Origin of the sequence: Caldimonas brevitalea (assembly GCF_001017435.1) — a bacterium.
GTDB classification, from domain to species: domain Bacteria; phylum Pseudomonadota; class Gammaproteobacteria; order Burkholderiales; family Burkholderiaceae_C; genus Caldimonas; species Caldimonas brevitalea.
Genome location: NZ_CP011371.1, coordinates 2,913,605 through 3,374,977 on the forward strand (window position 1 = coordinate 2,913,605; position 461,373 = coordinate 3,374,977).

Annotated in this window: 319 protein-coding genes, 4 pseudogenes and 2 riboswitches (2 of these 325 only partly in view); of the genes and pseudogenes, 162 read left to right on the plus strand and 161 right to left on the minus strand. The window is 68.1% G+C overall.

All coding sequences use genetic code 11. The annotated features are described in order from the left end of the window. On the plus strand, window positions 1–2,422 hold the 3' portion of the coding sequence (purL, locus tag AAW51_RS12915; RefSeq protein ID WP_047194944.1) for a phosphoribosylformylglycinamidine synthase. The gene continues 1,571 nt to the left of window position 1, outside the view; the window shows 2,422 of its 3,993 coding nt (coding positions 1,572–3,993); its start codon lies off the left edge, out of view; the stop codon is at window positions 2,420–2,422. A gap of 31 nt (window positions 2,423–2,453) precedes the next feature. Here the strand turns inward: purL and AAW51_RS12920 are convergent, their stop codons facing one another. Both AAW51_RS12920 and AAW51_RS12925 read right to left on the minus strand, forming a co-directional pair. After that, window positions 2,454–3,047 (minus strand): NAD(P)H-dependent oxidoreductase, encoded by a 594-nt coding sequence (locus AAW51_RS12920; protein WP_047194945.1) that lies wholly within the window; start codon window positions 3,045–3,047, stop codon window positions 2,454–2,456. Window positions 3,048–3,188: 141 nt separating this feature from the next. Beyond that, window positions 3,189–3,791, minus strand: a complete 603-nt coding sequence (locus AAW51_RS12925; protein ID WP_047194946.1) for a TetR/AcrR family transcriptional regulator — start codon at window positions 3,789–3,791, stop codon at window positions 3,189–3,191. 138 nt (window positions 3,792–3,929) lie between these two features. On the opposite strand from AAW51_RS12925, the gene AAW51_RS12930 reads away from it, so the two are divergent. Next, window positions 3,930–4,754 (plus strand): metal-dependent hydrolase, encoded by an 825-nt coding sequence (locus AAW51_RS12930; RefSeq protein ID WP_047194947.1) that lies wholly within the window; start codon window positions 3,930–3,932, stop codon window positions 4,752–4,754. A gap of 60 nt (window positions 4,755–4,814) precedes the next feature. On the opposite strand, the gene AAW51_RS12935 is transcribed toward AAW51_RS12930, so the two are convergent. Beyond that, entirely contained in the window at window positions 4,815–6,791 is a 1,977-nt protein-coding gene (locus AAW51_RS12935; protein WP_047194948.1) for a peptidase U32 family protein, read from the minus strand. A gap of 215 nt (window positions 6,792–7,006) precedes the next feature. Between AAW51_RS12935 and AAW51_RS12940 the strand changes: the two genes are divergently transcribed. Then, window positions 7,007–7,666 carry an acetyltransferase domain-containing protein gene (locus AAW51_RS12940; protein ID WP_238947904.1) on the plus strand — a complete coding sequence of 220 codons (660 nt, stop codon included), beginning with the start codon at window positions 7,007–7,009 and terminating at the stop codon, window positions 7,664–7,666. A gap of 99 nt (window positions 7,667–7,765) precedes the next feature. Here the strand turns inward: AAW51_RS12940 and AAW51_RS12945 are convergent, their stop codons facing one another. The 5 genes from AAW51_RS12945 to AAW51_RS12965 all read right to left on the minus strand — a co-directional run bounded on the left by AAW51_RS12945 (window position 7,766) and on the right by AAW51_RS12965 (window position 11,512). After that, window positions 7,766–8,575, minus strand: coding sequence for a peptidylprolyl isomerase (locus AAW51_RS12945; RefSeq protein ID WP_047194949.1), 810 nt, complete (start codon window positions 8,573–8,575; stop codon window positions 7,766–7,768). 86 nt (window positions 8,576–8,661) lie between these two features. Next, the gene (locus AAW51_RS12950; RefSeq protein ID WP_047194950.1) at window positions 8,662–8,928 is read right to left on the minus strand and encodes a BolA family protein; all 267 of its coding nucleotides are present in this window, start codon (window positions 8,926–8,928) and stop codon (window positions 8,662–8,664) included. Window positions 8,929–8,930: 2 nt separating this feature from the next. Next, on the minus strand, window positions 8,931–9,557 hold the full coding sequence (locus AAW51_RS12955) for a septation protein A (protein ID WP_047194951.1): 627 nt from the start codon (window positions 9,555–9,557) through the stop codon (window positions 8,931–8,933). Between the two features lie 51 nt (window positions 9,558–9,608). Further along, the gene (msrB, locus tag AAW51_RS12960; RefSeq protein ID WP_047194952.1) at window positions 9,609–10,013 is read right to left on the minus strand and encodes a peptide-methionine (R)-S-oxide reductase MsrB; all 405 of its coding nucleotides are present in this window, start codon (window positions 10,011–10,013) and stop codon (window positions 9,609–9,611) included. Further along, on the minus strand, window positions 10,010–11,512 hold the full coding sequence (locus AAW51_RS12965; RefSeq protein WP_047194953.1) for a protein adenylyltransferase SelO: 1,503 nt from the start codon (window positions 11,510–11,512) through the stop codon (window positions 10,010–10,012). Before AAW51_RS12965 ends, msrB begins: the two co-directional genes overlap by 4 nt. Window positions 11,513–11,689: 177 nt before the next feature. Between AAW51_RS12965 and AAW51_RS12970 the strand changes: the two genes are divergently transcribed. From AAW51_RS12970 to AAW51_RS13055, 18 genes are all read left to right on the plus strand, one after another. Continuing rightward, a complete protein-coding gene (locus AAW51_RS12970) occupies window positions 11,690–13,324 on the plus strand; it encodes a 3-(methylthio)propionyl-CoA ligase (protein WP_083438263.1) in 1,635 nt (544 codons plus the stop codon). Between the two features lie 130 nt (window positions 13,325–13,454). Then, entirely contained in the window at window positions 13,455–14,693 is a 1,239-nt protein-coding gene (locus AAW51_RS12975; RefSeq protein ID WP_047194954.1) for a branched-chain amino acid ABC transporter substrate-binding protein, read from the plus strand. A gap of 143 nt (window positions 14,694–14,836) precedes the next feature. Further along, window positions 14,837–15,877, plus strand: coding sequence for a branched-chain amino acid ABC transporter permease (locus tag AAW51_RS12980; protein ID WP_047194955.1), 1,041 nt, complete (start codon window positions 14,837–14,839; stop codon window positions 15,875–15,877). Between the two features lie 3 nt (window positions 15,878–15,880). Further along, entirely contained in the window at window positions 15,881–17,176 is a 1,296-nt protein-coding gene (locus AAW51_RS12985; protein WP_047194956.1) for a branched-chain amino acid ABC transporter permease, read from the plus strand. After that, window positions 17,173–17,943: an ABC transporter ATP-binding protein gene (locus tag AAW51_RS12990; RefSeq protein ID WP_047194957.1), complete on the plus strand. Its 771-nt coding sequence runs from the start codon at window positions 17,173–17,175 to the stop codon at window positions 17,941–17,943. Before AAW51_RS12985 ends, AAW51_RS12990 begins: the two co-directional genes overlap by 4 nt. Window positions 17,944–17,948: 5 nt before the next feature. Beyond that, window positions 17,949–18,644 (plus strand): ABC transporter ATP-binding protein, encoded by a 696-nt coding sequence (locus AAW51_RS12995; RefSeq protein WP_047197749.1) that lies wholly within the window; start codon window positions 17,949–17,951, stop codon window positions 18,642–18,644. A 187-nt stretch (window positions 18,645–18,831) separates the two neighbouring features. Then, window positions 18,832–20,925 carry a 3-hydroxyacyl-CoA dehydrogenase NAD-binding domain-containing protein gene (locus AAW51_RS13000; RefSeq protein ID WP_047194958.1) on the plus strand — a complete coding sequence of 698 codons (2,094 nt, stop codon included), beginning with the start codon at window positions 18,832–18,834 and terminating at the stop codon, window positions 20,923–20,925. Window positions 20,926–20,966: 41 nt separating this feature from the next. After that, on the plus strand, window positions 20,967–21,578 hold the full coding sequence (locus tag AAW51_RS13005) for an HD domain-containing protein (protein ID WP_047197750.1): 612 nt from the start codon (window positions 20,967–20,969) through the stop codon (window positions 21,576–21,578). 22 nt (window positions 21,579–21,600) lie between these two features. Further along, window positions 21,601–22,776: an acetyl-CoA C-acyltransferase gene (locus AAW51_RS13010; RefSeq protein WP_047194959.1), complete on the plus strand. Its 1,176-nt coding sequence runs from the start codon at window positions 21,601–21,603 to the stop codon at window positions 22,774–22,776. A gap of 17 nt (window positions 22,777–22,793) precedes the next feature. Continuing rightward, window positions 22,794–23,228: a PaaI family thioesterase gene (locus AAW51_RS13015; protein ID WP_047194960.1), complete on the plus strand. Its 435-nt coding sequence runs from the start codon at window positions 22,794–22,796 to the stop codon at window positions 23,226–23,228. A 79-nt stretch (window positions 23,229–23,307) separates the two neighbouring features. Then, the gene (locus AAW51_RS13020) at window positions 23,308–25,167 is read left to right on the plus strand and encodes an acyl-CoA dehydrogenase (RefSeq protein ID WP_047194961.1); all 1,860 of its coding nucleotides are present in this window, start codon (window positions 23,308–23,310) and stop codon (window positions 25,165–25,167) included. Window positions 25,168–25,172: 5 nt separating this feature from the next. Continuing rightward, window positions 25,173–25,364: a hypothetical protein gene (locus AAW51_RS13025; protein WP_047194962.1), complete on the plus strand. Its 192-nt coding sequence runs from the start codon at window positions 25,173–25,175 to the stop codon at window positions 25,362–25,364. A gap of 10 nt (window positions 25,365–25,374) precedes the next feature. Then, window positions 25,375–25,728, plus strand: a complete 354-nt coding sequence (locus AAW51_RS13030) for a Dabb family protein (RefSeq protein WP_047194963.1) — start codon at window positions 25,375–25,377, stop codon at window positions 25,726–25,728. 70 nt (window positions 25,729–25,798) lie between these two features. Beyond that, the gene (locus AAW51_RS13035) at window positions 25,799–26,584 is read left to right on the plus strand and encodes an SDR family oxidoreductase (RefSeq protein ID WP_417903604.1); all 786 of its coding nucleotides are present in this window, start codon (window positions 25,799–25,801) and stop codon (window positions 26,582–26,584) included. A gap of 22 nt (window positions 26,585–26,606) precedes the next feature. Next, entirely contained in the window at window positions 26,607–27,059 is a 453-nt protein-coding gene (locus AAW51_RS13040; protein WP_047194965.1) for a PaaI family thioesterase, read from the plus strand. 12 nt (window positions 27,060–27,071) lie between these two features. Further along, window positions 27,072–28,094: an NADP-dependent oxidoreductase gene (locus tag AAW51_RS13045; RefSeq protein WP_047194966.1), complete on the plus strand. Its 1,023-nt coding sequence runs from the start codon at window positions 27,072–27,074 to the stop codon at window positions 28,092–28,094. 294 nt (window positions 28,095–28,388) lie between these two features. Next, complete coding sequence (locus AAW51_RS13050; RefSeq protein WP_047194967.1) at window positions 28,389–29,351, plus strand: glutathione S-transferase family protein; 963 nt, start codon at window positions 28,389–28,391, stop codon at window positions 29,349–29,351. Window positions 29,352–29,379: 28 nt separating this feature from the next. Next, window positions 29,380–30,291 (plus strand): SDR family oxidoreductase, encoded by a 912-nt coding sequence (locus tag AAW51_RS13055; RefSeq protein WP_047194968.1) that lies wholly within the window; start codon window positions 29,380–29,382, stop codon window positions 30,289–30,291. An 11-nt stretch (window positions 30,292–30,302) separates the two neighbouring features. Here AAW51_RS13055 and AAW51_RS13060 read toward each other — a convergent pair whose 3' ends face one another. Both AAW51_RS13060 and AAW51_RS13065 read right to left on the minus strand, forming a co-directional pair. Next, a complete protein-coding gene (locus AAW51_RS13060; RefSeq protein WP_047194969.1) occupies window positions 30,303–32,153 on the minus strand; it encodes an ATP-binding protein in 1,851 nt (616 codons plus the stop codon). Between the two features lie 331 nt (window positions 32,154–32,484). Next, window positions 32,485–33,174, minus strand: a complete 690-nt coding sequence (locus tag AAW51_RS13065; protein WP_238947852.1) for a response regulator transcription factor — start codon at window positions 33,172–33,174, stop codon at window positions 32,485–32,487. Between the two features lie 326 nt (window positions 33,175–33,500). On the opposite strand from AAW51_RS13065, the gene AAW51_RS13070 reads away from it, so the two are divergent. The 5 genes from AAW51_RS13070 to AAW51_RS13090 all read left to right on the plus strand — a co-directional run bounded on the left by AAW51_RS13070 (window position 33,501) and on the right by AAW51_RS13090 (window position 39,047). Beyond that, complete coding sequence (locus AAW51_RS13070; RefSeq protein WP_083438264.1) at window positions 33,501–34,463, plus strand: sensor histidine kinase; 963 nt, start codon at window positions 33,501–33,503, stop codon at window positions 34,461–34,463. Further along, the gene (locus AAW51_RS13075) at window positions 34,460–35,092 is read left to right on the plus strand and encodes a response regulator transcription factor (RefSeq protein WP_047194970.1); all 633 of its coding nucleotides are present in this window, start codon (window positions 34,460–34,462) and stop codon (window positions 35,090–35,092) included. The genes AAW51_RS13070 and AAW51_RS13075 overlap by 4 nt, the downstream gene beginning before the upstream one ends. Window positions 35,093–35,347: 255 nt before the next feature. Continuing rightward, window positions 35,348–36,157, plus strand: coding sequence for a DUF2092 domain-containing protein (locus AAW51_RS30760; protein ID WP_053013526.1), 810 nt, complete (start codon window positions 35,348–35,350; stop codon window positions 36,155–36,157). A 52-nt stretch (window positions 36,158–36,209) separates the two neighbouring features. Beyond that, window positions 36,210–36,770 carry a BPSL1445 family SYLF domain-containing lipoprotein gene (locus AAW51_RS13085; protein WP_047194971.1) on the plus strand — a complete coding sequence of 187 codons (561 nt, stop codon included), beginning with the start codon at window positions 36,210–36,212 and terminating at the stop codon, window positions 36,768–36,770. 66 nt (window positions 36,771–36,836) lie between these two features. Further along, window positions 36,837–39,047: a patatin-like phospholipase family protein gene (locus AAW51_RS13090; RefSeq protein WP_053013527.1), complete on the plus strand. Its 2,211-nt coding sequence runs from the start codon at window positions 36,837–36,839 to the stop codon at window positions 39,045–39,047. 43 nt (window positions 39,048–39,090) lie between these two features. On the opposite strand, the gene AAW51_RS13095 is transcribed toward AAW51_RS13090, so the two are convergent. From AAW51_RS13095 to AAW51_RS29125, 3 genes are all read right to left on the minus strand, one after another. Then, window positions 39,091–40,410, minus strand: coding sequence for a TolC family protein (locus AAW51_RS13095; protein ID WP_047194972.1), 1,320 nt, complete (start codon window positions 40,408–40,410; stop codon window positions 39,091–39,093). A gap of 106 nt (window positions 40,411–40,516) precedes the next feature. Further along, the gene (locus tag AAW51_RS13100) at window positions 40,517–41,686 is read right to left on the minus strand and encodes an HlyD family secretion protein (protein ID WP_047194973.1); all 1,170 of its coding nucleotides are present in this window, start codon (window positions 41,684–41,686) and stop codon (window positions 40,517–40,519) included. A 3-nt stretch (window positions 41,687–41,689) separates the two neighbouring features. Then, entirely contained in the window at window positions 41,690–42,199 is a 510-nt protein-coding gene (locus AAW51_RS29125) for a DUF3302 domain-containing protein (protein WP_238947853.1), read from the minus strand. 216 nt (window positions 42,200–42,415) lie between these two features. Between AAW51_RS29125 and AAW51_RS13110 the strand changes: the two genes are divergently transcribed. Further along, on the plus strand, window positions 42,416–42,994 hold the full coding sequence (locus AAW51_RS13110; protein ID WP_047194974.1) for a GNAT family N-acetyltransferase: 579 nt from the start codon (window positions 42,416–42,418) through the stop codon (window positions 42,992–42,994). A gap of 131 nt (window positions 42,995–43,125) precedes the next feature. Here AAW51_RS13110 and AAW51_RS13115 read toward each other — a convergent pair whose 3' ends face one another. The 6 genes from AAW51_RS13115 to AAW51_RS13140 are packed head-to-tail and all read right to left on the minus strand — an operon-like array spanning window position 43,126 to window position 49,751. Beyond that, window positions 43,126–44,148, minus strand: a complete 1,023-nt coding sequence (locus AAW51_RS13115; protein WP_047194975.1) for a hypothetical protein — start codon at window positions 44,146–44,148, stop codon at window positions 43,126–43,128. Between the two features lie 27 nt (window positions 44,149–44,175). Continuing rightward, window positions 44,176–44,433, minus strand: coding sequence for an RNA-binding protein (locus tag AAW51_RS13120; protein WP_047194976.1), 258 nt, complete (start codon window positions 44,431–44,433; stop codon window positions 44,176–44,178). Between the two features lie 28 nt (window positions 44,434–44,461). Beyond that, on the minus strand, window positions 44,462–45,244 hold the full coding sequence (fabI, locus tag AAW51_RS13125; protein WP_047194977.1) for an enoyl-ACP reductase FabI: 783 nt from the start codon (window positions 45,242–45,244) through the stop codon (window positions 44,462–44,464). Then, window positions 45,241–46,440 (minus strand): acetate/propionate family kinase, encoded by a 1,200-nt coding sequence (locus tag AAW51_RS13130; RefSeq protein ID WP_047194978.1) that lies wholly within the window; start codon window positions 46,438–46,440, stop codon window positions 45,241–45,243. The genes fabI and AAW51_RS13130 overlap by 4 nt, the downstream gene beginning before the upstream one ends. 4 nt (window positions 46,441–46,444) lie before the next feature. Continuing rightward, a complete protein-coding gene (locus tag AAW51_RS13135) occupies window positions 46,445–47,383 on the minus strand; it encodes a phosphate acetyltransferase (protein WP_047194979.1) in 939 nt (312 codons plus the stop codon). Between the two features lie 10 nt (window positions 47,384–47,393). Beyond that, entirely contained in the window at window positions 47,394–49,751 is a 2,358-nt protein-coding gene (locus AAW51_RS13140) for a DUF3141 domain-containing protein (protein WP_047194980.1), read from the minus strand. A 410-nt stretch (window positions 49,752–50,161) separates the two neighbouring features. Here AAW51_RS13140 and AAW51_RS29930 point away from each other — a divergent pair, with 410 nt between their 5' ends. The 5 genes from AAW51_RS29930 (at window position 50,162) to AAW51_RS13165 (ending at window position 54,220) form a co-directional block, all read left to right on the plus strand. Then, entirely contained in the window at window positions 50,162–50,359 is a 198-nt protein-coding gene (locus AAW51_RS29930; protein WP_047194981.1) for a hypothetical protein, read from the plus strand. Between the two features lie 49 nt (window positions 50,360–50,408). Continuing rightward, window positions 50,409–51,212, plus strand: coding sequence for a DUF3943 domain-containing protein (locus tag AAW51_RS28115; protein ID WP_169788021.1), 804 nt, complete (start codon window positions 50,409–50,411; stop codon window positions 51,210–51,212). A gap of 156 nt (window positions 51,213–51,368) precedes the next feature. Next, complete coding sequence (locus AAW51_RS13155; protein WP_047194982.1) at window positions 51,369–52,667, plus strand: DUF3300 domain-containing protein; 1,299 nt, start codon at window positions 51,369–51,371, stop codon at window positions 52,665–52,667. Between the two features lie 126 nt (window positions 52,668–52,793). Further along, window positions 52,794–53,669 (plus strand): DUF2950 domain-containing protein, encoded by an 876-nt coding sequence (locus AAW51_RS13160; protein WP_047194983.1) that lies wholly within the window; start codon window positions 52,794–52,796, stop codon window positions 53,667–53,669. 110 nt (window positions 53,670–53,779) lie between these two features. Further along, window positions 53,780–54,220: an ATP-binding cassette domain-containing protein gene (locus AAW51_RS13165; RefSeq protein WP_157359853.1), complete on the plus strand. Its 441-nt coding sequence runs from the start codon at window positions 53,780–53,782 to the stop codon at window positions 54,218–54,220. A gap of 137 nt (window positions 54,221–54,357) precedes the next feature. Here the strand turns inward: AAW51_RS13165 and flhC are convergent, their stop codons facing one another. The 6 genes from flhC to AAW51_RS13195 form a co-directional block, all read right to left on the minus strand. Further along, the gene (gene flhC / locus AAW51_RS13170) at window positions 54,358–54,900 is read right to left on the minus strand and encodes a flagellar transcriptional regulator FlhC (protein ID WP_047194985.1); all 543 of its coding nucleotides are present in this window, start codon (window positions 54,898–54,900) and stop codon (window positions 54,358–54,360) included. Window positions 54,901–54,979: 79 nt separating this feature from the next. After that, a complete protein-coding gene (gene flhD, locus AAW51_RS13175) occupies window positions 54,980–55,312 on the minus strand; it encodes a flagellar transcriptional regulator FlhD (protein ID WP_047194986.1) in 333 nt (110 codons plus the stop codon). Between the two features lie 487 nt (window positions 55,313–55,799). After that, entirely contained in the window at window positions 55,800–55,979 is a 180-nt protein-coding gene (locus AAW51_RS13180) for a hypothetical protein (RefSeq protein ID WP_047194987.1), read from the minus strand. 153 nt (window positions 55,980–56,132) lie between these two features. Further along, the gene (locus tag AAW51_RS13185; RefSeq protein WP_047194988.1) at window positions 56,133–56,519 is read right to left on the minus strand and encodes a TraR/DksA family transcriptional regulator; all 387 of its coding nucleotides are present in this window, start codon (window positions 56,517–56,519) and stop codon (window positions 56,133–56,135) included. A gap of 355 nt (window positions 56,520–56,874) precedes the next feature. Continuing rightward, complete coding sequence (locus AAW51_RS30765) at window positions 56,875–58,965, minus strand: serine/threonine protein kinase (protein WP_047194989.1); 2,091 nt, start codon at window positions 58,963–58,965, stop codon at window positions 56,875–56,877. A gap of 297 nt (window positions 58,966–59,262) precedes the next feature. Continuing rightward, window positions 59,263–59,628 carry a hypothetical protein gene (locus AAW51_RS13195; protein ID WP_047194990.1) on the minus strand — a complete coding sequence of 122 codons (366 nt, stop codon included), beginning with the start codon at window positions 59,626–59,628 and terminating at the stop codon, window positions 59,263–59,265. 287 nt (window positions 59,629–59,915) lie between these two features. Here AAW51_RS13195 and AAW51_RS13200 point away from each other — a divergent pair, with 287 nt between their 5' ends. The 3 genes from AAW51_RS13200 (at window position 59,916) to AAW51_RS13210 (ending at window position 62,794) form a co-directional block, all read left to right on the plus strand. Further along, window positions 59,916–61,184, plus strand: a complete 1,269-nt coding sequence (locus tag AAW51_RS13200) for a response regulator (protein ID WP_047194991.1) — start codon at window positions 59,916–59,918, stop codon at window positions 61,182–61,184. 265 nt (window positions 61,185–61,449) lie between these two features. After that, window positions 61,450–62,064, plus strand: a complete 615-nt coding sequence (locus AAW51_RS13205) for a hemerythrin domain-containing protein (RefSeq protein WP_047194992.1) — start codon at window positions 61,450–61,452, stop codon at window positions 62,062–62,064. An 85-nt stretch (window positions 62,065–62,149) separates the two neighbouring features. Continuing rightward, the gene (locus tag AAW51_RS13210; protein WP_047194993.1) at window positions 62,150–62,794 is read left to right on the plus strand and encodes a phosphoribosyltransferase; all 645 of its coding nucleotides are present in this window, start codon (window positions 62,150–62,152) and stop codon (window positions 62,792–62,794) included. A 94-nt stretch (window positions 62,795–62,888) separates the two neighbouring features. Here AAW51_RS13210 and fghA read toward each other — a convergent pair whose 3' ends face one another. Continuing rightward, on the minus strand, window positions 62,889–63,770 hold the full coding sequence (gene fghA / locus AAW51_RS13215; protein WP_047194994.1) for an S-formylglutathione hydrolase: 882 nt from the start codon (window positions 63,768–63,770) through the stop codon (window positions 62,889–62,891). Between the two features lies 1 nt (window position 63,771). Beyond that, the gene (locus AAW51_RS13220) at window positions 63,772–64,878 is read right to left on the minus strand and encodes an S-(hydroxymethyl)glutathione dehydrogenase/class III alcohol dehydrogenase (RefSeq protein ID WP_047194995.1); all 1,107 of its coding nucleotides are present in this window, start codon (window positions 64,876–64,878) and stop codon (window positions 63,772–63,774) included. Between the two features lie 233 nt (window positions 64,879–65,111). Between AAW51_RS13220 and AAW51_RS13225 the strand changes: the two genes are divergently transcribed. The 10 genes from AAW51_RS13225 (at window position 65,112) to AAW51_RS13255 (ending at window position 75,914) form a co-directional block, all read left to right on the plus strand. Beyond that, on the plus strand, window positions 65,112–65,540 hold the full coding sequence (locus AAW51_RS13225; RefSeq protein WP_047197757.1) for a tetratricopeptide repeat protein: 429 nt from the start codon (window positions 65,112–65,114) through the stop codon (window positions 65,538–65,540). A gap of 658 nt (window positions 65,541–66,198) precedes the next feature. Next, a complete protein-coding gene (locus AAW51_RS13230; RefSeq protein WP_169788022.1) occupies window positions 66,199–66,621 on the plus strand; it encodes an SMI1/KNR4 family protein in 423 nt (140 codons plus the stop codon). Window positions 66,622–66,828: 207 nt separating this feature from the next. Then, window positions 66,829–67,521: a hypothetical protein gene (locus AAW51_RS29935; RefSeq protein ID WP_157359857.1), complete on the plus strand. Its 693-nt coding sequence runs from the start codon at window positions 66,829–66,831 to the stop codon at window positions 67,519–67,521. A gap of 203 nt (window positions 67,522–67,724) precedes the next feature. After that, complete coding sequence (locus tag AAW51_RS29940) at window positions 67,725–68,087, plus strand: hypothetical protein (RefSeq protein ID WP_157359859.1); 363 nt, start codon at window positions 67,725–67,727, stop codon at window positions 68,085–68,087. 422 nt (window positions 68,088–68,509) lie between these two features. Further along, window positions 68,510–69,529 carry a hypothetical protein gene (locus AAW51_RS29945; RefSeq protein ID WP_157359861.1) on the plus strand — a complete coding sequence of 340 codons (1,020 nt, stop codon included), beginning with the start codon at window positions 68,510–68,512 and terminating at the stop codon, window positions 69,527–69,529. Between the two features lie 146 nt (window positions 69,530–69,675). After that, a complete protein-coding gene (locus AAW51_RS13235) occupies window positions 69,676–70,494 on the plus strand; it encodes a pentapeptide repeat-containing protein (protein WP_047194996.1) in 819 nt (272 codons plus the stop codon). 135 nt (window positions 70,495–70,629) lie between these two features. Further along, complete coding sequence (locus AAW51_RS13240; protein WP_047194997.1) at window positions 70,630–71,889, plus strand: IS256 family transposase; 1,260 nt, start codon at window positions 70,630–70,632, stop codon at window positions 71,887–71,889. Between the two features lie 321 nt (window positions 71,890–72,210). Beyond that, window positions 72,211–72,939, plus strand: coding sequence for a hypothetical protein (locus AAW51_RS13245; RefSeq protein ID WP_157359863.1), 729 nt, complete (start codon window positions 72,211–72,213; stop codon window positions 72,937–72,939). Between the two features lie 137 nt (window positions 72,940–73,076). Next, on the plus strand, window positions 73,077–74,579 hold the full coding sequence (locus tag AAW51_RS13250) for a sialidase family protein (protein WP_157359865.1): 1,503 nt from the start codon (window positions 73,077–73,079) through the stop codon (window positions 74,577–74,579). Window positions 74,580–75,023: 444 nt separating this feature from the next. Continuing rightward, window positions 75,024–75,914 carry an Ig domain-containing protein gene (locus AAW51_RS13255; RefSeq protein WP_238947905.1) on the plus strand — a complete coding sequence of 297 codons (891 nt, stop codon included), beginning with the start codon at window positions 75,024–75,026 and terminating at the stop codon, window positions 75,912–75,914. Window positions 75,915–76,131: 217 nt separating this feature from the next. Here AAW51_RS13255 and AAW51_RS13260 read toward each other — a convergent pair whose 3' ends face one another. Beyond that, window positions 76,132–77,586, minus strand: coding sequence for a phytase (locus AAW51_RS13260; protein ID WP_083438271.1), 1,455 nt, complete (start codon window positions 77,584–77,586; stop codon window positions 76,132–76,134). A gap of 298 nt (window positions 77,587–77,884) precedes the next feature. Here AAW51_RS13260 and AAW51_RS13270 point away from each other — a divergent pair, with 298 nt between their 5' ends. Both AAW51_RS13270 and AAW51_RS13275 read left to right on the plus strand, forming a co-directional pair. Then, entirely contained in the window at window positions 77,885–79,147 is a 1,263-nt protein-coding gene (locus tag AAW51_RS13270) for a DUF445 domain-containing protein (RefSeq protein ID WP_238947854.1), read from the plus strand. A gap of 273 nt (window positions 79,148–79,420) precedes the next feature. Continuing rightward, complete coding sequence (locus AAW51_RS13275) at window positions 79,421–80,119, plus strand: PEP-CTERM sorting domain-containing protein (protein ID WP_047195003.1); 699 nt, start codon at window positions 79,421–79,423, stop codon at window positions 80,117–80,119. 199 nt (window positions 80,120–80,318) lie between these two features. Here the strand turns inward: AAW51_RS13275 and AAW51_RS13280 are convergent, their stop codons facing one another. Continuing rightward, on the minus strand, window positions 80,319–80,684 hold the full coding sequence (locus tag AAW51_RS13280; RefSeq protein ID WP_053013531.1) for a hypothetical protein: 366 nt from the start codon (window positions 80,682–80,684) through the stop codon (window positions 80,319–80,321). A gap of 144 nt (window positions 80,685–80,828) precedes the next feature. Here AAW51_RS13280 and AAW51_RS13285 point away from each other — a divergent pair, with 144 nt between their 5' ends. The 5 genes from AAW51_RS13285 (at window position 80,829) to AAW51_RS13305 (ending at window position 85,598) form a co-directional block, all read left to right on the plus strand. Then, the gene (locus AAW51_RS13285) at window positions 80,829–81,281 is read left to right on the plus strand and encodes a hypothetical protein (RefSeq protein ID WP_047195005.1); all 453 of its coding nucleotides are present in this window, start codon (window positions 80,829–80,831) and stop codon (window positions 81,279–81,281) included. 15 nt (window positions 81,282–81,296) lie between these two features. Then, a complete protein-coding gene (locus AAW51_RS13290) occupies window positions 81,297–81,776 on the plus strand; it encodes a DUF6152 family protein (protein ID WP_047195006.1) in 480 nt (159 codons plus the stop codon). Window positions 81,777–81,962: 186 nt separating this feature from the next. After that, window positions 81,963–83,990 carry a protein kinase domain-containing protein gene (locus AAW51_RS13295; protein ID WP_157359868.1) on the plus strand — a complete coding sequence of 676 codons (2,028 nt, stop codon included), beginning with the start codon at window positions 81,963–81,965 and terminating at the stop codon, window positions 83,988–83,990. 16 nt (window positions 83,991–84,006) lie between these two features. Continuing rightward, a complete protein-coding gene (locus AAW51_RS28120; RefSeq protein ID WP_053013533.1) occupies window positions 84,007–85,023 on the plus strand; it encodes a polysaccharide deacetylase family protein in 1,017 nt (338 codons plus the stop codon). Then, entirely contained in the window at window positions 85,020–85,598 is a 579-nt protein-coding gene (locus tag AAW51_RS13305; RefSeq protein WP_047195007.1) for a tetratricopeptide repeat protein, read from the plus strand. The genes AAW51_RS28120 and AAW51_RS13305 overlap by 4 nt, the downstream gene beginning before the upstream one ends. Window positions 85,599–85,665: 67 nt before the next feature. Here the strand turns inward: AAW51_RS13305 and AAW51_RS13310 are convergent, their stop codons facing one another. Further along, window positions 85,666–86,652: a LysM peptidoglycan-binding domain-containing protein gene (locus tag AAW51_RS13310; RefSeq protein ID WP_083438272.1), complete on the minus strand. Its 987-nt coding sequence runs from the start codon at window positions 86,650–86,652 to the stop codon at window positions 85,666–85,668. Window positions 86,653–86,887: 235 nt separating this feature from the next. Between AAW51_RS13310 and AAW51_RS13315 the strand changes: the two genes are divergently transcribed. Beyond that, on the plus strand, window positions 86,888–87,844 hold the full coding sequence (locus AAW51_RS13315) for a manganese catalase family protein (RefSeq protein WP_047195009.1): 957 nt from the start codon (window positions 86,888–86,890) through the stop codon (window positions 87,842–87,844). 220 nt (window positions 87,845–88,064) lie between these two features. Then, window positions 88,065–88,913, plus strand: coding sequence for a ZIP family metal transporter (locus tag AAW51_RS13320; RefSeq protein WP_417903619.1), 849 nt, complete (start codon window positions 88,065–88,067; stop codon window positions 88,911–88,913). A 24-nt stretch (window positions 88,914–88,937) separates the two neighbouring features. On the opposite strand, the gene AAW51_RS13325 is transcribed toward AAW51_RS13320, so the two are convergent. From AAW51_RS13325 to AAW51_RS13335, 3 genes are all read right to left on the minus strand, one after another. Then, window positions 88,938–90,518, minus strand: a complete 1,581-nt coding sequence (locus AAW51_RS13325) for a methyl-accepting chemotaxis protein (protein ID WP_047195010.1) — start codon at window positions 90,516–90,518, stop codon at window positions 88,938–88,940. Window positions 90,519–90,695: 177 nt separating this feature from the next. After that, window positions 90,696–92,669, minus strand: a complete 1,974-nt coding sequence (locus AAW51_RS13330; protein WP_047195011.1) for a DAHL domain-containing protein — start codon at window positions 92,667–92,669, stop codon at window positions 90,696–90,698. A 19-nt stretch (window positions 92,670–92,688) separates the two neighbouring features. Then, window positions 92,689–93,654, minus strand: a complete 966-nt coding sequence (locus tag AAW51_RS13335; RefSeq protein WP_047195012.1) for a cytochrome-c peroxidase — start codon at window positions 93,652–93,654, stop codon at window positions 92,689–92,691. A gap of 578 nt (window positions 93,655–94,232) precedes the next feature. On the opposite strand from AAW51_RS13335, the gene AAW51_RS13340 reads away from it, so the two are divergent. Further along, window positions 94,233–96,227: a di-heme oxidoreductase family protein gene (locus tag AAW51_RS13340; protein WP_238947855.1), complete on the plus strand. Its 1,995-nt coding sequence runs from the start codon at window positions 94,233–94,235 to the stop codon at window positions 96,225–96,227. An 18-nt stretch (window positions 96,228–96,245) separates the two neighbouring features. Here the strand turns inward: AAW51_RS13340 and AAW51_RS13345 are convergent, their stop codons facing one another. The 4 genes from AAW51_RS13345 to AAW51_RS13360 all read right to left on the minus strand — a co-directional run bounded on the left by AAW51_RS13345 (window position 96,246) and on the right by AAW51_RS13360 (window position 100,342). Then, window positions 96,246–97,760, minus strand: a complete 1,515-nt coding sequence (locus AAW51_RS13345) for a sensor domain-containing diguanylate cyclase (RefSeq protein WP_053013534.1) — start codon at window positions 97,758–97,760, stop codon at window positions 96,246–96,248. Window positions 97,761–97,919: 159 nt separating this feature from the next. Then, window positions 97,920–98,912 carry a Bug family tripartite tricarboxylate transporter substrate binding protein gene (locus AAW51_RS13350; RefSeq protein WP_047195014.1) on the minus strand — a complete coding sequence of 331 codons (993 nt, stop codon included), beginning with the start codon at window positions 98,910–98,912 and terminating at the stop codon, window positions 97,920–97,922. A gap of 25 nt (window positions 98,913–98,937) precedes the next feature. After that, on the minus strand, window positions 98,938–99,789 hold the full coding sequence (locus AAW51_RS13355) for an SDR family NAD(P)-dependent oxidoreductase (protein ID WP_047195015.1): 852 nt from the start codon (window positions 99,787–99,789) through the stop codon (window positions 98,938–98,940). Beyond that, window positions 99,782–100,342, minus strand: a complete 561-nt coding sequence (locus AAW51_RS13360; RefSeq protein WP_047195016.1) for a carboxymuconolactone decarboxylase family protein — start codon at window positions 100,340–100,342, stop codon at window positions 99,782–99,784. The genes AAW51_RS13355 and AAW51_RS13360 overlap by 8 nt, the downstream gene beginning before the upstream one ends. A gap of 118 nt (window positions 100,343–100,460) precedes the next feature. On the opposite strand from AAW51_RS13360, the gene AAW51_RS13365 reads away from it, so the two are divergent. The 5 genes from AAW51_RS13365 to gloA all read left to right on the plus strand — a co-directional run bounded on the left by AAW51_RS13365 (window position 100,461) and on the right by gloA (window position 106,374). Continuing rightward, complete coding sequence (locus tag AAW51_RS13365; RefSeq protein WP_047195017.1) at window positions 100,461–101,510, plus strand: LacI family DNA-binding transcriptional regulator; 1,050 nt, start codon at window positions 100,461–100,463, stop codon at window positions 101,508–101,510. A 134-nt stretch (window positions 101,511–101,644) separates the two neighbouring features. After that, entirely contained in the window at window positions 101,645–102,490 is an 846-nt protein-coding gene (locus AAW51_RS13370) for an alpha/beta fold hydrolase (RefSeq protein ID WP_269465153.1), read from the plus strand. After that, complete coding sequence (locus tag AAW51_RS13375; RefSeq protein WP_053013535.1) at window positions 102,474–104,033, plus strand: hybrid sensor histidine kinase/response regulator; 1,560 nt, start codon at window positions 102,474–102,476, stop codon at window positions 104,031–104,033. The genes AAW51_RS13370 and AAW51_RS13375 overlap by 17 nt, the downstream gene beginning before the upstream one ends. A 218-nt stretch (window positions 104,034–104,251) precedes the next feature. Beyond that, window positions 104,252–105,811, plus strand: a complete 1,560-nt coding sequence (locus tag AAW51_RS13380) for an MFS transporter (protein WP_047197766.1) — start codon at window positions 104,252–104,254, stop codon at window positions 105,809–105,811. Next, entirely contained in the window at window positions 105,811–106,374 is a 564-nt protein-coding gene (gene gloA, locus AAW51_RS13385; protein ID WP_047195018.1) for a lactoylglutathione lyase, read from the plus strand. Before AAW51_RS13380 ends, gloA begins: the two co-directional genes overlap by 1 nt. Window positions 106,375–106,401: 27 nt before the next feature. On the opposite strand, the gene AAW51_RS13390 is transcribed toward gloA, so the two are convergent. Then, on the minus strand, window positions 106,402–107,664 hold the full coding sequence (locus AAW51_RS13390; protein ID WP_047195019.1) for a gamma-glutamyl-gamma-aminobutyrate hydrolase family protein: 1,263 nt from the start codon (window positions 107,662–107,664) through the stop codon (window positions 106,402–106,404). Window positions 107,665–107,788: 124 nt separating this feature from the next. Beyond that, window positions 107,789–109,162, minus strand: coding sequence for a cytochrome b6 (locus AAW51_RS13395; RefSeq protein WP_047195020.1), 1,374 nt, complete (start codon window positions 109,160–109,162; stop codon window positions 107,789–107,791). Window positions 109,163–109,382: 220 nt separating this feature from the next. Here AAW51_RS13395 and AAW51_RS13400 point away from each other — a divergent pair, with 220 nt between their 5' ends. Together AAW51_RS13400 and AAW51_RS13405 are read left to right on the plus strand one after the other, a co-directional pair. Further along, the gene (locus tag AAW51_RS13400) at window positions 109,383–110,642 is read left to right on the plus strand and encodes a metallophosphoesterase family protein (RefSeq protein WP_053013536.1); all 1,260 of its coding nucleotides are present in this window, start codon (window positions 109,383–109,385) and stop codon (window positions 110,640–110,642) included. Further along, the gene (locus AAW51_RS13405; RefSeq protein WP_047195021.1) at window positions 110,639–114,241 is read left to right on the plus strand and encodes an ATP-binding protein; all 3,603 of its coding nucleotides are present in this window, start codon (window positions 110,639–110,641) and stop codon (window positions 114,239–114,241) included. The genes AAW51_RS13400 and AAW51_RS13405 overlap by 4 nt, the downstream gene beginning before the upstream one ends. A 744-nt stretch (window positions 114,242–114,985) precedes the next feature. Here the strand turns inward: AAW51_RS13405 and AAW51_RS13410 are convergent. Together AAW51_RS13410 and AAW51_RS13415 are read right to left on the minus strand one after the other, a co-directional pair. Further along, the gene (locus AAW51_RS13410) at window positions 114,986–115,675 is read right to left on the minus strand and encodes a hypothetical protein (RefSeq protein WP_047195022.1); all 690 of its coding nucleotides are present in this window, start codon (window positions 115,673–115,675) and stop codon (window positions 114,986–114,988) included. Window positions 115,676–115,747: 72 nt separating this feature from the next. Beyond that, window positions 115,748–116,380, minus strand: a complete 633-nt coding sequence (locus AAW51_RS13415; protein WP_047195023.1) for a hypothetical protein — start codon at window positions 116,378–116,380, stop codon at window positions 115,748–115,750. Window positions 116,381–116,606: 226 nt separating this feature from the next. On the opposite strand from AAW51_RS13415, the gene AAW51_RS13420 reads away from it, so the two are divergent. Further along, window positions 116,607–117,494, plus strand: coding sequence for an MBL fold metallo-hydrolase (locus AAW51_RS13420; RefSeq protein ID WP_047195024.1), 888 nt, complete (start codon window positions 116,607–116,609; stop codon window positions 117,492–117,494). A 66-nt stretch (window positions 117,495–117,560) separates the two neighbouring features. Here the strand turns inward: AAW51_RS13420 and AAW51_RS28125 are convergent, their stop codons facing one another. Next, window positions 117,561–118,223, minus strand: a complete 663-nt coding sequence (locus tag AAW51_RS28125) for an alpha/beta hydrolase-fold protein (RefSeq protein WP_053013537.1) — start codon at window positions 118,221–118,223, stop codon at window positions 117,561–117,563. 264 nt (window positions 118,224–118,487) lie between these two features. Here AAW51_RS28125 and chrA point away from each other — a divergent pair, with 264 nt between their 5' ends. Further along, a complete protein-coding gene (chrA, locus tag AAW51_RS13430; protein ID WP_047195025.1) occupies window positions 118,488–119,876 on the plus strand; it encodes a chromate efflux transporter in 1,389 nt (462 codons plus the stop codon). Window positions 119,877–119,903: 27 nt separating this feature from the next. Here chrA and AAW51_RS13435 read toward each other — a convergent pair whose 3' ends face one another. The 3 genes from AAW51_RS13435 to AAW51_RS13445 form a co-directional block, all read right to left on the minus strand. Beyond that, the gene (locus AAW51_RS13435) at window positions 119,904–121,748 is read right to left on the minus strand and encodes an HAD-IC family P-type ATPase (RefSeq protein WP_053013538.1); all 1,845 of its coding nucleotides are present in this window, start codon (window positions 121,746–121,748) and stop codon (window positions 119,904–119,906) included. 250 nt (window positions 121,749–121,998) lie between these two features. Next, window positions 121,999–123,222 carry an MFS transporter gene (locus tag AAW51_RS13440; RefSeq protein ID WP_047195026.1) on the minus strand — a complete coding sequence of 408 codons (1,224 nt, stop codon included), beginning with the start codon at window positions 123,220–123,222 and terminating at the stop codon, window positions 121,999–122,001. Further along, complete coding sequence (locus AAW51_RS13445) at window positions 123,219–124,337, minus strand: ABC transporter substrate-binding protein (protein WP_047195027.1); 1,119 nt, start codon at window positions 124,335–124,337, stop codon at window positions 123,219–123,221. Before AAW51_RS13445 ends, AAW51_RS13440 begins: the two co-directional genes overlap by 4 nt. A 270-nt stretch (window positions 124,338–124,607) precedes the next feature. Here AAW51_RS13445 and AAW51_RS13450 point away from each other — a divergent pair, with 270 nt between their 5' ends. Further along, window positions 124,608–125,657, plus strand: a complete 1,050-nt coding sequence (locus tag AAW51_RS13450) for an NADP(H)-dependent aldo-keto reductase (protein WP_047195028.1) — start codon at window positions 124,608–124,610, stop codon at window positions 125,655–125,657. A gap of 46 nt (window positions 125,658–125,703) precedes the next feature. On the opposite strand, the gene AAW51_RS13455 is transcribed toward AAW51_RS13450, so the two are convergent. Then, window positions 125,704–126,564, minus strand: a complete 861-nt coding sequence (locus AAW51_RS13455) for a class II glutamine amidotransferase (RefSeq protein ID WP_238947856.1) — start codon at window positions 126,562–126,564, stop codon at window positions 125,704–125,706. Between the two features lie 464 nt (window positions 126,565–127,028). Between AAW51_RS13455 and AAW51_RS13460 the strand changes: the two genes are divergently transcribed. Further along, the gene (locus tag AAW51_RS13460; protein WP_047195029.1) at window positions 127,029–128,384 is read left to right on the plus strand and encodes an LLM class flavin-dependent oxidoreductase; all 1,356 of its coding nucleotides are present in this window, start codon (window positions 127,029–127,031) and stop codon (window positions 128,382–128,384) included. Between the two features lie 226 nt (window positions 128,385–128,610). On the opposite strand, the gene AAW51_RS29950 is transcribed toward AAW51_RS13460, so the two are convergent. The 6 genes from AAW51_RS29950 to AAW51_RS13485 form a co-directional block, all read right to left on the minus strand. Then, window positions 128,611–128,895, minus strand: a complete 285-nt coding sequence (locus AAW51_RS29950; protein ID WP_157359871.1) for a hypothetical protein — start codon at window positions 128,893–128,895, stop codon at window positions 128,611–128,613. 9 nt (window positions 128,896–128,904) lie between these two features. Beyond that, window positions 128,905–133,821 carry an RHS repeat-associated core domain-containing protein gene (locus tag AAW51_RS13465; RefSeq protein WP_053013539.1) on the minus strand — a complete coding sequence of 1,639 codons (4,917 nt, stop codon included), beginning with the start codon at window positions 133,819–133,821 and terminating at the stop codon, window positions 128,905–128,907. A 6-nt stretch (window positions 133,822–133,827) separates the two neighbouring features. Then, on the minus strand, window positions 133,828–136,854 hold the full coding sequence (locus AAW51_RS13470; RefSeq protein WP_083438276.1) for a type VI secretion system Vgr family protein: 3,027 nt from the start codon (window positions 136,852–136,854) through the stop codon (window positions 133,828–133,830). A 411-nt stretch (window positions 136,855–137,265) separates the two neighbouring features. Continuing rightward, the gene (locus AAW51_RS13475; RefSeq protein WP_047195030.1) at window positions 137,266–138,024 is read right to left on the minus strand and encodes an SDR family NAD(P)-dependent oxidoreductase; all 759 of its coding nucleotides are present in this window, start codon (window positions 138,022–138,024) and stop codon (window positions 137,266–137,268) included. A 14-nt stretch (window positions 138,025–138,038) separates the two neighbouring features. Continuing rightward, a complete protein-coding gene (locus tag AAW51_RS13480; protein ID WP_047195031.1) occupies window positions 138,039–138,707 on the minus strand; it encodes a carboxylesterase family protein in 669 nt (222 codons plus the stop codon). A gap of 89 nt (window positions 138,708–138,796) precedes the next feature. Further along, window positions 138,797–140,323, minus strand: coding sequence for an amidohydrolase family protein (locus AAW51_RS13485; RefSeq protein WP_047195032.1), 1,527 nt, complete (start codon window positions 140,321–140,323; stop codon window positions 138,797–138,799). A 561-nt stretch (window positions 140,324–140,884) separates the two neighbouring features. Here AAW51_RS13485 and AAW51_RS13490 point away from each other — a divergent pair. From AAW51_RS13490 to AAW51_RS13530, 9 genes are all read left to right on the plus strand, one after another. Further along, window positions 140,885–142,324 (plus strand): porin family protein, encoded by a 1,440-nt coding sequence (locus AAW51_RS13490; RefSeq protein WP_053013540.1) that lies wholly within the window; start codon window positions 140,885–140,887, stop codon window positions 142,322–142,324. A 43-nt stretch (window positions 142,325–142,367) separates the two neighbouring features. Then, entirely contained in the window at window positions 142,368–143,471 is a 1,104-nt protein-coding gene (locus AAW51_RS13495) for an ABC transporter substrate-binding protein (protein WP_053013541.1), read from the plus strand. A gap of 22 nt (window positions 143,472–143,493) precedes the next feature. Further along, window positions 143,494–144,348, plus strand: coding sequence for an ABC transporter permease (locus AAW51_RS13500; RefSeq protein ID WP_238947857.1), 855 nt, complete (start codon window positions 143,494–143,496; stop codon window positions 144,346–144,348). A gap of 14 nt (window positions 144,349–144,362) precedes the next feature. Next, entirely contained in the window at window positions 144,363–145,157 is a 795-nt protein-coding gene (locus tag AAW51_RS13505) for an ABC transporter permease (RefSeq protein ID WP_157359873.1), read from the plus strand. Between the two features lie 74 nt (window positions 145,158–145,231). After that, window positions 145,232–146,140 (plus strand): ABC transporter permease, encoded by a 909-nt coding sequence (locus tag AAW51_RS13510; RefSeq protein ID WP_083438694.1) that lies wholly within the window; start codon window positions 145,232–145,234, stop codon window positions 146,138–146,140. Window positions 146,141–146,153: 13 nt separating this feature from the next. After that, the gene (locus AAW51_RS13515) at window positions 146,154–146,984 is read left to right on the plus strand and encodes an ABC transporter permease (protein ID WP_157359874.1); all 831 of its coding nucleotides are present in this window, start codon (window positions 146,154–146,156) and stop codon (window positions 146,982–146,984) included. Between the two features lie 30 nt (window positions 146,985–147,014). Next, window positions 147,015–147,848 (plus strand): ABC transporter ATP-binding protein, encoded by an 834-nt coding sequence (locus AAW51_RS13520; RefSeq protein WP_047195035.1) that lies wholly within the window; start codon window positions 147,015–147,017, stop codon window positions 147,846–147,848. Window positions 147,849–147,891: 43 nt separating this feature from the next. Beyond that, window positions 147,892–148,707 carry a dienelactone hydrolase family protein gene (locus AAW51_RS13525; protein WP_047195036.1) on the plus strand — a complete coding sequence of 272 codons (816 nt, stop codon included), beginning with the start codon at window positions 147,892–147,894 and terminating at the stop codon, window positions 148,705–148,707. Further along, window positions 148,704–150,629 carry an ABC transporter ATP-binding protein gene (locus tag AAW51_RS13530; RefSeq protein ID WP_047195037.1) on the plus strand — a complete coding sequence of 642 codons (1,926 nt, stop codon included), beginning with the start codon at window positions 148,704–148,706 and terminating at the stop codon, window positions 150,627–150,629. Before AAW51_RS13525 ends, AAW51_RS13530 begins: the two co-directional genes overlap by 4 nt. Before the next feature lie 40 nt (window positions 150,630–150,669). Here the strand turns inward: AAW51_RS13530 and AAW51_RS13535 are convergent, their stop codons facing one another. Continuing rightward, the gene (locus tag AAW51_RS13535; protein ID WP_047195038.1) at window positions 150,670–151,680 is read right to left on the minus strand and encodes an NAD-dependent epimerase/dehydratase family protein; all 1,011 of its coding nucleotides are present in this window, start codon (window positions 151,678–151,680) and stop codon (window positions 150,670–150,672) included. A 95-nt stretch (window positions 151,681–151,775) separates the two neighbouring features. Here AAW51_RS13535 and AAW51_RS13540 point away from each other — a divergent pair, with 95 nt between their 5' ends. The 10 genes from AAW51_RS13540 (at window position 151,776) to AAW51_RS13585 (ending at window position 201,406) form a co-directional block, all read left to right on the plus strand. Next, window positions 151,776–152,693, plus strand: a complete 918-nt coding sequence (locus AAW51_RS13540) for a LysR family transcriptional regulator (protein WP_047195039.1) — start codon at window positions 151,776–151,778, stop codon at window positions 152,691–152,693. Between the two features lie 38 nt (window positions 152,694–152,731). Further along, on the plus strand, window positions 152,732–153,367 hold the full coding sequence (locus AAW51_RS13545) for a VOC family protein (RefSeq protein ID WP_047195040.1): 636 nt from the start codon (window positions 152,732–152,734) through the stop codon (window positions 153,365–153,367). Window positions 153,368–154,589: 1,222 nt separating this feature from the next. Then, window positions 154,590–155,930 carry a diaminobutyrate--2-oxoglutarate transaminase family protein gene (locus AAW51_RS13550; protein WP_047195041.1) on the plus strand — a complete coding sequence of 447 codons (1,341 nt, stop codon included), beginning with the start codon at window positions 154,590–154,592 and terminating at the stop codon, window positions 155,928–155,930. Next, window positions 155,920–157,350, plus strand: a complete 1,431-nt coding sequence (locus AAW51_RS13555) for an MFS transporter (RefSeq protein ID WP_053013543.1) — start codon at window positions 155,920–155,922, stop codon at window positions 157,348–157,350. Before AAW51_RS13550 ends, AAW51_RS13555 begins: the two co-directional genes overlap by 11 nt. Window positions 157,351–157,438: 88 nt before the next feature. Beyond that, a complete protein-coding gene (locus AAW51_RS13560; RefSeq protein WP_238947858.1) occupies window positions 157,439–167,137 on the plus strand; it encodes a non-ribosomal peptide synthetase in 9,699 nt (3,232 codons plus the stop codon). Further along, on the plus strand, window positions 167,134–180,177 hold the full coding sequence (locus tag AAW51_RS13565) for a non-ribosomal peptide synthetase (RefSeq protein WP_047195042.1): 13,044 nt from the start codon (window positions 167,134–167,136) through the stop codon (window positions 180,175–180,177). The genes AAW51_RS13560 and AAW51_RS13565 overlap by 4 nt, the downstream gene beginning before the upstream one ends. 74 nt (window positions 180,178–180,251) lie before the next feature. Continuing rightward, window positions 180,252–198,128, plus strand: coding sequence for a non-ribosomal peptide synthetase (locus tag AAW51_RS31180; RefSeq protein WP_047197779.1), 17,877 nt, complete (start codon window positions 180,252–180,254; stop codon window positions 198,126–198,128). 39 nt (window positions 198,129–198,167) lie between these two features. Next, window positions 198,168–199,766 carry an MBL fold metallo-hydrolase gene (locus AAW51_RS13575; RefSeq protein ID WP_047197780.1) on the plus strand — a complete coding sequence of 533 codons (1,599 nt, stop codon included), beginning with the start codon at window positions 198,168–198,170 and terminating at the stop codon, window positions 199,764–199,766. Further along, window positions 199,763–200,590 carry an inositol monophosphatase family protein gene (locus tag AAW51_RS13580; RefSeq protein WP_083438277.1) on the plus strand — a complete coding sequence of 276 codons (828 nt, stop codon included), beginning with the start codon at window positions 199,763–199,765 and terminating at the stop codon, window positions 200,588–200,590. The genes AAW51_RS13575 and AAW51_RS13580 overlap by 4 nt, the downstream gene beginning before the upstream one ends. A 216-nt stretch (window positions 200,591–200,806) precedes the next feature. Further along, a complete protein-coding gene (locus tag AAW51_RS13585) occupies window positions 200,807–201,406 on the plus strand; it encodes a TIGR00645 family protein (RefSeq protein ID WP_047195043.1) in 600 nt (199 codons plus the stop codon). Between the two features lie 37 nt (window positions 201,407–201,443). Here AAW51_RS13585 and AAW51_RS13590 read toward each other — a convergent pair whose 3' ends face one another. Then, on the minus strand, window positions 201,444–202,319 hold the full coding sequence (locus tag AAW51_RS13590) for an SDR family oxidoreductase (RefSeq protein WP_047195044.1): 876 nt from the start codon (window positions 202,317–202,319) through the stop codon (window positions 201,444–201,446). Window positions 202,320–202,345: 26 nt separating this feature from the next. Then, window positions 202,346–203,278: an NADP-dependent oxidoreductase gene (locus AAW51_RS13595; protein ID WP_047195045.1), complete on the minus strand. Its 933-nt coding sequence runs from the start codon at window positions 203,276–203,278 to the stop codon at window positions 202,346–202,348. Window positions 203,279–203,390: 112 nt separating this feature from the next. Here AAW51_RS13595 and AAW51_RS13600 point away from each other — a divergent pair, with 112 nt between their 5' ends. Then, window positions 203,391–204,269, plus strand: coding sequence for a LysR family transcriptional regulator (locus AAW51_RS13600; RefSeq protein WP_047195046.1), 879 nt, complete (start codon window positions 203,391–203,393; stop codon window positions 204,267–204,269). Between the two features lie 81 nt (window positions 204,270–204,350). Here the strand turns inward: AAW51_RS13600 and AAW51_RS13605 are convergent, their stop codons facing one another. From AAW51_RS13605 to pabB, 8 genes are all read right to left on the minus strand, one after another. Next, the gene (locus AAW51_RS13605) at window positions 204,351–204,956 is read right to left on the minus strand and encodes an ATP-dependent Clp protease proteolytic subunit (protein ID WP_047195047.1); all 606 of its coding nucleotides are present in this window, start codon (window positions 204,954–204,956) and stop codon (window positions 204,351–204,353) included. 254 nt (window positions 204,957–205,210) lie between these two features. After that, the gene (locus AAW51_RS13610; protein ID WP_047195048.1) at window positions 205,211–206,434 is read right to left on the minus strand and encodes a multidrug effflux MFS transporter; all 1,224 of its coding nucleotides are present in this window, start codon (window positions 206,432–206,434) and stop codon (window positions 205,211–205,213) included. Window positions 206,435–206,522: 88 nt separating this feature from the next. Continuing rightward, window positions 206,523–211,475 (minus strand): beta-ketoacyl synthase N-terminal-like domain-containing protein, encoded by a 4,953-nt coding sequence (locus AAW51_RS13615; RefSeq protein WP_053013545.1) that lies wholly within the window; start codon window positions 211,473–211,475, stop codon window positions 206,523–206,525. 12 nt (window positions 211,476–211,487) lie between these two features. After that, a complete protein-coding gene (locus AAW51_RS13620) occupies window positions 211,488–222,464 on the minus strand; it encodes a non-ribosomal peptide synthetase (RefSeq protein ID WP_047195049.1) in 10,977 nt (3,658 codons plus the stop codon). Beyond that, the gene (fabD, locus tag AAW51_RS28130; protein ID WP_053013546.1) at window positions 222,461–225,439 is read right to left on the minus strand and encodes an ACP S-malonyltransferase; all 2,979 of its coding nucleotides are present in this window, start codon (window positions 225,437–225,439) and stop codon (window positions 222,461–222,463) included. The genes AAW51_RS13620 and fabD overlap by 4 nt, the downstream gene beginning before the upstream one ends. Window positions 225,440–225,639: 200 nt before the next feature. Further along, on the minus strand, window positions 225,640–226,575 hold the full coding sequence (locus AAW51_RS13630; RefSeq protein ID WP_047195050.1) for a diiron oxygenase: 936 nt from the start codon (window positions 226,573–226,575) through the stop codon (window positions 225,640–225,642). After that, window positions 226,575–227,213, minus strand: a complete 639-nt coding sequence (locus AAW51_RS13635) for an anthranilate synthase component II (protein WP_047195051.1) — start codon at window positions 227,211–227,213, stop codon at window positions 226,575–226,577. Before AAW51_RS13635 ends, AAW51_RS13630 begins: the two co-directional genes overlap by 1 nt. After that, window positions 227,210–229,045, minus strand: a complete 1,836-nt coding sequence (pabB, locus tag AAW51_RS13640; protein ID WP_169788024.1) for an aminodeoxychorismate synthase component I — start codon at window positions 229,043–229,045, stop codon at window positions 227,210–227,212. Before pabB ends, AAW51_RS13635 begins: the two co-directional genes overlap by 4 nt. Before the next feature lie 27 nt (window positions 229,046–229,072). Between pabB and AAW51_RS30455 the strand changes: the two genes are divergently transcribed. From AAW51_RS30455 to AAW51_RS13675, 6 genes are all read left to right on the plus strand, one after another. Next, entirely contained in the window at window positions 229,073–229,417 is a 345-nt protein-coding gene (locus AAW51_RS30455) for a hypothetical protein (protein ID WP_169788025.1), read from the plus strand. Window positions 229,418–230,564: 1,147 nt separating this feature from the next. Beyond that, entirely contained in the window at window positions 230,565–231,080 is a 516-nt protein-coding gene (locus AAW51_RS13650) for a cupredoxin domain-containing protein (protein ID WP_053013548.1), read from the plus strand. Between the two features lie 86 nt (window positions 231,081–231,166). Then, a complete protein-coding gene (locus tag AAW51_RS13655) occupies window positions 231,167–231,502 on the plus strand; it encodes a copper-binding protein (protein WP_047195053.1) in 336 nt (111 codons plus the stop codon). Between the two features lie 1,684 nt (window positions 231,503–233,186). Continuing rightward, the gene (locus tag AAW51_RS28135; RefSeq protein ID WP_053013549.1) at window positions 233,187–234,968 is read left to right on the plus strand and encodes a peroxidase family protein; all 1,782 of its coding nucleotides are present in this window, start codon (window positions 233,187–233,189) and stop codon (window positions 234,966–234,968) included. Between the two features lie 109 nt (window positions 234,969–235,077). Beyond that, window positions 235,078–235,728: a hypothetical protein gene (locus tag AAW51_RS28140; protein ID WP_157359877.1), complete on the plus strand. Its 651-nt coding sequence runs from the start codon at window positions 235,078–235,080 to the stop codon at window positions 235,726–235,728. Then, the gene (locus tag AAW51_RS13675; protein WP_157359878.1) at window positions 235,725–237,656 is read left to right on the plus strand and encodes a hypothetical protein; all 1,932 of its coding nucleotides are present in this window, start codon (window positions 235,725–235,727) and stop codon (window positions 237,654–237,656) included. Before AAW51_RS28140 ends, AAW51_RS13675 begins: the two co-directional genes overlap by 4 nt. A gap of 113 nt (window positions 237,657–237,769) precedes the next feature. Here the strand turns inward: AAW51_RS13675 and AAW51_RS13680 are convergent, their stop codons facing one another. The 3 genes from AAW51_RS13680 to AAW51_RS13690 form a co-directional block, all read right to left on the minus strand. Next, on the minus strand, window positions 237,770–238,258 hold the full coding sequence (locus AAW51_RS13680; RefSeq protein ID WP_047195054.1) for a hypothetical protein: 489 nt from the start codon (window positions 238,256–238,258) through the stop codon (window positions 237,770–237,772). A gap of 211 nt (window positions 238,259–238,469) precedes the next feature. Beyond that, window positions 238,470–238,838 (minus strand): antibiotic biosynthesis monooxygenase family protein, encoded by a 369-nt coding sequence (locus tag AAW51_RS13685; protein ID WP_047195055.1) that lies wholly within the window; start codon window positions 238,836–238,838, stop codon window positions 238,470–238,472. Window positions 238,839–238,886: 48 nt separating this feature from the next. Beyond that, entirely contained in the window at window positions 238,887–239,510 is a 624-nt protein-coding gene (locus tag AAW51_RS13690; RefSeq protein ID WP_047195056.1) for an FMN-binding negative transcriptional regulator, read from the minus strand. 246 nt (window positions 239,511–239,756) lie between these two features. On the opposite strand from AAW51_RS13690, the gene AAW51_RS13695 reads away from it, so the two are divergent. From AAW51_RS13695 to AAW51_RS13710, 4 genes are all read left to right on the plus strand, one after another. After that, window positions 239,757–240,731 carry a chromate resistance protein ChrB domain-containing protein gene (locus AAW51_RS13695; protein WP_047195057.1) on the plus strand — a complete coding sequence of 325 codons (975 nt, stop codon included), beginning with the start codon at window positions 239,757–239,759 and terminating at the stop codon, window positions 240,729–240,731. Window positions 240,732–240,745: 14 nt separating this feature from the next. Next, complete coding sequence (locus AAW51_RS13700) at window positions 240,746–242,041, plus strand: chromate transporter (protein WP_047197790.1); 1,296 nt, start codon at window positions 240,746–240,748, stop codon at window positions 242,039–242,041. 115 nt (window positions 242,042–242,156) lie between these two features. Next, window positions 242,157–243,065 carry a Fe-Mn family superoxide dismutase gene (locus AAW51_RS13705; protein WP_047195058.1) on the plus strand — a complete coding sequence of 303 codons (909 nt, stop codon included), beginning with the start codon at window positions 242,157–242,159 and terminating at the stop codon, window positions 243,063–243,065. A 251-nt stretch (window positions 243,066–243,316) separates the two neighbouring features. Continuing rightward, window positions 243,317–243,472 (plus strand): hypothetical protein, encoded by a 156-nt coding sequence (locus tag AAW51_RS13710; protein WP_157359879.1) that lies wholly within the window; start codon window positions 243,317–243,319, stop codon window positions 243,470–243,472. A gap of 53 nt (window positions 243,473–243,525) precedes the next feature. On the opposite strand, the gene AAW51_RS29955 is transcribed toward AAW51_RS13710, so the two are convergent. The 12 genes from AAW51_RS29955 to AAW51_RS13765 form a co-directional block, all read right to left on the minus strand. After that, window positions 243,526–243,693 carry a hypothetical protein gene (locus tag AAW51_RS29955; protein ID WP_157359880.1) on the minus strand — a complete coding sequence of 56 codons (168 nt, stop codon included), beginning with the start codon at window positions 243,691–243,693 and terminating at the stop codon, window positions 243,526–243,528. 46 nt (window positions 243,694–243,739) lie between these two features. Continuing rightward, window positions 243,740–244,795 carry a DMT family transporter gene (locus AAW51_RS13715; RefSeq protein ID WP_047195060.1) on the minus strand — a complete coding sequence of 352 codons (1,056 nt, stop codon included), beginning with the start codon at window positions 244,793–244,795 and terminating at the stop codon, window positions 243,740–243,742. After that, the gene (locus AAW51_RS13720) at window positions 244,795–245,166 is read right to left on the minus strand and encodes a hypothetical protein (protein WP_047195061.1); all 372 of its coding nucleotides are present in this window, start codon (window positions 245,164–245,166) and stop codon (window positions 244,795–244,797) included. The genes AAW51_RS13715 and AAW51_RS13720 overlap by 1 nt, the downstream gene beginning before the upstream one ends. A 112-nt stretch (window positions 245,167–245,278) precedes the next feature. Further along, on the minus strand, window positions 245,279–248,389 hold the full coding sequence (locus AAW51_RS13725; protein WP_047195062.1) for an efflux RND transporter permease subunit: 3,111 nt from the start codon (window positions 248,387–248,389) through the stop codon (window positions 245,279–245,281). 10 nt (window positions 248,390–248,399) lie between these two features. Next, a complete protein-coding gene (locus AAW51_RS13730) occupies window positions 248,400–249,545 on the minus strand; it encodes an efflux RND transporter periplasmic adaptor subunit (RefSeq protein WP_047195063.1) in 1,146 nt (381 codons plus the stop codon). Next, window positions 249,542–250,273 (minus strand): hypothetical protein, encoded by a 732-nt coding sequence (locus tag AAW51_RS13735; protein ID WP_047195064.1) that lies wholly within the window; start codon window positions 250,271–250,273, stop codon window positions 249,542–249,544. Before AAW51_RS13735 ends, AAW51_RS13730 begins: the two co-directional genes overlap by 4 nt. Further along, the gene (locus tag AAW51_RS13740) at window positions 250,270–251,502 is read right to left on the minus strand and encodes a TolC family protein (RefSeq protein WP_238947859.1); all 1,233 of its coding nucleotides are present in this window, start codon (window positions 251,500–251,502) and stop codon (window positions 250,270–250,272) included. Before AAW51_RS13740 ends, AAW51_RS13735 begins: the two co-directional genes overlap by 4 nt. A 97-nt stretch (window positions 251,503–251,599) precedes the next feature. Then, on the minus strand, window positions 251,600–251,959 hold the full coding sequence (locus AAW51_RS13745) for a hypothetical protein (RefSeq protein WP_053013552.1): 360 nt from the start codon (window positions 251,957–251,959) through the stop codon (window positions 251,600–251,602). Between the two features lie 108 nt (window positions 251,960–252,067). Then, on the minus strand, window positions 252,068–252,478 hold the full coding sequence (locus tag AAW51_RS13750) for a DUF3574 domain-containing protein (protein WP_053013553.1): 411 nt from the start codon (window positions 252,476–252,478) through the stop codon (window positions 252,068–252,070). Next, a complete protein-coding gene (locus tag AAW51_RS13755; protein WP_047195065.1) occupies window positions 252,475–252,936 on the minus strand; it encodes a hypothetical protein in 462 nt (153 codons plus the stop codon). The genes AAW51_RS13750 and AAW51_RS13755 overlap by 4 nt, the downstream gene beginning before the upstream one ends. Window positions 252,937–252,970: 34 nt before the next feature. Next, window positions 252,971–253,552, minus strand: coding sequence for a hypothetical protein (locus AAW51_RS13760; protein WP_157359881.1), 582 nt, complete (start codon window positions 253,550–253,552; stop codon window positions 252,971–252,973). 449 nt (window positions 253,553–254,001) lie between these two features. Then, window positions 254,002–254,865, minus strand: coding sequence for a PEP-CTERM sorting domain-containing protein (locus AAW51_RS13765; protein WP_238947860.1), 864 nt, complete (start codon window positions 254,863–254,865; stop codon window positions 254,002–254,004). A gap of 341 nt (window positions 254,866–255,206) precedes the next feature. Here AAW51_RS13765 and AAW51_RS30780 point away from each other — a divergent pair. After that, window positions 255,207–255,416: pseudogene (locus tag AAW51_RS30780) on the plus strand (PDDEXK nuclease domain-containing protein); the annotation flags it as partial. Between the two features lie 98 nt (window positions 255,417–255,514). Here the strand turns inward: AAW51_RS30780 and soxR are convergent. Continuing rightward, entirely contained in the window at window positions 255,515–255,970 is a 456-nt protein-coding gene (gene soxR, locus AAW51_RS13775) for a redox-sensitive transcriptional activator SoxR (RefSeq protein ID WP_047195069.1), read from the minus strand. Between the two features lie 180 nt (window positions 255,971–256,150). Between soxR and AAW51_RS13780 the strand changes: the two genes are divergently transcribed. After that, window positions 256,151–257,395, plus strand: a complete 1,245-nt coding sequence (locus AAW51_RS13780; protein ID WP_238947861.1) for an MFS transporter — start codon at window positions 256,151–256,153, stop codon at window positions 257,393–257,395. A gap of 512 nt (window positions 257,396–257,907) precedes the next feature. Then, complete coding sequence (locus tag AAW51_RS13790) at window positions 257,908–260,709, plus strand: tyrosinase family protein (protein ID WP_047195071.1); 2,802 nt, start codon at window positions 257,908–257,910, stop codon at window positions 260,707–260,709. A gap of 117 nt (window positions 260,710–260,826) precedes the next feature. Here AAW51_RS13790 and AAW51_RS13795 read toward each other — a convergent pair whose 3' ends face one another. From AAW51_RS13795 to AAW51_RS13855, 14 genes and pseudogenes are all read right to left on the minus strand, one after another. Further along, window positions 260,827–261,786: a BamA/TamA family outer membrane protein gene (locus tag AAW51_RS13795; RefSeq protein WP_157359882.1), complete on the minus strand. Its 960-nt coding sequence runs from the start codon at window positions 261,784–261,786 to the stop codon at window positions 260,827–260,829. A 294-nt stretch (window positions 261,787–262,080) separates the two neighbouring features. Next, window positions 262,081–262,509 carry an arsenate reductase (glutaredoxin) gene (gene arsC / locus AAW51_RS13800; protein WP_047195072.1) on the minus strand — a complete coding sequence of 143 codons (429 nt, stop codon included), beginning with the start codon at window positions 262,507–262,509 and terminating at the stop codon, window positions 262,081–262,083. 9 nt (window positions 262,510–262,518) lie between these two features. Beyond that, the gene (locus AAW51_RS13805) at window positions 262,519–263,235 is read right to left on the minus strand and encodes an aquaporin (protein WP_047195073.1); all 717 of its coding nucleotides are present in this window, start codon (window positions 263,233–263,235) and stop codon (window positions 262,519–262,521) included. Between the two features lie 19 nt (window positions 263,236–263,254). Beyond that, window positions 263,255–263,746, minus strand: a complete 492-nt coding sequence (locus AAW51_RS13810) for an ArsI/CadI family heavy metal resistance metalloenzyme (protein WP_047195074.1) — start codon at window positions 263,744–263,746, stop codon at window positions 263,255–263,257. Between the two features lie 10 nt (window positions 263,747–263,756). Beyond that, complete coding sequence (locus AAW51_RS13815) at window positions 263,757–264,080, minus strand: ArsR/SmtB family transcription factor (RefSeq protein WP_047195075.1); 324 nt, start codon at window positions 264,078–264,080, stop codon at window positions 263,757–263,759. Window positions 264,081–264,311: 231 nt separating this feature from the next. After that, window positions 264,312–266,012 (minus strand): cyclic peptide export ABC transporter, encoded by a 1,701-nt coding sequence (locus AAW51_RS13820; protein ID WP_083438282.1) that lies wholly within the window; start codon window positions 266,010–266,012, stop codon window positions 264,312–264,314. After that, window positions 266,012–268,126, minus strand: a complete 2,115-nt coding sequence (locus AAW51_RS13825) for a TonB-dependent siderophore receptor (RefSeq protein WP_053013555.1) — start codon at window positions 268,124–268,126, stop codon at window positions 266,012–266,014. The genes AAW51_RS13820 and AAW51_RS13825 overlap by 1 nt, the downstream gene beginning before the upstream one ends. 3 nt (window positions 268,127–268,129) lie before the next feature. After that, window positions 268,130–275,239: an amino acid adenylation domain-containing protein gene (locus tag AAW51_RS31350; RefSeq protein ID WP_417903620.1), complete on the minus strand. Its 7,110-nt coding sequence runs from the start codon at window positions 275,237–275,239 to the stop codon at window positions 268,130–268,132. A gap of 141 nt (window positions 275,240–275,380) precedes the next feature. Next, a pseudogene (locus AAW51_RS31355) lies at window positions 275,381–281,233 on the minus strand (amino acid adenylation domain-containing protein); the annotation flags it as partial. A gap of 128 nt (window positions 281,234–281,361) precedes the next feature. Continuing rightward, window positions 281,362–289,101, minus strand: a complete 7,740-nt coding sequence (locus AAW51_RS13835) for a non-ribosomal peptide synthetase (protein ID WP_053013557.1) — start codon at window positions 289,099–289,101, stop codon at window positions 281,362–281,364. Between the two features lie 5 nt (window positions 289,102–289,106). Beyond that, a complete protein-coding gene (locus AAW51_RS13840; RefSeq protein WP_047195077.1) occupies window positions 289,107–296,579 on the minus strand; it encodes a non-ribosomal peptide synthetase in 7,473 nt (2,490 codons plus the stop codon). Further along, window positions 296,576–297,661, minus strand: a complete 1,086-nt coding sequence (locus tag AAW51_RS13845; protein WP_047195078.1) for a TauD/TfdA family dioxygenase — start codon at window positions 297,659–297,661, stop codon at window positions 296,576–296,578. The genes AAW51_RS13840 and AAW51_RS13845 overlap by 4 nt, the downstream gene beginning before the upstream one ends. Continuing rightward, window positions 297,658–301,005, minus strand: a complete 3,348-nt coding sequence (locus tag AAW51_RS13850; RefSeq protein ID WP_053013558.1) for a condensation domain-containing protein — start codon at window positions 301,003–301,005, stop codon at window positions 297,658–297,660. The genes AAW51_RS13845 and AAW51_RS13850 overlap by 4 nt, the downstream gene beginning before the upstream one ends. Window positions 301,006–301,008: 3 nt before the next feature. Next, on the minus strand, window positions 301,009–301,983 hold the full coding sequence (locus AAW51_RS13855; RefSeq protein ID WP_047195079.1) for a TauD/TfdA family dioxygenase: 975 nt from the start codon (window positions 301,981–301,983) through the stop codon (window positions 301,009–301,011). Between the two features lie 243 nt (window positions 301,984–302,226). Here AAW51_RS13855 and AAW51_RS13860 point away from each other — a divergent pair, with 243 nt between their 5' ends. Genes AAW51_RS13860 through AAW51_RS13870 form a run of 3 tightly spaced genes read left to right on the plus strand, consistent with a single transcriptional unit; the run spans window position 302,227 to window position 304,773 of the window. Further along, the gene (locus AAW51_RS13860; protein WP_047195080.1) at window positions 302,227–302,484 is read left to right on the plus strand and encodes an MbtH family protein; all 258 of its coding nucleotides are present in this window, start codon (window positions 302,227–302,229) and stop codon (window positions 302,482–302,484) included. Further along, on the plus strand, window positions 302,481–303,296 hold the full coding sequence (locus AAW51_RS13865; RefSeq protein ID WP_047195081.1) for a thioesterase II family protein: 816 nt from the start codon (window positions 302,481–302,483) through the stop codon (window positions 303,294–303,296). Before AAW51_RS13860 ends, AAW51_RS13865 begins: the two co-directional genes overlap by 4 nt. Before the next feature lie 16 nt (window positions 303,297–303,312). Next, window positions 303,313–304,773, plus strand: a complete 1,461-nt coding sequence (locus AAW51_RS13870) for a diaminobutyrate--2-oxoglutarate transaminase (RefSeq protein ID WP_053014021.1) — start codon at window positions 303,313–303,315, stop codon at window positions 304,771–304,773. Window positions 304,774–304,805: 32 nt separating this feature from the next. On the opposite strand, the gene cysK is transcribed toward AAW51_RS13870, so the two are convergent. The 8 genes from cysK to AAW51_RS13910 all read right to left on the minus strand — a co-directional run bounded on the left by cysK (window position 304,806) and on the right by AAW51_RS13910 (window position 313,524). Then, the gene (gene cysK, locus AAW51_RS13875) at window positions 304,806–305,723 is read right to left on the minus strand and encodes a cysteine synthase A (protein ID WP_047195082.1); all 918 of its coding nucleotides are present in this window, start codon (window positions 305,721–305,723) and stop codon (window positions 304,806–304,808) included. Between the two features lie 132 nt (window positions 305,724–305,855). Beyond that, on the minus strand, window positions 305,856–308,978 hold the full coding sequence (locus AAW51_RS13880; RefSeq protein ID WP_047195083.1) for a pilus assembly protein: 3,123 nt from the start codon (window positions 308,976–308,978) through the stop codon (window positions 305,856–305,858). A 55-nt stretch (window positions 308,979–309,033) separates the two neighbouring features. Continuing rightward, window positions 309,034–309,543 carry a pilus assembly PilX family protein gene (locus AAW51_RS13885; protein ID WP_047195084.1) on the minus strand — a complete coding sequence of 170 codons (510 nt, stop codon included), beginning with the start codon at window positions 309,541–309,543 and terminating at the stop codon, window positions 309,034–309,036. Continuing rightward, window positions 309,540–310,532 (minus strand): PilW family protein, encoded by a 993-nt coding sequence (locus tag AAW51_RS13890; protein ID WP_047197801.1) that lies wholly within the window; start codon window positions 310,530–310,532, stop codon window positions 309,540–309,542. Before AAW51_RS13890 ends, AAW51_RS13885 begins: the two co-directional genes overlap by 4 nt. Before the next feature lie 93 nt (window positions 310,533–310,625). Continuing rightward, window positions 310,626–311,171 (minus strand): type IV pilus modification protein PilV, encoded by a 546-nt coding sequence (gene pilV, locus AAW51_RS13895; RefSeq protein ID WP_083438285.1) that lies wholly within the window; start codon window positions 311,169–311,171, stop codon window positions 310,626–310,628. Beyond that, window positions 311,168–311,653, minus strand: coding sequence for a GspH/FimT family pseudopilin (locus AAW51_RS13900; protein ID WP_047195086.1), 486 nt, complete (start codon window positions 311,651–311,653; stop codon window positions 311,168–311,170). Before AAW51_RS13900 ends, pilV begins: the two co-directional genes overlap by 4 nt. Before the next feature lie 12 nt (window positions 311,654–311,665). Next, on the minus strand, window positions 311,666–312,067 hold the full coding sequence (locus tag AAW51_RS13905; protein WP_047195087.1) for a type IV pilin protein: 402 nt from the start codon (window positions 312,065–312,067) through the stop codon (window positions 311,666–311,668). Window positions 312,068–312,315: 248 nt separating this feature from the next. Further along, entirely contained in the window at window positions 312,316–313,524 is a 1,209-nt protein-coding gene (locus AAW51_RS13910; protein WP_047195088.1) for a DUF4382 domain-containing protein, read from the minus strand. Between the two features lie 195 nt (window positions 313,525–313,719). Here AAW51_RS13910 and AAW51_RS13915 point away from each other — a divergent pair, with 195 nt between their 5' ends. The 3 genes from AAW51_RS13915 (at window position 313,720) to AAW51_RS13925 (ending at window position 315,648) form a co-directional block, all read left to right on the plus strand. After that, window positions 313,720–314,013 carry a hypothetical protein gene (locus tag AAW51_RS13915; RefSeq protein ID WP_157359884.1) on the plus strand — a complete coding sequence of 98 codons (294 nt, stop codon included), beginning with the start codon at window positions 313,720–313,722 and terminating at the stop codon, window positions 314,011–314,013. 15 nt (window positions 314,014–314,028) lie between these two features. Next, window positions 314,029–314,802: a hypothetical protein gene (locus AAW51_RS28145; RefSeq protein ID WP_053013561.1), complete on the plus strand. Its 774-nt coding sequence runs from the start codon at window positions 314,029–314,031 to the stop codon at window positions 314,800–314,802. Between the two features lie 96 nt (window positions 314,803–314,898). Next, entirely contained in the window at window positions 314,899–315,648 is a 750-nt protein-coding gene (locus tag AAW51_RS13925; RefSeq protein WP_047195090.1) for a YoaK family protein, read from the plus strand. 33 nt (window positions 315,649–315,681) lie between these two features. Here the strand turns inward: AAW51_RS13925 and AAW51_RS13930 are convergent, their stop codons facing one another. After that, window positions 315,682–316,446, minus strand: coding sequence for a Crp/Fnr family transcriptional regulator (locus tag AAW51_RS13930; protein WP_047195091.1), 765 nt, complete (start codon window positions 316,444–316,446; stop codon window positions 315,682–315,684). 245 nt (window positions 316,447–316,691) lie between these two features. On the opposite strand from AAW51_RS13930, the gene AAW51_RS13935 reads away from it, so the two are divergent. The 4 genes from AAW51_RS13935 to AAW51_RS13950 all read left to right on the plus strand — a co-directional run bounded on the left by AAW51_RS13935 (window position 316,692) and on the right by AAW51_RS13950 (window position 322,130). After that, complete coding sequence (locus AAW51_RS13935) at window positions 316,692–317,429, plus strand: winged helix-turn-helix domain-containing protein (protein WP_047195092.1); 738 nt, start codon at window positions 316,692–316,694, stop codon at window positions 317,427–317,429. Window positions 317,430–317,433: 4 nt separating this feature from the next. Further along, entirely contained in the window at window positions 317,434–319,512 is a 2,079-nt protein-coding gene (locus AAW51_RS13940; RefSeq protein WP_047195093.1) for a PAS domain S-box protein, read from the plus strand. Window positions 319,513–319,617: 105 nt separating this feature from the next. Further along, a complete protein-coding gene (locus AAW51_RS13945; RefSeq protein WP_047195094.1) occupies window positions 319,618–320,436 on the plus strand; it encodes a Rossmann-fold NAD(P)-binding domain-containing protein in 819 nt (272 codons plus the stop codon). Then, a complete protein-coding gene (locus tag AAW51_RS13950) occupies window positions 320,433–322,130 on the plus strand; it encodes a L,D-transpeptidase family protein (protein ID WP_169788026.1) in 1,698 nt (565 codons plus the stop codon). Before AAW51_RS13945 ends, AAW51_RS13950 begins: the two co-directional genes overlap by 4 nt. A 25-nt stretch (window positions 322,131–322,155) precedes the next feature. On the opposite strand, the gene AAW51_RS13955 is transcribed toward AAW51_RS13950, so the two are convergent. Next, complete coding sequence (locus AAW51_RS13955; protein WP_047195095.1) at window positions 322,156–323,061, minus strand: SDR family oxidoreductase; 906 nt, start codon at window positions 323,059–323,061, stop codon at window positions 322,156–322,158. 183 nt (window positions 323,062–323,244) lie between these two features. Here AAW51_RS13955 and AAW51_RS13960 point away from each other — a divergent pair, with 183 nt between their 5' ends. Further along, the gene (locus AAW51_RS13960; RefSeq protein WP_047195096.1) at window positions 323,245–324,069 is read left to right on the plus strand and encodes a universal stress protein; all 825 of its coding nucleotides are present in this window, start codon (window positions 323,245–323,247) and stop codon (window positions 324,067–324,069) included. A 70-nt stretch (window positions 324,070–324,139) separates the two neighbouring features. Here the strand turns inward: AAW51_RS13960 and AAW51_RS13965 are convergent, their stop codons facing one another. Then, window positions 324,140–324,976, minus strand: coding sequence for a Crp/Fnr family transcriptional regulator (locus tag AAW51_RS13965; protein ID WP_053013563.1), 837 nt, complete (start codon window positions 324,974–324,976; stop codon window positions 324,140–324,142). A gap of 428 nt (window positions 324,977–325,404) precedes the next feature. Between AAW51_RS13965 and AAW51_RS13970 the strand changes: the two genes are divergently transcribed. Beyond that, complete coding sequence (locus AAW51_RS13970; protein ID WP_053013564.1) at window positions 325,405–326,634, plus strand: PAS domain-containing sensor histidine kinase; 1,230 nt, start codon at window positions 325,405–325,407, stop codon at window positions 326,632–326,634. Continuing rightward, window positions 326,631–327,320 carry a response regulator gene (locus AAW51_RS13975; protein WP_238947593.1) on the plus strand — a complete coding sequence of 230 codons (690 nt, stop codon included), beginning with the start codon at window positions 326,631–326,633 and terminating at the stop codon, window positions 327,318–327,320. Before AAW51_RS13970 ends, AAW51_RS13975 begins: the two co-directional genes overlap by 4 nt. A gap of 52 nt (window positions 327,321–327,372) precedes the next feature. Here the strand turns inward: AAW51_RS13975 and AAW51_RS13980 are convergent, their stop codons facing one another. Next, the gene (locus AAW51_RS13980; RefSeq protein WP_238947594.1) at window positions 327,373–329,958 is read right to left on the minus strand and encodes a cation-translocating P-type ATPase; all 2,586 of its coding nucleotides are present in this window, start codon (window positions 329,956–329,958) and stop codon (window positions 327,373–327,375) included. Between the two features lie 316 nt (window positions 329,959–330,274). Between AAW51_RS13980 and AAW51_RS13985 the strand changes: the two genes are divergently transcribed. The 4 genes from AAW51_RS13985 (at window position 330,275) to AAW51_RS14000 (ending at window position 331,864) form a co-directional block, all read left to right on the plus strand. Then, window positions 330,275–330,811, plus strand: a complete 537-nt coding sequence (locus AAW51_RS13985; RefSeq protein ID WP_047195098.1) for a hypothetical protein — start codon at window positions 330,275–330,277, stop codon at window positions 330,809–330,811. A gap of 135 nt (window positions 330,812–330,946) precedes the next feature. Next, window positions 330,947–331,330: a hypothetical protein gene (locus AAW51_RS13990; protein WP_047195099.1), complete on the plus strand. Its 384-nt coding sequence runs from the start codon at window positions 330,947–330,949 to the stop codon at window positions 331,328–331,330. Between the two features lie 2 nt (window positions 331,331–331,332). Continuing rightward, complete coding sequence (locus tag AAW51_RS13995) at window positions 331,333–331,590, plus strand: DUF5985 family protein (protein WP_047195100.1); 258 nt, start codon at window positions 331,333–331,335, stop codon at window positions 331,588–331,590. A gap of 7 nt (window positions 331,591–331,597) precedes the next feature. Then, on the plus strand, window positions 331,598–331,864 hold the full coding sequence (locus AAW51_RS14000) for a DUF5985 family protein (protein ID WP_047195101.1): 267 nt from the start codon (window positions 331,598–331,600) through the stop codon (window positions 331,862–331,864). A gap of 60 nt (window positions 331,865–331,924) precedes the next feature. Here the strand turns inward: AAW51_RS14000 and AAW51_RS14005 are convergent, their stop codons facing one another. Further along, a complete protein-coding gene (locus tag AAW51_RS14005; protein ID WP_238947595.1) occupies window positions 331,925–334,150 on the minus strand; it encodes a response regulator in 2,226 nt (741 codons plus the stop codon). Continuing rightward, window positions 334,147–340,209, minus strand: a complete 6,063-nt coding sequence (locus tag AAW51_RS14010) for a HAMP domain-containing protein (RefSeq protein ID WP_047195103.1) — start codon at window positions 340,207–340,209, stop codon at window positions 334,147–334,149. The genes AAW51_RS14005 and AAW51_RS14010 overlap by 4 nt, the downstream gene beginning before the upstream one ends. Before the next feature lie 416 nt (window positions 340,210–340,625). Between AAW51_RS14010 and AAW51_RS14015 the strand changes: the two genes are divergently transcribed. Beyond that, window positions 340,626–341,774 (plus strand): branched-chain amino acid ABC transporter substrate-binding protein, encoded by a 1,149-nt coding sequence (locus AAW51_RS14015; protein WP_047195104.1) that lies wholly within the window; start codon window positions 340,626–340,628, stop codon window positions 341,772–341,774. Between the two features lie 45 nt (window positions 341,775–341,819). Here AAW51_RS14015 and nhaR read toward each other — a convergent pair whose 3' ends face one another. Then, entirely contained in the window at window positions 341,820–342,716 is an 897-nt protein-coding gene (nhaR, locus tag AAW51_RS14020) for a transcriptional activator NhaR (protein ID WP_047195105.1), read from the minus strand. Between the two features lie 188 nt (window positions 342,717–342,904). Here nhaR and AAW51_RS14025 point away from each other — a divergent pair, with 188 nt between their 5' ends. Beyond that, a complete protein-coding gene (locus tag AAW51_RS14025) occupies window positions 342,905–343,597 on the plus strand; it encodes a Bax inhibitor-1 family protein (protein WP_047195106.1) in 693 nt (230 codons plus the stop codon). A 100-nt stretch (window positions 343,598–343,697) separates the two neighbouring features. On the opposite strand, the gene pcp is transcribed toward AAW51_RS14025, so the two are convergent. Further along, window positions 343,698–344,345: a pyroglutamyl-peptidase I gene (pcp, locus tag AAW51_RS14030; RefSeq protein WP_047195107.1), complete on the minus strand. Its 648-nt coding sequence runs from the start codon at window positions 344,343–344,345 to the stop codon at window positions 343,698–343,700. 269 nt (window positions 344,346–344,614) lie between these two features. Between pcp and AAW51_RS14035 the strand changes: the two genes are divergently transcribed. Continuing rightward, window positions 344,615–344,944, plus strand: coding sequence for a hypothetical protein (locus AAW51_RS14035; protein ID WP_047195108.1), 330 nt, complete (start codon window positions 344,615–344,617; stop codon window positions 344,942–344,944). A 32-nt stretch (window positions 344,945–344,976) separates the two neighbouring features. On the opposite strand, the gene AAW51_RS28150 is transcribed toward AAW51_RS14035, so the two are convergent. From AAW51_RS28150 to AAW51_RS14065, 6 genes are all read right to left on the minus strand, one after another. Then, on the minus strand, window positions 344,977–347,121 hold the full coding sequence (locus tag AAW51_RS28150; protein WP_238947911.1) for a DUF4832 domain-containing protein: 2,145 nt from the start codon (window positions 347,119–347,121) through the stop codon (window positions 344,977–344,979). Window positions 347,122–347,326: 205 nt separating this feature from the next. Further along, window positions 347,327–348,694, minus strand: a complete 1,368-nt coding sequence (locus AAW51_RS28155) for an RICIN domain-containing protein (RefSeq protein ID WP_083438290.1) — start codon at window positions 348,692–348,694, stop codon at window positions 347,327–347,329. 10 nt (window positions 348,695–348,704) lie between these two features. Beyond that, window positions 348,705–350,294: a cellulase family glycosylhydrolase gene (locus AAW51_RS28160; protein WP_053013568.1), complete on the minus strand. Its 1,590-nt coding sequence runs from the start codon at window positions 350,292–350,294 to the stop codon at window positions 348,705–348,707. Between the two features lie 295 nt (window positions 350,295–350,589). Further along, window positions 350,590–352,044 carry a cellulase family glycosylhydrolase gene (locus tag AAW51_RS14055; protein WP_083438291.1) on the minus strand — a complete coding sequence of 485 codons (1,455 nt, stop codon included), beginning with the start codon at window positions 352,042–352,044 and terminating at the stop codon, window positions 350,590–350,592. A 147-nt stretch (window positions 352,045–352,191) separates the two neighbouring features. After that, entirely contained in the window at window positions 352,192–353,727 is a 1,536-nt protein-coding gene (locus AAW51_RS14060; RefSeq protein ID WP_157359887.1) for a glycosyl hydrolase family 18 protein, read from the minus strand. A 180-nt stretch (window positions 353,728–353,907) separates the two neighbouring features. Next, window positions 353,908–355,377, minus strand: coding sequence for a glycoside hydrolase family 64 protein (locus AAW51_RS14065; RefSeq protein WP_083438293.1), 1,470 nt, complete (start codon window positions 355,375–355,377; stop codon window positions 353,908–353,910). Window positions 355,378–355,748: 371 nt separating this feature from the next. Here AAW51_RS14065 and AAW51_RS14070 point away from each other — a divergent pair, with 371 nt between their 5' ends. The 4 genes from AAW51_RS14070 (at window position 355,749) to AAW51_RS14085 (ending at window position 360,771) form a co-directional block, all read left to right on the plus strand. Further along, window positions 355,749–357,017, plus strand: coding sequence for a putative DNA modification/repair radical SAM protein (locus AAW51_RS14070; RefSeq protein WP_047195110.1), 1,269 nt, complete (start codon window positions 355,749–355,751; stop codon window positions 357,015–357,017). 2 nt (window positions 357,018–357,019) lie between these two features. Beyond that, complete coding sequence (locus AAW51_RS14075) at window positions 357,020–358,588, plus strand: UdgX family uracil-DNA binding protein (protein WP_083438294.1); 1,569 nt, start codon at window positions 357,020–357,022, stop codon at window positions 358,586–358,588. Between the two features lie 180 nt (window positions 358,589–358,768). Further along, complete coding sequence (locus AAW51_RS14080; protein WP_053013571.1) at window positions 358,769–359,977, plus strand: lytic polysaccharide monooxygenase; 1,209 nt, start codon at window positions 358,769–358,771, stop codon at window positions 359,975–359,977. A gap of 35 nt (window positions 359,978–360,012) precedes the next feature. Next, a riboswitch (yybP-ykoY riboswitch) is annotated at window positions 360,013–360,192 on the plus strand. A 3-nt stretch (window positions 360,193–360,195) separates the two neighbouring features. Then, complete coding sequence (locus AAW51_RS14085; RefSeq protein WP_047195112.1) at window positions 360,196–360,771, plus strand: TMEM165/GDT1 family protein; 576 nt, start codon at window positions 360,196–360,198, stop codon at window positions 360,769–360,771. Window positions 360,772–360,820: 49 nt separating this feature from the next. Here the strand turns inward: AAW51_RS14085 and AAW51_RS14090 are convergent, their stop codons facing one another. Next, window positions 360,821–361,402, minus strand: a complete 582-nt coding sequence (locus AAW51_RS14090; protein WP_047195113.1) for an NUDIX hydrolase — start codon at window positions 361,400–361,402, stop codon at window positions 360,821–360,823. A gap of 176 nt (window positions 361,403–361,578) precedes the next feature. Between AAW51_RS14090 and AAW51_RS14095 the strand changes: the two genes are divergently transcribed. Further along, window positions 361,579–362,337, plus strand: a complete 759-nt coding sequence (locus AAW51_RS14095; RefSeq protein WP_047195114.1) for a DeoR/GlpR family DNA-binding transcription regulator — start codon at window positions 361,579–361,581, stop codon at window positions 362,335–362,337. Between the two features lie 27 nt (window positions 362,338–362,364). Here AAW51_RS14095 and AAW51_RS14100 read toward each other — a convergent pair whose 3' ends face one another. Next, the gene (locus tag AAW51_RS14100) at window positions 362,365–362,781 is read right to left on the minus strand and encodes a response regulator (protein ID WP_169788028.1); all 417 of its coding nucleotides are present in this window, start codon (window positions 362,779–362,781) and stop codon (window positions 362,365–362,367) included. A 279-nt stretch (window positions 362,782–363,060) separates the two neighbouring features. Next, window positions 363,061–363,390, minus strand: coding sequence for a hypothetical protein (locus tag AAW51_RS14105; protein ID WP_047195116.1), 330 nt, complete (start codon window positions 363,388–363,390; stop codon window positions 363,061–363,063). A 477-nt stretch (window positions 363,391–363,867) separates the two neighbouring features. Between AAW51_RS14105 and AAW51_RS14110 the strand changes: the two genes are divergently transcribed. The 5 genes from AAW51_RS14110 to glgA all read left to right on the plus strand — a co-directional run bounded on the left by AAW51_RS14110 (window position 363,868) and on the right by glgA (window position 375,851). Further along, on the plus strand, window positions 363,868–365,127 hold the full coding sequence (locus tag AAW51_RS14110; protein WP_047195117.1) for a glucose-1-phosphate adenylyltransferase: 1,260 nt from the start codon (window positions 363,868–363,870) through the stop codon (window positions 365,125–365,127). 164 nt (window positions 365,128–365,291) lie between these two features. Then, a complete protein-coding gene (glgX, locus tag AAW51_RS14115; protein ID WP_047195118.1) occupies window positions 365,292–367,412 on the plus strand; it encodes a glycogen debranching protein GlgX in 2,121 nt (706 codons plus the stop codon). Window positions 367,413–367,426: 14 nt separating this feature from the next. After that, complete coding sequence (treZ, locus tag AAW51_RS14120) at window positions 367,427–369,262, plus strand: malto-oligosyltrehalose trehalohydrolase (protein ID WP_047195119.1); 1,836 nt, start codon at window positions 367,427–367,429, stop codon at window positions 369,260–369,262. Between the two features lie 3 nt (window positions 369,263–369,265). Then, a complete protein-coding gene (locus tag AAW51_RS14125) occupies window positions 369,266–374,383 on the plus strand; it encodes a malto-oligosyltrehalose synthase (RefSeq protein WP_047195120.1) in 5,118 nt (1,705 codons plus the stop codon). 31 nt (window positions 374,384–374,414) lie between these two features. Further along, complete coding sequence (glgA, locus tag AAW51_RS14130) at window positions 374,415–375,851, plus strand: glycogen synthase GlgA (RefSeq protein WP_047197813.1); 1,437 nt, start codon at window positions 374,415–374,417, stop codon at window positions 375,849–375,851. 46 nt (window positions 375,852–375,897) lie between these two features. Here glgA and AAW51_RS14135 read toward each other — a convergent pair whose 3' ends face one another. The 7 genes and pseudogenes from AAW51_RS14135 to mltG form a co-directional block, all read right to left on the minus strand. Next, window positions 375,898–376,122 (minus strand): hypothetical protein, encoded by a 225-nt coding sequence (locus AAW51_RS14135; RefSeq protein ID WP_047195121.1) that lies wholly within the window; start codon window positions 376,120–376,122, stop codon window positions 375,898–375,900. A 115-nt stretch (window positions 376,123–376,237) separates the two neighbouring features. Next, window positions 376,238–376,906, minus strand: a complete 669-nt coding sequence (locus AAW51_RS14140; RefSeq protein ID WP_047195122.1) for an ankyrin repeat domain-containing protein — start codon at window positions 376,904–376,906, stop codon at window positions 376,238–376,240. Between the two features lie 252 nt (window positions 376,907–377,158). Beyond that, window positions 377,159–377,953 carry a TatD family hydrolase gene (locus tag AAW51_RS14145; protein ID WP_047195123.1) on the minus strand — a complete coding sequence of 265 codons (795 nt, stop codon included), beginning with the start codon at window positions 377,951–377,953 and terminating at the stop codon, window positions 377,159–377,161. Window positions 377,954–378,132: 179 nt separating this feature from the next. Further along, the gene (locus AAW51_RS14150) at window positions 378,133–378,531 is read right to left on the minus strand and encodes a PilZ domain-containing protein (RefSeq protein ID WP_047195124.1); all 399 of its coding nucleotides are present in this window, start codon (window positions 378,529–378,531) and stop codon (window positions 378,133–378,135) included. After that, window positions 378,528–379,541, minus strand: coding sequence for a hypothetical protein (locus AAW51_RS14155; protein ID WP_047195125.1), 1,014 nt, complete (start codon window positions 379,539–379,541; stop codon window positions 378,528–378,530). The genes AAW51_RS14150 and AAW51_RS14155 overlap by 4 nt, the downstream gene beginning before the upstream one ends. After that, entirely contained in the window at window positions 379,538–380,170 is a 633-nt protein-coding gene (tmk, locus tag AAW51_RS14160; RefSeq protein ID WP_047195126.1) for a dTMP kinase, read from the minus strand. The genes AAW51_RS14155 and tmk overlap by 4 nt, the downstream gene beginning before the upstream one ends. A 4-nt stretch (window positions 380,171–380,174) precedes the next feature. After that, a pseudogene (mltG, locus tag AAW51_RS14165) lies at window positions 380,175–381,178 on the minus strand (endolytic transglycosylase MltG). Window positions 381,179–381,265: 87 nt separating this feature from the next. Between mltG and ygfZ the strand changes: the two are divergent. The 3 genes from ygfZ to AAW51_RS14180 all read left to right on the plus strand — a co-directional run bounded on the left by ygfZ (window position 381,266) and on the right by AAW51_RS14180 (window position 383,487). Next, on the plus strand, window positions 381,266–382,243 hold the full coding sequence (gene ygfZ / locus AAW51_RS14170) for a CAF17-like 4Fe-4S cluster assembly/insertion protein YgfZ (RefSeq protein ID WP_047195127.1): 978 nt from the start codon (window positions 381,266–381,268) through the stop codon (window positions 382,241–382,243). A 69-nt stretch (window positions 382,244–382,312) separates the two neighbouring features. Continuing rightward, the gene (locus AAW51_RS14175) at window positions 382,313–382,603 is read left to right on the plus strand and encodes a DUF4936 family protein (protein WP_047195128.1); all 291 of its coding nucleotides are present in this window, start codon (window positions 382,313–382,315) and stop codon (window positions 382,601–382,603) included. Further along, on the plus strand, window positions 382,591–383,487 hold the full coding sequence (locus tag AAW51_RS14180; RefSeq protein ID WP_047195129.1) for an NRDE family protein: 897 nt from the start codon (window positions 382,591–382,593) through the stop codon (window positions 383,485–383,487). The genes AAW51_RS14175 and AAW51_RS14180 overlap by 13 nt, the downstream gene beginning before the upstream one ends. A 31-nt stretch (window positions 383,488–383,518) precedes the next feature. Here the strand turns inward: AAW51_RS14180 and AAW51_RS14185 are convergent, their stop codons facing one another. The 3 genes from AAW51_RS14185 to AAW51_RS14195 are packed head-to-tail and all read right to left on the minus strand — an operon-like array spanning window position 383,519 to window position 386,185. Next, window positions 383,519–384,376, minus strand: coding sequence for a YbgC/FadM family acyl-CoA thioesterase (locus AAW51_RS14185; RefSeq protein WP_047195130.1), 858 nt, complete (start codon window positions 384,374–384,376; stop codon window positions 383,519–383,521). Further along, window positions 384,373–385,284 carry an alpha/beta hydrolase gene (locus AAW51_RS14190; protein WP_047195131.1) on the minus strand — a complete coding sequence of 304 codons (912 nt, stop codon included), beginning with the start codon at window positions 385,282–385,284 and terminating at the stop codon, window positions 384,373–384,375. Before AAW51_RS14190 ends, AAW51_RS14185 begins: the two co-directional genes overlap by 4 nt. Before the next feature lie 34 nt (window positions 385,285–385,318). Further along, window positions 385,319–386,185 carry a 2-keto-4-pentenoate hydratase gene (locus AAW51_RS14195; RefSeq protein ID WP_047195132.1) on the minus strand — a complete coding sequence of 289 codons (867 nt, stop codon included), beginning with the start codon at window positions 386,183–386,185 and terminating at the stop codon, window positions 385,319–385,321. An 85-nt stretch (window positions 386,186–386,270) separates the two neighbouring features. On the opposite strand from AAW51_RS14195, the gene AAW51_RS14200 reads away from it, so the two are divergent. The 3 genes from AAW51_RS14200 to AAW51_RS14210 all read left to right on the plus strand — a co-directional run bounded on the left by AAW51_RS14200 (window position 386,271) and on the right by AAW51_RS14210 (window position 389,786). After that, a complete protein-coding gene (locus AAW51_RS14200; protein ID WP_047195133.1) occupies window positions 386,271–387,410 on the plus strand; it encodes an iron-containing alcohol dehydrogenase in 1,140 nt (379 codons plus the stop codon). Between the two features lie 410 nt (window positions 387,411–387,820). Continuing rightward, on the plus strand, window positions 387,821–388,984 hold the full coding sequence (locus AAW51_RS14205) for a hypothetical protein (RefSeq protein ID WP_047195134.1): 1,164 nt from the start codon (window positions 387,821–387,823) through the stop codon (window positions 388,982–388,984). A gap of 58 nt (window positions 388,985–389,042) precedes the next feature. Beyond that, the gene (locus AAW51_RS14210; protein WP_047195135.1) at window positions 389,043–389,786 is read left to right on the plus strand and encodes a ferritin-like domain-containing protein; all 744 of its coding nucleotides are present in this window, start codon (window positions 389,043–389,045) and stop codon (window positions 389,784–389,786) included. A 21-nt stretch (window positions 389,787–389,807) separates the two neighbouring features. On the opposite strand, the gene paeA is transcribed toward AAW51_RS14210, so the two are convergent. Then, window positions 389,808–391,160: a polyamine export protein PaeA gene (paeA, locus tag AAW51_RS14215; RefSeq protein WP_047195136.1), complete on the minus strand. Its 1,353-nt coding sequence runs from the start codon at window positions 391,158–391,160 to the stop codon at window positions 389,808–389,810. Window positions 391,161–391,803: 643 nt separating this feature from the next. On the opposite strand from paeA, the gene AAW51_RS14220 reads away from it, so the two are divergent. From AAW51_RS14220 to AAW51_RS14230, 3 genes are read left to right on the plus strand one after another with little or no spacing between them, the layout of a single operon-like run. Then, window positions 391,804–392,448 (plus strand): hypothetical protein, encoded by a 645-nt coding sequence (locus AAW51_RS14220; RefSeq protein ID WP_047195137.1) that lies wholly within the window; start codon window positions 391,804–391,806, stop codon window positions 392,446–392,448. Beyond that, on the plus strand, window positions 392,445–393,449 hold the full coding sequence (locus AAW51_RS14225; RefSeq protein WP_047195138.1) for a 3-oxoacyl-ACP synthase III family protein: 1,005 nt from the start codon (window positions 392,445–392,447) through the stop codon (window positions 393,447–393,449). The genes AAW51_RS14220 and AAW51_RS14225 overlap by 4 nt, the downstream gene beginning before the upstream one ends. A gap of 40 nt (window positions 393,450–393,489) precedes the next feature. Next, window positions 393,490–395,289 (plus strand): thiamine pyrophosphate-binding protein, encoded by a 1,800-nt coding sequence (locus tag AAW51_RS14230; protein ID WP_053013573.1) that lies wholly within the window; start codon window positions 393,490–393,492, stop codon window positions 395,287–395,289. Window positions 395,290–395,343: 54 nt separating this feature from the next. On the opposite strand, the gene AAW51_RS14235 is transcribed toward AAW51_RS14230, so the two are convergent. The 4 genes from AAW51_RS14235 to AAW51_RS14250 all read right to left on the minus strand — a co-directional run bounded on the left by AAW51_RS14235 (window position 395,344) and on the right by AAW51_RS14250 (window position 400,185). Beyond that, complete coding sequence (locus tag AAW51_RS14235) at window positions 395,344–396,453, minus strand: patatin-like phospholipase domain-containing protein (protein WP_047195139.1); 1,110 nt, start codon at window positions 396,451–396,453, stop codon at window positions 395,344–395,346. Between the two features lie 138 nt (window positions 396,454–396,591). Then, window positions 396,592–397,140 (minus strand): superoxide dismutase family protein, encoded by a 549-nt coding sequence (locus AAW51_RS14240; protein ID WP_047195140.1) that lies wholly within the window; start codon window positions 397,138–397,140, stop codon window positions 396,592–396,594. Between the two features lie 79 nt (window positions 397,141–397,219). After that, window positions 397,220–399,559 (minus strand): Tex family protein, encoded by a 2,340-nt coding sequence (locus AAW51_RS14245; protein WP_047197815.1) that lies wholly within the window; start codon window positions 399,557–399,559, stop codon window positions 397,220–397,222. A gap of 158 nt (window positions 399,560–399,717) precedes the next feature. Then, window positions 399,718–400,185: a hypothetical protein gene (locus AAW51_RS14250; protein ID WP_047195141.1), complete on the minus strand. Its 468-nt coding sequence runs from the start codon at window positions 400,183–400,185 to the stop codon at window positions 399,718–399,720. A gap of 225 nt (window positions 400,186–400,410) precedes the next feature. Here AAW51_RS14250 and AAW51_RS28165 point away from each other — a divergent pair, with 225 nt between their 5' ends. After that, window positions 400,411–400,749 carry a four-helix bundle copper-binding protein gene (locus AAW51_RS28165; protein ID WP_238947596.1) on the plus strand — a complete coding sequence of 113 codons (339 nt, stop codon included), beginning with the start codon at window positions 400,411–400,413 and terminating at the stop codon, window positions 400,747–400,749. Between the two features lie 25 nt (window positions 400,750–400,774). Here the strand turns inward: AAW51_RS28165 and AAW51_RS14260 are convergent, their stop codons facing one another. Together AAW51_RS14260 and AAW51_RS14265 are read right to left on the minus strand one after the other, a co-directional pair. Beyond that, a complete protein-coding gene (locus AAW51_RS14260; RefSeq protein WP_047195142.1) occupies window positions 400,775–401,020 on the minus strand; it encodes a hypothetical protein in 246 nt (81 codons plus the stop codon). A gap of 25 nt (window positions 401,021–401,045) precedes the next feature. Further along, window positions 401,046–402,524, minus strand: coding sequence for a S8 family serine peptidase (locus AAW51_RS14265; protein ID WP_047195143.1), 1,479 nt, complete (start codon window positions 402,522–402,524; stop codon window positions 401,046–401,048). 360 nt (window positions 402,525–402,884) lie between these two features. Between AAW51_RS14265 and AAW51_RS14270 the strand changes: the two genes are divergently transcribed. The 3 genes from AAW51_RS14270 (at window position 402,885) to egtB (ending at window position 405,824) form a co-directional block, all read left to right on the plus strand. Continuing rightward, complete coding sequence (locus tag AAW51_RS14270) at window positions 402,885–403,349, plus strand: CBS domain-containing protein (protein ID WP_047197817.1); 465 nt, start codon at window positions 402,885–402,887, stop codon at window positions 403,347–403,349. A 90-nt stretch (window positions 403,350–403,439) separates the two neighbouring features. Further along, window positions 403,440–404,483: an L-histidine N(alpha)-methyltransferase gene (egtD, locus tag AAW51_RS14275; RefSeq protein WP_238947597.1), complete on the plus strand. Its 1,044-nt coding sequence runs from the start codon at window positions 403,440–403,442 to the stop codon at window positions 404,481–404,483. Window positions 404,484–404,504: 21 nt separating this feature from the next. Beyond that, window positions 404,505–405,824, plus strand: a complete 1,320-nt coding sequence (gene egtB / locus AAW51_RS14280; protein WP_047197819.1) for an ergothioneine biosynthesis protein EgtB — start codon at window positions 404,505–404,507, stop codon at window positions 405,822–405,824. A 21-nt stretch (window positions 405,825–405,845) separates the two neighbouring features. Here egtB and AAW51_RS14285 read toward each other — a convergent pair whose 3' ends face one another. From AAW51_RS14285 to thiC, 7 genes are all read right to left on the minus strand, one after another. After that, complete coding sequence (locus AAW51_RS14285) at window positions 405,846–406,709, minus strand: SDR family oxidoreductase (RefSeq protein WP_047195144.1); 864 nt, start codon at window positions 406,707–406,709, stop codon at window positions 405,846–405,848. 71 nt (window positions 406,710–406,780) lie between these two features. Beyond that, on the minus strand, window positions 406,781–407,791 hold the full coding sequence (gene bioB / locus AAW51_RS14290) for a biotin synthase BioB (RefSeq protein WP_083438299.1): 1,011 nt from the start codon (window positions 407,789–407,791) through the stop codon (window positions 406,781–406,783). 25 nt (window positions 407,792–407,816) lie between these two features. Beyond that, window positions 407,817–409,388 (minus strand): bifunctional hydroxymethylpyrimidine kinase/phosphomethylpyrimidine kinase, encoded by a 1,572-nt coding sequence (gene thiD, locus AAW51_RS30790; protein WP_047195145.1) that lies wholly within the window; start codon window positions 409,386–409,388, stop codon window positions 407,817–407,819. A gap of 43 nt (window positions 409,389–409,431) precedes the next feature. Continuing rightward, window positions 409,432–410,220: a thiazole synthase gene (locus tag AAW51_RS14300; protein ID WP_047195146.1), complete on the minus strand. Its 789-nt coding sequence runs from the start codon at window positions 410,218–410,220 to the stop codon at window positions 409,432–409,434. A 44-nt stretch (window positions 410,221–410,264) separates the two neighbouring features. Then, the gene (gene thiS / locus AAW51_RS14305; protein ID WP_053013575.1) at window positions 410,265–410,504 is read right to left on the minus strand and encodes a sulfur carrier protein ThiS; all 240 of its coding nucleotides are present in this window, start codon (window positions 410,502–410,504) and stop codon (window positions 410,265–410,267) included. Next, window positions 410,501–411,574 (minus strand): FAD-dependent oxidoreductase, encoded by a 1,074-nt coding sequence (locus AAW51_RS14310; RefSeq protein ID WP_047195147.1) that lies wholly within the window; start codon window positions 411,572–411,574, stop codon window positions 410,501–410,503. Before AAW51_RS14310 ends, thiS begins: the two co-directional genes overlap by 4 nt. A 7-nt stretch (window positions 411,575–411,581) precedes the next feature. Beyond that, window positions 411,582–413,495 carry a phosphomethylpyrimidine synthase ThiC gene (thiC, locus tag AAW51_RS14315; protein WP_047195148.1) on the minus strand — a complete coding sequence of 638 codons (1,914 nt, stop codon included), beginning with the start codon at window positions 413,493–413,495 and terminating at the stop codon, window positions 411,582–411,584. 75 nt (window positions 413,496–413,570) lie between these two features. After that, window positions 413,571–413,672, minus strand: a riboswitch (TPP riboswitch). Between the two features lie 107 nt (window positions 413,673–413,779). Between thiC and AAW51_RS14320 the strand changes: the two genes are divergently transcribed. The 10 genes from AAW51_RS14320 to AAW51_RS28170 all read left to right on the plus strand — a co-directional run bounded on the left by AAW51_RS14320 (window position 413,780) and on the right by AAW51_RS28170 (window position 432,497). Continuing rightward, the gene (locus tag AAW51_RS14320; RefSeq protein WP_047195149.1) at window positions 413,780–415,954 is read left to right on the plus strand and encodes a VTT domain-containing protein; all 2,175 of its coding nucleotides are present in this window, start codon (window positions 413,780–413,782) and stop codon (window positions 415,952–415,954) included. Window positions 415,955–416,035: 81 nt separating this feature from the next. Then, window positions 416,036–417,457, plus strand: a complete 1,422-nt coding sequence (locus tag AAW51_RS14325) for a sensor histidine kinase (RefSeq protein WP_047197822.1) — start codon at window positions 416,036–416,038, stop codon at window positions 417,455–417,457. Next, complete coding sequence (locus AAW51_RS14330; protein ID WP_157359889.1) at window positions 417,447–418,121, plus strand: hypothetical protein; 675 nt, start codon at window positions 417,447–417,449, stop codon at window positions 418,119–418,121. Before AAW51_RS14325 ends, AAW51_RS14330 begins: the two co-directional genes overlap by 11 nt. A gap of 130 nt (window positions 418,122–418,251) precedes the next feature. Beyond that, window positions 418,252–419,610 carry a sigma 54-interacting transcriptional regulator gene (locus AAW51_RS14335; protein ID WP_047195150.1) on the plus strand — a complete coding sequence of 453 codons (1,359 nt, stop codon included), beginning with the start codon at window positions 418,252–418,254 and terminating at the stop codon, window positions 419,608–419,610. Window positions 419,611–419,950: 340 nt separating this feature from the next. Then, window positions 419,951–421,483, plus strand: a complete 1,533-nt coding sequence (locus AAW51_RS14340) for a glucan biosynthesis protein G (RefSeq protein ID WP_417903621.1) — start codon at window positions 419,951–419,953, stop codon at window positions 421,481–421,483. Next, the gene (gene mdoH / locus AAW51_RS14345) at window positions 421,480–423,744 is read left to right on the plus strand and encodes a glucans biosynthesis glucosyltransferase MdoH (protein WP_083438300.1); all 2,265 of its coding nucleotides are present in this window, start codon (window positions 421,480–421,482) and stop codon (window positions 423,742–423,744) included. The genes AAW51_RS14340 and mdoH overlap by 4 nt, the downstream gene beginning before the upstream one ends. Window positions 423,745–424,091: 347 nt before the next feature. Further along, entirely contained in the window at window positions 424,092–426,182 is a 2,091-nt protein-coding gene (locus AAW51_RS14350) for a type VI secretion system Vgr family protein (protein WP_047195151.1), read from the plus strand. Window positions 426,183–426,195: 13 nt separating this feature from the next. Then, window positions 426,196–427,722: a hypothetical protein gene (locus AAW51_RS14355; RefSeq protein ID WP_047195152.1), complete on the plus strand. Its 1,527-nt coding sequence runs from the start codon at window positions 426,196–426,198 to the stop codon at window positions 427,720–427,722. Then, a complete protein-coding gene (locus AAW51_RS14360; protein WP_053013578.1) occupies window positions 427,719–431,912 on the plus strand; it encodes an RHS repeat-associated core domain-containing protein in 4,194 nt (1,397 codons plus the stop codon). Before AAW51_RS14355 ends, AAW51_RS14360 begins: the two co-directional genes overlap by 4 nt. A gap of 9 nt (window positions 431,913–431,921) precedes the next feature. Further along, window positions 431,922–432,497, plus strand: coding sequence for an SMI1/KNR4 family protein (locus tag AAW51_RS28170; protein WP_053013579.1), 576 nt, complete (start codon window positions 431,922–431,924; stop codon window positions 432,495–432,497). A 210-nt stretch (window positions 432,498–432,707) separates the two neighbouring features. Here the strand turns inward: AAW51_RS28170 and AAW51_RS31225 are convergent. The 5 genes and pseudogenes from AAW51_RS31225 to AAW51_RS14390 form a co-directional block, all read right to left on the minus strand. Next, a pseudogene (locus AAW51_RS31225) lies at window positions 432,708–433,067 on the minus strand (integrase core domain-containing protein); the annotation flags it as partial. Between the two features lie 103 nt (window positions 433,068–433,170). Continuing rightward, complete coding sequence (locus AAW51_RS14375; protein WP_047195153.1) at window positions 433,171–434,652, minus strand: serine/threonine protein kinase; 1,482 nt, start codon at window positions 434,650–434,652, stop codon at window positions 433,171–433,173. A 9-nt stretch (window positions 434,653–434,661) separates the two neighbouring features. After that, window positions 434,662–435,534: a c-type heme family protein gene (locus AAW51_RS14380; RefSeq protein WP_047195154.1), complete on the minus strand. Its 873-nt coding sequence runs from the start codon at window positions 435,532–435,534 to the stop codon at window positions 434,662–434,664. 45 nt (window positions 435,535–435,579) lie between these two features. Further along, window positions 435,580–436,398, minus strand: a complete 819-nt coding sequence (locus AAW51_RS14385) for a FecR family protein (RefSeq protein ID WP_157359891.1) — start codon at window positions 436,396–436,398, stop codon at window positions 435,580–435,582. 278 nt (window positions 436,399–436,676) lie between these two features. Then, a complete protein-coding gene (locus AAW51_RS14390; RefSeq protein WP_047195156.1) occupies window positions 436,677–437,603 on the minus strand; it encodes a LysR family transcriptional regulator in 927 nt (308 codons plus the stop codon). A gap of 290 nt (window positions 437,604–437,893) precedes the next feature. On the opposite strand from AAW51_RS14390, the gene metE reads away from it, so the two are divergent. The 3 genes from metE to AAW51_RS14405 all read left to right on the plus strand — a co-directional run bounded on the left by metE (window position 437,894) and on the right by AAW51_RS14405 (window position 442,103). Next, the gene (gene metE / locus AAW51_RS14395) at window positions 437,894–440,185 is read left to right on the plus strand and encodes a 5-methyltetrahydropteroyltriglutamate--homocysteine S-methyltransferase (protein ID WP_047197829.1); all 2,292 of its coding nucleotides are present in this window, start codon (window positions 437,894–437,896) and stop codon (window positions 440,183–440,185) included. 117 nt (window positions 440,186–440,302) lie between these two features. After that, window positions 440,303–441,328, plus strand: a complete 1,026-nt coding sequence (locus tag AAW51_RS14400) for a DUF72 domain-containing protein (RefSeq protein ID WP_047197830.1) — start codon at window positions 440,303–440,305, stop codon at window positions 441,326–441,328. 52 nt (window positions 441,329–441,380) lie between these two features. Beyond that, window positions 441,381–442,103 carry a hypothetical protein gene (locus AAW51_RS14405; RefSeq protein ID WP_157359892.1) on the plus strand — a complete coding sequence of 241 codons (723 nt, stop codon included), beginning with the start codon at window positions 441,381–441,383 and terminating at the stop codon, window positions 442,101–442,103. A 30-nt stretch (window positions 442,104–442,133) separates the two neighbouring features. Here AAW51_RS14405 and AAW51_RS14410 read toward each other — a convergent pair whose 3' ends face one another. Both AAW51_RS14410 and AAW51_RS14415 read right to left on the minus strand, forming a co-directional pair. Further along, on the minus strand, window positions 442,134–444,545 hold the full coding sequence (locus AAW51_RS14410; RefSeq protein WP_047195158.1) for a penicillin acylase family protein: 2,412 nt from the start codon (window positions 444,543–444,545) through the stop codon (window positions 442,134–442,136). A gap of 97 nt (window positions 444,546–444,642) precedes the next feature. Then, entirely contained in the window at window positions 444,643–445,152 is a 510-nt protein-coding gene (locus AAW51_RS14415; RefSeq protein ID WP_047195159.1) for a DUF1993 domain-containing protein, read from the minus strand. 138 nt (window positions 445,153–445,290) lie between these two features. Here AAW51_RS14415 and AAW51_RS14420 point away from each other — a divergent pair, with 138 nt between their 5' ends. The 4 genes from AAW51_RS14420 to AAW51_RS14435 all read left to right on the plus strand — a co-directional run bounded on the left by AAW51_RS14420 (window position 445,291) and on the right by AAW51_RS14435 (window position 448,970). Then, the gene (locus tag AAW51_RS14420) at window positions 445,291–446,301 is read left to right on the plus strand and encodes a D-2-hydroxyacid dehydrogenase family protein (protein WP_047195160.1); all 1,011 of its coding nucleotides are present in this window, start codon (window positions 445,291–445,293) and stop codon (window positions 446,299–446,301) included. Between the two features lie 349 nt (window positions 446,302–446,650). After that, the gene (locus AAW51_RS14425) at window positions 446,651–447,826 is read left to right on the plus strand and encodes an MFS transporter (RefSeq protein ID WP_047195161.1); all 1,176 of its coding nucleotides are present in this window, start codon (window positions 446,651–446,653) and stop codon (window positions 447,824–447,826) included. A gap of 17 nt (window positions 447,827–447,843) precedes the next feature. Continuing rightward, entirely contained in the window at window positions 447,844–448,434 is a 591-nt protein-coding gene (locus AAW51_RS14430; RefSeq protein ID WP_157359893.1) for a chromate transporter, read from the plus strand. Next, on the plus strand, window positions 448,431–448,970 hold the full coding sequence (locus AAW51_RS14435) for a chromate transporter (protein WP_047195163.1): 540 nt from the start codon (window positions 448,431–448,433) through the stop codon (window positions 448,968–448,970). Before AAW51_RS14430 ends, AAW51_RS14435 begins: the two co-directional genes overlap by 4 nt. Before the next feature lie 68 nt (window positions 448,971–449,038). Here the strand turns inward: AAW51_RS14435 and AAW51_RS14440 are convergent, their stop codons facing one another. The 7 genes from AAW51_RS14440 to AAW51_RS14470 form a co-directional block, all read right to left on the minus strand. Continuing rightward, entirely contained in the window at window positions 449,039–449,482 is a 444-nt protein-coding gene (locus AAW51_RS14440; RefSeq protein WP_047195164.1) for a hypothetical protein, read from the minus strand. A 146-nt stretch (window positions 449,483–449,628) separates the two neighbouring features. Further along, on the minus strand, window positions 449,629–450,849 hold the full coding sequence (locus AAW51_RS14445; RefSeq protein WP_047195165.1) for a glycerophosphodiester phosphodiesterase: 1,221 nt from the start codon (window positions 450,847–450,849) through the stop codon (window positions 449,629–449,631). 79 nt (window positions 450,850–450,928) lie between these two features. Next, window positions 450,929–451,270, minus strand: coding sequence for a hypothetical protein (locus tag AAW51_RS14450; protein ID WP_047197831.1), 342 nt, complete (start codon window positions 451,268–451,270; stop codon window positions 450,929–450,931). A 14-nt stretch (window positions 451,271–451,284) separates the two neighbouring features. Next, window positions 451,285–451,917, minus strand: coding sequence for a uracil phosphoribosyltransferase (gene upp / locus AAW51_RS14455; RefSeq protein WP_047195166.1), 633 nt, complete (start codon window positions 451,915–451,917; stop codon window positions 451,285–451,287). Between the two features lie 109 nt (window positions 451,918–452,026). Next, complete coding sequence (locus AAW51_RS14460) at window positions 452,027–452,785, minus strand: SIR2 family NAD-dependent protein deacylase (RefSeq protein WP_047195167.1); 759 nt, start codon at window positions 452,783–452,785, stop codon at window positions 452,027–452,029. Between the two features lie 4 nt (window positions 452,786–452,789). Next, window positions 452,790–453,521, minus strand: coding sequence for a 23S rRNA (guanosine(2251)-2'-O)-methyltransferase RlmB (rlmB, locus tag AAW51_RS14465; RefSeq protein WP_047195168.1), 732 nt, complete (start codon window positions 453,519–453,521; stop codon window positions 452,790–452,792). Between the two features lie 43 nt (window positions 453,522–453,564). After that, window positions 453,565–454,248, minus strand: coding sequence for an ABC transporter ATP-binding protein (locus AAW51_RS14470; protein WP_047195169.1), 684 nt, complete (start codon window positions 454,246–454,248; stop codon window positions 453,565–453,567). Here AAW51_RS14470 and AAW51_RS14475 point away from each other — a divergent pair. Continuing rightward, a complete protein-coding gene (locus AAW51_RS14475) occupies window positions 454,232–454,906 on the plus strand; it encodes an arylesterase (protein WP_269465142.1) in 675 nt (224 codons plus the stop codon). The two genes, AAW51_RS14470 and AAW51_RS14475, sit on opposite strands and share 17 nt — an antisense overlap. A gap of 61 nt (window positions 454,907–454,967) precedes the next feature. On the opposite strand, the gene phbB is transcribed toward AAW51_RS14475, so the two are convergent. The 3 genes from phbB to phaC form a co-directional block, all read right to left on the minus strand. Further along, complete coding sequence (gene phbB / locus AAW51_RS14480) at window positions 454,968–455,705, minus strand: acetoacetyl-CoA reductase (RefSeq protein ID WP_047195171.1); 738 nt, start codon at window positions 455,703–455,705, stop codon at window positions 454,968–454,970. Between the two features lie 104 nt (window positions 455,706–455,809). Continuing rightward, on the minus strand, window positions 455,810–456,988 hold the full coding sequence (locus AAW51_RS14485) for an acetyl-CoA C-acetyltransferase (protein ID WP_047195172.1): 1,179 nt from the start codon (window positions 456,986–456,988) through the stop codon (window positions 455,810–455,812). 47 nt (window positions 456,989–457,035) lie between these two features. Further along, window positions 457,036–458,922, minus strand: a complete 1,887-nt coding sequence (phaC, locus tag AAW51_RS14490; protein ID WP_417903622.1) for a class I poly(R)-hydroxyalkanoic acid synthase — start codon at window positions 458,920–458,922, stop codon at window positions 457,036–457,038. Between the two features lie 163 nt (window positions 458,923–459,085). On the opposite strand from phaC, the gene AAW51_RS14495 reads away from it, so the two are divergent. Continuing rightward, entirely contained in the window at window positions 459,086–459,379 is a 294-nt protein-coding gene (locus tag AAW51_RS14495) for a hypothetical protein (protein WP_047195173.1), read from the plus strand. Here AAW51_RS14495 and pgeF read toward each other — a convergent pair. Continuing rightward, on the minus strand, window positions 459,299–460,075 hold the full coding sequence (gene pgeF / locus AAW51_RS14500) for a peptidoglycan editing factor PgeF (protein WP_047197833.1): 777 nt from the start codon (window positions 460,073–460,075) through the stop codon (window positions 459,299–459,301). The genes AAW51_RS14495 and pgeF overlap by 81 nt on opposite strands. A 14-nt stretch (window positions 460,076–460,089) precedes the next feature. Next, window positions 460,090–460,731, minus strand: a complete 642-nt coding sequence (maiA, locus tag AAW51_RS14505) for a maleylacetoacetate isomerase (RefSeq protein ID WP_047197834.1) — start codon at window positions 460,729–460,731, stop codon at window positions 460,090–460,092. A gap of 84 nt (window positions 460,732–460,815) precedes the next feature. Here maiA and AAW51_RS14510 point away from each other — a divergent pair, with 84 nt between their 5' ends. Next, window positions 460,816–461,373, plus strand: partial view of a chorismate--pyruvate lyase family protein gene (locus AAW51_RS14510; protein ID WP_053013581.1) — the 5' portion only. It continues 45 nt past the right edge of the window; only the first 558 of its 603 coding nucleotides appear in the window; the start codon lies at window positions 460,816–460,818; the stop codon falls past the right edge of the window.

Sequence of the window (461,373 nt, forward strand, 5' to 3'; positions counted from 1 at the left end):
CGAGCTGGTCGACGGCGCCGAGAAGGGTGCCACCTTCGACCTGCGCAAGGTGCCGCTGGAAGAAAGCGGCCTCGCGCCCAAGGAAATCTGGTGCAACGAGAGCCAGGAGCGCTACGTCCTGGCGGTGGCGCCCGAGGCCCTGCCGCTGTTCGACGCGATGTGCCGGCGCGAGCGCTGCCCGTACGCCGTGATCGGTGTGGCCAGCGACGACAAGGAACTGGTGCTGGAAGACGGGCCGGGCGGCGAACGTGTGATCGACATGCCGATGGACGTGCTGCTAGGCAAGCCGCCCAAGGTGCACCGCGACGTGCAGCGCATCGAACGCCACGGCGCGCCGCTGGCGCTGGCCGACGTGCCGCTGGCGCAGGTGGCCCTGGACGTGCTGCGCCACCCGACGGTGGCCAGCAAGCGCTTTTTGATCACGATCGGCGACCGCACCGTGGGCGGCCTGAACCATCGCGACCAGATGGTGGGCCCGTGGCAGGTGCCGGTGGCGGACTGCGCCGTGACCCTAGCCGACTACGCCGGCTTCCGCGGCGAGGCGATGAGCATGGGCGAACGCACGCCGCTCGCCAGCCTCGACGCGCCGGCCTCCGGCCGGATGGCCGTGGCGGAGGCCATCACCAACCTGCTGGCGGCGCCGATCGAGCTGCCGCGCGTCAAGCTGTCGTGCAACTGGATGGCCGCCTGCGGCGAGGCCGGCGAAGACGCGGCGCTCTATGAGACGGTGCGGGCGGTGGGCATGGAGCTGTGCCCGGCGCTGGGGATTTCGGTGCCGGTGGGCAAGGATTCGTTGTCGATGCGCACCCGCTGGCGCGACGGCGAGACCGAAAAGCAGGTCACCGCCCCGGTGTCGCTGATCGTCTCGGCCTTCGCGACGCTGGCCGACGTGCGCGGCACCCTGACCCCGCAGTTGCGCACCGATGCCGGCGATACGACGCTGATCCTGGTCGATCTGGGGCAGGGCCGCAACCGCCTGGGCGGCTCGATGCTGGCCCAGGTGCTGGGCCAGCCCGGCGACGCGGTGCCCGACCTGGACGACGCCGCGCTGCTGAAGCAGCTGGTCGAGGCGGTCAACCGCCTGCGCCGTGAAGACAAGCTGCTGGCCTACCACGACCGCTCCGACGGCGGCCTGTGGGCGGCGGTGTGCGAGATGGCGTTCGCCGGGCGCTGCGGCGTTTCGCTCAATGTCGACATGTTGGTCACCGAAGGCGACGGCATCGCCGACAGTCGGGCCGAATACGGCGATTCTAAGAACTGGGCCACCCAGGTGGTCGCACGCCGGCACGAGCTGACGCTGCGCGCGCTGTTCGCCGAGGAAATCGGCGTGGTGCTGCAGGTGCGCGCCGGGCAGCGCGACGAAGTGCTGCAGACGCTGCGCGAGTTCGGCCTGTCGCGCCACAGCCATGTGATCGGCAAGCCCAACGACCGGCGCGTGGTCGAGGTCTGGCGCGACACCAAGGTGCAGTACTCGGCGCCGTTGACCGAGTTGCTGAAGGCCTGGGACGACGTGTCGTGGCGCATCGCGCGGCTGCGCGACAACCCGGTCTGCGCCGACAGCGAGCGCGACGCGGTGCTGCGCGAGGACGACCCGGGCCTGCACCTGTCCCTCACGTTTGACCCGAACGAGAACGTCGCCGCGCCCTTCATCGGCAAGGCGCGGCCCAAGGTGGCGATCCTGCGGGAGCAGGGCGTCAACTCGCATCTCGAGATGGCTTATGCGATGTCGCAGGCCGGCTTCGACGCGCACGACGTGCACATGAGCGATCTGCAAAGCGGCGGCGCCCGGCTGGACCAGTTCCAGGGTGTGGTCGCCTGCGGCGGCTTCAGCTACGGCGACACGCTGGGCGCCGGCGAGGGCTGGGCGCGCTCGATCATGTTCAACCCGCGGCTGGCCGAGCAGTTCGCGGCGTTTTTCGGCCGCAGCGACACCTTCGCGCTGGGCGTGTGCAACGGCTGCCAGATGATGGCGGCGTTGGCGCCCATCATCCCCGGCGCCCAGGCCTGGCCCAAGTTCACCCGCAACAAGAGCGAGCAGTTCGAGGCCCGGCTCAGCCTGGTCGAGGTGCTCGACAGCCCGTCGGTCTTCTTCGCGGGCATGGCCGGCAGCCGCTTGCCGGTGGCCGTCGCGCATGGCGAGGGGTACGCCGATTTCTCGCAGCGCGGCAACCCCGACCAGGTGGTGCGCGCGATGCGGTTTGTCGACAATCACGGCCTGGCGACCGAAAACTACCCGGCGAACCCCAACGGCAGCCCCGGCGGTCTGACCGCGGTGACCACGGCCGACGGGCGCTTCACGGTGCTGATGCCGCACGCCGAGCGGGTGTTCCGCAACGTGCAGATGAGCTGGAGCGGCGGTGACCCGAGCGCGGCCAGCCCGTGGATGCGGATGTTCCGCAACGCGCGCAAGTGGGTGGGGTGACGCGCTCAGTCGCTGCCGCGGCCGGCTGAGTTCAACCGCCTGCGCGCCCCAGGGCGCGCAGCTTGGCCACCCATTCGGCACGGTCGGCGCTGTCCATCGCGTCGACCGAGCCGATCAGCGTTTCGCGCACCGGCGCGAAGCCGACGAAGGCGAGGATGTTGCGCTCCAGCGCCTTGACGCTGTGGGCGCCGAAAAACCAGCGGTAGACACGTGCTGGCATGCCCATCGTGACCACCACCCGGGCCGACCGGCCCGCCAGCAGCTTGGTCGTCAGCGGGTTGCGGCGATCGGCCGGTACCGCGAAGCCGGGCCGGGCCACCTGTTCCAGAAAGCCTTTCAGCAAGGCCGGCATGTCGCCCAGCCACAGCGGGAACACCAACACCACATGCTCGGCCCACAGGATGTCTTGCTGCACCGGCGCCAGCGCTGGGGGCAAACAGGCCTCGTTTTCCCATTCCTGCTGGCTGCGCAACAGTGGAAAGTCGAGGCTGGCCACCGGCACGTGCCGCAACTCGTGGTCGGCCTCGGCGCAGCCTTCGGCGTAGGCCTGCTGCAATGCATGGCAGAAGTGGGCGGCGTGGGGATCGGGGTGACCCTGGATCAGCAGGATGCGCTTCTTGTGCATGACGGCCTCCTCGAGCGGGCGCTGTTGATCTTCCCGGTCGCCGCGCGGGGCGGCTTGACTTAACGCAAGCCGGAGCCGCCGTGGATCGAGCCGTGGCGGCTGCCCGCTGCCGTCACACGCCCTCGGTGGCCGACTCCCGCCCTACAAATGGGCGTCGATCACCGCCCGGATGAGCCGCGACGCCGGCGCTGTCAGCGTCTGCAGCTCGGGCACCCGGTCATTCTCGATGGCCTGCAGCACCCATTCATGGATCGCGCCGACCAGCGCGGTCGCCGTCGCGTCGCCCAGGCCGGGGGAGGGTGCTTCGCCCGTCGAGCCGTTGACCACCGCCACGATGAAGTCGGCCAGCGCCTGGTGCGTGCGCCTGCGGGCGCGCAGGCCGCGGGTGCCGAGCGCGAGGATTTCGATGAACAACGTGCGCAGCAGCAGCGGGTTGCACGCCAGCGCGCCCAAGTAGGCGCCGACCGCCTGTTCGACCTGCACATGCCAGTCGCGCTGAGGATCGACCGTGGCGCGGAGCACCGACAAGGCCTGCTCGCTGGCGGACTCGTACAGCGCCACCAGGCAATCGGGCTTGCTGTCGAAGTGTTCGTAGAAGGTGCGTTTCGAGACCCTCGCTTCGGCCGCGATGTCGGCAATGGTGGTGTCGGCGTAGCCCCTGGCGGCAACACAGGCCGCCATCGCTTCCATCAGGCGCGTCTTGTGTTCGTTGAGCACTGGTTCGATGTCTTTGCTGTTCCCCATCGCTTCGAACTGTAATTCCCCTCCTCGCTGGTACTTGACAGTACCACGACCGCTTGGCAGAGTAGATCTCGTTGGTACTGATAGGTACCGGGTGTCGCCCGCGCCGGCGCGCTAGATTTAGAGAACGAGGAGTGCGTGATGACCGAGTTGGTGGTGCGTCGTCTGTTGATCGACCTGGAGCAGCCGTTCGTGCGCTACTGGAACGGGGGTGACCCCTTCCGTACCGCTTTTCTCAACGCTTTGTCGATGAGTTTCCCGGTCGGCGAGCAGTTTTTCATCGATTCGGTGCGCAGCGGCCTGAAGGCGCTCCCGCCGGCGCAGCGCGAGCGCTTCGAGCGCGAAGTCCAGGGGTTCGTCGGGCAGGAGGCCACCCACCGGCGCATCCACGGCTTGTACAACGGCCATCTCGAACGTCAGGGCTACCGCAACACCTGGGCCGGCCGGGCTAAGAAGCGCATCGAGCGCATGAAGGGGCTGGAAGTGCGGCATCACCTGGCGGTCACCGCGGCCTACGAGCATTTCACCGCCATCCTGGCCGAGTTCCTGCTGGCCCACCCGGAGGTGATCGGCGACGACGAGCCGCGTCTGAAGACGATGTGGATGTGGCATGCGGCCGAAGAGTCGGAGCACAAGAGCACGGCCTTCGACCTCTACCAGGCGCTCGGTGGCAACCACAAATGGCGCATGCGCTGGTTCCATCTCATCACCCTGTATTTCATCGTGGATGTCTTGCGGCAGACGGCGCGCAACCTGTGGCGCGACAGTCAGTTGTTCAAGTGGCGCACCTGGAAGAGCGCCGCCGACTTCCTGTTCGGGCCGGTGGGGATGGTGCGGTTGACGCGTGCGCCGTGGCGCGCCTACAAGTCCGAGGGTTTCCACCCGGCGCAGCAGGAAAGCGATTTGTCGCGGCGCTGGCTGCAAGCGCATGCGCAGCAGTACACGGTGGTGGGGCAGGGGCGCTGATGAGGCCTGTGGCGGCGGCGGCTTTCCTCGCTTGCCGCGGCAAATCCGCCGCGCCGCGCTTCAGCGGGCCGCGGGCGGGCGGTCCGGCTTCGACTTGTAGAACGTGATCGGCGCTGCCGGCACCTGCTGGAGCACCGAGCGCTTGATCTTGCCCACCACGTGCATTTCGCAGGGCTTGCAGTCGAAGCGCAGCGTCAATTTCTCTTTGCCATTGACGAGGGTCAGGGGCTCTGCCTTGATGGTGCCCTGGACGCCCTGCACCCCTTTGGCCTGTTTCGGGCACAAGCTCAGCGAATACCGCACGCAGTGCTTGGTGATCATCAGCGACACCTCGCCCAGCTCTTCGTGCGACTCGTAGGCCGCGTCGATCACCTTGACGCCATGGCGGGCGTAGAAGTCGCGGGCCTTGTGGTTGAACACGTTGGCGAGGTAGGTGAGGCTGTCGTCGGGATAAGCCACGGGAGGCTCGACGCGGGCACGGGGGAGCGGACGCGGATAGGCGTTCGCCCGGGCCGCTTCGAGCGCTGCCACCGCGTCGCGCCGCAGTTGGTTGACCGCCGAGGCCGGCAAGAAGGGGACCTCGGCCAGGTGCAGCTGCAGCTCGGTGGCCTCGAAGATCGTGCCGCCCAGCTTCTGCAGGTGTTCACGCAGCGCGGCTTCGGCCTTCGCTGGATCGTTGGCAGCGGCGAGCGGCTGGGCCAGCCGGGCCTCGCCGCGGTGGCCGTCTTCGTCCTGCAGCCGCAGCCGGCAGCCGGAGGTCGAGGCCTCGAAGTGCATCGACACCGCAATGCGGCGTTCGCTGGATTTCTTCTCGAGCGTGCGGTCCCAGGCGATGTCGCGGTTGCGGTGCACCTCGGTGCCGGGGCGCAAGTCCTTCAGCGACGCCACCGGCTCGTTCGGGAACACCCGCCACACGCCCGCACCTTCCGCGCCGTCGACGCGCTCGGCGCGATTCACCTGCACGCCGACCAGTTCGCGCTGCAGGTCGAAGTAGCTCAGCCCGTCGCCGTTGTGCAGCTCGGTCGTGCTCTCCAGCTCGAAATGGCCGGGCGCGACCCGAGTCACCCAGCCGACCGGCAGGCCGGCGTGTTTGGGCGAATCGAAGGCGCCGATGTCTTGCTGGCGGCCGTTGACGAAATAGTCGGTCGAGCCGCGGTTGAAATTGCGGTCGGGGTCGGGCGTGAAGAAATGGCGCGTGCGGCCGCTCGAGGCGGGCCGCAGACCGACGCGCTGTGCCATCAGGTCGTCGAGCAGGCGGCGGTAGTGGGCGGTGATGTTCTTCACATAGCCCATGTCCTTGTAGCGGCCCTCGATCTTGAAGGAGCGGATGCCGGCATCGACCAGCGCCGCGAGGTTGTCGGCCTGGTTGTTGTCCTTCATCGACAGCACGTGGCTCTGGTGCGCGACGACACGGCCCTGCGCATCGGTGACGTTGTAGGGCAGCCGACAGGCTTGCGAACAATCGCCGCGGTTGGCGCTGCGCCCGGTGTGCGCGTGGCTGATGAAACACTGGCCGCTGTAGGCCACGCACAAGGCGCCGTGGACGAAAAACTCGAGCACGCAGTCGGTCTGGGCGGCGATGGCGCGGATCTGCGGCAGCGTCAGCTCGCGCGCGAGCACGATCTGCGCAAAGCCGACGTCCTGCAGAAAGCGCGCCTTCTCGACGCTGCGGATGTCGGTCTGGGTGCTGGCGTGCAGCTGGATCGGCGGCAGGTCGAGTTCGAGCAGACCCATGTCCTGCACGATCAGCGCGTCGGCCCCGGCCTCGTAGACCTGGTGGATCAGCTTGCGCGCCGGCTCTAGTTCGTCGTCGCGCAAGATGGTGTTGAGCGTGACGAAGATCTTGGCGCCGAACCGGTGCGCGTGTTTCACCAGCCGCTCGATGTCGGCCACCTCGTTGGTGGCACCCGCCCGCGCCCCGAAAGAAGGCCCGCCGATGTAGACGGCATCGGCACCGTGGTTGACGGCCTCGATGCCGATGTCGGCGTTCTTGGCCGGCGACAGCAGCTCGAGCGGATGGAGGTCGTGGGGGGTCATGGCGACGGCGCCGGGGACGGCGAAGAAAAGCCAATCCGCAAGTGTATCCAGACGCTTGCGGAAGCAGCGCGGCGGCCCTGCACAATGATGGGATGAACGTTGCCGCCCCTCCCGCTGCTCACCCCGATGTCGCCACCGGCGCCGCCCCCAAGCCGCCAGGATCTGCCACACGTTTCGACCGGCTCGACGCCTTGCGTGCCGCGGCCATCTTGTGGATGGCGGCGTTCCACTTCTGTTTTGATCTCAACTACTTCCGCCTGATCCCCAAGCAGAACTTCTATACCGACCCGGTCTGGACCTGGCAGCGCACCTGCATCGTCTCGGTGTTTTTGTTCTGCGCCGGCCTCGGGCAGGCGGTGGCGTGGCAGCAGGGCCAGGGGTGGCGGCGCTTCTGGCGACGCTGGGCGCAAGTGGCGGGGTGTGCGCTGTTGGTCACTGCCGGCTCCTATGTGATGTTCCCGAAGAGCTATATCTACTTCGGGGTGTTGCATGGCATCGCCGTGATGCTGATCCTGACGCGGCTGACCGCGGGCTGGGGCCGCTGGTTGTGGCCGCTGGGCCTGGTTGCCATCGTGTTGCCGCAGTTCGTGCAGCACCGGTTTTTCGAAGCGCCGTGGATCAACTGGACCGGGCTGGTGACCCGCAAGCCGGTCACCGAAGACTATGTGCCGCTGCTGCCGTGGTTGGGGGTGATGTGGTGGGGCATGGCGGCGGGGCAGTGGGTGTTGAGGCAGCGTGCCGGCTGGATGACCGGCCCGCTGCCGGACCGTTTACATCCGTTGGCCGTGCTCGGGCGTTGGAGCTTGAGCTTCTACATGCTGCACCAGCCGGTGTTCATCGGGCTGCTGTCGGCGTGGGTGTGGTTGACCCGCTGAGCGGTTGAGTGCCCAGTGGCGATAGGCAAGGCGTGTTGCCGCACCGGAATGCAAAAGGCGCCTTGCGGCGCCTTTTGAGAGAACAGCGTCAGCCCCGCATCACTGCTGGAACTTGTAGTCCGTCTTCGCGCCGTTGCGCAGGTCGTCGCGGAACTTGGCGATCTTCTGCTGGGTCAGGCTCTGCTGGATCTGCGGCTTGACCTCTTCGAGCGGCGGCACCTGGGCGGCGCGCACGTCTTCGAGCTTGATGATGTGGTAGCCGAACTGCGACTTGACCGGCTCTTGCGTGACCTGGCCCTTCTGCAGCTTGGTCATGGCTGCCGAGAACTCGGGCACGTAGCTGCCCGCGGCAGCCCAGTCGAGGTCGCCGCCATTGGTGGCGGAGCCGGTGTCCTTCGAATTCTTCTTGGCCAGGTCTTCGAACTTGGCGCCACCCTTGATCTGCGCGATCAGCTTCTTGGCCTGGTCTTCCTTCTCGACCAGGATGTGGCGGGCGCGGTATTCCTTGTCGCCGGCCTGGCCCTTGAACTTGTCGTACTCGGCCTTGATCTCGGCGTCGGTGACGGGGTTGTTCTTCTGGTAGTCGGCGAACAGTTCGCGGATCAGCAGCGTCTGCCGGGCCAGCTCGAGCTGCTGCTTGTAGTTGTCAGAGGCGTTCAGGCCACGCTTCTCGGCTTCCTGCATGAAGATTTCGCGCAGCACGACCTCGTCCTTCACCTGGCGCTCGATGTCGGGAGTCATCGGCTGGCCTTGCTTGGAGATCTGGCTGATCAGCGCGTCGGCACGCTCCTTGGGCACCGACTTGCCGTTCACGACGGCGATGTTCTGGGCCGACGCGGCCATCGGGGCCAGCAGGGCGGCGCTAAGAGCCAGCGACAACGCGCCGAACGCGAAATTCGTTTTCTTCATCGAAACCTCTCTTTGGAATGGGGGGAGATGCCAGCGTTGGACACCGTGGCGCGCTGCGCGTCAGCAGGCAGCACCGATGCTGTGGATCAAACTTCGTCGGGCGCGTGGGCCTGAATGGCGAGGGCGTGAATGCCCTGGGGAATCAAAGGCATCAAAGAACTATACACGAGGCGATGTCGGGCGATGCGTGACAAACCGAAAAAGCGTTCGCTCACGATGCGCACCGAAAAATGCCGCCCCTCGCGGGCGCCAGCATGGCCTGCATGCAAATGGCTGTCGTCCTGCACCTCGAGTTGCCGGGGCTGGAAACTCTCGCGCAGGGCGGCCTCGATCTGGCTTGCGCTCACCGCCATCGTCAGGGCTGCCCTTCGTTTTTCAGGTGACGGCTCAGGTACACACCCTGGCCCAACATGAACAACAACATCAGGCCCATGCCGCCGAACAGTTTGAAATTGACCCAGGTCGCCGTCGAATAACTGTAGGCGACGTAGATGTTGAGCAGACCCATCAGACCGAAAAACGCGATCCAGGCAAAGTTCAGCCGCTGCCATACCGGCGCAGGCAGTTCGATCTGCGTGCCCATCAACGCCTGCAGCAAATTGCGGCGGAACAGGGTATGGCTGATCCAGAATGCGGCGCCCATCACCCAATACAGCACGCTGGGCTTCCACTTGATAAAGGTTTCGCTGTGGAACCAGATGGTCGCGCCGCCGAGCACGGTCACGAGCACCAGGCTGACCCACAACATCTTGTCGATCTTGCGGCGCCGCAGCAGGAGCCAGACGATCTGGGTGGCGGTGGCGAGGATCACCACCACCGTGGCCAGCAGCACCGGGGCTTCCTTGGGGCCGACGACACCGCCCGACACCAGAAAGCCGAACCAGTCGGTGGCGACCGTGGCGGCCCAGTCGGACCGGTTCTCGGCATACTTGAACATGCCGAAGAACAGAATCACCGGCAGGAAATCGAACAATAGCTTCATCGAATCTCGGGAGGTGCGAAGACGTGGGGCAGCAGGGACCGGCGTCGCGGCTCAGTCCTTGCGCTCGTCGAAGTCTAACGCGGCCGAGTTGATGCAGTAGCGCTGGCCCGTCGGCGCCGGACCGTCGTCGAAGACATGGCCTAGGTGCGCGCCGCAGTGCCGGCACTTCACCTCGACTCGCACCATGCCGTGGCTGTGATCCATCTCGCGTTCGATCGCACCCTCGTCGATCGGCTGGAAATAGCTCGGCCAGCCGCACCCGGCGTCGAACTTGGTGTCGGAATCGAACAGCGGCTCACCGCAGCAGACGCAGCGGTACACGCCGTCGGCGGTCTGGTTCCAGTATTTGCCGGTGAAGGGCCGCTCGGTGGCGGCGTGGCGGGTGACCTGGTACTGGGTCGGATCGAGTTGGCTGCGCCATTCCTCGTCGGTCTTCTTGACCTTGTAGTCGCTCATGATGAACAAGACACCTCGATGGTTTGCGCCCATTCTGGCGGAAAGCCGGCATCCGCTTCATGCTCGGGTTGTTCGTCGTAGGGGCGCTCGAGCACGGCCAGCAGCCGCTGCAGCTCGCTGTGGTCGCCGGCCCGGGAGCGCCGGATCGCCACCTCCGCCAGGTGGTTGCGCAGCACGAACTTCGGGTTGACCCGGTTCATCCGCGCGCCGCGCTCGGCGTCCACGCTCGACTCCTGGCGCAGCCGCTCGGCATAGCGGGTGCCCCAGGCGTCGAAGCCGGCGCGGTCGACGAACAGGTCGCGCACGGAGTCGTTGGGAGCGCCCGGCGTGCTGACGAAGCCGGCGAGCCGGCGGAACGTGATGGTGAAATCGCACCGGTCCTGCGCCATCAGCCGCAGCAGGTCGTCCACCAGTTCGCGGTCGCCTGGAAGCGTTTGCAGCAGGCCGATCTTGTCGCGCATGCGACGCTCCAGCGCCGCGGGAAAGACCGTCTTGTACGGCTCCAGCGCCTGCTGCGCGGCGTCGGCGTCGGGGATCAGCGGCAGCAGCGCCTGGCCCAGCGCGTGCAGGTTCCACAACGCGATGTTGGGCTGGCGGTTGTAGGCGTAGCGACCCTGGTGATCGGAGTGGTTGCAGACGTGGCCCGGGTCGAACGCGTCGAGAAACCCGAACGGACCGTAGTCGATCGTCAGACCCAGGATGGACATGTTGTCGGTGTTCATCACCCCGTGGCAGAAGCCCACCGCCTGCCATTGCGCCATCAGCTCGGCGGTACGCCGCGTCACCGCATCCAGCAGCGCCGCCGCCGGCTGCGCAGCCTCCCGGCATTCGGGGTAGTGACACGCGATCACGTGGTCGGTCAGCTGCTGCAGCTGCTGCGGCTTTTCATGGTGCGCGAAGTGCTCGAAGTGGCCGAAGCGCACGAAGCTGGGCGCCAGCCGCGTCGTCACCGCCGCCGTTTCGATCTGTTCCCGACGCACCGGCAGCGCCGAGCCGATCACGCACAGCGCACGCGTCGTCGGGATGCCGAGCCCGTGCATCGCCTCCGAACACAGAAACTCGCGGATCGACGAGCGCAACACCGCGCGGCCGTCGCCCATGCGCGCATAAGGCGTGCGGCCGCTGCCCTTCAGTTGCACTTCGACGCCGCTGCCATCCGCCAGTTGCATTTCGCCCAACAACAGGGCACGGCCGTCGCCCAACTGCCCGGCCCAGACGCCGAATTGGTGCCCGCTGTAGACCGTGGCGACCGGGTCGAGCCCCGGCCACTGGGCGCCGCCGCTCAGGCACTGCAGTGCTTGCCAGTCGTCGCGCTGGGCCCAGTCGTCGGGCCAGCCGAGCATCTCGGCCGCGGCCCCGCTGGTGCACACCCAGTAGGGATCGGGCAGCGGTTGCGCCGTCCATCGGGTGTGGAACTCGCTGCCCAGTGCGGCGTACCGATGGACCCACGACAAGGCAGCGGGCGAGGGCCAGGTGCGCGGCTCCGGCGGCAGGTTCATCGCGCCAGTTTAGCGACGGCGCGCAATGCAGCACAGCTGGAGGGGCTCACAGTCGCCGAAACGACACTTGCCTAGGGAAAACGTCATGCGCTGCAGTGCAGCACGATTCCTATCATCCCCGGCAACGTCTAAATGGTTTTTTTATTCACTTTTCGCTTCTACTGACAGGAGATTCGGATGGCGCGTTTGATGGGGCAGATGATGCAGATGCCGTTGATGATTTCGTCGCTGCTCACGCATGCTGCACGGCACAACGGCGATGTCGAGATCGTTTCGAAGCGGGTGGAGGGCGACATCCACCGCTACACCTATCGGGATGCCGAGCTGCGCGCCCGCAAGCTGGCCCAGGCCTTGCAACGGCTGGGCTGCCAGCCCGGCGACCGGGTCGGCACGCTGGCGTGGAACGGCTACCGCCATTTCGAGATTTACTACGGCACCTCCGGCTCCGAGCTGGTGTGCCACACCATCAACCCACGGCTGTTTCCCGAGCAGATCACCTGGATCGTCAACGACGCGGAAGACCGCGTGCTGTGCTTCGACCTCAACTTCCTGCCGTTGATCGAGAAGCTGGCACCGCACCTGCCGACCGTGCAGCACTACGTCATCATGACCGACCGGGCTCACATGCCGGCCCAGACGAGCGTGCCCAACCTGCTGTGCTACGACGAGCTGGTCGAGGCCGAAAACGGCGACTACGAGTGGCCCGAGTTCGACGAGAACACCGCGTCGAGCATCTGCTACACCTCGGGCACCACCGGCAACCCCAAGGGCGCCGTCTACAGCCACCGCTCGACGCTGCTGCACGCCTACGCCTCGGCGCTGCCCGACGGAATGGGCTGCTCGAGCCGCGATGTGCTGCTGCCGGTGGTGCCGATGTTCCACGTCAACGCCTGGGGCGTGCCTTACTCGGCGCCGCTGGTCGGCGCCAAGCTGGTGATGCCCGGACCGCACATGGACGGCAAGTCGCTCTATGAGCTGTTCGAGTCGGAGAAGGTCACCTTCAGCGCCGGCGTGCCGACCGTCTGGCTGGGATTGATCACCTATGTGAAGCAGAACAAGCTGAAGTTCAGCACCTTCAAGCGCACCGTGATCGGCGGCTCGGCCTGCCCGCCGGCGATGATCCGCACGCTGGAAGACGAGATGGGCGTGGCCGTGCTGCATGCGTGGGGCATGACCGAGCTGTCGCCGCTGGGCACCGTGTCCAAGCTGAAGGGCAAGCACGAGAGCCTGCCCAAGGACGCCCAGCGCAGCCTGCTGGAGAAGCAGGGCCGCGTGATTTATGGCATCGACATGAAGATCGTCGGCGGCGACGGCAAGTCCCAGCCCTGGGACGGCAAGGCCTCTGGCGACCTGCTGGTGAAAGGCCATTGGGTCATCAGCAGCTACTACAAGCGCAAGGACTCGCCGCTGGAGCAGGGCTGGTTCCCGACCGGTGACGTCGCCACCATCGACACCGAAGGTTTCATGCAGATCACCGACCGCTCGAAGGACGTGATCAAGTCGGGCGGCGAGTGGATCAGCTCGATCGACCTCGAGAACATCGCGATGGCGCACCCGGCGGTGCACGAAGCCGCCGCGATCGCGTGCCGCCATCCGAAGTGGGACGAGCGGCCGCTGCTGGTGGTGGTGAAGAAGCCGGGCGCCGAGGTGTCGGCACAGGACATCCTGGGCTTCTACGAAGGCAAGATCGCCAAATGGCAGATCCCCGACGACGTCGTCTTCGTCGACGAGATCCCCCACACCGCCACCGGCAAGATCCAGAAGCTGAAGCTGCGCGAGCGCTTCGCCGACCACGCGCTGCCCACCGTGTGATCGTGCTGCCGCCCGTGATGTTTGTCGCGCCTGTGACAAACATTACGGGCATTCCCTCTACGTGAGGATAGGCAACTTCGATAGCCTGAAAGACGTGCTTGAACACGCATACAACATAGGAGACACGACCATGCCTTCGCGCCGCGCGCACCTGAACGCCACGATCGCCCTCGCTGCCGCGCTGAGCTGCGGTCCTGCACTTGCGCAGAAGGGCGAGACCGTCAAAGTGGCCTGGATCGACCCGCTGAGCGGCCTGATGGCCACCGTCGGGCAGAACCAGCTCAAGAGCTTCCAGTTCATGGCGGAACACTTCAGCAAGAAGAACCCGGCGGGGGTCAAGTTCGAGGTCATCGGCATCGACAACAAGCTGAGCCCGCAGGAGAGCCTGAACTCGCTGAAGTCGGCCATCGACCAGGGCGTGCGCTACGTGGTGCAAGGCAACGGGTCGGGCGCCGCATTGGCGCTCATCGACGCCATCAACAAGCACAACGAGCGCAACCCGGGCAAGGAGGTCGTGTACCTCAACTATGCGGCCGTCGACCCCGACCTGACCAACAGCAAGTGCAGCTACTGGCACTTCCGGCTGGACGCCGACACCTCGATGAAGATGGAGGCGCTGACCACCTTCATGAAGGAGCAGGCCGAGATCAAGAAGGTCTATCTGATCAACCAGAACTACGCGCACGGTCACCAGGTCGCCAAGTACGCAAAAGAGAACCTGAAGCGCAAGCGCCCCGATGTCCAGGTCGTTGGCGAAGACCTGCACCCGTTGGCGCAGGTGCGCGACTTCGCGCCCTACATCTCGAAGATCAAGGCCTCCGGCGCCGACACCGTGATCACCGGCAACTGGGGGTCCGACCTCACGCTGCTGATCAAGGCCGCCAACGACGCCGGCCTGAACGCCAAGTTCTACACCTACTACGGCGGTGTCAGCGGCACGCCGACGGCGATGGGCTCGGCGGCCGATGGCCGGGTCTACCAGGTCTCGTACAACCACTACAACATGGGTGGCGAGACGGCCAAGCTGATGGCCGACTTCAAGCAGCGCTTCAACGACGACTGGTACACCGGTGCGACCTACCACGCCTTCGCGCTGCTCGGCGAAGCGATGGCACGCGCCAAATCGACCGACCCGGTGAAGGTGGCCGCCGCGATGGAAGGCCTGCGCTTCAAGAGCTTCAACGGCGAGGTCGAGATGCGCAAGGGTGACCACCAGCTGCAGCAGGGCCTGTTCATCACGAAATGGCAGAAGGCCGACGCCAAACATTCGTACAGCCCCGAGAACACCGGCTATACCTTCGCGCCGGTCAAGCAGTACGATGCCTACGTCGCCAGCACGCCCACCTCGTGCCAGATGAAGCGTCCCTGAGGCCGCACGCGCCGCGACCGCCCGAGCAGGGCTGAGCGGCGCGTCATGGCAACGGCGCCCGTCCCCGGCGCCGGCACCGCAGGCCCGATCGCTGCTCGGGCCTTTTTTTCGACTGTGTTGTCCCACCCGACTCGAAAGCCACGATGGAGTCATCGTTTTTCACCATCTCGATGCTGAACGGCGTCAGCTACGGGCTGCTGCTGTTCATGCTCAGCTCGGGGCTCACGCTGATCTTCAGCATGATGGGCGTGCTCAACTTCGCGCACGCCAGCTTCTACATGCTGGGCGCGTATGTCGCCTTCACCACCGCGGAGCTGGTCGGCTTCTGGCCCGCGTTGCTGGTCGCCCCCCTGGTGGTCGGCGGGGTGGGCGCACTGTTCGAGAAATACTGTCTGCGTCGGGTCCACAAGTTCGGGCACGTGCCTGAGCTGCTGATCACCTTCGGCTTGTCGTACGTGTTGCTCGAACTGGTTCAGCTCGTCTGGGGCCGTTCGGCGGTCAACTACCGCGTGCCGGCTGCGCTCGATGGGCCGCTGTTCACCATCGTCAGTTCGTCCGCCTCCGGCCTGGATTTCGTCTGGCGGCAGGCGCCGGCCCAGCTGTGCAACTCGGTCGACCCGTCGGTGGTCGTCAGCTGCACCCAGTTCCCCGCCTACCGCGGCTTCATGATGCTGGTGGCGATCTTCATGCTGGTGGCCGTGTGGCTGCTGCTGACGCGCACCCGCATCGGCCTGGTGATCCAGGCGGCGCTGACCCATCCCGAGACGGTCGAGGCGCTGGGCCACAACGTGCCCCGCGTGTTCATGCTGGTGTTCGGCGGCGGTGCCGCGCTGGCCGGGCTGGCCGGCGTGATCGGCGGCAACGCCTTCGTCACCGAGCCTGGCATGGCGGCTACGGTCGGCTCCATCATCTTCGTGGTGGTGGTGGTCGGCGGCATGGGCTCGCTGGCCGGCGCCTTTCTCGCGTCGCTCTTGATCGGCGTGATCCAGACCTTCGCAGTGGCGGTCGATTATTCGCTCGTCAACCTGTTCTCATATGCCGGCTGGGCCATCACGCCCGAGACCTTCGGTTATCCCGTGCTGCGGCTGACCGTGTCCCAGGTGGCGCCCATCCTGCCTTACCTGTTTCTCGTGCTGATCCTGATCTTCCGCCCCAGGGGCTTGCTGGGCACGCGGGAGGGTTGAGCCATGTCGAACGTTACCAACTTTCATTTCAAGCCCTACAACGTCGGCCGCTGGATCATCTGGGGCGCCTATGCCCTGGTGCTGCTGATCGCGCCGCTGCTCTTCAGCAGCAGCCTGTCGACGACGATGCTGTCGCAGATGGGCATCGCGATCATCGCCTGCCTGGCCTACAACATGCTGCTGGGGCAGGGCGGCATGCTCAGCTTCGGGCATGCGGTGTATTCGGGTCTGGGCTCGTTCCTGACGATCCACACGCTCAACATGGTGTCCAACGGCGAGCTTCAGCTGCCTGTCAGCCTGATGCCGCTGGTCGGTGGGTTAGCCGGGCTGGCCTTCGCCGTGCTGCTCGGCTATGTGACCACCAAGAAGGCGGGGACGCCGTTCGCGATGATCACGCTGGGCATCGGCGAACTGGTGTGGGCGATGTCGCTGATGTTCCCCGAGTTCTTCGGCGGCGAGGGCGGCATCACCGGCAACCGGGTGACCGGCAAGGGCTGGTTCGGCATCAGTTTCGGCCCGCAGATCCAGCTCTACTACCTGATCGCGGTGTACTGCTTCGTCTGCACCGCGCTGATGTTCGCCTTCACCGGCACGCCGCTCGGGCGCATGCTGAATGCCGTGCGCGACAACCCGGAGCGAGTCGAGTTCATCGGCTACAACACGCAGCGGGTGCGCTATATCGCGTTCATCCTCTCGGGCTTCTTTGCCGGCATCTCGGGCGGCCTGGCTGCGCTCAACTTCGAGATCGTCACGGCCGAGGTGGTGGGCGCCGGGCGCTCGGGCGCGTATCTGCTGTTCGTCTTCCTCGGCGGCGCCACCTTCTTCTTCGGGCCCATCATCGGCGCGGTGCTGATGGTGATCGCCTTCGTGCTGCTGTCGGAGCTGACCAAGGCGTGGCTGCTCTACCTCGGGCTGGTGTTCATGTTCATGGTGATGTTCGCGCCTGGCGGCATCGCCAGCCTGATCATGATGAACGTGCGGGTGGCTGCCTACGGCAAGCTGCGCCGGCTCTGGCCCGCCTACGCGAAGCTGGCGGCAACCGCCTTGCTGATGCTGGCCGGGGCGGCGTCGATGATCGAGATGGTCTACCACCTGCAGCTCAACGAAGCGCTGGGCCCCGAGATGCGCTTTCTGGGGCTGACGCTCAACACCAAGGGGGTGGGCACCTGGCTGGGGGCCACGGTCGTGCTCGCGATTGGTGTGGGGCTGTTCGAGTGGGCGCGACGGCGCTTCGCGCAGGAATGGAATGAAGTGCAGGAAGAAATCGAACACCTGAACCGTCGGCGGGAGGCACTATGAGCTTTGCCCTCGAACTCAACAACGTCCGCAAGGCCTTCGGCAAGACCGAAATCATCCGCGGCGCCAACCTCAAGGTGGCGCCCGGCGAGCGGGTGGCCATCATCGGCCCCAACGGCGCCGGCAAATCGACCTTGTTCAACCTCATCAGCGGCCGCTTCGGCATCAGCAGCGGCGAGATCCTGTTGAAGGGCAAACGCATCGACGGCCGCACCCCCTACGAGATCAACCGGCAGGGGCTGGCGCGCAGCTTCCAGGTGTCCAACCTGTTCCATCGCCTGTCGGTGTTCGAGAACATCCGCTGTGCGGTGTTGTGGTCGCTCGGCTACCGCTACTCGTTCTGGAAGTTCCTGGGCAACCTGGACGACGCCAACGAGCGGGCCGAGCAGGTGGTCGAGATGATCAAGCTCGACCGCAAGCGCGACGTGCTGGCGATGAACCTCACCTATGCGGAGCAGCGGGCGCTGGAGATCGGCATCACGATCGCCGGCGGCGGCGACGTGATCCTGCTCGACGAGCCGACCGCCGGCATGAGCAAGTCCGAGACCAAACGCTTCATCCAACTCATCCGCGAGGTCACCGAGGGCAAGACCTTGCTGACGGTGGAGCACGACATGGGCGTGGTGTTCGGCCTGGCCGACAAGATCGCGGTGCTGGTCTACGGCGAGGTGATCGCCTTCGACAAGCCCGAAGCGGTGCGCGCCAACGTGCGCGTCCAGGAGGCCTATCTCGGGTCGGTGCTGGCCGAGCAGCAGGCCGCAGGAGCATGACGACGATGCTGCAACTCGACAATCTGCATGCCTTCTACGGCAAGAGCCACATCCTCCACGGTGTGACGATGAACGTCCAGCCGGGCGAGATCGTCAGCCTGCTGGGGCGCAACGGCAGCGGCCGCTCGACCACGGTCAAGACCATCATGGGGCTGGTGGACGGGCAGGGTTCGATCCGCTTCCGCGACCAGGAGATCCTCGGTCACCAGGCCTTCGACATCGCGCACCGCGGCATCGGTTATGTGCCCGAAAACCGCGACATCTTTCCCAAGCTCACGGTGCACCAGAACCTGCTGCTGGGGCAAAAGCGCAAGGGCGTCAGCGGCCGCTGGAGCTTCGACGACATGTACGGCATGTTCCCGCGGCTGAAAGAGCGGCAGCACACCGAGGCGGGTGTGCTGTCGGGCGGCGAGCAGCAGATGCTGACGCTGTGCCGCACGCTGATGGGGGACCCCGATCTCATCATGATCGACGAGCCTACCGAAGGGCTGGCGCCCAAGATCGTCGAACTCGTGGCAGAGTATTTGAAGGAGTTGAAGCGCCGCGGCGTCAGCGTCTTGCTGGTGGAGCAGAAGCTCACCATCGCGCTCGAAATCTCGCAGCGCTGCTATGTGATGGGCCACGGGCGTATCGTGTTCGAAGGCACGCCCGCCGACCTGCGCAACAATGCCTATGTTCGGAAGGAGTGGCTGGAAGTCTGAGCCTCTGCAGAAGCCGCTGTGGCGGATTCCGCACCGAGCGGTCCGAACTGCCGCGGGTCGAGGGAAAACCCCAGTGTCTGCAGGCGGTAAAGGCCCATTCTTTTTGTCACGCCGGCGACATGACGCCGGCGTTTCTGCTTCTTAAAATCGAACGAGCGTTCTATTTTTGTAGATGGGAGCCCTACGGATGAGTGCCAGTTATGAGCTCCACGGCAGCGTGGCCGTGATCACCCTCAACAACCCACCGGTCAACGGCCTGGGTTACGAGACCCGCAAGGGCATTACCGACGGCATTGCCAAAGCCGACAGTGACGCCAAGGTCAAGGCGGTCGTCATCACCGGTGCCGGCAAGGCCTTTTCGGGCGGCGCCGACATCCGCGAGTTCGGCTCGCCGAAGGCGTTGCAAGAGCCGAACCTGCTGAGCGTCATCAAGGCGGTCGAGAGCAGCAGCAAGCCGGTGGTCGCCGCGATCCACTCGGTGTGCATGGGCGGCGGCCTCGAGCTCGCGCTCGGTTGCCACTACCGCGTGGCCGCTCCCGGCACGCAGGTCGCGCTTCCGGAAGTGAAGCTGGGCCTGGTGCCCGGTGCCGGCGGCACCCAGCGTCTGCCGCGCGCGATCGGCGTCGAGAACGCGCTGAACATGATCGTCAGCGGTGACCCCGTCAAGAGCGAAGTGCTGGCGGGCATCCCCGGCCAGAAGCTGTTCGACCGCATCGTCGACGGCGACCTGCTGCAAAGCGCGATCGCCTTCGCCAACGAAGTCGCCGACGCCCGTCCGCTGCCGCTGGTGCGCGAGCTGAAGGCCACGCACGCCAATCCGGACGGCTACTTCCAGTTCGCCCGCAACACCGTGTCGGCGGTCGCCAAGAACTTCCCCGCCCCCGGCAAGTGTGTCGATTGCGTCGAAGCCGCGGTCTCCCGTAAGTTCGAAGACGGCATGACCTTCGAGCGCGAGCAGTTCGCCGCGCTGATGCTGACGCCCGAATCGAAGGCGCTGCGTCACGCCTTCTTCGCCGAGCGTGCTGCCAGCAAGATCCCCGATGTGCCCGAAGACACCCCGGTGCGCGCCATCAACAAGGTGGCCGTGATTGGCGCCGGCACGATGGGCGGTGGCATCGCGATGAACTTCCTGAACGCTGGCGTCCCGGTGGTCATCATCGAGATGAAGCAGGATGCGCTGGACCGCGGCATCGGCGTCATCCGCAAGAACTACGAGGGCCAGGTCAAGAAGGGCAAGCTCAAGCAGGACAAGTTCGAGCAGCGCATGAGCCTGCTGAGCACCACGCTGAGCTACCAGGACATCCGCGACGCCGACCTGGTGATCGAGGCGGTGTTCGAGGACATCGGCGTCAAGGAGCAGGTGTTCAAGACGCTCGACGAGGTGATGAAGCCCGGCGCGATCCTGGCTTCCAACACCTCCACGCTCGACGTCGACAAGATCGCGTCGTTCACCAAGCGTCCGCAAGACGTGGTCGGCATGCACTTCTTCAGCCCGGCCAACGTCATGAAGCTGCTGGAAGTCATCCGCGGCGAGAAGACGTCCAAGGACGTGCTGGCCACCGTGATGCAGCTGGCCAAGAAGATCAAGAAGACGGCGGTCGTCTCCGGCGTCTGCGACGGCTTCATCGGCAACCGCATGATCGAGCAGTACAGCCGCCAGTCCGGCTTCCTGCTGGAAGAGGGCGCGACGCCCGAGCAGGTCGACCGTGCCGTCGAGAAGTTCGGCTTTGCGATGGGCCCGTTCCGCATGGGCGACCTGGCCGGCAACGACATCGGCTGGTACATCCGCAAGCGCCGGTACCTCGAAAAACCGAACATGCGCTACAGCAAGACGGCTGATCTGCTGTGCGAGATGGGCCGCTTCGGTCAAAAGACCGGTGCCGGCTGGTACGACTACAAGCCGGGCAAGCGCGATGCGATCCCGTCGACGGTGGTCAACGAGATGATCGAGAAGCACCGGGCCGAGCTGGGCATCAAGCCGCGCAAGATCAGCGACGAAGAGATCGTCAGCCGCCTGGTGTTCGCGCTGGTCAACGAAGGCGCCAAGATTCTCGAAGAGGGTATTGCCTCGCGTGCATCCGACATCGACATGGTCTACCTGACGGGCTACGGCTTCCCGCTCTACCGCGGTGGCCCGATGTGCTATGCCGACACGGTGGGCCTGTTCAATGTCGTGCAGACGATGAAGCGCTTCCAGAAGAACCCGCACGACGACGCCAGCTTCTGGGAGCCGGCGCCCTTGCTGGCCAAGCTGGCGGAAGAAGGCAAGAGCTTCAGCTGATCGACTGACCCTGCACCCCTCGCCGGAGAGACATCATGAGCATGATCGAACGCGCCCACTTCAAAAGCATGCAAGACAGCACGCAAGAAGACTGGAAGCTGATCTCCGGCGAGTTCATGCAGTTCGCCAAGGGCTTGCCCGAGCGTGTGCTCGGGCACTTGAAGGTGCTCGAAGGCGATTACGGCGGCTTCCCGGTCGACCGTTATACGCATTCGCTGCAGACCGCGACCCGCGCCCTGCGCGACGGGCGCGACGAGGAATACGTGGTGTGCGCGCTGCTGCACGACATCGGCGACACGCTGGGGTCGTTCAACCATCCCGACATCGCGGCCGCCATCCTCAAGCCCTTCGTCAGCGAGCAGAACCTCTGGATGGTGCAGCACCACGGCATCTTCCAGGGCTATTACTTCTTCCACTACATCGGCCTGAACCGCGACCTGCGCGAGCAGTTCCGCTCGCACCCGTGGTTCGAGACCACGGCCGAGTTCTGCGAGCTCTACGACAGCCCGGCCTTCGATGCCCAGGGCGAGACGCTGCCGATCAGCGAGTTCGAACCCATGGTCCGCCGTGTGTTCGCCAAGCCCCGCAACACCCTCTACAAGGCCGTTGCCGACGCCGACCAACAAAAGGCCCGCGGCACGGCCGCCGCTTGATTTCGACTGGAGATTTCTGATCATGACCGACGCCGTCATCGTTTCCACTGCCCGCACGCCGCTCGCCAAGTCGTGGAAGGGTGCATTCAACATGACCCACGGCGCGACGCTGGGCGGCCATGTCGTCAAGGCCGCGGTCGAACGCGCGGGCGTTGACGCTGCCGTCATCGAAGACGTGCTGATGGGCTGCGCCACGCCCGAAGGCGCGACTGGCGGCAACATCGCGCGCCAGATCGCCCTGCGTGCCGGCCTGCCGATCACCGTCGGCGGCGTCACCGTCAACCGCTTCTGCTCGAGCGGCCTGCAAACCATTGCGATGGCCGCACAGCGCATCATCGCCGGCGAAGGCGACGCTTATGTCGCCGGTGGCGTCGAGAGCATCTCTTGTGTGCAGAACGAAGCCAACACGCACATGGCGCGTGAAGGCTGGCTGATGCAGAACAAGCCCGAGATCTACTGGAGCATGCTGCAGACCGCCGAGCAGGTGGCCAAGCGCTACAAGATCGGTCGCGAGCGCATGGACCAGTACGGCGCCGCCAGCCAGCAAAGGGCCTGCGCGGCCCAGGAAGCCGGCAAGTTCAACGACGAGATGGTGCCGATCACCGTGACCGCCGGTGTGGCCGACCCGGTGCTGGGCATGCGCACCAAGGAAGTCACCGTGACGCAGGACGAAGGCCTGCGCGCGGGCACCACCTATGAAGCCGTGGCCGGCATCCGCACGGCACTGCCCGGCGGTGTCATCGCCGCGGGCAACGCCAGCCAGTTCTCCGACGGCGCCGGTGCCTGCGTGGTGGTGAGCGACAAGTACGCCCAGCAAAAAGGCCTGAAGCCGCTGGGTCGTTTCCTCGGTTTCGCGATCGCCGGCTGCGAGCCTGACGAAATGGGCATCGGCCCGGTCTACGCCGTGCCCAAGGTGCTGAAGCGTTTGGGCCTGCAGGTGTCTGACATCGACCTGTGGGAGCTGAACGAAGCGTTCGCGGTGCAGGTGCTCTATTGCGCCGACACGCTGGGCATCCCGATGGACCGCCTGAACGTCAACGGCGGCGCGATCGCGGTGGGCCACCCCTACGGCGTCAGCGGCCAGCGCCTGACCGGCCACGCGCTGATCGAAGGCAAGCGTCGCGGTGCCAAGCGCGTTTGCGTGACGATGTGCATCGGCGGCGGCATGGGCGCCGCTGGCGTGTTCGAGGTGCTGTAAGCCCACGGCGAGGCCAGATGCCACCCGACTTGCTACAACGAGGTCGGGAGGTGCTGGCCTCCCAGCCTTTCAGCCGCCTGCTCGGCGCCGAGCTGACCGTTCTGGAGGCGGGCCGCTGCGAACTGCAGTTGCCCATCACGCCGGAACTGCTGCAGCAGCACGGCTTCGTGCACGGCGGTGTGGTCAGCTACCTGGCTGACAACAGCCTCACTTATGCTGGCGGCACGATGCTGCAGCTGCGTGTGGTGACCTCCGAATTCAAACTCAACTACCTGCGGCCTGCCGTTGGCGAGCGCCTTGTGGCGCGCGCCGCCGCGGTGCAAGCCGGTAAATCGCAGGCGGTCTGCCGCTGCGACATCTACACAGTGCACCAGGGTGAAGAGAAGCTTTGCGCGATCGCGCAGGGCACCATCGTGCGGCTGCCCGACAGGCCGCCGGGCGAGGGCGCATGAGCCCGTGACACCGCCCGGTTTGCTTCTCGCCCCACCCGAAACCCGATCCCGAACCTGACCCCCTCTCACGGAAGCCTCGATGCGTTCTACCCTGAACTTCCTGCTCAACGACTGGCTCGACGTCGCGTCGCTCACCACGCGTCCCCGCTTCGCCGACCACTCCCGCGAGACCTTCGAGTCGGTGCTCGACACCTGCGAGCGCATTGCACGGGAGAAGTTCGCGCCCTACAACCGTCTGTCCGACACCGAAGAGCCGCATTTCGACGGTGAACGGGTGCACCTGCCGCAGGCGACACACGCGGCCACGGCGGCCTACGTCGGGGCGGGCATGCTGGCCGCGGCGCAAGACTACGAGCTGGGCGGCATGCAGCTGCCCTGCGTGATCGAGATGGCGGCCAACAGCTTCTTCCAGATGGCCAGCGTGTCAATGGGCGGCTACGCGATGCTCACCAGCGGCAACGCCAACCTGCTGATGGCGCACGGCACGGCGCTGCAGAAAGAGGTGTTCGCGAAGAACGAATTCTCCGGCCGCTGGTTCGGCACCATGTGCTTGAGCGAGCCGCAGGCCGGCTCCAGCCTGTCCGACGTCGCGACGCGCGCGGTGCCGGACGGCCCCGAGTACGAAGCCGACCCGCTGGGGCCGCGCTTCCGACTCAAGGGCAACAAGATGTGGATCTCGGCCGGCGAACATGAGCTGACCGAGAACATCGTGCACCTGGTGCTGGCCAAGATCCCGGGCGCCGACGGCAAGCTGGTGCCGGGCGTCAAGGGCATCTCGCTGTTCATCGTGCCCAAGCGCCTGGTCGACACCGAAGGCCGGCTGACCGGCGAGCGTAACGACGTGGCGCTGGCGGGCCTGAACCACAAGCTCGGCTTCCACGGCACCACCAACACCTTGCTGAACTTCGGCGAAGGTCGTTTCCCGGTACGCGCGGGGCAGGGCGGTGGACTGGACGGCCGGGGGGCGGGTGCCATCGGCTATCTGGTGGGTGAGCCGGGCAAGGGCCTGTCTTACATGTTCCACATGATGAACGAGGCGCGCATCGGCGTGGGCCTGGGTGCGACGATGCTGGGGTATGCCGGCTACGAGGCGTCGCTCGACTATGCACGCCAGCGTCCGCAGGGCCGTCCGATCGGCCCGGGCGGCAAGGACGCCGCGCAGCCGCAGGTGCCCATCATCCAGCACGCCGACGTCAAGCGCATGCTGCTGGCGCAGAAGGCGTATTGCGAGGGTGCGCTGGCGCTGGAGCTGTACTGTGCGCGCCTGGTCGACGAACAGCATACCGGCCAAGGCCAGTCGGCGGCCGACGCGGCCTTGCTCCTCGAAGTGCTGACGCCGATCGCCAAGAGCTGGCCCAGCGAATGGTGTTTGGAGGCCAACAGCCTGGCGATCCAGGTGCATGGCGGTTATGGCTACACCCGCGACTTCCCGGTGGAACAGTACTGGCGCGACAACCGCCTCAACATGATCCACGAAGGTGCGCACGGCATCCAGGGCATGGACCTGCTGGGCCGCAAGGTCGTCATGGACGGCGGCAAGGGGCTGACACTGCTGGCCGGCAAGATCAACGAAACGGTGCAGCGCGCCTTGCAGCGCCCGGCACTGGCCGAGCATGCGAACGCCCTGGCACGCGCGCTGGCGCGCATTGGGCAAGTGACCAAGGCCGCCTGGGCCACCGGCAACCCGCAGGATGCGCTGGCCAACGCTACGCCCTATCTGCAGGCCTTCGGTCATGCGGTGCTGGCGTGGGTCTGGCTCGACGTCGGCGCGCGCTCCGAGCAGTTGCTGGCCGACGGCGGTGATGCCGATTTGCTGAACGGCAAGCTGGCCGCAATGCGCTATTTCTTCCGCTACGAGCTGCCCAAGATCGAGCCCTGGCTGGCCGTCGTCGAAACGCGCGACGCGACCTGCCGCGACACCGAGGAAAGCTGGTTCTGACCATCATGAAGACGAGCACGCTGGAAACCTGGATCTGGGTGTTGATCTACGGCGGCTTGCTGGTGTTGTGCCTGGGTGTGTTCGTCGCGCGCCGCGACGAAGCCCTCGGCCAGGGCTTTATGCTTGTGGGCGCGGTGGCAGCGGTGGTCGGCGTGGTGCTGATCTATGTGCGCTCGCGCCGGAAGTCGTCTGAGTAGGAGTAAATCGATGATCAAACACATCGTGATGTGGCAGCTGAACGATCGCGACGACGCGCCCAAGTTCAAGGCGCTGCTCGACAGCTGCAAGAGCCTGGTGCCGGGCATGCTCGAGTTCGAGGTGGGCATCCGCCACCCGCGGCTGGAGGCCAACATGGACGTCGTGCTGGTGTCCAGCTTCACCGACAAGGCAGCACTAGACGCCTACCAGGAACATCCGCATCACAAGGCCGTGGCGGCCCAACTCGGCCGCTTGCGTGCCTCTCGCGCCGTGGTGGACTACGTGACCCACGCGCAGCCGGGCGCCGACGTCGACCTGGCCGACGACCTCTCTTTCGCACCGACCGCGCCGGTGCAGCTTTGACGTTGTTCCCCGCGGCACCTGCGTGCCGCCGGATTCCCCCTTTCTTCCGACTTTGCGAGTGAGTGTGTCCATGAGCCTCAACCCCTTGTTCGACCTGACCGGCCGCACGGCCCTGATCACCGGCGGCTCCCGCGGCCTGGGCCTGCAGATCGCCGAGGCGCTCGGCGAGGCCGGCGCGAAACTGATGCTGAGTTCGCGCAAGGCGCAGGACCTGGAGGAGGCGATGGCGCACCTGCAGGACCGCGGCATCGACGCGCGCTGGGTGGCCGCCGATGCGAGCAAGGAAGAAGACGTGCAGCGCATCGCCGAAGAGACGCTGCAGCGCCTCGGGCACGTCGACATCCTGGTCAACAACGCCGGCGCCACCTGGGGCGCTCCCGCCGAGGACCACCCGATCGAGGCCTGGGACAAGGTCATGAACCTCAACATCCGCGGCATCTTCCTGCTGTCGCAGGCGATCGCGAAGAAGAGCATGATCCCGCGCCGCCAAGGCCGCATCATCAATGTCGCGTCGATCGCCGGCCTGGGCGGCAACCCGGCGTTCATGAACACCATCGCCTACAACACCAGCAAGGGCGCGGTGGTGAACTTCACCCGGGCGCTGGCCTGCGAGTGGGGCAAGTACGGTATCACGGTCAATGCGCTGGCCCCCGGCATGTTTCCCAGCAAGATGACCCAGGGCACCCTGTCGAAGGTGGGGGTCGACAACGTCGCGCAGCATGCGCCGTTGCAGCGCATCGGCGACGACGAAGACCTGAAGGGGGCGGCACTGCTGTTCGCCTCGCAGGCGGGCAAGCACATCACCGGCCAGATCCTCGCGGTCGACGGTGGTGTCAGCGCACTGGTCGGCGGCTGAACGACAGCACGCCGTCACCGCCATGCAGTTCCCGGTTCACATCCCCTTCGTCAAGGCGCTCGGTTTCGAGCTGGTGCGCATCGATGACTGCGAAGCCGAACTTCGCGTCGAGTTGCGCGAGGAGCATTTCAATTCCTTCGGCGTGGCGCATGGTGGCATCAGCATGACCTTGCTCGACGTCGCGATGGCGCATGCCGCCCGCAGCATCAACGGCCCGCCCGACTACGGTCCCGGTGTCGTGACCATCGAGATGAAGACCACCTTCATGCGCCCGGGCACCGGCGCGTTGCGGGCCGTCGGCCGGCTGATGCACCGCACCGCGACGCTGGCGTTTTGCGAAGGTGAGATCCTGACCGACGCCGGTGATCGCATCGCACATGCCACCGGCACCTTCAAGTACCTGCGTGCGCTTCCGACCGAGAAGCGCGAGGTCAAACCGCTGCAGCGCCGTCTCGACGGCGCGGGCTCAGATTAAGGGAGTCACACGATGTCTTCTTACGTGAACCGTCAGATCCTGTTGGCGTCGCGGCCCGAGGGCGAGCCGACCGCCGCCAACTTCAAGCTGGTCGAGAAGCCGGTGCCGGCCCTGAACGAGGGCCAGGTGCTGGTGCGCCATCATTACCTGTCGCTCGACCCCTACATGCGGGGCCGCATGAACGACAGCAAGAGCTACGCCGAACCGCAGCCTTTGAACGAGGTGATGATCGGCGGCACCGTTGGTGAGGTGGTGGAGTCGAAGAACCCGCACTTCAAGGCCGGCGACAAGGTGCTCGGCATGGGTGGCTGGCAAGAATATACGGTGGTCGACGCCAACCAACGCGGCGTGCTGCAGAAGGTCGACACCACCCACATCCCGCTGTCGGCCTACCTCGGCCCGGTGGGCATGCCGGGCGTCACCGGCTGGTACGGGCTGGTGCGCATCATCGAGCCGAAGGCCGGCCAGACCGTGGTGGTGAGTGCCGCCAGTGGCGCCGTCGGTGGTGTCGTCGGGCAGCTCGCCAAGGAGCGCGGTTGCCGCGCGGTCGGCATTGCCGGCGGCCCCGACAAGTGCCGCTACGTGACCGAAGAGCTCGGCTTCGATGCCTGCATCGACTACAAGCAGCACCGTGACCTGAAATCGCTGTCGGCGGCGCTCAAGGAGGCCACGCCGGACGGCATCGACGGCTATTTCGAGAACGTCGGCGGCATGGTGCTCGACGCCGTGATGCTGCGCATGAACGCATTCGGTCGCATGGCCTTCTGCGGCATGATCTCCGGCTACAACGGCGAGCCCATCCCGATGGCCAACCCGCAGATGATCCTGGTGTCGCGCCTGAAGCTGCAGGGTTTCATCGTCAGCGAACACATGGATGCCTGGCCCGAGGCCTTGAAGGAACTCGGCACGCTGGTGGCGACCGGCAAGCTCAAGTACCGCGAAACCATCGCGAACGGCATCGCCGAAGCGCCCGAGGCCTTCTTGGGCCTGCTCAAGGGCAAGAACTTCGGCAAGCAGTTGGTCAAGCTGGTCTGACGCGCTGCGGCGCAGCGGGCTGGGGGCCCGGCTCGCTGCGCGTGTCGAAGCAGCGCAGCGACATGCAGCGCCAGGACGTGGTGCCGGCCGTGCAGGGCGGGATGCTGTACCGGCACGCGCGCGGCGTCGTGTGCCACGCCTTCCGTGCTGACTGTCTCCGCGACGCGGCCGGGCCCGCCTTCGGGCCTCGCGCCTAGGGCTCGAACTGGACGTTAACGTCGCGCGCGCCATGCCGACTGCTCGAAGGGTCGGTCGGCGCCGCGCCCCTCACCTCAAGACACGACAGGACCTGACGTGCAAGACCTCATCCTCCATCACTACGCGACGTCGCCGTTCTCCGAGAAGATCCGGCTGATCCTCGCGCACAAGCGCCTGCCCTGGCAATCGGTCATCGTGCCGGCCATCATGCCCAAGCCCGACGTCGTCGCGCTGACCGGCGGCTACCGGCGCACGCCTTTCCTGCAGGTCGGCGCCGACATCTATTGCGACACCGCGCTGATCGTCGACGTGCTGGAAGCCCGGCAGCCGACCCCCAGCTTGTTCCCCGGCCCGGCCGGCAGCGAGGGTCTGGCACGGGTGGTGGCCGACTGGGCCGACCGCTCGCTGTTCTGGTCCACCATCGGCTATGCCTTCCAGCCGGCCGGCGTGGCCGCGTTGTTCGAGGGGCAGCCGCCGGGGGTGGCGCAAGCCTTCGCCGAAGATCGCGCCAAGATGCGCAGCGGTGCACCCCGGACGCCGACGGCCGTGGCCACGGTGCAGTTCCGCGCGGCACTCGGGTGGCTGAACGAGCAGTTGCGCGTGGGCGACTTCCTGCTCGGCGGCGACGCGCCCAGCCTGGCTGACTTTTCCGCCTATCACCCCTTGTGGTTCGTGAATCGGCTCAAGCCGCTCGCCGGCATCTTCGACACCACGCCACGGCTGCAGGCCTGGCTGGCCCGCATGGCCGCCATCGGTCTCGACGCCCAGGGCCCGGTGCACCGCAGCGCCGCCGAAGCGATCGAGGTTGCCGCCTCCAGCGCCCCGGAGCCGGTGGCGGCTGCCGAGTTGGTGGACCTGCCCAAGCTGCGCATCGGCGAGCGCGTGACGGTCACCGCCACCGACTACGCCTTCGACGCCGTCGAAGGTGAACTGCTGCAGGCCCGCGTCGACCGCCTCACCGTGCGGCGCACCGACCCGCGCGCGGGCACGGTGCACGTGCACTTCCCGCGCATCGGCTACGAGGTGAAGCCCGCCGCATCCGCTGCCGGCGCGCAGTGACACCGTTTTTCCACCAGGAGCATTCCAGATGAAAACCTTCCAAGGCAAGACCGCCGTGCTGACCGGCGCCGGATCCGGCTTCGGTCTCGAACTCGCCCGCCTCGCCGCTGCGCAGGGCATGAATGTCGTGATGGCCGACGTGCAGCAGGACGCGCTGGACAAGGCCGCCGAAGAAATCCGGGGCCTCGGCGCCCAGGTGCTGGCCTATCGCCTCGACGTGTCCAAAGCGGCCGAGGTCGAAGCGCTGGGCGCGGCGACGGTCGAGCGTTTCGGCGTGCCGCACCTGGTGTTCAACAACGCGGGTGTGGCCTTCGGCGGCTTGATCTGGGAGCACTCGCTGAAAGACTGGGAGTGGGTGGTCGGCGTCAACCTGATGGGCGTGGCGCACGGCGTGCGCGTGTTCACGCCGTTGATGATCGAGGCGGCCCGCAGCAACCCCGACTTCGAGGGCCACATCGTCAACACGGCGTCGATGGCAGGCCTGCTGAACTCGCCCAACATGGGCGTCTACAACGTCACCAAACACGCGGTGGTGAGCCTGTCGGAGACGCTGTACCAGGATCTGCACCTGGTCACCGAGCAGGTCGATTGCTCGGTGCTGTGCCCGTATTTCGTGCCCACCGGCATCCATGAGTCGCATCGCAACCGGCCCAAGGAAGAGCTGGCGGCGATCAAGGCCACACCCAGCCAGATGATTGCGCAGGCAATGAGCGCGAAGGCTGTCACGTCGGGCAAGGTCACGGCCAAGGAGGTGGCGCAAAAGGTGCTCGACGCGGTGCGCGACCGCCAGTTCTACATCTACAGCCACCCGCAGGCGCTGGGCATGGTGCAAAAGCGCCTGGAAGACGTGATGCTGGGCCGCAACCCCACCGACCCGTTCGAAGCCAGGCCCGAACTGGGCGAAAGCCTGCGCAAGTCGCTACGCGACGCGCTGCGCTGAGGGTCGACCGTTCAAGAGCCCCCCTCAGCCGGAAGCCTGGGAAGCGTCACATGGAAGTCGGCGCCGCCCCCCGGCCGGGCGGTGGCCCAGATCCGGCCGTCGTGCCCCTCGACGATGGAGCGTGAGATCCACAGGCCCACTCCCATCCCGGATCTTTTCGTTGTGTAGAAGGGCTCGAATACCTGCTGCTCCATCCCGGGCGGCAGGCCCGGGCCGTTGTCGCTCACCATGATGTGGGCCGTTTGTTGATCGCTCATGCGGGTGCTGACGTGCACCTCCCGTCCTACACCCTCCGACAGGGACGCGGCGTCCAGCGCATTGAGCAGCAAGTTCAGCATCACCTGTTGCAGTTGGACCCGGTCCGCTTCCACTGTCAGTGCTCCGGGCACCAGGTCGAGGCGCATCGAAACACGTCGACGGGCGGCTTCGCTTGCCAGCAGACGGTTGATGGCCCGGACGACCTCCTGCAGGTCCACGCGCGCACGCTCCGTCACGCGCCTGCTGACCATGTCGCGTATGCGGGCGATGACGTCGGCGGCTCGACGGTTGTCGTTGACGATGTCTTGCAGGATCGCCTTCAGCTCGGGAACCGGAATGTGCTCCCGGGACAGCAGGTGATCTGCCACACGTGCATTGCTAAGGGCTGCCGACAGTGGCTGACTGAGCTCATGTGCCAGAGAGGCTGCCACCTCTCCCATGGCCGAAAAGCGCGCCAGATGCAGCATTCGATCTCGCATCCGCAGCGCCTCGTGCTGTGCGCGAACGCGGGCGCGCCGGGCCACCAGGATCACCGCGAACAAGGCCACGACGACGACTGCCAGCAGCAGTCCGGCTGCGCCGTCGTGTCGCTCGGGTTCGAGTGGCGGGGCCGGGTGAAAGAGGACCGTACTGTTGCGGGGCACGCGCGCCTCAGGAATGTTCCACCGCTCGAGTTCTCTCCAGTCCAGAAGAATCGACGACGTGACGCCCGCGACAGCCGCATCGCGCGTTTTGGGGCTGCTCCCGGTGCGGCGTGTCGCGTCCGCGGCCCACTTCGCGACCGTCTCCATCCGCCACACAGAGCCTCCGACCACACCTCGACCGACATGGGCTTCTTCCACCGAGAAGACCGGTTCCTTCGAGGCGCGCACGACATGCGACAGTCCCTGCAGAGGATGGATATGCTGCCGGTTCTCGCCGATCGTCTGCCGCAGGAAGAGCACGATCGAAGCCGGCGGAATGGCGGCCATCCGCGCGTCGAGCTCGCTGGGCAGCAGATCTTTCAGGTAGATCAGACGGACGTCGGCGCGACGTCTCGCCATCTGCTGCCGGACTTCGGCCTCCAACTCGCCGTGGTTGCGCAGGGCACCGTCGACGACGAACACATGGCGCGTCGAGGGCCGGAGGGCCAGGGCAAGATCGAGCGTCTTGCCGATCTCGGGGGACGCGTCGAGCCTTCGGGCGTACCCGTCCTCCGTGCGTGTCGCGCCGATACCCGTCGTGACGGCGACGATCTGGGGCGCGCCGAACATCCCCTGGTTCTGCCGTACGAAGGCCAGCGCAGCATCGCCGACGGCGACGATCGCGTCGACGTGCCGGCCGGCGTACTTCGTCGTCAAGTAGTCGAACAGCAGGCGGGACCCGCCGACGACCGAGAGCATGTCGCTCGCGATGGTTTCCTCATAAACATAGACGGGAAACGATGATGAGGACTGCAAGGCTTCGGCAAATGCCGCATTGAACGGTATGGGGGGTGGCCACGACAGATCCGCAGCGCGAAGCAGCAGAACCGCCATGTCGGAGGGCGCCTGATCTGAAGCGCATGCGGTGCCGGCGACCAGACCCAGGCAAGAAAGCCATGCCATCACCCGCGCGAGCGGCATCTTTCTCAAAATCGCCCTCGTTTGCCAGGTCGCTCGCAGTCTCGGTGCGTGCAATCGGCTGTTCTATAACAGGCGTGGCGTGTTGCGTGGCGGGGAGCGGGTGATGCTTGGAGCCCCGGCACCCGCCGCAAGGGCGGTGCGAGGCGCCGCGCCGCAAGGGCGGCGGCGGGCGGGCGAGGGTGGGGCACGACGGCCCGCGCTCGGCGCGGAAGTGCAGCCACAAAGGCCAAAACGTCCGGATGAATCTCCCTCATGTCCCCCGTTTGGCAAGAAGCAAGCCACTGCCGCATGCTGCGGCATCGACCCCTGTCAGCTCTGCCGGGATGCAGCCTCAATGGCCCTCATCCTGGCTTCTGATGCAAGTGGCATCGAGGACGCGTACCAGTTCGGCCACAGAGCGGACGCACATCTTCCTGATGCCGCGGGCCCGATGCACCTTGATGGTCTTCTCGCAGGTGCCCAGATCGGCTGCAATCTGCTTGTTCAGACGGCCCGCAACCACATGCGTGAGCACCTCGCGCTCGCGTGGCGTGAGCGTCGCAAGGCGCGACTCGGCGGCCGCGCGCTTGGCACGCGTGCGCCTGTGCAGCGCGTCCATCTCCACCGCGCGCTGCACGCTGGCCAGCAGCACGGTGTCGTCAAACGGCTTGGTCAGGAAATCGAAGGCGCCGTCCTTCATCGCGCGTACGCACATCGCAACGTCGGCTTGCCCGGTCAAGAAAATGATGGGCATGCCGTTGTCGCGCTGCGAAAGTGCCTGTTGCAAGGAGAGGCCGTCCAGCCCGGGCAAGACCATGTCGAGGATGATGCAGCCGTGGGCGTCGGGGTCGTGCTGCGCAAGAAACGCCTCGGCGCAATGAAACACGGCAGCCGAGTAGCCCTGGATCCACATCAAGCGGCCGAGTGCCGTACAGAGCGAAACGTCGTCGTCCACGATGTAGATAAGGGGCTGCGACGTGTCGGGACCGACGCGCCAACATTCTCCGGTTCTGCTCATCATCGTCAGCATCTTCACCTTCATCCCCGACTTCCGTCGCCCGAGAGGTTGAACACGACTGAATGATGATACGCAGGGTTGCAGGCAACAACAAATGCTTGCAGCCCGGTACCAACGCAAAAGGAGGCCCCGATGGCCGAGCGGGTGCCGCAAGCAAGTGGCGAACCTTGGAGTCCCGAAGCGCCGGGTGAGCAGCCCGTGCAAGCCTGCCGCCTGTGAACCCTCGCGGTGGACCTTGGTCCAATGCGGCACGGTGCACCCGCGCCGATACTGCATCCCGGATGCGGGCCACCTAGCGATCGTGCTAGCGGCCTGCTGTGACAGCTGACGACTGATGGGGAGTGACGCGCATGTCGATGGGGTCGAGAGAGGCGGGTAGGTTCGCACGGGCAACCGGCCCCGGCCGCGCGGTCGCGGCGCTGGTGCCGGCGGCCCTGGTGGCCGTCCTCCTGCTTCGCTGGAACGCCATGCGCGCAGCAAGCCGCGAGGAACAGAGGTGCCGCCAAGCGCTGGTTCGTGCGGCGCGAATTGTGCTTGTGGGCGAGTTGAGTGCGTCGATCGCGCACGAGATCCACCAGCCCCTCAGCGCCATACGCAGCAATGCGGACGCGGCGCGGCTGCTGCTTGGTCAGCCGTCGGTGCCGACCCAGGAGTTGCCGCGTATTCTCGATTGCATACGCTGCGATACCGTGCGGGCGCAAGAGGTGATCCATCGACTGCGCAAGCTGCTGGAGCGGGGCACGCTGGTGCGCCGCGATCTGAATCTGCATGCGCTGCTAGAAGAGGTGATCAAGATGCTGGGCGACGAGGCCCAGCGGCGTGGTGTCGTGCTGGTGCTGCACTCCCACGCGGCACGGGCAATGGTGCTCGGCGACGAAGTGCAATTGCAGCAGGTGATGCTGAACGTGATCCTGAATGCGATGGACGCGATGCGGGGCACGGCCGCTGCCGCTCGGACGGCATTCATCGAGACCCGCGACGGGCCGGGGCACATCGTGGTGCAGGTTCACGACCGGGGCCACGGCTTCAGCCCCGACGAGGCCGAGGCTCTCTTCCAAGCGTTCTTCACGACCAAGGACGGCGGTATGGGGCTAGGCCTGTCCATCTCGCGGTCGATACTCGAAGCCCACGGCGGCACGATCCATGCCGCTTCCCGTTCTGGCGGCGGGGCCGTGTTCACCATCCGCCTGCCGGTCCGACCCGAGCCGGCGCACGCCGAGGCGGTCGACCCGGTGCAAGGAGCCGGCATGAGCCCCGCCTGGCCGTCCGAAGGGGCTCGCACCGCAGCGCGCAGCACGGAGGTTACGCAATGACGGCCACCGTCCACCTGATCGACGACGACAGGGCCGTGCGCGAGGCGCTCGCGCGCCTGCTCGGCGCCGCCGGCTATCAGGTGTGCAGCTACGCCGCCGCGGCCAACTACCTCGTCTCTTCTCCCGAGCGCGGGCCGGGCTGTCTGCTGCTGGACATGCAATTGCCGGACGTCAACGGCCTAGAACTGCAGGCCGCGCTGGTGCGTCATCCCGCCCATCTGCGACCCATCGTGTTCATCTCGGGTGCTCCCGACATTCGTGCCACGGTACAGGCGATGCGTGGCGGGGCCATCCAGTTCCTGATGAAACCGCTCGATGGCGAGCAACTGCTGGCGGCCGTGAAGGATGCGATCGAGACCGACGTGGTTCTGCGCGAGCGCGACCTGCGGACGGGGCAGGTGCGCGCCGCGGTTGCCTCGCTCAACGCGAGGGAGCGCAAGGTGCTCGAGCTCATCGTCGCAGGGCGCTTGCACAAGCAGATCGCGAACGAACTCGGGGTGAGTGAACGCACCGTCAAGGCCGATCGCGCGAAGATCATGCGGGCGGTGGGCGTCAGAACACTGCCCGACTTGATGAAACAGCTGCTCGCTGCCGACAGCATGCCCCTGGCGGGCGTCGCGAAGCACTAGGGCTGTTCACCGATTCAAGGGGAGGCACCCGGTAGAGGGCGGTGCCGCCGCGATGTAGGGGCGAAACCCAGGTATGCGACGAAGCGAGGACCGGACGTCTTGGTACCGAAGGCAGTCTCATTGCCCCCATCCCTACTGCCAGGCTGCGATCCCCTGCCTATTGTTGAGTTGTCCATCCGACAGGCCGGCCCGGGGCAGCCGGGCCGGCCGGGTGCCCCCCCGGTCGCGCAACGACACGATCACAGGGAGAACCGCATGCTCATCGCAGCCCTTTCGGGATTGCTGGCTGCTGCCGTCCCCGTCAACGGCATGCACTTCGTCGCGCTGAGCGATGCGTCGCCGCCAGCGGTGATGCCAGGCGTGCCGGCCAGTCGCACGATGAACCCGAGCGCGACGGCGGCGCTGGAGCGCATGGGACGCTACCTTCAGATGCAGCCCTTTCTCAGCGTGAAGGCCACGGCCTGGGCTGACCACATGCTGCGGAACGGCCAAAAGGTGCAGTTGGACTTTTCGGTGCAGATCTGGGTGCGGCGGCCGGACAACCTGAGGGTGGACGTGACCGCTGATCGAGCCACGCCCACGTTCTCCCGGTTCTACTTCGACGGCAAGACGTTCACGGCCTTCGGCCAGAACTCCGGCCAGTATGCCAAAGCGTCTCTGCCTGCCACGCTCTCCGAGTTGCCTTCGAAACTCTCGGACCAGCATGGCCTGCGACTACCTCTCGTCGACCTCTTTACTTGGGCTGGCGGCGCCGATCACTTGGCCCGCTTGACTGGCGCAACGACGATCGGCCTCACGACGGTCGGTGGACAGCCGTGTGATCAATATGCGTTCCGCCAGGATGGACTGGACTGGCAGCTGTGGATCCAGCGAGGCACGCAACCGCTGCCCCGCCGGCTCGTCCTGACCTCGACTGTCGATGCCGATCAAACGCAGCAAAGCGTGGAGCTCGACTGGGCGCAGCAGGATTCGCCGTCGGCTTCGCTGTTCGTCTTCGAGCCGCCCGCCGGCGCGCAGGAAATTCCCATGCCCCGCAGCAACGAGACTGCGGAGTTCACGCCATGAAAGGGGCACGCCGCACGCATGCGGACCCGCCCGTCACCACAAGGAGCCTGATGTGAATCGTCGAGACCTGCTACTGGCGTCTGCTGCAAGCCTACTCGCTGGCTGTTCAACGTCGACTGGCGGCACCGCGGACCCTTACGCGAAACGCCAGGAGATCGATGCCGCGGTCGACAACTCACTGTCCGAACTGTTCGGCTGGTCCCCCGGGGCACTGGACCTCGTGGGCAAGGCGAGAGGTGTGCTCGTCTTCCCCAAGGTCGTGTCAGCCGGTTTCGTCGTGGGTGCGTCGTATGGCCAGGGTGCGTTGCGCAAGGATGGCAAAACGACCGCCTACTACAGCATCGGTTCAGCCTCTGGCGGGTTGCTGGCCGGGGCGCAGTCCAAGGCCATGTACCTGCTTTTCATGACCCCCGACTCGATGCGGAAGTTCGAGTCCAGCGCGGGTTGGACCGCCGGTGTCGATGCCTCGGTCGTCGTCGCCGAACTGGGCGCCGATGCGCAGGTGACCACCAAGACTGCGCAAGCGCCCATCATCGGCTTCGTGCGAACGCGCGCCGGCTTCATGGCGAACCTCAGCATCGACGGCACGAAGTTCAACCGTCTGGATCTGTGAGTGCCACGATGTTCGCGCGACACATGCGCGAGCGGCGCTGACCTGGGCCGCGCCAACAGGCGAGGGATGGCGGCGACGGCGGCGGCACTTGCCGCGTCGCTGACGGGCTGCGTGGCAGACGCCGTTGCCGCGGCGCCCACGGGCGATGCGAGGCGTCCCAAGGTGTGCCTCGTGTTGTCCGGCGGCGGTGCACGCGGCGCCGCGCATGTGGGCGTGCTGAAAGTACTGGAAGAGTTGCGCGTTCCGATCGACTGCATCGCGGGCACCAGCATGGGCGCCATCGTGGGCGCTGCTTACGCGTCCGGCACCTCGGTGGACGAGATGCAGAAGACCCTGGCGTCGATGTCGAGCCGGCAACTCTTCAAGGAGTTGCCACCGCGTGAGGAACGGGCCGTACGGCTGAAGCGGGACGACGCTTCGAACCTGGCCGGCATGGAGATCGGGCTGGACAGGGGGCGCATCCTGCTCCCGAAGGGGCTGGTGTCGGGCGTGCAGCTGGAGACCGTGCTGCGCGGCCTCAGCAAGGTCCAGGGTTTCCAGCGGTTCGACGAACTGCCGATTCCCTTCCGCGCCGTCGCCACCGATCTGGCGACCGGAGCGCCGGTGGTGCTGAGCCAGGGCGAACTGGTCAGCGCCATGCGGGCCAGCATGTCGGTGCCGGCCCTGATCGAGCCGCTGCAAATGGGCGGCCGGCTGCTGGTGGACGGTGGGTTGACCAACAACCTGCCGGTGGATGTCGCGAGAGCCATGGGGGCCGAGGTGGTGATCGCGGTGAACCTGGGCACGCCGCTGCTCAAGCCCGAGGCGATCACCTCCATCCTCGACGTGACGGGGCAGATGGTGAACATCCTGACCGAGCAGAACGTGAAGGTTTCGTTGGCGAGCCTCGGGCCTCGTGACATCCTGATCCTGCCGCAACTCGGCAACTTCTCCGCCGGCGACTTCGATCATCTGGCGGCGACGGTTCCGATGGGGGAAGCCGCCACCCGGGCGGTCGCAGACCTGCTGAACGAGATCGCACTGTCGCCCGCTGAATATGCACGCTGGCAGCACGGCCGCTCGGCTGCCGAGCCGGTGGTCAGCCAGTCCTTCGGCGACATCCGCTTCAACGAGCTCCAGCACGTGAACCCCGAGATCGCCCGCTCGGTGATGCATGCTCGGCCGGGAGTTCCGGTCACGCAGGGCGAACTTGATGGCGACATGCGCCGGCTCTTCGGCACCGGTGACTTCGAACATGTGAGCTATCAGCTGCTCGAGGAACCCGGCCGCCGCATCCTGGCGGTCGAAGCGGTGGAGAAGTCCTGGGGACCGAACTACCTGCGGCTGGGGGTCGGCCTGTCGTCGGATTTTCGCGGCGATGCCTACTTCAACCTGCTCGCGAGCTTGCGCAAGACCTGGATGAATCAGCTGGGAGGCGAGTGGCGTGTCGATCTGCAGGCCGGGCGCACCAATCGCTTCGCCACCGAGTTCTATCAACCGTTGGAAGAGAGCCGAACTCTGTTCCTGGCGCCGAGCGTCGAGTACGAGAGAAGAGCGGCCGATGTGTTCCGGGCCGACCAGCGCATTGCGCGGTACGACCTCATTTCGACCCGCGCGGGTATTGAGGTCGGCGCGCAATTCTCTCGCTACGGCGAAGTGCGGCTCGGTCTCGTAGGGGCCAACGTGCGGGTCTGGCTCGATACCGGGCCCGCGGCCCTGGCGACGCAGGAGCAGGAGCGGGCCTCGTACGCCGGCATCACGCTGCGGGCGCTGATCGATCAGCTCGACAGCGTCAACTTCCCGCGTTCAGGGTGCGCCGGGTCCCTGCATATCAACCGCATGGGTTACGGCATGGGCGGCGATGCAAGCTTTACGCGCGCGGTGCTGGACGGGACCTGCGTCGCATCGTTTGGCGAACACACCTTCAACTTCGCCTTCAAGCTCGGCGGCCGCATGGGCGCCGATCCGCTGCCGGCTTCCGCACTTTTTCAGTGGGGCGGGCTGTTGCAACAATCGGGCTACCCGACCGGTGCCTTGCTCGGCGAGGACGTGCGCTTCGGACGGCTGGTCTACTACAAGCGGCTCGCCCGGGCCCGCTTTTTCGAGGGGGTGTACGGTGGCGTGTCGCTCGAGATCGGCAAGGTCGCACGTCCGCTCGTGCCCGACAACGAGCAGGGCACGCTGCGCTCCGCAGCGCTATTGCTAGGTGTGAGCACGCCGGTCGGCCCGCTGTACCTGGGCTATGGACGCGTCGACCGCGGCTACGACAGCTTCTACCTCTTCCTGGGACGACCGTGAGGACATGCGCGCACATGCGCGGACATGTCCGCGAGGACATCGCTCATTGCTGGGAGAGAGCCATCGGCCGGCCGAAGCTGCCGCCGAGCGCAAGATGAAGATTCACGCGCTGACTCAGCTGCTCGCCGCGCACCCGCAGCAACTGCACTTGCGCCTCGAACAAGGCGATGCGCTGCTGCTCGACCGCTCGCAGATCGCTCTTGCCGACCTCGTATGCGCGTCGTGCGAGTTGCAGGGCCTGCTCGAGGCGGGCCACCTGCTGCGTCAGCCACCCCTCGCGCTCCGTCAGCGCGCGCGCGCTGGCCAGCGCCGCCTCCACATCCCCGATCGCCCGCAGCGCAAGGCGCACGTACTGTGCCACCACCTCGCGCTGCTGTGCCGACGCGAGCGCCACTTGCGCGCCGAGAGCTCCGTTCAGGTCGAGCGGCGCCGTAAGCTTCAAACCCGCGCCGCCGGTGGGATTTTCGAAGTCTCGCTTGAGCTCGACCACCTCGCTGTCGAGGTAGCCGAAGTTGCCGGTCAGTCGCAGGCCGGGCAACGCCGCGGCTTTGGCCTGTCCGACCCGGTGGAAGGCAGCCGCAACGCGACGCTCGGCCGCGATGAGGTCGGGCCGGCGCTCGAGCAACTGAAGTGGCAGCCCGGCAGGGACCGGCCCCGGCAGCGCCGGAAGCTGCGCGTTCGCCTGCAACTCGGCCGACGGGTAGCGCCCCAACAGCAATTCGAGCGCTCGCAGCGCTGACTGGTGGGCAAACCGCGCCTGGGTCAAGAGGTCGCGTTGAGCGTTCAGGCTGGCCTCGGCGAGGGCCACCTCCTGATCCTGGCCCGTGCCCACGCGGCGCCGCTGCTGGGCCAGCTGCAGCATATGGTCGCCGATGTCCACCATGCGCTCGGCGGTATGCATTTCGAGCAGCGTCTGGGTGACGGTGAACCACGCCTTGGCGGTCGTGGCGGCCAGCGACTGGCGCGCAAATTCCTGCTCGTGCCGCGCTGCGGCCACGCCGGCCGCGGCGGCGGCGCTTCCGTGCCGCAAGGCACCCCACACATCGAGCTCCCACGACACCAGGGCCATCAACCCGGTCAGCGCCGACCCCATGTCGCTCATCTTGATGCCGCCGGTGCCCAGCACGCTGAGGGAGGGCCGCTGTGCGGCGCGGGCCAGTGCCAGCTGGCCGGACGCCTGATCGACGCGAGCCGCGGCCACCGCCAGGTCGGGGTTGTGTGTCAGCGCTTGAGCGACCAGAGCGTCGAGCCTGAGGTCGGCGAAGCTTTTCAGCCAATTGTCTTGCACCTCGGCCGGCGACGTGTCGCTCGACCGCCAGGGCGACGCGAGGTCGAGATCGGCGAGCACTTCCTGTTGAAACACTGCGCTCGGAGGAGGGGAGGGGATCGCACAGCCGGCCAGGAGCAGGGCAGCGACTGCGGCCAGCCTGCGCGAGGTGGATTGCCCGAGACCGTGGCGTGTTGTCATGTCAGTGCAGCTTGAGGATCAGCCAGTCCAGCTTGCACTGAACCCGCAAGAACACCTTCCGGACCACATGCAAAAAGGCCACGTAGTCCGTGTAGACGGCCCCCTGACCCCGGGCGCCGGCGGCCAGGAAGACATTCGGGTCCACCGTCTGCAGCCGTACGGCGAGCTGGCCTGGGGGCATCGGCGGCAAATTCGGGATGTTGCCGCCGATCGGCACCTGCCCGCCGGCGGTGGCCCAGACCACCGAGTTGACCTTGCATTTGATGATGCGCCCGGGGTACATGCTCAGCGCGATCTCCGCCTCCTGGCCCGGGCCGACCTCCCGCACTTCGTTCTGCCGGTACAGGGCAATCACCCACTGTTCGTCCTCGACGAAGGTCATCACAGGGGCCTGGACCAGTTGACTGGCGACCTGGCCGGGTCGCAACTGCAGGTTGACGACAGTGCCGTTTGCCGGCGCGTAGACCGTGGTCTGCGTCAGGTCCCATTCCGCCTCGGCCCGTTGCGCCTCGGCCTGAGCGATCTCGGCCCTGGTTCGCGCCACCTCGTCTTGCTCACCGTCCGGGGTCCGGGCCTGCATCTTGACCTGCGCCTGCGTGGCCGACGCATCGAGCGCAGCCAGCTCCGAACGCAGGCTCACCAGCTCCGTGCGGGCCTGTTCGTGGTCGAATGCCGACCCGGCGCCGGTGGCCGCCAGATCCCCGTACTGCCGCACGCGCAGCGTGGCCAGCTCCAGCTGCGCGGCGAGCGCCAGGCGTTTGCTGCGAGCCTGCTTGAACTGCTCTTCGTAGCTGCGCTGATTGGCTTGCGACCCTATCAGCTTCGCACGTGATTGAGCCACGGCCGCCTGGGCGGCCTGAAGCCTGAGCTGGAACGGCTCGGGGTCGATGCGGAACAACACCGCGCCTTTCTTGACGCGTTGATTCGGTTCCACTGCCACCTCGATCACCCGGCCCGTGACCCGCGGCACGATTTGGACCACGTAGTTGATCACCCGTACGTCGCCCGATGAAGGCGCCGAGATGTTCAGGAACAGGATCAGGACCGCCATGAGGATCAAGGGAATGGTCACCGTGATGACCTGGCTCGTGATGTTCCAGGGCAGCCATTTGAACTTGAAGAAGATCAGCCATACACAGAGCGAGTAGACGATCAGGAACAGCAGCTCCATGCCTCACTCCTTCACGTCGATCGCCGGGACACCGGCTGCCGCTTCAAGTGTCGTCAATCGGCCTCGCATCGCGAGCACCTCATTGGCGGACGGTGGCCTGTCTTCGTTGAACCGCTCCAACTCGGCACGCAGCCGCGCCAGTTCCTCTCGAACCGGCAACGGCGGTGGGCCCTGCTGATCTGGCCCGGGCGGCTCCCGGGGTGGCTCCAGGGGGGACTCCCGGTCGGTTCCGTAGGCCAGCTTGTGCAGCACGGGTCGGGAGGTGGCCCAGAGCAGCGCCAGCGGCCAGAGCAGTCCACCGAACACCAGCGACAGCAGGCACAGCGCCTGGATCGCCTTGGTCTGCGGGTGATGCTTCTTCTCGGCGATCTTCTCCGGGATGATGTGCACAAGCCAGAACACGCCGATCGCGACGATCGGTGCGATCACCAGCACCACCCAGGCGGCCGCGTCTGCCACCGCGTCCAGGGTCTCCCCGTGAAACAGGGAAGCCTGCGCTTGCAAGGGCAGCAACGCCGCCCAGGCCGCAACGCCGGGACGCCCGCACACGCGGGAGACGCATCTAGGAAGCAGGGGGCCCGCGCTGGTGCTCCTGCGGATCGGGACCGCGCTGGCCGGGCGTCGCCAACGCTGGCTCAGGGTGGGTGATGGCGCACGGCGCAATCGGGGTGGAGGCGGCGGCTTGGTTGCTCTAGACTGAAGCATCGCCCTTGCCAACCGGGAGTGCCAATGGCCACCGAAGATCCGATCTCTTGCATGCCGCCCGTGGCCTTGAAGCTGCGCGACGGCAGGTGGGTCACTGTGCGACCCGTCCGTGGCGACGATGGGGACGCGCTGCAAGCAGCGGTCGGCCGGCTCTCGCTGCAATCGCGCTATAGCCGTTTCATGACGGCCCTCCACACCGTGCCGGACGCACTCCTCGAATCGGCGACCCACCCGATAGCGGAGCGTGAGTTTGCGTTGGTGGTGACGAGCGACGATGGTGCGGGGGACCGCATCGTTGCGGGATGCCGCTTTGCCCCGGCCGGCCACGACAGCCAGTGCGAATTCGCCGTCACGGTCGACGACGCCTGGCAAGGTCTCGGTCTTGCCAAGCAGCTGATGCTCCGGCTGATCGACAGCGCCAAGGCATACGGATATCGCGGCATTGAGGGTCATGTTCTCGCGAGCAACATGGCGATGCGCGGGCTGGCCCGCCATCTCGGCTTCCGCGATTCGCCGCAACCCGGCGACTGGACGGAACGTTTGGTCAGCCTCGCGCTGGATGGCAGTGACGGCAGTGGCGTGCATGAAGCGGCGCATCCTTGAAGGTCTTCGCCGGCGCCCCCGAGGGGGCGCATGCCGAAGGTGATTGGCCATCTCGGGAGGATCAGGCCGGGATGGATCGGTTTTCAGGAACTCGCGCCTTGACGCGAGGCGAGCCCCGCGGCCGCAAAACGTCATCCCAGCCATCGTTCGGCCTCTTGCAGGAGATTCACCGGCGCCGGCACGTCGGAACGCGTGCAGCGCACCAGCGAGAAGGCCCGGTCCCGCGGAGGATCGCCAGGCACCAGCGCGATCTGGAACTCCACGATGTCGCCCACTTCACGGCTGCCGTGCGACAGCACGACATTCATCCGGCTCAACCGGAGTGACCGGGCGTGGACGTGCACGAGCGGGCCGGGGTTGCGAAACACGTCGCACATGGTCTCGGCATGACGGTCCAAGGTTTCAGTCAAAGGGCCCAGCCTGTCGAGGTCCCGCTCGTTGGCCTGAATCTCCTCGCGCAGGCGGGCCAGCGCCGAATTGTCGAGTTCCGGGGCGGATCCCACCAGGGACATCAGGCCGATGCCCCGCCGCTGCATCAACCGCACGCGGGCGGCGAGCAGGGCGCGATCTCGCATCAGCGCCTCACGTCGAACCTCCTCGTGGGCCATTTGCGACAGCCCCTGGAGGGCGAGTTGATCCACCAGTCGCGTGACGATCTCGCGCCTGAGTTCAACCACAGAACGGGCGCAGATCGGGATCTGGTGGTCCCAGAACACAACGGTCGTGCTTGCGACGTCCGCGCGTGTCGTGTCACCTTCCTGGACCGTGCCAAACCGTCTGCGCTCATCCAGGTTCATCCCCAGCACGGCATAAGCCTCGGCGGCGCCAAAGGCGTCGGTGAAGAACTCGCGCAGCGCCGATGAGCGGCCGAGTGTGAGCGAGAGTTCTGCCGGCGAGCTGAAGAACGCGCGGACACGGGGGTCCAATCCCCATTCCAGCGGGCCAACCTTGATGGGCTCTGGCAGGTCGGCGACCAGTTGCTCCAGGTACTTCAGACCTGCCGCAATGGCCGACGCGAGGCGAATCTGGTAGCGTTCGGCGACCCGCAAGCGCGGCACCATCGCGAGGACGCGCTCGAGCATCTCGCCGACGTGCTGCTCGTGCTGCGGGTTCGCCTGCATGCGGCGCGGAAGCATCCATTCGAAGAATCGCATGCTGCGGCTCCTAGGCGAGGGATCGCGTCAACCGTAGTAGTTGTTGGTCAAGATCTGCGCGGTGATCTTGCGATGTTTCCAATGCATTTCATGTATGCGCGTCCTCAGTCGGTACAACACGTCCGGGTTGACCCCCTGGAACTTGAGCACCGCGGCTTCGGTACCGCCGTCACCGCCCAGATGCTCGATGTTGTCGATCGGCGGGAATCCGTATCGGGCAAGAAGCCCTCGGATCTCGTCATCGGTGGTGCCGCTTTCCAGGTTTCCCAACAGCAGGCGTGTCATGGTCAAGTCTCCTTCCGAGGCTCGGTCGCTAACCCATGATGTGGACACCGCTATCCACGTAGAGGGTCTCGCCCGACAGGCGGCGCGCATACTGCGTGGCGAGAAAGGCGCAGGTGTAGCCGACATCGAAAATGTCGACCAGCTCTCTCAGCGGCGCGCGGTGGGACGCCGATTCCAGCAATTCGTCGAAGTCTGTGAGTCCCGAAGCTGCGCGCGTCTTCAAGGGGCCGGGCGAAATGGCGTGAACGCGGATGCCCTGGGGACCCAACTCATGGGCCAGATAGCGTGCCGACGCCTCGAGTGCCGCCTTCACCGGACCCATCAGGTTGTAGTGCTCCACGACCTTGTTGGCGCCGTGGAAGCTCATCGTGAACATCGTGCCGCCATCCACCATCAACGGCGCTGCGCGGCGCGCCATGCGCACGAAGGAGTGGCACGAGACGTCCATGGCCTTGGCGAATCCTTCCGCCGAGGATTCGAGCAGGCCACCTTGTAGGTCACTCTTGGGAGCCCATGCGATCGAATGCAGGAGCACGTCGAGCCGGCCCCAGGTCCGGTTGATCTGCTCGAACACCGCGTCCAGCTCGTCGCTTCGGGTCACGTCCAGGGGCAACAGCAACGAGGCGCCGAGTGCATCTGCCAGCGGCTCGACGTAGGCTTTCGACTTGGGGTTGGCATAGGTGATGGCGAGTTCAGCGCCGAGTTCGCGGAAGGCCTTCGCGCATCCGTAGGCAATCGATTGGTCGTTGGCGATCCCGCAAACCAGTACTTTCGCGCCCTCGAGCAGAGGGTAGGTGCGCTCGGTTGTCATGACTTGGCCCCCTGGATGTTCATCAGCAGCGTGCGCGTGTGTCGCGCGATCATCAACTCTTCATTGGTCGGGACGACCCACACCGAGACACGACTTCCCTGCCGATGCAGACGTGGGCCGCCGGCCTGGTTGGCCTCACGGTCGAGGTCCACGCCCAGCCAGGCGGCGTCAAGGCAGACCCGCTCGCGTATCGAAGCCGCATGCTCACCGACGCCGGCGGTGAAGACCAACGCATCGATGCCTTGTGCCGCTGCCGCGAGCGATCCCAGTTCACGTCCGATGCGGTACGTGTAAAGGTCCAAGGCGAAGCGGGCTCGGGGGTCGTCCGAAGCAAGCAATAAGCGGACATCGCCGGAAATGCCGGAGACGCCGAACAACCCGGAGCGCCGGTAGAGCAAGTCCTCCACCCCGTCTGCGTCCATCTTCAGCTCGTTCAACAGGTAAAGGACGACGCCGGGATCGAGGCTTCCACAGCGGGTGCCCATCGGCAGCCCGTCAAGTGCAGTGAGCCCCATCGTGCTGGCGACGCTGCGTCCGGCCACCATCGCGCACATGCTGCTGCCGCTGCCAAGGTGGGCGACGAGGGTGCGGCCTGCTGCCGCCGTGGGGTCGATGTCGGGCAGCACGCTCGCAATGTATTCATAAGACAGCCCGTGGAAGCCGTAGCGCCGCACCCCTGCGTCCGTGATGGACGGCGGCAGCGCGTACGCCTGTGCGACTTCCGGCTGGTTGCGATGAAAGGCAGTGTCGAAGCAGGCGACCTGGGGCAGGTTCGGACGCAGCCTTGCCAGCGCTGCGATGGGCTGGAGGTTGTGCGGCTGATGCAGAGGGGCCAGCGGAACGAGCTTTTCGAGCTGGGAGCGCACGGTGGGTGTGATGACGGTCGGGAGCGAGAACTGCGTCCCCCCATGGGCCACTCGGTGGCCGACCGCCGCCAGCTCATGCCCTTCGAAATGTTCCCGCAGAAACTGTGCGAGGTAGGCGATGGCGGCTTCGTGGTCCAAGGTGGCGCCATCGGTCCAGCGCTGCGTCGCGACCAATTCGCCTTGCCCGTTGGTTGCGGTGAATCGAGGTGCCGTCGACAGGCCTTCAACCTGGCCGCGTAGCAGCAACTCGAGCTGGTCCGTGCCTGGATCGAAAGCGCTGAACTTGAGGCTCGATGAGCCGGCGTTGAGAACCAGAATCAGGTCTGCCATGGCATCACCCCAGCGCTCGTGACGTCGTGAGACGGGCGTTGGCGACCAGCGCGGCGACCGCGCAGGAGGCCAGCCGGGTGGTGACGGAGTCGGCCCGACTCGTCAGGATGATCGGCACTCGTGCACCGAGCACGATGCCGGCCGCGTCTGCTCCGGCCAGGAATGAGAGGCTCTTGGCCAGGACGTTGCCGGCCTCCAGGTCCGGCACCATCAGCACGTTGGCGCGTCCGGCCACCGGCGACTCGATCTTCTTGATGGTCGCGGCCTCGAGATTGATGGCGTTGTCGAGTGCCAGTGGACCGTCCACGATCGCACCCGTGATCTGATGGCGGTCGACCATCTTGCACAGCGCGGCGGCGTCGACCGTCGACGGCACCTTGGCATTGATGGTTTCCATCGCCGAGAGGATGGCGACTCGGACTTGCTCGACCCCCAGGTCATGCGCGAGGTCGATGGCGTTCTGCAGGATGTCGGCCTTCTCTTCCAGGGTGGGGGCGATGTTCACCGCCGCGTCGGTGATGATCAAGGCGCTGTCGTAGCCGGGCACGTCCATCACGAAACAATGGCTGACCCGACGTGCCGTGCGCAGCCCCGTCTCACGCTTGACCACGGCGCCCATCAACTCGTCCGTGTGCAGGCTGCCCTTCATCAGGGCGGATGCCTTGCCTTCGCGCACCAGTTGAACGGCCGCCTCGGCCGCCGCCTTGCTGTAAGGCGCTTCCACGATGGGATAGCGGGAGAGGTCCACCCCGCAGGACTTGGCCAAGGCCTCGATCTGCTGTCGGGGGCCGACCAGGATCGGTGCGATCAGGCCGAGGTCCGCGGCTTCCTGCACCGCCTGGAGGGCGCTGCGGTCGCAGGGGTAGGCAACGGCCGTGGGCGTGGGCGGAAGGGGGGCGCAGCGTGCGATCAGCCGCTGGTACTTCTCGTGCTTGGGATTCATGCTCGCTCCTTCATGCCTTGCTTTGCAGGGGAACGGCGGGCCGCTTGCGGCTGCCCTGCGGGGCCGGGGGAGCCAGCGCCCCCTGATCCTCTTCGAGCACCGCGCGGATGCGTCCGAGCATCTCCCATTGGCCGGGCGTCAGACTGGCGCCCAGCACAAAGGGGTCGACCGCCAGTTTGTCCAGCAGCCCCAACATCCTGGCTCGGTCTGTTGGCAGCGAGAGCAAGGCAGGCAAGGTCGCCAAGGACAGTGCCGGCTCGAGCCGAACGACGATCTCTTGCTCGCCGCGGAGACTGCGCCACCGATGCACCGGCAGGTCCGGCAGGTACTCCGCATACGTGTCCGCCAGCTCCTTGCGCATTTCCAGCCGCCACAACGGCAGGGGCTCGCCCCGCTGTGTCAGCAGGACTGCCACCCGTCCGAAGGCCTCCGGATAGCCGCCTTCGGCAATGTGCTCGAGCGCCTGGCGGACCTGCAACTGTTCGCGCGGATCGAGGGCTGCCGGGCTGCCCGCCACGGCCGGCGGCGCCTTGTCTGCCAGGTACATCGAAAACAGGTTGGCGTAGGCGGTGAAAAACAGTGCTTCCGTGCCCGCATCGCGCATCGCCCGGTAGTGCTCGAGCGCTGCGCCGAGGCAGCCCGCTCCTAAGCGTTCGCAGCGCCGCAAAGGGTGGTCGGGCTCCAGCGCCTGCCGGTTCTTCCTGACCGCCTCGGCTGCCGGGGCGACCCACGACAGCCAGGGATTGAGTCTGGAGATGCTCCAGTTCTGCAGGCGCAGCGGGTGCCAGGCTTCGAGCAGCCGAGCGGTGACGGGGTTCGACAGCGACTGGACGATGGGTTGCGCGAACAGCTCATAGGCGCGTTGGTTGAAGTCCGACAGCATCGCAACGGCGTCGAACGGCTTCTCGTCGGCACGCTGAAAGCGGTTCAGCCTTGCGGTGACGTCCTCGAGCCGGTGCTCCTGGAACTCGACCTGGTATTCGACCTCGCCGGTCGGCCCCTTTTGTTCGAGGATCGACATGCCGTAGAGCCCGGCCGGCAGTTGCTCGATGCTTTTGAGCACCGAGACGATTTGGGCGTGCTCTTTGGTCGCGACCTTGGCCGAGACAAAGATGCCGAGGTGACCGATGCTGCCGTGCTTCAGGCCGACGATCACCTGCCCGCGCGACTTGATGTCCTCGGTGCTCTCGTAGAGGTCAGCGACCCAGTTGAAGGCCTGCTGAGGTGGTGTGATGTTGTCCCCCATCGACGCGAACAGGATGATGGGCGAACGGATGTTGCGCAGGTCGAAGCTCTGCCCGCTGCTCGACTTGATGTCGCCGGACCAGAGCTTGTTGCCGACGAAGAGGTTGCGCACGATCCATTCGATCTCTTCGCGGTTCATCAGGTAGTACCCGCCCCACCATCGCTCGAAATCGAGGTAACGCGCCGGCTCGGTGTCGGCACGGTCGTACAGGTGGTAGAACTTCTCCCACAGGCTGTTGGCTGGGTTCAGGCTCTCGAAGTTCTGCACCAGGTGCGCACCGTCGAACTTGCCGTTGCCCAGATCGGCCGTGAGCGAAGCGAGCCAGGTCCCTCCCAGCAAGCCAGCGGAGTAGCGCATCGGGTTGTCACCCTCTCCTTCGCTCCACGCACCGCTCCAGTAAGACATCGGAGCGCCGTTGATGACGATAGGCCCGGTCTCGTCGGGGTCCGACGCGGCCAGCATCATCGCGGCCCAGCCGCCCTGGCAGTTGCCGATGATGGCGGGCTTGGGGCTGTCCGGGTGCAAGGCGCGCACCTTCTTCACGAACAGCTGTTCTGCGTCACAGACGTCGAGCAGCGTCTGACCCGGCTCCGGATCGCGAAAGAACACGACGAAGTACACCGGGTGACCGGCCCTCAGCGCGACGCCGACCTGCGAGTCGTCTTTGAACCCGCCGATGCCCGGCCCGTGTCCCGCACGCGGGTCGATGATGAGGTAGGGGCGCCGCTTCGCGTCCACTTCGACACCGGCAGGCGGCACGATCTTCAGCAGGGCATAGTTGACCGGGCGGTCGAACTGGCGGCCATCGAGAACGGTGTCGTAGGCGAAGTGCAAGACCGGGCGGAAGCCCTCTGTCGCACGATCGAGAAAGTTGTTTCCTCGGGTCCAAAGCGTCTCCCAGAACAGCACCGAACGCTGTGTGGCGTCGACCGCATAGCGGTACCAGGCCTGGGGGTCCGGGTTGGTGGCGGACTGCCGCAGCACGTCGATCAGGTCACCCGCCAGGACCTGACGCATGTGCTGTGAGTACTCCTCTTGAGCCTTCGCGGTCCGCTTGTTCAAGACGGTCGCCACCTTGGTTGCAACACCAACGCTGCGGGCGAGCTGTGCTCCTGTGTTCATCGATGGCCTCTGCTTTCAGGTGTTGGTGGGTGGTTGTGCTGAGGGCGATGTGAGGGCCGGAGCAGCAGCCCCGAGGTCCTGTGATCGCCAATGGCAGGACGCTCGTACGAGCTTAGTGGCCCTTGAGGAGGGTCGAGTATCCCGACAACCTCCTTGTGGTTTCATGCGAAGCACATTAAGGCTCGACGTTCCGAGCGTCCAGACAGGACAAGGGGCAGTTGCCGTCACCCATCGTCCCGATGCTTGTGCAGATTCCCTTGCATCACCCTTGCTGGGTCACAGGCAGGGCGGACTGCCCCAAGCCTCATGTTCTGCCCAGGACGGCGACCGTAAGGTGCGTGCCCAAGGGAGGTGCGTTCGCGCTGCCCCTGCAGATCAGGATCAGACCTGCACTATTCAAGGAGGGCGGCATGACCTGCATGATGAAATGGAAAGAGGCAGTCGAGGCACAGGTCGGCGAGATCCTGTTTCCCTACACGGTGGTCCTGTGCGCACCCGCACCACCGGCAACGGATGAAACGGTGGTGGTCTACGGCGACCACTGGGCGATGGCGGTGCGCACGGCGCTTTGCGCCCGCCAGTGGCACGATGTGTGTGCGGTGTTCTAAGGTCGGCAAGAGGATGTGTGGAACTGGCATGTCTGAGACACGGTCCCGCATGCGCGAGCCTGCGCGGCGAACCCTGCTTGGCGCCAGCGCGTGGGTGGCGCTTGCCCTTGTGCCGGTCGGCGTTGCCATGGCGTCGCCTGACGCTGCCGGGGAGCGGAGTCCCGGGCCCTCGAAGCTGAACGGTCCGGTGCGGGCGCTCGATCTGCAGGGGCTGAAGCGCGATACCACCTACTTTCTCGGCTATCAGTTCGCGGCGGTCGCCCTCATCAACCTGTGGCCCGAGGAGGACACCAACTATGAGAATGACAAGAAGGTGGGGTGGGAGAGCTGGCGGCACAACGTCACGCATCCGAAATGGGACGACGACCGCGCTGTCGTGAACTACATTCTGCACCCGTACTGGGGAGCGGGCTACTACGTGCGGGCACGGGAACGGGGGCTGCACGGTACGCAGGCCTTGCTGTACTCCGCCTTGCTCTCGTCCATCTTCGAGTTCGGTGCCGAAGCCCTGGTGGAGAACGTCTCCTACCAGGACCTGCTGGTCACCCCGCTGCTGGGCAGCCTGCTCGGCGAGCACGTCTTCTGGCCGTTGCGTCAACGCATCCTGGCCAAGCAGGAGGCGCACTCGACCGCCGACCGTGTGCTGCTCGTTCTCACCGATCCGCTGGCGGCCCTCAACGCTGGCGTGGACCGCGTGTTGGGGCGCGGGGTCGAAGTGAGTCTGACGACACCGCTGTCGCCCTTGGGAACCTCGCTGCGGCCCTGCGAGGGTGCAGTGCCGCACTGCCTGTCAGGTGCGATCCGAGGCGGCAGCAAGCCGCGCTGGGGTGTGCAACTGCGGCTGCAATGGTGACGCTGTCGCTGAATCGAGGGTCTTTGTAGGGTGCGGGTCTGCGCCTGGTGCGTCTGCCCGACACCCGCATGGCCCCGGCTCATGCTGGTGTGTAGGCTGCAACACAGCAGCGCCGCGGCAGCACCGCGGTTGCAGGACATCTGACAAGGGGCTGACATGGGTCTTGTGCGTGGTTGGGTCTTGCGCGTCACCTGCGGGCTTGCCGTGTCGCTGTGGTCCGTTCTGACAATGGCACAGGCGGTGGCGAGCTTCACTCAGGAGGAACTCGACCAGATGCTGGCACCCATTGCGCTGTATCCCGACACGCTGTTGTCACAGGTGTTGATGGCCTCGACCTATCCGGCGGAGGTGGCCGAAGCGGCGAAGTGGTCCAAGGCGAACCCGGACAAGACCGGCGACGCAGCGGTCAAGGCGGTGGAGAGTCAAACCTGGGACCCGAGCGTCAAATCACTGGTCGCGTTCCCGCAAGTCCTCACGACCATGGGGGCCCAGCCGGACTGGGTGCAGCGACTTGGCGACGCATTTCTGGCCTCCTCGCAACAGGTGCTCGACGCGGCACAGCGGCTTCGGTCACGGGCCGAGAAAGCCGGGCATCTCAAGACGACCGAGGGTCAGAAGGTCGTCAAGGAGCAGGCACCCCAAGCCGAGCAGACCGTCATCCGGATTGAGCAGGCCGATCCCCAGGTGGTGTATGTGCCCGCGTATGACCCCGGGGTTGTGTACGGCGCCTGGCCGTATCCCGCCTATCCCCCGTTCTACTACCCGCCGCCGGTGGCTTACTACCCGGGGGCGGTACTTGCGTCGGGCCTCGTGTTCGGTGTCGGGGTGGCGGCGACCGCGGCACTCTGGGGCGATTGTGACTGGGGGCGCGGCGACGTCGACATCAACGTGAACAAGTACAACAACATCAACGCCAATCGAAAGCTCGACGCGCAGCAGACGCGCTTTCAGCACAACACGACCCATCGTCGCGGGGTGCCATACGGCGACGACAGCAGCCGCCAGCGTTTCGCGGGCGCGGGTGCCGGTGATGCCAGTCAGCGAACCTCATATCGAGGCCGTGATCCGCAGCGCGATGCGCAACGCCAGCAAGCCCAGGCCACCCTTCAGGAACGCAACATGGAGCCGGGCGGGCGGCGCGAGCCCTCACCCAGAGATGCGAGTGGAGCGGGTGCAACCGAAGGGCTTGGACGTGAGCGGCCCGACCAAGCCGATGCGCGAGGTCGCGGGGACCAGCCGTCGTCGGCTCGACAAGGCACCGATAACGCCGGCGCGCGGGCGCGCCCCGAGGCCGGCGGGGACGCGGACCATGCCTTTCGCGGTGCCGCCGACCCGGGACGTTCCCGGGAGCAGGCACACCGCGGTGAGGCGAGCCGCAGTTCCATGACGCAGCAGGGTCCTCGAGGGGCGGGCGGGCGCGCATCGGCTGGCGTCGGCGGCGGCCGCCGACGGTAGTGTCCTGTCTCAGAAATGCCAGGCATTTCTGAGACAGGACACTGGGAGGTAAGCTTCATGACGGCCTGCATCGCCCCTGACACCACTGGTCCCTTGCGGAGGTCGAGTCGGCTTCGGTTCTGTGCCTTGACCTTTGCGTTCGTGACGGCGAGTTTGCTAGCTTCGGCAAATTGTGTCGCGCAGCAGACCTATCGCAGCGCCGAGGACGCAGCGCAAGCCTTCGTCGATGCCTTGCGCCGCAGCGATCGCGGCGCCCTTGAGGCCGTTCTCGGGCCGAACGGGAAAGGCTTGATCCCGGCAGGTGGCATTGGCCAGGACGACATCGACGCATTCCTGGCCGCGTGGCAGACGCAACACAAGATCGAGACGCAAACCGACGGCACGGCGTTGATCTCGGTCGGCCAAGCCGGTTGGACGCTGCCGATCCCCCTCATCGCGAGCAGTGGCGGATGGCGCTTCGATCCCCAGAGGGGTGCCGAACAACTTCGGACCCGTCGCATCGGGCGCAACGAGTTGGGCGCGATACAAGCGTCCCTGGCTTATTTCGATGCCCAGCGCGAGTACGCGCTGAAGGACCGCGACGGCAATGGCGTGCTCGAGTATGCACAGAAGCTCGTCAGCGCTCCCGGGCGACATGACGGCTTGTACTGGCCGGACGCTCAGGACCAGGAGGCCAGCCCCTTGGGGCCCTTGTTCGCGAGTCGCAAGCCTCGCGGCGGGGCCGGCTACCAAGGCTACTTCTACAAGGTTCTGAAGGCTCAAGGTGAGCATGCCCCTGGTGGCGCTTACCACTACATCGTGGGCGGACGCATGCGCAGTGGCTTCGCTTTGATCGCATGGCCGAGTCGGTATGGGCATACCGGTGTGATGAGCTTCATGGTCAACCACGACGGCCGGGTCTACGAGAAGGATCTGGGCCCCAGAACGGACGAAGCCGTGCAGGCCATCACGCGCTTCGATCCCGATGCAAGCTGGAAGAAAGTAGCCGTGCCAGAGCACTGAGGCGGCGACTGCCGCGACGCGGGGCGAATGCGATGGCGCCGCTGCGAAGGTCCTCACTCGCCCTTTGCGTCTCATCGTCACGCACACCTGGCCGCACGAAAGGAGTCAACGTGACACATCGCCATCTCATCGTCTCCTTGCTGGGAGCTTGTGCCGTACTTGCGCTTCAGCCCGCCAGTGCTCAGACGTCCAAAGACACCTCTCAGGCGCCTGTGACCCGTCCGGAGGAGATGAAGATGGAGCGTGAGCAGTTCCTGCGAATGTACGTGTGGGACGAGGCCAGCTCGACCTGGAAACTCAAGAGTGGCGTGGAGCCCTCGCAGCCGCTCAAGAGTCCGGCCGAGATCAAGGCCGAACGCGAAGCGTTCCTGAGCCGGCACCGTTGGAACGATGAGGAGGGCGCGTGGAAGCCCGTCAACGGCCCGTCGCGGCCGACAAGCACGCTGACAACCGAACAACGGCGTGCCGAGACGGCAAGATTCATGAGCACGCACCGCTGGGACGAACGCAACCAGACCTGGGTGGAACGCAAGGCCATGGAAAGGGAATGAGGCTGGGCCGCCGGGACGAAAAAAAAGGGCTCCCCGAAGGGAGCCCGTGCAAGGCACAGCGGACTGTGCTTCTCTCAGGAGGAAACCACGACTAGGAGAAAAAGAAAAACGGTTCAATCACAAGAAATCGATCCGGATCAGTGCTGCGGGATGTGCAGAGCGCCCGCGGCCTTGCCCTTGCCAGCCCGCGCCGGCGGATTGCACATGCCGCACACGAAGTGCTTGGCGATCTCGTGCGGATGCGTCACGAAGTGGCCGCCGCACTTGGAACACTTGGTCATCGTCAACATGCCGTTGTCGATGAACTTCACCAGCCGCCACGCACGCGTCACCGACAACAGCGGCTCCAGCCCCTGCGCCTGCGTCTGCTCGAGATACAACCGGTAGGCCTTGATGATGGTGTCGATCTCGTCGATCTCGGCCACCTTGTTCAGGTACTCGTGGATGTTCAGGAACAGCGAGGCATGGATATTCGGCTGCCAGGTCATGAACCAGTCGGTCGAGAACGGCAACTGGCCCTTGGACGGCGACTTGCCCGAGACTTCCTTGTACAAGCGCAGCAGCCGCTCATAAGACAGATCGGTCTCCGACTCCAGCACCTGCAGACGAGCACCCAGTTGGATCAGCGTGACGGCACGGTCGATCTGCTTGGCTTCGCTCAGGATGCTCTTGCTGCGCATGATGGCTTTCGGTGTGAGGGTCAACGACGGGGCACGTGTGGCGGCGAAACGGGGCGGTCAGCCGGTCGGCTGACGGGACTCAGGCGGCTTCTTGATGCCGGCCGGCCAGCACGATGGCAGCGTGCAAGCGCGAAGTCGCGTCGTTGGCCGCGGCGCTCTTGCCGTGGTTGGTGAGCAGGCCCCACACCAGTTCGTCGTCGAAGCGGAAGCGGCACAGCAGGGTATTGCCCGACGCGATCTTCATCATCTGGGCCGGCGTCAGCACGCTCAGTAGGTCGGCGGTGTCTTCGCTCACGCCCAGGCGGAACAGCGCTTGTTCGCGATCGCTGCGGATCAGGTTCTGCGCCAGCATCAGATAGGACAGGTTGGCTTCGCGGATCTCGGTGAGGATCTGTTCGACGTTGGTGGTCATCATCTGCTCCTGGTCTCTACTGCTGCTGCTGTCCGAATCGCTTCGTGGGGTGCAGGACGTTGTGGCCTGCGATGGAATGAATTCTGGACTTCGGCCCGGTTTCGTAACATCAGCTTGCTTCTGTGCGCCGTGTCCCCCGGATCTCACACGCCGTGTCAGACAACTTCCTACAGGACGGGCCGAGAGGCCCCTTATTTCCGGCTCAAGTCGACAGAGGGTGCAGTCGAATGATCGGCGGCGACCGACCGGCCCGAAGAGGCGCGGAGAGCGGCGGCCGCAGGCGTGGTGGTGGCCTGGCCGGGCACGGCCTGAAAGTCGGGGAGGGGGAGCCGAGGGCGGCGGGAGGCGCGCCCGGACCAGCGGCTGGGGCGGTTTTGCCCGCAGCGCCAGGGGGTGCGGGAAAGGAGCGGGTGACAGCAGAACCGGGTGGCTGGCCGTTCAAGCGCCAGCCGACGCCCGCGGGAGCCGTTCAGCGGAGGGCCCCCTGTCACTCCATGATGGGCACGATTTTGAAGACGTCGGCTTCTGGCCACCGCTGTGCAGCGAGCGCGCGCGCCGTCGCGACGGCCTGTTCGCGTTCCACCTGCTTGATTTCCAGCCATTGCGGGCCGCTGTCGCTTGCCGGATATTTGAAGGCCACCAGCCAGCCTGTGATCTCGCCGAACATGAGTTCTCGCCATCCCGGACGCGACTTGCGTCGCCTTAGGTGGCATGGTATCGGCCGGCCGGTGCGCCCGCGCGACGCTATCGCAATGGCGCGGAAAATTGCCGCGAAAAGGTGCACGGGGGCGGGCAGGGCTTTGCCGGGGCGGCGGCTCGGTCAGCCGGGGTCGCGCAGCACGGTGGGATGGTTGCGCTCGTAGACCGACTGACAGTCAGCGCAACGCGACGCCGTGGGCTGCGCCATCAGACGGCGGTAGTCGATGTCCTGCCCGCAGTCGATACATTCGCCGTAGCTGCCGTCAGCGATGCGTCGTCGCGCGCCGTCGATGTCGACCAGCTCCACCACATCACGTTCCATTTCGACATGGCGGATGCCGTCTTGCAGGTGTGCGGTGGCGGCGTCACCCTGATCGCCGACCACGCCGGCCTGCTCGATCTCCCGTTCCGCGTTGGCCTCACGCGCCAGCCGGATCTCACCCTGCAACTGCGCTTCACGTTGCGACAGCAAGTCTCTGACGGTCTGCAACTGCTCTTCTGACAACATGCTCACCCTTTCCTGCCTCGAGCGGCGTGATGAGAGCGGCGGCGGCGCCGCCTTGCTTCGTCAACGTAGAAGCAGCAAATTAGAGGCCGGGGTGCGTTTGATCGCGCGGCATGCGGGTCGGCGGAGCAGAGTCCACCGCGAGGAGCGGCGTCATCTTGGGCCGGGGCGCGTCGCGGTGCGCCTGACGCTCGCGATGACGCGCCGTTGACGAGCTGGCTGAGGACCGTAGAGCAGGGGCCCGGGCCGGCCGCCTCCTGCAGCCAAGGCCGACCTCCGCCCCCACGCCGCCCAACCTGTGGAAGCGGGCGTACCGCATCCTGCCGAGCCCGCGGTACGACGGGCCCGGCGCGAGCGTTCACTCGTCGACCTCGTCTTGCGCGCGCAGCCGCACGCACTGGGGGTGGTTGAGGTACTGCCCCTTCTTGCACTGCGTCTGCATGCAGTAGTAAAGCGAGAAGTTCGTTCTCGGCTCACACAACGCGCGCGGATTGCTCGGCTCGGTCGCGGCCACGCGGCGGCCCGGGGCATTCGGGTTGGCGCCTGCCTCCGCGCCGGGAGGGGGAGTGCCTGCCGCCACGCCCGGTCCAGGCGTGGGCGTTGCAGCGACAGCGCCGGGCGCCGCCGGGGTTGGTTCGGCAGGCGGAGGCGCGGGCGTCGCCGCGGTTGTTGCCGCGGTTGTTGCCGGCGGTGTGGCGGCGGGCGGTGTCACCGCCGGGGGTGTGGCGGGTGGCGTGGCGGCCACCGTCGGGGCCGGCGGCGATACCGTCCCCGCTGCCGCCGGCGGCGTAGTAGTGGTCGCGGTGGGCGAGGGGGGCGTGGCCGTTGCTGCAGGCGGCGTGGTGGCGGGCGCGACGCCCGTCGGTTGTTCCTGCTGCGGCGGCCGGTTCACGCCCGCGACGGCTGCCGGCGGGGTGGCTTCGGCGCCAGGCGGGGTTCCGGTCGCTCGAGGCCCGGTTTCGCCGGCAGCACCGCCGCCCGGGGCGGCAGGCGTTACCGGACGAGGGGCGGGCGGGGGCGGGGTGGTCGTCCCCGACTGGCCATAGGACGTCCCCGCGATCTGCCGCATCAGCGCTGCGGCCTTGCGCTCCTCGTTCCATTTCCAGCCGCCGAGGCCCAGCGCCACCAGCACCGCGAACCCGAGGGCCCAGTGGGTCAGACGACCGCTGCCCCCCGCATTGCCGTCGGCAACCATCTCGTCACCAGGACGCGTCGCGGTCCAACGTTCCGGGTCTTCCTTCGTCGCAGGCGGCAACGAGCCGAGGGCCACGTTGAGGGCGGCCATCACCGCTTCGTCGGACGGCACCTCATCCGGCCGCTGTGGCGTGAAGGGCGGTGCGGCAGGGGGCGGGGTGCCCGGGGTTGCCCCCGCGCCGCCGGGAAAGACGGTGAACACCGGCGGCCCGTCCTGCGGCCCGCGCTGGGTGGCGGCGCGCCGGGCAGCCGTTGCGGCCACGGCAGCATCGCGCGCGGGGCCCGCCTGATTCAGCGCTTGCCTCAACTCGTCGACGCTTTGGGGCCTGTCCTGTGGGCGGACCGACAGCGCCCAGTCGATCGCCGCAAGGAACGGCGCGCTGTAGCTCAGCCCCGGATAGACCGCCTGCAGCGACTGCACCACCTCCGACAGGGGTTGGAGCTGGTCGTCGACCGCTCGCACCGTCGAAGGCAGCGGCGAACGACCGCTGATGCAGTAGTAAACCACGGCCGCCAGTGCGTAGAGATCGGTCCAGGGGCCCTGTTGCAGGTGGCCTGCCTCGGCGTACTGCTCGATCGGGGCGAACGCCGGCTTGAGGATGGCGGTGAGGGTCTGCGTCTTGTCGCCGATCACGCGGCGTGCGGCGCCGAAATCGAGCAGCACCGGTCGCCCGTCGGTCAGCAGGAGGATGTTGTCGGGGGCGATGTCGCGGTGGTAGCAGGATGCCGCATGCAGCACGTCGAGCGCGCCCATCAGCGACTCGAGCAGGTTGCGCAGCCATGCTTCGTCCGGCGGCGTGCGCATCGCCATGCGCGCCGCGGCCAAGGTCGGCCCCTCGTAATACGGCATCACCATATAGGCGGTGCCGTTGGCCTCCCAGAAGCGGTAGACGCGCACCAGCGACGGATGATCGAAGCGGGCCAGCAGCCGGGCCTCGTTCACGAAGGAGCGCAGGCCCAGGGCGAAGGTTTCGGCGTGGGAAGAGGCGCGCAACGTCACATACGAGCGGGCACCGCGCGACGCGAGCGCGGCCGGCAAGTATTCCTTCACCGCGACGTGACGCTGCAGGTCGTGGTCGACCGCCAGGTAGACGATGCCGAAGCCGCCCTCGCCGAGCACGTGCTGCACTTCGTATTCCGCCACGCGCGCACCGGGCTGCAGCGCGTCCTGACTGGGCGCGGCCTGCACCTGCGTCGGCTCGAAGCCGGCGGCGTACGCCTGTGGGGAAACGGACTGTTGGGATGGATAGGTCATCGAATCGGAGCGCTGAACTATGTCGTTGGCCAGGTTCGGCGCAAGAGCCACTCAGCAATTGATTGTGACCGTTTATAGACGAAAGCCGGCCAGAAACCGTTGCCAAGGGTGACCTTGCCAGGGCACTCGCGGCGGAGCATGAGGCTTTTGCTCGCCGCAGGCCCGTGCTCCGACACAAACCCTTCGAATCAGAAAGAAATATCCACTTTCGGACGTTTCGTTTTGATGCGGACGTCTGTCTCGGTGCCGCGACGCCCGAGAGCCTGCACAAGGCTCGCGTGCAAGCTTAGCTTGCCATCAGAACGAAGCTTCGCTGCTCCCCGACTGCGCGACCGGCGCTCCCAGCAGGGTGGGCGACTCGTTGACGCGTTGTCCGCGGTCGGAGCCCATCGCGACCGCGGCCGTGACTTCCGCGCGCTCGACCTGAGGCTTGCGTCGCAGGTCCCACGCAAGTTGCAGCGTGACCACCGCACCGCCGCCGGCCAGAATGCAGTAGATCAGCACTTCGTTAGGGTGACGGCTGGCGGCCTCGGGGACCAAGAGGCAGACGGCCAGAGCACCCCATGACACCGCACGCTGGCGGTTCCAGTTCAACGTCGCCTGGAGCGACAACAAGCCGAGCATGCCGGCCAGCAGCAAGGCTTCGAGCGATTCCTGTTCCATCGTGAACTCCCTCCGCACCGCCCCCCGGCGGTTGCATCGAGGCTAGGAGCAAAACCAGTGCCCGATTTTCGTGAGCCGGTGCTCACCGGGCAGCGCGCGCCGCTCGGAAGATCCGCCGGGAGGCACATGCGACCCCAACAACAGGTCGCGCATAAATCGCCGGCCCTGATCAGCAGAACTTGCAGCGAGCCGTTGCATACCGTTGCCAGACCGTCGTTACGGAAACAGGAATGGAGCTTGCTTCGTTACACAGACCAGAGCCGACACCTTTCGCCGTCCACCCCTCCATGCAGCCCCCGCCCGACGAGTTCGATCTGAGCCAGCTGCTCACCCGGTCGGCGCGACTCGCCTTGCCGGCGGCCCAGGCCAATGGTCTGCAGTTTCTGTTCGACTATGAGGGCGACCTGCCTTGGGTGCGTGGGGACGAGGCCGTACTCACCGAGCTGGTGCACGATCTGCTGGCCGAGGGCGTGTCGATGACCTCGACGGGTCATTTGTTCTTTACCACCGAGGTCACCGTCGTTGACGCCCGAAGCTGCCGCATGGTGCTGCGGGCGGCCAGCACCGCGGTCTTGCGCGATGCGCCACAGATCTCCGCCGCCTGCAATGCGTCCCAAGGCGTGCGTGGTCGGCTCGATGAGAGCGTGGGGCGTGCCCACGTGCAGGGACTGGATGTCGAGCTGAGTTTGCAAACCTTTCCCGGTGATGGCACCGTGATCCGGCTCGAATGCACGCTGCCCGTGACCCGCTGGATACCGCAGCAGGCCGACGCCCGTCAGGCGCGAGCCTGGCTGGTGGCCGACCCGCCGTCGGCGTTCGAATCCCTGACGCGCCGTTTGCAGCGACTCGGCTGGTACACGAGTGCGTTCCGCACGCCCGCTGATGCCCTGACGCAGATCGCTCAGATCCAGGCCGGGCGGGGGACGGCGCCGGCCTTGGTGGTAGCAAGAGGTGTTTCCGGCTTGCCGTTGGATGAATTCTCGACGCTCGCCTTGCGCCTGCCGCGGACGGTGCAAGTGGTCCTGGCATTGCTGCCCGGCATCGTTCCCGAGGCCGCGCTGCCGGCAACGGTGGACGTGCGCGTCGCGCCGTTCAGCCCCCAGGAACTGCTCGAAATGACCGAGCTGGCGTGTTCCCACACCGTCACACCGACGGGTGAGACCCGGCCCGCGCCACTCGGGCTGTCAGACCGCAAGCGCATCCTGGTGGCCGAGGACAACCCGGTGAACCAGATCGTCGCCAAAGAAATGCTGCAGGTGCTCGGGTTCGAGGTCGCGATCGCCGCCGACGGCTTCGAGGCGGTGGAGTCCTGCCGGCGAGAAGCGCCCGACGCGGTGCTGATGGACATTCAAATGCCACGCCTCGACGGCCTGCAGGCGAGCCGCGCGCTGCGGGAACTGCAGCGCCGGGGCGAACTGCCCGAGTTCCCCATCATCGGCGCCACCGCCAGTCCCACCACCTCCGAAGAGTGCCGGGCCAACGGCATGCAGGGCTTCGTCTCCAAGCCGCTCGACATGAACGAACTCGCGAACGAATTGCGCGAGTGCATACGCTGACCGCGGCCGAAACGTCCGCTACGCAGAACAATGGCCCGACTGTCGGGTCGGCAGCCCCCAAACTTTGACAGATGCCCCTGCGTATGGTTGCGAATTCGACCAACAGGGTCGACGGTTGGTCCTATATTGGGGGTTCCGTCGTCGCCCCCAGCGCGAGGAAGTGTCGCGGCTCGGGTTCTCCCGTACGACGCAGCGAACACCGATCGATCTCGATCCACCACACCAAGGCTCCGGCGGTTCGCCGGGCTGGTAACAGGAGACTTGTATGCTGGCTGCACAATGCGTGTGCTCGCTGTTGCAGGCAGAGCATTCGGTGATCCGTCAGACCCTCGCGACGCTCGACGAAGTACTCCGGGCCCAGGGGTGGCGACAGCCAGGCGCTCCGTTGAACAAACTCCGCACCTTGATGCGCTTCCTGAAGAGCTTCCAGGATGGCAATCACCGGCCGAAGGAGAACGACCACCTGCTGCCGGTGATGCGAGGCCGCTGCACCGAGGCGGACCGGGTCATCGCCGCGCTGGAAGATGCCCAGTTGCAGGGCAACCAGCTGCTGTCCCGGGCGCTGCGCCTGATCGACGGTGTCGCCGCTGGCGAGGCGGCGCTGGCCGTCGAGTTTGCCGCTGTGATGAAGCAACACGAGGCCCAGGTCCTGCGCCAACTCGACAGCGAAGACCATGTGCTGTTCTCGCTCGCGCGCCAGCTGTTGAGTGAAGAAGAGTGGTCGACCATTGCGTCGGCGATGTCGCGCATGCCGTATCCGCCCAACCTGCCGTACGAGCCGAGCCGCCCGGAGCTGGCCCACATGACGCCTGCCTCGCTCCAGCGCCCCGTGCCTCATGTGGCGGCGGCCCGCGCGCCGGCAGAGTTGCGGCCTCGCTGAGGGCCGCTGAGCCGGGCCGCCGGGCACTGATGAAGCGACCGAACTCGCCCCTGCGGCGCTTGCTTGTGTTCTGTCGAGGCTCTGCATGGACCCGCCGTTTGCAAACCGAACCGCCGCAGGCCAATTGCTGGCTGAAGCCGTCGCCGCGCTGCGGCTCGAGCTCCCGGTGGTGTTGGCATTGCCTCGTGGCGGCGTGCCGGTCGCCCTCGAAGTGGCGCGCCGCTTGAGCGCGCCGCTCGACTTGTTGATCGTGCGCAAGATCGGCGCGCCCTGGCAGCCCGAGCTGGCGGTTGCCGCGGTTGTCGATGCGGCGCCCCCCGAACTGGTGCTCGACGACATCACGATGGCGCAGGTCGGCGTGAGCCGGGATTACGTCGAGTCGCAGGTGCAGCGCCAGCTGGCCGAGATCGAGCGCCGACGTGCCCTGTACCTGAAAGACCGACGGCGCGAGCCGCTCTCGGGTCGCTCGGTGATCGTGGTGGACGATGGCGTCGCGACCGGGACGACGATGCGAGCCGCCTTGCGAGCTGTGCGCCGGGCGGTACCTGCGCGGCTCGTCGTCGCGGTGCCGGTGGCCGCCCCCTCGACCGCAGATGAACTGGCCCGCGAGGCCGACGACCTGGTGTGCTTGTCGCGGCCCGGGGGCTTCCGGGCGGTCGGCCTGCACTACCTCGACTTCCACCAGGTAGAGGACGACGAAGTGATCGCGCTGCTGCAACAGATGCAGTGACCCGCACATACGATGGCGGACGGGCCCACACGAAGGGCCGTCCCGCCACCGTCCACACGCTCCGACCTCACATCGCCGTCGCCGCGACGCTGCCTCAACGCCGCCGCGCACCCACCTTCTGCAGCCGCTCTGCATGAAAGCGCAGGTGGTCTTGCACAAAGCTGGCGACGAAGTAATAGCTGTGGTCATACCCCGCGTGACGGCGCAGCGTCAACGGTTGACCGACCGCAGCGCAAGCGGCTTCCAAGAGGTGCGGATGCAGTTGCTCGGCCAGGAACTGGTCGTCCAGCCCCTGGTCGACCAGGATGCCGTCGGGGTAGGGCGGTTCCGTCTGACGGGCCATCAGCTCGGTGGCATCGTGCGCCGCCCAGGCACGCCGGTCGTCACCGAGGTATCCGGTGAAGGCCTTTTCGCCCCACGGGCAGCGACTGGGCGCGGCGATCGGCGCCAAAGCCGACACCGAACGGAACATGCCGGGGTGGCGCAGCGCCAGTGTCAACGCGCCGTGCCCGCCCATCGAATGGCCGAAGACGCCGGCGCGCTGCAGGTCCACCGGGAACTGCTCGCCGATCAGCGGCAGCAGTTCGTCGAGCAGATACGTCTCCATGCGCCAATGGCGCCGCCACGGCGCCCGCGTCGCGTCCAGGTAGAAGCCCGCGCCCACGCCGAAGTCCCACGACTGCGCTTCGCCGGGCAGGTCGGCCCCGCGGGGGCTGGTATCGGGTGTCACCAGCACCAGGCCAAGTTCCGCCGCCCAGCGCTGCGCGCCCGCCTTGATTGCAAAGGTCTCCTCGGTGCAGGTCAGGCCGGCCAGGTAGAACAGCACCGGTAGGCGCGCGCCTTCGCCGGCGGCCTGCGGCGGCAGGTAGAGGCCGAAGCGCATGGGCAGGCCGACTCGCCGCGAAGCGTGCCGGTAGTAGCGCTGTTCGCCGTCGAAGCAAGCGTGCGAGGCCAGCAATTCGAGCCCGTTTTGCATCTCAATACACCACCACCGATCGGATCGACTCGCCCCGTTTCATCAAGTCGAATCCCTGGTTGATTTCGGACAACTGGAGGGTGTGCGTGATCATCTCGTCGATCTTCAGCTTGCCCTCCATGTACCAGTCGACGATCTTCGGCACGTCGGTGCGGCCGCGGGCGCCGCCGAACGCCGAGCCTTTCCAGACCCGGCCCGTCACCAGCTGGAACGGCCGCGTGCTGATTTCGGCGCCGGCCTCGGCCACGCCGATGACGATGCTCTGCCCCCAGCCCTTGTGGCAGCACTCCAGGGCCTGGCGCATCGTGTTGGTGTTGCCGATGCACTCGAAGCTGTAGTCGGCGCCGCCGTCGGTCAGCTGAACGATGGTGTCGACGACGTTGTCGACCTGCTTCGGGTTGATGAAATGCGTCATGCCGAAGCGCCGGGCCAGTGCTTCCCGGCCCGGATTGAGGTCGATGCCGATGATCTTGTCGGCGCCCACCATGCGAGCCCCCTGGATCACGTTCAGGCCGATCCCGCCAAGCCCGAACACCACCACATTCGCGCCCGCCTCGACCTTGGCCGTGAAGATCACCGCGCCCACCCCGGTCGTCACGCCGCAGCCGATGTAGCAGACCTTGTCGAACGGCGCGTCTTCGCGAATCTTGGCCATCGCGATGGCCGGCGCGACGATGTGGTTGGCGAAGGTGGACGTTCCCATGTAGTGAAACAAGGGCCGCCCGTCCAGCGAGAAGCGCGAGCTGCCGTCGGGCATCAAGCCTTTGCCCTGCGTGGCGCGGATGGCCTGGCACAGGTTCGTCTTGCGCGATAGGCAGAACTTGCACTGGCGGCATTCCGGCGTGTAGAGCGGGATCACATGGTCGCCTGGCTTCAGGGTCGTCACGCCCGCGCCGACCTCGAGCACCACCCCCGCGCCCTCGTGCCCGAGGATGGCCGGGAACAGGCCCTCGGGGTCGGCGCCCGACAAGGTGTAGTAGTCGGTGTGGCAGATGCCGGTGGCCTTCACCTCGACCAGCACCTCACCGTCGCGCGGGCCGTCCAGGTCAACGTCCTCAATGCTCAGCGGGGCGCCGGCCTTCCAGGCCACCGCGGCTTTGGTTTTCATTTGCAATGCTCCTCAACGCCAAGTGCTGCCGGCCGGCGGCCGAACCCCGCGGTTCTATCCGCGAATCGGCCTGCGTGGGAGTGTGTCGCGGCAATTCCCTAGGGGGCGCGGGCACATCGGCGGGGTCGCACGGGGCGGTCGCGAAGCGAGGTGAACGGCAGCGCGCCGCGGTGAGGGCGGGTGCGCAGCAGACCATCCTGTTTATGATTACTTTTGGTTTAAGGAAGAGCAAGATGAGCGAACAGTTGCCCGAGGCGTTGCATAAGCAGATTTCGTCGCTCTGCGCGGAGGGAGACCGGCTGGCGAGAGATGGGCAGCTCGATCTTGCCAAGGGAACATATGTTCAGGCGCTGAAGTTGCTGCCTCAGGATCACAGGCGGTGGGAGGCGGCCACCTGGATCTACGTTGCGATCGGAGATGTGCATTTTCGGTTGGGAAATTTCGACAAAGCCTTAATGGCATTCATCAATGCTGTTCAATGCCCGGGAGGGCTTGGGAATCCATTCGTGCACCTTCGACTTGGTCAGTCTTACTATGAGGATGGGAACCTGGAAAAAGCCGCCGACGAACTGACGCGCGCCTATATGGGAGGCGGTATGGGTATATTCCTGGAAGACGATCCGAAGTACTTGGCCTTCCTTGAAACAAAGATAGAAATTTAACTGGGCGCTGATCAAGATTGAGGACGAGGTTGTTGTCTCGCTGGATGCGATAGATCTGTCTGAGGATTCAATTGCGCAGGCTAATTTCATTTCTGAAGAGTGTGTGCACCTTGGATCGGACGTCCGCAATGGGGTGGTGACTAGAGTTGATTTCTAGGCGCTACAGAACGCCGCGGCGGCGCGAGGTGGATTTCCCCAGCCAAACCAGATCGCGCGAGGTGCATGAAGTGGATAGTTGTCAGAATTGCGACTCTGAGCGATTGGTCCTTGCCGAGAGATTAGGGGCGCTGGAAACGTGGCGGTGCGAATCATGTGGCAAAGAGTTGACTCAGCACGTTTACCACCCCGGACTTGATCTTCAGTTGTCTGACGATTTGGAGCCCGTGTTTGACCTTGTTGCAAGGTGGAAAGGTAAGCCCACGCGGGATCAGTTGCGTGATTTGCGCGCTCTCTTTCCAAGATCAAAGGCTATGTCGGATGCTGAGCTTCTCCGAAAGGCGTACGAGAACGCGACCTTTGATCTCGGGTGCTTCAATAATTCCGAAATGAAAGAGAGACAGTCTCGCCTCGAACAGTTAGGTATTGAAGTTGAGAGAGTTATGGTTTCCTCTCTTTGTCAGAAATTATGAACTTTACGGACTGGCTGACAGAGTTGGACTTGGACGAGGAGTCCCCCGTCGTTGGGGTATCTCCTTCGGAGATCGATGCCCTTGAGAAGCAGGCTCAGTTAAAACTGCCTGGATCGTATCGGGAGTTCTTGGCTCAATGTGGGCGATCCGCGGGGTTGTACGCTCAAGATTCTGACTTCTTTTTTCCAACAATTGAGGTGCTAAATGCCGAACTGGCTGAGATGCTCGAAGAGGAAGGAATTGATGTCGAAATCCCTCCCAATGCGTTCGTGTTCGCGGCCTATCAGGGGTATCAGTACTTGTACTTCATCTGTGACGGAACAGTAGATCCGGCCGTATACCTCGTGACCGATGGCGGGGCCGCGCCGTCGAAAATTTCTCCTACGTTCACGGAACTTGTGAGGCGCGGGATGGAGGATTATCACCGTGCCATCTATTCAAAGAAGAAATGAAGTGGCCGTCTGGAAAGAAGTGGCACCCTGTGATGCCGCTCCGCCTTGATCCTGTTCTATGCGACTTGGTCGCCGCGGCTCGCGATGTGCGGCTTTGCGAGCAAGGCTTACAGCGTCAAATCTATCTCGGCGGCGACGACTTCGCCGCACGAAATTAAATCCCGGGCGAAATCAAATCAACCGGAAACTGATTGAGTTTGGAAGACGATGAAGCTGAATTTGATGGAGTATCTTCGTCAGTACCTTGTAGATCCCGAGATCGTTCGCTTTGGCGAGCTTTCTACAGCGGAGTCAAGCAAGTTGCCGCCGGAGTGGTGCGAATTGCTGAGCGTAGAGGGTGAGGACCGGGTATCGACGACACTTCAGTGCTGGATGAGATTCGAGGAGCAGTTCCCTGAAATAATCAGAAAAATGTCCGAAAGATTGGATTCGGTTCAACTGCTTCGGCACAAAGGGGGCTATTTGCTTTTATATTCAATTCGTTCTCCGAGTCGTTTGCTGTACTACGCCTCTAGCAACCCGAGAGACAGATCGCTTTCTCCCCAACTCGAGACTCTGTGGCGCGACTTACCTTCAGCTGTAAAAGAGTTCTACGATTTCGCCGATGGCTGGTACTACCTGGCTTCTCGTTCCCTAGGGCTGTCTCCCTCGAAAGATATCTTCATTCTTTCGGATGAAAGCTGGGGAATACTGGACGAAATAGAGCCTCCTCCTGTGAATTTGGCGCGGACAGTCGCTCTTTTTACCAACGGTTCTTTCGGCTACGCCTGCGTCGAACTATCTGAAGACAAAGATCCCAATTCGAGTGGACTGATCTGGTGGAGTGACAAAGCTCCTAAGTTAAATCTAGATTTTTGGGGTGTGGTAGACGCTTGGACCTCCATCGGAATGGACAGCTAAGTAATCAGAATACAACTGCTCACCGCCGCTTTCAGACGGAGGCCATTTTTTTAGAAATCAGGCGTGCAAGCGCTGGCGTCCGAAGCGTCGAGGTCAGATACCGTCTTGAAAGTCAAGCTGAGTTTGCTAAGCTGACGCCGGCAGGCTTGTCGGAGCGAAGTGCGCCGAGGATCAGTAGCGCGAGTTGCTGCATGCAAGCACCGATGGGTATCAAGCTGAGTGCCTTTAAAATGAACGATCGAGGTCTATTCGCGATGAGCAATGAAAATGACGTTAACTATACCGGCTACCGCAGCTACCTGCTTAATAAGCTCGGCAGGCGGCTAAGTGAGGATGAGCAAGGGTGTATCAAATCCTTTGGTGATATCGGTGGGCACGTCTTTGAGGAAGCAAAGAAAATGTCCCGGATGTCTACTGCGTACGGAACAGCATATCTCACCTTCGTCTTGGCGCCTCGGCTAACGCGGTACGCGGCCGATTTGGCCTCAGAGGTTTTTCGCGGTGGAATGCCTTTAGAGGCTTGGATCGACCGCTTAGCGAGGGCTGATCCCGCCTTTCCAAAATAGTCGGCCCTGAACAAACGATGTCGCGAAATCGCTTCACGCGCGGCTCGCTCCGGCCTTGACGTCCGCCGTCCGAGTTCGAAGGCAAATCTCGGCGGATCCTGTTTTCTTGGGTGGCTTTTCCTATTCGCGCGCTCCCTCCACATAAGAAGGTGCTCAAGGCGCTCTAGGGATGCAGCGGTGGGGTCAGGACTATCATTTCAAGTCCCACGTCTCGCGGCCTAGATCGGGCGCACGGCCCGACCGCTGCGCATTCACTGCGGTCGACCGCAAATGCTACTCTGTGGAGGTCTTTCCATTACGTCGAACTGAATCAGGGCAGACCGGCATGGTGGAGCATTAGTTCCGCTTTGGGGCGTGACCCCTCTCGCTGCTGCCGGCCGGTTGGGGTATAACTGCAGGCCCATTGTTGCGGGACTTGAGTAGTGGCAAAGAGTCATAGCCTCACAAAAGGCGGAAAGTTCGACCGCCGTGTTCGATTGCGCCCTTCGGCCGCGAATCGCCAAGAAGCGGTTGACCGGATCATCTGGGGCTTGCAGGAGAGGGGCGTATCGGAACAGAACCTGGAATGCAATCGACACTACGTGGCCGAATTTCTGGCCGGCGCGCCCCAGCAAGTCGAAGGCATCTTCACTCCTGAGATCTCAATGTTTAGCATTGCGTTCGAATACGCGATGCAAGGGGTATTGCAGACGCTTGCGGGTCAGGCCGAAGGTTGGCGCTCTGTTGCACTTGCAGTCAACTACTGTCGGCTCGGCATGGCAGTTGACCGCTCCCGGCGGGAACAAAAGGGTCTCTCCTACGCACACCCATGCCGACTGGGCGACACGCCCGCGTTCTTATGGTTCCTGGCCGTAGCTCGATGCGAACCGGCGCTGGTGAAGCCTTGGTCTCACTACCTGTACAACCTGGTCAGCCAGCGCGGTCTTCAAGATGACTTTGGCGACGATCCCGCGTTTTGCTTTCTCTGGCACATGCTTCGTGCTGAATGTGAAGGAGTGTGGCCAGCACTGCGGGATATTGATGACAAGCTTGAAGAATTCGGACCTCTGCTTGCAAACGTAGAAAGCAAAGTGTCTTTCTCCAAAGCTTTGGTTGAGTATCTTGACTATCGACTTTCTAGGGCATTTCAGTATGCGAGTCCCGCTGCCGACAAGCCTGCTCGGGATGCTCGATTCCTCTTCGAACGCCAATGGATGGCGGTGCTGCCAGCCGAGCTATTGTGTTTGCGGTGGGTGTGCAGACAATTGCGCGGCATAGACCTGACCTTGGACGTGGAACATCCGTTATTGAAGACCCCGATGCTCGATGTCCCGTCCTTCCAGCAGTTACCCGATGATCCGCTTCTCAGCGATATCGTTTCCGTTTGCTTGGATTATTTTGGCCACCTTTGGGCGCCCGAAACATCCGTAGCGTTGATTAAGCGAGAACGCATCGAATCGTGAACCGCTACATGGGCACGACTTGTTGCGAAGGTGCGGTCTCCCCACGTTTGGAAGTACACGGCGGATACGACGTAATGCTGCTTTGCTTATCGTTATAGGGTGGAGGTCCCGTGAAAGAGCGTAGACAACGCTGGAGGCGGGACCAAGTGGACGCGATCGTCTCCGCTCTCAAAATCGGAAAGCTTCCCGAGGGGCCCTTTGCGCGTACGTCAGAAGGGCGGATCGACCTTCGAGGTGTTGAGATCAAAGTCCCGTTGGCACTTGAAGGGTTTGTCGCGGAGGGAGTGGACCTTTCTTACGCCAGCCTAGGAAAGCTGCTATGCAGGAGGTGCGTGCTGGCGGACTGGATATTCGATCATTCCAGCGTTGTATTGTTGAACAATGGTACCGAAGTGAGCAGATCCAGCTTCGGCAACACACGGTTAACGGGCTCGGCATCTACAGGCGGTGCCCGTTTCGTCGAATGCGTTTTCCATTCGACTGAGATTGAGGGTGCAATCTTTAAGGAGGCGGAATTTTTGAAGTGCGATTTCGGCGGCTGTGCTCTCAAAAACATCGAGTTTGGAACGTCGGCCCTTCAGAAGGTTCGCATCAACGGTCGATTGGAAAAGTGCTTTTTTAGAGGGGAGCTGCGCGAGTGTGACTTCGTCAATGCTGTCTTCTTCGATTGCGCGTTCTACGGCGCCGAGTTTACCGGCTGCTCCATTTCAGATCATGCGCTTTTATTCGACAATTGGCGAAGCGCGTTTCAAGTTATTCAGGAAGGCTCGCGAAGTAGAAGCATGTCTGCGGACAGCAGGCAAGCGCTCGAGCAAATGTGTCGGATCTGGTTGAAAGTCTCGGACTACACGAAGCAGGAATTGATCGACCGCCGTGATCTTCAAGAAGCCTATGGTGAAGAGGTGGCGAACGAGGTGTACGCATACCTTGCTGAGATTAAGTCAGCAGCTAAGGCGGTTGGATAAGAAGCGGCCGGGTTGCACTCTGTTGTACGCTGCCGATGCGGGCGACCCGACCCGCAAGTCTGGGCGGTCCAATGCGGCAAGCGAGCCTGTCAGGAATTTTGTGTTTGAGGCATAGCATGTCGAACAGGAGCATGTATGCCAAGCAAGAAGAAGCCAGCGGCGGGCGCGCAGGCGGCGCTGCCGTCCATTCCCAAGGAACTGATTGACCAGTTCGTCAAGGGTCCGATGAGCGCAGAGGCGGTCCAGGCCGCCTCGATGGCGTTCAAGAAGGCCTTGATCGAGCGGGCTCTGGGTGCCGAACTGTCGCATCACCTGGGCTACCCGGTCGGCGCTGCCAAGCCGGAAGAGGCGGGCAACCACCGCAACGGCACCAGCGGCAAGACGGTGTTGACCGAAGACGGGCCGCTGCGGCTCGAGGTGCCACGCGACCGCGAAGGCAGCTTCGAGCCGGTGCTCATTCCCAAGCACGAGCGCCGTTTCACCGGCTTCGACGACAAGATCGTGGCCATGTACGCGCGCGGCATGACCGTGCGTGAGATCCAGGGTTTCCTGGCCGAGCAGTACGGTACTGAGGTCTCCCCGGAGTTCATCAGCTCGGTAACCGACGCGGTGATGTCGGAGGTGACGGCCTGGCAGAGCCGTCCTCTCGAGCCGATGTACCCGGTGGTGTTCTTCGACGCCCTGCGGGTGAAGATCCGCGAAGACGCAGTGGTGCGCAACAAGGCCGTCTACCTGGCGCTGGGCGTGTTGCCGGACGGCACACGCGACATCCTTGGGCTGTGGATCGAAGGCAGCGAAGGCGCCAAGTTCTGGCTCAAGGTGTTCAACGATTTGAAGACGCGCGGCGTGGGCGACATTCTGATCGCCGTCACCGACGGGCTGAAGGGCATCCCCGAAGCCCTGGGCGCGGTATTCCCAGCCACCACGCTGCAGACCTGCATCGTGCACCTGATGCGCAACAGCCTGGATTTCGCCAGCTGGAAGGACCGCAAGCCGCTCGCCGTGGCGCTCAAGCCGATCTACACGGCCGCCAGCGCCGAGGCCGCAGCCGCCGAACTGGAGGCGTTTGAGGCCGGGCCCTGGGGCCACAAGTTCCCCACCGTGGTGGCGGCCTGGCGGCGCAACTGGGATCGGGTGATTCCGTTCTTTGCGTTCCCGCCGGCGGTGCGTCGGGTGATTTACACAACAAATTCCATTGAGAGCATCCATGCCCAGCTGCGTAAGATCATCAAGACGCGCGGGCACTTCCCCAGCGACGACGCGGCCACCAAGCTCATCTGGCTGGCGCTGCGCAACATCACAGCGGACTGGGGACGGGCTGCCAAGGAATGGCGGGAGGCGATGAATCAGTTCGCGATCGCCTACGGCGATCGCTTCATCAAGACCGCCATTTAAGGGGCGGCCTTCAGAGCCTCACACACAAAAATTCGGACAGGCCCCGGCAAGCTCGTGCCCCTCGCCGAAATAGATTCGACTCCTGAACCCCCGCTGCACTTCTGGTTGGCCACCGGATTGCCAGACGGGGAATCAGATGAATTCACCCGCGCCACCCTTCACGGCATCGCGCGTGCAGCCGTACGTGCGCGCCACCTCATCGCGGCACAGGGCCCACCAGCGGGAGCCAAAACAGGCAGCCGAAAGCAGGAACAGCCCACGCCTGACGCAAAGGAGACACCACCCCCGACCCGCTAGCGATTACTAACGGTACACCCGTCTGTGCTGTTCCTCACGCTGCCCGGGAAAGTTGCCCATCACCCAGCGGCAACCACATGCCTCACGCATACCATCCCCGCGGCGCCGAGACGAGGCGTCCACGATCGTGCAACGGAAACGCGGATAGACATGGTTGAAAAGCAATACAAGCGGGCATTCATCGCCGCTGCGGTCCCCCTCGTGCTGGCAGGCTGCGCGGCACCTCCTTACCAACCCCCTGCCGCGGGTGACGGCCAGGTGGCGAGGCTGCGGATGGTGCAGCAGGACCCCCGCGATGACATCGTCGCCCAACGTTTACGCGGCACCTGCCCGATCGGGCCGGCATCGCACGCCGGGGCACCCCAACGCGAGTCGCTGCCCGAGCTGCACATGGGAATCAAGCATCGCGAAGGCCGCCGGCGGCTGGACATGCCGGACCCGCCCCTCCCGCCAGTGAAGTACGCCGAGGTTCGCATCCCTGCTGGTCAGCCATTTCACTTCCAATATCAAGCGACACGCCGCTTCCGCGAGTATGTCTACGACATCACCGCGACCTGCGGCCAAGGCGTCAGTTTTCATCCTGTGGCAGGGGCCGACTATGAAGTGGTGATGTACAGCCCCACGCCTCGCACCTGCCAGCTTGCGCTGTACAAGCTGGAGCGCAGCGGTCCCGAAACCATGAGGACCGTCGTCAAGAACGCCTCGACCTTCAAGGACGAGTGTTCTTCCGCACCGGCTCCCGCGGCCCAGTAAGGGTCTCCCACGACCGGATGTTTCGTCGCGGGCGCATAGCCGGCGCTCCCCCCATCTCACGTCAAGTTCAGCAAGTGTCAACCCACATCCTCGCTCTCATGCGGCGCCGCCTGCTTGCGCTCGTGCTGCTACTCCCGATGTTCGCCGCGCTGTACGGCTGTGCGAGCGCGCCGTCAGTGCCTGCCAACCCCTCAGTCCACGGCGTGATCGTGCTGCGCTTCATCAACCTCGGGGACGTGCCCATCCATTCAGTGACCGTGTCCACCGACGACGGGGACGCGTTCAACTTGCCCGCCCATCGACTGGCCCACTCCAGTTCCCGGGTCGTCTGGGGTGTCATAACGCCGGGGACGTACCGGCTGACGGCGCTCAACGGTTACAAGGCGGCGCTAACCGGCCTCGAGTCGGGTTCGGGGCCGGTCACGGTGGCCATCGCCAAGCAGAGTGGCACTTTCGTCGTCGAAGCAGGGCGCACCACGCAGCTCGATACGCTGGTTGTCCAGCCCAAACCGGAATCGGCCACGCCAGACCCCAACGCCCTGTACCACGTCTATATCGACCCGACACCGGCCCCGGCGGACGCCTTGCTCAAAGCCCGTCCCGAACTGACCGAGCCGTGGGGCGGCAAGGCCTATCTTGGGTGGACCCCAGGTTCCATCCCGGCGGCATCGCGCGGCAACCTGAACAGCGCACGTGCCCGTTTGACCGCCGCCGTCTCCCCCCTCATGGTCGGCGACCGCTTCCTCGCCGGGCAACAACTCGGTGTCGTGATGGAACAGCGCGCCGACGGCACGGTGCGGCGGTACTCCACGGGCACGCTCGGCCAGATCGACGTGCTGTGCGACATCGGCGACAACCGTCTGCTGGCCGGTGGCGAGGAGGGTTTCGTCGGCTTGTCGGAGGACGGCGGGGTGACGTGGCGCCGCCTGAGCGGGCCGGCCGGCCGCGAGCATGTTGCACTGCTCGCCCGGGGCAGCAATGGCAAGCTCTACATGGTGACGCGCGACTGGAACGTGACGCACGTCTATGAATCCGACGCCAGGCCGGTCCAGTGGCGGCCGATCCGGCAAATCGAGAGCAACGGCGCGCCGAGCGTCCGCAAGGACGCGCGCAGACTCCCGACGCCGATTGAAGACCGCGCCGTCATGACGCGTGACCGGCTGGTGGTGCATACCCAGCCTGCCGTCCTGTCTTCGTTGGACCTGCGCACGGGGCAATGGGAGGTGACGAAGACCCCGCACTACTTCGTCGAAGGCCTGGTCGGCACGCCGGATGGCTATGTGGTGGGCATCGGCGCGATGGGCGAGGCGCGGTATCACGTCTACGGCACAACCGACTACGGTCGCACCTGGACCTCGGTCGACTCCTTCCATTCGATGGGCCTGCCGATCTTCGTCGACAAGCAGCGGGGCTACCTGTTGGCGGCCGACTTCAGCCTCACGAGCAGTGCCCTCCATCGTCGCCCCAACCGGATGCGGCGCACCGAAGACGGCGGCAAGAGCTGGGTCACGATCGGCCCGGATCAAACCGGCTGGGACTTCATGCAGGCGTTGAAGGTGAGCCCGGACGGCAAGATCTTGTATTCGGTGAAAGACGGCCGTGTCGTCACCTCGCGCGACGAGGGGAAAAGCTGGCGTTGAACCGGCAGAGCCGGGAGGCGCCGACCTGAAGCACACGCCGGCGGCGATCCCCCGCAGCAACCAATGCCGGCGCCGTGATGTTCAGACCCTTGAACATCTCTGGGTTCGACAGGTGGTGCAGTGGCTGCCCGCCCCAACGCCTGCACGAGCAGCCCGATGTTGTCGCGCCCCCTCGGGCGCCTCCGACCTCGCTCAATTCCGCTTCGCCACAAACGCTCCCGCCAGCGCTTCATCCGGCCGGCGGCGTTGTCGTCATGCGGCACCCTCGAGCCCCCCTGACCGAGGGATTCCCACCCTAGAAGCAACGCTCGGTCATTCCGTTTCGTTTGGTTACATAAGACAATCTTCGCTGCATTGAAAAACAGTCCGGACAGTGTCTGGTGAGGGGTCCTTATGTCGGTGTTCGTTCGCTCTTCTGCCTTGCGCAGAGCGCTCTTGTCCCTGGTGGTGCCGCTGTCGCTGGCGGCGTGTGGAGGTGGTGGCAGCGGAGGTGATCTGGAAGTCGACTTCCAGTACCCGTCTTCGGGGCAGACGAGGGTGCTCCAGCCCACCATGATCGAAGCCGAATTGCATGGGCTGGAAGGCAACTCACCTCGCTGCGAAGTCGCGATGGGCCGCCTTCCTGCCGGCATGTGGGTGGACCGACGCAGCTGCCACATCCAGGGCACCCCGACCGAGGTCGGCTCGTTCGACGTGTCGATCGAACTCACGGTGCCTGACTATGAGGGCGAGTTGTGGCAGAGCGTGTCCATCTATGTGTCCGGCTTCCAGGTGCTCTACTGGGTGAACAACGGCAGCAACCTGCAGTGGGGGCAAAGCCTGGAAGTGAAACCCGAGCTCAGCGGCTACACCCCCGCGGCTGGCGAGACGATCACCTACAGCATGGTCGGCGAGCTGCCGGCCGGTCTTGCGCTGGACGCCGCCACCGGCGTGATCAGCGGCCGCCTGATGCAAGTCGGTGAATTCAAGCCGCGCGTCAAGGCCACGCTGCAGCGCGATGGCCAAAGCTGGTCGACGACGAGCCGGGACATCGAGATGCAGGTCAGGGGCCCGGTCGTCGCCGCCGCGGAGTCGTATTTCTATCTGGGCAGCGCGGTGTCCACCTCCGTGATCCTGCAAGCGCCGCCCGAGGGTGCCAGCTACACCCTGGCCTTGGCTCCCGTGGGCGACTGCCCGGCCGCACCGCCGCCCGGTCTGACCTTCGACGCGGCGACAGGCCAGCTCTCGGGCACGCCGACGACGATGGGCACCCATTGCATGGGCGTTTCCGTCTCGATCTCGGTGGACGGGCAGACCGCGCAATACGGGCAGGGTGTGATGTTCCTGGTGAACTGAGTGCGACGCAGGCTGGTCGACGGCCGCCATCGAGGCGTCGATCCGCAACAAGCGCGCGCGGCAGGTAGCAGAGGGCAAGCGCCCGGACGCTGGCGGACCACTGTCGCTGTGGTCCGCGGCCCTGCACTCGGCCGCCCCGCCGCGGTGGCGGCAAGCTAAAGCTGGCGCTGACCGCCAGCGGGCCGGCGCCCACCGGCCCGCCTCCTGGCGCCGTCGCTCAAGGCCGCCGAGGGTCGTATCGTGTGTCGACCTTCAACGGCCCGCCGGGAAAGTGCCGCGCGATCGCATCCCACGGTGTCAGCTTCAGATTGGTCGCCTCGACCGAACCGTCGAAGACGTCGCCGTCGTAGCCGTCCTGCGTGATCAGCACACCGAACGGAAAGCCCGGCAGCGGCACGTTGGAGACGTCGGAGCCGTCCGATTCCTGCACGCCGTCGATGCCCTTGTCGCGGTTGGCCTCGATCCGGAAGCTGCCGAGCAGCCGGTTGGGCGTTTGGCGCTCGAACACCGCGAAACTGTCGTCCAACCCGGGCGTGGGCAAGGTCGGCGGCTGGCCGTGCGCCATGCCCTGGCTCGACGCCAACAAGTAGCCGCTGCCGTCCGCGCCGTAGTAGATGGTCAACCCCTCCAGGTCACGCGCGATGCGGCTGTTGGGGTCGAAGCTGCGCGTCTCGTAGAACGGCCGGTCTTCGGCCACGCCCGTGCGCAGGTCGATGCGCCAGATGCCGACGTCTTCCTGGCCGGCGTAGAGCACGCCGGTCTGCTGGTCGACCACCATGCCCTCGAACTGGGGGCTGAAGTCGCGCGCTGGGTCGTCTTCGTTTTCCTGCGTTAGGTCCTGGCCTTTGTAGGCATATGGAAAGCGCCAGTCGCGCACGAATTTCGCGCTCACCGTGTGGTCGGGCTCGGCCACCAGTTCGTACTGCGCGATCACCGCTTCATCGTTCTGGTTCACCAGGGCATAGACGCGGCCCGAAGCCTTGTCACGGTAGACCGCGAGGCCGTAGGCGGTGTTCTCGCCGTCGTCGGGGTTGGGCACGCTGCCACGCGCAAGGTCGGCCGGGTCGGGGCGGGTCGGGAACAAGCGGGTCATGCGGGGCGAGGTGACGTCGCGCAGCGGCAGGTCGTCGGCATCGTCCTCGTCGTGGTCGTCGTCGTGCTCGTAGTCCTCGTCGAGGCGCCACACCTTGAGACGGTCGCGCAGGCGGTCGGTCGCCACGGCCAGGTCGACGCGCTTGCGACCCAGCCTGAAGCCGTACACCACCTCGACGTTGTTGTAGCGGTTCAACGGCTCGCCCTCGGCGTCCACCTCGGCCGGCAAGCGCTGCACCACACGGCCCTTGAAGTCGAACACCCGCAGGCCGCCTTCTTTCGCGGCGGCCACGATCAGCGAGTCGTCCGGGTCGTCGGGGTGCACCCAGACCGCCGGGTCGTCCATGTCGGCCGGATCGCGCTCGGTGGGCGTCTCGACCTTGGGCGCGATGCCGCGCACGCTATGGTCTCCATGACGCGCGACGCCAGCCTGCTCGGCGGCCGCCTCCGCCTGCAGTGGCCCTGCCTCATCGCCGCCCCCGCCGCAAGCGGTGGCCAGACACGTGGCAGCGGCGACGATGGCGGCCAGGATCTGGGGGCGGCGTCGAGCTGGGTGGGGGCGAGGGGTGTCGAGACGCATGGGGTCGATTCCTGTCGTGAGGGGAGGGCGTGCGGCCGGGCTATTGCACAGCGCGCCGGGGCCATGGCGAGGGGCGCCGTGTGAGCGGCCGCGGGCCACGGGGGGAAGGGCATGCTATGAACGGCGAATGGCAGCCGTGTGACGCCCGACCGGGGCCGCCGGCATCGTGATCGTCGCCACGCTCGGCTGTCGCGAGCCTGTGTCAAGATCGGCGGCGCCCGCGACCGCCGGCCGCTGCTGGCGTTACCCGGCCTGGGCACCGGGGCGGGCGGCGCACGAACAGGGAAGGAACCATCGCATGGATGTTGCCGTGGCGTCAGCCTCCGGCCTGCAACGGATGAAACGGATCGCGCTGGGCCTGCTGCTGGCCGCCGCTGCGCTCTATGCGGTCGCCACCGCCTTGCAAGGCCACCACCCCGCATGGCACTACGTGGCCGCCTTCGCCGAGGCGGCGATGGTCGGCGCGGTGGCCGACTGGTTCGCGGTGGTGGCGCTGTTTCGGCACCCGCTGGGGCTGCCGATACCGCACACGGCCATCATCCCCAACAACAAGGCGCGCATCGGCCGCAACCTGGCCGCCTTCATCCTGGGCAACTTCCTGAGCACCGAGCAGGTGCTGGGCAAGTTGCGCGGCTTTGACGCGGCGTCGCGCCTGGCCGGCTGGCTGGCACAGCCCGAGCACGCGGCGCGCATCGGCGAGTACTGCCGCGCGGCGGCCCGCTACGGCCTCGACGCGCTCGACGACGACCGCATCACCGCCTTCATCCGCCGCACCGTGCTCGGCAAGCTCGAACAAGTCGACGTGGCGCGCCTGACCGGCCAGGTGCTGGACGTGCTGACCGCCGAGCGCCGCCACCAGGCCTTGCTGGACGAGGTGCTGCAGCAGATCGGCGCGCTGCTCGAGAAGGACGACGTGAAGGCGAAGATCGCCGAGGTGATCGCCGGCGAGGTGCGCTACCTGCGCTACCTGGGTCTCGACACCATCGCCGGCCACATGGCGACCAGCAAGATCGTCGCGGGGGTGGGCCGCATCATCGGCGAGATGGGGGCGGACGAAGCGCATCCGCTGCGGCTGCGTTTCGACGCCTTCATGGCCGAGTTCATCGTCAAGCTCAAGGAAGACCCGGCCTTCCACCAGAAGGGCGAGGACATCAAGCAGGAGGCGCTGGCCCACCCGGCGCTGGCGGAGTACCTGCGGGGTCTGTGGCAGGAGCTGCTGGCGTGGCTGCACGCCGACTTGCAACGTGAAGACTCGGCGCTCGGCCGGCGCATCGGCGAGGCCGCGCTGACGCTTGGCCGCAAGCTGCAGACCGACGCTGCGATGCGCGAGTGGATCAACGGGCAACTGCTGGCGGCAGCGCCGCGGTGGATCGACCACTACCGCGAGGACATCGGCCACTACATCGTGGCCCGCGTCGACGCCTGGAACACGGCCGAGATGACCTCCGAGCTGGAGCGCAACATCGGCCGCGACCTGCAGTTCGTGCGCATCAACGGCACGCTGGTGGGCGGCTCGATCGGGCTGTTGATCCACGCCGTGACGCAGTGGTGGCGAGGGTGAGGTGACACGATCGCTCGAGGTGGGCGAACTTGTGTCGGGCGGTCGAAGAAACTTGCAGGCGCACACACTTCGACGTGAAACATGCCATGAAGTTCTTGCATGCCTCCTTCAGAATGTCGACGCCTGTGGCAGGGCCTCGATCAGGGCACTGCTCCATGCTCCACTGTGGCTGTAACCCGTTGCACTCGATCGTCAGCCGTCACCGTTTTCTCATGCTGTGCGGCGATGCTGCTGTGCGCTTGAGTTGAGAACCAACACGAAAACGGAGGACTCTTGAAGATCGATATTCGACCCATCACGCTCGCGGCCGCCCTGCTGGCCTCTGCCGTCGCTCATGCCGTGCCGCTGACGACACCCGATAAGGTGCTGGACCCCACGGTCGTCTCCGGGTATGACCACCCCTCACTCGCTGGCGACATCGTGGCGAGCAAGACCGGCAGTTTCCAGTACGAGGACTGGGAGTTCGGCGACGGGATCACCGAGCGGGATGTGCGCGGCACCGTCACCTCGAGCGTGGTCCGGTCGGACGACGGCACGCTCGACTTCTATTGGCAGGTGGCGCTCGACCCCGGCTCCGATCCGGCCTGGGATTTCGTGACCTCGTTCCAAGGTTTGTACAACGCCGGCATCACCTACGACGCCGGCACGTTGGACCACCCGATCGACTCGGCGCCGCATTCGGTGGTGCGCTGGGAGGACGTCCCCGGGGGCGACTTCGGTGCGATCGACTTCCACTTCGACTCCATGGCGCCGGGCGCAAGAACGGAGTGGTTCTTCCTCGACACCAACGCGACGAGCTTCGGCGAGACCGGCCAGGTCAGCCTGCGGCGTGACATCTATGGGCGCCCCAACTCGAACGTCCTGACCACGTTCGCCCCTGTGGTGCCCGAGCCGTCCACCTACGGCTTGCTGGCCGTCGGCGCGCTGGTGCTCGGCGCTCGCCTGCGGGCCCAGCGCAAGCGCACGGTCTGACAGGCCGGGCGTGACACGCTGCTTCAGCAGCAGCGGTTGACGCGCAGGAGCGCACTCTCGGTCGCGACCGGCGGTTCGTGTGCATCAACGGCACACAGATCGCCGGCTCGGTCGGCCTGTTGAATCGGCCTGTTGATTCACAGCGTGACGCAGGGGTGGCGCGGCTGATCCAGAGGCGAGGGGGGCGGGCGGCAGGGTGTCACCCCAACTCTTCATCCGCCTCGATCAGCAATTCGAGACGGGAGACGCCGTGGGCGCCCGTCTTGGCGGTCACCCGGAGCGGCTGGCCCGCCGGGACCAACCGGCGAAACCGGTAATCGAGCGAGTCGGTGCTGCCGGGGTTTTCGGTGGCGAGCCGGCGTGACCACTCCTGTCGCCCGTCGACGTCGATGCGCAGGCTGTGCCAGGCGTCGGCGCCGCCACGGTGGGCGACGACATAGCGGCAGGAGATCTCGAAGATGCGGTCGTGATGGGCGTCGGCCGGGATGTCGAGCGTGGCGACGTCCGCGGTACCCGCCTCGGCGACCCAGCGCTCGGCGCGGCGCGGCGGGAGAGGGGCTGACATGGGCATGGCGTCAGAAAGCAAAGGCACGGCAGGGGCGGCATCCTCGCATACCCGAAGTGGGCGCGCCCGAGCAGGGCCATTGGAATCGGGGGTGGCGGCCGCACGGCGACGCGTCGGGGCGTCGCTCTCTGTTACCGTGCCGGCATGCCAGCCACGCCCGTCGCCATCGAGATCCCCGCCTGGACCTGGCTGGCCGGCCACCCGTGGTTGTACCCGGTCCTGGAGGCGCTGCACATCTGCGGCATCGCGCTGTTGCTCGGCAGCCTGGTGCTGTTCGAGTTGCGTGTCTGGGGCCTGGGCACGACCTTGCCGCCCCAGGCCCTGGGTCGGCTCGCGCTGGGCGTGAGCCTGGCCGGCTTCTCACTCGCGGCCGCCACCGGCTTGCTGATGTTCTCGACCCAGCCTGCCGAGCTGCTGGTCAACCGCGCCTTCCGGCTCAAGTTCGCGCTGCTGACGCTGGCCGGCCTCAACGCGGCGGCCTTCCATGCACGCGGCGGCCTTGCCAAGCTCGATGCCATGGCACGGCTGCAGACCGTGGTGTCCCTGGGGCTTTGGCTCGCTGTCATCATCTGCGGACGCTGGATCGCCTACGCCTGACCTGGAGCCCGAAGCATGCAACGACGCACCCTGTTGACCGCCACTGGCGCCATGTTCCTGCCTTGGCTCAGCCCGGCAGCCCGGGCCCACCACGGCTGGAGTGGATTCGATCAGAACCGACCCCTGTACCTCGAAGGGGATGCCGCTACGGTGCGGTGGCGCAACCCGCACGTCGAGATCGACCTCGAACTGCGCCCTGGGCTGGCGCTGCCGCCCGACCTGGCGCAGCGCCAGGTGCCGGCCCAGACCTCGCCGGTGGACGCGCCGGCCTTGTTGCGCAGCACCCGCCTGCCGGACCGCAAGGACCGGCGCTGGACGGTCGAGTTGGCGCCGCTCGCCCGCATGCAAGCTTGGCAGGTGGCCGAGATCAAACCGGGCACAACAATCGCGGTGGTCGGATTCACCACTGCGGGGGAACAGGGGCCGCCGGTGTTGCGAGCCGAATATCTGTTCGTGGCCGGCAAGGCGTACGCGCTGCGCTCGTCACCGGTCTGACACACGCCGGGCGCAGCCTGGCGGAAGGCCGAGGACGCGGCCGGCTGCAACGTCCGGTGACAGTTTCGGGCGGCGCCGGGTGCACACTGCTTTCCCTGCTTCGGCCCGGCTGCGGGGCGTCCGCATCGGCGCGTGGTGTCCAGTCGGGGTCGAAGAGCGTCCGCCAAAGGGAGGTGAGGCGAGCCCATGTCAGCAGCACGAGGTCCACACAAGCCGCACTGGCGCCGCAAAGATGCGCCTACATCCAATGCGGACGATCCTCTCGACGAGGACGACAACACGCGCATCGACCCGTTCGTGCTGGATGGCGACGGTGATGCCGTGCCCACCCCAGCACCCGCACCGGGGCCCGCAGCCGTGCCACGTCCGGCGGCGCCGGTGCCCGCACCGCCCGCCACTGCGCGGGCAGAGCCTGCCCCGTCGCCTGCCCCGTCACCTGCACCCGCCACAGCGTCGCCGTCCCGCGGCGGTGTCGGCGGCACCTTGCCCGGCAGCGCGCCCGGCAACGGCACACCGGTGCGCCAGGTTGGCCGCTACCAGATCCACGAGCGCATCGGCAGCGGTGCGATGGCCAGCGTGTTCAAGGCGCACGACCCGAGCATCGGGCGCGACGTCGCCATCAAATTCTTGTTGCCGGCCTTGTGCGAAGAAGAGGCCTACCGCGCCCGCTTCCTGAGGGAAGCGCGCGCGGCCGGCGGCTTGTCGCACCCGAACATCGTGACCGTCTACGACGTGGGCGAGATCGAAGGCCGTCCCTATATGGCGATGGAGCTGGTCGAGGGCCAGCCGCTCAGCGACGTGATGGAACACGGCAAGCCGCTGGCGCTCAAGGACGTGCTGGTGATGGGCATCCAGCTGGCGCGCGCGCTCGACTACGCGCACTCCCGGGGCATCGTGCACCGTGACATCAAGCCGGCCAACATCATCCGGCTCAAGGGCAGCCGCACCATCAAGGTGACCGACTTCGGCATCGCCCACATGGACAGCCCGGCGGGCGAACATCGCACGCGTGTCGGGGACATCCTCGGCACGCCGCAGTACATGTCGCCCGAGCAGGCGCAAGGCAGCAAGATCGACGGTCGCTCCGACCTGTTCTCGACCGGCATCGTGCTCTACCAGATGCTCACCGGCCAGCGGCCCTTCCTCGGTGAAAGCCTGGTCACGCTGGCGGTGCAGATCGCCAACGAAGAGCCGCCGCCGATCGACAAGCTCCGGCCCGGGCTGCCGCCGGCGATGCGGCGCCTGGTGGAGCGCTGCCTCGCGAAGGCGCCCGAGCGCCGCTTCCAATCCGGCAAGGAACTCGCCGAAGCGCTCAACCGCGTGCTGGTCGACCTCGAGGAGAGCAAGCGCGAACACGAGCGGCCGCGCATCGTCCCGCTGCGGGTCAAGTGGGCGGCGATGATGGCGCTGATCGTCGCGGCGGTGATGGCACTGACCGCCACCGTGATCACGCAGCGGCAATACGCGTCGATGATGAGCCAGGTGACCGACTACGGCGCGGCGCTGTCGCGGTTCATCGCGGCCCAGAATGCGGTGGCGGCCTTGTCGGAGGATTGGATCGCGGTCGAGGTGGCGGTCGAGGAAATCATGAAGACCGGCGATTTCGACAGCGTCACGGTGATCGACCGTGAAGGTCTCGTGCGTGCCGCCAGCCGCGACAAGCTGGTCGGGCAAGCCTACAAGGCGCCGACGAGCGAGCTGCTGGGGGTCCGCCCCGGCAATGTGCAGGTGTCGCGCTACCTGGTCGGCGGCGAGACCGTGCTCGGCTTCGAGGCGCCGATCATCTTCCAGGACAAGCGGGTCGGCTGGGTCGCCCTGGGGCTGCCGGAGCGGCCGCTGGCCCAGGTCGCGCGCCTGTCGATGGTCTTGATGGCGGTGCTGGTCGTGGTGACTGTGCTGGCCGTGGCGATCGCGATGTATTTCGTGGCCGACTGGTTTGCCCAGCCGATCAAGCTGATCGGCGAATCGATGGCCGAGGTGGCGCGCGGGCGCTACGACCACCGCATTCGCGAGACACGCCGCGACGAGTTCGGGCTGCTCTATACGGCCTTCGACCGCATGGCGCAGGCGCTGCAGGACCGCCACAGCAGCCTCGGTACCGCCTCGATGCCGCACGCCGACACGCCACCACCACCGCCGCCCGCGCCCGCGGGCCCGACGGCGGCAGCCACCACCCCCGTCAGCGACGGGCCGGGCCCGGCACCTCAAGCCTGAGCCAGGGGGAGCCGCCATGCCGTGCGCCTTGCTTGCGTGCCGCCGCCTCGCGCGGCTGTTGCTGACGCTGACGCTGGCCGGCGTGATGGTTGCCGGCTGCGCCAGCCGCCCCCCCATCGCGCCGGGCCAGGTGCTGGCCCGCAACGACCGGTTCGTCCTGTACCAGCCGATGCGGGGAGAGACGCTGCGCTCGATTGCCGAGCTGTTCCTCGGGGACGCGGAGCAGCACTGGGTGATCGGCGATTTCAACGGCATCACCCGGCCCAGCGAAGACCTGCCGCTGGCCGTGCCGCTGAAGCCGGTCAACCGGGCCGGCGTGCACGGCGATCACTACCAGACGGTGCCCATCCTGTGCTACCACCGCTTCGGCTACGGCGGCGGCAAGATGAACGTGTCGCCCGCCCGTTTCGCGGCCCAGCTCGACTGGCTCGCCCGCCACGGCTACCACGTGCTGCGCCTCGACGAGCTGGCGGAGTATCTCGAGGGCCGGCGCGCAGTGCCGCGCCGTTCGGTGGTGATCACGGTCGACGACGGCTACGAATCGTTCTACCGCTATGCCGCCCCCCTGTTGCGCCGCCACGGCTTTCCCGTCACCTTGTTCGTCTACACCGATTTTGTCGGCGCAGGGGATGCGGTCGACTGGTCCCAGCTGCGTGAGCTGGCCGCTTCGGGGCTGGTGGACATCCAGCCCCATTCCAAGACGCACCGCAACCTCAGCGAGCGGGGCGAGGGCGAGTCGGAGGAGGCGTACCGGCAGGCGCTGCAGATGGAAACGGCAGGCCCGCGCGAGCTTCTGGAGCGGCGCCTGAAGGTCAAGGTGCGCCACTACGCCTATCCCTACGGCGATGCCAACGAGGCCGTGCTCGAGACGCTGGAGCGTCACAAGTACCGGCTCGCCGTGACGGTCAATCCTGGCGGCAACGCCTTTTTCGCGCAGCCGCTGCTGCTGCGCCGGAGCATGGTGCAGCGTGACGACGACCTGGAGGACTTCAAGGCCAAACTGCAGGTGACCCGGGGGTTCAAAGCGCCATGAGCTGCAGCCCGTCGCCGCTTCGCTGGCTCATCGCTGCACTGGTCGTCGCGGCCCTGTCGGGCTGCGCGACGGGCCCGGACGGCGGGGCGGTGGACGACGCCGATCTGCCGGCCCTGACCTCGTCCCCGCATGCCGGCTACGAGTTGCGGCAGCGCCGGCGCGCCCTGTCGCTGGCCCGCCAGGAGCGCTGGGCCGAAGCCGCGATCGCCTGGGAGTTGCTGGTGCTGCTGCGGCCCGACGTGCCGGCCTACCGGCAGCGGCTCGACGAGGTGCGTCGGCAGGTCGAGGCGGCCGCCGCCGAACACGGTCGGCGCGGCGCCGCGGCGCGCAAACGCGGCGACCTCGAGCGGGCGGCGGCCCACTACCTGAGCGTGCTCGCCTTGCAACCCGACGACGAACGTGCGGCCGACGCCTTGCGTGCGATCGAGCGCGAGCGCAACCGCCGCGCCTATCTCACGCGCTCGCCGCGTGGCGGCAGCACACCACCTGCCGACGATGCGCGGCCCATGGCGCCTGCCGGCGAGCTGTCGGGCGCCGATCCGGGCGAGCCCGGGGCCCGCTTGCCTCGCCGTTGAGGCGGCGGCACCCTTCGTCGCAAGAAGCCGGCCGGCGCCCCGGGCGCCCGACGTGCCACGCCCGGCGTCACTGCAGCTTCTTGTACTTCTCTTTCAGGTTGACGGCCTTGCCGCGTTCGAGCCGGGCCGTTTCGTGCTCCGGATCGAGTTCAAGCACCCGGTCCCAGTTGCGGATCGCGCCGTCCAGGTCTTGTTTCGCAAAGGCGCTGCGTGCCTTGACCGTGTAGCGCGACAGCAATTGCTTGCGCAGCGACGCGATCTTGGGGGCGGCGGCCGCGGTTTGTCCGAGCGTCCCGGCGCGCTGGTATTCGGTCAGCGCGCGCTCCAGGTCGCCGCCGCGCTCCGCGGCCGCGGCACTGCGCAGCGCCTTCTCGCCGGGGGTGGGCTCGGGCGGCGGGGCGGGTGGAGGTGGAGGTGGCGGTGCCGGCGGTGGTGGTGGTGGTGGTAGTGGCGGCGGCGGCGGCGCGACGACCACGGGCGGCGGCGGCGGCACGTCCTTGCGTGGCTCCACCCGCGGTTCCGGCCGCGGTGCCGCCGGCAGCTCCCGCTCGATCGCACCCGGTGGCGGCGCCTTGCCGGGCACACGGATGATCTGGCCGCCGGTGACCTGGCGCGGCTCCTTGATGCCGTTGTAGCGGGCCAGGATGTAGAACGAGTAGATGTCGTTCATGAAACGCCCGGCGATCTTCGACAAGGTGTCGCTCGGGCGCACCGTGTAGGCGAACGACTCGCGGCCGAGCACGGCCACCGGGTCCGCGGTGATCTGCCGGGTCAGGTTGTGGGCGAGCCGGTTGTGGGGGTCGAGGGCCAGCGCACGCTGCAATTCGAGTTTGGCTTGCTCCTCGTTGCCGGCCTCGAGCAGGTCGGCTGCGGCAATCGAGTGTTTCTGCGCTTGTGCCTGCATCGCGCCGGATCGCGGCGCGGGAGACGGCGGCACTTCTCGAACGGCGCCCGGTACCTCGGGCGGCTTCGGTGCCGTCTGGCAGGCCGCAAGCACGGCGGTCAGGGCACACAGCAGGGCGGCACGCTGGTTCTTCATGAAGTTCAATGTCATCCGTTAGCCAGTCGTTCGCAAATCGGAAAGATAAAAAAGAGCGCGACTGCAGTACGACGAGGCTCAAAGCCCCGGCCGCCATTGTGCGCGATCCGTCGGGACTGTCCGAGGCGATGCTATCGGGTCGATACGAAAGTTAAATCGTGCGCGACGCAGGGCGGGACCCGCACTTGCCAGGGAAAGAAGGCGTGTCCAGCCGCGGCTGGCCCTCTTCAACTCATGCAAGGAGCGCCCCATGTTTGCACACAACAAACGCTTACAGTACACCGTCCGTGTCAATGAAACCAATCCCGGCCTCGCGAATCTGCTGCTCGAACAGTTCGGCGGGCCGCAAGGCGAGCTGGCTGCCGCCTGCCGTTACTTCACGCAAGCCCTGGCCGAAGACGATCCCGGCCGCAAGGACATGCTGATGGACATCGCGACCGAGGAACTCAGCCACCTGGAGGTGATCGGCACCATTGTCGCCATGCTCAACAAGGGCGCGAAGGGCAAGCTGGCAGAAGGTGTCGACACGGAAGCCGAGATGTACCGCTCGATCAGCGGTGGCGGCAATGACTCGCACGTCACCCAGGTGCTCTACGGCGGCGGACCCGCGCTGGTCAACTCGGGCGGCCAGTTGTGGAATGCCGGCTACATCGACTCCATCGGCGACCCGTCTTGCGACCTGCGCTCGAACATCGCCGCCGAAGCGCGCGCCAAGATCATCTATGAGCGCCTGATCAACTGCACCGACGACCCCGGCGTCAAGGAGGCCCTCGGCTTCCTGATGACGCGCGAGATCGCGCACCAGCAGTCGTTCGAGAAAGCCTTGTACTCCATGCAACCGAACTTCCCTCCGGGCAAGCTGCCGGGCGACCCCCGCTTCACCAATGTGTACTTCAACATGTCACAGGGTGAAGGCGACGCCCGCGGGCCGTGGAACAGCGACGACAACTTCCAGTACATCTCGGATCGCGACCAACAGCTGGCGGTGGACGGTGGCAGCGGTTTGCCCGAGGTGGCGCTGAAGGCCGACGAGGCCGCGGCGGTGACGCAGCTGGCGACCCGGACCGCCTCCGACCCGGCGTCCGACCCGATGACCGGTGCCGAGTTGGGCGCCGGCGTGACGGGTATGGATGCGACTGACCCGGCCTTGGCCCAGGCGGCGGCGCGGACGCGTCGCGGCGGCCCGGGCGCCGGCAAGGCTCACTGAGGCAGCCGCGCCTCCGCAGATCGACGGCCCGGGGAGCGTGACGGCACCCGGGCCGTTGCTGCCGCCGCGTGGCACCCTCAGGCACACGCGGCAGGCAGGCAAGCAGGCGCGCATTGAATCCGTCCGTTCTCGCTGGAGCTTTTCTGTGGCTTCTACCGACCGTCTGGAAGATCGTCCGCGCCCTCCGGCGCTGCCGTTGTGGCATAACCCGCGACGCAGGTTGGGGCTGTTGCTGTGGGTCGCGGGGGCCTGCTCGGGCCTGTGGTTGCTGTGGCAGCATGTGGCGCCCTCCGACCCCCGCGTGGCGCAGGCCTGGCTCGGCGGGCTGATGGCGGCCGGCGCGACGGCTCTGGGCACGTTGCCGGTGCTGCTGTCGCAATCGCCGCCCTCGGAGCGGGTGCGCGACGCGATGCTCGGATTCGGGGCCGGCGTGATGCTCGCCGCCTGCGCCTTCTCACTCATCGTGCCCGGCCTGGAAGCTGCGCGGGAGCAGGGCGCGGGTCAATGGGGGGCGGGGCTGATGGTGGCGGGCGGCGTCCTGCTCGGCGGTGCTTTCGTGCTGACGCTCGACCGCTGGCTGCCGCACGAACATTTCATCAAGGGCCGCGAGGGCCGGCAGGCCCATCTGCTCAAGCGCACTTGGCTGTTCGTCTTCGCGATCGCGCTGCACAACCTGCCCGAGGGGCTGGCGATCGGCGTTGCCTTTGCCGGCACCGACCCGCTCGCCGCCAGCGCCCTGGCCACCGGCATCTCGATCCAGGACGTGCCCGAGGGCCTGGTGGTGGCGCTCGCCTTGCGCAGCGCCGGCTATGGCCGGTGGATGTCGGGCGGGCTGGGCGCCGCGTCGGGGCTGGTCGAGCCCGCGGGCGCGGTGCTGGGCGCAGCCGTGATCGGCTTGTCAGCCGCCTTGCTGCCGTGGGGCCTGGCGTTTGCGGCCGGCGCGATGTTGTATGTCATCAGTCACGAGATCATCCCCGAGTCGCACCGGCAGGGCCATGAGGCGCACGCGACGGTGGGCCTGATGATCGGTTTCGTGATCATGATGTTGCTCGACACCGCGCTGGGCTGAGTGAGGCCCGCGCGGCGCGAGGTATCAGGCCGCCAGCGGGTGCTGCCGGGCAGCGCCGGTGCCGTCGAGCCGGAAGGTTTCGACCGCCTGCGCGAGCTTCTGGGCATGCGACTTGAGGCTGTCCGACGCGGCCGTCGACTGTTCCACCAACGCCGAGTTCTGCTGCGTCATGCGGTCGAGTTCGTCGACCGCCGTCTTCACGTGGCCGATGCTCAGCGCCTGCTCGCGGGACGCGGCGGAAATGTCGCCGATCATGTCGGTGACCTTCTGCACGCTGTCGACGATCTCCTTCATCGTCGAGCCGGCGTCGTTGACGATGGCCGAGCCCTGCTCGACGCGGTCGACGCTCAAGCCGATCAGCGACTTGATCTCCTTGGCGGCCTCGGCCGAACGGCCGGCCAGGCTGCGCACCTCCGATGCCACGACCGCGAAGCCGCGGCCCTGTTCGCCGGCCCGCGCGGCTTCCACCGCGGCATTGAGGGCCAGGATGTTGGTCTGGAAGGCGATGCCGTCGATCACGCCGATGATGTCGGCGATCTTCTTGCTGCTGTCGTTGATGTCGCCCATGGTGTGCACCACACGGTCGACCAGCTCCCCGCCGCGGCGGGCGATCTCGGCGGCAGCGCCGGCCAGCTCGCTGGCGCGGCGCGAGGCCTCGGCCGATTGTTCGACGGTGGCGCTGAGCTGCTCCATCGAACTGGCGGTCTCCTGCAGGCTGCTCACGGTCTGTTCGGTGCGGCGGTTCAGGTCGTGGCTGCCGGTGGCGACCTCCGAACTGGCCGAGCGGATCGACTCGCAGGCGTGACGGATGTCGCCCACCATCTCGCGCAGCGACGTGTGCATCTTGGCCAGCGATTGCGACAGCTGCCCGCATTCGTCCGCGCCGCCGCCTTGCAGGCGGCCGGTCAGGTCACCGGTGGCGATGCGGGAGGCGGCGTCTTGCGCGGTGCCCAGCGGCCGCACGATGCTGCGGGTGAGGGCGATGCCGAGGCCCAGCGCCATCAACGCGGCGACACCGAACACGGTGATGTTGACCCAGCGCGTTTCGTCGAGGCCTTCGATGATCTGCTCGGCACTGGCCTTCACGCGCGTGTCCTGCAATGCGTACAGCTGGTCGGCCACGCCGAGGTACTCCTTGGACACCTGGCGGAAGGTCTGCATCTTCTCGCTCAGCGCGGCGCTGTCGCCGCTTTGCTTGGCGGCCATCATTGCATCGCGGGTGGCCAGGTAGCGTTTGCGCACGGCCACCATCTCGTCCTGCAGCGCCTTGCCTTCCGGGCTGGTTTCGAGTTCAGAGAACTGCTTGACGATCTCGGTGGTCTGGGCCGAGGTCGCCTTGACCTCGGCCGCAATAGCCTCGTTGAAGGCCGGGTCGGCACTGGTCGCGAGCGCCAGCGCGCGCGAGCCGTTGACCGCGATGTTCTGCCGCCATGCGGCTGCCAGCGCATGGCGCTGCGCCTGCACGCCACCGGTTTCCACCGCTTGTTGCCGTACCTGGGCGATGTGCACCAGGCTGAAGGTCAGCGACACGAGCATCAAGATCACCACGAGGCCGAAGCACAGCGCGAGGCGTGGACCGATACGGAGCTTGTTGAGCAGATTCATTGGAATGGTGGGAGGCGATAGGGGGCGTCGTAGCCTTCGGCGCAGGCCGCGGCTGGTGCCGCAGCGTCTGCCGCCCGAGGCCGGGCCTGCCGTTCAGGCCCGTGGCGCTTTATCGGCCGATCGCGTACCGACCTTTAGGGCTTTCTCGTATCCGCCGCGGGCGCGTTCGAGGCGGCCTCAAGCGGCGGCCGCAAGCACTTCCGCACGCGGCGGGTGCCGCAGCGACGCAGGCGCCACCGTGGGTAGCAAGACGATGAACTCGCTGCCCTCGCCGGGCTGGGAGCGCACGAAGATCGACCCGCCGTGCGCCTCGACGATCTTGCGGCTGGTGCTGAGGCCGAGGCCCGCACCCACGCCGTGCGGCCGTGTCGTGTAGAAGGGCTGCCAGATCTTCGGCAGCACGTCGGGGGCAATGCCGGGGCCGTTGTCGAGCACCGAGATCGAGAGCTGCGTCGGCGAGTGCATGCGCGTGCGCACCACCACCCGGCCGTCGCGATCCTGCAGCACCTGCGCGGCGTTGCGGAGCAAGTTGAGCAGCACCTGGTTGATCTGCGCCAGGTCGCATTCGACCGGCTCGGTCTGCCCGAAATCGCGCTGCACCTCGATCTTGCCGAGCAGATGACGGGCCATCGCCAGCATGCGCTCGATGCCGTCCTCGACGCGCACGCGCGCGATGCGGCCGCGGTTCAGCCGCGAGAAGTCGAGCATGTTGAGCACCAGCTGGCCGATGTGGTCGACGCTGCGCATGCCTTCTTGCAACAGTTGGTCGACCGTGTCGAGCGCGTCGAACGACACCAGATCCTCGCGCAGCATCAGCAGCCGCCGCACCCGGCGCGTCAGCTCGGCGTTGCGTTCGTCGCGGCCGGCCTCGTCGGCCGGCTTGGGCTGTGCCATCGCCGTGCTGAGCGCCTCGGCCTCTCCCACCACGGCGGCAATGGTGGCCATCAGCTCGTGGGTGTTCTGCAAGCCGCTGCGCACCGCGGCCAGCGGCGTGGTCACCTCGTGCGCAAGGCCGGCCACCAACTCGCCCAGCGCGTTCATCTTCTGCGCGTGGACCAGCTGGGCCTCGTTGTCCTTCAGCTCGCGCGCCTGGCGTTCCACCAGCGCGGCCAGCCGGCGGCGTTCGCCGAGGTGGCGCTGGATCAGGACGCCCGCAGCGCCGACTGCCAGGGCCAGCAGCAGGGCGCTATAGACCCACAGCCCCCGGGTGTAGGCCGATTGCCTCGCCACTTGCGCGTCGAAGCGCGTCTCCAGGTCGTCGGCCAGCTTGTCGAGCCGCGCTGCCAGCGGCACCGACGCGATCTGCCGCAGCAGCACCGGCTGGCGCTCGCGCAGTTCCAGGATGGCCTCGGCATGCACCAGCGTGTTGCCCATCGGCCCCTCCCAGGCGGCCGGGTCCGCCGCCAGCCGTGCCCGCAGCCGCGACAAGGCCTGCTGCAGCCCCGCGGCACCGGCGCTGTCGGGTGTGGTGTGGTAGCGCAGCGCACGTTGCACCACCGGCGTCAGCACGTCTTCCGCCTGCACCAGCGCAATCGCCGGGCGCTCGCCGCCAGTGCCGGTGCGTCGGGCAGCGGCGAGCTTGCGGCGCAGCGCAGCCGCCACGGCGCTGCTGCCGGGGGTGGCGTCGGGCTGGGTGGCTTGCAGCGTCACCGAGCGTTCGAGCGCATCGGCCACCCCCGGGACGCTGCTGAGCATGCCGTCGGCGGCGGCAGGGGCCGCGGCCGGCTTGTCATGCGCCGCCGCTTCGGGGTCGCGCACGGCGGTGGTCAGGTAGTGCAGCGAATTCTTCAACAGCGCGTGCTGTGACTTGAACTCGTCGACCAGTTCGGTCTTGGTCTGGACGGCCGACTTGATCGATTCGATCACCCCGCGCAGGCGCGGCTCGTCCCACCCCGTGGCCTGCGTTTCCAGTTGGCGCAGCAGGCGATCGAGCGCCGGCAAGGGCCGCGCCAGGGCGTCGTAAGACTTGGCCAGGTCGGCCTGGGCGCGCAGCACCTCGGCGCTCCAATCGCTGTCGAGCTGCCGCAGGTGGCGCACCAGCCCGATCGTGCGGGCGTGGGCGACCGGGTCGGCGCTGTGGCTCAGGGTGTACAGATAGACCCAGCCGGCCCCGAGCAGGGCCAGCACGCCCAGCGCCAGCGCAGATCGCAAGCCTGTGCTCCTCATCGTGTCACTCCACCGTGTCGCCGGTCAGGCTGCCCAGGAACCGGATGATCGCTTCCTTGTCTTCGGCGGGAGCCTGGCGGCCGAGCTGGAACCTGAACATCGCGTCCACCGCTTCTTCCAGCGTGCGGGCGGAGCCGTCGTGGAAGTAGGGCGCGGTCAGCGCGACGTTGCGCAGGCCGGGCACCTTGAAGACGAACAGGTCCGACGGCTTGTCCGTGACGTTGTAGCGGCCGCGGTCGGCATCGGTGAGCGGGCGCCCGGCCACGCCGCGGGCCTGGAAGTAGTCGCCGACGACGCCGAAGCGCTGGAACATGTTGCCGCCGACGTTCACGCCCTGGTGGCAGCCGGCGCAGCCATACGCCTTGAACCGCTCGTAGCCGCGCCGCTCGTCGTCGGTGATCGCATGCACATCGCCCTGCAGGTAACGGTCGAAGCGCGACGGCGTCAGCAGCGAGCGCTGGTAGACGGCGAGCGCATCGGCCACCGTGTCTGCGGTGAGCCCCTCCGGATAGGCCTCCTCGAAGCGCTGCACCAGCTCGCTGTCGCGCCGGAGCTTGCCCAGCAGCTCATCCCAGCTGGAATTGAACACCCGCGGGCTGCGCAGCACGATGCCGACGACCTCTTCGAGGGAGGCGGCGCCGCCACTCCACTGCTGGCGGAAGTTGAGGGCCGCGTTCAGCACTGTGGGCGTGTTGTAGACATGGGTGACACCACCGGAGCCGACCGACAAGCGGCGGGGATCAGCGCCGCCATGGCGCGGGCTGTGGCACGAGATGCAGGCCACGGTGTTGTCTTTGGCGAAGCGGGTGTCGCGAAACAGCTGGGCGCCGAGCGCCAGCTGGCGGGGGTCGGCAGCCGGCTTGGCCGGCAAGGGCGCCAACGGCTCCTCGGACGGCGCAACTGCGCTCGCACCGGTGACTGTGCCGCACAGCGCGGCCAGCCATGCGACCACCGTCCTCTGCGCACCCATCGCTCCTCCCTTGCGGCACCCCGCTGCCGTCAGACGTCGGAATGTAAGGGCAGGGCGCCCATGGCAACAGTGACGGGTTTGCCAGGGTGAGCGGGCGGTCGTTTGGACCGGCGCAGCGGCAGCGGCCCCGCGCCGTCGCTACAACATGACACAAGAATGACGCGGGTCGACAGCAGATGGAAGCGATTCCATCGGCACGGGTTTCGCTCTGCTGCACGCCGCCGCGCACGTCGCGTCGGGGGCGGCGCAGTGCCCGCTGTCGGTCATTGGCCCGGCCACTGTCGCCGCCCCTTGCCCTCCACCGTCAACCAAGAAAACCGAGAACCTACATGTTGGCTCCCCGTCCATTGCCTTCTGCTCGCTCCCACCTGCCACGCCGGGCGGGCAGGGCGGTCACTGTCGTCTGTTGGCTGGCCGTCCTCACCGCCTGCGGTGGGGGTGGCTCACGCGAAACCGCGGACCCCGGCGCACAGACCCCCGGCAGCGCTCAGGCGCCCGCGCCCGGCTCGTCCGGGCAACAGACGGAAACAAATACACCCCCGCAACAGGGGACGGAAGCCGTCACCTCGGTGCCTCATGTGCCGCTTTTTGCGCCCGGGACGCCGGCCCTCGAGACGCTGCAGTACCGCGAGCCGGACGGCACCCTCGTCACCTTCATGGGGGCCCGTCCCACCGAGCGGCATGCGCGCGAGCGAGGTGAAGCGTGGGACGCGCCCGACAGCGGGCCGGGCCGCTACCTCACCTTCCCGCCGTTCTATTTCCAGAACCGCACCTTCGGCTTGGAGATCCGCGACAGCGTGCCGGCGGGCGGCAAGAAGATCGAGGTCTACCTGCACGTCAACGACGGCACCTTCGACGGCACCACCTTCAGCCTGTTCCGCAACGTGCTCGACCCCAACGTGCGTGATTTCGGTTGGTCGCTTAACTACGGCTTCAACAATCCCAAAGAGGGCGGCAAGCCGGTCTGCCATGCCGGCACGCGCGACTGCATGATGATGTTCGAGTCGAACTGGCGCACCTCGCCGCACAGCCCGCTCAAGGTCGGCGACAAGATCGAGCTGGCGCCGGCGCCGCGGCTGAAGTCGCCCGCCCTCGATGGCGGTGGCGAGCGCTACTACTCGTTCGAGCAGCTCTACGTGGTGGGGGTCGGTGTGGTGCCCTGGTATGGCATCGCGCCCAATCTCGATTCCGAGCCGCTGCCGCCGGCCACGCTGCTGGGCGGCGCCACGACCATCTCGTACAACTATTCGGAAGAGCCGCACCGGCTGTTCCAGCAGATGGCCAACAACATCGGCATCGGCAATGCGAAACGATTCGGCGAAGGCCGGCGGCTGTTCCACACCTCGTTCGCCGATGGCCGCCACTCCGAGCATCCGCAGGTCAACCCGGTGTTCACCGCCCAGGCCGGCAAGCTCGGCCCGCGTTTCAACGCCGCGCAGTGCATCGCCTGTCACACGGCCAACGGTCGCAGCCCGGCGGTGGCGGCGGGTGGCGTGCTGGAGGGGCTGTCGGTGCTGACCGGCGTTGCTGGTGCCGACGGGCGGGTGGCGCCCGACCCCCGTTATGGCTTCAACGTGCAACAGCGCAGCGGGGCCGCGGCCACACCCGACCAGGCGGTGCGGGTGCTGCGCTACGACACCGAGGTGCGCACGCTGCCCGACGGCGAGCGCGTGGAACTGCGCCGGCCGGTCTACGCTTTCGCCGGCCCGGTGCCCGCCTCGTATTCGGTGCGGCAGGCGCCGCAGGTGCTCGGCATGGGCTTGCTCGAAGCGGTGGCCGAGGCCGACATCCTGGCGCTGGCCGATCCGGGCGACCGCGACGCCGACGGCGTGCGCGGGGTCCCGCACTGGGTCACCGACCCCGAAAGCGGCCAGACCCGATTGGGCCGCTTCGGCTGGAAAGCCGGCAAGGCGAGCCTGCGCCACCAGGTGGCCGACGCGCTGCTGCAGGACATGGGCGTCACCTCACCGGTGTTCCCGTCGCGCAGCTGCCAGCGCGGCGCACCCGATTGCCGCGTGCCCGATGGCTCGGCCGGCGTCTCGGCGGCCGACCTCGACCGCTTGTCTCATTACCTGGCGCTGATCGGCGTGCCGGCGCAGCGCAGCGTGCGCAGCGGCTATCCGGCGGGCGTGCGGGTGCCGGTCGAGCACGAGGTCGACCCGCAGCTGATCGAGCGCGGCAGCCGCTTGTTCGCGCAGGCGCGCTGCACCGCCTGTCACGTGCCGCAGCTGCGCACCGGTGGCACCCATCCGTTTGCCGAACTGCGCAGCCAGACGATCCGGCCTTACACCGACTTGCTGCTGCACGACATGGGCGAGGGGCTGGCCGACACGCTCGGCGAGGGCCGCGCGGGTGGGCGGCTGTGGCGTACCGCGCCGCTGTGGGGGCTGGGGTCGCTGCGCTTCGTCCAGGGCGGCGCCGACAAGGTGCGTTTCCTGCACGACGCACGCGCCCGGACCGTCGAGGAGGCCGTGCTGTGGCATGGCGGCGAAGCAAGCGGCAGCCGGCAGCGCTACGAAGCCCTGTCGCGCGAAGAACGGCGCGCGCTGACGGCCTTTTTGATGTCGCTGTGACCCCCCGCGCCGGCGGGCTCAGGCGATCGGAGCGGGGGCCTCGATGACGATGTGAAAGCGGTCGCGGCCGGCCTTTTTGGCCTGGTACAGGGCGGCGTCGGCGCGGGCCATCAGCTGGGCCTCGGTCTGCGCCCGGCCGTCGAGCACCGCGACGCCGACGCTGGTGGTGATGCGCAGCGAGGTGCCGTCCAGGTCGAGTTGCAGATGCCGCACGGCTTCGACGATCTTGCCGGCCACCGGGGCGGCGTCGCAGCCGTCGTGCAAGTCCTCGAGGATCACGACGAACTCGTCGCCGCCCAGTCGCGCGACCAGGTCGGTCGGTCGCACGGTGGCTTGCACGCAGGCGCCGAAGGCCTTCAGCACGGTGTCGCCGGCGGCGTGCCCAAGGCTGTCGTTGATGGACTTGAAATGGTCGACGTCCAGGATCATCAGCGCCGCCTGCGAACCGCTGGCTTGCACCCGGGCCATCGTGGCTTGCAGCCGGTCGTGGAAACTGCGGCGGTTGGGCAGGGCGGTGAGGGTGTCCATCATCGCCAGCTGGTTGAGCTGGCGTTGCGACTCTTTCATCGCGGTGACGTCGGTCGACAAGGTGTAGATGCCGGTGACGCTGCCGTCCGGGCCCAACTGGGGCACATAGGTGGCGTGCAGGTGCAGCAAGCCGAGGCGCGACTGCGCGGTGTGCTCCAGCGTGACACGTTCGCCCTGCCGCGCCCGCTCCAGCGAAGCCCCGCACTGCTCCATCAGGGCCGGGCCGAGCGCGACGCCGACCTGCCGGCCGACCACCTTGGACGCTGGCACACCGAACCATTGTTCGAAGGTGCCGTTGGCAAAGCGCACGACCATGTCGCGGTCGAGATATGAAATCAGCATCGGCAGATTGCTGGTGAGCGTGCGCAGCCGCGCCTCGCTCTCGGCATGCGCCAACTCCGCGCGTTTGCGCTGGGTGATGTCCGACACCATCAGGAACAGGCCCTGCACCTGCCCCTGCTCGTCGCGTTCCGGGATGTAGTCGACCTGCGCATAGCGGGTGCCGTCCGGGCGCGGCACGGCATGCTCGAAGCTCACCGCCTGGCCGGCCTGCGCCGCCCGCACCTGTGGCTCCAGGATCGCGTACTCGCGCTCGCCGATGAACTCGCGCAGGCGGCCGCCCAGCATCTGCTCGGGAGGGTAGCCGTAGACCTCGCCGACGCGCCGGTTCGCGAACAGTGTCCGTTCTTCGGCATCGAGGTGGGCGATCTGGGCCGGCAGGGCGTCGACCATCGTGCGCCAGCGGCGTTCGGCCTCACGACTTTGCTGCAGCGACTGTTTCAACGCGGCCTGCTCGTCTTGCAGCGCCTGCAGGGCCTGGTGCCCTCTCGCGGCGGCGCCGCGTCCGGCCAGCACCAGGCCGAGCAGGCCCAGCGCCGGGGCGACCACCGGCAGCCAGCCGAGCGGCCCCGACACGGGCGTGTCCAGCCAGCGCCACGTGAGCGGCGCCAGGCTGCAGAGCCAAGCGATGAGGAAACACACCCGAAACCGGGGGCTGCTGTACATGAGATCCAATCCTGTGCGGCGATGCTGCGCACGGCGTGCGCCGCGCTGCCGTCGGATGGATATCGGCCGGTGATCGAGAAGGTTGAGGAGCGTCAAGCCCGGGGAAACCCCGGGCGCGTCAGGGAGATGTGGGGCGCCCCCTCCGCGGCGCCGTCGACTTCACTCCACCCGGATGTCGAAACGCCGGGCGATGCCCTGCCAGATCTTCAGGTCGGCGGCCACCGTGCGGGCGAACTCGGCCGAGGTCTTGATCGGCAAGTTGGCCAGGTTCAGCTGCAGGAACCGCTCGCGCAGCTCGGGCGCCGTCAGCGCGCGGTTGACCTCGCGGTGCAGGGCCTCGACCACGGGCGCCGGCGTGCCTTTCGGGACGAACACGCCGTACCAGGCGTCGGCATCGAAGGGGATGCCCTGCTCGGCCAGGGTCGGCAGCTGCGCCGGCTCGGGCATGCGCTGGGAGCCGGACACCGCGATCGCGCGCAGCTTGCCGGCCTTGATCTGGCCCAGCGAGCTGGTGGCGTCGACAAACGCGATCTGCATGCGCCCGCCCTGCATGTCCTGGTAGATCTGCGAGACGGTTTTGTAGGGCACGTGACGCAGATCAATGCCCGCGTGGTGCTTGATCAATTCCATGATCAGGTGGCCGGTCGAACCGATGCCCCAGGTGGCGTAGTCGTACTCGCCGGGGCGGGCCTTCACCAGGGCGACCAGGTCCTTGATGTTGTGTACCGGCAGGTCCGGGTGCACCACCAGGTGGACACCGCCGGAGGCGATCTGCACCACCGGCACCAGGTCGGTCAGCACGTCGAAGGGCAGGCGCGGCTGCACCGCCTGGTTGACGACGGTGAACGACGAGCTGGCGAACAGCACGGTGTAGCCGTCGCCCGGCGACTTGATCGCGGCGCTGACCGCCAGCACGCCGTTGGCGCCCGGCCGGTTGTCGACCAGCACCGGCTGCTTGAGCGCGGCCGACAGCCGGTCGGTCAACACCCGGGCCAGGATGTCCGGCCCGCTGCCGCCGGCAGCCGGGATCAACAGCTTGATCGGGCGCGAGGGCCAGGGCGCCGGATCGGCGGCAAACGCGCCGTGGCTCAACGGCAGCGCCGCGAGGCCGGCCAGCAGGGTGCGGCGTGAGGGCTGGAAATCACGAGACATGGTGGGCTCCGGGTGTTGTTGTGCTTCAGGCGCTGCGGACCGCGCCGATGGACAGGCCGCCGTCGGCGATCAGCACCTGGCCGTTCACGTAAGACGATTCGGCGCTCAAGAGGAACAAGATGGCATGGGCGACCTCCCAGGCCGTGCCCTGGCGGCCGAACGGCAGCGGCCGCGCCGCCCGGGCCGGGCGCGCCCGGGAGGCGTCGCGACCGAGCGGTGTGTCGATCAGGCCCGGCGCGATGACGTTGGCCCGCAGCCCCTGCGGCTGGCCTGCGTAGGCGACCGCCCGCGCCAGCGCCGCAAGGCCGGCCTTGGACGTCTCGTACGCCGGCAGGCCCGACTGGGGCGAGATCGACGCGGTGGACGACACGAACACCATGCTCGCGCCCACCGGCATGCGGGCGGCGGCGGCCTGCGCACTGAGCATGTGGGCGCGCAGGTTGACGTTTTGCACCGCGTCCCAGGCGTCGGCGGTTTCGCGCCCGAAGCCGTTGCGGTTGGCGATGCCGACGTTCACCACCAGGCCGTCGAGCCCGCCGAGCGTCTCGTCGGCGGCCTGGACCATGGCCTCGATCGCGTCCGGCTGTGACACGTCGGCGGCAACGGCGCTGGCAAAGCCGCCTTCGCGGGTGATCCAGGCGGCGGTCTCTTTGGCTCCGGCGAGGTCGAGGTCGGCGCAGCACACCCGGGCGCCTTCGCGCGCGCACAGCACGGCGATGGCGCGGCCGTTGCCCACGGGCGGTTCCGGTTCGTCCGGCGGGCTGGGCCGCTGGCCGGCGCCCACCACCAGCACGCGGCGGCCGGCCAAGCGGCCGGCGGCGGCGGCCTGGCCCAGGGCTGGGTCGTACAACTGACGGTCGGGGCGGGTTTCAAGCATGGCGCAGCTCCAGGTTCTGGACGTCGACGTCCTCCAGGTCGACTTCCAGGTTCTCGAGCAGGCGCGACACCAGCATGTAGAAGCCGACGGTGACCAGGATCTCGATCTGCTGCGCCGGCCCGAAATGCGCCGCCAGCGCGGCATACAGGCTGTCGCTCGCCTTGACGTCGGCGACGCTGGCGTCGGTGAAGGCCAGGGCGGCGCATTCGGCGTCCCCGAGCCCGACGGCCCGCCACGCCTCGGCGCGCGAGTCCACCGTCAGCACCGTCTCCACCGCGGAATCGCTGACGCCAGCGGTGCGCGCCAGCTTGCGGTGCTGGTGCACTTCGTAGCCGGCGCCTGACAGCGCGCCCACCCGCAGGATCAGCAGCTCGCGCAGCGGAGGCGGCAGCGAGCTGTCGCGCAGCACCGCCTGCCCGAGGGCGAGAAAGCCGGTCGCCACGCCGGGCGCGTGCGGCAGCAGCCGGAACAGGTTGAGCGGCGGCCGTTGCCGCAGACGCTCGCCCAGGACACCGGGCACGGTGTCGAGGTCCAGATAGGGGATGCGGGCCATGGGGGTCCTCCAGTTGTGATCGCGAGATCGAATAAAAACGATTTTATATACGGGTGCATCCGAGAAACAAGGGTTGCGATGGGGTAGTATCGAAAAACGTTTTAAGTGTTTTCCCTCAATGAGCAAGACCAAACGTGTATCGGTTCGCGACGTTGCCGAGGCGGCCGGCGTCACCATCGGTTCGGTGTCGCGGGTGTTGAACGGCGGGCGCTACGTGAGCGCCGAGTTGAAGGCCAAGGTGCTGGCCGCGGCCGAACGGCTGCAATACCAGCCGCATGCCGGCGCCCGCAGCCTGCGCATGGGCCGTTCGCAGGCCATCGGCTGCATGGTCAGCGACATCGAGAACCCGCTGTACGCCGGCTTCGTCGCCGCCGTCGAGGCGCATGTCGGCCAGCACGGCTACACGCTGCTGCTGGCCAACTCGCACCACAGCCGCCGCCGCGAAGCGGAGATCCTCGACATGTTCGAACGCCGCGGCCTGGACGGCGCGGTGGTGACCACCTCGTTCAACTGGGACGCACAGCAGCCCAACCCCTATTCGAAGTCCAGCCTGCCGCTGGTGATGCTCGATCGCGCCGCCCCGGTGGCGTGCGACCAGGTGCTGATGGCCCACCGCGAAGGCATCGACCAGGCGGTGCGTTACCTGCACAGCCTCGGGCATCGCCGCATCGCGCTGTTCACGGCCGGAGAAGGGCTGCGGCCCACCGACGAGCGTGTGGCGGGCTACCGTGAGGCGCATGCACGCCTGGGCCTGGACGTTGATCCGCAGTTGCTGCGGCTGGCCGCCATCCCCGGCGTCTCGGGTGCCGAGGACATGCACGCGCTGCTCGCGCTGGCCTCACCGCCCACCGCCCTCATCGCGCTCGGCAGCCGCTTGTTGTCGGGCGCGTTGCAAGCCGCGCGCCTCGCGGGCCGCCGTGTGCCCGACGACCTGTCGGTGGTCGCCATCAGCAGCGCCCCCTTGCTCGAGCTGGCCGACCCGCCGCTGACCTATGTGCATTTCAATCTGCAGCAAGCCGGCCGGGCGGCCGCCCAGCTGTTGCTCGACCGGCTCGACGGTGAACGGCGCGCCGAGCCCGAGGACGGGCAGCCGCCGGTCTGCCGCAGCGTCGAGATCGAGATGGAACTGGTGGTGCGGCGATCCTGTGCGCCGCCTGCCGCGACCTAGCGCTGCTTCGCGAAAGCAAAAGAAACCTTTGTAGGTTGACGTCGCCCGGCGGACCTTTCAGGATGTGTGGCGACAGCGCCTCCTGCGTGCATTCCGGCGCGGCGGGAGCACGACGTCAACATCGAAAGGTTGGGATGCAAGGCAGCGGCTCGGCAGTGCTGAGAGACAGCGTGTTGGCGCGCAACAACGTACAGGTGCGCGGCCACGGCGACCGCACCCTGGTGTTTGCGCATGGCTTCGGATGCGACCAGAACATGTGGCGTTTTGTCGCCCCGGCCTTCGAGTCGCGCTACCGGATCGTGTTGTTCGACTATGTCGGCTGCGGCCGTTCGGATCTCGGCGCCTTCGATGCCGGCCGCTACGACCGGCTCGACGGTTATGCGCAGGACCTGCTGGACGTCTGCGATGCGCTGGACCTGCAGCAGGCCACCCTGATCGGGCATTCGGTGAGCGCGATGATCGGCGTGCTGGCGGCCGTGCGCGAGCCGGCCCGTTTTGCCGAACTGGTGATGATCGGCCCGTCGCCACGCTATCTGAACGACCCGCCCCACTATGTCGGCGGCTTCGAGCGCGAGGACCTCGAGGGCCTGCTGGAGCTGATGGAGCACAACTACCTCGGCTGGGCCGGTGCCCTCGCGCCGATGGTGATGGGCGACACCGCCGGCCCCGGCCTGACCGCCGAACTGGAGCACAGCTTTTGCTCGACCGACCCGGTGGCGGCGCGGCTGTTCGCCCGCGCGACGTTCTATGCCGACAACCGCGCCGACCTGGCCCGTCTCGACGTGCCCACCCTGATCCTGCAGGTCAGCGACGATGCGCTGGCGCCGGTGGGCGTCGGCGAGTTCATGCAGCGGGCCTTGCCGGGCAGCGAATTACACGTGCTGCAGGGCCACGGCCATTGCCCCCACATGAGCCAGCCGGGCGAGACCGTCGCGGTGCTCGACGACTATTTGCGCAGGCGGCATGGCGGCCAGGCCTGAGACCGGCACCGTCGGGCTGCCGCCCGACGCACCGTGCGGCGCCTTGGCGTTCGGCGACAACGGCGTCATCGTCGACGCCAACGCGCAGTTGCACGCCTGGCTCGGCTACGCCCCGGGCGAACTGGTCGGCCGCAGTGTCGACACACTGCTGAGCCCGTCCGGCCGGGTCTTCTACAGCACTCATTTTTTCCCCTTGCTGCGGATGCAGGGCCGGGCCGACGAGATCCAGCTGATGCTGCGCTCGGCCGGCGGCGAAGACGCGCCGTTCCTGATCAGCGGGGTGCGCGACACCACTGCCGTCCCGCCGCTGATCCGCTGCGCGCTGATGACCATGGGGCGGCGCCGGGAGTTCGAGGCGGCCCTGCTGGCCGCACGCAAGGCCGCCGAAGCCGCCACCCAGGCCAAGGACGAATTCCTCGCGATGGTGTCGCACGAGCTGCGCAATCCGCTCAGTGCCATCCTCGGCTGGGCCCGGCTGGCGCGTTCGGGCCGGCTCGACGCGGCCATGATGGCGCGCGCGCTGGAGACCATCGAGCGCAATGCACTGGCGCAGACCCAGTTGATCGAAGACCTGCTCGACGTCTCGCGCATCGTCAGCGGCAAGCTGCGCTTGAGCCCGCGGCTGACCGAGCTGTCGGCGGTGGTCGCCGCGGCGCTCGACACCGCCCGCCCGTCGGCGCAGGCCAAGGGCATCAGCCTGCACAGTGCGCTCGACCCGGCCGCCGGGGCGGTCCACGCCGACCCCGACCGGGTCCAGCAGATGGTGTGGAATCTGGTGTCCAACGCCGTGAAGTTCACGCCCAAGGACGGTCGTGTCCAGGTCTCCCTGACGCGAGCGGGATCGCGCGTGCGGCTGGAGGTGAGCGACACCGGCGCCGGCTTGTCGGCGGCGCAGATTCCGTATCTGTTCGACCGGTTCTGGCAGGCCGACCCCAGCGCGCAACGTGAAAAAACCGGCCTCGGCCTGGGCCTGGCCATCACCCGCAGCCTGGTCGAACTGCATGGCGGAACCCTCGAGGTGAGCAGCCCGGGGCCGGGCGAGGGCGCGACCTTCACGATCGAGTTCCCGCTCGCGGTCTCGGCCGCCTCGGGCCAGGTCGGCGGCTCGGCCCGGGCGGTGCTCGAGGCGCCGGAGCCGAGCGCGGCCACCGTGCTGCGTGGCGTTCGGGTGCTGGTGGTCGACGACGATGCCGAGGCCCGCGGCCTGTTGCGCCTGTTGCTGGTGGCCAGCGGCGCGCAGGTCGAGGTGGCGGGTTCGTGCGACGACGCCTTGCGCCGCCTCGAGGCCCAGGTGCCCGATCTGCTGATCTCCGACATCGGCATGCCCGGGCGGGACGGCTTCGAGTTGATCCGGCAGGTGAGGGCGGGTGTCGTGCCCGCGGCTACGCGCATGCCGGCCGTCGCGGTGACCGGTTTGGCGCGTCCGCAAGACCGCGTGAACCTGTTGCGTGCCGGGTTCCAGGCGCACCTGTGCAAACCGGTGGAGCCGACCGAAGTGGTGGCGCTGGCCGCCGCGTTGGCCGCCCTCCCGAAGCCGGGCTGAGCGGCAGCTGAACGCGGCAGGGGCGGTCTGCAGCCGCGCAGGGATGGTGCGACACTTGCTCGTGAGACAGGACACTAGCAGGAAGCAGTTCGTTGACCCCCTCCGCCGGCCCCGATCCCACGCCTCCTTCCCCTTTGCAGACCCCCCATGCCGGCCGCACCCCCGCGGCCGATGACGACACCGGCGCCCTCGCGCCGCTGCGCCAGCCGGTGTTCCGGATGTTGTGGGTGACCTGGCTGACGGCCAACGTCTGCATGTGGATGAACGATGTCGCGGCCGCGTGGCTGATGACCTCGCTGACCACCTCGCCGGTGATGGTGGCGCTGGTGCAATCCGCCTCGACGCTGCCGGTGTTTCTGCTGGGCCTGCCGAGCGGCGCGCTGGCCGACATCCTCGACCGCCGGCGCTATTTCATCGTCACCCAGTTCTGGGTCGCCGCGGTGGCGCTGCTGGTCTGCGTGGTGGTGCTGTCGGACGGCATGAGCGCGCCGCTGCTGCTGGCGTTGACGTTTGCCAACGGCATGGGCCTGGCGATGCGCTGGCCGGTGTTCGCGGCCCTGGTGCCCGAGCTGGTGCCGAGGCCGCAGCTGCCCGCCGCGCTGGCGCTCAACGGCGTGTCCATGAATGCGTCGCGCATCATTGGGCCGCTGGTGGCCGGCGCCGTCATCGCCAGCTTCGGCAGCGCCTATGTGTTCGTGCTCAACGCGGTGCTGTCGGTGGTGTGCGGCTTCGTGATCCGCCGCTGGCAACGCGAGCAGAAGCCACGGGCCCTGCCCGGCGAGCGGTTCTTCGGCGCGATGCGGGTGGGTGTGCAGCATGTGCGGCAGTCGCAGCGCATGCACGCCGTGTTGCTGCGCATCTCGCTGTTCTTCCTGCAGGCGAGCGCCTTGCAGGCGCTGTTGCCGCTGCTGGCCAAACGTATGGACGGCGGCGGTGCGGGCACCTTCACCTTGCTGCTGGCAGGCCTGGGCGTCGGCGCCATCGCCGCGGCGCTCTATCTGCCGCGGTTGCGCGGCCTGATGACGCGCGACCAGCTGGTGCAGCGCGGCAGCCTGGTGCAGGCGGCGGCCACCGTGGTGGTGGCGTTCTCGCCCAATGTCTACCTGGCGTTGCCGGTCATGGTGATCGCCGGCATGGCGTGGATCTCGGTCGCCAACTCGCTGACCGTCTCGGCCCAGCTGGCCTTGCCCGATTGGGTGCGGGCGCGCGGCATGTCGATCTACCAGATGGCGCTGATGGGCAGCAGTGCGATGGGCGCGGCATTGTGGGGGCAGGTGGCCAGCCTGAGCGACTTGCGCACTGCGCTGGTCGGCTCGGCGCTGTTCGGCCTGGTGGCCGTGGTGGCGGCGCGCCGCGTCACGCTCGAGGGCGTGGGCGAAGAAGACCTGACGCCCAGCCACAGCATCAAGTCACCGCCCACCGCCGAGCCGGTGGACCCGGACGCGGGGCCGGTGCTGGTCACCATCGAGTACCGCATCGACCCGGCGCACGCGGTCGAGTTTCGCGCCGTGATGGAAGAAACCCGGCGCGCCCGGCTGCGCCAGGGCGCCTTGTCATGGGAGCTGTTCCGCGACACGGCGGACCCGAGCCGCTACATCGAATACCTGCTCGACGAGTCGTGGGTGGATCACCTGCGTCGCTTCGACCGTTTCACCGCCGCCGACGATGCCTTGCGCGCGCGCCGGCTGCGTTTTCATATCGGCGACCAACCGCCGCTGGTGACCCGCTGCATCGCGCAGCCGGTCGACGCCCGGCGGGCTTCGCCACAGGAGTCTTGATGAGCTTCACCACCGAAACCTATCCCGGCGTCCACGCCAGCCCGCCCGACGCCACCCGCGGCTTCGTCTTCAACCACACGATGCTGCGTGTGAAAGACCCGGCCGTCGCGCTCGACTTCTACACCCGCGTGCTCGGCCTGCGCGTGCTGCGCAAGCTCGACTTTCCGGAGATGAAGTTCTCGCTGTACTTCCTGGCCCGCGCGGAAGACACGACGGCCGCGCCCGACGACATCGGCCAGCGTACGGCCTGGACCTTCGCGCAGCGCGGCGTGCTCGAATTCACCCACAACTGGGGCACCGAGGCCGACCCGGACTTCAAGTACCACGACGGCAACGCCCAGCCGCAAGGTTTCGGCCACATCTGCTTTTCGGTGCCCGACCTCGATGCGGCGATCCGCTGGTTCGACGACAACGGTGTCACCTACGTCAAGCGGCCCGAGCAGGGCAAGATGCGCGACGTCGCCTTCATCAAGGACCCGGACGGCTATTGGATCGAGATCGTCGAAGCGGCCCGGCTGACGCAGCTGGGCCGGCCAGAGGCGGGGGTATCAGACCGGGCTTGAACGGGAAGCCGTGCCGGGGTCTGGCGCCTAGGCCGTGCGGTTCGGCGCGCGGCCGGTCGCCTGCCAACCCGCCGCCTGCGGTGCGGCGTTGGGCCCCTGCGCGGGCTGTACCGGCGGGTTGTTTTGCATGCCTTGCTTGAAGGCCGCCGTCATCGTGCGGCGCGCCTCGTAGGCATCGCCGGCCTTGGCCATGTAGTCGAGCGCCGCCTGGCTCATCGCGGCGGCGGGCTTGTCGTCGTGGCCGCTGGAATACGCCTCGGGATGCCATTGCATGCCCATCACGGGCGCGCCCGAGCGCGATTCGAAAGCCTCGACCGAGTGGGACGGGCGGCCGTCCGGCGTCGCGCCCTTGTAGGGGAAGTCGTGGTTCGTGTCCCGCGCCGACACCTCCAGCGAGGCGAGCTTGGCCGCCATCTCCGGGTTCGGGTTCGGATGATTGGGCACCAGTCCGTTGGCGTCTTCGCGCGCGGCCGCCCAGTGCACCGTGTTCACCTCGTGCTGGATCGGGTCCTCGTTCTTGTGCCACGTCGGGCGCGCCGCAGCGCCCCCGTCGACATCCATCGGCTCGTTGCGCTGCCAGGCCGTCTGGCTGTGCAACATCGTATCGGGCCGGATCTCCATGCCGTGGGTGGTGAAGTTGTTGCTGATGGTGCCGTCCTTCTTGATGAACGGCATCGCCCGCGCCTGGTGGGTGCTGGGGTTGAGCTGCTGGGTCGATCCGCCGTGGCTTTCCAGCACCCGCCAGGAGCCGCCGCAGATGCCGACCATCGGCCGCCCCGTCAGCTGGGCCTGCTTCATCAGCTCGGCCTCGTGCGCCACGCGTTGCCCGTGGCGATCGGCGGCACTGCCGCTCGGCACGTGCGACGGATGGCGCGGTGTCTCGCTGGTCAAGCCGTAGTTGCCGCCTGTGACCACCAGCAGGCCCTGGCCATGGCCGGTGGTGGTGTTGACGTTATGAGGCAGGCCGCCGTTGTAGTTCTGCTTGTTCTTCGTCGGGTCGGTGGACTGAATGGTGGGCGTGACGTCGGCGCCATGCGAGGCGGTGGTCGGCCGCCCGGTGGTCTGCTGCAGCGTGTAGTGGTCCCAGAAGGCCCCGGTGCCGTGACCGCAGTCGCGGTAGGCCACCGTCGGCCGGGTCTGCGGCGGGCGCCCCAGCTCGGCCAGAGGGTTGTTCGAGGTGCGCTGCCGTTGCGGCCGGACGGAGGTTTCGCCTTCGCTGTCGCTGCTGTCGCGCTCGGTGGCGAGGCGTTTGAGTCCCGAGGGGCCAGCGGCACCGGGGTTTCTGATCATGAAGGCCTCGCCAAGGTGGGTGGAGATGCGCCCAAGTGTCGTCGGCAGCGCGGGCGCACACCGGTCGTCATGCGAAGTTGCGTCCGCCAAAGCGAAGTGGGGGCGGTCGCAGCCACGGCCCTGGCTACAAGGTCTGCAGGAAGGCCACCAGGTCTTTCTTCTCCTCTTCGGTCAGCTTGACACCGAGCACCAGGTTGAAGAACTCGACGCTGTCGTCCAGCGTCATCAGGCGGTCGTCATGCAGATACGGCGGGGAGTCCTTGATGCCGCGCAGCGGAAAGGTCTTGATCGGGCCGTCTGCGCTGGCCTTGCGGCCGTTGACCAAGGTCTCGTCGTGAAAGCGCTCGACGCGCAGGTTGTGCATCAGGTTGTCGGTGTAATGCGGCGGGGTGTGACAGGCGACGCACTGGCCCTTGCCGAAAAATACCTGCTGCCCGCGCAGTTCGGCCGGGCTGGCCTTGGCCGGGTCGAGTTTGCCCAGCAGGTCGAGCTTGGGCGCCGGCGGGAAATCGAGCAAGGCCTGGACCTCGCCCATGAAGTGCACCTGGCTGCCGCGCTCCAGCACGTTGATGCCCTTGCGGGCGGCCGCGGTGGCGTCGCCGTCGAAATACGCGGCGCGCTGCTCGAATTCGGTGAAGTCTTCCACCGTCTTGAGCGCTCGCTGCGAGCCGAACAGCTGCTGCACGTTGACGCCGCGCAGCGACGGCGTGTCGACGCGGTGCCGGTGTTCGTTGGGACGGATGTCGCCGACGGTGTGGGTCGAGGCATTCGTGTGGCCGTTGGCGTGGCAATCGAGGCAGGCCACGCCCAGGTGTGGCCGCAGCGATCGGCGGTCGTCGGTGGCATTGAACTGCTGCTGCGGGAAGGGTGTGACGAGCAAGCGCAGGCCTTCCAGCTGTTTGGGGTTGAGGATGTCCTTGAACAAGGCCTGGAAGTTGTCCAGCGTCACCAGCTGGCCCTTCGACACATCGCCCAGGTCGGGCCGGGTGGTGAGGTAGATGGGCGGCGGGAACTCGGGCAGCAGGTGCTGCGGCAGGTCGAAATCGAGGTCGAAGCGGGTCAGGTCGCGCCCGGTCTGGCGGCGGGTCTCGTCGATCAAGGGCCGCGTGAACACCATGCCGCCGGCCTCGTGGTGAGGATGCGGCAGCGGCAGAAAACCGCTCGGCCACAGCTTGCGCCGCTTGATCTCCTCGGGACTCAAGGCGGCCAGCTGGTCCCAGGTGAGGCCCGCCGGCAGGCGCACCCGCACGCCTTGCTGCACCGGCTTGCCGCGTGACATCGTGACGCCCGGCGCCGGACGGTCGGCGAGGTCGTAACGCGACGCCAGCAACTGCTGCTGGCGCTGGGCCATTTGCGGCTTGTCGCGCTGCAAACGCTTGACGAGGCTGGGAAAGTCTTCGCCTTCGGCCGCCAGCAACAGCGTGACGGTGCCCAGCAGGGCTGCGACGACGACAGGGCTTGCAAGCCGCTGGCGGTGGCGGCGCACGGGAGAGTTCATTTTTTCACTCCTGGAACGGCGGTTGGACGCACGGTGGTGGTGGGGCTCGCGGGACACTGCAGCGCAGGTCCGCACCGAACATAGAAGCCGGTCGTCGCCCGTCCCGGAATTGCGCAACAAGAGGTTGCATGGGCAGCCTGCCCCCCGCGTCCGCGACAATCCGGGCTCGCCGCGCCGGCGCCTGCCGGCGATCGTTCACCGCCCCTTGAAGGTCCGTCCGTTGAAGTTCATCCATGCCGCCGACCTGCACGTCGACAGCCCCATGCGGGGGCTCGATTTCTATGAGGGCGCGCCGGTCGACCGGCTACGCGGTGCGACGCGCCGGGCGTTGATCGCGCTGGTCGACCTGGCGCTGGCCGAACGGGTCGACCTGGTGATCCTGGCCGGCGACATCTTCGACGACGACTGGGTCGACTTCCACACCGGGCTGTTCTTTCGAGAACAGCTGGTGCGTCTGCGCCGGCACGGCGTGCGGGTCTTCATCAAGAAAGGCAACCACGACGCGGCCAGTGTCGTCACCAAGCAGCTGCCGGCGGTGGAGGGGGTGCATGTGTTTTCGTCACGCACGGCCGAGACCGTCGTGCTGCCGGAGCTGGGCGTGGCCGTGCACGGCCGCAGCTTCCCGGAACGTGCGATGCCCGACGACTTGGTGCCGGACTATCCGGCGCCCGTGCCGGGCATGTTCAACCTCGGCGTGCTGCACACCAGCCTGACCGGCTCGCCCGAGCACGACCCCTATGCGCCGACGTCGGTGGCGGCGCTGTGCGCCAAGGGCTACGACTACTGGGCCCTCGGGCACATCCACCTGCGCGAGGTGGTGCGCGAGGCCCAGCCCCGCATCGTCTTCCCCGGCAATCTGCAGGGGCGCCATGCGCGCGAGACCGGGCCCAAAGGCTGTGAGCTGGTGCGTGTCGACGACGGTGTGGTGTCGGCCGAGTTCGTCGCGCTCGACGCGGTGCGCTGGCACCACCTCGCGGTCCCGCTCGACGGCCTCGCCACACTGGACGAACTGGCCCGCGCCGTGCTGACGGCGGTGCGCGGCGCGGTCGAAGGTGTGCTCGACCGGCTGCATGCGATGCGCCTCACGCTGCAGGGCCGCTCGGCCCTGGCCGAACTTGAAGCGGCCCAGCCCGGCGTGCTCGACGCCGCCGTGCGTGCGGCGATGCAGGAGGTCAGCGAGGCCGACGTCTGGGTCGAGAAGGTCAAGCTCGACCTGCGTTCGCCGATCGACCGGCGCGGCGCGGCCGATCGCGGCGACGCGGTGGGCGAAGTGGTGCGCTTGACCGAGTGGCTGGCGGCGGACCCGGCGCGGTTGTCCGACTGGGTGGCCCAACAGCTCAAGGAACTGTCGTCCCAGCTCGGCGCCGAACTGGCCGCCGACGACCCGGCCCGCCTCGGCGCGGAGGAACTGCAGGCCTTGCTGTCCGACGCCGAAGCGACCGTGCTGGCCCAGTTGATGGATGCGGGAGCGGGTCGATGAAGCTGCTGCAACTGCACCTGGTGGCGTTCGGCCCTTTCACCGGCCGCGTGCTCGACTTCGAACGCAGCGGCCCCGACGCGGGCTGCGCGCCGCTGCTGCACCTGGTGTGCGGGCCGAACGAGGCGGGCAAGTCGTCGATGCTGCGCGCCTTGTGCGATCTGCGCTTCGGCATCCCGCACAACAGCGCCGACAACTACCGCCCCGAGGTGACCATGCAGGTGGGTGCGGTCTTGCTCGACGGCGACGGCCGGCCCGTCGCGCTGATGCGGCGCAAGGGGCGGGGGCAGACCTTGAGCTACTTCGACCCGGCGACCGGTGCCGTCGACACCTCGCGGTCGCCGGCACCCCAGCACGAAGCGGCCCTCACCGCCGCCCTCACGCGGCCCGACTTTGAAGCCATGTTCGGCCTCGACCATGCGCGGCTGCGCTGGGGCGGCGAGCAGCTGTTGAAGGGTGAAGGTGAGGTGGGGGCGGCGCTGTTCGAGGCGAGCGCGGGCGCCAAGAGCATCCCGGCCATCCTGTCGGCGCTCGACACGCGGGCGCGCGAGTTTTTCATGCCGGGCAGCCGGGCCCGGCGCGGGCGCCTCAACGAAGCCTTGAGCCGCCTCGCGGAGCAGCGGCAGCTCTACAAGGACGCCTTGGTGCGCCCGAAGGAATGGAGCGACCTGAACCGGCGCCATGAAGAAGCGGCTGCCGCCCTGCGGCGCCTCGACGAGGCCGTGCTCGAGGCCGACCGCCGGCTGCAGCTTTACACCGAGCTGCGGGCGGTGGCGCCGCAGCTGGACGAGCACGACCGGGCGGTCGACGAGCTGCAGCAGCTGGCCGATGCGCCCTTGCTGCCGCCGTCGGCCGCCGAAGACCGGGCCCGTGCGCAGGCTCAACTCGACGCGGCGCTGGCGGGCATGGCCGACGCCCGCCGCGACATCGAACGGCTCGGCGCCGAAGTGCTGAGCGTCGACATCGACACGGTGGCCCTGGCGGCCGCGGGTGCCATCGAGCGCCTGGCCGTCGCGGTGCAAAGCGCCGAGCCGCGCCGGCAGCAGCGCGTCGACGCCGTGTCGGCTCGCCGGGGCCTCGCGGCGGAGGCCGCCGCGCTGACCGCCACCTTCGATGCCGGCGGCGCGCCGATGGCGGCGCCGGACCCGACGCAAGTGGCCGTCGTGGAAGACACGCTCCGCACGTTGGAGCGCGCACAGCAGCAACACGACGCCGCGGCCGCACAGCTCGAGGCGCTGGCGGCGCCCGAGCACGACCCCCTCGATCCCTTGCCGCCCGACACCGCCCGCGCGGCCCTGCAGGCCGCACTCGACGGCAGCCGGTCGCTGGAGCAGAGCGGCCCGGCGTTGGACACCTTGCAGGCCGACACCAGCACCTGCGAACGCCAGCTGCGCCAGTTGCTGCACCGCCTGCAGCTGGCCGACGTCGAAGGCCTGCGCCAGGTGCGCCCGCTGCTGCCCGCCGAACTCGAGGTGGCCGACATGGCAGCGCGCGAGGCCCAGGTCGAACTGCGCCGCATCGACACCGAAGACGCCACACTGCGTGCCGACCTGCAGCGTGTGCAAGGCGGCCTCGACCGGCTGGCGGCCCAGGGGGAGCTGGTGACGCGGTTGCGGGTGGACGAGGCGCGGGCGCGGCGCGACAGCGCCTGGGCGCTGGTGCGCCGGGCCCATGTCGACCGCGGCCTGTCGCCCGAGGCTGCCGCGGCCGAGTTCGCCCGCCTGCACGCTGGCCCGGGCGATGTGTCCGTCGTGGCCGGCTTCGAGTCGGCCTTGCGGCTGGCCGACCACCTGAGCGATTTGTTCAGCGCCGACACCGAGCGCGCCACGCAGATCCAGCTCGACAGCCAACGAGTGCGCGACATGCAGGCGGCCCGCGTCGCGCTGGCCGAGCAGCGGCGCCAGGCCGCACAGGCGGCCGACGCGGCGGCTGCGGCCTGGCGCGCCCGTCTGGCGGCGGCCGGCCTGCCCGACACCAGCCCCGCCGCGCTGCGCGAATGGCAAGCCGAGCTGGGCGACGCACTGCGCCTGGCCGACGAGCTGGACACGCTGCGCGAGCAGCAGCGCGCCCAGCAGGCCCGTTGGGCTGCCGCGATCGACCTGTTGCAGCGGGCCCTCGACCCGCTGCCCGGCCTCGGCGGTCACGCACCGGCGCCGCCGACCGGCGAGGTGCCGCTGGCCGCGCGGCTGCACACCTTGCAAGCCGCCGCAGCGCGCGTCAAGGCCGACCTCGACCAGCGTGCGCTGCGCATCGAAGGAGTCAAAGGCCAGCGTGTCGAGCGTGAGCGGCAGCGGCAGCTGGCGGCACAGCGGCTGGCCGCCGCCCAAGGCGCCGTGACCCAGGCGCAGCATGCGCTCGTGCCGCACCTCGGGTGGCTGCAACTGACGCCGGCAGCCTCGGCCTCGGTGGTGCGTGCCCGGTTGCGGCAGCTGTTGCGCTGGCGCGAGTTGCAGCAGGCGCTGGCCGCGGCCGACGCCGTGATCGACGGCCACGACAGCGCGCTGCAACTGCTGGAGTTGCAGGCCAGCGAAGTGGCGGCGCTGCTCGGGGAGGCCTGGGTGCGCGGCGCCGCGTCAGCGCCGGAGCAGGGCGGCACGGCGGCGCGGCTGCTGGTCGACCGCCTGCAAGCCCGGCTCGAAGGCGCGCGCCACGCCGCCGAACGGCGCCGTGCGCTGGAGCGCGGCCTGGCCGCGGCGCAAGCGGCCCTGGCCCAGCACGAACAACAGGCCGCCGCGCAGCAAGCGCTGCTGGCGCAATGGGTGGCTGCGGCCGGCGTCGACAGCGCGGCCCAACTGCCCGACGCCGAGGCGCGCTCGCAGCGACGCCGCGACGCCGCGCGCATGGCCGAAGAAGCGCAGCGCAAGCTGCGCCAGGCGTCGTCGCGCTCGGTCGAGGAGCTGCGGCGTTTGCTGCAAGGCCACGACGCCGCCGCGCTCGAGCAGCAGCTGCGTGCCGCGGCCGACGCCCGCCAGGCACTCGACGAGCCGGTGCGCCAGGCCCGCCAGGCCGAGGAAGCGGCGCGGCGAGCTTTGGCCGAGATCGACACCTCGGACCGGGCCGCGCAAGCGCGCGAGCAGATGGAGCAGGCGATGGCGACCGTGCGCTCGGGCTTGGCGCCGTGGGCCCGCCTGAGGCTCGCGCACGCCCTGCTCGACGAATCGCTGCGACGTTTTCGCGAGCGCGCACAAGGCCCGATGTTGTCGGCCGCCTCGGGTTACTTCGCGCGCATGACGGGGGGGCGTTACGCCCGGCTGTCAAGCGACGACAGCGGCGAGCGGCCGGTGTTGCTGGCGCACCGCGACGATGGTGCGCGCATCACGGTGGCGCAGATGAGCGAGGGCACGCGCGACCAGCTCTATCTGGCGCTGCGCCTGGCTGCGTTGGAGCTGCACCAGGCGAGCGGGCAGGGCATGCCGCTGGTGCTCGACGACGTGCTGATGACGTCGGACGACGTGCGGGCGGGGCGGATGCTGCAGGCGTTGGCGGCGTATGCACGCGGCGGCGCCGGTCGGCAGGTGTTGATCTTCACCCACCATCCGCATCTGCTCGACTTGGCGTGCAGTTCGGTGGACGACGGCCTGTTGGCGACCCACGAGCTGTGACTCGAACTCGAGTGCAAACGCAGGGCGTCTGCCCAGACGCACCCTTGTAAGCGTCAATGCTGCGTACGTCCCCACAGGTGCCATCATCCATTTTTTATTCGACGATGCGGACCTGGCGAAGGACGCCGAGTCCGGCATCGGGGTCCTTCTGCATGATCTCGATGTCATTAAGCGCGCAGAGTAACCGGGGATGACGAGTCCTCACCAGCCGGAACGCGCGTAGGTTCATTCAACATTCCCAGTGCCCTTGCCAAAGGATGCGAGGCGCTTTCGAGCCTTTGGCCTCACAACCCGACACGCACCTATACACAAACTCGGCGTCGCCGTTCTCGCATGAGCCGTTTACAGGGGTGGCAACATAGGTTGCGCCAGCGAGGGGCGAGCGACCATTGCCGCTGCAAGTGAGAGAGCGGCGGTAGCTGCCGTCTGCCGCCAGCTCCTTGAACACGCAGGGCTCGCGTTCGAACGTTTGCGTTTCGGAAGGGCCACCCTTTCCCTGTCTCCAAACGGAAACCGTGGGCGGATTCAGCTCAACGTCTACCGCGATCGAGGCTCCATTCGCCAACTGTCCCTGGATGGCCGGGAAACCGGCAGCGAAACCTGTGCCCAGAAACGCAATACCGCAGAGGAAGATATGAAGGCGAGTGAGCACGACAAGGGCCTAGCGCTTGGTGGAGCTGTGGACTTTACGACGAGCCCGATATTCAGCATCTGGCACCAGCTGTAGGGATAGGCTCTCCTGTCCTAATCGTCCGCCAGCAGGCCTTGTTTCCAAACCCCGAGCGCTTGCTCGAACGGGCTCTCGGCGGCGCCGAAGATGGAGGCGTCGCGCGCCAGGCGAACCCAGGCCCGCGTGTCGTGGAAGCTGCCGGCCACCGGCACGTCGTCGCGCACTTGCGTCAGCCAGCCGTGCACGTCGCGGTAGTGCTCGGGGTGGTGCGTGAGCGTCCAGGCCATCGCCACCAGGTCGGCGTAGCCTTCCTCACGGCGGGCCCGGCGCATGTCGCGCCAGGAGGTGGAGCGGTCGGCCTTGCCGTCGTCGGGTGCCTCGCTGAAACCCGCCGGCAGCGTGTGCCAGGCGCCCTGCACATAGCGCCAGCAATGGCCGATCTCGTGTGCCGTCACCGCTTCGATGACCGCCCGCTTCAGATGCTCCGGCACCCCCTGCAAGGTGGTCTCGGCTTGCGGGTTGCCCCGCATCGTCAACACCAGCTTGCAGCGCCCGTTGACATAGCCCATCGCCAACGGGGCATGGCCGGCTTCGACCTGCGGTTGCACAACGATGTCGACCGGCAGGCGGCGTTGTTCGGCATCGCGCAACACGGGGGCGGCGCCCTTCAACCACATCAGCTCGGTCTCGGTGAGTGCGGCGGCCGCGTCAGCGGCGGGGGCGGCGAGGGCGGCCAGCAGGGCGGCGAAGGCGAGTTTCAACATGCCTCCACTGTGACCCCACCGGCGCCGGGGTGAGCCCCGAATGAGGCGGGTCTATCCCGGCCATCTCGCCCTTCAGTTTCGCCTGGGCAGGGCGGGGCGGGGCCACAGGACGGTCGACGTCGGCACCAGCTGCGCCGCGACGCCGCACAGCACGATCAGGCAGTAGCCGAGCAGTTCGAACGACTCTTCGAACAAGACGTGATGGGGGACCAGGAAGTATTTCTCGAACAGCTCCCCGAGCACGACAAAGGCGCCGCCCCACAGCAGCAGCTTGCCGGCCGTGGTGTGCAAAAAGCCGAACCCGGCCCGCCAGTACAACCCGAACCGCAGCGACGCGTAACCCACGATCAGGGCCAGCCCGCTGCCGAGCAGCACGTTGCGTCCTTTGCCGGCGCCCAACTGCTTCACCAACTCGGGCACGTCGAACCGCTCCACGTCCAGCTCGCGCAACGAGAAGGCCAGCATCAGCAGCGCCAGAAACAACAGGATCAGCCGCTGCGGCTGCGGCCGCCGGGCAGCGCCGACGAGGAAGACGACGCAGGCGACGGCCAGCACCGCCGCTTCCAGCATTTCGAGCGTGCCGTCCTCGGCGAACAGGTGGGTCAGGTCCAGCGCGATCACGCCGTAGGCACAGCCGACAAAGACCAGGGCGTAAAGGCCCAGCAGGGCCAGGCAGATACGGCGGAACAACGTTTCAACAGGCATCGGTTCTCCGGACAGAGGGAGGGAGGTCGGCGCGGCCCGGAAGGGCGCACCGGGCCGCCGCGCACGTATTGTCATGGCGCGGCACGGACGACACGGCCGCGCCCGCCAGGCCGCTGCGCTCGCAGGCGCGAGGCGGTACGACCGACCGGGGACTTCGAGCAGGGTCGGCCGCCCGGTCGATCCGATTCCCTATACTGTTCGCCCTGCGACCCGCGAGCATGCCACGATGAGCCCCAGCACCTGCGTCCAGGCCTTCTTCGACACCGGCACGTCGACCGTCAGCTATGTGCTGTCCGACCGGGCGACCCGGCGCGCCGCGGTGATCGATTCGGTGCTCGACTACGACTTCAAGTCGGGCCACACCCACACCGGCTCGGCCGACCGCATCCTGGCCTACCTGGGCGAGCAGGGCCTGACGGTCGACTGGATCCTCGAGACGCACGCCCATGCCGACCACCTGTCGGCGGCGCGCTACCTGAAAGAACGGGTGGGTGGGCGCATCGCGATCGGCGAGCACATCCGCCAGGTGCAGCAGATTTTCAAGACCATCTACAACCTGGAACGCGAATTCCTGCCCGACGGCAGCCAGTTCGATCACCTGTTCACCGAGGGTGAGGTGTTTCGCGTCGGCCAGCTGGAAGTGCAGGCGATGCTGGTGCCGGGCCACACGCCGGCCGACATGGCCTACCGGGTCGACGGCATGGTGTTCGTCGGCGACACCTTGTTCATGCCCGACGTCGGCACGGCACGCGCCGACTTCCCCGGCGGCAGCGCGCACATCTTGTACCGCTCGATACGCCGGCTGCTGGCCTTGCCGCCCGAAACGGTGATGTACGTCTGCCACGACTACCCGCCCAAAACACGCACCGCGCAATGGCAGACCAGCGTGGCCGAGCAGCGCATCGGCAACATCCACGTGCACGACGGTATCGACGAAGCGACTTTTGTCGCAATGCGCACCGCCCGCGACGCCACGCTCGACGTGCCCACGTTGATCCTGCCGTCGATCCAGGTCAACGTGCGGGCTGGGCAACTGCCGCCGCCGGAGGCCAACGGCGTGCGCTATCTCAAGATCCCGCTCAACGCGCTGCCGGTGCGGGACCCGGCGGTCTAGTGGCTTGTCATTCCAGGGGTACGGGCCACTAGGGCCGGCACCCCACCGCCCCCTGCGGCGCGCGCCTTATGCAGCGCAGGTGACGGCGCTGTGTGACAGCAACCAGCGGTAGATGCGGTCGTTCTGGTAGGCGAGACGGGCGGTGCCCACATGGTCCTGCCCCTGGTCGACGTAGATGCGGGCACCGGCTGCACCCTCCTGCGGCGCCACCAGGTCCAGGCGCTGCACGAAGGCGCGCTGCTGATGCCGCGAGATCTCGCCGGAGGACAGCCACACGGGCAGGCCGGGGTCGCGGCGCGGCACCCGCGTCGGGTCGACGGCCCACAACGCCGCCCACACGCCGGGCTGCTGCAGGGCCAGGTCGAACACGCCATTGCCGCCGAAGCTGAAGCCGGTCAGATAGGTGCGTCGCGGATCGGCGCCGTGTTGCTGCTGCACGCGTGCCAACAGCTCCCGCACTGCGTCGCCATGGCGCCACCAATGGTCTCCGCGGGTCGGCAGTTGTGGTGCCATCACGATGAAGTCCGACCTGGCCACGGCCGCGCTGGCGGCGGCCAGCGGGCCGTGCAGCGTGAGCGCCTGGCGCAGGGGCATGGGGGCCCCTTCGTCGTAGCCGTGCAGAAAGCACAGCAGCGGGTGCCGCCGGCCCGCCGCAGCTGCGGCGGCCGGAAGCGCCAACAAATGGGGCAAAGGGCCCTGGTCGTTCTGGTGAAGTTCGAGTCGGTCCATGGCCCAGTTACAGCAACGGCGATGCCGGGGAGGGCGGGGCGTCGCGGACGGCCCGCCGCCTGACGGTGGTCTGTCCGCGAACCTCGCCTCGCGGAGGGAGACACTCGCCGGGCCGCACGCCGGGCTTTCATGTGAACACGCTAGCATGTCGCCCTCGAATCGAAGACGGCCGCGGCTGCGAGACCTGCCGGCGGACGACGACCCCTTGATCCTGGCCGCGCGCGCCGTCTTCGGTGTGCGGCGCGCCGCCCGCGGAGACCCCTGATGACCCCGTCCGCCAGCAACGCCTCCGGCGAAACCGCGGCACCGGCCCACCTGTCGCCCCCCGCACCGCTGACGCTGCGCATGGCCTTCTGGTTCTGGCTCAAGCTCGGCTTCATCAGCTTCGGTGGGCCGGCCGGGCAGATCGCGATCATGCACACCGAGCTGGTCGAGCGGCGCCGCTGGATCAGCGAAAAGCGCTTTCTGCACGCGCTCAACTACTGCATGGTGCTGCCCGGGCCCGAAGCGCAGCAGCTGGCCACCTACATCGGCTGGCTGATGCACCGGACCTGGGGCGGCATCGTCGCCGGCGCAATGTTCGTGCTGCCGTCGCTGTTCATCCTGGTGGGCCTGTCGTGGGTCTATGTGGCGTTCGGGCATGTGCCGGTCGTCGCGGGCATCTTCTATGGCATCAAACCGGCCGTCACCGCGCTGGTGCTGCATGCGGCGCACCGCATCGGCACCCGCGCGCTCAAGAACCGCTGGCTGTGGGGCATCGCGGCGGCCGCCTTCGTCGCCATCTTCGCGTTCGACGTGCCGTTCCCGGCCATCGTGCTGGCCGCCGGGTGGCTCGGCCACCTGGGCGGCAAGCGCGCGCCGCACCTGTTCGCCCTCGGCGGCGGGCATGGTGCCGCCCAACACCACTATGGCGCCGCGCTGATCGACGACGACACGCCGACACCGGCGCATGCACGCTTCTCAAAGCGGGGGCTGGCGCAGGTGCTGGGCGTCGGCGGGGCCTTGTGGCTGGCGGCGATGGCCGCCCTGGTCGCGCTCCAGGGGCTGCACGGCACGCTGGCGCAGATGGGCTGGTTCTTCACCAAAGCCGCGCTGCTGACCTTCGGCGGCGCCTATGCGGTGCTGCCCTATGTCTACCAGGGTGCGGTGGAACAGCACCAATGGCTGTCGGGCGCCCAGATGATCGACGGTCTGGCGCTGGGCGAGACCACGCCCGGCCCGCTGATCATGGTGGTGGCGTTCGTCGGATTCGTCGGCGGGTGGTTCAAGCAGATCTTCGGGCCCGACGCGCTGTTCCTGGCGGGCGCCACGGCGGCAGCGGTGGTGACCTTCTTCACCTTCTTGCCGTCGTTCGTGTTCATCCTCGCCGGCGGGCCGCTGGTGGAATCGACCCACGGCAAGCTGAAGTTCACGGCACCGCTGACGGCGATCACGGCGGCGGTGGTGGGCGTGATCGTCAACCTGGCGCTGTTCTTTGCCTACCACGTGCTGTGGCCCCAGGGCTTGCGGGGCCCGTTCGACGTGGCCTCCGCCGTGATTGCGGTTGCCGCGGCCGTCGCGCTGTTCCGGTTCAAGGTCGGGGTGCTGCCGTTGCTGGCCGCCTGTGCGGCGGGCGGGCTGGCGCTCACGATGGTGCGGTCCTGGGGGGGCTGAGCCGGCGGGGGCGCCGCCGGGGCCGGGTCAGGCGACCGATCGAAGGCGCATTGCGTTCGCCAGCACGGCCAGCGATGACAGACCCCCGGCCAGCGCGGCCATCACCGGTGTGAACGGCCAGCCGGTCCACGCATACCAGAGCCCCGCCGCCAGCGGCACGCCGAGCACCGGGCATACAAAGGCGCAGGCCAGGTTCTGCCACATGTTGACGACGGCGGCCCGCGCCACGGCGTGGGCCCGGGCAATGCGGAGCAGATCGGGCTCGACCAGCGTGACGTGGGCGCGGTCGATCGCGGCGTTGTTGCCGAGGCCCAGCGCCACCACGGCGTCGGCCTCGTCCAGCGCCGCGGCGTCGCGCCGGCCCTCCGCGGCCATGCCCACCACCCGGCCTTCGCGTTGCAGGCGGTGGACCAGCGTCAGCTTGTCGCCCGGCTCCACCTCGCCATAGACCTCGTCGATGCCGAGTTGCTGCGCCAGCGCGACCCCGGTGGTGAGCGCGTCGCTTGTGGTCATGACGAGACGCAGGCCGGTGGCATGCAAGGCCTGCACCGCCTCGGCGCTTGTCGCATGGATCGGGTCGGACAGCGCCAGCAGGCCCAGCAGTGGATGGGGTTGCGTGCGGTCCGGTGCGAGCCCCTCCGGACGGCCGAGCGGTGGCTCATACGCCAAAAACACCACGCTGCAGCCCGCCTCGCGCAGGCCCTCAGCAGGGGTCTGCAACAAGGACAGGTCGACTCCGACATGCGCCATCAGCAGGCGGTTGCCGAGCGCCAGGCGCTGGCCGGCGACGCTGCCGCGCATGCCGCGGCCCGGTGCCGCCGTCATGTCCTGCACCTGCTCCGGCACCAGCCCGCGCGCCCGCGCCGCCGCCACGATGGCGAGCGCGAGGGGGTGTCGGCCCTGCTGCTCCAGGCTGGCGGCCAGGCGCAGCACCTCGTCTTCGCACACGCCCGGCGCCGCCACGACAGACGCCACGGTCGGTTGGCCCTGCGTGACCAGGCCGGTCTTGTCGACCATCAGCGTGTCGATGCGGCTGAACTGCTCGAGGGCCGTCGCATCGCGGAACACGATGCCGAGGGCGGCCGCCCGCCCGATGGCCACCATGCCGGACAGCGGCGTGGCCAGCACGAGCGCCGCGGGACAGGCGATCAGCGTCACGGCGACCGCATGCACCAGGCCGAGCTGCCAACCCTGCTCGCTGCCGAGCACACCCCAGGCCAGCCATGTCAGCACCGCGATGGTCAGCAGCGCGGGCACTGCATGGCCGGCCAGCTCGTCGGCCCAGGCCTGCATCGACGCCTGGGACCGCTGCGCCTGGGCGACCCTTTGCACGATCGGCGGCGGCAGGGCCTGTGAGACGACCGGCTGCGCCACCGCGCGGGCCCGCAGCTCGAGCATCTGGAGGCCCAGCATCAGCGAGATGATCACGGCGGCGGCCTCGAGATGGACACCGGTCCAGCCGTCGGCCGCCGCCGTGACGGGAAACAGGCGAGGCGCCAGGGTGACTGCCACGCTGTACACAAAGGTGGCTCCCGTGCCGATGCCGAACAGCGTCCACCGGTCGGGGGTGCGGCGCGCGATGGACTGCGCGCAGCCGATGAACATCGGCGCGCCGGCCCACAGCACCACCGGCAGCGACAGCAGCAGCTCGAGCCAGTCTTGCCGGCCCGGCGAGATCCAACCCAGCGGGCGCGGGGCCATTTCCAGTGCGGTCATGGCGGCCGTCAGCGGCAAGGTGCACCAGAACCGCCAACGCAGATCGCGCAGCGCGACCGCCTCGTCGTCACCTTGGGCGGGGGCTTGCGTCGTGGCGTCAGGTCGATGGGCGGTGTCGCCCTGCCGGCCCGGCGGAGGGGGGTGGGATGCCTGCATCTGATCCTCGCCTTCTCAACTGCACCGGGGTGGACGCCATGCCCGAGCGACCCGAGCCGCGGATGGATGTGCACAGGGTAGGCCGCGGCGCTGCCGAGCGCCAGGACGCCGTGCGGGCACGAGCGGTGGGTGCGCGAGGGCGGCCGAGGGACGGGAGGCAGGAGGGCCGGTGCTTTCCCTCGGCGAGGGTTTTGAGCTTCAGGTGGTCGGGGTCGAGAGCGTCGTGGACCGGACCGGGCCGACACCCTGCTCAGGCGCTCGATGGCTCTCCCAGGCCGCCGCGCCGCAGCCGCACCAGCTGCCACCCCACGGCCAACAGATAGACCACCGCCAGCCCGCGGAAGCCGCTCCACAAGCCGAAGTGCTGCCCCAGCAAGCCGCCCGCCACCGCGCCGAACAGGCCGCCGGCGGGCCCGGCCAGCGTGAACAGGCCGCCCACCGGGCCGCGGCCCAGTTCTTGTGCAAGCGCCGCAAAACGTGTCACGCTGGTCAGGTGCTGCACCCCCAGCCCAACCCCCAGCAGGGCGGCGGCCAGCCACAAGCACGCCGCGTGCAGCGGCAGGGACAGCAAGGCCTCTGCCGCCAGCAGCAGCGTGAAGGCCAGCAGGTAGCGCTGCTCCTGCTGCCAGCGCGCCAGCCAACCGCCGGCCAAGAACAAGGTCAGCACGAACAGCGCGCCTTGCAGCGTGACCAGCCCGGCCGCGAGTGGCAGCGGCAGGTGGAACTCGCGCATCGCCAGCAGGACGATGAACACCGTGAAGTAAGACATCGCGATCTGGCCGCAACACTCGATCCGCATCGTGCGGCGCAGGTCGGCGCGCTGGGCGATCAGCCCGAACTGGCCCCGCACCCGCTGCCAGACGCCGAGCGCCTCGGCACCGCGCCCGGGCGGCGCTGCGCCGAGCACGCGGTTGCCGATCAACACGGTCAGCAGCAAGCCCGCCGCGACGACGAAAAACGTGTGCTGAAACCCGACCCAGCCGACCAGCGCCGCGCCCAGCACCGGCCCGATGAAAAACATGCCGGCCGTGTGGGAGCCGCGGTTCCAGCCCGCCTGGCGCGGTTTCAAACGCGGCAGCAGCTGCAGGAATTCGGTCTGCGTGGCCACCATCCGGAAAGGGTTGATGAGGCCGAACAGCAGCACGCCGGCGATCAACTGCCACGGCTCCCGGCTCTGGCTGAAGCCGAGCAGGAACAGCAGTGCCGCCCCCAGGCCGCCGAAGCGGAACAGCGCGCGGCTGCCATGCCGGTCGATCAGCGCGCCGATCGGCATCGACAACAACAGCATGCCGGCGAACTGCAAGCCCCCGACCAGGCCGATCTGCCATGACGCGGCGTGTAAGGACGCCGCATACAGCGGCAGCACCACCTTGGCCACGCCGTTGGAGGTGCCAGCGAGCACCCCCAGGGCCATGAAGCCCAGCAGGTAGCGTTGATCGTCGAGGGTCGGGGTCAGCGGTGCGACCGCGCTCATCGGGCTGCGGCCTGGGGAGTGGCGGTCAGCAGGTGTCCTTGGGCGTCATAGGCCGGCCACAGCGAGTCGAGCTTCAATTGCGCGACCGCGGCCTCGACGTAGCGCGGCTCGATCCACGCCCCGACGTCGAAGCTGCGCCGGATCAGCTTGAAGCGGTAGGCGTCCGCGACCCCCTGCTGGATGCGAGCCACGGCAAACGGGTCGAAGCGGGGCGACATGCGCGGCGCGAGCGCGCCCCGGTACTCCTCGTCGTAGGTGGCCTCGGTGGCGCTGCCCGACGACGCCCACAGCTTGAGCAGCTCTTGGCGGTTGGCGTCGAGGCTGGCGTAGTGCGCCGCGCTCACCAGGGCGGTCACCACCCGCTGCGCCAGCTCCGGCTGTTCGGCCGAAAAGCGCTCGGACACCAGCACATGGCCCTGCCCGGTGGCGACGGGTTGGTGGCGGGTGGTGTAGAGGACGCGCGCCAGCCCCTTGTCGCGCAGCGTCAGCAGGCTCAGGGTCCCGAAGGTCGCATCGATGTCGCGCGTCTGGAAGGCCGCCAGCGATGCCGCGGGCTCCAGGTTGATGATCTTGACGTCTCGTTCGGTCAAACCATGCGCTTCGAGGATCCGGTTGGCGGCCAGCTGCGAGGCCGTGCCCTTGTGCAGGCCGATGCGCTTGCCGCGCAGGTCGGCCACCGTGCGCAGCGGTGCGTCCGGGTGCACCGCGACATAGTGGTTGCCGCGCTTGCTGGTGACGGCCGCGAGCTTGGCCTTGATGCCGACCGAGCGCCCGATGATGGACGGCAGGTCGCCCAGCGTCGTGAAGTCGAGCTGGTCGTTGCTCATCGCTTCGTTGACCGCCGGCCCCTGACCCTTGAAGAAGATCCATTCGACCGGGACGCCCACTTGCGCGAGCGCCTGTTCGACATAGCGCCGTGTCTGTGCCACGGCCGTCCAGCCGCTGGTGGAGCGCGGCGGCGTTCCGACTCCGGCTTGCGACACGCCGAAGCGGACCACCTTGGGCCGGGCCGGGCGCGCCTGGGCGAGGCGGGGCGCACCGAGCAAGGCCGGGGCGCCGGCAGCGAGTGCGATCGCAGCGACGACGACGCGGCGGGTAAGGCGAACGGAAGACATCGGATTCCTCTTCTGGTACGGCAGGTGGGGGCTGCGAGAGCGCCCGGCTTTGCAAGCACCGTTCCAGCGTCTGCGCGGTGCATCGGCCGTGGTTGCCGCCTCTGTGCTGGGGATGCGGCAGCTGACGCTGGTGCATACGCAGCAAGGCGGTTGTGTTCCCAACAGGTCGGGCGGCCGAGCCCGCTCTCGCAGCCGTGGGCAACGGGGCCACGTTGGCACGGACACTGCTGATGGGGCCCGGTCTCCGAACCCTCAACAGGACTGATCTCCATGCAATACCGCCCCCTCGGCACCACCGACCTTCAGGTCAGCGTCATCGGCCTCGGCACCATGACCTGGGGTGAACAAAACAGCGAGCGCGACGCGCACGAGCAACTCGACGTGGCGCTCGATGCCGGCGTCAACCTCATCGACGCGGCCGAGATGTACCCGGTGCCGCCACGGCCCGAAACGCAAGGCCTGACCGAGCGCTACATCGGCAGCTGGCTGCAACGATCCGGCCGCCGCCAGGATGTGGTGATCGCCACCAAGGCCGCCGGCCCGGCGCGCACCGCGCAGCGGCCACAACATGTGCGCGGCGGCCGCACGCACTACACCAAGGACAACCTGTTCGAGGCGGTGAACGCCAGCCTCGACCGGCTGCAGACCGACTACATCGACCTCTACCAGCTGCACTGGCCCGACCGCAGCACCAACACCTTCGGCGAGCGCGGCTACCGGCACCGGGACGACGAGTACACGGTGCCCATCGAAGAAACGCTGGACGCGCTCGGTGCCTTGGTGCAGTCGGGCAAGGTGCGGCACGTGGGCGTCTCCAACGAAACGCCTTGGGGTTTGGGCCGCTATCTGCATCTGGCCCAGCTCGGCGGCCGGCCGCGCGTGGTGAGCATCCAGAATGCGTACAGCCTGGTCAACCGCAGTTTCGAAGTCGGGTTGGCCGAGATCGCGGTGCGCGAGCGGGCAGGGCTGTTGGCCTACTCGCCGCTGGCGATGGGCACGCTGAGCGGCAAATACCTCGCCGGCACCCGGCCGCCCGGCTCGCGCATCACGCTGTTCCAGCGCTTTGCCCGCTACAGCGGCGAGCGCACCGAGCAGGCGGTCTATGAATACGTGAAACTGTTCCGTTCACATGGCATCGACCCGGCGCAGGGCGCGCTTGCCTTCGTCAACAGCCGCGAGTTCGTCACCAGCACCTTGATCGGGGCCACCACGGTCGAGCAACTGCGGCAGAACATCGCGAGCATCGACCTGACGCTGCCACAGGAGGTGCTGGACGGCATCGAGGCGATCCACGCCCGCTATCCCAACCCGGCACCGTGAGGCGGCGCGGCCGGCGTGTGCTGACCGTCGACGCCCGATGGGTGCTTTACACGGCCATCTGCAGCGCGCTCGCCGGCACGCTCCAGCGTGGGGCCCACGCGATACGCGTGTCGACGTCGCGGGCTGCGGCCGGCGCCGTCGTCCGGGCCCACACCTCTTCGCCGCTGGCGAACACCTTCAGTTCGCCCGGCGTAAAGGCCGTCCACGCGGCTTCGTCGGTCAACGGGCGGGTGGCGATGATGGCCATGCAGTCCTCGAGCGCGTTGGTCTGGCTCAAGTCCAGGCTCATGTCGCAGTCCACCAGCCGCACGGTGGAGAAGGGCGGGCGGCGTTGCAGCCAGCTCAGTTCGGTGGAGCAGTGCGCATACAGCGCGTCGGCGTTGCTGAGCAGGTAGTTGAAGCTGCCGTGCTGCGCGATGTGCGCGCTCAGCTCGGCCAGCGCGGGAGCCAGCTCGGCCCAACCCGGCAGCGGCGCCCCGGGGTGGGCCGGGAACCAGTCGCGCAGTTCCTGCAGCATCCAGCAGAAAGCGCGCTCGCTGTCGGTCGTGCCCACCGGCTGGTAGAGGCCGCGCAGCGATGGCTCGAAACCCTTGAGGTCGCCGTTGTGGCAGAACACCCAGTGCTGGCCCAGCCACTCCCGCTGGAACGGATGGCAGTTCGTCAGCGTGACGCCGCCTTGCGTGGCCTTGCGGATGTGCGCCATCACCGAACGCGACTTGAACGGGTGGCGCCGCAGGAACTCCGCCAACGGTGAATCGCAGGCGCTGCCTTCGTCGACGAACAACCTGCAGCCACTGGCATCGTGGAAGGCGATGCCCCACCCATCGGCGTGCTCACCGGTCCGCCCGCCCCGGGCGGAAAAACCGGTGAACGAGAAGTTGACGGTCGCAGGCGCGTTGGAACTCATGCCGAACAGCTGGCACATGGCGGGGGGGCATCGGCCACGGTGGAGGAAGGAAGGGCCAGGGTAGCGGCGGAAGGGGGGCGGGAGAACGATGGGTTTCGGATGAGCATATGTAGGGCTCGCATGAGAAGGGCGCGGCTGCGCGAAGGCGTTGGCACCGGAGTGTCGGCACGGAGGTTTCCAGCAAGCGGTGCGCACGGGCGGCTCGGGTCGCTGCCACTGAACGAGGCGTACTCATGGCAGCGCCCGCGGATGGGTCCGATCGGCGTTGGCAACCCGGCAGTGCTGCTGGACATGCAGCAGCGGCGGGGCTTGACCTTGCTGCCCATCCAACAGATCCGCGGCTGCGAGGCCCTGCTGGCGCGGCACGGCTTGTGCAATGAGGCCGGCTGCGGGAAGCGCGCCACTGGTCTGCGCCTTCCGCGATCCTGCATCCAGACTCCTCGTTGCCTAGAGAAAGCATCCGCATGAGCGATCGCAAGCTGCGCCTCGGCGCCTTCATCATGGCCACCGGCCACCACATCGCCGCCTGGCGGCATCCCGGTTCGCAAATCGATTCGGGCGTCAACATCGACCACTACATCGAGGTCGCCAAGACCGCCGAACGCGGACTGTTCGACCAGGTCTTCGTGGCCGACAGTCCCGGTGTGGCACGCCGTGGCCAGGCGGAGGCCTTCAGCCGTCAAGGACGTGTGTCGTACTTCGAGCCGGTGACGCTGTGGTCGGCGCTGGCGGCAGTCACGCGCCACATCGGCTTCGTGGCCACGGCGTCGACGACCTACGAAGATCCCTTCCTGCTCGCTCGCAAGTTCGCGTCGCTCGACCACATCAGCAAGGGCCGGGCGGCCTGGAATGTGGTGACGACGGGGGCCGAAGACGTGCATGGCAATTTCGGGCTCGACAAACACCCCGACCCCGAGCTGCGCTACGAGCGGGCGCACGAGTTCATCGACGTGGTGAAGGGCCTGTGGGACAGCTTCGAAGACGATGCCTTCCTCCGCGACCCGCAGTCGGGCGTCTACTTCGACCCGGACAAGCTGCACACGCTCAACCACAGCGGCAAGCATTTCAAGGTCAGCGGCCCGCTCAACCTCGAACGCTCGCCGCAGGGCTACCCGGTGATCGTGCAGGCCGGGTCGTCCGAGCCCGGGCGCGAGTTGGCGGCGGCAACGGCAGAGGCCATCTTCACGGCCTGGACGAGCTTGGCCGAAGCGCAGGCGTTCTACCGCGACGTGAAAGGCCGGCTCGCCAAGTACGGCCGCCGCCCCGACCAGCTGCTGGTGCTGCCCGGCATTTCACCGGTGATCGGCCGCACCCAGGCCGAGGCCGAGGCCAAATGGGCCGAGCTGCAGCGCTTGATCCACCCCTCGGTGGGCCTCGGCACGCTGCGCGCATTGTGGAAGGACGAGGACTTCGCCGGCTGGGACCTGGACGCGCCGCCGCCGTATTTCCCCGAGCCGGACAAGGGCCGCAACAGCCGCCAACACGTGGTGCTGCAGCTGGCCAAACGCGAGGGCTATACGGTGCGCCAGCTGTATGAGTACCTGGCCGGCGCCCGCGGGCACTGGGTGGTGGTGGGCACACCGGAGCACATTGCTGACCAGATGCAGGCGTGGTTCGAGAACGAGGCGGCGGACGGGTTCAACGTGATGCCGCCGGTGCTGCCGGAGTCACTGAACGAGTTTGTCGATCTGGTGGTGCCGGAGCTGCAGCGGCGGGGGTTGTTCCGGACGGCGTATGAGGGGAGGACGCTGCGGGAGAACCTGGGGTTGGAGCGGCCGGTGAATCGGTATACGTTGGAGCGGGGGGCGAAGGCGGCTTGAGCGGCGCGACGAGAGGTCCCGGCGGAGCCGGGCCTCCTGCAAGGGTGCTGTGTCGGGTTGCTAGCGCGGCCGTCGCGGTTCCTGCATGGTCTGCCGCATTTGGCCTCGTCATGCAGCTTCCATTTCCGGTCCGTTGGGCTTGCTCCCACTGTCGCAGTCGTTGTCGCCAGAGGATGTGGACAGAGGCTACTTCCTCTAGCAAACAGGCCAAGTTGTGGCGGGCAATTTAGAAAATGTCCGCCTTATCTATCAGGGTGGAGTTGAGTATGTTTGGGTGCCGCGAAGACCAGTACATGGATCCTGCACCGTTTTGATCGAGAAAAAATACCGCAGTTTCAAAGGTGTTGCAATCGAGTGCGGTCGCCATGGCTTCTTGCAGGTCGGATATGTCAGTTTTAACGGTAATCCAAGGTGCGCCTTTTTTTTCTTTTGTTGAAACTTTGAAAATCCTCTCTTTGGTCTCTGCGATCCGCCGGTGCGCCTGGAATTCGGGTGAATCCAAAATATTCATACGTTCTCCTCAGTGCGATTTCATTCCGTCCGGACGTACATTAACGTAGTATCCCCCGCCTTGAGCTTTACTCGCGCCGCGTCTCGCATTCCACGCCGCTTCCCCGCGCTTACTCAACTGTACATCCCATTCATATTCAAACGGAAGCTTCGGATCGCCGTGGTAAGGGCCTTTCACCCACTCATTCCCAAACCTATCGAGGTATCCTCCACTCTCTCCTTTTGGCAGAGGAGAGCATGGATTATAACCCTCTCTTGGCAGAAATCGATACGTCCCGGCCCTGGGGAGGCCGGCCTCTTTCAGTCGCTGCTGTTTCGAAGGGCACCGGCCCTCGTTTGATTTTTCGTCGCGTTGCCTCTTCCTTGTCAGGCCTAGCGGATCGATCCATTCGGTCGGATTATCTGCGTACTGATAAGGATTAAAGCCTCCCTCGATGCCGATGGGATCTTTTGACGTGAACCGACCACTTTCGGGATCGTAGTATCGATGCCGGTTGTAGTGCAGTCCCGTCTCTTCGTCGAGGTACTGCCCCTGAAAACGAATCAGATTTGAAAACCCGGCCTTACGCGCGGCCGCGCCGATCACTTCTTTGGCCTGCCCCCAGGCGTTATATTGCGCGGCCCAGGCCACCTTGCCTTCGTGATCTGTCAGCTCTTGGGGAGTGCCAAGGTGGTCGCACTGGTAGAAGACGATCTCTTCCTTTCCAAAGGGGACGGCATCCTCCTTGAGCACGTCGTTCCACAGCGGGTCGAGTTCTATTGCGTATTGCCCCCCGTTGGCCGCCGTCAAGGCCTTTACATCGGTCGTGGGAGGTAGCTGGACCGCCTCGCTCCGTTTGACCTGCAACAGCGGGACGAACCCTCCGGGTTCGTGGATGTAGTGAACGGTCTGTTCGGCGGTCCAACGCGTGCCTTTCGGCATGCGGCTCTCAAAGCCCAGCGTGTCGCCGTCCCATCCGAAGAACACATCCTCCCATGACAGCTCGCCACCGTGCGGACTACTTTGCTCGCTGCGCTTGGCGACGCGCCGCCCGAGTGGGTCATATGCGAAGGTTACGACACTCTTCCCTGTGATCGCCTGCGTCATCCGGTTGAAGGCGTCCCACTGGAAGGTGCTGCGCTGACCGTTGTGCGCGCGTTCGACCAGATTGCCCCGTTCGTCGTAGCAGTAGCGCGTGCCGGCGTAATCCTTCAGCAGGTTATCCAGCACCTTGGGCAGCGCCGGGCGCGTATTGGCCTGGGGGTGCTCCCGGCCCCCAGCGGCGGGCGTCACGATGTTGCCCGCCGGGTCGAAGGCGAACGCCTCCTTGGCGTGTACGCCGGTGGCGTGCAGCAACCGTCCCACGGGGTCGTAGCGGTATTCCAGCCGTCCGCGGCGGCTGTCCTCAATGTGGTCGAGCTGACCGGCCTGGTCATAGCGATAGCGACGCATGATGCTCGCTTGCGCGCCAAGGTTGGTCTGGGCCTGCTTGTAGGCCTCGTTGATGTCCACTGGCCCGCGCTGTTGGCTGTGCTGCACCTGCTGTTCCAACAACCGCCCCACCGGGTCGTATTTCTGGTGCTGCTCCAACCCGTTGCCCTGTTGCCGGTAAACCTCCCGGTGCAGCGCATCCCGCTCGAAGCCGAGCACGTCCTGGCCATCTAGCACCAAGCCGTGGATGTGGCCCGAGCCGTAGGTCAGCCATTCCAGCGTATGGCCGTCCGGCCGCGTCGTGCCCACCCGCTGGTTCAGCTCGTTGTAACGGTGCCGCCACACGGCGGTTTTCTTCTCCGGGAAGAACGGGCCTTGGTAGCCATGGTGCTCGCGGACCAGGTTGCCGGCGACGTCGTAGAACCACTGCAGCCGCGCGTGCTCGTTCCTCGCCTCGCCGATGCGCCCGCCCGGGTAGTAGCCGAAGCTCTCGATTTGCTCCTCCCTGCCGGGAACGCTCGCCTTGCGTTGCAGCAGCCGCCCCATCGGATCGAACTTCAGTTCGGTGGTGACATTGCCGTCCACCACGGCCTGCAGCACGCCCGTGTCCTCGGCGTATCGGTATTCGGTCGTCTTGCCGTCGAACCCGGTTTCTGCGAGCAGCTTGCCCACCGGGTCGTACTTGAAGCGGTACGGCTGGTCGTTCTCGTTGCGCAGTTCCACCAGCCGGCCCAGCGGGTCCCAGCGATAACCCAGGCGCTGGCCCAGCGCGTCGACGCGGTCGTGCACCAGGCCGGCGGCGGTGTAGCGGTAGGAGGTGCTGCGCTTGAGGCCGTCCGTGTGCTTGAGCAAGCGGCCTTCGGCGTCGTGGCAGAACTGTTCTTCGGTGTCATCTGGAGCGATCACCGCTTCCAGCTGGCCGGGGTGGTTGCCGTAGTCCTCGGGCTGCCAGGCGCGCTGCAGCGTTTCCTGCGTCAGCGGGGTGTAGCGGTACTTGGTTTCGTTGCCGGCGGCGTCGGTCGTCTTCACCAGCCGGCCGCGTTCGTCGTAGCCCCACTCGGTGGTGCGGCCCGAGCAGTCGGTGTAGCGGGTCAGTTGGCCGGACGGGGTGTAGCCCAGCTTCTTGGCCCCGCCTTTAGCGTCGGTGACCTTGATGACCCGTCCGCCCTGGTCGTAGGCGTATTCGGTCTTGTGGCCGAGCGGGTCGGTTTCTTCGATGAGCCGGCCGTGCTGGTCGTAGTCGCGCTTCCACACGCCGCCGTCCGGGTCGAGGATGCCGGTCAGGCGGTGTCCCTTGTCGTACTCGAAATGCACCCGGCTGCCGTCGGCGCGGGTGTGCTGGATCAGGTTGCCGTGCTCGTCGTAGCGGAAGTGCTCCGTGGCCCCGTCCGGATGGACGTGGGTGGTGAGGTTCTTGGCATCGTCGCGGTAGAACCATTCCTCACGCTTGTCCGGGTGGATGATGCGATAGGGGTAGCCCTTGATGTCGTAGTAGAACCAGGTCTCCCCGCCCAAGGCATCGGTGATGTAGGTCAGGCGGATGTTCTCGTCCCACGCCAGCCGCGTGTCGTAGCTGCCGTCGTCGGCCCATTCGTGGATGGCCTTGGCGTCAGACCCCGTGCCGTCGTACGCCAGGTTGGTGCCCCGGCCCGTGCGATCGGTGTAGCGGGTGACAAGGTGGTGCTGGTACTGGTAGCGCCAGCTGGCGCCGTTCTCGTCGCGGGCGTGCACCAGGTCGCCTTGGTCGTCGTACTCGTAGACGGCAAGCGCCCGCGCGAGTTGCCTCTCCTTGACCTCCCAGATGCCCAGCACGCAGCCAGTGCGGGCGTGGGCTTGCAGGGCCACCTCGGCGATGAGTTGTTCACCTTGCAGGCTCTCGATCGCGCTCAGCACCTGCTCACCGGCATAGGGGCCTTCGCGCAGCGTGGCGCCGTAGTGCAGGCGGATGGCGGCACCGTGCGAGGCCGTGAGGCTGCTCAGCCGGAAGTGCTGGGGGCCGTAGGCTCCGGCCTTGCCGGGGCAGGTGTCGACCAGTTCGTAGGTCTCCCGCCAGGGGCTGGGCTCGCCTTCGGGCAGCGGCTTGCCGGCGTCCAGCCACAAGAGCGTGGCGCTGACCCGGGTGAGCGTGCGGTCCTCGATCGCATCTCGATGCACCTGGCCCACTTCGAGCCAGGGGTAGCGGTGGCTACGACCGTCGGCGCCGTGGTAGACCAGCTCGCGGCCTCGGCCCTTGCCCTGCACGTCGATGCGGGTGGTGTAGGTGTTCAGCCAGCGCGCGCCCAGGTTGCCCTGGTCGAACGACCCGAGGTTGCTGCGGTAGGTCCGGCTCCACGCGATGGGCAGCGGCGCCTGCAGCACAAAGTCCGTGTGGGTGACGCTCTCGGCGCCGGTGACGTAGCTGATGGATCTCGTGGTGCTGGCGGGGGCCGGAAAGAGCTTGCAACAATCCGGATCCCCCTCCGCCTTGGCCTGTTTGTTGACGGCCTCGAGCTTCTTGCCGGGGATTTCCTCGCGCACCTGCGTGCCTTTGTCGGCACTCATCATCGCATGCCGGGTCTTGCGCCGGTTGGCCACCGCCTGCAGGATGCGCTGCAGCAGCCACATGATGCTGCGCTCGACGTTGGGGTCGGCCAGCTGGGTCAGGCTGGCGCGGAAGCCGACCTTGGTCTGCTGCAGCGTGTCGATGAGGCCTTGCACCGTGGCCCGGGCCTCCTTGGACAGCAGGTCGGCGGCTTGGGCGCCGACGAAGTTGCCGGCTTGCCGATACGCGTTGCCGTAGTGGGTCAAGCCCACCTGCGCCACGTGCTTGGCATTGCGGCCCATCTGCTGGGCCGACTGCAGCATCTCCCCGAGCAAGGAGGTGGTCTTGGGGTCGTAGACGACCCGTGCGGGCGGCGGTGGCGGCGTGTTGAGCTTGAACAGCGGCTCTTTGCCGAGGCTGCGCTGGAGCACGCTGATGAGTGAGTCGGCGAACTTGTCGGCCCAGTCGGCACACTCCTTGAGCATGCTGTCGAGCTTGCCCGTCGCCTGGGTGATGAAGTTCTCCAGGGAGCCGCTGATGTGGTCGGCCAACTCCATCGTGAGGACTTCGACCACCGCCGCGCCGATGTCCTTGGCGCCGGCGGCAAAGCGGCTTCTGACGAGGTGCAGCGCGGGGCGCAGACTCATGCGCACGGCGCCCAGCGTGGGCACGATGCCGATGATGTTGATGCCCAGCGACACCCACAGGAAAAAGTCGGCGCTCTTCTTCTTGAGGTAGCTTTCGACGATGTGCACCACGTCCATCACGGCACTGGCCAACGCCATGATGCTGCTGAGCACGGGCAGGCTGCCGGCCACCGTGGTCAGGCGGTCGAGCGTGATGTAGTTGTCGGTCTTCTTGCGCAGCCAGGCGTCGAAGGCGTTGGCGCTGGCCTGCAGGTCTTCGGGGGCGATGGTGTTGAGCGGGGCCACGGCCGTTTGCGGCTCACTCTTCGGCGCCTGCCCTCCCTCGGGGGTTTTGGTCGGCTCGGTCATGTTGGTCTATGTCCCCATGTCGAGTGGCTCAGAGGAATGCTGGGCATTGGGCATGGACAGGAGCGTCTTGCCCAGGTCGGCGGCGAATCCGGGCGGCAAAGCGCCCCTTGCCTTCTCGGCGATGACAGGCATGGCCTTGGCCTGGGCGAGTTGCACCGCCGGCTCGACCAGCGCCTTCACGCCGTCTTGCTGGACGGCCTGTACGGTGTCGGCCACCTTGCTCAGCGTGTCCGCGGCACCGGCGGCCGCAGGAACGGAACTGGCAAGGGACGCCGCCGCGGTTGTCGCACTGCGGAGGGCCCTCGAGACTGTTGTTTGGGAGCCCTGCGAGCCGGTGACAGTGGATGCTGGGGCCGACATCGACTGGCCGGCCGCGGCTGGCGGCTCGGGGGGCCAGTTGAACTTGCCGAAGTAGCTGCCCTCGTCCCAGGTGTTGCTCGGATCTTTGCCATAGACGATCTCCGCAATGCCCATCGGCACGCCGGCGACAGCGTTGAACCCTTTGCCGTCCAGCGCACCGCCGTGGCCGGCCGCCTCGGAGTCGCGCACGCTGAACTCGCCCTGCTTGACGCCCTGGACACGCTCGCCGGTGGAGCGTACGTACTCGTGGAACAGCTCCAGGTTGCCCTTAGGCAACTCCAGGCTCTGCGGCAAGCCAGGCGACCCCATGCTGGCCGGCCCGGTATGCGAAAAGCCCGTCGCCTGCACCCGCCACGGCCCCGACGTCCCATGCACGACACCACCGCCGCTCCACTTGCTGTAGCTGCCGCCGCCATTGATCAGCACCTCTTCCTTGGCGGTGATCGTGATGCGGTTCGCCGTGTGCGTGATGTCGAGCTTGGCCAGCAAGTTGATGCTGTCCTTCAGCGCGGTGATGTCGATGTCGCTGGTGGCGGCCACCAGCTTCATGCCGGCCTTGTAGGCGAACATCCGCACGGCGTCCTTGACACTCGCGAGCCAGCTCTTGCCGGCGCTGACGCTGATGTGGCCGCCGCTGGTGAAGGCGTTGTGCTCGGTGCTCACCACGTGGGTCGAGCCCTGCGTGGTGGTCTGGATACCGGCCGGGCTCGCCAGCGTCAGATGCGGCGCCCGGAATTCGGGGAACTCACCCTCGGCCGGGTTGCCGCCTTGCCCCTTGACGTCCGCCGTCTGCGCCTGCAGTGCCTTGACGACGTCGTCCTGGTCGCCGCCCAGGTGGGCCTGTGCTTCCTTGGCCGCGTCGGACAGGCTCTGGTGCAGGTCCTCGCCTTGGGTCAGGCGCGCCACCGTCTCGGCCATGTCGGTGCTGTGGCCGCGGGCGTTCACGCGCTCTTCGGTCGTGACGAGCAGGCCTTGTCTGGCGCGCACCGCACCGTGGCCATCGGTTCTCAACTCGAAGCCCTGGCCGCGCGCCTCCTGGCGGCCCGCCGTCGTCTCGATGCGGGTGATGTGCCCCAGGCTCAGCTGGCTGCTTTGGTGGTCGCTGCGGGCCTGGACCTGGATCTGTTGGTCGGTGTCGTCCAGCAGCAGGTGCTGGCTGCGCCCGCCGGGGCTGTTGCCGCCGTCGGCCGTCAGCTCGCGGCTGCGAAGGCCCGTCAGCGCCCGCTGCTCCGGCAGCTTCCACGGCGGCATGTAGGCCTGGTTGAACACACAGCCGGTGACCAGCGGGTGGTCGGGGTTCCCGTCGAGGAATTGGATCACCGCTTCCGAGCCGACGCGGGGGTGGCTGATGAGGCCGTTCTCGCCACCGGCCCAGTGGGTGGCCACGCGCACCCAGCAGCTACCGCTTTGCTCGCGGTCCCAGTGGAACTGAACCTGGATGCGCCCGTATTCGTCCACGTGCAGGCTGCCAACGCCTTCGGGGCCGACGACCGTGGCGGTCTGCGGCACGCGGATCAAGGTGGTCTTGCTGTTGAACTCCTGGCCTGGCCGCCAGGGGACCGCCTTGTGCTGGCAGCGAAAAACGTTGCGGTACTCGGCAACCGCGTCGTCGCCCTGCAGGTAGTTGTTGCGGGCCTCGTGTTCGACCTCGAGGATCAGGAACTCGGCCTCCTCGCCGCTGTGGGCAAAGTGGTCGGTCAGCTTGAACCAGCGGCCGGGCTGCACAAAGCCGTTGTTGCCATGCGCTTCGTACTGCTTGCCGTGCGCCTCGACTTCTTCCATGCGCTGGCGTGCCAGCTGTTCGCCGCCGAAGTGGTGCTTGAAGCCGTAATGGCCTTCGTAGTGGTGTTGCTCCAGCTTGGGCGTGTCGCCTTGCTCGACGATGCTGGCCGAGCCGAGATGGATCGGCTGGGGGTCTTTGAAGTCGAAGCCCGAGACCGTGTAGTGCGCAGAGATGGCCTGACGCTTTGGCGCCCACTGAGCGATGGCGTTTTCTTCTTCGGCGCCGGCGTTGCTGTGGAAGCGGACCTCGGGCGTTGCGCCGTCGACGGGTGAGGCGGTGAGGGTGCTGTCGTACACCACCCAGGTCTGACCTTTGTCGGTGTGCTCGTAGTGGTAGCAGTAGCCGGCGGCCTCCAGCCGCCGGTGCACCACGTTGGCATCGCTCTCCGCGTACTGCGTGCACATCGTGAACTGCCGCTGCTCACCGGTGACGTTCCACTCCCACACGGGCAACGCACCGTAGTCGGCCAACAGCGTCTGCACCTGCTGCTGCAGCGTCTGGTGGTGGAACAGCCGGTTGTTCTCGCGCAGCGTGAGGTAGAACAACCACGGCACCAGCACCGCCTCATAAAACGCGAGGCCGCCGTCGGTCTTGACGTGCTTGAAGGTCCAGACATGGCCGGTGAAGTGGCGCAGGCTGCCGTCGGCGCGCACCAGCGACACACACATCAGCTTGCCTTGCAGGTCTTCGAGCGTCACCTTGGCATCGTCGCTCAACAGCTCGACGGTGTAGCGATAGTCACGCGAGAGAGATTCGACGGCATGCAGGCGCTCGACCAGCAATTCGACACCCGGGCCGTCGCCGTTGGGGAAAGACAGGCGCAGCAGGCGCGCGTGCTGGCGGCCTTCGATGAGAGCCGCCAGAGAGGTCAGAGGCGACACCGTGCTCATCGGCTGAAACCGGCCCAGGCCGCAGAGCGCAGGCCTCGATGTCGGTGATTCAGCGGCGCACGCACCGTCGTCCCACGGTCGGCCAGAAGCACACCCGTGCAATCGCCCAATGGCATAGCAGCCCCTCCCTGTAGGCATGGCGCACCGCTGCGAAGGCCGGCGGCCGTTGTCGTGGCCGGAAGTGTAGCGAGCAGGGTGCGACGGGCCGTCGCCTCCCCCTATCCGGGGGTGCGTGGGGTTGTAAGGCAGCGTAAGAAGAAGAGAGGCCGGCGCTGCACCGCCTTTTGGGGACCTGCGGCAAGCCTGAAGGCGCCCGCAGGGAGGGAAGACGTCGGGGGCGCGCCGCGCGGTGTCGACGCGGCCTTCTTGCGCTCTACGCTCCGCGCCCCCTTAGAAGGACGTCGACACGACTCAGTAGTGGATCACCCCCGGGGTGCCGCCCCCGGCGGGGATGGCGGCGCCGTTGATCGCCCCACTGCGCGGCGACGCAAGAAAGGCCACCAGGTCGGCCATCTCGCTGGCCTCGACGATGCGGCCCAGGCTGTTCCCCTGTGCCGCACGTGCCGCGGCTTGCGCATCGGTGCGCTCGGTGCGGGTGGCGCCGGGGTGTACAGCCACCACGTTGATCCCTTGCGGGCCCAACTCGTCGGCGAGGTTCTTGGTCAGCGCGGCCACGCCGACATTGCGCAGGGTCGCCACCGGGCGGCCGGTGCGGTGGATCGCCAAGCCGCCGATGTTGATGATGCGCCCCCAGCCGTTGGCGATCAGGTGCGGAGCGGCGGCCCGCGCGGTGCGCAGGTAGCCGATCACCTTGATGTCGATGTCGCGCAGGGCTTCCTCGTCGATCACCTCGGACAGCTGCGTCGCGGTCGAGATGCCGCCGGGCAGCGCGGCGGCGTTGACGAGGATGTCGAGGCCACCGAGCACTTCGACGGCGCCGGCCACCAACGCATCGACTTCGCGGGTCGACGAGGTGTCGGCCGTCAGCGCGGTGACGTGCACCCCGGTCTCGCGCGAAATCGCACGAGCGGTGGTCTCGAGGGCCTCGGCACCGCGGGCGGCGATCACCAGGTCGACCCCTTCTGCGGCCAGCTGGCGCGCGATCGCCTTGCCGATGCCGCGGCTGCCGCCAGTCACCAGCGCGCGCTTGCCTTGTAGTTGCAGGTCCATGCGCGTTTCCTGGTTCAGACCGCCGGCGCGAGCGCCGCACGACGCTGGCCAAGCCACCAGGCTTCGAGCACGGGGTCGAGGTAGACCGCGCTCTCGATGAAGTGATCGCCACCGGCGATCTCGGTGAAGCGCGTCTGGCCGCCGGCAGCTTCCAAGGCCGCGAGCCCGCGGCGGGCCTGCTCAGGTCCGGCGCGCTCGTCGCGTTCGCCGTTGAAGGCCCACACCGGGATGTCGCGCAGGCGTTCGAACTCGGCCGGCCCGTAGTGCTCGGGCACCTTGCCGGACACTGGAACGAAGGCCGAGAACACCTCAGGGTGCGCGACGGCCAGCTCCCAGCCGCCGGCGGCGCCCATGCTGAACCCGGTCAGCACCACGCGCGAGGCGTCGATCGGCCGGGTCTGCAGCAGGTGCTCGACGAGGGCCAGCACGGCGCTCCTGCGCTCTCGCCAACTCACGTCCGCCGGCAGCTGCGGTCCGGCGAAGTGGTAGGGCACGCCGGGTGAACGCTCGACGTGCTGCGGCAACGGCCACCGCAGCAGCAGATTCAGGTCGGTGCCGGCGTCGCGCTTGCCATGCAGGAACAGCACCAGCGGGGCCGGCGCCAAGGTGCCCGAGGCGGGTGCCGAGTAGAGGTAGGGCAGGCGGGTGGTGCCGGCCGCGAGGGTGAGGTGTTCGACGGACATGGTGGTCTTTCAGAAGTGAAGCAAAGGCTCGACAAGGGCGGCAGGCTTCGCCGTGGCAGCGGCCCTCTCGGCGTTGCCACGGCCGCGGCTCACCCCGGTTGCCCGGTGCGCTGCACCTTCTGCTCGATGACGGTGCCCTTGAAGAAGGCCGGGTTGGCCTGCGTGTAGAACTTGTAGGGGTTGCTGTAGACGTAGGCCTTGAAGTCGGCCGCCGAGATCACGCCGTCTTCCACCAGGCGCCAGCTCTCGGCCAGCGCGTCGGTCAGGTCGGGCACGTCCCAATGGCCGACGTCGGACGAATAGATGGCGTTGATCTTCGCGCCCAGCGGGTTGGCCTTGTCGTTGAAGGCGGCCGCGATGGTGCGGTCGTCCGACTCGGAGCCGAAGAAGAAGCTGTCGACCCAGCGTTCGCGGATGTCTTCGGGCTTTTCGATGCCGGCCGCCGCGAAGTCTTCGAGTTCCAGGCCCTGCGGCTGGCGCGCATCGCTGGCATAGGCGGCGCCCAGCGTGTCGCGTACCAGCTGCTCGGGGTCGAGTTCACGTTGTTTCGTCAGCGACGCGCCATGTCGGCGGAACAGCTCAACCAGCAGCTCGCGGTCGAGTTCGGCCGGGTCGTAGTTCTTGAGGCCGGCCAGGCTGCGCTTTTCAAAGCGGTCGATCAGGTGGATGTAGACGTTGGCACCCCAGGCCGCGCCACCCTCGAGCATCGCCACGCGCAGCTGCGGGAAGCGCCGGGTGACCCCGCCGAAGAACAGCGCTTTGGCGAACGCTTCGGAGCCATCGGCGAAGTGGCCGATGTGGTTGTTCATGTAGTTGCTGATCGACGAACGCCCGGTCCAGCCCTGGCTGCCGTAGTGTGTCGTGACCGGTACGCCCAGCTCTACCACCTTGGCCCAGAAGGGGTCGTAGTCGTACTCGCTGTCGAGGCCGTAGAAGTCGATGTACGAGGCGTACTTGGCCAACTCCGGGTGGTGTTTCGGCGGGTATTTGTCGGCGATGGCACGGATCGGGCGCTTCACGCCGCCGCCGATGTTGATGACCTTCAGCCCCAGCGTCTTCACCGCGAACTCCAGCTCTTCGATGCCTTCTTCAGGCGTGTAGAGCGGAATGCCGGCCACCGGCGTCAGCCGGTCGCTGTAGTGGCGGTAGAGGTCGGCGTGGTAGTGGTTGACCGCGCGGTGCAGCGGGCGCCGCACATCCGGGTCCTTGGCGGCGAGCGGCGCGAGCACGTTGTTGGGAAACAGCACCGAGTAATCGGAGCCTTGTTCCTCCTGGCGCTCGTACAGCAGCTCGGGCAGGTGGTAGGTGGCGACGTCGAGGGTGTTGCGCGTCACGCGCGCCCACCAGGGCGAGCGGATGGTGCGGTAGTACTGGCGCTCCTCGGGCGTCTGCGCATACCAGTCCTTGCCGCTGCTGTTCTCCGCATTGCGGCGGCGCGAGGCAGTGGCCTTGCGCAGTTCGTCGACCAGTGCGGCGCCGCCGTACTGCGCCACGTACTCCTCCAGCGCGGGCGTGTAGTCGTTGGTATGGACATCGGTGTCGATCACCGGGTAGTCGAGGTTCTGTTTGACGGCGACGGAGGGCGAAGCGCGCAGACGGCTGAGACGGTCGTTCATGAATGAAAGGTCCTTCTTCTGTCGTGTGAGGGTGGAGGGCGACGCGGGTCGCCGAAGCTGTTCAGTGAATCATTGAAATGGACGGTGAGGGATGTCCGAGACGGGATGCGATGCAAGGCGCAAAGCACAGCGATGCCCGCTGGCATCGCGAGCATTTGCAACGCCGCAGCGGGCCCGTCTCGGGCAGACGGCACCGATCCGATTTCAGTGATTCACTGGACTGGTGTGCAGTCTTTGTGCCAGCGTGAAGGGGGCAGCAGGCGAGTCTCTGTCGCGACGTCTGCTGCATGCCCAGCATGACCCGGGGCGCATCTGCTGCGATGACAGCAAGCCGGCATGCACAAAACCAGCAACGGTCCTCCTGTCAGGCTTCACATGGGCTGGCATGCCTCGTGCGTAGAGAAGGCCGCGAGCGTCGCAACCACGGCGCAACGACAGCACGACAGGGAGGACCGGTGGCCGCCGTTCAGCACGGGTGGCGGCCACCCCTAACACCACGAACATCAGAGACAGACAGGACCGACATTGAAGACACGAACAAAAGCACACGGCGCGGGGAGGGTGGGCGCTGCGAGCTTGCTGGTGATGGCACTGGCAGCGCCGGCCCACGCGGCCGAGCCGTCGAACGAACAGCTCAAGCAAGAGATCGAGGCACTGAAGGCTGAGTTGCAGGCGCTGAAGGCCTTGGTCGCGGGCAAGGTCACCGCGGCGGCCGGCACCGCAGCACCCCAGCCCGAGGCCGCGGTGCCGGGGCAGGCGAACGAGGCCACCCAGACGGCGACCAAGGCCGATGTCGAAGGTGTGCGTGCCGACCTCGAGAACTACAAGTACGAGAACCAGCGCCAGCGTGACACCAAGACCGCGCTCACCACCCGGGGCACCAAGCTGGGTGGCTCGGTGCAGGCCCGCTTCACGCATCAAAGCCCCGGCACGTCGAGCGGCTCGACCGCCACCGCGACCGAACGCCACAGCAGCTTCGACATCTCGCAAGCCACGCTCAACCTGGCCGGCAGCCTGTTCCGCGACTACGCCGAGGGCCGCGACCTGGACTACCGGGTGGCCTTCGCCTACGCCACCAACAGCCCGGCCAACCACAACAGCCAGTTCAACCTCACCGACGCCTACCTGCAGTACAGCCCGGTGCCCACCAAGGGTGGCCTCGACGATCCGCAGCTGACCCTGCGCTTCGGGCAGCAGCAGATTCCGTTCGGGCTGGAAGCGCAGGTCGGCGAGGAATTGCGGCCGGTCATCCAGTCGGCGCAGTTCCTGTCGACGCTGGGCGTGGGCACACGCCAGATCGGCCTCATCGTCAGAGGCGACGTCGATCCGTATGTCGACTACGGCTTCAACTACCGCGCGCCGCTGCTGGAGTACGCGGTGGGCATCGTCAACGGCAGCGGCCCCAACAAGTCGGACGACAACGGCCACAAGGACTACCTCGGCCGTGTCGCCTTGACGCTGCCGGTCGACTACTACAGCCTGCTGCGCGAGCTGAAAGTCGGGGCCTCCCATTACCGTGGCAAGAAGAACCTGACCCGCAGCGTCGCCGGCGCCCAGACCTTCGTCACGGCAGGCCGCAGCACCCGCACCGGCTTCGACATCTATTACAACCACGCCCCGTTCGGCGTGACCTACGAATACGCAGAGGGGCGCGACGAGGCCCTGGCCGGCGGCACCGGCGCCACCACCCAGACCGTCAAGAGCCGCGGCCAATACCTGACCCTGTTCTACACCTGGGGCGAACAATGGGTGCGCGCCTACCGCGCCCAGGCCAAGTACGACGACTGGTGGCCCAAGTCCTACCAGGCCTTCGCCCGCTACGACGTGTGGGACCCCAACCGCGACACCCAGCGCGATTCGATACGCGTCAGCACGCTGGGCCTGAACGTGTTCTTCGCCGAAACCACCAAGTTCCAGGTCAACCTGGCCCGCACCGACTACCAGGACGCCGCGGTCGACGACAGCGACGCGTTGCTGGTGCAGTTCCAGTACGGCTTCTGACCGCCGCGCTTCCCGACGTTTTCCGCCTTTCGAGACTCGACCCATGACACGACGCCCCTTCCTCACCCGGCTGCTGCAGGCCGCCATTGCATTGACCGCCTTGCCGCTGCTGCCGACGCTGGCGCAGGCGCAGGACAAGCCCACGGTGATCCGCATCGCCTATTCGGGCGCCGGCACCGGCGGCCGGCCCCTGGCAGGCGGCAACATCCTCGCCACCGCACACCAACGCGGCACGCTGGAAGAAGAATTTCGCGCCGACGGCATCCGCATCCAGTGGAACTTCTTTCCCGGGGCGGGGCCGGCCACCAACGAGGCGGCCGCCAACGGCCTGGTCGACTTCGCGCACCATGGCGACCTGCCGTTGATCGTCGGCAAGTCCACCGGGCTGCCGCGCAAGGTCATCCTCGCGCTCGGCCGCTTCGGCAACACCTATTTCGTGGTGCCGTCCGACTCGCAGGCCAAGACGCTGGCTGACCTGAAGGGCAAGCGCATCGCCGTGAACAAGGGCACGGCGGGTCAGCTGACGCTGGCGCGCGTGCTGGAGCGGCACGGTTTCACCGAAAAAGACTTCCGCGTCATCAGCATGGACGCCGAAACCGCCAAGGCCTCGCTCGCCACCCGCGACATCGACGGCTACATCACCACGCCGTTCGACCTGCAGGCACGCGGCATCGCCCGGCCCCTGTTCGAAATCAAGCGCGACCCCAAGGTCACCAGCGTGACGAGCTTCTGGGTCACCGAAGAGTTTGAAAAGAAGTACCCGCAGATCGTGCAGCGGGTGGTCAACGCCTTGGTGAAAACGGCGGTGTGGTCCTCGGACGAGCAGAACCGCGACCCGCAGTTCAAGCTGTGGGGGCAGGCCGGCTCGACGCCCTACGGCGACTATGTGAAGACCTGGGAGGGCTACACACTGCGCGATCGCAATTCGCCGCTGCTGGACGAGTACTACCTGGCGTCGATCCAGAAAGCGATCGACGAAGCCAAGCGCTTCCGGTTGATCCGCCGCGACGTGCCACTGGCGGGCTGGATCGAACCCAAATATGTGAACCAGGCGCTCAAGGACCTGAAGCTCGAAGGCCACTGGCCGGAGTTCGATGTCGACGGCAATCCCAAGCAGCGCGACGTCGCCAAAGTAGCGGCACCGTGAGGGCAGGGCAGGAGTTGCGACCGTGAGTGCCGTGCCGACCCCGGGACGCGCCGTTCCGTTTGCGCTGTCGCGCGCCGGCGCACCGGCTGCTGCAGGACTGCGCCTGGACCCGTGGCTGCGTCGCCTGGCCATCGTGCTGTCCGGCGCGCTGCTGCCGCTGGGGCTGTTCGGGCTCTGGTCGCTGGCGGTGCAGCGGGGCTGGCTGGCGCCACAGATCCTGCCGCCGCCTTCGCTGGTGTGGCAATCGCTGCAAGAGCTGTGGGCCAGCGGTGAGCTGCAGGACCATCTGCTGATCAGCCTGCGCCGTGTCGCCTGGAGCGTGGCGCTGGGCACGGCCGTGGGCCTGCCACTGGGCATGTTGATGGGGCTGTCGGCCCGTGCGCGCGCCTATCTGCTGCCGAGCTTCCAGGTCGTGTCGCAGTTCCCGGTGGTGGGCTGGGTGCCCTTGCTGATCATCTTCGTCGGCATCGACGAGGCGCTGAAGGTGTCGGCGATTTCGATTGCCGTGGTGGTGCCGGTGACGGTGAATGCCTACAAAGGCATTGCCCAGGTGCCGCGGCCGTTGCTCGAGGTCGCCAGGGTGTACCGGCTGGGGCTGGGCCAGGTGCTGGCGCGGGTGGTGCTGCCGGCGGCCGCGCCCAGTCTGTTCAACGGCCTGCGACTAGGGGTGATGCAGGCCTGGCTGTCGCTGGTGTTCGTCGAACTGCTGGCGTCGAGCGAGGGCATCGGCTTTCTGATGGTGTGGGGGCGCCAGCTGCTGCAACTGGACCTGGTCCTGGTGGGCGTGCTGGCGATCGGCGTCGTCGGCGTGTTGCTCGACAGCGTGCTGCGCTGGGGCGAACGATGGGTGCAGCGTTGGCGGCCGGCCGGGCGCTGAAGGAGGGGAGCAACATGTCTCGACTGCAAGCAGTGACCGCTTCCAAGGCCCGCTCCCGAGACTGGCGCGGCCTCGCGCTGCCCGCCGCGTTCGTGGTGCTGTGGTGGGCGGCGGTGGCCTGGCAATGGGTCGACCCGCGCCTGGTGCCGTCGCCGGCAGAGGTGGCGCGGCGTGCCTGGCGCAGCGTGGCCGAGCCGCAGTTCGGGTTGGGCGTGCTGGCCAGCCTGTGGCGCCACGTGGCCGGCTTCGTGCTCGGGGCGCTGGCGGGCGCAGCACTCGGGCTGCTGATGGGGTTGTCGCGCTGGACCGAGCGCCTGGTCGGCCCGACCTTCCACACGCTCAAGCAGATCTCGCTGTTCGCGTGGTTGCCGCTGCTGGCCACCTGGCTTGGCTCGGGCGACCCGGCCAAGATGCTGTTCATCGCGTTGTCCGCGTTCTACCCCGTCGCGCTGTGCAGCTTCGAGGGAGTGCGCCAGATCAGCCCGGCCCAATTCGAGGTCGCCCGCGTACACGGTTTCTCGCGCCGCCAGCGGCTCACGCTGTTGGTGCTGCCGGCCGCGGCACCGCAGATCGCCACCGGCGTTCAGCTGGGCTTGGTGTCGGCCTGGCTCGCCACCATCGGCGCCGAATTTCTGCTGGCCAAGCAGGGCGTGGGGCTGGGCGATACGGTGATCCGCGGGCGTGCTGCCTTCGATGTGCCGCTGGTGATCTTCGGCATGCTGGTGATCGGCACCCTCGGCGCGCTGATGAACCGGCTGGCGGGACTGCTCGAATCCCGCGTGCTGCGCTGGCAGGGCCCGGCACGATGAGCACCACTGCTTTCCAACGGCCCGCGGCCCCGGCAGCCGCGTCCTCTTTGATGTTGTTCGACACGGAGCCTCCGATGCCCCCGACTTCCACGCTGGCCTTTCGCGAGCGAACGGCGCTCGCGCTGACGCCGCACCCCTCCATCGGCGCCGCGCTCAACACTGCGGCGGCGTCTGCCCCCAGGCGCTCGCCCGCCAGGCGCGCCGCCTGGTGGCAGACCGCGCGCGGCCCGCTGCAGCGCCTGGTGTTCGCCTGGCCGTTCCCGGTCGCGGTGCTGCTGCTGTGGCAGTTCGCTGCCGCGCACGAACTGATCCCGGTGCAGATCCTGCCGCCGCCGTCGACCGTCGCGGCGACTTTCGCCGACCTCTACGCGCAGGGGGAGCTGCAGACCCATTTGCTGATCAGCCTGCAGCGGGTGGTCTACGGCTTTGTCGCCGGCACCGGGCTGGGCTTGCTGCTGGGCGTCGCGATGGGCCTGTCCGCCACGGCGAAGGACTACCTCTATCCGACCTTCAAGCTGTTCGCACAGGTGCCCTCGCTCGGCTGGTTGCCGCTGTTGATGCTGCTGGTGGGCATCGACGAGGCGCTCAAGATCATCCTGATCGGCAAGGCCGCTTTCGTGCCGGTTGCAATGAACACCTACCAGGGCATCCGCCATGTGCCGGTGCAGTACCTGGAGGTGGCGAGCGTGTACCGCTTCACCCATCCGCAGCTGGTGCACAAGGTGCTGCTGCCGGCGGCCTTTCCGCCGATCTGGAACGGCGTGCGGTATGGGCTGACCCATGCCTGGCTGGCGCTGGTCGGGGTGGAGTTGCTCGCGTCGTCCGAAGGCCTGGGCTATCTGATCGTCTACGGCCGCCAGCTCTACCAGCTCGACGTCGTGCTGGCGGCGGTGGTGGTGGTGGGCAGTGTCGGCTTCGTGCTCGACAAGCTGCTGGCGCTGGTCGAGCAGCGGCTGCTGCGCTGGCGCCCCGAGAGTTTCTGAGGAAGGGATGGTGATGAGTTCTCTTGCCTCTTCATCGAAGCTGCTGCGTGTGCCAGTCAGCCCGGCGGTCGCGCTGTGGCAGCGCCGCGCCCGTGCAACGCTGCGCGGACTCGCGTTGCCCACGCTGGTCTTGCTGGTCTGGTGGGCCGCCTACCGTTTTCAGTGGACCGACTCCAAGCTGCTGGTGCCGATTGGTCAGGTCTGGGACACAGCCCAGCGGCTGTCGGCCAATGGCGAGCTGTGGGTGTCGCTGGGCGCGAGCCTGCAGCGCCAGTCGCTCGGCTTTGCGATCGGCTCTCTGGCGGGGCTGGTGTTCGGCACCGTGCTCGGGCTGTCGCGCTGGTTCGATCAGTTCGTCGGCCCGAGCTTTCATGCGTTCAAGCAGGTGTCGCTGCTGGCGTGGATCCCGCTGATCTCGGTCTGGTTCGGCCTGGGCGACCCGGCCAAGGTGGCGTTTCTGTCGCTGGCCGCTTTCTTCCCGGTGGTGCTCAACACCTTCGAAGGCATCCGCAGCGTGCCGCGCGAGCTGACCGAGGTGGCCCGGGTGTTCGCCTTCACGCGCTGGCAGCTGATCCGGCGTGTCGTGCTGCCGTCGGCCTTGCCGTCGATCTTCACCGGGGTCTACCTCGCGCTGCTGTATTCGTGGCTCGCGACGCTCGGCGCGGAATACCTGCTCACGTCGGGCAAGGGCATCGGCAACCTGCTGGTCGACGGCCGTGAGCATTTCTGGATGGATCAAGTGCTGCTGTGCGTCGCCGTGGTCGGCGCCGTCGGCTTCTTGCTGAACCTCGGCGCTGCCGCCGTCGAAGCGCGCCTGGTGCGCGGGCGCGGCGCGCGGCGCTGAACGATGACTCTTTCGAAAGGACATACAACGATGGCAGCTGCTGCAGGCACCCTGGAGATCCGCGACCTCCAGAAGCAATATGAAGTGAAGGGCCAGCCGCTCACGGTGCTGGAAGACATCTCGCTGTCGATCAAGGCCGGCGAGTTCGTCTCGATCGTCGGCTCGAGCGGCTGCGGCAAGTCGACCTTGTTGCGGCTCGTGATCGGGCTCGAGGACGACTACCACGGGGAGATCCTGCTCGACGGCAAGCGGGTGGTGGGCACCAGCCTGGACCGCGGCATCGTGTTCCAGGAGCACCGGCTGTTTCCGTGGCTCACGGTGGAGCAGAACGTCGGGCTGGGGCTGCTCAATGCCGACGGCAACGACACCAGCAAACGCCGCACGGTGCAGGAGCATATCGAACTGGTCGGCTTGAAGGGCTTCGAGAAAGCCTACCCGTACCAGCTGTCGGGCGGCATGTCGCAGCGTGTCGCGATCGCCCGTGCGCTGGTCAACCGGCCCGAGGTGCTGCTGCTCGACGAGCCGTTCGGCGCGCTCGACGCGCTCACCCGCACCTATCTGCAGCAGGAGCTGCAGCGCATCTGGGAGCAAGAGGGCATCACGATGATTCTGGTGACGCACGACGTCGAGGAGGCGGTCTACCTCGGCGACCGGGTGGTGGTGATGCAGCCGCGGCCGGGGCGCATCAAGCGTATCGTCGACGTGTCGTCGCTGCCGCGCCCGCGCGACCGCGGTGGCTATGCGTTCGCCGCCATTAAGGAAGACGTGCTGAGCGAGTTCGCGCAGGAGCCGCGGCGCGAAGGCCTGGTGCGTCCGGTGGAGATCCCGACGCCGCCGTTGCGGCAGTGGAACTTCGCGTGGTGATACGCTGCATCCAGACCTCTCATCTCTGAACTGAACTGTTGACATGACCCTCGCTCGCGACACCTCCGCTTTCGCCACCGCCGTGCAACCGGTGGCGGCCGACACCGTCATCCTGACCCCCGCTGATGGCCTCGTGGCGGGCCTCGTCCAGATCGCCACGCCAACCGGCGATCTGCCCGCCTATCGGGCGGCGCCCGACCGTCCCGGCCCGCACCCGGTGGTGCTGGTGATCCAAGAGATCTTCGGCGTGCACGAACACATCCGCGACGTGGCGAGGCGGCTCGCACACCTCGGCTACCTCGCGGTCGCGCCCGAGCTGTACTTCCGCCAGGGCGATGCCGCCCGCGCGCCCAGCATCGAACGTTTGCGCGAGGACATCGTCGCCAAGGTGCCGGACGTACAAGTGCTGGCCGACCTCGACGCGACGCTGGCCTGGGCCACCGCGCAGGGTGGAGATGCCGACCGGGTGGCCGTGACCGGCTTTTGCTGGGGCGGGCGCATCACCTGGCTGTATGCCGCCCACCAGCCGGCGGTGAAGACGGGGGTGGCCTGGTACGGCCGCCTGACCGGGCCGACCAGCGAGCTGGCACCGCGGCATCCGCTCGATGTCGCGGCGACGCTGAAGGCGCCGGTGCTGGGGCTGTACGGCGGGCAGGACACCGGCATCCCGCTGGCGCATGTCGAACAGCTGCAGGCCGCGCTGGCGCAGGCGGGCAGCCCCTCGAAGATCCATGTCTATCCCGACGCGCCACACGCCTTCTTTGCCGACTACCGCCCGAGCTATCGGGCGGAGGCCGCCGCAGACGGCTGGCAGCGGTTGCAGCGCTGGCTGGCAGGGCACGGCGTGGGGCCGCGATGAGTGCGGCGGCGCCTCAGCGGGCGCCCGGCACGCCTGCATTGCCGGCCACACCGCTGCGCTTCATCCTGCATTTCGTCGCGCGCTACCGCTGGTGGTATCTCGCGATGCTGTTGCTCGAGACCGCCAACGCCACCTGCGGCATCCTGATCCCCTATGCCGTCAACCGCATCATCAAGGGTGTCACGGCGGCGCCGGAAGCCTCGATGACGCGGGTGGATCTGCTGCAGCTGCCGCTGATGCTGTTCGTCGCCTTCAGCCTCGGCGAGCTGGTGTTCGGCCGCGCGGGTGGCGCGATCCAGATCCGCCTCGGCCCGCGCCAGCGCCAGAACGTCACGCGCCAGCTCTACCACTACCTGCAGCACCATTCGCACCGCTACCTGAGCCACAACTTCGCCGGCGCGCTGGCCCACCGCATCAGTGAAACATCGATGGGCGTGACGCAGACGCTGTGGTCGCTGATCACCGAGTTCTGGCCGATCGCGATCGTGATCGGCGTGTCGGTGGTGCTGCTGTTCGGCGCGCATGTGCAGCTGGGCGCCTTCGCCGCGCTCTGGGCGGTCGGGTTCATCGGCCTGTCCTACCTGCTGGCGCGGCGTTGCCAGCCGCATGCCCACCGGGCGTCGGCCGCGCGCAGCGAAACCACCGGCACGGTGGTCGACTCGGTCACCAACCTGACCAGCGCCAAACTGTTCGCGCGCCTCGGCTTCGAGCGCGAGCATCTCGACGAGGTGTTGCGCCACGAGCTGAAGGCGGTGCGGCGCTCCAACGGCTATTCGGAGCGGGTGCGGTGGTTCCAGTTCTCGGCCGCCGCCGCGCTCAAGATCGGCGTGTTGTGGTTCGCGCTGCGGCTGTGGGGCCAGGGGTTGATCGGCGTGGGTGACTTTGTGATGGCGGTCAGCCTGTGCCTGCTGATCATCAACGAGGCCCGCAACCTGAGCCGCCGCTTTCTCGAGTTCTTCGAGTACCTGGGCAATGTCTCAAACGGCGTGCACACCATCGTGCAGTCGCACGAGCTGGTCGACCTGCCGCAGGCCGAGGCACATGTGTTGCGGCGGGGCAGTGTGGAGCTGCGCGACGTGGACTTCGGCTATACGCCCGAACGGCCGATCTTCCGGCAGCTGTCAGTCCGCATTCCGGCCGGCCAGAGTGTGGGCCTGGTGGGGCTGTCGGGTTCCGGCAAGTCGACCTTCGTGAGCCTGGTGCTGCGGCTGTACGACCCGCAGGGCGGGCAGGTGCTGATCGACGGCCGCGATATCCGCACCATGACGCAGGCCTCGCTGCACGCACAACTCAGCCTGATCCCGCAAGACCCGACGCTGTTCCACCGCTCGCTGAAAGAGAACATCCGCTACGGCCGCACCGAGGCCACCGACGCCGAGGTGGTGGAGGCCGCCAAGCTGGCCCATGCGCACGAGTTCATCGCGCAGATCCCCGAAGGCTACGACTCGATGGTGGGGGAACGTGGCGTCAAGCTGTCGGGTGGGCAGCGCCAGCGTGTTGCGATCGCCCGCGTGATCCTGAAGGACGCGCCCATCCTGATCCTCGACGAGGCCACTTCCAGCCTCGATTCGATCACCGAGAAGGCGATCCAGGACACGCTGGATCAGGTGATGCGCGACAAGACCGTGATCGTGGTGGCGCACCGCCTGTCGACCATCGCGCACCTGGACCGCATCCTCGTGTTCGACCACGGGCAGATCGTCGAAGACGGCTCGCATGCCGAGCTGGTCGCCCGCCGCGGTGCCTACTTCCGGCTGTGGAGCAAGCAGGCCGGCGGTTTTCTGCCGGACCAGGAAGGACGGCTCGAAGCGGCGCCGCCGGCCGACACCGAGTCGGACGTGGTGGCGGCGGCCGATCCGAGCGAGGACAGCGTCGACGAAGTGGAGCCGCGGCACGTGCCGCCCGACATCGCGCTGGCGTGAGGGCGGCGGAGGCTGCGCAAAGGTGCCGACGGGGCGCTGCTCACGCTCGCTGGGCGTGCTGCCGGTCGGGCGGAGCGGGCGGGCCGATGCAGCCCATGCCTGCCAGCGTCGCGCGGACCGCCTGATCCCACGGTGTGTGCGGCTCGCGCCCCAGCACCGCGAGCAGCCGGCGGTTGTCCAGACGCACCTCCTGCTGCCACAGGTAGCGCATCTCCAGCAGTTCGCGCAAGGTGGGCACCCAGGGGGCCGCCAGGCGCACTTGCCACCAGGGAAAGCGCCGCAGCTTCGGTGCTGCGTGCATGCCGGCGCGCAGCGCCGCGTCCTGGATCGATACGCCCATGCGCATGCCGTCGGCGTCCCAATGACCCGCCATGTGAAAGCGGGCGAAGGCCGGTAGCGTGTGCCGCAGGGCCAGCAGTTCGACCATGGTGCGGGCCACGTCGGGCAGGTAGGCCCACTGGTGGCCGACGCCGGGGTCGCCCGGCAGCTGCACCGCCGTCACGGCCTTGCCTGGTTTCACCACCGCTTGCGAGAACCAGCTGTTGCCGGAACGGGGGCCGAAAAAGTCGCCGGCCCGCACGATGATGACCCGGCAGCGGCCGGCGCTCGCCACCTGCAGGCGCCGCTCCATCTCGACACGGATCGCGCCCTTGCGCGTCAGTGGCCGTTGCGGCGCGTCTTCTGAGATCAGCGCAAACACATCCGGGCCGTAGTTGTAGACGGTGCCGGGCAGCACGATGGTGGCCCCCTCTCGTTCCGCCGCCGCAATCGTGTGGTCGAGCATCGGCAGCACCAGCTCTCCCCAGCGACGGTAACCCGGCGGGTTGACGGCGTGCACGATCGCCGAGCAGCCCTTGGCGGCGGTGGCCACGTCGTCCGCGTGCATCGCGTCGCCTCGGTGCCAGGTGATGCCGAGGCGCACCTCGGGCACCGGCGCCGCGTCGCGCTTCAGCGCATGCACCTGCCAGCCCTCGTCGCGCAGCTGGCGGGCGACCTCGCCGCCGATGCCGCCGCTGGCGCCGAGTACCAGGACGGTGTTGCCGTGAGCCATCTGATGTCCTCCATCTGTCGTGATGGAAGTGATTCTGGGCAAGGGTCGGTTCAAATGGAATTGTCGAAATCTACGGTGCAGCTATACATTTATGCATGGATGCAGAGATCAGCTGGGAGCTGTATCGCTCTTTTTTGGGCGTGCTCAAGGAAGGCTCGTTGTCGGGCGCCGCGCGGGCACTTGCAGTGGCGCAGCCCACCGTGGGGCGCCACATTGCCACGCTCGAGACCTCGCTCGGGCTGACGCTGTTCACGCGGTCGCAAACCGGCTTCACGCCGACCGAAGCGGCCCTGGCGCTGCAGCCGTATGCCGATGCGATGTACAGCACCGCGCAGGCCCTGCGGCGCACCGCCGAGAGCCAGGGCGAGGGCGTGAAAGGCACGGTGCGCGTGACGGCCAGCGAGGTCATCGGCGTCGAGGTGCTGCCGCCGCTGGTGGCACGGTTGCAGGCTCAGCATGCCCAACTGCGCATCGAACTTGTCCTGACCAACCGCGTGCAGAACCTGCTGCGGCGTGAGGCCGACATCGCGGTGCGCATGGCGCAGCCCGATCAAGGCCAGCTGGTGGCGCGCAGCGTCGGCCGTGTCGAACTCGGCCTTTACGCGCAGCGCAGCTACCTCGAGCGCCACGGCACTCCGCGCAGCATGGCCGAGTTGACGCAGCATCGGCTGATCGGCTTCGATGAAGAAACGCCGTTCCTGCGTGCGGCGGGCAAGGCATGGCCGGCCTGGCGGCGCGAGGCGTTCGCGGTGCGCTGTGACAGCGATCTGGCGCAGCTCGCGATGGTGCGCAGCGGGGGCGGCATCGGCGCCTGCCAGGTGGCGTTGGCCCGGCGCGACCCGGGCCTGGTGCGCGTGCTGGCCGCCAAGCTGAGCCTGTCGCTGGACACCTGGCTGACGATGCATGAGGACTTGCGCAACAGCCCGCGTTGTCGCGTCACCTTCGCTGCGCTGCTGCAGGGCTTGCAGCATCATGTGGCCGCAGGGCTGGGGCCTGACGACGAGCGCGCGTGAGGCTTCGGTTTTGACCGCCGAAGATGAGGAAAGGCCACATGCTCCAACTCGATCACATCACCGTCGCAGCCCTCGACCTTGCCGAGGGCGTGGCCCATGTCGAGGCCCGCTTGGGCGTGCCGGTTCCCAAGGGCGGCCGTCATGCAGCGATGGGCACGCACAACCATTTGCTGCGGCTCGGGCCCGCGCTGTTCCTGGAGGTCATCGCGCCTGACCCGCGGGCAGCACCGATCGGTCGCAAACGCTGGTTCTGTCTCGACGATCCGGAGATGCGCCGTGCCTTGGCTGCCGGGCCGCGCCTGGTCACGTGGGTGGTCCGCACCGCCTCGATCGACACCGCATTGGCATCTCTGCCGGGCAGCCTCGGCCCGGCGGTGGAAGTGGGCCGCGACGGCCTGTCGTGGCGGATCTCGGTGCCCGAGGACGGGCGGATGCCGTTCGAGGGTGCTTATCCGACGCTGATCGAGTGGGCGCAAGGCCCGCACCCCGCCCATCGCATGTCGGACCTCGGCTGCGAATTGGAGCACCTGTACGTGTCACATCCCGCCGCCCGGCAGATGGCCGAGGAACTGCGGCCGCATCTCTTCGACGTGCGGGTGACCTGGAAAGACAGCCCCAACGCCGGGTGCGAGGCGGTCATCCGCACGCCGGTAGGCCTGCGAACACTGAACTGACGGCGCGCGACGAGCCTCACGGCTCGACGTCCGGTCAGGGAGGCGGCAGCGCTGCCCTTCGCCTGCACGGCCCGCGCCGCAGTGGGCGAGGGCCGCGGGCAAGAAGACCGGGGCGCCATTTCCGATCCGCCGCGGAATGGGGTTTTGGCCCTTTCAAAAAAATGAAATCCCTGACTGAGTCGAGGTATTCAGAAGTTTGAAAGGCGCCTAGATTTTGTCAGGGCGCCGTAAGTTCACGGCGTCCATTAAGTTCCGTGGCCGGAATATGAAATGTCAGCATAAGTATGGAAGGTGCGAGTTGCCTTCGGCGTACCCCCGTTAATTCCGGCAGGGGGTATACGGAGTTCCGTAGCCGACGGAGGGGGTCGGAGCGCCGTGTGTTGCGCAAACCCGCGAGTTTGCGCGGCCGGCGGTGGCGGCCCTACGGGCTTTCGGATGGTGGGTGACGGTCGTCAAGTCGGACCCGCTACGAGAAATCGTGCTTGTCCCTGCGGGTGCCGGGGTCGTAAAGTGATTTCGCCAAGTTAATCAATATGGACCCTCGCAAAATTGGCAGGCGCAAGAGATTTGACTTGGATGTAGAAAACTGGCTCCGCAGGAAACCGACGTGTATCAGGCAGTAGATCCTCCTTCAGTGCGAAGAAATCCAGGTGATGGGTGGGGCAATGCTCGCCTTGCCGTGGTCGTGTATCTCGATGTGCCCAAGGCCATGGCCTTGGGCGTGGTGCCAGTCGACCCCTTGGCCGCCTTCCCCGAAAGCCAAAACGCTCACGGCTTTCATCAAGCTTTCATATTGACCCAGACACGAAGATTCGCCGGCCAGCCGCCTGTGCGAACAAGGTCGCGACATGCGCGGCCGACGGCGGCGATACGTCGCGGGCCACGGGCCCGCGTGGGCGTGTGGGTCCCTCCACGACCCACCTGAATCCGTTCTTCCGGTGTCGCCGGCATTCGCTGCCCGCGCCGACACAGCCGCTCTTTCCTTTCCCTTCACGATTCCTGCTCCGAGATTCGGCACCTTTGTGCCGACCGGTGTTGGTTTTCCATTCATTTTGTCCGCTCGCGCGGATGCGTTGATTCTCGTCCTGACCACTGCTTTCGTCCGCGGGACATCACGCGGCGGTAAGCCCCATCCCCGGCGCTGCCCATTTCGCGCCGGCGAGGCCTTCGTTCATTTTGGTGCCTGTGATGACGGCACATTCAACCGGGAAATAAGTCCAGCATGAACAGATACGAAACCGTGAGGCGAGTCGAGTCGAATGCCAGAACTTACGCCTCCTCATTTGCAGCGGTGTTTGAAAGTGGCCGCGGTGTGATGATTCGCGACCAGGCCGGGCGGGACATCATCGACTGTTTGTCTTGTGCGGGCGCGTTGCCGCTCGGTCATCACCATCCGGAAATCACTGAAGTGCTGGTGCGGTTTATCCAGTCCGGCCAGTTGCATCAGGCCTTGGATCTCACCACGCCGGCCAAGTTTGAATTCGTGCAGAAGCTGTTCGGGCTGCTGCCGGCCGAGTTCGCCTCGCGCGCCCGCATCCAGTTCTGCAGCCCGAGCGGGTCGGACGGGATCGAGGCGGCGTTGAAACTGGTCCGCTTTGCCACCCGGCGTCACCCGGTCATCGCCTTTCACGGCGCTTATCACGGCATGACGGCAGGGGCCTTGGCGGCGATGGGCAATCTGGGGCCCAAGTCCGCCCCGATGAGATTCGACGGTGTGCATTTCGCGCCTTATCCCTATCGCTACCGCTGTCCCTTCGGCACCGACGGCAGCGCCACCGACCGCCTGTCGATCGACTACCTGCGCAACCTGCTGAGCGACCCAGAAAGCGGCGTGCCGCAGCCGGCCGCGGTGGTGGTGGAGGTGGTGCAGGGTGAGGGCGGCTGCATCCCGGCGTCCGATGACTGGCTGCGCGAGCTGCGCACGTTGACGCGCCAACATGACATCCCGCTGGTGCTCGACGAAGTGCAGACCGGCCTGGGCCGCACCGGCAGCATGTTCGCGTTCGAACGTGCGGGCATCGTGCCCGACGTGCTGGTGCTGTCCAAGGCGCTCGGTGGCGGCTTTCCGCTGGCGGCTGTGGTCTATGACGAGTCGCTCGACGTGTGGCCGCGCGGCATGCATGCCGGCACCTTCCGTGGCAACCAGATCGCGATGGTGGCCGGCAAGGCGACCATGGACATCGTGCAGCGCGACCGACTCGACGCGCAGGCCGAGGAGATCGGCGGCTTGCTGGCACAGGACCTGCGGCAGCTGGCGTCGCGCCATCCCGAGTTCGGCGACATCCGTGGACGCGGGCTGATGCTGGGCGTCGAGATCGTGCGCCCCGGGGACCACCCCGACGCCGGTGCGCAGGACGGCGGCCTCGCCAAAGCCATCAAGCAGGCCGCCTTCGAGAACGGCCTGCTGATCGAGACCGGCGGTCGGCACGGCGCGGTGCTGCGCTTTCTGCCCCCGCTGATCCTGACGCGGCGCGATGTCGGGGCCATCGTCGACCGGCTCGACGCCGCCGTGATGCAGGCCAAACAACAGCACCGCGCCGCGGACGCCCGTCATGCGCAATGAAGCCGTGCTCCGCGAGGCCGGCGAGCCGCCGGGCGGGGCGACCGAGGGCCATGTGCCCCGCGCCGCGCCCTTGATGCGCCCGGCCTTCGCGCTGCTGTGGCTCAGCGAGACGGCGTTCGATCTCGGCTCGGCGTTGATGGGCTTCGCGCTCGGGGTCTGGATCTTTCAGCAAACCGGCTCGGCCGAGCAGTTCTCGCACGCGATGCTCGCCGCCGCCGTGCCGGCCGTGCTGATGGCGCCGGTGGCCGGCAGCCTGGCCGACCGCTTCGACCGGCGCTGGGTCATCGGCAGCTGCGACGTGATGTCGGCACTGTCGGTCGTGTGCCTGGCCTGGCTGCTGTTCAGCCAGCGGCTGGTGGTCGAGCACCTCTACGTCTTCAATGCCGTGGCCGCCATCATCAATGCGGTGCGCACGCCGGCCTATCGCGCCGCGGTGAGTGTCATCGTGCCCAAGGACAAGATGACCCAGGCCAGCGGCCTGATCGGGATGACACAAAGCCTGCTGCAGATCGGCGCGCCCATGGCGGCCGGTTACGTGATGGGAGTGTCCGGTCTGGAAGGCGTGATCGCGGTCGACATCGTGATGGTCGCCGGCGGCGCCTTGGCGGCGTTCGGCGGTCTGTCGCGGGCGCGCCATGCGATACGCGGCGTGGCCGTTTCTGAGCCGGTCTCGTTCGCGCACGGCACCGTGCTCAGCCTGGCCGCAGTGCTGCGCTACTTCCGGTCGGCCCCGACGATGCTCGGCCTGGCCGGCTATGGCGTGCTCCAGCAAGGGCTGCTGGTGGTGGCCACTTCGATGATGACACCACTGGTGCTGTCGACCCACTCGAGCGACGTGCTGGGCCTGGTGCTGACCTGCGGCGCGGCAGGCGGCCTGGCCGGCTCGGTCTTGCTGCTGCTGGTGCGGATGAACCGGCGCCTGATGCTGTGGGTGCTGGGGGGTGACTTTGCGCTGTCGCTGTTCGTGCTGCTCGCCGGCTTCGCGACGTCGAGCTTCGTGTGGTGTGTCTGTGCCTTCTGCGCACTGATGGCCGGCAGTGCATCGGGTGCCTGTGCAGGCGCACTGTGGATGCGCAAGACGCCCAAGGCGTCGCGCGGCAGTGTGTTCGCTTGGATTGCTGCGCTCGACCTGCTGGCCATGTGCGCCGTGCTGGTGTTGGCCGGGTATCTCGGCGAACGCGTGTTCGAGCCGGCCTTGGCCGCGGAGGGTCGGTGGGCCGACAGCCTCGGGGTTTGGGTCGGCACCGGCAAGGGCCGCGGCCTGGGCTTTTTGTTCATCGTCTGTGGTGCCGGCAGTGCGCTGTTGTCGCTGGTCGCACTGGCGCAGCCCCGGCTGCGCAGGCTCGACCGGCGCGTGCCCGACGCGCTCGACGTTCCCTCACCGGCCGTGTCGTCTTCGCCCCCGGCTGCGGCCGGCTGACCGGCGGCCTCTTTTCCATTGTTCGACGCACCGGCGCGCCGGCCTGCCGCGGTCCGCGTTCCAGCGACGTCCCTGCCAGGAGTGTTTCGTGGTTGCTGTGTTCCCTTCCCGACAAGATCCCACCGCGTCGAGCCCGCCGAGGGCGGCTGCCGCCGATGCGCCCACGCTGCATGAACTCGCCTCGGTCCAGCAGGTCGTCTGGCTCGACCAGGTGCTGGACCCCGGCGTGCCGTCCTACAACTTGGGGGCCATGTGGCAGATCGAGGGTGACCTCGATCCGGTCCTGTTCGAGTCTGTGCTCAACGAGCTGGCCGCGGCCCACGACGCACTGCGGCTGGTGCTGCAACTCGAGGCCGGCGTCGCCCGCCAGCGGGTGCTGCCCGAGCTCGAGGTCAAGCTGCCGGTGATCGACCTGTCGATGCATGACGACGCCCGGGACCGGGCGTGGCAGCACGCCCAAACGTCGTTCGCGACGCCGTTCCAGCTCTATGGCGAGCCGCTGTGGCAGACGCAGCTGCTGCGGGTCGGCCCGTCGTCCTTTTACTGGTTGCACCGCATGCACCATGTGATCGGCGACGGCGCCACCGTGTCGCTGACCTACCTGGCGGCGTGGGACCTGTACAAGCGGCGCCTGGCGGGCGACACCACACCGCTGGAGCCCGGGCCGTCCTACCTGGAGTTTCTGGACGACGACAGCGCCTATCTGAGGTCGCCCAGGTACCAGCGCGACGAGCAGTTCTGGAAACAGCGGTATGCGCAGCTGCCGGCGCCGCTGTTGCCGGTGCGGGAGGGTGTGGAGCAGCGGCAGGCCTTGCCGAGCGGGCAGACCTCGCTGTACATCGAGCGGCCGCGCTTGCGCCGGTTCAAGGCGTTGGCGGCGCGCTTCGGCTGCACCCTGCCGCACGCGATGCTGGCCTTGTTGGCCGCCTATTTCGCACGTGCCCACCAGGCACCGGAGGTGGTCATCGGCGTGCCGGTGCACAACCGGGGCACTGCGCGGCAGAAGCGCACCTGGGGAATGTTCTCGTCCATCATCCCGGTGGCGATCGACGTCGACCCTGCGCAGTCCTTCGCGGCGCTGATGCAAGGTGTCGCGGCCGAGTTGAAGCGGTGCTACCGGCACCAGCGCTTCCCGATCGCCGACATCAACCGCGCCCTGCGGCTGGGCCAGCACGGCCGCAAGCAGCTGTTCGACGTGACCTTGGCGCTGGAAGAGTACCCGATGGACATCTACCTCGGGGACCGCAAGCTCAGGGTCACCAAGATGTACAGCGGCTTCGAGCAAACGCCGCTGGCGGTGTGCCTGTGCGACTACCACGAAGACGAGCCGGTGGCGGTTCGCTTCAACTACAACACCGGCGCGTTCGAGCACGAGGCGGCGGAGGACCTGCCGCGGCGCATCGGCGTCCTGCTCGACGCGGTGCTGGACGCTGGTGACGACCGGCCGCTCGACGATCTGCGCTGGTTCGACGACGCCGAGCGCGAGCAGGTGCTGCACACCTGGAACGCGACGGCACAGCGCTACGCGGAGCACGACCGCTGCCTGCATGAGATGTTCGAGGCGCAGGTGCAGCGGACGCCGGATGCGGTCGCGGTGGTGGCCGGCGAGCAGCGCGTGAGCTATGCCGAGCTGAACGCGCGGGCCAACCAGCTGGCGCGAGAACTGCGCCGCCGCGGGGTGGGGCCGAACCAGCGTGTGGGTGTGTGTCTGCAGCGCAGTGTCGAGATGGTGGTGGCGCTACTGGCCACGCTGAAGGCCGGCGGTGCATATGTGCCGCTGGACCCCGACTACCCAGAGGAGCGGCTGCGCCACATGCTGCAAGACAGTGCGCCGGTGGTGGTGCTGGTCGACGCGGCGGGCCGTGAGGCGCTGGGGCAGGACGGGCTCGACCTGCAGACCGATGTGGCCGCCTGGTCGGCGCTGTCCACCGACAACCTTGCGAGCACCGGCCTCACGCAGCGCCACCTGGCGTACGTGATCTACACCTCAGGTTCGACCGGCCGGCCCAAGGGTGTGATGAACGAACACCGTGGGGTGGTCAACCGGCTGCTGTGGATGCAGCAGGCCTATGCACTGGGCCAGCACGACGTGGTGCTGCAGAAGACGCCGTTCAGCTTCGACGTGTCGGTGTGGGAGTTCTTCTGGCCGCTGATGACCGGCGCGCAACTGGTGATGGCCCGCCCGGAAGGCCACAAGGACCCGGCCTATCTGGCGCAGCTGATCCAGGCCGCGGGTGTGACCACGCTGCACTTCGTGCCGTCGATGCTGCAGGTGTTCTTGGGACATGAAGGTGCCGCGGCATGTCGCAGCCTCCAGCGTGTGATCTGCAGCGGCGAAGCCTTGCCGGCAGCGCTGGCGCGCAGCTGCCTGGCGCAGCTGCCCCAGGCCCAGCTGCACAACCTGTACGGGCCGACCGAGGCCGCGGTGGACGTCACCGCGTGGACCTGCGAGCCCGGTCAAGTCGGTGCGAGCGTGCCGATCGGGCGGCCGATCGCCAACACGCAGATGTACATCCTCGACGAGCAGCGCCGCCCGGTGCCGCGCGGTGTGGCGGGCGAGCTGTACATCGGTGGTGTGCAGGTGGCGCGCGGGTATTTGAACCTGCCCGAGCTGACTGCCGAGCGGTTCATCGCCGACCCCTTCAGCGCCGACCCTGAAGCGCGGCTGTACAAGACCGGCGACCTGGGACGCTGGCGGGACGATGGGGCGATCGACTACCTCGGGCGCAACGACTTCCAAGTGAAGATCCGCGGGCTGCGCATCGAATTGGGCGAGATCGAAGCGCGGCTGGCGCAGCTCGACGGTGTGCAGGAGGTGGTGGTGCTGGCGCGCGAAGACCAGCCCGGCGACCAGCGGCTGGTGGCGTATTACAGCGGCGAGGCGGCGCCCGAAGCCTTGCGCCAGCATGCCGCGCAAGGTCTGCCGGCCTACATGGTGCCGGCCGCTTACGTCCAAATCGAACACTGGCCGGTGACGCCCAACGGCAAGCTCGACCGCAAGGCGCTGCCGGCGCCCGAGGGCGGGGCGTATGCGAGCCAGGCCTATGAAGCGCCGCAGGGCCACACCGAGCAGGTGCTGGCCGGGCTGTGGGCCGAGTTGTTGCAGGTCGAGCGGGTCGGGCGTCACGACAACTTCTTTGCGCTGGGCGGCCATTCGCTGCTGGCGGTCGGGCTGATCGAGCGGCTGCGCCAGCACGGCCTGCATGCCGACGTGCGTGCCCTGTTCACCACGTCGACGCTGGCCCGGTTCGCCGCGCAGCTCGGCACCGAGACCCATGAGGTCGTGGTGCCCCCCAATCTGATCCCGCCCGACGCCACCCGTCTCACGCCCGAGATGGTGACCCTGGTCCGCCTCGGCCAGGACGCGCTCGACCGTATCGTGGCGCAGGTCGACGGCGGTGCGCCCAACGTGCAGGACATCTACCCGCTGGCGCCCTTGCAAGAAGGCATCCTGTTCCACCACCTGGTGCAAGCCCAGGGCGACGCCTATCTCTTGTGCGGCTTGCTGCGTTTCAAGAGCCGGCCGGGCCTCGAGCGTTTCCTGACCGCGCTGCAACAGGTGATCGACCGGCACGACATCCTGCGCACCGGCCTGCTGTGGGACGGGCTGGACCAGCCGGTGCAGGTGGTGCACCGCAGGGCGACGCTGCCGGTGGAGTTCGTCGCGCTCGACCCGGACCAGGGTGACATCGGGGAACAACTCTCCGCCCGCTACGACCCCGGCCAGATGCGGCTGGATGTCACCCGCCCGCCCTTGCTCAGCTGCCATGCCGCCCAAGACCCGGTGCGCGGCGGCTGGTGCTTGCGTCTGCTGTTCCACCACCTGGTGCTCGACCACACCACGCTGGAGCTCGTGTTCGAGGAGATCCAGGCCATCGAGCAAGGCCAGCGGGACCGCCTGCCGGCACCCGCGGCCTTCCGCGACTTCGTGGCCCAGTCGCGGCTGGGGCTGAGCGAGCAGGCGCACGAGGCCTATTTCACCGAGATGCTGGCGGACATCGACGAGCCCACCGCTCCTTTCGGTCTGCTCGAGGTGCAGGGCGACGGACGCGACATCGCCGAGGCACGCCGGCCGCTGCCGTCCGAGCTGGCGGTGTCGGTGCGCGCCGCGGCGCGCCGCCTGGGGGTGAGCGTTGCGAGCCTGATGCACCTGGCCTGGGCCCTGGTGCTGAGCCGCACCACCGGCCGGCGCGACGTGGTGTTCGGCACGGTGCTGTTCGGCCGTCTGCAGGGTGGGGCGCAGGCCGACCGGGTGCTGGGCCTGTTCATCAACACGCTGCCGCTGCGCCTGACGGTCGACGGCCAGGGCGTCGAGGACAGCCTGCGCCAGACCCATGCCCGGCTGGTGCAGCTGCTGCGCCACGAGCATGCGCCGCTGGCGCTGGCCCAACGCTGCAGCGCTGTGCCGGCGCAATCGCCCTTGTTCACGTCGCTGCTCAACTACCGCTACAGCGCCGTCGCGGGCCCCGGCAGCCTGGCCCGTGCCGACGGCGAAGACATCGAGCTGCTGAGCGGCCACGAGCGCACCAACTACGCCTTGTGCCTGGCGGTCGACGACCTGGGACGCGACCTCGCCCTGACAGTGCAGGCCGCCGCCCCCGTCGACCCGCAACGCGTGTGCGCCTTCATGCAGACGGCGCTCGAGCAACTGCTGCAGGCCCTGCAGGCGCGACCGCTGGCCCCGCTCGCCGACATCGACGTGCTGCCTGCTGCCGAGCGCGAGCAGGTGCTGAACCTCGACCACGACACGCAGGCCCCCGGCCCGCAGGACCGATCTGTGGCGCAGCTGTTCGAGGCCCAGGTGCAGCGTACGCCGGACGCCGTCGCGGTGATCGACGGCGACGTGCAGCTCCGCTATGCCGATCTCGACCGCCGCGCCAACCAGCTGGCGCACTACCTGCGCGCGCAAGGCATCGGGCCGGAGCAGCGGGTCGGCGTGGCGCTGGAGCGCAACGCGCAGATGCTGGTGGCGGTGCTCGGCATCCTGAAGGCCGGCGCGGCGTATGTGCCGCTCGATCCTGCCTATCCGAACGCGCGCCTGGCCTATCTGCTGGCCGATGCCGAGCCGGCCCTCGTGCTCACGCAAGCGTCGCTGCTGGAGGTGCTGCCCGCTCAGGCCCTGGTCGCGCTCGACACCCAGTGGCCCGAGATCGCCGCGTACCCCGACACCGCGCCGTCCTGGCCGACTTCACGGCCGGACCAACTCGCCTATGTCATCTACACCTCGGGCTCGACCGGGCAGCCCAAGGGGGTGATGGTCGAGCACCGCAGTGTCGTGAACCTGTGGTGGGGCCTGGAACAGCGGATCTTCCGCGACCACCCGGCATGCCGTCGTGTCAGCCTCAACGCACCGATCGCCTTCGATGCGTCGGTGCAGCAATGGGTGCAGCTGCTGTCCGGACGGACCCTGGTGCTGGTGCCCGAGGCGGTGCGTCGCGACCCGGTCGCCTTGCGCGACTTCCTGAACGAACAGCAGGTGGATGTGTTCGACTGCACGCCGTCGCAGCTGGCGTTGATGCAAGCCGATGGCCACGAGGTGTCGCCGGTGTTCCCGCGCGTCACGCTGGTCGGCGGCGAGGCCATCCCGGCGGCCCTGTGGCAGTCGCTCGCTGCGCGGCCCGGACAGGCTTGCTACAACGTCTACGGCCCGACCGAATGCACTGTCGACACCACCTGCGCCCCCATCACGGCTGATGTGTCGGTGCCGCACCTCGGCCGTCCGCTCGCCAACGCCCGTGTGGTTCTGCTCGACGCCCGGCTGGCGCCGGTGCCGCTCGGTGTCGCGGGCGAAATCTACATCGGCGGCGCAGGGCTTGCGCGCGGCTATCTGAACCAGTCGGAGCTGACGGCCGAGCGTTTCGTGCAAGACCCGTACCGCCCGGGGCAGCGTCTCTACAAGACCGGCGACTTGGCGCGGCGGCTGCCTGACGGGCGGCTCGAATACCTGGGCCGTAACGACTTCCAGGTCAAGGTGCGCGGTCACCGTATCGAGCTGGGCGAGATCGAGGCCCAGTTGCGGCAGGTGCCGGGCGTGCGCGAGGCGGTGGTGGTCGCGCGCGAAGACCAGCCGGGTGACCAGCGGCTGGTGGCCTATTACCGGGCCGACACGGCGCTGTCGGCCGACGCGCTCAAAACCCACACCGCTGCGGTGCTGCCGTCCCACATGGTGCCCGCCGCGTTCGTGCAGCTTGACCGACTGCCGATGACACCCAACGGCAAGCTGGACCGCAAGGCCTTGCCCGCCCCGGATGACCACGCCTTCGGTAGCAGGGCCTACGAAGCGCCCCAGGGCGAGGTCGAGCAGACGCTGGCCCGGCTCTGGTGTGAGCTGCTGGGGTTGCAACGCGTGGGCCGGCACGACCACTTCTTCGAGCTGGGCGGCCACTCGCTGCTGGCGGTGCAGCTGGTGTCGCGGCTGCGCCGGGTGCTCGACGTGGAGCTGCCGCTCGCCGATCTGTTCGAGCATCCGCAGCTGGCCGCGCTGGCCGGGCATCTGCAGCGTGTCGCGCCTTCACAGCTGCAGCCGATCCCGCGTGCCGACCGCAGCCGGCCGCTGCCCCTGTCGCTGGCGCAGCAGCGCCTGTGGTTCCTGACCCAGATCGAAGGCGGCAGCCAGGCCTACCACATCAGCGGCAGCGTGCGGCTGGACGGCGCCCTCGACCGCGGCGCGCTGCAACAGGCCCTGCAGCGTATCGTGGACCGGCACGAGAGCCTGCGCACGCGCTACGTCCTGCACGACGGCCAGCCGGTGCAGCAGCCGGCGGCCGAGGCCCGGCTGGCGTTCGACCTGCATGACCTGCGCGGCGAGGCCGACCCGGCCAGCGCCGCCCGTGTCCTCGGCGAGGCGCACAGCGCCCATCCCTTCGACCTAGGCCACGACCTGCCGCTGCGGGTGCAACTGCTGCAGCTGGGCGACGAGGAGCACCTGCTCCAGCTGGTGCTGCACCACATCGCCGGCGACGGTTGGTCGGTCAAGGTCTTGCTGGACGAGCTGAGCCAGCTCTATGCCGCGGCTGCCGCGGGGCAACCCGACCCGCTGCCGGCGCCGATGCTGCAATACGCGGACTACGCCGTCTGGCAGCGCGGTTGGCTGGCCGAGGGCCAGCAACGCCAGAGCGAATTCTGGCGCGCCACTTTGCGCGACGCCCCGAGCCTGCTGGAGCTGCCCACCGACCGCCCACGCCCGCTGCAGCAGGACTATGCCGGCGCCAGCCTGCCGGTGCGCCTCGACACCGTGCTCGCCGAGCGTCTCAAGGCGCTCAGCCGTCGCCACGGCGTCACGCTCTACATGAGCTTGCTGGCGGGCTGGGCCGCCTTGCTCGGCCGACTCAGCGGCCAGCACGACGTGGTGATCGGCAGCCCCGTGGCCGGGCGCCAGCGTGCCGAGGTCGAGCCGCTGATCGGCTGTTTCGTCAACACGCTGGCCTTGCGGCTCGACGTCGGCGGCACCGGCTCGGTGGCCGAGCTGCTGCGGCAGACCAAGGCGCGCGTGCTGGCGGCGCAGCAGCACCAGGACCTGCCTTTCGACCAGGTCGTCGAGGTGGTGAAGCCCCCTCGCAGCCTGGCCCACACGCCGCTGTTCCAGGTGATGTTCGACTGGCACAACACGCCGGCACCCCGTTTGGCGCTGCCGGGCCTGCAGGCGACCGTGCAGGACACGGTGCTGACGACCGCCCAGTTCGACCTCAGCCTGTCGCTGCAGGAAGGCGAGGGCGGCGCCCTCGTCGGAACCCTCAACTACGCCACCGCGCTGTTCGAGCAGCAAACGGTGCAAGCCTGGCTCGACGCCTGGGCCCGCTTGCTGGGCGCGATGGCGGTAGCCGACGAGCGCCAGCCGGTCGCCGGCCTGCCTTTGCTCGACGCCGCCGGTCGCGAGCAGCTGCTGCGGCAGTGGAACGACACGCGGCGCGACCTGCCGCTGCACCGTTGTGCCCACGAACTGTTCGAGGCCCAGGCCGAGCATGCGGGCGAGTGCCTGGCGGTGGACGACGGCCGGCAGCGGCTCGGCTATGCCGAGCTGAACCGTCGCGCCAACCAGCTGGCCCATCACCTGCGGTACCTCGGCGTGGGCCCCGACACCCGCGTCGCCTTGTGCGCCGAGCGCGGCGCCGAGATGGTGGTGGCACTGCTCGCCATCTTCAAGGCCGGTGGCGCTTATGTCCCGCTCGACCGCGACTACCCGGGCGACCGTATCGCCTACATGCTGCAAGACAGCGCGCCAGTGGTGCTGCTGTGCTCGCCGGCGACGCGCGAGGTCGTCGCGCCCCACCGCCCGCCGGGGTTGCCCTTGCTGGACCTGCACGCCGATGCGCCGTGCTGGCAAGACGCACCGTCGCACAACCTATCGCCGCAGGCGATCGGTTTGACCTCTGCTCACCTGGCCTATGTGATCTACACCTCGGGCTCCACCGGGCGGCCCAAGGGGGTGATGATCGAGCACCGGGGCCTGGTGAACTACAGCCTGGACGCGATCCGCTGGTTCGGCCTGGCGCCCGACGACCGGGTGCTGCAGCAGAACTCGCTGAACTTCGACCTCTCGATCGAAGAGATGCTGCCGGCGCTGCTGGCCGGCGCGACGCTGGTGCCCAGCGACGAGCTGTTCGGCCTGCAGGACGGGCGGCACCCGGGGCGTCCGAGCGTGGTGCACCTCACCGCGGCGCATTGGCACCAGCTGGTGGGCGAGTGGAGCGGTGCCGGCCTCGGCAGGCCGGCCGCCTTGGCGGGCGTGCGCCTCGTCAACGTCACCGGCGATGCCCTGGCGGTGCAGAAGCTCAGGCAGTGGGACACCTTGGCGCCACCCGAGACGCGGTTGATCAACACCTACGGACCGACCGAAATCACCGTCTCGTGCAGCGCCGCCTATGTGCGACACGACCCGCGCGCCAGCCGCGTCAGCATCGGCCGGCCGTTCGCCAACACCTGCCTCTACATCCTCGACGAGCGGCGGGAGCCGGTGCCGGTCGGCGTGGCCGGCGAGCTGTACATCGGCGGCGCGGGCGTCGCGCGCGGCTACCTGAACCTGCCCGATCTCACCGCCCAACGTTTTCTGCAAGACCCGTTCAACCCCGGGCAGCGGCTCTACAAGACCGGTGACCTGGCGCGCTGGCGGCCCGACGGTGAGGTCGAGTTCATCGGCCGCAACGACTTCCAGGTGAAGGTGCGGGGCTTTCGCATCGAGCTGGCCGAGGTCGAGGCGGCGCTGGCCGAGGTGGACGGCGTGCAGCAGGTGGTGGTGCTGGCGCGCGAGGACCAACCGGGCGAAAAGCGCCTGGTCGCCTACTACACCGGCCATGCCGGTCGCGAGGCGCCGCCTGTCGACGCGCTGCGCCAGCAGGCCGGGCTGCGCCTCGCGCCCTACATGTTGCCGTCGGCCTATGTGCTGCTCGAGCGCCTGCCGCTGACCCCCAACGGCAAGCTCGACCGGGCCGCCTTGCCCGCGCCCGAGGGCGGTGACCTTGCCCGTGTGCCCTACGAGGCACCCGAGGGCGAGACCGAATCGGCCCTGGCCGGCCTTTGGGCCGAGCTGCTGAAGGTCGAGCGTGTCGGCCGCCGCGACAACTTCTTCGAGCTGGGCGGCCACTCGCTGCTGGCCGTGAGCCTGGTCGAGCGTATGCGTCGGCGCGGGCTGCACGCCGACGTGCGCGCCCTGTTCATCACGCCCACGCTGGCCGAGCTCGCCGCGCAAGTGAGCGGCGCCGGGCACGAGGTGGACGTGCCGCCCAACCTGATTGCGGCCGGGCCCGACGCGGCGCCTGTGTCGCACGACATCGAGGAGTTCCGACTGTGAATGTTGAAAGCTTGTTGGCGCTGCTGGAAGAAAAGCGCATCCGCATCCACGCCGACGACGGCGAGCTGGTGGTGCAAGCCCCTCGCGGCGCCCTCGACGCCGGCCTGGCCGCCTCGTTGAAATCGAGAAAAGGCGAGCTGCTGCAGACGCTGCAGCGCCGCCCGGCCGTCACGACCCCGCGGCGCATCATCACGCCCGAGATGCTGACGCTGGTGCAGCTGAGCCAGGAGGCGATCGACACGCTCGTCGCCCGCGTCGACGGCGGTGCCGCCAACGTGCAGGACATCTACCCGCTGGCCCCGCTGCAGGAGGGCATTCTGTTCCACCACCTGATGGAGCAGCAGGGCGACGGCTACCTGTTGTTCAACCTGCTCGGCTTCGACCACCGCGAGCGGCTCGACCGCTTCCTGGCGGCGCTGCAGCAGGTGATCGACCGCCACGACATCTTGCGCACCGGCATCGTCTGGGAGGGCCTCGAGCAGCCGGTGCAGGTGGTGCACCGGCAGGCCACGCTGCCGGTCGCGTTTGTCGAATGCGACCCGGGGCAGGGGGACGTGGCACAGCAACTCGAGGCACGATTCGACCCGCGGCAACTGCGTCTCGACCTGGGCCAGCCGCCTTTGCTGCGCTGTCATGCCGCGCACGACCCGCGCCACGGCCGCTGGGTGCTGCACGTGCTGTCGCACCACCTGGTGAGCGACCACACGACGCTGGAGCTGCTGCTGGAAGAAGCGCAGGCCATCGTGCAGGGCCGGGGTGACACTCTGCCGGCGCCGGCCCCGTTTCGCAACTTCGTCGCGCAAGCCCGCCTGGGCATCGGCCCCGAGGAGCATCAAACCTTCTTCAAGGCGCTGCTGGCCGACATCGACGAGCCGACCGTCCCCTTCGGCCTGCTCCGTGTGCCGGAGGGCGACCGCCGGATGGCCGAGGTGCGGCAGCCGCTGGCACCGGAGGTGGCGCGCAGCGTGCGGGCGCAGGCGCGGCGGCTGGGCGTCAGCGCGGCGAGTCTGATGCACCTGGCCTGGGCGCTGGTGCTCGCGCGCACCACCGGGCGGCGCGACGTCGTGTTCGGCACCGTGCTGTTCGGCCGGCTGCAAGGCGGCGCTGCGGCCGACCGGGTGCTGGGCTTGTTCATCAACACCTTGCCGCTGCGCATCGGTGTCGACGACGAGCCGGTCGAGTCGGCGCTCAAGCGGACTCATGCGCTGTTGGCGCAGTTGCTGCGCCACGAGCATGCACCGCTGGCACTGGCGCAGCGCTGCAGTGGCGTGCCCGCGCAGACGCCCTTGTTCACCTCGCTGCTCAACTATCGATACAGCGCGCAGGCGCCGCAGACGCACGAGGGCCGCGGCGTGGCGCTGGGGGAGGGGATCGAACTGCTGGGTGGGCACGAGCGCACCGACTATCCCGTCAGTGTGGACATCGACGATGTCGGGGACGACTTCATCGTCACCGCCCAGGTCACGGCGTCGCTCGACGCGCAGCAGGTGTGTGACCTGATGGTCACCGCGGTGTCGGGGCTGGTCCTGGCGCTGGAGCGCGCGCCGGCCCGCGCCGTGGCCGACGTCGAGGTGCTGCCTGCCGCCGAGCGCGCACGCGTGCTCGGGGCCTGGCCTGATCAGCCCGTGACGCCTCCGGTGCATGCCGTCGGCCTGCACCGCCTGTTCGAGTCGCAGGCGGCGCAGCGTCCGGATGCGCTGGCGCTGGTGCAGGGCGGCCATACGCTGCGATATGGCGAGCTGAACGCAGAGGCGAACCGGCTGGCGCACCATCTGCGCCAGCTCGGTGTCGGCGCGGACGACCGCGTTGCGTTGTACGCCACGCGCAGTGTCGACACCATCGTCGCCTTGCTCGCGATCCTGAAGGCCGGCGCTGCCTATGTGCCGCTCGACGCCGGCTACCCGGCCGAGCGCCTCGTCCACATGTTGCGTGACAGCGCGCCCGTCGCGCTGCTGACGCAAGGCGGCGCGCCCGCCTGGGTTCATGAGGCGCTGGGCGAGGGCGTGCCGGTGCTGGACCTGCAAGCCGATGCCGCGGCATGGCAGCAGCACGACGAGCGCGATCTCGGACCGTCGCACACAGACGAGGGCCACCATCACCTCGCTTATGTGATCTACACCTCGGGCTCGACCGGTCGCCCGAAGGGGGTGATGGTCGAGCACCGGAGCGTCGTCAACCAGGTCACCGCGTTGGCCCGCCGTATCGCGCTGCAGCCCACCGAGCGGGTGCTGCAGTTCGCGTCGCTGTCGTTCGACGCCTCGGTCGAGGAGGTGTTCGCGACACTCACCCACGGCGCAACGCTGGTGCTGCGCAGCGACGAATGGCTCAGCGACGCCGGCCGCTTCTGGGCGCTGTGCGAGGCACACGGCATCGCCGTCGTCGACCTGCCGACCCAGTTCTGGGCTCAGCTGGCGCTGGAGCAGCAGCCGGTGCCGTCCACCGTGCGCCAGGTCATCATCGGCGGCGAGGCCGTCAGCGAGCGGGCGCTGCAAGCCTGGTTCTCGACGCCCGGCCACCGGCCACGCCTGCTCAACACCTATGGCCCCACCGAGGCCACGGTCAGCGCCACCTGGCACGAGGCGACCGGCGAAACGCAAGACGCACGCACCATCGGGCGGCCGAGCGAGGGCACGCGTGTCTATATCCTCGACGCGCACCGCCGGCCGGTGCCGATCGGCGTGCCGGGTGAGCTGTACATCGGTGGTGTGCAGGTGGCGCGCGGCTATCTGAACCTCCCCGAGCAGACGGCCGAACGGTTTCTGGCCAACCCCTGGTGGCCCGGGGAGCGCCTTTACAAGACAGGTGACCTGGGCCGCTGGTGGCCCGACGGCCGCGTCGAGTACCTGGGCCGCAACGACTTCCAGGTGAAGTTGCGGGGGTTCCGCGTCGAGCCCGGCGAGATCGAAGCGCACCTGGCCCAGGTCGAGGGTGTGCAGCAGGTGGTCGTGCTGGCCCGCGAAGACCAGCCCGGCGACCCGCGGCTGGTGGCCTATTACAGTGGCGACGGGGCCCCCGCCCCCGAGGCCCTGAAGCAGCACGCCGCACAAGGCCTGCCCGCCTACATGGTGCCTGCCGCCTGCGTGCGGCTGCAGCACTGGCCGCTGACCCCGAACGGCAAGCTCGACCGCAAGGCGCTGCCGGCCCCCGAGGGCGGGGCCGAGCCCGGGCGCCCGCACGAGGCGCCGCGCGGTGAATTCGAGGTGTTGCTGGCCGGCCTGTGGGCCGAGCTGCTGAAGCTCGACCGGGTAGGGCGGCACGATCACTTCTTCGAGCGTGGCGGCCACTCGCTGCTGGCGGTGCAACTGGTCTCGCGCGTGCGCAAGGCGCTCGGCGTCGAGCTGCCGCTGGCGGTCCTGTTCGAGCAGCCGGTGCTGTCGCGGCTGGCCGCCCATCTGTCGGGCGCCGCGGTCTCGCAGGCCGACACGATCGAGCCCGCCGACCGCGGCGGGCCGCTGCCGCTGTCGCCAGCCCAACAGCGCTTGTGGTTCCTGTCGCGGATGGAGGGCGCGAGCGCCGCATATCACGTGACGGGCGCCGTGCGCCTGATCGGCAAGCTGCAGGTGCCGACCTTGCAACGCGCGCTGCAGGCGGTGGTCGACCGGCACGAGGCGCTGCGCACGCGTTTCAGGCTGGTGGAGGGTGAACCGGTGCAGGAGGTGCTGACCGGGGTGCGGCTCGCGATCGAGACGCACGACCTGCGTGAGGCGGTCGATGCCGAGGCTGCCTTGCAGTCGTGCAGCCTCCACCATGCGAGCGCGGCGTTCGACCTGACCCGGGACCTGCCGATGCGGGTGCTGCTGTTGCAGCTGGGCGAGCAGGAGCATGTGCTGCAGGTGGTGATGCACCACATCGTGTGCGATGGCTGGTCGGTGGGCGTGTTGCTCGACGAGGTGAGCCGGCTGTATGGTGCGTTCGAGGCTGACGAGCCCGACCCGCTGCCGCCGCTGGCGTTGCAGTACGCCGACTACGCGGCGTGGCAGCGTCGCGGGTTGGCCGAAGGTCGGCTGCAGTCCGAAGCGGCGTATTGGCGCGAGGCCTTGGCCGGCGCACCGGCGCTGCTGGAGCTGCCCACGGACCGGCCGCGGCCCGCGCAGCAGGACCACCGCGGTGACGTCGTCCCGGTGCAACTCGACCCGGCACTCAGCCAGGCCTTGAAGACGCTGAGCCAGCGCCACGGCGTGACGCTGTACATGACACTGCTGGCCAGCTGGGCGGCCTTGTTGTCGCGCCTGAGCGGGCAGGCCGAGGTGGTGATCGGCAGCCCGGTGGCCGGACGCCAGCGGGCCGAACTCGAGCCGCTGATCGGCTTTTTTGTCAACACGCTGGCCTTGCGCCTCGATCTTGGAGCGGTCACGGTGGCCGAACTGCTGCAGCACACCAAGGCCCGGGTGCTGGTGGCACAACAGCACCAGGACCTGCCGTTCGACCAAGTCGTCGAGGTGGTCCAGCCGCCGCGCAGCTTGTCGCACACGCCGCTGTTCCAGGTGATGTTCGACTGGCAGAACACGCCCACAGGTGAGTTGCATATGCCCGGGCTGGACGTGCAAGCGCTGGACACCGCGCAGACCACGGCGCAGTTCGACCTGACGCTGTCGCTGCACGAAGGGCAAACCGGGATCGCCGGCGTGCTGAACTACGCGACGGCCTTGTTCGAGCGAGAGACCGTAGAACGCTACATCGACTACTGGCGCGAACTGCTGCAGGCCCTGGTGGCCGATGTCCAGCGGCCGGTCAGGCGGCTGGCGCTGCTGCCGGAAGCCGAGCGCGAGCAACTGCTGCACAGCTGGAACGAGATCCGCGAGGAGTACCCGCGCTACTGCCTGCACCAGCGGTTCGAAGCGCAGGCGCAGGCGACGCCAAACGTCATCGCGCTCGTCCATGGCGACGAGCAGCTGAGCTATGGCGAGCTGAACGACCGTGCCAACCGGCTCGCACACCACTTGAGGCGCGAGCACGGCATTGGCCCCGACAGCCGGGTCGCCTTGTGTGTCGAGCGCAGTGTCGAGATGGTGGTGGCATTGCTGGCCACCTTGAAGGCCGGCGGCGCCTATGTGCCACTGGACCCCGCCTATGCGTCCGAGCGACTGCTGGCCACGCTGCAAGACAGCCAGCCCCGGCTCGTGCTGCTCGACGCCATCGGACGTCAGGCGCTCGGCCAGCTCGAAGGCCAGCCCGTCCTCGACTTGCAGTCCGACGCGGGGCGATGGGCCGACGCTTCGACGGAGAACCTCGACGTCGGCGTCCAGCCCCAGCACCTCGCCTATGTGATCTACACCTCCGGCTCCACCGGCCAGCCCAAGGGTGTGATGGTCGAGCACGCCCAGGTGGCTCGCCTGTTCGGCGCCACCGCCGCCTGGTTCGGCTTCGGCCCGGAAGACCGCTGGAGCTTGTTCCACTCGATCGGCTTCGACTTCTCGGTCTGGGAGATCTGGGGCGCGTTGCTGCACGGCGGACGGCTGGTGATCGTGCCGCTGGAGACCGCGCGTTCACCCGCGGCCTTCCACCAGCTGCTGTGCCAACAGGGCATCACGGTGCTGAACCAAACGCCGAGCGCCTTCCAGCAATTGGTGAGCGCCCAAGGTGAGGCACCACAACCGCACCAGCTGCGCCACATCGTCTTCGGCGGCGAAGCGCTGGAGCTGCGCACGTTGAAGCCGTGGTACGAGCGCGAGGTCAACCGCGGCACCCAGCTGCGCAACATGTACGGCATCACCGAGACCACCGTCCACGTGACCTGGCGGGCGCTGCAGCCGGGCGACGCCGAGCGGCCGGGTCCCAGCCCCATCGGCGGGCGGTTGCCCGACCTGCGGCTGTACGTGCTCGACGCCGAGCGCCAGCCGGTGCCGGTGGGCGTGACTGGTGAGCTGTACGTTGGCGGGGCCGGCGTGGCGCGTGGCTACCTAAACCGCGCGGAGCTGACGGCACAACGATTCGTCGACAACCCGTTCGTGCCCGGCGAGCGGCTGTACAAGACCGGTGACCTGGGCCGCTGGCTGAGCGACGGCACGTTGGAATACCTCGGGCGCAACGACTTCCAGGTCAAGATCCGCGGCTTCCGGATCGAGCTGGGCGAGATCGAGGCCCAGCTGGCGGTGCTGCCCGGCGTGCGCGAGGTGGTCGTGCTGGCACGCGAGGACCAGCCGGGCGACAAGCGGCTGGTGGCGTACTACACCGGCGAGGACGCGCCGCCGGCCGAGGTGCTGCGTCAGCAGGCAACACAGCAGCTGCCGCCGTACATGGTGCCGGCGGCGTATGTGCGGCTGGCGCAGCTGCCGTTGACACCCAACGGCAAGCTGGACCGCCAGGCCTTGCCGGCGCCCGACAGCCAGGCGTATGTGAGCCGGGCGTACGCGGCACCCGAAGGTGAGGTCGAGCAGACGTTGGCACGGCTGTGGGCCGAGCTGCTGCAGCTCGAACGTGTCGGCCGCCATGACAACTTCTTCGAGCTCGGCGGGCACTCGCTGCTCGCGGTCACGCTGATCGAGCGCCTGCGCGCGCTAGGCCTGCAGACCGATGTGCGCGCCTTGTTCACCAGCCCGACGCTGGCCGAGCTGGCCGCCCAACTCGGCCGGGAGCCCGCCGAACACGCGGTGCCGCCCAACTTGATCCCGCCCGGGGCGACCCGCTTGACGCCCCAGATGCTGACGCTGGTGACCCTCGACCAAGCGGCGCTGGACACCATCGTCGACCGGGTCGAAGGCGGTGCCGCCAACGTGCAGGACATCTACCCGCTGGCGCCGCTCCAGGAAGGCATCTTGTTCCACCACCTGATGCACCGCGAAGGCGACCCCTATCTGCTGCACAGCCTGCTCGCCTTCGACAGCCGGTCGAGGCTCGACCGTTTCCTCGCCGTGCTGCAGCAGGTCATCGACCGCCACGACATCCTGCGCACCGGCATCGCGTGGCAAGGGCTGGACCAGCCGGTGCAGGTGGTCCTTCGCCATGCGCCGCTGCCGGTCGAGTTCGTCGACCTCGACCCCGCGCAGGGCGACATCGTGCAGCAGCTGCAGACACGCTACGACCCCAGCCGGCAGCGCCTGGACGTGAGCTGCGCGCCGCTGCTGCATTGCCATGCGGCCGCCGACCCGGAGCACGGCCGCTGGGTGCTGAGCGTGCTGTCGCACCACCTGATCGACGACAACACCACCCTCAAACTGCTGCTCGCCGAAGCACAGGCCATCGAGCAGGGGCGATTCGACCAGCTGCCGCCACCGGTGCCGTTCCGCCACCATGTGGCCCAGGCGGCGCTGGGCGTCAGCCGACAAGAGCACGAGGCCTACTTCCGCCGCTGCCTGGGTGACATCGACGAGCCGACCGCGCCGTTCGGCTTGCTCGACGTGCAGGGGGACGGCGGCGCCATCGTCGAGGCGCAGCATCGATTGTCTCCAGCGCTGGCCCGCGCGTTGCGGGAGCGGGCGCGCCACCTCGGCGTCAGCGCCGCGAGCCTGATGCACCTCGCGTGGGGCCTGGTGCTCGCGCGTACGACCGGCCGTCAAGACGTGGTGTTCGGCACCGTGCTGATCGGCCGCCTGCAAGGCGGTGCCCAGGCCGAGCGTGGCATGGGCTTGTTCATCAACACGCTGCCGTTGCGCCTCAGGGTGGCCGCTGAAGCGGTCGAGCCCGCCCTGCGGCACACCCATACACTGCTCGCCCAGCTGTTGCGGCACGAGCATGCGTCGCTGGCGCTCGCGCAGCGCTGCAGTGGCGTGGCGCCGCCACTGCCGCTGTTCAGCTCGCTGCTCAACTACCGGCACAGCGAGGAGCTGGACCCCGGGCGACAGGCCGAGGCGGCCGCCGGGTTCGGCGAGGGTATCGAGCTGCTCAGCGGCCAGGAACGCACCAACTATCCGGTGACGCTGTCGGTCGACGACCTGGGCCAGGAGTTTCTGCTCACCGCGCAGGCGGCCGCGCCGCTCGCACCCGAGCGCGTCTGCGCCTACATGGCCACGGCCCTCGAGCAGCTGGAGCTGACGCTGCGGCAATCGCCGCAGGCCCCGCTGCGCAGCCTCGACGTGCTGCCGGCCGCGGAAGCGCAGCAACTGCAGCACGCCAGCCAGGGCAGGGCACGCACCTTTGCCCAGGAGCGCTGTGTCCACGAGCTGTTCGAGGCCCAGGCACGGCACACGCCCGACGCCTGCGCGCTGCAGCAAGGCCGTCAACAGATCGGCTACCGCGAGCTGAATGCCCGCGCCAACCAGCTGGCGCGTCACCTGCGCCGGCTGGGCGTGCAGCCCGACAGCCGCGTGGCCGTCTGCCTCGACCGCAGCCCCGAGATGGTGGTGGCCCTGTTGGCGGTCCTCAAAGCCGGTGGTGCGTATGTGCCGCTCGACCCCGGTTATCCGCCCGACCGGCTGGACTATCTGCTGCAAGACAGCGCGCCGGTGGCGGTGCTCACCCATGCGCGTATCGACCCTGCGGTGCAGGCCCGGCTCTGCGTCACCATGGCCCGCCATGGCAGCGGCGCGCCGGTGATCGACCTGCTCGGCGACGCCGCCGCCTGGCAGCACGAAGACGGCAGCGACCTGCCGCCCGCGGGACTGACGTCGCGCCACCTGGCCTACGTGATCTACACCTCCGGCTCCACCGGCCAGCCCAAGGGGGTGATGGTGGAGCACCGCAGCCTGCACAACCTGCTGGCCTGGCATATCGACAGCTTCAGCCTGCAGCCCGGCAGCCGCAGTTCGGCCACCGCGGGGGTGGGGTTCGACGCCTGCACCTGGGAGGTGTGGCCGCCGCTGTGCAGCGGCGGTGTGCTGGTGCTGCCGCCGGCGGACGTCGCCGGCGATCCGCAGGCGCTGCTGGCGTGGTGGCAGGCCGAGCGACTGGATGTCAGCTTCCTCGTCACGCCGCTTGCCGAGCTGGCCTATGCCACCGGGCGCGTCAATGCTGGCGTGCGCCAGGTGCTGATCGGCGGTGACCGGCTGCGCCGCCGGCCCCCCCAGCTGCCACCTGGCCAGGCGCTGGTGAACAACTACGGCCCGACCGAGGCCACGGTGGTGGCCACCTCCGGCACGCTGCACGAACACGATGGTGCGCTGCACATCGGCCGGCCCATCGACAACACCCGCGTCTACATCCTCGATGCCGAAGGCCGGCCGACGCCGCAAGGTGTGCCCGGCGAGCTGTATGTCGCCGGCGTGGGGGTGGCGCGCGGCTACCTGGGGCGGCCCGAGCTGAGCGCCGAGCGTTTCCTGCAAGACCCGTTCGTGGCGGGCGACCGCATGTACAAGACCGGCGACCTCGGACGCTGGCGGGCCGACGGCAGCATCGAATACCTGGGCCGCAACGACTTCCAGGTGAAGATCCGCGGCTTCCGCATCGAGCCGGGCGAGATCGAAGCCCAGTTGGCCCAGCTCGACGGCGTGCAGGAGGTGGCGGTGCTGGCGCGTGAGGACCAGCCCGGCGAGCCGCGCCTGGTGGCCTACTACACCGGCGAGGCGGCGCTCGACCCCGAGCGGCTGCGGGAGCATGCGGCGCACCGTCTGCCCACCTACATGGTGCCGTCGGCCTATGTGCACCTGCCGAGCTGGCCGCTGACCCCCAACGGCAAGCTCGACCGCAAGGCGCTGCCGGCGCCGGAGGTGTCGGCCGAGCGCGGCTACGAGGCGCCGCAGGGTGAAATCGAACAGACGCTGGCGGCGATCTGGTCCGAACTGCTGGGCGTGCCGCAGGTGGGCCGTCACGACGATTTCTTCGCGCTCGGCGGCCACTCGCTGCTGGCCGTGCAACTGGTGTCGCGGCTGCGTCGGGCCTTGCAGGTCGAGTTGCCGCTGGCCGACCTGTTCGCCCGGCCCGCGCTTGCGCAGATGGCCGCCGGGCTCGCGCAGGCCTCGCAGTCTGCCTTGCCGCCCATCCCCGCGGTCGACCGCGGGGCGCCTCTCGCGCTGTCGCTGGCGCAGCAGCGCCTGTGGTTCTTGACCCAGGTCGACGGCGCCAGCCAGGCCTACCACATCAGCGGTGCCGTGCGCCTGAGCGGCCCCCTCGACGTGCCGGTGCTGTGCCGGGCCTTGCAGGCGATCGTCGACCGCCACGAGACCTTGCGCACGCGTTTCGTGCTGGACGGCGGCGAGCCGGTGCAGCAGGTGCTCCGCGAGGCCGAGCTGCCGCTGACACAGGACGATCTGTGCGACCAGGCCGGTGCCGAACAGCTGGCACGGCAGCGGGCCGAAGCCCATGCCGCACAGGCCTTCGACCTTAGCACCGAGCTGCCCGTGCGCGTGCTGCTGCTGCGCGTCGCGGAGGGCGAGCACCTGCTGCAGGTGGTGATGCACCACATCGCCGCCGACGGTTGGTCGGTCGGCATCTTCCTCGACGAGTTGAGCCGGCTCTACCGGGCGGGTGCCGAGGCCGACCCGCTGCCGCCGTTGCCCCTGCAGTACGCCGACTACGCCGCCTGGCAGCGCGCGTGGCTGGCCGGCGGCCGCCTCGAACGGCAGGTGGCGTTCTGGCGCGAAACCCTCGGCGACGCGCCCACGCTGCTGGAACTGCCCACCGACCGCCCGCGACCGCCCCGGCAGGACCACGCCGGTGCCAGTGTCGAGTGGCAGCTCGATGCCGGCCTGAGCCAGGTGTTGAAGGACCTGAGCCGGCGCCACGGCGTGACGCTGTACATGACCTTGCTGGCCAGCTGGGGCGCCTTGCTCGCGCGCCTGAGCGGCCAGGACGATCTGGTGATCGGCAGCCCGGTGGCCGGGCGTAACCGCGCCGAGGTCGAGCCCCTGATCGGTTGTTTCGTCAACACGCTGGCGTTGCGCCTCGACCTGCGGGGGGCGCCGAGCGTGGCCGAGCTGCTGGAGCGCACCCGCACCCGCGTGTTGGCCGCGCAGCAGCACCAGGACCTGCCGTTCGACCAGGTGGTCGAGGTGCTGCGGCCCCCGCGCAGCCTGGCGCACACGCCGGTGTTCCAGGTGATGTTCGACTGGCACAACACACCGGAAGGGCGGCTGACGATGCCGGGCCTGATCGTGAGCGACGTCGACAGCGAGCTGCCCACCGCGCAGTTCGACCTGATGCTGTCGCTGCAGGACGGCGAGGCCGGCATTGCAGGCGCCTTGAACTATGCGACGGCGCTGTTCGACGCCGAAACCGCGACCCGCTGGCTGGCCTGCTGGCAGCAGCTGCTCGGCGAGATGGTCGCCGACGACCGCCGGCCGCTCCCGCAGCTGCCGCTGTTGCCGTCCGACCAGCGCCGCCAGGTGCTGGAGCTGTGGAACGACACCGAGCGTGAGCTGCCGCTGCACCTGTGCGCACACGAACTGTTCGAGGGGCAGGTGCTGCGCCACCCGGACGCGGTGGCCGTCGACGACGGCGAGCAGCGGCTGAGTTATCTGAAGCTGAACCGCCGTGCCAACCAGCTGGCGCGCCATCTGCGCGGCCTGGGCGTGCGCCCGGGCGACCGCATCGCCTTGTGTGCGGAACGCGGCACGGCCATGGTGGTCGGGCTGCTGGCCATCCTCAAGGCGGGGGCCGCGTATGTGCCGCTGGACCCGGCCTACCCCGCCGAGCGCATCGCCTACATGCTGCAGGACAGCGCGCCGGCCGCGGTGCTCTGCACCGCGACGACGCGTGAAAGCCTGGCGGCGCACCTGCCCGCCGAGCTGCCGGTGTTGGACCTGCGCGCCGACGTGCCGCGCTGGAGCCACCAGCCGGGCTACAACCCGACGCGCCAGGAAGTCGGCGTCGGCCCCGACCACCTCGCCTACGTGATCTACACCTCGGGCTCGACGGGCCGGCCCAAGGGGGTGATGGTCGAACACCGCGGTCTCGTGAACTACACGCTCGAGGCGGTGCGCTGGTTCGAACTCGGGCCGGCCGACACGGTGCTGCAGCAGAACTCGTTGAACTTCGACTTGTCGATCGAAGAGATGCTGCCCGCCTTGGCCTCGGGCGCCGCCCTGACGCCCAGCCGCCAGACGTTCGGGTTGGACACGGCCGACAACTCCGAGGGCAGGGGGCGCCGCCCCTCGATGATCCACCTGACCGCCGCACACTGGCACAGCCTGGTCGGCGAGTGGAGCCAGCCCGGCGGCGCGGCGCGAGCCCGGGTGCTGTTGGACGGCGTGCGGCTGGTCAACGTCACTGGCGACGCCTTGTCGCAACACCGGCTGAAGCAATGGGACGCGGTGAAGCCGGCGGCCACCCGGCTGATCAACACCTACGGCCCGACCGAGATCACCGTGTCATGCAGCGCCGCTTATGTGCAGCACGAGCCCGGCGCCGCCCGGGTCAGCATCGGGCGGCCTTTCGCGAACACCCGCATGTATCTGCTCGACCCGCACGGCCAGCCGGTGCCGGTGGGCGTGGCGGGCGAGCTGTACATCGGCGGCGCCGGCGTCGCCCGAGGTTATCTGAACCTGCCCGAGCTGACCGCCGAACGCTTTCTGCAAGACCCGTTCAAGCCCGGGCAGCGTGTCTACAAGACCGGTGACCTGGCGCGCTGGCGGCCCGACGGACAGATCGAATTCATCGGCCGCAACGACTTCCAGGTGAAGGTGCGCGGCTTCCGCATCGAGCTCGGCGAGGTCGAGGCCCGGCTGGCGCGGCACCCGGGCGTGCAGGAGGTGGCGGTGCTGGCGCGCGAGGACGCACCCGGCGAAAAGCGCCTGGTGGCCTACCACACCGGCACCCCGGCCGTGCCGCCCGACGACCTGCGGCAGCACGCGCTGCAGCACCTGCCGCCCTACATGGTCCCGGCCGCCTTTGTGCACCTCGCGGCATTGCCGCTGACCCCCGGCGGCAAGCTGGACCGCGCCGCCTTGCCGGCGCCCGACGGGCACGTCGGCACCGGCCGCGACTATGAAGCGCCGCAAGGCGACATCGAACAGAAGCTGGCCCGTCTGTGGGCCGAGCTGCTCAAGCTGGAACGCGTGGGACGCCACGACAACTTTTTCGAGCTGGGCGGGCATTCGCTGCTCGCCGTCAGCCTCGTCGAGCGCATGCGCCGCGAGGACCTGCAAGCCGATGTGAGCCAGTTGTTCACCGCGTCCACGCTGGCCGAACTGGCCGCCGGCACCACCCAATTGAAGGAAATCCTGCTGTGACGACCACCGCCCAACCGACACCGCGCGGCGCGAGCGCCGACCTGCAACCGATCCAAGGAACCCTGCCCGTGAACATGACCGACCTGTTGGCCCTGCTGGACGCCCGCGGCCTCACCCTCGCTTTGAAAGGCCAGGACCTCGCGGTCAGCGGCGACGAGCAGGCGCTGAAAGACGCGGCCCTGATCTCGCTGCTGCGCCAGCACAAGCCCGCGCTGATCGAGCTGCTGCGGCGCGGCGACTATGCCGCCCGCGGCTCCGATGCCGTCACAGTGCCGCCTCTGCGCGTGCCGCCCGACGCACAGCGCATCACGCCCGAGATGCTGACCCTGGTCGAGCTGGACCAGCAGGCCCTCGACACCATCGTCGCCGGTGTCGAGGGCGGCGCCGCCAACGTGCAGGACATCTACCCGTTGGCACCGTTGCAAGAGGGCATGCTGTTCCACCACCTGCTGAACCCGGCTGCCGACGTCTACACCGAACGGTATCTGCTGTCGTTTCGCTCGCGTGCGCGGCTGGACCGTTTCCTCGCCGCGCTGCAGCAGGTGATCGCCCGCCACGACGTGCTGCGCACCGGCATCGCCTGGGAGGGGCTGGCGCAGCCGGTGCAGGTGGTGCGGCGCCAAACGACCTTGCCGGTGGCCTACCTCGACCTCGACCCGCGCGACGGCCCCATCGCCGATCAGCTCGAGGCCCGCTTCGAGCCCGGCCGCTATCGGCTCGACCTGCGCCAGGCCCCGCTGATGCACTGCCACGCCGCCGAGGACGCGACCGAGGCGCGCTGGCTGCTCAGCGTGCTGGCGCACCACATCGCGGTGGATCACACCACGCTGGCCCTGCTGGTCGAGGAAGCCCAGGCCATCGAATCGGGCCGGGGCGCCGAGCTGCGGCCGCCAGTGCCGTTCCGCAACTTCGTCGCGCAGGCCCGGCTGGGCGTGAGCCAGGAGGAGCACGAGCGGTTCTTCCGGGCCATGTTGAGCGACATCGACGCACCCACCGCACCGTTCGGGCTGCTGGATGTGCAAGGGGACGGGCGTGCCATCACCGAGGCCAGCGAGGTGCTGCCCGCGGCGCTCGCGCAGGCGCTGCGAGCCCGGGCGCGCCAGCTGGGGGTCAGCGCCGCCAGCCTGATGCACCTGGCCTGGGCCCTGGTGCTGGCCCGCATGACCGGGCGCTCGGCCGTGGTGTTCGGCACCGTGTTGTTCGGCCGGATGAAGGGCGGCGCCGATGCCGACCGTGCGATGGGCCTGTTCATGAACACGTTGCCGTTGCGCGTGGATATCGATGGGCAGGGCGTGGAGGCCGGGGTGAAGCGGGTCAACACGCTGCTGGCGCAGCTGCTGCGTCACGAGCATGCGCCGCTGGCGCTGGCGCAGCGCTGCAGCGGCGTGCCGGCGCAGACGCCGCTGTTCACGTCGCTGCTGAACTACCGGCACAGCGCGCCGGCCGAGTCCGACGCCGGGGCGGGGGATGAGGACGGGGTCGAGATGCTGCGGGGCCACGAGCGCACCAACTACCCGCTGACCTTGTCGGTCGACGATCTGGGGCAGGGTTTTGCGTTGACGGTGCAGGCTGGGCCGGGTGTTGCCGCGGAGCGCGTTTGTGCCTTCGTGCGGACGGCGCTGGAGGAGATCGTCACCTCGCTGCAGGACACGCCGCAGCAGCCGTTGCGGCAGCTCGACGTGCTGCCGGCCGGCGAGCGCGAGCAGGTGCTGCACCGCTGGAACGCGACGGCGCAGCGCTACGCGGAGCACGACCGCTGCCTGCATGAGATGTTCGAGGCGCAGGTGCAGCGGACGCCGGAGGCGATCGCGGTGGTGGCCGGCGAGCAGCGCGTGAGCTATGCCGAGCTGAACGCGCGGGCCAACCAGCTGGCGCGCGAACTGCGCCGCCGCGGGGTGGGGCCTGACCAGCGTGTGGTTGTGTGTCTGCAGCGCAGCGTCGAGATGGTGGTGGCGCTGCTGGCCACGCTGAAGGCCGGCGGTGCTTATGTGCCGCTGGACCCCGACTACCCCGAAGAGCGGCTGCGCCACATGCTGCACGACAGCGCCCCGGTGGTGGTGCTGGTCGACGCGGCGGGCCGTGAGGCGCTGGGGCAGGGCGGGCTCGACCTACAGGCCGATTCGGCCGCCTGGTCCTCGCTGTCCACCGACAACCTCGCAAGCACCGGGCTCACGAAGCGCAACCTGGCGTACGTGATCTACACCTCCGGTTCGACCGGCCGGCCCAAGGGTGTGATGAACGAACACCGTGGGGTGGTCAACCGGCTGCTGTGGATGCAGCAGGCCTATGGGCTCGGCGAGCACGACGTGGTGCTGCAGAAGACACCGTTCAGCTTCGACGTGTCGGTGTGGGAATTCTTCTGGCCGCTGATGACCGGCGCGCAACTGGTGATGGCCCGCCCGGAAGGCCACAAAGACCCGGCCTATCTGGCGCAGCTGATCCAGGCCGCGGGTGTGACCACGCTGCACTTCGTGCCGTCGATGCTGCAGGTGTTCTTGGGACATGAAGGTGCCGCGGCATGTCGCAGCCTCCAGCGTGTGATCTGCAGCGGCGAAGCCTTGCCGGCGGCGCTGGCGCGCAGCTGTTTGGCACAGCTACCCAAGGCCCAGTTGCACAACCTGTACGGGCCGACCGAGGCGGCGGTGGACGTCACCGCCTGGACCTGCGAGCCCGGCAAGGTGGGGACCAGCGTGCCGATCGGGCGGCCGATCGCCAACACCCAGATGTACATCCTCGACGAACAGCGCCGCCCGGTGCCGCCCGGTGTGGCGGGCGAGCTGTACATCGGCGGTGTGCAGGTGGCGCGCGGGTACTTGAACTTGCCCGAGCTGACCGCCGAGCGGTTTATCGCCGACCCCTTCAGTGCCGACCCTGAAGCGCGGCTGTACAAGACCGGCGACCTGGGGCGCTGGCGCGAGGACGGGGCGATCGACTACCTCGGGCGCAATGACTTCCAGGTGAAGATCCGCGGGCTGCGCATCGAATTGGGCGAGATCGAAGCGCGGCTGGCGCAGCTCGACGGTGTGCAGGAGGTGGTGGTGCTGGCGCGCGAAGACCAGCCCGGCGACCAGCGGCTGGTGGCGTATTACAGCGGCGAGGCGGCGCCCGAAGCCTTGCGCCAGCATGCCGCGCAAGGTCTGCCGGCGTACATGGTGCCGGCCGCTTACGTCCAAATCGAACACTGGCCGGTGACGCCCAACGGCAAGCTCGACCGCAAGGCGCTGCCGGCGCCCGAGGGCGGGGCGTATGCGAGCCAGGTCTATGAAGCGCCGCAAGGCCGCACCGAGCAGGTGTTGGCCGGCCTGTGGGCCGAGTTGCTGCAGGTCGAGCGGGTCGGGCGCCACGACAACTTCTTCGCGCTGGGCGGTCATTCGCTGCTGGCGGTGCAACTGATCTCGCGCGTGCGCAAGGCGCTCGACGTCGACTTGCCGCTGGCGGCCCTGTTCGAGCAGCCGGTGCTGTCGCAGTTGGCGGCCCGGCTTGCGGGCGAGGAGCGGGCGCTGCAGGCCGCCATCGAGGCCGCCGATCGGAGCGCCCCCTTGCCTTTGTCGCCGGCGCAGCAGCGGCTGTGGTTCCTGGCCCAGATGGAGGGTGTGAGCCAGGCGTATCACGTCAGCGGGGCCGTGCGGCTGCGCGGCGAGCTGAAGACGGATGCGCTGCAGCGCGCCTTGCAGGGTGTCGTGGACCGGCATGAAACGCTGCGGACCCGGTTCGCGGTGGTCGACGGCGAACCGGTGCAGGAGGTTGCCGCGCAGGCGCGGTTGCCCATCGAGTTACGTGACCTGCGGCAGGCGTCGGACATCGAGACCAGCGCCCGTCAACTCGTGGACGCGCATGCCACCCGACCCTTCGACTTGCGGCAGGACCTGCCGGTGCGGGTGCTGCTGTTGCAGCTGGGCGAGCAAGAGCATGTGCTGCAGGTGGTGATGCACCACATCGTGTGCGACGGCTGGTCGGTGGGCGTGTTGCTCGACGAGGTGAGCCGGCTGTATGGGACGTTCGCTGCGGACCGGCCCGACCCGCTGCCGCCGCTGGCGCTGCAGTACGCCGACTACGCGGCCTGGCAGCGTCGCGGGTTGGCCGAAGGTCGGCTGCAGTCCGAAGCAGCGTATTGGCTCGAGGCCTTGGCCGGCGCACCGGCGCTGCTAGAGCTGCCCACGGACCGGCCGCGGCCTGCGCAGCAGGACCACCGCGGCGACGTCGTGCCGGTGCAACTGGACACGGCGCTCAGCCAGGCCTTGAAGACGCTGAGCCAGCGCCACGGCGTGACGCTGTACATGACGCTGCTGGCCAGCTGGGCGGCCTTGCTGTCGCGCCTGAGCGGGCAGGCCGAGGTGGTGATCGGCAGCCCGGTGGCCGGGCGCCAACGGGCCGAACTCGAGCCGCTGATCGGCTTTTTTGTCAACACGCTGGCCTTGCGCCTCGACCTTAAAGCGGCCTCGGGGGCCGAACTGCTGCAGCACACCAAGGCCCGGGTGCTGGCGGCCCAACAGCACCAGGACCTGCCGTTCGACCAGGTGGTGGAGGCAGTCCAGCCGCCGCGCAGCCTGTCGCACACGCCGCTGTTCCAGGTGATGTTCGACTGGCAGAACGCGCCCACGGGTGAGTTGCAAATGCCCGGGCTGGACGTGCAAGCGCTGGACACGGCGCAGACCACTGCGCAGTTTGACCTGACGCTGTCACTGCACGAAGGCGAGGCCGGCATCGCCGGCGTGCTGAACTACGCGACGGCCTTGTTCGAGCGCGCCACCGTACAACGCTACCTCGACTACTGGCGAGAGCTGCTGCAGGCCCTGGTGGCCGATGTCCAGCAGCCTGTCAGCCGGTTGCCGCTGCTGCCCGAGGCAGAGCGCCAGCAGCTGCTGCACGGCTGGAACGAGATCCGTGACGAGTACCCGCGCTACTGCCTGCACCAGCGGTTCGAAGCGCAGGCGGCGGCCACGCCCGAGGGCATCGCGTTGGTTCACGGCGAGGAGCAGCTGAGCTATGGCGAGATGAACGCACGGGCCAATCGCCTGGCGCACCACCTGCGCAAGGAGCACGGCATCGGGCCGGACAGTTTGGTCGCCTTGTGCACGGAGCGCAGTGTCGACATGGTGGTGGCATTGCTGGCCACCTTGAAGGCCGGCGGCGCCTATGTGCCACTGGACCCGGCCTATGCGTCTGACCGGCTGCTGGCCACGCTGCAAGACAGCCAACCCCGGCTGGTGCTGCTCGACGCCAGGGGACGCCAGGCTCTGGGCCAGCTCGACGGCTTGCCTGTGATCGACCTGCAGGCTGACGCACCGCATTGGGCAGACGGCCCAACCGACAACCTCGACGTCGGCGTCCAGCCCCAGCACCTGGCCTACGTGATCTACACCTCCGGCTCCACCGGCCAGCCCAAGGGTGTGATGGTCGAGCACGCACAAGTGGCTCGCCTGTTCGGCGCGACGGCCGCCTGGTTCGGCTTCGGCTCCGAAGACCGCTGGAGCTTGTTCCACTCGATCGGCTTCGACTTTTCCGTCTGGGAAATCTGGGGCGCACTGCTGCACGGCGGCCGCCTGGTGATCGTGCCGCTCGAGACGGCGCGCTCACCTGTCGCCTTCCACCAGCTGCTGTGTGAGCAAGGCATCACGGTGCTGAATCAGACCCCCAGCGCCTTCCAGCAGCTGATCGCGGCCCAAGGTGAGGCGCACCAGCCGCACCAGCTGCGCCACATCGTGTTCGGCGGCGAGGCGCTGGAGCTGCGCACGCTGAAGCCGTGGTACGAGCGCGAGATCAACCGCGACACGCAGCTGAGCAACATGTACGGCATCACCGAGACCACCGTCCACGTGACCTGGCGGGCGCTGCAGCCGGGCGACGCCGAACGGCCGGGCCCCAGCCCCATCGGCGGGCGTATCCCCGACCTGCGGCTGTACGTGCTCGACGCCGAGCGCCAGCCGGTGCCGGTGGGCGTGACCGGTGAACTCTACGTCGGCGGGGCCGGCGTGGCGCGTGGCTACCTGAACCGCGCGGAGCTGACGGCACAACGATTCGTCGACAACCCGTTCGTGCCCGGCGAGCGGCTGTACAAGACCGGTGACCTGGGCCGCTGGCTGATCGACGGCACGTTGGAATACCTCGGTCGCAACGACTTCCAGGTCAAGATCCGCGGCTTCCGGATCGAGCTGGGCGAGATCGAGGCCCAGCTGGCGGTGCTGCCTGGCGTGCGTGAGGTGGTCGTGTTGGCACGCGAGGACCAGCCGGGCGACAAGCGGCTGGTGGCGTATTACACCGGCGAGGACGCACCGCCGGCCGAGGTGCTGCGCCAGCAGGCGGTGCAGCAGCTGCCGCCTTATATGGTGCCGGCCGCCTATGTGCGGCTGGCGCAGCTGCCGTTGACACCCAACGGCAAGCTGGACCGCCAGGCCTTGCCGGCGCCCGACAGCCAGGCGTATGTGAGCCGGGCGTACGCGGCACCGGAAGGTGAGGTCGAGCAGACGCTGGCACAGCTGTGGGCCGAGCTGCTGCAGCTCGAGCGTGTCGGCCGCCATGACAACTTCTTCGATCTCGGCGGGCATTCGCTGCTGGCGGTGCAGCTGGTCTCAAGGCTGCGCGAGAGGCTGGAGGTGGAACTGCCCCTGGCCGATCTGTTCGAGCACCCCGAGCTGGCGCGGCTGGCGCGGCGTGTGCAAGCCACCGCGCGCAGCCCCCACGCGGCCATCCCCCCGGCCGACCGCCAGGCCCCGCTGCCGCTGTCGCTCGCCCAGCAACGCCTGTGGTTCTTGACCCAGATGGAGGGCGCGAGCGAGGCCTATCACATCAGCGGCGCGGTGCAGCTCAGCGGCCCGCTCGACACGGCCGTGCTGCGCCGCGCGTTGCAGCACATCGTGAACCGGCACGAGGCGCTGCGCACCCGCTTCACACTGCACCAAGGTCAACCGGTGCAAGCGCTGCTGGCCCAGGCCGAGCTCCGCATCGACGAACAGGACCTGAGCGGGCAGGCCGACGCGGATGCCACGGTGCGCCGCCGGCTCGACGAACACGCCGAAAGGGCCTTCGACCTGCGGCAGCAGCTGCCGTTGCGTGTGCTGCTGCTGCGGCTCGGCGAACACGAGCATGTGCTGCAGGTGGTGATGCACCACATCGTCTCCGACGGCTGGTCGGTGGCGGTGTTCCTCGAGGAACTCAGCCAGACCTACGCGGCGTGGCTCGAGGGCGACGCCGATCCGCTATCGCCGCTGGCGATCCAATACGCCGATTACGCCGCCTGGCAGCGAGACCGGCTGGCCGGCGGTGCGCTCGAGCACCAGACCGACTTCTGGCGGCGCACCCTGGCGGCCGCCCCAGCCTTGCTGGCGCTGCCCACCGACCGCCCCCGGCCGGCCCTGCAGGACCATGCCGGCGCCAGCCTCGAGGTCCGGCTCGAGCCGCGGCTCAGCCAGGCGCTGAAGGACCTGGGCCGCCAGCACGGCGTCACCCCCTACATGTGTTTGCTCGCGAGCTGGGCCGCCTTGCTGGCCCGACTCAGTGGCCAGGACGAGGTGGTGATCGGCAGCCCGGTGGCGGGCCGCAACCGCGCCGAGGTGGAGCCGCTGATCGGCTTTTTTGTCAACACGCTGGCCCTGCGCATCGACCTTGGGCAGGACCGCACCGTGGCCGAGCTGCTGCACCACATCAAGTCGCAGGTGCTGGCGGCGCAGCAGCACCAGGACTTGCCGTTCGACCAGGTGGTCGAGGCGGTGAAGCCCGCCCGCAGCCTGGCCCACACGCCGCTGTTCCAGGTGATGCTGGACTGGCAGAACACGCCGGACGGTGAGCTGACCATGCCGGGCCTCGCGCTGACGCCGCTCGCCACGCCGCAGACCCGCGCCCACTTCGACCTGACGTTGACACTGCAAGACACCGGCGACGACATCCGCGGCACGTTGAACTACGCCACCGCACTGTTCGACGCCGATACGGTGCAAGCCCATCTGCGCCACTGGCTGACGCTGCTCGACGCGATGGTGGCCGATGACACCCAGGCCGTGGCTCGATTGCCCGTGCTCGATGCGGCTCAGCGCCACCAGCTGCTGGTCGAGTGGAACGGAACGGCCGGTGACGCGGGCCAGGAGGGCTGCCTACACGAGCTGTTCGAGGCGCAGGTGCGACGCACACCCGCCGCACTGGCGGTGATCTGCGGCGACCGCCAGCTGAGCTACCGCGAACTGAACGCGCGCGCCAACCAGCTGGCGCGTGAGCTGCGCGCGCGCGGCGTCGGGCCCGACCGCCTGGTGGCGGTCTGCGCCGAACGCGGTGTGGACCTGATGGTCGCGCTGCTCGGCGTGTTGAAAGCCGGCGGCGCCTATGTGCCGCTCGACCCGGGCTATCCCGCGCAGCGCTTGCAGCACATGCTGGAAGACGCCGCGCCTTCGGTGCTGCTGACGCAGCGCCATCTCGAGCCGCTGCTGCCGGCCCACGGCGCCGAGGTGCTGAGGCTGGACGAAGACTGGCCGCGCATCGCACGCCACGACGACGGCGACCTCGACACCCAGGCGGTCGGGCTTTCACCCCGCCAGCTGGCCTATGTGCTGTTCACCTCCGGCTCGACCGGGCGGCCAAAGGGCGTGATGATCGAGCACCGTTCCATCGTTAACTACGCCTGCCATGCCGCACGTCAGTTCGACGTTCAGAACGGCCACGGCTCGCTGGTCTTCACCTCGTTCAGCTTCGACCTGACGCTCACCAGCGTCTACCCGCCGCTGCTCTGCGGCCGCCCGGTGCGGCTGTGCCCCGAAGGAAACGACCTCGCGGTGTGGCGCGAGCAACTGCTGGCCGGCCGCGAGCTGGCGCCGGTCAAACTGACCCCCTCGCACCTCGCGCTGCTGCAGCAGGCCCTGCCGGCCGACGCCGTGGCCGGCCGCATCCGCACACTGGTGCTCGGCGGCGAGCCTTTGAAAGGCGCCGCGTTGCAATGGTGGCGCGAGCAGGCACCCGAGATGCGCATCTTCAATCACTACGGCCCGACCGAGGCGACCGTGGGGTGTGTCGTGCACGAGGTGACCGGGCCGCTGCCGGACGGCGCGGTGCCGATCGGCCGGCCCATCACCCATATGCGCATCTACGTCCTCGATGCACTGAGGCAGCCGGTCCCGGTGGGCGTGCTCGGCGAGATCTACATCGGCGGCGCCGGTGTGGCGCGAGGCTACCTCGGCCGGCCCGACCTGACCGAGGAGCGCTTCCTGCCCGACCCCTACGCGGCCGAGGCCGACGCCCGCATGTACCGCACCGGCGACGTGGCGCGGTGGCGCGCCGACGGCACGCTGGAATACCTGGGGCGCAACGACCACCAGGTGAAGCTGCGCGGCTTCCGCATCGAGCTGGGCGAGATCGAGGCGGTGCTGTGCCGCCACGAAGGGGTGGCGCAGGCAGCCGTCATTGCCCGCGAGGACCAGCCCGGCGACCAGCGGCTGGTGGCCTATTGCACAGGCGAGGCCGCCCTGGACCCGGAGGCGCTGCGTCGCCACGTGGCCGCCAGCCTGCCGCATTACATGGTGCCGGCCGACGTGGTGCAGCTGGCCGAGCTGCCGCTCACCCCCAACGGCAAGCTCGACCGCAAGGCGCTGCCCGCACCCGACGCCCGCGCGCAGCGGGCGACCGGTGAGCACCAGCCGCCCATCGGCGCCACCGAGGTGGCGCTGGCCGGCCTGTGGGCCGAGCTGCTGAAGCTGGAGCGGGTCGGCCGCCATGACAACTTCTTCGAGCTGGGCGGCCACTCGCTGCTGGCCGTCAGCCTGATCGAGCGCATGCGCCGTGCCGGTCTGCATGCCGACGTGCGGGCCTTGTTCACCGCACCGACGCTGGCCGATCTGGCGCTGCAAGTGCAGGCGGAGGGTCACGACGTCGAGGTGCCGCCGAACCGGATCCCGCCGGATGCGACCCACCTGACGCCGGAGATGCTGACGCTGGTGACGCTCGACCCCGACAGCCTCGAGCGTGTCGTCGCCGGTGTCGAAGGCGGGGCCGCCAATGTGCAAGACATCTACCCGCTCGCGCCGCTGCAGGAAGGCATGCTGTTCCACCACCTGTTGAATCCCGAGGCGGACGCGTATGTCGAGGCCTACCAGGTGGCGTTCAAGTCCAAGGCCCGGCTGGAGTCTTTCCTCGCCGCACTGCAGCAGGTGGTCGACCGGCACGACATCCTGCGCACCGGCATTGCCTGGGAGCAGCTCGAGCAGCCGCTGCAGGTGGTGCGCCGACAGGCGCAGCTGCCGGTCGAGTGGATCGAGTTCGACCCGGCCGAGGGTGACATCGCGGCGCAGCTGCAAGCCCATTGCGATCCGCACAAGGCACGGCTCGATGTGCGCCAGGCACCGCTGCTGCGCTGCCACGTCGCGCAAGACCTGCCGCACGGTCGCTGGCTGCTCGGTGTGGTGGCCCACCATCTCGCGGTCGACCACACGACGCTGGAGTTGCTGGTCGACGAGGCGCAAGCCATCGAACAAGGCCGCGGCGAGGCACTGGCGCCGCCGGCGCCGTTCCGCAACTTCGTGGCCCAGGCACGACTGGGCGTCACCGCCGCCGAGCACGAGGCGTTCTTCAAGACGCTGCTGGGCGACATCGACGAGCCGACCGCGCCGTTCGGGCTGCTCGACGTGCGAGGGGACGGGCGCGGTATTGCCGAAGCGGCGCAGGCCTTGCCGCCGGCGCTGGCCCGCGACGTGCGGCAGCAGGCCCGCAAGCTGGGCGTGAGCCCGGCCACGCTGATGCACCAGGCCTGGGCCCTGGTGCTGGCACGCACCACCGGGCGGCAGGACGTGGTGTTCGGCACCGTGCTGTTCGGCCGCATGCAGGGCGGGGCACAGGCGGACCGGGTGCTGGGTCTGTTCATCAACACCTTGCCGGTGCGCATCGCCGTCGACGACCAGGGAGTGGCGACGGCCCTGCAGCGCACCCATGCGCTGTTGGCGCAGCTGCTGCGCCACGAACATGCGCCCCTCGCGCTGGCACAGCGTTGCAGCGCGGTGCCGGCACGGTCACCGCTGTTCACGTCGCTGTTGAACTACCGCTACAGCGCCGAGGCGGCGGAACACGGTGCGCCGGCGGCGGGGGCCGACGAGGTGGAGTTCCTCGGCAACCATGAGCGCACCAACTACCCGCTGACACTCTCGGTCGACGACCAGGGGGAGGGCTTCCTGCTCACCGCGCAGGTCAGCGCGGGCGTCGCGCCCGAACGCGTCTGCGCCTTCATGCAGACCGCGCTCGAACAGCTGCTGCAAGCGCTGCAGGACGACCCGCAGCGGGCCAGCCGCACGCTCGACGTGCTGCCGCCGGCCGAGCGCGAGCAGCTGTTGCTCGGCTGGAACGACACCGCGGCCGAGCTGCCGGGCGGCCTGTGTGTCCACCAGCTGTTCGAAGCGCAGGCGCAGCGCACGCCCGACGCGACGGCGCTGGTGTGCGGCGAGCAGCGCTACAGCTACGCCGAATTGAACCGGCGCGCCAACCAGCTGGCCCACCATCTGCGCGGGCTGGGCGCGGGGCCGGACGGCCTGGTCGCGCTGGCGGTCGAGCGCAGCCCCGAGATGGTGGTCGGTGTGCTGGGCATCCTCAAGTCCGGCGCCGCCTACGTGCCGCTCGACCCGGCGTATCCGGCCGACCGGCTCGCCTACATGGTCGAAGACGCCCGGCCGCTGTGCCTGCTGACGCAGCGCAGCCTGCAGTCGCTGCTGCCGGCCGGCGGGGTGCCGCAGGTGCTGCTCGACGAGCAGTGGCCGGAGATCGCGGCAGGTGCCACCAGCAACCCCGCCGTCAGTGGGTTGAGCCCACACCACCTGGCCTACGTCATCTACACCTCCGGCTCGACCGGGCGGCCCAAGGGCGTGATGGTGGAACATGGCAACGTCGTCAACTTCCTGTTGTCGATGAGCCAGGCGCCGGGCATCCGCGCGGACGACGTGCTGCTGGCCGTCACGTCGCTGTCGTTCGACATCGCCGGGCTGGAGCTGTTTTTGCCGCTGCTGTGCGGCGCCCGCATCGTGCTGGCGACCCGTGAAGATGCGGCCGACGCCGAGCGCCTGCGCGCCTTGATGGAGCGGTGGGCGGTTTCGATCATGCAGGCCACGCCGTCCACCTGGCGCTTGCTGATGCAGCAAGACTGGCCGGTGCTGCCGCGGCCCCTGAAAGTGTTGTGCGGCGGCGAGGCCTTGCCGGTCAACCTCGCCGAGCAGTTGCTCGAGCGTGTGCCGGAGGTCTGGAACCTCTACGGCCCGACCGAGACGACGATCTGGTCGACCCTCGCGCGCTTGACCGAGGCGGCGCCGCACATCGGCCGGCCGATCGCCAACACCCGCGTCTATGTGCTCGATGCGGCGCAGCAGCCCGTGCCGGTCGGCGTGCCGGGCGAGCTGTACATCGGCGGTGTCGGCGTGACGCGCGGCTACCTCGGCCGCCCCGAGCTGACCGCGGAGCGCTTCGTGCAGGACCCCTTCGAGCCCGGCCAGCGGCTCTACCGCACCGGCGACCTGGCCCGCTGGCAGCCCGACGGCACGCTGGCCTATCTGGGGCGCAACGACTTCCAGGTCAAGCTGCGCGGCTTCCGCATCGAACTGGGCGAGATCGAGGCCAGCCTGACGGCCTGCGAAGGTGTGCGCGAAGCGGTGGTGGTGGCCCGCGAGAGCGGCGAGGGCGACCCGCGCCTGGTCGCTTACCTGGTGGTCTCGGACGCACAGCCGCTGGACGCGGCGGCGCTGCGCCAGCAACTGGCCCGGCGCCTGGCCGACTACATGGTGCCGAGCGCCTTCGTCACCCTCGATGCCTTCCCGCTGACCCCCAACGGCAAGATCGACCGCAAGGCCTTGCCGGCGCCCGACGCATCGGCCCTCGCGACGCGAGCCTACGAACCGCCGCAAGGCGCCACCGAGCAGGCCGTAGCCGAGATCTGGCAGTCGCTGCTGGGAGCGGAGCGTGTCGGGCGCCAGGACGACTTCTTCGAGCTGGGCGGCCACTCGCTGCTGGCGGTGCAACTGATCGCCCGTGTGCGCCGCGTGATGGGGCTGGACGTTGCCTTGCGCGAGCTGTTCACCCACACCACGCTGGCCGGCTTTGCAGAGGCGCTGGCGCAGGCCCGGCGCTCGACCGCGGTGCCCATCGTGCCGGTGGACCGCCGCCAGCCGCTGCCGCTGTCGTGGGCGCAGCAGAGCCTGTGGGTGCTGGCGCAGGTCGACCCGGCGGCCAGCCTGGCTTATCACATGCCGGCCGCCTTGCGGCTGCGCGGCACGCTCGACCGGGTGGCCCTGCGCCGCGCGCTGGATCGTGTCGTGGCGCGACACGAGGCGCTGCGCACCCGCTTCGACGCGGTGGACGGGGAGGCGGTGCAGATCATCGCGGACGAGGACGTCGGTTTCGCGCTGGCGGAGCGCGACCTGGCCGACTTGCACGAGTCGGAGCGGGAGTTCGCCGTCACGCGCCTGGCGACCGACGAAGCCGCCACCGCCTTCGACCTGGCGCAAGGCCCGCTGATCCGCGGCCAGCTGCTGCGCCTGGCGGCGGACGAGCATGTGCTGCTGATCACGCAGCACCACATCGTGTCGGACGGCTGGTCGATCGGCGTGTTGGTCGAGGAGTTGAGCGCGCTGTATGCCGCTTACGCACAAGGCCGCCCCGATCCGCTGCCGCCGCTGACGCTGCAATACGCCGACTATGCGGCCTGGCAGCGTGGCTGGCTGCAAGGTGAGGTGTTGCAGCGACAGCTCGAGTTCTGGAAGGCGCGGCTGGCCGGCGCGCCGACGCTGCTGGAGCTGCCCACCGACCGGCCACGCCCCGCCGTGCAGAGCCACGTCGGCGGCCGCATGCCGCTGGCCTTGCCGGCGCCGCTGGTGGCCGATCTCAAGGCGCTCGGCCAACGCCATGGGGCGACCTTGTTCATGACGCTGATGGCCGGTTGGTCGGCGCTGCTGTCGCGCTTGAGTGGCCAGCACGACATCGTCGTCGGCACGCCGGTGGCCAACCGCCACCGAACCGAGCTCGAGCCCTTGATCGGCTTTTTCGTCAACACGCTGGCCCTGCGGGTGCAGGTGGACGACGATGCCAGCGTGGCCGAGCTGCTGGCGCAGGTCCGCTCGACCACGCTCGCCGCCTACGAGCACCAGGAGCTGCCGCTGGAGCAGGTGATCGACGCACTGCAGCTGACCCGCAGCCTCAGCCACAACCCGCTGTTCCAGGCCACGCTGACGTTGCACAACACGCCGCAGGGCCAGGAGGTGGCGCTGCCGGGCCTGAGCTTGAGCGGGCTGGACCAGGCCAACCACACCGCACCGTTCGACGTGTCGCTGCTGCTGGACGAGACCGAAGAGGGTGTGGTGGGGCACTTGCAATACGCCAGCGACCTGTTCGACGACAACACCGTGGCCCGCTGGGCCGGCCATCTGGTGCGGCTGCTGGAATCGATGACCGAGGATGCCGGGCGGCGGGTGGGCGACCTCGATCTGCTGGACGCGGCGGCGCGCGACCAGGTGCTGGTCCGCTTCAACGACACGGCGCGGGCTTACCCTCACGACGGTTTGATCCACCAGGTGTTCGAGGCCTGGGCCGAGCGCACGCCGTATGCGACGGCGCTGAGCGGCGAAGGCGGGCGCCTCAACTATGCCGAGTTGAACCGCCGCGCCAACCGGCTGGCGCATCACCTGCTGAGCCTGGGCGTGCGGCCCGACGACCGGGTGGCGATCTGCATGGAGCGCGGGCTCGAGATGGTGGTGGCGATGCTTGCCACCTTGAAGGCCGGCGGCGCCTACCTGCCGCTCGACCCGAGCTACCCGCCCGACCGGCTGGCGCACATGCTGGCCGACAGCACCCCGGTGGCCTTGCTGACCGTGTCCGATCTGCAGTCCCGCTTGCCCGCCTCGCCGGGGCTGCCACAGCCGGTGGTGGTGGTCGATGCGATGGCCGAGGCGCTCGCCGTGCTGCCCGAGACCAACCCGGATGCGATGGCGCTCGGGCTGCAGGCCCGCCACCTGGCCTATGTGATCTACACCTCCGGCTCGACCGGCACCCCCAAGGGCGTGATGGTGGAGCACCGCAACGTGCTGCGGCTGGCCGTCAACGGAGGGTTTGCGCCGCTGACGCCGGACGACTGCATCGCGCATGGCGCCAATCCGGTCTTCGATGCCGCCACCTGGGAGATCTGGGGCGGCTTGCTCAACGGCGCACGGGTGTGTGTGGTGCCGCAGGCCGTCATGCTCGACCCCGCCGGGCTGCGGGCGACGCTGCAGGCCGAGGGGGTGAGCGCGTTGTGGCTCACCGTGGGCCTGTTCAACCAGTACGCCGACGTGCTGGCGGATTCCTTCGGGCAGTTGCGCTACCTGATCACCGGCGGCGACGCGCTCGATCCGCGCATCATCGCGCGCACCCTGGCCGGTCCTCGGCCGCCGCAGCACCTGCTCAATGGCTACGGCCCGACCGAAACCACCACCTTCGCGACCACCTTCCACATTACGGCGCTGCCCCCGGGCGCGCACGGCGTGCCGATCGGCCGCCCCATCGGCAACACCAGCGTCTACATCCTGGACGCCCACCACAGCCCGGTGCCGGTGGGCCTGGTCGGTGAGATCTACATCGGTGGTGCCGGCGTGGCGCGCGGCTACCTGGCACGCCCCGAGCTGACGGCCGAACGGTTCCTGCGCGATCCCTTCAGTGCCGACCCGACGGCGCGCATGTACAAGACCGGCGACCGCGGGCGCTGGCTGCCGGACGGCACGATCGAGTTCCACGGGCGCAGCGACTTCCAGGTCAAGATCCGCGGCTTCCGGGTCGAGTTGGGCGAGATCGAGGCGCGCCTGGCAGAGGTGGAGGGCGTGCGCGAGGTGGCCGTGCTGGCACGCACCGACGAGGCCGGCGATCAACGCCTCCTGGCCTACTACAGCGCCGCACAGGCCTTGGCACCGGCACGTTTGCGGCAGCAACTGGCGCAAAGCCTGCCCGAGTACATGCTGCCGGCCGCCTTTGTGCATCTGGAGGCCATGCCGCTGACACCCAACGGCAAGCTGGACCGCAAGGCGCTGCCCGAGCCGCAGCCCCAGACGGCCGTCGTGGTGCCCGATGGCAGCCCGCCGCCGCACGACGCACCGCAAGGCGAGATCGAGGCCGCGGTGGCGCAGCTGTGGTGCGAGCTGCTGAAGCTCGAGCGGGTGGGGCGCTACGACAGCTTCTTCGACCTGGGCGGCAATTCGCTGCTGGGCGTGCGGCTGATGTCGCGCCTGCGCCAGACACTCGGCGTGGACCTGACGCTGCGCCCGCTGTTCGCCGACCCGACGCTGAGCGGCTTCGCGGCCGCGGTGGCCGGCAAGTCGGCGCAGCCCTTGGCCTCCAACCTGACGCCGTTCCGCCGTTCGGGCACGTCGCGCCCGGTCTTCTTCATCCACCCCGGGCTCGGCGAGATCGGCTACGTGACGGCCTTGCTGCCGGGCATCGACCCCGATGTGCCGGTCTACGGCTTGTCGGCGATCGGCTATGTCAAAGGCGAGCAGCCGTTGACGTCGCTGGAAGAGATGGCGGCCGCGTACATCCAGGCGATCCGCCAGGTCCAGCCGCAGGGGCCGTATCGTTTGGTCGGTTGGTGCGCGGGCGGTGCCATCGGCTGGGAGATGGCGCAGCAGCTGCTCGGCGTCGATGAGCGTGTCGAGTTCCTTGGGTTGATCGACTCGCCGAGCTACGCACCGGTCGACCCGTCGCCGCTGGCCAGCGTGCTGTCGCGCGTGCCCGACGACATCCCCGAGGACTTGCGTTCTCGCTTGCACCAACTGGCCGACGCCGGCGACACGCGCGGCATGTTGGCGGCCTGCCAGGACGACGGTTTCCTGCCGGCCGAAATGCCGCTCGACGTGTTGGAGCGCTACCTCGCGGTGCAGCACACGCTCAAGCTCGCCCGGCTGGCCTACACCCTGCCGCGGTTGCCGATCAAGGCGACGCTGTTCCCGGCCACCGAGAACCCCTTCCCGGGTTGGATGGTGAACGGCTGGGACACGGTGGCCGCCGAGGTCGAGCGCATTCAGGTGGGTGGCAACCACATGTCGATGATCGAGCCGCCGCATGCGGCCGACCTGGGGGCGACGATCTCGGCCGAACTGCGGCGCGCCGAGGCCGATCCGCCCGACTGCGGCGCCTTCCGGCACGACCCGGTCGTGATGGTCAAGGCCGGCACCGGTGGCGCGGCCCGGGGGCGCACCCTCCATTGCATCGCGGGGGCGGGCGCGAGCGTGACCTCGTTCGCAGATCTGGCCCAGGCGCTGCCCGAGCACCTGGCCCTCCACGGCCTGCAGCCGCGCGGCCTGTGCGGCCAACTCGTGCCGCATCACGACGTCACGGCGGCGGCACGCGCCTACCTCGAGGCGATCAGGCCGGCGGCCGATGGCCGGCCCTACCACCTGCTGGGCCATTCCTACGGCGGCTGGGTGGCCTACGAGATGGCGCGGCAGTTGAGCGCCGCGGGCCAGCAGGTCGCGACGCTGACGGTGCTCGACACCGAGCCGCCCGATGAGCTGGCCAACGCCCATCCACGCCGCTCACGGCTCGAGGCCTTGCTGAAGTTGTGCGAGCTGTTCGAACTGCGGCTGGGCCGACCGCTGGGTTTGTCGCGCGGCGATCTGGAAGCGCAGGACCGGGGCGCCCAGCTGCGTCTGCTGCACGCGGCGCTGGCCGGCGCGAAGTTGTGGCCGGCGTCGGCCTCGTCCGAGGCCCTGGAGGGCATGGTGCGGGTGTTCGAAGCCCACTTGAACACGCGCTACCGGCCCCAGGGGGCTTGGCCGGGTGTGCTGCAGGTGGTCGCCGTGGCCGACCACACCGCGACCGCGGCCGAGTGGGAGACCGCGCTGTTGCAGCGCTGGCGGCCTTTTGCCGCGCAGGTGCAGCTGCTGCGGGGCGAGGGCAATCACATGACGATGCTGCAACCGCCACACGTCGCGTCGCTGGCCCGGCGGCTGGACCAAGACCTCATGCTGCCGGTGGGCGGGTGAGGCCATGGCATACAACAAAGGACTCAAGGTGTGAACGACATGAACCACTCCGCTCCCTACACACTCGCCGCGGGCGTCCGAAGCGTCCCGTTGGTCAACTCCTGGTACGCACATCCGTTTCTGGTGTCGCCGCTGACGTTCGGGCTGTACACGCGGCACTCGCATCTGGCGATGCTCGATTCCTACCTCGAAGACCCGGAGCAGCACCGCGCCTGTGTGCAGCTGCCCGAGCTGCGCGGCGGCCCCTTCATCGACCACCCGGGGGACCCGGACGACATCCGCCGGTTCAAGGATGAGACACTGCGGCGCTGCGCCTTGCCGCTGCGCGGGGCCGCCGCGGTGCAAAACCTGTTTCGACTGCTGCAAAGCTCGGCCAAAGGTGGTGCGCTGGCCGGCTTGTATCCGCAGGTCGACGACCTGCTGCGGCAGGGTGTCGAACTTGCGTACGACGTCTGCAAACAACCCTCGGCCCGCTTCATCGAACCGTGCTTCTACGACAGCCCGCTGTACGACACGTCCTTGCAGAGCGTGCGGCTCGAGAAGGCGGTCGAAGGGCCGCGCGATTTCATCCTCAGCACGCCGCAGCTGGCGCGGCCGCCGGCCTCGCTGGAACTGAAGGTGCCGTTTGCTGACCCGTTGTGGCAATCGCTGTACGACGGGTCGCACGGCGTCAACGAGCTGCTGGAGATGGTGCGGCCGCACCTCGGCGATGCCGCACGGCAGCTGCCGCTGATACAGGACATACTGGCGCCGGTCCGCCCGCCCGACCCAGCGGCGTCGGGCCCGGCCGACAGTGTGCGCGTGCGCTACTTCGGCCATGCCTGTGTGCTGATGCAGGGAGCCGGCGTCAACGTGCTGGTGGACCCGCTGATCAGCTACCCGGGCGAATCGGCGCTCGACCATTTCACCTTCGACGATTTGCCGCCGCGCATCGACTATGTGCTGATCACCCATCCACATCAGGACCACGTGGTGCTGGAAACCTTGCTCAGGCTGCGCCACCGCATCGACCATGTGGTGGTCGGGCGGGCCGCCGGCGGCAGCCTGCAGGACATCTCGTTGAAGCACTTGCTGCAGCATTGCGGCTTCGAGCGGGTGATCGAGCTCGGCGAGTACGAAAGCATCACCTTCGACGGCGGCCGTATCGTCGGTGCGCCGTTCTACGGTGAGCACGGCGACCTCGACATCCGCGCCAAGCTGGTCTACGGCGTCGAGATGCACGGCAACGCCTGCTTGTTCCTCGCCGACTCCAATCCGCCCGCGCCCGAGTTCTACGCGCCGCTCCGGAAACTGCTGCCGCGCGTGGAGTGCATGTTCCTCGGCATGGAATGTGTCGGCGCGCCGGCGACCTGGCTGTATGGACCGATGTTGCAGAAGACCCTGACCCACGGCGAAGACCAGGCGCGCCGCCTCGATGGCTGCAATGCCGCCATGGCCCACCGGTTCCAGCAATACTTCGTGCCGAAGCGCTTGTTCGTCTATGCGATGGGCGCGGAGCCGTGGTTGACCCACCTGACGAGCATCCTGTATTCGGAGGAGTCGATCCAGTTCAAGGAAGCCCGTCTCCTTGAAGCCACCGTGCGGGCGCACGGCAAACATGCCGAAGTGCTGTTCGGCAAGATGGAGTTGCTGTTGTGAAGGATGGCGCCGACCAGGCCGCGCCCTCGGGCGTCGAATCGGCGGTGGCCGGCTGGCTGCCGGTCGTGTTGCAGTTCGCCGATGAGGCGCGTGGCCTCTCGCTCGCCGGCTTCCGCCAGGGCGGGGCGGTCGAGCGCAAAGCTGACGGCAGTCCGGTGACAGCCGTGGACCGGGACGTCGAAGCCTTGCTGCGCTCGCGCCTGGCGCGCCACTGGCCGAGCCACGGTTTTGTCGGCGAGGAGTCGGGCAGACGCCAGGGGCAGGGCGGGTTCACCTGGTATGTCGATCCGGTCGACGGCACCCGCAGTTTCGTCTGCGGAGTGCCGCTGTGGGGCACCTTGATCGGCCTGCTGCAGGGCGATCGACCGGTGCTGGGCGTGCTCGACATGCCGGCGCTGGACGAACGCTGGCATGCGGTGCAGGGCGGCGCGGCCTGGTACTGCGAGGGGCGCACAGCCCCGCGCGTCTGCAGCACCAGCAGCTGCACCGAGCTGGCACAGGCGCGCGCCTGTCTGTTCGAACCCGAGGTGGCCGACGTGTCGACCTCGGCGGCGGCGCAACGCCTGGCCCAGCACTGCGCGCTGTCGCGCCGGGGCGGCGACTGCTACGCGTATGGCTTGCTGGCCAGCGGCTGTGTCGACCTGGTGGTGGAGGTGGGCCTGGCCCCGTACGACGTGCTGCCCCTGGTGCCCATCGTCGAGGCAGCCGGTGGGGTGGTGCGCGACTGGCACGGCCGGCCGCTCGGACCGGACATGGGGCCTTGCGTCATCGCGGCGGCCCGTGAGCCGTTGCTCGAAGCGGCGGTGGCCGTGTTGCGTGACTGAGACGCTCCGCAGCGCGATCTGCGCTCTGCGTCTTCGGTCTTTCGTCAATGCCGAGCGAGGCTACGGGGAAAGGCCCTGCTGCCATCCGGACACGCTACAGTTCCGCGCCCTTGAACCGCCCATGGCCCCGCGACTGGGCCCGGATCCCACCTCCGGGCGCAGCCTCCGTCGGGGCCATGTCATGTCACCGTCCTTGTCGAGGTTTGTTTGCCACGTATGACGCCCGCCCCCGATGCCCAACTGACCCGTTTGTCGCCCTTGGCGTCCCTGATCTTTGCGAGCCGCTGGCTGCAGCTGCCGCTGTACCTCGGCCTGATCCTGGCCCAACTGGTGTACGTCTATCACTTCTGGGTGGAGCTGGTTCACTTGATCGAGGCCGCATGGGGCAGCCAGGCCGCCCTGGGACAACTGACCGCCAGCATCGGCTACAAGGCCGACGCGGTTCCGCAGGCGCTCAATGAAACCATCATCATGCTGGTGGTGCTGGCGCTGATCGACGTGGTGATGATCTCCAACCTGCTCATCATGGTGATCATCGGCGGCTACGAAACCTTCGTGTCGCGGCTGCGGCTGGAGGGCCATCCCGACCAGCCGGAATGGCTCAGCCACGTGAACGCGTCGGTGCTGAAGGTGAAGCTGGCCACCGCCATCATCGGCATCTCGTCCATCCACCTGCTCAAGACCTTCATCAACGCTGCCAACTACGACCTCAAGGTGCTGATGTGGCAGACGCTGATCCACGTGGCCTTTCTCGCTTCGGCGCTCGCGATCGCGATGACCGACCGCTTGCTGGCGGCGGGGCACGCCGGGCGCTAGCGGCCGTCGGGCCTTCCGGCGCCGTGCCAGGGACGCGTCAGCCCAGCTTCAGCTGGCCGGACTCCCGCACCATGTCCCGGTAGCGGCGCAGCGGCCGTCCCAACAAGGTTTCCAGGCGCTGCACCGAGCCTTCGGCGGGCTTCATGCCGTGCTGTTGGATGGCCGCCATCATCAGCCGCATGTCATAGGCCATCCATCCCGGCGCGAAGTGGGCCCATTGCTGCTCGAAGGACTCGAGGTCGTCGCCAGCGGGGCGGACCTCGCGCTGCAGCGCCTCGCTCCAGAGCGCGGCCACGCTGGCGGCGGTCAGCGCATCCGGCCCGGCCAGGTCCAGTGTCAGCCGGGGCAGCGGGTCGGCGGCCCAGTGCCGGCGCAGCAGTTCGGAGGCGGCGATGTCGGCGATGTCGCGCACGTCGATCATCGCGACACCGGCCGAGCCCAGGGGCATCGGGTACACACCGTGGCCTTCGATGGCGCCCCGCGCCTGCAGGTCGTTCTGCATGAAGTAGGCAGGCCGCAACACGGTGGCCGGCAGCTCGAAGCGCTCGATCATGCGTTCCACGCTGTGCTTGCCGGTGAAGTGAGGGACGTTGCTGTAGAGGTCGGCATGGATCACCGAGAGGTAGACGATGCCCTGGACGCCGGCGTCGCGCGCCAGGTTGAGCATGACCAGCGCCTGTGTGAGTTCGTCGGGCACCACCGCGTTGAGCAGGAACAGGGTGCGGACCGAGGTCAGGGCGCGACGCAACGACGCGACGTCGGTGAGGTCGCCGGGGACGGCCGTGACGCCGGCCGGCAACGCCGCCTTGGCCGGCGTGCGCACCAGCGCTTTGACCTCCGCGCCCTGTTGGGCGAGGCGTTGCACGACGAGGGAACCGACGGTGCCGGTGGCACCGGTGACGAGGATGCTCATGTGGATCTCCTGAGGGGGGTGGGTGTTCAGAGGGAGAAGTCGGCGACGACCTTGCCGCGGTGTGGCGCGGTGCGGTGGCGCTCGATGGCGGCGGGCAGGTCGGTAAAGGGCACGACCTCGGCCACGCGGGCTTGCAGCCGGCCTTGCGCGACGTCGTGCGCCAGGCGCTCCAGCAGCGCGGCATCAGGTTTCATCGTGAACCACAGGCCGCGGCGGCCCGGGGGCGTGCGGCGGAGGATGTCGGGCGACGACGTGGCGACGATGACGCCGGTCGCTGACAAGACTGGCCAGGAGCGGTCCAGCACCTCGCCGCCGACGTAGTCGAGGATCAGGTCGACGGCGGTCGTTTGTTCCTCGAAGCGCTGTGTTTCGTAGTTGATCACGTGATCGGCGCCGAGGTCGCGGACGTAGGCCGCATGCCGGCCGGCGGCGGTGGCAATCACGGTTGCCCCGGCCCGCTTGGCGAATTGCACGGCATAACCGCCCAGGCCACCGGCGGCACCGTGGATGAGGATGCGCTGCCCGGCGCGCACCGGTCCGGCGAGGGTCAAGCTCTGCCAGGCTGCCAGGGCCGCGACCGGGATGGCCGCGGCCGCCACATCGGCGAGTGCGGCAGGCGTCGGGCTGAGGTGCGCTTCGGGCACCGCCACTACGTCGGCATAGGCGCCCAGTCCACCCAGCGGCCCGAACACGCGGTCACCGACCTGGAAGCGAGAGGCGCCCGGGCCGAGCGCCGCGACCGTGCCGGCGAGTTCGATCCCCAACACGGCCGGCAAGGCGAGCGGATAGGCGTCGCGCACGTAGCCTTCGCGGACCTTCCAGTCGAGCCCGTTCAGACCCGCCGCCTGGACGTGCACCAGCACCTGGCCGGGGCCCGCGACGGGGGGCGGCACGGTGGCAACCCGCGCGGCGTCGACGCCGCCGTAGCCTTCGATCATCACAGCGCGTACCGTCTTCATGTCTTGTTCCTTCAAGGGGAGTGGCGATGGAAGGAACGATAAGTCGTTGCGATTGATAAACACAGACGCCAAGAACTGGACGATGCGTCCCAGATTTGGAACACTTCGGCGTATGGACCTCAACGCGCTCGCGGACTTCCACCTGGTGGCGACCCACGGCGGCTTCGGCCGCGCCAGTCGTGCCAGCCACCGCTCCAAGGCCACGCTGTCGAGACGGATCGCCGAGCTTGAAGAGCAACTCGGGGTGCGCCTGATCGAGCGCGGCGTGCGGGGCCTTGAGCTGACCGAGGCCGGGCAATCGCTGCTGAGCCGGACCGAGGGGCCGATGCACGAGGTGGCCGATGCGGTCGCGGCGGCGCGCGAAGGGGCGGCCCGGCCGCGCGGCCGTCTGCGCGTGGCGGCGCCGCTGCTGTTCTCGCAACTCGCGCTGGGGCGGCTGTGCGCGGAGTTTCGGGCTCGCTATCCCGAGGTGGAGGTGGAGGTCGTGGCGGAGGACCGTGTCGTCGACCTCGTGGAAGAGCGCTTCGACCTTGCGATACGCCCGAACCCGCATGCCGACACCGCGCTCGTCGGGCGGTGTTTCGCGCAAGACCGGTTGGTCGCAGCGGCCGCGCCGTCGATTCCCATGCCGACATCCGACGGCGGGACCGTGCCCGTTCCGGCGGCGGTGATGAACCACCGCCAGGGCGAGACCTGGGTCATCGACGGCGGCCGCCTCACGATCGAACCGGTCCCGGTCCTGAGGCTGTCGTCCCTGCTGATGCTCCGGGACGCCGTGATCGCCGGGGCCGGCGTCGCCTTGTTGCCGCAGTCGATCATCTGGCACCAGCTGGCGCGAGGTGAGCTGGTTCAGTGGGGGCGGGTCGACGGCAAGGAGGTCGAGCTGTGGGTGCTGCACACGTCTCGCCGGCTGGCGAGCCCCAAGGTCAGCGCCTTCGTCGAGTTCATTTGTGCACGGTATGCCGACGGCCCGCTGGTGCTGGCCGGATGAGCCGCGCCGAGCGGTTGTGCAATGAAAAAAGCCCCTGCCGGACGGGTGTCCGCAGGGGCTCGTGCTTCGATCTGCCGCCGCTTATTTTTTCGGCAGCTTGATCTCTTTTTCCGACACGATGATCTTGTTGACCAGGCCGTACTCGACCGCCTCTTCGGCACTCAGCCAGAAGTCGCGTTGGGTGTCGGCCGCGATCTTTTCGGCGCTCTGCCCGGTGGCCTCGGCGAAGATCTTGTTCAGCCGCTGTCGCATGCGGATGACTTCCTTCATGTAGATCTCGACGCTGGCCGCCGGCCCCTGCACGCCGCCGGACGGTTCGTGCAGCAGGAAGCGCGTGTTGGGCAGCGTGTAGCGGTCTTCCTTCGGCACCGCGGCATAGATCAACGCGCCGGCGCTGGCGACCCAACCGGAGCCGATCATGATGACGCGCGGGCTGATGAAGCGGATCGCGTCGAAAATCATGTCGCCGGATTCGACGTGGCCGCCCGGCGAACTGATGAACACATAAATCGGGTCTTCGTTGATCGACGCCAATATGTGAAGCTGCTGAACAACTTCTTTGGCCATCTTCTGATCGACGTTACCGGTGATGAAAACCTTGCGAGCGTTGATCGCATATTCCATCAGCTTGGCGCTGATCGCACCTGGCGGTTCGGTATTTTCTTTCTCGTCGTCGTTGTTGTACATGAAAGCTCCAAATCTAGGAATTTGAATCCAAAGCAGACGGGCGTGTCACCTGAACGCTCTGATGATTGCGGCCCGGGCGCGAGGCCCTGGCCGGAGTCGTCTTGGCCGTGCGCAGCGATTATGCTCCAGCGAGCCACCCTGTCCAGCTTCGAGGGCGTTGCGTTCGCAAGCCGCCAGGGCACAGGCCACCGTCCGGCGCGAGCCCGTGTGATCGCGCAAGGACGGCAGGGCCGGCACGCAGGCTGGAGGTGTGCTCAGGCGAGCCCGGCGACCGGCGTCCGCTTGGGCACCGAGCCCATCAAGTACAAGGAAAGCAGGCCGAGCAGCAAGAAGCCGGACGCCAGCGGCACCAGCGTGTTGTCGTACAACTGACCGATGAACGTGCCGATCGATATCGACATCATCGACGACACCATGCCGATGATGGCCGCGGCGATGCCGGCCAAATGGCCCATCGGTTCCATCGCCATGGCGTTGAGATTCCCGAACATGAACCCGAAGCAGAAGAACAGCACGCTGGCGTAGATCAAGAATATCCACAACGGAATCGCCATCACGGCATGCACGCCGAGAAACACGGCGGAGGCCACGACGATCGCCAGCGTGGCGCGGCTGCAGATGTGGTGCATGCCGAACTTCTCGACCACCCTGGAATTGATCAGCGACGCGCTCCCCAGGATCAAGGCAAGCATGCCGAAATAGACCGCAAACATCTTGCCTGTTCCAAACTGGACTTGGAATATCTGTTGCGAGGAGTTCAGGTAACCGATGAACCCGCCGAAGAACAAGCCGATGCAAAAAGTGCAATAGAGGGTGGTGCGGTTGTGCAGCACCTCTTTGAATCCCCGGGCAAAGTCGGCCGGGGTGAACGGGACGCGCTTTTCGGGCGCCAGGGTCTCTTCGAGGCGCAAGAACAGCCACGCCGTCAGCAGCAGGGCGTAGACCATGTAGAGCGTGAAAATCTGCCGCCAGCCGGACACGTTGACGACCAGCTGCCCGAGGCTGGGGGCGATCGCGGGCACCATGAAAAAGATGATCATGATCAGCGACATCACCTTGGCCATTTGCCGGCCGCTGTACTTGTCCCGGACGATCGAGACCGCGCAGACGTAAGGCCCGGCCACGCCGAAGCCCTGTATCACCCGGCCGACCAGCATCTGGGTCAGCGTCTCGGAAAACAAGCACAGCGCGCTGCCGGCAAAGAAAAAGAAAAAGCCGAGGTAGAGGGTGCGCTTGCGGCCAAAGGCGTCCGACAGGGGCCCGAAGATCAGCTGCCCGAAGGCCATGCCGAGAAACAAGGAGCTGATGATGTATTGGGCCTGGTTCTGGGTGGTGAGTTTGAGATCGACGTGCAGCAGCCCAAGCGCCGGCAGCAAGGCATCGATGGACAGCGCGACGATGGACATCAGCAAGGCGAGCAGCGCCACGAATTCGGCTGACGACATGGTCTTGGCGGAGGAGCCGCTACTTGTGTTCATGAGCCAGCAACTTTCTAAGGCTAGGAAAGATGAACGGGAAGAGGCGGTGTTTTCTTCCCGGCACGGTGGATGAAAAACGCCACGGTCATCAGGCGTAGGACTGGAGTTTGTCGATCGAATACAGGTTCTGGCAGGCGCCGGCGATGGTGTTCAGCGAGTGATCCTCGAACAAGATGGTCATGTGGTTCGCGGCTTCGATGTCCACCATGTTGAAGCTTTTCAGTTCGCGTTCCCAATCCTGCCAATAGTTGATGTGGTCGAGAGAGAAGGTATCGTGGGCCGTCGTGAAATACGGGCTCATGGCGCCGTAGAACAAGCCCTGCCGGTTGCGGAAATAGTGGCACTGCGCGGCGTCGGGCTGCGGCAGCGGCCGGATCACGAACTCGTTGAACTGGTAGGCGACCTGCACCGCGATGTTCTGCCGGATGAAGGCCTTGATCCGGTCCGGGCTCATCGCCAGCCCCCTTTGCCTTGCAAGTTCGGCGAGGCGGTCGATAAAGTTTTCGTCCTCCAGCTTAGGGTCGACCTCGTCCTGGTGAATCATCCTGTTCATGATCTGGTTCAGATCGGAGACGCCGGGCGGCCACAGCAGCATGTTGATGACCTGCAAGGCGGCGTTTTTGGTCGGGATGTTCGCCGTCCCGGCCGACTGCTTGAAGGCCGTGTTGTCGGGCGAATCAACCATCACCAGGGAATTGACCCCCTGCTGTTGCAACTGCAGTTGCCGTGTCATCTCGTAGCCGACGATGCCGCCCAGACAGAATCCGCCGATGTCGTAAGGGCCCTGTGGCTGAACCGAGCGCATCGCGTCGATGTAATAGGCGGCCATGGCCTCCACGCCTTTGAGCGGCTCATGCGAGGTCATGAAGCCGCGGGCCTGGAGCGCATAGAAGGGACGTTCGCTGCGGTCCGCGATGGCCTGGTAGGTTTCGACGCTGCCCAGCGCCCCGTGGACCCAGAACACCGGCTGGCCCTGCGTCCTCGCATTCAGCTGGATCAGTTCCGGGTAGGTCTGGCCGAGCCGGACCACATTGCCGCCTGCGAGATGCGGCGCTTCGAGATCGGCCAGGCGGGCGAGCACGTCGCGGGCGGTGTGGTGGGCCTGGACCCACGCTGCCTGGAAGGCCGGATAGCGGCTGCGGATCTGGTGCAGCACCCGGATCAGCAACAGCGAATTGAGGCCGTAGTCCGACAGCGGGCGGTCATGGTCCCATTCCTGCGCCGTCAGGCCCAGCACCGACGCCAGGATGCCCAGAACGGCGGCCGGGCCGTCCTCGGCGTGGGGATCGTCCTGTTGCCCCGTGGCCGGCCCGGCCAGGGTGTGTTCCACCTCGTCGGGCCGGGCATTGGCAGCGGGCAACTCCTGGTCGCGCCCAATCGACACCGGCTTGAACGGGTAGCCGGGAAGGGGGAGCTTGCGCACGCGCCGTCCCTGGCTGACCAAGGCCCAGTTGATGGTGGCGCCCTTGACCCAGTAGTGCGCGATGTCCTCCAGGCGCTGTTCGGCGAGGAACGCAGCCGTTACCGCGTCGCCGATCTTGCCCGAGAAAATCTCGGCCACCTCGGGGCTGGCTTGCGCCGTCGTTCCGACGAAATACCGCGGCGCTTCCCGCGGTTCGCCCGCACCGACCGACGACGATCGGATGAATTCGCGCAGGGCCGCTTCGAGCGCCTGCCGAGTCGGGACCACCGTCGCCCAACGGCACGCCATCGGCTCGCGCCCGACCTGCAGGGTGTGCGCCACGTCGGCCAGCGCCAGATCGGGCTCACCGTCGAGGTAGGCGAGCAGGTGTTCGGCCCGGCTCAGCAGGCTGGGCAAGTCCTTGGCCGACAGCACGATGATCTGCGCCGACACCTCGGCCTCGTGCTGCTGCTGCAACTGCGGGCCGACCGGCAGGTATTCCTCCAGCACGGCATGTGCGTTGACACCTCCGATGCCGTAGCTGTTGATGCTGGCACGGCGCGGCAAGGCCTGGCCGCGCGGGTCCGTCAGCCGATCCCACGGCAGGTTCTCAACCGCCATCTTGAGCCGGCTGTCGGCCACCGAGATGGCCTCGTGGAGCTGGGTGAAGCCGGCGATCGCGGGGATGGTTTGATGGCGCATCGCCAACACCACCTTGATCAGCGCGGCCATGCCCGACACGACCTCGGCGTGGCCGATGCAAGGTTTGAGCGTGCCGATGTAGGCGGGGGCATCACCGCCGCCGGCCAGCGGCCGCGGCGCTTCCGACGCCAGGGTCTGCAGGGCCGCCTTGAACGCCCCGATCTCGGCGCTGTCGGCCAGCACCGAGGCCATGCCGTGGGCCTCGATATAAGACACCGTGCGGGGATCGATGCCCGCGCGGCGGTAGGCCTGCTGCATCGCCGTCTTCATGCCGAGGATGTTGGGTGCCGTGAGCGACACGCCTCTTCCGCCGTGCGCGACGGCCGTGCCCTTGACGACGGCATAGACGAAGTCGTGGTCGGCGAGCGCCCGGCGCAAGGGTTTGAGCAGCACCGAGGCGACCCCTTCGCTGCGGACGGTGCCCGCGGCACCCGGCTGGAAGGGCTGGACCCGCCCGTCGGGGCTGAGCATGTTGACCGCTTCCATGCCGGCATAACCGGCCGGCGACAGGACCAAGTTGACGCCGCCGACGATGGCCTGCTCACACTCGCCGAGCCGGATCGATTGCACGGCGCGGTGCAGGGCGACCAGCGACGACGAGCAGGTGGTCTCGCAGAACTCGCTGGGCCCTTGCAGGTTCAGGAGGTAGGAAATGCGGTTGGGAATCATCGACAAGGACGGCGCGGCCAGCAAGGGCGGCCGGTCCTCGCCTGCGGGGGCGGGCGGTGGCTGGTACTCGCTGGGGCTGGTGGCGATGAACACGCCGGTGGGCGCCGCCGCGAGCGTCTTCGGCGTGTAGCCGGCGTCTTCCACGGCATTCCAGACGGACATCAGCAGCAGCCGCTGCTCGGGGCTCATCTGCTCGGCCTCCGAGGGCGCGATGCCGAAGAACAGCGGGTCGAACTCATGCACGCCGTTGAGAAAACCGCCCCACTTGCCGGCGACGCCCGAGGCTCCCGCGTTCGCATGCCGCTTCCAGTCCTGGCGGTGGAGGGGCGGGGCGCCGATGCAGTTGCGCCCTTCGGCGATGACCTGCCAGAACGTCTTCAGGTCCTGTGCCCCGGGGAATTGGGCATGGATGCCGATGATGGCAAAGGCGTTCTCGTCGGCGGCATTGTCTGCGCGCACGGCGGCGGCTCGCGGCGCCTCCTCGGCGACCGTCGGCTGCGGCGCGCTCGTGCGCGCTGGGGTCGTGGCAGGTGACGGGGCGGCCTGCGTCTCGGGCAGCGCGTGCAGCGGCACCTCGGGCGACGGCCGTGTCTCGGCGAGCCGGGGATGCTGCAAGGTGATGAAGTCGCAGAGCTGTTTCAGAGAGCCGTGCTCGAACATCACGGTGATGTCGAGGTCGATGTCCAGCGTCTGGTTGATCAGCCGCGTGACGTTGACGGCGATGATGGAATCGAGGCCGTAGCTGGAGAACGGCTCCTCCGGGTCGATGCGGGCGGCGTCGATGCGCAGCGCGTCGGCCAGGACCCGGACCAGGGTCTTGTGGAGCGAAACGGCTGCCGAGGGCAGGGCGGCGGCAGCGCTCGACCTCGGTGCCTCTGCAGCGGCACGGGGCGCCGCCAGCGCCGGATGCTGCCGCAGGATGTGTTCGAGCAGTGCGTCGACCGTGTTGTGCTCGAACATGACGGTGATCTCGAGGTCGACGCCCAGGGCCTGGTTGATGGAGCGGGTGAGGTTCACCGCGATGATCGAATCCAGACCGTAGCTCGAGAAGGGCTCGTCGCTGCGCAAACGGTGTTTGTCGATGCGCAAGGCCGTCGCCAGTTGCTCCAGCAGCAATGTCTCGACCTGCCGGCCGTTTGCATCCGCCGGGGGCGTGGCGGCGGCGGGTGACGCCGCAGGCGCCGGCGCGGCAGCGGGGCTGGCGGCAGAGCGGACGACACCGTCGCTTTCGGCCAGGATGATCTGCTGGCCGAGGTCCATCGCGTCGGGGCAGGGAAAGCTCACGCCGCGGAAACCCTCCGCTTCGAGCACGTGCTGCCAGGTTTGCGGCAGCAAGCCGGGGCTGCCGGGGATGCGCAGCTCGGCGTCCTCGTACAGCCACCAGCCCTCCAGCAAGCCGAACGTCAGGTGGTTGAACAGGCTGTGGGTCGTGAGTTCATTCAGAAAGATCAAGCCGTTGGGCTTCAGCAAACCTTTGGCCTGGCGCAAGGTGTGGCGGATGTTGCGGGTGGCGTGCAGGACGTTGGCGGCGACCACCAGGTCGAAGCCGCCCACCTCGAAGCCTTGGGCCGGCAGCGGTGTCTCGATGTTCAGGAGGCGGTAGGTGAGGAACGGGTTGGCAGGCCCGTAAGACCGCTCGGCATGGCTGAGGAAGGCTTTCGACAAGTCGGTGTAGCAGTACTCCTGAATGGCAGGGTGGAGCTGCGCCAGTTTGGCGAGCACGACGGCGGTGGTGGCGCCGGTGCCGGCGCCGATCTCGACGATACGCACGGGCGTGGCTGGGGTCTGTCTCGCGCGCTGCTCGACATAGACGGCGACCCGCGTGGCCAAGGCCTGGTTGAAATAGTCCGCCATCGGGTTGTGCTTGTAGATGTTCTCCACCAGCGCCAACGAGGAGTCCGGAAAGATGATCTGGGTCGCGAGCTTCTTGCCGAGCAGCACCGTCGGCAGCTCGCGCAGCGTCTGGTCCAGCAGCACCATTTGCGCCTGGAGGTCCTGGTTGGCCAGCCATTGCGCCTTCTCTTGTTCCCATTGAGGCCAAAGCTGGTCCACCGTGGCCACGGGAGGCGAGGTGAGCGTGATGTCGTCCGCACTGCGCTGCAGGTAACCCTGCTGTTCAAAGATGCGCAGGCTTTCGCGCAGCCAGGGCTCGTACATCGGCAACACGCCCGCCTGTGTCCTCAGCGACGACACCGTGTCATGCGTACGGGCGAACATGCCCAGCGAACACAGGTGGCACCACAGGATGTCGATCAGAAGTTTTTTCATGATGTCTCGTGTTCAGAGGGCCAGGGCATTCAGCGCCTGCATTCTTTCCTTGATGCGCGACAAGTCCTGCGGTGGCGTGTCGACGACGAAGGCCGGGTCGCGCAGCAGATCGAGATGCGAGACCAGCGCGCTGCCCTGCGCGACGGCCTGCTCGCGGCCCACCCGGATGCCCCGTGTGTTCTGTGACGGCGAGAACTTCATCAAGGTCATCTGGGGCAGGCTGGAGCCACACAGCGCCTCGATGCCGGCCATCAACTCTTCGCGGTCGATGAAGTCCATCGTCTTGTTCGCGTCGGCGGTGCTGCGCTTCTGGTCGGCACTGGCGTTGTTGAAGCAATACCCGAGGTTGATCACCTTCACCGCGCACGGGAGGGTCTGCGCGAGGTGCAACGCCAGACTGTCCTTGAAGGTACAGGCCGCGGCATAGTTGCTTTGTCCCATCGCCTTCAGATAGGAGTTGATGGAAGAGATGAACAAGATCAACTCCAGCGGCTCTTGCGCGAATGCCTCCACCAGGCGCGTGCCCACGTCGACCTTGGCCCGCAGCACGTCGAGGAACTGACGTTCGGTCATGCGGTCGAGGCTGGCGCCGTCGAACACCAACGCGGACTGGATCAGGCCGTGCACCGCGCCGAAGCGACGCTGGATCTCGAGGCGGGCCTGTCGTAACGAGGCGGCGTCGGTCGCATCGGCCTGCAGGTAGCAAGGCGGCGGGCCGTCCGCCGACAAGGCCTCGATGTGGCGGTCGATGGCCGCATCGCGCGGCTTGCGGCCGAGCCAGACGACCTGGGCCTGGTAGCGGCGGATCAGGTGAGCGCTGAGGGCCATACCGAGCCCTCCTGCGCCGCCGGCGATCACGTAGACGGCGCCGCGCCGGAACCGGGAGGCCCTCGGTGCCGCTGCGTCGAACGGCAACAGGCGCTGGCTGAACCACTGCCGCTGCCGGTACAGCCAGGTGTTGCCGTCGGGGTCGGGCGGCAGGGTCCGCAACGCTTGCAAGGCGTCGGCGTGGATGGCTGGCAGGTCGGCTGCCCTGATGCGCCAGTTCGGGTATTCCTTCGCCAGCGACCCGACCAGCCCGCTGATGCCCGCGTGGGTGGGGTCACACGGATCGGTGGCATGCGCTGCGTGGGCGGCCTGCGTGATGACGGTCAAGCCCAGCGGGCGGTTGCCGTATCCCGATGCCAGCAACGCTTTCACGACGCGAAACACCGCGAGGGTGCCGTGCGACTGGCCTTCGATGACGTCGTCGGCAGGCCGCGGCGCGGTCACCGGCGTCGGCCCGACCCAGATCAGGTGATCCAGCGGGGCCTCGCCTTGCAGGCGATGCCGGATGTCCTCGAGGTCGCTGGCCGGCGGGATGTCGATGATCCGAGCCGACGGGTAGAGTCCCAGCAATGCCTGCCGGGCGGCAGCCGTGCCGCCGACGACCGCGATGCGGTGGTGGTTCGACGGCCAGGGTTCGGTGCGCGGTGCGGGAGCCGCCTCCCACACGGGCAGCAGTGCCTCCGCGGCGAGCGCGGGCGTGGCGGCGGCCGCCGCCCGTTCAGCGCTCACCGGCCGTGTCGCGGCACCCCGGATCGAGAGGCACACGCGCCCTTGCAGGTCGGCCAGGTCCACATCGATCTTGCGGGGCGCAGTGGGGCTGGACGACGCAGGCGCCGCATAGCGGACCCAGGCCCACATGGCCGACGGACAGGGGGCGTGCACCTGCACGTCCTGCAGCGCGAACAGCAACTGGGCCTTCGGGGCCGGGCCGTCGGCGTCGGACAGGCATCGCAGGCATTGCATCGCGCCATCGACCAGGCTGGGGTGCACCGCATAACCTTCAAGCGTGGTGTCGATGACCGCGGGAAGGCGCAAGGCCGCCAGCACACTGCCAGGACGGGTGTACACCGCCTGAACGCCGCGGAACGCCGGGCCGTACTCGATGCCCATCTCGGCGAACTCGGCATAGAAGCGGTCCATCGCCTGCGCGACGGCACCGGCTCGAAGCTGCGTCAGGTCCAGCGGGGCGGGCGCTGGCGCGGCGGCGGCGATGTCGCCACGGCAGTGGGTCACGCGCTGGCCACTCGGGTCGCCGCCGTCGCTGTACACCTCGAACGTGGTCGGCGCACCGCGGGTGAGGGCCACGCGCACCGACACCGGACCGCCACCGACGGCGATGGGGCGCAACAGGACGACGTTGCGCAGGCGCAGGCCGGCCTGCGCGGCCGAGCCAGCCGATTGCTGCCAGGCCGAGCGTGCCATCTCGAGGTAGACCGCGCCCGGCAGGATCGGGTCACCCTGCACCTGGTGGTCTCGCAAAAAGAACTCCTGGCCTGACAAGGCCAGCTCGAACTCGGCCCGGCCGGCGCTGTCGCCGACCGGGCGCAGGGCCAGCGACGATACGTCGGCGCCCGGCTGGGCCGCAGGGCCGGTGTTGACCAGGAACTTGTCGTCGGCCCAGTGGTATTCGCGTTCGAACGGATAGGTGGGCAGCGGCACCCGGCGGTAGCTGCGATCGCCAAACAGCGCTGTCGGGTCGACGGTCGAGCCGGCGGTGAACAGGCGTGCCCATGCGGCGAGTTGCTGCCGTGGCGTCTCGTCGCGTGCGTCCGGTCGCGTGGACGGGTCTTGTCGGGCGACCGGCTTGCCGGACTTGGGCACCGACACGAACAGCGCCGATGCATCGGCGGGCTGACCGTCGAGCCAGCGCTGCAAGCAGGCGCACAGCGCCGCCGGCGTGTCGGCGACGACGGCGAGCCGATGCGAAAAATGGCGGCGCCCGAGCAGCAAGGTGTAGCTGACGTCCCCGAGGTCGAGCTCGGGATGCTGCTGGCAGTACACCGCGAGTTGCATGGCCTGCTGGCGCAGCTGGCTGGCCGTGCGCGCGGACAGGGCCAGCAGCCGGGGCTGCGTGGGGTGGGGCGGCCGCGGCACGGCGGGCGCCTCTTCGATCACCATGTGGGCATTGGTGCCGCTGGCGCCGAAGGAGCTGATCGCCGCCCGCCGGGGCTGGCCGTCCGGGGTTTCCCAATCACGCAGGTCGGTGTTGACGTAGAAGGGGCTGCCCTCGAGCGCGATGTTGGTGTTGGTCCGGTGGTAGTGCACCAGGGGCGGAATCTGCCGGTGCTTCAACGCCAGCAAGATCTTGATGACCCCGATCACCCCGGCGGCCATCTGTGCATGGCCGATGTTGGCCTTGCTGGAGCCCAGCGCGCAGAACGCCTGCCGGTCGGTGCGGCTGCGGAAGGCACGCGTCAGCGCCTGGAACTCGATCGGGTCGCCCAGCTTGGTGCCGGTGCCGTGGGCTTCGAGCATCTGCAGGCTCTCGCACTCGAGGCCGAAGTCGTCGTAGACCTGCTGTTCCAGCCGCTGCTGCGACACCGCGCTGGGCGCGGTGATGCCGTTGGTCGTGCCGTCCTGGTTGATGCCGGTGGCGCGGATCACGCCGTGGATGTGGTCGCCGTCGGCCACCGCGTCGCGCAGCCGTTTGAGGACCAGCACCCCCGCGCCTTCGGCCGGCACGAAGCCGTCGGCGGCGTCGTCGAACGAGCGGCAGCGCCCGGTCGGTGACAGCATGCCGGCGCGTGTGCCGGCGATGTAGAGCCGCGGTGAACATTGCACGAAGACACCGCCGGCGATCGCCATCTCGGTGTCTTGGTTCCACAACCCCTGGCACGCGAGGTGGAGGGCGACCAGCGAGCTCGAACAGGCCGTGTCGACCGCCAGGGCCGGCCCGTGCAGATTGAGGTAGTAGGAGATGCGCGACGGGATGATCGAGCTCATGTTGCCCCAGAAGGCCTGGGCCGGGTAGGGCGCGGGGCTGTTCAGGTCGAGGTAGTCGCCATTGGTGCAGCCCACGTAAACGCCGCAGCGCCGCTGGTCCATGCTCTCGCCGGCGTAGCCGGCGTCCTCCAGCGCCTTCCATGCCTCTTCGAGAAAGATGCGTTGCTGGGGCTCCATGTAGGCGGCTTCGAGCCCGGAGATGTTGAAGAAAAGGGGATCGAAATGGGCGATGTCGGTGAGGAATCCCCCGGCCGTGCAGGAGGCGCCGTAGCGGCTCAGATCCCAGCGTGTGACCGGCTCGACCAGGTCATGCCCCTCGGCCAGGTGGCGCCAGAATGTCTCGACGTCGTCGGTCTGCGGAAACCGGCCACTCATGCCGATGATCGCGATCGGCTCTTTGCCGGCGCTGGCCTGGGGAACCTCTCGCGGCGCCTCGGCCGGCGCGGCGACAGGCGCTGCAGGTGCTGCTTGCGACGCGTGAAGAAGCTCGCCGTAGGTGGCGACGACGTGCTGAGTCAACCTGTCGACGGTGGGGAAGTCGAACAGGCTGGTGACGTCGAGCTCGATCTTCAACGCCAGGTTCAACTGCTTGACGAGGTTGACGCCGGTCAGCGAGTCGAGGCCATAGTCCGAGAAGGATTCGTCGAAGCGGATCTCGTCCAGTTCGAGTTTCAGGGACGCGGCGAGTTGGTGGACGATCACACGTTCCACGTGCTGGCTGAGGCGCGCCCTGTCATCGTGGTTCGGGCTGGCGGGCACCGCACCCCTGGCGGAGGAGGCGCGTGCCAGCGCCGCGGGCGAGATGGTGGCGGCAGCAGGCTTGCGCTGTACGGCCTCGACGGGGACGGCGGCCGGTTTGCCGTCACTTTGGGCGGCCATGATCTGCAAGCCCAGCGCTTCTGCGCCGGCCGCAGGGAAACATGCCGAGTGGAAGCCGGTCTGCTCCAGCACCGCACGCCAGGTCGAAGCCGACATCGCGGGCCCTCCTGGCAAGCGTCGCTCGCCGTCCTCGTATCGCCACCAACCTTCGAGCAAGCCGAAGGTCAGGTGCATCGTCAGGTCGTTTTCGATGATCTCGTTGATGAGGATCAGGCCGTTCGGGCGCAGCAAGGCCTTGGCATGGGCCAAGGTGCGTCCCATGTGGCGGGTCGCATGCAGCACGTTGGTCGCGATCACCAGGTCGTAGGCGCCCAACTCGAAGCCCTGCGGTCCGGGCGCCTGCTCCACATCGAACACCTTGCAGCGGAGGTAGGGCAGCTCACCGCCGAAGCGACGCTCGGCCTGGATCAGAAAGGCCTTCGACAGATCGGTATAGCAATACTCGGCCACCGAGGTTTCGAGCCCTGCCAGCTGCCGGAACATGTGTTCGCTGGTGCTGCCGGTTCCGGCGCCGATCTCGAGGATGCGGAGGCGGGACTGGGGCGAGCGTTCGAGGCAGCGCCGGAGGAAGGCGAGCCCGGTCGCGGCGGCGACGCCATTGAAATAGTCGGCGACCGGGTTGTGCTTGTAGAGCCCCTCGACCAGGTGGTGCGAGGACTCAGGGAACATCACTTCGGTGGCCGGCACCCGGCCTGTGATGATCTGCGGTATCGCATGAACCATCGCGTCGAGCAGCGGCACCGTGCCGCGGACCTCGGGCGCCTGGCCGAACCGCGCTTGCCACTGCGACCAGGCGTGCCAGGCGTCTTCGGCGGCGCTGGCCATGCCCGGTGCGAGACAGGCGGGGCCGTTCGACAGATACCCGGCCTGGGTGAGGATCGCGAGACTGCGATCCAGCCAGCGGCGGTGCGCCACGCTCAGCTCGACGCCGCGCCCGACGTCGGCCCACGAGACCGCCCGGTCGACCAGCCCGGCCTCGATCAACTGTTTCAGCAACAGCTTGCACAAGACCGCATCCAGCGCGCCTGTGCGTTGCCGATGCGCCTCGAGCAGGCGCGATGTTCCGTCGCGTCCCGCGATGCGCTCGAGGTCGGACGACGCCTCGCGGGCGAGATCGCCGCCGATGTCGACGAGCACATCGCTGTCGAGCGCTCGGGGCGCCGCCGTCGTGGGGCGTCTTGCAGGGCTGTCGGAGGGAGCGTGCGCGATCCAGTAGGCTTTCTGGGCGAAGGGGTAGCCGGGCAGGCTGACGCGCTGTGGCGCAGGACGGGTGCCGGGGTCGCGCGCCCGCCAGTCCACATCGACACCCTGCACCCACAACCTGCCCAGCTTGTGCCATTGCGCCTTGCCCAGCCACTGGCGCGTGAGCAGCTCGACTTCATCCGGATCATCGAACATCGCCACCGCGGCGTCCCGGTGCTGGCGTGTGTTGCCGGTGTAGATGTCCTCGGGAAGAGGCCCGCCCTGCACGTAACAAGCGAGTTTCTGCTCGAGCGACTCGAAGTTGTCCACCGGGAACGCGAGACGGCAGGCCATCGCCTTGCGGCCGACCTGCAGGGTGTGGATCAGGCCGGCCCAGTCGCCGCCTTGCTGGCGGTAGTCCGGCAGGAACGCCAGCAAGGACTCGGCGTAGGCTTTCAGTCGCGACTCGTTCTGCGCCGACAGCACGAACAAGTCGGGGCTCGTGGACGGGATCGGAGCCGCCGCGGCGCGCTGCGGGGGACGGCATTGCTCGAGGATCGCGTGCGCATTCGTCCCGCCGATGCCGAAGGAGCTCAGGGCCACCCGGGGCGGCAAGGCCGCGTCGGCGTCGAGCCGCAGGTTGTCGGTGAGGACATAGAAGGGCGATTGGGCAAAGTCGATCGCCGGGTTGGGGCTGCGGTAGTGCAAGGTGCGAGGCATCTCGCCGTGCCGCAGGCCCAGTGCGAGCTTGATCAAACCGGCCATGCCTGCCGCAGTGTCGAGGTGCCCGATATTGGTTTTCACCGAACCGAGGCCGCAGAACTGCCGTTGGTCCGTATACCGGCGCCAGGCGTCGGTCAAGGCAGCGACTTCGATCGGGTCGCCGAGTGCGGTCCCGGTGCCGTGTGCCTCGACATAGCAGAGGGTGGCCGGGTCGATACCGGTCTTGTCTAGGACCTTCTGGATGACCGCTGTTTGGCCTTGCACGCTGGGGGCGTAGAAGCCGGCCTTTTCCGCGCCGTCGTTGTTGATCGCCACACCCCGGATCACGGCATAGATGGGGTCTCGATCGCGGAGCGCGTCCTGGGCCCGCTTGAGCATCACGACGGCGACACCTTCGCCGCCCACCATGCCGTCGGCCTGCGCGTCGAAGGCGCGGCAATGGCCGCTGCTCGAGAAATTGAGGCCGGGCTGGTGGACGTAACCCAGACTGAGGGCAGGGAAGATGCTGGCCGCGCCGACCAATGCCTGGTCGACCTCTTTGGCCAGCAGGCCCTGGCAGGCGAGATGCAAACCCGTCAGCGAAGACGAACAATTGCTGCTGAGGTAGACGCTGGGTCCTCGCAACCCCAGCTTGTTCGAGATCATGGTCGGAATGCTGCCGCCCTGGGCGAGTATCCACGCCACATACTCGTCGGCGCTCTGCATGATGCGGGTCTGCGTCGTGTTGGACACCAGCTCCTGCCATTGCGCCTGGTAGAAGTTATTGCCGGCCGTCATGAAGACGCTCGTGTCCGGAATGTCGTCGACGTTGTAGCCCGCGTCCTCCACCGCTTTCCAGGCGTTGATCAACAGCAAACGGGCCTGGGGGTCCATGAATTCCGCGTCGCGCGGCGAGATGTTGAAGAAGGCCGGGTCGAATCCCGCCTTGTTGTCGATCGAGGCCTGTTGAGGCACGAAGTCGGGATGGGCGAGCAGGTCTTCGGAGATCCCGAGCGACCGCAGTTCGTCCAGCGGGACGACACGCACGCTGTCTTTGCCCGCGACCAGGTTTTGCCAGAACGCGCGGTGGTCGGCCGCGTCGGGAAACTGACATGACACGCCGACGATGGCGATTGCATCGGGTGCCACCGCGTCCAGCGCCGGCTGGGCGGGCTTGTCAAGCGCAGGCGTGTCGGGCTGCTGGGCGGCCGGTGCTGCTGCCGGCGCGGCGGGTAGCAGGCCTTGAATCAGGCGGCTGATTGTCTCGACCGTCGGGTGCTTGAAGAGTGAGGTGACGCTGATCTCGCAGCCCAACAGGCGGTTGATTTTCTCGACCGCTGCAATCGCGGTGTAGGAGTCACCGCCGAGGTCGAAGAAGCCGTGGCTGCGTTCGACATGGTCGAGGTTCAGGACCTCCATGAAGATGCGGCGCACGTTTTGTTCGACCGTCAGCACCGGGCCGCGGGTGGTCCTCGTCGGCGTGGGGTCGCTCGACATCCTGGCGAGTTGCAAGCGATCGATTTTCCCGTTGGGGGTGTGCGGAAAACGGGCGACACAGGTGAATTCGCCGGGAACCATGTAGTCGGGCAAAGACAGCCGCAGGTGCTCCTGCAGGGCACGCAGTTCCAGCGGCGCCGCGCCCTGCCTCAGCGTGTAATAAGCCGACAGCCTGGCGGCATGGTCGTCGCCTTTCACCAGCACCACGCTGCTCTCGATGTCGCGGTGCGCATCGAGCGTCTTTTCTATTTCGCCCAGCTCGATCCGGAAGCCGCGCACCTTCACCTGGTGGTCGATGCGCCCGATCACATCGACCTCGCCATTCGGTCGCCACCGCGCAAGATCGCCGCTTCTGTAGAGGATCTCGTGCGGGTGGAACGGGCTGGCGATGAATTTCTCTGCCGTCAGTTCCGGCCGGTTGTGGTAGCCGTTCGCGACGCCATCGCCACCGATGAACAGCTCACCCGCCACACCGATGGGCACTGGATTCAGATGGCGGTCGAGGATGTAGACGCGGGTGTTGTGGATCGGCCTTCCGACGGTCACCGGCTGGTGCGCCCGGAGATGCTGCAAGGTCGACCAGATGGTGGTTTCGGTCGGCCCGTACATGTTCCAGACGTCGCAGCGGTGGGCCATGAACAGGTCCTTCAGCTTGTCGGACATCGATTCGCCGCCGCACAGGATCTTCATGCCGGCAGGGGCGTGCCATCCCACGCGGAACAGCATGCTCCAGGTGAGCGGCGTGGCCTGCATCAGCGTCGGCTTCACCTGCTCGATGAGCTGCTTCAAACGCTGCGCGTCCTTGGTGGTGTCGCTGTCGCAAATGATGCAGTGAGCGCCGCTGATCAGCGGGAGGTACAGCTCCAGTCCGGCGATATCGAAGCTGTAGGTCGTGACCGCCAGCAGCCTGTCTTGCGGGCCGAAGGTGAACGTGTGCCGCATCGACAGCAGGAAGTTGGTCAGCGCCCGGTGCGAGATCATCACGCCCTTCGGCTTGCCGGTGCTGCCCGAGGTGTACATCACATAGGCGAGGGCGGCGGGGGAGGGCGTGGCTGCGAGGGCCTCTGCAGGCTCGTCATCCTCCACCACCATCTCCTCGTCGAAGAAGGCAAGGTCGATCTGCCGGGTGCGGATCTCCGGCAGTCGGGAGGTCAGGGCCTGCTGAGCGAGGATCACGCGGCATCCGCTGTCGTCGATCATGTGGGACAGGCGGTCGGGCGGGTAGTCGGGGTCCAGCGGCACATAAGCTGCGCCGGCCTTCACGATGCCCAGCAGGCCCACCAGCATGTCGATCGAGCGTGCCACGCACAGGCCCACCGTCGCACCCGTTGCCACGCCTTTGCGCCGCAGCAGCACGGCGATGCGGGTGCTGGCCACATCGAGCTGCCGATAGCTCAGCGTCTGCGAGCCCTGGGAGACGGCGGGCGCGTCTGGTTGGGCCTGCACTTGTTGGGCAAACAGCGTGTGGAACGGCAGGTCACCCTCCGGCCAGGCGTGCGACGTTTGATTGAAACCGTCCACCAGCGCCTGGTGTTCGTGTGCGCCGAGCAGCGGCAGCTTGTCGAGCCGCTCCGACGGTGAGGCCAGCAGGGCGTGAATCAGGTTGACCAGATGGTCGGCCAGGCTGGAAATGGTCGCGGTCGAATACAGCTCGGGGTGGTATTTGAGATGGAGCACCAGCCCGTCTTCCGGCAACACGTCCAGGCTCAGTTCGTATTCGCCCGCCTGCACGACCTCATCCACCGGCGTGAAGGCAAGACTTGCCGCGACCTCTTGTTGCAGCCTCTGCACCCAGCCCGGGTCGGAGAAGTTCTGATAGTTGTAGCTGACTTGAAAAACAGGCGAACTGACGTTGGCGTCGTGCAGGTTTTGATCGCGCACCTGTTGGGGGTAAGGGTAGGACGCGTGATCGATGGCTTCGATCACTGCCTGCTGCAAACGATGGAGATACGTTTCGGCGCTGTCCTGTCCCTCCAGCTGGGTGCGGATCGGCAGCATGTTGATGAAGTGGCCGATGACACCGTCGAACCGTTCTTGCGGCCGGCCCAGATAGGGCATGCCCACGATCAGGTCACGCTGGCCGGTGTACCGGAACAGCAGCGTCTTGAAGGCCGCCAGCAGGACGACCCCTGGGCTAAGGCCCTGCGCAGCTGCAAAGTGGCGGATCGCCTCGACGAGGTCGGCCGGCAGTTCGCGGCGCAACACCTGGCCCCGGTGGCCGTCGCCGGGTGTCCAGGGTTTGATGAGCGGCATGCCGGTCAGCGGCGTCGGGGACGCCAGGCGCTGCAGCCAGTAGCGGCGGTCGAGCTGCCCCTGCTCGCTGGAGATCCAGTCCCGCTCCCATGCGGCGTAGTCGGCGAAGGTTGCGAGCGGCGGCTCTCCCTGTAGCGGCGTGCCTTGCACCAGCGCGTGGTAGGCGTGCAAGAGCTGCGTCAACAACAGCCGGGACGAGGCACCGTCCAACACGATGTGGTGCGCGACGATCAGGACATAGGTCGCCGAACCGTGGCTGCGCAGCACGGACAACCTGATCAACGGCGCGTCCTCGAGCCGGAAGGGCGTTTCGCACCGCTGCTTCAGACACTGAAACACCTCGTCGTGCGTCGCCCCGGGTATCTCGACTTCTTCGATGTCGAAGGCGGCGGCATCGGTGTAGCTGAAACACGGCTGGCCGTCTTCTTGCGTGACGAAGGCGGTCAGCAGCGGGTGTTGCTGTCTGACATGCAGGAATGCCTGGCGCAGCCGGGCGGTGTCGATGCCCTGCTCGCAGGCGATACAGAGCGGCACGTTGTACGCCTGCATCTCCGGCTCGAGCTTGTACAAGGTCCACAGGCCTTTGGCTCCCTCCGACAAGGGCACCGTGGTTCGGTCGGCTGAAGCCCGTTCCAGTTCACGCACCACGTCGGCGGTCGAGAGCGAGCCTGCTTTATAGGCGCGGCAGAGTTGCTCGAGGTTCATGCCCCCTCCTTGATCGATTTCAGTGTTTGCTGGAGGGTCGCCCGTCCGTGCAGGCAGTCGTCCAGCAAGCGTTGCACACCCTCATCGCGGTAGGCGCGCCACTGCGGGTACAAAACGTCGCGCGTGGGTTCTGTCTGCTGCTGCAGGAGATGGTGGGCCAGCGCTTCACAGGTGCTGTGCTTGAACAACTGACCCGGCTTGAACGGGACCTGAAAGATCGATTCGATCTTCCGCGCCAGCCGGATGTAGCGGATGGAGTCCAGCCCGAGTTGGCTGAACGTGGTGCCGGCCTGCAGTTGCGCGGCGCGCGCGCCGAGTTCGGGCAGCAGAACACGCTGTTTGAGCACCGCGATGACGTTTGCGAGCTCGGTCGTGTCCCGCGACGTCACCGCTTCGACGGGGGCCACCGGCGCTTGCGCCTTGCACCACAAGACCTCGAGAAGGGCGGCTTCGTAGTTCTGCCTGCACGCCTTCCGGCGGACCTTGCGGCTGCCGGTGACCGGCATCGTTCCCGTCGGAATGAACACCAGGTCGTGGATCTCGATCTGGTAGAGCGCCGAGACGCAGGTGACGATCTCGTCGTGCGTGCGTTCATAGAAACGCGCGTCGAGCCCTCTTGGCATCTCTTGCACGACCACCACCCGCATGCCTTCGCCGCCCTCTTGCTCGACGGCGAACACCGCGCAGGCGCCGTGGCAGGCCTGCACGCCGTTTCGAATGGACGTCTCGATGTCGGAGGAATGATGTTTCTTGCCATGGACCACGATCACATCCTTTTCGCGGCCCACCAGGTAAAGCTGTCGGTCGGCGACGAAACCGAGATCGCCGGTGCGCAAGAATCCGCCTTCGCCCGTGTTCGACAGCACCCCGTTGAACGTGACCTCGGTCTGCTCCGCGTTGTTGAAGTACCCCTGTGCGACGACAGGACCCTTCAGCCAGACCTCGCCAACACGGTCGGCAGGGCAAGGCTGGCGCGTTTCCGGGTCCACGATGACGATCCGTGTCCTCGGGTCACATTCGCCGCAGCCGACGATGGCCTTGCCGCCCTCGGCGCTGCTGACCCGACCGGCTTGGAGCGCGTCGCGGTCCAGGGTCATGACGCTGATCGGCTGGCCGGGCGCCTTGAGCGTGACGGGTCCGGCCTCGGAGAGACCGTAGTTGGGCGCCAGCACATCAGGGCTCAGACCGGTGCTGGTGGCAAACCGTGTGACGAACCGGTCATAAGCCTCCTTGTGGATCACGTCACCGCCACACGCCAGGGCCTGTAGCGAACGAAGCGAGAGGCGGGACAGCGCGTCGTCGTCGATCGATTTGCAGCAGTAGTCGAAAACGAAGTTGGGAGCGCCGGTGTGGGTGGCCTGGTATCGGTCGATCAGTTCGAACCAGAGGACGGGGTTGGCGACGAATTGAGCGGGGGGAAAGACGATGCTGGTCGCGCCGTGCGCAAGCGGCGAGAGCAACCCCAGACAGATGCCAAAAGCATGGAACTGGGGCAACCAGGACACGACGCGACTTTGCTCGGACAACCCCCACAAGGGCGATGTGGCGCTGTTCCGGATGGCCTCATGGCTGAGCATGACACCCTTGGGTTGTGCGGTGGAGCCCGAGGTGTAGAGGAGCAGCGCCAGATCGTCGTGGCGGCAGCGGCGAGGTGGCGCAACGGCCGCGGCTCCCGCCGTCAAGTCTTCGATGTTCAGGACTTGGCATCCCCACGGCGCGACCAGCGTGCGGACCGTCTCTTCGAACAAGGTACTGGTCAGCACGAACCGGGCGCCACAGCCGCCCATCACGGCCTGCAGCAACTCGCGCTTCTGGTCGAGTTCGGCGGGGTCGGTGATGGACGTTGGCACGGCAACGGCATTCGCATACCAACACGCGAGCAGGCCGAGCCCATAGTGGAAACCTTGCGGAAACAGCAGCACCACCCGGTCCTGCGCGGCCACATGTGCCGTCAAGGCGCTGCCCGCCGCCGCCAGCTTGCGGGCGAGGGCAGCGCCCGAGATGGCTTGCGTGCCGGCCTCATCGTGATAGATCAACAACTCTTTGTCGGGACGAGCGGCACAGCGCGCCTGGATGGTGGCCAGCAATGGGCTGGGGGTGCCGGGCGACACGGCCGCGGGATCGGCGGGCGCGGCATTCAGGCCGGGGCCGGACCGGGTTCGGGGTGTGTCCGGGTCTTGTTTGATCTTCTCGATCAAGCGGGCCAGCACGCCTCCTTCGCCGACTTCGACAAACTCCTCGACCCCCTGATCCAGCAAATAGGCGATGGTGTCGGTCCACCTGACGGGGTGGGTGATCTGTTTCGCCATCAAGCTCTTGACGTCGTCGCGTTCATAGGGCCGTGCCGTGACATTGGAGATGACGGGCAGGGCCAGCTCTGCCAGGGCCACCCCTTCCAGGAAACCCTCGAACTGCTGTTGCGCCTCGCTCATGGCGGGCGAATGAAAGGCCCCGCTGGTCTTGAGCATGGCGAACAGCTCGACGCCGGGCATCTTGCTGAAGAACGGCTTCAACCTTTCCAGCTCGGCTTTGCTTCCCGACAGGACAAACTGGTGGGGGGTGTTGTGGTTGGCGAGCGTGAGGTCGCGGGCGCAGTATCGCGCTAGCTGGTTGCGAAGCTCCGTTTCGGCCAAGCCGACCACCGCTGCCATCGCGCCGCCGCGGGCCTGCCCCATGAAGTGCGCACGCTGCTGCACGATCTTCAGGCCGGACGCGAAATCGAAGGCGTGTGCCGCCAACAAGGCGTTGTATTCGCCGAGGCTGAAGCCGGCCACGTGGTCCGGGCCGGCCTCGCTCTCGCGGCGCGCGTGCAGGTAGTGCAGCGCGTTGACCACATAGAGGGCCGGCTGCGAGTACTCGGTTTGATCCAGCAGGCCGTCGCGATCCTCCAGGCACAGCTCCTTGATGGAATAGCCCAAAAGGTCGCTGGCGCACTCCACGAGCTCCGGGAACTCGTCGAAGAGGTGCTTCCCCATACCCCTTTTCTGACTGCCTTGCCCCGGGAATACAAACGCACGCATACGCTGTCTCGAAAAGACCGCTCTGGCTCGTGGCCTGCGGGTTGCAGAAGGCCAGCCGAGCATCGGCGGTGTGAATGAAGGCCCATCGAGTCTTTGTCACGCTGGTCGCGCGACGGGATGGGTGCGGTCACGAAAAGGGAGGATCAGGGGGAGGGTCAGGCGAAATCGAAATCGATTTCGCTTTCCGCCACCTCGATTTCCCTTAGCAAAGCCCGGAAGCCGGAGAAGTCACGCACCAAGCGTTTCGAGCCGTTCGCACGTTCGCACGCATCAACGATGTCGCTGCCGTCAGGGACGTTCAAATAGCGCAGGATTTCCCGCCAGGCCCGCAGGTCGATCGTGACAAAGGCGTCCAGGCCGGTGGCGATCGCGCTCCTGAACACGGCGCGGTCATGCTCGCTGAAATGGGTGTAAACCTGCCGGGTGATCACCGTGAAGATCTTGTTGTGGGCAGATTCATCGCGGCGGTGCAATGCCGTGGTTTCGCGATTGAAGGGCTGTATGGTCTGGTCCTGGGCGAGCAAATCGAGGTAGCTGTTGATGGTGACTTCGGCGACGGTGGCAAAGCCGAGTTGCACGATGTGCGCGTCGCGCGCGCAGGTCTGTTGTTGGAGGGCGTGCTCCAATTGCTGGACCACCCACGACTGCGGCACGGTCAGGCCTTCGATGCCGTGCATCGCACGCGAGAGCAAACAGGCATCCAGGCACATCAGGATGTGGTACTGCTCGTCTATTTGCGTCTGCACGATGATGCGCTTCAGCTCGGCCGTCTGCAGCCCTTGAAAAGCACCCTTCAACAACAGCGCACAGGCGGGTGCCACGATACTGGTCTCGACATCCACGGTTTTTTCGTTGTACGCCACCCAGGCACCGGCCAGGATGCGCTGGCGCATCTCTGCGTCGAGTGCGCCATAACGAGGGTCGTCGCGAAAAGGCACCAGGTTGGGCGGGTAGTCCGGGATGTTTTTGTCGTAGTACCGTTTCAGGTCCAGTTCACCGACCTTCACCGCGACGCGATTCGCCCACGAGTCGGCCAAGGCAGCGGTGACCCGGTCAGGCAGGCCGGCATCGCGAACAATGTGGGTGTACATCAGTTCTCCTGGTAAGAGACGGTGAACTGGCGCGTGCGCGATACGTCTTGCGGCGCGTCGAGGGTCAAGAAATTCGCGAACAGGTCATGGCCGTGTTCGGTCATGATGGATTCCGGGTGGAATTGCACGCCGAAGATGGGTAAGGCTTTGTGCGCCAGGCCCATGATTTCGTCCATCTCACCTGTCTGGGTGGCGGTCCACGCCGTGATCTCCAGACATTCCGGCAGATCCTGCTGTTCGACGATCAGCGAGTGGTAGCGGCCGGCGGCGAAACCACTGGGTAAGCTGCGAAAAATCCCTGTGCCGCCGTGATGGATCTTGCTGGATTTTCCGTGCGTGACACGTCTGGCGTGGCGAATGGAAGCGCCAAACACCTCTCCGATCACCTCGTGGCCGAGACAAACTCCCAGCAGCGGTATGCCACGATCAGCGGCCAGCAGCAGCAGGCTTTTCGAGATGCCCGACTCGTCGGGCGTCCCGGGGCCGGGCGACAGGATGATGTGAGACGGGTTCAACGCCAGCACGTCTCGGGGCGACATCTCGTCGTTCAGGATGACCTGCACCTCGGCGCCGAGTTCGACCAGGTAGTGCACGATGTTGTAGGTAAACGAATCGTAGTTGTCGATCAAGCAGATCATGGCGCCGCCTTCGCAGGGTGATCGAGTTCCACCTTCTTGACACCGCGGATGGCGTTGACGAGAAAGATCTCGTCCGCGTCGTGCAAGTCGCTGAGCGTCAGAATCTTTTCGCGTGCATCGATGTCGCTCGATTCCAGCAGGCACTGGCGCTGGATGCCGGGCAGCAGTCCGCAGGAAACGGGCGGGGTGTACCAGACGCCGTCTTTTCGAATGAAGAGGTTGTTGAACGAGCCTTCGGTGACCTGGTTCAACTCGTTCAGGAAGATGACGTCGTAATAACCGTCACGGCTGCACCTGTCATACGCGTCCTTGTAGGCCGCACGGGCCGAGGTTTTGTGCGCCAACAACCGGTTGCGGCTCGAGGTGACGGTATCGGCGGACACGGTGATCTTTTTTGTCGTCGTGTCGCTCGGCCCCAGCGGCACGCACTCGATCCTGAATTCGCCCGACTTCATGAGCACGACGCGCACTTTGACGGGTTCTGGCGGCAGGGTGGCCGGTTCGGACAACAACGCGGCGCGCAGTTGTGTCACGTCGACCGGGAAACCCAGCTCGGCGGCGCTCTGCTTCAGTCGCGCCAGATGCTTGTCGAGATGTCGGTATTCCTGGTCGAACAGCAGGCACTCGATGAGGTCGAAGTCGGCGAAGCCGCGCGTGAAGAAGCGGCCTTTCAGCTCGCACTCTTCATATTCAGCCTCGGGATCGGAGTCGTGCACCACCCCGCTGCCCACTCCCATTTCGCCGCGTCCGTCAGGCCAGAGCGCCAGCGTGCGGATCGGGACGTTCAGGCAAAGTGCATGATCAGGAGACGCAAAGCCGATCGCGCCGGTATAGACGCCACGCGGTTCGACTTCCAGGTCGCGGATGATTTCCATGGTGCGGATCTTCGGCGCGCCGGTGATGGAACCGCACGGAAATATTTGCTTCAGCAATCGAGCCAGACCGAGCCGTGGGTCGACTTTTGCCGATACGGTGGACACCATCTGATGTAAGGTCTCGTAGGTTTGAACCTCGAACAGGTTGGTGGTTTTGACCGATGCACGTTGGCTGATGCGGGAGAAGTCGTTGCGGAGCAAATCCACAATCATGACGTTTTCGGCCCTGGACTTTTCGTCGCTCGACAGGAACTCGAAATTCATCCGGTCTTGCTCTGGGGTGGCTCCTCGCTTGCAGGTTCCCTTCATCGGCTTGGTGTAGATATCTTCACCCGTCTTGTGAACGAAAAGCTCCGGTGACCGGGAGAGGATGGACACGCCGGGAAAATCCAGAAAGGCGCCATATTCAACCCGCTGCCGGCGCCTCAGTTCTGCATACAAGCGCAGAGGCGATCCCGTGTGCCTGAACTTGTATTTCAGCGTGTAGTTGACCTGATAGGTGTCGCCATCGTGGATATGTTGCTTGACCTTTCCGATCTGCTCGAGATATTGCTCCCGCGACATGTTCAGACGGCAGTCGATGATGTGCAGATCGGTCTGGTTTTCAAGGGTGCTCAGGGCTTCTTCGAACAGACCGTCGTCGATTTCCAGTCGGTCCTGGTACACACCCACGCAGAACAGCGGCAGCTCCCGGTGCTTCGGCAGCTTGGTCTGCAAGCGAGCGTTGAGCGCATAACCGAGTTCGTAAGAGAAGTAGCCCGCAACGTGGCGCCCGCGTTGGGTCTGCGTTTCAATTTCGGCGAGCTGGTGCTCGACCTGCTCCGGCGTATGAGCGGTGCAATACATCAAGGGATTTGAGAAGACGTAGGTGGTGCCCGTCTTCCCTTGTCTGTTGTTGTCGAGGATCGCGAACTGCCCTGCGGACAATATCTCGCGTAGCTGGTCTGTCGTTCGCATGTGTTTCCTGTGTACTGGCAGGCCCTGATGAACTTTGCTGCAAGCCGGTTGTTCTTTTATGACAACGCAGCGACAAAACCGAGTCGGTCCCGTAAGTCGAGACACGCCACGGCAGGCTTCGGCGACCCCGAAGGTTTGCATGGTGTGCCCGCGACGGGCGGAGCCAGTATCGAAATGAAGGCTGCAGCGATTCTCGGCGCCGCAAACAGCGGACGGCGCCAGAATCAGAAATTGCGCGGTGCTGGCCGCGTTAGCCGTATGCGTATGCCGGCAAGCGCTCAATACCGGGGTGGCGGCCACGTGCCAAAGCAGCGCTCAGCGCTGATTCATTCCGTGTCGGTGGGCCGCTGCGAAACCGGGGGACGGCCGTGATCGGCGGTCTTGCGCGTGCGGTGGACGAGAAGAGCGAAATGCAATCTAGCCGCCGATGTCCGACAGTGCAACTACGAGGTGTCGTAGTGCTTGTGCCGAAAAGAACGCCATTTGCTGTTTTTACGGTGGCCTCGGCAGGCCGAAAACTCGGGCATCTGCTGGACATGGAAGATCGATCGTCAGCGTGGAGCATTGTGTGGAGCATGGCCGCTCCACCAAATCGTTGGCGGCGCAGCGATGTGTCAAAGGAACGCCAGGCGGCAGTGTTGACGAAACAATTAGGCGGCTTGAACTTGTGGTGTCTCAGCCTGTGGGAAAGTATGACGATGCAATCGCGTGATGCACACCTGTTATTTCTGCTAGGGCAATGCCGGTGTGGGACACATAAATCAAGAGACGCTCAAGCATGAAATTGAAAGGCCAAGCCGGCCCGAGCGAGGTCAAGGAGTTCATCTGAAGCGGCCGGCGCCTTTCAAGTTGAATGGGCTCGGATTCGAGCAGCAACGGCAAGGCGTGAGGAACCCGGCGTAAGGCCGACATGGCTGCGCGATTTGCTGGAGCGAATCAACTGCACGGTGGGCGACCGTCCGTCGCTTTGCACGTCTATTCAACATTGCCGGCGGGCGAGCGGGTGAGGGCGGGGCGGGCGCTTGCAGCGAACCGCGCGCGAGCCAACGCCTGCAAGTCAGGTTCGACCAGACTATGGTGGCGCGGCCGTGACTTGGGACAAAGCAGCGCCGAACAACGTCAAATAGACTGCGATCCATGCGGCGTTTGGTTCGATCCGTTTTGTTGTGGGTCCTTGCCCTTGCCCTGCCGATCCAAGGCGCGGTGGCGGCCACGGTGCTGGCCTACGGCCCCCATCATCACGGCCCTCGCATCGTTGCCTCCCAACCCACACCGCCCGCCCATGGGTTAGATGGCGCAGGGCAGGGCCAGGACCACCGCCTGCACGAATTCGAGCCGCACATCGCCCACGACAGCCGGTACCCGAGCGACGAGTCTCGGGCCGGCGTCTTCCTGCCCGACGGCCCGGAGCGGCCGCCTCGAAACCACCTCACCTGAGATCCCGTTGGCGCGCTTCGGCGGGGCATGCCGCGTGCGGGGTCGACGCTTTTCAATCACAGATGCACGACAAGGAGCACATATGAGATTCCACCCCATCGCCGCCACCTTGGCACTGATGCTCGCGACGACGGGTGCCTGGGCTGGAGGCAACCATGCCGGCGGCCACAGCGGCGACCAGGCTCTGAAGCACGCGCATGCGGCCGGCGAGAAAGCGCAAAAGGACTGGGGTATCGCCGGCGATCCGAAGGCGGTGCAGCGCACCATCGAGATCAAGATGACCGACGACATGCGTTTCACGCCCAGCCAACTGCGCGTGCGGCAAGGCGAGACCGTGAAGTTCGTGATCCGCAATGCCGGGCAGTTGAAGCACGAGATGGTGATCGGCACCAAGCGTGAACTCGACGAACACGCTGCCTCGATGGCCAAGTTTCCGGAGATGGAGCATGAGGAGCCCGACGAGGTGCATGTCGACCCGGGACAGACGGGAGAGCTGATCTGGACGTTCAACCGTCCCGGCGAGTTCGACTTCGCCTGCCTGATCGCCGGCCACTACCAGGCGGGTATGGTCGGAAAGATCAAGGTGGCCGCGCGATGAAGCGGCGCGAGCGTGGTGCCGTCGGCGCCGCGCTCGACCAGGTTGTTCTTTGGTCCTATCGCTGCTGACCCATCGGAGATTTCAACATGAACCCACTGCTGACCCCCTTGTTGGTCGTGTCCCTGCTGGTCGCAGCCGGGCCCGCCCGCGCCACAGCAGACGCGCCCGCGGCGCCCGCCCCCAGCGCGACATCTGCCGCCTACCTGGCGGAGGGCGAAGTGCGCAAGATCGACCCGGCCAACGCAAAGATCACCGTCAAGCACGGCGAGATCAAGAACCTCCGGATGCCGGCGATGACCATGGTGTTCCGGGTCCGGGACCCGGCGCTGCTGAACCAGGTGAAGGTGGGCGACAAAATCCGGTTCGCCGCGGAGAAGTCGGGGCCGGCGATCGTCATCACCCGGATCGAGCCGGCGCCGTGATGCGGCGGTTGCCCCGTCGTCATTCGGATGTCTGCATTTCGGACATTCCAGGTGTCGGCACGCCGACACCTGTCGAGTTCGTTGACATAGCCAGGGACATCGGGGCAGCGCCGAGCGGGCGCTCCCGTCCGGGTAGGCGCGGTCTCTGGCGCCGACGGCTTCCCTCTCTGATGCATCTTTAATCACAGATGTTCGATATTCGTACGTGAAACGCGTCGCGGGACGGGGGGCGCCCAAGAGGTTGTGTTTGAACCGGCGCGTCTGCGACCGAACGACAGTCGATCCCGGTTGCGCAGCGGAGGGTTGAGGTAACCGCCGGGCAGTAGCAGCGGCCAGCCGGTGTCACCGGGCATCGCGTCTAGATTCGGGTTCGGGCGGCGATCTTGCGCGCCACCCGATTGAAATTTGCGGGTTGGAATTGGCCCGACAAGACGGCGATCCTTTGGGTTCGCGGTCAGCAGAAAAAGAAAAAGCCGAAATAGGCGTCGCGGTAAATATCAAATTCGCGATGCTTCAACCGCACCGCCGGAGCCTGCTGAGTGCACCCCATCACGCACGGTCACGCTCAGGGCATGCCGCTCATCGACCGCCGCGGAAGGCGGCAGGCGAGCCGTAGCACGTCAATCACCAGCGCGGGCGCCGGCGAGCGCGCAACGACCGCCGCCGGGTGAAACCTCCCCGCGACGGCATTCTCATGACACTCCGGTCGAACTGGTAGCGTTTCCAAAGGTTGTGATTCCCGGGGCAGACATGCAGCCTGCGGGCCTGCCTCGGGATGCCGAATCACGCTCGCGCGGTGCAGCAGTTTTCGCATCGGAATTGACGTGCGCCGCGATCGAACAGTCGAACCGGTAACCGCCGGGCGCTGGACCATCTGAAGAGTTTCTGTTTTATGCCAGGTTTTTATAGGGTTGCCATATCTACTGCTTACATCATCCTCTGGCCGGCAGCCTCACCCTGTTCTTGCACGGGACAGAGTAATTGAGAATCCGCGTGCCGAACATCGGTTTCGTCTAGGAGAACATTATCCCCCAGTCCCATCGCTGGCATGCGGATAGCGTAAAAACAGCAATTGGCGGGGCTCTACCCGCGAGTAAAACTGCGGCACACCGAGCACGCGCCGAAGACCTGGCGCGGCGCCCCCGGAAGGCGGCGGCAGACGAGGAGCATCCGTCTGCAAGGGGCGGCAAAGTTCGACATCTCCGGCCGTGCGACCGGGCCGGCGGCCGCGGATTCTCGCGAAGTAAAAGTGTTCCGACGAGTACCGGTTCTGCACACGAAAGGGTACCCGTCTAACGCTATTACTTCCCGATTCACGGAAGTAAAAGTGTGACGTTGCGGTGGAGTTAAAGGCCGGCATTGCAAGGGCCGCAACGGCGCCATAGGCGACAAAAGGCTCGACGTAAATCTGCGCGGTCGCCACCGGTGCACTTTTGTGACATCCGGTGTCTGCCCGGGCAAGCGTTTATTCACGATTCTCCAACCGGCGTGAGCCCGCCTTCCGTGTGGTACTACGGTAATCCGGAAGTCGCCCCAGTACGGGGCGAGAACCGTTGCATGCGGTTCCAGAATTAGCATTCAAAGTCGTTACCGGGGTGTTCATTCGCCGAGGCCTTTCTACATTCACTCGGCATGGAGTCGCCGTGGGGGAGGCTCCAAAACAACCATGGGGGAGGACCCAGACATGGAATGGAAACAATCGTGCCTGCTCTCCATCGTCGTGACGACGATGGCCTGTCAATCGGTATTCGGCGAAACCGTCAATGCCCGCTTTCCACGGGAGGCCCAGGACTCCAACAACAAGTTCATCCGGATGTTCCCCAATCTGGAGGCGTTCTCGCAGCGGAACGACCGGGTGCGGAACGCGGTGCGCAACCTGGGGGCGAAGAATGGCCTGCTCGATGCGCAGGACAACATGACCGATCCGGTTCAGTCGATCACCAACCAGCCGGTGTTCAGCCCGCTGAACCTCGACAACCCGAAGATGACGGCCGGGGTGACCTTTTTCGGCCAGTTTCTGGATCATGACCTGACCCTGGACTTGCGATCGAAGCTTCAGGAGAAGACCGGCCCCAGCCGCACGGTGAACTTCCGCACCGCGGCCTTCGATCTCGACTCGCTCTACGGCGAGGGCCCGGACCGATCGCCCGAGCTGTACGTGCAGTCCGACACCGACATCAAGTTCAAGATCGAGCCGATCCCTGGGTCAGAAGCGGTGTCGCGCAAGGGTGCACAACGCTTCGACATGCCGCGCGAGCCGAACGGCGACGCGATCATCGCCGACAGCCGCAACGACGAGAACCTGATCCTCTCGCAGTTCCATCTGGCGATGCTGCGCTTTCACAACGCCGTCACGGACCACCTCAAGGCACAGCAAGCGAACCGTGGCCTGTCGCCGCGCGAGTTGTTCTCGCTGGCGCGCCGGACCGTCCGGTGGCACTACCAGTGGATCATCCTGCACGAGTTCCTGCCCCTCACGATCGGCCAGGACCGTGTGGACCGGATCATGCGCGGCGGGCTCAGGTTCTTCGAGAACGACCGAGGGCGCCAGCAAGCGGCCGCGGATCGCGACATGAGCCTTGCCAGCAGGGAGGACAGGGAGGACGACCGGGGCCGCAGGGACGACAGGGACCGCCGGGACGGCCGTCGCAACGACTGCAGGGACGACGACCGGAACGACGACAGGAACGACCGCCGGGACCACCAGGCACGGCACCGGAACGGCAACGACGACGATGACTGCCGCCGTCCCGGTCCGCAGATCCCGGTCGAGTTCTCCGTCGCGGCCTACCGCTTTGGCCATTCCCAGGTTCGGCCGAGCTATCGGGCGAACTTCGGGCCCGATCAGAACCGGCAGTTCTTCGCGTTCATCCTCGACGAAAGGCAGGACCCGGGCCTCACCGACCCCGAGGATCTGCGCGGCGGCCGGCGGGCACCCAGGAGGTTCATCGACTGGCAGACCTTCTTCAATTTCGGCGACGGCAATGTGCGCCAGAACAAGATCATCGACACCAAGATTTCCACCGTCTTGATGGAGATGCCCGGCGCCCGGGCGCCGCTGCCCGGTCTGCCCGACGACGGCGTGCAATCGCTGCCCTCCCGCAACATGATGCGCCACGTCAACTTCGGGCTGCCGTCGGGCCAGGCGATCGCGCGCCGTATGAATGAGCCGGCGCTGACGCGCGAGCAACTGAAGGACCTCGCGCCGTTCGACATGGCCGAAAGCACGCCGCTGTGGTTCTACGTGCTGCGGGAAGCGGAGGTGATGGAAGCCGGCCTGCGGCTCGGACCGGTGGGCTCACGCATCGTCGGCGAAGTGTTCATCGGGCTGCTGAGGGCGGACCGGACTTCGTTCCTGGCCTCGTCTCCGCAGTGGAAGCCGAACCTGCCGTCGGCCGGCGGTCCCGGCACGTTCCAGATCACCGATCTGCTCAAGTTCGCGGGAGTGGTACCGCCCTTGCAATAGGGATCGCTCGCTGTACTCGGCTGGCCGCCGCTCACTGCGCGCGGCCAGTCCCGCGCGCGCTCCGCAGGGAGCGCGTCCGCCTATCGCTTGATCATCTATTCAGGACGCTATGCATTCGTTTTCCAACCCGTACATCTATACGAGGCCAGTGGAAAGCAGACATCCGAACAACCAGGCGCATCGCTTCGTCGTTTTCAGTCCCAAGGCGCAACGGCGCATGACGTTGTTCGGGGTGGCTGCCCTCCGGCTGTGGCTCGAGCTGGAGGCCGATCCCATGGTGCGCCAGCTCTGTGAAAGGCCCGTCCTCATTCCCGATGTTCGCCCGCCATGCACCGTCGACTTCTGGGTCGAACGTGGCGACCGACAGGACTTTCTCCTGGTTCGACGGCCGGAATCGGCACAGCTGCGCGTGGAAGCCCTCGAGGCTTTCAAGGCGTGGGCAAGCTCACAGGGATGTGGTGTCCAGGAGGTGGTGCTCGCGCCGGACACGGTGGGCAGGGCACGATGGAGAACCGCCTGGGTGCAGATCCTCCAGTACATCAACGCCCACTCGGAGCAGGTGCCTCCCGGGCTGGTGCGGCGGGCCGAACACGAAGCCACTTCCACACGCTCGATCGGTGATCTTTGTCAAATCATCGCCTACCACCCGGGGGTGCTGGTCCGCACCGCCGCGTATTTGCTCGTCTACCGTGGGACCCATCGACTCGTCGACCTGGCCGAGCACGGGCTCTCCGACGCGACGCTGCTGGAGCCGCTATGAAACGAGCGCTTGTGGTCCCGTGGGGACGGTTGCCGACAACACGCTCTGCGATTCCGGAACTTCTGAACGACCTGACGCGCTGGCCCACCGTCGACGAAGATGCGCTTCCCGAGGCGCATCGCGACAACTACCGAAGGCGGGAGGAAGCCGTCCGCTTGTTCGTTCAGGAGCGCGACCTTCCGCTGCAGGAGATCTTCCAGCGAACCGGGGTGCAACGTGCGCAGCTCTATCGCATGATCGCCCGCTGCCTGGCGGTCGACAGCGAAGGCCGCCTGCAGGGCTTTCGCGGCCTGGTGCCGTACAAGCGCCTCAAGGCCTATGAACGCACGGCCAAGGTCGCGCCGGCCGCGCCGCGCAGCCGAGGCGGTGGTGCGGTGGGCGGCTTCACCGGCCTGCTCAAACGCCACCCGTCGCTCGAGGCCTGGCTGATTCAGGAGGCCAGAGCCCGTCACCAGGCACTGAGCGGCGACGCACGTGAAGTGCGCAAGACCGTGCGACGCCTTCACAAGCAATTCCTCGAGCAATGCCGCGAGTGCGGGGTACGCGAGGATGAATACCCGTTCAACCGCGCCTTGATGGGGCTGCGCACGCTGCAGGAGTTCGTGCTGCGCAGCAAAGACCGGGGCAGTGCGGGTGGCGCCGGGACAGCCGACGCGCGAGTGCCGGGGGCAGGTGCGTCAGGCAGCGGCTTCGCCGAGGGACAGCACGAGGGGCCGTTGGCCGCCTTGCCTTTCGATGTGATCCGTTTCGACGCCCACGGGCTCGATGTGCGGTTCACGCTTCGCTTCACCGATTCCTGCGGCATGGACTCGGTGCTCGAACTGACCCGCATTTTCATCCTGGTCTGCCTCGATGTTGCGACGCGGGCGGTCGTGGGGTATCACTTGGCGCTGTCCAACCAGTACGACAGCGACGACGTGGCTGGTGCGGTGAGATCGTGCTTCGGGCCGCGGGGGCGTCCCTTGTCGGCCATCGCCGGCTTGCAGGTTCGGGACGGCGCCGGCTTTCCCTCCGATCTGTTTGACGCTGCGCGCTTTCCCGGTTGGACCTGGCTCCAGTACGACAACACACGCGCGACCCTGCCAGCGGCCACCCTGGACCGGCTGGGCGACATCGTCGGCTGCTTCGTTCACGCCGGGCCGCTCGGCGCGCTCGACGGCGGGCCCGATATCGCCGGACGCTTCTTCTCCTCCCTGGCGCGACACCGCCTTCGGCAGGTGCGAGGCAGTACCGAGGACGGGGCTTCCGAACCCATCTGTCCGCTTGCCGATGGCAGTCGCGACACGGCCGCTTCTCGGCTGATGAGCGTCGAGGAACTGGAGCAACTGGTCGACGTCATGCTCGGTGACTACAACGCCGAGCCGCAGGGCGTCCTCGGGGGGCGCAGCCCGCTGAAAGCCATGCAGGATGAGCTGGAGAAACCGGGCTTGGTGATACGCCAGCTCGGGCAGACCAAGCGCCAGCAGCTGATCTTCCTGCAGGAGGCCCGCTACGTGACGGTCAGAGGCAAGGCGGCGGGCGCACCACGGCCGCACGTGAACTTCCAGGGCGTGCGCTACACCTCCGACATGCTGGCCAACAAGCCGGCGTTGGTCGGGCAGAGGATACGGGTCTACTTCAACACCCAGGACATCCGGTTCCTGCACGCCTATTGCGAGGACGACTCGGCACTGGGTGTGCTGGTGGCCTCCCGGTCTTGGCGCTCCACACCGCACACACTGCGCCAGCGGCAGGAGATCCTGCGCCTGGTGCGTCTGGGCAAACTGCGCTTCGAGGAGGGCGAGGACGCGCTCAAGGCCTACCGGCAAGCAACCTCAGGACCTCCCGAACCAGCAGAGGGTCCACCGCGACACGGCCCGTCAAACCTGGGGAAAGTGAAGACGGAAAAGCCGGCCGCCGAGGGGAGGGAGGTGGCGCCGCCCGAATAGCCGCCGAGGCAGGCCGCGGGATGCCGCTGCTCGAGGCCGGCCCTCTGAACGGGGGCATCGGCAGCGCAAGGGCTGCAACACGGCAGCCCCAGTTCTGCGGACGCGCGGGGCCGTTAGGAAGCGGCCGCGACGTCAGCTGCTTGCACCGGCTCGCCCACGGGGTCTACGGGCAGAGTGGGCTTCTTGCCCGAGACCTTCTTGGGTACGCGTGCCTGCTCAACCGGTTTGGTCCGCTTGTCGGCTTTCGGCGCGGAGGTGTCGGCGCCGTCCGCGGTCTGCCCGGCCAGCTTTTTCTCCAGCGCCTTGATGCGGCGCTCGGCCTTGGCGAGAGCTTGTCGGGTTTCCTCGTGGGCGGCCTTTTCGGCGTCGACCAGGCTCGCCTGTTGTGCAGCCGCCTTCTTGTGGTCGGCCTTCACGGCCTTCAACTCGTTGCGCGACTTGACGAGCTTCTGCAGTGCGGCGGCGGGGAGTTCGACCGACCAGTCGCCGTCTTTGTCCGTGACAGAGCTGAAGTCCACTTTCTCAGCGGTCAGGAACGCCAGCTTCTTCGGCAGTTCCACCCGGCCCGCCTCGACGCGAGCACGATCGATCTTCTTGGCCATGTTGTCCTATCACCTTGTTGTCAGCAAACAGTTGCCGGGCGGGATGGTACATCGCATCGGCCGTGCAGCACGTTACCGGGCACCAGGGCCTTGGCCTGCGTCAGTTCGCCGAGCGGGTGGGGCCTTCGAACTGAGGGCTGAACCCGCTGTCACCGCTGCCCGTGGGAGAGCGCCACGAGACGTGAACTGCGGCAACAGAACGTGAGCAAGGTCATCGTGCCGGGTCTTGAGAGTTTGCCGGTCGTAGAGGCATCGGCACTGTTCTCGACGCGAGCGGATGGGCCAGTCCTCTGTCCCCGTAGCAGCCTATGACCTCGGCGATGATGACCTGGTAGCCATCGAGCCAACGGCCCTGCTGTTGTTTGGCGGCGATGTGGTGTGGGTGCCGCATCAGCGCTTCCAGCGCATCCATGGTCTCCCAGTAGTAGACGTTGGAGATGAGGCCGGTGGACCGGTTCTCCCAACTCTCTTCGCCCAGATAGCCGGGGATGGACTTGGCGACTGCGGCAATCGTGTTGTCGAGCACGTGGAAGTCGTTGTCGAACTCTTTTTTCGCGAAGGTGAACGTTGACGAGTACATGGTGATTATTCTGATGCCGCGGAACGAGCCGCTGGGTGACTTCTCGCGCTAGCCGAGGCGCCGCATCAGGGCCGCCATCTCGGTACGCCCCCGCGCTTCCAACTCGTCCGCCGCTCCCTGGCGGTCACGCTCCTCCCGGTTCTGGCTGAGTTTCACCTTGCCTGCCAGTGAAGAGACCGCGATCTCGAGGCCGACGATGTTGCGAAGGAGGGCGTCGATGTGCTCAGGCGGTGCGTCGCCCATCTTCCAGGGCCTGGGCTCAGTCGCTTCATGAGTGCGGGTCAGCCGCGCGACCAAGCGCCGCACGAAGCGCTCGTCGTCGCGAACCGCCAAGGTTCCGTGCGCATGCACAACTTCGTAGTTCCAGGTCGGCACCTGGCGGTGAGCCTCGTGCTTGCTGGGATACCAGTTCGGCGAGATGTAAGCCTCGGCCCCGCGGAACACGACCATGACCGGCGCCCCGCTCGGGCAACGCTGCCATAGGTTGTTCGACCTGGCCACGTGCGCCAGCAAGGTGCCATTTGGCCCCTGCTCGGGAGCGAACTCGAACGGTAGGTGATCGGCGTCCAGCCCCTCGGGACCGTGGGTCACCAGCATGCCGAGCGGATGCTCGCGGATGATGCGTTGAAGCACCTCGGGGCGGGTTTCAGCGAAGTGGGGTGGGATGTACATGGCGGCGGCATAGCGGATCTACGGCGGGACTATCCGTTAGAACCGGCACGATGGGAAGCACCGGTGTTCTTCAATTTGCAGGGACCGGGCCGTCGCGAGCAGCTGCTGGAATGGGCGCGGCAGGGCACGTGTGGATCGTCGAGGACTTCGATGTGAAACAGGCGGCCCCCGGGAGTGAGGCGGCCCGTCGGGCGTGGGATGCAACAATATTTGTAGCGATCGAGACAGCAACGTATTATTCGCTACATGAATGCATACGACGCGGCGTCCTGGCTGCTGTTGGTTGTCTCGTTGCCCACCAAAAGCGCGACCGCAAGGATGCGGGTCTGGCGCGCGCTCAAGGCTGCCGGTTGCGCGGCGCTGCGGGACGGCGCCTACCTGCTGCCCGGGGACCCTGCGCGACAGGAGACGTTGCGGCAGTTGGGAGAGGAGTGCCGCAGCGAGGGCGGCAACGCGTGGCTGCTGGCGGTGCAGCCTCTGCAAGGCGACGAGGAGGCCGTGTTCCGGCAGCTGTTCGATCGCAGCGAGGACTACGAAACCCTGCGCAGGAACTGGAAGGACACGAGCGCCACGCTGGGCAGTTTGGCTGCTGCGGAGTTGCTGCGGCTGCAGCGCAAGCTGCAGCGTGAGTACGAGGCGGTCCGGTCGATCGACTTTTTCCCCGGCGAGGCCAGCGTGGAGGCGCAGGCCGCGTGGGCGGAACTTTGCGCGCGCATCAGCCGGCGGCTCTCGCCCGACGAACCGCGCGACACGAGCGGAGGTGTCCCCAGGTTGCAGGCAACGGCCTACCAGGGACGAACTTGGGCGACGCGCCGCCGGCCCTGGGTGGACCGGCTGGCAAGCGCCTGGCTGATCCGCCGCTTCATCGACCCCCATGCCCGTTTCATCTGGCTGGAGCAGCCGTCGGACTGCCCTGAGCAGGCACTGGGTTTCGACTTCGACGGCGCGACGTTCACGCACGTCGGGGAGCGGGTCACATTCGAGACCCTGATGGCCGCTTTTGGACTGGAAGGTGATGCCGCCCTGATGCGGCTTGCGGCGCTGGTCCACGTGCTCGACGTGGGAGGCGAGCCGGTGCCCGAGGCGCCCGGTTTTGAAGCGGTGTTGGCAGGCGCGCGCGAGCGCTTGACGGACGACGACACCCTGCTGGACGAGATGGGCCACGTGCTCGATTCGCTGTACGCCCATTTCGAAGGGCAGGGCGCCCGCACGGGAAACTGAAGAGGAAGCAGATGATGACCCGCGATGCGAAGGTGCCGGGCGCACCGAGTGCGACCGAAGCTGCCGGCTACACCTTGTGGCAGCTGGTCGCCTACATGCTGGGCCTGGGCACCTGGGGCTTCGGCGGGCCGGTCGCGCTGGTCGGCTACATGTACCGCGATCTCGTCGAGAAGCGCCAGTGGATCTCGGAGAGCGACTACAAGGAAGGCATGGCGCTCGCCCAGCTGATGCCGGGCCCGCTGGCGGCGCAGCTGGCCATCTACCTGGGCTACGTACATTACCGCCTGCTCGGCGCCACGCTGGTCGGCCTGGCCTTCGTGCTGCCGTCCTTCCTGATGGTGGTGGCGCTCGGCGCGGCCTACCTCGCCTACGGCGGCATCGGTTGGATGCAGTCGGTGTTCTACGGCGTGGGCGCCGCGGTGATCGGCATCATCGCGATGAGCGCCTACAAGTTGACGACCAAGAACGTCGGCGGCGACAGGTTGCTGTGGGCCATCTTCCTCGTCAGCGCGGCGGTCACCGTCATCACGCAGACCGAGGTGATCTGGATGTTCCTCGGCGCGGGTGTCCTGGTCTGGCTCTGGCGGGCACCGCCTGCGTGGCTGGGGCAGGGCCGTCGGCCCCGTTTGGCTGCGCTGGCGGGGGGTGTCATCCTCGCGGCGGGCACTCTATTCTGGCTGCTCGGTGCGCCGGCGACGCCGCTCGGCGCGGGCGGCCCGGAGGGCGCTGCCGCATCGGCCAGCGGCCTCTACGCTGGTGGCCCGGTGGACCGGCAGAAGCTCGGGCAGATCGGTGCCTTCTTCATGTATGCCGGCAGCTTCGTGTTCGGCAGCGGGCTGGCGATCGTGCCCTTCCTCTACAGCGGTGTTGTGCAGGACTTTGGCTGGCTCACCGACCGCCAGTTCGTCGATGCCGTCGCCGTGGCGATGATCACGCCGGGCCCGGTGGTCATCACGACCGGCTTCATCGGCTACCTGGTGACCGGCTTCTGGGGGGCCGTCGTGGCGGCCGTCGCAACCTTCTTGCCTTGCTACCTGTTGACGGTGCTGCCGGCGCCGTACTTCAAGAAGCACGGCAAGCGGCCCGCCATCGTGGCCTTCGTCGATGGCGTCACGGCCGCCGCGGTGGGCGCCATCGCGGGGGCGGTGATCGTCCTCGGGCAGCGCTCGATCACGGACTGGGTCACCGCGGCGCTGGCCGTCGGAACGGCCGTGCTGTTGTGGCGCTTCAAGAAGTTGCCAGAGCCGGTGATCGTGCTGGTCGCGGCGCTGATCGGTCTGGTGGTGCATCCGCTCGTCGCCTCGGCTTGAGGCGCGCAGATGCAGCAAACGGCCCTCGGCGGGTCGGCGCTGTCGCACTTCAGCCACCGCGCCGTGCCACGCCAGCGGCCGGCTTGACCCTCTTCCACCACTGCAAAAGCGAAACATGAACCTGCAACTGCGCCCCTTGGCCCTTGACCTCTCCCGCCTCCAGGGGCTGTCCCAGCGCCTGGTGGCCAGCCACCACGAGAACAACTACGGCGGCGCGGTGAAGCGCCTGAATGCGATCCGTCAGCAACTGGCCCAGCTCGACTGGGCCACTGCACCGGTGTTCGTGGTCAACGGCCTCAAGCGCGAGGAGCTGGTCGCCGCCAACTCGGCCTGGTTGCACGAGCTGTACTTCGAGGGCCTGGGCGGTGACGGCGTCTTGCCCTCCTGCGGCCTCTCCATCGCCCTTGAGCGCGACTTCGGCTCGGTGCAGCGCTGGCGCGACGAGTTCACCGCACTGGCCAAGGCCATGGCCGGCGGCTCGGGGTGGGCGCTGCTGTCGTGGTCGTCCCGGGACGGCCGGCTTGTCAACCACTGGGCGGCCGATCACACGCAGCTGCTGGCCGGTGCGACGCCGGTGCTTGCGCTCGACATGTACGAGCACGCCTACCACATGGACTTCGGTGCCAAGGCGGCTGCCTACGTCGATGTGTTCATGAACAACATCCAGTGGGAGGCCGTCTACCGGCGCTATGGCGCTGCCATCGCTGCCGACGCGATAACCTGGGGGGTTCAGCCCGCCGCCGTGGCGGACGCCGTTCAGCTGATCGACGTGCGGCGCTCGCAAACGTACGCAGAGGCGGCCGACAAGATCGCCACCGCCACCTGGCGAGATCCGGCGCAGTTGGCCGCATGGAGCCTCGAACTGGACCCGAAGCAGCCGGTGCTGGTGTACTGCCTGCACGGCCTCGACATCGGCCGCTCGGCAGCACTGGCGCTGCGCGCCCGCGGCTTCGATGCGCGCTATGTCACTGGCGGCATCGAGGCCTGCCGGGCCGCGGGCGTGGCACTGTCGGCCAAGGCGTGAGCCATCGTTGGGTTCAGGTGGCCAGGCGGCTGTCGGCTTGTGGGGTGGCATGGTCTTCTGCTCTTGCTAGGCCGCACGGTGGTGAACTCGACACGGGCAGACGCCAAAGACCGGCTATCGATATTAGAGAGGCTTACTTCCCCCGCCCTTGGCACCGCGCTACGCTTTCAACTGCAGCAGGCGGTGTCGGCTGTTCAGAAAACATGAGCCAGGGGCTCGACAGCGCAGCTTGCGGACGGGAGAAGAAAGAAATGTCCTCCGACGTCATCGGCTACCTTGGCTTGTTGGTCTTGGTGGTCACGCTGTGGACCCACTTCGCCGGGGCGGGGGGGCAACGTGGCGAAGAAACCATGGCCGCTGAAGCGCCGGCCGATTCCCCGGGCCAGACCCCGGACGAGACCTCGTAAGCCGTCGCTGGCTTCGGGCGCTGCGCGGCGGCGGGCCCGTCGTACGACGTCGGCTACAGAGGCTCGACGTGCATCTGCCAGAACCCGTAGAGCAGCAAGCAGGCGTAGGCCAGGACGTACAACACGATCAGAACGTGCAGCACGCGTCGCCAGGTCGGGTTGAGCTTCACCCCTCTACCGTAAGCCGCCGCCTTCTCGTTGGCAAGAGACTCAACTCGCATCGCGGCCGCTCATGCAAATGTCGGCAGGTGAACACACCGTACGGGCTCAATGCCGATGCGTGTGATGTACGTCCGGCACATGCGCATGCCGGTGCCGCACCGGCTCGTGCCGATGTGGATGGCTGTGCGCGCCTTCCGGCATCGGGTCATGCAGATGATCATGGTGCCCGTCGTCGTGGCGATGGGCGTGCTCGTGCTCTATCGCTTCGTGCTCATGCTCGTGTTCGTGGGACTCCGCCAGATGCAACACCACGCCGGCCAGCATCAGGGCGCCGCCGGCGGCCATCCAGCCCGCCACGGATCGGTCGCCGAGCAGCAGCGCCAGCAGGGCGCCGATGAAGGGCGCGAAAGCGAACACGGAGCCGGTGCGCGCCGCACCGAAGGCCCGTTGCGCCAGCAAGTAGAACCGCAGGCTCAGGCCATATCCGGTGGCACCGACGGCAAGCAGACCCAGCGCCGCGCTGACGGACGGCAGTGGCTCGCCGAGCAGCACGGCCAGCCCCGTGGTGGCCGCCGCACCGAGGCTGGCCTTGGCCAGCACCACCTGCCCGGGATCGCGCTCCGCCAGGGCCCTCGACAAGGTGTTGTCGACACCCCAGGCTGCCGTGGCCAGCATCACCGCCAGCAGCCCGGACAGTTCTCCGGTGCCGCTGAGGCCGCGCTCCAGCACCAAGACGGCGCCGCCGGCGACGAGCAAGAGCATCGCCGCCCAGACGCGGCCGTCCATCGTCTCGCGGTACAGCGCGCGGGCCAGCACCGCGGTGAACAGCGCCTCGAGGGTGAGCATCAGCGAGGCGCCCGTACCGCTGGTGCGCTGCAATCCCCACGCCAAGGCCGTGGGCCCGATCACGGCGCCGACCAAGGCGACGAGGAACAGCCGCGGCCCGTCGCGGGTGCGCAGCCGTGCCTCCCGCCCCACCGGCTGGCGCAGCAGCCCACCGATCACCGCAGCCCCTGCATAGAGCAGGGCTGCAGTGCTCAGGGGCCCGACGCCGGTACCGAAGTGCTGCAGCAGTGGCGTGCTGGCGCCGAACAGCGCGGCGGCGACCAAGGCCAGCAGCCCGCCGCGCAAGGCTGGCCGGTCGGGGCGGCCGGGGGCCATCACTTCACGCTGAAGCGCACCGTCAAGGTTTTCTTCTCGGCGTTGGTGAGGGTGGCGACCGCCTTGCTGCCCTTGGCCAGCTTGACGCCCTGGGCTTCGAGCTTGTTCTCGCCGGCGGGCTTGAGCTCGACTTCGCTCTTCTCGGTGCCGCTCAGCACGGTCAGCTTGCCGGACAGCCCGGCGGTGTCGAACGGCTGCCCGTGGTCGGTGATGTAGAGGGTCGCCTTGTCGCCTTCGTTTGTCAGCTCGAAGCCGAGGTCTTGTGCCGTGGCGACGATGCCGCCGTGCTGTGCCTTGGTGCCATGCGCCATGGCGACGTTGAACGACAGAGCGGCGGCAGAGACCACCAACAGGCTCACGAGTTTCTTCATATCGATAGCTCCTTCTGTGCGGCACATTGGGTCAGGCTGTGCTGCAGCGGCCTGTTGTGTCTACAACGCATCTCCAGCGGCGAACGTCGACACCGGATGAAAGACCGATGTTTCAGTACGTCTCGGCGGATGAGCCCTCCAGCAGGCGCCGTGTCGCAGGTTCACCGAGCAGGGCATAGGCCAGCGGCGTCAGCAAGGTGTCCAGCAGCGTCGAGCTGACGAGCCCGCCGAAGATGACCACTGCCACGGGGTGCAGGATCTCCTTGCCCGGGGCGTCGGCGGCCAGCAGCAGCGGCGTCAGCGCGAATGCGGCCACCAGGGCCGTCATCAGCACCGGGGTCAAGCGCTCCAGCGATCCGCGCACGATCATGGCTTGCCCGAAGGTCTCGCCCTCGGAGCGGCACAGGTTGATGTAGTGGCTGATCTTCAAGATGCCGTTGCGCGTCGCGATCCCCGCCAGCGTGATGAAACCGACCATCGAGGCCACCGACAAGCTCACGCCGGCGATCCACATCGCGATCACGCTGCCGATCAGCGCGAGCGGGATGTTGGCCATGATGATGCCGGCCAGCATCGCCGATTTGTAGCGCGAGTAAAGAACCATGAAGATCATCACCAGCGACAGCAGCGACAAGCCGACGATCAACTGCGTCGCCTGCTCCTGGGCCTGGAACTGGCCTTCGAGGCTGACGAAGGTGCCGGCCGGCAAGGGCGTCTGCGCCACCACCGCGCGGATGTCGCCGATGACCCGGCCCATGTCGCTGCCGTCGGTGTTGGCGTAGACGACCATACGCCGGCGGCCGTTTTCGCGGCCGATCTGGTTGGGGCCGTCGCTCTCTTCGACGGTCGCGATGCTCGAGACCGGAATACGGCCGGCCGGCGTGTCGAGCAGCACGTTGGCCAGATCTTGCGGGCTGCGGCGCTGGTCCGGCAGGCGCAGCACCAGCTCGTAGCGACGCGAGCCGTCGACGACCTGGGCGCCATGCGCGCCGTCGGTCAGCGCCTGCAGCATGCGCACCACCTCGGCCGGCGTCACGCCGACCTGGGCCGCCTTGCGGTAGTCGATGCGCACGTTGATCTGCGGGATCAGCACCTGTTTTTCGACCGTCAGGTCGACCAGTCCGGGGATGCGGGACAGGCCCAAACGCATCTGTTCGGCCAGGCCGCGCAAGCTGTCCAGGTCGTCGCCGTAGATCTTCAATGCGATCTGGGCCCGCACGCCCGACAGCAGGTGGTCGAGTCGGTGCGAGATCGGCTGGCCGATCGCCACCGCCGCCGGCAAGGTGGACAGCTGCGCCCGGATGTCGGCCATCACGGCCTCGCGGGCGCGCTCCGAGCGCTTGAGGTCGACGTCGATCTCGGCCGAGTGCACCCCTTCGGCGTGCTCGTCCAACTCGGCCCGTCCGGTGCGCCGGCCGACCTGGGTGACCTCGGGCACGTCTGCAATCAGCTGCTCGGCAACCGACCCCATCCGGTTGGCCTCTGCCAGCGAGGTGCCGGGGTTGAACATCAGCGACAGGACGAGCGAGCCTTCGTTGAAGGCCGGCAGGAAGGCACGTGGGAACCACGGCACCGTTGCGGCGGCACCGACCACGGCCAAGGCGGCGATGGCGATGATGGCCTTGGCGCGCGGAAACGACCAGGCCAGCAAGCGCGCGTCCTGCCGCTTGAGCCACGCCACCAGCGGACTGTCACCGTGGTCCAGCCGCTTCATGCCGGGCAGCAGGTAGCTGCACAGCACGGGTGTCACCGTCATCGACACCAGCATTGAGGCCGCGATCGAGACGATGTAGGCAATGCCCAGCGGCGAGAACAGCCGCCCTTCGATGCCGGGCAGCGCGAACAGCGGCACGAACACCAGCACCACGATGGCGGTCGCATAGACGATGCCCGAGCGCACCTCGACACTGGCCTGCCGGACCACCTCCCACACCGGCAGGGGATCGTCCAGCGCGCGGTTCTGCTTGAGGCGACGGACGATGTTCTCGACGTCCACCACGGCGTCGTCGACCAGCTCGCCGATCGCGATCGCCAGGCCGCCCAGCGTCATCACGTTGATGGATAGTTCCAGCCATCGGAACACCAAGGCCGTCACGGCCAGCGACAGCGGGATCGCAATCAGCGAGATCAGCGTGGTGCGAGCCGACAGCAGGAAGGCAAACAGCACGATGGCGACCATCACCGCGCCGTCGCGCAAGGCTTCGGTCACGTTGCCGATCGAGGCCTCGATGAAATCGGCCTGGCGGAACAGCACCTGCGGCGCGCTGAGGCCCTTCGGCAGGCCTTGGCGCAGCTCGCCCAGGGCGGTCTCGATCTGACGCGTCAGCCGCACGGTGTCGGCCGCCGGCTGCTTCTGCACGCTGACGATGACCGCGGGGGCGCCGTTGTAGCCGGCGTCGCCGCGCTTGAGAGCCGGCGCGAAACGCACTGTCGCGACTTGTTCGAGCAGCACCGGACGGCCGTCCTGGAACGCGACCGCGAGCCCCTGCAGGTCCTCGACACGGTTGGTGCGCGCCAGGTGGCGGATCAGGTACTCCCGGCTGTTGAGGTCGATGAAGCCGCCGCCGGCGTTGCCGGCAAAACCCTTGAGAGCCTGCTCGACCTGGCTCAGGGACACGCCGAACTGCGCCAGGCGCGCCGGGTCGGGTTCGACCCGCAGCTGCCGCACGTCCCCGCCGATCGGGATCACCTGCGAGACGCCCGCGATCGAAAGCAAGCGCGGCCGCAACACGAAGTCCGCGTACTCGCGCGCCTGCATCGGCGTGGCGGCCTGCGCACCGCTTTGCAAGGGCAGGGCGATCAGCATGATCTCGCCCATGATGGACGAGACCGGGCCCATGATGGGCGTGACGCCCTCCGGCAGCTGCTCGCGCGTCAGCGCGAGGCGTTCCGAGACCAGCTGCCGGTTGCGGTAGATGTCGGTGCCCCAGTCGAACTCGGCGTACACGATGGACAGGCCGACGCCGGAGGTGGAGCGCACCCGGGTCACGCCCGGCATGCCGTTCAAGGCCGTCTCGACCGGGAAGGTGACGAGTTGCTCGACCTCCTCGGGCGCCATGCCGCCGGCTTCGGCCAGTACCGAGATGACCGGCTTGTTGAGGTCGGGGAACACATCGACCGGCGTGCGCCACGCCGAGTAAGCGCCCCACACCAGCAACAGCACGGCAAACGCCAGCACGAACAGCCGGTTGGCGAGGCTGAAACGAACGATCCAGTTGAACATCGTCGTCGCCTCAGCGGATCTGGTTGATCAGCGCCGCGCCCTGGACCACCACGCGGTTGTCGGCGGCCAGCCCTCGCGTCACGATCACCGTTTGCGCGTCCAGCGGCTGCGTCACCACCGGCTGCGGCATGTATCGTTCGGCGGTGACCTTGATCCAGACGACGGGCTCGTTGGCGGCGTTGCGCACCACGCTCTGCGCCGGCAGCACGATGCCTTCCTGCCGCTCCTTCAGGCGCGCCACCACGGTGACCGGCTGTCCGACGGCCAGCGCGGGCGGCGCCGTGCCTTTGGGTGTTTGCAGCCGGAAGGTCAAAGGCAAGACGCCCTCGCGCAGGCTGCGCGATGCGCCCACCAGCTGCAACTGTGCCCCGGCCACGCCGTCCAGCGTGCCGCGTTCGATGCGGTTCGCCAGACCGGCGTCGGCCGTGGTGGCTTCGACCACCAGGCGGGTGGGATCGACGATCTCGAACAGCAGCTCGCGAGCGTCGACCACTTGGCCTGCCACCGCGGCGGCCTTGGCGATCACACCCGTCACGGGGGCCACCAGCGATTCGCGCGCCCGCAAACTGCGGCCGATGGCACGTTCGCGCGCCTGCAAGCCGGAGAGTTCTGCGCGCGCCGCCTCGATCTCTTTGCGTGGCACCGTGCCCTCCAGCGTCTCCAGCCGCTGCACACGCTGCTGCGCGATCTGGCGTTCGGCCTGCAGCTGCGCCAACTCGGCGCGCTGTGTGCCCGCGGCATACGGCTCGGCATGGTGCTGCACATAGGCGAGCACCTCACCTTTGCGCACCGCCTGGCCGGCCACCGGCAGCCCGCGCGGGCCGGGCTCGACGCGCCCGCCATGCACCGCCTGCACCCAGCCGCCAGCGTTGGGGTCCATCAGCACACGGCCGGGCAGCGAGACGGTGGCCGCGGCCTCGCTCAGGGGGGCGAGCACGGTGCGGATGCCCATGCGACGCTGCGCCAGCTTGGGCACGTTGACGCTGCCGTCCGGCAGGCGGGCGAGGCCGGAGGTGTTGACGCTGACCGGGCCGTCCAAGTGCTCGCCGCCAGGGCCGTGGGCACCGGGGCCGGCGTGTGCCGGGGTCAAGCCGGCGGCGCAAAGGCTCCATGCCACGACGAGCGCCGCTGCCGGTGTGCGAAACCGAAGGCTCATGGCGCCACCCCCGTGTGACGCCCTGCGGTGTGAGCGCCTTCGGCGGACGGTGTCTCCACTTGGGAGGCCCGGCGACGCTGCTGGCGTCGGCGCCACCAGAGGCCACCCAGGGCGAGCACCGACAGGCCGCCGACCACGGTCGCGCTGCGGGCCAGGCCACCACCGTGGTCGTGATGCGACTCCTCGTCGTGTCCCTGTCCACCGGCAGGGTGCTGGTGCCCGTGCGCCGCGGTGGCCGCGGCCTGGCCCGCTGAAGCCTCGCTGACCACGAGAGTGCCGTCCAGCAGGTCACTCTCGTTGCCCGCGACGATGGTGAAGAGCAGGGGATGTTCGCCAGGCTTTGCCAGGAGTTTCAGGAACTCGGGGTCGGCTACCGCATAGTCGCCGTGGTCGGCATGAAACGTCGCGGTCGCCTTGCGTCCGCCCGATTCGACTTCGAGGCGCGCCTGCAGCACGGGGTCGTTGGTCTCGAAGCGGTCGATCAGCACCGACAGCTCGCCGCCGCTCAGCGTGGCGACCAGTTCGAAGGCCTCCGACTTGGCTTCCAGACGAGGCACGTTGCTGGCCGCTGCGCCGACCGCCGAAGCAGGGGTGTCGAGGTGTTCGCCGTTGGGGCCGTGGGCACCGGGGCCGGCAAGGCACGGCGTGATCAGGGCGAGCGTCAGCAACGCAGCCGCCCACGAGGGTGATCGCCAGCCGGGCTGTGCGAAGTGGGACATCGGGTTCATGGCATCAGTCCAAGAGCTTGGTGGAGGCGGGCGCGGGCGAGGCCGAGGGCCGCCTGCTGGCGCGCCACGGCGGCCTCGGCCTGGTTCGCCGCGGCCAGGGCGCGCAGCAGGTCGGGCAGGGCGGTTTCGCCGGCCTGGAAGGAGGTGTCGAGCAAACGGGCGCGCTCGCGCAGCAAGGCGGCCCGCTGCTGCTCGGCGGCGAGCCGCTGTTGCGCGGTGTCGAGGCCGGTGCGCGCCTCGCTCACGCGCGCTGCCAGCCGGTCGCGCAATTGCTGCAGTTCGACTTCGGCCACCTCGCGCTGCGTCAAGGCGGCAGCTTCGGATTCCCGGCTGCCGGCATCGGCGCCCAGCGGCAGGCGCAAGGCGAGACCGAGGCTTTGCTGGCTTGGCTCACCTCTGGCGGCGGTGTCCTGGCGGGCGCTCAGCGTGACTTCAGGCGGGGCGCGGCGGGAGTGCCGCAAGGCTTCGTAGTGCAGCCGCGTGCGCTCGACGTCGGCGCGCGCGCGCTGCAGTTCCGGATGCTCCGCCGGCGGTGTATCGCCGGGGGACACGAGGGCCGGCTCGGCGGGGTCGACGGCGTCGGGCAGGCCGGTCAGCGCCACCCAGCGGGTGTGGGCTGCTGCGACGGCCTGGCGCGCCTGCGCGACCGCGCCTTGGGCGGCGAGCAGTTCGGCGCGGGCGGCCATGGCATCGGCGCGCGACAAGTCACCAGCGGCGACGCGACGGTCGCTGTCGTCGCTCAGGCGCTGCAGCGTCTGTTGTTCCTGCCGCGCCGACTGGAGGGCGGCATGCTCGGCGACAAGCGCCCAGGCGGCTTCCCGCACCTCGCCGGCCACGCCCAGGCGGGCGGTGGCGGCCGTGGCACGGGCGGTCGTCTCCTGCGCCTGCGCGGCAGCCTGCCGCGCGGCTTGCTGGCCGAAACGCCAGACCGGCACGGACACGCCGAGCTCGGTTTCGCGCGCGCCTCGGGCATCGTGCAGGCGGTCGTTGCGGTGTTCTAGGCTCAGGGCGGGAGAGCCTGGGGCCCAGGAGGATGCGGCGGCCCGCGCCGCCTCGGCTTCGAGCGCACGGCCACGACTCTCGGCCGCCGCGGTGGCGCGCCGCCACGCCGCTTCCACGGCGTGGGAGAGAGACGAGACAGGCACCACGGCCGGCTGTGCCACGGCCACGCCGCAACAGATCGCGCCGGCCAGCAGCAGGCCGGGCGTCAACCATCGGTGGATGTTCACGTGTAGGGATACGGTTCAACGGGCGCGACGGCGACGCAGGCGGTCGCGCAACAGATCCGGCGCGCATGCTGCGAGCCGGCGCCAACACGGGGGAGGGTCAGCGGGTGAACCGAGGGGGGCGTCGCAAGCCTTCGAGGAAAGGCTCGGGGGGGACGAGGGCAGCGAGCAACGGCGGGCTCTCGTCGGCCAGCGGGGTTGCGATCCAGGTCGCAACGGCTGGCAGGACGGGGGCGTTGTTCAACTGCGTGTCGAGTTGCACGTGTTGCCGCGATTCCTGCGAGTCGTCCTGGTGGAGACTGCCGTCGTCGTGGTGATGGTGGGCTTCGTCGATCCAGTGCGCCACCGCGTGTGACAGCTCGCCGCCGTGCTCGTCCCAGAGCGCCTCTGCCGCCGTGGCCGCGGAGTGCCAAGGCAGCAGGACAACCATCAGGACGACAGCGAGCCAGCGTCGAATCATGCGGCCGATTCTACGGCAGGGAGGGACATTGCCGTGGGCGAGGCGAACCTGGATGTGTGAAGCGTCACCAAACCCTGTGGGGGCGGCCGCTGAGGGCCGTTCGCCCACTCAGAAGGACACGCAGGCGCGAGTTCGGACTCTCAGGACGGCTTCCTGCTCGAAACTCGTCTTGTAGAGGCTGACGAGGTCGCGGATGGCGCGGTCGCCGGCCGCGCTGTCAGGGTGCACCACCTGCAGGACGTGGGCCGTCTCTCGCTCGATCGCGCCGTTTGCGCCTTGCCACTGGCCCGACGCCTGCCAGGACGTCAGACCTTTGGGAAAGCGCGGCGTCACCTCGCGGTTCACGAACATCTCCCACGCCTCACGCGAGACGGTGCCGCCGGGGCGGGCGGTACCGAAGTAGAGGGTGTCCGCGATCGCCGGCTGCTCGCCTGTCCGGCAGTCCGGCGGGGGCACCGACGCGCAGGCGCCGAGGGCCAGTGCCAGCGCGAGGGGTGGGCAGAGCCGGAAACAGGTCATGTTCCGGGGAGCCCGTACAGCTTCAGCGGCGCGCAGTTGCGCGGCGGCTGCGCCGACTTCAGGTAGTCGGCGAGGCACTCCGCGTTTTGCTGTGCCTGCTGGCGCTCTTGCGCGGTCATCTGACGCAGGACGCTATCGGCGGCCAGGGCACTTCGATAAGTGGCTTCGGCCTCGCCGATGTCCCGACGCCAGTGCTGGTCGTAATTTCGATGTCGTTGCCGTATCTCGCCGAGCATGCGCAGTTGGGCCTCGGCCACTTCGGTGAACGCCGCGGGTGTCGGGTAGAACGCCGTGCTATCCCCGAACGCCTTCGTCGCAGCGCCCCAGTCCTTCCGTTTCTTGAGCGCCTGACCGTGCTCGTAGGCCATCTTGGCAGCCGCCTTGTCGGCCTTCGCGGCGTTCGCCTTCAGCCACGCGACGACCGCTTCGGGATCGGTCGCGTCCTTCTGCGACAACATCGGTGGCGACCCGGCCCAGGCTGCGGACAAACAGCTAGCGGACAACAGTGACACTGCCAACAGTCTTGCCATTGCCGCTCCTGCACAGAATCAAATAGCGATAAAACTGGGTCCACTCTTGTGGATCCACGGTGATGCAGCCTGCGCTTCGCGCACCGGTGTGCAGATAGCGGTCACCGTGTCGGGCAATCGCGTCACCGTGGCCCAAGTAGAACCACGTCTTGGCGTAGGCGCTGCGGGCCTCGTAGCGCAGTCCGCCGTGATGAGGGTGATCTGGTATCTGGATCGGATGCAGCCCTTCAGGGACCGGGTTGCTCGAGTCGGTAATGGCCTTGACGGTTCCCAGTGCGTAGCGGACAACCTCCCTGCTCAGGCTGAAGGTGAGGTGAGCTGCAGCGGTGTAGTCGGGCTTCCGGGCGCTGAGATTGCCGGTCGTCACCGAAAACTTCTTGTCTTTGTGGGGGCCCTCTTGGAGCGTGATGAAGTCGCGGCCGTTGCTGGATGAGGTCAGTGCGACCTGCAGGTACTCGGGAACCGAAATGATCTCGCTGCCGGGCTCGCGTTTGATCCGTAGCCAGCCGTCGGAGCCTCCGACGATGTAGCGCATCTCTGGCATGTCCGCCTCCCTGTGAGTTGCATGAGTGCAATAGTAGTGGCGGGAGTGAGAGAGGCTCTCCTTCGTCTTAGGGGTGCGGCGTGGCCCGAGTGTCGGGGCGAAGAGGCGGGCGACATCGCAGCGCGACCACCGGTGGGCATGTTGAGCTTCGGGCATCACTTGAGGGCAGGGGGGCGGGCAGATGAGACCCTGGTCCACTGTACGTGCCCGCTGTGTATGTGCATCGTGGGGCCTTCTTCCGCGCCCCCTGGCCTTTCGAAGGTCCACCATGCCCCAAAACCCGGCTGCACCGGCATCGCGCGAAGTAAAAGTGTGACTTTTTGAGGACCAAGGGCCACGACGAGGACCAGGAGGGCGGTGCCCTGTGCGACGCCTTCAGCCACAGCAAGTCAGCATGGCCTTAGGCCGGTAGCTGGGCGTCGCGCAGCCGGTACTCGCCGCTCCGCGTATCAGGAGGCGGTGCTGCGGCGACCGCGCGCCCGCCAGCCCAGCAGACCCAGTCCGCCGGCCAGGAGTGCATAGGTCGAGGGTTCCGGAACACCAGGGACCGGCGGCACGCCGGCGGAGACGCTGGCGCGGGCATACGTGACGAACGTGGTGCTCGAGAATCCGGGTCCGCTTCCCACGCTGAATGAAAGCGTGCGAGACAGCGATTGGAAGTTTTCCTCCGGCCCCAGCGTCGCGGTGAGGGACCGACCGGGTGCCGCCGTGGGGACGTTCCCCAATACGGCTTCGGCGAACAGTGAAGCGCCCGGCTGCGTCCCGTCCCGCTGCAGCGTCACTTCCACATCCAGCGTGATATCCAGCCGGGTGTTCTTTTTCATGTCGATCGTCAGGTACCGCCAGATCACCGCCCCGCCGGTACCCTCGCCACTGATGCCGGCCTTGACATAGCCGGGCACCTCCCTGATGTCTCCAGCGCCTGCCCCACCTTCAGCCGAAATCTCGCCTCCCGACGCCGTTGGCAGCGAATAGGTGTGGTGCAGCGATTCCGACCACGTCACGCCATCGGCTCGGAAGCCTTCGCCACCGGCGTACTCGAAGTCCGGTTGAAGACTCGAAGAAGAGACCAGCATGCTGGCAGTCGAAAGGCTGTAGCCGGCCTCAACGCCGTCGCGGAGGTTGGTGTCGACAACCGTGATCTTGAGATTGCTCCAGCGCGCCTCTGCGGTCGCCGCGGCAGTGGCAGGTACGGCAACCGCTGCGTTCAGTGCCAACGCAAGCCCGAGGCCTTGCGCCGCCGGCCGGGCTGTTCGAGCGATATGGGTCAGGCATAGACGGCAGGTCAGATCGAAAACAGAAAAGGAACGCACAACAGAACTCCTGAAATTTATGAGTGGACTGGCCATGCATCGCTCTGCGCTCGACCGCATCGAGGGGTTCGCACTTCACTGGGGGGAGACTTGAGTTGGAGGTCGCGCGAGCGCGCGGCGGACGTGCACGGCGTCGCAAAGTATCTGGAACCGGGCGAACGGTCTATGCAAACTTCTGCAACGACGATGCGAAGCAGCAACGGTGGCTGTGCATTCTTCATCCACGTTCATCTCGCCGTGGAATTTGGCGATCGCCTGGGAAAGTGCCCCGTCATTTCAGACCTTCACGAATGAAGCGGCAGCGCGCAGCGACTCGGGGCAGCCGGCTGCGCGAGAACGCGAGTCGTCATGAGCAGGAGCGTCAGGAGGCGCCGCCCATCGGTCTCATCCTGTACGCAGGTAAGAAGCAGGAGCAAATCGAGCTGCTCGAGTTGGGCGCGAGCGGGATCCACGTTGCGGAGTACTTGACGGTGCCGAGCACAAGTTCTGTTGGGCAGCGGCAGCCGGTCGAAGGCGGAAACGCGGCGATGTCACTTGGTGAGTTGACATAATATACATTCTGCGAAGTAGAGAATGGAGAACCGGGAGGCACAACCGACCAGCGCCCGCGTGGGCCCTTGGCCCGCCGCTCGCGTTGCCGCTCAGGGCCTCACCGCTGCGACAACAGCCGCGCACCCGGCCCCTGCGCACCCAAGCCATCAGCCGGGTTGCGCAACGGGCAGCTTTTCATCGACAGGCAACCGCACCCGATGCAGTCCGTCAGCTGGTCGCGCAGTTCGGTGAGTTGAGTGATCCGCGCCTCCAGGCTTTTACGCCAATGTCGGGACAACCGAGCCCAGTCGGCCGGTGTCGGGGCACGGTCGGACGGCAAGGTCGCCAAGGCATCGCGGATCTCCGCCAGCGGGATGCCGACCCGCTGCGCCACCTTGATCACCGCGACGCGGCGCAGCACGCCGCGGCCATAGCGGCGCTGGTTGCCAGCGGTGCGCATGCTGCGGATCAGGCCCTCGCTTTCATAGAAATGCAGCGTCGACACCGCCAAGCCGCTGCGGGCGGCCACCTGACCCACGGTGAGTGGTGTCTGCAGATCGCACGTGTTCAACATCAACCCCTTGACCTCAAGTTCGGTTGAGGTTTTAGCCTGTCGGCGTTCGCTATGCAACGTTCACAGTGCAAGGAAACAGCCAATGGCATCATCGTCACGCTCTTCTTCAACACCGTCACCGCTCCAGGTCGCCATGCTCTGCGGCAGCGATCCGGCGCAACCCCATCAGGAGATCTTTTCGTGAGTCGCCCCGACACTCTGGCCGCCGCCCTGCCCTCGGGCCCGCCGATCAACGAGCGGGCGCTGTTGCTCACGCTCGCCGGCATCCAGTTCACGCACATCGTGGACTTCATGGTGATGATGCCGCTGGGGCCGCAGTTCACCCGCTTGTTCGGCATCACCGACGCGCAGTTCGGCCTGCTGGTGTCGGCCTACACACTGGCCGCCGGTGCTTCGGGCCTGGTCGCCAGCCTGTTCATCGACCGGTTCGAGCGCAAGCGCTTGTTGTTGTGGCTGTATGCCGGCTTCGCGCTGTCGACGCTGGCCTGCGGGCTCGCGCCGGGCTATGCGCTGCTGCTTATCGCGCGGGTGCTGGCGGGCGTGTTCGGTGGGGTGATGGGCACGCTGGTGCAGACCATGGTGGGCGACGCGATCCCGTTCGAGCGCCGCGGTGCCGCGATGGGCCTGGTGATGTCCGCCTTCGCGCTGTCGACCGTGGCCGGTGTGCCAGGCTCGCTCTGGCTGGCCGGCGCCCTCGGCTGGCAGGCGCCGTTCATCGCCATCGCGGTGGCCAGCGCCGTCATCGGGGCGCTGGGGCTGCGTACGCTGCCGCCGCTGGCCGGCCATATGGAGGCAGGGCGCGAGCGCGGTGCCTGGCGACCGCTGCTGCAGGTGCTGGGCGAGGCCAACCATTGGCGCGCCTTTGCGCTGACGGCGATGATCATGGCCGGCGGCTTCGCGATCATCCCCTTCCTGACCATCTACATGACCACCAACATGGGGCTGGCCGACGCGCAGGTGCCGCTGGTCTACCTTGCGGGTGGGGTCGCCACCTTGTTCACGTCGCGTGCCGTGGGCAGGGCCGCTGACCGGTGGGGCAAGATGCAGGTGTTTCGCGTGGTCGCCGCTGCGGCGCTGCTGCCGATGCTCGCCATCACGCATTTGCACGAGGTGCCGCTGGCCGTGCTGCTGGTGATCACGACGCTGTTTTTCGTGCTGGTCTCCGGGCGTTTCGTGCCTGGCATGGCGCTCATCACGGCGGCGGCTGCGCCAAGTTTGCGCGGCACTTTCATGAGCTTGAACGGTGCTGTGCAGTCGGCCGCGATGGGGCTGGCGTCGCTGGCCGGCGGGCTGCTGATCGGTCGCGACGCACAAGGCCGTGTCAGCGGCTTCGAATTCTGCGGCTGGATCGCGGCCGTGTTGACGCTGGCCGCCTTGTGGTGGGTCGGCCGGCTGCAGGTCGCGGACGCCACCTCGGCACGCTGACCTGCCTGCCCCTTTCTTTCCCTCCCTCCCCCGCCCCCTCCTCCCTCTTGAGAGGGGCGTCGCCCTCCCCAGCCTTGGGGAATCGCCGCAAGCTTCGATGCGATAGCGTCGGGTTGTCTGCGCCTCTTCAGCCCGCCGGGCTCCCCGCCCGGTGAGGCGGCCCTCCTACAAGGGGTGCGGCGGCGCGCGTGCGCCCTCATGCCCGCGTTCCAGCCGCCGCTGTCGGCGCTGATGCCGCCGGCGCGCCTTCGGGCCTGCCGTGTGGCCGGCGCCGTGGGCGTGTCTTCTGGCCAGCAGCCTGACATTGCCAGCGCTCTCACGGTGTTGTGCGCGGCGCCCGTGCTGGTCCTTCAGCAACCCGGGTGGCTCGACCGCGCGCGGCGAGAGAGCGTTTGCGTCGCGTGACGGCATGCCGTGACGTGCACATCGCCCGGGCTGGCGGCCCTCCTCCCGTCGCAGCTGCGATCGACGATCGCATCCATCGCCACTTCGACTCACACAGGGAGCACAGCATGGCACTCGGCGACGGCATCCGCAGGGACATCTCGAAAGTCTCGGAAGCGGAACGCAATCTTTTCATCGACGCGATCGTGAAGATCGACACCACCAAGTTCTTTTCAGACGGCATCTCGTATTGGGACAAACAGGAGGAGATCCACAAGAACGCGCACTTCTCGGGCGTGGACGTGCACGCCGGCCCGGCCTTCATTCCCTGGCACCGGGTGATCGTCAACCGGCTCGAACAGCTGCTGCGCGAGGTCAACCCGGCCCTGTCGCTGCACTACTGGGACTGGACCACCGACCCGCGCTCTACCGACGGCGGCCGGGCGGCGCTGTTCACACCGCAGTTCATGGGCAACGCCAGCGGCGACGCGGGCCACCTGCTCAACGGCTTCGAATCGACCGAGGACGCCGAGACCGGCAACGGGCACACGCACATCTGGCGCAACGTGGGGGTCGTGGGGGCCAACGGCGACGGCACGCCCAACATCAGTTCAGACGCATCCATCCTGGCCGCGGGGACCGACTTCGCGAGCTTTGCCAGCGCCCTCAAGAGTGCGCACGACAGCGTCGCGCATTCCTATATCGGCGGCACCATCAGCAATCCGCACTATTCCTTCCACGACCCCTTCGTGTTTCTGCTGCATTCGAACGTCGACCGCTTGTGGGCCATGTGGCAGACCGACCCGGCGCACCCGGAGCGTTTGAGCACGGCCAGCGCCTATGCGGGGCTCAATGCCGGCGAGTTGACCTCGCTCGTCACCGAGTTCGTCGAGCCGTGGGCCGGTGGCAGCGGCCTCGAGCCTTGGGCCTCCACGCCGAGCCTGCGGGCCGTGGTCACCTACACCGATGTGTCGGTCGTGACGCCGGCCTGCTACGACACCAACAGCGGCAGTTTCCAGGTGCTGGAAGCCGAGAACCCGTTCAATGCCGGCACCTCGCGCTTCCAGGTCACGTTCAATGACGTGCCGGAGGAAGAAACCACCTGGCGCGCCGCGGTGGTGCGGGTGCGGGCCTGCGGCGAGGTCACGCTGCGCGTGAAGCCGGGCACCGAGCCGGCCGCGCCGTTCGACGTGGCCACACCGGTGGTCGAGTCGGATCCGGGGCCGGTGCCCTTCCGCGAGGTCCGCGTCTGGTTCCAGTTCACCGCCGGGGCGGTCGGCACCGCGCCGCAGACGCCGGGCCCGGTCAACACGACGCTGGTCTGCGACGAGAACGGCCAGGAGTTTTTGTTCGAGCTGCGGGCCAACACCATCCACCGCCCCACGGTGGCGGTGCAGCTGGCGCTTGACCAGTCGGGCAGCATGGCCTGGGCCGCGGGCACCAGCGGCGCCACGCGGCTGCAGGTGCTGGTCGATGCCGCCAGCCTGTTCGCCAACCTGATCCAGAAGAACAACGGCATCGGCATCATCCGGTTCGACCAGGACGCCTACCCGCCCGACCACGCCACCTTCGGCGGCATGCCGATCACCAAGGTGATGAACGACGGCTTCGGCGACCCAACGCGGGCCACGGCCCTCGGCGTGATCGCAGCGCACACGGCGAATGGCGAAACCTCGGTGGGCGACGGCCTCGAGATGGCACGCAACCAGCTCAACGCCCTGCCAGCCGGCGCCTACGACCAGAAGGCACTGGTGGTGCTGACCGACGGCCTCGAGAATGCGCCGAAAAGCATCGCCGAGGTGGCCGGCCTGATCGACAGTCGCACCTATGCGGTGGGGCTGGGCAACGAAGCGCAGGTGAACACCTCAGCCCTCACGGCGCTGGCGGGCAGCACCGGAGGGGCCTTGTTGTTGTCGGGTTTGCTGGCGACCAGCCTGGACGACCAGTTCCGGCTGCGCAAGTTCTTCCTGCAGATCCTGGCCGGGGTGACCAACACCAGCATCGTGCGCGACCCGACCGGGTATGTCGGTGTCGGCAGCAAGGTGCGCATTCCGTTCCACCTCAACGAGGCCGACATCCACGCGCGGGCCATCCTGTTGACCGACTTCCCGGTCGTCAGGCTGAGCATCGAGACGCCCGACGGCACCTTGATCGACCCGGGCAACGCGGCCTCGTTCGGCGCCCGTTTCGACACCGCGCCACGGCTGCAGACGTCGAGCTTCGGCTTGCCGCTGGCGTTCCAGCCGCAGGTGGTGCACGGCGGCACTTGGCATGCGCTGCTGGAAATCGACGAGGAGCGCTACAAGCGGCTGTTGACGGGCATCGGGTCGGACAACTCCCCCAACTTCCCGCCCGGGCCCTTGCAGGAACTGCTCGCCAAGGGCGCAAAGTACTGCCTCAGCGTGCACTCGTTCTCGAACCTGCGCATGAACGCGGTGCTGAGCCAGGACGGTTTTGCGCCCGGGGCCCGGCTGTTCCTGCGCACCACGCTCACCGAGTACGCCCTGCCGGTGGAGCGCCGCGCCACGGTGCGCGCGGAGCTGGAATACCCGGACCACAGCCAGACGGTGCTGGCGCTGCCCGAAGTCGCGCCCGGCGTGTTCGAAACCTCGCTGGTGGCGCATGTGGCCGGCATCTACCGCTTCCGGGTTATCGCCGAAGGCGGCAGCTTCCGCGGTACGCCGTTCACCCGCGAGCAGATCCTGACGGCGGCCGTCTGGACCGGGGGCGACCACCCCACCCCGCCGCCGCCGCGCGACGAGCCGGATGGCCGGGACGACTGGTGTCGTCTGCTGCAGTGTGTGCTGGGCGGCGGCGCGCTGTCGCCGGAGCTGGAGGAGCGGCTGCGCCGGCAAGGCGTGGATCTTGACGCGATCCGGCGCTGCGTGAAGGTCTGGTGCGGCCGGGGCGGGGGGACCGGGCGGGCGTGAAGCGAGAAGCGGCACGTGTGCAGCGTGCCGCGTCCGCGGAGGAACCGGGGTGGCGCCGAGAGGGGGCGTCGGGCCCCGGGCCGCCCACGCCGCGCTCCTTCTCACTTTGACCCTTCGCTACCATGCGTATCCCATCTTGAACAGCAGTGCCTTGTTGCCGTCCTTGCCCGCTGCGGCCTCCAGGTTGGCCACGATGCCCTGCGCCGGCTTGAGGATGTATTGCACGCCGGCGCCGATGGTGGGGAAGAGGTTGTTCGATCCCGAGCACCCGCCCCGACTCCCGCCGTAGAGGCACGCGACACCGGCGAAAAACGTGGCCGTCCAGCGCGCGGCAAACCGATGGCGCTCCTCGACTTCGATGGACGACATCGACTTGCCCAGGTACTCGCCCAACGTGTAGCCGCGCAGCAGCACGGGCGCGGAGGCGGCGGGGGGTGCGTCCCGCGTCCACTGGTTGCTCTGATGGACCGCCAACACATGGCCGTCCCCGTGGCTCCAGAAGTGCCGGTAGTCGAGCCGGTACATCTCGAAGTCGTTGCTGCCCTCGATGTTCTGCCGATAGGCGACGCTGTTGAAGTTGAAGACCCAGCCTTGTTTCGGCGCGTCCTGGAGGTCCCGGGAGTCGTGGTAGAGGACAAGGCCCACACCACCGGCCGCGAAGCCGGTCAATCCGAGCAAGCCGAGCAATTCGTCATCGAGTGCCGCCTGTCCGACGATCTGGTAGTTCGTGGCCAGCGCCTGCGCGCCGACGAACCAGTTGTCCTTCACGCGGTAGAGGTAGCGCGCCACGAAGGCCCGAATGCGGTCTTCGGACTGCAGCGGCACACCTGTGCCGAGGAAATCGTCGTAATCGTTCCTGACGCGGCCTCCGACGGCGAGCACCATGAGCCGATGCTGGTCGGCGCCGAACGAGGTCCGGGCGAACATCACGGCGGTCGCAGAGTCGGTGGACGTGTACTGGGCATTGGCTCCGAAGATAGAGACCTGCGATTGGGCGTCGAACTTCCGGAGGTAACCGGCGAGCACCCCGAGCGAGGTGCCGAGCTTGGGATTGTTCGAGAACGTCGGCAACAACACCCAGGGCGATGGCGCCTTCTTCGGCTCCTCTTCTTGCGCGCGCAAGGGGTGGCCGCACAGGCAACCAGCCGCCAGGAGCGTCGTCGTCAGGCTGTGCCCGAGCGCGCGCTTCGTGGCCGCTGGGCGTTGGATTCGGGTCGTGTATGACATCCGGCTGCGAACATAGGGTGCCTCGAGCTGGCGACACATTGGACCTTGGTCCAACAGGGCGCGTCCTTCCCGACCGGATGATGTTTGGGGGCCTATGAACAGATGGCCTGCGCACCTTGGCAAGCCCTAGTGGGGAGTGACTGTTCAGCGAACCGCACGGCGCCCTTGTGCGTCGATGACCACCTCGCCGTCCTCTTTTGTGAACGGCCCTCGCTGCGGCGACGGCAGGATCTCGAGCACAGCTTCCGACGGGCGGCACAGCCGGGTGCCCAGCGGTGTCACGACGATCGGGCGGTTCAACAGGATCGGGTGCTGCACGATGAAGTCGATCAGCTGGTCGTCGGTCCACTTCGCATCGTCGAGCTGCAGCTCGTCGTACGGCGTGCCCTTGCGGCGCAACACCTCGCGCACCGGCACGCCGAGCGAGGCGACCAGCTCCACGAGCCGCTGCCGCGTCGGGGGCGTTTTCAGGTATTCGATGACCTGCGGCTCTTCCCCGCTGTTGCGGATCATGGCCAGGGTGTTGCGCGAGGTGCCGCAAGCGGGGTTGTGGTAAATCGTGATGGCAGACATGGCTGAGCCTTATTTGGGAGTGGGTGCGCCGTCGCCGGACGCTTCGATGACGTTCGGGTGGCCGGCAGGATGCCGCCGCGGCTCGAAGGCCTGGTGGACCGCGACGCCGAGGGCCGCGCCCACCAGCTGTGCGACCACGAAGCCCGGCGCGCTCGCCGGGGCGATGCCGGCGAAGCTGTCGCTGAACATGCGCCCGAAGGCCGCGGCCGGGTTGGCGAACGAGGTCGACGCGGCGAACCAGTAGGCGGCGCCGATGTAGGCCGCGACCATGGCCGCGGCTCGCCCGGCCGGTGCCCGCAGGATCACCAGCAGCAGCCCCGCGGTGGCGACCGCTTCGGCGATCCACTGGCCGGTGCCAGTCCGTACCTTGGTCGAGAACTGCAGGATCGGCAGCTCGAACATCGCGTGCGCGGCCCAGGCGCCCAGCATCGCGCCGATCAGCTGCGCCGCGATGTACGGCAGCAAGGCCGGCGTCGGCAGCTCGCCGCGCCAGGCCATCGCGGCGCTGACGGCTGGGTTGAAGTGGGCGCCGCTGATGGGACCAAACACCTCGATCAGGACGTACAGCCCGCCGACCGTCGCCAGCGTGTTGGCCAGCAAGGCCACCGCCGCGTTGCCGCCCGCCAGGCCCTCGGCCATGATGCCGGAGCCGATCACGACCGCCAGCAGCAGTGCCGTGCCGAGCGCTTCCGCGGCGAGCTTACGAGGCAGATCCATCGCTCGCATCAGATCTGGCCGATCCCGCTCAGCAGCACGACGACGATGGCTTGGCCGCCGTCACCGCGATGTCGATCGGCTTGCCACGCTGCGTCGGCGCACAGCACGCCGACGCCTCCTGTGCCGACACGCTCGCGGCCTCCCGCTCGCTGAACACCGGGATGTCGGCCAGCGTGTGGTAGTGCTCCCAGGCGATACCTTGCGGGTCGGTCACCCAGTGTTTTTCGCTCTGCGCGTAGCAGCAGGTGGTGGCGCCTTCGTCGAACAGCGCCAGGTCGGCAGATTGAGCCCGCGCCTTGAGTTCGGCCAGTTCGGCAGCGTCGTCGGTCTGGAAACCCAGGTGATCGACACCCGGCTTGGCGCCGCGGGTGGAGATAGCGAAGTTGATGCGCGGGTCGTCGAGCATCCACTTGGCATAGTCGGTCTCGGCGCGTGTCGGCTCGGCTGCGAACAGCTTCGAGTAGAACGCGATGCTCTTGGCGAGGTCCTCGACGTGGACGTGAAGGTGGAATCGTTTCATCGGTGCTCCTTCAACATTTGCAGCTGTTTGCCTGGTCTGCGACGCAGGTCTCACCCTGGCAGCAGTTCTCGGTGAGGTAGCCGAGCAGGTCGCTCATGTGCTCGAACGACGCGCGATAGATCAGATGGCGTCCGCTGCGCTCTTGGGTGACGAGGCCGGCGGTCATCAATTCCTTCAGGTGGAACGACAGCGTGGCGGCGGGCACGCCCAGTTGCTCCTGCAGGACCCCCGGCGTCACGCCCTGCCCGCCGGCAACCACCAGCGCGCGGAACACCCGCAGGCGCATGGCATGGGCCAAGGCGGCAAGGGAGCGGACAACGCTTGTTTCTTCCATGGTTCGAGTATCTTCGAAAGATTCGAGGCTTGCAACAGCTGTAGCGCGTTGGCGTCTGGCGCGGTCAGGTGGGCAGCGACGAGACGCCCGTGCCGCCGCGGCGCTGGCGCCTTGTCGCCGCGCGGCGCGGCTCTCCCGCCGCTGCCGTGACGCGGTCAGCGAGGCGGCGTCCGGTGGCCGGCAGCCGAACGCGTGCCACTGGCGCAAAGGCCATGGCACGCGCCGGTCGCTTCAGCCCACCTGAAGCTGAGAAGGCCGGCCGGGTGTCGCCGGGGCAGCGACGGGCTCCTCGTTGCAGGCCGCGGCTTGCCGCTGCGACCTGATCGACACGATGCGCCCCGACTCCAGCTTCACATGCCGGTCGGCGAGATGGAAATAGGCGTCGTCGTGGGTGATGGCCACCACGGTGCGCCCCTGCGCCTTTAGATCCGGCAGGATGTCTTCATAGAACACACGCTTGAACACCGGGTCCTGGTCGGCCGCCCATTCGTCGAACAGACACACCGGCCGGTCTTCCAGCACCGCCCCCAGCAAGGCCAGCCGCTTGCGTTGGCCCTGCGACAGTGCCACCGTCGAAAAGCGGCCCTTCTCCAGGCTCACCTTGTGGTCGAGCTTGAGCCGCTTCAGCAGTTCGCCGGCGCGCGGCGCGCGCTCCGGGTCGTCCAGGCCGAGCAGTTCCTCGAACAGATAGAAGTCGGCGAACACGCACGAGAACAACTGCCGGTAGGCCTCGCGGTCGGCATCGCCCACCACCGCCTCGCCGTTCACCGACACCTGGCCGCTGTCAGGAGCGTACAAACCCACGAGCAGCTTGGCCAAGGTGGTCTTGCCGCTGCCGTTGCCGCCGGTGATGAAGACGATCTCGCCGGGCGACAGGCTCAGGTCGATCGGGCCGAGCGTGAACTGCCCGTCCTCGTGCTCGCTGCGATAGCCGTGCGTCACGCCTTTCAGTTCGAGCTGCTGCAAGGTCTTCCACGCCGGCCGCCCTGCCCCGTGGTCCTGTCCGGGCGCGAGCGCCAGCTGCAGCGTGGCCAGCTGTTTCAGCGCGACGCGGAACTGGCCGAAGTCGGGCGCCAGGTTCACCAGCACCTCGACCGGTGTGATCAGGTAGAGGAACGTCAGCGCATATCCGCTGAGCACTGCCGGGTTGTGGGTCGTGTAGTCGGGGGGCAGGAACAGCAGCAGCCCGATGAAGACAAAAAACATCAGCAGGCCGAGGCTCTCGGCGAGCGCATAAATCGTCATACCGCTGACGAAGTTGTGGCGCAGCCGCGCGACGGCGCCGTCCAGCCAGCGGGTCAGGAAGGCGCTGCGGCGGCCTCGGTGCATCTGCAGCTCCTTGCCGCCCTCGGTCACCGTGATGAAGTGCTTGTACAGCTCGTCGCCCGCGTCACGCGAGCGCTGCAGGGCGCCTTGCGCGCGCAGCTGCGCCACCAGAAACACCCCGATGCCGATGCCGATGCACGCCAGCGCGCCCAGCATCAGCGGCCACGACAGCCAGCCGAGGTAGGCAAAACAGCCCAGCGCCACGGCGACGTTGATGCAAAAAGTGGGCAGCCGGGTCAGCAGCGCCGCGATCTTCTGCACGTCGTCGGTCAGCGCCGCGAGCAGGCGGTGCGCGCCGTGCTGTTCGAGCTGGCGCAGCGGCGAGGCCAGGATCTGGCGCGACAGCTGGCACCGCAGGCCGGCGATCAGGTGCTGGCTCAGCCGCACCAGCAGCGCCTCGCTGGCGGTGCGGGCCAGGAACACGCCGACGCACAGCGCGACAAAGGCCGGCAGCAGCCGCCCCTGTTCGGCCCGTGGCAACGCCAGCGCCGAGTTGATCAGCGCGATCAGCGCGGCGATGCCCAGGCCGCTCAAGGCGCCGGCCAAGCCGGCCCCGGCGAGCTTCCAGCGCGAGCCGCGCAGCAGTGCGACGACGCCGTTCATCATCAGTACTCAGCTCGTAGGGACGCCAACACCGTGCGCGGACGGCCTACCGCGATCTCGTTGCGGCTGCCGCTCGGCAGGTAGTAGGTCTTGTCGGCGGCGTTGAGCATGTTCACCTGCGCCGTCCAGCGCAATCCGCTCTGGCGCCACTTGTAGGCGGCCATCAGGTCGACCCGTGCGTAACCCGGGATCTGCGCGGTGTTCTCGACGTCGACCTCCTGCTGGCTCAAGGCCACCATGCCGGCACCCAGGCTCAGGCCTTGCGTGCCGCCGGCCTGCTGGTCCCAACGGGTGAACAGCTTCAGCGCATGGCGCGGCACGCCGTAGAGGCGCTTGCCTTGCGTGCCGATCACGCCTTCGCTGTCGACGGTGCCATCGGTCACTTTGGTCGTGGTATAGGCGTAGGACGCGGTGAGGTTGAGATGCGGCGTGACCCGCCCGCCCACGTCCCATTCCAGGCCGCGGCTGCGCGCTTCACCGATCGGGGCGAACACATCGCCCCGGTAGATCGGCATGTTCTGCTTGGTCAGCTGATACAACGCCACCGTCGTGAACAGCCGTTTGTCGGTCGTCTCGGTTTTGAAGCCGATTTCGAATTGCTTGCCTATGACCGGATCGAAGCTGCCGCCCGGGGTGCTCGAGTCGGTGTTGGCCTCGCTCAAGGATTCGGTGTAACTGCCGTACACCGACCACCAAGCCGCTGGCGAAAACACAAGTCCCACGCGGGGGCTGAAGCGCTTGTCGCGGGCCTCTGTGTTGCCGGCGCCGGTGTGGTCATCAGAGGTTTCTTCGGCGTCGTCGTAGCGGCCGCCGAGCAAGAGCTTGAACTGTGGGGTCAGCGAGATCTGGTCCTGCACGTAGACGCCCCAGGCTTTGCTGCGGTTGGTCATGTCGACCGCCAGCGTCGGTGTGTCCGGCACAGCATCGCGATAAACCGGTTCGAAGAGGTCGATCGCATCCTGCTCCCCCGTCCAGAACTCGAACACGCGTTTGCTGCGCGCATGCTCCGCACCGACGACAAAGTCGTGGCTCACCCCTCCCCAGGTCGGCGTGCCGGCCAGCTCCAGCGAGATGAACTCTGTGTCGATATCGCGGCGCTCGATACGCCGTGGCTCGCGCCCTACCGTGCGCACGTCGTCGACCAGCGCATGCTGATACTCCAGGCCGTTGCCGCGTCCGCGTTCGATCAGCAGGTTTTGCCGCAGCGTCCAGGTGGCGTCGAGCTTCTGCGAGCCATCGAGCGACAGCAGCGTCGATTCGTTCTCGTGCTCGGTGAAGTCTTCGCCCAGGTTGCGGCCGCGCGGCACGTCGGCCGGCCGGTTGCCCACCGCGACGATGCCCCGGTCGATCGGGCTGTCGTGTTTGGCGTGTTCGAGTTCCAGATTGAACTGGACGTCGGCATTGGGACGCCAGCTGAGCGTCGGGGCGACGAAGGTGCGCTTGGTGTCGATGAAGTCGCGGAACGAGCCGGCGTCTTCATAGACCGCGTTGACGCGGTACAGCAAGGTGCTGTCGGCGTTCAGGCTGCCGGTCGCGTCCACGTGGGTCTGGTAGAAGTCCTCGCTGCCTACCTGTTGCTGCAGCGAGAAATAGGGCTGCGCCTGCGGCTTCTTGGTGATCACGTTGAACATGCCACTGATATCGCCGCGACCAAACTGGGTCGACGACGGGCCCTTCAGCACCTCGACCCGCTCGGCGTTGGCCAGCTCGGTCGGGCCGAAGCGGTTGGTTCTGATGCCGTTGCGGTACGACTGGTACACGGGAAAACCTCGCACGATGATGTCCTCGTGCACCGAGGTGCTGCCGGCGAAGACACCGCTGACCGTCTCGAGCGCCTCGCGCAGCGTGTTGGCTTGCCGGTCCTCGATCAGCGGCTGTGAGACGACCTGCACCGACATCGGCGTGTTGATGAGGGGTGTGCTGCCCTTGGTGGTCGAAGCCGCTCGCTCGGCGCGCTGCGCGATATCGCGTTCGCCCGTTACGCGCACCGTGGGGAGCGCGGCTGCTGACGGGGCCGCCGGCGGTGTCACCACCGGCGCCTCCTGCGCATGGACCTCAGCCAGCAGGCAGCACGCTGAGGCGATGGCCGACAACTTGAGTTTTTTGTAGGAGTGCATTTTTCAAGAGTTCCCTGGGAGATGTATGGAAAGAGAAACGTTGTCAGCCAACAGCGCGGCAAGGCCCTGGATGACATCAGGCGCTTGCACGATGGCGAGGTGGTCGCCGACCACGGTGGCAACGTGCAGGCGGGCAGCATACCGTTGCCATGACAGTTCTTCGGGTGTGCTGTCGCGTACCGTGTCCTCGGCCTGCCACAAGTAAACCGGCGCCTGCACCGGGTGGGGACGGTGCTCGCGCATCAGGCAGAACGACTCGTAGCGCGCCGACAGCCGCAGCGCCAGTTCATCGACGTCGGTGTCCGCGCTCAGATAGCCCTGCGCTTGCGCCCACGCCACTGCGTGCGCCAGCTGGGCCGATGCAGGCAACGCGGCCAGTTCGGTACGCAGCGCCTCCAAGGCTTGCTGTGCGACGGCATCGCGGGCCAGCCCTGCCAGGTAGTCGAGGCACTCGGCCGCGTGGTCGCTGCGCACAGCGGCTTCGTCTTCGCGCAAGTGCACGGTGTCCAGCATCGCGACCCACGCCACGGTGTGCCCCTGGTGTTCGAGCTCCGCGGCCATTGCCAACGCGATGGTGCCGCCCATCGACCAGCCCAGCAGGTGGTAAGGCCCCTCCGGCTGCACTTTGCGGATCTCGGCCGCGTAGTCTCGCGCCATCGCGTCGATCGAGACGTCCTGCCACTGCGGGTCGTGCAAACGGCGCGACTGCAGACCGTAGACCGGCTGCTCGGCGCCGAGCGCTTGTGCCAGCGGCAGGTAGGACGCCGCGTGGCCCCCTGCTGGGTGCACACAGAACAAGGGGGGGCGGCCACTACCGCGGTTCAGCGGGATGACCGGCGACGTCGCTTGCCCGTCCTGGGTCAGCTGCAGGGCCAAGGCCGCGATGCTCGGCGCCTGAAAGATCAGCGTCAGGGGCAGTTCTCGCTGCAGCAACTGCCGCGTTTTCTGCATCACCCGCACCGCGAGCAAGGAATGCCCCCCCAGCTCGAAGAAGTTGTCCTGCACGCCGATCCGTTCGATGCCGAGCGCGGCGGCCCAGACATTGGCCAGCAGGGCTTCCAGCGCAGTGGCCGGCGGCACATAGGACGCCGCGGCCATGGCGATGGCACTTCCGCGAGGCGCCGGCAGGGCCTGGCGGTCGATCTTGCCGTTGCGGTTCAACGGCAGTGCCTCCAGCACCATCACGGCAGCGGGCACCATGCTCTGCGGCAGCTTCTGGGCCAACGCGGTGCGCAGCGCGGCGGGTTGCAGGCCGTCGCCGACGACGTAGGCCACCAGGGCCGCGGCCGCGGTGCCCTCTGCGCGCACCATGCACACCGACTGCCGCACGCCGGGCAGGCCCAGCAGCGCCGCCTCGATCTCGCCCAGCTCGATGCGGTGTCCGCGCAACTTCACTTGGTGATCGCGCCGACCCAGGTACTCCAACACGCCGTCGCTGCGCCGCCGGACGATGTCGCCGGTGCGGTACAGGCGTTCGCCGGGCACGCGGGCGTAGGGGTCGGGCACAAAGGCGACAGCAGTGCGCGCCGGATCACGCAGATAGCCCCGCCCCACCCCGATGCCGGAGACGCACAGTTCGCCGGCCACGCCCACCGGCACCTGTTGCAGGTGGTCGTCGAGCACCTGCAGCCGCAGGTGGGCCACGGGCCGGCCGATCGGCGTGTGGGCGCAATCGGCAGGCAGCGGCGCCGTGAGGGCGTGCAGCGAGACGTCGTCGGCGCACTCGGCGGGACCGTAGACGTTGAGCAAGGGCACCTGCGGGTGGGCCGTGAACCAGCGCCGCACCACCTCGGGCGGCAGCGCCTCTCCGGTGGGCAGCAGCCAGCGCAGCGGCAGCGCCTCCTGGTGCTCCTCGTCGAGCAGGGCCTGGATCAGGCTGGGGACGGCCTCCAGCACGGTGACCCCTCGCGCTCGCACCGCAGCCAGCAGCGCGCGAGGATCGCGGACCACGTCGTCGGGCACGATGTCGACCGTGGCGCCGCACAGCAAGGCGCTCAGGAACTGCCAGACCGAGATGTCGAAGCTGGCCGGCGCCGTCTGCGCCACCACGTCGGTGCTGCCCAGCCCGAGCTGCACATGCTTTTGCAGCAGGTTGTTCAACATGCCGCGCCGCTCGACCATCGCGCCCTTGGGCTCCCCGGTCGAGCCGGAGGTGTAGATCACATAGGCGAGACAGCGGCCAGCGGCGGCGGGTGGCAAGGGCTTGCGCGCCGCGATGCCGCCGTCATGCGGACCTTGCACCAGCTCCGCCGGTCGCCACAACGCCGGCGCGTGGCGACCCAGCGCCTGCAGCGCCTCGCCGAGCGCGGGCCCGCCCTGCTCGCCTTGCAGCACCCATCGAGCGCCGCTGCGATCGAGCAATTGCTGCAGCCGTGCCGCCGGATGCGACGGGTCGAGCGGCAGATAAGCCGCGCCCGCCTTGAACACGGCCAACATCATGACCAGCAGGTCGAGCCCGCGGCGGTCGTAGAGCGCCACCACATCGTCGGGCCCCACGCCGCGGGCCGTCAGCGCATCGCCCAGGTGGTCCGCCCGTTGGCGGAGGTCCTGGTAGCTGAGGGTGATGTCACCGCAGCGGGCGGCGGGCGCGCCGGGTGTGCGGGCGACCTGGCGTTCGAACAAGGCGTAGAGGTCGCATGGCAGGTCGTGTCCGTCGCCGGTATCGTTCCAGGCCTCGACGCTGCGCACCTCCTCAGGCGTCAGCAGTTCCAGCTCCCCGAGGCGCGTGTGGGGCGCCGCGGCGAAGGTTTGCAGCAGTTGTGCCAGTTGTTGGGCCATGCGCCCTGCCGTCGCATCGTCGAAAGCGTCGCGTTGCCAGCTCAACTCGATCTGCAGCGTCTCGCCGGGCGTCACGTTGAGCGTCATCGGGTAGGACGTCCGGTCGTCGCGGCCCAGCACCTCGATCACCGGGCGTGCCGGATCTGAAGCGCCGCGGCCCCCGGCGGGGTAGTTCTCGAACACGATCAGCGTGTCGAACAGGGTTTGCGCGCCGCCCAAGGCCCATTGCTGGATCTCGGCCAACGGCGTCGCCTCGAAGGGCAGCACCGTGGAGTGGTAGTGATCGCGCAAGGCGCGGGCGACCTGGGCAAGCGACCGCTCGGGAGACAGCTGCGCCGGTACGGGCAGCGTGTTGATGAACAGGCCCACGGTGGCCTCGACACCCTGCAGCTCGGCCGGTCGTCCGGCCACGGTGGCACCGAACACGACGTCGCGGCGGCCGCTGTAGCGGCCCAGCAGCACCGCCCAGGCCGATTGCACGGCCGCATTCAAGGTCACGCCTTCGGCCTGCGCGCGCCGCTGCAGCGCCCGCGTCACCGAAGCCGGCAGGTCGTAGCGCTGTTCGCCGTGGCCGTGTGGCGATCCGGCGGGGGGCACGACACAGCCGGCCAGCAGCAGCGGTGCCGACAGCCCGGCCAGCGCCTCGCGCCACCGCTGCTCGGCCTCCTGCGGGCGGGAGCGACGGGTCCACGCGATGAAGTCGCGGTAAGGCGGCCCGTACGGCGGCTGGTACGGCGTGCCCCCACGCAGCGCCGCGTAACGTGCCAGCACCTCGTCCACCAATCGCGACGAACTCCACCCGTCCAGCAGCAGGTGATGACAGGTCCACACCAGGTCGATGTGCCCGCCCTGGCCCTGCAGCAATTGAAGACGCATGGCAGGCGCCTGCGACAGATCGAAGCCCCGTGCCCGGTCCTGTGCGAGCCAGGTGGCGAGCGCCGCGGCATCCCGCGGCGCCGGCAAGACCTCGAACGGCAGCTCCACCTCGCGCCACACGATTTGCAGCGGCTCGCCCTCGCGTTGCCAATGGAAGCTGGTGCGCAGGATGGCATGGCGTGCCGTCGCTTGGCGCCAGGCCTCGCGGAACAGCTCGATCTCCAGCTCGCCCGCGATGCGCCCATGCAACTGGTTCACGTAGACGTCGTCACCCTGGTTGCACAGGGCGTGGAACAGCAGACCCTGCTGCAGGGGCGACAGCGGATAGAGGTCTTCGATGTCGCCCGCCGGCAAGGCGTCCAGCTCGGCTTGCGCGAGCCCGGCCAGCGGAAAGTCCGAAGGTGTCGCCCCTGGCGGCGTGTCGACACAATGCCGCACCAGGGCCTGCAGCGCTTGCAGGTGATCGTCGGCGAGACTCGCCACCTGTTCCGGCGTGTGCAGCTCAGGGCTGTAGGTCCAGCTCAACTGCAAGCAGCCCTCCACGACGGCGGCGTCGATCTCGAGCCAGTGGCTGCGCGGGTTCTCGGGCGCGACGCCGGCGCCCGGCGCTTCGTCGGCCAGACGGAACAACGGCGCGCGGGTCTCCTGGCCGTCCAGCTGGCCCAGATAGTTGAAGCTGACGCGCGGCTTCGGCAAGGCCTGCAGCGCAGCGGGGGCCATTTGTTCCAGCAGGCCCCAGCCGATGCCGCGATGCGGGACGCCACGCAGCTGCTCCTTCACCTGCTTCAGGCAGGTGGCCGCGTCGCGACCTGCGGGCAGGCTGACCGGGAAGCGGGAGGTGAACCACCCCACCGTGCGGCTCAGGTCCAGTGGCGGCTCGTCGACCGGCAGTTCCTCGCGACCGTGGCCTTCGAGCTCCACCAGAACCTGCGGCTGGCCGGTGTAGCGTCCCAAGGCCAGGCCCAGGCTGCACAGCAGCAGGTCGTTGATCTGGGTTCGATAGGCACGATGCGCTTGCGTCAGCAGCTGGCGCGTGCAGTCGACGTCGAGCTGGACCTGAACACGGCGGGCCGTGCCGGCGGTGACCCGGAGGTCGGGGTTGCGGGCCGGGAAGCTCGACGGCTGCACGTGGCGTTGCCAGTAGGCCAGCTCCTCCTGCAGCGACGGCTGCAGGGCGTAGCGCTGCAGCTGTTGCGCCCAGGCCTGATAGGACGAGGTCTTGGCGGGCAGCACGACGGCCCGCCCGCTCGCAAGCTGCGAGCACGCCAGCGCCAGGTCTTCCAGCAAGATCCGCCACGACACCGCGTCGACCACCAAGTGATGCACCGCCAACAAGAGGCGCTGGGTCCCGTCCGGTTGCTGTAGCAAGAGGGCCGCGACGGCGCTGCGCGACAGGTCGAGGCCGGCCTGCACCCGGCTGCAGTGCGCCGCCAGCTCGGCGGCATGGGCCACTGTCACGCAACCGAACTCGAACGCGGTCGCGTCCTCCCCCTGCATCTGACACCAGCGGCCGTGGGGCAAGCGGGTGTAGCGCAGCCGCAGCGCGTCGTGATGCTCGACCAGCGCGACGAGCGCGCGCCGCAGCAGCGCCGGGTCCAGCGGCCGTGTGGGGGCGAGCAGCAGCGACTGGTTCCAGTGCCCCGGTTTCGGCAAGGCCTGCCCGAGCAACCAGCTCTGGATCGGCGTCAGCGGCACTTCACCCTGCGGCGTGTCGGCGACGGGTTGCCCCGCAGCAGGCATGGCCAGACCGGCAACGCCCGCCAGTTGCTCGATGGTTGGATGTGAGAACAGATCCTTGGGGGTGACCGCCAGGCCCGCGCGCCGCAACCGGCTGACCGCCTGCAAGGCCAGGATGGAGTCGCCGCCGAGGCGGAAAAAGTGATCGGTGATGCCCAGCGACGGGGCACCCAGCAGTTCGCTCCAGACCTGCGCGATCAGCTGCTCGGTCGGGTTGCGCGGCGGAACGCCGGCGTCGGTGACGGCCCGAACCGGCGCCGGCAAGGCGCGGTGGTCCAGCTTGCCGCTGGCGGTCAAGGGCCAGGCCGGCAGCACGACGAAGGCGCTCGGCACCAGCGGCTCGGGCAGGCAGCGCGCCAAGGCCGCGCTCAGCGACTCACCGGTCAGCCTGCTGCTCTCGCCGACCACGTAGCCGACCAGCCGGCGCTCGCCCGGCGTGTCTTCGCGCAGGACCACGAGGGCATCGTCGACGCCGGCCTGCTCGCGCAGCCGCGCCTCGATCTCACCCGGCTCGATGCGGAAGCCACGCAGCTTCAGCTGGCGATCGCCCCGCCCCAGGTACTCCAGCCGGCCGTCGGCGCGCCAGCGCACCCGGTCGCCGCTGCGGTAAAGGCGCGTGCCGGGTGCGCCGAACGGGTCGGGCAAGAAACGTTCGGCCGTCAGGTCGGCCCGGCCGTGATAGCCACGCGCGAGCAACTCGCCGCCGATGTAAAGCTCGCCTGCCACGCCCACCGCGACCGGCCGCAGTGCATCGTCGAGCACGTGCAACTCGCGTCCGGGCACCGGACGCCCGATCGGAATCCCGGCGGTGTCGTCGGGATGCGGCGCGGCGTCGCAATCGTGCAGGGCCGCGGTGACGGTGGCTTCGGTCGGGCCGTAGGCGTTCAAGAGCCGGGCGTGAGCGAGGCCGGCGGCCGCTCTCAACGTCAGTGCATCGGGTGGCAAGGCTTCGCCGCCGACCGACACCAGCCGCAGCGCGGAACATTCAGGGCCGGTGGCACGTGACCACTCGCGCAGCGCCTGCATCCAGTAGGAAGTCGGAAAGTCGGCCACTGTGATCCGCTCACGCGCCAGGCGCTCGCGCAACTCGCCGCTGTCCCACAGCTGCGGGCCGCGCAACACCACGGTGGCGCCGCTGAGCAGTGCCGGAAACAGCTGGTCCACGCTGGCGTCGAACGACAGCGTGCTGAACTGCAGCACCCGGTCGGAGGCGGTCAGGCCAAAACGCTCGGCCATCGCTTGCACGTGCGCCACCAGCGCCGCGTGGGGCACGGCGACCGCCTTGGGACGGCCGGTCGAACCGGAGGTGTAGACAAGATATGCCAGCTGCCGTGGATCGAGCCGCAGGTCCGGATCGTGTCTGGGCACGTCGGGCTGCACCAGCTTGTCGATCGCGAGCGTCACGATGCGGCGCGGCAGGGCTGCCGTCATGCCGGACAACACCGTCTGGCCCAGCACCACGGCGATGGCCGCGTCCTCGCAGAGCTCGGTGATGCGTTCGACCGGCAGCGCCGGGTCCAGGACGACATAGGCGCCCCCCGCCTTCAGGATGCCCAACAGCCCCGCCACCATCTCCAACGAGCGCTCCACACACAGGCCCACCCGTGTTTCGGCGGTCACGCCGGCGGCCAGGAGCCGGTGCGCGATGGTGTTGGCGCGTTCGTTCAGCTCGCGGTAGCTCAGCTGTTGGCCGTCTAGCACCACCGCCACCTGATCGGGCATGCGGACGGCGCGCTGTGCGAACAGCTCATGCACGGGTGTGTCGGCATGGGGCGCCGCGCTGTCGGCCCGGCCCCACGCCTTCAGGCTTGCCACCTCGGCGGGGTCGAGCAACTGCAACAGACCCAATGGGCTCGACAGCCGATCGGCCAGCTGCAACAGCGCCAGCCTGTAGCGCTGCAGCCACTGCCGCGCGGCGGCGTCTGCCAGGCGCTGCGGATCATGGCTCAGCTCCAGGCGCAACCGGGCGCCCGGCGACACGGCCAGCGTCACCGGATAGTGGGTGTGGGATCGCCCTTGCAGCCGTTCGAAGCCAAACGGCAGCGGTGCTCCGTTCAGCGCCGGCATTGTCGGGGTGTTCTCGAACACGAAAAGACTGTCGAACAGCGGCTCGCCGCCGCCCAGCTCGCTGCAGCCTTGTATCGTCCACAGGGGCAGCTGTCCGTGCTGGCGCGCCTGCAAGCCTTCGTGCTGCAAGGCCTGCAGCCAGTCCTGCACACGCTGCGCCGGCTGCAGGCGGGTGCGCATGGGCAGCGTGTTGATGAACAGGCCCACGGTCTGCTGGGCCGCCGGCAACTCGGGTGGGCGCCCTGCCACCGTCATGCCGAACACCACTTCCTCGCGGCCACTGTGTGTCGCCAACAGCCAGGCCCAGGCGCCCTGCGCCAGGGTGTTGAGCGTCAGGCCGTGCGCTTGTGCCGCGGCCTTCAGGCCTTGCGTCTCGGTTTCGTCCAGCCACAGCAGCTGTTCGACCGCGTCGGCGGCGCCATCCGTTTCGGGGGCTCGCAAGCCCAGCGGCGTGCGCTCGGCCACGCCGGCCAGCAGCTCCCGCCAGTACTGTCGTGCCGGCTGTTCGTCCTGTTGCTGCAGCCAGCCGATGAAGCTCGCATAGGCGGGCGCCGGTTCGAGCGATGGCGCCCGACCCTCGGCAAAGGCCTGGTAGCTGACGGCGAACTCGCCCAGCAACAGCGAGTAGGCCCAGGCGTCGAGCAGCAGGTGATGGCAGCTGAGCACGAACAGGTGTTGCTGTGGCGCGATCTGGATCAGGCGGAACCGGGCCAAGGGCGCACGGGCCGCATCGAAGCCTTCCCGCTCCCGCTGCAGCAGGGTGTCGAGCGCCAGCTGCTGGTCGGCCGCGCTGCGACCACGCCAGTCGAGCGTCTGTGCGATGCCCGGCTCATGCCGGTACACCACCTGCAGCGGCCCGTCGCCCTCGCGCTCGATGAAGGCGCTGCGCAGGACCGCATGGCGCTCGGCCAGGGACTCCCACGCGCGGACGAAGGCACCTGTGTCCACCGGCCCGTCGAGCCGGTAGCGTTCCTGCATCAGGTACAGGCCGCTGCCGGGCTGCAACAGGGTGTGCAGCAACAGGCCCTGCTGCATCGGTGTCAGCGGGTAGACGTCCTCGACCTGGCCCCATTCGAGCGGCAGCGCGTCGAGGTCCGATTGCTGCAGCCGGGCGAGCGGGAAATCGCTGGGCGTTGCGCCGGCGACGGTTTGCAGCTGGTCGATCGTCGCGCCCAGCCGCGCGATGAACGCCTCGGACAGGCGCTGCAAGGCCTCGCCGCCGAGCAACTCGCCGGCGCAGACCCAGTCCACCGACAGCGTGTCGCCGAGCACCTGGGCGTCGACCTCCAACAAATGGCTACGACGTTCGTCCGGGCGCCGGGTGGCACCCGGCGACTCGTCGGCCAGCGCGAACAGCGCGTCGCCGCGGCTGCCCTGCTCGAACTGGCCCAGGTAGTTGAAGCACACCTGCGGCGCGGCCAAGGCGCCGAGGCTGCGCCGGCTGTCGTCGTCTCCGAGGTAACGCAGCAAGCCGTAGCCGAGGCCCTTGCCGGGCACCGAGCGCAACTGTTCCTTGACCGCCTTCAAGGCGAGGATGGGGTCATCGCTGCCAGGCACGAGTCGCACCGGGAAGCGGCTGGTGAACCAGCCGACGGTGCGGGAAAGGTCGAGGTCGTCGAACAAGTCCTCCCGCCCGTGGCCCTCCAGCTCGACCACCACGCCGGGACGGTCTCGCTCCGCGCACAAGGTGTGCGCGAGCGTCGCGATCAACACCTCGTCGACCCGGGCCCGCAGCGCTGCGGGTGCGTCCGCGAGCAGGCGCCGGGTGCGCTCCGCATCGAGTTGCCCGCGCACGCGTCGCGAGGCGGCCAAGCTGTTGTCCTGTACCGTCTCGGTCCACAGCGGCTCTGCCGCACCGGCTTCCAGCCAATAAGAGAGTTGCTGGCGCAGCGCCTGCGAGCCCGCATGTCGAGACAGCCGTTGCGCCCACGAGGTGTAGGGGCTGCTAGGCGGCGGCAAGCTCGGCGGCTGAGCGCTCGACAGCTGAGCACAAACGCGTTCGAGGTCGTCGAGCAGCACACGCCACGAGACGCCGTCGACCACCAGGTGATGGATCGCCAGCAGCAGGCGCTGCGGGTGGCCGGCGCCCAGGTCGACCAGGGCAGCCCGCCACAAGGGGCCGCGCTCCAAATCGAGCCCGGCTTGCAAGCTGTCGCCTTGCGCCTGGAGGGCGGCAGGCCAGGCCGAGGGCGGCTGAGCCGACAGGTCGGCGCAGCCGAGATCTATCGTCGTGTCGAACCCGGCCAGCCGCTGCTCCCAACCACCGGCCGCCTGAGGCGTGAAGCGCAGGCGCAGCGCGGAATGGGCGGCGGCCACCGCCTGCAGCGCCTGTTCGACCACCGGGGGCGCGAGCCGGCGATTCAAGCGCAACACCACCGCCTGGTTCCAATGGTGCGGCGCGCGGAACTGTTGTTCGAAGAACCAGCACTGGATCGGTGTCAGCGGTACTACGTCGTCGACGCCGGGTTCGGCGTGCGCTGCCACCTCAGCCCTCAACGGTTGCGCCACGGCGGCCGCCTGTGCCACCGTCTGATGCTCGAACATCTGCGTCGGGGTCAACCGCCAACCGCGCTGCCGAGCCCGCGCGATCACCTGCAGGCTCAGGATGGAATCGCCACCGATCCGGAAGAAGTTGTCGTGCACCCCCACCCGGGCCAGCCCGAGCACCTCCTGCCACACCGCCACCAGCACCGCTTCGGCCTCGGTGCGCGGCGCGACGGGCTCGAGGCCGACCTCGGCCTCGGGCGCCGGCAGCGCCGCCCGGTCGAGCTTGCCGTTGGGCGACAGCGGCATGACGTCGAGCCGCACCAGCGCCGCCGGCACCATGTGTTCGGGCAGCGCGGCCCGCAAGAAAGCCCGCAGCGTTTCGGTCTCGACGGCCGGCTGACCGGCCGCCACCCAGTAGGCGGCCAAGCGCTTGTCGCCCGGCCGGTCCTCGCGGGCCACGACGACGGCGCGGGCGACGCCGGGGTGGGCCAGCAAGCGAGCCTCGATCTCGCCCAGCTCGATGCGAAAGCCGCGGATCTTGATCTGGTGATCCAGGCGGCCGAGGTAGTCCACCGCACCGTCCGCACGGCGGCGGGCCAGGTCGCCGGTCTTGTACAGGCGTGCGCCCGGCTGCGCCGAGTAGGGGTCGGGCACGAAGCGCTCGGCCGTCAGCGCCGGCTTGCCGAGATACCCGCGCGCGAGCCCCACCCCGCCCAGGTACAGCTCGCCGGCCACCCCCACGGGCAGCGGCTGCAACGCGGCGTCGAGCACGTGCAGCGAGGTGTTCCAGATCGGGTGCCCAATGGGCACCGAGGTGGCGTCGGCGTCGTCACGGCGGCAGGTCCAGTGGCTGACGTCGATCGAGGCCTCGGTGGGCCCGTAGAGGTTGTAGAGCGCGGCGTCGGGCAGCGTCGCCAGGCAGCGCTGCTGCAATTCGTGGGGCAAGGCTTCGCCGCTGCAGATCACGCGCCGCAAGCTCTGGCAGCCGGCCGAGGCAGGGTCGTCGAGAAACGCCCCCAGCATCGACGGCACGAAATGCAGCGTGGTGACGCCGCGTTCCCGGATCAAGGCGGCCAGCCGTTCGCTGTCGCGGTGCTCGCCCGGGGCGGCCACCACCAGCGCGGCGCCGGTCATCAAAGGCCAGAAGAACTCCCAGACCGACACGTCGAAGCTGAACGGCGTTTTCTGCAACACCCGGTCGCGCCGGTCCAGGCCATATTCGGCCTGCATCCAGGCCAGCCGGTTGAGCAGGCCGCGATGCGGCACGCCCACGCCCTTGGGGCGGCCGGTCGAACCCGAGGTGTAGATCAGATAGGCGAGGTGCTCGGGGTGCAGATCGGGCGGCGGGAGCACCGCGGCGCCCTCCCCGTCGGTGTCCGGCGCGTCGAGCAGCAGCCGCGGTGGCGCAGCCTCGCCGGCTTGCCAGGGTGTCGTGCGGGTGGTCAGCAGCAGCACCGGTTGCGCGTCGTCGCACATGTAGCGCAGGCGCTCGTCGGGGTAGTCCGGGTCCAGCGGCAGATAGGCGGCGCCGGCCTTCATCACGCCCAGCAACGCCACCACCATCTCGGTCGACCGCTCCAGGCACACGGCCACCACCTGATCGGACCGCACACCCCGGCCGCGCAATCGAGCGGCGAGCCGGTCGGCGCGCCGGTTCAGCTCGCGGTAGCTCAGCACCTGCTCGCCGAAAAACAGCGCCGGTGCCTCCGGCGTCGCGGCGGCTTGCTGCTCGAACAGCTGGTGCACGCCGACCACCGGCGGCGGCGGCACGGCGGCCCCCTGGCCGGCGTCGAGGGCGGCTAGTGTCTCGTCCACGTCCATCAGCGCCAGCTGGTCGAGCCGCGTCTCGGGAGCCTCGACGATGGACTGCAGCAAGCGCTCGAAGTGACGCGCCATGCGCTCCACGGTGGCGGCGTCGAACAGGTCGCGGGCGTAGACGAAGCTGGCGTCGAGGCGCTCGCCGTGGTCGGTGATCTCGAGCGTCAGGTCGAACTTGGCCGTGTCGCGCGGCGTTTCGACCGGATCGACCGTGAGCCCCGGCATCTCGAAAGCCGGGCGCGGGGCATGCACCAGCAGCATCGCCTGGAACAAGGGGGCATGCGACAGTTCGCGCGCCGGTTGCAGCGCGTCGACCAGGTGTTCGAACGGCAGGTCCTGGTGGGCCTGCGCGGCGGCCAGGCGTGCCGCCTGTTGATCCAGCAGCGTCTCGAAGGGTTGTGCGCCGTCGAGCCGGGCCGGCAGCACCAGGGTGTTGGCGAACAGGCCGACCACCCCCTGCGTCTCGGGCCGCTCGCGGTTGGCGATCGGGGTGCCGACGCGGACCTCGCGTTGACCGCTGTAGCGGTACAGCCAGGTCTGAAAGGCGGCGAGCATCAGGCCGAACAGTGTCTTGCCGCGGCGGCGCGCCAAGGTGCGCAGGCCGGCGGCCAGCGCGGGCGGCAGCGGTCGCGTCACCTCGGCGCCTCGATAGCTTTGCCGGGGTGGGCGGGCCCGGTCGGCCGGCAGCGCCAGCAGCGGGTGTTCGTCGCCCAGCTGTTCTTTCCAGTAGGCAAGCTGGTCGGCGAGCGTGTCGGTGTCGAGCGCCTCGCGCTGCCACGCGGCACAGTCGCCGAACTGGACCGGCAGCGGCGGCAGTGCTGCGGCGGGTCCGCCACTGTGTTCGCGGTAGAGCGCGCTCAGCTCGCGGATCAGGATGTCCATCGACCAGCCGTCGGCGACGATGTGGTGCAGCGTCAGCCACAGCCGGTGCTCGTCGGCGGCGGTGCGCACCAGCGCGGCCTTGAGCAGGGGCGCTCGCCCGAGGTCGAAGCGGCAGCCGGCCATCTCGGCCGCGATGTGTTGCAGGCCGGCCTCGCGCTGCGCGGGGCTGGTATCGGCCAGGTCGAGCCATTGCCACGGCAGCTCTGCAGTGGCCGCCACCACCTGCCGTGCGCTGCCCGCTTCGTCGACGACCGACGTGCGCAATGCGGCGTGCCGCTGCACCAGGGCCTGCAGCGCGCGGTGCAAGGCCTCGCGGTCGAGCCGGCCCTGCAGCCGCAGCGCGGTGCAGATGTTGTAGACCGGGCTCGGACCTTCAAGCTGGTCGAGGAACCACAAACGCTGCTGCGCATACGACAGCGGCACCACCGTGTCGCTTTCGGGCCGCGGCACGATGGGCAACATCGCGGGCGACAGGCCGCGCTCCCGCAAGGCCTGGCGGAAGGCTTGCCGCTTGGCGGCCGGCAGCTGCACCAGGCGTTCGGCGATCTGGCGCAAGGCTGCGGGGTCGTGGGAGACGTTCAGGTCCGGTTTCAAGGGGTCTCCTGTTCCAGTGCGTCCAGCAGTTCGGTCATGGCGGCGAGTGGATCGTTGTCAGACGGCGCAGGCGCGGCGGCCGCAAGGTGTTCGGCCAGTTGGGCGACGGTGGGCCGCTGGTAGAGGTCGGCGATGCCGAGCGGCAAGCCGGTGGCGGCCCGCATGCGCGCCACCGCGCTGGTGGCGAGCAACGAATGCCCGCCCAGCGAGAAGAAGTCGTCGTCGACGCTGACCTCCTCCAGCTGCAGCAGCTCGGCCCAGACGGCGGCCAGGCGCCGCTCGAGGTCGTTGCGGGGCGGTGTCGCGCGTTTGGCGGCCGGCTCGGCCGCGTCGGCCAGCAAGGCCTTGCGGTCGAGCTTGCCGTTGACGGTCAGCGGCAGCGCCGGCACCGGCGTGCAGCGGGCCGGCACCATGTAGTCAGGCAGGTGGTCCCGCGCAAACGCGCGCAAGGTGTCGGGGTCGAGCCCGGCGTCGCCGACCACCCAGGCCAGCAGTGTGGCCCCGCCCTGCCCGTCCCGCTGGGCCAGCACCGCCGCGTCGCGCACGCCGGGGTGGCGGAGCAACGTCGCCTCGATGTCGCCCAACTCGATGCGGAAGCCGCGGATCTTGACCTGCTGGTCGGCCCGGCCGAGGTATTCGATCTCACCGTCGGCCCTGCGGCGCGCCAGGTCACCGCTGCGGTAGAGGCGCCCGCCGGGCTCGCGCCCGTGGGGGTCGGGCACGAAACGCCCGGCGGTCAGGTCGCCGCGGCCGAGATAGCCACGCGCCAGGCCGGCGCCGCCGACATACAGCTCGCCCGCCACGCCGGGTGGCACGGGGGCCAGGTTGTCGTCGAGCAGGTAGAGCCGCAGGTCGTCGAGCGGGCGCCCGATCACGCTGCCGGCTCCTGCGTCGGCCGACGACAAGGTGCGCCGCGTGACGTGCACCGTGGTTTCGGTGATGCCATACATGTTGACGAGCTGCGGGCGCTGGTCGCCAAAGCGCGCGAACCACGGTGCGAGCCGGGCCGGGTCGAGCGCCTCGCCGCCGAAGATCACCAGTCGCAGCGCGAGGGGCGGCGGCGGGCTGGCGGCGCACAGCGTTTCACTCAGGCGGTAGAACGCCGAGGGGGTCTGGTTCAGCACCGTCACCGCTTCGCGCTGTAGCAGCGTGGCCAACGCCGCGCTGTCGCGCGCCACCTCCAGCGGCACCAGCACCAGGCGGCCGCCGTGCAGCAGCGCGCCCCACAGCTCCCAGACCGAGAAGTCGAAGGCGCAGGAATGGAACAACGTCCAGACGTCGTCGGCGCCGAAATCAAAACCGCTGCAGGTCACGTCGAACAGCCGCAGCACGTTGGCCTGCGTCACGGCCACGCCTTTCGGGCGGCCGGTGGAGCCGGAGGTGTAGATCACGTAGGCGAGCTGCTGCGGCTGCACCCGCGGCGGCAGGTCGTGGTCGGGCTGGTCGGCGGTCAGCGTGCGGATGTCGTGCGCGCGGACGGCGGGCGGCAGCGCGGGCAGTTCGCCGCGGCCGGTGTGCAGCAGCCAGCCGGCCCCGCTGTCCTCGAGCACCTGCCCCTGACGTCCGGCCGGGGCGGCGGTGTCCAGCGGCACATAAGCGCCGCCGGCCTTGAGCACCGCGAGGATGGCCACCACCAGTTCGTGCGACCGGGGCAAGCACAGGGCCACCTTGCGTTCCGGGCCGACGCCCAGCGCCACCAGCGCGTGGGCCAGCCGGTTGGCCTGGCGGTTCAGCTGGTCATAACTCAGCCGGGCATTGCCGTAGCACAGCGCCACCGCGTCCGGCGTCGCACGCGCCTGGCGTTCGAAGCGGGCCGCGAGCGTGTCGTGGACCGGATGCGCCAGGCAGGCCTCGGCCACCTGGTTGAGATACGCCTCGCGCTCGGACGGCGGCAGCAGGCAGACGCTGCCGAGCGGCGCTTCGGCGTCTCGCGTGAAGGCCGCCAGGACCTCGCTGAACTGGTCGGCCAGCGCGGCGACGACGTGGGCATCGAAACAGTCCTCCCGCCAGACGAACTCGAAGCGCAGCGGCTCGCCGGGATAGACCGTGAGCGTCAGCGGCAGGCTCAGCGTCTCCTGCGCCTGCACCGCCTGCAAGCCCCAGCGGGCCGCCAGCCCTTGCGATGTGGCGGCATCGACCGGGTAGTTCTCGAACACGAGCAAGGTGTCGAACAAGGGCGTTTGCGGTGCGAGGCCGCACAGGCGCTGCACGTCGGCCAGCTGCGATTGCTCGTGTTCACGCAAGGCCAGGTTGTCGGCCTGCAAGCCCTGCCACCACCGGTGCAGCGACATCGCGGCCGGCAGGCGCACCCGCAGCGGCACGGTGTTGATGAACAGGCCCAGGGTGCGCTGGGCGTCGGGCAGTTCGTGCGGTCGCCCGGCGACGGTGATGCCGAACACCACGTCGCGGGTGGCGCAATGGCCGGCGAGCACGGCGGCCCACGCGGCCTGGATCAGGGTGTTGAGCGTCACGCGGTGACGGCGGGCGACCGCGGCCAGCGCGTCGCTCGTGCTGCTCGCGAGCGTGTGGCCCTTGCGTGCCATGCCGGTGGCGGCGCCGGTCGCCGGCGCCTTGCCGGCGACGGACTGCAGCAAGGTCGGCCGCTCCAGGTCGGCCAGTTGGCGCCGCCAGTACTGTTCGCCGGCGGCGGCGTCCTGGCGCGCCAGCCAGGCGATGTGCTCGCGGTAGGCTGGTGCGGCCGGCCAGGTCTTCGACGTGCCGTCGCACAAGGCCGCATACCGCTCGAACACCTCGCCGAGCAGCCGCGCGCTCGACCAGCCGTCGAGCAGCAGATGGTGGCGGGTCCAGACCATGTGCGAGCCGGCACCGGTGTGGATCAGCGTCACGCGCATCAGCGGTGCCTGGTCGAGGGCGAAGCCGGTCGCCAGGTCCTGCTGCAAGAACGCCGGCAGGTCCGGTTCGTCGTCCGATTCGACTTCTCGCCACGGCATCGACGCGCGCGGCAGCACCACCTGGTGAGGCTCCTGCAAACCGTCCCAGACGAACACGGTGCGCAGGATGTCGTGCGCTGCGATCGTGTCGTCCCAGGCCTGGCGGAGCTTGGCGGTTTGCAGCCGGCGACCGAAGCGGCAGTGCAGCTGGTTCAAATACAGCCCCTGACCGCGGTCGCCGAGGCTGTGGAACAACAAGCCGGCCTGCAGCGGCGCGAGCGGGTAAAGGTCGAGCGCGTCCGGCCAGCGGGCCAGCACCGTTTGCAGCTGTGCGGCGGGCAGCCGGGCGAGCGGGAAGTCGGCGGCGCTGGTGATGTTGGGCTGCCTGCCGGCGGCCATCAGCCGACCTTCCACCTCGGCCGCCAGGGCCTCGATCTCGGCGGCGCTGTGCAGCGCGGGGCACCAGGTGAACGCAAGGCGCAAACGCCCGCCGTAAAGGTCGGCGTCGATGTCGAGCCAGTGACTGCGCTGGTTGCGGGGACTGCGGGTGGTGGACGGCTGCGTGTCGGCCAGCTGCAGCCACGCCCCACCCTGCCCTGCGTCGATCCGGCCCAAGTAGTTGAAGCAGATCCAGGGCGACGGAAGATCGGCGAGCGGTGATGCCGAGCCGTCGCCCGGGTAGCGCAACAAGCCCCAGCCGAGGCCCTTGCCCGGTACCTGGCGCAGCTGCCGCTTCACCTCCGCCAACGGATGCTCGCCGCCGGGCGCAAGACGCACCGGGTAGCGGCAGGTGAACCAACCCACCGTCTGCGACGTGTCGAGGTCGTCGAACACCGGCTCGCGGCCGTGGCCTTCGAGTTCGATCACGACGGCGCTGCTGCGCTGCCACTGGCACAAGGCCGGCGCCAGCGCCGCCAACAGCAGCTCTTCGACGCTGCAGCGCTGCGCAGCGCTGGCTTGCAGCAAGGCGGCGGCGGGCAACTCGAGCTGGTGACAAGCGGCCGCGTGATAGGTGTTGCGCGTGTCGCTCGGCGGCGCCGTGGCCACTCCGTCGAAGACGCCGCGCCAGAACGCCACTTCGTCATGCCGGGTCGCGCCGAGGCGGCTCAGCCGGCGCGCCCACTCGAGGTAGTCGCCCGGCACCGGCGGCAAGGCCGGCGTGGCCGATGCCGCCAGCTGCTCGTACGCGTCTTGCAGTTCGGTCACCAGCAGCCGCCACGAGACGCTGTCGATCGCCAGGTGGTGGGCCGCCAGCATCAGCCGCTGCGGACGGTCGGGGCCGAGATCGGCGTGGACGGCGCGCAGCAACGGGCCGCCGGTGAGGTCGAAGCTGCGCTGCAGCGTTTGCTCGGCGTCGAGCCAGCGGCGTTCGGCTTCGTCGTCGGCCAAGCCGGCGAGGTCGAGCCGCTCGAGCAAGGGCGCGGCCTCGACCGGTGAGGCCGCCTGGCGCCATCCGGACGCCGCCGTGCGCGTGAAGCGCAGCCGCAGTGCGGCATGGCGTGCCACCAGGCATCGCAGGGCCGCTTCGAGCCGTGCCGGGTCGAGCCGGCGGGGTGTGTCGAGCCGCAGCGCCTGGTTCCAGTGTGCGGGCTCGGGCTGCTGCAGCGAGAAGAACCACTGCTGGATCGGCGTCAACGGAGCATCGTGCGCAGGCGGCGGCACGGTGGCTGGGCCGGCGCCCGGGACGGGCCGGGCGAGCGCCGCGAGCTGCGCGATGGTGGGATGTTCGAAGACCTGCTTGGGCGTCAGCTTGAAACCCCGCCGGCGTGCGCCGGCGATGATCTGCAGGTTGAGGATGGAGTCGCCGCCGAGGTCGAAAAAGTTGTCGTGGATGCCCAGGTCGGTGCGCCCCAGCACGGCCGCCCAGACTTCGGCCAGCACCTGCTCGGCCTCGCTGCGGGGCCGCTCGGCGACCTTGGCGGGCGCCGCCTCCGGCTCGGGCAGCGCCCGCCGGTCCAGCTTGCCGTTGGGTGTCAGCGGCAAGGCGGGCAGCGCCAGCAGTGCGGCGGGGCACAGGGCGTCGGGCAGCCGCTGCGCCAAGGCCTCTCGCAACGCGGCGACGTCGAGCGTCGCGGGCGTGGCATAGGCGAGCAGACGGCCTTCGCGCACGACCACCGCCGCGTCCTGCACGCCGGGCAGCGCGCGCAAGGCGCTCGCCAGTTCGTTCGGCTCGACGCGCCAGCCGCGGATCTTGACCTGCTCGTCGGCACGGCCGAGGAAGTGCAGCAAGCCGTCTTCGGTGCGGCAGACGCGGTCGCCGCTGCGGTACAGGCGTTGGCCGGGGTGCTCGGGGTCGGGCACGAAGCGATCGGCAGTCAGGTCGGCGCGGCCGAGATAACCGCGCGCCACGCTGGCGCCGCCGATGTACAGCTCGCCAGGCACACCCGGGGGCACGGGTTGCAAGGCGTGGTCGAGCACGCGCAGGCGGACACCGGGCAGCGGGCGGCCGAGCGGCAGTTCGGCCGCCGGTGTGTCGGGGGCGGCCTCGAAGGTGAGCACGCCGACCGTGGTTTCGGTCGGCCCGTAGTGGTTGACGATGCGCAGCGTCGGCGCCAGTTGGCGCAGCCGTGCCAGCAGCGCCGGGGCAGCGGCCTCGCCGCCGAGCACCAGGGTCTGGCGCGGCAGGCAAGGCGCGGCGGCGGCCAGTAGCCCGGCGAGGTGGCTGGGCACGATCTTGAGCACGTCGATGGCTTGCTCGCGCATCCAGGCGGCGTAACCGTCGGGGTCGAAGGCCAGCGGTGCCGGCAGCAGGTGCAGCGAGCCGCCGCTGGCCAGCGCACCGAACAGCGTGGTGTGGCCGAGGTCGGCCGAGACGGTCGAGACCATCGCATGGCGGGCGCCGGGGGCCAGGCCGAGCCGCTGTTGCAGGCCGGCGGTGTATTGCGCCAGGCCGCCATGGCTGAGCACAGCGCCCTTGGGCGTGCCGGTGGAGCCGGAGGTGTAGATCAGGTAGGCGCTCTGGCCGGGCGGCGGCGGCGCCGGCAGGTCGGCCTCGGGCAGCGTGGAGGTCGCCCCATCCGTCTCCAGCCCTGCCGGGAGCGTGCGCACGGCCATCCCCTCGGTCAGGCGGGCGGCCAGGTCCGCGTCGGTGGACAGCAACCAGCGCGCGCCGCTCGCGGCGAGCAGTTCGCGCAGCCGTTGGACCGGCTGGCTCGGCTCGAGCGGCAGGAAATGGCCCCCGGCCTTGAGCACCGCCAGCACCGCGACCCCATAGGCCGCGCTGCGCGGCGCGGCGATGGCGACGCAGCGTTCCGGCGCCACGCCGGCCCCTGCCAAGCGCCTTGCGAGCTGCGTGGCGCGGGCTTCGAGTTCTGCGTAGGACAGGCTCGCGTCCTCGCCCTGCACTGCCAGCGCCTCGGGCTGCAAACGCGCCCACTGCGCCACCTGGGCCACCAGCGGCACATAGGCCGAGGGCGGTTCGTCGACCACAACGGGGGCAGCGCCGGTCACCGGCACGACCAGGTCGTCGAGGGTGCTGTCGACTTGTGCGAGCACGCGCTGCAGCAGCCCCTGGAGTTGACGCGCCAATGTGGCCACGGCCGGCTCGCTCAGTCGCGCGCGGTCATAGGCCACCACCAGCTGCGGCTGGGCACCGGGCACGAACACGAGGGTCAGGGGGTAGTTGTTGCGACCGCCGGTGGTGATCGGCTGGCCTTCGGCACGCGGCGGTGCGTAAGGCCACGCGCGCAGTTCGGCCTGGGCGTCGCTGAGGGCCGCATCGACGGGGAAGTTCTCGACCACCACCAGCGACTCGAACAAGGCTTGCCCGCTGACACCAGCCAGCGCTTGCAGTCGCGCCAACGGCAGTTGCTCATGCTGGCGCAGCTGCGCGTTGTGAGCCTGCAGCTCGCGCAGCCAGTCGCCCACCCGCGTGCCGCCCGGGGTGGCGACCCGCAGCGGCAGCGTGTTGATGAACACACCGGCCATCTCGTCGGCGCCCGGCAACTCGGGCGGTCGCCCTGCCACGGTGACGCCGAAGCACACCTGCCGCTGTCCGCTGTAGCGGCTCAGCAGCAAGGCCCACACGCCCTGGCAAAGGGTGTTGAGGGTGACCCGCTCGCGTTGCATGAACGCCTGCAAGGTGGCCGCGCTCGGCAGCGGCAGCGCCAGTTCGGCCCAGCGGGCCGCCGGCGTTTCGGCGGGACGCGGCAGGCGCAGCGGCGTGGGGCCTTCCAGGCCGGCCAGTTCGGCGCGCCAGAAGTGTTCGGCGGCGGCGACGTCCTGGCGTTTGAGCCAGGCGATGTAGTCGCTGAACGGCCGCGCCGGTGCCAGCTGCGGTGCGCGGCCCTGGCTGCGGGCCTGCAAGCTCTGCAGCAGGTCGCGCAGCACCAGCGCATAACTCCAGCCGTCGAGTGCCACATGGTGGTAGGCCCAGCGCAGCAGCCAGCGGTTGTCGGCCAGTTGCACCAGCACCAGCTCCAGGTCGGCGGCGTGGCGGAAGTCGTAGCCCTGCACGCGGCGCTCGCGGCACCAGGCCTCGAGGCGGGTGGCCAGCGCCGTGTCGTCCAGCGCATCGGCACGCCAGTCGAGATGTGTCACCGTGACCGGCCGCTCGCGGTAGACGATCTGCACCGGCGCGCTCACCTCCTCCCAGCGGAAGTCGCTGCGCAGCACCGCATGCCGCGCTTGCACGTCGCGCCACGCCTGCTCGAAGGCGACGGGGTCGAGCCGGCCCTGCAACTCGAGCAGGTCGACGCTGAAATATGGGTCGTCGCCGGACTCGCCCTGCTCTCGCGAGTGGAACAGCAGCCCTTGCTGGGCGGTCGTCAACGGATAGATGCCGACGATGTCGGCCTTGCGGCGTGGCGGGCGGGCGGCGGGCGCAGACTGCAGAGAGGGGGCCAAGGGGATCACTCCATTCCGGCAAGCAATTGGTCGAACGAGGCCGCGTCGAGCGCCGCTTCGGGGAAGTCCTGCGGCGTCAGCAGCTGGGCTGCGTCGCCATTGGCGAGCTGCAGCAGCGTCGCGAGCGAGGTGACGAAGCGCGCCGCCAGGGACTCGACGGTGGCGCGGGCGTAACGCTCGCGGCTGTACCCCCAGTCGAGCTGCAACTGCCCGCCGAGCACGTAAGCATTGAGATCGAACTCGTGGCGGCGGGCGGTGTGGCCGTCATAGAGCCGGCCGCTGCGGGCGTCGAGCTTCGCGAACCAGCGACGGTCGGCGCTGGCGTCGAGCTGGCCCAGGTAGTTGAAAGCGACCTGGGTGTTCGCCGCCGGCAACACCCGTTGCAGGTAGCGCAGCGCGCCGTAGCCGATGCCGCCGTTGGGCACCGAGCGCAGCGCCTGCTTGACCTGCTTGAGCTGGTCGACCGGCGCCGACGTCAGGTCGGGCGCCAGGCGCAGCGGATAGGCGGCGGTGAACCAGCCGACGGTGCGGCCGAGGTCGAGGTCGTCGGGCCGGCCGTGGCTTTCCTGCTCGACCAGCAGCGCCTCGCGCTGGCTCCACGGCAGCAGCACCTGGGCCAGCGCGGTCAACAGGAAGTCGTCGGGCGTGGCGCGCTGCTGGCCGCACTGCAGCAAGCGTTCGGTCGCTTGGCGGTCGAGCGTCACGTGGACGATCTCGATGTCGCGCTCGAGCCGGCTGCCGCCCGGGCGTTCGACCGGCAGCGCCGGCGCCTGTTGCGCCTGCCAGAACGGCCGCTCGGTATCGAACTCACCGCGTTCGGCGCGTTGCAGCAGCGAGCGGGCCCAGTCCTGGTACGAGGCGGTGCGGGCGGGCAGCACCACACCTTGCGGGCCGGGCTGCAAGGCGGTGGCGAGGTCGTCCAGCAGGATGCGCCACGACACACCGTCGACCACCAGATGGTGCACGGCGATCAGCAACCGCTGCTCGCCACCGGGCAGGTCGAATAGCGCCGCGCGCAGCAACGGGCCGTGTTCGAGGTCGAGGCTGGCTTGCACCGCGTCGCAATGGGCATCGAGTTCGTCGGTGTGGTCGAGCTGGCGGGCGATCAGCACCGCGCCGGCGGGTCCGCTCGCGTAGTGCTGCACCCAGCCCTGCTCTTCGAGCCGGAAGCGCAGCCGCAGCCCGTCGTGGTGGGCGACCAGCGCTTGCAGGGCGGTGTCGACCTGCCCTGCGGTCAGCCGCGCGGCGGGAGTCAGCAGCACCGATTGGTTCCAGTGGTGCGGGTTGGGCGCGCACAACTCGAAGAAGCTGTGCTGGATCGGCGTCAACGGCACATCGCCTTCGGGGGCCGAGCGGGCCATCGCCGGGGCGGCGTGCTCTGCCACCGCGGCGAGCGCCTCGACCGTCTGGTGCTGGAACACCGCGCGTGCGCTGATCTGCAGCCCGGCTTCGCGGGCCTTGCTGACGAGCTGGATGCTCAAAATCGAGTCGCCGCCCAGCGCGAAGAAGTTGTCGCGCAGGCCGACCGACGGCAGCCCCAGCACCTCGGCCCAGACCCGCGCCAAAGTGCGCTCGGTGTCGTTGCGTGGTGCCAGGTCGGGCTGGCTGGCTTGCGAGAAGTCGGGGGCCGGCAAGCGGGCCCGGTCGAGTTTGCCGTTGGCGTTCAGCGGCAGCGCGGGCAGCCGCACGATCGCGGCCGGCACCATGTACTCGGGCAGCTGCGCGGCGAGGACGCTGCGCAAGGGGTCGTCGCCGCCTTGCGCCGTGCCGTCCCGCGTGTCGACGGCGACATAGGCCACCAGGCGCGGCGGCGTGCCGGCCAGCAGCACGGCCGCGGCGCGCACCTCGTCGTGCTGCAACAGCCGGGCCTCGATCTCGGCCGGTTCGACGCGGTGGCCGCGGATCTTGAGCTGGTGGTCGCGCCGCCCGACGAAGCTGAGGACGGCATCCGGCGCCTGGCGGGCCAGATCGCCACTGCGGTAGAGGCGGCTGCCGGGCGGGCCGTAGGGGTCGGGCACGAACCGCTCGGCCGTCAGCGCGGGCGCGCCGAGGTAGCCGCGGCCCACACCGGCGCCGGCGATGGCCAGCTCGCCGATGACACCGGGCGGCTGCAGCTGCAGCGCATCGTTGACCACGTGCAGCCGCAGGTTGCCGGTGGGGGTGCCGATCGGCAGGTGGGCGAGCGAGGTGTCGGGGGGGCCGTCGAGGCGCCACAGCGCCACGTCGTCGGCGCATTCGGCGGGCCCGTAAGCGTTGATCAGCGGCACGCCGGGGTAATGACGGAACCACTGCCGTGCGACCTCGGGCGGCAGCGCTTCGCCGGTGGGCAGCAGACAGCGCAGCGTCGGCAGCTGGGCCGGCGACGACGGGTCGTCCAGCATGCCGCGCATCAGCGACGGCACGCTCTCGAGCACGGTCAGGCCTTCGGCATTGACGTGCCGCAGCAGCGCGGCGCCGTCGCGGGTGCAGCTGTCGGGCACGATGTGGACGCTGGCGCCGCACAACAGGGCCGTCAGGAACTGCCAGACCGAGATGTCGAAACACGGCGAGGCGGTCTGTGCGATGCGGTCGGACGGCCCCAGGTCGAGCTGCTCGATCTTGCCGAGCAGGTGGTTGAGCATCGGGCCGGCGGGCACCATCGCAGCCTTGGGCGTGCCGGTGGAGCCGGACGTGAAGATCAGGTAGGCCAGCTGCTGCGGATGGGCCGGCCAGAGCCTCGGCGCACCCTCCCCCACAGCCTGGGGCGACACCCATTGCGGCGGCCGGGCCAGCGCGGTGCGCAAGCGCGGCGCCACGTCGCAGACTTCGGCCGCCACCAGGACCGGTGGCGCCGCGAGCGACAGCATCTGCACCAAGCGGGCCTGCGGCAGTGTCATGTCGAGCGGCAACCAGGGCGCACCGGCGAACTGCGTGGCGACGATGGCCACCAGGTAGTCGACCGAGCGCGGCAGCAGGATGGCGACCGGCCGCTCCGGCCCGGCGCCGGCCTGTTGCAAGGCCGTCGCAAGGCCACGGGCACGTTGCGCCAGCTCCGCATAACGCAACGACGTGTGGCCGTCGCAGACGGCCAGCTCGCCGGCCCGTGCGCGTGCAGTGCTGTCGAACAGCGCGGCAAAGCCCTCGCCGATCGGCCAGTCTCGCGTCGGGCGCGGTGTCAACAAGGCCTGGGCCGCCGCATCGAGCAGCGGCAGATCGGCCAGCGGTCGTTGCGGCTCGGCGAGTGCGGCATCGAGCAGCTGCTGGTAGTGCTGCGCGAGACGCTGGATGGTCGATCGGTCGAACAGGTCGGTGCTGTATTCGAAGCAGCACTCGATGGTGTCGCCGGTGTCCCGGCAATTGAGGGACAGGTCGAACTTGCTGGTCGGCAGGTCGACGGCCTGCAGCTCGACCTGCAACCCGGGCAGCCGGGCCAGCGCGCTGTAGCGCTCGGTCTGCAGATCGAACATGGCCTGGAACAAGGGCGTGTGGCCGAGGTCGCGCTCCGGTGCCAGGGCCTCGACCAGGCGTTCGAAGGGCAGCTGCTGGTGCTGTTCGGCGTCGAGCACTCGCTCGCGGGTGGCGTCGAGCAGCGCGTCGAAAGGGGTCAGCGGCGTGAATCGATGGCGCAGCACGACGGTGTTGACGAACAGGCCCACCAGCGGCTCGAGCTCGAGCCGGCCCCGGCCGGCCACCGGTGTGCCGATGCGGATGTCGTCTTGCCCGGCGTGGCGGGCCAGCAAACCGGCATAGGCCGCCTCGAGCAACATGAACAGGCTGGCCTGGCGCTGCTGGGCATGGGCTTTGGCGCGGGCCGCCAGGGAGCCGGGCAGCGCGATGGTCACCCGGTCGCCGCGGCCGGACAGCACCTGGGGCCGGGGCCGATCGGTCGGCAAGGCCAGCAGCGGCGCCTCGTCGCCCAGCACGTCGCGCCAGTGCGCGAGTTCGCGCGACAGCGCGGCCTCGGTCAGCTGGCGGCGCTGCCAGGCGGCGTAGTCGGCGTACTGAATCGACAGCGGCGTCGGCGCGGTCGCCCCGGCCTCCAGCCGCGAGCGGTAGAACTCGCACCAGTCCTGCAGCAGGCGCTCGGTCGACCAGCCGTCGGACACGATGTGGTGCATCACCAGCACCAGGTGATGATGCTCGGGCGCCAGCGTGATCAGCACGGCACGCAGCAACGGGCCTTGTGCCAGCGAGAACGGCCGCTGTGCGACGGCCTGGGCCCGCAGTGCGGCTTCGGCAGGCACGTCATCACCGAGGCCGCTGAGGTCGATCCGCTCGAGCGACGCGCGCGCTATCGGCTCCACCACCAGCCGGGGGCGCCCCGCGGTGTCGGTCGGCATGCGGCTGCGCAGGACCTCGTGGCGAGTTTGCAAGGCGGCAAAGGCGGACGCCCACGCCTCGACGTCGAGCCGCCCGGCCATCTTGAGCACGCCGGCGATGTGGTACGACACGTCGTCCGGGTCGAGCTGGGCCAAAAACCACAGGCGCTGCTGCGCATAGGACAAGGGCAGCGCGTCGCGCTCGGCGAGCGGCTCGATCGGCGCCAGACCGGGCGCCGCCGGCTGCCCGCGCTGGCGTTTCACGGCCAGCGCGAGGCCTGCGACGGTGGGCGCGGCGAACAGCTCGCGCACCGGCAACTCGACATCGAAGCGGCGGCGCAAGCGCGTGACGACCTGGGTGGCGACCAACGAATGGCCGCCCAGCTCGAAGAAGTTGTCGTGCACGCCGACGGGCTCCAGCTCCAGCAGCTCGGACCACACCGCGGCAATCTGCTGCTCGATGTCGTCGCGGGGCGCGACGTAGGCGGCGCGTGAGGCCCGCTCGGGCGCCGGTAAGGCCTTGCGGTCGAGCTTGCCGTTCGGGGTCATCGGGAAAGCATCGACGAACACATAGGCCGACGGCAGCAAATGCTCGGGCAAGGACCGCAGCAAATGCGTGCGCAAGGTCTCGGCGGCGGGCGCCGGCGGGCGGGCGATCACATAGGCGACCACACGCCGGTCGCCGGGCTGGTCCTCGCGCACGACCGCAACCGCTTCGCGCACCGCGGCGTGTTCGGCCAGGCGTGCCTCGATCTCGCCCAGCTCGATGCGAAAGCCGCGGATCTTGACCTGCTGGTCGGTGCGCCCGAGGAACTCGGCCTGGCCGGCCGCGTTCAGGCGCACCCGGTCGCCGGTGCGGTACAGGCGCTGACCGGCGGCGGTCGGGTGCGGCACGAAGCGGTCGGCGGTCAGGTCGGGCCGCCCGAGGTAGCCGCGCGCGAGTGCCGGCCCGCCCAGGTACAACTCGCCCTGCACGCCGGGGGGCAGCGGCTGCAGCGCGGTGTCGAGCACCCAGGCTTCGATGAAGGGGATGGGCCGGCCGATCGGCACCGGGTCCTCGCCTGGCCGGGTCGCGTGCGCAAGGCTCCACACGCTGGCCTCGGTCGGCCCGTATTCGTTGTACAGCGCGGCCTGGGGCAACACGCGGTGGTGGGCCTCGACCAGCGTCGCGCTGCAGGCCTCGCCAGCGACGATGACGTCGGTCAGCGTTGCAAGCCGGGCCGGCTCGGCGTCGAGCAGTTGGGCGTGCAGCGACGGCAGCGCCAGCAGGTGTGAGGCGCGGTGGTGCTCGACCAGCCTGGCCAGGGCCGCGACGTCGCGGTGGGCATCGTCTTCGGGCAGCACCAGCAGGCCGCCTTGCGTCAGCGTCCAGAAAATGCCGGCGACCGAACTGTCGAAGGCGACCGACGACAGCATCAGATAGGCCGACACCGGCCGCTCGTACCAGCGGTGGCGTGCCAGCGTCGAATGACAGGCGTTGCGGTGTGTGATGGCCACGCCCTTGGGTCGGCCGGTGGAGCCGGAGGTGTAGATCACATAGGCGAGTTGGTCGGGGTGCGGCGGGCGCGGCGGCACGTTGGGCAAGGCGGCCGGTGCCGGTGCGCCGATGAGCACCACGGGCAGACCAGCGGCCGCGATCGCCGCACTGCGGGCATCGGCCACCAGGCAACAGGCGCCGCTGTCGTGCTGCATGTAGTCGAGGCGCTCGGGCGGATAGCCAGGGTCGAGCGGCAGGTAGGCGGCGCCGGACTTGAGCACCGCGAGCAAGGCCACCACCAGGTCGACCGAGCGAGGCAGGCAGACGGCGACGATACGGTCGGGCGCGGCGCCGGCGGCGACCAGGCGCGCGGCCAGCACATCCGCGCGACGCACCAGGGTGTCGTAGTCGAGCCGCCCATCTGCGCAGGCCACCGCGGGGCGGTCAGGCCCCAGCCGGGCCTGCCGCTCGATCAGCATGTGCAACAGGGGCACGCTGTCGAGACGGCCCGGCTCCCCTGGCACGACCATCGGCCCAGTGTGCGGCGAGCCGAGGAAGACCTCGCCGAGCGGCTGCGACGTGGGCGGCAAGGCGGCGAGCAACGCCGACAGCTGCGCCACCAGAGCCTGGGCGGCCTCGGCGTCGAAGCGACCGGCGTCGTAGCTCAATCCCAGCTGCAAGCCGCCACCGTCGGCGAGCGGCTGCACGTCGAGGCGCAGCCGGAAAGCGGCTTCGACCGCGAGCAGTTGCGCGGGCTCGGGCGCGGCGGCGCGGCGGTACTGCAGCGCCATCTCGAGGTCGACAGCCCCCAGGCCTTCCGCCTGCGAGATGGCGTCGGCGCGCACGGCTGCGACCGTTTCGCACCACTGCTGCCAGGTCTGTGCGGCGTCGTAGCCGAGCACCAGCGGCAGCACGCGCGCATAAGGGCCGCACGCGTCGGCCACTTCGTCGCTGCGGCCCGCATCCACCACGCCCAGGGTCAGCCCGGGCTGGTCGAGGTGGCGCGCCAGCAGCAGCGCCCAGGCGGCGAACACGGCGGGCTCGGACGTGTCGGGCGGCGCTGCGAACGCCAGTGTGCGCGGCGAAAACGCGCCGGCCACCGGTCGCTCCAGCGGCAGTCGGCCCACCGGCAGAGGGGGCCGCGCACGCCAGTAGGCCACGGCGCCCGGCTCGGCCTCGCCGAGTTCGTGTTGCCATTGCGCATAGTCGGCGTACTGCACCACGTCGGCATCGTTGCGACGGCCGGCCAGTTGATCGTGCAGCTCCTGCGCGATCAGCTGCAAGGTGCGCGCATCGCCGTGCAAGCCGTCCAGCGAGAGCCACACCGAGCAGTCGCTGACCGAGGTCGCCGCCTGACCGCGGCTGGCCTCGTCCCACACCCAGCACGCCGCCAGCGCGGCGCCCGCGGGGTGGGGCCAGGTGTCGAATGTCATCGGCTGTGCCGGGGCACCGGCCTTGCGCTCCTCCCAGTGCAGCGCGGCAAGGTCGTCGACGAACTGCAGCGGCACGCCGGCCACCGGCTCGATCCGGGTGCGCAGTACTTCGTGGCGCGCCGCGATGGCCTGCAAGGCCGCCTTCACGTCACCCGGCGTGGCGCCGTGCGGCATCGCGACCACGCCGCGCACGCCGCACCACGCGGCGTCGCGCCGCCGCCATGCCGAAAGTTGCTGAGCCGAAAGTCGAAAGCCCGCCGTCTGTGTCATGCCTGCTCCGTGAGGTGGTCGGTCCACGCGACGTCGGCGGCACGCATCGGCTCGGCCATCGCGGTGAGGATGCGGCGCGGGCCGCGGAAGGGGTTGCGGCCGTGCAGCGCCAGGAGGTTGTCGAGCATCAGCACGTCGCCGCGCTGCCACGGGAAGCTCGTCATCGACCCGAGGTAGAGGCCGCGCAGCAGCTCGACCACCTCGGGTTCGATCGGCGCGCCGTCGCCGTAGAAGGTGTTCTGCGGCAGGTCTTCGGGGCCGTATTCGGCCATCAAAGTGTCGCGCGCGCTGGCCGGCAAGGTGGTGGCGTGGAAGAAGGTGCCGTGGTTGAACCACACCGCTTCGCCGTTGACCGGGTGGCGCACCAGGGCCGGTCCGACCTGGCGGGTGCGCAGGCGGTCGCCGCTCTTCCATTCCGGCACGATGCCTTGCTGGCGGCAGTAGTCCTCGACGGTGGCGCGGTCGGTGGTCTGGAACACCGTCTGCCACGGCAGCCCGAAGCCGTCGCCGTAGTTGCGCACATAAAGGATGCGCCGGCGCTTGAAGCGCTCGAGGATCTCGGGGGGGATGCGCTGCAGCACGCTGCGCGTGTCGCCGATCGGCGTCTCGCCGCCCTCGCCCGGGGTGATGTCGCAATAGAAAAAAATCTTGCGCGGGAACACCGGCGAATAGGAGTGCTCGTTGTGCGGGAAGATGCTTTCCGCCGCGGGGTAATCGGTGGAGGTGTAGACGTGCCGCTCGGCGTCGACCTGGGTGCGCGGCGAGGCGCGGAACTGGTATTGCAGGGCGCCGTCCGACAGGGCGCCGACGGCCTCGTGGAAGCCCGCCACGCCGTCGACGTCGAAGCCGCGCCACAGCAGCGCGCCGTGGCGCAGCAGCAAGGTTTCGATCTCGGCGCGGCGCTCGCGCGCCCACGCCACCAGGTCGACGCCGGGCAGCACCGGTTCGCACAACAAGGGCATGGTCTGGCCCTCGCGCAGCGGCGCCATGTGCACCAGGTCCTGGGTGCCGTGCGCGACGGCCTGCCGGCGCACGCCGCCCAGCCCGGGGCGGCGTGCCGGCGCAGAAGAGGGGTCGCTCATCGGGTGGGCTCCGTGGTGCTGTGAACAGGGGATGCGGCGCGGCGCACCAGCGCGCGGCGGGCGGGTGACGGCAGTTCGGCCTTGGCCACCCAGGCTTCGAGCCGGGCGATGAAGCGGGCCGCGAAGCGGGCCACGGTGTCGCTCCGGTAGAGGTCGGCGGCGTATTCGATGCGCACGGCCACACCCTCGGGGCCGCGGGACAGGTCGAACAGCAGGTCGAGTTCGGCGCTTTCACGCGGGATGTCGAACGGCTGCATCGAGAGGCCGGGGGCGAGCGAGTGCGTCGACGGGGCGTCCTGGAACACGAACTTGGTCTGGAACACCGGTGCATGGGCCAGCGTGCGCGGCGGACGCAGCGCTTCGACCAGCTGGTCGAACGGCAGGTCCTGCAGGGTGTAGGCGGCGAGCAGCGTGTCGCGCACCTGCACCAGCCAGGCGGTGGCGCCGGCCGCCGACGGCACGCGACAGCGCACCGGCAGCTGGTTGACGAAAAAGCCGACGATGCTCTCGGTGCCGGGTTCGTGCCGGTTGGCGATGTCGGTGCCGATCACCAGATCGGTCTGGCCGCTCGCCTCGGCGAGGGTGGCGGCATAGGCGGCAAACAGCGCCATGAACAGCGTGGCCCGTTCTGCCCTCGCCCACTTGTCAAGCGCTTCCACCAGCGCCGGCGAGAGCTGCCGATGCAAACTGGCGCCGGCGTGCGTTTGCGCCGGCGGGCGTGGCAGGTCGGGCGGCAAGGTGGTGAGCACCGGTGCATCGAGCAGCTGCGCCCGCCAGGCTTCGACCAGCGCGGGCAGGCGCGGCGCCAGCTCGGCCTGTTGCCAGAGCGTGAAGTCGGCGTATTGCAGCGGCACCGGCGCCAGTTCGGCGCCGGCGTAGTGCAGCGCGAGATCGGCCAGCAGCGGCTTGAGCGCGGCGCCGTCGACGGCGATGTGGTGCATCACGAGCACGAGCCGCGGACGTGCGCTGGCGGCGTCCAGCAGCAGTGCGCGCAGCAGCGGGCCGCGTGTGAGGTCGAACGGCACGGCCAGCAGCTGGCGCACGAGGCGCCGCTCGACCTGCTCGTCCTCGGCGTCGCGCTGCATCAGGGGCACGGCCATGTCGGGCAGTACCTGCTGGCACGGATCGGCGGCGGCCTCGACGAACACCGTGCGCAGCACTTCGTGGCGTTGCACCAGGGCGTCGAGCGCCGCTTGCCATCGGGCCGGGTCGACCGGGCCCGAGAAGGCCAGGCCGATGGCCACGTGATAGAAGGCGCTGGTCGGCTCGAGCGACTGCAGGAACCACAGACGGCGCTGGGCATAGGACAGCGGCAGCAGCGTGGTGTCGGCGGTGCTGCGCACGCGGGGCTGCAGGCCTGCGCGCACCGGGACCCGCGGCGCTTCGTCGATGCGCCGCGCCAGCTCGGCCAGGTTGGCCGCCGTGAAGCAGGCGGCCAGCGGCAGGGCCACGCCGAAGTCGGTTTGCACCCGCGCGGCCAGCTGCGTCATCAGCAGCGACTGACCGCCGAGGGCGAAGAAGTTGTCGTGCGCGCCGACCTGGTCGAGATCGAGCAGTTCGGCCCACAGCGTGGCGAGCTGGCGTTCGGTGTCGGTGGACAGCACGGCGGCCGAACTGGGGGCCGCGGCAGGTCCGTCGGCCCGGTAGAGGGCGAGGGTTTGCAAGCTGCCGTCGCGCCAGCCGTCACGGCAGGCCGAACGTCGCAGCTTGCCGCTCGAGGTTTTCGGCAAGGTGCCGGGCTTCAGCAAGGCGATCGCGCCGGCCGGCTCGCCGAAGGCCTCGGCCACCGCTTGCCGGATCGCCTCGATCACCTCGGCATGGCGGGCCTCGCCGGTCTTGACGCGGGCCACCTCGGCCGCCACGCCGATGGTCTCTGCGTCGTTCACCTCGGCGGCGAACACCGCCACGCGGCCAGGTCGCACGCCAGGGACTCGCAATTCGATCTCGAGTTCGATGTCCTGCGGGTAGTGGTTGCGCCCCCGCAGGATCACCAGGTCCTTCAGCCGGCTGCTGATGTAGAGCTGCCCGGCGTGGATGAAGCCGAGATCGCCGGTGCGCAAACAGGGGCCGTGACCCTCGGCGTCAGTGGCCGCAAAGCTGGCAGCCGTGGCGGCGCCATGCCCCCAGTAGCCGCCCGCCACGGTCGGCCCCTGGACCCAGATCTCGCCGACCTGCCCCTCCGGCAACACCGCGCCGGTGTCGGGTGCGACGATGCGCACCTGAGTGCCGCCGGCGGGCGCCCCGCAGGCGACCAATGAGGTGCCTTGCGGCGCCGGTTCGGCGCGGCCGAGCGCGAGGGCTGCGGTGTCGAACATATCGGCCACCTGGTCTTGCCCGCCCGCGGCCGAGACGAACAGCGTGGCCTCGGCCAGCCCATAGCTGGGGCGGAATGCGCGGCCCCGAAAGCCGAGCGGCGTGGCGAGCTGGCAGAACGCTTCGAAGGTGCTCTGGCGCACCGGCTCGGCGCCGCAGTAGGCGACCTCCCAGCACGACAGGTCGAGGCCGGCGACGCTGGCCGGGCGAACCCGGTCGGCGCACAAACGGTAAGCGAAGTCGGGCCCGCCGGACAGGCGGATGCGATGCCGCGACACTGCCTCCAGCCAACGTCTCGGCCGCTCGATGAAGCGCTTGGGCGACATCAGGAACAGCGTGCTGCCCTGCAACAGCGGCTGCAGCAGCCCGAAGATCAGGCCCATGTCGTGGAACAGCGGCAACCAGCTGAAGTGCCGGTCGCCGGGTTGCTCGTCCATGCCCTGCGAGAGGGCGTGGTGGTTCGCGAGCAGGTGCTCATGACGCACCATCACGCCCTTGGGTGTGGCCGTCGACCCGGAGGTGTATTGCAGAAACGCCAGTTCGTCGGACCGGGCCGTGCGCTCGCGCCACGCACCTGGGGCACCCTCGCACTGCGGCGTCACCAGCACGCGCATGCCGGGGCGCTGAAGTTGGTGCTGCACCACCGCTTCGAGGCCCGCGGCATCGGTCAGTGCCAGCGCCGGGCGGGCGTCCTCTGCGACGTTGAACAAGCGCTTCACCGCCTGTGGCTGCCCGGTTTCCGGCGGGTAGAGCGGCACGGCCACCACGCCGGCATACAGACACGCAAAGAAGGCGATCACGTAGTCGGGGCCGGTCGGGAACAACAGCAGGGCCCGCTCGCCGGGAGCGGCGGCCTCCTGCAACACTGCGGCCAGGGCCTGCGCGCGCTGGTCAAGCTGGCCGTAGCTGAGGCGTTCGGTGACGTTGTCGCCGTCGCCAAGGAACTCGATGGCGCTCCGTTCGGGGTGCAGCAAGGCCCGCAGCCGCAGCGCGGTGACCAGATCGGCCGGCGTCGGATGAAGATCGAACATCAATCAGGATTCCTGGTGAGCCTCGGCCATCGCGACGACCACGCGCCGCGGGCCGGTGTAGGGACGGCGGCCGTGTGCCGCCAGCATGTTGTCGAGCATCAGCACGTCGCCCTGCTGCCAGGGGAAGGCCACGGAGCAGTCGTCGAGCACCGCCCGCACCTCGTCGAGCGCAGCTTCTTCGAGGGGGCTGCCGTCGCCGTAATAGACGTTGCGCGGCAGGTCGAGGGGGTCGTCGACCACGTCGAGCAGCGCCTCGCGCACCGCGGGCTCGAGGCTGGAGACGTGGAACAGATGGGCCTGGTTGAACCACACGGCGGCGCCGGTCACCGGGTGGCGAGCCACGGCCTGGCACACCTGGCGCGTGCGCAGCTCACCATCGGGCTTCCACTCGAACTCGATCTGCTGGGCCGCGCAATAGCGCTCGACCACGGCGGGGTCGTCGGTGTTGAAGGCGCGCTGCCACGGCAGGTCGAGCCCCTGGCCGTAGTTGCGCACGTACATCAGCCGCTTGCGTTCGAAGCGCTCGACCAGGCGCGGGTCGAGGCGGCGCAGGATCAGACGGCTGTCGGCGATCGGCGTTTCGCCGCCGGTCAGCGACGGCTGGACGCAGTGGAACCAGATCTTCATCGGCCACTGCAGCGTGTACGACTGCTCGTTGTGCAGCGGGATGGATTGGTGGGCCGGGTATTCCGTCGAGGTGTAGACGCCCTGCTCCACCGATGACCTGGGCGTCGAGGCGAACTCATAGGTCAGCAGCGGATGCCCGAACGAGCGCGCGAAGCTCTGAAAGGCAGACGGGGACGCGAGTTCGAGGCCGCGAAACAACAAGGCGCCGACATCGTGCAGCTGCTCTGCGACGAGCGCTTGCACCGCCTGCCACGCCGGCGCGCCGGGTGCAGGGGGCGGCACGAGCACGACGGGCGGCCATGACGCGCCGGAGGCTGCGCTTCGGGGTGAGCTCGAAGGCAATGCTTGCAGTGGGGCGCCCAGCCTGTCGGACTCCCCGGAAATGTGCGCGACGATGATCGATCTCCCTGGTCGTGATGCCCATGGCGCGGCTGTGGTGCCTCGCCCCGTTTCATCGCATGTACATATTTGTAAATGCGAATTGTTCTTGTTTAGATTAGCATAAGATCGATCAAAGACAACACTTGTCCCGCCTGGCAGACCAGGCAGTTCCCCCTCTACCTCCCCTCCCCTCTGTCAAGAAAGGACCCATACATGAGCTGGGACAGCCCCGAGACCCGTTTCCACGTGGTCAGGAACGACGAAGAGCAGTACTCGATCTGGCCCGACTACAAGCCCTTGCCGGCAGGCTGGCACACCGTCGGCAAGCACGGCGACAAACAGGAGTGCCTGGCCTATATCCAGGAGGTCTGGACCGACATGCGGCCCTTGAGCCTGCGTCGCGCGATGGACGAGGCCGAGCCGGTGCAGGCGGCCAGATCGGACAGCTCCGTCGGCTCCACCGCCGCATGAGCTCTCCTTGGTTCGCCCTGCAGCGCGGCCGCGGCGCTTCGCCGCGCCGGCTGTATTGCGTGCCCTATGCCGGCGCCGGCCACACCGTCTACCGGCATTGGCGCGCGCTGTTGAACGACGACATCGAACTGGCGCTGGTCAAGCTGCCAGGCCGGGCCGATCGTTACCGCGACCCTCGCCCTGACCAACTCGTCGACGTGGCGGCCCAACTCGCCGATGCGGTCGCCGAGGCGCAGGCAGCCGCGCCGGCGCAGCCCTATGCACTGTTCGGACACAGCATGGGTGCCCTGATCGCCTTCGAGGCGGCGCGACGGCTGGCGTATGACCATGGCGTGCCGCCGGCCGCCCTGTTCGTGTCGGGCCGCCGTGCGCCTTCGCTGCCGCAGCGGGCCGCGCCGGTAAGTGGCGCGGGCGACGCCGAGCTGCTGCGATACGTGCGGTCGCTCGGCGGTTTTCCAGACGCCTTGCTGGAGCACCCCGAGGTGACCGCGTTTTTCCTCGCGGGCTTGCGTGCGGACTTCGCGTGGTGCGAAACGCACCGGCACGTCGAGGGCCAGCGCCTGCCCTGCCCTTTGACCGTCTACACCGGGGCACAAGACCCCGGCGTGCCGACCGAGGACTGTGCGGCCTGGGCCGCCTGCACCGACGCTGCTTTCGCGTTGCGCTGCTTTCCCGGCGGCCACTTTTTCCTCTTCCAACACGAGGCCCAGGTCCTGGAGGACCTCCAGCGGCGCTGGCCCGCATCGGCCCGCAACGGCGCGCCCGGCGACTTCCCGGCGCCACCGATGGACCTCGTCCACCCGACCTTCTGAAGGGATGCCACGCATCATGGAACACGTTTGGACGGAACCCGAGCCGCTGCTGACGCCACCCGGCGCCACCCCCGCGCTCTCGCTGCAGGCCTTCCGGCGCCAGGGCGCCATCGAGCTACGCGGCAACGCCTACCTGGAACGGCAGGCCGCCCGCGAGTCGAACGCGCGCACCTATCCGCGGCGCATACCACTCGCGCTCCAGCAGGCGCAGGGTGTGTATCTGCGCGACACGCAGGGGCAGGTCTTCATCGACTGCCTCGCCGGCGCCGGCACGTTGGCGCTCGGGCACAACCACCCGGCGACGCTCGAGGCGATACGGCGTGTGCTCGACAGCGGCTTGCCGCTGCACACGCTGGACCTCACCACGCCGGTCAAGGACCGCTTCGTCGAAGAGCTGTTCGATTGTTTGCCCGAGCCCCTGGCGGCACGCGGGCGCATCCAGTTCTGCGGCCCGACCGGTGCCGACGCGATCGAAGCCGCGCTGAAGCTGGTGAAAACGGCGACCGGGCGGCGCGGCGTGTGGGCGTTTTCGGGTGCCTACCACGGCATGACACAAGGCGCGCTCGCGATCACCGGCAACCTGTCGCCCAAGCAGCCCTTCGGCGGGAGCCCCGGTGACGTGCAGTTCCTGCCCTATCCCTATGACTATCGCTGCCCCTTCGGCCTGGGTGGCGAGGCGGGCGTGGACGCCGGGCTGCACTACATCGAGCAACTGCTCGACGACCCGGAGGCCGGCGTGTTGCCGCCCGCCGCCATCGTCGTCGAGGCGGTCCAGGGCGAAGGCGGCGTGATCCCCGCCCCGTGGCGCTGGCTGCAGGGCCTGCGCGAGATCACGCGCCGGCGCGGGGTCGCGCTGATCCTCGACGAGGTACAGAGCGGGTTCGCCCGCACCGGGCGGATGTTCGCGTTCGAGCATGCCGGCATCACGCCGGACGTGCTGGTGCTGTCGAAGGCGATCGGCGGCGGGCTGCCGCTGTCAGTGGTGGTGTACGACGAATCGCTCGACGCCTGGGCCCCCGGTGCGCATGCCGGCACCTTCCGAGGCAACCAGCTGGCGATGGCCGCGGGCACTGCGACGCTGCAGACATTGCGCAGCGAACAACTGGCGTCGCATGCCGGGGCGATGGGCGAGCGCCTGCGCGGCCACTTGCTGCAGCTGCAGCGCGACCATGCTTGCATCGGACAGGTGCGCGGGACCGGCCTGATGCTCGGCATGGAGATCGTCGACCCTGAGCCGCCCGCGACGCGCACCGGCGCCCACCCGCCCGACACCGCGCTGGCGCGGTCGCTGCAGCAGCAGTGTTTGCGGCAGGGGGTGATCCTGGAACTGGGCGGCCGCCATGGCGCCGTGGTGCGCTTGTTGCCGCCGCTGATCATCACCGCCGAGGAAATCGACATCGTGGCGGAGCGTATCGAGCGGGCGTTGCGCGCCGCCCGGCTGGAGCGACAGCGGGCGAAGGCGGCCGCGACGGTGTGAACAGGGGCGGCCGGGAGCCGCCCCCGTGCGGCTCAGGTGGGCAAGAACCCCTCGACCGTCAGGTAGCGTTCGCCGGTGTCGTAGTTGAACCCGAGCACCCTGGCACCGCTGGGCAGCTGCGGCAAGGTTTGTGCGATCGCGGCCAGCGTCGCGCCGGATGAAATGCCCACCAGCAGGCCTTCCTCTCGGGCCGACCGACGTGCCATCTCGCGCGCGGCTTCTGCCTCGACCTGCACCACACCGTCGAGCAGATGTGTATCGAGGTTGCGGGGGATGAAGCCGGCGCCGATCCCCTGGATCGGATGCGGTGCCGGGCTGCCGCCGGAGATCACCGGCGACGCGCTCGGCTCCACCGCCAAGACTTTGAGGCGCGGCCAGGCTTGCTTGAGCACCCGGGCGCAACCGGTGATGTGGCCGCCGGTGCCGACGCCCGTGATCAACACATCCAGGCCCTCGGGAAAGTCCTGCAGGATTTCCTGCGCGGTGGCGCGCATGTGGATGTCGATGTTGGCCGGGTTTTCGAACTGCTGCGGCATCCAGGCGTCCGGCGTGCTCTCGCACAGCTCCTGCGCCCGCGCGATGGCGCCTTTCATGCCTTTCTCGCGCGGCGTCAGCTCGAAGGTGGCGCCATAGGCCAGCATCAGACGCCGGCGCTCGACCGACATGCTGTCGGGCATCACGAGGATCAGCCGGTAGCCTTTGACGGCGGCCACCATCGCGAGGCCGATGCCGGTGTTGCCCGAGGTCGGCTCGATGATGGTGCCGCCGGGGCGCAGCGCGCCGGAGCGTTCGGCGTCTTCGACCATCGCGAGCGCGATGCGGTCCTTGATCGAGCCGCCGGGGTTGGCGCGTTCGGATTTGATCCACACCTCGTGGCCGGCGCCGAAGAGGCGGTTGAGGCGGATGTGCGGCGTGTTGCCGATGCTTTGCAGGACGTTGTCGAATCTCATCCCGGTCTCCTGTCGTGTGGTCAGCCTGGAATCATGGCACACGACGGCGGGATGAGATTCGAGGGGCAGCCACGGTGGGGCGCCGGTGCGAGCGGGGGCAGCGGCCCACCGGGGACCGCCGCCCGCCCCAGATCAGCGCGGGCTGTCGATGTGCCAGTAGCGGCGCTTGCGCGGGCCGAGGCCGGGCACCTTGAGATTGCGGCTCTCGATCGGCGAGATGTCCTGGCCTTCGCCGCCCGCGGAGATCACGAACGGCACCTGGTCGATCTTGTTGGTGCTGCTGTTCAAGACGTTCACGATACCGCCGACGGGGCTGGGCGGGAACCCGCCGCCATTGAACGTCGAGACGCCCGGCGTGCCGCACACCAACGGCATTGCATAGCCGCGGGCCAGGCCCAGGTTGCCGCAGCTGTTGCCGCTCGGCGGGGTGGGCTTGTTGGTGTTGAAGAACGTCTGCCCCGCCAGCGTGGTCGCGCCGCTGATCACCTTTTCACCCGGCTCGAGCTCGAGATAACAACCGGCCGGGTTGCTGCTTTCGTTGAAGCTGGGCTGGGAGGACAGGCCGCCGGCGGTGACGGTTTGGTAACCGGTGGGCATGCCGGGCTGGAAGTTGCGGTCCAACACCACATAGAAGCGGTCGGAACTGGTGGTCAGCCACGGTTTTTCGCGGTCGCCGGAGCCTGCCATCACCGCGATGGCGCGCTGGTAGTTCACCGTCACCGGCACCAGGTCCGGACCGAAGAACATCTTGCCGCCGAGCGCGGCGAGCTTGTACATCGTCCAGGCCTTGCCCGTGTTGCCGCCGTCCGCGTCGGGCGTGAAGTCGACCCGGTAGATGTTGCCGCGCAGGTCGGTGAAGTAACCGCGGTCGGCCAGGCGGTCGCGGTCGGTGTCGATCACGGCCACGGCACCGGTGACCGGCCCGTCGATGCCGTCGGTGAAGGTCTGGACTTCAGCCCCTGTCACCGCGTCGAGCGCGATCATCGCCTTGCCCACTGTCGGGGCGGGGCAGGTGCCGGATTCGCAGTCTTCCGAGGCGGGATCGTAGCCGCCGCCCATCAGCAGCACCGGGCGCGCACGCCCCTTCAACCGGACCACCCGCATCTCCGACCAGGTCTGGCCCATCGCCGGGATGTGCGCGTTCGACTTCTTCCACAAGAACTTGGGCTGCGTCGGATTGCTGACGTCGAAGGCATAGACGAACTGGCCCCCCCGGCGCATCGTGGCGTACATGTAGACCGCGCCCGTGCTGCCCGACACGGCGGGGTCCGCGGCTTGCCGGTAGATCGTGACCGGCCCGTCGACGAAATAGTCGCGCGGTTGGGCCGTCGAGTTGGACGTGGCTGTGTGCCGGTAGCGAACCTCCGGTGCGTTGTCACGCTGGCGGCGCAGCTTGCCAAAGAACTCGCTCGGCACGAATGCCCACAGCTCGTCGCCCGCTCCGGCGCCTTCCTGGTGCCCGCGTACGGCCTTGAGCAAGCCGTCGTTGGTGCCGTAGAACAACACCACCCCGTGGTCCTTGTAGTTCACGACCGCCGGGCGCGAGTGCAGCACGTCGGCGTGCACGCTGGGGCGCACCGTCACCTTGCCGCCCGGGCCCTTCTCGTCACCGCGGTTGTCTTCGCCGCGGATCCACCGGATCAGCGCCGTTCGCTTGTCGTCGGTGTCGACACCGAGATCGTCCCGCGTGATGCCGCTGTTGGCCTGGCTGAACAGCGTGTCGGGGTTGTCGTACAGATTCACCCGATCCTTCTCGCACCCGATGCAGGTGTAGACCTTGCGGTTGTCCTGGCTGGTGGCGTAGACGGTGCGCAAGCGTTGGGCGTGACCGCCCTTGGCGACGACGGGACCGTCGGGGCTGTCGCTCGAGCTGCTGCTCGGGTCGCCCAGCCGGTCGTTGACCCAGAAATTGCTGGGCTCCGTCCAGAACGAAATGGCCGTCGCATTGACATACTCGCTGCCCGCGGCGATGGCGTCGTGTTTATCTTTATCGACCAACTTCAGGATGCGGCCGTCATAGGCAAACTGGTATTGCTTCAGGTTGCCCATCCAGCGCGGCCGGCCTTCCGTGTCGGGCTTGAAGACGCCGAGGAACACCTGGTTTTCGAAGGTGCCCTGGGTGTTCACGCTGACCGGGAGGTTGGCCGCCGAGAAGACGCTGTTGACCGATTTGATGTTGTTGAGGATGTCCTGGAGACTCTTGGCCAACTCGTTGACATCGGTCGCGACGTACGAACCGCCTTTGCCCGCGTCGCCGATGCCCTTCATGTAGTTGACGAACTTCTTCTCGCTGGTCGTCGGAGTTTTCGACACCACGGCAATGGTGTAGGTGATGATGCCCTGGCGTAGTTCCTTGCTGCTGACGTCGGCGCTGGCCAGGAAGCGGGCGGTCTCGTCGGCCCAGTTGTTCTGGTCACTCGTCGACACGTCGGCGGTCGGATAGGGAATCTGAGTCACGTCCCCACCCAGCAGCGCCATCTGGTCGCGGATGTCGCTTTCCGTGCTCTGCGGGCTGCCATTGCCGAGCAGGATCACGAAATTGGCGGCGCAGGTGGCGGCGGCCGGGCTCTTGTAGGTGCCGTCCACGTTGAACGCCGCCTTGTCGTAGCGTATGCGAGCGGTGTTCTTCTGGGATGTCCCGAGGTACGGCTTCTTGCCCATGTACCAGTGATACGCCTCCCACAACGCGCGCGCCATGTCGGCGTTGCTGCCCTGGTCCGCCGCTTCGGCGTTGGAGATGTTCTTGATGACTTCCTTGAGCTTTTGCTTGTTGGGGAGGTCGCGCTTGCTCGGGTCGTTCGGGACATCGATGCCATGGGCGAGCGTGACATTCCGATCGACCAGGTTGTTGACGTCGACGAAGGTGACCCGGGGATACCCGCCGTCAGCGTTCGGCGAGTTCATGAACATGATGCCGAGACGGTACAAGGCCTCGCCGTCTGGCCCCGTCGGCAGACTGTCGATGACGTTGTACAGCGCGCACTTCTCGATCGCGATCTTTTTGCCCTGCTCTTTGGCGGGCGGCGCTTCCGCCGGCGAGGTGTTGTTGTAGGGGCAATCCTCCACGTCCAACGTCGCCGACCAGTTGGCCGAATTGTCCAGAATCAACAGCACGTTGGGGATCTCGCCCGGCTGCTTCTTCAAAGAGAAGAGGTCGATGTCTTCCGCCCCGGCGGGCCCGTTCAAGCCGAGGCCCAACAGTGCGGCGCCGACGAGCGTCTTCCACCTGGCAAAGTGACGCAGTTGCTTGTTCATCCCTCTCTCCTCCATCGGTACGGCCATCAATCTGTTTGTCGCTGAGCTGCGCTGCTTATTGGCGAGGCGGGCACTCCGCCGGCGGCGTCACGTCGGGGTGCGCTATACCCTGGTTGACGGCGACGGTTGTGCCCGTGGTGATGTCGGTCACCTCGGCGCGGACGTTCCAGTCGGTTTCGACGCAACCGGTGTTCTCGTACATGCTGCCGTCCTGCGCCGTCCCCTGAGACGACGAGCAGCCGTTGCCACCGACCGGCAAGGTGCGGATGCAGCGCAGCTGCAGCTGGGCGCGGTAGTCGGCGTTACCGTCGCCGTTCAGGTCGACGTCAACGGGGCTGGAGGCCACCCGGGCCGTTTGCTTGGCGAACAAGTTGTTGCTCAAGGTCTCTTCGACCGCGATGGTGGCCGCGTGCAAGGCCTCCTGCCGCATCTGCATGTTCCCGGTGACCTGCACGTTGGTGGTGCTGGCGCGGAACATGGACAGCGAAAAAACGGTGATCAACAGCAAAAAGATCATCACGGTGATCAGGACCACGCCCTGTTCCGCGCGACGGGGCGATTTCATGGCGTTTCCCTCATGCCCGAAATGTTCTGGATCCGAACCTGGCTGGCGTAGACGCGCCGCTTGTAGCCGTCCTCGAACGCGGGGATCTGGCCGCGAGGGCCCATGTCGTAGGTGATATCGGCCGGATCCTTGTAGCCGCGGGTGGCGACCACCGTGCGCGACATCAGAAACACGCGCACTGCCACGGCGTTGGCCCAGGCATCGCTCGGTGCCGCTGCTCCCAGCGCGGACGAGAACACGTCCGGAGTGCCGGGAGGCGGCACGCCGGGACCGGTACCCGCCGGATCGTCGAACCCATATTCGAATTGCAGGTCATCGATGCCGTCGGCGAGCGACCGAAGCTGCCAGGCACCATCGACGAGTTCGGCACGCTTGAGGGTCGGCAGGTTGTCGCTGGGATCGCACCGGCCGCAGGCGGCGACATAGTAGATGCGCTGCAGATAGCGCTGCGCAAAATTGCGACCGGTGCAGGCGGTGCCGTCGAACGCACGCCGCAGCGTGAAGTCGGCCGGTTGGTCGCTGAACACGAACCGCTTAGGGTCCTCGTAGCAGAAGGAGGTCTGCAGGTGGAAATTGTTCGCGGTGACGGCGGCGTCCAGATCTTCCACCGGTGTCGGATCAAGCCGGCGCACGACCACGGCGGCCGTGCCGGCCTTGCGGTTGGGCAGGCAGGCCAAGTCGGTATTCGGGGCGATGCCCTGCACGCCCGGCGGCAAGGTCCACGGATCGTCCTTGAAGCCGAGGTCGGCCTTGGCCGTGGCACAGGGGTCGGGGGCTGGCGTGTCGTAGGCATACTCGTAGCCCGCGCCCTGCGGCAGCGGACCGAAATAGCCAGCCATCTCGATGTCCTCGCGCAGCAGGTCCATCGCGTAGCGGCCGTTTTCGATCTGTCGGCTGGTCTTGTCGAGTTCAGTCTTGGAGCGCGCGGCGTTGACGTACATGGTCAGCAGAAAGCCGACGATGAACAGGCTGATCGTCAGCGCCACCATCAGCTCGACCAGCGTCATGCCGTGGGAGCGGCGGCGCGCGGTGGTGCCGCGGCGCGGAGGGAAGGCGGTGGGGGTGTAGGGCATGGTGGGGTGTCAGCCTGCCAGGTTGCCGAAGCGCACCACGGCCGTGACGGCGCGGCGCAAGGCGGGTTGGGCTTGGAAATCCGCTTGGGCGCAGGTGGCCACCGGAGCCGCCAGCGGCGCACTGCCGCGCCAGACCACAGTGACCCGCACTTCCCTGCCAGGCAGACCGGTCGACGTCATGGCAGGGGTGGTGATGCACGCGCGCGCGCCGGGCAGCAGGCGTGTCAACATGTCGTTCCACTCGCATAGGTCGCGCGCGGCGAGCTGGGCGCCGTCGCAGTCTCCGGGCGGTGTCGCGGTTCCGAAGGCGGACGACACATAGGCCACCGACTGGGTGCGGTTGGCATTCAGCCGTTGCACCATGTCCTCGAGCACCATCAGGGCCTGCGCGCGGTCGTAGGACTCGGCCTCGGCGCTGTAGGCCCGGCTTTGCAATGCGATCAGAGCACCGAGGCCGATGGCCGAGATGACGAGGCTGATCAGCACCTCGATCATCGACGCGCCGCGTTCGGCGCGCCGGGAGCGGGGGCTGCGGCACGGAAGGTGGTGGTTCATGAGCAACTGCCCTTGACCGAAGCGGCGCGGCCGGTGGTGTCGAACTGGATGCAACTGCCTTCGTCTTCGCTCTGGCTGGCGCCGCGCACCGAGAAACGGAGGTCGCGGTCTGCCACCAGGCGGCCGTCACGGTCGAAGGCGATGGTGCCGGGGGCATCGTGGAACTGGACGGTGGCCGCGAGCGCGTTGTGCTGCGACAGCACTGTGCTGCCGGTGACCACCTGCACGCTCCAGCCGCTGCTCCACCCCCCTTCGGCCGGCGTGATGGTGATGATCTCGCCATCCCCGCCGCGTTTGGTGGCCTCGCTGCGCGCGAGCAGCAGGTCCGTCACCAGATCGAAAGCCGCCGTGCGGACGCGCTGCGCCTCGATCATCCGACTGAAGGACGGGGCCGACAGCGCGGTGACGATGGCGATCACCGACACGACGGTGAGCAGCTCGACCAGCGTGAAGCCGGCTTGGCGGTGTGCAGCGGTTTGCATGACGACTTCACCTCACCAGCAGTCGGCAGGGGCCTTGGTGGCCGTTTCGTCGATCGTCAAGGCGCCGCAGTGGTCGTGGGCTTGTGCCCCCTTGGGAGTCAAGGTGGCACGAAAGCTCGGCGGCACAGTGGCGGTGCCGGCGACGGCGACCACGTCCAAGTCGTAAGACCGCCCCACGTCGCCTGGCAGCGCAACGCCAAGATCGGCAAGGTTGGCGTAGCGCCGGGCGTCGATAAAAATCTGCTTCTGGCGCGACAGTACGTCGAGCAGCACGGCCTGCGCGGCCGACCGGCGCGACTTGCGGACCTGCTCTTGATAAGCGGGGTAAGCCACGGCAGCGAGGATCGAGACCACCGCGACGGCGATCAACAGCTCGATCAAGGTGAAGCCCAAGGGGCGGCGTTGGTGTGTCATGACAGGTCGGATCGGAAGGCGTGAGTCAGTGTAGTTACAGAAAGGAACAACGTCCCACGATTCCGTCACGGGTTCGGTCTTGACGAAGAGGCAATTTAGAGGTTGAGCTGTTTGCGTGACGCGGGTCACGCGCGCCACGTCAGGGTTAACACGGACGTTTCCGCCGAGCTATCGCAAGCGGTCGTCTGGACAGGGTGGGAGGCCGCCACCCTGTCAGCCCTGCGATGCTCGGCTTCGGGTTCGACCGCTTAGGGGGCGAAGGTGAACGACGCGGTCGCGTTCGCGTTCGCGGCCGAGACGTCGACGGCTGCGGTCTGCGGCGCCTTGCCGGTGACCAGCGCTTCCACCGTGTACTTGCCGGCGGCGGCGGCGTCGGGCGCGAAGGTCAGCGCGGTCGCCGTGGCGCTGTAAGCGGCTTTGACCGGGGCCCCGGTGGCCAGCGTGAATGAATACGCGCCGGTGTCGGCGTCGGCCGGGACGCCCGCCAGTTCGATCTGCGTGCCGCCCACTGTCTGCAGCGCCCGCAGCGTGGCGTCCACGCCCGTGGTGCCGCTGGTCACCGTGCCCGAGACGGTACGTGAGCCGCTCACCGGCGGATCGATCGGCGCGGTGCTGGGATTGACGGTCGTCAGCGAGGCCTGGGAGACCGGCACACCGGTCATCACGGCGGTGACGCGGCCTTCGGCGGTGATCACGAGGTCGTAGTTTCCGGCGGGGACCGGCGACAGGACGAACTTGCCCTGTGCATCCGGCACCGTCGCGCGTGCCACCACGCCTTCTTGCTGCAGCGACACCGAGGCTGTCGGCGCCAGACCGGCGCTGACATAACCGTGCACGGCCAGCCCGGTGGTGCCGGTCGCGCCCGGCAGGAGGGACAGCACCGGCTTCAGGTTGTAGCGCCCCGAGTTGCCACGACGCACGACCGATTTGCATGCGTCGAAATCGAGCACGTAGTCGGCGGTCTCGCCGGCCGCCACGTCCATCTGGGCCTTCAGTTTCAGGCCGCTCTGTTGGGCGCTCGGCGTGTCGAGGGCGACTTCCTCACCGCCGGTGGGCACGACAGAGTTGGCGAACGGGTTGCCGGGGCTGTTCGCGGCGAGCACCAGGCGGATCTGACGGTAGGTGCCGGCCGGCAGGTCGGCACTGCCGAGTTCTTCGAGCGCGCCGTTGGTCAGGTCGAGCAGGTTGACCCGTTTGGCAGGGCTCAGCACGATTTTTTCCCAACCCTGGTCGCCTTCCGGCGCCGAGTCGCTCAGATGAACCTCGACCCGTTCGATGGAGACGTTCACCTCGTCGTAGCCGCAGGCCGGCGCGTCGGTCAGCGCCAAACGCATCGTGCCCTCACGGTCGGCCGTGGAGCCGCTGCTGCCGGTGCCACTCCCGCCGCCGCCGCACGCCGCAAGCAGTGCGCTGGTCGCAACCGCGCCCAAACGCCCGATTTTGAAAAGTTTTCTCATCTCCATCCTCCAAATGACTGTCTGTCGTCAGGGTGCCAGCGAAAGCTTGGGCGACACAACGTGGGAAATAATGCCATTTCACCCGCCCAGTGTATGAGGGAATATTTCACATGTAACGAGAACGCTGACAAACGGTTGTTTTTCGGCCACCCGGCGGCGTGGCCAGGTCGGCGGGGTCTGAATCACGAGTTGAGGATGAAGGACGGGCCGTCAGTCGGCCCGAACGGCAGGCGCGCCCTGCTGGCTCTTACCGTGACGGCGCCGGGGCGCCTATGGCATATTCGCCTCACGATGAAAGCGCTGAAGAGCCCTCTGGCGAAACAACTCCTGGCGGATGCGCAGGCCAAACATGAGCTGCGCACCTACTTGGCCGACAAGGCCTCGGTCCCGGAGCGTGTCGCCGCCGCCGGCAGCCCCCAGGTGATCGAACTGCGGTCGCCGCACGGCACGCTCAGGCTGCAGCCGGTCGCCGTCCCCAAGGCCGCCTGAGCGGCGCTTGCGGCGATGAACCTCGCGCTGCCCGCGCTGATCGCGTTTGTGGTCTTCCTGCCCGGTTTCGTGGTCCGGTCGCGCTTCAAACGTGTCGAACGTGTGTCGCTCGACTACTCACCGTTCGGCCAGGTCGCGACCGAGGCAGTCCTATGGGCCGCGATGCTGCATGCCGCATGGCTGTGCGTCAGCGCCTGGCTGCTGGAGCGGCCGTTGCGTGCCGACGTCTTCCTGAAGCTGCTGTCCTCCGACGGGCCGAGTCAAGCGTGGGCGGTCGACGCCGTGGCAGCCGATGTGTTGTATGTCGTCGCGTATTTCGCGAGTCTGCTGGTGGTCGCCTATCTCGCGCCAGCGATCGCCCGCCGTCTGATCGTCCGGTTCAGTCTGGACCGGGCCGAAGGCCGTTGGAGTGGCTTGTTCCGATTCCACCAGGCCCCCTGGTACTACCTCTTGACCGGCGCCGACTTCACCGAGAACGACAAGCCTGACTTCATTTCCGTGTCCGCGGTCGTCAACGTGGCGGGTCAGGCCATGCTCTACACCGGCATCCTCGACGAGTTTTTCGTCGCACCCGACGGCAGCCTGGACCGCCTGGTGCTGCAGGAGGTGATGCGCCGGCCGCTGCAGGCCGACAAGTCACACCAGCCGTCGGCCGACGGCAGCGCAGAGGAGCCCCGCTTCTACCCCGTGGACGGCGACTACTTCGTGCTGCGCTACAGCGAGGCGATCACGCTCAACGTCGAGTACATCAAGCTGGTGCCGTCGGGTGCGGGCGGCGCAGCAGGCTGACGGCTGGCGGGTTCGGCGGGCCGCCCTCCCCGGGTCGGGCGTTTACCATCCCGGCTCCGCGGTTCTTGCACCGTGCCGTTCGCGCCGGTTGCCGCCATGCCTACACAGTTCCTGCGTCGACTCACTGGCCGCGAGCGCACCGTGGCCGCCAACCGGCAACTGGGCGCGGTGCTCGCCTTCGTGGCCGGCGGCATCAATGCCGGTGGCTTCCTGGCGGTCCACCGTTACACCTCGCACGTCACCGGGGTGGTGTCGGCGGTTGCCGACCACCTGGTGCTCGGCCAATTGCAACTCGCCCTTGCCGGCCTGACGCTGCTCGCCACCTTCATGCTCGGCGCCACCGCCACCGCCTTGTTGGCGAACTGGGCGCGACGGCGCCGCATGCACAGTGAATATGCGCTGTCGCTGATGCTGGAGGCGGTGCTGTTGTTGGTGTTCGGGCTGCTCGGCAGCCGGGTCGACGCCACCGGCGACGGCCTCATGCCGGCCACCGTGCTGCTGCTGAGTTTTGTGATGGGGCTGCAAAACGCGGTGGTCACCAAGCTGTCGCGGGCGGAGATCCGCACCACCCACATGACCGGCATCGTCACCGACCTCGGCATCGAACTGGGCCGCGCCCTGTACTGGAACCGCACCCGCGCCTACACCGAACGCCAGCCAGTGCGGGCCAACCGCGAGCGGCTGGCCTTGCACACCCTGATCCTGTCGATGTTCCTCAGCGGAGGGTGCGTGGGCGCCCTCGCTTTCAATTCGATGGGGTTTGGCGCGGCAGTCCCGTTTGCGGTGCTGCTGTGCGTGATGGCGGCGCTGCCGGTGCTCGACGACCTGCGCGCACGCCGGGTCTGACACGCCCCTGGCGGCCGGCCCTCCCCGATCGCTTTACTGCAGCGTTTCGCCGGCCGGCGTCAGGCTGCGCTGGACGAAGGCGGACAACGCGGCGACGTCGGGAATCTGCACGTCGCGGCGGCCCCGCTCGCTGAACTGGATCACCTTGTCACGCGCCAGCCGCGACATCGCCCGGCTGACGGTTTCGAGCTTCATGCCGAGGTAGTTGCCGATCTCGGCACGGGTCAGCCGCAGCGTGATCTGGTCGGTGCGCAGGCCGCGCTGCGCCAGCGATTCGGCCCAATAGCGCAGGAAATCGGCCACCCGGGCGTCGGCCGACAGCGTGCACAGCGACAGCAGCGACTCACGATCGCGCGAAATCTCGCGGCTCATCGCCTCGTGCAGCAGGCTCAGCAGTTCGGGGTGCTGCGCACAGGCCTCGAACAGGGCCTGGTAGCGGAACGACCACACCTCGCCGGTGTCCATCGCCACCGCGTCGCAGCCGTACTGGCCGGCGGCGATGCCGTCGAAACCCAGCCAGTCGCCCTTGAAATGGAAGCCGACCACCTGTTCGCGGCCGTCGGCGGCCGAGTTGATGATCTTGAAGATGCCGGAATGGACCACGTGGAGGCAGCCGAAGGCGTCGCCAGCCTGATAGATCTTGTCGCCGGCGTGCACGACACGACGCTGGATCGGCAGCTTGTCCTGCAAGGTGTGCAGAGCGTCGGCGATACGGCGGCTGGCCTGCTGGTTGTCACGCCATCCTTGCGCGGCGGCGGGCATTTGCGGGGCACGGGCAGCGGTGGCGGTGGTCAGCATGTTCCAGGTCCTTTCGGCGGCCCCTCTCCGGGGCGCAGTGCTTGTTTTCGATGGGTGGAAGCTTAAAAACCGACCGACAACCGCCTGCCAACCGTTCTTATCACTCGGTAACACTGCGTGAACCGTATGTGTCAACGGCGGGCGTCCCCCGCCTACCCCGACTGGACCGGGCGCCGTCGCGCTGCCCGGACACCCCCGTGTTTTCTCCCCTTTCGCGGCTTCGGTACCATCACCGGGTGAATGCAGTGAATACCCATCTGGCCGTCCTCGACGACGAAGCCGACATCACCCTGCTGCTGGCCGGCTACCTCAAAGGCCACGGTTTCCGTGTCACCCAGCTCCACAACGGACGCTCCCTGATGGAGTTGATGGCGACCGACCCGCCGGCGTTGGTGCTGCTCGATCTCGGCCTGCCCGGCGAAGACGGTTTTGCGATTGCCCGTCAGTTGCGCGAGCACTGGCGGTGCGGGCTGGTCATCGTGACCGGGCGCGGCGACGCGGTCGACAAGGTGGTGGGGCTGGAAATCGGTGCCGACGACTACGTCACCAAACCGTTCGACCTGCGCGAATTGCTGGCGCGCATCAAGGCCGTCCTGCGGCGCCTGGAGCCCGCCACCGCTCCCCCTGTCGCGGCGCCCCCTGCGGCTGCCGCGGCGCCGGCGCGACGCAAGCTGCGCTTCGTCGGCTGGCAGCTCGACCCCGCCGCGCGCACCTTGCACAGCCCGGAGGGCCAAGAAGTGGCGTTGACGACCGGGGAGTTCGACCTGCTCAGTGCGTTCACGCAGGCGCCCGGGCGGGTGTTGTCGCGCGACTACCTGCTGGAACAGACGCGCGGCCGCGAGGCCGGGCCGTTCGACCGCACCATCGACGTCCAGGTGGGCCGGCTGCGCAAAAAGCTCGAATCGAACCCGGAAGACCCGCACATCATCAAGTCGGTGCGAGGCGCCGGCTACATCTTCGTCCCGCCGATCGAGGCGGTCTGATCGCATGTCGCACCACTTTCCCTCGCTGCCCGGCTTCGACGACCGGACCGTCTTCCGCACGCTGTTCTCGGCCTACCCCGATGCGCTGCTCCTGGTCGATGCCCAGGGCGACATCGTGCTGGCCAACCCCGCGGCCTGCGAGCTGCTGGGCTACCGTGCCGACGAACTGCTGGGGCTGGGTGTCGACGTCCTCGTGCCCGACAGCATCCGCCCGCGCCATGCGGCCTACCGGGCCGCTTACGGCAAGGCGCCGCGGCCGCGCCCGATGGGGACCCAGACCGAGCTGGTCGCCAAGCGGCGCGATGGCACCGAAGTGATGGTCGAGATCGCCCTCAGCCCGCTGCAGGAGCACGGCCTGCCCTACGTCGTGGCGGCGATCCGCGGCATCGGCGACTATCCGCGCGTGCGCCAGGCACTGCAGCGGGCGCGCTACAGCGAGCATGTGGCGCAGTTCGGCCGCCTGGCGGTCGACGAACGCGACCCGCAGGTGCTGCTGGCGCAGGTGCCCCGGGTGGCCGCGGAGGCGCTGCAGACCGAAATGGCGGCGGTGTTCCTGCTGGAGCCGAACGGTTTGGAGTTTCGGGTCGCCGGGGCGTTGGCGCCACTGCCCGGCGAGTCGGCGGGCGACCTCATCCCCAACCGGCCCGACACGCCGGCCGGCTATGTGCTGTCGTTCGGCCGTCCGGTGGTGGTGGAGAACTACCGCGACGAGCGCCGTTTCGTCACGCCCGACGCCTATCTGACCGCGGGACTGACCTCGGCGGCAGCCGTGCCGCTGTCGGACCGTGGGCGCAGCATCGGCGTGCTGACGGTCCGCTCGCGTGCGGCGCAAACCTTCGGCGACGACGAGCTCCGATTCCTCGAGTCGCTCTCCAACCTGCTCGCCACCAGCTTGCAGCGGGCCCAGAGCGAAGAGGCGCTGAATCACTCGCAGCGCCTGGAAAGCGTCGGCCAGTTGACCGGCGGCATTGCACACGACTTCAACAACCTGCTGACCGTCATTTCCGGCAACCTGCAGGTGCTCGAACAGCTGCCGCTGGTCGAGCAGGACGATTTCGCCCCGCAGCTGGTGGCGGCCGCGATGCGCGCCACCAAGCGCGGCGCCGAATTGACGGGCAAGCTGCTGGCCTTTTCGCGGCGCCAGGTGCTGCAGCCGACCCAGGTGGACACCGGCGCGCTGATCGATTCGCTGGCCGACATGCTGCGGCGCACGCTGGACCAGCGCATCCAGATCGACGTGCAGATCGACACCCCGGCGCCGGTGTGCCTCGCCGACCCGGGCCAGCTCGAATCGGCCTTGCTCAACATTGCGATCAACGCGCGCGATGCGATGCCCGACGGCGGGCGCCTGACCTTCTCTTGCCGTTCGATGCTGGCGCTGCCCCCGGCGCTGCACGGCGAGGTGAGCGAGGACGAGACGTCGGTCGACGGTTTCGTCGCCATCGCCATCACCGACACCGGCAGCGGCATGCCGGAAGCGGTGAAGGAACATGCGTTCGAGCCCTTCTTCACGACCAAGGAGGCCGGCCGCGGCACCGGCCTCGGGCTGGCCACGGTGTACGGTTTCGCCAAGCAGTCGCGCGGCGCGGTGTCGCTCGACAGCACGCTGGGCGTCGGCACCACGGTGACGCTGTACCTGCCGGGGCTGGCCGAAGCCGGCGCCAGCCATGACCTCGAGGTCGACGCGCAAGGCAGCGTGCCACCCGGCCTGCGCGTGCTGCTGGTGGAGGACGACGCCGAGGTGCGCGTCGTCGTGCACCGATTCCTGGTGTCGCTCGGCTGCCACGTCACCGCCTGTCTCAACGGCGAAGAGGCGCTGGTCGCGCTCGGGCCGCAGGCGCCCTTCGACCTGCTGTTGACCGACATCGCCCTCGGCGCCGGCATGCGCGGTACCGAGCTGGCGCGGGAAGCCCAGCAGCGCTTTCCGGCCTTGCGGGTGTTGCTGATGTCCGGTTTCGCCAGTGGCCTGCTCGCCACTCCGCCGCCGTGGGAGCTGCTGCGCAAGCCCTATACACGCGGCGAACTGGCCGCCGCGATCGTGCGCGTGATGTCGGAGGCCGCGGGCCCGACCGCGGCTCCGTAACACTGCGTGAACCGCCGGTGTCAGGACGGCATCAACACGTCACGGCGCCCGCCGCTTTGACGCGCATCAAATCGAGGGCAGCCGCGGCTCGATAGTCTTGAGCCCGTGCCGTACTCCAACCCTGTCCTCCCCCACCGCAAGCTCTGGTCCGTCGAAAGCCTCGCGCCCGACGACGTCTTGCAGCTGCTCGAAACCGCCCGCCGCCTGAAGCAGGCGGCTCGAGCCGGCCGTCCGTCCGTGCCGCTGCGCGGCCGCAACCTGGCCTTGTGGTCGGCCGACCCCGCCGGCTCGCGCGGCGACGTCGTCCACGACGCCGCACTCGAACTCGGCGCTCAGGTTGCCCGCCTGCATCCCGGCCACGCCGCCATGAGCAGCCACGACGAGGTGCATCACACGGCCCAGATGCTGGGCCGGCTCTACGACGCGCTGGACTGCGAAGGCCTGCCGAGCGAGATGGTGCGGCTGGTCGACCGGGGCGCCGGGGTGCCGGTCTATAACGGGCTCGGCTCCGACGAGCACCCGGTCCGGGTGCTGGCCGAATTGATGGGGCTGCAGGAGCGCACCGGCAAGCCGCTCGGGCAGCTGCGCGTGGCCCTGGTCGGGGACCCGCGGCGCCCGTGTGCCGACGCCTTGTTGCAGATCGCCGCGATGACCGGGCTCGACGTGCGTTTCGTGGCACCGCGTGCGCAATGGCCCGAGCCGGTGCGGCTCGAGCAGGCGCAGCGCCTGGCCGGCGCTCGCGGCCTGCGGTTGCAGCTGATCGAATCGCTGCAGCAGGCGAGCGACGAGGCGGACATCGTCGTCGATGCAACCGACCCCCTGCGCTGGCGCACCGAGGCACCCGCCGCCGGGGCCGACGAGCGCGAACACGCCGACAACCGCCGCTACACGCTGCAGGCCCTGCTGCTGTGCACGCTGTCGTGAGCCGCTGGCGGAACAGCGCCGCGGTCGTCCTCCTGGCGCTGGTGTCGCTGGCGCCCGCGGGCGCCGCCGACCCATCGGCCGTCCGCCCCATGCCCGGCGCGACCGGCGCCACTGACGCGCTGTCCGCGGCGATCGTCGCGCGGCTGCATGCCGGCGCCTTCGAGGCGCCTGCGAGCCGGGCCGAGCAGCAGGAATTGCAGCGCCTTTACCCACCCGGCCGCAACGCCGCACGCTGGCTGGATGCCGGCGGGCGGCCCGGCCCCCAGGCACAAGCAGCCCTGGCGCTGCTGACCACGGCCGACCGTGAGGGCTTGGTGCCCGCCGACTACCACGCCGAGGCCCTCGCACAAAGCGCCGCACGGCTTGCCGGCGCGGGCGGGCCGGCACCGGACGAAGCCGCCGCCTGGGAACTGGGCCTGAGCCTGGGCGTGTTGCGCTACCTGCGCCATCTCCACGTCGGGCGGGTGGACCCGTCCGCGGTGCGCTTTCGCCTGCCGGTGCGCGACCACCACCACGATTTCGCCGCGCTGCTGGACGAGGCCCTGCAGGGGCACCGGCTGACGGCACTCGTCACCGGCCTGACCCCGCCGTTCGGCCAATACCGCGCGCTGCGCGAAGAGCTGGCCCGGTACCGAGGGCTGGCCGCGTCACCGCCGCCGGCCGCTTTGCAGACCGTGCCCGCCCTGGCGGCAGGGCAGCGGCATGCCGTCGTGCCGGCGCTGCGCGAACGCCTGCGCATGCTGGGCGACCTGCCCGCGCACGAGGCGGTCGACCCGCAGTCGGACCACTACGACGCCCCGCTCGCCGAGGCGGTGCGGCGCTTCCAGTTGCGCCACGGCCTGGGTGTGGATGGCGTGCTCGGCCGGTCCACCCAGGAAACGTTGAACGTGCCGCTGGCACGACGCGTGCGCCAGATCGAGTTGGCGATGGAGCGTTTGCGCTGGTTGCCGCACCCCGACGGCCGCCCCTTCATCGCCATCAACATTCCGATGTTCCGCCTGTGGGCCTGGTCGGCCGGCGGACCCGATGCCGAGCCGGCGCTGAACATGCGGGTGGTGGTCGGGCGTGCGCTCGACACCCAGACGCCCGTGTTCACCGAAGAGATGCGCTACCTCGTCTTCAGGCCCTACTGGAACGTGCCGTCCTCGATCGTGCGGCAGGAGATCCTGCCGGCTCTCGAGCGCGACCCGGGCTACCTGGACCGGCACGAGATGGAGCTGGTCGCGGGTGCCAGCGACGACGCGCCCGCGGTGGCCGCCACGCCGGCCCATCTCGCGCTGCTGCGCCAGGGTGGGTTGCGGCTGCGGCAACGCCCCGGGCCGCGCAACGCCCTCGGCGCGGTGAAGTTCATCTTCCCCAACGCCCACAACGTCTACCTGCACGGCACCCCTGCCTTGTCCTGGTTCGAGCGCAGCCGTCGCGATGCCAGCCACGGTTGCGTGCGTCTGGAGGACCCGCTGGCGCTGGCGCAGTGGGTGTTGAGGGACCAGCCGCAGTGGACCCGCGAGCGCATCGAGGCTGCCGCCGCCGGCAAGGCCTCACTGCGGGTCGACCTGCCGCAACCGCTGCGCGTGATGTTGTTCTACGTGACCGCGGCCGTGGTGCCGGGTGAAGGTGTGGTCCACTTCGTTGCCGACGTGTACGGTCACGACCGGCGACTCGAAGCGCTGTTGGCGCGGCCGCCGGCACGCTGAGTCGCGCTGCGCGCGCCGACGGCCTTCAGTGGCGGGTCGCGCCGCCCTGGCCGTGCACCTGGCCCCGGTGACCGGCGCGGTACAGCGTGCCTTCCGGGTCGCGCGGCGGTTCGTCGTATTGCTGGCGTTCCGCCTGCCGGGCCGACATCTTGTCGCCCAGCGCCGGCGCGACCTTCGCGGCGAGCACGTTGAGGCGCGCCATCGACCCGACCTTGACGTCCCGACCACCGTCGACCGCGGCCTTGAGGATCGCCTTGGCCACGTCTTCGGGGTCGATCTGCGGCGTCGGCAGCTTGGGCTCGCGGTCCATGTAATTCCGCGCATTCTGCGGAAACGGCGTGTCGACGGCGGTCGGCTGGATCAGCGTGATGCTGACCGGCGCTTTCTCGATCTCCTCGACCTCCACGCGCAAGGCGTCGGTGAAGCCCTTCACCGCGTGCTTGGACGCGCTGTACATGCCTTGCAGCGGCACCACCGCGTCCGACACTTCGCTGCCGACGTTGATCAGGGCCCCGCCGCTTTGCCGCAGGTGCGGCAGCGCCACCAGCGAGCCGTTCACCACACCCCAGAAATTGGTGTCGAACAAGCGCCGGCAGTCGGCTTCGGGCACGTCTTCCAGGCGCCCGTAAATGCTGACGCCCGCGTCGTTCACCCAGGTGTCGATGCGCCCGAAGCGCAGCACCGCCGCATCGGCCACCCGCTGCACTTCGGCGCGATGGCCGACATCGGCCACCACCGGCAGGGCCTCGCAGCGACCGCCGGCCGACAGTTCATTGGCAATCGCCTGCAAGGTGTCGCCACTGCGCGCGACCAGCACCAGCCGGGCACCTTCGCGCGCCGCGGCTTGGGCAGTCGCCAGGCCGATGCCGCTAGAGGCCCCGGTGATGACGATGACTTGTTGGCTCAGGGCCTGATGCTGGACATGCGACATGGCGGTCTCCCGGAAGTGTTCAGAGCTTGAGGGACGGGCAACGCCTGTACCCGATGCCGGGCGTCGGAAAGGTGACGAGGCTCAAGTGACGCCGACGCCGACGGCGCACAGTCGCCCGGTGGAAGTCAGACGCCGCCGCGGCCGCGACGCATCGGCCGCATGGGGGTCCAACCGGAGCAACCCATGGACTATCGAACCATCCTCGTTCACCTCGACGACAGCGTGCGGTCCGCCGTGCGGGGTCGGCTCGCCGCCAAACTGGCGCTGCAGCATGAAGCCCATCTGATCGGGTTGGCGCCGAGCGGGCTCGTCAACCTGCCCGGCCAGGCCGGCGCCGATTTCATGCACCTGTCGTTGAAACAGCTGCGCGAGCGAGCGCAGGCCGTTGCCGAAGGCTTTCGGCAGCAGGCGACCGGCTTCGGCGTGGCCTCCTGTGAAGCCAGGGCGCTGGAAGCGGACCCCTTGCCCGCCACCGTGATGCAGGGCCGCTGCAGCGACCTGGTGGTGGTGGGGCAGAGCGGCCCCGGGCGAATCGACCAGCCGATCCCGCGCGACTTTCCGCAGCTCGTGTTGTTGCACGTCGGCCGACCGGTGCTGATCGTGCCCAATGTCGGCGAATGGAGTTCGGTCGCGCGCCGGGTCCTCGTCGCCTGGAATCCCAGCCGGGAATGTGCACGTGCCCTGCATGACGCGCTACCGCTGCTGCGGCGCGCCGAGCAGGTGCATCTGCTGTTCCTCGACCGACCTCAGGACGAGCACGACGCCGGGCGCTTGCAGTTCGAGCAGGTGCGTCCCGCGCTCGAACGTCATGGCGTCACGCTGCAGGCGCGGGTGGTGCTGACGCAGGTGGACGCGGGCAATGCCTTGCTCGCCGAGGCCGCCGACCTGGGCGCCGATTTGCTGGTGATGGGCGGCTATGGTCACTCGCGGCTGGCCGAGTTCGTGCTCGGCGGCACCACCCGGACCGTGTTGAAGCAAATGAATCTGCCGGTGCTGATGTCGCACTGACAGTGCCGCCGCGATGATGCTGCCCACCGTCCGTCCGCCACCCCTTCGGCGTCGATGCCGGCGCCCCGACTCAGGCCGGGCCGTTGGACGCCGAGGGCGCCGCGCGTGGGACGCGGCCGCGCGGGTCGGCGGCCTTCCAGGGCCGGGCCGGTGCCTGGGGCCTTTCCCATGGCGCGGCGGGTTCGTGGCCTTTGCGCGTGTAGCGCTGGAATTGCGCCAGGGCGGGCGCGTCGAGGATTTCCACGTCGCGGTGCGAAACGCGGATGTAGCCCCAGTCGGCCAGCGCCGACAGCGAGCGGCTCACCGTCTCGTGTGCGATGCCCAAATGGCTGGCGATGTCGCGCCGGCTCATGCGCAGCGACACGCGGTGCGACGAAAAACCCAGCGCGGCCTGTCGACCCGTCATCTGCAACAGAAACCTGGCCACCCGCACTTCGGCGCCCACCGCGGCCATCACCTGCAGTACGGCGTTCTTGCGCTGCAGTTCCCGGCTGGCGGCGCGCAGCAGCAAATCCTGCAAGGCGGTACTGCCCCGCTCGACGCCGGCGACATCACGCCAGGGCAGCACGGCCACCACCGAGTCCTCCAGCGCCACCGCCGAGGCCAGGTAGCGGCCGGTGCCGTATCCGTCCAGGCCGATGCTGTCGCCGCGCAGCGCAAAGGCCTGCACCAGCTCGTAGCCATCCTGGTCGGTCTGCACGCACTTGAAGGTGCCAGCGCCGACGAAATAGAGGTTTTCGAAGGGCGCGCCTTCGTGCACCAAGTGGCCGCCGGCCCGCACCCGGCGGGTTGGAAACAGCAAGGCATCGCCACTGCAGACCGGCCCCGCTGCCCCCAACCAGCGGCACAGGTCGCCGACCGAACAGCGCACGCCCGCCGGCAGCACCGGGTCGGAAGAATGTTCCATGGTTCTCCTTCACGAGGTGGCAGCGCGGCGACTGCCCGAGCCGAGAGCATCGGCCGCGCGCCCTGATCCGGATATCAGGGAACGCTGCGATGACACGTCAGCATTGCCTTTGCTGTTTCGGATTTTTCTGACAATCGGTTCAGGCACTGCCTATGGCCGCCTCGGAGCGGCACGGCAGGCCGACCGCCCCTTGCGGGAACATTGCATGCCTGCCCAGTTGTCGCTACCTTTACCGGGACCTTGGGGCGTTCGCTCTCAGTGCCATGCAGTGCCGGCACCTTGCAGCGCCGCCCGCACGCCCGGCGAGCGCAGGGCAGCGGCCCCGAGTGACATCGGCGTTCCTCGAGACTGCCCCGGCCGCCGGTTCTCAACCCGACCGAGAGAGGCACTGTCTGCTCAAGCTTTTGCCTTCCAGGCGCACCGGCGCCGTGCTGCTCGGCGCCCTGGCGCTGTTCTGCCTGCGGCGCTGGGGTATCGGGCTGGCCGCTGCGGCGAAGCGCGACGCGGTGGTGCTGCGGCAGCGTGCCCACCGGCGCGACTTGTTGTGCAACCTCGCCACAACACGGATGTCTCGCCGCAACCTTATGGGTCTACAGCCCATCGAGGCACGCTACCAGGCGATGGTCGAGTTGTCGCCGGACGCGATCTGGATCATCGAGGCGGGCCGGATCGGTCTCGTCAACCGCAGCTGCCTCGACTTGCTGGGCAGCGACGAAGCCGCCGGCGTGATCGGCCAGGACCCGCTGGCCTATTTCTTGGAAGAGGACCGCCCCGCGGTGGCCGCCCTGATGCAGCAGGCGTTGGCACGCGGCCGTGCCGCCGGGCTCGAGCGTTGCATTCGCCGGCCTGACGGGTGCCGGCGTGAGGTCGAGGTGTCGGCCGCCGCCCTGCCCGACCATGCACAGACGCTTGAGGTCGTGCTGCGCGATGTGACCCAGCGCAACGAAACCGCCCGGTTGCTCGAACAATCGGGTGAAGAGCTGCGCCGCCTGTCGCGCAACTTGCTGGACGTGCGCGAAGAAGAGCGCCGCCACATCTCGCGCGAGTTGCACGACGAGTTGGGGCAGCGCCTGTCGGCCATCCGCATGGAGGTGGCGTCGCTGGTGATGGCGCCGGTCGAAGACGACGATCTTGGCCGCCGGGTCGCCGAAGCGGTGCGCATGATCGACGAGACGGTGGCATCTGTGCGTCGCATCGCGGCGGACCTGCGGCCGGCCATGCTGGACGACCTCGGCCTGGAGGCCGCGGTGGAGTGGCTGGCACAGGACTGGTCGAGCCGCACCGGGCTGCAGATCGACGTGCTGTATGCGGTGGGCGAGACACAGGTCAGCGACGCCGCCAAGACAGCCGCCTACCGCATCGTGCAGGAGGCCTTGACCAATGTCAGCCGGCACGCCCGCGCACGCCGCGTGAGCATCGCGCTGCGGCTCGAGCATGGCCGGCTCGCCGTCAGCGTCGAAGACGATGGACGCGGCATGTCGGCGAGCGCGCTGCCCAAGCCGCGGTCGTACGGGCTGATCGGCATGCGCGAACGCGCCTTGCAGCTGGGCGGGAGCGTCTCGCTGCAGTCCTCCCCGGGCCTCGGCACACGGGTGCAGGCCACCTTGCCGGCCGCAGCGTCCGCGGCCGGCGCCCAACGGTTGAGAGTGCGGCCATGACCGAGCTCCTGCCGATGCCCATGCCCCTGCCCCTGCAGACCGGCGTGCTGATCGCGGACGACCACCGCATCGTGCGCGAAGGCCTGAAGCGCATCCTGTCGGCGGCCGCCGAGCTGCATGTGGTGGCCGAAGCCGACACCGGCCACCGCGCGCTGGAGGCCCTGGGCGAGCACAAGGTCGACGTCGCGATCGTCGACCTGAGCATGCCCGGGGTGTCCGGCATGGAGCTGATACGGCGCATCCGGGTCGAGCATCCCGAGGTGGCCGTGCTGGTGTTCACGATGCACGCCGAAGAGCAGTACGCGATGCGCGCCTTCCGCGCCGGCGCGCACGGCTACCTGACCAAGGACAGCGCCACCGAAGAGCTGGTGCCGGCCGTGCGCAAGGTGGCAGGCGGGGGTGGCTATGTGTCGCCCGGCATGGCCGAGCGCCTTGCGATGCAGCTCAACGGGCTGCGGCAGGCGCCGCCGCACACCGTGTTGACCGACCGCGAGTTCGAGGTGTTTCGCATGATCGTCGAAGGCAAGCGGCTGACCGAGATTGCGCAGGCGCTGCATTTGTCGGTGAAGACCGTCAGCACCCACAAGAGCCGCATCCTGGACAAGATGGGGCTGGACAGCGGCGCGGCACTGATCAAGTACGGCCTGCAGCACCACTTGTTCGACGACGCCGATCCGCCGGACTGACGCGGCGGGCCTGGGCCCAGGCCGCCGCCTGCCGGGTCGGGGGCTGGCGCTGTCAGTGTGTGTCCTCGACCATACGCGCGGCGTTGAGGCGGGGCAGCGCCCGCCGTCGCCACGACTTCTCCGCCTCGACGGCCAGCAGCACGATGATGGCGGCTCCGAAGCAGAGCGCCAGCTCGAAAGCGTCCAGCGGCGCGGTATGGAACACGTCCTGCAGTGCCGGCACGTAGATCGTCGCCAGCTGCAACGCGAGGCTGAGCAGCACGGCGGCAGCCAACGCTTTATTACTGCGCAGGCCGAGCGTGAACAGGGACTGCGTCTCGGAGCGGATCGCCAGCACGTGCGCCATCTGCGACAGCGTGAGCACGGTGAAGACCATGGTTTGGGCGTGCGCCGCGGCCGTGGTGACGGCCCACGCCTGCACGGCAAGACACAGGCCGGCGATCAGCAGCCCGACCCAAAGGGCGTGTTGCCAGAGACCGTGCGCGAACACACTTTCGCTCGGCGGGCGGGGCGGGCGCTGCATCACGCCGGGCTCGGCCGGCTCGGCCGCCAGCGCAAGCCCCGGCAAGCCGTCGGTGACGAGGTTGACCCACAGGATGTGGATGGGCAGCAGCGGCATCGGCAGCCCCAGCAGCGGCGCAAGAAACAAGGTCCAGATCTCGCCCGAGTTGCCGGTCATCGCATAGCGGATGAACTTGCGGATGTTGTCGAAGATGCGCCGGCCTTCGCGCACCGCCGCCACGATGGTGGCGAAGTTGTCGTCGAGCAAGACCAGGCTGGCCGCTTCGCGGGCGACATCGGTGCCGCCTCGTCCCATCGCGACGCCGATGTCGGCACGCTTGAGGGCCGGCGCGTCGTTCACGCCGTCACCGGTCATCGCGACATACTCGCCGCGCTGCTGCAGCGCCTGCACGATGCGGATCTTCTGCAGCGGGTCGACACGAGCATAGACCCGCACACTGGCCACCGCGCCTTGCAGCGCGGCGTCGTCGAGTGCCGCCAGCGCCGCCCCGGTCAGCACCTGCTCGTCACCCGGCGCAACGATGCCGAGTGCTTGCCCGATGGCCAGCGCCGTCGCCGGATGGTCGCCGGTGATCATCACCACCGTGATGCCGGCAGCCCGGCATTCGGCCACGGCCGCCCGGGCTTCCGGGCGCGGCGGGTCCACCAGGGCCACCAGGCCCAACAGTGTCAAGTCCGTCTCGACCTCGTCTTCGCCCAGGCCGGCAGGCGAACTCTCCCAGCGCCGGCTCGCCACCGCCAGCACCCGCATGCCCCGCGCGGCGAAGTCCTGGGCGGCGCGCAGCACGGCGTCGGCGTCGAAGTCGCGTTCGCCCTCCCCGGCCATCGCGCGACAGCGCGGCAGCACCGCCTCGGGTGCGCCCTTGGTGACGCTGCGCCACCCCGCATCCGCCGGGTGGAGTGTGGTCATGCGCTTGCGCTCCGAATCGAAGGGCCATTCATGCAGGCGCGAACAACGCTCGCCGAGCTGCTGCGCGTCGACGCCGGCCTGCACGGCCCGCTCGGCCAACGCGGTTTCGGTCGGATCGCCCTGCCAGCGGCCGCCCTCACCGCGCTGTGCATCGTTGCAAAGCAGGCAGGCCTCCCAGAGCGCCATCTCTTCGGCGTGCTCACCGCGCGTCAGGGCTGACGCGACCTGCATGCGGTTTTGCGTCAGCGTGCCGGTCTTGTCCGAGCAGATCGTCGTGACCGAGCCGAGTGTCTCGACCGAGGGCAGCCGGCGGACCAGCGCCTGTACCCTCACCATGCGCCGGGCACCAAGTGCGAGCAACACGGTGACGACGGCGGGCAGCGCTTCGGGAATGGCGGCCACGGCCAGGCTGATGGCGGTCAGCCCCATCAGCAGGATGGGCTCCCCGCGCAGCACCCCGATCGCGAACACCAGCGCGCAGATGCCCAGCACCACCAGCGAGAGCCGTCGCCCGAACGCTGCCAGCCGGCGCTGTAGCGGCGTGCTGCGGTCGCCCTGCTGCTGCAACAGGGCCGCCACCCGGCCCAGTTCGGTTTGGGCGCCGGTCGCCACCACCAGACCCGTGGCACGGCCGTGCGTGACCACCGTGCCCTTGTAGGCCATGTTGAGCCGGTCTCCCAGCGCGCCGGTCTCGTCCGCCAGGGGCGCAGCATGCTTTTCGACCGTGGTCGACTCACCGGTCAGGGTCGACTCGTCGAGCCGCAGCTGCGCGACCCGGTGCAAACGCAGGTCGGCCGGCACCAATTGGCCCGCCTCGAGCAGCACGACATCGCCCGGCACCAGCGCCTCGGTGTCGACCAGGCGGTCGACGCCGGCGCGTCGCACGCGCGCCTGCGGCGTGGCCAGGCGCTTCAGGGCTTGCACCGCCTGATCGGCGCGCCATTCCTGTGTCAGACCGATGACGGCATTCAGCAGCACGATCACGAGGATGGCCACGGTGTCGGTCCAGTCGCCGATCCAGCCGGACAAGGCCGCGGCGGCCAACAACACCAGCGTCATGAAATCGCGCAGCTGATCCCACACCCGCCGCGCCAGGCCGCGCGGCGGCGCTTCCGGCAAGCGGTTGGCCCCGTGTTGCTCGCGGCGACGGTCGACGGCGTCCTCGCCCAGCCCCTGTTCAGGGTCGACCTGCAGGGCAAGTGCCACGGCCTCTGCCGTTTGGCGATGGGATGGCTCGACGGGTGCGGGGCGGGCATTTGAACCTTTCAAAGCGGGCCTTTCAGTGGAGGGTGGCGCAGGCTGGCAGCGGAGGGCGAACCGCCTGGGGCTCACTCGCGCCTCGGGTGATTGCAGCAACAATCGGACCGCTACCGAGGTGGGGCCTCGACATCGACAAATGGTGGGCGCGGGTCGGCAGCCGCAAGGTAGGTGAGCAGGGTCAGAAAGGGCTTGAGCGCAATCAAACGCACGACGTCGGCGTGGGATACGGTGGCTGTGCCATCCCACCACAGGAGTACCTGCCGTGAACGACTGCACCGACGCGACTGCGTCCAGCCTCGCCATCGACGGCCCCGTGCCCGGCCCCCGGCTCGAGGTCTTGATCACCGATCCGCTCAAACGTTGGGTGCATTGGCAGCTCGAGACCACCATCAATGTGCTGGAAAACGCCCAGTCGCTACGCATCACGCAGATCGAGGCGGCCCGCGCGGCGCGTGATCGCCGTCACCTGGCGGGTGAGCAGGTCGACACCGCCGAGCACCCCGCGCAGCTTGCAGACTTGCTGCAGGCCTTGTGGTGTTCAGACGCAGCCGACAGCCTGCAGTACTGGCACGATGTGCTGGATGCAGTCTGCCGCATGCACCTGGACCTGATCGCCAGCGTCGGAGCGGCCGCGGACCACAGTGCAGCCAAGGCGATGCGCAGCGCGATGGCAGCCGTGCAGGGCGGCCTGCACGAGGGGCTCGGTCCGTTCGACGACCTCGTCAACGCGGCCCACTACCACTGCCTTGCGATGCCGCCTGCCAACGGTCCGGACTGTTTCCGGATGCGCTTCGGTTGACGCCAAAAGCGACTCCGGAGGACGCCACCCGCGCCCGCAGCGGCTCCGCTGCGCGGCGGCGTCTGACACGAAGGTCCGACCCGCGGTATAAAGCGGCCTGCAATTCAACCGCCCGGTTTGCCTGCCGCGCCCCCGGTGACCCACGACAGTATTCCGCCCGATATCCGCAGGTTCACCCTCGATCATGTCGACTCCATCGCCCACATGGAGGCGCTGCTCGTGCTTTGGCGCGAGCCTGAGTTGTCCTGGAGCGCCGACCAAGTCGCGCTCCGGCTCTACATCTCCGGGCAAGAGGCCGTCAAGGTACTTGACCGTTTGACGGCCCTCGGCTTGGCGACCAAGCGCGCCGAAGGCTATGGTTACGCACCGTCGTCGCCGGCGGTGGCGGCCTCGGTGGACGCGCTGGCCCGCCTGTACGCCACCCATTTGATTCCCATCACCAACCTCATCCACTCGAAACGGGACGGACGCATCCGCGAGTTCGCGGAAGCCTTCAAACTCAGAAAGAAGGGCGACTGACAATGGCAAGTGGCATCTACGCCCTTTGCGCCTTGACCGCGGTGTTGTGTGCGGTGTTGCTGCTGCATGCCTATGCCAGAGGCGGATATCGACTGCTGCTCTGGAGTGGCTTGTGTTTCGTCGGCCTGGCGATCAACAACCTGCTGCTGGTGCTCGACAAACTGGTGTTTCCCGACCAGGACCTGTCGGTGCTGCGCAGCGGTGTCGCGTTGGTCGCGATGCTGGTGCTGCTCTACGGCCTGATCCTGGACTCGGAGTGAAACGTCGATGAACACGTTGTTGATGGGTGCGATCGCGATGGCCTCGCTGGTCGCCTCGATGTTCTTCCTCCGCTTCTGGCGACGCACCGGCGATCGCTTTTTTCTGTGGTTCGCGCTGGCGTTCCTGATCGACGCGCTGGACCGGGTGTTTCTGGGCCTGCATCCGCCGTCCGAAGAACAATCGCCGCTCTTTTACGGCGTGCGCTTGCTGAGCTTCGGCTTGATCCTGGTCGCCATCGTCAGCAAGAACCTGCGCCGGCGCGACAAGTCGTGAGGCGACGGCCCCGCCTTAGGGCCTGTTCACACGAACAGCCATGCGTCGTGTGAACTCGCCCTAAGACCGCTGGAGCTTCTGCGCCGCGTCGGCGTCGCCCGCTACTGCTCGCGCCCCCTGCTGCTGCCATTCGTCGATGATGCGCCCGACTTCCGTCGGGCTGGCGGGCTTGACGAGATGGACGTCGAAGCCGGCCTGCATCGCGATCTCGCGGTCTTCGCGCTGGCCGTAGCCGGTCAACGCGATCAGCAGTGCATCGCGGGTAGGGGCCATCTGTCGCAAACGCCGTGCGACCTCATAACCATTGAGACCGGGCAAGCCGATGTCGAGCAGCACCACCTGCGGCACGTAGACCGGCGCGCTGGCCAACGCCAGGCTGCCGTCGCCGACGGTCTTGACCTCATGCCCGTCGAGTGCCAACACGGCCGCGACGCTGTCGGCGGCGTCCTGGTTGTCGTCGACGATCAGCACCCGGCAGCCTTGTTTGGGGCCCTCGAGCTCGGTCGCCGCGTGTGACGTCGCCGGTTCGATCACGCTCAAACACGGCATGAAGACCCGGAACTCCGAACCCTTGCCGGTGCCGGCGCTGTGCGCCTCCACCCTGCCCTGGTGCAGTTCCACCAGCCGTTGCACCAGCGTCAGCCCGACGCCCAGGCCACCCTGGCTGCGGTCAAGTGTCTGCTCGCCCTGCTGGAACAGATCGAACACGCGCGGCAGCAACCGCGGGTCGATGCCGATGCCGTTGTCGCGCACCGTCAAGCGCGCCTGGCCGTCGGCGACACTGGCGATCAACTCGATGCGGCCGCCGTCCTCGGTGTACTTGGCGGCGTTGTTGAGCAGGTTCGCAATGATCTGCGACAGACGGCTGAAATCGGCTTGCAGCCAGGCCGGCTGCTCGGGCAACGACAGTTCGAGTGTGTGGTGGCGGGCTTCGATCGCAGGGCGCACCGTCTCGACGGCATGCGCGATCACCGAGCCCAGCTCCACCGCCTCCTTGTGCAGGGCGATCTTGCCCTGGTTGATGCGCGCCACGTCGAGCAGTTCCTCGACCAGACGTGTCAGGTGCCGCACCTGGCGGTCCATCACGTCGCGCGCCCAGTCGATCTTGGCGTCGGGCGGCGCGACGCGGCGGATCACCTCGATGGCGTTGCGGATCGGTGCCAAGGGATTGCGCAGCTCGTGCGACAGCATCGCGAGGAATTCGTCCTTGCGGCGGTTGACCTCGTGCAGCTGCGCCTCGGCCTCGCGCCGTTCGACGATCTCGTTTTGCAGGCTCCGGTACAGGCGGGCGTTCTCGAAGGCGATCGCGGCTCGCCCGGCCAGTTCCTCCAGCGCGGGAAAGCTCGGGCCGCCCAGCGGCGCCGCGTCGGTGGGGCCGGCGACCAGCAGACAGCCGAGCGTCTTGCCGCCGACCATCAAGGGCACGGCGGCCGCCGGGGTGTCGGCGTCGAGGCCGGGCCACCATCCGGTGGTGACGTCGGTGGCGGCGGGCTGCAAATGTGTCGCGTCCACCCGCCGCTCGTCAGCACGCGCGCGCTGGAACAGCTGCTGCAGCGGACCCGGCAGGTCCTGGTAAGCGCGCTCCACCGGGGCACGACCGGTGTGCGCTTGGTGGATCAAGCAGCTGCGCTGGCGGCCTTGCTCATCGTCGAGCGACAGCACGGCCAGCGCCGCGGTGTCGGGCACCAGCAGCTGCATCAGTTCGCGCGTCGCGATGTCGAGATCGAGCGAGCCGCCCAGCACCCGACTGGCCTGGGCCAAAAAGGCCGAGCGGCGCGAGTTTTCCTCGGCCGCCCGCCGCGCCGCCTGTTCGGCCGCGAACGCGACGCGCTCCTCGGCCTGCTCGCGGGCACGTTGCTGCATCGCGTACAGCTCGACGAACACCTTGACCTTGCTGCGCAGCACCTCCGGCACCACCGGCGACAGGATGTAGTCGACCGCGCCGAGCGAATAGCCGCGCGAGGTCTGCATCTCGTCGGCGTAGGCGGTGATGAAGATGATGGGGGTGTGGGCCGAGCGTTTGTAGCTGCGGATCAAACGGGCGGTCTCGAGCCCGTCGATGTCGGGCATGTTGACGTCGAGCAGGATCACCGCGAACTCGCGCTGCAGCACTTCGCGCAGCGCTTCCCGGCCGGAGCGGGCGAACACCAGGTTCTGGCCCAGGTCCTCGAGCACGGTCTGCAGCACCAGCAGCTTGTCGGGCAGGTCGTCGACGATCAGGATGCTGCCCGGCGGCGGGCCCGGCAACAGGGCCGGCATCTCGGATTCGAGGGGGCGGGAATTCAACGGCACAACCAGCTCCGCAGGACCGACAGCAAATGAGCGGTGTCGACCGGTTTGGACAGATAGTCCCAGGCGCCCGCCTGGAAGCACTTTTCTCGGTCGCCCTTCATGGCCTTGGCGGTCACGGCGACGATGGGCAGGTCACGTCCCCCGGGCAATTTGCGGATCTCCTTGATGGTGGCCATGCCGTCCATCTCCGGCATCATGATGTCCATCAGGACGATGTCGATCGACGGATCGGTCTGCACCAAGCGGATCGCATCGCGTCCGCTCTCGGCCGACGCGATCACCATGCCGTGCTCGTCCAGCACGGTGGCCAGCGCGAAGATGTTGCGCATGTCGTCGTCGACGATCAGCGCCTTCTTGCCGGCCAGGCTGTACTGGTCCTGACGCAGCGCTTCCAGCAGGCCACGTTCGTCGCTGTGCATCGCGGCCAGGTTGCGGTGCAGGAAGAAGGCGGTGTGGTCGAGCAACTCGGTCATCGAGCCGGCCACCCGCACCGGCAGCGTCAAATGGGCCTTGCTCCATGTGGCGGTCGCGTCCTGCGGGCCACCGTTGAACACCACCACCGGCAGCGGCCGCTCGGTGCTGGCTGCATCGGCCACGCTCAGCACGTCCTCGGGTTCCAGGCCCGGCAGCGAGCTGTCGACCACCAAGGCATCGACGCCGCCCTGGCGTAGCGCGTGCAGCGCGGCCACGTCGTCGGCGGTCACCACCACGTCGACGTCGGCCTGCAAACACGCCAGCAGGTGCTCGCGCGGCGCGCCTTCGGGCATCGCGACCACCAGGCGGCGCTGGGTGCGGCCGGTGAACCCGGCCAGGCCGGCGACCGCCCGGTCGACCTGGTCTTTCGACTGCAGCGGCTTGGCCAAAAACGCCAGCGCGCCGCCTTGCAGCGCGCGCTCGCGCGCATCGTCGGTCGACACGACGACGATGGGCACATGGCGCATCGCCAGGTCGGCCTTGAGGCGGTCGAGGATGAACCAGCCCTGCATGTCCGGCAGGTGGATGTCCAGCGTGATCGCGGCCGGCTGGTACTCGTACGTCATCGCCAGCGCATGCGTGCCGCTGGTGCTGACCAGGCCTTTGAAGCCGTGCTCGCGGGCCGACTCGAGCATCACCTTGGCGAAGCTGAGTTCGTTCTCGACGATCAGCAGCACGCGGTCGCCCGGCGTGATCTCGTCGCGATCGTCCTGCGCCAGATTGGGGGCCAGCCCCTCCTGGACGTCGGCATCCGGGACGGGTGTCAAAGCGGCGGCTCTCGGCGTCGCCACGCCGCCGGCCTGCGCCGCGAGTCCGCGGGGTGCCGGGCCTTGCAGCGCTTTCGCGGCCTGGTCGCGCGCGGCGTCGCCGGCTGCGGACTTGGCCGCCCGCGACGCCCGTTGCGGGTTCAGGCTCTGAGGCAGGAACAGCGTGAACACGCTGCCCTTGCCCGGCGCACTCACCAGCCGGATCTCGCCACCCAGAAGCCGCGACAACTCGCGGCTGATGGCCAGGCCCAGCCCGGTGCCGCCGTATTTGCGGCTGGTGCTGCCGTCGGCCTGCTGGAAGGCCTCGAAGATGATCTGCTGCTTGTCGGGCGAGATGCCGATGCCGGTGTCGGAGACCTCGAAGGCCACCACCTGGCCGGCGCGGTTCAGCTCTTCGTGGTCAGGCGACCAGCCGCTCTCGACGGTGCTGAGCGTGAAGGTGACCTGGCCTTCGTGGGTGAACTTGAAGGCATTGGACAGCAGGTTCTTGATGATCTGCTGCAGCCGCTTGACGTCGGTGACGATGCTGCGCGGCAGCGGCGTGTCGACCCGCACCTGGAAATCGACATGCTTCGACTCGGCGAAGTGGCGGAAGCTGCGCTCCACATACCGCTGCAACTCGTCCAGCCGCAGCTCGCTGACGTCGACCGCGACGGTGCCCGACTCGATCTTCGACAGGTCGAGGATGTCGTTGATCAGCATCAGCAAGTCGTTGCCCGACGAGTGGATGGTCTTGGAGAACTCCACCTGCTTGGGCGTCAAATTGCCCTCGCCGTTCTTGCACAGCTGGTCGGACAGGATCAACAGGCTGTTGAGCGGCGTGCGCAGCTCGTGCGACATGTTGGCCAAAAACTCCGACTTGTACTTCGACGTCAACGCCAGCTGCTCGGCCTTTTCTTCCAGCGCCTGGCGGGCCTGCTCGACCTCCTGGTTCTTGCGCTCGACCTCCTGGTTCTGGTGCGCCAGCAGGCGGGCTTTCTCCTGCAGCTCCTGGTTGGTCTGCTGCAGTTCCTGTTGGCGGCTCTGCAGCTCCTCGGCCAGCGACTGCGATTGCTTCAGCAGGTCTTCGGTGCGAGTGTTGGCCTCGATCGTGTTGATCACGATGCCGATACTTTCCGTCAGCTGGTCGAGGAAGGCCTCGTGCGCCGGGTTGAAGCGCTCCAGCGAGGCCAGCTCCAGCACGCCCCGCACCTGCCCTTCGAACACCACCGGCAGCACCAGCACGTCCATCGCCGCGCTTTCGCTCAAGCCCGAGGCGATGCGGAAGGCGTGCGAGGGCACGTTGGTCAGCAGGATTTTTTCTTTGTCGAGCGCGCACTGGCCCACCAGGCCCTGGCCCAGCTCCATCTCCTTGCCGTGGGTCTGCTGGCCGCCGGAGGCATAACTGGCGAACAGCTTCAAACGCGGACGCTCGGAGGCGCTGCTGACCACATAGAACTCGGCCTGCTGTGCGCCCACCACCGGCGCCAGCTCGGACAGGATCAGCTGGCCGACGGTGACCAGGTCTTTCTGGCCCTGCAGCATGCGGCTGAACTTGGCCAGGTTGGTCTTCAGCCAATCCTGTTCGGTGTTCTTCTGCGTGGTGTCCTTCAGGTTGCGGATCATCTCGTTGATCGCGTCCTTCAGGGCCGCCACCTCACCTTGCGCCTCCACCGTGATCGAGCGGGTCAAGTCGCCCTGCGTCACGGCGGTCGCCACCTCGGCGATCGCGCGCACCTGGGTGGTCAGGTTGGCCGCGAGCTGGTTGACGTTCTCGGTCAGGCCCTTCCAGGTCCCCGCCGCGCCCGGCACCTTGGCCTGGCCGCCCAGCTTGCCTTCCACGCCCACTTCGCGCGCCACCGTGGTCACCTGGTCGGCGAAGGTGGCCAGCGTGTCGGTCATGCTGTTGATGGTCTCGGCCAGCGCGGCGATCTCGCCCTTGGCCTCCACGGTCAACTTCTGCTTCAGGTCGCCGTTGGCCACGGCGGTCACCACCTTGGCGATGCCGCGCACCTGGCCGGTCAGGTTGCCGGCCATGAAGTTGACGTTGTCGGTCAGGTCCTTCCAGGTGCCGGACACGCCGCGCACCTGCGCCTGGCCGCCGAGTCGACCTTCGGTGCCCACCTCACGCGCCACCCGGGTCACTTCGGCGGCAAACGACGACAGCTGGTCGACCATGATGTTGATCACGTTCTTGATCTGCAGAATCTCGCCGCGCACGTCCACGGTGATCTTCTGCGTCAAGTCGCCCATCGCGATGGCGGTCGCCACCTTGGAGACGTCGCGCAGCTGCACGGTCAGGTTGGACGCCATCGAGTTGACCGAGTCGGTCAAGTCCTTCCAGGTGCCGGCCACACCCTGCACGTCGGCCTGGCCGCCCAGCTTGCCTTCGGTGCCCACCTCACGCGCCACACGCGTCACTTCGGCCGCGAACGATCGCAGCTGGTCCACCATCGTGTTGATGGTGTTCTTCAGCTCCAGGATCTCGCCCTTCACGTCCACCGTGATCTTCTTGGACAAGTCGCCGGCCACCACGGCCGTCGTCACCTCGGCGATGTTGCGCACCTGCGAGGTCAAATTGCCGGCCATGAAGTTGACCGACTCGGTCAAGTCCTTCCGGGTGCCGGCCACGCCCTGCACGTCGGCCTGGCCGCCCAGCTTGCCTTCGGTGCCCACCTCACGCGCCACACGCGTCACTTCGGCGGCGAACGATCGCAGCTGGTCCACCATCGTGTTCACGGTGTTCTTCAGCTCCAGGATCTCGCCCTTCACATCCACCGTGATCTTCTTGGACAAGTCACCCGCGGCCACCGCCTTGGTCACGTCGGCGATGTTGCGCACCTGCGAGGTCAGGTTGCCGGCCATCGAGTTGACCGACTCGGTCAAGTCCTTCCAGGTGCCGGCCACACCCTGCACGTCGGCCTGGCCGCCCAGCTTGCCTTCGCTGCCCACCTCGCGGGCCACGCGGGTCACCTCGGCGGCGAACGACGACAGCTGGTCCACCATGATGTTGATGGTGTTCTTCAGCTCGGAGATCTCGCCCTTCACGTCCACCGTGATCTTCTTGGACAGGTCGCCGGCCGCCACCGCCGTGGTCACCTCGGCGATGTTGCGCACTTGCGAGGTCAGGTTGCCGGCCATGAAGTTGACCGACTCGGTCAAGTCCTTCCAGGTGCCGGCCACACCCTGCACGTCGGCCTGGCCGCCCAGCTTGCCTTCGGTGCCCACCTCACGCGCCACACGCGTCACTTCGGCGGCGAACGATCGCAGCTGGTCCACCATCGTGTTGATGGTGTTCTTCAGCTCCAGGATCTCGCCCTTCACGTCCACCGTGATCTTCTTGGACAAGTCGCCGGCCGCCACGGCCGTCGTCACCTCGGCGATGTTGCGCACCTGCGAGGTCAAATTGCCGGCCATGAAGTTGACCGACTCGGTCAAGTCCTTCCAGGTGCCGGCCACGCCCTGCACGTCGGCCTGGCCGCCCAGCTTGCCTTCGGTGCCCACCTCACGCGCCACACGCGTCACTTCGGCGGCGAACGATCGCAGCTGGTCCACCATCGTGTTCACGGTGTTCTTCAGCTCCAGGATCTCGCCCTTCACGTCCACCGTGATCTTCTTGGACAAGTCGCCTGCGGCCACCGCCTTGGTCACGTCGGCGATGTTGCGCACCTGCGAGGTCAGGTTGCCGGCCATGAAGTTGACCGATTCGGTCAAGTCCTTCCAGGTGCCGGCCACACCCTGCACGTCGGCCTGGCCGCCCAGCTTGCCTTCGGTGCCCACCTCACGCGCCACACGCGTCACTTCCGCGGCGAACGATCGCAGCTGGTCCACCATGGTGTTGACGGTGTTCTTCAGCTCGAGGATCTCGCCCTTCACGTCCACCGTGATCTTCTTGGACAAGTCGCCCGCGGCCACCGCCTTCGTCACGTCGGCGATGTTGCGCACCTGCGAGGTTAAATTGCCGGCCATCGAGTTGACCGAGTCGGTCAAGTCCTTCCAGGTGCCCGACACCCCTTCCACGCGGGCCTGGCCGCCCAGGCTGCCCTCGGTACCCACCTCACGCGCCACCCGCGTCACTTCCGAAGCGAAGCTGCGCAGCTGGTCCACCATGGTGTTGATGGTGTTCTTGAGCGTCAGGAACTCGCCCTTGACGTCCACGTCGATCTTCTTCGACAAGTCGCCCTTGGCCACCGCGGTGGTCACGTCGGCGATGTTGCGCACCTGGTCGGTCAGGTTGCCGGCCATCGAGTTGACCGAGTCGGTCAGGTCTTTCCAGGTGCCCGCGACGCCCTTCACCTTGGCCTGGCCGCCCAGCTTGCCTTCGGTGCCCACCTCGCGCGCCACGCGCGTCACTTCGGCCGAGAAGTTGCCCAGCTGCTCCACCATCTTGTTGATGGTCTTGGCGGTGCGCAGGAACTCGCCCTCCAGCGGGCGGCCCTCCACTTCCAGCGCCATGCTCTTGGACAAATCGCCTTGCGCCACCGCGCCGATCACACGCGCCACCTCGCTCGTGGGGTGCACCAGGTCGTCGATCAGCGAGTTGATGCAGTCGATCGACTCGCCCCAGAAGCCCTTGGCGCCGGTCAGCGAGGCGCGCTGCTTCAGCTTGCCTTCCTTGCCGACCACCTGCCGCAGCCGCGCCAGTTCCTGTGCCATCTCGGCATTGCGCTCGACCACGTCGTTGAAGACCTCGGCCACCTTGCCGTGCACCCCGCTCCAATGCATGGGCAGCCGCGCCGTCGCGTCGCCCCGGCGCAGCGCGGTCAACGCGCTCAGCATCATGGCCAGGGGTTCGGTGCCGGCCTCGACGGCAAGTTGATCAGGCGCGTTCATTGCTTTACTCCTCTGCGCAAGTAACAGGCGCTATAACCCAGCCCGTAATGTCGCTGCGCGCCGCACACAATCAGTAACTTGATGTTACTGTAGCCCGTCCTCGGTCGGCTCGTCCTGCGCGCTCGTTGGAACCGCCCCTGCATGGCCCGTGGACACGCGTGGCCGGTGGCCGCCGTGAGCACATCGCCGTCCCGGTTTCGTGGCAGTTGCACTTTGGGCGGCGTGCGCGCCGGCCGGGTCGCCCGTCGTCACCCTTCATTCTCTGCCAGGTGACTATCCGAGCGGCAGTCGCTATTGATTTCCGAACAAGTTCCAGCGCACTAGCGCCGACAATCGCGCTCCTGACGCCGGGCGCGTCCATCGAGACGGGCTGCGGCCGTCGCCCCAACCTTCCATATCGAACAGGAGACCTCCCCATGTACACCGTTGGCAAACGTCCGCTGCTCGTCGCCGCTGCCGCGGCCTTGACGCTGGGCGCCTTGGCTGCGCCGGCCGTCGCGCAGACCGCCACCGTGCCGATCGGCTTCAGCGGACCGCTGTCCGGCGCGCAGACGGCCGCCGGGCAGGACAATCTCGGCGGCCTGCAACTGGCCGTGCAGGAACTCAATGCCAAGCCGATCAGCGTCAATGGCAAGCCGGTGCGCTTCGAGATCGTGGCGGAGGACGACCAGGCCGACCCGCGTCAAGGCGTCTCGGTGGCGCAGAAACTGGTCGACCGGGGCGTGCATTTTGTCGTCGGGCCCTACAACTCCGGCGTCACGCTGCCGGCGTCCCGCGTCTATCACGAGGCCGGGGTGGTGGTGGCGACGGTGGCGTCCAACCCCAAGGTCACCGAACAAGGCCACCAGCGCCTGTTCCGCGTCGGCGCCAGCGACAGCCAGCTGGGCGCCAAGATGGCGGTCTATGCGGCCAAGGAACTGAAGCTGAAGAAGGTGGCGATCATCGACGACCGCACCGCCTACGGCGTCGGCGTCGCCGACGAATTCGCCCGCGAAGCCAAGGCCAACGGCCTGACCGTGACGGGGCGCGAGTACACGTCGGACAAGGCGGCCGACTTCACCGCCACGCTGACCACCCTGAAGGCCGGCAAGCCCGACGCCATCTTCTTCGGCGGCTACTCGCCGCAGGCCGGGCCGATGGCCCGCCAGATGAAGAGCCTGGGCGTCACCGCGAAACTGCTGGGAGGCGACGGCATCTGCTCGAGCGAGACCGCCAAGCTGGCCGGCGGCGACCTGGTGGGCGACAACGTCTGGTGCACCCAGGGCGGCGCGATGCTCAACCGTGTCAACAACGGCCAGGCCTTCGTCGACAAGTACAAGGCGGCGCACAAGCGCGACCCGCTGACCTATGCCGTGTCGTTCTACGACGCCATGCATTTGATCGCCGATGCGATGCAGCGCGCCAACTCGACGGCGCCCGACAAGGTGGCCGCCGCCCTCGCCAGCGGCAACTACAGCGGCGTGGCGGGCAGCTACGCCTTCGACGCCAAGCGCGACCTGAAGTCCTCGCCGGTCACGGTGTTCACCTTCAAGGGCGGCCAGCCGGTGCCGGTGGCCGGGCTCTGACGCCCCGCCGCCGCCGCGGACTGCGCTCTGTCCCGGCGGCGCACCTCAGGCGCTGAACAGGCGGTTGCGTGCCGCCTGGGTCACCGCCGCCACCCCGGGGTGCGTGATGCGCCGCTCGACCGACACGGCATAGAACTCCTCGACCAGGTCGGGCGTGCGCCCCAGCACCTCGACGCCGTACTGCTCGCAGGTCTCGGCTTCCAGCACGGCCGGCGACATGAACACGCCCCGGCCTTCGCCGCCGAAGGCCTTCATCAAGGCGGCATCGTCGAACTCCCCGATGGTGCGCGGCCGCAGCCCGTGCTGGGCCAACCAGAACTCGAACCGCTGCCGCATCGCCGACGCCGCACCTTGCAGCAGCATCGGCGCGCCCTCGAGGTTGCGCGGAAACTCCCCCTGCAGCGTGCGGACCAGCTGCGGTGCGGCGAAAAAACTCATCGCCGTGCGCCCCAGGGCGTGGCTGAAGGCCTTGACGCTGAACTGGCTGCTCATCGGCTCGTCGGCCAACACCATGTCGAGGCGGTGCACGGCCATCTGGCCGAGCAAGTCCTGGAACTTGCCTTCGTGGCACAGCAGCCGCACCGACTGCGGCAGGTCCATCGCCGGCTCCAGCAGCCGGTAGGCGATGGACTTGGGCACCGAGTCGGCGATGCCGACACGGAAGTCGAGCCGCCGCTGGCCGCTGCGGGCCTGCTCGAGTGCCACTTCCAGTTCGGCGCCGAGCGCGAAGATCTGGTCGGCGTAGCCGAGTGCGATGCGCCCCGCCTCTGTCAGCTCGAGCCGGCGCCCCACCTTCTTGAACAGCGCGCAACCGAGCCGTTCTTCGAGCAGCTTGATCTGGGCCGACAGCGTTTGCGGTGTGGTGTGCAACTGCTCGCCGGCCCGGACCACACCCCCGGCCTTGGCGGCCGCCCAGAAGTAGTGCAAGTGTTTGAAGTTCATGTCGGATGGTTCACACTGGGTGTAGAGACGACGGCCTGGCTGCTTCGGGACGCTTCGCGAAAACTGAAATATAACGTGCGTAAATTCGAATTTACGCGAAGTGTTGCTCGTTCTACAGTCCAGCGTGACCCGGTGGCCCAGCGCCTCGCGCTCGGTGCTGCCGCCCTGTATCCAACTGGAGAACCGCTATGAATCCGCAATTCCAATCTCTTTACACGGCCGGCGGCGTTGTCTCTGCGGAGCAGCGCAACCGGGTTCTGCGCAACACCTATTGGCTGCTGTCGCTGTCGATGGTGCCCACCGTGCTCGGCGCCTGGCTGGGCGTGAGCACCGGCCTGGCGATGGGTCTGGGGGCCGGCATGAGCGCCGTGATCTTCCTCGCCGGCGCCTTCGGCTTCATGTTCGCGATCGAGAAGACCAAGAATTCGTCCGCCGGCGTGCCGGTGCTGCTGGCGTTCACCTTCTTCATGGGTGTGATGCTGTCGCGCCTGGTCGGCACGGTGCTCGGCCTGGCCAACGGCGCCGGGCTGGTGATGACGGCTTTCGCCGGCACCGGCACGATCTTCCTGGGCATGGCGGTGCTGTCGTCGGTGATCAAGCGCGACCTGTCGGCGATGGGCAAGTGGCTCTTCATCGGTGCCGTGATGCTGCTGGTGGCCGGCCTCGCCAATCTGTTCCTGCAGTCGGGTGCGCTGATGATCACGCTGTCGGTGCTGGCCGTTGGCATCTTCTCGGCCTTCATCCTGTATGACCTGAAGCGCGTGCAAGACGGCCACGAAACCAACTACATCACCGCCACGCTGGGCGTCTACCTGAGCCTGTACAACGTGTTCCAGTCGCTGTTGATGCTGCTGGGCATCGGCGCCGGGCGCGACGAATAAGACGCGGCTGGCGTTGCCTGAGTCACGGGGCCTGCAGGCCCCGTTTTTGTTGGAGGCCTGCGGGCCTCGTTTTCATCTGGCGGGCGTGGCCCTCGCCTTTTCAATGCAGCTGCCCCGCCGATTCCCGGGTGTCCTGCGCGACGCTCAACGCCGTCGACACGACCAGACGCAGCCCTTCGACCATGGTGGCCAGGGCCATGCTCGGCTGCCCGGGGTGGGCTGCAGCCTGCGCCGGCAGGTAGGGGACATGCACGAAGCCGGCTCGGCAGACGCGCTGCAACGTCGCCACCTCGTGCATCAGCGCATAGAACAGGTGATTGCAAACAAAGGTGCCGGCCGTGTACGAGACTGAAGCCGGAATGCCGCCCTTGCGCAAGGCCTGCACCGTGGCTTTGAGTGGCAGGCTGCTGAAGTAGGCGGCCGGGCCGCCGGCGACCACCGGCCGGTCGATGGGCTGTGCGCCGGCGTTGTCGGGGATGCGCGCATCGTCCAGGTTGATCGCGACGCGTTCGAGGGTCAGCTCGGTACGCCCGCCGGCTTGCCCGACGGCCACGATCAAGTCGGGTCGATGCTGTTCGAGCAGCCGGCGCATCTGCTCTGCTGACGTGTCGAAGGCGCACGGCAGCTCGGCGGTCACCAGGCGCACCCCGCAGATGCCGGCGGCCTCGACGGCCAGGACGGCTTCGATGGACGGGTTGACCGTCTCGCGGTCGAACGGCTCGAAGCCGGTCAGAAGGACGGATTTCAAGTGGCTTGCTCCTGCTGGCGGCCTGCAGCCGCCGGGGAGCAGACCGTGTCACCGTGACGGCGCCGAAACGCCCAGCCGGAACGATACCCGGGATCGCAGCCGCCCGCACGGTCGGCCAGGGCGCCCGTCCGCGCGGCAAGGCCTGCTGGAGGCCCGCGGCGGTGGACATCTTGCGGGCTGCGGTCGGCACCGCGAGGTCGGACGCGCGGGCGCTGAAGCGGCCGCTTTTCCGCCGATCACGGCAGGCGCGCCGGCGTCATGATGGCGGGATGCCGCAGCGCATCATCTACTTGCGTACCGACGCCCCTCCAAAACCCGCTGAAGGCCGAGCCTGCAACGGCTGTGGCGTTTGCTGCGCCGACGAGCCCTGCCCGGCCGGGCAACTGGTCAGCGGTCGGCGCCGTGGCGGGTGCAGCGCGCTGTTCTGGAGCGACGCCGAAGGGCGCTACCGGTGCGGACTGCTGGCGCAGCCTGAGCGGCATCTGCCGCGCACCTTACGCTGGGCGGCGCCGATGCTGGCCCGCGCGGCGCGCCGGCTGATCTCGGCCGGCAGCGGCTGCGACTCCAGCGTGGTGGCCGAAGTCGCGCCGCGCGGATGACGACGGGGCCGGTCGCCGGCCCCTGACGCCTCTTACTGAACCGTCAGCGTGCTGCCGAAACGGAAGGCGCCCAGTTGAGCGTCCCACGCCTGGCCGGCGCCGGCCTGGTCGGCATTGGCAGGCCGGATCGCAAAGCGGGCGTCTCGCTTCAGACGTTCCGCGCCGTCCGGCAGGCTCAGGTAGACGTCGTATTCGCCGGCCGGTGTGCCCGTTGGCACGGTGAGCTGCAAATCGTGCGTGAACGACCCGCCCGGCAACCAGCGGCGCGGATCGACACCGTTGGCGGCCAGCGCCACCTGCTGGCCGGTGCCGCGGTGACGCAGCACCACCGTGACGGCGCGCGGGTTGTACGGCCTGGCCCAGCCGATGTTGCGTACGCTGAAGCGCAGGGCGAGCGACTGGCCGCCGGCCACATTGGCCGCGTGCGCCGCCGACACCAGCTCGATCCGGTACCCCATCAACCGCTGCACCTCGGCATAACACCCCTGCGCCTTCCAGCGCTGGTGGAACTGCTCGGTGTAGTACTCGGCGTTGAGATAGCTGAGCGAGAACTGCCGGCCTTCGCTCAGGATCGCATCGCAGCTGGTGCGTGGCACGGCGCCGTCTTCGTCCAGCGGGTTGCAGGTTTCGCCACCGAAGGGTGCGACCTTGCTGACGGCCGCCACATAGTCACGCTCGCGCTGCCGCGTCGCCGGGTCTTCGCTGTAGGTGCCGACATCGGTGGCACTGGCGAGGAAACAGTCGTTGTGCATGCCGATGCGCGACTGGGCGCTGCCGCCCAGCGCAATCGCCTCGGTCGGCGCGCTCGAGAACCAGCTCATCACATGCGCCGGGTAGCGCAGCTGCACGAACTTCTCGCCGGGCAGCGCGTCGAGCAGCGCATCGCGGATGCGGGTGCGGCTGGTGGTGCTGGTCAGGTTGTTGGACGAGGTGTGCCACTCGCCCCAGGCACCGATGAAGCCGGCCTGCAGGTAGGCGACGACGTCGGCGTTGTCGCGCAGCACCGGCTTGAGCTGGGCAATGTGCGCGAGCACTTGGTCGAGTGTCGCGTCCTTGGCGTTGCGGTACTCGGTTTCGCTCTCGGGATAGTTGTAGACGAAGCGGGGGACCACCTTGATGCCGGCACGCCGCGCGTTCTCGAAACTCTTGGCCAGGTTGTCGAGCAGCGTGGTCGGTAGCGCCGTGGTGCGCCAGGTGTCCAGCCGCACGGTGCCGTACACCAGGCGGAAGCCCTTGGCGTAGGCGTCGGCGGCGTCGCTGGCACTCAGCTTGTCGAGGTCGGTCCAGGCCCAGCGGTAGAAGCCGCGCTCGGGGTTGGCGATCTCGGCCTGCGTCGGTGCGAACTGCACCTCGACCGCAGGCGAAGGCGCCGGTGCCGGAGTGGGGGCTGGTGTCGGTGCTGGGGTGGGTGCTGGGGTGGGTGCTGGGGTGGGCGCCGGAGTCGGTGCGGGGGTCGGTGCGGGGGTCGGTGCGGGGGTCGGTGCGGGGGTCGGCGCCGGCGCGGGCGTTGGCGCCGCGGTCAGCTGCGCAAACTCGAACAACTGGCTGAGACGTTGCTTGCTGGTGTCGCAGTTGCGTTGTTCGATCCGCGGGCCCGCGCTGTTGTCGATCACGTCGAGACACAACCCGCTGTGGCGCGCCACCAGTTGGTGGTTGCCGTTGCTGTCGGCGCGCCGGACGAATTGCTGATTGGTCATGCCGTGACAGGTCCACAGCAGCGCCCGTGCGCCCGCCGATTTGCTGCCGCCCTGGACATCCACGCACAAACCGCTCGCCGCATGCTGCAGCGTCACCACGTTGGCGGCGGCACCGGCCACCGGCAGGACGTGGAAACCCTGCGCGGTCGACGCGGTGGAACAGGCGCGCCGGGTCAGGCCGCCTTGCGACGCACCGGTGCTTGTGGCGCCTTCCAGGCATTCGCCATTGGCCTGCTCCTGGATGCGGAAGATCGGCGCGTCGACCGCCAGCGCGATCGCGCGGCCGTTGGCCGCCAGCGCCCGCACGCTGCCCTGGTTCGACGGCTCCACCGCCTGGTCGGACGCGGCGCTTTCGCCGCCACCGCCGCCACCGCCGTCACTGCCGCCGCAGGCGGCGAGGAGCAGCCCGACCGCGACGGCAACCCCCGTGAGTTGCACTCGGCGCGCGACCGGCTTGCGTTGATCGAACTTCCACAACATCTGGCTCACCTCTCCCTGCATGGCGTCTCTGGATATGGTTAAAACGCGAGGCGTGCCGATCGGTTCATGTCACCCGAACCGCCGGCCCACCCCGGTGGTGTCGCTGCGCCACACGGGCGCAAGCGACGGGCGGATTGCACCCGCCGGACCTGAAGAGAAGCTGACGAGCGGGCGGAGCACCGTCCGTTCGCGGGGGATGCTGGTGTCAGCCGCCCGTCTTCTGGTACACGCGCACGAAGTCCACTTCCATCTTCTGCGGGAAGCGGGTCTCGGCGTTGGTGCCGCCGGGCCAGTTGCCGCCGACGGCGACATTCAGGATCAAATGGAAGCGCCGATCGAACGGTGCCGGGAAGGCGCCCCCGCTCGACCACCACTCGGTCTGCGTCGCGTAGTGCACGTTGTCGACATACCAGCGGATCTGCCCCGGCTCCCACTCGATGGTGTAGGTGTGGAAGTTGTCGGTGACGCTCGACGGCGGGTTGTAGCCCACGGTCTTGTGCTGGTTGCCCGGCCACGGGTTGCCGTAGTGGATCGAGCCGTAGATGGTGTTGCCGCCACTGGCTGCCGGATTGACGGCTTCCATGATGTCGATCTCACCACTGGCGGCCCAGCCGCCATAGACCCAGTCGGTCGGCAGCATCCAGATCGCCGGCCACAAGCCCTGCCCGCGCGGCAGCTTGGCGCGCACTTCGACGCGGCCATACAGCCAGTCGCCCTTGCCCAGCGTGCGCAGGCGCGACGAGGTGTAGTCGCGGCAGCCTTCGGCGGCGCAATAGCGCTCCTGGCGTGCCTGCAGGTTCAACACACCGTTGGCCACCCAGGCGTTCTCGGGGCGGTCGGTGTAGTACTGCCATTCGTTGTTGCCGCCGCCCTGGGCATTGACCTCGAAGCCCCATTTGGACCGGTCGATGGCGTTGCCGTCGAACTCGTCGCGCCAGACCATCCGCCAGCCGGGTGCGGGGCCGGGCGACGGGGCCGCCACCGCTTCGAAGCGCCATTGCTGATTGCTGCTGCCGGCGCAGTCCCACTGCTGGATCTCGGCGCCGGCATTGGCATTCCAGTCCTTGACGTCGAGACACTTGCCGCTATGGCGCGCGCGGATGGCCTCGCCGTTGCCGGAGGTCTGGACGACAAAACGCTGGTTGTCGGTCGGCGCGCCGGCCCATTGCTGGAGCAGCGCGCCGTTGGCAGTCGAGACTTCGCGGATGTCGAGCGACTTGCCGCTGCCCTGGTTGACGAAGCGGTGGCTGCCACCTTCGTCCTGGCGCAACTCGAAGCGTTGCGAGGCGGCATCGCCGCAGCGGTCCTGCCGGATGCCCGCCCCGTCGGCGGTGCTACCGCCCTGCACCGTGAGGCACAGGCCAGAGAACACCGATTTGATCCGGTAGACACCCGGCGCGGGCGCGGCTGCGGCGCCGGCACGCTCGCCGCCGGTATCGGCCGTGGAAGCCGACGTGGCGGCCCCACTGCCGCCCTCGCCGCCACCGCACGCCGACAGGCAGGCGGCGGCCACCAAGGCCAGCGTCCAGGACGATGAAGCGCCTCTCACATCATGGGTTGCGTGGCTCCTCATCGCCTGCTCCTCAGCGCGGCTTGCGCATCTGGTCACGCACCCACACACCGGCGGGCTTCAGGTTCGACGCACTCCAGTTGCCGCTGGCACAGGTGCCCTGCTTCCAGACGGCGCCGGAGCGGTGGTCGTCGGAGTAGTTCCAGTTGACCCAGCTGATCTTGCGGCTGTTGAGCAGGTCCATGTAGGCCTGCGAGCTGCCGAAGTCGTTGCCGCCGTCGCCGGTGTACTCCTGTGTGCCGAACTCGGTCACGAAGATGGGCAGGCGTTGCGACGCGCGCAGCAGCTCGTCACGATAGGCCTGATGGTGCGACGCGGCATAGAAGTGGAAGGTGTAGAGCACGTTACCCGCGCTCACCGGCGAGTCGATGATCTCCTGCGCCCCACCGCCTTCGGACACCCCCAGCGATGACCAGCCCGGCGTGCCGACGATGACCGGCGTTTCGGGGTCGACGGCGCGGATCACGGGGATCAACTCGTTGGCGTAGCTGCGGATGCGGCTCCACGGCGTGCCGCTCGGCTCATTGGCGATCTCGTACAGCAGGTTGGTCTGGCGTCCGTACTTCTGTGCGATCTGCGTGAAGAAGGTGCGGGCCCGGTCGAGGTTGTAGTTGGGGTCGCCCGGGGTCAGCATGTGCCAATCGACGATGGCGTACATGCCGCGCTCGGTGGCTTCTTCGATGATGCGGCCGACCTGGCGCGTGAAGCCCTCGGGGTCGGTCTCGTAGCCGCCCTCCTGGATGTACATCGAGATGCGGATCACGTCGGCCTGCCAGTCCTTGGCCAACGCGTCGAGCGAGCCGTCGGTGATGCACTGGCCATACCACTGCAGCCCGTGCGTGCTCATGCCGCGCAGCTGCACCGGCTGGCCCGAGCTGTTGCACAGCTGGGTGCCGCAAACCTTGAGCTGCCCGTGGCGTGCGACCGGGGTGCCGGTCGTGGGGGGCGTGGTCGTGAGCGAGGGGAACTTGAACAACTGGCTGCGCCGCTGCTGGCTGCTGTCGCAGCTGCGCTGTTCAACGCGGGCGCCGTCGACCACATCGAGACAGAGGCCGCTGTGGCGCGCCACCAGCTGGTAGTTGCCGTTGCCGACGTCTCGACGCGTGAACTGCTGGTTGGGTTTGCCGTGGCAGTTCCACAGCAGGGCACGCGCGCCGCTCGAGCGGCTCGCGCCTTGGATGTCGATGCACAGGCCGCTGGCCCCGTGCTGCAAGGTCACGGCATTGGCGTCGCCGCTCACCGCCTGCAGCGCGAAACCTTGGCGGGCCACCGTGCCGGCGCAGTCGCTGCGCGACAGGCCGCCTTGCGTGGCGCCGGGTCTGGCCCCGCCATTGAGGCACTCGCCATTGGCTTGCTCCTGGAGGCGGAACTGCGGCGCCACGGGGGCCGCAGCGGCGGTTTCGAGCGCGCCGTGGCCCTCGCCTCCCGAGGCCTGTGCGTCATCGTCGACGGAGACCTCCGCGGACACATCGGCGGCCGACGCCCCGCCGCCGTCACCACCATCGCCACCACCACAGGCGGCGAGCCACACGCTCATCGCGATGGCGATACCGGTCAAACGCACGGGGCGCGCCGCGCCGGTCGAATCGAACTTTCTGAACATCTGACTCACCTCTACTTGCATGGCGGATTGCTTCGTGTGTTGAAACGCCGTTTAGTGTCGTTGGGAACGGTTCCGCAAAAAACGTCGAGAGGCCTCGAACGCGGTAACTCCGTGTGATGCCCGTAAGCGGCTCGCACGTCGTGCGACACGGCGCCGAGCGGCGCCGACAAACGGGCGTCGGCACCCGTTGCACGGTCAACTCGCTCGCGCTGCTTCTGCTAGACCAGCGCGAGCGTGAGGCGACGATGTAGCGCACGTCCAGCGTGCCGCCTCATCGTCGCCCTTCCTGCTCTCGTCAGCGCGGCTGGCGCATCTGATCGCGCACCCACTGGCCAGCGGGTTTCAGGTTCGACGCGCTCCAGTCGCCGCTCGAACAGGTGCCCTCCTTCCAGACCGCGCCGGAGCGGAAGTCGTCGGAGTAGTTCCAGTTGACCCAGCTGATCTTGCGGCTGTTGAGCAGGTCCATGTAGGCCTGCGCGCTGCCGAAGTCGTTGCCGCCGTCACCGGTGGCTTGCTGGGTGCCGAACTCGGTCACGAAGATGGGCAGGCGTTGCGACGCGCGGGCCAACTCGTCGCGGTATTCCTGCTGGTGCGACGCAGCGTAGAAGTGGAAGGTGTAGAGCACGTTGCCCGCGCTCACCGGCGAGTCGATGATCTCCTGTGCACTGCTGCCCTCCGAGACCCCCAGCGACGACCAGGCCGGGGTGCCGACGATGACCGGTGCCTCGGGGTCGACGGCGCGGATCACGGGGATCAACTCGTTCGCGTAGCTGCGGATGCGGTTCCACGGCGTGCCGCTCGGCTCGTTGGCGATCTCGTACAGCAGGTTGGGCTGGCGTCCGTACTTCTGCGCGATCTGCGTGAAGAAGGTGCGGGCCCGGTCGAGGTTGTAGTTCGGATCGCCCGGGTCGAGCATGTGCCAGTCGACGATGGCATACATGCCGCGCTCGGTGGCTTCTTCGATGACACGGCCGACCCGTTCGGTGAAACCTTCCGGATCGGTCTCGTAGCCGCCCTCCTGGACGTACATCGAGATGCGGATCACGTCGGCGCGCCAGTCCTTGGCCAGCGCGTCGAGCGAACCGTCCGTGACGCACTGGCCATACCACTGCAGCCCGTGCGTGCTCATGCCGCGCAGTTGCACCGGCTGGCCCGAGCTGTTGCACAGCTGGGTGCCGCAGACCTTGAGTTGGCCGTGGCGTGACACGGGGGTGCCATCGGGGGTAGGCGTGGGCGCCGGCGCCGGGGTGGGAGCGGGTGTTGGCGCTGGCGTGGGTGCTGGCGTGGGTGCTGGCGTCGGGGCGGGCGTCGGCGCCGGGGTCGGTGCAGGCGGCGGAGGCGGCGGTGCGGGCGTGGGCGCCGGCCCGGGGGCTGGCGCGTCGCCCACCGCGCGCCACAGCGAGGGCGTGTCGGCCGGGTTCCAGTTGGTGCCGGCCCAGGCCGTGTGGCCGACCAGGGCCTCATACAAGGTGCCCTCGTAGCTGACCAGCGCGCCGGTGTTGTAGGTCACGCCTTCGGCCCACTCCGGGGCCGGGGCGGGTGCGGCACTGAGTTGTGGGGCGAGGCGCTGCTGCGGGCCGCCTTGATAGCGCGCGTGCGCGGCGCGCGCATGCTCGAGGTTGCTGGTGGCAGAGGCCTGCGGCGCGGCGGTGCCGCCGCCGTCGCTGCCGCCGCAGGCGGCGAGCCAGCTGGCCGTGAAGGCGAGCGCCAAGGGTAGTCGGGTGTGGTGGTGGACAAGACTCTGTCGCATCGTCGCTCCTGGTCGTGAGGATGAGGAGGAAGGGAGAGGAGGATGAGAAAAGCGGGCTGTCCGGGCCGACGGCCGCGGACAGCACCTAACCTTGCGGGGCGGCCCGCTGGACCGGCCCCGCTCAGCCCCCGTCGCGGGGGCCGGGCGTCAACGCCACTCGGGCGATTGCAGCGCCGGGTCTTGCGGCAAGCCGAACGAGGACTGGATGCGCTTGCCGATCGAGCCCGGGCTGGCCACCGGCGCGCTGCCGCAGTTGCCGTTGGCCTGCTTCAGGATCGACCACAGCATCGCGCCGTCGCGCGGGTTGCGGTTCGGGTGGTTGGCGAGCACGGCGCCGAGGTAGCGCTCGACCGAGTACGGCTGGTTGATGCTGGCGCCGTACTGGTTCTTCAGGTTGCGCGAGCCTTCGCATTGCGCGTCGGCGTTGTTCACCACCAGGATGCCGCCGGCCCAGCCTTCGGGCGGAGTTTCGAGGCCCATCGAGACGATGGTCTTGGACGGCCACAGCTTGCGGTACTCGTTGTACGCGGTCACGCCGTCGTAGTTCTCGTAGCGCGCGTCGTAGCTCATGATGTTGACCATGTCGAGCATCTTGGCGATGTTCGGGTACTGCATCATCAGCTGACGCTCGCGGCCGGCGCTGCCGCCCCAGAACGACACCTTGCCGTTGCAATCGGGGTGGGTGCTGGTGGCCGCCGTGCAGTCGGCACCGGTCGACCAAGTCGCCGAGGCGAGCACACGTCCGCCGCCCGCCTTGTCGACCGCGTGGCGCATGGCCTTGATCGCGTAGGCATAACGCTCGACGTTGGCGTCGACCTCATAGTCGACGTCGAGGCCGTCGAAGCCCATGTCGACCAGGAAGCGGGCCAGCGCATCGATGATCGGGCCGCTGCCGCGGCGGCCGTCGGCTGCCAGAGCGTCCCAGTTGTGGTAGGTCGCGCCGCCCACCGCCAGGATCACCTTGATGTTGCGCTGGTGCAGCACGTTGACCGCGGCCTTGATGTCACGCGGCGTGGCAGTGAAGTTGATGCCGGTGCCCGACCAGCTGTTGGCCGCCAGGCCGGCCCACGAGAAGTTGGGGTCGCCGAACGACGCCATCACGTGGGTGTAGGTGCCCGGGATGCGCGCGAACTTGCTGGCCTTGAACACCTCGTTGGCGCTCTTGCCGTTGGCGTCGAACCAGGCGTCGCTCCAGCTCGGGTAGTAGCCGACGTAGACGCGCTTGTTCTGCACCGCCTTGACGGCTTCGGGCAGGGTCAGCTTGTCGCCGGGAGTCGGGGCGGGCGTGGGCGCCGGGGTCGGGGCCGGCGTGGGGGCCGGCGTTGGCGCAGGGGTCGGTGCCGGGGTCGGTGCGGGTGTTGGGGCCGGGGTGGGCGCCGGCGTCGGGGCTGGGGCACTGCCGCTCGTCACGCGCCACAGCGAAGGCGTGTCGGCCGGGTTCCAGTTGGTGCCGGCCCAGGCCGTGTGCGTGACCAGCGCGACATAGGTGCGGCCGCCATAGCTCACCGACTGGCCTGCCGTGTAGGTCGCGCCTTCCTTCCAGGCGGGTGCGGCTGCGGCCTGCGCCAACAACACGTCGTCTGCGTAGCGGATGGGCGCCGAGGGCTGCTGGCCGGCAGCCTGCACCTGCGCCCACATGCTGGCGAGCGAAACGGTGATGGCTGTCATTCTCAAAGCGTTCATGTGCGGTTCCTTCAAGGTCTAGGGATGGAACAGGGGCTGCGGGAGTCCCGCGGGCTGTGCGATGCCGTGCACGGGCCGCACTGAAGCAGCGACGCGCGCAGGACGGGCGGTCAGAAACGAAGATGAAGGGCCGCGTGTCGCCGGGCACCCGCTGGGGTGCCGGCTCGGGCCCTGGTGTGCTTACCAGCCGACGGTAACGATCAGCTTTTGCGGGTTCGGGTGTTCCTGCAGGCTGCTGTGGCCGCGCACGTCGTCGTAGCAGAAGCCGTAGGCGAGGCCATCGATGCTGTGGTCGTGCCAGAACTTGGCGTAGTAGTTGGCGGGCCCCTGCGGGTAGTAGGCCGCGGCGTCGCTCCAGCGGGCCGGGTCGACCGACATCAGCAGATGGCGATTGAAGGCCGCGGTGATCTGTGCCTGCACCACCAGTTCCTGCGGGTTGCCGGTCGCGAGATTGCCGGAACCTTCCAGGATGGCCTGGGTGGTCGGCTTGCCGCGGATGTACAGGTTGGCCGGCCCGCCGTCCTTCGAGAACACGAAGTCGTTGCCGATCACGCGGCCGCGGAAGGTGCCGGCTTCAGCGGTGAACACCAGGTCCTGCTGGCTGTAGTGGCGCCAGACTTGGTCGACATAACCGTCGAAATAGCGCGATTGCGCCCGCCCCGGCCCGAACGGCCCCTTGCCCGGCGCGACGATACGCCACGGACGCGACACCAGCGGCCGGAATTCCGCCGGCATCTGGGCTTCGAAGTTGGCGAAGATCTGGGCCCGCGAGGCGGTTTCGCCGAGCGTGCGGTCATAGCCGTCGCGGCCGATCAAGCGGGTGCGCAACGGGAAGCCGAACTGGTCGACGCGGGTGGTGTTGCCGTGATAGCCGTAGCGGTCGAGGGTGAACTCGACCCACTCGAAATACACGTCCTGGTTGGGATCGGTCGGGTTGCCGAGGTCGGGGCCGGCGAAGCCGAGCCGGCCATCACCCGCCTGGTTGATCTTGATGTACATCGGCGTGCCGATGCTGATGAACATGCGGCCCGAATCGATCTGCGGCAGCGGCACGGTGCCCGCTTCGCTCAGGCGGTAGAAGTAGTTCGCGTAGTTCTGGCCGTTCTTGACCAACCGGTTCGGCGCGTCGTTGTCGCCCACCGAGGCCGGCACCAGACGCCCGGACCGGTCGACGTACGACAGCACGCGGGTGACGGGGTGGTAGCCGATGATGGCCCAGTAGATCTGGCTGTCAGCGTGCTGCCCGTTGGTGCCGTTGACCAGCTGCACGCTCATCGCCCCGGTGCCGCCGTCGGGCGGGGGCGGGGTGGACCCTTGTCCCACGGTGTGCGTGAATCGCGGGGTGTCGTAGGCGGGGTTGCCGTTGTTGTAGGTGAAGAAGTAGCCCAGCGAGTCACCCGCTTTGACCGTCACCCGATGCTCGAAACGCCCCGCAGCGCCCGCGGCGTTCATCCGGACGTTTTGCTGCCCGCCGCCATTCACCTGGTAGTGCGCGTCCACCCAACTGGTATTAACACTGGACTGAAACCAGAGCGTGGCGGTGGTGCCATCGACCGACACGCCCTGCGTGTAGTCGGCGGCCTGTGCGGGCACAACAAAGCTGCACAGGCTGGTCAGCAGACTGACCAGCCAGATTTTCAAGATTCGCATCTGTCTCCCCTTTTAACGGGACTTAGTGGGTGGATCGCTGCGAATTCTGCTCGTCCACGTGTTCCTGGCTGATGTTTCTTGCAACAAGACTGAGCAAGCTGATTCCAGTTGCATCCGTCGCGTCGGCCCAATCCTGGCGCTTTCGCCAGGATCGAGACCTCGTTCAAGTGGTATCCGACTGGTATGTCAAACAGGCGACATCACGGAATCGGCCTTCTGGGGGATGGAAACGGTTTCATCTGGACAACATGCCCGGGTCCGGCAGAGGGGATGGCCGGGCCACGCAAACCACTGTACATTTATACAGTTATTTGCCCTCGTTGCCCCCCCTCGCCCGCCTCGGGGCCGCCGGGCGGCGCTCCGGAGACCCGATGAATTTGCACCGCAAGCTCGCCGTCCTCGCCGACGCGGCCAAGTACGACGCCTCGTGCGCCTCCAGCGCAGCGGCCGCGCGCAACTCGGTCGACGGCCGTGGCATCGGCTCGACCGAGGGCAGCGGCATCTGCCACAGCTATGCGCCCGACGGCCGCTGCATCTCGCTGCTCAAGGTCCTGCTGACCAACTTCTGCGTCTACGACTGCCTGTATTGCGTCAACCGCGTCAGCAGCAACGTGCCCCGGGCGCGCTTTTCCGTCGCCGAGGTGGTGCAGCTGACGCTCGATTTCTACCGCCGCAACTACATCGAAGGCCTGTTCCTCAGCTCCGGCATCGTGCGCAGCCCCGACTACACGATGGAGCAGGTGGTGGAGGTGGCCCGCGTGCTGCGGGAGGAACACGACTTCCGCGGCTACATCCACCTCAAAACCATTCCCGATGCCAGCCCGGAGTTGCTCGCCCGCGCCGGGCGCTACGCCGACCGGTTGAGCATCAACCTCGAACTGCCCACGCCGGAGGGCATGCAGACCCTGGCGCCCGAGAAGAACGCGAGTGGCATTCGCCGCTCGATGGCCCGCTTGCGTCTCTTGATCGACGATGCGAAGGCCCAAGCCGCGCCGCCGGCACCCCGCTCCGGGCCTGGGCTCGCACCCAGGCCGGCGGCGGCGCCCCCGTTCGCCCGCAGTCAGAGCACGCAGATCATCGTCGGCGCTGACAGCGCCGACGACCGCACCATCCTCGAGACCAGCAGCGCCATGTACGGTTCCTACGGGCTGGGCCGTGTCTATTACTCGGCCTTCAGCCCGATCCCCGACGCCTCGCGCCAGCTGCCGGTGCGAGCGCCACCCCTGGCGCGCGAACACCGGCTCTACCAGGCCGACTGGTTGATGCGCTTCTACGGCTTCGCGGCCGACGAGATCGCCGGCGGCGCGGACGGCATGCTCGCGCTCGACGTCGACCCCAAGCTGGCCTGGGCCCTGCAACACCGGGAACGTTTCCCGGTCGACCTGAACCGCGCCCCGCGCGAACTGCTGTTGCGGGTGCCGGGCCTGGGCGTGAAGGCGGTCGAGCGGCTGCTGGCGAGCCGCCGTGTGCGGCAGCTGCGGGCCGTCGACCTGGCGCGCCTGCGGGTGCCGGTCGCGAAGGTGCTGCCCTTCGTCGTGCTGGCAGACCACCGTCCCGCGAGCGACCTCGATGCCGGGGCGCTGGCGGCGCGGCTGCGCCCCGCGCTGCGACAGGCGTCGCTTTTTGACGCGGGGAGTTGACGATGCGGGCTGACCATTCCTCGCCCGGCCGCGCCATCGGCCCCGCCTTGCGGCGCGCAGCACGGAAGTGGCCCGACGAGCGGCAGATCGAACTCGCCCATGCGGCCGATGTCGAGGGCTGGCGAGCCGCCGCCCGGGCGCTGCTGGCCGAAGGCTGCCCGCCGGACGCGGTGCACTGGCAGGTGCGTGGCGAAGCGAGCGTAGGCCTGATCGACGGCCTGTTTCCGGCCTTGCCACTGCCCTCCCCACCCGTCGGCGACCCCGCCCCGGTGCGGGTGCCGGCCGGGTTCGTGACCCTGGCCGAACGCGCGCTGCTGCACCGCGATGCCGGGCGCCACGCACTGATGTACCGGCTGCTGTGGCGGCTCGTCCGTGAGCCCGAGCTGCGTCACGACGTGCTCGATCCCGACATGCTGGCCGCCCGGGCGCTGGGGCAGCAGGTGCGGCGCGACCTGCACAAGATGAAGGCTTTCGTGCGCTTCACCGAACGGGCGACCACGCTGGGCCCGCGCTTCGTCGCCTGGTTCGAGCCCAGCCACCACATCGTGGCCGCGGCGGCGCCGTTTTTCATGCGGCGCTTCACGACGATGCACTGGGCCATCGTGACCCCCGATCGCAGCGTGCGGTGGGACGGCGAAAGCTTGCACTTCGGGGCCGGGGCGCGCCGTGACGACGTGGTGGCCGCCGACGCGCACGAGTCGCTCTGGCTCACCTACTACGAGCACATCTTCAATCCGGCACGCCTCAAGCTGGCAGCGATGCAGGGCGAGATGCCGCGCCGCTACTGGCCCAACCTGCCGGAAGCGCGGTTGATTGCGCCGCTGGCCGCGGCCGCCCAGCACCGGGCGGAGCAAATGGTGGAGCAAACGCCGAGCGAGCCGCGACGGCAGCGCCCTGCGCTCCCGGCCGTCGTGCCGGCCGGCGGGTCGAGCAGCACCGCCGCGGCCGCCTGCCTGGCCTGCCCGCATGCCCGGCACGCGACACAAACCGTCTGGGGTGAAGGGCCGGCCACCGCGCAGGCGGTGTTGGTGGGCGAGCAGCCCGGTGACCTGGAAGACCTGCAGGGCCGGCCCTTCGTCGGTCCGGCCGGGCGACTGCTCGACCGCGCGCTGGCCGACGTGGGGCTGGACCGGCGCCAGCTGTACCTCACCAACGCCGTCAAGCACTTCCGCTACGAGCTGCGCGGCAAGCGGCGCCTACACAAGACGCCCGGCCAGCGCGAACTGGCCGCTTGCGCCGGCTGGCTGGAACACGAGCTGCGCGAGGTCACAGCGCCGTCGCTGGTCGCGCTCGGCGCGACCGCTGCGCAAGCCCTGCTGGGCCAGCGGGTGTCGGTGCAGGCGCAGCGCGGGCAGTGGCACACACGAGCCGACGGGCGGCGGGTGCTGGTCACCTGGCACCTGGCCGCCTTGTTGCGCATGCCGGAGCCGGCCCGCGCCGAGGCGTATCGCGTCTGGGTGCAAGACCTGTCCCAGCTGGTCGGCGCGGCCAACGCTCAGGAGCAAAAAGGGACGACAGCCCACTCACGTGCCGCTACGTCGTTTACCGGTTCCACAAGCACCCGGGAATAGCCCGGCCTACCCTCGCCCCGTCCCGCACACGTCGAAGCGACGACCAGGGCCTGCGAACAGGCACTGGACGGGACGCGAAAGTGTCGACTGCGCGCAAGCGTCGCCGCTGGCTTTCGCTCGTCCTGAGTCATCACAAACAAGTTCGAAAGGAACGCCATGACACCGATTAGGAGGATGGCAATGTCGCCAGTGGCCCAAGCGGCCGCGACCCTGCTGTCATTCGCCTTCGCCGCGCCAGCCGCTCACGCGCACGGCGCGCCCGAATACCCCCTCAGCCGCCAGTACAGCTGCAACAAGGACCGCAACCAGCCGGCCTGCCAGGCGGCGATCGCCTTCGGCGGCGAACAAGCCATCTACGACTGGAACGGCGTGCGGCAAGGCAACGCCAACGGCAACCATCAGGCGGTGGTGCCGGACGGCACGCTGTGCGCCGGCGGCGGCGAGGAGTTCAAGGGCTTCGACCTGGCGCGCAACGACTGGCGCGCCACCTCCTGGGCCCCGGGCTCTGACGGCCGCTACGAGTTCCGCTACAACGCCACCGCGCCCCACCGGTCGCAGTACTGGCGCTTCTACCTGACCCGCGCCGGCTTCCAGCCAGGCGCGCGGCCGTTGCGCTGGGGTGACCTCGACCTGGTGGCCGAGGTGCCGGGCAGCCAGGTGCAGCTCACCGGCGACAAGAAATACGTGATGCGGCTGCAGCTGCCGCAGCGCTCCGGCCGCCATGTGCTGTATGCCGTCTGGCAGCGCGGCGACAGCCCCGAGGCCTTCTATTCCTGCTCCGACGTCAACTTCGGCGGCGACAGCGGCACGCCACCGCCGACCAATCTGCAGCAGCTGGGCGAAGTGGTCGCGCGGCGCACCCTGCCGGTCAACGCGGTGGTCAAGCTGCGCGTGTTCGGACGCGACGGCGGCGACCTCGAGACGCACAGCTACACGGTGGCCTCCGGCTCGACCGGCGCCGCCCAGTGGCTCGCACAGCTCGCCCGCGTCGTGAACCAACGCTCCGCCCATGTGCGGGTGGGTGAACTGCAAAACGGCAACGTCGTGGTGCCCAACGGCGACACCACGCTGCAGGTCTACGCCCTGACCGCCGACAGCGGCGTGCGCTTCCAGCTCGACACCGAACTGCCGCCGGGCAATCCGCCGCCCCCGCCGCCGCCTCCTCCTCCCCCGCCGCCGGCCCCCCCGCCCTCGGGGCCCACCCCTCCGCCCCCGCCGCCGCCCACGCCGCCTGGCCAGGTGTCGGCCTGGAAGGAAGGCGTCAGCTACACGGCCGGCCAGGTCGTCAGCTACAAGGGACGCAACTACCGCTGCGTGCAGGGCCACACCGCCTGGGCCGGTGCGGGCTGGACGCCGGAGGTGTCGGCCACCTTGTGGCGCCCGCTCTGACGATGAGCGCGCGGTGGAAGGCGTCGGATACACTTGCGCCCGTCATTGGGGAGTAGCGTCCCTCCTTCCACCGGTCGAGAGGGGCTTGCGTCAACAGACTTGCTCGTGACGAGCATGGCGCAAGCGGTCCCGGACTTTGCGAGACCTTTGACTGCATCGCCTCGGCACGGGCCGGGAGGCGGTGCAGTCATTCGTGTCACGCCGGCCCCGGACTTCAGATGCAAGCTTTTCTCGTTTCGACCGGCGTCGTCGCGTTGGCCGAAGTCGGCGACAAGACCCAGTTGCTGGCCTTCCTCCTCGCCGCCAAATTCCGCCGCCCCGTGCCCATCGTGCTGGGCATCCTCGCGGCCACCCTGCTCAACCACGCGGCCGCCGGCGCGCTCGGCGCCTGGATCACCTCGGTGCTGGGCCCGCGCACGCTGCGCTGGGGCCTCGGGCTGTCGTTTCTCGCGATGGCCGCCTGGACCCTGGTGCCCGACCGGCTCGACGAAAGCGACACGCAGCTGGCGCGACACGGCGTGTTCGTCACCACCTTTTTGACGTTTTTCCTGGCCGAGATGGGCGACAAGACGCAGGTCGCGACGATCGCGCTCGCGGCGCAGTACCAGGCCATGGGAGCCGTGGTCGCCGGCACCACCCTCGGCATGATGCTGGCGAACGTGCCCGCCGTGTACCTGGGCGACCGCATCGCGCACCGCCTGCCGGTGCGTGCCATCCATGCCGTCGCGGCGCTGGTGTTTGCGGTGCTCGGCGTCGCCACCCTGCTGGGCGCGGGCGAGCGGCTCGGCTTCTGAGCACGGTGCCGGCGTGACCGGGCCGCCGGTTGCCGCCGTCTCGTTCGACTCAACCGGCCAGGTGCAGCGCGGCGTACTGCAGCAGCATGATGGTCTTGCCGTCCACGATGTCGCCGCGCTCGATCATGGCCAGCGCCTCCCGCAAGGGCAGTTCCAGGACTTCGATGTCCTCGCCTTCGTCTTCCATGCCGCCGCCTTCGCCCACGCGCAACGCGGCGGTGTACGGCGCGACGAAGAAGTGCAGCTTCTCGGTGACCGACCCGGGGCTCATGTAGGCCTCGAACACCTTGCGCACCGGCCCGATCCGGTAGCCCGTTTCTTCCTCGACCTCGGCACGGATGCGTTCCTCGGGGCTGGCGTCGTCGAGCAGCCCGGCGGCCGCCTCGATCATCAGATCATCGTGGCCGTTGACGAAGGCCGGGAAGCGGAACTGACGGGTCAGGACCACCGTGCCGCGCGCCACGTCGTGCAGCAGCAGCGTGGCGCCGTTGCCGCGGTCGTAGGTCTCGCGGGCCATCGACTGCCACCGGCCGTCCCGGCGCTGCCATTCGAAGTGCGTTTTCTTCAGCACGTACCAGTCGTCCGACAGCAGTTGAACGTCCGTCACCCTCACTCGCTCGGCGATGCTCATGGCCTTCCTTTCGCTTGAAAAGCGGTGAGGCTATCCGACGCATTCGTGAAACGTCAAGGCTATTCGTGCAAGTTCGTGCAATCACCTCTGGCCTGACTTCGCGATTACGCCGCTACCAGCGGTTCAATTCGTGCAACTTCGTGCAGACACTTTACGACTTGCGGCATACTCGCGCGATGCTGACCGAGCAACGTAAACAACACATCCTCGCCGTGCTGAAGCGCGACGGCCGGGTCGTCGCCAAGACGCTCGGCCAGGAGCTGGGCCTGTCGGAAGACACGATCCGACGCGACTTGCGTGAGCTGGCGCGTGCCGGCCTGCTGCAGCGGGTGCACGGCGGCGCCCTGCCCGCCTCGCCCGCCGTCGCCACGCTGAACGTGCGCGAACACCTGTGCGCCACTGAAAAAATCGCACTGGGCCGTGCGGCGGCGCGACTGATACGTCCCGGGCAGCTCGTGTTCGTCGACGGTGGCACGACCACACAACAACTCGTGCGGCACCTGCCAGCGGGGCTGCGCGCCACCATCGTCACCCACAGTCCGATCATCGCCGCCGAGCTGGCCGAGCAGCCGGAGATCGAGGTGGTGTTGATCGGCGGGCGTCTGTACAAGCACTCGATGGTCAGTGTCGGCGCCGCGGCGGTGGAGGCCATCGGGCGCATCCGTGCCGATCTCTACCTGATGGGCATCACCGGCTTGCACGCCGAGGCCGGCCTGAGCACTGGTGATCTGGAAGAGGCCTACATCAAACGCGCCCTGATGGCCCAGGCGGCCGAAACCGTGGCGCTGGCGTCGAGCGACAAGCTCGGCCGCGCCTCTGCCTATTGCATTGCCCCGGTGACGGCGCTGACGTCATTGCTGGTGTCGACGCAGGCGGACGAGGCAGCGGTGGCGCCTTTGCGCGCGCTGGGGCTGCAGGTGGACCGCGCCGACTGAGGTGCGGGACCCGTCCGGGCGGCAGATTCAGTAGGCGATCAGCGGCGAGCCGCCGGTGCGCTGCGAGCCGCCGTCGGCCGCCGGCGGCATGCCGACCGGTGTGACGGTCTTGAGGAGGTTCTGCAGGGCTGCCAAGTCGACGGGCTTGGCGAGGTGGTGGTGGAAGCCCGCACGTTGCGCCTCGCGCTTGTCGGTCTCCGAGCAGAAGGCCGTCATCGCGATCAGCAAGGGCGGGCGGTCGCCACGGCGGCCGAGTTCACGCGCGACCTCGTAGCCGCTCAGCTGCGGCAGCCCGATGTCGAGCAACATCACGGTGGGCCGGAGTTCGCTGGCCGCTTCCAGCCCTTCACGGCCGTCGTAGGCGACGCGTACCGAATACCCTCCCATGCTCAACAGCAAGGCGAGGCTTTCGGCGGAGTCTCGGTTGTCATCGACCACCAGCACGCTCACTGGAGCGTGGGAGCTTGCATGGGGAGACGTCGTTGGAGGGGAAGACTGGTTCATAGCGGGCGGGACCACCAACGAAACATGCAAATTCCATACCGCGATGGTGCGCTGGCTGGAAAAACGAGGCGCTGAGCCATGTCCTATGGCTCGCACAGGGGGCCGCCGGGGACGTAGCACCCGGCCTGTCAGGCGGCCGCCGTAAGCATTACTGGAACCGCCCTGTAGAAGTTGCGGCGGCACCAGCCCCGGCCCCGTGAGGTCCGGGCGACCGACCGTTCAGTGCAGTCGCTGGCGCAACTCGCCGACCTCCCGACCGGCCTCGGCGATGGCATTGCCCAGTGCCGGGTTGACCCCTTCGCTGCGTTCACAGGCCTGACGCGCCTCGTTGATCAGGTCTTCGAGGTCGCTCAAATGGTCGCCGATCGCATAGCGGTCGTTTTCCAGCAGATATTCATATTTGGCTTCGTCCGACTCCTCGTCGAGTTGTCGCACGCAGTCCTTCACCTCTTGCGGCACCGATGGGTCGGCTTCGCAGACGTCGGCTGCCTGGTCGATGATGCTGCCGATGCGGACCAGTCGCTCCTCGACCTCACGTTCCGTGTTCATGCCCTGCTCCTTCTGGCGCCCGCCCCGCGGTCGGGATCGCATTGCTGCCACGGTTCTCGCAATCCACGTACCCGCAGCGACCCCGCAGCCTTTGCGGAATCACCGGTAAGAGTGAGTGGTGAAACAGGGCAGGCTTGAAGGTGATTGCTGCGCCGCCGCATGGCACAACGGGCCGCAGAGGCCCGCGGGATATAGGCACACCGCTTGCGCTTGCATCGGCACGTAGCGAGGCGTGAACCGATGCAAGCGTCCGTTGCCGGGAGGGAACGGACGGGTCTCGAATCCCGGGGCCCGCTGGGCTCTCAAGCAGGATGGTAAGGATGTGAAGTTGTCCCATTCTGCCACGTTTCGCCAACGCTCCTGTGCACTGCCGCGGCCGTATCTCGGCCGTGTCATCTAACAGGTCGTGGTCTCGCCGTTCCAGGGGAAGCCGCGAGCCCGACACGATATTCAACCTCTGCAGATAGGGAGTACTTCATGATCGCTGGTAAGAACGTTCTTGCCTTTGTGATGGCGGGGGGCGAAGGCTCGCGCCTGCACCCGCTCACGGTCGACCGCTGCAAGCCGTCCGTCCCCTTCAACGGCAAACACCGCATCGTCGACTTCGTCCTGAGCAACCTGGTCAATTCCGAGATCTATTCGATCTATTTGTTGGTCCAGTACAAGTCGCAATCGCTGATCGAGCATGTGCGCCAGTCCTGGACGATGACACGTTTCATCCCTCAGCACTTCGTCACCGTGGTCCCGCCGCAGATGCGCAACGGCCCGCAGTGGTTCCAGGGCACCGCCGACGCGGTCTACCAGAACCTGCACCTGATGGAGACCTTGCAACCCGATTTGGTGGCCGTGTTCGGCGCCGATCACATCTACCGCATGGACGTGCGCCAGATGATCAAGTTCCACCTGGACAGCCAGGCCGACGTCTCGGTCGCGACGCTGCCGGTGCCGCTGGAACAAGCCTCGTCGTTCGGCATCGTCGACATCGACGCCCAGCATCGCATCCGCGAGTTCCAGGAAAAGCCCAAGAGCGCGAAGTCGATGCCGAACCGCCCCGGCCATGCCCTCGCGTCGATGGGCAACTACATCTTCAACGCCGAGGTGCTCAAGCGCGAACTGCAGCGCGCCCACGACAGCGGCGAGAGCGACTTCGGCAAGCATCTGCTCCCGCGCATGCTGAAGTCGCACCGCTTGTTCGCCTACGACTTCGACACCAACGTGATCCCGGGCACGCAGTCGTACGAGGAACAAGGCTATTGGCGCGACGTCGGCACCATCGACGCCTACTTCGACGCCCACTTCGACACCCTGGGCGCCACGCCCAAATTCCGCATGACCAACGCCCAGTGGCCGATCTATGCAAGCCCCGACCAGGCCGAGTCGGCCCAGATCGAACGCGGCTTCATCAACCACTCGACCATCGGCTCCGGCAGCATCATCGACGGTGCGTATCTCGACCACGCGATGCTGCGGCGCTCGGTGCGTGTGGAGCAGGACGCCAAGCTGGAACATTGCATCCTGATGGAACGCACGGTGGTCAGCCGCGGCGCCCGGGTGCGACGCGCCATCATCGACCAGGACAACTTCATCCCGCCCGGCGAGAGCATCGGCTACGACCTCGAAAAAGACCGCCAGCGTTTCCATGTCAGCGAGGGCGGCATCGTGGTGGTGCCCAAATGCTATTTCGAGCGGGGCTCGGCACCCGCGGCCGTACGTGAACGCGCCACGGTGCTGGGCTGACCTGGCGACCGAGCGGGTCGGGGCTGACACCGTCACCAGAACCGGGGGTGGCATGCTGGTATCGTGAATTGGAAGTTCGTCGATGCATCCGCGAACCCACGCTGCTCCTCTCGCCGTGGTGTCGGCCGGCAGCGCATCCCAGCACTTCCAATTCAGGGGACTAGATGACGAAACACAGGGTCCGTTCAGGACGTCCTTATCCACTCGGCGCCTCTTGGGATGGCAAGGGCGTCAACTTCGCGTTGTATTCGAGCGTGGCCGAACAGGTCGAACTGTGCTTGTTCGACGCACTCGACCAGCCTGAAACCCGGCGTATCGAGCTGCTCCACCACCGCCACAACGTCTGGTACGGCTATGTGCCGGACCTGGCGCCCGGCGCGCTGTACGGCTTTCGCGTCCACGGCCCCTATGCACCCGAGCAAGGTTTGCGCTGCAATCCGCACAAGCTGCTGCTCGACCCCTATGCCCGCGCCATCGTCGGCGAACTGCGCTGGTCGTCGGCCCACTACAGCCACGAGGTCGATGCCGCCGCCGGCGCGGCCGAGGTCACCAACACCGAGGACAACGCCGCCCTTTGCCCCAAGTGCCAGGTGGTCGACGAACACTTCGACTGGGGCGACGACGCGCTGCTGCACACGCCCTGGTCGGACACCCTGATCTACGAGGTGCACGTCAAGGGCTTTACGCAACAGCACCCCGAGGTGCCGCCGGAACTGCGCGGCACTTATGCCGGTCTGGCGTCGCCCCCGGCCATCGCGCACCTGAAACGGCTCGGTGTGACCGCGGTGGAACTGTTGCCGGTGCACGCCTTCATCGACGACGAGCGGCTGGTGAAGCTGGGGCTGCGCAACTACTGGGGCTACAACAGCATCGGCTTCTTCGCCCCCGAGATGCGCTACAGCGCGAGCAAGACCATCGACGAGTTCAAGCAGATGGTCAAGACGCTGCATGCCAATGGCATCGAGGTGATCCTCGACGTGGTCTACAACCACACGGCCGAAGGCCACCATCTCGGCCCGACCTTGTCGTTGAAAGGCATCGACAACCCCACCTACTACCGCCTCAAAGAGGACGACAAGCGGCTCTACGTCGACTACACCGGCTGCGGCAACACCGTCAACACCCGCCACCAGGCGGTGGTGCGCCTGATCATGGACAGCCTGCGCTATTGGGTCACGCAGATGCACGTCGACGGCTTCCGCTTCGACCTCGCGTCGGCGCTGGGCCGCGGCAACAGCGGCTTCGACCCGCACGCGAGCTTCTTTGCCGCGATCGCGCAAGACCCCGTGCTGTCGCATGTGAAGCTGATTGCCGAGCCGTGGGACCTGGGCGAAGGCGGCTACCAGGTGGGCGGCTTCCCGGCCGGCTGGGCCGAGTGGAACGGGCGTTACCGCGACACCGTGCGCGGCTTCTGGAGCGGCCAGGAAGGCCATTTGGCGGAGCTGTCGAAACGCTTGTGCGGCTCCAGCGACATCTACCAGCACAGCCGGCGCTGCCCGACCGACAGCGTCAACCTGGTCACCGTGCACGACGGCTTCACGTTGCAAGACCTGGTCAGCTACAACCACAAGCACAACGAAGCCAACGGCGAGGACAACCGCGACGGCGAAAACCACAACCGCAGCTGGAACCGCGGTGCCGAGGGCGACACCGACGACGAACTGGTGCTGGCGCTGCGCGAACGCCAGAAGCGCAATCTGCTGCTGACCCTGCTGCTGTCGCAAGGCACCCCGCTGTTGCTCGGCGGTGACGAGTTGGGCCGGACCCAGCGTGGCAACAACAACGCCTACTGCCAGGACAACCCGATCAGCTGGTTCGACTGGACGACGACGCCCTCTTCCCAGCACTTGTGCGATTTCGTCGCCCGCCTGACGGCCTTCCGCCGCAGCCAGCCGGCGTTGCGCCGCACCACTTTCTTCACCGGCCGGCTCGACGAAGACGGTCACAAGGACCTCACCTGGCTGACGCCGGAGGGCGTCGAAATGCGCCAGCACGACTGGGAGCAACCGGCGCTGCGCGCGGTCGCGGCCCTGGTGTGCGGCTGGAAGGCGTCGCCGAGTGCGGGCGGCGACGACACGCAGAAGGCCGATTCGGTGCTGATCCTGATCAACGCACAGCAAGACCCCATCACCTTCACGTTGCCCGACCATCACGGCCCGTCCTGGGTGCCCCGTTTCGACACCCGCACCCCCGGCGGACTGCCTGCCCACGAGGGCGAACCGACGCAGGACGAATACGTGGTCGCGGGCCGGTCGATTGCTGTGCTCACACAACCCTCCATCTGAACAAGGAGCCTGGGATGCACTACGTACACGAGATGCCGTTTGGCGCTCGGCTGCGTCCGGATGGCGGAGCTCAGTTCCGCCTCTGGGCGCCGGGCGCCCGCTCTGCCAGCCTGGTGCTCAAGCGCCAGCAGCAGCGGGAAGAAGAGATCATCGAATCGCGCGCGTCGGAAGACGGCTGGTACCGCCTGACGGTCCCCAACACCGGTGCCGGTGACCTCTACCAATGGTTCATCGACGCCGAGCTGCGGGTACCCGACCCAGCCTCGCGCTTCAACCCGGAGGGACCGCACGGTCCCAGCCAGCTGGTCGACGCGGCCAAGTTCGACTGGGACACCGCCTGGGTGGGACGCCCCTGGCACGAAGCCGTGATCTATGAGCTGCACGTCGGCTGCTTCACGCCGGCCGGCACCTATGCCGCCGCCGAAGCGCAGCTACCCGCGCTGGCGCAGCTGGGCGTCACCGCCGTCCAGCTGATGCCGCTGGCCGACTTTCCCGGCCGTTTCGGCTGGGGCTACGACGGCGTGTTGCCCTACGCCCCCTATGCCGCCTACGGCAGCCCGCAAGACCTCAAGCGTTTCATCCAGGCCGCGCACCGGCTCAACATGATGGTGTTCCTCGACGTGGTCTACAACCACTTCGGCCCGGACGGCAACTACCTGCCGCGCTACGCACCGCAGTTCTTCAACGAGCGCCACAAGACAGCCTGGGGCGCGGCGGTCAACTTCGACGCGCCGGGCAGCGAGACGGTGCGCGAATTCTTCATCCACAACGCCCTCTACTGGCTGGAGGAGTACCGATTCGACGGCCTGCGCTTCGACGCCGTGCATGCCATGCTCGACGACAGCAAGCCCGACATCGTCGAGACGCTGTCGAACCGCATTCGCGAAGCCTTTCCGCAGCGCCATGTGCACCTCGTGCTCGAGAACGACACCAACGAGGCGCGCCGCCTCGGGCGGCCCGGCGAGCCCGGGCGCTACGACGGCCAGTGGAACGGCGACTTCCATCACACGCTGCACGTGCTGATGACCGACGAGCACGACGGCTATTACGCCGAATACGACCAACCGCTCGACCAGCTGGCCCGCGTGCTGACCCACGGCTTTGCACGGCAAGGTGCACCGCACATCACCGAAAACGCCCCGCCACGGCAGGCAGCGGTCGGCAGCGTGCCGTTGTCGGCCACCGTCAACTTCCTGCACAACCACGACCAGATCGGCAACCGGGCCTTCGGCGAGCGCCTGACGCAACTGACTGACGCGACGTCGCTGCGCCTGGCCGTGGCGATCAACCTGCTGATGCCGGCCCCGCCGATGCTGTTCATGGGCGAGGAGTTCGGCGCCAAGACGCCGTTCCTGTACTTCGCCGGCTGGACCGGCGAGCTGCGCGAGGCGGTGCGCGAAGGCCGGCGGCGCGAGTTTGCGCACTTCCCGCGGTATGCCGAGGCCGCCGAGCGCGGTGAGTTGCCCGACCCCTGCGACCCGCAGACCTTCGAGCGCAGCAAGCTCGACTGGGTCAGTGCCCAGGCCGTCGCGCACCGCGAGTGGCGCCATCACTACGCCGAGCTGCTGGCACTGCGCGCGCGAGCGATCACGCCGCACCTGCCGAAGCTGCGCACCGGCGCCCACACCGCCCGGCGTGCTGGCGACGGCGCCTTGCGCGTGCGCTGGCGCTTCGAGGGCGGCATGGCGCTGGAGATGCTCGTCAACCTGAGCCACCAGAGCTGCCGGCTCGACCAGCCGTCGCAACCGCAGGGCCTGCAGGACACGACGCTGCTGCACAGCATCGGCGACGTGGTGGCCGACTCGCTCAGCCCCTGGGCCGGCCGTTGGTATTGGGGACGCGAGAGCTGATCGATGGACCTGAGAACTCATTCCACGCTGGAAGCCTTGTGCGAGCAGGTGGGCCTGGCGCCCCATTACCTGAACGTCTGGGGTCAAGAGCAGCAGGTGCCCGCCGAAACCCTGCGCGCACTGCTCAAGGCCATGGGACACGAGGCCGACGACGAACCGGCCGCGCGACGTTGCCTGGCCGAGCTGCGCAGCCAGACGAGCCACGAAGCGCTGCCGCCGGTGCTGGTGTCGGAGCCGTCGCGGCTGCAGCCGCTCGACTTGAAGACCGGCCCAGACCGCCCGCTGGCCTGGGAGCTGGTGTGCGAAGACGGACAGCGGCACCACGGCGAGCTGCCGTCCGGCACCCGCCGGCTGGCGCTGCCGGACGGTCTGCCGCTCGGCTACCACCGCCTGACACTGCGTGACGGTGGCCCGCAAGGTGAGGTCATCGGCACCACCACGCTGATCCTCTGCCCCGAGCGCTGCTGGCAGCCGGCCGCCCTCGAGGCGGGGCAGCGTTTGTGGGGCGTGTGCGTGCAGCTGTATGCGCTGCGTTCGGCGCGCAACTGGGGCGTCGGCGACTTCTCCGACCTGCGGTTGCTGGTCGAAACCTCGGCCGCGCTGGGCGCCTCGTTCATCGGCCTGAACCCGCTGCATGCGTTGTTTCCGCGTGCGCCGCAGCAGGCCAGCCCCTACAGCCCGTCGAGCCGGTGCCTGCTCAACCTCCTCTACCTCGATGTCGAAGCCGTGCCCGAACTGGCCGGCTGCAGCGCCGCACGCGACCGTATCGCCACCGCGCCCTTCCAGCAACGGCTGCAGGCCCTGCGCGAGGCGGAACTGGTCGATTACGTCGGCGTCGCGGCCTTGAAGTTCGAGGTGCTGGAACTGCTCTACGCCCACTTCCGGCGCGAGCACCTGCAGGCGGAGTCCGAGCGGGGACAGGCCTTCCGCGCCTTCCAGAGCAGCCAGGGTGCGATGCTGCGACGGCACGCATTGTTCGACGCGCTGCAGGCCCACTTTCATGCGCAGGACACGTCGGTGTGGGGCTGGCCGGCCTGGCCCGAGGCCTACCGCGACCACGAGAGCGAGGCCGTGCGCCGTTTCGAAGCCGAGCAGATCGAACAGGTCGAGTACTGGGAGTACCTGCAGTGGCTCGCCGACGAACAACTCCAGGCCGCCTCGGCGCGCGCGGCCGAGCTCGGCATGCCGCTGGGCCTCTACCGCGACCTGGCGGTGGGCTCGAACGAAGGCGGCTCGGACACCTGGGCCTCACCATCGTTCTATGCGCTCGGCGTGCACGTCGGGGCCCCACCGGATGACCTGAACCCCAACGGCCAGGATTGGGGCATGCCCCCACCCCGCCCCGAGCAGCTGCGCGCGTCGGCCTACGCGCCCTTTGTCGAGATGCTGCGCGCCAACATGCGCGGCGCCGGGGCCGTGCGGCTCGACCATGTGATGGCGTTGCGGCGGCTGTTCTGGATCTTGCCGGGCCGTGGCGCCTCGGGGGGCGCCTATCTGCACTACCGGGTCGACGAGATGATGGCCATCGTGGCGCTCGAAAGCGTGCGCAACCAGTGCCTGGTGATCGGCGAAGACCTCGGCACCGTGCCGCCCGAAGTCCAGCAGGCGATGCAAAAGCGCGGCGTGCTGTCGTACTGCCCGCTCTACTTCGAGCACGACGAGCAAGGCGGCTTCCGCTCGCCCGAGCAATGGAAGCCGCTGTCGCTGGCGATGGCCGGCACCCACGACCTGGCAACGCTGCGCGGCTTCTGGCGCGGCGAAGACATCGACCTGCGGCGCCGGCTCGGCCTCTACCCGGCCGCGGACGCCTGCCGCCGCCACACCGTCGAACGCGGCACCGACCGCACCCAGCTGCTGCTCGCGCTCGAGAAGCAAGGCCTGTATCCGGAAGGCGAGGCGGCCCGCCCGGCGCCGGCCGAGCTGTCGGCGGAACTGATCACGGCCCTCCATGAGCTGCTGGGCCGCACCGCGTCGAAGCTGGTCGGCGTGCAACTCGAAGACGTGCTGCAGCAACTCGAGCAGGTCAACCTGCCCGGCACCACCGAAGAACGCTGGCCCAACTGGCGCCGCAAGCTGAGCGTGGGCCTCGAGGACCTGTCGCACGACAAGCGGGTGCTCGACGTCTGCGCCGCCTTGGCGCGCGCCCGCGCCACCGCCGCCGCGCCGGCTGCCGTGCCACGCGCCTTGCCGCCGCTGTCGAGTGCCGCAGTGCCGCGCGCGACCTACCGCGTGCAGCTCCATGGCGGTTTCACGTTCAAGCAAGCGACCGAGGTGCTCGACTATTTGCACGCCTTGGGCATCAGCCACCTCTACAGCTCGCCCTATCTCAAGGCGCGTGCCGGCAGCACGCACGGCTACGACATCGTCGACCACAACGCGCTCAACCCCGAGATCGGCAGCGAAGCCGAGTTCGAGCGGATGTGCGCGACGCTGCAGCGCCACGGCATGCAGCAGCTGCTCGACATCGTGCCCAACCACATGGGCGTGCTGCAGGCCGACAACGCCTGGTGGCTGGACGTGCTCGAACACGGCCCGGCGTCGGAACATGCCGAGACCTTCGACATCGACTGGACACCGCCGGCCGCCGAGATGGCCGGGCAGGTGCTGCTGCCGGTGCTGGGCAAGCCGTATGGCGAGGTGCTCGAAGCCGGCGAGCTGTCGTTGTCGTTCGACGCTGACAGTGGGCAGTTCCGGGTGAACTACTACGACCATCGCTTCCCGATCGACCCGCGCGACTACGGCAGCATCCTGCGCGCAGTGCCGGCGCCGCTGCCGCAGAACGACAGCCAGGCCACCGCCTTGCAAGCCTTTGAGTCGCTGATCGACGCCTTCGACCGCCTGCCGGCCCGCGACGACCCCGAGCCCGGTGCGCGCGCCGCCCGCCAGCGCGACCAGGCCCTGTTCAAGCAACGTCTGGCGCAGCGTTACCGCGACGACGCCTGGATCGCGAGCTGGGTCGACGCCTGCGTCAAGGCCGTCGCGGGGCGGGCCGGCGATGCGTCCAGCTACGACACACTGGATGGGCTGATCCGCCGCCAGGCCTACCGGTTGGCGTACTGGCGGGTGGCCGGCGACGAGGTCAACTACCGCCGCTTCTTCGACATCAACACGCTCGCGGCGGTGCGCATGGAGCGCGAGCCCGTGTTCGAGGCCACCCACCGCACGCTGCTGCGCTGGCTGGCCGACGGCAAGATTTCAGGCCTGCGCATCGACCACCCCGACGGGCTGGCCGACCCACCCCGCTATTTCGAACGGCTGCAGGCCTACCATGCTGCCTTGCAGCGCAACGCCGGCAGCCCGCAGCCGCGGGCGCTGTACCTGGTGATCGAAAAGATCCTGGCCGAGCATGAACACTGGCCGTCGAGCTGGCAGGTGCACGGGGACACCGGCTACCGCTTCGCCAACCAGGTCAACGGGGTGTTCGTCGACGCGCGGCACGAGGCGGCGATGGACCGCATCTACAGCGACTTCATCGGCGAGACGCTCGACTTCGACGAACTGCTCTACGCGGCCAAGCGCAGCATCATCGACACCTCGCTGGCGGCCGACCTGCAGATGCTGACGCTCGCGGCCCACCGTATCGCCCAAAGCGACCGGCACGCCCGCGACTACACCCGCAACGCGCTCAAGGCGGCGCTGACCGAACTGGCCGCGGCCTTCCCGGTCTACCGCACTTACATCAGCGAGCGCGGGGTCGACCCGATCGACCGCGAGCAGCTGAGTTGGGCCACTGCGGCCGCCAAGCGGCGCTGCAGCGAGGCCGCGGCGCTCGTCGTCGACTACTTGGCCGAACTGATGCAGACCGTGCACGCCGACCCCGACCCCGAGCGGCGCGAGCTGGGCCTGCGCTTCGTGACCCGCTTCCAGCAGTTCACCGCGCCGGTGATGGCCAAGGCGATGGAAGACACCGCCTTCTACCGCTACCACCGGCTGATCTCGCTCAACGATGTCGGCGGCGACCCGCGCGACTTCGGCACCAGCGTGCCCGCCTTCCACGTGGCCAACCAGACGCGCGCCCGCTTCCTGCCCCACACGCTGCTCGGCGGCTCCACCCACGACAGCAAGCGCAGCGAAGACGTGCGCGCGCGCCTCGACGTGCTCAGCGAAGTGCCGGGGGCCTGGCAGGAAGCCGTGCAACGCTGGCAGGCGCTGGCCCGCAAGCAGCTGCCGTCGCTGGCGGGCGGCGAGGTGCCCAGCCCCAACGACGAGTATTTGCTCTACCAGACGCTGGTCGGCGTCTGGCCGCTGCAGCCGCCCGACGCGCAGGAACTCGGCACCCTGCGCGAGCGGGTGCAGGCCTACATGTTGAAGGCGGTGCGCGAGGCCAAGCAGCACACCAGCTGGGTCGACCCCAACGCCGCCTATGAGGCCGCGCTGGCGCGATTCATCGATGCCCTGCTCGGCCAGCTCGAGCCCAACCCCTTCCTGTCGGACCTGAACCGTTTTGTCCAGGCGCTGGCGCCGTTCGGCTGCTACAACAGCCTGGCGCTGGCCACGCTCAAGCTGACCTCGCCCGGCGTTCCCGACATCTACCAAGGTTGCGAGAGCTGGAACTTCAGCCTGGTCGACCCGGACAACCGGCGCCCGGTCGACTTCGAGCGCCTGCGGCAGTCGTTGCAGGCGGTGCAATCGCTGTATCGCGACGGCGCACCGGCCGGCGAAGCGCTGGCGCCTTTACGCGCGAGTCTGCACGACGGGCGCTTGAAGCTGCTGGTGACCTGGCGCTTGCTGCAGTTGCGCGCGGCCGAGCCGGAACTGTTCGAGCGCGGCGCCTATTGGCCGCTCGATGTCGTGGGCCCGGCGAGCGAGTCGTGCATTGCCTTTGCACGCGAGCTGCGCGGCCGTTGTGTCGTCGTGGTGGTGCCGCGCCTGATGCACCAGCTGTGCGAGGGCCGGCCCGAGGCCCTGCATCAAAGCGACACCTGGCGCGACACCGAGTTGGTGCTGCCGCCGGCACTGTCCGAGCAGGCGCAGTGGCTGGAGTGGATCACCGCCCGACCGCTGACCGCCGGCACCCGCCGCCGACGCCGTTTGCCGCTGGCCGAGCTGATGCGCGAGCTGCCCGCCGCGGTGCTGCTGCCCGCCCCGCCTGACGAGGCCGGTGACGGCGCTGCCCCTTGAATGTCCTGCGACCTTTTCGATGTCATCTCAACTGAAGATTCTGTTCGTCACGCCCGAATGCGCCCCGTGGGTGAAAACCGGTGGCCTGGGTGACGTCAGCAGCGCCCTGCCCCAGGCGCTGGCCGCGCTCGGCCACGACGTCAAGCTCTTGATGCCTGCGTACCCGGCGCTGCAGCCCCTGGTCGCCAGGGCCGGCGAACTGGCGGTGCGCCCGGCCCGGGACCGCTGGCCGGCCGCGCGCCTGCTCGATGCCGGCCGCCATCGCGGGGTCGACTTGCTGCTGGTCGACTGCCCGCCCTTGTACGACCGGCCCGGCGGCCCCTATGACGACCCGCAGGGCGACAACGCGCTGCGTTTCGGGTTGTTCTGCCGCCTGGCCGCCGAGTTGTGCAGCGACGCCTCCCCGTGGCCGGCGTGGCGCCCGGAGGTCCTGCATTGCAACGACTGGCCGACCGGGCTGGCACCCGCCTATTTGCGCCGAGTCGACGCGTCCGGCGTGCGCAGTGTCATGACGCTGCACAACCTCGCGTTCCAGGGCGTGTTTCCGCTGCATCACGCCGGCGATCTGCAACTGCCGGGCGAGTGGCTGGTCCCGGAAGGCGTCGAATACTGGGGCCAGATCTCGTTCCTGAAGGCCGGGGTGCACTTCGCCGACGCCATCACGGCCGTCAGCCCCACCTACGCGGTCGAAATCCAGCAAGCCGAGCATGGCTTCGGTTTCGACGGCATCTTGCGCAGCCGCGCCGGGCGCTTGTGCGGCATCCTCAACGGTGTCGACGACACGGTCTGGAACCCCGCCACCGATCCCCACCTGGCACAGCCCTACGACCGCAGCCGGCTCGCGCTGAAGGCGGCCAACAAGGCGGCGCTGCAACAACGGCTCGGCCTGCGGCCGGACCCGCAGGCCCTGCTGTTCGGCATGGTCAGCCGGCTGACCCACCAAAAGGGCGTGGATCTGGTGTTGGAGGTGCTGCCGTGGCTGCTGTCGCAAGGCGCGCAGCTGGCGGTGCTGGGACAGGGGGACGCGGAGTTCGAACAGCGGCTGCGGGCGAGCGCGGCGCAATCACCCGGGCAGGTGTCGGCCACGATCGGCTTCGACGAGTCGCTGGCGCACCAAATCGAGGCGGGGGCGGACGCCTATCTGATGCCTTCTCGTTTCGAGCCTTGCGGCTTGAACCAGATGTACAGCTTGGCCTACGGCACCCTGCCGGTGGTGCGGCGCACCGGGGGCCTGGCGGATACCGTGGTGGACGCCGATGCGGCGCCCGACCAGGGCACGGGCTTCAGCTTCGACGAGGCCAGCGGGGCCGCGCTGCAAGCGACGCTGCAGCGGGCCTTCGAGGCCTTCCGCTCTGCCGGGCGCTGGCGGGCGCTGCAGGAGCGGGCGATGGAACAGCGTTTCGGTTGGAAGGAACGCGCCCAGCAGTATGTCGATGTGTACCGGGAACTGCTGGCGGCGCAAGGGTGAAGAGGTCAGGAAGCGAGCCGGGGGCGGCGACCGCCGGCGATCCGGTTCAGAGCGCCGCGCAGGCTTCGCTCTCTTCTTCGACCAGATCGGGTTCGGCGTCGATCTCGGCGTCGTGCTGATCGCGGGCGGTGTTGGCCAGCAGAGGCTTGTCGAGCGGGCGGCACACGCGGCGCTGCAGACCGCTCAGGCGCTCGGAACGCTCGATGGCGCTGAAGACGGCTTCGGGGTTGAGCATCAGGGCGAAGGGATCGGCGATCAGCGGGGTTTGCATGGCGGGTACTCCTAAGGGGGGCGGCGTGTCGATGGAGTGAACTGTAGGTCGCGCCGCCTTGGCGCAGTAGTCACTCCCCCACCAAACCCCCCGTCGGAATTCATCCGACACGCTGTCACTTTGGAGACGACGGGCTCGCTGTGTTGTAGGTGGCCGAGCGCCGCTCGATCAATTCCGCCAATCGATCGCGCTCGCCGCCGCGGGCAAAGTCGGCCGCGCTCAGGCCGCGCTCGTTGCGCATCGTCGGGTCGGCCCCCGCGTCGAGCAGGGTCACCACCGCCTCTTCGCTGCCGTAGCGTGCGGCCATCATCAGCGGCGTGGTCTTGTTGGGCGACTGCGCGTCGATGAAGGCGTGGTGCTCGAGCAGCAATTCGATGACCGGAATGCTCGAGCCGGTGGCCGCATAGTGCAATGGGGTCCAGCCGGGCTTGTTGACGTCGGCGCCGCGCTCGATCAGGCGCTGGCACCACGCCAGTTCGCCCTTCAGCGCGGCCATCATCAGCGGCGACTCACCGGCAGGGTTGAGCCGGTTCACGTCCAGCTGCGGGTGTTGCAGCAAGGCCGCCGCGGCTTTCAACGACGGCTCTTTCAGCGCCAGGGTCAGGCCGACATGGCCGTCGGGGTCGGCCGTGTTGGGGTCGAAGCCGCGCTGCAACAGGGTGGTGACGGTGCGATCGTCATCGCGCTTGAGGGCGCGGAAGAAACTTTCGTAGGACCCGGCATGCGCGGCAGAAACGCCCGCAACCACAAGGGCATACGCCAGCTTTCTCAAGTGCTTCTTCATGTTCACTCCATTTCGGCGTCACTCCGATTCTTTCTTTCAGAACAAGCACTTGCGCGCATTTTCTAAAGCTTTACTTCATGCGCCGCACGGTGCCCCGGATGATCGAAGTGCTCAAATTGTGGAATTTCTCAATAACGACAAGATCTTAGGTCGCGATGTTCAAGTGTCTTCTCATGTCCGGCACACTCCGTTGCCGCCAGGTGTAAATTTATTTCGCGACAACGGGTTGTAGGCGATTCGAAAAGCTCTACTTCAAGTAGCAGCCGCTCTTGCCGGCACCCCGAACAGGCGTTCGAAATTTGCGCTGGTCGCCTGTGCCACCTGCTCCACCGGCAACCCTTTCAGCTCCGCCAGTTGCTGGGCCACGTAGGGGACGTAGGACGGGTTGTTGGTCTTGCCCCGGTACGGCACCGGCGCCAGATAGGGACTGTCGGTCTCGATCAGGCAACGGTCCAGTGGCACGCGGCGGGCCACCTCGCGCAGATCGGTGGCGTTCTTGAAGGTCAGGATGCCCGAGAACGAGATGTAAAAGCCGAGGTCGAGGGCCGCATCGGCCACCTGCTGGGTCTCCGTGAAGCAGTGGAACACGCCGCCGACCTGGCCCTGGCCCTCTTCGCGCAGGATCGCCAGGGTGTCGTCGGAGGCGCTGCGGGTGTGGATCACCAGCGGCTTGGCGAGGTCCGCGGCGACGCGGATGTGGGTGCGAAAGCGCTCGCGCTGCCACTCCATCTCGGCCAGGCTGCGCCCGTTGAGCCGGTAGTAATCCAGGCCGGTTTCGCCCACCGCGACCACCTTGTCCCGCGAGGCCAGTTCACGCAAACGCGCCACGCTGGGCTCTTCGACACCTTCGTTGTCGGGGTGCACGCCGCAGCTGGCCCAGAAGTTGTCGTGCTGCAGCGCCAGCGTGTGCACCTGGTCGAACTCCTCCAGCGTGGTGCAGATGCACAGCGCCCGGTCGACCTGGGCGGCGGCCATGGCCGCGCGGATGGCGCCGAGGTTCTCGGCCAGTTCGGGAAAACTCAGATGGCAATGGGAATCGACAAACATCGCGGATCAACGAAGGGGGAAGAAGGAGGCGTCAGGTGCGCCGTGAGACGGGGCCCCGCGCCGGCAGACAGCAGCGCAGGCGGGCTCGGAGCGCAGAAAGGCCTCAAGCCTACACTGCTCTCGCGCCGCTGGCGCGGCCGTGAGCCCGGGCCGAACACGCGCGGGGCGCGCCGGCGTCGTCAGATGGTCTGGGTGGGTTTGGACGACTGGATCGAGGTGCCGAGCAGCTCCTCGATCTTCATTTTCAGCAAGCGCGATTTCTCGTCACTCGGAAACCGCACGCCGACCCCCTGGGTGCGGCCGCCCGACGCATTGGCCGGGGTGACCCAGGCCACCTTGCCGGCGACCGGGTAACGCTGCGGGTCCTCGGGCAGCGACAGCAGCAGATAGATGTCTTCGCCGAGTTTGTAGTCGCGCGTGGTCGGCACGAACAGCCCGCCGTCGGTGAACACCGAGATGTAGGCGGCGTACAGCGCGCCCTTTTCGCGGAACACCAGCTGGATGACGCTGGGGCGGGCCGCACTGCCGCCAGCGGCGGGGGTGCCACTGGCCAAGGGACGGGGGGTGGGCTCGCTCATGGCGCGGAGTGTAAGGCGCGCTTGGCCTGCGCAACAAGGGACTCGAGCATCAGGCCGGCGTTCCACGGATGCTCTTCGTGACGTGCTGCACGCCGCAGCTCGGCGCCCCAGCTCGTCAGCGCGTCCAGGCTGGCTTTTCGGCCCGCGAAGGACTCCGCGCCGAAATAGCGCGGCGGGGCCCCGACCGCCACACACAAGGCGTCGTGACAGACCTTCTGCAAGGTCTCGAGCACCAGCGGCACCGGCCATCCCGACAGCGCCGACCCGTCGCCGGCCGCCAGCCGGGCCGGCAGGTCCCGCCAGCGGTTCGCGTCCAGCCCTTGGGCGGCCAGGTCGCGGGCGGCGAGCGGCAGCTGCCCGGCGGCGGCCAGCAACACCTCTGCGCCAGCCAACCCCTGCGATTGCAACCACTGCCGCGCCACCTCCGCCGGGGGCGGCGCCAGGCGCTGGAGCTGACAGCGGCTGCGGATCGTCGGCAGCAGGGATTCGATCGCCTCGGTGCTCAACACGAAGCGCGCCTGGCCGGGCGGCTCTTCGAGCGTCTTGAGCAAGGTGTTGGCCGAGATGGCATTCATGCGTTCGGCCGGGTGCACCAGCACCACCTTGGCGACGCCGCGTGCCGAGGTCTGCTGCGCGAACTCGACCGCCCGGCGCAGCGCCTCGACCTTGATTTCTTTGCTGGGCTTGGCCTTGCTGCTGGCCTTGGCCGGTGCCTCGGCGTCGGCGGTGGCCCAGCCGAGCGCCTCCTGCAGCGCCTCCGGCAGCAGCACCAGCAGGTCGGGATGGGTGCGCGCCCGCACCAGCGCGCAGCTGGCGCAGCGGCCGCAGGCCGGGCTGGCGGCCTCACGGTCTTCGCACAGCCAGGCCTGCGAGAGCGCCAGCGCCAGTTCGAACTGGCCGATGCCGGCCGGCCCGGCCAGCAACACCGCGTGGCCCCGCTGCGCCCCGAGCAGTTCGCCCAGCGGTGCCTCGAACCAGGGCGGCAGCGCCGCCGGCGCAACCGCGCTCACAGCAGCCCGCGCCGCGTCAGCGCGGCCTCCAGGTCGGCCCAGACGGCGTCGCGCTGCTGCGACGCGTCGAGGCGGATGAAACGCTGCGGATGCGTTTGCGCCCGCGCCCGGTAGCCGTCGTTGACACGACGGAAGAACTCCGCCGGTTGCTGCTCGAAGCGGTCGGGCACCCGGGCGCCTGACAAGCGTTCGGCGGCCACCTCGGGCGGCAGGTCGAACCAGAACGTCAGGTCGGGTTGGCGGCCTTGCTGGACCCAGCGTTCCAGCTGCTCCAGCTGCGCCGTGTCGAAACCGCGGCCGGCTCCCTGGTAGGCAAACGTCGCGTCGGTGAAACGGTCGCACAAGACGACACGGCCAGCGGCCAGTGCCGGCTCGATCACCTGCTGCAGATGGTCACGGCGGGCCGCGAAGATCAGCAAGGACTCGGTCAGCGGGTCCATCGGCTGGTGCAGCACCAGTTCGCGCAGGCGTTCGGCCAGCGCCGTGCCGCCGGGCTCGCGGGTCAGCACCACATCACGCCCGGCGCTGCGCAGCCGCGCGGCAAGGGTGTCGATGTGGGTCGATTTGCCCGCGCCGTCTATGCCCTCGAAACTGATGAAAACACCTGTGTGACCTGCCGTATTGCTCATCCCGTCAGCGCCCGCGCTGGTACTTGTCGACCGCCCGATTATGCTCGGCCAGGGTTTCGCTGAAGACGCTGCTGCCGTCGCCGCGCGAGACGAAAAACAGCGCCTTGGTGTCGGCCGGCTGGACCGCGGCGAGCAGCGAGGCCTTGCCCGGCATCGCGATCGGCGTGGGCGGCAGCCCGACGCGCAGATAGGTGTTGTAAGGGCCGTCGGTCTGCAGGTCGCGTTTGCGCAGGTTGCCGTCGAAGCTTGCGCCCAGCCCGTAGATGACCGACGGATCGGTCTGCAGGGGCATGCCCAGCCGCAAACGATTGTTGAACACGCCGGCCACCAGCCCCCGGTCGGACGGCAAGCCGGTTTCCTTCTCGACGATGGACGCCAGCACCAGCGCTTCGTCCTCACTCTTGAGCGGCGTGCCCTCGGCGCGTTGCGCCCAGGCGTCGGCCAGCCGGTGCTGCATGGCGCGGTGGGCCCGCTTCAGCACTGCGAGGTCGCTGCTGCCGCGGCTGTAGGCATAGGTATCGGGGAAAAACCGTCCTCGGGATGCTGCCCCGGCGCCCCCAGTGCCTCCATCACCTGTTCGTCGCTCATGGCCGTGATGGTGGAGCGCAGTGTCTGCGTACGCGCCAGTTCGGCCCGCCACTGGCGAAACGTCCAGCCCTCGATGAGCCGCACGGTGGCCAGCGTCTGGTCACCCAGCACCATCTTCTGCAACAGCGCGCGCGGTGTGGTGCCCGCCCCCACCTCGTAGCTGCCGGCACGGATCTTCCGTGCCTGCCCCGACCAGCGGAACCATTCATACAGTACGAGGGCCGGCGTATCGATGCCGGCGGCCACCCAGCCATTGGCGATCTGGCGCGGCGTCATGCCCGCCTCGACCGAAAACTCCACCGAGGCCGACTTGAGCGGCAGCGGCTGCTGCAACCACCAGTACGCCGCGGCGCCAGACAGCACGACCGACAACAGCGCCAGCAGCACGAGGGCGCCGAACAGGCGCTTCAGGAATCGCATAGGAAGATCACGTCAAAAAGGGCCTCGGCGGCCACGCGGGGAACCCGGCCGGCACCACGGTGTTCGGCCACTGATGATAATGGAGGCATGATGACCGATAGCCTGTCTCCCGGGTCTGCCGCCGAAGCGCTCGCCGGCGCCGTTCTTCTGTCCCATTGGGGTGTGATCGCCGCCGATGGCGAAGATGCCGCCAAATTCCTGCACAGCCAGTTGACCCACGACTTCGCCCTGCTCGGCCACGGCGAAGCCCGCCTGGCGGGCTATTGCTCGCCGAAAGGCCGGTTGCTCGCCAGCTTCGTCGGCTGGAAGGACGGTGAGGCCCGCGTGCTGCTGGCCTGCCGCCGCGAGGTGTTGCCGCCCACGCTAAAGCGCCTGAGCATGTTCGTGCTGCGCGCCAAGGCCAAACTCACCGATGCCACCGACACCGTGCACCTGCTCGGCCTGGTTGGCGACGTGGCGCGCGTCGTGTTGGGCGACGCGGCACCGCCAACGGTCTGGGGCAAGACCACGCGCGAGGGCGTCACCGTCGTGCGTCTGCCCGACGCCGCCGGTCACACGCGTTACCTTTGGGCCGGTCCGGCCGACGCCGCGGCCGCGCTGTCGGCGTCGCTGCCTGCCCTGCCCTTGCCAGCCTGGCGCTGGCTCGAAGTCGAAAGCGCGGTGCCGACCATCGTGCAGGCCACGGCCGATCAGTTCGTGCCCCAGATGGTCAACCTGGAAGCCGTCGGTGGCGTCAGTTTCCAAAAGGGGTGCTACCCGGGCCAGGAGGTGGTGGCGCGCAGCCAGTACCGCGGCACGCTGAAGCGGCGCGGCGCCTTGTTGCATTCACCGGCCGAAGCCGCCGCGGGCCAGGAGATCTTCCACAGTGCCGATCCCGGGCAGCCCGCCGGCCTGGTGGTCGACGCGGCGCCCGTGCCCGCCGGGCACGGCGAACCCGGCTGGCGCCTCTTCGCCGAGCTGAAACTGGCGGCGCTGCACGGCGATGGCAGCCTGCACCTGGGCGGCCCCGAAGGCGTGACGCTGACGCCGCAGCCGCTGCCTTACCCGCTGCCGACCGAAAGCTGAGCCGGGCGTGATTTCGGTCACCTCGCCCCTCGCTGGCCGCTGGCAGTAGTTCACAGCGGCCCGGCCGGGATGCGCCGTCTTTTCATCTACTATCGAATCGCGTCGGCCGACAGCCGCGCCGCGCTGCAGGCCGCCCAGGTGATGCAGCAGGCGCTGCGCGACGGCCATGCCGGCCTGTCGGCCGAGTTGTGGCGCCGCCCGGAAGAGAAAGACGGCATGTTGACCTGGATGGAAATCTACACGCACCCTGCGGGGGTGGACGCGGCGCTCGAAGCCGCCATCGCGGACGCCGCCAAGGCGCTCGCACCGTGGCTGCAAAGTCCACGCCACGTCGAAGCCTTCGTGCCATGTGCCTGGTAGCCATTGCCGTCGACGCCAGCCGGCGCTTTCCGCTGGTGCTGGCCGGCAACCGCGACGAATACTTCGCGCGGCCGGCTGCCCGGCTGGGCTGGTGGAGCCCGGCGGACGGCGCGCCCGAGATCCTCGGTGGGCGCGACCTGAAGGCCGGCGGCACCTGGCTCGGCCTGACCCAGGCGGGGCGGCTGGCCTTTCTGACCAATGTGCGCAACCCCTCGGATGTCGACCCGGCCGCGCCCTCGCGCGGCGAGATCGTGCCGCTGTGGCTGCGCGGCGACCTGTCGCCCGACAAGTTCTGGATGCAGGTGGGGCTGAACGGCTACAACGGCTTCAACGTCATCGCCGCCGACTTCGCACAAGGCGATTGTTTCTGGGCCTCGAACCGGGCGCCCTACCCGCAGCGGCTGGAACGCGGCGTCTACGGTCTGTCCAATGCGCTGCTCGACACGCCGTGGCCCAAGGTCGAGCGCCTGAAGCAGCACCTGCGCGCGGCGCTGCGCGAGACCGACAGCGCCGACGTGCTGGCGGACCGCTTGTTCGAAGCGCTGGGCGACCGCACCGAGATCGCCGACGAGTTCCTGCCGCACACCGGCATCGCGCCCGAATGGGAGCGCTGGTTGTCGCCGGCCTTCATCCGCACGCCGGACGGTCGCTACGGCACCCGGTGTTCCACGGTGATCATCACCGAGCGGGTGCGCCGGCGGCTGGTGACCCATGTGATCGAGCGCACCTTCAGCAATGCGCGCGGCCCGTCCGTCTCGCTGCTGCGGCGCTCCACGCTCAAACACTGGCCGCCGGCGATGCAGGCCGCGGGCAGTGCGACAGTGGCGCGGCTGCCGACCGCCTCCGGCACGGCGGCGCGCTCGCTGCCGACGTCGTCGCGCTAACCGGCCCGACAACGCGGCTCGACAACCAGCCCTACAAGCGCTTCACCATCTCGACATGGGCGACGCCCAGGTCGTCGTACTCCGGCCCGCGCGCAACAAACCCGGCGCGCGCATAAAACGGGGCGGAGGTCGTTTGCGCGTGCAGCACCGCCTGGTGGTCGCCGCGCTCGCGGGCGGCCTCCATCAAGGCTTCGAGCACGGCCCGCCCGGCCCCGCCGCCGCGCATCGTGCGCCGGGTCGCCATGCGACCGATCTTCGCGACGCCCGGCACGTGTTCCAGCAGCCGGCCGGTCGACAGTGGCATGCCCAGGCGGTTGTAGGCCACGGCGTGGACACAGGCCAGGTCGACCTCGTCGTACTCCATGTCGGCCGGGATGCGCTGCTCGTCGATATAGACCTCGGTGCGCACCAGCTCGGCATCGGCGCCCAGGGTGTCCCAGCCGCCCACCCGCACCTCCAGCATCGACTCGCCGGCCTCGTAGGCGGCGAGGGCATCGCGCAGCGCGTCGGGCACCCGCGTCGAGCTCTGCGTCTTCGGGTCGGCATAGACATAGACCAGTTCGCCGGTCACCAGCAACTCGTCCAGCCGGAAGATCGCCAGCGTGAACAGCATCGAAGAGTTGCCGAGCCGCTGCGACCGGATCGCCACATCGATGTGGTCGTCGTAGCGCGCCGACGCGTGGTATTCGAGGCTGGCCTTCTTGACATAGAGGTCGCCGCCGAACGGCGCAAAGGCCTGCGGATACGGCATCGCCAGTGCACGCCAATAGTCCGACATCGCCGTGTCGACATACATCAGGTAGTGCGGGTTGAACACGATGTGCTGGCCGTCCACCTCGGCCCACCGCACGCGCAGCCGATGAAAGAAGCGAAAGTCGGTGCGGTTCATCGCGCGTAGGCCTCCTGCAGTGCCGCCCCCGCCGCAGCCTGGGCGGCCACCGCTTCGGGCAACGCCCGCCCCATTTTGATGAAGTCGTGTGTCATGCCGCGGCACAGGTCCAGCCCGACCGGCACACCCGCCATGCGCAAACGGTCGGCATAGGCCAGGCCCTCGTCCACCAGCGGGTCGCATTCGGCGAGGCACACCCAGGCAGGCGCCACACCTTCCAGGTCGTCGGCCATCAAGGGCGCGAAGCGCCAGTCGCTGCGTTGGGCCGCGTCGATGTACTGCGCGAAGAACCAGTCGATCGACGGCTTCTCCAGCACATAACCGTGGGCATAGCGGGCGTGTGACGGCGTGTCTTGATGCGCCGCCGTGCCGGGCGTGATCAGCAGCTGCAACGCCAGCGGCAGGCCCTGATCGCGGGCCAGGATGGCGCACACCGCGGCCAACGTGCCGCCGGCGCTGTCGCCACCGACCGCCAGCCGGCTGCCGTCGAGCCCCAGCTCGCCGGCCTGCTGCGGCAAGCGGCGCAGCACCCCCCAGGCGTCGTCGACGGCGGTGGGGAAGCGGTGTTCGGGCGCCAGGCGGTAGTCGAGCGACAGCACGGCCGCGCCGCTGCGCAAGGCCAGCTGGCGGCACAGGCTGTCGTGCGTCTCGACACTGCCGATCGTGAAGCCGCCGCCGTGCAGGTAGAGCAGCACCGGGACTCGCTCGCGGGTGGGCGCGTAGAGGCGCGCGCGCAAAGGCGTGCCATCGTCGGCGGGCAACTGCAGGTCTTCGACACGCGGCAGCGGCGCGCGCGGCAAATCGAGGATCTCGGCGGCCGCCTCGTAGACGCGCCGCGCCTCGGCCGGCTCAAGGCTGTGGAACGGCGGCCGGCCGGCGCGCTCGATGCGCTCGATCAACTGCCTCATCGCGGGGGTCAAACAGGACGTCACACGCACCTCATCAACGGAAACTCACGCCCACCTCGGGCCCGCCTTCCAGGCCTTCGTAGACGACCTTGACCCGCAGACCGGGCCGCGGCGGCAGCAATTTCGAGAACGACCCGACGCTCAGCAGGTCGCCCGCCTGCAGCCGGCCGCCGGACCGTTGCACATCAGCGGCCAGCCACAGCACGGCGTTCAACGGGTGCCCCAGCACGTCGGTGCCGCGGCCGCGGTCGAGTTCGCGGCCCTCGCCGTCGAGCACCTTGACGATCATGTTGGCGAGCTGGTCGACCATGGCCGGCGACGTCTTGATCGGCGCGCCCATCACACCCCAGCGGGCGCCGACGTTGATGTAGGTGATGCCGGCACCCTCGAGCTGGGTGGGGTCTTGCACCACCAGGTCGGGCAATTCGATGAAGGGAATCACGGCGTCGAGATGTTGCAGCGCCTCGGCCGGTGTACGAGCCTCGTGCAGGGCCGGGCTCTTGACCCGCAGCAACAGGTCGGCCTCGAACAACGGGCGCGCGCCGAAGCCGGCCGGGAACTGCGCGCCGTCGGGCAGCAGCATGGCCGAGAACAGCACACCGCGCACCGGGCGGTCGTGCCGGAAGCGCTTCTGCACTGCAGCATTGGTCAGCCCGGCCTTGTAGCCGGCACGGCGTCCGAGCTGCTGTTCGAGGAAGCCGACCACCTTGGTGCGGCCGCATTCGGCATCTTCAAGTGACATCGGCGCCGGGTTGTCCGCCGGCGCGAGGCTCATGTAGCGCGACACCAGCAGGGCCGCGTCGGCGCTCGACGGGCAGGCCGCCGACGCCCCGGCCGACCCGAGCGCCAGTGCGAGCGCGAGCCAGGGGGCGATCGCCGAGCGCAAGACCGATCCTGTCATGGTGTCTCCTCATGGCATCTTGAAACAGGGCAAGCATACTGGTCTTCATTCACATCTGTACGGCGCGCCCGACGCGCTCCACCCCATGGCCCTGATCCACTACATCACCCAGATCCAGTTCGACGACGGTGCCATCGCACTGCTGCCCCAAGAGTGCGAGCGTGTCGGCATCCGTCGGCCGCTGGTGGTCACCGACGTGGGTGTGCGTGCCGTCGGCGTGTTGCAACAGGCGCTCGACACCTGGGGGGGCCAGCCGCCGCAGGCGATCTACGACGGCACCCCGTCCAATCCGACCGAGGCCGCCGTGCGCGCCGCCTTGAAGGTCTACCGTGAGCACGATTGCGATGGTCTGGTGGCGGTGGGCGGCGGCTCCAGCATCGACCTCGCCAAAGGTGTCGCGATCGCGGCGACACATCCGGGCCCCTTGACGACCTATGCCACCATCGAAGGGGGCAGCCCTCGCATCACCGCGAAGGCAGCGCCGCTGATCGCCGTGCCGACCACCGCCGGCACCGGCAGTGAAGTGGCGCGCGGCGCCATCATCATCGTCGACGATGGGCGCAAGCTCGGCTTCCACTCCTGGCATCTGGTGCCCAAGGCCGCCATCTGCGACCCCGGGCTGACCGTGGGCCTGCCCCCGACCCTGACCGCGGCCACTGGCATGGACGCGATTGCGCACTGCATCGAGACCTTTCTGTCGGCGGCCTTCAACCCACCCGCCGACGGCATCGCGCTCGACGGCCTGGAACGCGGCTGGGCCCACATCCAGCGCGCGACGCGCGACGGCAGCGACCGCGAAGCACGCCGGCAGATGATGAGCGCGTCGATGCAAGGGGCGATGGCCTTCCAGAAGGGCCTCGGATGCGTGCACAGCCTGAGCCACAGCCTGGGCGGCGCCAACCCGCGGCTGCACCATGGCAGCCTGAACGCGGTGTTTCTGCCCGCCGTGATCCGTTTCAATGCGGAAGCGGAGTCGGTGCGGCGCGAGCGACGCCTCGAACGTATGGCGCATGCCATGGGGCTGTCCTCGGCCGACGCCGTCGCCGATGCCGTCCGCGAGATGAACGCGCGTCTCGGGCTGCCCGCCGGCCTGGCCGCGATGGGTGTGGACCGCAGCCTGTTCGGCAAGGTCATCGCGGGCGCGATGGTCGACCACTGCCACAAGACCAATCCACGGCTGGCGACCGAAGACGACTACCGGGCCATGCTCGAGAGTTCGATGTGAGCCGGCGAAGCGGGCAACGTGCCTACCCCAACCGCCCGTATCGGGCGTGGGTGTATCGCTCACCTGACGAACAAGGCGGCCCGGACCTCCTGCGTTGCCACTGCACCGCCACCTTGCGCCTGTAAGGCTTACGCGCGCACGAGGTCACCGTGTTCAACGCTGGCGCCGCGCGGCAGACGGCTGGCACCGGCGCCACGGCCTGTACGACCCGGCACCAAGACCATCGGCTCGCGGCTCCCGCCGATCCGGCCGGGCGCCAGGCGAGGCTGCCGCATGTCACCTGACGAATGGGAACGCACGTTGCAGGCCTTTCGGGACAGCGTTCGGACGATCGGACGAAATCCGATCCGAAGCTCGTCCCCGGGACCGCTTCGCCGGACGACATTCCCACCCAGACATAGGAGGTTCCCATGGCCTTGACGCTTTTCGACAATCGCGGTTGTCCGCTTGACCGACAGCGCTTCACCTGGCGCGACATGGTGCAGCGACCCATCAGCAAGCTCGACGACGACGCCTACACCCGCGTGCGGATCATCCTGATGAACGGGCTGGAGATGGAGGCCCTGCGCTTTTCGCATTCGTGCGCCCGCATGAACCGGGCACTGCAAGCCGATCTCGCGCAGCTGCGCCGTGTCGAGCAGTTCCAGGCCACCACCATCAACTGGCTGCTCGGCGCCGACCACTCACCGCTCGAAACCACCATCGCCTACGAGCAGGTGGCGATCGACATCACCGCTGGCGTCGCGTTGCGCGAGCCCGACCCCTATCTGGCCCAGGTCTACCGCTTCGGCCTGCTCGAAGACTTCGACCACATGTATCGCTACTCGGCGCTGCTCGACCGGCTCGAAGGCAAAGATGCGAACAACATCCTGCAGAGCTACACCGACATCCTGCCGGGCCGGCCGACCGCCGAAGAGCACCGCCATCCGCTCGACGACCTGCGCAACCCCTACGACAAGCTCACCGCCGACCCGCTCTCCAAGCTGCACGCGCTGACCATCATGGCGGCCGAGCAGCAGACCCACAACTACTACATGAACGTCGGCCCCTTGTTCAGCGACCCGATGGCGCGTCTGCTCTACGCCGAGATCGCAGCCATCGAAGAGCAGCACACGACGCAGTACGAATCCATCATCGACCCGACCGAGACCTGGCTCGAGAAGTGGCTGCTGCACGAGGCGACCGAGGTCTACAACTACCACAGCTGCGCGGTGCAGGAGAGCAACCCGCGCATCAAGGCGATCTGGGAACGCTTCCTGGACTACGAGCTGGGCCAGCTGCACCACGTGATCGAGTTGTTCGAGCGGCATGAGGGGCGTGACGCCGCCGAGGTGCTGCCCAAGGCCCTGCCGGACCCGATCCCGATCGCTTCGCAGCGCGAGTTCGTGCGCAAGGTGCTGGCCAACGAGGTCGACCTGCGCGCCGATGGCCCGCTGTTCGTCGACAAGTCGCAAGAGCCCGAACGCTCGCTGGCCTACCGCCGCCAGCTGAACGCCGACGGCTCGCCGACACAGCAGGTGGCGGACGGCTACCGCTGGCAGCCGGGCACCGAACTGATCCGCCGCGCGGCTTGAGGCCGTTCACGCCTCGCCTCCCGGCATTCCCACCCCACGAGAGATACAGGAGTTCCAGATGCAAGAGCAAACCCCCTTGGGCCGCAACCGCACCGGCGTGCAGATGTCCCCCATTGACAGCGAACGCATGCAGGCCGGCACCGAGGCGCTCGACCCGGTGCCTTCCGAGCTGGGCTACGCCACGGTGCGCCAGGCCTACATGAACGATGACCAAGGGCTGGGCTCGGTGCCCGTGCCCGGCACCATGAAAGGCATGCTCAAGTCGGGCATGGACATGATGACCGGCAAGCGCCCGCAGACCTTCGTCGACAAGCTCGGCGAGCGGCTCGCCTTCGAGCGCGGCGGCGTGCGGCTGTACGACGGCCTGCTGGTCAAGTGCACCGCCGCGCCGCACCAGCTGCCCGACGGCGCGCTCGAACTGCTGACGCAGTTCCGCCAACAAGAGGCCGAGCACTTCGCGCTGGTGGCCGAAGCCCTCGAAACGCTCGGGGCCGATCCGACCGCGCAAACGCCTTGCGCCGACCTGGTCGGCGTCGAGAGCCTGGGCCTGGTGCAAGCGATGAACGATCCGCGCACCTCGGTGCTGCAGGCCCTGCACGTGATGCTCGATGCCGAGCTGCTCGACAACGCGGCCTGGGAGCTGCTGATCCGGCTGGCCGAGGCGGCCGGTCATGACGAGATCGCGTCGCGCTTCGAGCTGGCGATGCGCCAGGAAGCCAATCACCTGGCGCATCTGCGCGGCTGGGTCGAGCAGCTGACGCTGGACGACGCCTCGGTGGTCCGGGCGGCCGGCCGCCACTAAGGCTCGAGGCAGCGCCCGGGTTCAAAGCCCCGGGCGCTCGCCCACGGCCGGCTTGCCGCCCGCCACGGTGGCGGCGGCGGCAAGCCTGGTCACCATCACCTGGTCGATGCGGTAGCTGTCAACGTCCATCACCTCGAACTTGTAGCCGCCCCAGGTCACGCTGTCAGTACGCCGCGGGATGCGTCGCAGCATCACCATCAGGAAGCCCGCCAGCGTGTCGTACTGGCCCTGATGCGGCAGTTCGTCGAGCTCGATGGCGCGCAACACGTCGACGATGGGCGTGACGCCGTCGATCAGCCATGAGCCATCGTCACGGCGGACGATCTGCTCTTCGTCGCTGTGCGGCCCGACCAGGCTGCCCATCACCGTGCTCATCACGTCATTCAACGTGATCACGCCGACCACCAGGCTGTATTCGTTGACGATGACCGCGAAGTCTTCGTGTGCCTGGCGGAACTGCGTCAGCATCTCCGACAGTGTGATGCGGTCCGGCACCATCAGCGGCTTGTGCAGCAAACCTTCCGAGCCCTCGCCCTTGAGCCGGATCGACTCGCCTTTGAGCACCCGCTGGAACAGGTCGGCCGCATCGACGTACCCGACCACCTGGTCGATGTGCTCGTCGCACACCAGATAGGTCGAGTGCGGCTCGGCCACGATGCGGGCGCGGATCTGCTCCTCCGGGTCGTCGAGCAGGAAGTAGACGATGCGCTCGCGCGAGGTCATCGCGCTCTCGACGGTGCGGATGTCGAGCTCGAAGACGTTGGCGATGACCTGTTGCTCCTGCGCCAGCAACAGGCCCGACTGGGTACCGGCCTCGGTCAGCGCCAGGATGTCGTCGTAGGTGACGCGATCGTCGCGCTTGGCCGGCAGGCCGAAGATCTTGAACAGCACGTTGGCCAGGCTGTTGAACACCCACACCACCGGCTTCAGCAGCGCGGTCCACCACAGCATCGGCGCCACCACGCGAATGGCCACCAGCTCAGGCTGCGTCATGCCCAGGCGCTTGGGAAACAGGTCGGCGAACAGGATGAACAACGACGTGACCACCAGGAACGACAACAGAAACCCCGTGGTCTGGGCCGCTTCGACGTCCATCACATGCGTCAGGCCTTGCGCGATGTAGGGCGTCAATGCGCCTTCGCCGACGATGCCGCCCAGGATGGCCACGGCGTTCAGCCCGACCTGGGCCACTGTGAAGTAGTTGCCGGGTTGCTCCTGCACGTCGAGCACGCGCTGCGCACGCGCCTCCCCCTCGTCGGCCATCTGTTGCAGCCGCAACCGCCGTGCGGCGGCGAGCGAGATCTCGGCGATCGAAAAAAACGCGCTGGTGGCGATCAGCAAGGCGATCAAAAACAGACTGGTGCTCAAACCCATGTAGAGGCTCCCCCGCCTTCTGGGTGGCGGGTTGAACGGCTAGTGTAAGCAGCGGCGCATCTCGGCGTCGCCTGCGGTGTCGTCGCGTCACTCAACATTGCCGTCGACCCCGGGCCTGATCTTCATCCGGGTCGACTCATGACACTTTCCCAGCTCTAGTCTTACGACCTCGATGAGCCGCAAGTTCTCGCCGGTCATATCGACAGGTAAGTCCGACGTGATAGCGGATTCGTTCGCTGAAAAGAGAATCACAGATCGCCGCAGGCCGCGGGAGCACCGCTCTGATTTGATCTGAACCCCCCTGGCAAACCTTATAGTTGTGACCCTAGGGTATGCCCGATACGCTGCGTCCTCGCAGTGAGAATAAAGCGTCCGGTGGTGCTGGTTGATTCCACCACCCAGGCCCTCACTCCGCCCAGCCAAACTCGCAGGTTCTATTCATTGCCGTAATTCTCTCCAGCGTTTCCGTTGCGTTTCCGTTGCTTTATGCGAGGCCGCCGCTGAAGCGACCGTCCTCCTCGTCCAGGTGCTCACGTTGGGGCTTTACCGGCTCCTACGCGACGGATGCGCTTGCCCATAAAACCATCGATTTGGCGCCTCGCAAATTTTGCCCGCAGTTTTTACCCACCCTTGAAAGATACTCATGGATTTAGCAATCGAAGGTCTCAGAAGAGTCGAGAATTTTCACAAGAATGAAATGCAGAACCTGTGTCTCGAGCTGACACATTCTGTTTATCCTCATGATCAAATTTACGGCGACTATTGCCCGATCCAGGGCTACATCAATTGCCCTCCGGAGGATACGTTTCAATATCTTGCCGATACCAAAAAGCTCGCCGAGTGGACGTACAGCCTGCGGAACCCGATGCTCCATGGCGAGCCGGATCTCTATCGCTTCACCGATCAGATCGGTGGCACGACGCCGTGCTTCTGCCGCACCGTCGCGAACCGCGAAGCGCTCACCGTCGACTACCACTGCGCCTGGGACCAGCCCGACCATCTCTGGATGATCTACCTGATGCGCGTCGTGCCGGCGCAGCTGGTGCTGGACAAGCCCGGATCGGTCGTCCTGTGGGTCAACTGCCACCATCCGTTCTACACGCGCAACCCCTATCCCGAGACCGCGGTGCCCGGCCGCAACTTCTGGGTCGGTGATGCCTGGCCGATGTTCTACGCCGGGCACACGGTGGAGTTGCAGAACCTCAAGCTGATCCTGGAACACCGCCATGCGCACGGCCTGCCGGTGCTCGGCACTCCCGCCGTCGCCGCCTCGGAGGTGACCGCATGAGCCCAGTTCAGATCAGCCTCGTCGACGTCGCCTCCGACCTACCGGAAACGCTGGTCGACAACGACTATTTCACCAGCCAATCCGATGCGCCCGAACACCCGATGTTCCGCGGCACACGCTCGCGGCGGCACATGGGCGCCGACGACACGGCCAGCGGGATGATCGCCCGCGCGGCCCAGCGCATCATCGACCGGCTCGACCTCGACGTCACACGCGACATCGACGTCATCCTGACCAACGTCTCGTTGCCCGACGAGCCCTTCACCGGCTGCGGTGCGGTGGTCGCGAAGCGGCTGGGGGTGCGCCCCCGGCAGATCGTCGACCTCGCCAACGGCGGCTGCATCTCCTTCGTGTTCATGCTCGAGCAGGCCCGCGCGCTGTTTGCCACCACGGGGGCGCGCTCAGCTCTGATCGCCAACGTGCAGACCGCCGCCGGACGCGTGTTCGCCCATGAGCGCAACCGGCGCCTGCCGCAATCCGCCGTGCCCGGCGATGGCTGCGGTGTCGCCTATGTGAGGGCGGACGACAGCGCGCCGGTGCTGTCGATCGTCACGCGCAACTATCCCGACTTCGCGGAAGACATGCGCAGCTGCGGCGGCGGGCCCGCCTGGTGGGAGCCGCGCGCCGAGCCGCTGAACCTCGACTTCAGCGAGTCCAAGCTGGCGTCGATCATCGCGCGTGGCAACCGGATGGTGCCCGACGTGCTGCGGGCGGCCTTGGACGAGGCGCGGCTCGCGCCATCGGACGTCGCCTGCCTGGTGACCAACCAGCCGAACCGCACCTTCTTGCGCAACTGGCGCGAAGCGATCGAGATGCCGGAGAGCCGGCATGTGGACACCTTCGACGACTACGGCAATCTGTTCGGCGCCGCCGTGCCCATCGGCATCGAGAAGGCCTGCGAGCGCGGCGTGCTGCGGCCGGGCGACGTCCTGCTGATCGGCGGGTTCTCGCATGCCGGGGACTATGCGGGCGCCGCCGCCGTGCGATGGCGAGTGCATTGATGGCGGCCGCCGCCTTCGTCCCAGCGATCGAGGAGGTGCCATGAAGCTGTGCGATGCAATGGTTCACGCCCTGTTGGCGTTGGAGGTGCGCTACCTGTTCGGCGTGTCGGGCGCCAACATCGAACACCTGCACGATGCGGTGCACCGCGCCAACGACCCCCGGTTGCGTTCCGTGCTGGCAAAGCATGAGTCGGGTGCTGCCTTCATGGCCGATGGTTATGCGCGCGCCAGCGGCACATTGGGCGTGTGCTGTGCCACCTCGGGCGGCGGCATGCTGAACCTGGCCGCCGGCGTTGCCGAAGCGCAGGCGTCGGCAGTGCCCCTGCTGGCGCTGGTCGGCCAGCCGCCGCTGCTCACCGAAGGGCAAGGGGGGTTTCAGGACTCGTCGGGCAAGGGCCACAACGTCGATGCGCTGCAGCTGTGGCGCGCGGTGACGGGCTACGCGGCGAAGATCTCGCGTCCGGAGCTGTTCTGGCCGGCACTCGAGGAATGCCTGCAACATGCCCTGCACGGCCGGCAAGGCGCCAGCGCCCTGCTGTTGCCGCGCGACCTGATGGACGCCGAGGTCGGCCCGCCGCCGTCCTGGCTCCATCAGGTCGATGGCCCTGGCGCAACCCGGGCGCCGGTGGTTTCGGAGCGGCAATGTCAACGCACGTGGGACTTGCTTCGGGCTGCGCGCCGCCCGGTGCTGGTGCTCGGTGAAGCGGCCGCGCGCCAGGGGGTCGGCGAGGCCTTGCAGTCGTTCATTGCGGCGACCGGCATCGGTGTCGTCACGACCCTGGGCAACATCGCCGCCTTCCCTCACCGCCACCCGCAGTACCTGGGCTGCATCGGCGTCGCCGGGCATCCCTCGGCCCATCGCTACCTCGCCGAGCAGGCCGATCTTGTCATCGCCGCCGGCACACAGCTCGACGCGATGACGCTGGGCCCGCTAGGCCACACCTTGCGGCGCCTGCCACTGCTGATGGTCAACCGGTCGCTGACCGACGTGCCGCGCGAACTGGAGCCGGATCTGCTGCTGGAGATGGCGCCGGCCGTGCTCTTCGAAGCGCTCAATCCGCTGCTGCGCAGCCGGGCGCTGCGCTTCGAGGCCCCGGCCGGGTATCGGTTGAGCCGGCACCCGCCGTCTCCCGCCCCTGCAGCCGACCGCCCGCTGCTCACCAGCGAAGCCGTCCAGACCATCAGCCGTCACTTGCCGCAGGACGTCCACCTGGTGTTCGATGCCGGCAATTGCGCCGCCGCCGCGGCCCACTACCTGGACGCACCGCTGGGCACCCACGCCTCGATCGCACTCGGCATGGGGGGGATGGGCTACGGGGTGGCCTCGGCCATCGGCGTGCAGCTGGCACGTCGACACCGGTACGCCGGTGCCAGGCGGCCGACGGTCGTGTTGTGCGGCGATGGTGCCTTCCTGATGAACGGTGCCGAAGTGCACACGGCGGTGGAGCTGGGGCTACCGGTGCTGTGGATCGTGTTCAACAACGCCAGCCACGGCATGTGCGCGACACGACAGCGGCTGTACTTCGGCAACCGGGTCGAGGCGTCGGTGTTCGGCATCGAACCGTCGATCGAGTCGATGTCGCGCGGCTTCGGGCCGCGCCAACGGCTGTGGGTCGAGCGGGCCGAGACCTCGGGCCAGCTGGCGCGGGCCCTGTGCTGCTACTTCGACGAGTCCGCGCATCTGCCGGGCGTGCTCGAACTGCACCTGCCGGTCGAGCAGCTGCCGCCGTTCGCACCGTTCATCGCGGCGCAAGAAGCCCTGCAGGCCACCGCGGCCCTCAAGCTCGGTGGACACGAGCTGCAGGTCGGCGCACGCGTGGCGGCGTCGACGATACGCTGAAAACGCGTCACGGGTTCGCGGGCGGCGGGCGTCACCTCCCGCTGCCCCTGACGCCTAGAGCGCCAACACCTCGTCCACCGGGGCCCCGCGCGCCAGCCACTCGTTCCACTCGTCGGCCAGGCGCTCGCTTTCGCCGAGCGCGCGGGTCCAGTCGCGCACGCGGCCATCATGGTCGCGCCCGTAGCGGGCGAAATCGTTGCGGTCGGGCAGCTTGCCGTTGGGCAGGCTCTGCACCCAGGGGCCCTTGGGCGCCAGCACGATGACGTTGTCCAGATACGCCGTGGCACGGTGGCGCGAGCGCCAGGCCTTGTCGAGCCAACCGGGCACCAGCGACTGCTGGAAATGCGGGTACAGCACCAGGCCCCCGCCCTCCTCCTCGGCCTGTGCTTGCGCGGCGTCGAGGATGGAGCTGTAGTTCCAGTGCAAGTGGTAGTCGGTGATGCCGCCGTCCCAGTACGCACCCGGCGGGCCGCCGGGGATGTCGTGCACCGCCTTCAGCACGAAGGGGATCGAGCACGACGCGAGCAAGGCCGGCTGGAAGTTGGCCTCGCTGAGCGGCACCGTGCGGTGGCGCAAATCGCTGAGGTTGACCGGCAGGGCTTCGCCCGGCGACGAGAACACCACCCGCTCCAGCCATGCGCTCAAGGCCTTGCGGCTGGCGGCATTGCTGATCACCGCCCCCAGGTAGCCGAGCGGCGTGCGCCAGCGGCCTTCGCGGCCCAGCACATGGCGCCCGCGCGAGGTGACGATGTGCAGCCGATAGCGCGGGTGCGCGATCAACGACGCCACGTGGCCCGAAAAGAAGTCGTCGAGCTGTTCGGCGAAGCGGCGGCTGACCTGCTCGGCGCTGGGCGTCTTGCGGCCCGGCTCGGGGTCGTACCGCTCGTGGATGTATTCGCGCGCCAGGCGCTCGAAGTGGCGCCCCGGCTCCGGCAGCGCGCCGGTGGCCATGCGCCAGGCGCCAATCGACGCGCCGACGAGGTGCACACCATGTGCCGTGCCGGCCAGGAACGAGCCGAACACCTGCCGGTCCAGGTGGCTCAGGATCAGCCCCTTCGGGCCACCGGCGGCGCCGGCGACGACACGCACGTCGCGCGGCTTCAGGCCGCGCTCGCGCAGGTGCTGCAGGGCGCGCGGCCCGGCGTAGAGTTGGAGTGCTTGCATGCCTGGAACAACAACAGGGCCGCAGCCGGCGGGCCGCAAGCCAAAAGGCGAGATCGTGTGGCGAAAGGCGAGATTATCGAAGTTCGCGGCCGATCACGCTGTTCGGCACGTGACAAGCACCGGCGCCGGTGCGCAGGCTCAGGCCGGCGTCACCACGGCGCAGGCCAGCCGCGCGCCGGCGTTGCCGACCGGCTGCGAGACATAGTCGTCGCGGTTGGCGTGCACGATGACACCACGACCGAGCAGGTCGGTGGCGCCGGAGCCGACCACGGTGACGCCGTGCAGCTCGAAACGCGCCTCGGCCACACCGTTGGCGTCGGCCTTCAGGTTGGGCATGTCGCCCGCGTGATGCGGACCGCTGGTGGCGTCGCCGTGCGGTGCCGCGTTCGGGTTGAAGTGGCCGCCGGCGCTGGTGGCGTCCGGGCTCGAGCAATCGCCCTTCTCATGCACGTGGAAGCCGTGTTCCTGGTTGGGCTTCAGGCCGCTGACCTTGGCAACCACCAGCACATGGTGGCCTTGCTGCTCGAACGTGATGCTGCCGCTGGTGGTGTTGCCCGCGGTCGGTTGCAGGCGCGCGACCGCCTTGCCTTCAGCACCGCCCTGAGACCCGCTCAGGCTGTTGCAGCCCGCCGTGAGGGCCAGTGCGGCCAGGGCCGCGGTGAGGGTCAAGCCGGACGAAACACGCATTGCAAGCTCCTTTGTGTCGAAAGGCTGCCATGGTAGCGACCTGTGGCACGACGGCGCGCGCCTCACCGGCAACCAGATGTCATCGCTTGGTCTGCAGCTTCGCAAAAGCGGCGGCCATTGCGGATTGGCCGGCTGCCGGAGCGCCTGCGCCGCCGCCCCGCCCGCCCTGGCGCTCCTGGCGCCCGGCCGGACGGTAGCTGTTGTCGGCCCCGGCGCCCCCGCGCGGCGCCTGCGCATCGAGCTTCATCGTCAGCGAGATGCGCTTGCGGGCCAGGTCGACTTCCAGCACCTTGACCTTGACGATGTCACCGGTCTTGACCACCTCGCGCGCGTCGTTGACGAACTTGTTCGACAACTGGCTCACATGCACCAGGCCGTCCTGGTGCACCCCCAGGTCGACGAAGGCGCCGAACTGGGCCACGTTGCTGACCGTGCCTTCCAGCACCATGCCGGCCTGCAGGTCCTTGATGTCCTCGACACCTTCGTTGAAGCGGGCCACCTTGAAGTCGGGGCGCGGGTCGCGCCCGGGCTTTTCCAGCTCGGCCAGGATGTCCTTGACCGTGATGGCGCCGAACTTGTCGTCGGCATAGGCCTCGGGCTTCAGTGCGCGCAGCACGTCCGAGCGGCCCATCACCTCCTTGATCGGCTTGCCGACGCTGCCCAGCATGCGCTCGACCACCGGATAGGTCTCGGGGTGGACCCCCGACATGTCGAGCGGGTTGTCGCCGTCGCGGATGCGCAAGAAGCCGGCCGCCTGCTCGAAGGTCTTGGCGCCGAGGCCGGCGACGTCGAGCAGCTGCTGGCGCGTGCGGAACGCGCCATTGGCATCACGCCAGCGCACGATGCTGGACGCCACCGACGAGCTGAGGCCCGACACGCGCGACAGCAGCGGGGCCGACGCGGTGTTCAGGTCCACGCCCACCGAGTTCACGCAGTCTTCGACCACCGCGTCGAGGCTGCGCGCCAGCTCGCTCTGGTTCACGTCGTGCTGGTACTGGCCCACACCGATGCTCTTGGGCTCGATCTTGACCAGCTCGGCCAGCGGGTCCTGCACGCGGCGGGCGATGCTGACCGCACCGCGGATGCTCACGTCCAGCTCGGGCAGTTCCTTGCTCGCGTACTCCGACGCGGAGTACACCGACGCGCCCGCTTCGCTGACCACCACCTTCTCGATCGCGGTACCCGGCGCCAGCTGCTGGATGCGCTTGATCAGGTCGCCGGCCAGCTTGTCGGTCTCGCGGCTGGCGGTGCCGTTGCCGATCGCGATCAGGTTGACCCCATGTGTCGCGCACAGCCGGCCCAAGGTGTGGATCGAGCCTTCCCAGTCGTTGCGCGGCTCGTGCGGATAGACGGTGGAGGTGTCGACCACCTTGCCCGTCTCGCTGACGATCGCCACCTTGACGCCGGTGCGGATGCCCGGGTCCAGCCCCATCACGACACGCCGGCCGGCCGGCGCCGCCAGCAGCAGGTCGCGCAGATTCTCGGCAAACACCTTGATGGCGACCTTCTCGGCCTCTTCGCGCAGGCGCGAGAACAGATCGCGCTCCAGGCTCAGGCTCAGCTTGACCTTCCAGGTCCAGGCCACGCTCTTGCGGATCAACTCGTCGGCCGGGCGCTTGCTGTGGCTCCAGCCCAGGTGCCGCGCGATGCGGCCTTCGGCCAATGTCGGCTGCCCGGGCACCACCTCTTCATCGAGCACCAGCTTGGCGTCGAGGATTTCCTGCGTGCGGCCGCGGAACACCGCCAGTGCGCGGTGCGAGGGCACGGTGCGGATCGGCTCGGCGTAATCGAAATAGTCGCGGAACTTGGACACCTCGGGGCTGTTCTGGTCCTTGCCTTCCATCAGCTTGGACTGGAACAAGCCCTCTTCCCACAGCCACTCGCGCAGCTTGCCCACCAGCGCCGCGTCTTCGGCCCAGCGCTCGGACAGGATGTCGCGCACGCCGTCGAGCACGGCATAGGCGTCGGCAAAACCGGCGTCGGCGTTGACGAAGGCCGCGGCCTCGGCGGCCGGGTCGAGCGTCGGGTCGGCGAACAGCTTGTCGGCCAGCGGCTCCAGGCCCGCTTCGCGGGCGATCATGCCCTTGGTACGGCGCTTGGGCTTGTAGGGCAGGTAGAGGTCTTCCAGCTCCTGCTTGGTCGGCGCCGTTTCGACGGCAGCGCGCAGCTCGGGCGTCAGCTTGCCCTGCTCGTCGATGCTCTTGAGCACGGCCTCGCGGCGTTCTTCCAGTTCGCGCAGATAGGTCAGGCGCGCTTCCAGTTCGCGCAGCTGCGTGTCGTCGAGGCCGTCGGTGGCCTCCTTGCGGTAGCGGGCGATGAAGGGGACGGTGGCACCGCCGTCGAGCAATTGGACTGCGGCATTGACTTGGGCCGGGCGGACCTTCAGTTCCGCCGCAATCTGAAGAAGAATCTTGTCCAGCACTTGGGTCTTAGGAGGTTCCAAGAAAGGGGCGCAGTTTGCCATAGCGGCGACGACGACCGGCCGCGGCGGCCGCCCCGCACGGGGATAGTCACGTCTGATGCGACAAACTCACACTTTTAAGACCTGCCGTCGGCCCAAATGCCGGCTGCAGCGGCCTACCGCCGCTTCAGCAGGTAGGCCCCGACCACCATGCCGGCCGCCAGCCCGCCATACACCATCCACAGGCTGCGGCCGCTCAGCCGCCGCTCGAAGCCGGGCGTGAGCCGCTTGGGCACCAGCACCAGGTCGACCACCGCTGCGATGGCGGTGGCCTTGGCGGCATTGCGGGCCAGGGCGCCGACGCTCGTCGGCTGGCGCTCGCGTCCGAGCAGCTTCTCGAACAGCACACCCCAGAAGACGCCCGAGGCGGCGTGCAGCGCGCCACCCGTCAGCGTGTGCTTGGCGGTGGCACGGTTGACGTGGAGTGCTTCGTCGCCCCAGACGATATGGCTGGTGGCATTGAGGGGTGCCAGGGCGCTGCCGGTGTCCTTGCGGCCCCGCAGGGCCAGCAAGGCGGCCGAGGTGATGCTGGCGGCACCGCCGGAGATCAAGGCGTCTTTTGCCGCGCCGGTCCAGGTTTTCATGGGAGCCTCGCTTTCCTTGGGTCGAAGTGAAAAGGCCGAAGACGATGGCCGCGGCCTTGCTGCCGCTTTTGCAAGCGCCATTCCCGCGCGCGGCAGGAACGTGGCTTGCCGGACCGGGGCGTAGCAGCAGGAGCACCCACCGTGACAGGTATCGTCCAAGATCCCGATGTTCAGCAATGCATACAAGACTGTTTGCGCTGCTGGTCCGTATGCCGCAGCACCGCGATGCAGCAGTGTCTCGCCCTCGGCGGCGACCATGTGGAGCAAGCCCATCTGAGCCTGCTGATGAATTGCGCCGACCTGTGCCAGGCGACTGCCAACTTCATGTTGAGCGCCTCGACGCTGCACAGCGAGGTGTGCGCGCTGTGCGCCAAGGTGTGCGGCGCGGCGGCCCAGAGCTGCAAGCAGCTGGGCGACCTGCAGGATTGCGAGGAGGCGTGCCGCCGCTGCGGCGAAAGCTGCGGCCATGTGGCCGGCACCCGCTCGCCGCACGAACACAGCGATGACCGGCTGCCCGCCACCGGCGTGCTCGGGGGCCCGCCGCGGCAGGGCAGCTACGGCTGAGCGGAACGCGACCGCGCCGCCGGCCTCAGCGGGGCTTGTGCCGCGGCGGTGTCGGCGTGCGGATCTCGTGGTTCTCGGCGGTGTAGGCCCAGCCGGGCAACTGCTGCAAGGCCTGCTCGATCTGGGCCGGTTCGCCGTCGACGATCAAGGTGGCCCCACCGGAGCCGACCAGCGCCATGCCGGCGGATTGCACCGCCGCCTGCGCCTGCACGACGCTCGCGATGCTGGCGGGCGGTGCTGTGAGGCTGCTGTAGAGCACGTAGCGTGACATGGCGCTGATTATCTAGGTTCTCACTCTAGCTTCTCGCCAGACCCCTGCCCTGCAAGGTGGCCGGGAAGCCCAGGTCTTCGGCCCTTTCGGACGCCAGCCGCAAGATGGCCTCCGAGCGTTTGGCGTCGCGTGGCGCCGCCTGCAGCTCGCGCGCGCTGGCCAGTGCACGGGCCAGCACGCCCGCGGCCACCGGGCTTGCCATCGAGGTGCCGTCCATCACGCCATAGCGGTCGTCGAAGATGGTCGAGACGATGCCGACGCCTGGCGCTGCCAGGCGCACCTGCATGCCGCGGTTCGAGAAGCGCGCGACAAAGGTGTCATGGCGTCCCAGCGGCTGCGTCACGTGGCGCTCCTGCGGTGCACCTTCCGGCCAGGCGCCTTGAACGCCCAATGCGGAAACCGCCAGTGACAGCGGGTCGTTGGCCGGAAAGCTCACCGGGCCGCCGTCGTTGCCGGCGGCCACCACGCACACCGCACCGCTCAGGCGTGCGAACTGGATCGCTTCCGAGATCGCCACGTCGCTGCCGCCCCCTCCCAGGCTCATGTTGATGATGTCGCAGCCGTCGAGCACCGCTTGCCGGATGGCCTCGCGGATCGACGCGTTCGACGCGCCGCTGACGCCGCTTTCGAAAACCCGGTAGGCGTGCAGCACCACCTGCGGCGCCTCGCCCAGCAGGTTGCCGCGCGCGGCGATCACCCCGGCGACGTGGGTGCCGTGGCCCTCTTCGTCATGCCATTGGTCGACCGGCTCGACCAGGGTGGTATTGCGCCCCAGTGCCACCGGCAGGTCACCGTGCGGGCCGACCCCGGTGTCGATCACCGCCACCTTGACGCCGGCACCGTGGTCCACCGACGGTTCACCGTAGAGGCGCCGCCGGGCATCGGCGAAATCGAGCTGCAAGGCAGTGAGTTCGAGCGTCGTCACCTCCTCCAGCGTCACGTTGCGCCATTCGCGCGGCCAGCCGCCATGCAAGGGATAGGCGGCCACCAGCGGCGCCTGCTTCACCGACGCGGGCAGGCGCAGTTGCACCTCGCCCTGCGCGTCGGTCGTGCCTTCGGCGCCGGTGCCGGTGTTCGGGTTGGTCAGCACGACCACCATGCAGTCCGACAGCGGCTGGCCCTGCGGTCCGCCCGTGACCACCCGGAAGGTGCGCGGCGCCGGGGCTTCGTCGCCCTGCCCGCTCGGCTTTTCCAGCGCTTGCAGCCGGGGCGCGCGGGCCGGGTAGTAACGCTGCTCGGGCACCACCCGCAGGCCTGGAGCCTGGGCTTGCAGCAGCGCCGCAACGTCGTCGCTCATCTCCACCACCTTGGTGCCGTCGGTCGATGCCGAGGCGACGACGCGCAACGGCAACCCGCCGAAGGCCTCCAAGACGCTTTCGGTCTGCGACGGCTGCAGCCGTCGCAGCAACTCCTCGGTGGCGGCGGAGGTGTAGTCGCGGTGCACGACGAAGCCCGCGGTCGGCAACAACAGATAACGCGAAAAGGGGTGCGAGGTGGATGGCATGAGGTTCCTGGACAGGGTGAGCGGACGGCAGCGCCCCATGGCGCCCGACCTCATTCTGGGAGCAGCAGCAGGGGAACGCGTGACGACTTTTTTCCGACCGCGTCGCGCGCCCCTCGGCCACCCGGGCGGTCTGGCGCGGCGTCGGGTAGGCGTCCTGACCTGTCCTATCTACCGTGGGCTGTCGCCCTTTTTTACCGGCCGGCCCGACGGTGCCGCCCCCCACCGGGGGCGGGCGCGACGTCGAGTCGCGGGCACGCCGATTGCGATGGCGGCTACACAGCGCCCCGTGGCGCCCGCCGCCCTCGCCGCACGGGGGTCTCGGACTCCTGGTCCGCCAACCGACATGAAGGAGTGAGCAAGATGCAACAGATCTCAGAAGTGATGACACGCAATGTGCGTGTCGTCTCCCCCGACGACTCGCTGCAGTCCGCGGCCCAGGTGATGGACGAACTGAACGTCGGCGCCGTGCCAGTGTGCAATGGCGAGCGCCTGGTCGGCATGATCACCGACCGCGACATCACCGTGCGCGCCGTCGCCGCCGGGCTCTCGGCCGACGGAACGCATGTCAGCGAGGTCATGACCGATCAGGTACGCTGGTGCTTCGAAGACCAGCCCATCGATGAAGTGATGCAACAGATGAGCGACGTGCAGATCCGCCGCGTACCGGTGGTCGACCGTGACAACCGCCTGGTGGGCATCGTGTCGCTCGGCGACCTTGCCACCAAACACTCGGACGATGTCGACGAGACGCTGCAGAAGATTTCGTCGCCGTCGGAGCCGGACCGCTCCACCACACCGTCGTCGGGCGGGTCCTTGCCGCACTGACGACCTCTCTTTCTCTCCGGATGCCAGGCCGCGACGCTCGCGCCCTGGCATTTTCTTGTCTGACCGGCAGTGCCCCTCAAAAGGAAGCCGATGGAACACGAGCTGCAGCGACCCCACCCCTCTACTCCGTCCGCCGCCGCGTCGATGTCGGCGCCTTCGCCTGCCGCTGACCGACCGCCGCAATGGATCCGGATCGGCGCGGTCGAGGACCCGTTCCAGCGTGCGGCCGAACTTCAGCGCGGCTTGCTGGAACGCCCCGCCCACATCTCCCCCAAGTACTTCTACGACGCGCAGGGCTGCGCGCTGTACAGCGCCATTTGCGAACTGGTCGAGTACTACCCCACCCGGACCGAGACCGCCATCTTCGAGCGCCATCGAGACGCCATCGCGCGCCGGCTGCCGCGCGAGGTGCAATGGGTCGACCTCGGGTGCGGCGACGGTGCCAAGTCATGGCCGTGGCTGACCTCGGTGCAGGCGCGCCGCTGGGTCGGTGTGGACATCTCGCCCGAGTGGCTGTCGATCTCGTTCACCGCCGGTGCCCGGCGCTTCCCGGACGTCGAATTCACCGGCGTGGCGACCGACTTCACCCGGCCGCTGGACCTGCACGCCGTGCTCGAGCAGCGCCCCGAGTGGCCGCGGGTGTTTTTCTATCCCGGCTCGTCGATCGGCAATTTCACGCCGTCGCAGGCCCTGGTGCTGCTGCGCTCGGTGCGCGCGCACCTCGGACGGGACGGGCGCTTGTTGATCGGCGTCGACGGCGTGAAGGACAAGGCGGTGCTCGAGGCGGCGTACGACGACGCCATCGGCGTGACGGCGGCCTTCAACCGCAACGTGCTGCGGGTGGTCAACCGCGAGTTGGACGCCGATTTCGACCCGCGCCGCTACACCCACCGCGCCTGTTTCGACGGCCGCCACAGCCGCATCGAGATGCAGTTGGTGGCCCAGCAGGCGCACACGGTGCACCTGGGCGGCCAGCGCCGGCACTTCGAGGCCGGCGAAGCCATCGTCACCGAATACTCCTACAAGTACACCCGCGAAAGCTTCTCGGCCTTGCTGCAGGAAGCCGGCTACTCGCACGCCCAGCACTGGAGCGACGAGCGCGGATGGTTCCATGTGTTCGTCGCTGCCCCCTGACACCCACCCGCCATGGCCTGGATGCCCCCTGCCCCCGCGCCCGCGCTCGACGCGCAGGCCCTGCTGCCGCTCTTCAACGACGTGCGGCGTCAAACCGACGCGCTGATCGAAGGCTTGTCGGCGGAAGACTGCATGCTGCAGTCGATGCCCGACGCGAGCCCGGTGAAATGGCACATCGCGCACACCACCTGGTTTTTCGAAACCTTCGTGCTGGAGCGCGCCCGCGCCGACCACCGGCCGTTCGACCCGGCCTTCCGCCAGCTGTTCAACTCCTACTATGTCGGCATCGGTGAGCGCCACCCGCGCCCCGAGCGGGGCCTGCTGTCGCGCCCGTCGCTGGCCCAGGTGCTGGCGTACCGGCGCACGGTCGAGCAACAGGTGACGGCGCTGCTGCAATCGGGCGACGCGACGCCCGACCTGCTGGCGCTGGTGGAATTGGGCGTTCACCACGAGCAGCAGCACCAGGAGCTGATCCTCACCGATCTCAAGCATCACCTGTCGCGCAACCCCCTGTGGCCGGCCTATCGCCCCTCGCCGGCGCGGCCCGCCGGGCTGTCCAGTCCGGGCTTGCAGTTCGTCCGATTCGAGGGCGGCATGGCCGAGGTCGGCCACCGCGGCCGCGGTTTCGCCTTCGACAACGAACTGCCCCGCCACCGCTGCTGGCTGGCACCGTTCGAGATCGCCTCGCGATTGGTGACCAACGGCGAGTACCTCGCGTTCATCGAGGACGGGGGTTATGCGCGGCCCGAGCTGTGGTTGTCCGAGGGCTGGGACCTGCGGTCGCGCGAAGGCTGGCAAGCGCCGCTGTACTGGCAGCCGTCGGGGGCGACAGGCGGCGACGCCTGGTCGGTCTATACCCTGGCCGGCCTGCAGCGCGTGGACCGGCACCAGCCGGTGTGCCACGTCAGCTACTACGAGGCAGACGCCTATGCCCGCTGGGCGCGGGCGCGCCTGCCGACCGAAGCCGAATGGGAGATCGCCGCCGGCACCTTGGGCACGGCCGCCGGTGAGACCGGCCGGCCCGGGTCAGCCCGACCGGCAGGCTGGGGCGGCCTGCTCGAGGACGGGGTGTTCCAGCCGCAGGTCGCAGCACGCGGCGAGCGGCTGGCACAGATGTTCGGCGACACCTGGGAATGGACCCAAAGCGCCTATCTGCCCTACCCCGGGTTCAAGGTCGCGCCGGGCGCGGTGGGCGAGTACAACGGCAAGTTCATGGTCAACCAGATGGTGCTGCGCGGCGGCTCTTGCGCAACCCCGGCCACGCACTTGCGCGCCAGCTACCGCAACTTCTTTCCGGCGGCGGCGCGCTGGCAGTTCAGCGGCATACGGCTGGCGCGCTGAACCCGCGTCGGACGGCCTTGTTCAGCCGTTGATGATCTCGCCACCGTTCGGGTGCAGCACCTGCCCCGTCATGTAGCTCGCGTCGGCACTCGCCAGGAAGACATAGCTGGGCGAGATTTCGTCCGGCTGCCCGGGCCGGCCCAGCGGCACCTTGGCGCCGAAGCTCTCGACATGTTCTTCGTCGAAGGTCGACGGGATCAGCGGTGTCCAGACCGGCCCGGGGGCCACGGCATTGACGCGGATCTTGCGTTTGGCCAGCTGCTGCGCGAGTGAGCGGGTGAAGGCCACGATGGCGCCCTTGGACGAGGCATAGTCGACCAGATGCGCGCTGCCCCGGTAGGCGGTGACCGAAGTGCTGTTGACGATACAGCCGCCCTCCGGCAGGTGCGGCACCACCAGGCGCGACAGGTTGAACATCGAGAAGAAATTGGTCCGGAAGGTCTGCTCCAGCTGGCTGGACGAGATGTCTTCGATCTTCTCTTTCGGATGCTGCTCGGCGGCGTTGTTCACCAGGATGTCGATGCGGCCGAAGCTGTCGAGCGTCGAGCGCACCACCTGTTCCGCAAAGCTTTCGTCGCCCAGGTCGCCCGCCAGCGCAAGGCACTGCACTTTCTGCGCTTCGACCTGCTGGATGGTGTGTTGCGCGTCCTCGTGTTCGTCGAGGTAGACGATGACCACGTGCGCGCCCTCCTTGGCAAACGAGATCGCGACCGAGCGGCCGATGCCGCTGTCGCCACCGGTCACGATGGCGACCTTGTCGCGCAGCTTGCCGCTGCCGACATAGGCACTCGCATCCGACTCGGGCGGCGGGTCCATCTGGCCTTCGCGGCCGGGCTGGGTGTCCTGGTGCTGAGGTGGCAGCGTCTTCGACTTGTCTTCGGGCATGGGGGCTCCGGGGTAAGGTGGCCAACCCCGGTGGAGCGGCAAGCGCCGTGCCCCGCCTCAGGCCCCCAAGGTCAGCCGGCCTGCAGCCCCAGTTTCTCGAACAGCTTCTGGTCGCGTTCCCAGTCCGGGTTGCCGGTGGTCAACAGCTTGTCGCCGTAGAAGATGGAATTGGCGCCGGCCAGGAAACACAGGGCCTGCACCGCTTCGCTCATCTGCTGGCGCCCGGCCGACAGCCGCACACGCGCCTTGGGCATGATGATGCGGGCGACCGCGATGGTGCGCACGAACTCGAGCGGGTCGAGCGGCTCCAGCCCGTGCAGCGGCGTCCCCTCGACCTGCACCAGGTGGTTGATCGGCACCGATTCCGGATAAGGGTCGAGGTTGGCCAGTTGCGCCAGCAGCCCCGCGCGTTCCCGGCGCGACTCGCCCATGCCGACGATGCCGCCGCTGCACACATGCATGCCGGCCGCGCGCACATGCTCGAGGGTGTCGAGCCGGTCCTGGTAGTCGCGGGTCGAGATGATGCGGCCGTAGGCTTCGGGGGCGGTGTCGAGGTTGTGGTTGTAGTAGTCGAGCCCGGCGTCCTTCAGCGTGCGGGCCTGGTGGTCGCTCAGCATGCCCAGCGTGCAGCAGGCTTCCAGGCCGACGTCCTTGACCGCACGCACCAGCTCGGCCACTTTTTCGATGTCGCGGTCTTTCGGCGCACGCCAGGCCGCGCCCATGCAGAAGCGCGTGGCGCCCTGCTCACGCGCCGCCTGGGCGGCGGCCAGCACTTCGTCCTTGTCGAGCAGCTTGCCCGCCTCGACGCCGGTGTCGTAGTGGACCGACTGCGGGCAATAGGCGCAGTCCTCGGGGCAGCCACCGGTCTTGATCGACAGCAGTGTCGACAGTTGGACCTCGTTGGCTTGGAAGTGTTCGCGGTGCACACGCTGCGCTTCGAACAGCAGGTCGTTGAACGGGCGGTCGAACAGCTGGGCGACCGCTTCGACGGGCCAGCGGCCTTCGGACGTTGCGGATGGGGAGGCGCTGCGGCGGATCAGTTGGACCGGTTGCTCGGCGGCGGGTGCAATGGCGTGGGTCATGAAGGTCGTCGTTGCGGAGAATCCGTCAGTGTATCGGCAGCGGCAGCGGCGGCGGCACCGGGCCGGCCAGCGTGCTGCGCGGCAAGGCCGGGGGCGCCAGGGGCTCGGCCCGTTCGCCTTCTTCGATGGACCGCATCAGCCGTTGTGCGGCGGCCTCGGGCGCGCCTGCCTGCACGATGCCGCGCACCACCGCCACGCCGGCCGCGCCGCAACGTGTCGCTTCGAGGCTGCGCGCCTCGTCCATGCCACCGATGGCCACCACCGGCTCACGCAGCAGGCTGCACCAATAGGCCAGATTGCCCGCGCCTTGCGGCCACCACGGCATGTCCTTGGTGGTGGTGGCATGGATGGGGCCGCAGGCGATGTAGCTCGGGCCGAACGCACGCGCCCGGCACACCTCCCAGTAGCTGTGGGTGCTCAAGCCCAGCCGCAGGCCGGCGGCGCGCAAGGACTCCAACGCCTCGGCCGGCACAGACTGCAGGTCTTCCTGGCCGAGGTGGACGCCGTAGGCGCCGTGCTCCAGCGCCAGGGCCCAATGGTCGTTCACGAACAGCTGGGCGCCGGCGGCGCGGGCCAGCAGCACGCTGCGCCGGATCTCGTCCGACAGCTGGGGGCGGGGCATGTCCTTGATGCGCAACTGCAGCGTGCGCACGCCGACCTTGAGCAGCCGCGCCACCCAGTCGGCGCTGTCGACCACCGGGTACAAGCCAAGCCGGCGCTGCTGCAACGGGGCGAACGGACGCTGCGGCGGCGCCGACCAGGTCGCATGCAAGCGGGGCAGCGCATCCGGGTGCAAGCCGAAGCCCCGGCGCGGACGCACCGGCCCGGCCCCCTGGCCCGCGGCATAGCCGTGTTGCAACGCCACCGTGGTGGCCATCTTGCCCAGCACGATGGCGTCGGCCTCGCAGAACCCGAGGGCCAGCGCCGACGCCACCGACGACGCGAACACACAACCAGTGCCGTGGTGGTGCGAGGTCGGCACACGCGGCAGCCCGAGCCAGCCCTGTGCCTGCACCGTCGCCAGCCAGTCGAGCGACTGTTCGCGACTGGCGTCGCCGCCGGTGATGACCACTGCCGCGGGGCCGAGCCGGCGCAAGGCTGCGGCGGCGGCTGGCACATCGGCGTCCTGGCGCAGCTCCGGGGCGTCCAGCAGCCAGGCCGCCTCGCGCCGGTTGGGCGTGATGACACTGGCACGCGGCAACAGCTCGGTCAGGATGGCCTGGCGCAGCGACTCGGCGCTGAGCGACGCGCCGATGCTGGCCCGCCACACCGGGTCGACCACCAGCGCCACCGGGCGGCGCGAGCGCAGCTTGTCGAGCCAGCGCACCAGCCGCTGCACATGCTCGGCACTGCCCAGCATGCCGGTCTTGATCGCCGCGGGCGGCAGGTCGAGCGCCAGCACGGCCAACTGGGCATCGAGCATCTCGGGCGAAACGGCCTCGATGCGCGACACGGTGGTCGAGTTCTGTGCGGTCAACGCAGCGATCGCCGTACAACCATGGACATCGAAGGCTTCGAACGCCTTCAGGTCGGCTTGCACGCCGGCACCACAACCGCTGTCCGAGCCGGCCACACTCCACACGATGGGGACATTCATGTCTCGCTCCTCGAACCGGCGGTCGACGCCGTGTTGTCTGGTGTCACAGATCGAACGGGCGGCCCGAGACCGGGGTCGAGGCCACCGCCATCGGCTGCGGCGCCACCAGCCCGCTGCGCCAGGCCAGGCGGCCGCCCTCGATCGCGGCGCGGAAGGCGCCGGCCATCCCGACCGGGTCGCCCGCCTGGGCGACCGCCGAGTTCAGCAGCACCGCGTCGTAGCCCAGTTCCATCGCCTGGGCGGCGTGCGAAGGTGCGCCGAGGCCGGCGTCGACGATCAAGGTAGCCTCGGGCAGCCGTGCGCGCAAGGTGCGCAGCGCCCAGGGGTTCAGCAACCCCTGGGCGGAGCCGATCGGTGCGCCCCAGGGCATCAGGATGCGGCAGCCGACGTCGAGCAGCCGTTGGCAGCTGACGAGGTCGTCGAGGCAGTAGGGAAACACCTCGAAGCCGTCCTGGATCAGTTGCGCGGCCGCCTCGACCAATTCGTAGGGGTCCGGCTGCAGCGTGTGTTCGTCGCCCACCACTTCGAGCTTGATCCAGTGCGTGTCGAGCAGCTCGCGGGCCATGTGGGCCAGCGTGATCGCTTCGCGCGCCGTGCGGCAGCCCGCGGTATTGGGCAGCAGGCGCGCACCGCACGCCTTGATGATTTCGATGTAACCGTTGTCGCCGGCACCCCCGGCGAGCTGGCGCTTCAAGCCCAGGGTCACCACCTGCGCCCCGGAGGCGACGATGGCCTCGCGCAACACCTGGGGCGACGGATAGCCGGCGGTGCCGAGCAGAAAGCGGCTGCTCAGTGGCACGTCGGCCAGGATGAAATCGGGGTTGGTGGTCATGGAAGCAGTCTCCGTGCTGCGTTCGGTGAACCGCGGCGCATGCCTCAGCCGCCCACGATGGGTTGGAAACAGCTGATCTGGTCGCCGGACTGCAACCGGCAGGCCACCCGCGCTGCCCGGGGGACAAACTCCCCGTTGACCGCGGTCGCGACCGACGTCGGCGCGTGGCCGAGCAGTTCCAGCAACTGGGCCAGGCTGGTGCCGGCGCTCACCTGGTGAGCCGCACCGTTGACCGTGACAAGCAGTGCATCGGCCGCGACTGCGGGCCCTTGCGGTGCGTTCATCGCATCGTCTCCATCACGTCGGCTCGCCGCAGCGGCAGCGCGAGGTCTTGCAAGGCCTGCTCGACCAGGGCCGGGGCGATCAGCCAGCCGTGGCGGAACAAACCGTTGATGCGGGTCAGGCCTTCGCACGATTCGATGCGCGGCAGGTTGTCGGCCAACGCGGGCCGCAGGTTGACCTCGGTGTGCACCAGGCGCGCCTCGGCCAGCTCGGGGAGCACGCTGTGGGCCGCGCTCAGCAGGCCCAGCAGGCTGCGCACCGACACCGGCGAGCGGTCCTCCGACTCGATTTCGGTCGCGCCGACAACGATCACATCGCCCGGCCGCGGCACCAGGTAGACGCGCCAGCGTGGATGCAGCAGCCGCACCGGCCGCCCGAGCGCGACACCGGGGGCGTGCAGCCAGACGATCTCGCCCCGCACGCCGCGCACCGGCATCTCGGGGCGCGCGCCGACACCGCGCACGTCGAATACCCAGTCGAAGCCGAACTCGGCGTCGCCGCAGCGCAGCCGGCGCGGCGACAGCGTCTGCACCGGCCGCTGCCAATGCCAGCGCACGCCGCGCAAGGTCGCGCCTTCGGCCAGCGCCTGCATCGCCTGCACCGGGTGGATCTGCCCTTCGGGTTCGAGCAGCCAGGCATGCGCGGCGCCATGCAAACACGGCTCCAGCTGCCGCAGCGCGGCCGGCGTCAGCGACTGCGGCGTGGCCTCGCCGGGGACTTTGCTCGCCAGCACGCCCAGCAGGCGCCGGGCCGCTCCGAGGTCGGCCGCGTGCGCCAGCAGCAGGCTGCCGCGCCGCTGAAAGTCCACCGGCGACGGCAGGCCCGCCAGCAGCTGCGGCCACAGGTCGAGCGAGCGTTGCCCCAGCCGCGCGACCTGCAGGTCGGCGCATTCCAGTTCGGCCCACGGGCTCAGCATGCCGGCCGCGGTCCACCCCGCCGCCCCGCGCTCGCCGGGGCCCGGCGCCGGATCGAACACCGACACCTCACAGCCGGCGCCGGCCAGCTGCCACGCGAGCAGCCGGCCGAGCAGGCCGGCGCCGGCAATGGCGACGCGATGCACAGCCGTGGTCATGACCACCTCAGGGCTGGGGCTGGATGGGGATGTACAACTCGCCCCCGCCCCGCTTGAACTCGTCGGACTTGGCCTGCAAGCCCTCGGCCAGCGCAGCCGCCTCGCTCACCCCCTGTCGCTCGGCGTATTCGCGCACCTCCTGCGTGATCTTCATCGAGCAGAACTTGGGGCCGCACATCGAGCAGAAGTGCGCCACCTTGCTGGACTCCTTGGGCAGCGTCTCGTCATGGAAATCGCGTGCGGTGTCGGGGTCGAGCGAGAGGTTGAACTGGTCGTGCCAGCGGAATTCGAAGCGCGCCTTGGACAACGCGTCGTCGCGCGCCCGCGAGCCCGGGTGGCCTTTGGCGACATCGGCGGCGTGGGCCGCGATCTTGTAGGCGATGATGCCTTGCTTGACGTCGTCACGGTCGGGCAGGCCCAGGTGCTCCTTGGGCGTCACGTAGCACAACATCGCGGTGCCGAACCAGCCGATCATGGCCGCGCCGATGGCGCTGGCGATGTGGTCGTAGCCGGGCGCGATGTCGATCGTCAGCGGCCCCAGCGTGTAGAACGGCGCCTCGTGGCAGTGCTTGAGCTGCTCTTCCATGTTGGCCTGGATCATGTGCATGGGCACATGGCCCGGCCCTTCGATCATGGTCTGCACGTCATGCTGCCAGGCCAGCTGGGTCAGCTCGCCCAGTGTGCGCAGCTCGGCGAACTGGGCCTCGTCGTTGGCGTCGGCACCCGAGCCCGGCCGCAGGCCGTCGCCGAGCGAGAAGCTGACGTCGTAGGCCTTCATGATCTCGCAGATCTCTTCGAAATGCGTGTAGAGGAAGTTTTCCTTGTGATGCGCGATGCACCACTTGGCCAGGATGGAGCCGCCCCGCGAGACGATGCCGGTGCGGCGCTTGGCCGTCATCGGGATGAAGGGCAAGCGCACCCCGGCGTGGATGGTGAAGTAGTCGACGCCCTGCTCCGCCTGCTCGATCAGCGTGTCGCGGAAGATCTCCCAGGTCAGGTCTTCGGCGACCCCGCCGACCTTCTCGAGCGCCTGGTAGATCGGCACCGTGCCGATCGGCACCGGCGAGTTGCGAACGATCCAGTCGCGCGTGGTGTGGATGTTGCGGCCGGTCGAGAGGTCCATCACCGTGTCGGCGCCCCAGCGGATCGCCCACACCAGCTTTTCGACCTCTTCCTCGATGCTCGACGTGACGGCCGAGTTGCCGATGTTGGCGTTGATCTTGACCAGGAAGTTGCGGCCGATCGCCATCGGCTCGATTTCCGGATGGTTGATGTTGGCCGGGATGATGGCGCGCCCGCGCGCCACTTCGTCGCGCACGAACTCGGGCGTGATCAGCGCCGGGATGCTGGCGCCCATCGGGTTGCCGCGCAAGCGCGCCTCGCGTTCCGCATCGCCGAGGTATTCGGCCATCCAGTCGGCGCGGTCGACGCGGCGCTGGTTCTCGCGGATCGCCACGTATTCCATCTCGGGTGTGACGATGCCGCGGCGGGCATAGTGCATCTGCGTGACGTTGGCACCGGAGCGGGCGCGGCGCGGCTGACGTTGCAGCGCGGCGGCCTCCCGGCGCAGCCGGTCGAGTCGCTCGGCGTCGCGTTCTTCATGCTTGGCGCCGTCGTCCAGCGCTTCGGGCGCGCGCCCCGTATACACCTCGGTGTCGCCGCGCGCCTCGATCCACGGCGCCCGCAGCGGCGCCAGGCCTTGCCGCACGTCGATCAGCGCTTCGGGGTCGGTGTAAGGACCGGAGGTGTCGTAGAGCGACACCACCTCGCCGTTGCTGAGGCGCACCTCTCGCATCGGCACGCGCAACTCCGGGTGCCGGACACCGGCCACATAGTGCTTGGAGGAGGCGGGAAAGGGCTCGCGTGTCAACGCGAGCAACTGGCTCAGCTTGTCGGTGGCCAGGGTGTCGGGGGCGTTCATCGGGGCTCCTTCCGGTGGTGGTGGTGCTCCGGAAAGTGCCCCGGCGCCACATCCCTGTAAAAAGGGGCTGCAGCGAGGGACAGATTCAGCTCTTCTTCCGCCGGTATGAACCGGATCAAGTTCGCGGGTTCGGCGTGATGGCCATCTCAGCACGGATGTGCACCCCGGAGCGGCAGCAAGTGTAGGAGTGGCGCCCCAAGGCGTCAAGGCGGAGGCTGGCACGGCCGGGCCCTGCGTTTGCTATTGCATCCTTCAACGTGTCTGAACATCACAACTCCAACACCATGACGTCGCCTTCGCCGGCCCTGGGCTCCAAGCCTGCCGCCTTGTTGCAACCAGGCCGCAACTGCTGGCGCATCGAACAGGCTCGCCGGGTCGCCTATCTGATCGACGGCGAACCATATTTCAGCGCGGTGCGCGCGGCCATCGCCCGCGCCCGCCGCTCGATCTACATCCTCGGCTGGGACATCGACAGCCGCATGCGGCTGGTGCCTGACGGTGCCGGCGACGGACTGCCCGAGCCGCTCGGCGAGTTCCTCGATGCGGTGGTGGCTCGGGGCAAGGGCATCCAGGCGCGCGTGCTGAGCTGGGACTTCGCGATGCTGTTTGCGCTCGAGCGCGAATGGCTCACCACCTACAAGCTCGACTGGCGCACCCACCGCCACCTGCGCTTTCGACTCGACGATCGACACCCCTTCGGCGCCTCGCATCACCAAAAAGTCGTGGTGGTGGACGACACCGTTGCCTTCGTCGGCGGCTTCGACCTGACGCGCTGCCGCTGGGACACCTCCGACCACCTGCCCGACGACCCGCGGCGCATCGACCCCGACGGCAAGCCTTATGGGCCGTTCCACGATGTCGGCGTGATCGTCGAAGGGGACGTCGCGGAGGCGCTCGGCAACCTGGCGCGCGAACGCTGGTGCCGTGCCACCGGCGTCAAGGTCAAGCCGGCGCGACCGCCGGGCGACGGCCTCTCGCCCTGGCCGCCTCATGTGCAGCCCGACATGCTCGACGTGCGGGTCGCCATCGCCCGCACCGAGCCGCGCTTCGACCGCTTCGAAGGGGTCGAGGAGATCCGCTGGCTGCACCAGGACGCGATCGCCTCGGCCCGGCATCACATCTATCTGGAGAACCAGTATTTCAGTTCGGCCGCGGTCGGCGCCGCACTGGCGCAGCGGCTGGGCGAGCCCACCGGCCCCGAGGTGGTGTTGGTCACGCCTCAGCGCGAGAGCGGCTGGCTCGAGGAAACCACGATGGGCGTGCTGCGCTCGCGACTGCACCGCCGCCTGCTGGCCGCCGACACGCACGGCCGCTACCGCGCCTATTGCCCGCACCTGCCGGAGCTGGGCCCGAAGTGTTTGAACGTGCACAGCAAGGTGATGACGGTCGACGACGAGTTGCTGACCGTCGGCTCGGCCAATCTGTCGAACCGTTCGATGGGCTTCGACACCGAATGCAACCTGGTGTTCGAGGCCGCGACGCAAGCCGATGAGGCCGCGGCCGAGCGGGTGCGGGCCGGGGTGGCACTGATGCGCAACCGGCTGCTCGCGGAGCATCTGGCGGTCAGCCCCGACACGGTCGCTGCCGAGACGCGCGAGCGGCGCAGCCTCAAGGGCGCGGTCGAGGCCTTGCGCCGTGACGGCGAACGCACCTTGGCACCGTCGCGGCCGGAGGTGGCGCCCGAAATCGACGCGCTGTTGCCCGACCAGGCGCTGATCGACCCCGAATCACCGCTCGACCCGGACCGCTTCGTCGCCGAATTCGTGCCCAAGGACGCCAAACCGCGCATCTCGCGACGCACCCTGACCGTCGCCGCCGTGGTGTTCGGCCTCGGCATGTTGGCGGCCGCCTGGCACTTCACGCCACTGCAGGAGCTGCTGGACCTCGACACCTTGATGCGCACCGCCCGGCGCCTGCGGGAACACCGGCTGGCCCCCTTGCTGATGCTGCTGGGCTACGTCGTCGCCGGGCTGATCGCGATGCCGGTGACGGCGCTGATCGCGGTCACCGGCATCGTGTTCGGGCCGGTGCAGGGCTTGATCTACGCGATGATGGGGTCGCTGCTGAGCGCTGCCACGACCTACGGCATCGGCCGGGCGGTCGGGCGCGACATGGTGCGTCGCTTCGCCGGGCCGCGCATCAACCGCTTGAGCCGCATCCTCGGCCGCCGCGGGGTGGTGGCGATGACGGTGGTGCGCATGCTGCCAGTGGCGCCGTTCAGCCTCATCAACGTCGTCGCCGGCGCCTCGCAGATCAATCTGCGTGACTACCTGCTCGGCACCTTCCTCGGCATGGCGCCGGGCATCTGCATGACCGTGCTGTTCGTCGACCGCTTCACCGAGGCGGTGCGCCGGCCGGGCCTCGGCACCTTCACGCTGCTGGCCGTGGTGGTGGCACTCGTGGTGGCGGCGTCGATCCTGATCCGGCAGCGCTTCATCGGCCGCGAAACGGCGCGCTGAACCACAGACACGAGCCAGCGCGAGCGCCCACGGCGCACGCGGTTATAGTTCCGCGCCGCCCGGATGGGCTTGGCCACACCGATGTTCACACTGCCGCGCGCCTCCTTCCGCCAGCTGCTGCTGGTCGCCTTCCTGCTGATCGCCGCCCTGCTGGGCGCGGCGTCGCTGGGCGGCCTGTTCACGCTCGAGCGCCTGATGGGCAAGGCACGCGCGAGCGCCGAGCACTCGGTGCAACTCGCCGCCGAGGCGCAGACGCTGGCCGACCTGAGCCTGACGATGGAGCGGGCGGCGCGCCAGTTTGTCGTGCTCGAGGACCCGGTGCTGCGGCAACGTTTCGAGGACGCCGCGCGCGACGCCGAAGTGGTGCTGCAGCGCTTGGTCGACAACCGCTTGCCGGGCGACCGCGCCGACGAGTGGCGCGGCCGGCTGGACAGCATCCGGCAGCAGATGCGTGGGCCGCGCGTGACGGCGCGGCAACGCGAGCAAACGATGAGCATCGCGTTTCGCGAGCTGGACGACCTGAACACGGCCATCGCCGACCACGTGCGGCAATCGAACCGGCTGCGAAACCAGGAGTTACAGCAGGAACTGGAAGCGAGCCGGCTGCAGCTGGCGCGTCAGGTGCTGGGCGCCATCGCCCTGGCCGTGGTGCTGGCGTTCGGCTTCGGCCTGTGGCTAGCGCGGCCGCTGAAGCGGCTGGAGCGGGCCATCGTCGGCCTGGGCGAGAACCGGCTCGACCAGCCGATCGAGATCCGCGGCCCGGCCGACGTGCGCCATGTCGGACGCCGGCTCGACTGGCTGCGGCTGCGGCTGGCCGAACTCGATGCCGACAAGGCGCGCTTTCTACGCCATGTCTCGCATGAACTCAAGACGCCGCTGGCGGCGCTGCGCGAAGGTGTGGCGCTGCTCGAGGACGGCGTGGCCGGCGAGCTGACCGCCAACCAGCGCGAGATCGCGCGCATCCTGCATCACAACACCATGGTGCTGCAGCGACAGATCGAAGACCTGCTGCGCTTCAATGCGGCAGCCTTCGAGGCGCGCCGCCTGCAGCGCCGCCGCACCGAGCTCGGCGGCCTGGTGCGCCAGCTGGTCGAGGAACAGAAGCTGCAATGGCAGGCCAAGCAGCTGCGCGTCGAGGTCGACGGCGGGCCCCTCTATGCCGAGGTCGACCAGGACAAGCTGGGCACCGCGCTCGGCAACCTGTTGTCCAACGCGATACGCTTCAGCCCGCTCGGCGCTAACATTCGTTTTTCCCTGGCCGTCCAGTCGGAGCGGGCCTGCATCGATGTGATCGACGAAGGCCCCGGGGTCTCGCCGTCCGACCGGGCGCGCGTCTTCGAGCCCTTCTACCGTGGCGAGCGCCAACCCGAAGGCGCCACGCGCGGCACCGGGGTCGGCCTGTCCATCGTGCAGGAGTACGTCGCCGCCCATGGTGGCCGCGTCGAGTTGCTGCCCAACGCGCCAGGCGCCCACTTCCGTATCGAGTTGCCTCATGTCAGCTAGTGTGCTGTCGTGCGCCTGTGCGGCGCAGATGATGTTCGTCGGCCCCGACACGGCGCGACAACGCCGCGGTGTCGCCGGCCTGCCGGCCTTCCCCGTCGGCCGCCTCTTGGCCGCCTGTGCGCTGGTGCTGGCCGGCTGCGCGCCCTTGCCGGAGGTGACCGAGGTGCGCCAGGTGAAGGTGCCGATCCGCGTGCCGGTGGTGGTGGTCGAGCCGGCCGACGAGGCCGCACGCCACGTGCTGCGTTACGCCGAACGCGTGCGCACCTTGCAGCCGCCCGAGCTGCAGGCCGAGATCGCGCGCATCGGCGACCCGGCCGGCGCGCCCGCCGCCTCCATCGAACTGGCCCTGGTCCTGGGCCAGATGCGTGGGCCCGGCGATACCGGCAAGGCCATCGCCGCGCTCGAAACCCTGCTGCGCTCGACCGCACCCGAGGCCGCCGTGTGGCAGCCTTTGGCACGCTTGCTGCTTCCGCGCTTCACCGAAACCAAGCGCCTGGAAGAGCAGATCGAAAAACAGAACCAGCAGCTGCGCGACAGCCAGCGACGGCTCGACCAGTTGAACGAAAAGCTCGAAGCCGTGAAGGCGATCGAGCGCAGCCTCGGGCCGCGCTCCAGCCCCGCACCGGCACCCGGCATCCCGGGCGGCAAGTCCGCCCTGCCCTAGGCCCGAATGGCCCCGTGTCCTAGGGCCTGTTAACACCAAGGCCCTAGCTTGACCCCAAGGAGCAAGGCATGAGCGTCGCACGGCCGCGCGAAGCCGCTCGCACCGCAGTGCGTAGCACGGAGGTAACCAAATGAGCGCGCACGTGCTCGTGGTCGACGATGATCCCGACATGCTGCGGTTGCTGTCGATGCGCTTGAGCGCCGCCGGCTACCGCGTCACCGCCGTCGAAAGCGCCGAAGCCGCGCTGGCACGGCTCGCATTGGAACGCCCGCAGTTGGTGGTGAGCGACGTGCAACTGCCCGGCAAGGACGGGCTGGCGCTGTTTGACGACATCCGCGCCCGCCACCCGGCGCTGCCGGTGATCCTGCTCACCGCCCACGGCACCATCCCCGACGCGGTGGAGGCCACCTCGCGCGGCGTCTTCACCTACCTGACCAAGCCCTTCGACGGCAAGGCGCTGCTCGACAAGATCGCCCAGGCGTTGGCGCTCGGCGCGCCGCCCGGGGAAGGGGCGCCGGCCGATGAGGCCTGGCGTGTCGCCATCGTGAGCCGTTCCAGCCGGATGGCGGAGCTGCTCGCCGAAGCCAAGCTGGTGGCCGGTTCCGACGCCAGCGTGCTGATCCGCGGCGAGAGCGGCACCGGCAAGGAGTTGCTGGCCCAGGCCATCCACCAGGCCAGCGCGCGAGCGCCACGGCCCTTCGTCGCGGTCAATTGCGGCGCCATCCCGGAGGCCTTGCTCGAATCCGAGCTGTTCGGCCACGTCAAGGGTTCGTTCACCGGCGCGGTCGCCAACCATCGCGGCTTGTTCCAGGCGGCGGACGGCGGCACCTTGTTTCTGGATGAAATCGGCGACATGCCCTTGCCGCTGCAGGTCAAGCTGCTGCGGGTCTTGCAAGAACGCTCGGTGCGGCCGGTCGGCGCGACGCAATCGGTGCCGGTGGACGTGCGCATCCTGTCGGCCACCCACCGCGACCTCGATGAAGCGATGGCCCAGGGCCAGTTTCGCGAAGACCTGTACTACCGGCTCAACGTCGTCTCGCTGACGCTGCCGCCGCTCGCGGAACGTCGCGAAGACATCCCGCTGCTGGCCAACCACTTCCTGTCCAAGCTGGCCGTCAAATACGGCAAGCGGCTCAATGGCTTCGCGCCCGAGGCCTTGAAGGCGCTGGCGATGGCCTCGTGGCCGGGCAATGTGCGGCAGCTCTTCAACGTGGTCGAGCAGGTGTGCGCGTTGGCCACCACCCCCTTGATCCCGCTGGTGCTGGTGCAGCGGGCGCTGCGGGTGCCGAGCGTCGAGGTGCTGAGCTATGCCGAGGCGCGCCAGCGTTTCGAGCGCGAATACCTGGTCGGTCTGCTCAAGCTGACCGACGGCAATGTGGCCGATGCCGCCCGGCTGGCCCAACGCAACCGCACCGAGTTCTACCGGCTGCTGCAGAAGCACGGCCTGGCCCCCGGATCTTTCCGCGGCGAGGCCCCTGTCGCCGAATAGCGACAAGCAAGAGTCCTTTCAAAACAAGGACTTAGCCAAAAGGGTCGGTTTTATGTCGCTGTTCAGCGACGCCGACCCCCCGGCCACCCCCTCCAACACCCTCCCCGGTTAGTGAAACCCCTTGTAAGCACGCCTAAGTGCTTGTCATGCAAGGATTTTTCACGCCTGGCACAGGGGTTGCGATAGCCCCCTCCAAGTTGCCCGAGCGACCTCCACGAGAGACCGCTCTGGTGTCTTTGTGACTCTCACCGAAAGGACCTACCCAGTGCCGTTGCAGGATCGGATCACGTACTTCATCGCGAGTGTTGGCGCCGCCTCGGCCCGCCGCACCGGCGCGACGGTGCGCAGTCCGCTCGGCGCTGCTGCAGCTGCCGCCACGGCGCTGACCCTCGCCTACGGTCCCGCAAGCGCTGTGGCGCCGGCAGCGCCCCACTTCGATTTCGAGCAACTCACGCAGCGCGCCCGTGCCCTGGCACAGGCCCCCTTCCAGCCGTCGGCCTCGACGCTGCCGCAAGAGTTGAAGGCGCTCGACTACGACCAGTACCGCGACATCCGCTTCCGGCCGGAGCGCGCCTTGTGGCGCGGCGAGAACCTGCCCTTCGAGGTGATGTTCTTCCATCTCGGCAAGCTGCAGACCGAGCCGGTGCTGATCAACGAAATCACGCCGTCGGGCGTTCGCCACGTCACCTTCAAGCGCGACGACTTCGACTACGGCAAGAACCGGCTGAAGCCCGAGACCTGGGGTGACGTGGGCTTCGGCGGCTTCCGCGTGCACTACCCGCTCAACACGCCGCGCTACAAGGACGAACTGGTCGTCTTCCTTGGCGCCAGCTATTTCCGCGCGCTTGGCGGCGGGCAGCGTTACGGCCTGTCGGCCCGCGGCCTGGCGATCGACACGGTGGGCGGTCAGCGCGAAGAGTTCCCGCGCTTCAAGGAATTCTGGATCCGCAAGCCGGCCCCCAACGCGACCTCGCTGACGGTCTATGGCCTGCTCGACTCGCCGCGCGCCGCCGGCGCCTACGAGTTCGAGGTGAAGCCGGGCGGGCAGACCTTGGTCGACGTGCGCTCGCGGCTGTTCCTGCGCTCGGGTGTCGCCACGCTGGGCGTCGCCCCGCTGACCAGCATGTTCATGTTCGGCGAGAACCAGCCGCACGCGAGCGACTTCCGCCCCGAGGTGCACGACTCCGACGGCCTGATGGTCGCCACCGGCGAAGGCGAGTGGATCTGGCGTCCGCTGGTGCGCCCGCAACAGCCGCTGGCGACCTCGTTCCAGACGCGCCAACTGCGGGGCTTCGGCCTGATGCAGCGCGACCGCGCGTTCTCCAGCTACGAAGACACCGAGGCGCGCTACGAGCTGCGCCCGAGCGCCTGGATCACGCCGCAAGGCGAATGGGGCCCGGGCCGTGTCGAGCTGGTGCAGTTGCCCGCGCCCGACGAGGCCAACGACAACATCGTCGCCTACTGGGTGCCGGCCCAACTGCCGGCCGCCGGCCAGCCGCTCGAACTCGCCTACCAGATCCGCTGGCAAGGCACCGATCAACAACGCCCCCCGGGCGCCTGGGTCACGCAGACCCGGACCGGCCGCGGGTTCCATTCCCTACAGAAGGACGAGCATCAGTTCATCGTCGACTTCACCGGACCTTCGCTGGCCCAGCTGCCCGAGGACGCGCCGGTCAAAGCGGTCGTCACCGCCGGCCCCAATGGCCGCATCGTCGAGCGCAACGCTTACCGCAACGATGCCACCGGCGCCTGGCGCCTGGCGCTGCGGGTCCATCAACTCCAGCGCGCGCAACCCTTGGAGCTGCGCGCATACCTCCAACACGGCAACGACATCCTGACGGAAACATGGAGCAACATCATTCCTCCCCAATGAGCCGGCCGCGTTGGTCGCGCCCTGACAGCTCCTCGCGTGCTCGCGTGGTGTCCCAAACCGCGGGGGCGAGCGCACCGCCGATCCACCGCGGGTCGATGGTGGCACAGCCGTGGCGAGGCTTCTTCCCGGGTCTGTTGAGCGGCTTGTTCGGCCGTTCGCAGCAGCCCGCCGCGCCGCAAGGACCGCGGGCCGCCTGGGAACAGGCCGCCATCGTGCGTCGGCGTGTCTTCATCGGCCTGATCCTGCTGTCCACCACGGTGGCCACCGGGCTGATGAGCCAGATGCAACCGGCGACCGGCAACCTGGCGCTGCACTACGGCCAGATGGCGCTGTTCGCGCTGCTGTTCGCCTGGGTGTCGGCGGGATTCTTCACCGCGATGATGGGCTTCGTCGTGCAGTTGCGCGGCGACAAGCACTCGCTGTCGAAGAACGACGTGATGCACAACCCGGTGCATGCCGACGCACGCACGGCGATCATCATGCCGATCTGCAACGAGCACGTCGCGACGGTGTTCGCCGGCTTGCGGGCCACCTGCGAGTCGCTCGCCACCACCGGGGCGCAGCGTTTGTTCGACATCTATGTGCTGTCGGACAGCAGCGACCCCGACGTGCGCAGCGCCGAGCTGGCCGCCTGGGCCGAGCTGCGCGCGACGCTGGGCGACGGCGCCCGCATCTACTACCGCTGGCGCCAGCGCCGCACCAAGCGCAAGGCCGGCAACGTGGCCGACTTCTGCCGCCGCTGGGGCAAGGATTACCGCTACATGGTGGTGCTCGACGCCGACAGCGTGATGACCGGCGACTGTTTGCTGACGCTGGTGCGCCTGATGGAAGCCAACCCCAAGGCCGGCATCATCCAGACCGCGCCGCAAGCGGTGGGCCATGCGACGCTGCATGCACGTTCGCAGCAGTTCGCCGGCCGCGTCACCGGTCGCTTGTTCACGCTGGGCATGCAGTACTGGCAGCTGGGCGAGTCGCACTACTGGGGCCACAACGCCATCATCCGCGTCGAGCCCTTCATGCAACATTGCGGGCTGGCCCCCCTGCCCGGCCGCGGCGCGCTGAGCGGCGAAATCCTCTCGCACGACTTCGTCGAAGCCGCGCTGATGCGCCGTGCCGGCTACCACGTGTGGCTGGTGGGTGACCTGAACGGCAGCTACGAACAGCAGCCGCCCAACCTGGTCGAAGAGCTGCAGCGCGACCGCCGCTGGTGCCAGGGCAACCTGCAGAACGCCCGTTTGATCGCAGAGCCCGGCCTGCACCGCGTGCACCGCGCGATGCTGCTGACCGGCGCGATGGCCTACGCGTCGGCGCCGCTGTGGCTCGCCTTCGTCGTCTTCGGTGCGGCCCTGTGGCTGAGTGGCGGCGCTGCTGCCGCGACCGAGCTGGCCGTGCCGCATGCGATGACCGGCCTCTGGTTCGGTACCCTGACGATGTTGGTGCTGCCGCGTGTGCTGGGCATCGTCAGCGTGCTGATGAAGGGCGAGCAGCGCCACTTCGGCGGCACCGCTGCCCTGGTGCAAGGCGCCGTGCTCGAAGCCGCGTTGTCGGTGCTGCAGGCGCCGGTGCGCATGGTGGCCCACACGCTGTTCGTGGTCGGCGCGCTGACCGGCTGGCGCATCGAGTGGAAGTCGCCCCCGCGGGAAGCTCAGTCCATCGCCTGGTCGGATGCGGCGCGCCGCTTCGCCCCGATCTGCGCTGCTGTCGGCGCGGTGGCGGCTGGCGTCGCGATGATCAACCCGGCTGCGCTGTTGTGGCTGGCCCCGATCGGGCTGCCGCTGCTGCTGGCGGTGCCGACGGCGGTGTTGACCAGCCAGGAACGCCTGGGCGAACGTATTCGCAACCAGGGCCTGCTGCTGATCCCCGAGGAAAGCTGGACCCCGGGCGTGCTGCGTCAGGCCTGGGCCTATGCCAAGCGCCAGGTGCAAGTGCCGCGTTGGTCCGACGTGCTGAGCGACAACTGGCTGTTCAACCTGGCCGTCAGCGCGATGGGCGCCCGCCGCACCGACCAGGGTCCGCGTGGCCGTGCACGTCGGCAGCTGCTGCACAAGCTGGCCAGTGACGCCGACGCCGAGCGTCTGTCGCCGGCCGAGCGCATGCGTTTCCTCAGCGAGCCGCAAAGCCTGCAGCAGCTGCGGGCCAAGCACAGCGTGTTGAAGGGCCAGGCCTTCGGGCGGCGGCTGACGCGCAGCGGCATGATGATTCCGGCCCACGCGTTGGCGTCGCCAGCACCTCGGGCGGCGGCCCGCAGCGTCCACGCTTGATCGCCGCCGGCGGGCCCCCTGCCCGCTCGAAATGCCAGCCGAACAACGGTGCGCCTCAGGCGCACCGTTTTTTTTTGTCGACGCCGCACACGCCCTAAGCGGGACCGCTCATCGCCGCCTCGGAGATGCAGCACGCCTGAAGGCTGTGGACATATGCCCTGACAAATATTACAGCCAACAGTTAGGGATGCCGTCGCTTCAGCCCCTTTCATAGGATGTCGCACCCACGGGAGTGGCTATTCAGTCTCTCGCCTGCCCGCCTCGCCCCTACCCGAACCCGCGCAAGCTTGCCTAAGCGCAGCCGGCTGGCGCCGCAGGGAACCCCCAGATCGCACGAGTACCAAGCAATGTCGACCAGAACCTTTCAGCTGCTGACCCCACTAGGCGCGGACACCCTGCGCTTCCACCGCATGAACGGACGGGAGGAAATGGCGCGCCTGAGCTCGTTCGAGATCGACGCGCTGAGCGAGCGGGAAGACTTGGACCCGGACCAGATTCTGGGCAAGAAGATCGCCGTTCAGGTGGAGCTGCCCTTGGGGGGCTACCGCTATTTCAGCGGCCACGCGACGCGGTTTGCCCAGGTGGGCGTGCAGGGCCGGCTGAATCTGTATCGCCTGACCATGCGGCCCTGGTTGTGGTTTCTGACCCGCACCAGCAACTGCCGCATCTTTCAGCAGATGAAGGTGCCCGACATCCTCAAGCAGGTGTTCGATGCGCATGCCGACGTGGCCGCCACCAGTGTGGAGCTGAGCGGCACCTACCGCCTGTGGGACTACTGCGTGCAGTACCGTGAGAGCGACTTCGAGTTCGTCAGCCGGCTGATGGAACAGGAGGGCATCTACTACTACTTCCGCCATGAGGCGGGCCGCCACGTGCTGGTGTTGAGCGACGCTGCCAGCGCGCATGCCCCCTTTCCCGGTTTCGAGCAGATTCCCTACCTGCCCCATGAGCGCTCGGCGCGCGCCGAGACCGAGCACATCGGCCAGTGGAGCTTCGGCCGCGAGATCCAGACCGGGCGCTACGTGCACGACAACTACGACCCCGAGAAGCCGCGCGTCGAGCTGCAAGGAAAGGCCGCCCTGGTGCGCGGCCACGCGCAGGCGCAGTACGAGGTCTACGACTACCCCGAGAAGCACCTGACGGCGGCCGAGGGTGAGCAGTACGCACGTGTTCGCATCGAGGAGCTGCAGTCGCGCTTTGAGACGGCGCAGGGCGATTCGAATGCCCGCGGACTGTCTGTCGGCCACCTGTTCACCCTCCGCGGGCAGCCGCGGCAAGACCAGAACCGCGAATACCTGGTGTTGTCGGCCACCTATCAACTCGAAGGTGAAAACTACGAGTCGGCCGACGATGAAGGGGCGCGCTTCTCGTGCCGCTTCACCGCGCTGCCCAGCAGCGAGCCCTTCCGGGCGGCCCGTTTGACGCGCAAGCCCATCGTGCAGGGGCCGCAGACCGCGGTGGTGGTGGGCCCGGCCGGCGAGGAGATCTACACCGACGAGCAAGGCCGGGTGAAGGTGCAGTTTCATTGGGACCGCTACAGCAAGGGCGACGAGAACAGCTCCTGCTGGATCCGGGTTTCGCACCCCTGGGCCGGCAAGGGCTGGGGCGCGGTCAGCATCCCCCGTATCGGACAGGAAGTGGTGGTCGACTTCCTGGAGGGCGACCCCGACCGGCCGTTGATCACCGGGCGTGTCTACAACGCCGAACTGATGCCGCCGTTCGCGGCGCCCGGCATGGTCAGCGGGATGAAATCGCAGACGCACAAGGGCGCGGGCTTCAACGAAATCTCGATGAACGACACCGCGGGCAAGGAGCTGATGAACATCCATGCCCAGTTCGACCAGGCCACCACCGTCCAGAACAACCAGACCAACGCGATCAACAACAACCGCAGCACCACGGTCCAGGTCGACGACACCCTGACCGTGAACGCCAACCGTACGATGAGCGTGGTGGGCAAGCTGGTCGAGAAGATCGACACCGGGCGTGAGGTGACCGTCGCCTCGGGCTACACCCAGACCATCACCGGCGGGGCCACGCGCACAGTGACGGGCGGGCTGACCAACACTGTCAACGGCAAGCGCGAGAACACGGTCAACGGCCAGTTTGTCGAAACCATCACCTCGGGCGAGCAGAAGACCGTGCACTCCGGCAAAGCGCTGACCGTGACCGGCGGCGGTTACACCGAGAAGGTCACCGGGCTGTTCGAAAGCACGGCCATCGGGCCGATGAAACAAGGCGCCACCACCACGATGGACCTGCATGCCGACGGCGCGGGCACCTACACCTCGGGCACCTCGTTGAAGTTGGGCGTCGGCCTCGCCTCGGCCATCGAGATCACCGGCGGCAGCATCACCATCAGCTCCGGCACCTCGGTCATCAAGGTGGACGCGAGCGGCGTGTCGGTCAACGGCATGCAGATTTCCCTCAACTGCTGAGCCCGGAAGCACCATGGCCCTGAACCCTGTAGAGCGCAAGCTCGTCGAGCTGCTGCAGTTGTGGGAGAGCTTCCGGGCCGAGCCCGGCAAGCGCCTGCTGCTGTGGCAAGCGCCCGACAACGGCAAACGTTTGATCGAGTGCTTTTGCGAGGTGCAGCGGCACGCCTCGCCCTATGCCAGCGGCGATACCTTCATCGTGTTCGACGCCGCCTTCGAACAGTCCATCGGCTATTCACGCGCGCTCAAGCAGGCGCTGGCCGGGCACTATGCGGCCAGCCACGAGGATCTGGAGCGTGAAGGGTTGAAGGCGGACTGGCGCTTCGAGCCGGAGGAACAGCCGGACACGGCGAGCGCCTTCGTGCAGGGCCTGGCTGCGCTCGCGACGCACCATCCGGCCCTGGGCCACCTGGTGGCGGTGTTGCTGCCCTCCGCCGTGGCGAACGACGAGGCCTGGGCGGCCTGGGTGGCCCGCGTCCTCGAAGCGGCAGGCCCGGCGAAGGCGGTGCGCTTGCTGGTGCCCGATTTCAGCCAGGCGCCGCGTCTGACGGCACTGGCTGAAGCGCAGCATCCGCTGGTGCAGGTGCAGCAGCCGCCGCTGGATGCCTGGTCCATCGCGCAGGAGACCTTCGCGCAGGAGCCGGCGGTCGGCGCCCCGGGCGTGTTCCGCAGCCTGCTGACGGCCCTGTTCGCGCTGGCCGAGAAAGGCACCGCGGACCAGGTATTGCTCAAGGCCCGCGACGCGCTGGCCTTTGCGCACAAGCAAGGCTGGGCGGACCAGGAAGTGGCGGTGCGGCTGGTGACGGCCGGGGCCATGCTCAAGGACCAACGTTTCGACGCGGCATTGAATCACTACCAGCATGCGCGGACCTCGGCCGAGGCGGCCCGTGCCGCCCAGCATCCGGCGGGCGGGCAGCTGGTGCTGCAGACCTGGTTCGGCGAGGCGGCCGCCCATCTGGCCGCCGGCCAGCCCGAGCACGCCGCGCCTTGTTATCGAGAGGCGGCGCAACTGGCGGCGGCCTTGCCGAACCCGCCCATGTTGATCGAGGCGTTGCGCATGGCCTCCTTCTGTCACGCCCGCGCCGGCGAGCCCGAGGACGCGCTGGCGCTGGGGCGGCAAGCCCTGGCCGTGGGTGAGAGGCTCAAGCCGGAGGCACGACCGATGACCACCCTGCCCTTGCTGGGCTTCGAGCTGCTGAAGCTGGTGGAGCCTGAGCGGGCGGCCGAGATCGAGGCGGTCAAACACGGCCTGGACCGTGAGCAGGCGCAGCACTACGTCAACACCGAGGAGCGTGCCGCGGCACTGGAGACGGCCGGGGACCCGGTCGCGCTGAAACAACTGGAGCGGCAACACGCCGAACAAGAGGGGCTGCTGGTGCAACAGGCACGGCAACGGGCGGACGAAGTTGCGGCGGACGGGACTCCCGCCTTCATGGCGTTGTTCGTGCAGGCTCGCACGCTGCTGGGGGCCGATTGGCCGCTGGTGCTACCCGGCGCCATCGCCAAGGCGCCGCCCGTGCCCGCAGGAGGAACCGCAGCATGATGCCGTCGGCCAAACATGGCGACCCGCAGCTGGGCATCGACGTCCACCTGTGTGTCGTGCCGCCGTCCCCTACGCCGGTGCCCCTGCCCACACCGCACATGTCGGTGGTGTTCGATCCGTTCGACTACGTGCCGATCATCGGTGCGACGGTGTCAGTGTTCGGGATGAAGCGGGCCACCGCCGGGACCGGCGCGATCGTGCTCCACATTCCGCCGGGTTTCCCGTTCGCGCCGATGCTGCCCGAGAAGGACGACGAGCTGTTCATGGGCAGCGCCACCGTGACGGCCGACGGCGATCCCTTGTCTTATGTGGCACTGCCCGTGCTGGGTTGCCAGGTGGCCGGCATGCCGAGTCCGCCGCGGCCCAAGAAAAAGCGGGTACCGCTGCCGAACCTGCTGCCCACCACATTCAACCTCGCCATCCCGACGACGGTGAAGGTGGGCGGGCCGCCGACGATCTCGATGGCGGGCTTGGTGGCAAGGGGCGCATTCGCCGGCCTGGGCAAGTTGGCGAAGTCGAAGTTCGCCCGGAACCTGGGTGACCGCTTCAAGAAGTTCCGCCAGAAGCTGTTCAAGAACATGGACTCCGGCTTCCTCAAATGCAAGGTGTTGAGGGCGGAGCCGGTGAACATCCTGTCGGGGGCCGTGGTCGTCGAGCAAGTCGACTTCACGTTCCAGGGCATGATCCCCATCCCCTGGGTGCGCACCTATGGTTCCAACTCGCGCCGGCGAGGCGCCTGTGGGTACGGTTGGGAAAGCCCGGCCGACGCCCGGCTGGAGATCGATCTCACAGAGGGCAGCGCGATGTTCCGCCATCCGGCGGAAGGCGTCGCGCTGTTCCCCACAGTGCCTGCGGCTCGGGGCGAGAGCAGTGCCGTCCTCGAATTGATGGACGGCGGGCTGCTCAGCGAGCACGAAGACGAGTGGCAGGTGCGCACGAAGAGCGGCAACCTCTATCACTTTCCGAAGGCGCTGGAGCACCCCGGTCAAGACGGCGTTCGGGAGCTGCCACTCGGGCGTGTCAGTGATGCTTGCGGCAACTGGCTGACCTATGAATGGGTCGAGGGTCGACTCGTTTGCATCCGCGAGTCGAATGGGCGCTGTCTGCTCGTCGAGCACGGCCAGGGTGGCATCCGGTCGCTGTCGATGTTCGTGCCCGAGACCGGTTTCAGCCATACCTTCGTCAGCTACGAGCACGATGCAGCGGGCAACCTGGTCACGGTGCGCGACGAACTGGGCAACCCCTACTGCTTTGCCTACGACGGTCACCACATGGTGCGGCACACCAACCGCGTCGGCCTCTCGTTCCACTATCAGTACGAGCAGGGCTCAGAGGACTGGCAGGTGGTGCACGCCTGGGGCGACGGCGGTCTGTACGACTATCGCTTTGCGTACTTCCCGGCGATCCGCGAAGTGCGTGTCACCAACTCCCTCGAGGGGGTGACCACGGTGCAATGCGACGAGCGGGGCTTGCCCATCCTCGAAATCGACGCGCTCGGCGGACGCACCATCTTCCAGTACGACGAAGCGGGTCGAACGACGGCTGTGGTGAACGCGGCCAACAGCCGTACCGAGTATGTGTACGACGATCGCGGCAATCTGTTGAAGGTCAAACGCCCCGACGACAGCGTCGTCGCGATCGAGGTCGATGCCCGCAGCAAGCCCACCAGCATCACCGATCCGAACGGGGCGGTCTGGGAGCAGCAGTGGGACGAACGAGGCTTGCTGATGGCCCTGAAGAGCCCGCTCGGTGGGGTGACGACGTACGAATACAGTGACAAGGGCCTGCCGATTGCGGTGACGGATCCGCGCAATGCCTGCACCCGTCTCGCGTATGACACCGACGGCCACCTGGTCGCGGTGATCGATGCGCTCGGTCATGCGACCCGGTATCGCCGCGATCCGCTGGGGAACGTGGTGGAGCGCAGCGATCCGCTGGGCAGAACCGCGCACTTCCGCTACGACGCGAAGAGTCGGCTGGTCGGCGTCATGTCTGCCGGCGGCGCCCAAATCCGTTGCAGCTACGACGCGCAGGACAACCTCACGCTCTACGAAGACGAGAACGGGGCGCTTACCCGGTTCGAGTACTACGGGCTGGGGCTGCTCAGCAAGCGGCATCAGGCCGACGGCAGCACGATCGATTACCTCTACGACACCGAGGAGCAGCTGGTCGGGGTGCGCAATGAGCGCGGCGAACTGCACCAGATCGTGCGGGACGCGCTCGGACGCGTGGTTCAGGAGGTGGACTACTGGGGCCAGGCGACCAGCTACGAGTTCGACGTGGCGGGCCATCTGAAGCAACGATGTGACCCGCTCGGCCGTATCACCCGGTATGCGACAGACAAGTTCGGACGGGTCCGCCGCAAGTCGTTCCAACACCCTCTGCAGCCGGGTCGACTGTTCGAGGAGACGTTTGAGTACGACCCGAACGGTCACTTGACGGGCTGCGCCAACGAACACGGGAAGGTGCAGCGCAGCTTCGACGCCGAAGGGCGTGTGATCGAGGAGCGGCAGGGCGAGTTCGTGGTCAAGAACGACTTCGACGCGCTCGGCCGGCGCATCCGCCGTGAGACCAGCACAGGCCACACGATCGCCTACGAATACGACGCGCTGGGGCGCCCGGTGTCGATCCGCATCGACGACGAGCCGCCGATCTTGATCGAGCACGACGCGGCGGGGCAGGTCGTGAAAGAAACGCTGGCGCCGGCGCTGGTGCGGCATTACCGGTACGACGACGAGGGTCAGGTGACGGCGCAAGGGGTGAGAGGGGCCTCGGACTGGCTGTTCCACACGCAGTACGCGTACGACCTGGCAGGCAACTTGACGCAGCGCCAAGACAGCCAGCACGGGGTGGACCGCTACCGCTATGACCCGCTGGGGCAGATCGTCGAGCATGTCGACCCTCAGGGACAGCTGCGGCGCTTCTTCCGCGACCCTGCCGGGGACAGCCTGCGCACTCGCGTCGCGCAGCGGCCGGCGACGGCCATGGGCACGAGTGGGGACGCCACTGCCTCCTGGGGCCGTGAGGGCGAACACGAGGGCGTGTTCTACCGCTTCGACCGGGCAGGCAACCTGGTGGAGCGCGGTGAGGCGGGGAATGCTGCGCCATCTGACGCCGACGGACAGGGCAGCCGCTTCGTCTGGGATGCCAACCAGCGGCTGGTGAGCAGCACGACCGGCGGCATCGAGACCCGATATGGCTACGACCCGCTGGGCCGGCGGCTGTTCAAGCAGACAGGGAACAAGACGACGCGTTTCGGCTGGGATGCCGACACCCTGGTGGCGGAGCGTGTCGACGAGGCCGCCTCCGCTGCGACCGCCTTGGCGGATGCCGCCAACCGATCCGTACAGCCGGTACAGCGTTGGGAGCAGCAACGCGAGTATCTCTACTACCCGGGAACGTTCGTGCCCTTGGCACTGCTGCAGCGGGGAGACGCGGGCAGCCTGCGGTACCACAACGACTTGAACGGCGCGCCGACCCGCTTGATGCGCCCCGACGGCACGGTGGTGTGGAGCGCCGTGTACCAGCCCGGGGGGCACGCGGTGCCCGCACAGGCTGGCGTGCGTGACGACGCGAACGTCGACAATCCGATCCGGCTCCAGGGACAGTATTGGGATCAAGAGACCGGGCTGCACTACAACCGCCATCGCTACTATGATCCCGGCATCGGCCAATTCATCTCGCAGGATCCCCTTGGGCTTTTCGGCGGGCCGAATGTCTACAAGTTCGGCTTGAACGTGTTCATCTACGCCGACCCGTTGGGGTTGATGCCGTGGCTGCAAGGTGAGCCGAAGCCCAAGGGTTGGAGACTGCCGAAGATCGGGACGTGGGCCGGCGATCCCGGGCATTCCGACTTCATCCCGAACGATCCCGCCGCCTTGGGCTTGAACGAAGGAGACCGGATACCCTACAAGGATGGCATGCCGGACTTCAGCAGGTGGGCAGTGGACACGTTCGACGTTCAAAACATGACCGGGGAGCACAAAGTGGACATGCCGTTGATTTACGAGCGAATGGCGGCACGAGAGCCGGAGCGATTCGCCAACCCCACCGCCGCCAGGACCTGGCTGTCCAATGAAGGGCTGACGCCGCACCACGCCGGTGGAACCCGGGTGCTATTGGTCCCGACCGTCTTGCACGGGAATGTGCGTCACATGGGCGGCGCGTTCGAACTCCGGGGCAACTGCTAAGGAGACGTGATGTGGAAAGATGAAGTGAATCGGCTGGGAGGCATGGTGCCGATCGGTGCACCGGCCTTCCTGCCGCTGACCGACGCCGAGATCGCGGATCTCGAGCGAGAAGTGCAAGGCGTGCTGCCGCAGGACTATGCGGAATTCGCACGAACGTACGGTTGCTGCGCGTTCGCTCGCTCCGTTTCCTACCCGTTCCTCGAGCGGCGCAGCATGTACCAGCACCCTCCCGGGGTCGGCCTCGAGAATCGCCTCTATGCAGAGGGCGTCCACGCCCACTTTTACGGCTCCACCCGACAGCCGAAGCCCGTGCACCGGCTCGCATGGGCGCGTGCGGCATATGCGCCGCGGATGCCGGCGGGTCTGCTGCCCATTGCCGACGATGGAGGCGGAAGCCTGCTATGCCTGGGGGTCGCGGGCGATCACGCCGGGCAGGTGTACTGGTGGGACCACGAGAACGAGTGGGACGAAGACGACTATCAAGATGACGTGGGTGCTCCCATGCCCGAGGCCGCCAAGTGGCAGAACGTCTATCTAGTGGCTCGCAGCTTCACTGACTGGCTGGCTTCGATGCGGGCCGGCTGAGCGGCGGCATCACCTTGGGTGCCGGCGGGGGAGGATCACCCCGCCGACCGCTCCAACACCCCCAGCAACCGCGACAACTGCGCATCGAGCGCCTTGAGCTCGGCCGGCGTCAGGTCGGCCAGGATGCGGCGTTCGTTGTCGTGCGCTGCCCCCGGAATCAGCAGCGCCCGGCTTCAGAGTCCGTGGGTTGAATCGTAATTGATGGGTGACTGCCGCGAACGCAGAGGGAGGCATATGACCCAAGCTGCTGTGGCCGCGGTGGCGGTTGTAGTCCTGTCGCCAGTTGTCGATGACGCTGCGCATGTGGCTCAGGCTGGCGAACCAGTGTGGCGACAGGCACTCGTCCCGGACCCGCCTGTTGAAGCTTTCGATGTAGTCGAGGATGCGCATGACGTACAAGGCAGGAATCGAGGTATCCACGACGATCTGGACCGCTTCCCTGCTGCAGTCGTCGACTACGGTGAGCGTCTTGACACGTCGGCCATTGGCCAGCTCGTCGAAGACGAAATCCATGCTCCACACCTCGTCCGGTTGCATGGGGACAGCGCAGGAAATGACGAGCCCATTCCGCAGAGGCGCAGTCGGCGCAAGATCGAACCGCGGCTGAGAATCGGGCGCGCCGAGGGACGGCCCCTGCCCTAGAGGAAAGTGGCGCAGTACGAAGGCCGCCCGCTCAGGGCAGACGCTGCAGCTGATCCAGCAGGCGGGCCCGGGCCGGCCCATCTTCGACCTGTTCGACCAGGCGGTCGATCAGCTGTTGCCGGGTGGTGGCTTCTGCTGCCGCTTTTTTGGCGATGATCTTCGCGATGGGCCCGATCTGGCCCGCCAGCAGCCGCTGGGCGCGCTCCACGAACTCGGCGCTGGGCGGCAGTTGCAACGCCGCCAACGGCGCACCCCGAGAGGCGCCGCCGACGACCGCGGGGGCCGACGCCGGCGCCTGTGGCGATACGGTGGTCCGGAACGCAGACGCCCCGCTGCTGGTCAGCCGCTGGCCGAAAAACGTGCTGCGCTCCTGCTCGGTCTGCAGATGCTCGGCCAGCTTCGTCCGCAAGGTGTCGAGGTCGGCGCAGTCGCGCGCGGCGCGGCGCACCAGCACCTTGGCCATGGGCCCGACGAAGCGGGCCAGTGTTGCCTCGACTTCCTGCAAGGTGGCCGGGTTCCAGTGGGTGGGCGGCGCGGTGGTCGGGGCGGTCGCGGCCGAGCCGATCGAGATCGGCGGCGTCAGGTGGCCGCGGCTGTTGCCCATTGGCCCACCACTCGAGGGCAGCAGACTTTCCGGGCGCACCACCTCCATGATGACCGTCTCCTCCGACACCGTGGCACTGACCGGGGTGCTGCAACGGGCCAGCAGGTCGTCGCGAAACGCCGGGGCACCGGCGTACCGCTGCTTCGGCTGTTTCGCGAGCGCCATGGCGACCACCTCGTCGTAGTACTCCGGGCGCGTCGAGCCGGCGTGCTGCGAGGGCCGCACCGGGTCTTCGTGCAGGATGCGGTACATCAAGGCTTCGGGCGTGCCGTTGAACGGCATTTGACCGGTCAGCAGCTGATACAGCAGCACACCGGCCGACCAGATGTCGACGCGGTGGTCGAGCGGTTCGCCGGTGTACTGCTCGGGGGCGATGTAGCCCGGGGTGCCGACCACCGCATTCAGCTGCGTCAAGCCCACCGCGTCGATGCGGGCGATGCCGAAATCGGCCACCTTGAGCTTGCCGTGGCGCGTGATGATCAGGTTGGCCGGCTTGATGTCGCGGTGCCACACGCCCTGGTCGTGCGCGTGCTCGAGTGCGTCGAGCAGCTGCACCATGATGCTGAGTATGTCCTGCTCGGGAAACTTGGTCTTGCGCCCGAGGTAGTGGGCCACGCTGTGGCCCTCGACATACTCCATCGCAATGAAGGCGCGGTCGCGGTCTTCGCCATAGTCGTAGACCGCGACGATGCCCGGGTGGTGCAAGCGGCCCGCCGCCTGCGCTTCGTTGCGAAAACGCGCGGCCACCGAGGCGGCCTGCGGGCTGTCGTCGATCAGCTGCTTGCGGATGGTCTTGATCGCGACCTGCCGCTTGATGTCGGGGTCGAACGCCTTGTACACGACACCCATCGCGCCCTCGCCGAGGACGCTGGTGACCGTGTATTTGCCGAGGCGCTCAGGGTGTTTCATCGCGAGGCGTCAGTTGTCCAGCATCTTCATCGCCTGCACCAGGCTCTTGCGCATGCGGCTGAAGGACTGGGCCAGCGTGCCGATTTCATCGCGGCTGGAGGCGTTGAATTCCGGTGCTTCCATCTCACCCAGGCTGACCCGATCGGCAATTGCCGACAAACGGCTCACCGGCTGGATCACCAGCTTCCACAACATCACGTTCAGCGCCGCGCCGATCAGCACGAACACGGCCGTCAGCAGACCCATGAAGACCTTGAAGGCACTGTCGGCGCGCTGCAGCGGCACCGTCATCGGCACCGACACCACTTGTGCGCCGATCACCTCGTTGAAGTTCCAGCCGAAGCCGTTGGCCGGGCCGTAACGGTCGACCATGGGCTTGGGCGCCGCGTCGACGGTGCTGTGGCAGCGCAAGCAGGCCGGGTCGGTGATCTTGATCGGCCGCGCGACGTAGAGCGAGCGCCCAGTGGGGGTGTCACGCTGGCCGACGAATTCCTTGGTGTCGGGGGAGTTGCGGAACTGGTTGACGATGTCGACCTCCCACTCGACCGCCCGGTCGCGCGGGTTGGTCGGGTTCAGCGTCGCTTCCTTGTAGGAGTAATCGGGGTACTTCTTGTGCAGCGTCGCCAGCACCTCGGTGGCCGAGTAGGCCGGCACCGACTGGGGCAAAAAGCTGTACTTCATCTGCGTTTCGAGCAGCGGGCCGATCTGGCCCGAAGTGTAGCTGCGCACCGCGAGCGCCTTTTCTATCAACAAGCGGGCGTGATCCAGCACCTCTTGCTGGGCATTACGTTGCAGCAGGTCGCGCGTGACATAGCCGGTGGCGCCGAGCCCCAGCACGAACACGAGCACGAAAACCAGATTGAACTTGAGCAGCAGTTTCATACGAAGGTCTTGAACAGCGCCTCAACAGGGCGCCGGTAGTGATCATCAGGGGCGCGCGGAAGAAGAAGACGCGCGGTGCGGCGGCGGCAGATATTTTTCGGGAAACAGCACGCGGTCCCATTCGGGATGGAGTCGCATGTTGGTGATCAGGCCCGTGCGGAACTCCGGCTGCGACGCGAGGGGCTTCCAGCGCGGCACGAAGCTCTTGCGCAAGGACTTTTCTGACTGCAGCCATGATTGCACGTCCGCGTAGGCAACTGAGCCCAGCGTTTTAGGGGGGACGTCGCGGCCCTTGTAACGTTCGGCCAGCGGCGGCAAGGTGTCCCGGAAGGCGCGCGGCATGCGCTCGAGCATCGACGGCGCAGGCCGCGGTGAGACGCGGCTCTTGCCGTCGCCCTCCTGCTGGTAGGCCTCGCCGTTCTTCAGGCCCAGTGATGCGCCTGCCTTGCCATCGCGGCGCTCCACCACGCGGCCCTCGCCCGACTCCGAAAACGCGAAGCCGCCGTTGTCGCCGCGATGCGCCACCACCACGCCCTCGGCCGCCAGATCGAAGCTGGGTGACGAGAAACCGAGCGGGCGGTTCTTGGCCGCTGCTCCGGCGGGCGTCGACAGCTTGAGCCAACCTTGTTGCAGATACACCCGGTTCGGCTGGCGGCCGCGCTCACCCGGCAGCGACGGTGCCAGCAGCACACGCGTGGCGGGGCCCAGGTCGGCGATTGCGCCGTCGGCGTACTCCACACGCAGCAAGCCGGTGCCCGAGGTGGTCTCGACGATGTCGTCGCGCTCCAGACGCACACCTTCGGACAGCGTGAGCTTGGAGGCGCCCCGGATCAACAGGGCCTCCCCCTCTTGGATGGTGACCATGGCGAGCGGCTCCGCCCCGGCCCAGGCCGAGAAGCCGCACAAAACCATCCACACCACGATGCGCCCGATCATTTCTCTCCCTTTAGTCGGGAGCACAACTCGGCTCCCTCTGCAGTATTGCGCTGCAGTCAACGACGAACGGGCCGCATTGTTTCACCGCGACAGCGGCAGAACGAGCAATAGCCCACTCGAGTGCTACGGCGCATCAGAATTTTCCGCTCTCGGTGTCAACTATGTCACCGATCTGCCGACTTCGGCAGCGGAACGCGTGCGCATTGTCAACCGAGCAGTTCGATGCCGACCAATTGGCGCGCCGATTGTGCCCGCATGATGCCCAGCAAGTCAGCCAGGAAAGGCTTGCCGGCCAACGTGCGGGGAGCGGTGGCATGCAACTCGCTCCACAAGCCCTTGCGGCCGATGCGCTTGGCCACGACGTAGTCGTAATCGACATAGTTCTTCACGCCCCAGTTGGGCAGCGCGGCGAGCCCACGTCGGCTCGCGACGAGTTGCAGGATCGCGATCGTCAACTCGGCGGTGCGGCGCTGGAACGACACGCCGGCGGGCCGCAGCACCTCACGGATCACGTCGATGCGGTCTTCGGGGACGGGGTAGGTGATCAGCGTCTCGCCTTCGAAATCGGCGGCTTCCAGGCGCCGCCGGTGACGCAGCGCGTGCTCCACTGGCAACACCGCCAAGATTTCGAAACGAAACAAGGGCCAACTTTCCAGGGCCTTGCGGCTGCTGCCACCGGCCCGCGGGGCCGAGCCCACCACCAGCTCGCACTTGCCGGCGCTGAGCAGGCCCATCGGGTCCGGGTGGAAGCCGGCGACGAGATCCACCTCGACCTCCGGCCAGCGGCGCCGGAACTCGTCCATCACCGGCATCAACCAGTCGAAACAGGTGTGACATTCAAGTGCAATACGGAGCTCGCCACGGGTGTCGCTCTGCGCACGCGCCAAATCGCGCTCGGCCTCGGCCACCTGCGGCAATACGAGGCCCGCCAGGCTCAGCAGCCGTTCGCCGGCCGCTGTGAACCGCAAGCCGGCGCTGGTGCGTTGGAACAGCACCACGCCGTAGTGGGTCTCGAGCGCGCGGACCTGATGTGACAGTGCCGATTGCGTCAGGTGCACACGGTCGGCTGCGAGCGCGAGCTTGCCGGTTTCTGCAATGGCTTGCAGCGAGCGTAGATGGCGCAGTTCGATCATGGAAGCAAGGCGCGAGGGACGAATGACAGCGTGCGCATAGGAGGAGCGGAGATGACAGCGGGACCGCCGCGGACGAGATGGGTTGCTTGCCCATTCGACGGGCCGCGGTGGTCCCATGGCCACGCGCACCTGCCACCCCTCGGAGCGGGCCCGGGGAACAGGCGCGTGGCCGCGAACGGGAGCCGCAAGGGTTGAATGAAATTCAAGTTCTGCTGAAAACGTTTCGCTTGTTGGAAGCAGTGTCGCAAAACAGACTGCGAGCCGTCAATCACACCCTGCACTGCACCACCATGGCCCTCACCCACACCCTCGGTTTCCCCCGCGTCGGCGAACGGCGCGAACTGAAGTTTGCACTCGAGTCCTACTGGCAAGGCGCTACCGCCCTCGACACATTGGAACGCGTCGTCGCCGATCTATGCGAGCAGCGCTGGCGTCGTCAGGCAGACGCAGGCTGCAGTTGGGTCACCAGCGGCGACTTCGCCTGCTATGACCTGATGCTCGACCATGCCGCGATGTTCGGCGCCCTGCCCCGCCGCTTCGGGCTCGACCCGTCGCGTTTCGGGCTTGCGGACAGCTTTGCGCTCGCACGCGGCACGCCCGAACAGCCGGCGCTCGAGATGACCAAATGGTTCGACACCAACTACCACTACCTGGTGCCCGAACTCGAACCCGGCCAGACCTTCTCGCTGCACGCCTCGCGCTACCTTGCCCAGCTGAATGCCGCCCGCCGCGCCGGCCATCCGGTCAAGGCGGTGCTGATCGGGCCGGTGACCTTTCTTCGCCTGTCGAAGTGTGCAGTGCCGGACCAGAAGCTGTCGCTGCTGCCCGCCTTGCTCGAGGTCTACGCCCAACTGCTCGACAAGCTCCGGCACGAGGGCATCGAATGGGTTCAGATCGACGAACCGGTGCTCGCCGGCGACCTCGAGCCCGAATGGCAGCAGGCGCTGCGCACGGCCTACCACCGCTTGCAGTCCGAACGCCCGCGGCTGCTGTTGGCCACCTATTTCGGCTCGGTGCTGCCCCACCTGGCCTTGTTGACGACCTTGCCCGTCGACGGGCTGCACATCGACGTGGTGCGGGCCCCGGAGCAGTTGCAGCCGATCGCGGCGGCGCTGCCGGCCACATCCGTGCTGTCGGTGGGTATCGTCGACGGGCGCAACGTGTGGCGCTGCGATCTGCGGCGCGCGCTGCACACACTGCGGCCGCTGCAGGTCGAACGTGGCGAGCGCCTGTGGCTGGCACCGTCGTGCTCGCTGCTGCACGTGCCGTACAGCCTCGACAGTGAGACACGGCTCGGCTCGCAGGTGCGGAGCTGGCTGGCCTTCGCGTACGAGAAGCTCGACGAACTCGAGGTGTTGCGCCGTGCGCTGGTCGAGGGCGAAGACAGCGTGACGGACGCGCTGACGCAAAGCGACACCGCCGTTGTCTCTCGCCAGCAGTCACGCCTGGTGCACAACGACTACGTGGCGAAGCGCCAGCGGGCCATCGACCCCTCGATGTCCACCCGCCCGAGTCCCTTCGACGCACGCATCGCGCGCCAGCGGGCAGCGCTGTCACTGCCGCTGTTGCCCACCACCACGATCGGCTCCTTTCCGCAGACGCCCGGGATCCGCGCCGCCCGTGCAGCCTACAAGCGTCACGAACTCAACGCCTTCGACTACCTGCAGGCGATGCGCGCCGAGATTGCCCATGCCATCCGCGAGCAGGAACGCTTGGGCCTCGATGTGTTGGTGCATGGGGAACCCGAACGCAACGACATGGTGGAGTACTTCGCAGAACACCTGTTCGGCTTCGCGATCACCGAACAGGGCTGGGTGCAAAGCTATGGGTCCCGGTGTGTCAAGCCGCCCATCCTTTACGGGGACATCTGGCGGCCCGACCCGATCACGGTGGACACGACCCGCTACGCCCAGTCGCTCACCGACAAGCCCGTCAAGGGCATGCTGACCGGGCCGGTGACGATGCTGCAATGGTCGTTCGTGCGCGACGACCAGCCGCGCGAGCAGACCGCCCGCCAACTGGCGCTGGCCATCCGCGACGAGGTGGGCGACCTCGAAAAGGCGGGCATCCGCCTCGTGCAGATCGACGAGCCGGCATTTCGCGAGGGTTTGCCGCTGCGCCGGGACGACTGGCCGCACTACCTGGCGTGGGCCGTCGACGCGTTCAAGCTGGCGTCTTGCGGCGTGCGCGACGAGACGCAGATCCACACCCACATGTGCTATTCGGAGTTCAACGACATCCTGCCGGCCATCGCGGCGCTCGACGCCGACGTCATCACCATCGAAACCTCGCGCTCGAACATGGAGTTGCTCGACGGTTTCGCGGCCTACGCCTACCCCAATGAGATCGGCCCCGGCGTCTATGACATCCATGCGCCGCGGGTGCCCAGCCTCGACGAAATGCAGCGCCTGCTCGAGCGGGCCTGCCAGGTGGTGCCACCGCAGCGCTTGTGGGTCAACCCCGACTGTGGCCTGAAGACAAGGCGCTGGCCCGAGACGGTAGCGGCCCTGGGCAGCATGGTGCAAGCGGCCCGCACCATGCGCGCGCGCCTGCAGGAGCAAGGAGTCGACCAGCCGGCGTGAGGCCGCGGCTACAGTGGCAAAGGTGTGCCCGACATCCTTGCCACGATGCCCAGACGCGCGTCCGATACTCCCTCTTCGCCCGAGCCTCCGCAGATCGACCTGTTTGCCACCGAAGCCATGGTGTCTTCAGGGGGCGCGCCCGCGCCTTCGGTCGGCGGACGCCCCAAGCCGCCGCCGGCTGACGCAGCTGCGACGCTGGAAGCGGCTGCGGTCTCCGACGAAGTCCTCGCGCTGGCCGCGGCACTCCCGGCCGAGGTCCGCTTCGGCACCTCCTCCTGGCACTTCCCCGGCTGGGAGGGCCTGGTGTGGGGACGCGGATATGCCGAAGGCACGCTGTCCAAGCGCGGGCTGACCGCCTACTCGCAGCACCCGTTGCTGCGCTGCGTCAGCCTCGACCGCAGCTTCTACCGGCCGCTGGACGCCGCCGCCTACGCCCAACTCGCGGCGCAGGTCGCCCCTGGCTTTCGGTTTGTCGTCAAGGCCCCGTCGAGCGTCACGGACGCGGTGGTGCGCAGCCACGCCGACGGCCGCGCGATGGAGCCCAATCCGCTGTTTCTCGATGCCGGCTCGGCAGTCGAGCTGCTGGTGAGGCCGGCGGTACAAGGCCTGGGCCCCACACTGGGCGTGCTGGTGTTCCAGGTGTCGCCGCTGCCGCTGGCCTGGCTGACGCAGCCCGCTGCCTGGCTGGAGCGGCTCGACACCTTGTTGGCCGCCGTGTCCGCGGCACTCGCCGACACCGGCCACCCGGCCCTGGTGGCCGTCGAAGTGCGCGACCCCGAGCTGCTGACGCCGGCCCTGGCCGCCTGTCTGAAACGCCACGGTGCGAGCTATTGCCTCGGCCTGCACGACCGCATGCCGACCATCGACGCGCAGCTGCCCCTGCTGCGCGCCCTGTGGCCCGGGCCGCTGGTGTGCCGCTGGAACCTGCAGCGCGGGTTCCGGTATGAACAGGCGCGCCGCCGCTTCGAGCCCTTCGATCGGCTGCTCGCGCCCGACCCCGACACGCGGCACATCCTGGCCAAGGTCATCGCGGCGACCGCAGGTGCCGGCCATGCCGTTTTTGTAACTATCAACAACAAAGCTGAAGGAAGCGCGCCATTGTCAGTGCTCGAGTTGGCAAAAGCCGTGCTCGGCCGGGGTTGAACGCTGGCCCTGCGCGACAAAGATGAAGATACTGGAGCACTGGAGCCCATCGATGCCCGGTAGCCCCCTACACGCCCGAGACTCCCGCCGCAGCCGCGCCCACCCGGCGCTCGGCACGCCGCAGGCGCCTGCGTGGTCGGGCGGCCCACCGCTGCGTCCGCCGATGAACTGGGCCGACCGGGTCGGCGAAATCGCCATCGGCCTGCTCGTCACGCTGATGTTCACCGGCGCTTTCGCGGTGCTCGGCAGCCCGCGCGGGGCCATCGGCCTGAGCGCACTGTCGGCCAGCACCGCCTGGAGCCTGATTTGCGGCGTCATGTACTGGCGCGGGCTGTGTTTGCGGCGCGGCTGGCAGCAGCGCTTCCAGCGCGACCTCCAGCAATCGGCCGACGACCGCGGTTTTGTCGACGGCCTGAGCGAGGAACTGCCGGCCAGCCTGGTCAAGAGCCTGAGCCCCGCCGAACTGGCGCGCCTGCGGGCCCAACTGCCGGACCTCGCGCCGCCGACGACCTCCGGACTCGACGTCGTCGGCGCGGTCCAGACCTTTGTCGTGGTGTTCTGCGGCACCTTCCCCGTCGCCCTGCCCTTGTGGTGGATTGCCGACGCCAGCCTGGCCTTGGGCGTCACCCACGCCGCCACCGTCGTGCTGCTGTTCGTGGCCGGCCTGTTCCTCGGGCGCAGGTCCAGCAGCGGGCGTGCTGCCGTGCTGGGCTGTGCGCTGGCCGGGCTGGGGGCCCTGCTGGCCGCGCTGTGTCGCCTGCTGCAGGGCTGGTGAGCCCGACCGGCCGCAGCGCCGGCGGTGGGCTCAGGGTGCGGTCGGCTGCAACGTCAGGACCTGGTCGCCGCTGCCCCACACGGGGACGTAACGCACCTCGGCCCATGGCGTGACGAAGCTGCGGTACAGGCGCGAGAACGGCAGCCCCGACTGACCGCTGGAATGCATGAAGCGCGAGCGGCCGGGCTCGGCCAGGTCGTAGATCGCGCGCAGGCTAGGCCCGTGCTCGTTCAGGTAGCGGCGGCCGGTCAGTTCGTCCGGCTTCAGGCTGACGCGGCTCGCATTCACGGTGAAGTTGTCGCCCCCCACCGGGGTGTGCAGCTCGAACATCGCGGCGAGCTGCCGCACCTTGCTGAACGGCCGGTGCTCGGAGCGCGCCCGGTGCGCCTGCCCCCATTGCCATCGCGTCACGTCGCGCCCGTAGGTGGTCTGCAGTTCGTCGAGCGCGCGCTCGAAGGCGCGGTCGACCACCTGGGCGCAGGTTTCGACGGCTGCCGTCTGCTTGTTGTCGCACCACCACGCCCGCTGCCCGACGAGGATGCCTTCCACCCCTTCGTAGAACGACCGGTTGGCGTATTGCTGCCACAGCTGCGGCCCCAGTTCGTCGGCGATCAGCACCTCGGTCAGCTGGCGGGTCCAGGTCCACAGGATCAGCGGCGCCACCGCGTCGGCCGACATGCGGCCGTTGAAGCCGGCCAGCTGCTCCTGGGCGGCCGCGGCCAGCGGGTGGCTGGAGCGGGCGCGCTTGAGCAGCGGCAGCAGTTGCTTGGCCGCCAGCGACACCTCGTCGGCCTGCAGCGCCGCCATGCTCGCCTGGTCGTGCCGCGGCACGCCGTCGAGCAGCTGCTCGATGCGCTGCTGCCGGTACGGCAGGGTCCATTCGCTGGTCAGGAAGTGCGGATAGTCGGGAGGGTGGATGCGCTGGTTGGCGGTGGCGATCCAGCCGCGCGGCGGGTCGAACTCGCGCGGGGTCAGCTCGGTGTCCAGGGCCCCGGTCCAGTCGTATTTGGCGTCCCAGCCCGGTGCTGGCACCAGCCCCTTCAGGTCGTGCTCGGGCGCGCGCAAGGGCACCCTGCCGGCGGCCACCATGCCGATGCGGCCCTGGTGGTCCGCCACGACCATGTTCTGCATCGGCGCGACATGGCTTGCGGCCGCGGCGACAAATTCGTCGACCGAGCGCGCACGTCCCATGGCCAGCCCCGCCTCCAGCGTGCCGTTGGGGATGTCGAGGGCGGTCCACCGCATGGCCAGGGCATATGAGGGCCGGCCCGCCGGTCCGGTCAACCCGTCGGCCGGGCCCGGCGCGTCGGAGATCACCGGGCCATGGCGGCTTTCGCGCACGACGATCTTGCGGTCGGCCTGGCCCTTGACCTTGACGATCTCTTCGTGTGTGTCGAACCGCTGCCATCCACTGGGCGTCAGGTAGCGGCCGGCGTCGAGCGGGTGCAGTTGTTCGAGATAGAGGTCCTGCACGTCGGGCGCGGTGTTGGTGTAGCCCCAAGCGATGTGCTGGTTCTGGCCCAGCACCACGGCGGGCAGGCCCGGCATGGTCGCGCCGGCCACCTTGTAGCCGGGCGCCTCGAGGCGCGCGAAGTACCACAGCGCGGGGGCCGACAGGCGCAGATGCGGGTCATTGGCGAGCAAGGGTTTGCCCGACACGGTGTGCGAGCCGGCGACGACCCAGTTGTTGGAGCCGATGCCGTCGAGCCCCGACTCGGGCGCATGCAGCCGGGCATGTTCCCCGAGCGAGGCGTCGATCTTGAGGCCGCGATACAACGCGGCATAGTCGGTGGTAGCGAGGGGCCGTTCCCCGGGGTAAGGCGGCAGCAGCTCCTGAATGCGCTCGACCGGCAGGCGCAGGGCGAGCCGCATGCGCAGCAGCTCGGCGTTCCAGTTGCCGCCCAGGTCCCAGGCCATCATGATGGCCCAGGCCAGGCTGTCGGCCGGCTCCCAGACGCCGGGCTGCAGCCCGAGCAGCACGAACTCGGGCGGGCGAGCGCCAAGGTGCTCTTGCACGTAGGCGTTGATGCCGGCGGCATAGGCGCTCAACACCTCGCGAGCCTCGCCGCCGGTCTGCTCCCACTGTCGACGTGCAGCCCGCCGCACACCAAGCGCCCGCAGGAAAAGGTCGGTGTCCACCGCGCCGGGGCCGAGAGCTTCGGCCAGCCGGCCGGCCCCGATGCGCCGATGCGTTTCGAGCTGCCACAGGCGGTCCTGCGCGTGCGCGAAGCCCAGCCCCCACATCAGGTCGGTGATCGACTCGGCCTTGATCGAGGGAATGCCATGCTCGTCGCGCGTGATGCTGACCGGCGCCTTCGGACCGCGCACCCGCACCACCCCTTCGGTCTTCGGCAGCGCCTGGTGGATGTAGGCCCATAACCCGCCGAGGGCGACCAGCAGCAACAGCACGATGGCCGCCAGGGTTCGACGCAACCACTTCATACCGAGGACTCCAAACAGCGTCGCTGACAGGGGACCGACCGGTCCCCGCGATGCCGGCAGGCGCCGCACGGGCCCGCCGCGTGTGGCCGATGATGCCTCAGCGCCGGCCGAGGAAGTCGCCCTTGCCGAGGCTCACGCCGTTGTGGCGGAGGATGGCGTAGGCCGCGGTCAGATGGAAATAGAAGTTGGGCATGGCATGGTGCTTCAAGTAGGCCTCGCCCTCGAAGCTGAGCGGGTCGGCGCCGCGCACCGGCACGCTGATGGGCTTGGCTTCGCTGCCGTCCAGCTGTGCCGGGGGCACCGACTCGATGTATTCGATGGTCTTGCGGATGCGCTGCTGCAGCTCCGCGACGGTGGCCTCCTGGTCCGGGAACGACGGCGCGTCCGCACCGGACAAGCGGGCCACCGCGAACTTCGCGGCATCACAGGCGATCTGCACCTGGCGGGTCAACGCGAACATGTCGGGTGCGAGGCGCGCCGCCAGCAGCACGGCCACGTCGAACCCGCGTGAGGCGGCGTGCTGCTCGGCCTTGCCCAGCATCACGTCGAGGTTGTGCAGCATCTTCGCGAACACCGGCACGCTGGCCGAATACATCGAGATCGTCATGGAGTCTCCTGTTGTGGTCATGCGGGCAAGGCTTGCCGTGCGCCCCGGATCGTAACGTTCTCGCGAGAAAGATGCAGAATGTGGCCCACGTCGGCGGGCGGCCCACTCCGGGAGCTGACGCCAGATGCAAGAAGTGCCATGAACATCATCATCCTGGACGACTATCAGGACGCGGTGCGCAAGCTGAAGTGCGCCGCGCAGCTCGAGGCGTACAACGCCAAAGTCTTCACCAACACCGTCAAGGGGATCGGCCAGCTGTCGGTGCGCTTGCGCGACGCCGACGTGCTGGTGCTGATCCGCGAACGCACCCATTTCCCGCGGCAGCTGCTCGAAAAGCTGCCCAAGCTCAAGCTGATCGCCCAGACCGGGCGCGTCGGCCCCCACATCGACGTCGACACCTGCACCCGCATGGGCATCGCCGTGGCTGACGGTGTCGGCTCGCCGGTGGCGCCGGCCGAGTTGACCTGGGCCCTGATCATGGCGGCCATGCGTCGCCTGCCCCAGTACATCGGCAACCTCAAGCACGGCGCATGGCAGCAGTCGGGCCTCAAGTCGGCCTCGATGCCACCCAACTTCGGGCTCGGCATGGTGTTGCGGGGCAAGACGCTGGGCATCTGGGGCTACGGCAAGATCGGCCAGCTGGTGGCCGGCTATGGCCGCGCCTTCGGCATGAAAGTGCTGGTGTGGGGCAGCGAAGCCTCGCGTGCCAAGGCCCAGGCCGACGGCTACGACGCCGCCGTCACGCGTGAAGACCTGTTCGAGGCCAGCGACGTGCTGTCGCTGCATTTGCGCCTGGTCGACAGCACCCGCGCCCTGGTGCGGCTCGACGACCTGCTGCGCATGAAACCCAACGCCCTGTTCGTCAACACCTCGCGGGCCGAGCTGGTCGAAGAGAACGCCTTGGTCAGTGCACTCAACCGCGGCCGGCCGGGCATGGCGGCGGTCGACGTGTTCGAGAGCGAACCGATCTTGCAGGGGCACCCGCTGCTGCGCCTCGAAAACGCCGTCTGCACGCCACACATCGGCTATGTCGAGCAAGACAGCTACGAGCTTTACTTCAGCGCCGCCTTCGAGAACGTCATCAACTTCATCAACGGCTCGCCCACCAACATCGTCAACCCGGACGCGCTGAAGGTGATCCGGGGATGAGCGCCACCCGGCCGCCCGAAGGGGCTCGCACCGTAGTGCGTAGCACGGAGGTTTACCGAATGAGCGCCGCTCGGCCGCCCGAAGGCGCTCGCACCGCAGTGCGTAGCACGGAGGTTTACCGAATGAGCGCCGCTCGGCCGCCCGAAGGCGCTCGCACCGCAGTGCGTAGCACGGAGGTTTACCGAATGAGCGCCGCTCGGCCGCCCGGAGGCGCTCGCACCGCAGTGCGTAGCACGGAGGTTTACCGAATGAGCGCCGCTCGGCCGCCCGAAGGCGCTCGCACCGCAGTGCGTAGCACGGAGGTTTACCGAATGACCGCCGTCGTGCACGCGCCGAAGACCTCCCTCGCATGACCACCGCAACCGACTACGGCAGCGCGCTGCCGGCGACGCGGCGCGCACTGCTGTTCGGCAATTTCGTCATCGGCTGCGGCGTGATGGTCGTGAGCGGGACCTTGAACGACCTCGCCACTTCGTTGCGCGTGTCCGTCGCGCTGGCCGGACAGTTGATCACCATCGCCGCGACCCTGATGTGTTTCGGTGCGCCGCTGTTGGCGATGGTGGTGGCCGGCTGGGACCGCCGTCGCCTGCTGACGCTGGCGCTGCTGTGGTATGGCGTCGGCCATGCCTTGTGCGCCGTGATGCCCGACTACGCCTGGCTGTGGCCCGTGCGCGCCCTGACGGTGTTGGCGGCGGCTGTTTTCACGCCGCAGGCCGCCGCCGCGATCGGCCACATGGCCACCCCCGAGCAGCGTGGGCGCAGCATCACCTTCGTGTTCCTGGGCTGGTCGGTCGCGTCGGTGGCCGGCATGCCGATCTCGGCCTGGATCGGCGAGATGTTCGGCTGGCGCTGGGCGATGGGGCTGGTGGCCGTGCTGGCACTGGCCGCCGCAATGGGCGTGCACCGCAGCCTGCCGACCGGGGTGCGGCCTCCCGGCATGAGCTTGCGCGCCTGGCGCGGCGTGTTCCGCAACCCGGTGTTGATGGCCATCGTCGCCGTCACGGCGCTGCAAGGCGCCGGGCAGTTCACCGTGTTCGCCTACTACGCGCCCTATTTGCGCCAGATCGTCGGCGCGTCGCCGAACGAGATCAGCCTGCTGTTCGCCTGGTTCGGCGCCTGGGGCCTGCTGGGCAACACCATCTTGTCGCGGGTGGTCGACCGGGTCGGCGCCGCGAGGGCGGTGGCCACCGTGCTGGTCTTGATCTGCTTCAGCCTGCTGCTGTGGCCGCTGGCGACCACGCCGCCCTGGATCGCGGCCCTGATCGTCCCCTGGGCGCTCGGCTGTTTTTCCTGCAATTCCGCACAGCAGGCGCGGCTCGGCCACGCAGCGCCGCTGCTGACGCCGGCCCTGATGGCGCTCAACACGTCCGCCATCTACCTGGGGCAGGCGGTCGGCGCCGGCGGCGGCGGTTGGTTGATCGAGCACATGGGCTGGGGGGTGTTGAGCTGGGTCGGCCTGGCCTGGGTCGCCGTGGCCCTGGCGCTCAGCCAGTGGGCCGCGCGACGCCCGGCCCTGCCCGAATGACATGCTGACGACGCTCGATGCCCATGCCGCCTGACGCTGAAGCCGCCCCCTCCCCTGCACCCCGTCCGACGTCGTTGTGGCAGTTGTTTTGGGTCTTCACCCGGCTCGCCTTGCAAGGGTTTGGCGGTGTGCTGCCAGTGGCGCAGCGCGAATTGGTGGAGCGCGAGCGTTGGCTCAGCAAGCACGACTTCGTTGAACTGCTGTCGGTCGGCCAGGTGCTGCCGGGCCCCAATGTGATGAATCTGTCATTGATGGTGGGGGACCGGTTCTTCGGCTTGCGCGGCGCCTTCGTCGCCCTGGCCGGCATGGTGGGCGCGCCGCTCGTGATCGTGCTGGCCGCCGCCGCCCTCTATGCAGAGCTGGCCCACCACACGATGGTCAGCGGCGCCCTGCGCGGCATGGGTGCCGTCTCGGCCGGGCTGATCTTTGCCACCGGCCTCAAGCTGCTCGGCTCGTTGAAGTCGACGCCGCTGGGCCGGCCGGTCGCCTGGGGTGTCGTCGGCGTGACCGTGCTGCTGATCGCCGGGCTGCGCTGGCCGCTGCTGTGGGTGCTGGCCGCCCTCGGCACGCTGTCGGTGACCTCGGCCTGGCGGAGGATCGCGCCATGAGCGACGGGTTGACGAACGCCGACCTGCTGTCGCTGTTCGGCCACTTCCTGATGTTGTCGCTGCTGGCGATCGGCGGCGCCATCTCCACTGCCCCCGATGTGCACCGTTACGTCGTCACTGAACGCGGCTGGTTGACCGATGCCGAGTTCACCACCTCGATCGCGCTGGCCCAGGCCGCGCCCGGCCCCAACCTGCTGTTCGTCGCGGTGGTGGGGTGGAACGTCGCGGGGCCGATGGGGGCTGCGGTGACGATGTTCGGCATCATGTTGCCGTCGACCACCCTCGCGCTGTGGGCGACCCGCTGGCGCAACCAGCGGCGTGAGGCGCGCGGCGTGCGTGCCTTCAGCGCGGGCATGGCGCCGATCACCGTGGGCCTGGTGCTGGCGACTGCGTGGCTGCTGGCGGAGCCGACCCGCGAGCAGCCGGTGGGATGGGCCTTGATGCTGTTGACCGTCGTGGTGATGCTCAAGACCCGGCTGAGCCCGATCTGGATGATCGCGGTCGGGGCCGTCGTCGGGGCGATGGGTTGGATCTAGGGCGAACCTGAGCCGGTGCCACCCATCGGGCCTCGAAGCGAGATTCAGGCTCGAGCGACGAGGGCTGCTCAGGCGAGCGCCGTGTCGAGCATCGCACCGAGCGGCACCAGCCCCGCCAGCGCCTCGTCGGATGCGGGTGCCGGGTAGCGGCCGGGGTCGAGGAAGCGCACCTCGCTGCGGCCGTCCGCCAGCGGCACGATCACGAGGCTCAAGGGTGCGTCGATCGAAGCTCCCGATTCGCCGACCAGCACCGGTGTCACCCCTTCGCGCAGCCCCAGCACCAGCGCCGTGGACCCCGGGGCGCCAGCGCCCGGCGCGCTGACCCGGGCGAACACCGCATAACCGCTGCCCGTCGCCGCCGACTCGATCTTGCGCAGCGTTTCGTCCGCGTCGTACTTGCTGTGTTTCGCCGTCTGCGGCCGCTCGGACGGGCGCCTAGCGAAATCGGCGTTGACCGCCGCCATCACCACGGCAAGACATCCCGTCATCCAGAAGCGCGACTTCTTGCTCATGGGCACTCTCCGACGCTGAAGGCGTTGAAAACGAAGATGGACCGCGCGGGTGTCGGTTTCAAGCGCCTCCGTGTAAAGCTGTGTGTATTGGTTACCCAGGTTAACCCCAGTATCCAGAGCAGAGAACATCGGAGCCACGACCCAGCTCAGGGGCGCGACGCCACGAAGGCATCACGGGCCCGCACCGCGGTGTCGGGGAAGTCGCTGAACACCCCGTCCAGTCCCAGGCTGAAGAACTGCCGGTACTCCTGTCCGGGATCGTTGCCGTAACTGCCTGCCAAACGTTTGGCTTCATTGCGGAAGGTGTACGCGTGCACCACCAGCCCGCGCGCATGTGCGGCCTTCACGATGCTGTCGTCCGGCACGGCCTCGAAGTCCGCTTCGTTGACCACACCATCGCCGTTGACATCGATGCGCTGGCCGTTCTCGTCCAGCTTGGCGCGCACCTTGACGAGATAGCGCTTCCACGGGCCGATGCCGTCGGCATAGGTCTTGACTTCGTCCAGTCCGCGCTCCGTCAGCAGGTAGGCGTAGGTGTCGGCCGGACCCTTGCGGCCGGCCGCGGTCCAGTCATAGGGGCGGTCGTAGGGCGCGGTCAGGTCCATCTCGCCGGTGTCGGGGTTCTGGTCGTTCGCGTCCACCAGCTGCACCAGCTTGACCTGCGTCTTTTGCCGCAGCGCCTTCAGGTTGGCCTGCTCGAACGATTGGATGAACACCGGCGCGTCGGCGCGGTTCCAGCCGGCATCGGTCAAGGCCTTCAGCAGCTTGTCTTCGAGCGGCAGCCCGAGCGCCTGGTGATAAGTCGGGTGTTTGGTCTCGGGGTACACGCCGATCGTGCGGCCTGTCTCGCGGCCCTTGTCCTGGGCCAGCTTCAGCACCTCTTCGAAGGTGGGGATCTGGAACTGACCGTTGTAGCGCTGATCGCGATCGGCCATCGGCTGCTTCGCGCGCAGCGTGCGGATCTCGTCGAGCGTGAAGTCGGACGCGAAATAGCCTTCCTCTTCGACGCCGTCGACGACACGCTTGCGCTTGCGATCGGCGAACTCAGGGCGGCTGGCGACGTCGGTGGTCGCAGTGATGTTGGGCTCGTGGCGGGCAATCAACCTGCCGTCGCGCGTCGACACGAGGTCGGGTTCGATGTAGTCCGCGCCCATCTCGATGGCACGCGCATACGCTTCGAGCGTGTGCTCCGGCAGGTAGCCGCTGGCACCCCGGTGGCCGATCACGAGCGGGCGCGAGGCGGCCGGCTGCTCCGGCAGGGGCTGGTTGCCGCCCTCGCCGGCGTTGTCGTCGTCACCGCCGCCGCAGGCGGCGAGTGCGACGGCGGCGACCAGCGAGACGATCTGCAGCTTCGACTTGAACACCATGGTTCCTCGTTCTGGTGAGAAACCGGCAGTGTGGCGCGCTGGCGTGACAGCGGTTTGACGTGAGGCGCGTCGTGCCGTATCAGCGCGGGCTTTCGTAGAACACGTAGTTGGTGGCGAAGTCGCCGATCTCGAAGTACACCCGCTTCTCGCCGTCGTCGACCTGCCCGTTGAGGTTTTCGTCCAGCACGCCGTAGCCGAACCGGTACGACCTCGGCACGTTGTCGGTGGTGCCCATCGCGGTGCTCATCTTGTCGATCTTCAGGAAACGACGGACCAGTTTGTCACCGGCATAGACCTCGAGTACACCGTTGGTCCCGGTCCAGTTCTGAATGTCGCGGCGCCACTGGTTCTGCTGCTCCTGGGTGCAGCCGGCGAGCGCGATCAGCGTCACCAGGCTCGCCACGGTGGTACGGTGCTTCATCATTGTTCGCCTCCTCACTCCTGCTTGGTGCCGAAGATCTTGTCGCCCGCATCGCCCAGCCCCGGGATGATGTAGCCGTTCTCGTTCAGATGATGATCCACCGCGGCGGTCCAGCAGCGCACCTCGGGGTGCGCCCGGTCGAGGGCCTGCACCCCCTCGGGCGCGGCCACCAGCACCAGCGCGCGGATGTCCTGGCAGCCCTTGCGTTTGAGCAGGTCGACCGTCGCAATCATCGAGCCCGCGGTGGCGAGCATCGGGTCGATGATGAGCGCGGTGCGCGCCGCGAGATCACCGACGAAGTTCTCGAAATAGTGCTCGGGCTGCAGCGTGTCGTGGTTACGCGACAACCCGACCACGCTGATCTTGGCGTTGGGGATCATGTCGAGCACGCCGTCGAGCATGCCCAGGCCGGCGCGCAGGATGGGGACCACCGTGACCTTCTTGCCGCGGATCTGGTCGACCTCGGTCGGCCCGCTCCAGCACTCGATGGTGGTCTTCTCGAGCGGAAAGTCGGCGGTGGCCTCGTAGGCCAGCAGACGCGCCACCTCGGCCGTCAGCTCCCGGAACTTCTTGGTCGAGATGTCGACCTCGCGCATCAGACCGACTTTGTGTTTGACGAGGGGGTGCTTGACTTCGATGACGGGCATGGTGGTGTGCTGCGCCGCCGCGGCAGCGCCAGCGTCGATGGGACAGACAGAGATGGCAGTGTAGCGGGCCGGCCCGACGGGCACCGAGCGCCCTCGCTGCCCGAGCGGCTCAGGTCAACAGCAGGGGCAAGCCGTGTGCGGCCGTGTCGCGCAGCACCAGATGGGCGGTGTCGTCCAGTTCGCTGGGCTGCGGGTTCAGCACCACCACCTTGGCGCCCGCCTGCCGGGCCAACAGCGGCAAGCCGGCCGCTGGGTAGACGGCGCCCGAGGTCCCGACCACCAGCATCACGTCGCAGTCGTTCGCCGCATCTTCGGCCGCCTGCAACGCCTGCCCCGGCAGGGCCTCGCCGAACCAGACCACGCCGGGCCGCACCCGGTTGCCGCAGGTCTCGCAATGCGGCGGCCGCCCGGGCGTCGCGGTGCTCGTGTCGCAGGGCGGCTGGCCGCCTTTCCAGCGTGGGCAGGGGTCGAGCCAGCGGTCGACGAACAGGCCGCCATGGAGGCACACCACGTCATCGCTGCCGGCACGCTGGTGCAGATCATCGACGTTCTGCGTGATCAGCGTCATGCGCCCGGGATGTCGCCGCTGCCACTCGGCCAGTGCCACATGCCCGCCATTCGGCTGTGCCTGGGCCACGCCTTCACGACGGGAGGCATACCAGTCCCAGACCAGTTGCGGGTCGGCGCGGTAGCCGGCTTCGGTGGCCAACTGCTGTGGATCGAACCGAGCCCACATCCCGCCCAGCGCGTCCCGGAAGGTGGGCACGCCGCTTTCCGCGGACATGCCGGCACCGGTCGACACGCACAAGCGCCGCGCCTGCGCGATCCACTCGCGGGCGGTGTCGAGGTCAGCGTTCGTGATCGTCATGGCCTCAGCCGCGCTGGCGCAGCGCTTCGTAGAGACAGATGCCACTGGCCACCGAGACGTTGAGGCTCTCGACGGCGCCACGCATCGGCAGCTGCACCAGCTCGTCGCAGGTCTTGCGCGTCAGCTGCCGCATGCCGGTGCCCTCGGCACCCAAAACCAACGCCAGCGGCCCCTTCAGCTCGACTTCATACAAAGTCTTGGGCGCATCGTCGGAGGTGCCGACCACCCAGATGTTGCGCTCCTTCAGCTCGTTGAGCGTGCGCGCGAGGTTGGTCACCATGAAGTACGGCATCGTCTCGGCTGCACCGCTGGCGACCTTGGCGACGGTCGCGTTGATGCCGGCCGCATGATCCTTCGGCGCAATCACAGCATGTGCGCCCGCGCCGTCGGCCACCCGCAGGCAGGCGCCGAGGTTGTGCGGGTCGGTCACGCCGTCGAGCACCAGCAACAAAGGCGGCTCGGTCACGGCGTCGAGCAAGTCGTCGAGCGACTTGATGTGCGGCACCGGCTCGACCTTGGCGACCACCCCCTGGTGGCGCTGGCTGCCGCACAGCTTGTGCAAACGCTCGTCGTCGCTCTCCACCAGCCGCACGCCCGCCTCCTCGGCCCGGGCGGCGAACTGGCGCATGCGCTGGTCGCGCCGCGAGGCATCGACGTAGACCTCGTGGATGGTCTGGGGCGCCGTCTTCAGGCGCACGGTCACGGCGTGAAAGCCGAACAAAATCTTGGCGGTCATTGAGTAAGCTCCGGGCTGCGCACCGTGGTGCGAGCACCTTCGGTCATGCCGCGATGGTAGCCGCGACCCGGCCGGCCTCGATGCGGATCTGCCGGTCGCAGCGGCCGGCGATGCCGCGGTCGTGTGTCACCAGCACCAGGGTGGTGCCGCGCTCGCGGTTCAGGTCGAACATCAGCTCCATCACCTTTTCGCCGGTCGCGAAGTCGAGGCTGCCGGTGGGCTCGTCGGCCAGCAACACGGCCGGCTCGACCACAAACGCCCGGGCCAGCGCCACCCGTTGCTGCTCGCCGCCCGACAGCACCCGCGGGTAGTGACCCAGGCGCTCGCCCAGGCCGACCCGCCGCAACATCTCGGTGGCGGCCTTGCGCGCGTCGCTGCGGCCTTGCAGTTCGAGCGGCAGCATCACGTTTTCCAGCGCGGTGAGGTTGCCCATCAGCTGGAAGCTCTGGAACACGAAGCCCACCTTGGCGGCGCGCAGCGCGGCCCGGGCGTCTTCGTCGACGCTGAACAAGTCGCGTCCGGCCAGCCGCACGGTGCCTCGGGTGGGCGTGTCGAGGCCGGCGATGATGCCCAGCAGCGTGGACTTGCCCGAGCCGGAGGCGCCGACGATGGCGACCGACTCCCTCGGCGCCAGCGAGAAATCGATCTCGTGCAGAATCGTCAGCACGCCCGAGGAATCGTGCACCTGTTTGGTGACACGATCCACAACGATGATGGGTTCACTCATGGTGTTGGAAAGCAGAAGACGTCGCGACTGTATCGCGCTTGCCCTCGCCTGCGCGGCGCTGGGACATCTCCCGGCCCGCGCGGCCGGCAGCGCACCGGCCAAGATCCTCGTCGTGGGCGACAGCCTGTCGGCCGAGTACGGACTGAAGCGCGGCACCGGCTGGGTGGCCTTGCTGACGCAACGCCTGAGCGCGCAAAAAGTGCCGGCAACGGTGATCAACGCCAGTATCAGCGGCGACACCACCTCCGGCGGGCGCTCGCGTTTGCCGGCCTTGCTGAAGCAGCATCGGCCCTCGCATGTGGTGATCGAGCTGGGCGGCAACGACGCGCTGCGCGGCTTGCCGATCCAGATGTCCGAGGCCAACCTGCGCGCCATGACCGAGGCGGCGCAAGCCGCCGGCGCCAAGGTGCTGATCGTCGGCATCCAGCTGCCGCCCAACTACGGCAAGGCCTACGGTGCCAGCTTTGCCGCCATCTTCGAGAAAGTGGCCGAGGAGCGCCGCGCGGCCCTGGTGCCGTTTTTCCTGAAAGGCGTCGCCGACATCCCTGAACCACTGGCGATGTTCCAGGACGACCGCATCCACCCGAACGAAAAGGCGCAGGTTGTCATGCTGGACAACGTTTGGCCCGCCTTGAAGGCGTTGCTCGGCGGGCGTTGAGCCCCGCGACATCACCCGGGGGCGGCGGGCGGCAACGATGCCGCCCCCGCAGCGACCGGGCTCACCCCATGTGCAGCCCGCCGTTGATCGAGAAATCGGCCCCGGTCGCGAAACCGGCCTCTTCCGACGCCACCCACGACACGATGGAGGCAATCTCGTCGGGTGTACCCAGGCGCTTGACCGGGATGGTCGCGACGATCTTGTCGAGCACGTCGGGCTTGATCGCGCGCACCATGTCGGTCCCGATATAGCCCGGGCTGACGGTGTTCACCGTCACGCCCTTGCTCGCCAGTTCCTGCGCCAATGCCATCGTGAAGCCGTGCATGCCCGCCTTGGCCGCCGAGTAGTTGGTCTGGCCGGCCTGGCCCTTCTCGCCGTTCACCGACGAGATCTGGATGATGCGGCCCCAGCCCTTTTCGACCATGTCGCCGACCACCTGCTTGGTGACGTTGAACATGCTGTTCAGGTTGGTGTCGATCACCGCGTCCCAGTCTTCGCGGCTCATCTTCAGGAACATGCGGTCACGCGTGATGCCGGCATTGTTGACCAGCACGTCGATGACCCCATGCTCGGTCTTCGCCTTGGTGAAGGCGGCGACGGTCGAGTCCCAGTCGGCGACATTGCCGACCGAGGCATAGAAGGTGTAGCCCAGTTCCTTCTGCTGATCCAGCCACTTCACATAGTCGCGGCTCGGCCCGCAGCCGGCGATCACCTTGAAGCCATCGCGCGCCAGGCGCTGGCAGATCGAGGTGCCGATACCGCCCATGCCGCCCGTGACGTACGCAATTTTCTGAGTCATGTTCTGCTCCTACTTGAGTTCGTCGTGCCGCCATGGAGCGTCGTGGTAAACAGCGGCGGGGTCCAGCGGTGTTCACCCTCCCCTCCGGCGGCGGAGAAGGAAACTCAGCGCTCGACCGTCAACGCAACACCCATGCCGCCGCCGATGCACAACGAAGCAATGCCTTTGCGGGCGTCGCGCTTCTGCATCTCGTGCAGCAGCGTCACCAGGATGCGACAGCCGGACGCGCCGATCGGGTGGCCAATCGCGATGGCGCCCCCGTTCACGTTGACCTTGCTGGTGTCCCAGCCCATTTCCTTGTGCACCGCGCAGGCCTGCGCCGCAAAGGCTTCGTTGATCTCGAGCAGGTCGAGATCGGCGGGCTTCCAGCCCGCGCGCTCGAGCGCCTTGCGCGACGCCGGCACCGGGCCCATGCCCATGTAGGCCGGATCGAGCCCGGCGCTGGCATAGGAGGCAATCCGGGCCAGCGGCTTCAAGCCCAGTGATTGCGCCTTGGCCGCGCTCATCACCACCACCGCGGCCGCACCGTCGTTGATGCCGGACGCATTGCCGGCCGTCACCGTGCCTGCCTTGTCGAACGCCGCGCGCAAGCCGCCCAGCGCCTCGGCATTGGTCTTGCGATTGATGAACTCGTCGGCGGCGAACACCACCGGGTCGCCCTTTTTCTGCGGGATCGAGACCGGCACGATCTCGTCCTTGAAGCGGCCTGACTCCTGAGCCGCCGCCGCCTTCTGCTGCGACGCCAGGGCCAGCTCGTCTTGCGCCTGGCGTGTGATGTCGTATTGCTTGGCGACGTTCTCGGCGGTGATGCCCATGTGGTACTGGTTGTACACGTCCCACAGGCCGTCGGTGATCATCGAGTCCGTCATCTTCCAGTCGCCCATGCGCTGGCCGTCGCGCGAGCCGAGCAGGACGTGCGGCGCCAGGCTCATGTTTTCCTGGCCGCCGGCGACGACGATCTCGGCGTCGCCGTCGCGGATCGCCTGCACGGCGAGCATCACGGCCTTCAGGCCCGAACCACACACCTTGTTGATGGTCATCGCCGGCACGCTGTTCGGCAAGCCGGCCTTGATCACCGCTTGCCGGGCTGGGTTCTGGCCCACGCCGGCGGTCAGCACCTGGCCCATGATCACCTCGCTGACCTGATCGCCCTGCAGCCCGGCGCGCTTGAGCACCTCGGCGATGACGATGGCGCCCAGCTCTGCCGCCGGGGTCTTGGACAGCGTGCCTCCAAACTTGCCGACCGCGGTGCGCGCGGCGGACACGATGACGATGTCAGTCATGGTCGACTCCTTCTGTACGGGTTGTCTTGAAATGTGGATGGTAGAGATCAGGCCTTCTGCTTCACGTAGCGTCCGGGCGCCGCTTCGATGGGCGGATGGCGGGCGCTGCCGGGGGCTTTCGGTGCGGGTACACGGCGGCCGGCCTGCGGCTCGAGCCAGGCGCTCCATTCGGGCCACCAGCTGCCGGGATGTTCGGTCGCGCCTGCAAGCCAGTCCGCCGCTTCGGCAGGCAAGGCCGCGTTGGTCCAGTAACTGCGCTTTTTCTTGCCCGGCGGGTTGATGACCCCGGCGATGTGGCCGGAGGCGCCCAGAACGAAGCGCTTGTCGCCGCTCAGGAGCGGCACCGAAGCATAGGCGCCGTCCCACGGCACGATGTGATCTTCGCGCGAACCGTAGATGAAGGCCGGCGCGTCGATACGCCCGAAGTCCAGCGGCGCGCCGCAGACCGTCAAGGCACCGGGCTCCTTGAGCTTGTTCTCGAGATAGGCGTTGCGCAAGTACCAGCAGTACATCGGGCCCGGCAAATTGGTGCTGTCGGAGTTCCAGTACAACAGGTCGAACGGGGGTGGCGTCTGCCCTTTCAGGTAGTTGCCGACCACATAGTTCCACACCAGGTCGTTGGGCCTGAGAAACGAGAAAGTGGCCGCCAGTTCCTGCCCGCGCAGCAAGCCGCCGCCCGCCGGGCTTTGCGCGCCGATGCTCATCTCGCGCAGGTGCACCGCCGCTTCGTCGACGAACACGTCGAGCACGCCGGTGTTGCGGAAATCGAGGAATGCGGTCAGCAAGGTGACGCTGCTGGCCGGCTTCTCACCGCGTGCCGCCAGGACCGACAGCGCCGAGGCGAGGAGCGTGCCACCGACGCAGAAGCCCAGCGTGTTGAGCTTGGGGCTGCCGCTGATCTCCTGCACCAGCTGGATCGCGCGGATGCAGGCGTCTTCGACGTAGTCGTCCCAGTCCAGCCGGCCCATGCTGTCGTCGGCGTTGCGCCAGCTCACCATGAACACCCGCAGCCCCTGCTCGACGGCATAACGCGCCAGCGAGTTCTCTGGCTGCAGGTCGAGGATGTAGAACTTGTTGATGCAGGGCGGGACGATCAGCAGCGGATGCTCGTAGACCTCGGCCGTGAGGGGTTTGTATTCGATCAGCTGGAACAGATGGTTTTCGAACACCACGCTGCCCTCGGTCGTGGCGACGTTGCGCCCGACCTCGAACTGGCTCTCGTCGGTCTGCGACATGTGGCCCTGCTTCAAGTCCCGCAGCAGGTGTTGCAGCCCTTGCGCGATGCTCTCGCCGCCGGTCTCCAGGGCGCGCCGCTGCACCTCGGGGTTGAGCGCGAGGAAATTGCTCGGCGACGACGCGTCGATCCATTGCTGCACCGAAAAGCGGATGCGTTGGCGCGTCTTCTCGTCGGCCTCGAAGCTTTCGGCCATCTTCAGCAAGGTGCGCGCATTCAACAAATACATCGCCGCAAGAAAGCCGGCGCTGCGGTTGCCCGACCACTCCGGCGCGGCGAAGCGGCGGTCGGGCAGCGGCAGGGGCTGCGCCTTCGGATCGAGAATGCTGTTCCAGATCTGCGCGGCCTCTTTCAGGTACTCGGCCTGCAAGGCCGACCAGGCCTGCAGCGGCAGGTTCAACGGGCCGAACGACGCGGCGAGCGCAGCCGCTGCTTCGGGTGGGATAGGTGGTGGGGCCGGGGGTGATGCGCTCGCCGACGCGCCCGGGGTGGCGGACTGTGGCGCAGCATGGGGCCGCGCAGCGGCGGTGGTGTCCTCGGTCGCTACGGCGGCAGGAGCTGGCGAGGGAGCCGCCTTGACAGCGGCCGCCGGGGCCTTCGGCGCGCGAGCACGCGCGGGCGCGCGCGGCGCTGCAGCCGATTCGGCACCTGCCTTTTGCCGCTTAGAAGACCCTGTGCTTCCACCTTGCTTCATCGTCACCTCGAAACCCTGACCACCGGCAGCGCGGCCGCGCTGCCGATTTGCTTGTTTGTACACCGTGGCTGCCGGCGTATGAACCGTGCGGCCATAATCCTCTCGCCTCCTCGAGGCGTGTCAACCGGGCATGTCAGCCCTTGCAGGTCCCTGAACTGATCCTGAACTGATGTATCTCATCGCGATCACCTGGCTGTACGTTGCCCTGATGATGGCCGTCGCCGAGGCGACCAACTCGCAGGGGACCGTCCTCGGCGCCATCTTCACCTTCCTGCTCTACGGGCTCGGGCCGGTGGCGCTGGTGGTGTATCTGCTCGGCACGCCACGCCGCAAGGCGCTCCGCCGCGCGCGGGAGTCGCAGGGCAAAGCGGCGAATGCCGCATCAGCCGCCGTCACGAACACACCAGACGGCGGCCGCCATGCGACCGGTGACGCCGTCGCGCCGGAACGAAAAGAACCGTGAAGACTCTCGATAGGTGCACCACTGCCCGCCCGTCACCCTCGCCAATCCCAGCCCGTGGAGACGGTCGAAGGCCAGGCCGGCCAGGTCCGCCCACCATTTGCCCGGCGCCACGCCCGGCGTGAACCGCGCCGCGGCCAGGTCGCCGCCGAAAGCCTGGCGCACGTCGTCGCCCACCTCGAAATGGGCCGGGCCGATGCAGGCCCCCAGCCAGGCCACCAGGTCGGACGGCCGGCACTCGGCCGCCTGGCACAAGGCCGCCACGGTGTTCTCGAGCACCCCGCCGGCCAACCCCCGCCACCCGGCATGGGCCGCTGCGACGCCGCGCGCGCCGGATGCGGCAAACAACACCGGCAGGCAATCGGCCACCAGCACCGTGCAGGCGATACCGGGTTCGGTCGTGTAACAGGCGTCGGCCCGCATCGGTTCGACCCCGGACGGGGTGTCGCGGCCCAGCCGGACCACCTCGGTCCCGTGCACCTGGTTCAGGAACACCGGCCGAGCGCCGGTGGCCCGAGCAAAGCGCTCGCGGTTGCGCTCGACGGCTGAGGCGTCGTCGCCGACGTGCGAGCCGAGGTTGAAGCTCCCGTAGGGGCCGACACTGTAGCCGCCCGTGCGCAAGCTCATCACCGCGCCGACGCCTTGCGGCGCCGGCCACGCCGGCCGCAGCCAGTCGGCCTCCTCCACCGGGTGGGACATGCTGGCGCCGAGGGTCACGCTTGGGCGTCCGGGCAATTCGAGGGCTGCGCCCGCATGAAGGCGGGATGTTGCATGCAGTGGTCGAACACCTTCATCACGGTCGGCACGTGGTCGAGCCGGCACGCGAAGCGCTCCGCGTTGAAGATCTGGGGCACCAACACGCAGTCGGCAAGCCCTGGCAGGTCACCATGGCAGTACGGCCCGGTGGCCGGCGAAGACGCCAACTGCCGCTCGACCGCCTCGAGGCCGGTCTCGACCCAATGCCGGTACCAGTCGTTCTTGGCGTCGTCACTCAGGCCGAGTTCCCGGTTCAAATACTTCAGCACGCGCAGGTTGTTGAGCGGGTGGATCTCGCACGCGATGTCGAGCGCCAGCGCCCGAACCCGGGCCCGGTCTGCGGCGGCGCGCGGCAGCAGCGGCGGTTGCGGATGGGTTTCGTCGAGATATTCGATGATCGCGATCGACTGGGTCAGCGCGCGGCCGTCGTCTTCTAGTACCGGCACGAGGCGCTCGGGCGACAAGGCGGCAAAGGCGGGTTGCAGTTGTTCGCCTTTGACGAGGTGGACCGGCACGTAGTCATAACCCAGCCCCTTCAGCTCCAACGCGATGCGCACCCGAAACGACGCGGAGGAGCGGAAATAGTTGTGCAACTTCATGCGCGGCAGTGTAGCCAGACCGCGTGTCGGTTCGTCACGCGACCCCATCGCTATGATGGCGCCCGCTCTGATTTCAACCGCCTCATGCCCCGTTGGTCATCACGCCCGCCATTCGACCCCGCTGCACGCCACTGGCTGACGGCACCGGGCTCGCTCACCGCACATCTGCAAAGCACTTGCGAGGCCGGCGTTGCGGTGCAGCGTACGCGCCAGGGCACCAGCCCCCTGCTGTTCGACGAGCGGCTCGCATTGCCGGCACCTGCCGCGACGCGGGCCCATGCGCGCGAAGTCGTGTTGCGTTGCGATGGCACGCCCGTCGTCTATGCCCGCAGCGTGGTCCGCGCTGTGCAGGTCCGTGGTGCATGGCGCTCGCTGGTCGGGCTCGGCACGCGCCCGCTGGCTCAGCTGTTGTTTCAGCAACGGCACGTCGAGCGAGTGTCGCTCGGCTACGCCCGCCTGCCCCGCTGCGGCCCGCTGCGCCGTCACCTCGAGCGAGCCTGGCGCGAGGCGACCGGCGACCCGCCGCCCGCCGGCCCTTGGTGGGCGAGGCGCGCACGCTACACACGGCAGCGTGCTCCATTGCTGCTGATGGAGGTGTTCTCGCCGCTCGTGCTGTCGCGGCGCAGCCGCCTCGCCATGGGG

Bases quoted from the DNA above. Each gene is read 5' to 3' on its own strand.
- AAW51_RS12920 (WP_047194945.1), bottom strand. From the start codon at position 3,047: ATGCACAAGAAGCGCATCCTGCTGATCCAGGGTCACCCCGATCCCCAC.
- AAW51_RS12925 (WP_047194946.1), bottom strand. From the start codon at position 3,791: ATGGGGAACAGCAAAGACATCGAACCAGTGCTCAACGAACACAAGACG.
- AAW51_RS12930 (WP_047194947.1), top strand. From the start codon at position 3,930: ATGACCGAGTTGGTGGTGCGTCGTCTGTTGATCGACCTGGAGCAGCCG.
- AAW51_RS12935 (WP_047194948.1), bottom strand. From the start codon at position 6,791: ATGACCCCCCACGACCTCCATCCGCTCGAGCTGCTGTCGCCGGCCAAG.
- AAW51_RS12940 (WP_238947904.1), top strand. From the start codon at position 7,007: ATGGCGGCGTTCCACTTCTGTTTTGATCTCAACTACTTCCGCCTGATC.
- AAW51_RS12945 (WP_047194949.1), bottom strand. From the start codon at position 8,575: ATGAAGAAAACGAATTTCGCGTTCGGCGCGTTGTCGCTGGCTCTTAGC.
- AAW51_RS12950 (WP_047194950.1), bottom strand. From the start codon at position 8,928: ATGGCGGTGAGCGCAAGCCAGATCGAGGCCGCCCTGCGCGAGAGTTTC.
- AAW51_RS12955 (WP_047194951.1), bottom strand. From the start codon at position 9,557: ATGAAGCTATTGTTCGATTTCCTGCCGGTGATTCTGTTCTTCGGCATG.
- msrB (WP_047194952.1), bottom strand. From the start codon at position 10,013: ATGAGCGACTACAAGGTCAAGAAGACCGACGAGGAATGGCGCAGCCAA.
- AAW51_RS12965 (WP_047194953.1), bottom strand. From the start codon at position 11,512: ATGAACCTGCCGCCGGAGCCGCGCACCTGGCCCTCGCCCGCTGCCTTG.
- AAW51_RS12970 (WP_083438263.1), top strand. From the start codon at position 11,690: ATGGCGCGTTTGATGGGGCAGATGATGCAGATGCCGTTGATGATTTCG.
- AAW51_RS12975 (WP_047194954.1), top strand. From the start codon at position 13,455: ATGCCTTCGCGCCGCGCGCACCTGAACGCCACGATCGCCCTCGCTGCC.
- AAW51_RS12980 (WP_047194955.1), top strand. From the start codon at position 14,837: ATGGAGTCATCGTTTTTCACCATCTCGATGCTGAACGGCGTCAGCTAC.
- AAW51_RS12985 (WP_047194956.1), top strand. From the start codon at position 15,881: ATGTCGAACGTTACCAACTTTCATTTCAAGCCCTACAACGTCGGCCGC.
- AAW51_RS12990 (WP_047194957.1), top strand. From the start codon at position 17,173: ATGAGCTTTGCCCTCGAACTCAACAACGTCCGCAAGGCCTTCGGCAAG.
- AAW51_RS12995 (WP_047197749.1), top strand. From the start codon at position 17,949: ATGCTGCAACTCGACAATCTGCATGCCTTCTACGGCAAGAGCCACATC.
- AAW51_RS13000 (WP_047194958.1), top strand. From the start codon at position 18,832: ATGAGTGCCAGTTATGAGCTCCACGGCAGCGTGGCCGTGATCACCCTC.
- AAW51_RS13005 (WP_047197750.1), top strand. From the start codon at position 20,967: ATGATCGAACGCGCCCACTTCAAAAGCATGCAAGACAGCACGCAAGAA.
- AAW51_RS13010 (WP_047194959.1), top strand. From the start codon at position 21,601: ATGACCGACGCCGTCATCGTTTCCACTGCCCGCACGCCGCTCGCCAAG.
- AAW51_RS13015 (WP_047194960.1), top strand. From the start codon at position 22,794: ATGCCACCCGACTTGCTACAACGAGGTCGGGAGGTGCTGGCCTCCCAG.
- AAW51_RS13020 (WP_047194961.1), top strand. From the start codon at position 23,308: ATGCGTTCTACCCTGAACTTCCTGCTCAACGACTGGCTCGACGTCGCG.
- AAW51_RS13025 (WP_047194962.1), top strand. From the start codon at position 25,173: ATGAAGACGAGCACGCTGGAAACCTGGATCTGGGTGTTGATCTACGGC.
- AAW51_RS13030 (WP_047194963.1), top strand. From the start codon at position 25,375: ATGATCAAACACATCGTGATGTGGCAGCTGAACGATCGCGACGACGCG.
- AAW51_RS13035 (WP_417903604.1), top strand. From the start codon at position 25,799: ATGAGCCTCAACCCCTTGTTCGACCTGACCGGCCGCACGGCCCTGATC.
- AAW51_RS13040 (WP_047194965.1), top strand. From the start codon at position 26,607: ATGCAGTTCCCGGTTCACATCCCCTTCGTCAAGGCGCTCGGTTTCGAG.
- AAW51_RS13045 (WP_047194966.1), top strand. From the start codon at position 27,072: ATGTCTTCTTACGTGAACCGTCAGATCCTGTTGGCGTCGCGGCCCGAG.
- AAW51_RS13055 (WP_047194968.1), top strand. From the start codon at position 29,380: ATGAAAACCTTCCAAGGCAAGACCGCCGTGCTGACCGGCGCCGGATCC.
- AAW51_RS13060 (WP_047194969.1), bottom strand. From the start codon at position 32,153: ATGCCGCTCGCGCGGGTGATGGCATGGCTTTCTTGCCTGGGTCTGGTC.
- AAW51_RS13065 (WP_238947852.1), bottom strand. From the start codon at position 33,174: ATGAAGGTGAAGATGCTGACGATGATGAGCAGAACCGGAGAATGTTGG.
- AAW51_RS13070 (WP_083438264.1), top strand. From the start codon at position 33,501: ATGTCGATGGGGTCGAGAGAGGCGGGTAGGTTCGCACGGGCAACCGGC.
- AAW51_RS13075 (WP_047194970.1), top strand. From the start codon at position 34,460: ATGACGGCCACCGTCCACCTGATCGACGACGACAGGGCCGTGCGCGAG.
- AAW51_RS30760 (WP_053013526.1), top strand. From the start codon at position 35,348: ATGCTCATCGCAGCCCTTTCGGGATTGCTGGCTGCTGCCGTCCCCGTC.
- AAW51_RS13090 (WP_053013527.1), top strand. From the start codon at position 36,837: ATGGCGGCGACGGCGGCGGCACTTGCCGCGTCGCTGACGGGCTGCGTG.
- AAW51_RS13100 (WP_047194973.1), bottom strand. From the start codon at position 41,686: ATGGAGCTGCTGTTCCTGATCGTCTACTCGCTCTGTGTATGGCTGATC.
- AAW51_RS13110 (WP_047194974.1), top strand. From the start codon at position 42,416: ATGGCCACCGAAGATCCGATCTCTTGCATGCCGCCCGTGGCCTTGAAG.
- AAW51_RS13115 (WP_047194975.1), bottom strand. From the start codon at position 44,148: ATGCGATTCTTCGAATGGATGCTTCCGCGCCGCATGCAGGCGAACCCG.
- AAW51_RS13120 (WP_047194976.1), bottom strand. From the start codon at position 44,433: ATGACACGCCTGCTGTTGGGAAACCTGGAAAGCGGCACCACCGATGAC.
- fabI (WP_047194977.1), bottom strand. From the start codon at position 45,244: ATGACAACCGAGCGCACCTACCCTCTGCTCGAGGGCGCGAAAGTACTG.
- AAW51_RS13130 (WP_047194978.1), bottom strand. From the start codon at position 46,440: ATGGCAGACCTGATTCTGGTTCTCAACGCCGGCTCATCGAGCCTCAAG.
- AAW51_RS13135 (WP_047194979.1), bottom strand. From the start codon at position 47,383: ATGAATCCCAAGCACGAGAAGTACCAGCGGCTGATCGCACGCTGCGCC.
- AAW51_RS13140 (WP_047194980.1), bottom strand. From the start codon at position 49,751: ATGAACACAGGAGCACAGCTCGCCCGCAGCGTTGGTGTTGCAACCAAG.
- AAW51_RS29930 (WP_047194981.1), top strand. From the start codon at position 50,162: ATGACCTGCATGATGAAATGGAAAGAGGCAGTCGAGGCACAGGTCGGC.
- AAW51_RS28115 (WP_169788021.1), top strand. From the start codon at position 50,409: ATGCGCGAGCCTGCGCGGCGAACCCTGCTTGGCGCCAGCGCGTGGGTG.
- AAW51_RS13155 (WP_047194982.1), top strand. From the start codon at position 51,369: ATGGGTCTTGTGCGTGGTTGGGTCTTGCGCGTCACCTGCGGGCTTGCC.
- flhC (WP_047194985.1), bottom strand. From the start codon at position 54,900: ATGCGCAGCAAGAGCATCCTGAGCGAAGCCAAGCAGATCGACCGTGCC.
- flhD (WP_047194986.1), bottom strand. From the start codon at position 55,312: ATGACCACCAACGTCGAACAGATCCTCACCGAGATCCGCGAAGCCAAC.
- AAW51_RS13180 (WP_047194987.1), bottom strand. From the start codon at position 55,979: ATGTTCGGCGAGATCACAGGCTGGCTGGTGGCCTTCAAATATCCGGCA.
- AAW51_RS13185 (WP_047194988.1), bottom strand. From the start codon at position 56,519: ATGTTGTCAGAAGAGCAGTTGCAGACCGTCAGAGACTTGCTGTCGCAA.
- AAW51_RS30765 (WP_047194989.1), bottom strand. From the start codon at position 58,965: ATGACCTATCCATCCCAACAGTCCGTTTCCCCACAGGCGTACGCCGCC.
- AAW51_RS13195 (WP_047194990.1), bottom strand. From the start codon at position 59,628: ATGGAACAGGAATCGCTCGAAGCCTTGCTGCTGGCCGGCATGCTCGGC.
- AAW51_RS13200 (WP_047194991.1), top strand. From the start codon at position 59,916: ATGCAGCCCCCGCCCGACGAGTTCGATCTGAGCCAGCTGCTCACCCGG.
- AAW51_RS13205 (WP_047194992.1), top strand. From the start codon at position 61,450: ATGCTGGCTGCACAATGCGTGTGCTCGCTGTTGCAGGCAGAGCATTCG.
- AAW51_RS13210 (WP_047194993.1), top strand. From the start codon at position 62,150: ATGGACCCGCCGTTTGCAAACCGAACCGCCGCAGGCCAATTGCTGGCT.
- fghA (WP_047194994.1), bottom strand. From the start codon at position 63,770: ATGCAAAACGGGCTCGAATTGCTGGCCTCGCACGCTTGCTTCGACGGC.
- AAW51_RS13220 (WP_047194995.1), bottom strand. From the start codon at position 64,878: ATGAAAACCAAAGCCGCGGTGGCCTGGAAGGCCGGCGCCCCGCTGAGC.
- AAW51_RS13225 (WP_047197757.1), top strand. From the start codon at position 65,112: ATGAGCGAACAGTTGCCCGAGGCGTTGCATAAGCAGATTTCGTCGCTC.
- AAW51_RS29935 (WP_157359857.1), top strand. From the start codon at position 66,829: ATGAAGCTGAATTTGATGGAGTATCTTCGTCAGTACCTTGTAGATCCC.
- AAW51_RS29940 (WP_157359859.1), top strand. From the start codon at position 67,725: ATGGGTATCAAGCTGAGTGCCTTTAAAATGAACGATCGAGGTCTATTC.
- AAW51_RS13240 (WP_047194997.1), top strand. From the start codon at position 70,630: ATGCCAAGCAAGAAGAAGCCAGCGGCGGGCGCGCAGGCGGCGCTGCCG.
- AAW51_RS13250 (WP_157359865.1), top strand. From the start codon at position 73,077: ATGTTCGCCGCGCTGTACGGCTGTGCGAGCGCGCCGTCAGTGCCTGCC.
- AAW51_RS13260 (WP_083438271.1), bottom strand. From the start codon at position 77,586: ATGCGTCTCGACACCCCTCGCCCCCACCCAGCTCGACGCCGCCCCCAG.
- AAW51_RS13270 (WP_238947854.1), top strand. From the start codon at position 77,885: ATGGATGTTGCCGTGGCGTCAGCCTCCGGCCTGCAACGGATGAAACGG.
- AAW51_RS13280 (WP_053013531.1), bottom strand. From the start codon at position 80,684: ATGTCAGCCCCTCTCCCGCCGCGCCGCGCCGAGCGCTGGGTCGCCGAG.
- AAW51_RS13285 (WP_047195005.1), top strand. From the start codon at position 80,829: ATGCCAGCCACGCCCGTCGCCATCGAGATCCCCGCCTGGACCTGGCTG.
- AAW51_RS13290 (WP_047195006.1), top strand. From the start codon at position 81,297: ATGCAACGACGCACCCTGTTGACCGCCACTGGCGCCATGTTCCTGCCT.
- AAW51_RS13295 (WP_157359868.1), top strand. From the start codon at position 81,963: ATGTCAGCAGCACGAGGTCCACACAAGCCGCACTGGCGCCGCAAAGAT.
- AAW51_RS28120 (WP_053013533.1), top strand. From the start codon at position 84,007: ATGCCGTGCGCCTTGCTTGCGTGCCGCCGCCTCGCGCGGCTGTTGCTG.
- AAW51_RS13305 (WP_047195007.1), top strand. From the start codon at position 85,020: ATGAGCTGCAGCCCGTCGCCGCTTCGCTGGCTCATCGCTGCACTGGTC.
- AAW51_RS13310 (WP_083438272.1), bottom strand. From the start codon at position 86,652: ATGACATTGAACTTCATGAAGAACCAGCGTGCCGCCCTGCTGTGTGCC.
- AAW51_RS13315 (WP_047195009.1), top strand. From the start codon at position 86,888: ATGTTTGCACACAACAAACGCTTACAGTACACCGTCCGTGTCAATGAA.
- AAW51_RS13325 (WP_047195010.1), bottom strand. From the start codon at position 90,518: ATGAATCTGCTCAACAAGCTCCGTATCGGTCCACGCCTCGCGCTGTGC.
- AAW51_RS13335 (WP_047195012.1), bottom strand. From the start codon at position 93,654: ATGGGTGCGCAGAGGACGGTGGTCGCATGGCTGGCCGCGCTGTGCGGC.
- AAW51_RS13345 (WP_053013534.1), bottom strand. From the start codon at position 97,760: ATGTACAGCAGCCCCCGGTTTCGGGTGTGTTTCCTCATCGCTTGGCTC.
- AAW51_RS13350 (WP_047195014.1), bottom strand. From the start codon at position 98,912: ATGTCTCGTGATTTCCAGCCCTCACGCCGCACCCTGCTGGCCGGCCTC.
- AAW51_RS13355 (WP_047195015.1), bottom strand. From the start codon at position 99,789: ATGCTTGAAACCCGCCCCGACCGTCAGTTGTACGACCCAGCCCTGGGC.
- AAW51_RS13360 (WP_047195016.1), bottom strand. From the start codon at position 100,342: ATGGCCCGCATCCCCTATCTGGACCTCGACACCGTGCCCGGTGTCCTG.
- AAW51_RS13365 (WP_047195017.1), top strand. From the start codon at position 100,461: ATGAGCAAGACCAAACGTGTATCGGTTCGCGACGTTGCCGAGGCGGCC.
- AAW51_RS13370 (WP_269465153.1), top strand. From the start codon at position 101,645: ATGCAAGGCAGCGGCTCGGCAGTGCTGAGAGACAGCGTGTTGGCGCGC.
- AAW51_RS13375 (WP_053013535.1), top strand. From the start codon at position 102,474: ATGGCGGCCAGGCCTGAGACCGGCACCGTCGGGCTGCCGCCCGACGCA.
- AAW51_RS13380 (WP_047197766.1), top strand. From the start codon at position 104,252: ATGTTGTGGGTGACCTGGCTGACGGCCAACGTCTGCATGTGGATGAAC.
- gloA (WP_047195018.1), top strand. From the start codon at position 105,811: ATGAGCTTCACCACCGAAACCTATCCCGGCGTCCACGCCAGCCCGCCC.
- AAW51_RS13390 (WP_047195019.1), bottom strand. From the start codon at position 107,664: ATGATCAGAAACCCCGGTGCCGCTGGCCCCTCGGGACTCAAACGCCTC.
- AAW51_RS13395 (WP_047195020.1), bottom strand. From the start codon at position 109,162: ATGAACTCTCCCGTGCGCCGCCACCGCCAGCGGCTTGCAAGCCCTGTC.
- AAW51_RS13405 (WP_047195021.1), top strand. From the start codon at position 110,639: ATGAAGCTGCTGCAACTGCACCTGGTGGCGTTCGGCCCTTTCACCGGC.
- AAW51_RS13410 (WP_047195022.1), bottom strand. From the start codon at position 115,675: ATGTTGAAACTCGCCTTCGCCGCCCTGCTGGCCGCCCTCGCCGCCCCC.
- AAW51_RS13415 (WP_047195023.1), bottom strand. From the start codon at position 116,380: ATGCCTGTTGAAACGTTGTTCCGCCGTATCTGCCTGGCCCTGCTGGGC.
- AAW51_RS13420 (WP_047195024.1), top strand. From the start codon at position 116,607: ATGAGCCCCAGCACCTGCGTCCAGGCCTTCTTCGACACCGGCACGTCG.
- AAW51_RS28125 (WP_053013537.1), bottom strand. From the start codon at position 118,223: ATGGACCGACTCGAACTTCACCAGAACGACCAGGGCCCTTTGCCCCAT.
- chrA (WP_047195025.1), top strand. From the start codon at position 118,488: ATGACCCCGTCCGCCAGCAACGCCTCCGGCGAAACCGCGGCACCGGCC.
- AAW51_RS13435 (WP_053013538.1), bottom strand. From the start codon at position 121,748: ATGCAGGCATCCCACCCCCCTCCGCCGGGCCGGCAGGGCGACACCGCC.
- AAW51_RS13440 (WP_047195026.1), bottom strand. From the start codon at position 123,222: ATGAGCGCGGTCGCACCGCTGACCCCGACCCTCGACGATCAACGCTAC.
- AAW51_RS13445 (WP_047195027.1), bottom strand. From the start codon at position 124,337: ATGTCTTCCGTTCGCCTTACCCGCCGCGTCGTCGTCGCTGCGATCGCA.
- AAW51_RS13450 (WP_047195028.1), top strand. From the start codon at position 124,608: ATGCAATACCGCCCCCTCGGCACCACCGACCTTCAGGTCAGCGTCATC.
- AAW51_RS13455 (WP_238947856.1), bottom strand. From the start codon at position 126,564: ATGAGTTCCAACGCGCCTGCGACCGTCAACTTCTCGTTCACCGGTTTT.
- AAW51_RS13460 (WP_047195029.1), top strand. From the start codon at position 127,029: ATGAGCGATCGCAAGCTGCGCCTCGGCGCCTTCATCATGGCCACCGGC.
- AAW51_RS29950 (WP_157359871.1), bottom strand. From the start codon at position 128,895: ATGAATATTTTGGATTCACCCGAATTCCAGGCGCACCGGCGGATCGCA.
- AAW51_RS13465 (WP_053013539.1), bottom strand. From the start codon at position 133,821: ATGACCGAGCCGACCAAAACCCCCGAGGGAGGGCAGGCGCCGAAGAGT.
- AAW51_RS13470 (WP_083438276.1), bottom strand. From the start codon at position 136,854: ATGAGCACGGTGTCGCCTCTGACCTCTCTGGCGGCTCTCATCGAAGGC.
- AAW51_RS13475 (WP_047195030.1), bottom strand. From the start codon at position 138,024: ATGGACCTGCAACTACAAGGCAAGCGCGCGCTGGTGACTGGCGGCAGC.
- AAW51_RS13480 (WP_047195031.1), bottom strand. From the start codon at position 138,707: ATGTCCGTCGAACACCTCACCCTCGCGGCCGGCACCACCCGCCTGCCC.
- AAW51_RS13485 (WP_047195032.1), bottom strand. From the start codon at position 140,323: ATGAACGACCGTCTCAGCCGTCTGCGCGCTTCGCCCTCCGTCGCCGTC.
- AAW51_RS13495 (WP_053013541.1), top strand. From the start codon at position 142,368: ATGACACGACGCCCCTTCCTCACCCGGCTGCTGCAGGCCGCCATTGCA.
- AAW51_RS13505 (WP_157359873.1), top strand. From the start codon at position 144,363: ATGTCTCGACTGCAAGCAGTGACCGCTTCCAAGGCCCGCTCCCGAGAC.
- AAW51_RS13510 (WP_083438694.1), top strand. From the start codon at position 145,232: ATGCCCCCGACTTCCACGCTGGCCTTTCGCGAGCGAACGGCGCTCGCG.
- AAW51_RS13515 (WP_157359874.1), top strand. From the start codon at position 146,154: ATGAGTTCTCTTGCCTCTTCATCGAAGCTGCTGCGTGTGCCAGTCAGC.
- AAW51_RS13520 (WP_047195035.1), top strand. From the start codon at position 147,015: ATGGCAGCTGCTGCAGGCACCCTGGAGATCCGCGACCTCCAGAAGCAA.
- AAW51_RS13525 (WP_047195036.1), top strand. From the start codon at position 147,892: ATGACCCTCGCTCGCGACACCTCCGCTTTCGCCACCGCCGTGCAACCG.
- AAW51_RS13530 (WP_047195037.1), top strand. From the start codon at position 148,704: ATGAGTGCGGCGGCGCCTCAGCGGGCGCCCGGCACGCCTGCATTGCCG.
- AAW51_RS13535 (WP_047195038.1), bottom strand. From the start codon at position 151,680: ATGGCTCACGGCAACACCGTCCTGGTACTCGGCGCCAGCGGCGGCATC.
- AAW51_RS13540 (WP_047195039.1), top strand. From the start codon at position 151,776: ATGGATGCAGAGATCAGCTGGGAGCTGTATCGCTCTTTTTTGGGCGTG.
- AAW51_RS13545 (WP_047195040.1), top strand. From the start codon at position 152,732: ATGCTCCAACTCGATCACATCACCGTCGCAGCCCTCGACCTTGCCGAG.
- AAW51_RS13550 (WP_047195041.1), top strand. From the start codon at position 154,590: ATGAACAGATACGAAACCGTGAGGCGAGTCGAGTCGAATGCCAGAACT.
- AAW51_RS13555 (WP_053013543.1), top strand. From the start codon at position 155,920: ATGCGCAATGAAGCCGTGCTCCGCGAGGCCGGCGAGCCGCCGGGCGGG.
- AAW51_RS31180 (WP_047197779.1), top strand. From the start codon at position 180,252: ATGACCGACCTGTTGGCCCTGCTGGACGCCCGCGGCCTCACCCTCGCT.
- AAW51_RS13575 (WP_047197780.1), top strand. From the start codon at position 198,168: ATGAACCACTCCGCTCCCTACACACTCGCCGCGGGCGTCCGAAGCGTC.
- AAW51_RS13585 (WP_047195043.1), top strand. From the start codon at position 200,807: ATGACGCCCGCCCCCGATGCCCAACTGACCCGTTTGTCGCCCTTGGCG.
- AAW51_RS13590 (WP_047195044.1), bottom strand. From the start codon at position 202,319: ATGAGCATCCTCGTCACCGGTGCCACCGGCACCGTCGGTTCCCTCGTC.
- AAW51_RS13595 (WP_047195045.1), bottom strand. From the start codon at position 203,278: ATGAAGACGGTACGCGCTGTGATGATCGAAGGCTACGGCGGCGTCGAC.
- AAW51_RS13600 (WP_047195046.1), top strand. From the start codon at position 203,391: ATGGACCTCAACGCGCTCGCGGACTTCCACCTGGTGGCGACCCACGGC.
- AAW51_RS13605 (WP_047195047.1), bottom strand. From the start codon at position 204,956: ATGTACAACAACGACGACGAGAAAGAAAATACCGAACCGCCAGGTGCG.
- AAW51_RS13610 (WP_047195048.1), bottom strand. From the start codon at position 206,434: ATGAACACAAGTAGCGGCTCCTCCGCCAAGACCATGTCGTCAGCCGAA.
- AAW51_RS13615 (WP_053013545.1), bottom strand. From the start codon at position 211,475: ATGAAAAAACTTCTGATCGACATCCTGTGGTGCCACCTGTGTTCGCTG.
- AAW51_RS13620 (WP_047195049.1), bottom strand. From the start codon at position 222,464: ATGAACCTCGAGCAACTCTGCCGCGCCTATAAAGCAGGCTCGCTCTCG.
- fabD (WP_053013546.1), bottom strand. From the start codon at position 225,439: ATGGGGAAGCACCTCTTCGACGAGTTCCCGGAGCTCGTGGAGTGCGCC.
- AAW51_RS13630 (WP_047195050.1), bottom strand. From the start codon at position 226,575: ATGTACACCCACATTGTTCGCGATGCCGGCCTGCCTGACCGGGTCACC.
- AAW51_RS13635 (WP_047195051.1), bottom strand. From the start codon at position 227,213: ATGATCTGCTTGATCGACAACTACGATTCGTTTACCTACAACATCGTG.
- pabB (WP_169788024.1), bottom strand. From the start codon at position 229,045: ATGCGAACGACAGACCAGCTACGCGAGATATTGTCCGCAGGGCAGTTC.
- AAW51_RS30455 (WP_169788025.1), top strand. From the start codon at position 229,073: ATGAACTTTGCTGCAAGCCGGTTGTTCTTTTATGACAACGCAGCGACA.
- AAW51_RS13650 (WP_053013548.1), top strand. From the start codon at position 230,565: ATGAGATTCCACCCCATCGCCGCCACCTTGGCACTGATGCTCGCGACG.
- AAW51_RS13655 (WP_047195053.1), top strand. From the start codon at position 231,167: ATGAACCCACTGCTGACCCCCTTGTTGGTCGTGTCCCTGCTGGTCGCA.
- AAW51_RS28135 (WP_053013549.1), top strand. From the start codon at position 233,187: ATGGAATGGAAACAATCGTGCCTGCTCTCCATCGTCGTGACGACGATG.
- AAW51_RS28140 (WP_157359877.1), top strand. From the start codon at position 235,078: ATGCATTCGTTTTCCAACCCGTACATCTATACGAGGCCAGTGGAAAGC.
- AAW51_RS13675 (WP_157359878.1), top strand. From the start codon at position 235,725: ATGAAACGAGCGCTTGTGGTCCCGTGGGGACGGTTGCCGACAACACGC.
- AAW51_RS13680 (WP_047195054.1), bottom strand. From the start codon at position 238,258: ATGGCCAAGAAGATCGATCGTGCTCGCGTCGAGGCGGGCCGGGTGGAA.
- AAW51_RS13685 (WP_047195055.1), bottom strand. From the start codon at position 238,838: ATGTACTCGTCAACGTTCACCTTCGCGAAAAAAGAGTTCGACAACGAC.
- AAW51_RS13690 (WP_047195056.1), bottom strand. From the start codon at position 239,510: ATGTACATCCCACCCCACTTCGCTGAAACCCGCCCCGAGGTGCTTCAA.
- AAW51_RS13695 (WP_047195057.1), top strand. From the start codon at position 239,757: ATGAATGCATACGACGCGGCGTCCTGGCTGCTGTTGGTTGTCTCGTTG.
- AAW51_RS13700 (WP_047197790.1), top strand. From the start codon at position 240,746: ATGACCCGCGATGCGAAGGTGCCGGGCGCACCGAGTGCGACCGAAGCT.
- AAW51_RS13705 (WP_047195058.1), top strand. From the start codon at position 242,157: ATGAACCTGCAACTGCGCCCCTTGGCCCTTGACCTCTCCCGCCTCCAG.
- AAW51_RS13710 (WP_157359879.1), top strand. From the start codon at position 243,317: ATGTCCTCCGACGTCATCGGCTACCTTGGCTTGTTGGTCTTGGTGGTC.
- AAW51_RS29955 (WP_157359880.1), bottom strand. From the start codon at position 243,693: ATGCGAGTTGAGTCTCTTGCCAACGAGAAGGCGGCGGCTTACGGTAGA.
- AAW51_RS13715 (WP_047195060.1), bottom strand. From the start codon at position 244,795: ATGGCCCCCGGCCGCCCCGACCGGCCAGCCTTGCGCGGCGGGCTGCTG.
- AAW51_RS13720 (WP_047195061.1), bottom strand. From the start codon at position 245,166: ATGAAGAAACTCGTGAGCCTGTTGGTGGTCTCTGCCGCCGCTCTGTCG.
- AAW51_RS13725 (WP_047195062.1), bottom strand. From the start codon at position 248,389: ATGTTCAACTGGATCGTTCGTTTCAGCCTCGCCAACCGGCTGTTCGTG.
- AAW51_RS13730 (WP_047195063.1), bottom strand. From the start codon at position 249,545: ATGAGCCTTCGGTTTCGCACACCGGCAGCGGCGCTCGTCGTGGCATGG.
- AAW51_RS13735 (WP_047195064.1), bottom strand. From the start codon at position 250,273: ATGAACCCGATGTCCCACTTCGCACAGCCCGGCTGGCGATCACCCTCG.
- AAW51_RS13745 (WP_053013552.1), bottom strand. From the start codon at position 251,959: ATGATTCGACGCTGGCTCGCTGTCGTCCTGATGGTTGTCCTGCTGCCT.
- AAW51_RS13750 (WP_053013553.1), bottom strand. From the start codon at position 252,478: ATGACCTGTTTCCGGCTCTGCCCACCCCTCGCGCTGGCACTGGCCCTC.
- AAW51_RS13755 (WP_047195065.1), bottom strand. From the start codon at position 252,936: ATGTTGTCGCAGAAGGACGCGACCGATCCCGAAGCGGTCGTCGCGTGG.
- AAW51_RS13760 (WP_157359881.1), bottom strand. From the start codon at position 253,552: ATGCCAGAGATGCGCTACATCGTCGGAGGCTCCGACGGCTGGCTACGG.
- soxR (WP_047195069.1), bottom strand. From the start codon at position 255,970: ATGTTGAACACGTGCGATCTGCAGACACCACTCACCGTGGGTCAGGTG.
- AAW51_RS13790 (WP_047195071.1), top strand. From the start codon at position 257,908: ATGGCACTCGGCGACGGCATCCGCAGGGACATCTCGAAAGTCTCGGAA.
- arsC (WP_047195072.1), bottom strand. From the start codon at position 262,509: ATGTCTGCCATCACGATTTACCACAACCCCGCTTGCGGCACCTCGCGC.
- AAW51_RS13805 (WP_047195073.1), bottom strand. From the start codon at position 263,235: ATGCGAGCGATGGATCTGCCTCGTAAGCTCGCCGCGGAAGCGCTCGGC.
- AAW51_RS13810 (WP_047195074.1), bottom strand. From the start codon at position 263,746: ATGAAACGATTCCACCTTCACGTCCACGTCGAGGACCTCGCCAAGAGC.
- AAW51_RS13815 (WP_047195075.1), bottom strand. From the start codon at position 264,080: ATGGAAGAAACAAGCGTTGTCCGCTCCCTTGCCGCCTTGGCCCATGCC.
- AAW51_RS13820 (WP_083438282.1), bottom strand. From the start codon at position 266,012: ATGATGAACGGCGTCGTCGCACTGCTGCGCGGCTCGCGCTGGAAGCTC.
- AAW51_RS13825 (WP_053013555.1), bottom strand. From the start codon at position 268,126: ATGCACTCCTACAAAAAACTCAAGTTGTCGGCCATCGCCTCAGCGTGC.
- AAW51_RS31350 (WP_417903620.1), bottom strand. From the start codon at position 275,239: ATGCCCGATCAGGTGGCGGTGGTGCTAGACGGCCAACAGCTGAGCTAC.
- AAW51_RS13840 (WP_047195077.1), bottom strand. From the start codon at position 296,579: ATGACACAGACGGCGGGCTTTCGACTTTCGGCTCAGCAACTTTCGGCA.
- AAW51_RS13845 (WP_047195078.1), bottom strand. From the start codon at position 297,661: ATGAGCGACCCCTCTTCTGCGCCGGCACGCCGCCCCGGGCTGGGCGGC.
- AAW51_RS13850 (WP_053013558.1), bottom strand. From the start codon at position 301,005: ATGTTCGATCTTCATCCGACGCCGGCCGATCTGGTCACCGCGCTGCGG.
- AAW51_RS13860 (WP_047195080.1), top strand. From the start codon at position 302,227: ATGAGCTGGGACAGCCCCGAGACCCGTTTCCACGTGGTCAGGAACGAC.
- AAW51_RS13865 (WP_047195081.1), top strand. From the start codon at position 302,481: ATGAGCTCTCCTTGGTTCGCCCTGCAGCGCGGCCGCGGCGCTTCGCCG.
- AAW51_RS13870 (WP_053014021.1), top strand. From the start codon at position 303,313: ATGGAACACGTTTGGACGGAACCCGAGCCGCTGCTGACGCCACCCGGC.
- cysK (WP_047195082.1), bottom strand. From the start codon at position 305,723: ATGAGATTCGACAACGTCCTGCAAAGCATCGGCAACACGCCGCACATC.
- AAW51_RS13880 (WP_047195083.1), bottom strand. From the start codon at position 308,978: ATGAACAAGCAACTGCGTCACTTTGCCAGGTGGAAGACGCTCGTCGGC.
- AAW51_RS13885 (WP_047195084.1), bottom strand. From the start codon at position 309,543: ATGAAATCGCCCCGTCGCGCGGAACAGGGCGTGGTCCTGATCACCGTG.
- AAW51_RS13890 (WP_047197801.1), bottom strand. From the start codon at position 310,532: ATGGTGGCGCTGACGATCAGCCTGTTCATCGTCGGCTTTCTGCTGACC.
- pilV (WP_083438285.1), bottom strand. From the start codon at position 311,171: ATGAACCACCACCTTCCGTGCCGCAGCCCCCGCTCCCGGCGCGCCGAA.
- AAW51_RS13900 (WP_047195086.1), bottom strand. From the start codon at position 311,653: ATGCAAACCGCTGCACACCGCCAAGCCGGCTTCACGCTGGTCGAGCTG.
- AAW51_RS13905 (WP_047195087.1), bottom strand. From the start codon at position 312,067: ATGACACACCAACGCCGCCCCTTGGGCTTCACCTTGATCGAGCTGTTG.
- AAW51_RS13910 (WP_047195088.1), bottom strand. From the start codon at position 313,524: ATGAGAAAACTTTTCAAAATCGGGCGTTTGGGCGCGGTTGCGACCAGC.
- AAW51_RS13915 (WP_157359884.1), top strand. From the start codon at position 313,720: ATGAAGGACGGGCCGTCAGTCGGCCCGAACGGCAGGCGCGCCCTGCTG.
- AAW51_RS28145 (WP_053013561.1), top strand. From the start codon at position 314,029: ATGAACCTCGCGCTGCCCGCGCTGATCGCGTTTGTGGTCTTCCTGCCC.
- AAW51_RS13925 (WP_047195090.1), top strand. From the start codon at position 314,899: ATGCCTACACAGTTCCTGCGTCGACTCACTGGCCGCGAGCGCACCGTG.
- AAW51_RS13930 (WP_047195091.1), bottom strand. From the start codon at position 316,446: ATGCTGACCACCGCCACCGCTGCCCGTGCCCCGCAAATGCCCGCCGCC.
- AAW51_RS13940 (WP_047195093.1), top strand. From the start codon at position 317,434: ATGTCGCACCACTTTCCCTCGCTGCCCGGCTTCGACGACCGGACCGTC.
- AAW51_RS13955 (WP_047195095.1), bottom strand. From the start codon at position 323,061: ATGTCGCATGTCCAGCATCAGGCCCTGAGCCAACAAGTCATCGTCATC.
- AAW51_RS13960 (WP_047195096.1), top strand. From the start codon at position 323,245: ATGGACTATCGAACCATCCTCGTTCACCTCGACGACAGCGTGCGGTCC.
- AAW51_RS13965 (WP_053013563.1), bottom strand. From the start codon at position 324,976: ATGGAACATTCTTCCGACCCGGTGCTGCCGGCGGGCGTGCGCTGTTCG.
- AAW51_RS13975 (WP_238947593.1), top strand. From the start codon at position 326,631: ATGACCGAGCTCCTGCCGATGCCCATGCCCCTGCCCCTGCAGACCGGC.
- AAW51_RS13995 (WP_047195100.1), top strand. From the start codon at position 331,333: ATGGCAAGTGGCATCTACGCCCTTTGCGCCTTGACCGCGGTGTTGTGT.
- AAW51_RS14000 (WP_047195101.1), top strand. From the start codon at position 331,598: ATGAACACGTTGTTGATGGGTGCGATCGCGATGGCCTCGCTGGTCGCC.
- AAW51_RS14010 (WP_047195103.1), bottom strand. From the start codon at position 340,209: ATGAACGCGCCTGATCAACTTGCCGTCGAGGCCGGCACCGAACCCCTG.
- AAW51_RS14015 (WP_047195104.1), top strand. From the start codon at position 340,626: ATGTACACCGTTGGCAAACGTCCGCTGCTCGTCGCCGCTGCCGCGGCC.
- nhaR (WP_047195105.1), bottom strand. From the start codon at position 342,716: ATGAACTTCAAACACTTGCACTACTTCTGGGCGGCCGCCAAGGCCGGG.
- AAW51_RS14025 (WP_047195106.1), top strand. From the start codon at position 342,905: ATGAATCCGCAATTCCAATCTCTTTACACGGCCGGCGGCGTTGTCTCT.
- AAW51_RS14035 (WP_047195108.1), top strand. From the start codon at position 344,615: ATGCCGCAGCGCATCATCTACTTGCGTACCGACGCCCCTCCAAAACCC.
- AAW51_RS28150 (WP_238947911.1), bottom strand. From the start codon at position 347,121: ATGTTGTGGAAGTTCGATCAACGCAAGCCGGTCGCGCGCCGAGTGCAA.
- AAW51_RS28155 (WP_083438290.1), bottom strand. From the start codon at position 348,694: ATGAGGAGCCACGCAACCCATGATGTGAGAGGCGCTTCATCGTCCTGG.
- AAW51_RS28160 (WP_053013568.1), bottom strand. From the start codon at position 350,294: ATGTTCAGAAAGTTCGATTCGACCGGCGCGGCGCGCCCCGTGCGTTTG.
- AAW51_RS14055 (WP_083438291.1), bottom strand. From the start codon at position 352,044: ATGCGACAGAGTCTTGTCCACCACCACACCCGACTACCCTTGGCGCTC.
- AAW51_RS14060 (WP_157359887.1), bottom strand. From the start codon at position 353,727: ATGAACGCTTTGAGAATGACAGCCATCACCGTTTCGCTCGCCAGCATG.
- AAW51_RS14065 (WP_083438293.1), bottom strand. From the start codon at position 355,377: ATGCGAATCTTGAAAATCTGGCTGGTCAGTCTGCTGACCAGCCTGTGC.
- AAW51_RS14070 (WP_047195110.1), top strand. From the start codon at position 355,749: ATGAATTTGCACCGCAAGCTCGCCGTCCTCGCCGACGCGGCCAAGTAC.
- AAW51_RS14075 (WP_083438294.1), top strand. From the start codon at position 357,020: ATGCGGGCTGACCATTCCTCGCCCGGCCGCGCCATCGGCCCCGCCTTG.
- AAW51_RS14080 (WP_053013571.1), top strand. From the start codon at position 358,769: ATGTCGCCAGTGGCCCAAGCGGCCGCGACCCTGCTGTCATTCGCCTTC.
- AAW51_RS14085 (WP_047195112.1), top strand. From the start codon at position 360,196: ATGCAAGCTTTTCTCGTTTCGACCGGCGTCGTCGCGTTGGCCGAAGTC.
- AAW51_RS14090 (WP_047195113.1), bottom strand. From the start codon at position 361,402: ATGAGCATCGCCGAGCGAGTGAGGGTGACGGACGTTCAACTGCTGTCG.
- AAW51_RS14095 (WP_047195114.1), top strand. From the start codon at position 361,579: ATGCTGACCGAGCAACGTAAACAACACATCCTCGCCGTGCTGAAGCGC.
- AAW51_RS14105 (WP_047195116.1), bottom strand. From the start codon at position 363,390: ATGAACACGGAACGTGAGGTCGAGGAGCGACTGGTCCGCATCGGCAGC.
- AAW51_RS14110 (WP_047195117.1), top strand. From the start codon at position 363,868: ATGATCGCTGGTAAGAACGTTCTTGCCTTTGTGATGGCGGGGGGCGAA.
- glgX (WP_047195118.1), top strand. From the start codon at position 365,292: ATGACGAAACACAGGGTCCGTTCAGGACGTCCTTATCCACTCGGCGCC.
- treZ (WP_047195119.1), top strand. From the start codon at position 367,427: ATGCACTACGTACACGAGATGCCGTTTGGCGCTCGGCTGCGTCCGGAT.
- AAW51_RS14125 (WP_047195120.1), top strand. From the start codon at position 369,266: ATGGACCTGAGAACTCATTCCACGCTGGAAGCCTTGTGCGAGCAGGTG.
- AAW51_RS14135 (WP_047195121.1), bottom strand. From the start codon at position 376,122: ATGCAAACCCCGCTGATCGCCGATCCCTTCGCCCTGATGCTCAACCCC.
- AAW51_RS14140 (WP_047195122.1), bottom strand. From the start codon at position 376,906: ATGAAGAAGCACTTGAGAAAGCTGGCGTATGCCCTTGTGGTTGCGGGC.
- AAW51_RS14145 (WP_047195123.1), bottom strand. From the start codon at position 377,953: ATGTTTGTCGATTCCCATTGCCATCTGAGTTTTCCCGAACTGGCCGAG.
- AAW51_RS14150 (WP_047195124.1), bottom strand. From the start codon at position 378,531: ATGAGCGAGCCCACCCCCCGTCCCTTGGCCAGTGGCACCCCCGCCGCT.
- tmk (WP_047195126.1), bottom strand. From the start codon at position 380,170: ATGAGCAATACGGCAGGTCACACAGGTGTTTTCATCAGTTTCGAGGGC.
- ygfZ (WP_047195127.1), top strand. From the start codon at position 381,266: ATGATGACCGATAGCCTGTCTCCCGGGTCTGCCGCCGAAGCGCTCGCC.
- AAW51_RS14175 (WP_047195128.1), top strand. From the start codon at position 382,313: ATGCGCCGTCTTTTCATCTACTATCGAATCGCGTCGGCCGACAGCCGC.
- AAW51_RS14180 (WP_047195129.1), top strand. From the start codon at position 382,591: ATGTGCCTGGTAGCCATTGCCGTCGACGCCAGCCGGCGCTTTCCGCTG.
- AAW51_RS14185 (WP_047195130.1), bottom strand. From the start codon at position 384,376: ATGAACCGCACCGACTTTCGCTTCTTTCATCGGCTGCGCGTGCGGTGG.
- AAW51_RS14190 (WP_047195131.1), bottom strand. From the start codon at position 385,284: ATGAGGCAGTTGATCGAGCGCATCGAGCGCGCCGGCCGGCCGCCGTTC.
- AAW51_RS14195 (WP_047195132.1), bottom strand. From the start codon at position 386,185: ATGACAGGATCGGTCTTGCGCTCGGCGATCGCCCCCTGGCTCGCGCTC.
- AAW51_RS14200 (WP_047195133.1), top strand. From the start codon at position 386,271: ATGGCCCTGATCCACTACATCACCCAGATCCAGTTCGACGACGGTGCC.
- AAW51_RS14205 (WP_047195134.1), top strand. From the start codon at position 387,821: ATGGCCTTGACGCTTTTCGACAATCGCGGTTGTCCGCTTGACCGACAG.
- AAW51_RS14210 (WP_047195135.1), top strand. From the start codon at position 389,043: ATGCAAGAGCAAACCCCCTTGGGCCGCAACCGCACCGGCGTGCAGATG.
- paeA (WP_047195136.1), bottom strand. From the start codon at position 391,160: ATGGGTTTGAGCACCAGTCTGTTTTTGATCGCCTTGCTGATCGCCACC.
- AAW51_RS14220 (WP_047195137.1), top strand. From the start codon at position 391,804: ATGGATTTAGCAATCGAAGGTCTCAGAAGAGTCGAGAATTTTCACAAG.
- AAW51_RS14225 (WP_047195138.1), top strand. From the start codon at position 392,445: ATGAGCCCAGTTCAGATCAGCCTCGTCGACGTCGCCTCCGACCTACCG.
- AAW51_RS14230 (WP_053013573.1), top strand. From the start codon at position 393,490: ATGAAGCTGTGCGATGCAATGGTTCACGCCCTGTTGGCGTTGGAGGTG.
- AAW51_RS14235 (WP_047195139.1), bottom strand. From the start codon at position 396,453: ATGCAAGCACTCCAACTCTACGCCGGGCCGCGCGCCCTGCAGCACCTG.
- AAW51_RS14240 (WP_047195140.1), bottom strand. From the start codon at position 397,140: ATGCGTGTTTCGTCCGGCTTGACCCTCACCGCGGCCCTGGCCGCACTG.
- AAW51_RS14250 (WP_047195141.1), bottom strand. From the start codon at position 400,185: ATGAAAACCTGGACCGGCGCGGCAAAAGACGCCTTGATCTCCGGCGGT.
- AAW51_RS28165 (WP_238947596.1), top strand. From the start codon at position 400,411: ATGCAGCAGTGTCTCGCCCTCGGCGGCGACCATGTGGAGCAAGCCCAT.
- AAW51_RS14260 (WP_047195142.1), bottom strand. From the start codon at position 401,020: ATGTCACGCTACGTGCTCTACAGCAGCCTCACAGCACCGCCCGCCAGC.
- AAW51_RS14265 (WP_047195143.1), bottom strand. From the start codon at position 402,524: ATGCCATCCACCTCGCACCCCTTTTCGCGTTATCTGTTGTTGCCGACC.
- AAW51_RS14270 (WP_047197817.1), top strand. From the start codon at position 402,885: ATGCAACAGATCTCAGAAGTGATGACACGCAATGTGCGTGTCGTCTCC.
- egtD (WP_238947597.1), top strand. From the start codon at position 403,440: ATGGAACACGAGCTGCAGCGACCCCACCCCTCTACTCCGTCCGCCGCC.
- egtB (WP_047197819.1), top strand. From the start codon at position 404,505: ATGCCCCCTGCCCCCGCGCCCGCGCTCGACGCGCAGGCCCTGCTGCCG.
- AAW51_RS14285 (WP_047195144.1), bottom strand. From the start codon at position 406,709: ATGCCCGAAGACAAGTCGAAGACGCTGCCACCTCAGCACCAGGACACC.
- bioB (WP_083438299.1), bottom strand. From the start codon at position 407,791: ATGACCCACGCCATTGCACCCGCCGCCGAGCAACCGGTCCAACTGATC.
- thiD (WP_047195145.1), bottom strand. From the start codon at position 409,388: ATGAATGTCCCCATCGTGTGGAGTGTGGCCGGCTCGGACAGCGGTTGT.
- AAW51_RS14300 (WP_047195146.1), bottom strand. From the start codon at position 410,220: ATGACCACCAACCCCGATTTCATCCTGGCCGACGTGCCACTGAGCAGC.
- thiS (WP_053013575.1), bottom strand. From the start codon at position 410,504: ATGAACGCACCGCAAGGGCCCGCAGTCGCGGCCGATGCACTGCTTGTC.
- AAW51_RS14310 (WP_047195147.1), bottom strand. From the start codon at position 411,574: ATGACCACGGCTGTGCATCGCGTCGCCATTGCCGGCGCCGGCCTGCTC.
- thiC (WP_047195148.1), bottom strand. From the start codon at position 413,495: ATGAACGCCCCCGACACCCTGGCCACCGACAAGCTGAGCCAGTTGCTC.
- AAW51_RS14320 (WP_047195149.1), top strand. From the start codon at position 413,780: ATGACGTCGCCTTCGCCGGCCCTGGGCTCCAAGCCTGCCGCCTTGTTG.
- AAW51_RS14325 (WP_047197822.1), top strand. From the start codon at position 416,036: ATGTTCACACTGCCGCGCGCCTCCTTCCGCCAGCTGCTGCTGGTCGCC.
- AAW51_RS14330 (WP_157359889.1), top strand. From the start codon at position 417,447: ATGTCAGCTAGTGTGCTGTCGTGCGCCTGTGCGGCGCAGATGATGTTC.
- AAW51_RS14335 (WP_047195150.1), top strand. From the start codon at position 418,252: ATGAGCGCGCACGTGCTCGTGGTCGACGATGATCCCGACATGCTGCGG.
- mdoH (WP_083438300.1), top strand. From the start codon at position 421,480: ATGAGCCGGCCGCGTTGGTCGCGCCCTGACAGCTCCTCGCGTGCTCGC.
- AAW51_RS14350 (WP_047195151.1), top strand. From the start codon at position 424,092: ATGTCGACCAGAACCTTTCAGCTGCTGACCCCACTAGGCGCGGACACC.
- AAW51_RS14355 (WP_047195152.1), top strand. From the start codon at position 426,196: ATGGCCCTGAACCCTGTAGAGCGCAAGCTCGTCGAGCTGCTGCAGTTG.
- AAW51_RS14360 (WP_053013578.1), top strand. From the start codon at position 427,719: ATGATGCCGTCGGCCAAACATGGCGACCCGCAGCTGGGCATCGACGTC.
- AAW51_RS28170 (WP_053013579.1), top strand. From the start codon at position 431,922: ATGTGGAAAGATGAAGTGAATCGGCTGGGAGGCATGGTGCCGATCGGT.
- AAW51_RS14375 (WP_047195153.1), bottom strand. From the start codon at position 434,652: ATGAAACACCCTGAGCGCCTCGGCAAATACACGGTCACCAGCGTCCTC.
- AAW51_RS14380 (WP_047195154.1), bottom strand. From the start codon at position 435,534: ATGAAACTGCTGCTCAAGTTCAATCTGGTTTTCGTGCTCGTGTTCGTG.
- AAW51_RS14385 (WP_157359891.1), bottom strand. From the start codon at position 436,398: ATGGTCACCATCCAAGAGGGGGAGGCCCTGTTGATCCGGGGCGCCTCC.
- AAW51_RS14390 (WP_047195156.1), bottom strand. From the start codon at position 437,603: ATGATCGAACTGCGCCATCTACGCTCGCTGCAAGCCATTGCAGAAACC.
- metE (WP_047197829.1), top strand. From the start codon at position 437,894: ATGGCCCTCACCCACACCCTCGGTTTCCCCCGCGTCGGCGAACGGCGC.
- AAW51_RS14400 (WP_047197830.1), top strand. From the start codon at position 440,303: ATGGTGTCTTCAGGGGGCGCGCCCGCGCCTTCGGTCGGCGGACGCCCC.
- AAW51_RS14405 (WP_157359892.1), top strand. From the start codon at position 441,381: ATGCCCGGTAGCCCCCTACACGCCCGAGACTCCCGCCGCAGCCGCGCC.
- AAW51_RS14410 (WP_047195158.1), bottom strand. From the start codon at position 444,545: ATGAAGTGGTTGCGTCGAACCCTGGCGGCCATCGTGCTGTTGCTGCTG.
- AAW51_RS14415 (WP_047195159.1), bottom strand. From the start codon at position 445,152: ATGACGATCTCGATGTATTCGGCCAGCGTGCCGGTGTTCGCGAAGATG.
- AAW51_RS14420 (WP_047195160.1), top strand. From the start codon at position 445,291: ATGAACATCATCATCCTGGACGACTATCAGGACGCGGTGCGCAAGCTG.
- AAW51_RS14425 (WP_047195161.1), top strand. From the start codon at position 446,651: ATGACCACCGCAACCGACTACGGCAGCGCGCTGCCGGCGACGCGGCGC.
- AAW51_RS14430 (WP_157359893.1), top strand. From the start codon at position 447,844: ATGCCCATGCCGCCTGACGCTGAAGCCGCCCCCTCCCCTGCACCCCGT.
- AAW51_RS14435 (WP_047195163.1), top strand. From the start codon at position 448,431: ATGAGCGACGGGTTGACGAACGCCGACCTGCTGTCGCTGTTCGGCCAC.
- AAW51_RS14440 (WP_047195164.1), bottom strand. From the start codon at position 449,482: ATGAGCAAGAAGTCGCGCTTCTGGATGACGGGATGTCTTGCCGTGGTG.
- AAW51_RS14445 (WP_047195165.1), bottom strand. From the start codon at position 450,849: ATGGTGTTCAAGTCGAAGCTGCAGATCGTCTCGCTGGTCGCCGCCGTC.
- AAW51_RS14450 (WP_047197831.1), bottom strand. From the start codon at position 451,270: ATGAAGCACCGTACCACCGTGGCGAGCCTGGTGACGCTGATCGCGCTC.
- upp (WP_047195166.1), bottom strand. From the start codon at position 451,917: ATGCCCGTCATCGAAGTCAAGCACCCCCTCGTCAAACACAAAGTCGGT.
- AAW51_RS14460 (WP_047195167.1), bottom strand. From the start codon at position 452,785: ATGACGATCACGAACGCTGACCTCGACACCGCCCGCGAGTGGATCGCG.
- rlmB (WP_047195168.1), bottom strand. From the start codon at position 453,521: ATGACCGCCAAGATTTTGTTCGGCTTTCACGCCGTGACCGTGCGCCTG.
- AAW51_RS14475 (WP_269465142.1), top strand. From the start codon at position 454,232: ATGATGGGTTCACTCATGGTGTTGGAAAGCAGAAGACGTCGCGACTGT.
- AAW51_RS14470 (WP_047195169.1), bottom strand. From the start codon at position 454,248: ATGAGTGAACCCATCATCGTTGTGGATCGTGTCACCAAACAGGTGCAC.
- phbB (WP_047195171.1), bottom strand. From the start codon at position 455,705: ATGACTCAGAAAATTGCGTACGTCACGGGCGGCATGGGCGGTATCGGC.
- AAW51_RS14485 (WP_047195172.1), bottom strand. From the start codon at position 456,988: ATGACTGACATCGTCATCGTGTCCGCCGCGCGCACCGCGGTCGGCAAG.
- AAW51_RS14495 (WP_047195173.1), top strand. From the start codon at position 459,086: ATGTATCTCATCGCGATCACCTGGCTGTACGTTGCCCTGATGATGGCC.
- pgeF (WP_047197833.1), bottom strand. From the start codon at position 460,075: ATGTCCCACCCGGTGGAGGAGGCCGACTGGCTGCGGCCGGCGTGGCCG.
- maiA (WP_047197834.1), bottom strand. From the start codon at position 460,731: ATGAAGTTGCACAACTATTTCCGCTCCTCCGCGTCGTTTCGGGTGCGC.